Annotated in this window: 426 protein-coding genes, 8 tRNA genes, 2 pseudogenes and 1 riboswitch (2 of these 437 only partly in view); of the genes and pseudogenes, 188 read left to right on the forward strand and 248 right to left on the reverse strand. The window is 67.0% G+C overall.

The annotated features are described in order from the left end of the window. The 4 genes in view from VZC37_RS01285 to mca are tightly spaced (at most 5 nt apart) and all read right to left on the reverse strand, a layout consistent with a single transcriptional unit that may run on beyond the window. On the reverse strand, positions 1–409 hold the 5' portion of the coding sequence (locus VZC37_RS01285; protein WP_330430611.1) for a GNAT family N-acetyltransferase. It extends 95 nt beyond the left edge of the window; 409 of the gene's 504 nt are visible here — the first part of the coding sequence; the start codon lies at positions 407–409; the stop codon falls past the left edge of the window. Between the two features lie 4 nt (positions 410–413). Continuing rightward, positions 414–2,429, reverse strand: coding sequence for a thioredoxin domain-containing protein (locus VZC37_RS01290; RefSeq protein WP_330430613.1), 2,016 nt, complete (start codon positions 2,427–2,429; stop codon positions 414–416). Continuing rightward, a complete protein-coding gene (locus VZC37_RS01295; RefSeq protein WP_330431668.1) occupies positions 2,404–2,733 on the reverse strand; it encodes a hypothetical protein in 330 nt (109 codons plus the stop codon). Before VZC37_RS01295 ends, VZC37_RS01290 begins: the two co-directional genes overlap by 26 nt. A gap of 5 nt (positions 2,734–2,738) precedes the next feature. Then, positions 2,739–3,635 carry a mycothiol conjugate amidase Mca gene (gene mca, locus VZC37_RS01300; RefSeq protein WP_330430614.1) on the reverse strand — a complete coding sequence of 299 codons (897 nt, stop codon included), beginning with the start codon at positions 3,633–3,635 and terminating at the stop codon, positions 2,739–2,741. Between the two features lie 48 nt (positions 3,636–3,683). Here mca and VZC37_RS01305 point away from each other — a divergent pair, with 48 nt between their 5' ends. From VZC37_RS01305 to greA, 3 genes are all read left to right on the forward strand, one after another. Beyond that, the gene (locus tag VZC37_RS01305; RefSeq protein WP_330430615.1) at positions 3,684–4,184 is read left to right on the forward strand and encodes a DUF4307 domain-containing protein; all 501 of its coding nucleotides are present in this window, start codon (positions 3,684–3,686) and stop codon (positions 4,182–4,184) included. After that, a complete protein-coding gene (locus VZC37_RS01310; RefSeq protein ID WP_330430616.1) occupies positions 4,181–4,936 on the forward strand; it encodes a queuosine precursor transporter in 756 nt (251 codons plus the stop codon). Before VZC37_RS01305 ends, VZC37_RS01310 begins: the two co-directional genes overlap by 4 nt. 125 nt (positions 4,937–5,061) lie before the next feature. Continuing rightward, complete coding sequence (gene greA, locus VZC37_RS01315; protein ID WP_330430617.1) at positions 5,062–5,556, forward strand: transcription elongation factor GreA; 495 nt, start codon at positions 5,062–5,064, stop codon at positions 5,554–5,556. A gap of 115 nt (positions 5,557–5,671) precedes the next feature. Here the strand turns inward: greA and VZC37_RS01320 are convergent, their stop codons facing one another. The 3 genes from VZC37_RS01320 to VZC37_RS01330 form a co-directional block, all read right to left on the reverse strand. Beyond that, entirely contained in the window at positions 5,672–5,935 is a 264-nt protein-coding gene (locus VZC37_RS01320; protein ID WP_330430618.1) for a type II toxin-antitoxin system RelE family toxin, read from the reverse strand. After that, positions 5,935–6,201, reverse strand: coding sequence for a type II toxin-antitoxin system Phd/YefM family antitoxin (locus VZC37_RS01325; RefSeq protein WP_330430619.1), 267 nt, complete (start codon positions 6,199–6,201; stop codon positions 5,935–5,937). Before VZC37_RS01325 ends, VZC37_RS01320 begins: the two co-directional genes overlap by 1 nt. A 91-nt stretch (positions 6,202–6,292) precedes the next feature. Further along, positions 6,293–7,162, reverse strand: a complete 870-nt coding sequence (locus VZC37_RS01330; RefSeq protein ID WP_330430620.1) for a hypothetical protein — start codon at positions 7,160–7,162, stop codon at positions 6,293–6,295. A gap of 125 nt (positions 7,163–7,287) precedes the next feature. On the opposite strand from VZC37_RS01330, the gene VZC37_RS01335 reads away from it, so the two are divergent. Then, entirely contained in the window at positions 7,288–7,605 is a 318-nt protein-coding gene (locus tag VZC37_RS01335) for a hypothetical protein (RefSeq protein WP_330430621.1), read from the forward strand. Here VZC37_RS01335 and VZC37_RS01340 read toward each other — a convergent pair. Then, a complete protein-coding gene (locus VZC37_RS01340) occupies positions 7,551–8,312 on the reverse strand; it encodes a phosphatase PAP2 family protein (protein WP_330430622.1) in 762 nt (253 codons plus the stop codon). The two genes, VZC37_RS01335 and VZC37_RS01340, sit on opposite strands and share 55 nt — an antisense overlap. 282 nt (positions 8,313–8,594) lie before the next feature. On the opposite strand from VZC37_RS01340, the gene VZC37_RS01345 reads away from it, so the two are divergent. Next, positions 8,595–9,110 carry an SRPBCC family protein gene (locus VZC37_RS01345; RefSeq protein ID WP_330430623.1) on the forward strand — a complete coding sequence of 172 codons (516 nt, stop codon included), beginning with the start codon at positions 8,595–8,597 and terminating at the stop codon, positions 9,108–9,110. 46 nt (positions 9,111–9,156) lie between these two features. Here the strand turns inward: VZC37_RS01345 and ilvA are convergent, their stop codons facing one another. Genes ilvA through VZC37_RS01360 form a run of 3 tightly spaced genes read right to left on the reverse strand, consistent with a single transcriptional unit; the run spans position 9,157 to position 12,988 of the window. Further along, entirely contained in the window at positions 9,157–10,356 is a 1,200-nt protein-coding gene (gene ilvA, locus VZC37_RS01350; protein ID WP_330430624.1) for a threonine ammonia-lyase, read from the reverse strand. A 13-nt stretch (positions 10,357–10,369) separates the two neighbouring features. Further along, positions 10,370–11,542 carry a cystathionine gamma-synthase gene (locus VZC37_RS01355; protein ID WP_330430625.1) on the reverse strand — a complete coding sequence of 391 codons (1,173 nt, stop codon included), beginning with the start codon at positions 11,540–11,542 and terminating at the stop codon, positions 10,370–10,372. A 51-nt stretch (positions 11,543–11,593) separates the two neighbouring features. Next, entirely contained in the window at positions 11,594–12,988 is a 1,395-nt protein-coding gene (locus VZC37_RS01360; RefSeq protein ID WP_330430626.1) for a cystathionine beta-synthase, read from the reverse strand. 120 nt (positions 12,989–13,108) lie between these two features. On the opposite strand from VZC37_RS01360, the gene VZC37_RS01365 reads away from it, so the two are divergent. Genes VZC37_RS01365 through VZC37_RS01375 form a run of 3 tightly spaced genes read left to right on the forward strand, consistent with a single transcriptional unit; the run spans position 13,109 to position 15,605 of the window. After that, positions 13,109–14,161 carry an SGNH/GDSL hydrolase family protein gene (locus VZC37_RS01365; RefSeq protein WP_431309337.1) on the forward strand — a complete coding sequence of 351 codons (1,053 nt, stop codon included), beginning with the start codon at positions 13,109–13,111 and terminating at the stop codon, positions 14,159–14,161. Positions 14,162–14,177: 16 nt separating this feature from the next. Next, a complete protein-coding gene (locus VZC37_RS01370) occupies positions 14,178–15,401 on the forward strand; it encodes an acetyl-CoA C-acetyltransferase (RefSeq protein WP_330430627.1) in 1,224 nt (407 codons plus the stop codon). A gap of 33 nt (positions 15,402–15,434) precedes the next feature. After that, a complete protein-coding gene (locus VZC37_RS01375; RefSeq protein WP_330430628.1) occupies positions 15,435–15,605 on the forward strand; it encodes a hypothetical protein in 171 nt (56 codons plus the stop codon). Between the two features lie 190 nt (positions 15,606–15,795). Here the strand turns inward: VZC37_RS01375 and VZC37_RS01380 are convergent, their stop codons facing one another. The 3 genes from VZC37_RS01380 to VZC37_RS01390 all read right to left on the reverse strand — a co-directional run bounded on the left by VZC37_RS01380 (position 15,796) and on the right by VZC37_RS01390 (position 19,725). Further along, positions 15,796–16,653 (reverse strand): Bax inhibitor-1/YccA family protein, encoded by an 858-nt coding sequence (locus VZC37_RS01380; RefSeq protein WP_330430630.1) that lies wholly within the window; start codon positions 16,651–16,653, stop codon positions 15,796–15,798. A gap of 122 nt (positions 16,654–16,775) precedes the next feature. Beyond that, complete coding sequence (locus VZC37_RS01385) at positions 16,776–17,462, reverse strand: TetR/AcrR family transcriptional regulator (protein WP_330430631.1); 687 nt, start codon at positions 17,460–17,462, stop codon at positions 16,776–16,778. Continuing rightward, the gene (locus VZC37_RS01390; protein WP_330430632.1) at positions 17,416–19,725 is read right to left on the reverse strand and encodes an MMPL family transporter; all 2,310 of its coding nucleotides are present in this window, start codon (positions 19,723–19,725) and stop codon (positions 17,416–17,418) included. Before VZC37_RS01390 ends, VZC37_RS01385 begins: the two co-directional genes overlap by 47 nt. 209 nt (positions 19,726–19,934) lie before the next feature. Here VZC37_RS01390 and VZC37_RS01395 point away from each other — a divergent pair. Then, positions 19,935–20,008 (forward strand) — tRNA-Leu (locus VZC37_RS01395). Between the two features lie 80 nt (positions 20,009–20,088). Here the strand turns inward: VZC37_RS01395 and VZC37_RS01400 are convergent. The 12 genes from VZC37_RS01400 to VZC37_RS01455 all read right to left on the reverse strand — a co-directional run bounded on the left by VZC37_RS01400 (position 20,089) and on the right by VZC37_RS01455 (position 31,824). Further along, positions 20,089–20,754 carry a HEPN domain-containing protein gene (locus tag VZC37_RS01400; RefSeq protein ID WP_330431669.1) on the reverse strand — a complete coding sequence of 222 codons (666 nt, stop codon included), beginning with the start codon at positions 20,752–20,754 and terminating at the stop codon, positions 20,089–20,091. A gap of 2 nt (positions 20,755–20,756) precedes the next feature. Further along, a complete protein-coding gene (locus VZC37_RS01405; protein WP_330430633.1) occupies positions 20,757–21,812 on the reverse strand; it encodes a DUF262 domain-containing protein in 1,056 nt (351 codons plus the stop codon). A gap of 38 nt (positions 21,813–21,850) precedes the next feature. Next, positions 21,851–23,275, reverse strand: coding sequence for a tyrosine-type recombinase/integrase (locus VZC37_RS01410; RefSeq protein WP_330430634.1), 1,425 nt, complete (start codon positions 23,273–23,275; stop codon positions 21,851–21,853). A 1-nt stretch (position 23,276) separates the two neighbouring features. Next, on the reverse strand, positions 23,277–23,888 hold the full coding sequence (locus VZC37_RS01415; protein ID WP_330430635.1) for a recombinase family protein: 612 nt from the start codon (positions 23,886–23,888) through the stop codon (positions 23,277–23,279). Between the two features lie 225 nt (positions 23,889–24,113). After that, positions 24,114–24,980, reverse strand: a complete 867-nt coding sequence (locus VZC37_RS01420) for a hypothetical protein (protein ID WP_330430636.1) — start codon at positions 24,978–24,980, stop codon at positions 24,114–24,116. Positions 24,981–25,164: 184 nt separating this feature from the next. Beyond that, positions 25,165–27,702, reverse strand: coding sequence for a bifunctional DNA primase/polymerase (locus VZC37_RS01425; protein WP_330430637.1), 2,538 nt, complete (start codon positions 27,700–27,702; stop codon positions 25,165–25,167). Between the two features lie 11 nt (positions 27,703–27,713). Further along, positions 27,714–28,124: a hypothetical protein gene (locus VZC37_RS01430; protein WP_330430638.1), complete on the reverse strand. Its 411-nt coding sequence runs from the start codon at positions 28,122–28,124 to the stop codon at positions 27,714–27,716. Continuing rightward, entirely contained in the window at positions 28,121–29,029 is a 909-nt protein-coding gene (locus tag VZC37_RS01435) for a hypothetical protein (protein ID WP_330430639.1), read from the reverse strand. Before VZC37_RS01435 ends, VZC37_RS01430 begins: the two co-directional genes overlap by 4 nt. Next, positions 29,026–29,334, reverse strand: a complete 309-nt coding sequence (locus VZC37_RS01440) for a hypothetical protein (protein ID WP_330430640.1) — start codon at positions 29,332–29,334, stop codon at positions 29,026–29,028. Before VZC37_RS01440 ends, VZC37_RS01435 begins: the two co-directional genes overlap by 4 nt. Positions 29,335–30,077: 743 nt before the next feature. After that, complete coding sequence (locus VZC37_RS01445) at positions 30,078–30,437, reverse strand: hypothetical protein (protein ID WP_330430641.1); 360 nt, start codon at positions 30,435–30,437, stop codon at positions 30,078–30,080. Beyond that, positions 30,434–30,664 carry a hypothetical protein gene (locus VZC37_RS01450; RefSeq protein WP_330430642.1) on the reverse strand — a complete coding sequence of 77 codons (231 nt, stop codon included), beginning with the start codon at positions 30,662–30,664 and terminating at the stop codon, positions 30,434–30,436. The genes VZC37_RS01445 and VZC37_RS01450 overlap by 4 nt, the downstream gene beginning before the upstream one ends. Further along, on the reverse strand, positions 30,649–31,824 hold the full coding sequence (locus VZC37_RS01455) for a hypothetical protein (protein WP_330430643.1): 1,176 nt from the start codon (positions 31,822–31,824) through the stop codon (positions 30,649–30,651). The genes VZC37_RS01450 and VZC37_RS01455 overlap by 16 nt, the downstream gene beginning before the upstream one ends. Positions 31,825–32,618: 794 nt before the next feature. Here VZC37_RS01455 and VZC37_RS01460 point away from each other — a divergent pair. Then, entirely contained in the window at positions 32,619–33,110 is a 492-nt protein-coding gene (locus VZC37_RS01460) for an FBP domain-containing protein (protein WP_330430644.1), read from the forward strand. A 14-nt stretch (positions 33,111–33,124) separates the two neighbouring features. Here VZC37_RS01460 and VZC37_RS01465 read toward each other — a convergent pair whose 3' ends face one another. Next, complete coding sequence (locus VZC37_RS01465) at positions 33,125–33,466, reverse strand: VOC family protein (RefSeq protein ID WP_330430645.1); 342 nt, start codon at positions 33,464–33,466, stop codon at positions 33,125–33,127. Between the two features lie 67 nt (positions 33,467–33,533). On the opposite strand from VZC37_RS01465, the gene VZC37_RS01470 reads away from it, so the two are divergent. Then, positions 33,534–34,097, forward strand: coding sequence for a TetR/AcrR family transcriptional regulator (locus tag VZC37_RS01470; RefSeq protein WP_330430646.1), 564 nt, complete (start codon positions 33,534–33,536; stop codon positions 34,095–34,097). Here VZC37_RS01470 and VZC37_RS01475 read toward each other — a convergent pair. Together VZC37_RS01475 and VZC37_RS01480 are read right to left on the reverse strand one after the other, a co-directional pair. After that, complete coding sequence (locus VZC37_RS01475; RefSeq protein ID WP_330430647.1) at positions 34,052–35,404, reverse strand: hypothetical protein; 1,353 nt, start codon at positions 35,402–35,404, stop codon at positions 34,052–34,054. The two genes, VZC37_RS01470 and VZC37_RS01475, sit on opposite strands and share 46 nt — an antisense overlap. A 59-nt stretch (positions 35,405–35,463) precedes the next feature. Beyond that, positions 35,464–36,375, reverse strand: coding sequence for an alpha/beta hydrolase (locus VZC37_RS01480; RefSeq protein WP_330430648.1), 912 nt, complete (start codon positions 36,373–36,375; stop codon positions 35,464–35,466). Positions 36,376–36,439: 64 nt separating this feature from the next. On the opposite strand from VZC37_RS01480, the gene VZC37_RS01485 reads away from it, so the two are divergent. Next, positions 36,440–37,597, forward strand: a complete 1,158-nt coding sequence (locus VZC37_RS01485) for an MFS transporter (protein WP_330430649.1) — start codon at positions 36,440–36,442, stop codon at positions 37,595–37,597. A gap of 16 nt (positions 37,598–37,613) precedes the next feature. Here VZC37_RS01485 and VZC37_RS01490 read toward each other — a convergent pair whose 3' ends face one another. Together VZC37_RS01490 and VZC37_RS01495 are read right to left on the reverse strand one after the other, a co-directional pair. Then, the gene (locus VZC37_RS01490; RefSeq protein ID WP_330430650.1) at positions 37,614–38,750 is read right to left on the reverse strand and encodes a TDT family transporter; all 1,137 of its coding nucleotides are present in this window, start codon (positions 38,748–38,750) and stop codon (positions 37,614–37,616) included. Between the two features lie 101 nt (positions 38,751–38,851). Further along, positions 38,852–39,172: a putative quinol monooxygenase gene (locus VZC37_RS01495; RefSeq protein ID WP_330430651.1), complete on the reverse strand. Its 321-nt coding sequence runs from the start codon at positions 39,170–39,172 to the stop codon at positions 38,852–38,854. 158 nt (positions 39,173–39,330) lie between these two features. On the opposite strand from VZC37_RS01495, the gene VZC37_RS01500 reads away from it, so the two are divergent. Then, positions 39,331–40,755, forward strand: coding sequence for an aldehyde dehydrogenase family protein (locus VZC37_RS01500; RefSeq protein ID WP_330430652.1), 1,425 nt, complete (start codon positions 39,331–39,333; stop codon positions 40,753–40,755). 111 nt (positions 40,756–40,866) lie between these two features. Here the strand turns inward: VZC37_RS01500 and VZC37_RS01505 are convergent, their stop codons facing one another. Next, a complete protein-coding gene (locus VZC37_RS01505; RefSeq protein ID WP_330430653.1) occupies positions 40,867–42,297 on the reverse strand; it encodes a carotenoid oxygenase family protein in 1,431 nt (476 codons plus the stop codon). Between the two features lie 284 nt (positions 42,298–42,581). On the opposite strand from VZC37_RS01505, the gene VZC37_RS01510 reads away from it, so the two are divergent. Then, complete coding sequence (locus tag VZC37_RS01510; RefSeq protein ID WP_431309299.1) at positions 42,582–44,081, forward strand: alpha/beta hydrolase; 1,500 nt, start codon at positions 42,582–42,584, stop codon at positions 44,079–44,081. Positions 44,082–44,087: 6 nt separating this feature from the next. Here VZC37_RS01510 and VZC37_RS01515 read toward each other — a convergent pair whose 3' ends face one another. From VZC37_RS01515 to VZC37_RS01530, 4 genes are all read right to left on the reverse strand, one after another. Beyond that, positions 44,088–44,942 (reverse strand): alpha/beta hydrolase, encoded by an 855-nt coding sequence (locus tag VZC37_RS01515; protein WP_330430654.1) that lies wholly within the window; start codon positions 44,940–44,942, stop codon positions 44,088–44,090. Beyond that, complete coding sequence (locus tag VZC37_RS01520; protein WP_330430655.1) at positions 44,939–45,343, reverse strand: hypothetical protein; 405 nt, start codon at positions 45,341–45,343, stop codon at positions 44,939–44,941. The genes VZC37_RS01515 and VZC37_RS01520 overlap by 4 nt, the downstream gene beginning before the upstream one ends. Positions 45,344–45,448: 105 nt before the next feature. After that, positions 45,449–46,381 carry an LLM class F420-dependent oxidoreductase gene (locus VZC37_RS01525; protein WP_330430656.1) on the reverse strand — a complete coding sequence of 311 codons (933 nt, stop codon included), beginning with the start codon at positions 46,379–46,381 and terminating at the stop codon, positions 45,449–45,451. 25 nt (positions 46,382–46,406) lie between these two features. Further along, on the reverse strand, positions 46,407–47,318 hold the full coding sequence (locus tag VZC37_RS01530; RefSeq protein WP_330431671.1) for a cation diffusion facilitator family transporter: 912 nt from the start codon (positions 47,316–47,318) through the stop codon (positions 46,407–46,409). Positions 47,319–47,505: 187 nt separating this feature from the next. On the opposite strand from VZC37_RS01530, the gene VZC37_RS01535 reads away from it, so the two are divergent. Beyond that, positions 47,506–47,925 (forward strand): DUF6764 family protein, encoded by a 420-nt coding sequence (locus VZC37_RS01535; RefSeq protein ID WP_330430657.1) that lies wholly within the window; start codon positions 47,506–47,508, stop codon positions 47,923–47,925. A gap of 28 nt (positions 47,926–47,953) precedes the next feature. On the opposite strand, the gene VZC37_RS01540 is transcribed toward VZC37_RS01535, so the two are convergent. Then, positions 47,954–48,457: a mycothiol transferase gene (locus VZC37_RS01540; protein ID WP_330430658.1), complete on the reverse strand. Its 504-nt coding sequence runs from the start codon at positions 48,455–48,457 to the stop codon at positions 47,954–47,956. A 52-nt stretch (positions 48,458–48,509) separates the two neighbouring features. Here VZC37_RS01540 and VZC37_RS01545 point away from each other — a divergent pair, with 52 nt between their 5' ends. After that, positions 48,510–49,919 carry a YibE/F family protein gene (locus tag VZC37_RS01545; RefSeq protein ID WP_330430659.1) on the forward strand — a complete coding sequence of 470 codons (1,410 nt, stop codon included), beginning with the start codon at positions 48,510–48,512 and terminating at the stop codon, positions 49,917–49,919. Positions 49,920–49,931: 12 nt separating this feature from the next. On the opposite strand, the gene VZC37_RS01550 is transcribed toward VZC37_RS01545, so the two are convergent. Together VZC37_RS01550 and VZC37_RS01555 are read right to left on the reverse strand one after the other, a co-directional pair. Continuing rightward, positions 49,932–50,783 carry a serine hydrolase gene (locus tag VZC37_RS01550; protein WP_330431672.1) on the reverse strand — a complete coding sequence of 284 codons (852 nt, stop codon included), beginning with the start codon at positions 50,781–50,783 and terminating at the stop codon, positions 49,932–49,934. Positions 50,784–50,935: 152 nt separating this feature from the next. Next, on the reverse strand, positions 50,936–51,616 hold the full coding sequence (locus VZC37_RS01555) for a TetR family transcriptional regulator (protein ID WP_330430660.1): 681 nt from the start codon (positions 51,614–51,616) through the stop codon (positions 50,936–50,938). A gap of 173 nt (positions 51,617–51,789) precedes the next feature. Here VZC37_RS01555 and VZC37_RS01560 point away from each other — a divergent pair, with 173 nt between their 5' ends. From VZC37_RS01560 to VZC37_RS01580, 5 genes are all read left to right on the forward strand, one after another. After that, complete coding sequence (locus VZC37_RS01560) at positions 51,790–52,857, forward strand: ferredoxin reductase (protein ID WP_330430661.1); 1,068 nt, start codon at positions 51,790–51,792, stop codon at positions 52,855–52,857. A 2-nt stretch (positions 52,858–52,859) separates the two neighbouring features. Beyond that, a complete protein-coding gene (locus tag VZC37_RS01565; protein WP_330430662.1) occupies positions 52,860–54,080 on the forward strand; it encodes a fatty acid desaturase family protein in 1,221 nt (406 codons plus the stop codon). A gap of 21 nt (positions 54,081–54,101) precedes the next feature. Then, on the forward strand, positions 54,102–54,524 hold the full coding sequence (locus tag VZC37_RS01570; RefSeq protein ID WP_431309300.1) for a hypothetical protein: 423 nt from the start codon (positions 54,102–54,104) through the stop codon (positions 54,522–54,524). 58 nt (positions 54,525–54,582) lie between these two features. Then, a complete protein-coding gene (gene recQ / locus VZC37_RS01575; RefSeq protein WP_330430663.1) occupies positions 54,583–56,421 on the forward strand; it encodes a DNA helicase RecQ in 1,839 nt (612 codons plus the stop codon). Between the two features lie 67 nt (positions 56,422–56,488). Continuing rightward, a complete protein-coding gene (locus tag VZC37_RS01580) occupies positions 56,489–56,986 on the forward strand; it encodes a DUF4395 domain-containing protein (RefSeq protein WP_330430664.1) in 498 nt (165 codons plus the stop codon). Positions 56,987–57,410: 424 nt separating this feature from the next. Here VZC37_RS01580 and VZC37_RS01585 read toward each other — a convergent pair whose 3' ends face one another. The 10 genes from VZC37_RS01585 to VZC37_RS01630 form a co-directional block, all read right to left on the reverse strand. After that, positions 57,411–57,968 (reverse strand): RES domain-containing protein, encoded by a 558-nt coding sequence (locus tag VZC37_RS01585; RefSeq protein WP_330430665.1) that lies wholly within the window; start codon positions 57,966–57,968, stop codon positions 57,411–57,413. Continuing rightward, on the reverse strand, positions 57,969–58,361 hold the full coding sequence (locus VZC37_RS01590; protein WP_330430666.1) for an MbcA/ParS/Xre antitoxin family protein: 393 nt from the start codon (positions 58,359–58,361) through the stop codon (positions 57,969–57,971). 45 nt (positions 58,362–58,406) lie between these two features. Next, on the reverse strand, positions 58,407–59,369 hold the full coding sequence (locus tag VZC37_RS01595; RefSeq protein WP_330430667.1) for a Ppx/GppA phosphatase family protein: 963 nt from the start codon (positions 59,367–59,369) through the stop codon (positions 58,407–58,409). Next, positions 59,366–59,902: a DUF501 domain-containing protein gene (locus tag VZC37_RS01600; protein WP_330430668.1), complete on the reverse strand. Its 537-nt coding sequence runs from the start codon at positions 59,900–59,902 to the stop codon at positions 59,366–59,368. Before VZC37_RS01600 ends, VZC37_RS01595 begins: the two co-directional genes overlap by 4 nt. Then, entirely contained in the window at positions 59,899–60,417 is a 519-nt protein-coding gene (locus VZC37_RS01605; RefSeq protein ID WP_330430669.1) for an FtsB family cell division protein, read from the reverse strand. The genes VZC37_RS01600 and VZC37_RS01605 overlap by 4 nt, the downstream gene beginning before the upstream one ends. Positions 60,418–60,697: 280 nt before the next feature. Next, positions 60,698–61,981 (reverse strand): phosphopyruvate hydratase, encoded by a 1,284-nt coding sequence (gene eno, locus VZC37_RS01610; protein WP_330430670.1) that lies wholly within the window; start codon positions 61,979–61,981, stop codon positions 60,698–60,700. Between the two features lie 118 nt (positions 61,982–62,099). Further along, on the reverse strand, positions 62,100–62,858 hold the full coding sequence (locus VZC37_RS01615) for a lytic transglycosylase domain-containing protein (protein ID WP_330430671.1): 759 nt from the start codon (positions 62,856–62,858) through the stop codon (positions 62,100–62,102). Between the two features lie 134 nt (positions 62,859–62,992). After that, positions 62,993–63,922: a nucleoside triphosphate pyrophosphohydrolase gene (locus tag VZC37_RS01620; RefSeq protein ID WP_330430672.1), complete on the reverse strand. Its 930-nt coding sequence runs from the start codon at positions 63,920–63,922 to the stop codon at positions 62,993–62,995. A 118-nt stretch (positions 63,923–64,040) separates the two neighbouring features. Continuing rightward, a complete protein-coding gene (gene mfd, locus VZC37_RS01625; protein ID WP_330430673.1) occupies positions 64,041–67,634 on the reverse strand; it encodes a transcription-repair coupling factor in 3,594 nt (1,197 codons plus the stop codon). A 48-nt stretch (positions 67,635–67,682) separates the two neighbouring features. Beyond that, on the reverse strand, positions 67,683–68,195 hold the full coding sequence (locus VZC37_RS01630) for a GNAT family N-acetyltransferase (RefSeq protein WP_330430674.1): 513 nt from the start codon (positions 68,193–68,195) through the stop codon (positions 67,683–67,685). 85 nt (positions 68,196–68,280) lie between these two features. On the opposite strand from VZC37_RS01630, the gene VZC37_RS01635 reads away from it, so the two are divergent. Continuing rightward, positions 68,281–69,075: a dioxygenase family protein gene (locus tag VZC37_RS01635; protein ID WP_330430675.1), complete on the forward strand. Its 795-nt coding sequence runs from the start codon at positions 68,281–68,283 to the stop codon at positions 69,073–69,075. Between the two features lie 9 nt (positions 69,076–69,084). Here VZC37_RS01635 and VZC37_RS01640 read toward each other — a convergent pair whose 3' ends face one another. Further along, the gene (locus tag VZC37_RS01640) at positions 69,085–69,786 is read right to left on the reverse strand and encodes a TetR/AcrR family transcriptional regulator (RefSeq protein ID WP_330430676.1); all 702 of its coding nucleotides are present in this window, start codon (positions 69,784–69,786) and stop codon (positions 69,085–69,087) included. Between the two features lie 46 nt (positions 69,787–69,832). Between VZC37_RS01640 and VZC37_RS01645 the strand changes: the two genes are divergently transcribed. The 5 genes from VZC37_RS01645 to VZC37_RS01665 all read left to right on the forward strand — a co-directional run bounded on the left by VZC37_RS01645 (position 69,833) and on the right by VZC37_RS01665 (position 74,116). After that, complete coding sequence (locus VZC37_RS01645) at positions 69,833–70,246, forward strand: nuclear transport factor 2 family protein (protein WP_330430677.1); 414 nt, start codon at positions 69,833–69,835, stop codon at positions 70,244–70,246. Positions 70,247–70,480: 234 nt separating this feature from the next. Further along, the gene (locus tag VZC37_RS01650; protein ID WP_330431674.1) at positions 70,481–71,125 is read left to right on the forward strand and encodes an ABC transporter permease; all 645 of its coding nucleotides are present in this window, start codon (positions 70,481–70,483) and stop codon (positions 71,123–71,125) included. Next, entirely contained in the window at positions 71,122–72,393 is a 1,272-nt protein-coding gene (locus VZC37_RS01655) for an ATP-binding cassette domain-containing protein (RefSeq protein ID WP_330430678.1), read from the forward strand. Before VZC37_RS01650 ends, VZC37_RS01655 begins: the two co-directional genes overlap by 4 nt. Next, the gene (locus tag VZC37_RS01660) at positions 72,390–73,127 is read left to right on the forward strand and encodes an ABC transporter permease (protein ID WP_330430679.1); all 738 of its coding nucleotides are present in this window, start codon (positions 72,390–72,392) and stop codon (positions 73,125–73,127) included. The genes VZC37_RS01655 and VZC37_RS01660 overlap by 4 nt, the downstream gene beginning before the upstream one ends. 14 nt (positions 73,128–73,141) lie before the next feature. After that, positions 73,142–74,116: a glycine betaine ABC transporter substrate-binding protein gene (locus VZC37_RS01665; protein ID WP_431309338.1), complete on the forward strand. Its 975-nt coding sequence runs from the start codon at positions 73,142–73,144 to the stop codon at positions 74,114–74,116. Between the two features lie 320 nt (positions 74,117–74,436). Here VZC37_RS01665 and VZC37_RS01670 read toward each other — a convergent pair whose 3' ends face one another. Then, positions 74,437–75,420 (reverse strand): TauD/TfdA dioxygenase family protein, encoded by a 984-nt coding sequence (locus tag VZC37_RS01670; protein WP_330430681.1) that lies wholly within the window; start codon positions 75,418–75,420, stop codon positions 74,437–74,439. A 101-nt stretch (positions 75,421–75,521) separates the two neighbouring features. Continuing rightward, the gene (locus VZC37_RS01675; protein WP_330430682.1) at positions 75,522–77,882 is read right to left on the reverse strand and encodes an arylsulfatase; all 2,361 of its coding nucleotides are present in this window, start codon (positions 77,880–77,882) and stop codon (positions 75,522–75,524) included. 241 nt (positions 77,883–78,123) lie between these two features. On the opposite strand from VZC37_RS01675, the gene VZC37_RS01680 reads away from it, so the two are divergent. The 6 genes from VZC37_RS01680 to VZC37_RS01705 all read left to right on the forward strand — a co-directional run bounded on the left by VZC37_RS01680 (position 78,124) and on the right by VZC37_RS01705 (position 87,473). Next, complete coding sequence (locus VZC37_RS01680; RefSeq protein ID WP_330430683.1) at positions 78,124–79,704, forward strand: ABC transporter substrate-binding protein; 1,581 nt, start codon at positions 78,124–78,126, stop codon at positions 79,702–79,704. Positions 79,705–79,707: 3 nt separating this feature from the next. After that, entirely contained in the window at positions 79,708–80,667 is a 960-nt protein-coding gene (locus tag VZC37_RS01685) for an ABC transporter permease (RefSeq protein ID WP_330430684.1), read from the forward strand. Further along, complete coding sequence (locus VZC37_RS01690) at positions 80,664–81,602, forward strand: ABC transporter permease (RefSeq protein WP_330430685.1); 939 nt, start codon at positions 80,664–80,666, stop codon at positions 81,600–81,602. Before VZC37_RS01685 ends, VZC37_RS01690 begins: the two co-directional genes overlap by 4 nt. Beyond that, positions 81,599–83,272 carry an ABC transporter ATP-binding protein gene (locus VZC37_RS01695; protein WP_330430686.1) on the forward strand — a complete coding sequence of 558 codons (1,674 nt, stop codon included), beginning with the start codon at positions 81,599–81,601 and terminating at the stop codon, positions 83,270–83,272. The genes VZC37_RS01690 and VZC37_RS01695 overlap by 4 nt, the downstream gene beginning before the upstream one ends. Before the next feature lie 544 nt (positions 83,273–83,816). Then, on the forward strand, positions 83,817–84,290 hold the full coding sequence (locus VZC37_RS01700) for a P-loop NTPase fold protein (protein ID WP_330430687.1): 474 nt from the start codon (positions 83,817–83,819) through the stop codon (positions 84,288–84,290). Beyond that, the gene (locus VZC37_RS01705; RefSeq protein ID WP_330430688.1) at positions 84,291–87,473 is read left to right on the forward strand and encodes a P-loop NTPase fold protein; all 3,183 of its coding nucleotides are present in this window, start codon (positions 84,291–84,293) and stop codon (positions 87,471–87,473) included. Between the two features lie 230 nt (positions 87,474–87,703). Here VZC37_RS01705 and VZC37_RS01710 read toward each other — a convergent pair. Together VZC37_RS01710 and fabG are read right to left on the reverse strand one after the other, a co-directional pair. After that, positions 87,704–87,775: transfer RNA gene (locus VZC37_RS01710), tRNA-Gln, on the reverse strand. 56 nt (positions 87,776–87,831) lie between these two features. Next, positions 87,832–88,587 (reverse strand): 3-oxoacyl-ACP reductase FabG, encoded by a 756-nt coding sequence (fabG, locus tag VZC37_RS01715; RefSeq protein WP_330430689.1) that lies wholly within the window; start codon positions 88,585–88,587, stop codon positions 87,832–87,834. A 129-nt stretch (positions 88,588–88,716) separates the two neighbouring features. On the opposite strand from fabG, the gene glmU reads away from it, so the two are divergent. The 16 genes from glmU (at position 88,717) to VZC37_RS01795 (ending at position 108,508) form a co-directional block, all read left to right on the forward strand. Next, positions 88,717–90,198, forward strand: coding sequence for a bifunctional UDP-N-acetylglucosamine diphosphorylase/glucosamine-1-phosphate N-acetyltransferase GlmU (gene glmU, locus VZC37_RS01720; RefSeq protein ID WP_330430690.1), 1,482 nt, complete (start codon positions 88,717–88,719; stop codon positions 90,196–90,198). A 30-nt stretch (positions 90,199–90,228) separates the two neighbouring features. Beyond that, a complete protein-coding gene (locus VZC37_RS01725; RefSeq protein WP_330430691.1) occupies positions 90,229–91,206 on the forward strand; it encodes a ribose-phosphate diphosphokinase in 978 nt (325 codons plus the stop codon). A gap of 360 nt (positions 91,207–91,566) precedes the next feature. Continuing rightward, positions 91,567–93,159 carry an SMP-30/gluconolactonase/LRE family protein gene (locus tag VZC37_RS01730; RefSeq protein WP_330430692.1) on the forward strand — a complete coding sequence of 531 codons (1,593 nt, stop codon included), beginning with the start codon at positions 91,567–91,569 and terminating at the stop codon, positions 93,157–93,159. Positions 93,160–93,166: 7 nt separating this feature from the next. Then, positions 93,167–94,027, forward strand: coding sequence for an SDR family NAD(P)-dependent oxidoreductase (locus tag VZC37_RS01735; RefSeq protein ID WP_330430693.1), 861 nt, complete (start codon positions 93,167–93,169; stop codon positions 94,025–94,027). A 26-nt stretch (positions 94,028–94,053) separates the two neighbouring features. Further along, on the forward strand, positions 94,054–95,439 hold the full coding sequence (locus tag VZC37_RS01740; protein WP_330430694.1) for an aromatic ring-hydroxylating oxygenase subunit alpha: 1,386 nt from the start codon (positions 94,054–94,056) through the stop codon (positions 95,437–95,439). A 58-nt stretch (positions 95,440–95,497) separates the two neighbouring features. Then, a complete protein-coding gene (locus tag VZC37_RS01745) occupies positions 95,498–97,333 on the forward strand; it encodes a flavin-containing monooxygenase (protein ID WP_330430695.1) in 1,836 nt (611 codons plus the stop codon). 36 nt (positions 97,334–97,369) lie between these two features. Continuing rightward, positions 97,370–98,305: an SDR family NAD(P)-dependent oxidoreductase gene (locus tag VZC37_RS01750; RefSeq protein WP_330430696.1), complete on the forward strand. Its 936-nt coding sequence runs from the start codon at positions 97,370–97,372 to the stop codon at positions 98,303–98,305. Further along, on the forward strand, positions 98,286–99,992 hold the full coding sequence (locus VZC37_RS01755; protein ID WP_330430697.1) for a thiamine pyrophosphate-binding protein: 1,707 nt from the start codon (positions 98,286–98,288) through the stop codon (positions 99,990–99,992). The genes VZC37_RS01750 and VZC37_RS01755 overlap by 20 nt, the downstream gene beginning before the upstream one ends. Before the next feature lie 36 nt (positions 99,993–100,028). After that, complete coding sequence (locus VZC37_RS01760; protein ID WP_330430698.1) at positions 100,029–101,468, forward strand: aldehyde dehydrogenase family protein; 1,440 nt, start codon at positions 100,029–100,031, stop codon at positions 101,466–101,468. Continuing rightward, positions 101,465–102,298, forward strand: coding sequence for a TauD/TfdA dioxygenase family protein (locus tag VZC37_RS01765; RefSeq protein WP_330430699.1), 834 nt, complete (start codon positions 101,465–101,467; stop codon positions 102,296–102,298). The genes VZC37_RS01760 and VZC37_RS01765 overlap by 4 nt, the downstream gene beginning before the upstream one ends. Further along, the gene (locus VZC37_RS01770) at positions 102,295–103,038 is read left to right on the forward strand and encodes an SDR family NAD(P)-dependent oxidoreductase (protein ID WP_330430700.1); all 744 of its coding nucleotides are present in this window, start codon (positions 102,295–102,297) and stop codon (positions 103,036–103,038) included. The genes VZC37_RS01765 and VZC37_RS01770 overlap by 4 nt, the downstream gene beginning before the upstream one ends. Then, on the forward strand, positions 103,035–103,631 hold the full coding sequence (locus tag VZC37_RS01775) for a carboxymuconolactone decarboxylase family protein (protein ID WP_330430701.1): 597 nt from the start codon (positions 103,035–103,037) through the stop codon (positions 103,629–103,631). Before VZC37_RS01770 ends, VZC37_RS01775 begins: the two co-directional genes overlap by 4 nt. A gap of 77 nt (positions 103,632–103,708) precedes the next feature. Continuing rightward, positions 103,709–104,938, forward strand: coding sequence for an ABC transporter substrate-binding protein (locus VZC37_RS01780; RefSeq protein WP_330430702.1), 1,230 nt, complete (start codon positions 103,709–103,711; stop codon positions 104,936–104,938). 73 nt (positions 104,939–105,011) lie between these two features. After that, positions 105,012–107,033 (forward strand): ABC transporter permease, encoded by a 2,022-nt coding sequence (locus VZC37_RS01785; RefSeq protein ID WP_330430703.1) that lies wholly within the window; start codon positions 105,012–105,014, stop codon positions 107,031–107,033. Further along, positions 107,023–107,799, forward strand: a complete 777-nt coding sequence (locus VZC37_RS01790) for an ABC transporter ATP-binding protein (RefSeq protein WP_330430704.1) — start codon at positions 107,023–107,025, stop codon at positions 107,797–107,799. The genes VZC37_RS01785 and VZC37_RS01790 overlap by 11 nt, the downstream gene beginning before the upstream one ends. Continuing rightward, the gene (locus VZC37_RS01795) at positions 107,792–108,508 is read left to right on the forward strand and encodes an ABC transporter ATP-binding protein (protein WP_330430705.1); all 717 of its coding nucleotides are present in this window, start codon (positions 107,792–107,794) and stop codon (positions 108,506–108,508) included. Before VZC37_RS01790 ends, VZC37_RS01795 begins: the two co-directional genes overlap by 8 nt. Positions 108,509–108,701: 193 nt before the next feature. On the opposite strand, the gene VZC37_RS01800 is transcribed toward VZC37_RS01795, so the two are convergent. Genes VZC37_RS01800 through VZC37_RS01810 form a run of 3 tightly spaced genes read right to left on the reverse strand, consistent with a single transcriptional unit; the run spans position 108,702 to position 111,916 of the window. Continuing rightward, entirely contained in the window at positions 108,702–109,463 is a 762-nt protein-coding gene (locus VZC37_RS01800; protein ID WP_330430706.1) for an enoyl-CoA hydratase/isomerase family protein, read from the reverse strand. 15 nt (positions 109,464–109,478) lie between these two features. Further along, on the reverse strand, positions 109,479–110,750 hold the full coding sequence (locus tag VZC37_RS01805) for an acetyl-CoA hydrolase/transferase family protein (RefSeq protein ID WP_330430707.1): 1,272 nt from the start codon (positions 110,748–110,750) through the stop codon (positions 109,479–109,481). Then, a complete protein-coding gene (locus tag VZC37_RS01810) occupies positions 110,747–111,916 on the reverse strand; it encodes a CaiB/BaiF CoA transferase family protein (RefSeq protein ID WP_330430708.1) in 1,170 nt (389 codons plus the stop codon). The genes VZC37_RS01805 and VZC37_RS01810 overlap by 4 nt, the downstream gene beginning before the upstream one ends. A gap of 79 nt (positions 111,917–111,995) precedes the next feature. Here VZC37_RS01810 and VZC37_RS01815 point away from each other — a divergent pair, with 79 nt between their 5' ends. From VZC37_RS01815 to VZC37_RS01835, 5 genes are all read left to right on the forward strand, one after another. Continuing rightward, the gene (locus VZC37_RS01815) at positions 111,996–113,468 is read left to right on the forward strand and encodes a class I adenylate-forming enzyme family protein (protein ID WP_330430709.1); all 1,473 of its coding nucleotides are present in this window, start codon (positions 111,996–111,998) and stop codon (positions 113,466–113,468) included. Continuing rightward, complete coding sequence (locus VZC37_RS01820; protein ID WP_330430710.1) at positions 113,465–114,244, forward strand: SDR family NAD(P)-dependent oxidoreductase; 780 nt, start codon at positions 113,465–113,467, stop codon at positions 114,242–114,244. The genes VZC37_RS01815 and VZC37_RS01820 overlap by 4 nt, the downstream gene beginning before the upstream one ends. A gap of 88 nt (positions 114,245–114,332) precedes the next feature. Then, the gene (gene acuI, locus VZC37_RS01825) at positions 114,333–115,325 is read left to right on the forward strand and encodes an acrylyl-CoA reductase (NADPH) (protein ID WP_431309339.1); all 993 of its coding nucleotides are present in this window, start codon (positions 114,333–114,335) and stop codon (positions 115,323–115,325) included. A gap of 72 nt (positions 115,326–115,397) precedes the next feature. Then, positions 115,398–116,657, forward strand: a complete 1,260-nt coding sequence (locus tag VZC37_RS01830) for a MaoC family dehydratase (protein WP_330430712.1) — start codon at positions 115,398–115,400, stop codon at positions 116,655–116,657. Positions 116,658–116,687: 30 nt separating this feature from the next. Next, positions 116,688–118,385, forward strand: coding sequence for a class I adenylate-forming enzyme family protein (locus VZC37_RS01835; RefSeq protein ID WP_330430713.1), 1,698 nt, complete (start codon positions 116,688–116,690; stop codon positions 118,383–118,385). 6 nt (positions 118,386–118,391) lie between these two features. Here VZC37_RS01835 and VZC37_RS01840 read toward each other — a convergent pair whose 3' ends face one another. From VZC37_RS01840 to VZC37_RS01860, 5 genes are read right to left on the reverse strand one after another with little or no spacing between them, the layout of a single operon-like run. Beyond that, entirely contained in the window at positions 118,392–119,471 is a 1,080-nt protein-coding gene (locus tag VZC37_RS01840; RefSeq protein ID WP_330430714.1) for an acyl-CoA dehydrogenase family protein, read from the reverse strand. Further along, positions 119,471–120,676 (reverse strand): acyl-CoA dehydrogenase family protein, encoded by a 1,206-nt coding sequence (locus VZC37_RS01845; protein WP_330430715.1) that lies wholly within the window; start codon positions 120,674–120,676, stop codon positions 119,471–119,473. Before VZC37_RS01845 ends, VZC37_RS01840 begins: the two co-directional genes overlap by 1 nt. Then, complete coding sequence (locus VZC37_RS01850) at positions 120,676–121,455, reverse strand: enoyl-CoA hydratase/isomerase family protein (RefSeq protein ID WP_330430716.1); 780 nt, start codon at positions 121,453–121,455, stop codon at positions 120,676–120,678. The genes VZC37_RS01845 and VZC37_RS01850 overlap by 1 nt, the downstream gene beginning before the upstream one ends. Then, complete coding sequence (locus VZC37_RS01855; RefSeq protein WP_330430717.1) at positions 121,452–122,423, reverse strand: acyl-CoA dehydrogenase family protein; 972 nt, start codon at positions 122,421–122,423, stop codon at positions 121,452–121,454. Before VZC37_RS01855 ends, VZC37_RS01850 begins: the two co-directional genes overlap by 4 nt. Then, entirely contained in the window at positions 122,420–123,565 is a 1,146-nt protein-coding gene (locus VZC37_RS01860; RefSeq protein ID WP_330430718.1) for an acyl-CoA dehydrogenase family protein, read from the reverse strand. Before VZC37_RS01860 ends, VZC37_RS01855 begins: the two co-directional genes overlap by 4 nt. 101 nt (positions 123,566–123,666) lie before the next feature. Between VZC37_RS01860 and VZC37_RS01865 the strand changes: the two genes are divergently transcribed. Then, the gene (locus VZC37_RS01865; protein ID WP_330430719.1) at positions 123,667–124,467 is read left to right on the forward strand and encodes a FadR/GntR family transcriptional regulator; all 801 of its coding nucleotides are present in this window, start codon (positions 123,667–123,669) and stop codon (positions 124,465–124,467) included. Between the two features lie 40 nt (positions 124,468–124,507). Continuing rightward, on the forward strand, positions 124,508–124,849 hold the full coding sequence (gene arsC / locus VZC37_RS01870; protein WP_330430720.1) for an arsenate reductase (glutaredoxin): 342 nt from the start codon (positions 124,508–124,510) through the stop codon (positions 124,847–124,849). Between the two features lie 12 nt (positions 124,850–124,861). On the opposite strand, the gene VZC37_RS01875 is transcribed toward arsC, so the two are convergent. Continuing rightward, the gene (locus tag VZC37_RS01875; protein WP_330430721.1) at positions 124,862–125,305 is read right to left on the reverse strand and encodes a limonene-1,2-epoxide hydrolase family protein; all 444 of its coding nucleotides are present in this window, start codon (positions 125,303–125,305) and stop codon (positions 124,862–124,864) included. A gap of 278 nt (positions 125,306–125,583) precedes the next feature. Between VZC37_RS01875 and VZC37_RS01880 the strand changes: the two genes are divergently transcribed. The 4 genes from VZC37_RS01880 (at position 125,584) to VZC37_RS01895 (ending at position 129,802) form a co-directional block, all read left to right on the forward strand. Continuing rightward, positions 125,584–126,219, forward strand: coding sequence for a 50S ribosomal protein L25/general stress protein Ctc (locus VZC37_RS01880; RefSeq protein ID WP_330430722.1), 636 nt, complete (start codon positions 125,584–125,586; stop codon positions 126,217–126,219). An 18-nt stretch (positions 126,220–126,237) separates the two neighbouring features. Further along, positions 126,238–126,804, forward strand: coding sequence for an aminoacyl-tRNA hydrolase (gene pth / locus VZC37_RS01885; protein ID WP_330430723.1), 567 nt, complete (start codon positions 126,238–126,240; stop codon positions 126,802–126,804). Between the two features lie 73 nt (positions 126,805–126,877). Next, complete coding sequence (locus tag VZC37_RS01890; RefSeq protein WP_330430724.1) at positions 126,878–128,689, forward strand: SLC13 family permease; 1,812 nt, start codon at positions 126,878–126,880, stop codon at positions 128,687–128,689. 48 nt (positions 128,690–128,737) lie between these two features. Further along, complete coding sequence (locus VZC37_RS01895) at positions 128,738–129,802, forward strand: beta-ketoacyl-ACP synthase 3 (protein ID WP_330431675.1); 1,065 nt, start codon at positions 128,738–128,740, stop codon at positions 129,800–129,802. Positions 129,803–130,100: 298 nt separating this feature from the next. Here VZC37_RS01895 and VZC37_RS01900 read toward each other — a convergent pair whose 3' ends face one another. Together VZC37_RS01900 and VZC37_RS01905 are read right to left on the reverse strand one after the other, a co-directional pair. Continuing rightward, positions 130,101–130,862, reverse strand: coding sequence for an ABC transporter permease (locus tag VZC37_RS01900; protein ID WP_330430725.1), 762 nt, complete (start codon positions 130,860–130,862; stop codon positions 130,101–130,103). After that, positions 130,859–131,884 (reverse strand): ATP-binding cassette domain-containing protein, encoded by a 1,026-nt coding sequence (locus VZC37_RS01905; protein WP_330430726.1) that lies wholly within the window; start codon positions 131,882–131,884, stop codon positions 130,859–130,861. Before VZC37_RS01905 ends, VZC37_RS01900 begins: the two co-directional genes overlap by 4 nt. Positions 131,885–132,189: 305 nt before the next feature. Here VZC37_RS01905 and VZC37_RS01910 point away from each other — a divergent pair, with 305 nt between their 5' ends. From VZC37_RS01910 to VZC37_RS01920, 3 genes are all read left to right on the forward strand, one after another. Beyond that, entirely contained in the window at positions 132,190–133,206 is a 1,017-nt protein-coding gene (locus VZC37_RS01910) for a beta-ketoacyl-ACP synthase III (RefSeq protein ID WP_330430727.1), read from the forward strand. Between the two features lie 140 nt (positions 133,207–133,346). Then, positions 133,347–134,960 (forward strand): peptide chain release factor 3, encoded by a 1,614-nt coding sequence (locus tag VZC37_RS01915; RefSeq protein WP_330430728.1) that lies wholly within the window; start codon positions 133,347–133,349, stop codon positions 134,958–134,960. Positions 134,961–134,967: 7 nt separating this feature from the next. Beyond that, positions 134,968–135,657 (forward strand): hypothetical protein, encoded by a 690-nt coding sequence (locus tag VZC37_RS01920; RefSeq protein WP_330430729.1) that lies wholly within the window; start codon positions 134,968–134,970, stop codon positions 135,655–135,657. An 11-nt stretch (positions 135,658–135,668) separates the two neighbouring features. Here the strand turns inward: VZC37_RS01920 and VZC37_RS01925 are convergent, their stop codons facing one another. Continuing rightward, complete coding sequence (locus tag VZC37_RS01925; protein ID WP_330430730.1) at positions 135,669–136,673, reverse strand: enoyl-CoA hydratase/isomerase family protein; 1,005 nt, start codon at positions 136,671–136,673, stop codon at positions 135,669–135,671. Positions 136,674–136,863: 190 nt separating this feature from the next. Between VZC37_RS01925 and VZC37_RS01930 the strand changes: the two genes are divergently transcribed. Beyond that, entirely contained in the window at positions 136,864–138,432 is a 1,569-nt protein-coding gene (locus VZC37_RS01930) for an ABC-F family ATP-binding cassette domain-containing protein (protein WP_330430731.1), read from the forward strand. A 24-nt stretch (positions 138,433–138,456) separates the two neighbouring features. On the opposite strand, the gene VZC37_RS01935 is transcribed toward VZC37_RS01930, so the two are convergent. After that, a complete protein-coding gene (locus VZC37_RS01935) occupies positions 138,457–140,043 on the reverse strand; it encodes an HNH endonuclease signature motif containing protein (protein ID WP_330430732.1) in 1,587 nt (528 codons plus the stop codon). A gap of 250 nt (positions 140,044–140,293) precedes the next feature. Between VZC37_RS01935 and VZC37_RS01940 the strand changes: the two genes are divergently transcribed. The 5 genes and pseudogenes from VZC37_RS01940 to VZC37_RS01960 all read left to right on the forward strand — a co-directional run bounded on the left by VZC37_RS01940 (position 140,294) and on the right by VZC37_RS01960 (position 145,417). Next, entirely contained in the window at positions 140,294–141,061 is a 768-nt protein-coding gene (locus VZC37_RS01940) for an alpha/beta fold hydrolase (RefSeq protein ID WP_330430733.1), read from the forward strand. An 89-nt stretch (positions 141,062–141,150) separates the two neighbouring features. After that, positions 141,151–141,975, forward strand: a pseudogene (locus VZC37_RS01945) (transposase); the annotation flags it as partial. A 50-nt stretch (positions 141,976–142,025) separates the two neighbouring features. After that, positions 142,026–143,414, forward strand: coding sequence for an IS256 family transposase (locus VZC37_RS01950; RefSeq protein WP_330430734.1), 1,389 nt, complete (start codon positions 142,026–142,028; stop codon positions 143,412–143,414). Positions 143,415–143,505: 91 nt separating this feature from the next. Then, positions 143,506–144,258: a transposase gene (locus VZC37_RS01955; protein ID WP_330430735.1), complete on the forward strand. Its 753-nt coding sequence runs from the start codon at positions 143,506–143,508 to the stop codon at positions 144,256–144,258. A gap of 244 nt (positions 144,259–144,502) precedes the next feature. Continuing rightward, positions 144,503–145,417, forward strand: coding sequence for an SGNH/GDSL hydrolase family protein (locus VZC37_RS01960; protein WP_431309301.1), 915 nt, complete (start codon positions 144,503–144,505; stop codon positions 145,415–145,417). A gap of 18 nt (positions 145,418–145,435) precedes the next feature. Here the strand turns inward: VZC37_RS01960 and VZC37_RS01965 are convergent, their stop codons facing one another. Continuing rightward, a complete protein-coding gene (locus VZC37_RS01965; RefSeq protein ID WP_330430737.1) occupies positions 145,436–147,250 on the reverse strand; it encodes an ABC-F family ATP-binding cassette domain-containing protein in 1,815 nt (604 codons plus the stop codon). A 117-nt stretch (positions 147,251–147,367) separates the two neighbouring features. On the opposite strand from VZC37_RS01965, the gene VZC37_RS01970 reads away from it, so the two are divergent. Continuing rightward, complete coding sequence (locus tag VZC37_RS01970) at positions 147,368–148,108, forward strand: glycoside hydrolase family 25 protein (RefSeq protein WP_431309302.1); 741 nt, start codon at positions 147,368–147,370, stop codon at positions 148,106–148,108. Positions 148,109–148,131: 23 nt separating this feature from the next. Here VZC37_RS01970 and VZC37_RS01975 read toward each other — a convergent pair whose 3' ends face one another. The 5 genes from VZC37_RS01975 to VZC37_RS01995 form a co-directional block, all read right to left on the reverse strand. Beyond that, positions 148,132–149,067, reverse strand: coding sequence for a 4-(cytidine 5'-diphospho)-2-C-methyl-D-erythritol kinase (locus tag VZC37_RS01975; RefSeq protein ID WP_330430738.1), 936 nt, complete (start codon positions 149,065–149,067; stop codon positions 148,132–148,134). A 70-nt stretch (positions 149,068–149,137) separates the two neighbouring features. Beyond that, entirely contained in the window at positions 149,138–150,043 is a 906-nt protein-coding gene (gene rsmA / locus VZC37_RS01980; protein ID WP_330431677.1) for a 16S rRNA (adenine(1518)-N(6)/adenine(1519)-N(6))-dimethyltransferase RsmA, read from the reverse strand. Further along, entirely contained in the window at positions 150,007–151,128 is a 1,122-nt protein-coding gene (locus tag VZC37_RS01985; protein ID WP_330430739.1) for a resuscitation-promoting factor, read from the reverse strand. Before VZC37_RS01985 ends, rsmA begins: the two co-directional genes overlap by 37 nt. A gap of 153 nt (positions 151,129–151,281) precedes the next feature. Beyond that, positions 151,282–152,226, reverse strand: a complete 945-nt coding sequence (locus VZC37_RS01990) for a TatD family hydrolase (RefSeq protein ID WP_330430740.1) — start codon at positions 152,224–152,226, stop codon at positions 151,282–151,284. Further along, entirely contained in the window at positions 152,223–153,065 is an 843-nt protein-coding gene (locus tag VZC37_RS01995; RefSeq protein WP_330430741.1) for a PhzF family phenazine biosynthesis protein, read from the reverse strand. The genes VZC37_RS01990 and VZC37_RS01995 overlap by 4 nt, the downstream gene beginning before the upstream one ends. Before the next feature lie 280 nt (positions 153,066–153,345). Between VZC37_RS01995 and VZC37_RS02000 the strand changes: the two genes are divergently transcribed. The 7 genes from VZC37_RS02000 (at position 153,346) to VZC37_RS02030 (ending at position 162,439) form a co-directional block, all read left to right on the forward strand. After that, the gene (locus VZC37_RS02000; RefSeq protein WP_330430742.1) at positions 153,346–154,260 is read left to right on the forward strand and encodes an oxygenase MpaB family protein; all 915 of its coding nucleotides are present in this window, start codon (positions 153,346–153,348) and stop codon (positions 154,258–154,260) included. 222 nt (positions 154,261–154,482) lie between these two features. Beyond that, positions 154,483–155,184, forward strand: a complete 702-nt coding sequence (locus tag VZC37_RS02005; protein ID WP_330430743.1) for a GntR family transcriptional regulator — start codon at positions 154,483–154,485, stop codon at positions 155,182–155,184. Between the two features lie 78 nt (positions 155,185–155,262). Then, entirely contained in the window at positions 155,263–155,973 is a 711-nt protein-coding gene (locus tag VZC37_RS02010; RefSeq protein ID WP_330430744.1) for an HAD family hydrolase, read from the forward strand. After that, entirely contained in the window at positions 155,970–158,324 is a 2,355-nt protein-coding gene (locus VZC37_RS02015; RefSeq protein WP_330430745.1) for a glycoside hydrolase family 65 protein, read from the forward strand. The genes VZC37_RS02010 and VZC37_RS02015 overlap by 4 nt, the downstream gene beginning before the upstream one ends. A 30-nt stretch (positions 158,325–158,354) precedes the next feature. Next, complete coding sequence (gene metG, locus VZC37_RS02020; protein WP_330430746.1) at positions 158,355–159,932, forward strand: methionine--tRNA ligase; 1,578 nt, start codon at positions 158,355–158,357, stop codon at positions 159,930–159,932. Beyond that, positions 159,929–161,128, forward strand: coding sequence for an aminodeoxychorismate synthase component I (locus VZC37_RS02025; protein WP_330430747.1), 1,200 nt, complete (start codon positions 159,929–159,931; stop codon positions 161,126–161,128). The genes metG and VZC37_RS02025 overlap by 4 nt, the downstream gene beginning before the upstream one ends. A 9-nt stretch (positions 161,129–161,137) precedes the next feature. Next, complete coding sequence (locus VZC37_RS02030) at positions 161,138–162,439, forward strand: helix-turn-helix domain-containing protein (RefSeq protein ID WP_330430748.1); 1,302 nt, start codon at positions 161,138–161,140, stop codon at positions 162,437–162,439. Here the strand turns inward: VZC37_RS02030 and rsmI are convergent. After that, complete coding sequence (gene rsmI, locus VZC37_RS02035; RefSeq protein ID WP_330430749.1) at positions 162,339–163,238, reverse strand: 16S rRNA (cytidine(1402)-2'-O)-methyltransferase; 900 nt, start codon at positions 163,236–163,238, stop codon at positions 162,339–162,341. The two genes, VZC37_RS02030 and rsmI, sit on opposite strands and share 101 nt — an antisense overlap. 38 nt (positions 163,239–163,276) lie before the next feature. Between rsmI and VZC37_RS02040 the strand changes: the two genes are divergently transcribed. Continuing rightward, a complete protein-coding gene (locus VZC37_RS02040) occupies positions 163,277–164,878 on the forward strand; it encodes a dolichyl-phosphate-mannose--protein mannosyltransferase (RefSeq protein ID WP_431309303.1) in 1,602 nt (533 codons plus the stop codon). A 33-nt stretch (positions 164,879–164,911) separates the two neighbouring features. On the opposite strand, the gene VZC37_RS02045 is transcribed toward VZC37_RS02040, so the two are convergent. From VZC37_RS02045 to VZC37_RS02065, 5 genes are all read right to left on the reverse strand, one after another. Beyond that, complete coding sequence (locus VZC37_RS02045) at positions 164,912–165,328, reverse strand: GntR family transcriptional regulator (RefSeq protein WP_330430750.1); 417 nt, start codon at positions 165,326–165,328, stop codon at positions 164,912–164,914. Further along, positions 165,292–166,518 (reverse strand): arginine deiminase, encoded by a 1,227-nt coding sequence (locus VZC37_RS02050; RefSeq protein ID WP_330430751.1) that lies wholly within the window; start codon positions 166,516–166,518, stop codon positions 165,292–165,294. Before VZC37_RS02050 ends, VZC37_RS02045 begins: the two co-directional genes overlap by 37 nt. A 45-nt stretch (positions 166,519–166,563) precedes the next feature. Then, positions 166,564–167,793: an MFS transporter gene (locus VZC37_RS02055; protein WP_330430752.1), complete on the reverse strand. Its 1,230-nt coding sequence runs from the start codon at positions 167,791–167,793 to the stop codon at positions 166,564–166,566. Positions 167,794–167,895: 102 nt separating this feature from the next. Then, entirely contained in the window at positions 167,896–168,342 is a 447-nt protein-coding gene (soxR, locus tag VZC37_RS02060; protein WP_330430753.1) for a redox-sensitive transcriptional activator SoxR, read from the reverse strand. Between the two features lie 111 nt (positions 168,343–168,453). Further along, positions 168,454–169,311 carry a universal stress protein gene (locus tag VZC37_RS02065; RefSeq protein ID WP_330430754.1) on the reverse strand — a complete coding sequence of 286 codons (858 nt, stop codon included), beginning with the start codon at positions 169,309–169,311 and terminating at the stop codon, positions 168,454–168,456. A gap of 135 nt (positions 169,312–169,446) precedes the next feature. Between VZC37_RS02065 and VZC37_RS02070 the strand changes: the two genes are divergently transcribed. After that, a complete protein-coding gene (locus VZC37_RS02070) occupies positions 169,447–169,776 on the forward strand; it encodes a hypothetical protein (RefSeq protein ID WP_330430755.1) in 330 nt (109 codons plus the stop codon). A 27-nt stretch (positions 169,777–169,803) separates the two neighbouring features. Here VZC37_RS02070 and VZC37_RS02075 read toward each other — a convergent pair whose 3' ends face one another. Together VZC37_RS02075 and mrf are read right to left on the reverse strand one after the other, a co-directional pair. Continuing rightward, positions 169,804–170,055 (reverse strand): type B 50S ribosomal protein L31, encoded by a 252-nt coding sequence (locus VZC37_RS02075; protein ID WP_330430756.1) that lies wholly within the window; start codon positions 170,053–170,055, stop codon positions 169,804–169,806. A gap of 2 nt (positions 170,056–170,057) precedes the next feature. Continuing rightward, positions 170,058–171,422, reverse strand: coding sequence for a ribosome hibernation factor-recruiting GTPase MRF (gene mrf, locus VZC37_RS02080; RefSeq protein WP_330430757.1), 1,365 nt, complete (start codon positions 171,420–171,422; stop codon positions 170,058–170,060). Positions 171,423–171,519: 97 nt separating this feature from the next. On the opposite strand from mrf, the gene rpmB reads away from it, so the two are divergent. Genes rpmB through rpsR form a run of 4 tightly spaced genes read left to right on the forward strand, consistent with a single transcriptional unit; the run spans position 171,520 to position 172,513 of the window. After that, positions 171,520–171,756 carry a 50S ribosomal protein L28 gene (rpmB, locus tag VZC37_RS02085; RefSeq protein ID WP_330430758.1) on the forward strand — a complete coding sequence of 79 codons (237 nt, stop codon included), beginning with the start codon at positions 171,520–171,522 and terminating at the stop codon, positions 171,754–171,756. Beyond that, entirely contained in the window at positions 171,756–171,920 is a 165-nt protein-coding gene (gene rpmG / locus VZC37_RS02090) for a 50S ribosomal protein L33 (RefSeq protein ID WP_330430759.1), read from the forward strand. Before rpmB ends, rpmG begins: the two co-directional genes overlap by 1 nt. Continuing rightward, complete coding sequence (gene rpsN / locus VZC37_RS02095; RefSeq protein WP_330430760.1) at positions 171,920–172,225, forward strand: 30S ribosomal protein S14; 306 nt, start codon at positions 171,920–171,922, stop codon at positions 172,223–172,225. Before rpmG ends, rpsN begins: the two co-directional genes overlap by 1 nt. A gap of 24 nt (positions 172,226–172,249) precedes the next feature. After that, positions 172,250–172,513, forward strand: coding sequence for a 30S ribosomal protein S18 (gene rpsR / locus VZC37_RS02100; RefSeq protein WP_330430761.1), 264 nt, complete (start codon positions 172,250–172,252; stop codon positions 172,511–172,513). Positions 172,514–172,520: 7 nt separating this feature from the next. On the opposite strand, the gene VZC37_RS02105 is transcribed toward rpsR, so the two are convergent. After that, positions 172,521–174,404 (reverse strand): cation:proton antiporter, encoded by a 1,884-nt coding sequence (locus VZC37_RS02105; RefSeq protein ID WP_330430762.1) that lies wholly within the window; start codon positions 174,402–174,404, stop codon positions 172,521–172,523. Positions 174,405–174,610: 206 nt separating this feature from the next. On the opposite strand from VZC37_RS02105, the gene VZC37_RS02110 reads away from it, so the two are divergent. The 3 genes from VZC37_RS02110 (at position 174,611) to VZC37_RS02120 (ending at position 178,176) form a co-directional block, all read left to right on the forward strand. Then, a complete protein-coding gene (locus VZC37_RS02110) occupies positions 174,611–175,627 on the forward strand; it encodes an AurF N-oxygenase family protein (protein ID WP_330430763.1) in 1,017 nt (338 codons plus the stop codon). A gap of 29 nt (positions 175,628–175,656) precedes the next feature. Next, entirely contained in the window at positions 175,657–177,192 is a 1,536-nt protein-coding gene (locus VZC37_RS02115) for a 4Fe-4S binding protein (protein WP_330430764.1), read from the forward strand. Between the two features lie 177 nt (positions 177,193–177,369). Then, the gene (locus VZC37_RS02120; RefSeq protein WP_330430765.1) at positions 177,370–178,176 is read left to right on the forward strand and encodes a maleylpyruvate isomerase N-terminal domain-containing protein; all 807 of its coding nucleotides are present in this window, start codon (positions 177,370–177,372) and stop codon (positions 178,174–178,176) included. Here the strand turns inward: VZC37_RS02120 and VZC37_RS02125 are convergent. Then, complete coding sequence (locus VZC37_RS02125; protein ID WP_330430766.1) at positions 178,068–179,651, reverse strand: DEAD/DEAH box helicase; 1,584 nt, start codon at positions 179,649–179,651, stop codon at positions 178,068–178,070. The genes VZC37_RS02120 and VZC37_RS02125 overlap by 109 nt on opposite strands. Positions 179,652–179,983: 332 nt before the next feature. Here VZC37_RS02125 and VZC37_RS02130 point away from each other — a divergent pair, with 332 nt between their 5' ends. Next, the gene (locus VZC37_RS02130; protein ID WP_330430767.1) at positions 179,984–180,469 is read left to right on the forward strand and encodes a hypothetical protein; all 486 of its coding nucleotides are present in this window, start codon (positions 179,984–179,986) and stop codon (positions 180,467–180,469) included. A gap of 20 nt (positions 180,470–180,489) precedes the next feature. Here the strand turns inward: VZC37_RS02130 and VZC37_RS02135 are convergent, their stop codons facing one another. After that, positions 180,490–181,119: a helix-turn-helix domain-containing protein gene (locus VZC37_RS02135; protein ID WP_330430768.1), complete on the reverse strand. Its 630-nt coding sequence runs from the start codon at positions 181,117–181,119 to the stop codon at positions 180,490–180,492. Between the two features lie 19 nt (positions 181,120–181,138). Here VZC37_RS02135 and VZC37_RS02140 point away from each other — a divergent pair, with 19 nt between their 5' ends. Continuing rightward, positions 181,139–181,873: an AzlC family ABC transporter permease gene (locus tag VZC37_RS02140; RefSeq protein WP_330430769.1), complete on the forward strand. Its 735-nt coding sequence runs from the start codon at positions 181,139–181,141 to the stop codon at positions 181,871–181,873. Next, positions 181,870–182,190: an AzlD domain-containing protein gene (locus tag VZC37_RS02145; protein ID WP_330430770.1), complete on the forward strand. Its 321-nt coding sequence runs from the start codon at positions 181,870–181,872 to the stop codon at positions 182,188–182,190. Before VZC37_RS02140 ends, VZC37_RS02145 begins: the two co-directional genes overlap by 4 nt. 47 nt (positions 182,191–182,237) lie before the next feature. Here the strand turns inward: VZC37_RS02145 and VZC37_RS02150 are convergent, their stop codons facing one another. From VZC37_RS02150 to VZC37_RS02160, 3 genes are all read right to left on the reverse strand, one after another. Continuing rightward, on the reverse strand, positions 182,238–182,603 hold the full coding sequence (locus VZC37_RS02150; protein ID WP_330430771.1) for a HepT-like ribonuclease domain-containing protein: 366 nt from the start codon (positions 182,601–182,603) through the stop codon (positions 182,238–182,240). Beyond that, positions 182,587–182,892, reverse strand: coding sequence for a nucleotidyltransferase family protein (locus VZC37_RS02155; protein ID WP_330430772.1), 306 nt, complete (start codon positions 182,890–182,892; stop codon positions 182,587–182,589). Before VZC37_RS02155 ends, VZC37_RS02150 begins: the two co-directional genes overlap by 17 nt. 40 nt (positions 182,893–182,932) lie before the next feature. Next, positions 182,933–183,005 (reverse strand) — tRNA-Ala (locus VZC37_RS02160). A gap of 113 nt (positions 183,006–183,118) precedes the next feature. Here VZC37_RS02160 and VZC37_RS02165 point away from each other — a divergent pair. Further along, positions 183,119–183,874, forward strand: a complete 756-nt coding sequence (locus tag VZC37_RS02165; RefSeq protein WP_330430773.1) for a hypothetical protein — start codon at positions 183,119–183,121, stop codon at positions 183,872–183,874. Here the strand turns inward: VZC37_RS02165 and VZC37_RS02170 are convergent. The 5 genes from VZC37_RS02170 to VZC37_RS02190 form a co-directional block, all read right to left on the reverse strand. Then, positions 183,855–185,237, reverse strand: coding sequence for a gephyrin-like molybdotransferase receptor GlpR (locus VZC37_RS02170; RefSeq protein WP_330430774.1), 1,383 nt, complete (start codon positions 185,235–185,237; stop codon positions 183,855–183,857). The two genes, VZC37_RS02165 and VZC37_RS02170, sit on opposite strands and share 20 nt — an antisense overlap. 138 nt (positions 185,238–185,375) lie before the next feature. Then, positions 185,376–186,026 carry an SIMPL domain-containing protein gene (locus tag VZC37_RS02175; RefSeq protein WP_330430775.1) on the reverse strand — a complete coding sequence of 217 codons (651 nt, stop codon included), beginning with the start codon at positions 186,024–186,026 and terminating at the stop codon, positions 185,376–185,378. Positions 186,027–186,067: 41 nt separating this feature from the next. Next, positions 186,068–186,724: a GNAT family N-acetyltransferase gene (locus VZC37_RS02180; protein ID WP_330430776.1), complete on the reverse strand. Its 657-nt coding sequence runs from the start codon at positions 186,722–186,724 to the stop codon at positions 186,068–186,070. Between the two features lie 21 nt (positions 186,725–186,745). After that, positions 186,746–188,050, reverse strand: a complete 1,305-nt coding sequence (gene glp / locus VZC37_RS02185; RefSeq protein WP_330430777.1) for a molybdotransferase-like divisome protein Glp — start codon at positions 188,048–188,050, stop codon at positions 186,746–186,748. Between the two features lie 93 nt (positions 188,051–188,143). Next, on the reverse strand, positions 188,144–189,100 hold the full coding sequence (locus VZC37_RS02190) for a UTP--glucose-1-phosphate uridylyltransferase (protein WP_330430778.1): 957 nt from the start codon (positions 189,098–189,100) through the stop codon (positions 188,144–188,146). A gap of 151 nt (positions 189,101–189,251) precedes the next feature. Between VZC37_RS02190 and VZC37_RS02195 the strand changes: the two genes are divergently transcribed. Next, the gene (locus tag VZC37_RS02195) at positions 189,252–189,830 is read left to right on the forward strand and encodes a 5-formyltetrahydrofolate cyclo-ligase (RefSeq protein ID WP_330430779.1); all 579 of its coding nucleotides are present in this window, start codon (positions 189,252–189,254) and stop codon (positions 189,828–189,830) included. Between the two features lie 3 nt (positions 189,831–189,833). Here VZC37_RS02195 and VZC37_RS02200 read toward each other — a convergent pair whose 3' ends face one another. Next, the gene (locus VZC37_RS02200) at positions 189,834–190,145 is read right to left on the reverse strand and encodes an FmdB family zinc ribbon protein (protein ID WP_330430780.1); all 312 of its coding nucleotides are present in this window, start codon (positions 190,143–190,145) and stop codon (positions 189,834–189,836) included. A gap of 186 nt (positions 190,146–190,331) precedes the next feature. Between VZC37_RS02200 and VZC37_RS02205 the strand changes: the two genes are divergently transcribed. Next, the gene (locus tag VZC37_RS02205; protein WP_330430781.1) at positions 190,332–191,879 is read left to right on the forward strand and encodes an alanine/glycine:cation symporter family protein; all 1,548 of its coding nucleotides are present in this window, start codon (positions 190,332–190,334) and stop codon (positions 191,877–191,879) included. A 338-nt stretch (positions 191,880–192,217) separates the two neighbouring features. Here VZC37_RS02205 and nhaA read toward each other — a convergent pair whose 3' ends face one another. Then, the gene (gene nhaA / locus VZC37_RS02210) at positions 192,218–193,468 is read right to left on the reverse strand and encodes a Na+/H+ antiporter NhaA (protein WP_330430782.1); all 1,251 of its coding nucleotides are present in this window, start codon (positions 193,466–193,468) and stop codon (positions 192,218–192,220) included. A gap of 244 nt (positions 193,469–193,712) precedes the next feature. Between nhaA and VZC37_RS02215 the strand changes: the two genes are divergently transcribed. Continuing rightward, positions 193,713–194,390 carry an SAF domain-containing protein gene (locus VZC37_RS02215; protein ID WP_330430783.1) on the forward strand — a complete coding sequence of 226 codons (678 nt, stop codon included), beginning with the start codon at positions 193,713–193,715 and terminating at the stop codon, positions 194,388–194,390. Between the two features lie 173 nt (positions 194,391–194,563). After that, positions 194,564–195,271, forward strand: a complete 708-nt coding sequence (mscL, locus tag VZC37_RS02220) for a large conductance mechanosensitive channel protein MscL (RefSeq protein ID WP_330430784.1) — start codon at positions 194,564–194,566, stop codon at positions 195,269–195,271. Positions 195,272–195,576: 305 nt separating this feature from the next. Here mscL and VZC37_RS02225 read toward each other — a convergent pair whose 3' ends face one another. From VZC37_RS02225 to VZC37_RS02250, 6 genes are all read right to left on the reverse strand, one after another. Continuing rightward, complete coding sequence (locus VZC37_RS02225) at positions 195,577–196,245, reverse strand: MspA family porin (protein WP_330430785.1); 669 nt, start codon at positions 196,243–196,245, stop codon at positions 195,577–195,579. Between the two features lie 74 nt (positions 196,246–196,319). Next, positions 196,320–196,976 carry an MspA family porin gene (locus VZC37_RS02230; RefSeq protein WP_330430786.1) on the reverse strand — a complete coding sequence of 219 codons (657 nt, stop codon included), beginning with the start codon at positions 196,974–196,976 and terminating at the stop codon, positions 196,320–196,322. A gap of 624 nt (positions 196,977–197,600) precedes the next feature. Beyond that, positions 197,601–198,194, reverse strand: a complete 594-nt coding sequence (locus VZC37_RS02235; RefSeq protein WP_330430787.1) for a MogA/MoaB family molybdenum cofactor biosynthesis protein — start codon at positions 198,192–198,194, stop codon at positions 197,601–197,603. A gap of 70 nt (positions 198,195–198,264) precedes the next feature. Further along, on the reverse strand, positions 198,265–199,695 hold the full coding sequence (locus VZC37_RS02240) for a S1C family serine protease (protein ID WP_330430788.1): 1,431 nt from the start codon (positions 199,693–199,695) through the stop codon (positions 198,265–198,267). A 184-nt stretch (positions 199,696–199,879) separates the two neighbouring features. Then, positions 199,880–201,298 carry a HAMP domain-containing sensor histidine kinase gene (locus VZC37_RS02245; RefSeq protein WP_330430789.1) on the reverse strand — a complete coding sequence of 473 codons (1,419 nt, stop codon included), beginning with the start codon at positions 201,296–201,298 and terminating at the stop codon, positions 199,880–199,882. 92 nt (positions 201,299–201,390) lie between these two features. Further along, complete coding sequence (locus tag VZC37_RS02250; RefSeq protein ID WP_330430790.1) at positions 201,391–202,077, reverse strand: response regulator transcription factor; 687 nt, start codon at positions 202,075–202,077, stop codon at positions 201,391–201,393. Positions 202,078–202,365: 288 nt separating this feature from the next. On the opposite strand from VZC37_RS02250, the gene VZC37_RS02255 reads away from it, so the two are divergent. Both VZC37_RS02255 and VZC37_RS02260 read left to right on the forward strand, forming a co-directional pair. Further along, on the forward strand, positions 202,366–206,493 hold the full coding sequence (locus VZC37_RS02255) for a bifunctional nitrate reductase/sulfite reductase flavoprotein subunit alpha (protein ID WP_431309340.1): 4,128 nt from the start codon (positions 202,366–202,368) through the stop codon (positions 206,491–206,493). A 195-nt stretch (positions 206,494–206,688) separates the two neighbouring features. After that, positions 206,689–206,994: a GIY-YIG nuclease family protein gene (locus tag VZC37_RS02260; protein ID WP_330430792.1), complete on the forward strand. Its 306-nt coding sequence runs from the start codon at positions 206,689–206,691 to the stop codon at positions 206,992–206,994. A gap of 113 nt (positions 206,995–207,107) precedes the next feature. Here the strand turns inward: VZC37_RS02260 and VZC37_RS02265 are convergent, their stop codons facing one another. From VZC37_RS02265 to VZC37_RS02290, 6 genes are all read right to left on the reverse strand, one after another. Beyond that, a complete protein-coding gene (locus tag VZC37_RS02265) occupies positions 207,108–207,431 on the reverse strand; it encodes a Rieske (2Fe-2S) protein (RefSeq protein ID WP_330430793.1) in 324 nt (107 codons plus the stop codon). Next, positions 207,428–209,944 carry a nitrite reductase large subunit NirB gene (nirB, locus tag VZC37_RS02270; protein WP_330430794.1) on the reverse strand — a complete coding sequence of 839 codons (2,517 nt, stop codon included), beginning with the start codon at positions 209,942–209,944 and terminating at the stop codon, positions 207,428–207,430. The genes VZC37_RS02265 and nirB overlap by 4 nt, the downstream gene beginning before the upstream one ends. Then, a complete protein-coding gene (locus VZC37_RS02275) occupies positions 209,944–210,291 on the reverse strand; it encodes a molybdopterin oxidoreductase (protein ID WP_235724710.1) in 348 nt (115 codons plus the stop codon). The genes nirB and VZC37_RS02275 overlap by 1 nt, the downstream gene beginning before the upstream one ends. Positions 210,292–210,389: 98 nt before the next feature. Next, positions 210,390–210,761 carry a DUF2834 domain-containing protein gene (locus VZC37_RS02280; RefSeq protein ID WP_330430795.1) on the reverse strand — a complete coding sequence of 124 codons (372 nt, stop codon included), beginning with the start codon at positions 210,759–210,761 and terminating at the stop codon, positions 210,390–210,392. An 82-nt stretch (positions 210,762–210,843) separates the two neighbouring features. Then, entirely contained in the window at positions 210,844–212,472 is a 1,629-nt protein-coding gene (locus tag VZC37_RS02285; protein ID WP_330430796.1) for a 4Fe-4S binding protein, read from the reverse strand. Next, complete coding sequence (locus VZC37_RS02290) at positions 212,472–213,431, reverse strand: AurF N-oxygenase family protein (RefSeq protein WP_330430797.1); 960 nt, start codon at positions 213,429–213,431, stop codon at positions 212,472–212,474. The genes VZC37_RS02285 and VZC37_RS02290 overlap by 1 nt, the downstream gene beginning before the upstream one ends. Before the next feature lie 181 nt (positions 213,432–213,612). Here VZC37_RS02290 and VZC37_RS02295 point away from each other — a divergent pair, with 181 nt between their 5' ends. Further along, complete coding sequence (locus VZC37_RS02295) at positions 213,613–214,383, forward strand: SDR family oxidoreductase (RefSeq protein ID WP_330430798.1); 771 nt, start codon at positions 213,613–213,615, stop codon at positions 214,381–214,383. A gap of 6 nt (positions 214,384–214,389) precedes the next feature. Here VZC37_RS02295 and VZC37_RS02300 read toward each other — a convergent pair whose 3' ends face one another. Genes VZC37_RS02300 through VZC37_RS02315 form a run of 4 tightly spaced genes read right to left on the reverse strand, consistent with a single transcriptional unit; the run spans position 214,390 to position 219,837 of the window. Beyond that, on the reverse strand, positions 214,390–215,724 hold the full coding sequence (locus VZC37_RS02300) for a glycosyltransferase (protein WP_330430799.1): 1,335 nt from the start codon (positions 215,722–215,724) through the stop codon (positions 214,390–214,392). After that, positions 215,721–217,073 carry a hypothetical protein gene (locus VZC37_RS02305; protein ID WP_330430800.1) on the reverse strand — a complete coding sequence of 451 codons (1,353 nt, stop codon included), beginning with the start codon at positions 217,071–217,073 and terminating at the stop codon, positions 215,721–215,723. The genes VZC37_RS02300 and VZC37_RS02305 overlap by 4 nt, the downstream gene beginning before the upstream one ends. Positions 217,074–217,078: 5 nt before the next feature. Then, entirely contained in the window at positions 217,079–218,512 is a 1,434-nt protein-coding gene (locus VZC37_RS02310; RefSeq protein ID WP_330430801.1) for a hypothetical protein, read from the reverse strand. Further along, positions 218,509–219,837, reverse strand: a complete 1,329-nt coding sequence (locus tag VZC37_RS02315) for a glycosyltransferase (protein ID WP_330430802.1) — start codon at positions 219,835–219,837, stop codon at positions 218,509–218,511. Before VZC37_RS02315 ends, VZC37_RS02310 begins: the two co-directional genes overlap by 4 nt. A 77-nt stretch (positions 219,838–219,914) precedes the next feature. Between VZC37_RS02315 and VZC37_RS02320 the strand changes: the two genes are divergently transcribed. Beyond that, complete coding sequence (locus VZC37_RS02320) at positions 219,915–221,201, forward strand: glycosyltransferase (protein WP_330430803.1); 1,287 nt, start codon at positions 219,915–219,917, stop codon at positions 221,199–221,201. Here VZC37_RS02320 and VZC37_RS02325 read toward each other — a convergent pair. The 3 genes from VZC37_RS02325 to VZC37_RS02335 are packed head-to-tail and all read right to left on the reverse strand — an operon-like array spanning position 221,181 to position 223,898. Further along, positions 221,181–222,107, reverse strand: a complete 927-nt coding sequence (locus VZC37_RS02325; protein ID WP_431309304.1) for a glycosyltransferase family 2 protein — start codon at positions 222,105–222,107, stop codon at positions 221,181–221,183. The genes VZC37_RS02320 and VZC37_RS02325 overlap by 21 nt on opposite strands. A gap of 1 nt (position 222,108) precedes the next feature. Continuing rightward, positions 222,109–222,945 carry an ABC transporter permease gene (locus VZC37_RS02330; RefSeq protein WP_330430804.1) on the reverse strand — a complete coding sequence of 279 codons (837 nt, stop codon included), beginning with the start codon at positions 222,943–222,945 and terminating at the stop codon, positions 222,109–222,111. Next, complete coding sequence (locus VZC37_RS02335; protein ID WP_330430805.1) at positions 222,942–223,898, reverse strand: ATP-binding cassette domain-containing protein; 957 nt, start codon at positions 223,896–223,898, stop codon at positions 222,942–222,944. Before VZC37_RS02335 ends, VZC37_RS02330 begins: the two co-directional genes overlap by 4 nt. A 713-nt stretch (positions 223,899–224,611) precedes the next feature. Between VZC37_RS02335 and VZC37_RS02340 the strand changes: the two genes are divergently transcribed. Genes VZC37_RS02340 through VZC37_RS02350 form a run of 3 tightly spaced genes read left to right on the forward strand, consistent with a single transcriptional unit; the run spans position 224,612 to position 229,049 of the window. Next, the gene (locus tag VZC37_RS02340; RefSeq protein ID WP_330430806.1) at positions 224,612–226,156 is read left to right on the forward strand and encodes a condensation domain-containing protein; all 1,545 of its coding nucleotides are present in this window, start codon (positions 224,612–224,614) and stop codon (positions 226,154–226,156) included. Between the two features lie 18 nt (positions 226,157–226,174). Beyond that, positions 226,175–227,662, forward strand: coding sequence for a condensation domain-containing protein (locus VZC37_RS02345; protein WP_330430807.1), 1,488 nt, complete (start codon positions 226,175–226,177; stop codon positions 227,660–227,662). Continuing rightward, the gene (locus VZC37_RS02350) at positions 227,643–229,049 is read left to right on the forward strand and encodes a condensation domain-containing protein (protein WP_330430808.1); all 1,407 of its coding nucleotides are present in this window, start codon (positions 227,643–227,645) and stop codon (positions 229,047–229,049) included. Before VZC37_RS02345 ends, VZC37_RS02350 begins: the two co-directional genes overlap by 20 nt. Positions 229,050–229,071: 22 nt before the next feature. Here VZC37_RS02350 and VZC37_RS02355 read toward each other — a convergent pair whose 3' ends face one another. From VZC37_RS02355 to VZC37_RS02365, 3 genes are all read right to left on the reverse strand, one after another. Further along, entirely contained in the window at positions 229,072–229,701 is a 630-nt protein-coding gene (locus VZC37_RS02355; protein ID WP_330430809.1) for a trimeric intracellular cation channel family protein, read from the reverse strand. Between the two features lie 113 nt (positions 229,702–229,814). Beyond that, the gene (rpmF, locus tag VZC37_RS02360; RefSeq protein WP_330430810.1) at positions 229,815–229,988 is read right to left on the reverse strand and encodes a 50S ribosomal protein L32; all 174 of its coding nucleotides are present in this window, start codon (positions 229,986–229,988) and stop codon (positions 229,815–229,817) included. A gap of 185 nt (positions 229,989–230,173) precedes the next feature. Then, positions 230,174–230,755: a DUF4190 domain-containing protein gene (locus VZC37_RS02365; protein ID WP_330430811.1), complete on the reverse strand. Its 582-nt coding sequence runs from the start codon at positions 230,753–230,755 to the stop codon at positions 230,174–230,176. Between the two features lie 126 nt (positions 230,756–230,881). Between VZC37_RS02365 and VZC37_RS02370 the strand changes: the two genes are divergently transcribed. Next, on the forward strand, positions 230,882–231,829 hold the full coding sequence (locus VZC37_RS02370) for an AEC family transporter (RefSeq protein WP_330430812.1): 948 nt from the start codon (positions 230,882–230,884) through the stop codon (positions 231,827–231,829). A 10-nt stretch (positions 231,830–231,839) separates the two neighbouring features. On the opposite strand, the gene VZC37_RS02375 is transcribed toward VZC37_RS02370, so the two are convergent. The 19 genes from VZC37_RS02375 to VZC37_RS02465 form a co-directional block, all read right to left on the reverse strand. Continuing rightward, positions 231,840–232,517 (reverse strand): DUF1707 SHOCT-like domain-containing protein, encoded by a 678-nt coding sequence (locus VZC37_RS02375; protein WP_431309305.1) that lies wholly within the window; start codon positions 232,515–232,517, stop codon positions 231,840–231,842. Between the two features lie 112 nt (positions 232,518–232,629). Continuing rightward, on the reverse strand, positions 232,630–234,627 hold the full coding sequence (locus VZC37_RS02380; protein ID WP_330430813.1) for a vWA domain-containing protein: 1,998 nt from the start codon (positions 234,625–234,627) through the stop codon (positions 232,630–232,632). 207 nt (positions 234,628–234,834) lie between these two features. Further along, positions 234,835–236,280, reverse strand: a complete 1,446-nt coding sequence (locus VZC37_RS02385; RefSeq protein ID WP_330430814.1) for a sigma 54-interacting transcriptional regulator — start codon at positions 236,278–236,280, stop codon at positions 234,835–234,837. Positions 236,281–236,323: 43 nt separating this feature from the next. Beyond that, positions 236,324–236,902, reverse strand: coding sequence for a DinB family protein (locus VZC37_RS02390; protein WP_330430815.1), 579 nt, complete (start codon positions 236,900–236,902; stop codon positions 236,324–236,326). Between the two features lie 12 nt (positions 236,903–236,914). Continuing rightward, the gene (locus VZC37_RS02395; protein ID WP_330430816.1) at positions 236,915–237,409 is read right to left on the reverse strand and encodes an SRPBCC family protein; all 495 of its coding nucleotides are present in this window, start codon (positions 237,407–237,409) and stop codon (positions 236,915–236,917) included. Further along, on the reverse strand, positions 237,406–237,783 hold the full coding sequence (locus VZC37_RS02400; protein WP_330430817.1) for an ArsR/SmtB family transcription factor: 378 nt from the start codon (positions 237,781–237,783) through the stop codon (positions 237,406–237,408). Before VZC37_RS02400 ends, VZC37_RS02395 begins: the two co-directional genes overlap by 4 nt. A gap of 241 nt (positions 237,784–238,024) precedes the next feature. Beyond that, entirely contained in the window at positions 238,025–238,942 is a 918-nt protein-coding gene (locus VZC37_RS02405) for a TauD/TfdA dioxygenase family protein (protein WP_330430818.1), read from the reverse strand. 314 nt (positions 238,943–239,256) lie between these two features. Further along, a complete protein-coding gene (locus VZC37_RS02410) occupies positions 239,257–240,000 on the reverse strand; it encodes a sulfite exporter TauE/SafE family protein (RefSeq protein ID WP_330430819.1) in 744 nt (247 codons plus the stop codon). A gap of 12 nt (positions 240,001–240,012) precedes the next feature. Then, on the reverse strand, positions 240,013–241,590 hold the full coding sequence (gene purH, locus VZC37_RS02415) for a bifunctional phosphoribosylaminoimidazolecarboxamide formyltransferase/IMP cyclohydrolase (protein WP_330430820.1): 1,578 nt from the start codon (positions 241,588–241,590) through the stop codon (positions 240,013–240,015). Beyond that, positions 241,587–242,165 (reverse strand): phosphoribosylglycinamide formyltransferase, encoded by a 579-nt coding sequence (gene purN / locus VZC37_RS02420; RefSeq protein ID WP_330431681.1) that lies wholly within the window; start codon positions 242,163–242,165, stop codon positions 241,587–241,589. The genes purH and purN overlap by 4 nt, the downstream gene beginning before the upstream one ends. Before the next feature lie 107 nt (positions 242,166–242,272). Next, the gene (locus VZC37_RS02425) at positions 242,273–243,781 is read right to left on the reverse strand and encodes a cell division protein PerM (protein ID WP_330430821.1); all 1,509 of its coding nucleotides are present in this window, start codon (positions 243,779–243,781) and stop codon (positions 242,273–242,275) included. A 180-nt stretch (positions 243,782–243,961) separates the two neighbouring features. Continuing rightward, on the reverse strand, positions 243,962–245,059 hold the full coding sequence (locus VZC37_RS02430; protein WP_330430822.1) for a hypothetical protein: 1,098 nt from the start codon (positions 245,057–245,059) through the stop codon (positions 243,962–243,964). 117 nt (positions 245,060–245,176) lie between these two features. Next, a complete protein-coding gene (locus VZC37_RS02435; protein WP_431309341.1) occupies positions 245,177–247,135 on the reverse strand; it encodes an acetoacetate--CoA ligase in 1,959 nt (652 codons plus the stop codon). A 29-nt stretch (positions 247,136–247,164) separates the two neighbouring features. Next, the gene (locus VZC37_RS02440; protein ID WP_330430824.1) at positions 247,165–248,817 is read right to left on the reverse strand and encodes an AMP-binding protein; all 1,653 of its coding nucleotides are present in this window, start codon (positions 248,815–248,817) and stop codon (positions 247,165–247,167) included. A gap of 29 nt (positions 248,818–248,846) precedes the next feature. After that, entirely contained in the window at positions 248,847–249,722 is an 876-nt protein-coding gene (locus tag VZC37_RS02445; protein ID WP_330430825.1) for an HpcH/HpaI aldolase/citrate lyase family protein, read from the reverse strand. Beyond that, complete coding sequence (locus VZC37_RS02450; RefSeq protein WP_330430826.1) at positions 249,722–250,207, reverse strand: MaoC family dehydratase; 486 nt, start codon at positions 250,205–250,207, stop codon at positions 249,722–249,724. Before VZC37_RS02450 ends, VZC37_RS02445 begins: the two co-directional genes overlap by 1 nt. Beyond that, the gene (locus VZC37_RS02455) at positions 250,204–251,349 is read right to left on the reverse strand and encodes an acyl-CoA dehydrogenase family protein (protein WP_330430827.1); all 1,146 of its coding nucleotides are present in this window, start codon (positions 251,347–251,349) and stop codon (positions 250,204–250,206) included. The genes VZC37_RS02450 and VZC37_RS02455 overlap by 4 nt, the downstream gene beginning before the upstream one ends. After that, a complete protein-coding gene (locus tag VZC37_RS02460; protein WP_431309306.1) occupies positions 251,349–253,394 on the reverse strand; it encodes an acetyl/propionyl/methylcrotonyl-CoA carboxylase subunit alpha in 2,046 nt (681 codons plus the stop codon). The genes VZC37_RS02455 and VZC37_RS02460 overlap by 1 nt, the downstream gene beginning before the upstream one ends. A gap of 5 nt (positions 253,395–253,399) precedes the next feature. Continuing rightward, positions 253,400–255,013 carry a carboxyl transferase domain-containing protein gene (locus VZC37_RS02465; protein WP_330430829.1) on the reverse strand — a complete coding sequence of 538 codons (1,614 nt, stop codon included), beginning with the start codon at positions 255,011–255,013 and terminating at the stop codon, positions 253,400–253,402. Positions 255,014–255,245: 232 nt separating this feature from the next. Here VZC37_RS02465 and VZC37_RS02470 point away from each other — a divergent pair, with 232 nt between their 5' ends. Next, complete coding sequence (locus VZC37_RS02470; protein ID WP_330430830.1) at positions 255,246–258,851, forward strand: indolepyruvate ferredoxin oxidoreductase family protein; 3,606 nt, start codon at positions 255,246–255,248, stop codon at positions 258,849–258,851. A gap of 147 nt (positions 258,852–258,998) precedes the next feature. Here the strand turns inward: VZC37_RS02470 and VZC37_RS02475 are convergent, their stop codons facing one another. Then, positions 258,999–259,637: a TetR/AcrR family transcriptional regulator gene (locus VZC37_RS02475; protein ID WP_330430831.1), complete on the reverse strand. Its 639-nt coding sequence runs from the start codon at positions 259,635–259,637 to the stop codon at positions 258,999–259,001. Between the two features lie 113 nt (positions 259,638–259,750). Here VZC37_RS02475 and VZC37_RS02480 point away from each other — a divergent pair, with 113 nt between their 5' ends. Further along, the gene (locus VZC37_RS02480; protein ID WP_330430832.1) at positions 259,751–260,497 is read left to right on the forward strand and encodes an NAD(P)-dependent oxidoreductase; all 747 of its coding nucleotides are present in this window, start codon (positions 259,751–259,753) and stop codon (positions 260,495–260,497) included. Positions 260,498–260,622: 125 nt separating this feature from the next. On the opposite strand, the gene VZC37_RS02485 is transcribed toward VZC37_RS02480, so the two are convergent. The 10 genes from VZC37_RS02485 to VZC37_RS02535 form a co-directional block, all read right to left on the reverse strand. Beyond that, complete coding sequence (locus VZC37_RS02485) at positions 260,623–260,931, reverse strand: hypothetical protein (RefSeq protein ID WP_330430833.1); 309 nt, start codon at positions 260,929–260,931, stop codon at positions 260,623–260,625. A gap of 277 nt (positions 260,932–261,208) precedes the next feature. Next, positions 261,209–261,634 carry a hypothetical protein gene (locus VZC37_RS02490; protein WP_330430834.1) on the reverse strand — a complete coding sequence of 142 codons (426 nt, stop codon included), beginning with the start codon at positions 261,632–261,634 and terminating at the stop codon, positions 261,209–261,211. Beyond that, positions 261,634–264,432, reverse strand: coding sequence for an RHS repeat-associated core domain-containing protein (locus tag VZC37_RS02495; protein ID WP_330430835.1), 2,799 nt, complete (start codon positions 264,430–264,432; stop codon positions 261,634–261,636). Before VZC37_RS02495 ends, VZC37_RS02490 begins: the two co-directional genes overlap by 1 nt. Positions 264,433–264,491: 59 nt before the next feature. Next, positions 264,492–266,753, reverse strand: coding sequence for a putative T7SS-secreted protein (locus VZC37_RS02505; protein ID WP_330430836.1), 2,262 nt, complete (start codon positions 266,751–266,753; stop codon positions 264,492–264,494). Beyond that, a complete protein-coding gene (locus tag VZC37_RS02510) occupies positions 266,753–267,388 on the reverse strand; it encodes a hypothetical protein (RefSeq protein ID WP_330430837.1) in 636 nt (211 codons plus the stop codon). The genes VZC37_RS02505 and VZC37_RS02510 overlap by 1 nt, the downstream gene beginning before the upstream one ends. Beyond that, positions 267,376–267,744: an SseB family protein gene (locus tag VZC37_RS02515; protein WP_330430838.1), complete on the reverse strand. Its 369-nt coding sequence runs from the start codon at positions 267,742–267,744 to the stop codon at positions 267,376–267,378. The genes VZC37_RS02510 and VZC37_RS02515 overlap by 13 nt, the downstream gene beginning before the upstream one ends. A gap of 109 nt (positions 267,745–267,853) precedes the next feature. Next, positions 267,854–268,477 (reverse strand): TetR/AcrR family transcriptional regulator, encoded by a 624-nt coding sequence (locus tag VZC37_RS02520; protein WP_330430839.1) that lies wholly within the window; start codon positions 268,475–268,477, stop codon positions 267,854–267,856. Between the two features lie 45 nt (positions 268,478–268,522). Next, a complete protein-coding gene (locus tag VZC37_RS02525) occupies positions 268,523–269,143 on the reverse strand; it encodes a nitroreductase family protein (RefSeq protein WP_330430840.1) in 621 nt (206 codons plus the stop codon). Positions 269,144–269,240: 97 nt separating this feature from the next. After that, positions 269,241–269,639, reverse strand: coding sequence for an NUDIX hydrolase (locus VZC37_RS02530; RefSeq protein ID WP_330430841.1), 399 nt, complete (start codon positions 269,637–269,639; stop codon positions 269,241–269,243). Continuing rightward, entirely contained in the window at positions 269,636–271,072 is a 1,437-nt protein-coding gene (locus tag VZC37_RS02535) for a carboxyl transferase domain-containing protein (RefSeq protein WP_330430842.1), read from the reverse strand. The genes VZC37_RS02530 and VZC37_RS02535 overlap by 4 nt, the downstream gene beginning before the upstream one ends. An 89-nt stretch (positions 271,073–271,161) precedes the next feature. Here VZC37_RS02535 and VZC37_RS02540 point away from each other — a divergent pair, with 89 nt between their 5' ends. Next, the gene (locus tag VZC37_RS02540) at positions 271,162–271,638 is read left to right on the forward strand and encodes an SRPBCC family protein (RefSeq protein ID WP_330430843.1); all 477 of its coding nucleotides are present in this window, start codon (positions 271,162–271,164) and stop codon (positions 271,636–271,638) included. On the opposite strand, the gene VZC37_RS02545 is transcribed toward VZC37_RS02540, so the two are convergent. From VZC37_RS02545 to sucC, 4 genes are all read right to left on the reverse strand, one after another. Then, the gene (locus VZC37_RS02545; RefSeq protein WP_330430844.1) at positions 271,626–272,102 is read right to left on the reverse strand and encodes an RDD family protein; all 477 of its coding nucleotides are present in this window, start codon (positions 272,100–272,102) and stop codon (positions 271,626–271,628) included. The genes VZC37_RS02540 and VZC37_RS02545 overlap by 13 nt on opposite strands. After that, entirely contained in the window at positions 272,095–272,775 is a 681-nt protein-coding gene (locus VZC37_RS02550; RefSeq protein ID WP_330430845.1) for a hypothetical protein, read from the reverse strand. Before VZC37_RS02550 ends, VZC37_RS02545 begins: the two co-directional genes overlap by 8 nt. A 99-nt stretch (positions 272,776–272,874) precedes the next feature. Next, a complete protein-coding gene (gene sucD / locus VZC37_RS02555; RefSeq protein WP_330430846.1) occupies positions 272,875–273,765 on the reverse strand; it encodes a succinate--CoA ligase subunit alpha in 891 nt (296 codons plus the stop codon). Between the two features lie 10 nt (positions 273,766–273,775). Continuing rightward, positions 273,776–274,939: an ADP-forming succinate--CoA ligase subunit beta gene (gene sucC, locus VZC37_RS02560; RefSeq protein WP_287015808.1), complete on the reverse strand. Its 1,164-nt coding sequence runs from the start codon at positions 274,937–274,939 to the stop codon at positions 273,776–273,778. 406 nt (positions 274,940–275,345) lie between these two features. Here sucC and VZC37_RS02565 point away from each other — a divergent pair, with 406 nt between their 5' ends. Continuing rightward, positions 275,346–276,461 (forward strand): M23 family metallopeptidase, encoded by a 1,116-nt coding sequence (locus VZC37_RS02565; protein WP_431309307.1) that lies wholly within the window; start codon positions 275,346–275,348, stop codon positions 276,459–276,461. A gap of 6 nt (positions 276,462–276,467) precedes the next feature. Here the strand turns inward: VZC37_RS02565 and VZC37_RS02570 are convergent, their stop codons facing one another. Continuing rightward, positions 276,468–278,969 carry a UvrD-helicase domain-containing protein gene (locus VZC37_RS02570; protein WP_330430847.1) on the reverse strand — a complete coding sequence of 834 codons (2,502 nt, stop codon included), beginning with the start codon at positions 278,967–278,969 and terminating at the stop codon, positions 276,468–276,470. Between the two features lie 190 nt (positions 278,970–279,159). Here VZC37_RS02570 and VZC37_RS02575 point away from each other — a divergent pair, with 190 nt between their 5' ends. Continuing rightward, the gene (locus tag VZC37_RS02575) at positions 279,160–280,752 is read left to right on the forward strand and encodes a hypothetical protein (protein WP_330430848.1); all 1,593 of its coding nucleotides are present in this window, start codon (positions 279,160–279,162) and stop codon (positions 280,750–280,752) included. A 28-nt stretch (positions 280,753–280,780) separates the two neighbouring features. Here VZC37_RS02575 and VZC37_RS02580 read toward each other — a convergent pair whose 3' ends face one another. Continuing rightward, positions 280,781–282,643, reverse strand: coding sequence for a hypothetical protein (locus tag VZC37_RS02580; RefSeq protein ID WP_330430849.1), 1,863 nt, complete (start codon positions 282,641–282,643; stop codon positions 280,781–280,783). Between the two features lie 46 nt (positions 282,644–282,689). Here VZC37_RS02580 and VZC37_RS02585 point away from each other — a divergent pair, with 46 nt between their 5' ends. Beyond that, positions 282,690–283,025, forward strand: a complete 336-nt coding sequence (locus VZC37_RS02585) for a chorismate mutase (protein WP_330430850.1) — start codon at positions 282,690–282,692, stop codon at positions 283,023–283,025. Positions 283,026–283,191: 166 nt separating this feature from the next. Next, the gene (gene pgi / locus VZC37_RS02590) at positions 283,192–284,883 is read left to right on the forward strand and encodes a glucose-6-phosphate isomerase (protein WP_330430851.1); all 1,692 of its coding nucleotides are present in this window, start codon (positions 283,192–283,194) and stop codon (positions 284,881–284,883) included. Between the two features lie 298 nt (positions 284,884–285,181). Here the strand turns inward: pgi and VZC37_RS02595 are convergent, their stop codons facing one another. After that, positions 285,182–285,715 carry a hypothetical protein gene (locus VZC37_RS02595; RefSeq protein ID WP_330430852.1) on the reverse strand — a complete coding sequence of 178 codons (534 nt, stop codon included), beginning with the start codon at positions 285,713–285,715 and terminating at the stop codon, positions 285,182–285,184. Positions 285,716–285,734: 19 nt separating this feature from the next. Between VZC37_RS02595 and VZC37_RS02600 the strand changes: the two genes are divergently transcribed. Next, positions 285,735–286,391 carry a hypothetical protein gene (locus VZC37_RS02600; RefSeq protein WP_330430853.1) on the forward strand — a complete coding sequence of 219 codons (657 nt, stop codon included), beginning with the start codon at positions 285,735–285,737 and terminating at the stop codon, positions 286,389–286,391. Between the two features lie 16 nt (positions 286,392–286,407). On the opposite strand, the gene VZC37_RS02605 is transcribed toward VZC37_RS02600, so the two are convergent. Both VZC37_RS02605 and VZC37_RS02610 read right to left on the reverse strand, forming a co-directional pair. Beyond that, positions 286,408–287,157, reverse strand: coding sequence for an SDR family oxidoreductase (locus tag VZC37_RS02605; RefSeq protein ID WP_330430854.1), 750 nt, complete (start codon positions 287,155–287,157; stop codon positions 286,408–286,410). A 22-nt stretch (positions 287,158–287,179) separates the two neighbouring features. Continuing rightward, the gene (locus VZC37_RS02610) at positions 287,180–288,073 is read right to left on the reverse strand and encodes a DNA-formamidopyrimidine glycosylase family protein (protein ID WP_330430855.1); all 894 of its coding nucleotides are present in this window, start codon (positions 288,071–288,073) and stop codon (positions 287,180–287,182) included. 25 nt (positions 288,074–288,098) lie between these two features. Between VZC37_RS02610 and VZC37_RS02615 the strand changes: the two genes are divergently transcribed. Then, positions 288,099–288,839, forward strand: coding sequence for a 3'(2'),5'-bisphosphate nucleotidase CysQ (locus VZC37_RS02615; protein ID WP_330430856.1), 741 nt, complete (start codon positions 288,099–288,101; stop codon positions 288,837–288,839). A gap of 7 nt (positions 288,840–288,846) precedes the next feature. Here VZC37_RS02615 and cobF read toward each other — a convergent pair whose 3' ends face one another. The 4 genes from cobF to VZC37_RS02635 all read right to left on the reverse strand — a co-directional run bounded on the left by cobF (position 288,847) and on the right by VZC37_RS02635 (position 292,739). After that, positions 288,847–289,602: a precorrin-6A synthase (deacetylating) gene (gene cobF, locus VZC37_RS02620; protein ID WP_330430857.1), complete on the reverse strand. Its 756-nt coding sequence runs from the start codon at positions 289,600–289,602 to the stop codon at positions 288,847–288,849. 5 nt (positions 289,603–289,607) lie between these two features. Next, the gene (locus VZC37_RS02625; protein ID WP_330430858.1) at positions 289,608–290,441 is read right to left on the reverse strand and encodes an SDR family oxidoreductase; all 834 of its coding nucleotides are present in this window, start codon (positions 290,439–290,441) and stop codon (positions 289,608–289,610) included. A 35-nt stretch (positions 290,442–290,476) separates the two neighbouring features. Then, positions 290,477–292,039, reverse strand: coding sequence for an LGFP repeat-containing protein (locus tag VZC37_RS02630; RefSeq protein ID WP_330430859.1), 1,563 nt, complete (start codon positions 292,037–292,039; stop codon positions 290,477–290,479). 259 nt (positions 292,040–292,298) lie between these two features. Beyond that, the gene (locus VZC37_RS02635) at positions 292,299–292,739 is read right to left on the reverse strand and encodes an SRPBCC family protein (protein WP_330430860.1); all 441 of its coding nucleotides are present in this window, start codon (positions 292,737–292,739) and stop codon (positions 292,299–292,301) included. Between the two features lie 117 nt (positions 292,740–292,856). On the opposite strand from VZC37_RS02635, the gene VZC37_RS02640 reads away from it, so the two are divergent. Next, complete coding sequence (locus VZC37_RS02640; protein ID WP_330430861.1) at positions 292,857–294,332, forward strand: MFS transporter; 1,476 nt, start codon at positions 292,857–292,859, stop codon at positions 294,330–294,332. On the opposite strand, the gene VZC37_RS02645 is transcribed toward VZC37_RS02640, so the two are convergent. Next, entirely contained in the window at positions 294,295–294,957 is a 663-nt protein-coding gene (locus tag VZC37_RS02645) for a nitroreductase family protein (RefSeq protein WP_330430862.1), read from the reverse strand. The genes VZC37_RS02640 and VZC37_RS02645 overlap by 38 nt on opposite strands. Positions 294,958–294,999: 42 nt before the next feature. Next, positions 295,000–295,506, reverse strand: coding sequence for a MarR family winged helix-turn-helix transcriptional regulator (locus tag VZC37_RS02650; RefSeq protein WP_330430863.1), 507 nt, complete (start codon positions 295,504–295,506; stop codon positions 295,000–295,002). A 63-nt stretch (positions 295,507–295,569) separates the two neighbouring features. On the opposite strand from VZC37_RS02650, the gene VZC37_RS02655 reads away from it, so the two are divergent. Further along, the gene (locus tag VZC37_RS02655; protein ID WP_330430864.1) at positions 295,570–296,706 is read left to right on the forward strand and encodes an FUSC family protein; all 1,137 of its coding nucleotides are present in this window, start codon (positions 295,570–295,572) and stop codon (positions 296,704–296,706) included. 93 nt (positions 296,707–296,799) lie between these two features. On the opposite strand, the gene VZC37_RS02660 is transcribed toward VZC37_RS02655, so the two are convergent. The 3 genes from VZC37_RS02660 to VZC37_RS02670 all read right to left on the reverse strand — a co-directional run bounded on the left by VZC37_RS02660 (position 296,800) and on the right by VZC37_RS02670 (position 298,519). Then, positions 296,800–297,807, reverse strand: a complete 1,008-nt coding sequence (locus VZC37_RS02660; protein WP_330430865.1) for a PIN domain-containing protein — start codon at positions 297,805–297,807, stop codon at positions 296,800–296,802. A gap of 16 nt (positions 297,808–297,823) precedes the next feature. Then, positions 297,824–298,291 carry a helix-turn-helix domain-containing protein gene (locus VZC37_RS02665; protein ID WP_330430866.1) on the reverse strand — a complete coding sequence of 156 codons (468 nt, stop codon included), beginning with the start codon at positions 298,289–298,291 and terminating at the stop codon, positions 297,824–297,826. 155 nt (positions 298,292–298,446) lie between these two features. After that, positions 298,447–298,519 (reverse strand) — tRNA-Arg (locus VZC37_RS02670). Positions 298,520–298,852: 333 nt separating this feature from the next. On the opposite strand from VZC37_RS02670, the gene VZC37_RS02675 reads away from it, so the two are divergent. Then, positions 298,853–300,112, forward strand: a complete 1,260-nt coding sequence (locus VZC37_RS02675) for an acyltransferase (protein ID WP_431309308.1) — start codon at positions 298,853–298,855, stop codon at positions 300,110–300,112. Positions 300,113–300,297: 185 nt separating this feature from the next. Further along, on the forward strand, positions 300,298–302,469 hold the full coding sequence (locus VZC37_RS02680; protein ID WP_330430867.1) for a glutamine synthetase III family protein: 2,172 nt from the start codon (positions 300,298–300,300) through the stop codon (positions 302,467–302,469). Between the two features lie 107 nt (positions 302,470–302,576). Here the strand turns inward: VZC37_RS02680 and VZC37_RS02685 are convergent, their stop codons facing one another. Together VZC37_RS02685 and VZC37_RS02690 are read right to left on the reverse strand one after the other, a co-directional pair. After that, the gene (locus VZC37_RS02685) at positions 302,577–302,951 is read right to left on the reverse strand and encodes a TraR/DksA family transcriptional regulator (RefSeq protein WP_330430868.1); all 375 of its coding nucleotides are present in this window, start codon (positions 302,949–302,951) and stop codon (positions 302,577–302,579) included. A 16-nt stretch (positions 302,952–302,967) separates the two neighbouring features. Then, the gene (locus VZC37_RS02690) at positions 302,968–304,593 is read right to left on the reverse strand and encodes a PucR family transcriptional regulator (protein WP_330430869.1); all 1,626 of its coding nucleotides are present in this window, start codon (positions 304,591–304,593) and stop codon (positions 302,968–302,970) included. A 105-nt stretch (positions 304,594–304,698) separates the two neighbouring features. Between VZC37_RS02690 and pruA the strand changes: the two genes are divergently transcribed. Together pruA and VZC37_RS02700 are read left to right on the forward strand one after the other, a co-directional pair. Continuing rightward, positions 304,699–306,336, forward strand: a complete 1,638-nt coding sequence (gene pruA / locus VZC37_RS02695; protein ID WP_330430870.1) for an L-glutamate gamma-semialdehyde dehydrogenase — start codon at positions 304,699–304,701, stop codon at positions 306,334–306,336. Then, positions 306,333–307,289, forward strand: coding sequence for a proline dehydrogenase family protein (locus VZC37_RS02700; RefSeq protein WP_330430871.1), 957 nt, complete (start codon positions 306,333–306,335; stop codon positions 307,287–307,289). The genes pruA and VZC37_RS02700 overlap by 4 nt, the downstream gene beginning before the upstream one ends. 201 nt (positions 307,290–307,490) lie before the next feature. Here the strand turns inward: VZC37_RS02700 and VZC37_RS02705 are convergent, their stop codons facing one another. Genes VZC37_RS02705 through VZC37_RS02730 form a run of 6 tightly spaced genes read right to left on the reverse strand, consistent with a single transcriptional unit; the run spans position 307,491 to position 312,907 of the window. Continuing rightward, positions 307,491–308,033, reverse strand: coding sequence for a molybdenum cofactor biosysynthesis protein (locus tag VZC37_RS02705; protein WP_330430872.1), 543 nt, complete (start codon positions 308,031–308,033; stop codon positions 307,491–307,493). A 17-nt stretch (positions 308,034–308,050) separates the two neighbouring features. Then, entirely contained in the window at positions 308,051–309,646 is a 1,596-nt protein-coding gene (locus VZC37_RS02710) for an ATP-binding protein (protein ID WP_330430873.1), read from the reverse strand. Between the two features lie 4 nt (positions 309,647–309,650). Beyond that, positions 309,651–310,526 (reverse strand): catechol 1,2-dioxygenase, encoded by an 876-nt coding sequence (catA, locus tag VZC37_RS02715; RefSeq protein WP_330430874.1) that lies wholly within the window; start codon positions 310,524–310,526, stop codon positions 309,651–309,653. 55 nt (positions 310,527–310,581) lie between these two features. Continuing rightward, positions 310,582–310,866, reverse strand: coding sequence for a muconolactone Delta-isomerase (gene catC, locus VZC37_RS02720; RefSeq protein ID WP_330430875.1), 285 nt, complete (start codon positions 310,864–310,866; stop codon positions 310,582–310,584). 2 nt (positions 310,867–310,868) lie between these two features. Then, on the reverse strand, positions 310,869–311,975 hold the full coding sequence (locus VZC37_RS02725; protein WP_330430876.1) for a mandelate racemase/muconate lactonizing enzyme family protein: 1,107 nt from the start codon (positions 311,973–311,975) through the stop codon (positions 310,869–310,871). Continuing rightward, complete coding sequence (locus VZC37_RS02730; RefSeq protein WP_330430877.1) at positions 311,972–312,907, reverse strand: LysR family transcriptional regulator; 936 nt, start codon at positions 312,905–312,907, stop codon at positions 311,972–311,974. Before VZC37_RS02730 ends, VZC37_RS02725 begins: the two co-directional genes overlap by 4 nt. 241 nt (positions 312,908–313,148) lie before the next feature. Between VZC37_RS02730 and benA the strand changes: the two genes are divergently transcribed. The 4 genes from benA (at position 313,149) to VZC37_RS02750 (ending at position 320,636) form a co-directional block, all read left to right on the forward strand. After that, the gene (gene benA / locus VZC37_RS02735; protein ID WP_330430878.1) at positions 313,149–314,519 is read left to right on the forward strand and encodes a benzoate 1,2-dioxygenase large subunit; all 1,371 of its coding nucleotides are present in this window, start codon (positions 313,149–313,151) and stop codon (positions 314,517–314,519) included. A gap of 69 nt (positions 314,520–314,588) precedes the next feature. Further along, positions 314,589–315,152, forward strand: coding sequence for a benzoate 1,2-dioxygenase small subunit (benB, locus tag VZC37_RS02740; protein ID WP_431309309.1), 564 nt, complete (start codon positions 314,589–314,591; stop codon positions 315,150–315,152). Between the two features lie 11 nt (positions 315,153–315,163). Continuing rightward, positions 315,164–317,950, forward strand: a complete 2,787-nt coding sequence (benC, locus tag VZC37_RS02745) for a benzoate 1,2-dioxygenase electron transfer component BenC (RefSeq protein WP_330430879.1) — start codon at positions 315,164–315,166, stop codon at positions 317,948–317,950. Between the two features lie 40 nt (positions 317,951–317,990). Next, on the forward strand, positions 317,991–320,636 hold the full coding sequence (locus VZC37_RS02750; protein WP_330430880.1) for a LuxR C-terminal-related transcriptional regulator: 2,646 nt from the start codon (positions 317,991–317,993) through the stop codon (positions 320,634–320,636). Between the two features lie 274 nt (positions 320,637–320,910). Here VZC37_RS02750 and VZC37_RS02755 read toward each other — a convergent pair whose 3' ends face one another. The 5 genes from VZC37_RS02755 to VZC37_RS02775 form a co-directional block, all read right to left on the reverse strand. Further along, positions 320,911–321,198 (reverse strand): GIY-YIG nuclease family protein, encoded by a 288-nt coding sequence (locus VZC37_RS02755; RefSeq protein WP_330430881.1) that lies wholly within the window; start codon positions 321,196–321,198, stop codon positions 320,911–320,913. 162 nt (positions 321,199–321,360) lie between these two features. After that, complete coding sequence (locus VZC37_RS02760; RefSeq protein ID WP_330430882.1) at positions 321,361–322,014, reverse strand: 3-oxoacid CoA-transferase subunit B; 654 nt, start codon at positions 322,012–322,014, stop codon at positions 321,361–321,363. Positions 322,015–322,026: 12 nt separating this feature from the next. Next, positions 322,027–322,818 carry a CoA transferase subunit A gene (locus tag VZC37_RS02765; RefSeq protein WP_330430883.1) on the reverse strand — a complete coding sequence of 264 codons (792 nt, stop codon included), beginning with the start codon at positions 322,816–322,818 and terminating at the stop codon, positions 322,027–322,029. Continuing rightward, positions 322,815–323,585, reverse strand: coding sequence for a 3-oxoadipate enol-lactonase (pcaD, locus tag VZC37_RS02770; protein WP_330430884.1), 771 nt, complete (start codon positions 323,583–323,585; stop codon positions 322,815–322,817). The genes VZC37_RS02765 and pcaD overlap by 4 nt, the downstream gene beginning before the upstream one ends. Then, positions 323,582–324,805: an acetyl-CoA C-acetyltransferase gene (locus VZC37_RS02775; RefSeq protein WP_330430885.1), complete on the reverse strand. Its 1,224-nt coding sequence runs from the start codon at positions 324,803–324,805 to the stop codon at positions 323,582–323,584. The genes pcaD and VZC37_RS02775 overlap by 4 nt, the downstream gene beginning before the upstream one ends. A gap of 76 nt (positions 324,806–324,881) precedes the next feature. On the opposite strand from VZC37_RS02775, the gene VZC37_RS02780 reads away from it, so the two are divergent. Further along, entirely contained in the window at positions 324,882–325,772 is an 891-nt protein-coding gene (locus tag VZC37_RS02780; RefSeq protein WP_330430886.1) for a LysR substrate-binding domain-containing protein, read from the forward strand. A gap of 19 nt (positions 325,773–325,791) precedes the next feature. On the opposite strand, the gene VZC37_RS02785 is transcribed toward VZC37_RS02780, so the two are convergent. The 5 genes from VZC37_RS02785 to VZC37_RS02805 all read right to left on the reverse strand — a co-directional run bounded on the left by VZC37_RS02785 (position 325,792) and on the right by VZC37_RS02805 (position 331,146). Then, positions 325,792–327,363, reverse strand: coding sequence for an RnfABCDGE type electron transport complex subunit D (locus VZC37_RS02785; RefSeq protein ID WP_330430887.1), 1,572 nt, complete (start codon positions 327,361–327,363; stop codon positions 325,792–325,794). After that, positions 327,360–328,235 carry an FAD:protein FMN transferase gene (locus VZC37_RS02790; RefSeq protein ID WP_330430888.1) on the reverse strand — a complete coding sequence of 292 codons (876 nt, stop codon included), beginning with the start codon at positions 328,233–328,235 and terminating at the stop codon, positions 327,360–327,362. The genes VZC37_RS02785 and VZC37_RS02790 overlap by 4 nt, the downstream gene beginning before the upstream one ends. 15 nt (positions 328,236–328,250) lie before the next feature. Then, positions 328,251–328,718, reverse strand: coding sequence for an FMN-binding protein (locus VZC37_RS02795; protein WP_330430889.1), 468 nt, complete (start codon positions 328,716–328,718; stop codon positions 328,251–328,253). A 95-nt stretch (positions 328,719–328,813) separates the two neighbouring features. Further along, entirely contained in the window at positions 328,814–330,505 is a 1,692-nt protein-coding gene (locus tag VZC37_RS02800) for a substrate-binding domain-containing protein (RefSeq protein ID WP_330430890.1), read from the reverse strand. Between the two features lie 203 nt (positions 330,506–330,708). Continuing rightward, entirely contained in the window at positions 330,709–331,146 is a 438-nt protein-coding gene (locus VZC37_RS02805; RefSeq protein WP_330430891.1) for a type II toxin-antitoxin system Rv0910 family toxin, read from the reverse strand. On the opposite strand from VZC37_RS02805, the pseudogene VZC37_RS02810 reads away from it, so the two are divergent. Beyond that, positions 331,124–331,711: pseudogene (locus VZC37_RS02810) on the forward strand (DNA-3-methyladenine glycosylase); the annotation flags it as partial. The gene VZC37_RS02805 and the pseudogene VZC37_RS02810 overlap by 23 nt on opposite strands. A gap of 25 nt (positions 331,712–331,736) precedes the next feature. Here VZC37_RS02810 and VZC37_RS02815 read toward each other — a convergent pair. Genes VZC37_RS02815 through VZC37_RS02825 form a run of 3 tightly spaced genes read right to left on the reverse strand, consistent with a single transcriptional unit; the run spans position 331,737 to position 335,698 of the window. Beyond that, positions 331,737–332,012, reverse strand: coding sequence for an antitoxin (locus tag VZC37_RS02815; RefSeq protein WP_330430892.1), 276 nt, complete (start codon positions 332,010–332,012; stop codon positions 331,737–331,739). Positions 332,013–332,033: 21 nt separating this feature from the next. Next, on the reverse strand, positions 332,034–334,523 hold the full coding sequence (locus tag VZC37_RS02820; RefSeq protein ID WP_330430893.1) for an HAD-IC family P-type ATPase: 2,490 nt from the start codon (positions 334,521–334,523) through the stop codon (positions 332,034–332,036). Further along, positions 334,520–335,698, reverse strand: a complete 1,179-nt coding sequence (locus VZC37_RS02825) for an MBL fold metallo-hydrolase (protein WP_330430894.1) — start codon at positions 335,696–335,698, stop codon at positions 334,520–334,522. The genes VZC37_RS02820 and VZC37_RS02825 overlap by 4 nt, the downstream gene beginning before the upstream one ends. A 194-nt stretch (positions 335,699–335,892) precedes the next feature. Between VZC37_RS02825 and VZC37_RS02830 the strand changes: the two genes are divergently transcribed. Further along, the gene (locus VZC37_RS02830; RefSeq protein ID WP_330430895.1) at positions 335,893–336,516 is read left to right on the forward strand and encodes a TetR/AcrR family transcriptional regulator; all 624 of its coding nucleotides are present in this window, start codon (positions 335,893–335,895) and stop codon (positions 336,514–336,516) included. On the opposite strand, the gene VZC37_RS02835 is transcribed toward VZC37_RS02830, so the two are convergent. Continuing rightward, on the reverse strand, positions 336,498–338,222 hold the full coding sequence (locus VZC37_RS02835) for a purine-cytosine permease family protein (protein ID WP_330430896.1): 1,725 nt from the start codon (positions 338,220–338,222) through the stop codon (positions 336,498–336,500). The genes VZC37_RS02830 and VZC37_RS02835 overlap by 19 nt on opposite strands. Positions 338,223–338,470: 248 nt before the next feature. Then, positions 338,471–339,202 (reverse strand): enoyl-CoA hydratase, encoded by a 732-nt coding sequence (locus tag VZC37_RS02840; RefSeq protein WP_330430897.1) that lies wholly within the window; start codon positions 339,200–339,202, stop codon positions 338,471–338,473. 74 nt (positions 339,203–339,276) lie between these two features. Between VZC37_RS02840 and VZC37_RS02845 the strand changes: the two genes are divergently transcribed. Genes VZC37_RS02845 through VZC37_RS02865 form a run of 5 tightly spaced genes read left to right on the forward strand, consistent with a single transcriptional unit; the run spans position 339,277 to position 343,424 of the window. After that, entirely contained in the window at positions 339,277–340,401 is a 1,125-nt protein-coding gene (locus VZC37_RS02845; protein WP_330430898.1) for an NAD(P)-binding domain-containing protein, read from the forward strand. A gap of 32 nt (positions 340,402–340,433) precedes the next feature. Beyond that, on the forward strand, positions 340,434–340,751 hold the full coding sequence (locus VZC37_RS02850; RefSeq protein WP_330430899.1) for a helix-turn-helix transcriptional regulator: 318 nt from the start codon (positions 340,434–340,436) through the stop codon (positions 340,749–340,751). Further along, positions 340,748–341,335, forward strand: a complete 588-nt coding sequence (locus tag VZC37_RS02855; protein ID WP_330430900.1) for a hypothetical protein — start codon at positions 340,748–340,750, stop codon at positions 341,333–341,335. The genes VZC37_RS02850 and VZC37_RS02855 overlap by 4 nt, the downstream gene beginning before the upstream one ends. Then, positions 341,332–342,234 carry an ABC transporter ATP-binding protein gene (locus tag VZC37_RS02860; protein WP_330430901.1) on the forward strand — a complete coding sequence of 301 codons (903 nt, stop codon included), beginning with the start codon at positions 341,332–341,334 and terminating at the stop codon, positions 342,232–342,234. The genes VZC37_RS02855 and VZC37_RS02860 overlap by 4 nt, the downstream gene beginning before the upstream one ends. Beyond that, positions 342,231–343,424, forward strand: coding sequence for an ABC transporter permease (locus VZC37_RS02865; RefSeq protein WP_330430902.1), 1,194 nt, complete (start codon positions 342,231–342,233; stop codon positions 343,422–343,424). Before VZC37_RS02860 ends, VZC37_RS02865 begins: the two co-directional genes overlap by 4 nt. Here the strand turns inward: VZC37_RS02865 and VZC37_RS02870 are convergent. The 5 genes from VZC37_RS02870 to VZC37_RS02890 all read right to left on the reverse strand — a co-directional run bounded on the left by VZC37_RS02870 (position 343,410) and on the right by VZC37_RS02890 (position 348,546). Beyond that, entirely contained in the window at positions 343,410–344,444 is a 1,035-nt protein-coding gene (locus VZC37_RS02870; RefSeq protein ID WP_330430903.1) for an enoyl-CoA hydratase/isomerase family protein, read from the reverse strand. The genes VZC37_RS02865 and VZC37_RS02870 overlap by 15 nt on opposite strands. A gap of 9 nt (positions 344,445–344,453) precedes the next feature. Then, positions 344,454–345,740 carry a cryptochrome/photolyase family protein gene (locus VZC37_RS02875; RefSeq protein ID WP_431309342.1) on the reverse strand — a complete coding sequence of 429 codons (1,287 nt, stop codon included), beginning with the start codon at positions 345,738–345,740 and terminating at the stop codon, positions 344,454–344,456. Between the two features lie 21 nt (positions 345,741–345,761). Further along, a complete protein-coding gene (locus VZC37_RS02880; protein ID WP_330430904.1) occupies positions 345,762–346,130 on the reverse strand; it encodes an FKBP-type peptidyl-prolyl cis-trans isomerase in 369 nt (122 codons plus the stop codon). Between the two features lie 78 nt (positions 346,131–346,208). Continuing rightward, complete coding sequence (locus VZC37_RS02885; protein WP_330430905.1) at positions 346,209–347,531, reverse strand: citrate synthase; 1,323 nt, start codon at positions 347,529–347,531, stop codon at positions 346,209–346,211. Between the two features lie 10 nt (positions 347,532–347,541). Beyond that, a complete protein-coding gene (locus tag VZC37_RS02890) occupies positions 347,542–348,546 on the reverse strand; it encodes a carbohydrate kinase family protein (protein ID WP_330430906.1) in 1,005 nt (334 codons plus the stop codon). Positions 348,547–348,618: 72 nt separating this feature from the next. Between VZC37_RS02890 and VZC37_RS02895 the strand changes: the two genes are divergently transcribed. The 4 genes from VZC37_RS02895 (at position 348,619) to VZC37_RS02910 (ending at position 352,248) form a co-directional block, all read left to right on the forward strand. Further along, positions 348,619–349,269 (forward strand): 5-oxoprolinase subunit B family protein, encoded by a 651-nt coding sequence (locus tag VZC37_RS02895; RefSeq protein ID WP_330430907.1) that lies wholly within the window; start codon positions 348,619–348,621, stop codon positions 349,267–349,269. Next, complete coding sequence (locus VZC37_RS02900; RefSeq protein ID WP_330430908.1) at positions 349,266–350,150, forward strand: 5-oxoprolinase subunit C family protein; 885 nt, start codon at positions 349,266–349,268, stop codon at positions 350,148–350,150. Before VZC37_RS02895 ends, VZC37_RS02900 begins: the two co-directional genes overlap by 4 nt. Positions 350,151–350,218: 68 nt before the next feature. Then, the gene (locus VZC37_RS02905) at positions 350,219–351,256 is read left to right on the forward strand and encodes an oxygenase MpaB family protein (protein WP_431309343.1); all 1,038 of its coding nucleotides are present in this window, start codon (positions 350,219–350,221) and stop codon (positions 351,254–351,256) included. Beyond that, positions 351,253–352,248, forward strand: coding sequence for an oxygenase MpaB family protein (locus VZC37_RS02910; RefSeq protein WP_330430910.1), 996 nt, complete (start codon positions 351,253–351,255; stop codon positions 352,246–352,248). The genes VZC37_RS02905 and VZC37_RS02910 overlap by 4 nt, the downstream gene beginning before the upstream one ends. 413 nt (positions 352,249–352,661) lie before the next feature. On the opposite strand, the gene VZC37_RS02920 is transcribed toward VZC37_RS02910, so the two are convergent. The 3 genes from VZC37_RS02920 to pdxH all read right to left on the reverse strand — a co-directional run bounded on the left by VZC37_RS02920 (position 352,662) and on the right by pdxH (position 354,996). Then, positions 352,662–352,985 (reverse strand): hypothetical protein, encoded by a 324-nt coding sequence (locus VZC37_RS02920; RefSeq protein ID WP_330430911.1) that lies wholly within the window; start codon positions 352,983–352,985, stop codon positions 352,662–352,664. A gap of 74 nt (positions 352,986–353,059) precedes the next feature. Next, complete coding sequence (locus tag VZC37_RS02925) at positions 353,060–354,136, reverse strand: isopenicillin N synthase family dioxygenase (protein WP_330430912.1); 1,077 nt, start codon at positions 354,134–354,136, stop codon at positions 353,060–353,062. Positions 354,137–354,300: 164 nt separating this feature from the next. Then, positions 354,301–354,996 carry a pyridoxamine 5'-phosphate oxidase gene (gene pdxH, locus VZC37_RS02930; RefSeq protein WP_330431686.1) on the reverse strand — a complete coding sequence of 232 codons (696 nt, stop codon included), beginning with the start codon at positions 354,994–354,996 and terminating at the stop codon, positions 354,301–354,303. A 178-nt stretch (positions 354,997–355,174) separates the two neighbouring features. Between pdxH and VZC37_RS02935 the strand changes: the two genes are divergently transcribed. Further along, positions 355,175–356,305: a citrate synthase 2 gene (locus tag VZC37_RS02935; protein ID WP_330430913.1), complete on the forward strand. Its 1,131-nt coding sequence runs from the start codon at positions 355,175–355,177 to the stop codon at positions 356,303–356,305. A 274-nt stretch (positions 356,306–356,579) separates the two neighbouring features. Further along, positions 356,580–358,415, forward strand: coding sequence for a BCCT family transporter (locus VZC37_RS02940; RefSeq protein ID WP_330430914.1), 1,836 nt, complete (start codon positions 356,580–356,582; stop codon positions 358,413–358,415). Here VZC37_RS02940 and VZC37_RS02945 read toward each other — a convergent pair. The 3 genes from VZC37_RS02945 to VZC37_RS02955 are packed head-to-tail and all read right to left on the reverse strand — an operon-like array spanning position 358,372 to position 361,588. Beyond that, complete coding sequence (locus VZC37_RS02945) at positions 358,372–360,021, reverse strand: ABC transporter permease (RefSeq protein ID WP_330430915.1); 1,650 nt, start codon at positions 360,019–360,021, stop codon at positions 358,372–358,374. The genes VZC37_RS02940 and VZC37_RS02945 overlap by 44 nt on opposite strands. Then, a complete protein-coding gene (locus VZC37_RS02950) occupies positions 360,018–360,935 on the reverse strand; it encodes an ABC transporter ATP-binding protein (RefSeq protein WP_330430916.1) in 918 nt (305 codons plus the stop codon). The genes VZC37_RS02945 and VZC37_RS02950 overlap by 4 nt, the downstream gene beginning before the upstream one ends. After that, entirely contained in the window at positions 360,932–361,588 is a 657-nt protein-coding gene (locus VZC37_RS02955; protein ID WP_330430917.1) for a TetR/AcrR family transcriptional regulator, read from the reverse strand. The genes VZC37_RS02950 and VZC37_RS02955 overlap by 4 nt, the downstream gene beginning before the upstream one ends. Before the next feature lie 59 nt (positions 361,589–361,647). Between VZC37_RS02955 and VZC37_RS02960 the strand changes: the two genes are divergently transcribed. The 4 genes from VZC37_RS02960 (at position 361,648) to VZC37_RS02975 (ending at position 365,690) form a co-directional block, all read left to right on the forward strand. Then, the gene (locus VZC37_RS02960) at positions 361,648–362,259 is read left to right on the forward strand and encodes a hypothetical protein (RefSeq protein WP_330430918.1); all 612 of its coding nucleotides are present in this window, start codon (positions 361,648–361,650) and stop codon (positions 362,257–362,259) included. Between the two features lie 10 nt (positions 362,260–362,269). After that, positions 362,270–363,415 carry a phosphoserine transaminase gene (serC, locus tag VZC37_RS02965; RefSeq protein WP_330430919.1) on the forward strand — a complete coding sequence of 382 codons (1,146 nt, stop codon included), beginning with the start codon at positions 362,270–362,272 and terminating at the stop codon, positions 363,413–363,415. Positions 363,416–363,897: 482 nt separating this feature from the next. Then, the gene (gene sepH, locus VZC37_RS02970; protein ID WP_330430920.1) at positions 363,898–364,887 is read left to right on the forward strand and encodes a septation protein SepH; all 990 of its coding nucleotides are present in this window, start codon (positions 363,898–363,900) and stop codon (positions 364,885–364,887) included. An 8-nt stretch (positions 364,888–364,895) separates the two neighbouring features. Further along, positions 364,896–365,690 (forward strand): DUF6928 family protein, encoded by a 795-nt coding sequence (locus tag VZC37_RS02975; protein WP_330430921.1) that lies wholly within the window; start codon positions 364,896–364,898, stop codon positions 365,688–365,690. Positions 365,691–365,708: 18 nt separating this feature from the next. Here the strand turns inward: VZC37_RS02975 and VZC37_RS02980 are convergent, their stop codons facing one another. Both VZC37_RS02980 and VZC37_RS02985 read right to left on the reverse strand, forming a co-directional pair. After that, a complete protein-coding gene (locus VZC37_RS02980) occupies positions 365,709–366,014 on the reverse strand; it encodes a DUF2537 domain-containing protein (RefSeq protein WP_330431687.1) in 306 nt (101 codons plus the stop codon). 29 nt (positions 366,015–366,043) lie between these two features. Then, entirely contained in the window at positions 366,044–366,898 is an 855-nt protein-coding gene (locus VZC37_RS02985) for a TrmH family RNA methyltransferase (protein WP_330430922.1), read from the reverse strand. Positions 366,899–366,999: 101 nt separating this feature from the next. On the opposite strand from VZC37_RS02985, the gene VZC37_RS02990 reads away from it, so the two are divergent. Then, complete coding sequence (locus tag VZC37_RS02990) at positions 367,000–368,244, forward strand: GNAT family N-acetyltransferase (protein ID WP_431309310.1); 1,245 nt, start codon at positions 367,000–367,002, stop codon at positions 368,242–368,244. A 30-nt stretch (positions 368,245–368,274) separates the two neighbouring features. Here the strand turns inward: VZC37_RS02990 and VZC37_RS02995 are convergent, their stop codons facing one another. After that, positions 368,275–368,712 carry a MarR family transcriptional regulator gene (locus tag VZC37_RS02995; RefSeq protein ID WP_330430924.1) on the reverse strand — a complete coding sequence of 146 codons (438 nt, stop codon included), beginning with the start codon at positions 368,710–368,712 and terminating at the stop codon, positions 368,275–368,277. A 189-nt stretch (positions 368,713–368,901) separates the two neighbouring features. After that, entirely contained in the window at positions 368,902–370,371 is a 1,470-nt protein-coding gene (locus VZC37_RS03000) for an NCS2 family permease (RefSeq protein WP_330430925.1), read from the reverse strand. A 145-nt stretch (positions 370,372–370,516) separates the two neighbouring features. Here VZC37_RS03000 and VZC37_RS03005 point away from each other — a divergent pair, with 145 nt between their 5' ends. Continuing rightward, positions 370,517–370,765 (forward strand): DUF2530 domain-containing protein, encoded by a 249-nt coding sequence (locus VZC37_RS03005; RefSeq protein WP_330430926.1) that lies wholly within the window; start codon positions 370,517–370,519, stop codon positions 370,763–370,765. Positions 370,766–370,868: 103 nt separating this feature from the next. On the opposite strand, the gene VZC37_RS03010 is transcribed toward VZC37_RS03005, so the two are convergent. Both VZC37_RS03010 and VZC37_RS03015 read right to left on the reverse strand, forming a co-directional pair. Next, the gene (locus VZC37_RS03010) at positions 370,869–371,723 is read right to left on the reverse strand and encodes an aldo/keto reductase (protein WP_330430927.1); all 855 of its coding nucleotides are present in this window, start codon (positions 371,721–371,723) and stop codon (positions 370,869–370,871) included. 32 nt (positions 371,724–371,755) lie between these two features. Next, positions 371,756–372,151: a (R)-mandelonitrile lyase gene (locus VZC37_RS03015; protein WP_330430928.1), complete on the reverse strand. Its 396-nt coding sequence runs from the start codon at positions 372,149–372,151 to the stop codon at positions 371,756–371,758. 99 nt (positions 372,152–372,250) lie between these two features. On the opposite strand from VZC37_RS03015, the gene VZC37_RS03020 reads away from it, so the two are divergent. The 7 genes from VZC37_RS03020 (at position 372,251) to VZC37_RS03050 (ending at position 379,401) form a co-directional block, all read left to right on the forward strand. Then, complete coding sequence (locus VZC37_RS03020; protein WP_330430929.1) at positions 372,251–372,925, forward strand: TetR/AcrR family transcriptional regulator; 675 nt, start codon at positions 372,251–372,253, stop codon at positions 372,923–372,925. A 151-nt stretch (positions 372,926–373,076) separates the two neighbouring features. Beyond that, entirely contained in the window at positions 373,077–373,868 is a 792-nt protein-coding gene (locus tag VZC37_RS03025; RefSeq protein ID WP_330430930.1) for an enoyl-CoA hydratase-related protein, read from the forward strand. Between the two features lie 23 nt (positions 373,869–373,891). After that, positions 373,892–374,641: an SDR family NAD(P)-dependent oxidoreductase gene (locus VZC37_RS03030; RefSeq protein WP_330430931.1), complete on the forward strand. Its 750-nt coding sequence runs from the start codon at positions 373,892–373,894 to the stop codon at positions 374,639–374,641. Between the two features lie 28 nt (positions 374,642–374,669). Next, positions 374,670–376,358, forward strand: a complete 1,689-nt coding sequence (locus tag VZC37_RS03035; protein WP_330430932.1) for a class I adenylate-forming enzyme family protein — start codon at positions 374,670–374,672, stop codon at positions 376,356–376,358. After that, a complete protein-coding gene (locus tag VZC37_RS03040; RefSeq protein WP_330430933.1) occupies positions 376,355–377,563 on the forward strand; it encodes an acyl-CoA dehydrogenase family protein in 1,209 nt (402 codons plus the stop codon). Before VZC37_RS03035 ends, VZC37_RS03040 begins: the two co-directional genes overlap by 4 nt. A gap of 10 nt (positions 377,564–377,573) precedes the next feature. Further along, positions 377,574–378,719 (forward strand): acyl-CoA dehydrogenase family protein, encoded by a 1,146-nt coding sequence (locus VZC37_RS03045; protein ID WP_330430934.1) that lies wholly within the window; start codon positions 377,574–377,576, stop codon positions 378,717–378,719. A 4-nt stretch (positions 378,720–378,723) separates the two neighbouring features. Beyond that, entirely contained in the window at positions 378,724–379,401 is a 678-nt protein-coding gene (locus tag VZC37_RS03050; protein WP_330430935.1) for a TetR/AcrR family transcriptional regulator, read from the forward strand. On the opposite strand, the gene VZC37_RS03055 is transcribed toward VZC37_RS03050, so the two are convergent. Continuing rightward, positions 379,388–379,975: a TetR/AcrR family transcriptional regulator gene (locus VZC37_RS03055; protein WP_330430936.1), complete on the reverse strand. Its 588-nt coding sequence runs from the start codon at positions 379,973–379,975 to the stop codon at positions 379,388–379,390. The two genes, VZC37_RS03050 and VZC37_RS03055, sit on opposite strands and share 14 nt — an antisense overlap. A 78-nt stretch (positions 379,976–380,053) precedes the next feature. On the opposite strand from VZC37_RS03055, the gene VZC37_RS03060 reads away from it, so the two are divergent. Further along, positions 380,054–380,905 carry an alpha/beta fold hydrolase gene (locus VZC37_RS03060; RefSeq protein WP_330430937.1) on the forward strand — a complete coding sequence of 284 codons (852 nt, stop codon included), beginning with the start codon at positions 380,054–380,056 and terminating at the stop codon, positions 380,903–380,905. Between the two features lie 72 nt (positions 380,906–380,977). Here the strand turns inward: VZC37_RS03060 and VZC37_RS03065 are convergent, their stop codons facing one another. The 4 genes from VZC37_RS03065 to VZC37_RS03080 all read right to left on the reverse strand — a co-directional run bounded on the left by VZC37_RS03065 (position 380,978) and on the right by VZC37_RS03080 (position 384,247). After that, the gene (locus VZC37_RS03065) at positions 380,978–381,703 is read right to left on the reverse strand and encodes a DJ-1/PfpI family protein (protein WP_330430938.1); all 726 of its coding nucleotides are present in this window, start codon (positions 381,701–381,703) and stop codon (positions 380,978–380,980) included. Continuing rightward, on the reverse strand, positions 381,700–382,353 hold the full coding sequence (locus tag VZC37_RS03070) for a hypothetical protein (RefSeq protein ID WP_330430939.1): 654 nt from the start codon (positions 382,351–382,353) through the stop codon (positions 381,700–381,702). Before VZC37_RS03070 ends, VZC37_RS03065 begins: the two co-directional genes overlap by 4 nt. A 92-nt stretch (positions 382,354–382,445) precedes the next feature. Next, the gene (locus VZC37_RS03075; RefSeq protein ID WP_330430940.1) at positions 382,446–383,522 is read right to left on the reverse strand and encodes a phosphotransferase family protein; all 1,077 of its coding nucleotides are present in this window, start codon (positions 383,520–383,522) and stop codon (positions 382,446–382,448) included. A 140-nt stretch (positions 383,523–383,662) separates the two neighbouring features. Next, on the reverse strand, positions 383,663–384,247 hold the full coding sequence (locus VZC37_RS03080; RefSeq protein WP_330430941.1) for a phosphatase PAP2 family protein: 585 nt from the start codon (positions 384,245–384,247) through the stop codon (positions 383,663–383,665). A gap of 154 nt (positions 384,248–384,401) precedes the next feature. Between VZC37_RS03080 and VZC37_RS03085 the strand changes: the two genes are divergently transcribed. Beyond that, positions 384,402–386,555 carry an MMPL family transporter gene (locus tag VZC37_RS03085; protein WP_330430942.1) on the forward strand — a complete coding sequence of 718 codons (2,154 nt, stop codon included), beginning with the start codon at positions 384,402–384,404 and terminating at the stop codon, positions 386,553–386,555. 90 nt (positions 386,556–386,645) lie between these two features. On the opposite strand, the gene VZC37_RS03090 is transcribed toward VZC37_RS03085, so the two are convergent. Beyond that, complete coding sequence (locus tag VZC37_RS03090) at positions 386,646–387,788, reverse strand: acyl-CoA dehydrogenase family protein (protein ID WP_330430943.1); 1,143 nt, start codon at positions 387,786–387,788, stop codon at positions 386,646–386,648. A 62-nt stretch (positions 387,789–387,850) separates the two neighbouring features. Between VZC37_RS03090 and VZC37_RS03095 the strand changes: the two genes are divergently transcribed. Continuing rightward, positions 387,851–388,474, forward strand: a complete 624-nt coding sequence (locus VZC37_RS03095) for a TetR/AcrR family transcriptional regulator (RefSeq protein ID WP_330430944.1) — start codon at positions 387,851–387,853, stop codon at positions 388,472–388,474. Here the strand turns inward: VZC37_RS03095 and VZC37_RS03100 are convergent. Continuing rightward, a complete protein-coding gene (locus VZC37_RS03100) occupies positions 388,440–391,238 on the reverse strand; it encodes a sacsin N-terminal ATP-binding-like domain-containing protein (RefSeq protein WP_330430945.1) in 2,799 nt (932 codons plus the stop codon). The genes VZC37_RS03095 and VZC37_RS03100 overlap by 35 nt on opposite strands. A gap of 8 nt (positions 391,239–391,246) precedes the next feature. Next, on the reverse strand, positions 391,247–392,038 hold the full coding sequence (locus tag VZC37_RS03105; protein ID WP_330430946.1) for a DUF3027 domain-containing protein: 792 nt from the start codon (positions 392,036–392,038) through the stop codon (positions 391,247–391,249). 165 nt (positions 392,039–392,203) lie between these two features. On the opposite strand from VZC37_RS03105, the gene VZC37_RS03110 reads away from it, so the two are divergent. Both VZC37_RS03110 and VZC37_RS03115 read left to right on the forward strand, forming a co-directional pair. Further along, positions 392,204–394,126, forward strand: a complete 1,923-nt coding sequence (locus tag VZC37_RS03110) for an MFS transporter (RefSeq protein WP_330431688.1) — start codon at positions 392,204–392,206, stop codon at positions 394,124–394,126. Between the two features lie 57 nt (positions 394,127–394,183). Further along, positions 394,184–394,759 (forward strand): DUF2771 family protein, encoded by a 576-nt coding sequence (locus tag VZC37_RS03115; protein WP_330430947.1) that lies wholly within the window; start codon positions 394,184–394,186, stop codon positions 394,757–394,759. Here the strand turns inward: VZC37_RS03115 and VZC37_RS03120 are convergent. After that, the gene (locus tag VZC37_RS03120) at positions 394,737–395,150 is read right to left on the reverse strand and encodes a cold-shock protein (protein WP_330431689.1); all 414 of its coding nucleotides are present in this window, start codon (positions 395,148–395,150) and stop codon (positions 394,737–394,739) included. The genes VZC37_RS03115 and VZC37_RS03120 overlap by 23 nt on opposite strands. A gap of 248 nt (positions 395,151–395,398) precedes the next feature. On the opposite strand from VZC37_RS03120, the gene VZC37_RS03125 reads away from it, so the two are divergent. From VZC37_RS03125 to VZC37_RS03145, 5 genes are all read left to right on the forward strand, one after another. Continuing rightward, a complete protein-coding gene (locus tag VZC37_RS03125; protein WP_330430948.1) occupies positions 395,399–395,608 on the forward strand; it encodes a hypothetical protein in 210 nt (69 codons plus the stop codon). A 14-nt stretch (positions 395,609–395,622) separates the two neighbouring features. After that, positions 395,623–396,153 carry a flavin reductase family protein gene (locus tag VZC37_RS03130; protein WP_330431690.1) on the forward strand — a complete coding sequence of 177 codons (531 nt, stop codon included), beginning with the start codon at positions 395,623–395,625 and terminating at the stop codon, positions 396,151–396,153. Beyond that, the gene (moaA, locus tag VZC37_RS03135) at positions 396,150–397,241 is read left to right on the forward strand and encodes a GTP 3',8-cyclase MoaA (protein WP_330430949.1); all 1,092 of its coding nucleotides are present in this window, start codon (positions 396,150–396,152) and stop codon (positions 397,239–397,241) included. The genes VZC37_RS03130 and moaA overlap by 4 nt, the downstream gene beginning before the upstream one ends. 5 nt (positions 397,242–397,246) lie before the next feature. Beyond that, a complete protein-coding gene (locus VZC37_RS03140; protein ID WP_330430950.1) occupies positions 397,247–397,495 on the forward strand; it encodes a MoaD/ThiS family protein in 249 nt (82 codons plus the stop codon). A gap of 265 nt (positions 397,496–397,760) precedes the next feature. Beyond that, a riboswitch (cyclic di-AMP (ydaO/yuaA leader) is annotated at positions 397,761–397,933 on the forward strand. 5 nt (positions 397,934–397,938) lie between these two features. Next, the gene (locus tag VZC37_RS03145; RefSeq protein WP_330430951.1) at positions 397,939–398,589 is read left to right on the forward strand and encodes a transglycosylase family protein; all 651 of its coding nucleotides are present in this window, start codon (positions 397,939–397,941) and stop codon (positions 398,587–398,589) included. Between the two features lie 274 nt (positions 398,590–398,863). Here VZC37_RS03145 and VZC37_RS03150 read toward each other — a convergent pair whose 3' ends face one another. From VZC37_RS03150 to VZC37_RS03170, 5 genes are read right to left on the reverse strand one after another with little or no spacing between them, the layout of a single operon-like run. Next, positions 398,864–399,370: a DUF6328 family protein gene (locus tag VZC37_RS03150; RefSeq protein ID WP_330430952.1), complete on the reverse strand. Its 507-nt coding sequence runs from the start codon at positions 399,368–399,370 to the stop codon at positions 398,864–398,866. Then, positions 399,367–399,813: a molybdenum cofactor biosynthesis protein MoaE gene (locus tag VZC37_RS03155; RefSeq protein ID WP_330431691.1), complete on the reverse strand. Its 447-nt coding sequence runs from the start codon at positions 399,811–399,813 to the stop codon at positions 399,367–399,369. Before VZC37_RS03155 ends, VZC37_RS03150 begins: the two co-directional genes overlap by 4 nt. After that, positions 399,813–400,325, reverse strand: coding sequence for a MogA/MoaB family molybdenum cofactor biosynthesis protein (locus tag VZC37_RS03160; protein ID WP_330430953.1), 513 nt, complete (start codon positions 400,323–400,325; stop codon positions 399,813–399,815). The genes VZC37_RS03155 and VZC37_RS03160 overlap by 1 nt, the downstream gene beginning before the upstream one ends. Beyond that, positions 400,318–400,815 carry a cyclic pyranopterin monophosphate synthase MoaC gene (gene moaC / locus VZC37_RS03165; RefSeq protein WP_330430954.1) on the reverse strand — a complete coding sequence of 166 codons (498 nt, stop codon included), beginning with the start codon at positions 400,813–400,815 and terminating at the stop codon, positions 400,318–400,320. Before moaC ends, VZC37_RS03160 begins: the two co-directional genes overlap by 8 nt. A 7-nt stretch (positions 400,816–400,822) precedes the next feature. Continuing rightward, complete coding sequence (locus VZC37_RS03170; RefSeq protein ID WP_330430955.1) at positions 400,823–401,017, reverse strand: hypothetical protein; 195 nt, start codon at positions 401,015–401,017, stop codon at positions 400,823–400,825. A gap of 78 nt (positions 401,018–401,095) precedes the next feature. On the opposite strand from VZC37_RS03170, the gene VZC37_RS03175 reads away from it, so the two are divergent. Together VZC37_RS03175 and VZC37_RS03180 are read left to right on the forward strand one after the other, a co-directional pair. Next, positions 401,096–403,432 carry a helicase-associated domain-containing protein gene (locus tag VZC37_RS03175; RefSeq protein WP_330430956.1) on the forward strand — a complete coding sequence of 779 codons (2,337 nt, stop codon included), beginning with the start codon at positions 401,096–401,098 and terminating at the stop codon, positions 403,430–403,432. 73 nt (positions 403,433–403,505) lie between these two features. Further along, entirely contained in the window at positions 403,506–405,173 is a 1,668-nt protein-coding gene (locus tag VZC37_RS03180; RefSeq protein WP_330430957.1) for a DNA repair helicase XPB, read from the forward strand. Between the two features lie 504 nt (positions 405,174–405,677). On the opposite strand, the gene VZC37_RS03185 is transcribed toward VZC37_RS03180, so the two are convergent. Beyond that, a complete protein-coding gene (locus tag VZC37_RS03185) occupies positions 405,678–406,571 on the reverse strand; it encodes an IS3 family transposase (protein WP_330430958.1) in 894 nt (297 codons plus the stop codon). Then, entirely contained in the window at positions 406,568–406,885 is a 318-nt protein-coding gene (locus VZC37_RS03190) for a transposase (protein WP_330430959.1), read from the reverse strand. Before VZC37_RS03190 ends, VZC37_RS03185 begins: the two co-directional genes overlap by 4 nt. 541 nt (positions 406,886–407,426) lie before the next feature. Here VZC37_RS03190 and VZC37_RS03195 point away from each other — a divergent pair. Further along, positions 407,427–409,361 (forward strand): HNH endonuclease signature motif containing protein, encoded by a 1,935-nt coding sequence (locus VZC37_RS03195; protein ID WP_330430960.1) that lies wholly within the window; start codon positions 407,427–407,429, stop codon positions 409,359–409,361. A gap of 14 nt (positions 409,362–409,375) precedes the next feature. On the opposite strand, the gene VZC37_RS03200 is transcribed toward VZC37_RS03195, so the two are convergent. Further along, a complete protein-coding gene (locus VZC37_RS03200; RefSeq protein ID WP_330430961.1) occupies positions 409,376–410,587 on the reverse strand; it encodes an LppU/SCO3897 family protein in 1,212 nt (403 codons plus the stop codon). 100 nt (positions 410,588–410,687) lie between these two features. Between VZC37_RS03200 and VZC37_RS03205 the strand changes: the two genes are divergently transcribed. Continuing rightward, on the forward strand, positions 410,688–411,842 hold the full coding sequence (locus VZC37_RS03205) for a pyridoxal phosphate-dependent aminotransferase (RefSeq protein WP_330430962.1): 1,155 nt from the start codon (positions 410,688–410,690) through the stop codon (positions 411,840–411,842). A 35-nt stretch (positions 411,843–411,877) separates the two neighbouring features. Here VZC37_RS03205 and VZC37_RS03210 read toward each other — a convergent pair whose 3' ends face one another. Then, a complete protein-coding gene (locus VZC37_RS03210) occupies positions 411,878–412,861 on the reverse strand; it encodes an LLM class F420-dependent oxidoreductase (RefSeq protein ID WP_330430963.1) in 984 nt (327 codons plus the stop codon). Positions 412,862–412,980: 119 nt separating this feature from the next. Here VZC37_RS03210 and VZC37_RS03215 point away from each other — a divergent pair, with 119 nt between their 5' ends. After that, positions 412,981–413,616: a TetR/AcrR family transcriptional regulator gene (locus VZC37_RS03215; RefSeq protein WP_330430964.1), complete on the forward strand. Its 636-nt coding sequence runs from the start codon at positions 412,981–412,983 to the stop codon at positions 413,614–413,616. 15 nt (positions 413,617–413,631) lie between these two features. On the opposite strand, the gene VZC37_RS03220 is transcribed toward VZC37_RS03215, so the two are convergent. Further along, on the reverse strand, positions 413,632–415,227 hold the full coding sequence (locus VZC37_RS03220) for a GMC oxidoreductase (RefSeq protein WP_330431692.1): 1,596 nt from the start codon (positions 415,225–415,227) through the stop codon (positions 413,632–413,634). 150 nt (positions 415,228–415,377) lie between these two features. On the opposite strand from VZC37_RS03220, the gene VZC37_RS03225 reads away from it, so the two are divergent. Genes VZC37_RS03225 through VZC37_RS03235 form a run of 3 tightly spaced genes read left to right on the forward strand, consistent with a single transcriptional unit; the run spans position 415,378 to position 419,166 of the window. Beyond that, a complete protein-coding gene (locus VZC37_RS03225; protein WP_330430965.1) occupies positions 415,378–415,953 on the forward strand; it encodes a TetR/AcrR family transcriptional regulator in 576 nt (191 codons plus the stop codon). Then, positions 415,946–417,457 carry a flavin-containing monooxygenase gene (locus VZC37_RS03230; RefSeq protein ID WP_330430966.1) on the forward strand — a complete coding sequence of 504 codons (1,512 nt, stop codon included), beginning with the start codon at positions 415,946–415,948 and terminating at the stop codon, positions 417,455–417,457. Before VZC37_RS03225 ends, VZC37_RS03230 begins: the two co-directional genes overlap by 8 nt. Continuing rightward, positions 417,454–419,166, forward strand: a complete 1,713-nt coding sequence (locus VZC37_RS03235; protein ID WP_330430967.1) for a GMC family oxidoreductase — start codon at positions 417,454–417,456, stop codon at positions 419,164–419,166. The genes VZC37_RS03230 and VZC37_RS03235 overlap by 4 nt, the downstream gene beginning before the upstream one ends. 144 nt (positions 419,167–419,310) lie before the next feature. Here VZC37_RS03235 and VZC37_RS03240 read toward each other — a convergent pair whose 3' ends face one another. Genes VZC37_RS03240 through VZC37_RS03250 form a run of 3 tightly spaced genes read right to left on the reverse strand, consistent with a single transcriptional unit; the run spans position 419,311 to position 423,059 of the window. Further along, positions 419,311–420,123, reverse strand: coding sequence for a mycofactocin-coupled SDR family oxidoreductase (locus VZC37_RS03240; protein WP_330430968.1), 813 nt, complete (start codon positions 420,121–420,123; stop codon positions 419,311–419,313). Positions 420,124–420,179: 56 nt separating this feature from the next. Further along, on the reverse strand, positions 420,180–420,800 hold the full coding sequence (locus VZC37_RS03245) for a TetR family transcriptional regulator (protein WP_330430969.1): 621 nt from the start codon (positions 420,798–420,800) through the stop codon (positions 420,180–420,182). 18 nt (positions 420,801–420,818) lie between these two features. Further along, positions 420,819–423,059, reverse strand: coding sequence for an MMPL family transporter (locus tag VZC37_RS03250; RefSeq protein WP_330430970.1), 2,241 nt, complete (start codon positions 423,057–423,059; stop codon positions 420,819–420,821). Positions 423,060–423,254: 195 nt separating this feature from the next. Between VZC37_RS03250 and VZC37_RS03255 the strand changes: the two genes are divergently transcribed. Further along, positions 423,255–423,881 carry an alpha-ketoglutarate-dependent dioxygenase AlkB gene (locus tag VZC37_RS03255; protein ID WP_330430971.1) on the forward strand — a complete coding sequence of 209 codons (627 nt, stop codon included), beginning with the start codon at positions 423,255–423,257 and terminating at the stop codon, positions 423,879–423,881. Between the two features lie 16 nt (positions 423,882–423,897). Here the strand turns inward: VZC37_RS03255 and VZC37_RS03260 are convergent, their stop codons facing one another. The 6 genes from VZC37_RS03260 to VZC37_RS03285 all read right to left on the reverse strand — a co-directional run bounded on the left by VZC37_RS03260 (position 423,898) and on the right by VZC37_RS03285 (position 429,905). Then, positions 423,898–424,773 (reverse strand): oxidoreductase, encoded by an 876-nt coding sequence (locus VZC37_RS03260; RefSeq protein ID WP_330430972.1) that lies wholly within the window; start codon positions 424,771–424,773, stop codon positions 423,898–423,900. A gap of 36 nt (positions 424,774–424,809) precedes the next feature. Further along, on the reverse strand, positions 424,810–426,549 hold the full coding sequence (locus VZC37_RS03265) for an adenylate/guanylate cyclase domain-containing protein (protein ID WP_431309311.1): 1,740 nt from the start codon (positions 426,547–426,549) through the stop codon (positions 424,810–424,812). Positions 426,550–426,965: 416 nt separating this feature from the next. Further along, the gene (locus VZC37_RS03270; RefSeq protein WP_330430973.1) at positions 426,966–427,514 is read right to left on the reverse strand and encodes a YceI family protein; all 549 of its coding nucleotides are present in this window, start codon (positions 427,512–427,514) and stop codon (positions 426,966–426,968) included. 119 nt (positions 427,515–427,633) lie between these two features. Further along, positions 427,634–428,392, reverse strand: a complete 759-nt coding sequence (locus VZC37_RS03275) for an SDR family oxidoreductase (RefSeq protein ID WP_330430974.1) — start codon at positions 428,390–428,392, stop codon at positions 427,634–427,636. After that, a complete protein-coding gene (locus tag VZC37_RS03280; protein ID WP_330430975.1) occupies positions 428,389–429,207 on the reverse strand; it encodes an enoyl-CoA hydratase/isomerase family protein in 819 nt (272 codons plus the stop codon). The genes VZC37_RS03275 and VZC37_RS03280 overlap by 4 nt, the downstream gene beginning before the upstream one ends. 95 nt (positions 429,208–429,302) lie before the next feature. After that, positions 429,303–429,905, reverse strand: a complete 603-nt coding sequence (locus tag VZC37_RS03285; protein WP_431309312.1) for an NUDIX hydrolase — start codon at positions 429,903–429,905, stop codon at positions 429,303–429,305. A 93-nt stretch (positions 429,906–429,998) separates the two neighbouring features. Between VZC37_RS03285 and VZC37_RS03290 the strand changes: the two genes are divergently transcribed. Genes VZC37_RS03290 through VZC37_RS03300 form a run of 3 tightly spaced genes read left to right on the forward strand, consistent with a single transcriptional unit; the run spans position 429,999 to position 431,994 of the window. Beyond that, positions 429,999–430,556, forward strand: a complete 558-nt coding sequence (locus VZC37_RS03290) for a TetR/AcrR family transcriptional regulator (protein ID WP_330430976.1) — start codon at positions 429,999–430,001, stop codon at positions 430,554–430,556. Then, complete coding sequence (locus tag VZC37_RS03295) at positions 430,553–431,269, forward strand: ABC transporter ATP-binding protein (protein ID WP_330430977.1); 717 nt, start codon at positions 430,553–430,555, stop codon at positions 431,267–431,269. Before VZC37_RS03290 ends, VZC37_RS03295 begins: the two co-directional genes overlap by 4 nt. Beyond that, positions 431,266–431,994, forward strand: coding sequence for an ABC transporter permease (locus tag VZC37_RS03300; RefSeq protein WP_330430978.1), 729 nt, complete (start codon positions 431,266–431,268; stop codon positions 431,992–431,994). The genes VZC37_RS03295 and VZC37_RS03300 overlap by 4 nt, the downstream gene beginning before the upstream one ends. A 29-nt stretch (positions 431,995–432,023) precedes the next feature. Here VZC37_RS03300 and VZC37_RS03305 read toward each other — a convergent pair whose 3' ends face one another. From VZC37_RS03305 to VZC37_RS03325, 5 genes are all read right to left on the reverse strand, one after another. Beyond that, positions 432,024–433,103: a hypothetical protein gene (locus tag VZC37_RS03305; protein ID WP_330430979.1), complete on the reverse strand. Its 1,080-nt coding sequence runs from the start codon at positions 433,101–433,103 to the stop codon at positions 432,024–432,026. Positions 433,104–433,173: 70 nt separating this feature from the next. Beyond that, a complete protein-coding gene (locus VZC37_RS03310; RefSeq protein WP_330430980.1) occupies positions 433,174–433,569 on the reverse strand; it encodes an STAS domain-containing protein in 396 nt (131 codons plus the stop codon). A gap of 249 nt (positions 433,570–433,818) precedes the next feature. Continuing rightward, positions 433,819–433,895, reverse strand: a tRNA-Phe gene (locus VZC37_RS03315). Positions 433,896–433,935: 40 nt separating this feature from the next. Beyond that, positions 433,936–434,009, reverse strand: a tRNA-Asp gene (locus VZC37_RS03320). A 55-nt stretch (positions 434,010–434,064) separates the two neighbouring features. Further along, positions 434,065–434,137, reverse strand: a tRNA-Glu gene (locus tag VZC37_RS03325). Positions 434,138–434,325: 188 nt separating this feature from the next. Between VZC37_RS03325 and VZC37_RS03330 the strand changes: the two genes are divergently transcribed. The 7 genes from VZC37_RS03330 (at position 434,326) to VZC37_RS03360 (ending at position 439,905) form a co-directional block, all read left to right on the forward strand. Beyond that, complete coding sequence (locus tag VZC37_RS03330) at positions 434,326–434,799, forward strand: hypothetical protein (RefSeq protein WP_330430981.1); 474 nt, start codon at positions 434,326–434,328, stop codon at positions 434,797–434,799. 93 nt (positions 434,800–434,892) lie between these two features. Then, positions 434,893–434,968 (forward strand) — tRNA-Lys (locus VZC37_RS03335). Between the two features lie 303 nt (positions 434,969–435,271). Next, complete coding sequence (locus tag VZC37_RS03340) at positions 435,272–436,108, forward strand: metalloregulator ArsR/SmtB family transcription factor (protein WP_330430982.1); 837 nt, start codon at positions 435,272–435,274, stop codon at positions 436,106–436,108. Further along, positions 436,105–436,704, forward strand: coding sequence for a dihydrofolate reductase family protein (locus VZC37_RS03345; RefSeq protein WP_330430983.1), 600 nt, complete (start codon positions 436,105–436,107; stop codon positions 436,702–436,704). Before VZC37_RS03340 ends, VZC37_RS03345 begins: the two co-directional genes overlap by 4 nt. Before the next feature lie 148 nt (positions 436,705–436,852). Further along, positions 436,853–437,704 (forward strand): hypothetical protein, encoded by an 852-nt coding sequence (locus VZC37_RS03350; RefSeq protein ID WP_330430984.1) that lies wholly within the window; start codon positions 436,853–436,855, stop codon positions 437,702–437,704. A gap of 157 nt (positions 437,705–437,861) precedes the next feature. After that, a complete protein-coding gene (locus VZC37_RS03355) occupies positions 437,862–439,100 on the forward strand; it encodes an NRAMP family divalent metal transporter (protein WP_330430985.1) in 1,239 nt (412 codons plus the stop codon). A 4-nt stretch (positions 439,101–439,104) separates the two neighbouring features. Beyond that, positions 439,105–439,905 (forward strand): putative hydro-lyase, encoded by an 801-nt coding sequence (locus VZC37_RS03360; RefSeq protein WP_330430986.1) that lies wholly within the window; start codon positions 439,105–439,107, stop codon positions 439,903–439,905. 55 nt (positions 439,906–439,960) lie between these two features. On the opposite strand, the gene VZC37_RS03365 is transcribed toward VZC37_RS03360, so the two are convergent. Then, positions 439,961–441,103 carry an Rv3169 family protein gene (locus tag VZC37_RS03365; RefSeq protein WP_330430987.1) on the reverse strand — a complete coding sequence of 381 codons (1,143 nt, stop codon included), beginning with the start codon at positions 441,101–441,103 and terminating at the stop codon, positions 439,961–439,963. A 3-nt stretch (positions 441,104–441,106) separates the two neighbouring features. Then, the gene (locus VZC37_RS03370) at positions 441,107–442,282 is read right to left on the reverse strand and encodes a phosphotransferase family protein (RefSeq protein WP_330430988.1); all 1,176 of its coding nucleotides are present in this window, start codon (positions 442,280–442,282) and stop codon (positions 441,107–441,109) included. Positions 442,283–442,386: 104 nt separating this feature from the next. Here VZC37_RS03370 and VZC37_RS03375 point away from each other — a divergent pair, with 104 nt between their 5' ends. Further along, positions 442,387–443,001, forward strand: coding sequence for a TetR/AcrR family transcriptional regulator (locus VZC37_RS03375; protein WP_431309313.1), 615 nt, complete (start codon positions 442,387–442,389; stop codon positions 442,999–443,001). A gap of 88 nt (positions 443,002–443,089) precedes the next feature. Next, positions 443,090–443,941: a universal stress protein gene (locus tag VZC37_RS03380; protein WP_330430990.1), complete on the forward strand. Its 852-nt coding sequence runs from the start codon at positions 443,090–443,092 to the stop codon at positions 443,939–443,941. Between the two features lie 36 nt (positions 443,942–443,977). Here VZC37_RS03380 and VZC37_RS03385 read toward each other — a convergent pair whose 3' ends face one another. After that, positions 443,978–445,486: an alanine/glycine:cation symporter family protein gene (locus VZC37_RS03385; RefSeq protein ID WP_330430991.1), complete on the reverse strand. Its 1,509-nt coding sequence runs from the start codon at positions 445,484–445,486 to the stop codon at positions 443,978–443,980. Between the two features lie 231 nt (positions 445,487–445,717). On the opposite strand from VZC37_RS03385, the gene VZC37_RS03390 reads away from it, so the two are divergent. Genes VZC37_RS03390 through VZC37_RS03400 form a run of 3 tightly spaced genes read left to right on the forward strand, consistent with a single transcriptional unit; the run spans position 445,718 to position 448,598 of the window. Further along, on the forward strand, positions 445,718–446,458 hold the full coding sequence (locus VZC37_RS03390; RefSeq protein WP_330430992.1) for a (Fe-S)-binding protein: 741 nt from the start codon (positions 445,718–445,720) through the stop codon (positions 446,456–446,458). A gap of 56 nt (positions 446,459–446,514) precedes the next feature. Then, the gene (locus VZC37_RS03395) at positions 446,515–447,969 is read left to right on the forward strand and encodes a LutB/LldF family L-lactate oxidation iron-sulfur protein (RefSeq protein WP_330431695.1); all 1,455 of its coding nucleotides are present in this window, start codon (positions 446,515–446,517) and stop codon (positions 447,967–447,969) included. After that, positions 447,966–448,598, forward strand: coding sequence for a LutC/YkgG family protein (locus tag VZC37_RS03400; RefSeq protein WP_330430993.1), 633 nt, complete (start codon positions 447,966–447,968; stop codon positions 448,596–448,598). Before VZC37_RS03395 ends, VZC37_RS03400 begins: the two co-directional genes overlap by 4 nt. On the opposite strand, the gene VZC37_RS03405 is transcribed toward VZC37_RS03400, so the two are convergent. Then, positions 448,591–449,511, reverse strand: a complete 921-nt coding sequence (locus tag VZC37_RS03405; RefSeq protein WP_330430994.1) for an alpha/beta fold hydrolase — start codon at positions 449,509–449,511, stop codon at positions 448,591–448,593. The two genes, VZC37_RS03400 and VZC37_RS03405, sit on opposite strands and share 8 nt — an antisense overlap. A gap of 30 nt (positions 449,512–449,541) precedes the next feature. Beyond that, positions 449,542–450,573, reverse strand: coding sequence for an alcohol dehydrogenase AdhP (gene adhP, locus VZC37_RS03410; protein ID WP_330430995.1), 1,032 nt, complete (start codon positions 450,571–450,573; stop codon positions 449,542–449,544). 169 nt (positions 450,574–450,742) lie between these two features. Here adhP and VZC37_RS03415 point away from each other — a divergent pair, with 169 nt between their 5' ends. The 4 genes from VZC37_RS03415 to VZC37_RS03430 all read left to right on the forward strand — a co-directional run bounded on the left by VZC37_RS03415 (position 450,743) and on the right by VZC37_RS03430 (position 454,502). Continuing rightward, a complete protein-coding gene (locus VZC37_RS03415; RefSeq protein WP_330430996.1) occupies positions 450,743–451,654 on the forward strand; it encodes an alpha/beta fold hydrolase in 912 nt (303 codons plus the stop codon). Positions 451,655–451,721: 67 nt separating this feature from the next. Next, positions 451,722–452,726: an AraC family transcriptional regulator gene (locus VZC37_RS03420; protein WP_330430997.1), complete on the forward strand. Its 1,005-nt coding sequence runs from the start codon at positions 451,722–451,724 to the stop codon at positions 452,724–452,726. Between the two features lie 133 nt (positions 452,727–452,859). Then, the gene (locus VZC37_RS03425) at positions 452,860–453,420 is read left to right on the forward strand and encodes a 2,4'-dihydroxyacetophenone dioxygenase family protein (protein ID WP_330430998.1); all 561 of its coding nucleotides are present in this window, start codon (positions 452,860–452,862) and stop codon (positions 453,418–453,420) included. Next, complete coding sequence (locus VZC37_RS03430; RefSeq protein WP_330430999.1) at positions 453,420–454,502, forward strand: zinc-binding dehydrogenase; 1,083 nt, start codon at positions 453,420–453,422, stop codon at positions 454,500–454,502. The genes VZC37_RS03425 and VZC37_RS03430 overlap by 1 nt, the downstream gene beginning before the upstream one ends. A 50-nt stretch (positions 454,503–454,552) precedes the next feature. Here the strand turns inward: VZC37_RS03430 and VZC37_RS03435 are convergent, their stop codons facing one another. From VZC37_RS03435 to VZC37_RS03450, 4 genes are all read right to left on the reverse strand, one after another. Next, positions 454,553–455,488, reverse strand: a complete 936-nt coding sequence (locus VZC37_RS03435) for a copper resistance D family protein (RefSeq protein ID WP_330431000.1) — start codon at positions 455,486–455,488, stop codon at positions 454,553–454,555. A gap of 36 nt (positions 455,489–455,524) precedes the next feature. Then, entirely contained in the window at positions 455,525–456,070 is a 546-nt protein-coding gene (locus tag VZC37_RS03440) for a copper resistance CopC family protein (protein ID WP_330431002.1), read from the reverse strand. Then, positions 456,063–456,800, reverse strand: coding sequence for a YcnI family copper-binding membrane protein (locus tag VZC37_RS03445; protein ID WP_330431003.1), 738 nt, complete (start codon positions 456,798–456,800; stop codon positions 456,063–456,065). Before VZC37_RS03445 ends, VZC37_RS03440 begins: the two co-directional genes overlap by 8 nt. A gap of 128 nt (positions 456,801–456,928) precedes the next feature. Beyond that, complete coding sequence (locus VZC37_RS03450) at positions 456,929–457,456, reverse strand: YtxH domain-containing protein (protein ID WP_330431004.1); 528 nt, start codon at positions 457,454–457,456, stop codon at positions 456,929–456,931. A gap of 110 nt (positions 457,457–457,566) precedes the next feature. Between VZC37_RS03450 and VZC37_RS03455 the strand changes: the two genes are divergently transcribed. Both VZC37_RS03455 and menC read left to right on the forward strand, forming a co-directional pair. Then, entirely contained in the window at positions 457,567–458,367 is an 801-nt protein-coding gene (locus VZC37_RS03455; RefSeq protein ID WP_330431005.1) for a GNAT family N-acetyltransferase, read from the forward strand. Next, positions 458,364–459,470 (forward strand): o-succinylbenzoate synthase, encoded by a 1,107-nt coding sequence (menC, locus tag VZC37_RS03460; RefSeq protein ID WP_330431006.1) that lies wholly within the window; start codon positions 458,364–458,366, stop codon positions 459,468–459,470. The genes VZC37_RS03455 and menC overlap by 4 nt, the downstream gene beginning before the upstream one ends. 33 nt (positions 459,471–459,503) lie before the next feature. Here menC and VZC37_RS03465 read toward each other — a convergent pair whose 3' ends face one another. Both VZC37_RS03465 and VZC37_RS03470 read right to left on the reverse strand, forming a co-directional pair. Further along, positions 459,504–460,247, reverse strand: a complete 744-nt coding sequence (locus tag VZC37_RS03465; RefSeq protein WP_330431007.1) for a GntR family transcriptional regulator — start codon at positions 460,245–460,247, stop codon at positions 459,504–459,506. 21 nt (positions 460,248–460,268) lie between these two features. Then, positions 460,269–461,373 carry the 3' portion of an acyl-CoA dehydrogenase family protein gene (locus tag VZC37_RS03470; RefSeq protein ID WP_330431696.1) on the reverse strand. It continues 47 nt past the right edge of the window, so the window shows 1,105 of its 1,152 coding nt (coding positions 48–1,152); its start codon lies off the right edge, out of view — the gene reads right to left on this strand; it ends in the stop codon at positions 460,269–460,271.

Genomic DNA, 461,373 nt, shown 5'->3' on the forward strand with positions numbered 1-461,373 from the left:
GCCGCTCGTACAACCCGATGGCAGCGTGGTTGTGCGGCCACACCTCCAGCACCACCTTGTGTGAGCCCCGCTCTCGACTCCACGACAGGATCGACTGCAACAGCGCGGAACCGACCCCCTGCCGACGATGCTCGGCGAGCACATGCATGCCGAAGGTCACCGGCCCGGGGTGCTGATCGAATCCCGATGCCATACCGATGAACCGGTCGTCGGCGTCCACCGCCACCACGACATGTGCGGTGTCGTCGTCGAGGACCCGCCGGAAGACGTCCATCGCCGCATCGATGTCGACCGGCGGCTCGGCGAGGATCCAACGCCCCTCGGCGGCCACCTCGGCCCGCGACTCGGCGACCGCGCGAGCGTCGTCGGCGTTCGCGGCACGCACCTCGAACTTCAGGTGCCCGGTCATCACGTCACGCCAACTGCTGAAGCAGTGCACCACGGTCGGTCACAGGCAGACCGCACACGGTTCCTCGGCACACATACGCCGCGTCGGCCCCGTCCACCGTGCCCCGGCCGTCCAACAAGGGGATCGAATCACGTTTTCCGGCAACGACGATCGACCCGCCGGGTGCGATCGCACGGGCGTGGGCGGCCAGATCGCCCGGGCTGCCCTCACCCTGGGCCACCGCGATCTGCAGCGGCCCCGCCACCCGCGCCACGGCCACCGACAACCAGTGGCCCGCCGATCGCGGCACCTTCGCGAGAAGCACGACTGCGCGCGCGAGCGTCTGGTCGAGCAGGTCCGCGTACCGTGTCGCCGGACCGAACTTCGCCAGCGCGGATGCGGCCAGCAAGGCCTCGGCCATCAGCGACGCGCCGGCCGGCGTGGCTCCGTCGACCGGGTCCCGGGGCCGGGTGATGAGGTCGCTGTCGATCGAGTCGAACCACGTGCCTGGCTGGTCGGGATCGGCGAACGCCGTGATCGCCGTGTCGATCAAGCTCAGTCCCTCGTCACGCCACACCGGGTCGCCGGTGACCTGATGCAACGTGAGCAGTGCTGTGACCAGCGCAGCGTGATCGTCGAGCGCCGCGACCGGTTCTCCCACCCGCCCGTCGAGAGACGAGCGACGCAGCACCCCGTCGACGATGTGGGTGTCGAGAAGTGAACGCGCACACCATGCACCGAGTTCGATCCAGTCGGGACGCCGCAAACCTGCACCAGCCTCGGCCAGAGCCGTGATCGTCATCGCGTTCCATCCGGTGACAACCTTGTCGTCGCGTGCCGGCTGCGGTCGGCGCGATCGTGCCTCCAGCAGGCGGCCTCGCACCGAGTCGAACCACTCCGGGTCATCCGCATCGTGCGCCAGTTGCAGGGTCGACCGGCCGTGCTCGAAGGTTCCCACCTCGGTGACCCCGAAGAGGTCGGCCGCCCGACGACCGTCGTGTTCACCGAGCACGCCGATCAGTTCGTCCGGCGACCACACGTACGTCGACCCCTCGACCCCGTCAGCGTCGGCATCGAGCGACGAGGCGAACCCGCCGGCGACCTTCAGGTCACGCTGCAGGAACTCGACCATTTCCTCGGTCACCCGGCGAGCGAACCCATCCCCGGTCCGCCGCGCCAGATGGGCATAGACGCGCAGCAACTGCGCATTGTCGTACAGCATCTTCTCGAAATGCGGTACCACCCAGTCGTTGTCGACGGCGTAACGCGCGAAACCGCCGGCAAGCTGATCGTGGATACCTCCGCGTGCCATCGCCGAGCAGGCCCTGCGCACCGCGTCGAACGCGGCGTCGTCGCCGGTCCGTTCCGTCCAGCGCACCAACCCTTCGAGCAATGCCGACGGCGGGAACTTCGGTGCGCCACCGAATCCTCCGGACGTCCGGTCCTCGTCATCGAGTGCGGTCGACACCGCATGAGTGAGGAGACTGTCGTCGAGACCGACGTCGGACAGCGGCAGCGCAGAACTGTTGGCCTCGAGGTGATCGGCCACCCGCTGCCCCATCGAGTCGATCTCGTCGCGACGCTGCGTCCACGCCTCGGTGACCGCGCCCATGATCTGCGGGAACGACGGCATCCCACCGCGGGGTGAGGACGGGAAGTACGTCCCGCAATAGAACGGCTTGCCCGACGGGGTGAGAAAACACGTCATCGGCCAGCCGCCCTGACCGGTCATCGCGACGGTGGCGTTCATGTAGATGGCATCGATGTCGGGGCGTTCCTCACGATCGACCTTGACGCACACGAAATCGCGATTCATCTGCGCGGCGATGGCGTCGTTCTCGAAGGACTCGTGCGCCATGACATGGCACCAGTGGCAGGCGGCGTAGCCCACCGACAGCAGGATCGGGACGTCTCTGCGCGCCGCCTCCGCCAGCGCCGCGTCTCCCCACTCCTGCCAACCGACCGGGTTGTCGGCGTGCTGACGTAGGTAGGGACTCGTCGACGCGCCGAGCAGGTTAGGTGTCGGCGGACCTTCGCTCATCGGCATGCACCCCATCTGTCGTATCCGACGTGCTGTCGGGGTCTGCTGTGCTGTCTCGGCCGGCGACGCCGTCGTCGCCCGCCGAATCCGTTCCATCGTCGAAAGCCTGATCGGGTTCGGGATGATCGGCGTCGAAATTCTTCGGGAGCTTCTTCAGCCGGGAATTCATCGACCGGATCAGGAAGCCCGTCGCGACCAGCAGCACGATGACGATCAACAGGCCCAGCGGCGACGCCTTGCCGAACTCCGGCCCCTGCGGCTCCTGGGCCAGGAAGAGCTGAACGCCCGGGGTCAGGGTTGTCAACGTGCTCACGGTTCCTCGATTCCGGCGAACAGATCGGTCTCCGGGATGGACGTCTTCACCCGCGTCTTGGCGAGCTCGAACTCCTCGGTCGGCCACAGCCGCTGCTGCCATTCCAGCGGCACCGCGAAGAACACCCCGTTGGGATCGATCTGGGTCGCATGGGCCCGCAACGCGTCGTCACGCTGCGGGAAGTATTTGCCGCATTCGACCTGCGTGGTGACCCGACCCATCAGGTCGCCGCGGCTCGGGTCCCACTTGCTGAGCCACTCGGTGAACGGAGACTCCTGCCCGTGTCGTTCGAACTCGTCCGAGAACAACACCATGCGGTCACGGATGAAACCGTGCGTGTAGTACAGCTTCGACACCGTCCACGGCTCACCGGTCCCCGGATACGCCTCCGGATCGCCGGCCCGTTCGAACGCCGCCACCGACACCTCGTGGTCACGGATGTGATCCGGGTGCGGATAACCGCCACGCTCGTCGTAGGTGATCATCACGTGCGGACGGAACTCGCGGACGACCTTCACCAGGGCCTCGATCGGCTCCTCGATGTCGATGTCGGCGAACGACCCCTCGGGGACGGGCGGCAGCGGGTCTCCCTCGGGGAGCCCGGAGTCGACGAAGCCGAGCCACATCTGATCCACCCCGAGCGCAGCGGCGGCGTTCGCCATCTCCTCTTTGCGGACATCGCTCATGCGTTCCTTGACGCCCGGCCGATCCATCGCAGGGTTCAGGATGTCGCCGCGCTCACCACCGGTGAGTGTGACGACGAGCACCTCATGTCCCTCGGCCGCATACTTGGCCGACGTCGCGGCACCCTTGCTGGACTCGTCATCCGGGTGAGCATGCACCGCCATCAGACGAAGACCGGCATGGGGTCCACCTGTGTGAGATTCGGTCACGCTTCCTCACCTTCGGATCGATACTCCTCCCATGGTAGGTATTGACCCGTGAACAGTTCAGTCGGGGGCGGTGACGATGGGCCCGCTCGCTCCGCTCCCGGCGCCGGTGAGGACCAGCAGTCCGCTCGCACCGGCCCGCGGGCTTCCTATCCCGCCGCGCAGTCGGCGTCGAGCCGTCGGGCGTGGTTCGTCGGACTGACTGTGCTCGTGATCGCAGCCGGGGTCGGGATCGCAATCCTCGGCTACTCCCGCTTCGCCGCACCCGACGTCTCCGGGGAGGCCACCGCATACGACATCGTCGACAACTCGACGGTCGCCGTGCAGTTCACCGTGACGCGGGCGGACCCCGGCAGCCCGGTCGCCTGTGTCGTCCGTGGCCGTTCCGTCGACGGCGACGAGACCGGTCGGCGCGAGATCCTCATCCCGGGCGGAACCGAGAGTCAGGTGGGGATGCGCACCGAGGTCACCACGTCGAAACCCCCCGTGATCGGTGAGGTCTTCGGCTGCACCATCGACGTGCCCGCCTACCTCACCAGCACGACACAGTGACCGGGAAGGTCCGCGACCGCGCGGTCTTCGCGACCGTCTCGAGCCCCTACTACGCCTACCTGCTGGCGCTGTTCGTCGGCGTGATGCTGATCAGCAACATCACCGCCACCAAGGGCGTCGTCCTCTTCGACGACTGGCTACATCTCTCACTCGGGCCCATCCAGCTCGACGGGCTCGTCACCGACGGCGCCTTCTACCTCTTCCCCCTCGCTTACGTCCTCGGCGACGTGATCAGCGAGGTCTACGGATTCCGCGCCATGCGCCGCGCCATCCTCACCGGCTTCGTCGTCTCCCTGCTCGCGTCGATCTGCTTCTGGCTCACCATCGAACTGCCCGCGGCGGAGTTCTACGAAGGCCAGGAGGCGTTCCGAACTGTCGCGGGTGTGGTGCCCCAGTTCCTCCTCGCGGGACTGGCCGGGTATCTCGCCGGGGAGTTCCTGAACTCACTCGTGCTGGTGAAGATGAAGGAGCGCGCCGGCGAACGACATCTGTGGGCTCGCCTCCTCGGCTCCACGGTGGTCGGCGAGTTCGCCGACACGCTGGTGTTCTGCTCGATCGCAGCAACGGCGCTGGGCATCTCCACCTGGGGTGATTTCGTCAACTACACGATCGTCGGATTCGTCTGGAAGACGTTGGTGGAGATGGTGATCATGCCGTTGACCTACCTGGTCGTGGGGTGGCTCAAGAAGCGTGAACCCACCTACCAGGACGCACTCCGGGAATCGAGGTCGGACAACTCTGATGTGCTTTAGCTCTCAGTGACTGCTATCCTGTATTGATACACGGCTCCGAGAGGGGTCGTGTTGCTGCATTTAGAGCAGTCCATATGCCCAGGTGAAAGAGACGCCGGGCCGCGGACAACACAAAGGAGTAACCGATGACCGACACACAGGTGACGTGGCTGACCCAGGAGTCGCATGACCGCCTCAAAGGCGAGCTGGATTCCCTGATCGCCAACCGGCCGGTCATTGCTGCCGAGATCAACGAGCGTCGCGAAGAAGGCGACCTCAAGGAGAACGGCGGCTACCACGCGGCCCGCGAGGAACAGGGACAGCAGGAAGCCCGCATCCGTCAGCTGCAGGAACTGCTGAACAACGCGAAGGTCGGCGAGGCGCCGACGCAGTCGGGCGTCGCACTGCCCGGTTCGGTCGTCAAGGTCTACTACGACGGCGACGAGAGCGATACCGAGACCTTCCTGATCGCGACGCGTGAAGAGAGCGCCAAGGACGGCTCCATCGAGACATACTCGCCGAGTTCTCCGCTGGGCGCCGCACTCATCGATGCCAAGGTCGGCGAAACGCGCGAATACAACGTGCCCAGTGGCGCCGTCGTCAAGGTGACGCTGGTCAGCGCCGAGCCCTACCACGGCTGAGCAGGCGCAATACCGGACCACAACATGGCGGCCGGTGTCGAGACATTGTCTTGACACCGGCCGCCATGTTGCGTGACCGGCGGGGCTCTGCCCATCCCCGATTCGCCACCCTCACCTACCGCTGGCGGTAGGCATGGGCTCGATGGTCTACCCGAATCACCAGAACCGTTGCATCATCGGGCAATTCGTAGATCACCCGGTATGCGCCCCGACGAGCGGAGTGCAAGCCCGGCAACTCGCCGAGGAGCGGCTTGCCGACACGCTGGGGATTCTGCGCGAGTGGTCCGTAGATGAAGTCGATCACAGCGTGAACGTAGCGCGGTGAGAGTTTGTCGAGCGATCGCACAGCGCTCGGCGCGAGCTGCACGCGGTACGTCATCAGCGCGCGTATCGGGCACGAACCGCAGCTTCGTCGAGGGTCGACTCGTCAGCAAGCGCCTCGCGCGCCTCTCGGATATCGTCTGCCAGCCCGGGCCGACTCTGCCAGTAAAGGGTTTCCTGCACGGCATCCCACTCGTCGGCACTGACCAGAACCACCGCCGCTGATCCGTTGCGGGTCACCGTGATGTGTTCGTGTGTGCGCATCACCTCCTCCACCAGCTCACTGAGCTTGGCCTTGGCAACGGACAGAGGAAGAATACGCACGTCGCTCAGCGTAGATCAGAAAACAGACCATCGGCAGACCAGAATTCGAACCATCCGAAGCGCAGCCGCAACGCGCACCCGTCGACCCCGGTCATGCGGCCAACACAGACACCGACGTCATCCTGGGCAGTTTTGGCCAACCTGGCTTCACGTACTCGTACTTGCTCTTCGGGATGGAGAGCTGGTTCAACCGAAGCCGGCTCTCTTCGACGGCTGCGCCGAGTCGCTGCAGCACGGTGACGATCGGTTCGATGTCATCGGCTTGTGTCACCTTCAGATCGAGCGTGAGCGGCACAACGACCCGCGCGGCATCGGCCAACGTCGATGCGCGCCACGGACTCAGAAAGTCGAGTCGTTCGGACGGGCGAGTCCGGGTCAGTACGTGCAGAATCACCGCATCGGCCCGCAACTCACCACGGTCGCAGGCCGCACCGCCCTCCTCGTCCGGTTCATCGTCGACATATCCCCACCACAGAACCCCGTCCACATCGACGTCGGTCACGTCGAGCCTGAACAGGTCGATGCTTGCCCGGATCCGGCCGATCGGTTCGTCGAACAACAGGCACCCGGAGTAACCGAGGGCGATCAACGACGTGGTGTCGGAGCGCTGGTATTCGACCGAACGCGCCGCCTCGACGGCGGACAGCGGTATCCAGATCGGAGCGAACGTCGCAACACTCGCCGCGGCGGTCTGCGCATAGACCCGATCGTTCCGCAGCCGGGGGAGGTTCTCGAGGTAGAACTCCTGTTCCTCGAGGAGCTCGTCGTGGAAGTCCGGCCGCAGATCCTGCAGTATCCCGTCGTCGATGAGCGCCGACAGCTGCTCGAGGGTGATCTCGTTCCGTTCGATCTCGCGGTCTCCGATGGCGATGAACTGCTGGTATCCGTGGGCCAGTTCGGCCCGAATCCGGGCGACATCGTGTGGTGCCCATCGCGGTGCTGGTTTCCGGTTGCGTCCCATGGACCGGAAACCTAGCCCCATTCACCAGCGTTGCCGCGACGTCATCCACAGGCCACCGAAGCATCCACAGCCACCTCACAGCAACGGCAGAGATGATCCCCAACCTGCGGCATCATCCTTGGACCATGAGAAAGCACACACGCGTTCCCGATGTGGCACTGGTGGTCGTCGACGACGACCCCGCAGTCCTCGATCACGCCCGCGACCTGTTCCGCCGCAACGTCCCCCTGGCCGTCGTCAGCAACCACTACGCCGACGTGGTGCCATTCATGTTGGGCAACAACGGGTACACCGTCGCGCTCGTCGCGGATGTCGACGACCCCGGCCAGCTCGCCGAGGCGATCGTCATCACCGAACGCCGGCTCGGTCCGGTCGGCTCGGTGATCCGCTACGCGGCGGACCTCTCCGCTGCGGGTTCGGGCACCGCCGCGCCGGCGGCCTGACGCCACGGGCGGTACACCACCACCATCGCCACCGCGATGATCACGGCCACGACGACGATGTCGAGTATCCAGTGATTGGCGGTGCCGACGACGACGAAGAATGTCGTCAGCGGGTACACGACGCCCAGCACCCGGACCCAGGTCCGCCGGGCGTAGATCGCGATCATCAGCCCCGCCCAGATCGCCCAGCCGCAGTGCAGGGAGGGCATGGCGGCGAACTGGTTGGTGATCGACTCCGGGCCAGGTGACCCCGACGACTCCCACCAGCCCCAGCTCGCCGTCTGCGCCAGGATGTCGTGGTAGCCCGCATACATCCGCGGTGGCGCCGTCGGAATCAGGTAGAAACCGACCAGCGCGGTCAACGTGGTGAACGCCAGGACAAGGGAGGCCCGGCGATATGCCGGGCGGTTCGTCCGGTACAGCCAGACCGCCACGCCGATGGTGACCCACCAATGCAGCGTGTGATAGTGCACCGAACTGAGGTCGGCGACGAGCCGCTGGGTGTTGACCCACTGGTTGACCGGCATCTCGATCGCGAGGTGTAGCCGCTCCTGCAGGTCTTCGATCGCCGAGCCGTTGGCGAAGGCGGGCGCGACCTCCTTGCCGCCGAGATTGCGGACGTACGAGTACGCCTGGAAGATCGACCACACGATCGCGATCTCCAGCCACCAGTGTGGTTGTGCCAGATATGCACGTGTGCGAGCCATGAACGGATGGACACGAAACCACAGAGCGGCCGGTAACGACCGCTCTGTAACCACGTCCTCCTGCGCCGTTGCGGTCATGACCTCCCCGGGTGAACGTCCGGCCAACACTGATGGTTGATCTGTACAACTAAGAAGAACCCAAGAGTAAACCCTGCGCCATGGGTGCGGTCCACGCGACCATGCCGGACGGTCCGAATTGTTACCTCTCCGCACCGGCGACATCGCACGCACGGCGGGACACCACGGCACGACAAACTGGCTCCCCGTGTATGAATGAGACCCATGGCACGTAGCTATCCCCTGGAGTCCATCGACCTCGAATTCTTCGACTCGGCGCCGGTGACCTACGTCATCGACGTGAACCTGCCCGCCAGTCCTGCGCGCGCGTGGGCCGAACTGACGAGACAGAACACCCTGGATTGGTGCCGAGCGATCAAATCCATCGAGTTCACCTCACCCGCTCCGTACGGCGTCGGCACCACCCGAAAGGCCTCGCTCGGCCCGGGATTGGCCTTGTCGGAGCACTTCTTCGTGTGGGACGAGAACCCCGAGACCGGCGAATACCGCAACGCCTTCCACGCGGTTTCGGCCTCCACGCCCGGTGTGAAGCGCTTCGGCGAGCTCACCGAGATCCGGCCTGCCGATGTCGGTTGCCGGCTCGTCTGGTCATTCGCCCTCGAACTGTCGACGTCGGCGAAGGCGGTGACCGCGTTCAGCGGGCCGACCGCCGCGAGCGTGTTCAAGACCGTCGAGACCGACACGATTCGTCACTTCGCGAAGCTGTCACCCCAGACCTGACGGGCTCGAGCCCACCAGGTGAGCCAGGCCGGGTTCTGTCGGCGGATCAGTCGCGCAGGAACCCAGCATCCGACAGCGACCGGCGCAGTTCCCGCTGGTGTTCGGGTCCGCGGGTCTCCACGCTGACGGTCACCTGGACCTCGTCGAGGTAGAGGTCGTCGGCCACCCGCGAATGGACGACGTCGACCACGCTCGCGCCCAGATCGCGAAGCAGTTCCAGCAGGGCGATCAGGCCGCCGGGCCGATCGGACACGGTCGCGGTGACGGTCAGGAACCGTCCGGCGGCGGTCAGACCGTGGGTGGTCACATGACTGAGCAGCAGCGGGTCGATGTTCCCGCCGGAGACGACGACGCACACGTTCCCGGAGAGGTCCACCGCGCCTGCGGTGACCGCGGCGACCGCAGCCGCCCCGGCGGGTTCGACGATCAGTTTGGCGCGTTCGAGCATCAACAGCAGCGCGGTGCTCAACGATTCCTCGCTGACCGTGACGACGGAGTCGACCAACTCGGAGATGTGGGCGAACGGTACGTCGCCGGGCCGGGCCACCGCGATCCCGTCGGCCATGGTGTTCATCGACGCCGCCGCGACCGGATGTCCGTCGGCAAGCGACTGCGGCCATGCCGCCGCCTGGGCGGCCTGAACGCCGACGACGGTGACGTCGGGGCGTCGCGCCTTCACCGCGGCGGCGATCCCGGCCAGCAGCCCGCCACCGCCGAGCGGCACCACGATCGCGTCGACGTCGGGCATCTGCTCGAGGATCTCCAACCCGACGGTCGCCTGACCGGCGACGATGTGCGGGTGGTCGAACGGGTGGATCAGCACCGCGCCGGTCTCGTCGGCGAACGCACGTGCCGAGACCAGCGCCTCATCGACCGTCGAACCCTCGAGGATGACCTCGGCGCCATACGCTTTGGTCGCCGCGATCTTCGGTAACGCGGCGCCTCGCGGCATGTACACACGTGACGCGATACCCAACGAAGAGGCCGACCACGCGACGCCCTGTGCGTGGTTGCCCGCGCTCGCGGCGACAACGCCCCGCGCGCGTTCCTCGTCGGACAGCCGGGAGATCCTGTTGTAGGCACCCCGCGGCTTGAATGACCCTGTGCGCTGCAGGTTCTCGCACTTCAGCCACACTTCGCAGCCGATCCGCTCGGACAGGACCCGCGACGCGATCATCGGGGTGCGACGGATCACCGTCGACAGCGTCGTCGCTGCGCTGTCGATGTCGGCCTGGGTCACGGACACGACGGGATCGCGTTCAGCCGAGCGCGTTCTCGAGGTCGCCGAGCAGATCGGCGATGTCCTCGATCCCCACCGAGAGCCGCACCAGGTCTGCCGGGACCTCCAGCAGCGAACCGGCGGTCGACGCGTGGGTCATCGCACCGGGGTGCTCGATCAACGACTCGATGCCGCCGAGCGACTCGGCCAGGGTGAACACCTCGGTGCGTGCGCAGAACTCTTGCGCCGCAACCTGTCCGCCCTTGAGGCGAACCGACACCATGCCGCCGAACCGGCGCATCTGCTTACCGGCGACGTCATGGCCGGGATGCGTCGGCAGCCCCGGGTAGAGGACACTGTCGATCTTGGGGTGTGCCGAGAGGAACTCGACGATCTTCTCGGCGTTGTCGCAGTGCCGGTCCATCCGGACGGCGAGAGTCTTGATGCCGCGCATGGTGAGGTAGGCGTCGAACGGTCCGGGAACCGCGCCGGCGCCGTTCTGCAGGAATGCGATTGCCTCGTCGATCTCCTCGTCGTTGGTGACGAGCGCGCCGCCGACGACGTCGGAGTGTCCGCCGAGGTACTTCGTGGTCGAGTGGAGCACCACATCCGCGCCGAGCAACAGCGGTTGCTGCAGATATGGGGAGGCGAAGGTGTTGTCCACCACCAGTTTCGCCCCGACGTCGTGTGCGACGGCGGCCAACGCCTCGATGTCGCCGACGTTGAGCAGCGGATTCGTCGGGGTCTCGATCCACACCAGCTTGGTGGCCGGCGTGATCGCCGCCCGCACGGCGTCGACGTCGGACACCGGGGCCGCCGAATAGGTGATGCCCCACTGCGTGAAGACCTTGTCGATCAGCCGGAAGGTGCCGCCGTAGGCGTCATTCGGGATGACCAGATGGTCGCCGGGACGCAGCGTGGCCCGCAGCAGCGCATCGGTGGCGGCCATGCCACTGGCGAAACCCCGCCCGTACGTTCCCCGTTCGATGGCCGCGATGTTGGCCTCCAGGACACGGCGGGTCGGGTTGCCGGTGCGGGCGTACTCGAATCCGTCGCGTAGCCCGCCGACACCGTCCTGGGCGAAGGTGGAGCTGGCATAGATCGGCACGTTGACCGCACCGGTCTGCGGGTCCGGATCGTATCCGGCGTGGATGGCCTGGGTGGAGAACCCCTGCCAGCGAGACGAATCCGCAGCGCTGCGCTGTTCACTCACTTCGTTGCTCCTCGGGTCGCGTCGGCGGCGCCGACGGTGCTGACTGCCGGCTCAGCCGACGGTGGGGTGGCTGCTGACGAAGGCCAGCAGGTCATGGCGGGTGATGACACCGATCGGTTTGCCCTCTTCGACCACCATCAGTGCGTCGCACTCGGAGAGCGCCTTGGTGGCCGCCGACAACGGCTCGCCGGAACCGATCAGCGGGAACGGATCGCCCATGTGCTGTGAGACGGGATCGGCGAGATTGGCCCGACCCTCAAAAACCGCGCCGAGCAGGTCACGCTCGGTGACCGCGCCGGCGACCTCGCCGGCCATCACCGGCGGTTCCGCCCCGACGACGGGCATCTGGGACACACCGTATTCGCGGAGGATCTCGATGGCGTCGCGCAGCGTCTCCTGTGGGTGGGTGTGCACCAGATCGGGCAGCGCTCCGGTCTTGCCGCGCAACACATCTCCGACGAGGGACTCCTTGGTCTTGCCGTCGAGCGGCGACCTCAGGAAGCCGTAGCTGCTCATCCATTCGTCGTTGAAGATCTTGCCGAGGTATCCGCGGCCACCGTCGGGTAGCAGAACCACCACGACGGCGTCCGGCCCTTCGCGTTCGGCCACCTCGAGGGCCGCCACGACCGCCATCCCGCAGGAGCCGCCGACGAGCAGTCCTTCTTCGCGGGCGAGACGTCGCGTCATGTCGAACGAATCGGCGTCGGAGACGGCGATGATCTCGTCGGGCACCGTCGGGTCGTAGGCGGTCGGCCAGAAGTCCTCGCCCACCCCTTCGACCAGATACGGACGGCCGGTCCCGCCGGAGTACACCGATCCCTCGGGATCGACGCCGACGACCTGCACCGAACCGTCGGAGACCTCCTTGAGGTAGCGGCCGGTCCCGGTGATGGTGCCGCCGGTCCCCACGCCGGCGACGAAATGGGTGACCTTGCCCTCGGTGTCCGCCCAGATCTCCGGCCCCGTGGTCTCGTAGTGACTCTGCGGCCCGGCCGGATTGGAGTACTGGTCGGGCTTCCAGGCACCGTCGATCTCGCGGACCAGACGATCGGAGACGGAGTAATAGCTGTCCGGGTGATCCGGCGGGACCGCGGTCGGGCACACCACCACCTCGGCGCCATAGGCCCGCAGAACATTCCGCTTGTCCGCGCCGACCTTGTCCGGGCACACGAACACACATTTGTAGCCGCGCTGTTGCGCCACGAGCGCCAGTCCGACGCCGGTGTTGCCCGACGTCGGTTCGACGATGGTCCCGCCCGGTTTCAGCGCACCGGACTGTTCGGCGGCATCCACCATCCGCACCGCGATGCGGTCCTTGCTGCTGCCACCCGGATTCAGGTATTCGATCTTGGCCGCGACGAGACCCGAACCGGGTCTGGTCACCGAGTTGAGCTTGACCAGCGGGGTGTCGCCCACGAGATCCACGACGTGTCCAGCAATGCGCATGTGTCCATCGTCCCAGAGAGGTGGGCACGGCTCGAACTCGGACTAAGCTGGCAGCCGTGTTGTGGAGGTGTGAACAGACGGATCGGTGGTCTCGCCGATCCGGTCATCGGTCAGGGCATGATGGACAACAACCGCGTTCTGCGTGACGTCGGGGCGACCGTGGCGGCAACGGCGGCCAGCGCCGGGGCGTCGTGGGCGGCGTACAACTACCTGAACAATCAGGCGGTCACCGCTCGCACCGTGATCCCCCACCGCACCGACGACGCCCCCAACGGCGACGGTATCTACCTACCCGACGGCACCGGCCCGCATCGCTACACCCGCACGACGCCGGTCGACCTGTTCTTCGTCGTGTTCGGTGATTCCACCGCGGCGGGTCTCGGCGCCGACACCGCGGACGAGACGCCGGGAGTCCAGGTCGCGCGGCGCGTGGCCGCCGAGACCGGGAAGACCGTCCGGTACGCCAACAAGGCCATCGTCGGGGCGACGTCGCGGGGACTCGCCGCCCAGATCGACGCGATGTTCATCACCGGTGAGCGCCCCGACCTGGCGGTCATCCTCATCGGCGCGAACGACATCACCGCCCGCAACCGGATCCGGACGTCTGCCCGACGGCTCGGCGAGGCGGTATCGCTTCTCGTCGCCCAGGACGCCGCGGTGGTCGTCGGCACATGCCCGGACTTCGGGGTGATCACGGCGATTCCACAGCCGCTGCGTACGGTCCTGCGGCGCTTTGGACTCCGGCTGGCCGCCGCACAGCGTGGCGCCGTCCGGAATGCGGGTGGTCGGCCCGTTCCGATGGCCGACCTGCTGGCAAAGGAGTTCCTCGCCAAACCCGAGCACATGTTCTCTCCGGACCAATATCATCCGTCCGCGGCCGGGTATGCCCTGGCGTCCGACATCCTGATGCCCGAGGTACTCGCAGCCATCGACGAGTGGGGGCCTACGCCACTCCCGCAAGCTCCCGAGGTGTCCGAGGCGGTGGAACGGCGGCGGCTGATCACGCGCCTTCGCCGCCTGCTCGGACAGAGCGAGAACGAGGCCGCCGCGTCGTCGGCGCTGCACGACCAGGGGTCCGACGACGGGACCGGGCGCGGTCCGCAACGCCCGGAAGCCGAAGCGCGGGTAGGCGCGCAGCTCAGTGGGAGCGACCCCGAACCAAGCAACTGCTAGGGGGTAATCTGGCGACATGCCTGAAGCAGTGATCGTCGCCCATGCCCGCTCCCCGATCGGCCGCGCCGGTAAGGGGTCCCTCAAAGATGTCCGCCCCGACGAGCTCTCGCGCCAGATGGTCGCCGCGGCCCTCGCGAAGGTGCCGGAGCTCGACGTCGCCGACATCGAGGACATCCACTGGGGCATCGGTCAGCCCGGCGGGCAGGGCGGTTACAACATCGCCCGGGTGATCGCCGTGGAACTCGGCCTCGACCACGTGCCCGGGGTGTCGGTGAACCGGTATTGCTCGTCGTCGTTGCAGACCACCCGCATGGCATTGCACGCCATCAAGGCCGGCGAAGCCGACGTGATCATCTCCGGCGGCGTCGAGAGCGTGTCGAGCTTCGGGATCTCCGGCGGCGCCGACGGCGCCCCCGATTCGAAGAACCCGGTGTTCGACGAGGCGATGGCCCGCACCGAGAAGTCGGCCGAAGGCGGAGCCGGCACCTGGCACGATCCTCGCCAGGACGGTCTGATCCCCGACGTGTACATCGCCATGGGCCAGACCGCGGAGAACGTCGCCAGTTTCACCGGGATCTCCCGTGAGGACCAGGACCGCTGGGGTGTGCTGAGTCAGAACCGGGCCGAGGAAGCGATCAAGGCCGGCTTCTTCGAGCGCGAGATCGACCCCGTCACCCTCCCCGACGGCACCTCCGTCACGACCGACGACGGGCCGCGCGCAGGCACCACCTACGAGAAGGTGTCCCAGCTCAAGCCGGTGTTCCGGCCGGACGGCACGATCACCGCGGGCAATGCGTGCCCGCTGAACGACGGTGCCGCAGCCCTGGTGATCATGAGCGACACCAAGGCCAAGGAACTCGGCCTGACGCCGCTGGCGCGCGTTGTCGCCACCGCGGCGACCGGTCTCTCCCCCGAGATCATGGGTCTCGGACCGATCGAGGCCATCCGCAAGGTGCTACGCATCTCGGGGAAGTCGATCTCGGACATCGACCTCGTGGAGATCAACGAGGCCTTCGCCGTCCAGGTGCTCGGTTCGGCCAACGAGCTCGGCATCGACCACGACAAGCTGAACGTCTCCGGGGGTGCCATCGCACTCGGCCACCCGTTCGGGATGACCGGCGCACGCATCACCACCACGCTGCTCAACAACCTGCAAACCCACGACAAGACCTTCGGCATCGAGTCGATGTGTGTGGGCGGCGGCCAGGGCATGGCGATGGTGCTCGAGCGCCTCAGCTGACCAACCCGTCGAAAGGGCGCCCACTCTCGTCGAGTGGGCGCCCTTTTCGTCGACTGGGCGCCCTTTTCCGTCCGCTGGGCGCTACTTTCCGTCGACTGGGCGCTACTTTCCGTCGACTGGGTGCCACTTTCCGTCGACTGGGTCAACCGCCCTGAGCTGCCGACACTCAGCAGCATCGACCCGGCGGCCGAGGTTGCCCAATGAACGAGAAACGGCGCCCACTCGACGGCAAGTGACACCCAGTCGACGCGAAACGGCACCCAGTCAACGCGAAAGGGCACCCACTCGACGGCAAGTGACACCCACTCGACGCGAAAGGGCGCCCAGCCAACGCGAAAGGCCACCCACTCGACGTGAGTGGGCGCCCTTTCGAGACGTGACTACGACGTGGTGACTATTCCGAGTTGAAGTAGCTCAGCAGGCGCAGGATCTCGACGTAGAGCCAGACCAGGGTGACGGTCAGGCCGAGAGCGACTCCCCAGGCGGCCCGTTCCGGGGCGCCTGCGCGGATGAGCCGGTCTGCGGCGTCGAAGTCGAGCAGGAAGCTGAACGCGGCGAGCGCGATGCACACCAGCGAGAAGATGATCGCGAGCGGTCCACCGTCGCGGAGACCGAAGCCCTCACCGCCGTTGAAGAAGCCGATGACCAGGTTGCCCAGCATCAGCACGATCACGCCGATCATGCCGGCGAACAGCATGCGGGTGAACCGCGGGGTCACGCGGATGGCGCCGACCTTGTACACCACCAGCATTCCGAAGAACACGCCGAAGGTGCCGAGGACCGCTTGCCCGATCAGTGCTCCGGCCGACGTGTCGCCGGACACCATCCAGTTCGCGAACACGAACGAGATCGAACCGACGAACAAGCCCTCCAGGAGGGCGTAGGCGAGAACGATCGCCGGATTGTCCTGCTTGCGACCGAACGTCGCGACGAGGACCAGAGCCAGGCCGCCGAGCGCGCCGACGAGCATGAGCGGGGTCGCGAGCGCCTCGTTGGAGTCCACGAGGAAGTACGCCGCGATGGCGGAGATGGCCAGGACACCCAGCGTCATCGCGGTCTTGGTGACCACGTCGTCGATGGTGAGCTGGCGGGAGACCGGGGGTGCCGGTCGCGTGTAGGGGTCGGTTTGCTGACCGTACTGATTCCACATGGCGCCTTGGCCGGCCGCGGCCGCTCCGGCACCGAACCCGGCGGGGCCGGTCTGGTTATCGCGGACCACGCCGCGCATAACCGGATTGCTGCTCTCTCGCACCTACGTGCTCCTTCGTACTTGATGGTCTGCAGTGACAGGCGTATCTGCAAGGTCAACGCGTACAGAGGCCGTCGGGTTCCGACTTTACCTTCTCTTGACCTGAGTGTCGTGCGACCGCCGGCTCAGCGCCGCGCGTGCCGTTGATCACGCAGCCAGGCACGGACCTCGTCGGGCTCGGTGTCGACCCCGAGCATGCCCAAGGTCGTACGGCCGAGACAGACGGCACGGAGCAGCGTCTCCGCCAATCGGAGATCGTCACCCCACGCGAGACCCGGCTTGGCCAGCATCAGCGACGCCACCCCGTGGGCGGCGGCCCAGAGTTCGAGGACCACCTCTCCCACGTCGGATGCAGGATAGAAGCCCTCGTCCGCGAGTTCGGTCACCGTCGCCGACATCCTCGTGAACGCCGACGCGGAGAGGACCTCGTCGACCTTCGACGGCCCGGGCGCACGCTGACGGAAGGCGATGCGGTACAGAGCCGGCGTGGCGATGGCGAAGCGGACGTACGCAAGACCCTGCTGCAACGCCCGCTCGAGTGGATCGTCGATGTCGACGGCCGCCGCGGCTAATTCGCCGTCGAGCTGCTCGAAGTACCGCGCACACACTGCATCGAGGAGCTCGTCCTTGTCGCCGAAGTGCAGGTAGATAGAGGGCGGCGTGACCCCGACCCGCGACGCGACCGCACGGATCGAGACCGCGGCATCGTCTCCGTGTTCCACGAGTAGCTCCGATGCCGCCTCGATGATCTCCTCGGCTAGGAGTTCACCCGACCCGCGGGGTGAGCGGGTCCTCTTCGCTGTGCTGCGCACTGTGCTCCTGTGTCGATCGTCGATCCGGCGCCGCCGGGACCGGGGCCTGCCCACCTTCCGACAGGCCGACCCTGTCGTGAAGTCGGCGCAGAGGTCCCGGCGCCCACCAGTTCGCACGACCGGCGAGGCGCATGAACGCCGGCACCAACAGCATGCGGATGACGGTCGCGTCCATCAGGACCGCGAGTGTCAGGCCCACCCCGAACATACGCATGAACGAGACCCCGGACGCGGCGATCCCGGCGAAAACGATACTCATCAGCAACGCTGCGGCGGTGACCACACGACCGGTGCGCGCGATCCCGACGGCGACCGCGTGGTCGCTGGCAGCGCGTGTCCCGTCCGAGGACAACCACTCCTCCCGGATGCGGCCCAGCAAGAACACCTCGTAGTCCATCGACAGCCCGAACGCGATGCAGAACATCAGCACCGGCATCGTCGCGACGAGATAGCCGGTAGCGGTGGCGCCCAGGCCGTCGAGGTGACCGTCCTGGAAGAACCAGACCATCGCACCGAAGGTCGCCGACAGCGAGAGAATGTTGAGCACGAGCGCCTTCAACGGGAGCACGACGCTGCCGGTGAACAGGAACAGCAGAACGAACGTCGCGACCGCGATCGACCCGAACACCCAGGGCAGGTGGGCATAGATGGAGTCGACTGTGTCCGAGTTCGTCGCGGCAGGCCCGGTGAACAGCACCTCCACATCGCCCGGCGGCGCGATCGCGCGCATCGACTCCAGTTGCCGCTGCCCGTCCTCGTGCATCGGTTCCACGCCCGACGACACCGTGATGATCGCGGTGTCGCCCCGCAGGTCGGCCGGAACACCCGACGCAACCGCCCGTCCGTCGACGAAGGTGGTGGCCGGGGTGGTCACCGAGTCCACGTCAGCAACCGCGGACAGGCGGCTCGCGTAGTCGTCGAGCATCGACGGATCATCGACGCCGGTCACGACGACCGCCGCGGTGGAGGCCATGTCCTGCTCGAAGTCGGCGCGGATCTCCTGCTGGATCGCGTGCGACGACGCGGACTCCGGCAGGACCCGGTCGTCGGGGAATCCGAAGCGGATGCCGAGGAACGGCGCGCCGAGCACGAGCAACACCGCGGTCACCACAAGAGCGACCGGCAGCGCGTGCCGCAGCACGAACTGCACCAGGCGATACCAGCGGGTCTCCTCGATCGGCCGAGGTGACGGGGCAGGGCGACGCAGCAGGCGGCGCACCGGCCGGCGGACGTCGAGCGCGTCGATCCGCGGGCCGAGCACAGCCAGCAACGCCGGGGTGAGGATCAGCGCGGCGAGCGAGGCGACCAGCACCACACCGACCCCGGCGAACGCGAACGAGCGCAGGAAGTACATGGGGAAGATCGCGAGCGCCGCGAGCGACAACGCGACCGTCACGGCGGAGAAGGCGACCGTCCGTCCTGCGGTGACCATCGTGGTGACGATCGCGGTGGACCGTTCGGCCCCGCGCGCGAGCTCCTCCCGGTAGCGCGTGACGAGCAACAGCGTGTAGTCGATGGCCAGCGCCAGACCGAGGGCGGTGGTGAGGTTGAGCGCGAAGATCGACACATCGGTGAACGCGGCGATGAGCCGCAACAGCGCGAAGGTCCCGATGATCGCCACGATGCCGATGACCACCGGCAATGCGGCGGCGACGAGCCCGCCGAACACCACGATGAGGAAAAGGAAACTGATCGGGATCGCGATCCCTTCGGCGATCGCGAGGTCCCGCGCCGTCTGCTCATTGACCTGGCTGAACACCAGCGCCTGCCCGCCGACCCGAACCGTGATGCCGTCACGTTCCCCGCTGAACTGCTCATCGATCTCGGCGGCGTACCCGGGTGCGTTCTCCTCACCGCCGTCGAGCCGGAACACCACGAGCGCCGACGACGAGTCCTCACTGACCAGGCCGGGCGCCATCGTCGGGTTGTCCCAGACCGACAGGATCGGTTCCTGCACATGCTCGTTGGCCGCCAGTTCGGCGACGATCCCGGTCCCGACCTCGCGGGCGACGGGGTCGGTGGCCATGTCCATCCCCGCGGGGCCGTCGAGTTTCACCACGACCTGCATACCGCCCCGGTCGAAGGTCTCGTCGAGGATGAGGTCGGCGCGCGTCGAGGCCGAATCCGGGTCGCTGTACCCGCCGGCCAGCAGATGGCCGGCGGCGGTCGCGCCGAACACACCGGCCACCACGAGCAGCAGCACCGCTCCGGCGAGCACCTTTCTCGGCGCCTGCAGAACCAAGTGAGTCATCTTCGCCAACATCGAGCACCCCCGAATCGGTGAGTTATCGACGTTAAGTTATCAGCATTAACCAAAGTCGGTCAATCGTCTCAACGGATGATCATGGAGCTCGGTTGGGGCCGGATCGCGGCCTACGCGACAACCGCCGCCGCGTCCGCGCAACACCGCGCGTGACATGCTGTGAGTCGCCGTGCTTGTCTCGCGGGGCTCGTCGAGCCCCCGAGTTCCAGGCCCCTATAGCCCAATTGGCAGAGGCAGCGGACTTAAAATCCGCCCAGTGTCGGTTCGAGTCCGACTGGGGGCACTGCATCAGTGCAGGTGGAGCCGATTTCAGAGCTCTCAACCCTCGGCTGAACGACTGAAATGCCACCCCCGTGCTACCCGCTAGCGCAAGTAGGCGCGCGAACTCAGGTAGTCCTCCGTGGCCGCGTGGAAGTGCACCACTAGACCATCGATCCTGTCCAGAAGCCTGAGAGTGTCATCGATCGAGTGCATTCCGGCCACAGTGGCAGTTTCTTCTTCTCCATGTGCCACGAGATTGCGAAGGTCAGCGATTGTCGTGAGAGCGAGTCCGGTACGAGGATCGGGAAGACTTCCTCCAGACAAACCAAAAACTCGCCAAATTGTATTCAAATGCGCAGGCCGTATCGTGCGACCGTCGAGCGGAATATTCGCAGAAGAAAGTCGAAGCGGAGCAGCAGATTCGGCAGCCGCGAGTACTTCAACCCGCTTTTCCCACATCTTCAAACCACGCACATCTTGAAGAGAGAGAAACTCGTTTCCCATTGTTATCGAGAATAATGAATAAATAGCGTCTCGGCAGCCCAGCCCTCTTGAATTAATTTCCGTTATCGTGGCTTCAACTACATCATTGACAAACTTCTCCACTGCCGCAGCCACTAGTACATATGCCGACGAGTGGACATCCTGCCGCATAAGATGTCTCGACTTCCGACTGAACTCAACATCACAGTAGTAAAGCGACTGACGCACACGATCCACCCGATTTCCCGCGAGACTTAGCGCTTCGTCGAGGTCCAAAAACCCCATCGTCACTGCGGGGTCAGTAGCTCGCGGGCACGTTCTATCCTCTCAGAGAGCTTGCGCTTGGTGTTGGTGGCACCAGTGCTCGCAGTCACGAGCTTATCGTCGTCGAGCCAACCTTCCGCCGGTATTGATGTGCTTCCATGCTGTTCCAACACATCGGACGCAGCCACAAGAACCGCCTCGAGTTCGTTCTGCGGTGTCACGCTTGTCGATTTTCGTAGAAAGTACTCATTGCCGACCGCGGCATAAACAGCGTCAACGGCATCCTTGAACAACTTTTCCTTGGCGCCGATCTCGTCCGCAGGGAGGACACGATTTAGTTTCATATACTCATTCAGAAAGTCCTTCACACTACCTTTGAAAGAATCCCTATTCTCTTTGTATGCGAAGAACTTTAGGACCAACTCTTCCATAGTCGCATTGTTCTGATCCTTCGACTTCAGCTTCACCAACGAAGTGAAGTTAGAATACTCCGCCAAATCCCTAACAAGCTCGTTAAAGGTTCCTTCATAGAGGCAGGCACGAACCTCCTGCTGACTCAGCGCAACCGCGCCGCGGTTGAGTCGCTCGAAAGTGTCGAACCGGGTCTCTGGGTCACTCTTGTCCGACAGAGACGTAACCCCGATACCTCTCTTTAAGAAAGCCAGTCTGACAGGCCCTGGAAAATCGTCAAATCCCAAAGAGTTAAACTCTGTGAGTTTTGCCATACCTGAAAGTGTTAACGGCTCGTCACGAGATATTCCAGATAATTGCTTCTCCGTCGCAAGTGCGAAATGTATAAGAGTCGACACTCGCTGCAACCCATCGACCACCTCCCAGGTTCCGTCATCGTTTGTAGCAAAGAAGAGGTTCGGTATCGGCAATCCCAAGAGGATCGACTCGATCAAGCGCGATTCGGCTTCTCTATCCCAGCGAAACTTACGTTGGTACGTGGGGGCTCGATGCAACTCCTCGTTGTCCGCCATGCTCAGGAGTTCACGGACCGTGATGGTGTAGTTGTCGACGTCAACCTTTCGCCGAAGGTTGTCTAACTGTCTCGTCATCGCACGTACTTCTGCCATGCGAAACGAGCATAGAGGACCATTCGGCCTGCGATGCGCTACTGCCCGAACATCGGCACGACATTCGACGGCTCGGGCGACGGGATCGGTTCGGCCAAAGTGGGTTCGGGCAGATTGTTCAGCGCGCCGCCGTCTTCCTTGGGAATCCAGTCGCCGTAGGTGTCCAGGGTGAGGGTGAAGGTGCTGTGACCCATCCACCGGCTGACCTGCATGAAGTGGACGCCCGCCATCAGCTGCATGACCGCGAAGGTATGACGCAGATCGTGCAGCCGGACGCCCTGCTGGGCCGGTGCGTCGGCCGTGGCTGGGCGGCTAGCCGGTAAGCCCACGGCCTCCAGCGCGGGCTTGAGAATCGTGTCGTAGAAGGTGCCCATTGCCAACGGCTGCGACCAATCCAGCGGGACCGCGTACCGCTCCCCCGCTGCTCGGTATCCGCCGCCGTTCTTCCTGCTCGGCCACAACGGTGCTGTGGGTTCGTCTGCGCGAGGGTGGGCAGCGGCGTGGACGCGCAGCTTCTCGGCGAGCCAAGGCGGGACGGGCACCTTCCGCACCGACTTCCGGCTCTTGGGCGTGGTCGTCAGCCAGTCGCCACTCTTGCGATCCTTCGTCCGCCGCACGTGGACGACGCAGCGCGTGGTCTCGGGGCCGGTGGTGAACTCCAGATCACTGATCTCCAGGCCAGCGTTCTCGCTCGCCCGTAGGCCGCTGTAGGCCAAGAACTCCACCATCAGCGCGTACACCGGGTACGCGGGGAGTCCGCCCGCCTTCCCGGCCAAGGCGGCGCTGACCTCGGCCACCTGTTGCGCGGTCAGCGGGTGGTGCTGGAACTTCTCGCGGTCGCCGGTGGCGCGCTTACCGCCGAAGTCCACGCGCTCGGTCGGGTTGCTGGTGATCGCGCCGTGCTGCATGGCGTACCGCATCACTCGTCGGAGCGTGCCCCATGCGTGCTTGACGGTCGCGGCCTTGATCGGCGCTCCACCGTTCTGCCGCGACTGCTTGCGCACCAACGACGTCAAGAAGTCCTCGCAGTCGCGTGGACCGATGCTCGCCACGGCCTTGCTGCCGAACGGTTCGAGCAGGTACCGCCTGACGACTTTCTCGTAGTCGCCCAGGGTGCGCTGCTTCAACCGTCCCTGCGCGACCTTCACCTGCTGGCTCTCGATCCACGCCTGCGCGTAATAGCCGAACGGCAGATCGCCGGCCTTCCGCTGCTCGGCCAGGGCGCTGGTCTGTCCAATGTGCTTGGCAGCGTTCAGTTCGTCGCGGCGGGCTTCGGCGTCCTCTCGGGTCGCGAACGATTCCTGTCGGTTGCGGGTCCGCTTGCGGCCTTCTGGGTTCGTCGGGTCCACCGGGATCGGCAGCCCGTAGTCGTCGCGTTCGGTCTCCTTCCAGATGACGCGGTAGGTCTTTACCGGCTTGCCGCGCTTCCGGTCCTTGGTCTCGTACGTCTTGATCCAGGCCATGTCAGGCCACCTCCTGTGTGAGTCGTGCGAGCACCCGCCGCACGGTGCTGTAGTGCCAGGTGTCGCCGCCAGTCGCGGTGGGGACCTTCTCGGCGGTCAACCGGCTGGCGATGGCCTTCGCCCCGAGCCCTTCGGCTGCGAGCACCTGGATGCGCCGCTGGGCGCTCACGCTGATGAGGCCCTGCTCGCCGCGCTTTCGCTTCGCGTCGAGGGCTTCCCGCGTGCGGCTGCCGATCTTCCGGCGTTCCTCCGCGGCCACGCTCAACCGAATGTCGGCGAGCATGCGCTGACTTGGGTCGCCACTGTCTGCGCCGTCGCAGTCCAGCAGTCGCCACCCGTAATCGTTGGCGCGCTTCATGATCTGCGCTGCGTCCAGCTGGTCGCGAGTGACGCGATCCAGCGTGCGCACCAGCAGAGCCTGCGCGACCCCCGACTCCACAGCGGCAATGGCTACCTCGCGTCCGTGCATGGCGTCGGTCTTCGCTCCGCTGACCACATCGGTGCAGACGGTCAGCAACTCGTGGCCGCGTGCGCGGCACCACTGCTCCAGGCTCTCGCGCTGAGCTTCCAAGCCGAGACCGCTGTCGCCCTGCCGTTTCGTGCTGACTCTCACGTACCCGATCACTCTCACTTGGTCTGCCTCCCTTGGGGTCTGAGGGTTGCGGTGTTGCCCGCACCCCTTGCACCCCCAACACTACCGCAGTGAGACGTGCGTCACGTTTCGAACGTTGCTGTCTCACAGACTCTTTCGGCTCGTTCGGGGCGTTGACGCGGCCCCAGGGGTGCCAGCGTGCGCGGCTGGGTGGTGTGCGTCGGCCTGCGGGACGCTCAGCCCGGTCTAATGGCGGTCCCTGCGGTGGTGTTGCGGTATAGGCGCGGCCCGCAACTGGGTGAGCGCGTCCTCCATGCTCTGGAATCCGCCGTCGTCGTCGCGGGGGTCGCGGTGGTCGTCGGGCCGGGGCGCGGGAGGCTCAGGACGCGGAGCCGGCGACACCACCGGATCGTCCACTACTTCGGCGTCGACCACGGCGAGTTCCTGCGCGATCCAGTCGTCCTGCGCGGGTTCGTCGGTAACGCCTCGGCGCGAACGACTCTCAGCCCGCGACCCGCCCGCCATCATCGCGTTGAGGATGTCTTGGAAGCCCTTGTTCGGGCCGACCTCGACTTCGACGGCGGTCTTGGCGCTGAGGCCTGCGCGGTCGAGAGCGTCGCGGGTGGCCGCCAATTGGACTGCGGGCGGGACGTTCTCGTCGTCGGTAAACCGCAACAACCGGCGCGCCATGCGGTCGCTCGCGTCCTGGAGTCGGGCGCGTGCCTTGGCTTGGATGTGCGGAGCCAGACCGCCATGCGCGGGGCACACGTTGCCGCCCGCTATGGCAATCCGCGTGCAGGGCTGGCCGTTCGTCTTGCGCGCCGTACACACCCGATCCGGATTGGGCGTGCGTCCGTCGCCCCATACGACTTCCTTTGGTTTCCGATTAGCGTCGAACCCGCGAGTTGCGACCACGACCGGTGGCTCCTGCTCAGCTTCGTCGGTCTGTGAATCCTCGACGTCTACGGGCTCCCAAATCTCGAACGCCGGATCGTCGGGGTCGCGCACCCAACGTCCGGGTTCGCCGTCCTCGTATTCGATCGGCGCGTGATTCTCCATCGCCAGGGCGGGGTGGTCGTGGGTTTCGTTTGTGCTCGAATCGTTCTCGTTCATTTCGTTCTCCTCCTCCTCTGCGGGTGGGGGGGGTACGGGGTGTACGGGTACACCCCCCTCTCCGATTGCCCCTACACCCGCGATTGGTAATTTCTGATGTCTACCTGGGCTTTTGCTGTGGCCGCGCACGGCAGTTTTGCGCAAGGGGGGTGTACACGTACACCCCTGTACTCCCCCTTGCGGCCTATGTAGCCGGTTGCACACTCACCTCCTTGAACACCACTTCGTAGCTGCCTTGCTCGCCGTCCTCACGGACCACGACGCCCGCCGCCACCAACCGCTCGATGGCCTCGTCGTAGTGGTCGCGCAGGTCGTTCTTCAGCTTCGTGCGGCCCGCCTTCCGCGACATTCGCCCGGCCTGCTGCACGTGCTTGCGCACCAGGTCCACCGCTCGCGCAATCCGATGCTCAGTGACCTCGTCGGTACGCACGACCTCTCGACGCGCCTCCGCCTTGGCTCTCGCGTCGTTGGCACGGTCAGCACGATTACGCAGATCGCCCACGGTCTGCGCTCGGGTCCGGTCGCTCACGGCCTTCACAATCCCGGCGAGCTCCCAGTCCTCTTCCGTGATCTCGTCCGTGCGCCCGTTCAGCCACATCAGCACCGCAGCCACTTTCAGCCGCATCATCGTGCCGTGACTGTCCAAATCGTCGCTGTAGTCGCCGTCGAGGTCGGCTTCGGTCTCGGCGTCTATCGCGTCCTCGATCACCTGCGCCACCCCCAACACGTGAAAACCGTCCGGGTCGGCGCGCTCGGCCAGCCGCAACTCCTGCAGATCAAACGACATCACCGTCTCGTCGCCGGCGTCGCCCGGCTTGGCGTCGATCTCGCGACCTTCGGTCACCAGCACGCCGCCTGGCCAGCGCGGGAGTTTCAGCGCCCCCGGATTTTCTGGACGTTGCTTGGGCCGATCGGGGTCGGTCGTCGGGAAGAACAAAAACCGCTGCGGCGTACCGCCGTCGGCGTCCTCAAACAACGTCTGCGACCGCCCCGGCTGCACCCCGACCATCATCGCCATCCGGTAGCGGTGCCGCTTGATGGCGAATTTCTTGTCTTCGGCGGCATAGCCGAAGCCCAACTGTTCACCCATCCACGCCTTGCGGAGTTCGGGCATCAGAGTGGAACCGCTACGGCTCTTCAACGCGGCCAGCGAGTCGATCTCGGGAACGCTGAACATCACCGAGTTCCGCACGTTCACCTGTTCGGTGCGCTTCTTGTAGGCGTACTCCTTGAGAATCCCCTCGCCGCTGCCCGGTGTGGCCGTGTGAACTTCTGGGTCGGTGCGCAGGGCGTCTTCGGCGGCAGATTCCGACGTGCCCTTGCCTTTACCCGACGGGGCCACCACCGCCGTGAACAGATTCAAACTGCCGTAGCTACCACGCAGGTCCGGCAGCACCACCGACGGCGGGACGACCGCGACCGCTCGGGCCAGCACCGCACCGAACATCGACCACGGCCCCACTCGCCGCGACCGGGCGAAGTCTCGCAACTGCGCCAACTCCGGTCGCGCTGACCAGAACGCCTCCTCGTCGATGACGGCCTTGGCCGGATCGTCACGGTCCAGCCGCGCCAGAGTCTCGGCCGGATCGGCTAGCTGAGCCTGCGCAGCGGCCCACGTCGCCACTCGCAGGAACTCGTTCGCCGTCGGACGTTTCCGGCCGTCAGCATTGCGACCATCCCACGCGAACGACTCGTGAAAGGCATCCTGCAGTCGCTGAACGGCTTCATCCGCCGGATAGCATCCCGCGCGCACTTCGCGAAACGCCCACGGCAGCGCTCGCACCAACGCCTCGTGACTACTACCGCCGTCGCGGACCTCCTTCTCGAACGCCACCAGCACCCCGTCCAGTGCGGCGGGCCGGTCCTGGCGGTTGTGGTCAGGCGCACCCACAAACGTCGTGAACTCGACATCAGTCAGGGGTTCCGCTTCGTGCTCGGGCGCCTGCGACAAGCACCGCCTCAGTGCGTCGGGCAACGCTGGCAGTGGCCCGGTGCGCGTCCACCGATACTCGCCGTCGTCTTTGACGTGCGGGGTCGGCGCGGCGATGATGACGCCGTTCTTGCCGCGCACGTCACCAAATGGCCGGAACGCTCCTGCGCCGTTGCCATATCCGCCGTCATTCACGAACAGGTAGTGACCGCGATCGGGATTGTCTCGCCGGCTCAGCTGACACGCGCCCTGGCGTAGACCGTCCGCGATGTCCCGCGGAAGTTCATCGAGCGCAGCATTGTCCAAGTCGAAGATGACCCCACCACTGCGCCCGACGTGCAGTGCGATGCCGTAATCGGGGTTTTCGTCCCACCACCGCCTGATCTGCTCGGGGTCTCGGCTGGATTGACACTGCCACCCCGTGCCGACCACACTGCCCGGATTCTTCGTACCGGGTTCCACAGGCAGGACGAACCATCCGGCACTGGCATACGCCAAGGCCGCATCGAGCAGACCGAGGCCACCCACATCAGGGACGGTCGGCGGAAAGAGCCGGATCAGCGTGCAACCATCCAGCATTGTCGAGCGAGTCACGTGGATTACGTTCGGCAGCTTGCGTTTACGCGATGGTGTCGCTTCGTGGGGCGCGGTATGCTGGGTCACTGAGAGGCCTTTCAGAGGATGCTTCTTGTCGAGTTGAGGACGCCGACCCGCCTGCCCTACAGATCGGGTCGGCGTCTCTCTTGTGTGAGATAACTCGTTGCCCCGCAACGGGTATAGTTGTGCAGTCATCACTGATGACTTCAGAAGAGCGTCAAGCTCTCCGCGTGAATCGGGGACGTTGCCGGTAGTGCCGGTGGCGTCCCCTTCGCGTTGAACGGCTGGGGCGTCGGATTCAACGGTTGACGCCACGCCGTCGCCACCAGTGGGCACACCGGCACGTCCCGTCCGGCGTGGCGAAGCTCAGACGGCCGCGAATGCCCTTGTAGCCGCACCGCCGGGTACCGCACACCGGCATACACAGCCCACACCACACAGAACCCATCGGGCGGAACACACCGCACGCGGCACCATTCGCGCCCACGATGATCCACGATCACCCGGCGGCCCCACCGCCGCCGCACGCACGCCACGAAACCCAACAGCAGATCGTCCGGTAGGTCCGGGTCGCGGTCTACCGCGAGGATTCCCGAGCCGGCGACCGGCGCGCTCATCGGGCCGACTCACACGGGAACCCGTGCTGGGCGTCCCACAGATCGCGGGCGTAGTAGTCGGGACCGTCGCCGATCTCGTCGATGCAGTCCTCGCACGTGGCGAACAATCGCAGCGACCCGCCAGAGCTGACCAGCATCACGGCACAGTCGACGTCCTTGCCGCACCACCAGCAACCGAACGCATACTCGGCCAACATCCGAGCGACACGGAACGCCGTGTAACCCGCCGGAACCGGCCACGCCACCAACGCCAGAGCCATCCGCTCACCGTTAGGTAACGGTCCGTCCTGCCCATAGTCGCCAAACATGGAGCGCCGATACAGATGGACCACCTTGACCACCGGCCCCGTCACCGCGACCGTCAGCTCCTCGTCGATGTATTGCTGTTCGCGTCGCGCCAAGGCCTCACGCTTGCTCGCGGGGCGCGGCACCGGGCCACGGTTCACCAACTCATCGCGCAGGTCGTCAGGTAGATAGAACCGGCCACGAGGCAGCAGCGGCAACACACCACGCCCCGGCAGGTCGCTGTGCAGGTAGTCGATGTCGAAGAGCGCCGCGTACTCGCTGGGCAACGCCAGCGTCGGCGCGCTCAGCCAGTTCACCGATCCGTCCTCGCGGTACATCGGTCCGCCGCCTTCGTGAATGACCCGCGTGACCTCGTCGGCCACGCGCTGCGGACGGCGTTCCCACGGCGTGAACTCCACCCCGGCCACGTCCGGGCCGAGCACCGACACATCGGTCACCACCGCATCGGGTTCACCGGCACGGTGATCCGGCCCCATCGCCGCACTGATCGCGTCGACGGTGGGATTGGCGTCCGCTGAACGCCGTAGCTCCTGGTCAGCCATCGACGGCGCGGTAATGCCCTGCTCGGCCCAACGGGGATCGGGGATCGGCGCGCTCATGCGGCACCGCCTTCGACCGGGCGGGCCAGCGACTCGATGAAGCGGACCACGCCCGCCGGACTGTATGCGTTGCGAGCACTGAGCTTGAACACCTGGATTCGCCGGCTCTCGGTGGCGTGGCGCAGCATGCTCTTGGTCAGGGTGACGCCCAGTTCGTCTCGGGCGAAGGCGATCACGTCCTGCGCGCCGATAAGGGTGGGCTGTTCGGACCATTCGATGTTGGTCGGCTGGACCAGATGCTGGCGATTCCGTACGTTCTCGGGCCGAGGCGGGGTGGCGCGCTGTGGCGCGGACACTCTACTCATCAGGAACCTTCCTGTCGGGTGGATTCCTGATGAGGAGGTGCTCCGCAGGAATCCATCTGGATGGGATGGAGACCTGGGAGGTACTGGTTGTGTCCCGGCTGGTGCGTTCGACCTCCACGGGAGCGGTGATGGATATTTGCCCGTTCAAGGCTGCCCGGCAGTCCCGGCAGTTGCCCTAGTCGCACTTTTGCCCGCACCGGGTGCGGCATGGCCGCTTTGGTGCTGGCCACATACTGCCACGCACCCGGCATCCGTTGCAACAAATTGCGGCTCCAGAGCTACTGGCACACAACCGAATACGCGAGAATGCTCGTCAACTTTACGGCCAGCCTCGCCCTCATTTCCACGCTGAGAGGCTTTCGAGTCGGCGGGGTCTGCGAGTATGGCCGAAACGAAGTCAACGGCGCGGTTCCGTGTCCGATTTTGAAGTGATGCGAATCACACGCCGAACCCCACCGAGCGGAGCCGGGAAGCGACCGACTCGGTGGGGTTTGGGTGTGCGGACCGGGCACGTTGGGAATGTGAGGCGGTCCGCTCCCCGCCGTCCTCGTTAGAGAACGTCGGGGTCGCAGGGCGGACAAGTCAACGCCCTACTCGCCCGGGACACGTCAACCGGGCTGCCTTGTGCGCCTCGGCCCCTGCGGAGCCTTGGTGCCTGCTCTGGGAGGCCGATCAGACCGGCCTGCTGGTCGGCACCGCCGACGACGCGGCGCGATACGTGCGCGGGTGACGTTGTAGCGGGGTCAACGCCGCACCTTGACCCCGGCTGCCGATCGCCGGCCGAGGCGAGCCCTACCGACCCGCTGGCCGATCTTGGCTCCAGCCGCCGTCGACGCAGACGCGAACGCCACTGACCGTGCGGCGGTCACCTTCGCGACGGCGGGAGCCGGGACCAACGCACCCACGGCAGCACCGGCCACCGCGTGCCGGGCCACCGACCGACGCCGCGCCCTGGTCTGCGCTCGCCGCGCCTGCTCGATCTCGCGGACGCCTGCCTCGGCCCGCTGGAGCGCGTCGTCGGCTTCGTCGAGAGCACTGACCACTCGGATCCCCGGTGACGCCGCGAAGCGACCCAGCCGGTCGCGCCGATACCGGCGGCTCACGACGCGCCCCGCGCTCGGCGTTCGGCGAGTTCGTCAGCCAAGGCGCGGAGGCCCGAAGGTTCCTCGGCTGGAGGGGTGGTTCCGCGATATGCGCCTCCCTTGCTCGGTGGTTCGTCTTCGAGACCGGGCGGCACGTTGCCCGGCCCCCAATCCAGTTCGCCAGCTTCGGGTCCGTAGTCGGGCGCGTTGGCCTTCAGCCACTCGGCGTTGGTCACGACCACGCCCACGACGGCGCGGTATAGGTAGCGTCGGTCGTTATCTGCACGACGCAGGCCGCACCACGGAACCGTACGCCCGTACCAAAACTCCTTTGGAAGAATGAATCTTGCAGTGGGTAACGCTGATCCTTGCCGGGAATCAGACGCAGGCCGCGATAGGCCGGGTTCGTATGCTCCCGGAAGGCAACGGGATTGGAGGCGGCGTTCGGTCCGCCGGTCGCCACCACCGCGATGTAGCCGGTCGGGAGGTAAAAGCTGGGCACGATCCAGCTCGGCCCGACTGAGCCAAGCACCTCCAAGCCGGCGAACTCGCCGGGCGCGACCTGTCCAACGACAGTCTCGGAGGTGAGGAAGGCGGGCGCGCTGGCGCTGGGGATGAAGTCGTACTTGCTCTCGATGCCGTTGGTCTCCTGACCGGCGCGGAAGGTCGCGATCACTTCGGCTTCGTTCGGGTGGCACAGCACCAGCAAGCGCGAATTCGCGTTGATGCCAAAACCCTTGCTGCGCACCTGCTCGATTGCGTCTTGGAGATCGCCGGGATCGACTGCGGAGTTGCCACTGACGAGATAGTGACTGTTGGTGCTCAGGAACTCCTGCCCTGCATACGGCGGGGGAACCATGCCATCGGTGCCGTTGTAGAGCCCGTACACCTTGTGCGCGAACTCGTTCACGCCTTCGGTCGGATCGAAGAGCCGGCGAAGAATGCTCCCGGTAACGAGACGATTGTCGGATTCCATCGCGCGATTTATCACACTTCGCACTTGCTCGGCTGAGGCTGACCTGAGAAATTTCCAAGAAAAACGAGAAGCCATATCATAATCTTCAAAGGAATTTCCCAGGATCAGCGCGTCGGGCGCGGCGCGCAGGCCGGTCGGCTCGCCGAACTCACTGGCGACCTCGAAGTGATCGCCACCGATGGTCTGCGGGATTGCGTCGGCGATGCTGGTCGTAGGGTACGAGATCAGCGACGCCAAGGCGGACCGCTGCTTGTTCCACATCGTCATTGCCGACGCGGATTCATCCCAGATCTTGTTCAGGTCCAGGCCGTCGGCGGTGCTGGAGACGAGCACGTCGCCTTCGCTGCTGTAGCCCCGGCCGGAATCGGCTCCGTAGGCGAACAACGGGCGCGTGTTCCAGTGCGCGGGGGTGAACGGTCGGGTGGTGGTCATGATTGCTCCTTGTTCGGATTCTGTACGTGTGCTGTCGCGGGGGCCTCTCCCGCGAACGTCGGCCCACTGAACCGAACGGGCGATCTTCAATTGGCGACCCGAGAACAATCGGGCGGTGGAATCCCGGCGCGGCTGGGAGTGCGGCCCGAGAACCTTCGGGCGGAAACGAATAGAACAACCGCGACGCAATCGCGGAGAAAGCGGGCGGCTCCCTACTGGGAAGCCTGAACGGTGGGGCGCGGCCCCGCACTGCCGTGTACACGCCACCGTAGGCCCCGGCTCCGACCACCCGCCAGCATTGCTGCCCCGGTCCGGCCGTCGCCGGCGAATCGCTGCCGTGCTACCCCCGTGCTACCCACCGGCGCACTGTCGGCGGTGGGTAACCGGTGGCCGCTACCGCGCCATAGGTGGCGAGAAGTAGCCCCTCACCTGCGGTGATTCCGTGAGAGCGCGAGCGTTGGCGCTGGTGGGCGCTACTCGGAGAACAGCGCACCGGGAGTACTTAAAATCCGCCCAGTGTCGGTTCGAGTCCGACTGGGGGCACCGTCAGATTGCCGGCCTATGCCGGAGAACGCACGCTCGTCCGACAACCTGCTTGTCGCACTCGGGAGAGTTTGACACCATCGGCACCATGTCATCGTCAGCACGGAGGCCCGCTGGGCACGAGGGGGTAGCCGGCAGCTTCGCCGGCCTCGCTTGAGTGGCCCGCCCCCAAGGCACGTGAGTCGTCGAACGGCGGCCCGTGCCGCTTCAGGCGTACCTTCCTTCCTCCGAACGACGTCAAGGACATACTCATGCACGCCCTCACCGAGGCGCAGATCCGCGCCTGTTTCGTCAATTCCACTCGTCGGGAACGTAATTCGCTGACATTTCCGATCGGCTTCGACGCCATCGACTGGGAGAAGTTGCTCTTCCTCGGCTGGCGCGACCCCAAGCTGCCGCTGGTCGGCTATCTCGTCACCCCGGTCGACGACGAGCCCGTCGGAGTGATACTCAGACTCGGGTCATCGCAACCGAGAACCCGTCCCCAGTGCTCGTTGTGCGAAGACGTCCAGCTGCCGAACGAGGTGGCGTTCTACAGCGCCAAACGGGGCGGCGCCGCCGGCCGCAAGGGCGACACCCTGGGTGCGTTGATCTGCTCAGAATTCCAGTGCAACGCCAACGTTCGAGCGAAACCGTCGAAGATCTTCGCCGGTGCCGACCCCGAAGCGGTGCGCCAACTACGCATCGAAGGCCTCGGCAGGCGGGTCGAGCGTTTCGCTCGGCGTGTGGCCGGTTCCGCCTGAATCGAACGTCGCGATCAGCCGCCCGTCGACTGGTCGAGCACATACAGCGTCGCGCCGCCCGGATCCCGGTAGGTCGCCATGAAGCCGCCGGGGATCTCGGCCGGTTCGTCGACCACCGCGAGCCCCGCGGGCAGGGCCGAGTGGAAGTCGGCGAGGCTCTCGACCGAGAACACCGGCCCCGGTGCGGCTTCGGGATCCATCGCGTCGATCATCAGGCTCGCCTCCGAGCCGGGAATCGCCAGCGTCACGGTCAGGTCGCCCTCGCGCCAGGCCTCCTGCCAGCCCAGGCCATCGCGGTAGAGGGCCAACGACGCTTCCAGATCCTTGGTCGGTGCCAGGAAGAACTCGAGTTTCATGTCCATACCTTTCGACGGCGTGCGTGGCGTAATTGGATTATGGAAAGCATAACGCCATTATGGAGGCATGCGCCAGTGGATACCGGTCTCGACCTCACCGAAGGGGCGGCTCGCTTTGCGGGCTGTCGAGCAGTTCGGCTCCAAGCCGTTCGACGAGGTGACCGTGGGTGCCCTCGCGTCGGCGGCAGAGGTGACGACCGGAGCGCTCTACCACCACTTCGACAGCAAGTTGGGGCTCTATCAGTTCGTCCGCGCCGACGTCGAGCAGCGCCTGCTGGATCGAATGGCCGGCGCTGCCGCCACATCGCGCAGTGTGAGTGACGTTCTGCTGGTCGGGTTCGACTACGCCGTGGCCCAACGGTTCGCCTACCTGTTGGGACAGCCACCACCGAAGTCCGGCGAGGACCCGGTGGCGCAGTTCGTCGACGAATTGCTCGGGCACGTGGAAATCACTGCCGATCCCACCATCATCGCGGCGCTGTGGCGGGCGGCGCTCATCTCGGCGGCGGCGGGTACGGATCGTGCGCGAGACACGCTGGTGGTCGCGCTCTCTGGTTTCGAGCACCGCGGCGGACCAGGCGGCCGTCAGGGCTTGGGAGGTGGCGAGGGCGTGAATGACGATTCGCCATAGAACGTCCGATCCGACGTCGGCGGTTGCGCCACACCACTTTTGCCGATGATCTTCTGATCGATCACCCACTCGGTGTGCTCCGCATACACCGTGCGGGTCAACGTCGGGCCGACGACCGCATCGACGACGGTCCATTCGTGGGCATCGGGCTGACCGGAATCGGCGATCTGCTGCGCCTTCAACACGTCCGGATCAGGCGGAATCCGCGTCACGATCGCCTGGGTGCGGGTCTCGCTGCCGGCGGCCGTGACACGATCTGCCTGCACCTCGAAGTGCCAACTGTCACCGACGGTGGTGCGCCCGTTGTACGTGACGACCCATCCCGCCTTCTTCGGGAACATGCTGGCGGTCCCGATCCGGGCGAAGACGGCGGCGGCATCGTCGGCGGGTGGATTCGGCCCCGTCCACGTGAACACCTTCCGACGCGTGTTCTTCTCCTTCGCGGCCTTCAACAACGCGGCCCAACGCCCCTCCGGCACATCGGGATAGCGCGCACGGAAACGTCGCGCCCGCTCGTCCGCGGTCACGGTGGGATGCCCGGGATCGGAGATGCTGTATTGGAACAGTGCCTCCTCGCTCACCACGGGTTTGCCTTTGCCGACACTGTGGAACGAGTATTCCTGCTTGTGGGTGGGAGCGCTGACGCTCACTTCTCCGCCGAACGCCTGATCGATCGCGTCGAGCATTCGTTGCGACCGGCCGATGTTGCAGCCGCGGATCTCCACCCGCGTCGCGCTGTCGATCTTCGTCGCATCGGCCACCGGTAGCGCTCCCGACGCGTTGGCATCGCGCAGCTCCTTGAACTCGAGACGCGGTTTGCGATCCCCGGATGAGGCGTCTTTGGCGGCATCAGCGGTATTCAGCGAGAATCCGAGGTTCCCTTCTTCGTTGGCGTGGGAGACGATGATGATCCGTGACGCGGCCGCGGTGCCGGCATTGACGTGGGCGATCACCTCGTCGAGAGTTCGCTTGCCCCGCACCAGTTGTGCGCCCTTCTCGTGCTGACCGAAGTACACCGCAGCCGCCGAGTAGAAGCTGTCGCGCGTGGGGTCACCCATCAGGAACACATAGTTCTGCCGGGGTGGCGCCGCCGCAACCGGATTCGGTCCGTTGCCGGTTGCGGTCGGCGCGCCGACGTCGCGCTGCAACGCCTGCACGACAGCACGATTACCGGCGTTCGTCTGAGCCCGGTCCAGGACGTTGCGTGAGTTCACGAGTGCAGGGGCGCTGCCGTGCCGCGACACCGGCCGGGTGGTCCCGCCGTGTGGGCGTGCGCCGTCCGGTGAGCTGATCCGGAAGGCCGACATGGCCAGACACTAATTCGCCACGCTTCGCCATGTCGTGCCCGTAAGGGCAGAGTCCTGTCCTACGTACTCGCTTCGAATGCCTTTCGCACCGCCGCCACCTGCATCCGGAAGAACTCCTTCGAGACCGGCGCAGTCGCGGTGACCAGATCGAATCCGTGGAATGCGCCGTTGATCACCTCGACATCGCATGTCACTCCCGCTGCACGGAGCTGCTCCGCGTAGGCGAGGTCCTCGTCGTAGAAGAGGTCCAGGTCGCCGACGCCGATCCAGGCGGGCGGGAGGTCGGCGAGATCGTCTCGCCGGGCAGGCGCGACGACCTCCGGAACGGCGTCACCGAGATACGACGTCCATCCGTATCGGTTCGAGCTGCTGTTCCAGACCCGGAAGCGGGATTCATTGTCGGCGGGACCGTCGGAGCCGGTGCGGTCGTCGAGCATCGGGTAGACCAACAGCTGCAGGACCGGCGCCTGCTCGCCGAGATCCCTGACCCGCAGGGCCAGCTGAGCGGCCAGTCCGCCGCCGGCACTCGCGCCGCCGATGGCGATCCGCGACAGGTCGACGCCGGCGAGTTCTCGCGCGATCCCGAGCGCCTCGTGGCAGTCGTCGAGGGCCGCCGGGAACGGGTGTTCCGGCGCCAGACGGTAGTCCACGGAGACCACCACGGCCCCGAGATCCGTGCTGAACCGTCGGCACATCTCGTCGTCCTGCTGCGCCTTGCCGAATACGTAACCACCGCCGTGAATCCACAGCAGCACGGGCACATCGGCAGCAGCACCGGCCGGCCGGAAGATCCGCGCCGCGCCGCCGGACGGAAGATCCCGGACCTCCACATCACCCGTACGTTGCAGCCTCGCCATGATGTTCTGCACAAACCGGATGACCCGGATACGGCGCGGACCCGCGACTCCACGGGGCAAGACCCGGGCCAGCCGAGCCAGATCCGGGTGGAATTCCTGCTCGGTCGAGGTCATCTCGTCGGCCGCCTCTCATCAACGATTCGTTGGATCTACTCATACCCCGGCACAATCACGCTCGATGGACATCGACGAAAAGAGCACGAAGCGCTACGCGCTGCCGGCGGTCCTGCTGGTCTTGTTCACGACCGGTTGGGGCGCCAATCATTTCGCGTCGATGATTCCGGTGCTGCGGACCGACGAAGGTCTGTCGGCGACCGTCGTCGACGGTGCGTTCGGCATCTACGCGCTCGGGTTGCTGCCGGGGTTGTTCGGGGGCGGCACGCTGTCGGACCGGGTCGGCCGCAGGCCGGTGGTCTTGTCGGGCGCGATGCTCGCGGGCCTGGGCAATCTGATGATGATCGTGTGGCACGACCAGGCCGGCGTGCTCGTCGGCCGTCTCGTCGTCGGGCTCGGCGCGGGTCTGACCATCGGGGCGGGCACCGCGTGGGCGGCGGACCTGCGTGGACGGTCCGGAGCGACGCTGGCCGGAGCGGTGCTCACCACCGGGTTTGCCCTCGGACCCGTCATCACCGGGCTGCTCGCGGAGTTCGTCCCGCATCGACTCGAGGTGCCGTTCGCGGTCACCGGAGTCGCGTCGTTGGTGGTTGCCGTCGCGGCGATCGTGCTGACCCCACCGGCACACTCTCCGGTCCACGACTCCGCCGACGCCCTGGAGACGACCACGCGGTCGGTGCGAGCCGCGCTGTCGTGGTCGATTCCCATGGCGTTGTGGGTCTTCTCGTCGGTGACCGTCGCGGTGGTCGTGATGGCCGCGCGGATCGGCGATCGATACGAAGGCGCATGGGTGCCCGGTCTTGCCGCGGCGCTGTGTCTGGGCTCCGGCGTGGTCGTGCAGTTCGTCGTGCGTCGACTGCACACCGGGCCGATGACCGGCGTCGTCGGCGCTGCGCTGGCCGCGATCGGCTTCGTGATGGCCGCGGCTGCGGGTTCCGAGCCGAGTCTGGCCGTGTTCGCGCTCACCGCGATCGTCCTCGGGCTCGCGTACGGGCTGTGTCTGCGCGACGGCCTCGTCGACGTCGAGACGATGACGCCCGCAGCGAGCCGGGGCCGCGTGACCGGAATCTTCTACGTCGCCTGCTACCTGGGCTTCGGGCTGCCCGTGCTGCTCACCAGCATCCGTGGGTCGGTCGGCGTCGTGGCCCCGTTGGCGATCCTGGCGGCGGCCGCAGCGGTCGCGGCGACCGCGCGGGCGGTGCGCGTCCGCCGGTCCGGTTGACCGGCCCCCCGATACGTCAGACCGGCCGGAAAACGCTGCCCCGCACCGCGGCTCGCGCGGTGCGGACCGCGACCGTCGCCCACGCGGCGACCAGGACCACGAACAGCATCTCCCCCAGGGCACGGATCGGCGCGGCGTCGAGCGCGGCACCCAGCGCGAGGAGCCCGGTCACGCAGGTGCCGACCGGGAACGTGAAACTCCACCATGTCAACGCGAACGGCAGACCACGACGGACCGCTCGCACGGTGACCGCGGTGGCCAGGGCGAACATCGCCACGCCGAAACCACCCATCGCGAGACCGAACACGATGCCGAACACGGCGAGCCCCGTGGCGATCGGCGCCTGCGCCCCGGTGAAGACGTGGTCGGCCTCGGCGGCCAGCAGATTCGCGGCCGTGACCGACTGACCGATCATGCCGAGCGTGATCCAGATGGTGGGCGCCGATCGGGACTCGGGCACGCCGCCGTGGGTGAGCCGCGCATAGATCATCGTCATCGTCATCAGTCCGAGAACGAGGCTGACACCGAACAGCGCATAGCATCCGGTCAGCATCGCCAGCCGCGGTTGACCGGTCGGCACGTGCGCGATGAGCGCCGCGCCCGTCGCCGCGGACACCATCGGCGGAACCACCGGCATCAGCCAGGCCGGCAGCGCCACGTTCTCACTGCGTCGCGGCGCGGTCATCATGGTGAACGGCACCCACACCGCGGTCAGCACGCCGAGTGCGGTGCCCGACGACCACAACACCACGCTCGTCCACAGCGCCACCGAATCCCCGAGAATCGGTCCGCCCAGCGACAACGTCCCGGCACCGACGGTGAGCAGTGCCATCGGCGGTGCGCCGTAGAAGTGGGACATCACCGGATCTGCGGCATAGCCGCGCGCGTTCTCGCGATGACGCACCCAGTGCACGACGAATGCGGTCGCGATGGTCGCCAGCAGGATCGCGGCCGTCGCCCAGATCGCCGTGGCGAAGGCGTCCAGCGCGGCCGACCGGATCGGCAGCGCGACCGCCGCGTTGGCGACGATGCCCGTACCCATCACCGCCGCGAACCAGTTCGGGGTCAGGTGCTCGAAGACCTGCCGCGGATGGTCGAGATCCGTGAGTAGACGACGGTTGGCCGCGCGGCGGACGTCGAGCGTGATGGACATGTACCCACCCTGGGGCACCCGGGCCGGTCACGGCAGATGGCCCGACCTTGTGCACCCACAAGCGACACTTGTGAGCACCCACGCAGGCGAGTTGTGCCCGCTCAGTCGACGGACATCTCGCCGAGCTTTGACCAGTCGTCCTGATCGACGGTCACATTGACGATGTCCGGCGTCCGCTCGAGATACTTCGGCAGCTCGGTGGTCGCCACCTGGAAGTGCGAGCTCGTGACGTGCGCCTCGGCCGCGTCGTCGTCGAAGGCCTCGACCAGGACGTAGGTGTTCGGGTCGTCGAGACTGCGCGACCACTCGAAGAACTTGTTGCCCGGCTCGGCGCGGGTGGCCGCGGTGAACTCCCGGACGAGCTCGGGCCATTGGTCGGCGAATTCGGGCTTGACGGGCCACTTTGCGACGATGAGGATCATGCTCCCCACCCTAGTGAGGGGCTGTCCGACCGACCGCGAATCCGAGCGACGACACAAGTCCTATATGTGACAACGACGGTTTCCTCAAAGATGAGACACGCACTCTGCCGACAGGCATAGTGTGGTGTCGACAACACGTGTCGACACGAAGGACAAGCATGCGCGAGATCACCAAGTTCTACATCGACGGCTCGTGGACGGAGCCCGCCGAACTCAACCTCATCGACGTCATCAACCCGGCCACCGAGAAGGCCGCGGGCCAGGTGGCCATCGGTTCGGCCGCCGACGTCGACAAAGCCGTGGAGGCCGCGCGCAAGGCCTTCACGACCTGGAGCCAGACATCGGTCGACGAGCGGGTCGACGTCCTGAACGCCGTGGTCGCGGAGTACCAGAACCGGATGCCGGACCTGGCCGCCGCGGTGACCGAGGAGATGGGCGCCCCGAGCGGACTCGCCAACAACGTGCAGGTGCCGATCGGCCTCGCGCACCTGATGACCGCGGCGGCCCAACTGCCCGCGTTCACGTTCTCCGAAGACCGCGGCACCTCGCGGATCGTCAAGGAGCCCATCGGCGTCTGCGGCTTCATCACCCCGTGGAACTGGCCGCTCAATCAGGTCATGTGCAAGGTGGCACCGGCGCTCGCGACCGGCTGCACGATGGTGCTCAAGCCGTCCGAGGTGGCTCCCTTCAGCGCCGCGATCGTCGCCGAGATCTTCGACGCCGCGGGTGTTCCGGCCGGCGTCTTCAACCTGGTCAACGGCGACGGACCGGGTGTCGGCACCGCGCTGGCGGCGCATCCCGGCATCGACATGGTGTCCTTCACCGGTAGCACCCGCGCCGGCATCGAGGTGGCCAAGAATGCTGCGCCGACGGTCAAGCGCGTGGCCCAGGAACTGGGTGGCAAGAGCCCGAACGTCATCCTCGATGACGAGGATTTCGCAGCCAATGTCGCCGGCGGTGTCGCCGCGATGATGATGAACTCGGGCCAGTCCTGCAACGCGCCCACCCGCATGATCGTCCCGAAGGCCCGTCTGGCCGAGGCCGAGGAAGCCGCCAAGTCCGTGGAATCGACGCTGACAGTGGGCGATCCGGCCGGCGACGTGCGGCTGGGCCCGGTGGTGTCGGAGGCTCAGTTCGACAAGATCCAGGGCCTGATCGAGCGCGGTGTCAGCGAGGGCGCGAAGGTCGTGTTCGGCGGCCCCGGTCGCCCGGACGAGCTGCCGACCGGGTACTACGTCCGCCCGACGGTGTTCTCCGAGGTCACCAACGACATGGACATCGCGCGCACCGAGATCTTCGGCCCGGTTCTCGTGATGATCGGGTACGACTCGCTCGACAATGCCATCGAGATCGCCAACGACACCGAGTACGGCCTCGCCGGCTACGTGTCCGGCAAGGATGTCGATGAGGTGCGCAAGGTCGGTTCGCGTATCCGCGCCGGTTCGATCTCGCTCAACGGCGCCCAACTCGACCCGGTCGCTCCGTTCGGTGGCTACAAGCAGAGCGGCAACGGCCGCGAGTGGGGCGACTACGCCTTCGACGAGTTCCTCGAGGTGAAGTCACTGCTCGGCTACGACGCCTGACGAATCACCCTCGGGTCCCCCTCTCACGCCCGAGATGATCCGCCCGACACCGCCCTCCGGCCCACGCCGGAGGGCGGTTGTCGTCCGCGGCCTACCAAACAGGGCGATGAATCACCGCGGGTCGCCGGGCAGCCACGCCCCGTGGAGCCCCGCAGGCACCCGGATCGGCATGGTCACCGTGCCCAATGGACCGGCCGCGGGGTCCTTCGCCGAGAGCACGTAGAAGTAGGACGTCATGTCGACGGGGTCGGTGCCGAATGCACCCCAGTAGTCGTTCACCGAGCCGGGCATGTAGATGGGTTCGCCGATGGCGACGCCTGGGCGCCAACAGGTTTCGCGCCCGGTGTCCAGGTCGTGAAACCACAGACTGTCCTGGTCGCCGGTGTCGCCCTCGCTCTTGCCGACGACCGCGATCTGACCGTGCGACCGGGTGAGCGCACGATCATCGACGCGCGGGAACTCCACGTCGACGCTCTCCCCGAGCACGGTGCGGGCGATGCTCCTCCGCGCCGGATCGATGACCGCTCGCACGAGCGTCGACGTCGCGGGCGTCGGGATGTCGGCGAAGCCGCCGGGATAGGTCCACTCGACGTAGTCCACTGTGACGGTGTCGGCGTTCACGGTGTCGGCGTTCGGGGTGTCGAATGCGTTGGCGAAGTGCCACACCCACATCGGCTCCGAGTCGACCCATCTGATCGCGGACCCGTCCCGTGGGATCAGTGCGATGCGGGTGCCCGACTCGGGCCGCCACTGCAGCAGGCCACCGCCGGTCAGCATCGCCTCGATGTCGAACTCCAGCGGGCAGAGGAACAGCACGATGTACCGCGACGTCAGCGCCATGTCGTGGATCATCAGCGGACGGTCGACACCGGTCACCGGCGTCGGCGCGCGTCGCGTGTGTCCGTCGGGACCGAGCACCGCCCACGTCAGGTACGGCGCCTCGAGCATGTAATTGAAGAGGACGAGTTCCCCGGTGTCCGGGTCGAGTTTGGGGTGGGCCGTGCTGCCGACCGCCATGGCGCCGTCGCAGTCGTCGCGGCCGATGGTGGCCAGTTCGCCGGGGTTCAATCGGTAGGGCTGGTCGGACTCGGCCATGGCCAGCAGCCGACCGGCGTGCTCGACGATGTTGATGTCGGGCAGTTGCCGGAACGTGCCGGCGAGGTCGGGTCCGACCTCATCGGCGGGCGGCGTGTAGCCGTCGGTGATGCCCGACCAGATGGCATGGCCGGCTTCCTCTTCGGCCACCACCATCGGCGTGCGGACGAACCGGTTGCGGTAGTGCGCCGCGCCATCGCCGATGTCGAGACGGTGCACCATCGCGTCGCCGTCGATCGGGTACACGTAGGACCCGATCGGGTCGAACCGCGGGTTGGGCCCGTTGCGCAGATAGCTGCCGTGCAGGTCGTCGGGCAGCTCGCCGACGACCTCGAGGTGATCGAAGTCGACTTCGCGACGCTGGGGCGCGAAGACGCCCGACAGGTGCGCGTGATGGGTCATGTCGACGGGAGCAGGCCGAGCGGGCGAAGTCTGATCGGTCGTCATCGCGGACACCCTTCGAGACACCACCTACTGTCCCGCACTGGACAGTGGCGGTTTCGGATCGAACCATCGCCTCTCAGTGTCCTCCGCGGAGATCGCCCCCGCCCGCCATCGGCAGAACGGGCGGCCGACAGGCTCCGGATCAAGCGCCGCACAGGTCCGGGTCCATCCCGGAACACGGTCTGTAACGCGGCGAACACCGGCCACGACAGTCCGTGCAACACCGCGGCCCGCCCCATCGGCGGGTGCGCGCGTCGGGGGAAGTATCGCGCCATGTCAGGAGTCTCATGCCCACCCACCCGGAACAGCCGGATTCGTCCATGATCGCCGACGGTTGGCAGGTCGTGCCCGACACCGACGACACCCCCACACCGGCACGACGAGGCACTCGCCGCCGGTTGGCCGGCATCGCCGTGGTCACCGTGCTGAGCCTGGCCCTGTTCGGGCTCGCGTCGGTCGTGTCCGGCGGCAATCAGGCGTCGGCGATGGCCGGGCATCCGGAGAAGCTGCGGGAGGGCTGCACCTGGGATTCGTCGGGCAACTACGTCCAGAACTGCAAGGTGTGGTCGGAGTCGCAGGGCAAGTTCGTGACGGTGCAGATCCGTGCCTCCAACGGCAGCGATCAGGGTGTCTATCTGCTCGACGGGATGCGGGCGCAAGAGGACCGTTCCGCGTGGACCAAGGACGTGCAGGCCGCGAAGGTCTATGACGGCAGCACCGACACCACCCTGGTGATGCCGGTCGGTGGCGCGTCGTCGTTCTACACCGACTGGGACGGCGGCGCGGGTGGCCAGAACACCGTCATCAAGCAGGAGACGTTCCTGACCGAGGAACTGCCCGACTATCTCGCCGAGAACTTCGGCGTCAGCAAGAACAACAACGCGATCATCGGGCTGTCGATGTCCGGCGGGCCGGCCGTGACGCTGGCCGAGCGGCATCCCGACCAGTTCAAGGTCGTGCAGGCCATGTCGGGTTACTACCAGATCGACAACCCGATCGGCGCACTCGGTGTGTTCGCCAGCCAGACGATCGTGTCCAACTACACCAACGGCATCGTCAACATGTGGGGCCAACCGGGCAGTCAGCGGTGGACCGACAACGACCCGTCCAAGAACGTCGGCAAGCTCGCCGAGAATGGACAGGTTCTGATCATCTCGTCGGGCAACGGATTCCTCACGAATACCGAGATGGCGCACCTCTCCGAACAGGATCAGATCACGTCGATGGCCCTTGAGATCCTTTCGGCCGTGTCGACCGTTTTGATGCAGCTGCAGGCGGCACAGACCGGGGCGTCGGTGATCTCCCTGCCGAACTATGGCGGGCACACCTGGGAGAACTGGGACCGCGGGCTCGCGGACGGCAAGGACCATGTGCTGGCGGCACTGCGCAACAATCCGCCGGTGACCGCGAAGGTGCAGGTGGTCGACGCCGCCGGCAGCCCGGACCCCGAGGGCACCACCAAGGCGACGCAGGCCGCGCTCGCCGCGGCGAAGTCGACCCCGGTGCTCGACGTCGTCGACCTGGCCGGGACACCATCGGATTCGTCGTCGGCCTCCGAGTCGGCCTCGTCCGAGTCGGCGCAAGAATCGACGGCACCGGAATCATCTGCGCCGCAGACCTCGGCGGACCAGACCTCCGCCGCCCAGACCGGTGAGTCCAACGCACCGGACGCGGGCGTCGTCACCTCCCCTGCCGCACCGACCACGTCGGAGCCGGCCGTGCCGTCGGTACCGGAGGTTCCGGTGGCGGTACCGTCCACCACGACGACGACCACCCCCGCCGGTTGAGTTGAGTCACGGGGGCAGGTGGCCCTCCAGCCAGTCGATGACATCGTCGAGGACGCGCTCACGCTCGGGTTCGTTGAAGATCTCGTGATACAGGCCGTCGTAGATCGTCAGGGTCTTGTCGGACGAGCCCGCGAGCCGATCGACCAACTCGCTTCCGGCCGGACTCGTCAACGCATCGTCGCCGCCGTGCATCACCAGCACCGGTAGGCGCAGTGCCGGTAGCCGGTGCGGAAACGACCGCATCGTCGTCAGCATCGCGCCGGCCATGTCGGCGGGAAGTTTGGCTCGCACGACCAGCGGATCGGCGGCGTAGTCGGCGACCACCTGCGGGTCACGGGAGATGAGGTTCGAGTCGAGCGCTGCGGTCGGCAACCCGGGCGCGATGCGCGCCAACAACGGGGCCAGCTTGATCGCGACGGCCGGCAGGTCGTCGCCGGGCACCACTGCGGCAGCCGACAGGACCAGTCCGTCGAGACGGTCCTGGTGATTCAGCGCGTAGTCCAGCGCGATGCAACCACCCATGCTGTGTCCGATCAGAAATGTCGGCAGGCCGTCGTCGGCGATCTCGTCGACGACGCGGTCCAGATCGCGGGTGTAATCCGAGACACTGTGCACGCGAAGACGTTTGCCACCCGAACGGCCGTGGCCGAGGTGGTCGGGCACAGCGACCCGGAATCGCGCTCGCACCAGCCGCTCGACGACGTGGCCGTAGCGGCGGCCGTGCTCGCCTGCGCCGTGCGCGATCACCACCGACGCGCGGGCGTCGCCGGTCGGGCGGAACACGTCGTAGCGGATGGTCTCACCGTGCCGCCCGCGGAACGAGCGTTCCTCGGCGACCGGGTCCGATGTCTCGCCGCTCACCCGAGGATCTTCAGTCGTGTGGCGACGCTTCGGCCCGCGGACTCGATGGCGCCGAGCGGGCGCAGCGCGGCTTCCCCGATGGAGACGAGGGCCTCCACCCGACTGACCACGCCTTCCAACCGGTCGACGACGTCGCCCATGGCGCCCACCATCGAATCGACCTTGTCGAGCGTTCCCGACAGCCGTGACAAGGTCCCGTCGAGGGTGTCGACCGCTCCGTCGAGTCCGGTCATCGTATTGTTCATGTCGACCAGCACGTCGCCGAGGTCGACGAGGATCGACTCCACTTGATCGACGGTCATGTCGGCGTTGAGCGCCGCCTGGGCGAGCTTCTTGAAGCGTTGTCGTTCACCGGGCCGGGCCTCGCCGGGGCCCCGGTTCGGAATTCCTTTGTCCGCCATGAGTGGATTATCGCCGCGGGGGCGGCACAGGTCGACCGAATCGGCACCATCCGACGATTTCGGGCTCCACACCGAACCCGGGTTCGGCCTACGGAACGGGACCGGTCAACGCGACAGCTGCGGCATCACCCGTGAGGCGACCAGGTCGAGGTGATCGAGATCGGAAAGATCGAGTGTCTGCAGATAGATCCGGCTGACACCGACCTGCCGGTACTGTTCGATCTTCTCCACGACCTCGTCGGGCGTCCCGGCGGCGCCGTTCTCCCGCAGTTCGTCGACCTCGCGGCCGATCGCGTCGGCGCGACGAGCCAGTTCGGCCTCGGTGGCGCCACAGCACAGCACCAAGGCCGCGGAGTAGGTCATCGTCTCGGGGCGCCGTCGGGCCGTCGCGCACGCGGCGCGGACCCGGCCGATCTGCTGCGATGCCGTCGACACCGGCGCGAAGGCCACGTTGAACTCGTCGGCGAAACGCGCGGCGAGCGCCGGGGTGCGCTTCTTTCCCGCACCGCCGACGATGATCGGCGGCCGCGGCGACTGCACGGGTTTGGGAAGAGCCGGCGAGTCCGACAACCGGAAATGTGCGCCTTGGTGGTCGAAATGACGTCCCTCGGGCGTCTCCCACAGCCCGGTGATGATCTCCAACGACTCCTCGAGTCGGTCGAACCGCTCGCCGAGCGGCGGGAACGGGATGCCGTAGGCGGCGTGTTCGGCCTCGAACCATCCCGCACCCAAACCCAATTCGACTCGCCCACCGGACATCTGGTCGACCTGTGCGACCGATATCGCCAGCGGGCCGGGTAGCCGGAAGGTCGCCGACGTCACCAGCGTGCCCAGCCGAACACTCGTCGTCTCGCGGGCGAGTCCGGCCAGGGTGAGCCAGGCGTCGGTGGGACCGGGACGGCCGTCGGAGTTCATCGCCAGGTAGTGGTCCGACCGGAAGAAGCCGTCGAATCCGAGTTGTTCGGTGGCCTGTGCGACCCGACGGAGGTCGTCGTAGGTGGCGCCTTGCTGGGGTTCGGTGAAGACACGGAGATCCACACCGACAACCTACCCGCGACGTCGATCAGGGATTCAGCGACGGCTCATCGGCGGTGGACAGTGTCAGCACCGCTTCGACGATCGGTTCGTGCTGTTCGATCTCGCGCTCGACCCGGCGGAGCCGTTCGGCCACATCGTGCTCGGCCCGATCACCCACCATGTCGACCGCGGCGACCAGGTAGTACTGCATCGGACCGACGTACTCGACGTGCAGATAGGTCACCCGTTCGATCTCGGGGTGCGCCAACATCTCCCGCAGGATCGCCGAGCGTGTCGTCGGGGATGCACTCTGCCCCAGCAGGAACTCACTGTTGCGCTTGATCAGCAGGATCGCGATGAACCCGAGCAGAATGCCGACCAGAATGGAAGCGATCGCGTCCCACACCGCCGAGCCGGTGATCTCGTGCAACGCCATGCCGAGTGCTGCGATCGCCAGACCGACGAGTGCTGCGGCGTCCTCGAAGAACACTGCCCGCAGGGTGGTGTTCGACGTCCGGTTGACGAAACGCAGGGGATGGATCGCGAACCGGTCGCCGGCCGCACGGACCTGACGGATGGCCTGCGCGAACGAAACCGACTCCAGCACCGCCGCTATCGCGAGGACCGCATAGCCGACCAGGTAATCGGCGTCGGCCTCCGGTTCGGTCAGCGACGTGATGCCGTGCATCACCGACACCGCCGCACCGACGGCGAACAACCCGAAGGCCGCGAACATCGACCAGATGTAGGTGGCACGGCCGTAACCGAAGGGATGGCGGGCATCGCGGCCCTTCGCACCCCGTCGTTCCGCGATGAGCAGGAACACCTCGTTGCCGGCATCGGCCCAGGAGTGGGCGGCCTCGGCGAGCATCGCCGCCGAACCGGTGATCGCGGCGGCGATCGACTTGGCCACGGCGACGAGCAGGTTCATGACGAACGCGAGGACGACCGTGAGCATCGACTCGCCGGAGCCATCGGCTGTCGGGCGATCCTGTGTCGTCGAGGTCGGTCCCCCGGTCGGACGCTCGGTCATGTCTCCGATCGTCTCACGGTGGCCGCGACCGATTCTCGGGCGTCCGCCCATCCGCCGATCGGATGGTTCCGAATGGCTGATGTACGAACCCGACGACCTGAGGAGCACCACCATGCGCACGATCACGAAGACCGCTGTCCTGGCATCGATCACCGCCGCCGCGGGCGCCGTCGGTATGACTTTGTCCGCGCCGAGCGCGCAGGCCGCGCCGCAGATCTGTCCGGCGCTGCCCGGTCAGTCGTCGACGATGGCCGACTGCTCGGCGTCGTCCGGCCCCACCGGACTCACGCTCGCCATCACCGACAACGGGGGCAGCGCGGCGGCGACCGGAGACAACTATTCCGGCCCGGCCGCCATCGCGGTCGGCCCCGGCGCATCGGTGACGATGACCGGCGTGAAGCCCGGATTGGCCATCGGCATCGCCGGACCGGGCGCCACCGTCGTCGTGGACGGACAGAACGGACCGACGTGCACCGGCGGTCTCGCCTTCGCCGGTGACTTCCAGACCTTGCAGGGCTGCGTCTCCCAGTGAGCCGTCTCCCAGTGAGCCGCAATCGGTCTTAGTCGAGCAGTCCCCGAACGTAGGCCGCCTGACCGACGTGCTGCGCGTCATCATCGACGATGCTGACCAGCCGGACGCCCAGCGTCACCGGAGGATCCCAGTTCTCGTCGATGACCCGATCGAGGTCATCGTCGGTCAGGCCACCGAGGTAGTCGACGGTGACGGCATGTGTCGCGTCGTAGTAGTCGGCGAGTAGCGCGGGATCGCCGACCGACACCCGGGCGACCTCGTCGGGGCTCTGACCGTAACCCGACGCACTGGGCTCGAACGGCAGATCGAAGCGGTCGTAGAAGCCCGCCGATGTCCAGACCTCGTCGCGGTCCGCGACGTCGGCGATCTGCACATCCTGCGCCCGCGTCAGATGCCAGATCAGCCAGGCGATGGTGTTGGCCTCGGCGCCCGGCCGGTGGGTCAGTTGGTCGGCGGTGATGCCGTCGAGCACCGCATGCACGTTCTCCGAGACCCGTTCGAAACCGTCGATCAAAACGTCTGTGGATCGCATGCCTCCAGTAGTACCCCGATGCGATGGGTGTCCAACCGCATAACCTGTCGTGGTGAGTCATCCAGGAGACCGCCGCGAATCCGGGCCGCGCGGGCACGGTCACGGCCACGGACACGCACACGGCCACGGCGTCTCGGAGATCCCGGCCATACTCTCGCCGTTCGCGCGGTGGATCGTCATCGGCAGCCTGACACTCATCGGTGTGATCGTGGCGGTCGGCGCGGTGCTGCTGTGGCCATCGGACGGTGAGCATCCGATCCCCATGCAGTACCGGTCGGCCGACGGAGGGTCGATCCGCACCGTCGACGGTCACGTCGTCGGACAGGTCCGCGCCGACTGTCTGAATCCGTTGGCGGGCACCGTGCAGGACGATCCCGTGTTCCAGATCGAGGGCGTCTCCTCCGAAGGCCCATGCATCGTGAGCACCGTGCGCCTCGACAGCGGCGACGACGAGGGGCGCCACACCCTGCTCGAGGTGCCCACCAACCGCGCCCAATCCGGGTTGGCCGAGCCCGGGGCGGTCGAGCCGTCGCCGAGCGCGCTGGACCAACCCCAGGCCGGACAGCCGTCGCTGCAGGTGGACGACCGCATCCGGCTCGCCGTGGTTCCCGGCCCCGACGGAACAACCCGCTACACGTTCTTCGACTTCCACCGGACGGTGCCGACGATCATCTGGGGCCTGCTCTTCGTCGGTGCGGTGGTGCTGGTGGCCGCGTGGCGCGGATTCCGGTCGATCATCGGGCTCGCGTTCGCGTTCGGGGTGCTCGCGGTGTTCACCCTGCCCGCGATCCTGGACGGGAAGTCACCGGTCGCGGTGGCCGTGGTGTCGTCGGCGGCCATCCTGTACGTGGTTCTCTATCTCGCCCACGGAGTCAGCCTGCGCACCAGTTCCGCGTTGCTGGGCACACTGACGTCGCTGGTGCTGGCCGGGGTGCTGAGTTGGTTGGCGATCGAGACGATGCACCTGACCGGGCTGTCCGGCGACCAGACCACCAACCTGCAGGTGTACCAGGGCAGCATCTCGGTGAGCGGACTGCTGCTCGCGGGCTTCATCATCGGCACCCTGGGCGTGCTCAACGACGTCACGATCACGCAGGCGTCGGCCGCATTCGAACTGGCCGCAGCGGGTGAGCCGACCCGGCTCGCCACCTTCCGGGCCGCGATGCGGGTGGGCCGCGACCACATCGCCAGCACGGTGTACACCCTGGTGTTCGCCTACGCCGGCAGCGCCCTGCCGCTGCTGCTGCTGTTCTCCGTCGCCCAACAGCCGTTCGGGTCGCTGGTCACCACCGACGCTCTCGCCGTGGAACTCGCGCGGTCGTTCGTCGGTGGCATCGCCATCGCGCTCTCGGTACCACTGACCACCCTGATCGCTGCCGCGCTGACCACTCCGCCCGCCGCGGCTCCTTCCAACGCGACTCCCGTCTCGGGTTCCGGCGGGCGGCACGCTCGGGCGGATTGACCTTCGGAGCGGTCAGCAGCGACCGACCGGCAGTGAGGCGAGGTGGCCCTCGAGCCAGTCCCCCACCTTGTCGAGCATCCTGGTGCCCTTGGAGAAGGATCCACCACTCGGTATGGCAGCCATCGACACCGCGACATCACCGCGCAGCGTGGTGATCACCGCGAGCTGCCGGACGAGGTAGCCCGCCGATCCCGACCGGGCTGGACCCCACCCGCCCTTGACCGCGGTCACCGCGCCCTGCTTGCGCCCCATCGTGGCCACGCCCCACTGCTGATTGCTCGCCACATTGCTCATCAGCCGGATGACGTGCTCGCTGCCGGGCAGGCACGGCAGGTGCGCGCCGAATCGCGCCTGATCGGCGAGCGCCCACGGGGTGTAGCCGGGGTACGAGGGAGGGTCATCTGCCTCCGAACTCACCTGGGTCCGCAGATCGTGCCCCTCGCGCAGGACATCGGTCACCGCGTCCACCGAACTCTGCCCGCCACCCAGCGAACCCCACAGTTCGCCTGCCGCGTCGTTGTCGGAGAACGTGATCGCCTTGTCCTCCTCTGTCGCCACCGCCGCACCGAATCGCCGTTCCGCGGCTAGCGAGACCGGCACCTTGAGAGTCGACCAGGCACGTCCGGTGGTGAGGTCACCCATGGTGATGACGCGGTCCGACCCGACCGGGACGATGGCCAGGCCGACTTTGCCCGGCAGGGTTTTGCGCATGGACTTCTGCAGCTTGGTGAAGCTCGAGATCAGCTTCTTCTCCACCGGGACCGGAGGCTCCAGGAGCTCGGCGATCTGGGGCGGCAGGGGCGGGAGCTGGCGAGGCCACCAGGACGGCGATGCGTTGGCCGTGGCCGAGGCTCCGAGCACCATCGAGCAGGCGATCGTCGCCGCGACAAGCCCGACGATCCATTTCACACGAGTCACTTGCGTCTCCCTGGTCACATCAGTAACAGAGAGACTAAGACCGGAGGCAGCCGATCACCACCGGCGATACGAAGTTGTAGCAATCGTGACGCGGTGGCCTACCCGGTCGGCGGACTCCACCGACCCATGCCGAGAAACACCATGACCAGCTGCTTCTCGGTGCGTTCGACGATCTCCCGCTCGACGCCGCTGCCCCGATAGTCGCCGTCGAGCAGGTCGGCGACAGCGGTCAGCATAATCGTCACGATCAATTCGGCCGCGATCTCGAGATCCTCCGGCGACCACTGAGCCAGGTCCGGGAGCCGCGACAGGTCGATCGCCAGCTCTTTCGAGAACAGTCGCAACTCCGTGTCGATGGCACGCCTGATCTCGGCGATACCACCGTGCTGCTCGCGCACCAGGAAACGGAACTGCGCCTCATTGTCGTGGACGTGCCGCAGGAGGATGTCCAGCGAGCTCTGTGCGGTCGGCAGAGCCTGACGTGCGGCGAGATCACGGCGCCCCTCACGCAACGTGCGCCGCAGCACCCGCATCGAGTCCTCGACCAGGGTGACGCCGAGGTCCTCCATCGAGGCGAAATGCCGGTAGAAGGCAGTCGGCACGATGCCGGCGCCGCGGGCCACCTCGCGCAGGCTGATACTGCCGAAACTGCGCTCGGCGACCAGTTCCATCGTCGCGTCCAGGAGTGCGTGGCGTGTCCGGTTCTTCCGTTCCGCGCGGCTCTCCGACTCGCCGTCGCCGCGCGGGCGCGGGCGGCTGCCGTGTCGGGACCTGGTCACGGTCCGAGTCTAGGTCGACGGGAGCGCCGGACCGGCGTCGCCTCCCCGGGGGACGGCAGATCCCGTGATGGCCCTCACAGAGATTCTCCTTGACTCGACCCCGCGCCGCCGTGCCACACTAGTTTGTGTACAGATGTTCACTCAAAGTGGACGACCCCGAACGGAGCCAGCCCATGAGCATCCGAATTCCCGCCTTTGTCGGCACCATCATCGAGTCTGCCCTCTCGCCCCATCCGGTCGACCGGTATCTGGAGCTGGTCGACCCGATGACCACCTGGCGCGATCTGCGTGCGCAGGTGATCGCCGTCGACCGCCCGACCTCGCGAACCGTGCGTCTCACCCTCCGCCCGACCCGCCAGTGGAAGGGCCACACACCGGGACAGTATGTGCAGCTCAGCACGGTCATCGACGGTGTACGGCACACCCGGTGCTTCTCCCCGGCCAACACCCCGGCCGACGACATCGAGCTGACCATCACCGCACACGACGGCGGGTTCGTGTCCAGCCATCTCCGGGAGCACGCACACGTCGGGATGGTCGTCGGCCTCGAGCAGGCCGCGGGCGACTTCGTCCTCCCGGATGACCGCCCCCGAACAGCGGTCTTCGTCAGCGGCGGCAGTGGGATCACACCTGTGCTCTCAATGGCGCGAACGCTCGTAGCCGAAGGCCACCGCGGACAGATCGTGTTCGTCCACTACGCGCGCACCCCGGATGACGTCGCCTACCGCACCGAACTCACCGAACTCGCGCGCGCCGACAACGTCGACGTGCGACTGCACTACACCCGGGGCCCCGCCGGAGACCACTTCACCGACGACCACCTGGCGGATGTCGCCGACATCGACGACGCCGACCTGTTCGTGTGCGGACCCGCCGCGCTGATGGACGCCGTCGCGAACCATCACGGTTCTCGCGGGCTGCGGGGTCGGCTCCATCAGGAGGCGTTCACCCTGGCCGCCCCGCTCACAGTCGACCCCGATGCGCCCGTCGAGGGGTCCCTGACGTTCCTTCGCTCCGGCAGATCGGCGACCAACGACGGTCGCACCATCCTCGACCAGGCGGAATCGGCCGGACTGACTCCGGAATCCGGCTGCCGGATGGGGATCTGCTTCTCCTGCACCGCCATCAAGAAATCCGGCTGCACCCGCAACGTGCTGACCGGAGAAACCGACACCGAGACCGACACGCAGATACAGCTCTGCATCAACGCGCCGGTCGGCGACGTGGAAATCGAGGTATAGCCATGACCATCACCGAAAACCCCACCACCAGCACCGAACTCGTCCCCGTCGATGTCCCGGCCACGGAGACCGTCCCGGACACAGAGACAGCGGCACCGACGCCGGACCCGAAGCACATCGTGCTGACCTATGAGCAGGTCGAGGCGCTCGGTCGCGACCTCGATGAGCTGCGGGCACGGGTCGTAGCCGACCTGGGACAAAAGGACCGCGACTACCTGTACTCGATCATCCGGGCGCAACGCGGATTCGAGATCGCCGGCCGCGGACTGATGTACCTGGGATTCTTCCCACCGGCGTGGCTGGCCGCCGTCGGCGCCCTGTCGGTGTCGAAGATCCTCGACAACATGGAGATCGGCCACAACGTGATGCACGGCCAGTACGACTGGATGCGTGAGGACACCTACAACTCGCGCGAATTCGAGTGGGACACCGTCTGCCCGGCCGACCAGTGGCGTCACAGCCACAACTACCTGCACCACACGTTCACCAACATCGTCGGCGAGGACCGCGACATCGGCTACGGCATCCTCCGGATGGACCGCGACCAGAAGTGGAATCCCTACTACCTCGGAAACCTTGGCTACGCCACCGCACTCATGGTGCTGTTCGAGTGGGGCGTGATGCTGCACGACCTCGAGGTGGAGAACATCCTCGCGCGCAAGCGCAAGTGGTACGACGTCAAGGGACTCGTGAAAGGTATGTGGCGCAAGGCGGGTCGCCAGGTCCTCAAGGACTACGTGGTGTTCCCGGCCCTCACCGGCCCGCTGTTCGTCACCACATTCCTCGGGAACGCATCGGCGAACCTCGTCCGCAACCTGTGGACCTTCTCGATCATCTTCTGCGGCCACTTCCCGTCCGGTGCGCAGACCTTCACCCCCGAGGAGTGCGCGGACGAGACCCGCGGCCAGTGGTATCTGCGGCAGATGCTGGGATCGGCCAACATCACCGGCTCGCCGCTGTTCCACATCATGAGCGGCAACCTGTCGCACCAGATCGAACACCACCTCTTCCCCGACATCCCCGCCAGCCGGTATCCGGAGATCTCCGGCGAGGTGCGCGAGATCTGCGAACGTTACGGCCTGCCGTACAACACGGGATCGCTGAGCCACCAGCTGTTGTCGACGTGGAAGAAGATTGCCAAACTCTCGCTGCCGAATTTCATGACGCGCGACGACAATGACCTGGTCGTGACCGTCGAGCGGTCCCGCACGGCCGCTGCGTGACTCCCCGGCACACCGAAACCGATGGCAGAATACGGAACCATGGTCGACCGTTTCGAGCGCAACAAGGACCTGGTCCAAGAACTGGTGGAATCCACGGCCACCCACGTCGGGCGGATCGCGACGATCATCACGGGCGCGGTAGCCGACGTCGCACGTGAGGTCGGTGACCTGGTCACCGACGGCTTCGAGATGCGTGACGCCGCCCGCAGGGCCCGTCTCGATGAGGATCGCGGCATCCTCGACGCCGAACACGTCGAGATGGACGATCTGGACCCCGACGACCTGCATGACCTCGACGACCTGCAAGACGACATCGACGACGACTTCGGTGACCCCGTCGATCTCGGCGAGTTGCCGGCGTCGGAGCAGGCGGCCCTCCCCAGTTCGGACGACGTACCCGAGCAACCCGTCGATCTGGGCGAGATCCCGGGCGACAGGTCCTGAGGCCTCCCGACCCCGGGCGGCCCGTCGCCGACAGAGCCCGCCAGTAACGTTGTGCCCTATGGCGGACATGTGGCAGGTCCTCTCCTCGACCTTCGGTTACGAGTCGTTCCGGGGAGATCAGGAGCAGATCGTCGGGCACGTGGTTGCCGGCGGCGACGCGGTCGTGCTCATGCCGACCGGCGGCGGCAAGAGCCTCTGCTATCAGGTGCCCGCGCTCGTCCGGGACGGTTGCGGGGTCGTAGTGTCGCCGCTGATCGCACTGATGTCGGATCAGGTCGCTGCGCTGCGTGAACTCGGGGTACGCGCGGCGTACCTGAACTCCACCCAGACCTCCGAGCAGCGCGCCGAGGTCGAATCGGCTTTTCGCAGCGGCGAACTGGACATGCTCTATGTCGCGCCGGAACGCCTCAACACCGCCGGGTGCCGGGCCCTGCTGCAGCAGGGGCGGATCTCGCTGTTCGCGATCGACGAGGCCCACTGCGTCTCACAGTGGGGACACGATTTCCGGCCGGACTACCTCGCACTCGGCGAGCTCGCCGAACTGTGGCCGGATGTCCCGCGCATCGCCTTGACCGCGACCGCCACCCGCCGCACGCACGCCGAGATCACCGAACGCCTCCACCTCGCCGACGCCCGGCATTTCGTCGCGGATTTCGACCGTCCCAACATCACCTACCGCATCGTCACCAAATCCGAACCCCGCAAACAACTGCTCGACTTCATCCGCACCGACGGCCACGTCGACGGGCAACCCGCCACAGGCATCGTCTACGCCCTGAGCCGCGCCTCCGTGGAGAAGACGGCGGCGTTCCTGGCGGCCAACGGCGTCGACGCGATGCCGTACCACGCCGGCCTCGATCGCAACGTCCGCCACGACACCCTGGAACGATTCCTGCGCGCCGACGGCGTCGTGGTGGTCGCGACCATCGCCTTCGGCATGGGTATCGACAAACCCGATGTGCGGTTCGTCGCCCACATCGATCTGCCCAAGAGCGTGGAGGGCTACTACCAGGAGACCGGTCGCGCGGGGCGCGATGGTCTGCCGTCGGTGGCGTGGATGACCTACGGGCTGGCAGATGTCATGCAGCAGCGTCGACTCATCGACCAGTCCGACGGCGACGCGAACCACCGGCGGGTCCAACAACAACACCTCGACGCGATGCTCGCGCTGTGCGAGACGGTGGACTGTCGGCGTGCTCAACTCCTGCGGTATTTCGGGCAGGACGCACAGGCATGCGACAACTGCGACACGTGTCTGACCCCACCGAAGACCTTCGACGGCACCGTGCCGGCACAGAAGTTGCTCTCGACGATGGTGCGGCTGCAGCGGGACCTCGGTGATCCACCCTACGGCGCCGGCCACCTCATCGACATCTTGCGCGGCGCCGACACCGCCCGCATCCGAGAACGCGGACACACCCGGCTGACCACCTACGGCATCGGCACGGACCTCGACGCCGCCGGCTGGCGCAGCGTGGTCCGCCAGCTGGTTGCCTCGGGGATCATCGCGCCTCAGGGCGACTACGGAGTGCTGACCCTGACCGACAGGAGCGGACCGGTGCTGCGCGGGGAGACCACCGTGATGTTGCGGACCGATCCGGCGCGGCCTGCCGGCCGCAGTACCCGCGGTTCGCGCTCGGCACCCGACATCGCCGACGCCGACCGCGGGCTGTTCGAACATCTGCGGGCGTGGCGCAAGGCGGAGGCATCGCGGCGCGGTGTCCCGCCCTATGTGGTGTTCAACGACGCGACGCTGCGTGAGCTCGCCGCGCTGCGACCGACGTCGGCGACGCAGTTGCGATCGGTGTCCGGCATCGGCGATGCCAAACTCGAGCAGTACGGCGAGGACGTGCTCGCCGCGATCTCCGGGTTCGATGCGGAGTCCGAACCGGCGTGAGCGGAATCATTGCCCGGGGTCGCGACGTTGTCTACCTTCGGCAGAGCTGTTCTTCAGGAGGTATTCGGTGTCCCCAACGTTGCCGTCGGCGCTGACGTTTCCCAACCCGGTCAACGACTACGCGGCCCGTTCCACCGCGGGCCTGGTGATCGCGCTCGCCGTGGTGGCGATCGTCGTCGACCACCCGGCGGTATACGCGGTGCTCGCGCTCGGCTTCCTCCTCCGGGTGATGGCAGGTCCGCGGTTCTCTCCGTTCGGCCAGCTGTCGGTGCGGGTCATCGCACCGAAGATCTGGCGCAAGACCAAACTCGTGCCCGGCCCGCCGAAGCGGTTCGCCCAGACCATCGGCCTCGTCGTCAGCGGCAGCGCCCTCGTCCTCTCACTGCTCGGTCTCGGGCTCGCGGCCCAGATCGCGACCGGCGTGCTCATCGTGGCGGCGACCCTGGAGTTCGTGTTCGGCCTCTGCCTCGGATGCGTCGCCTTCGGCTTCCTTCAGCGTCGCGGGATCATCCCCGAGACGGTATGCGAGGCGTGCAACGATCTCTCGCTGCGCGTGGCTGCATAATCCGCACACCCCACCCTTCGTTGGTCGAGTAGCCCGCGCACCCCAACCGCTGGTCGAGTAGCCCGCGAACGAAGTGAGCGAGCGTATCGAGACCCCCTGCACCCGAACGCATCTCACCAGATCTCGATACGCCGACTCGCTGCCGCTCGCCGACTACTCGATCAACGAATAAGTCGCAGCCACTCGATCAACGAATGGACAGCCCGACCCCCCTTTGCGCCGGTCGAGTAGCCCGCGAACGAAGTGAGCGTGCGTATCGAGACCTCCTGCGCCCGAAGCAACCCCACCAGATCTCGACACGCCGACTCGCTGCCGCTCGCCGGCTACACGATCAACGGGTGGGGTTCGCCGACTACTCGATCAACGGGTGGGGTTCGCCGGTGGGGTTCGCCGACTACTCGATCAACGGGACTCCGCCGGCGCCCTACCGCTCCAGCGGCCGCAGGAGCGCCTCGGCGGCGTCGATGATCGCGGGATGGTCGAGGTCGAGTTCGTCAACCGCCACCACCTCCGGCCGCACCCACGAAGCGAGCACACTCCATTGCGGCCGATGAAACGACCACCAGGACACCGCATCCCATGCGCGATCCCCGCGGACGTCGGCCTCCTCGTAGATCTGCTGCCCCCACCGCTGCGTCACCGTCAGATTCCGGATCACCACCTGCGAGGGACGCAGCCCGAGCCGCACCAGTTGCGCCGGGTCGTCCAGGTCGAGGATGCGGAGGTCGTCCGGCAACCGGAATGTCCCGAGCGCTCGCCGGGCCCCGGGCACCTGCGGGAAGTCGAACATGTCGTCAACCCATGCCCGAAGGTTGCCGAACGTCTCCCCACATGCGGCCTCGGCGTGCCGAGACAGGTACCACACGTGGCGGTCCGGATGGTCGATCCGGCCGCCGAGCTGCGGCCGGTGCTCGTACAGCGGGTGCCCGGGACGACGGGCAGGGGCCGACTCGAGGTAGGGAAAAACCCGGTAGGCGAGCACTCAGGCCGCCCCTCCCCAGGCCTCGGCATCAAGCGCCGTCAACACGGCGGCAGCCCCGGACAAGCGCAAGGCATCGATCGGCCGGGCTCCCCCGAGGTGCACGTTCTGACTGATCAGCCATGTCTGAGCAGCGCGCTCGCCCCAGATCAGTCGTGCCCGCGCAAAGATGTGTTCGAGGTCGATGAGCAGCGGGCCCGCGACCGGACCCGGATACTCCGCGCCGGAGATCCAGCGGGTCGGTTGCGAGCGGCTGACACCGATGAGTTCTGCGAGGCGCGCTTTGCCGAAGCTGTCGGCGAGGTAGCTCACCCGTGCCGGCGCCAATGGGTCGGCGGGATCCTCCGAACGGGGCCTCCGGGAGCGGGGCATGTCACGAACGCGAGCCGATGTCATACCGCCACCATACCCAACAAAAATGTTGGGCATCAGGGTCTGTTGTCAGACCAGCAATCCTATGGCTATGCCGTCGAGGATGTCGTGCTCGCTGACCACCAGTTCGTCGACGTCGGACCGCTCACCCAGGACCCGCGCGAGTTCCATGGCGACGAGCGCACCGCCGCCGATCACATCGACGCGCCCAGGATGCATCGGCCCCAGCGCGGCACGATCGGCCCGGGTCATGTGGACCACCCGGTCGCACACATCCGCCAGATCGTCGAACGAGATCCTGGAGAGGTGAATGACCTCCGGGTCGTACTCGGTCAGTCCCGCCCCGAGCGCGGCGAGTGTCGTCATCGTCCCCGCGACCCCCACCCAGGTGTGCACGCCGTCGACCCGAACCGAATCGAACGCCGGAGCGAGCCGAGATCTCGCGAAGTCACGCGCCGCCGCGATCTCCGCCTCCGACGGCGGGTCCGAGGGCAGGCACCGCTCCGTCAACCGAACACATCCGATGTCCGCGGAGTATGCCGCGGTGACGCCGCCGGCATCACCCACCACCACCTCGGTGGAACCACCGCCGAGATCGGTGACGACGAAAGGACCACCTGCAGAACTCAATTCGCCGACCGCACCCCGAAAGGACAATCGGGCCTCCTCGTCCCCGGTGATCACCTCGGCGGACACGCCGGGAACCACAGCGCCGAGCAGTTCGGCGGTCATCGCGAAGAATTCCTCGCGGTTCGCGGCATCCCGCGTCGCCGACGTCGCGACCATCCGGATCCGATCGACGCCCGCGGACGCCATGATGTCGGCGTAATCGGCCAGGGCGTTGCGGGTGCGCTCGATGGCGTGCGGAGCGAACTGGCCGGTGGCGTCCACCCCTTCGCCGAGGCGCACCACACGCATCTCGCGGTGCACGTCGACGAGACCGGGCACCGATCGGTCCCCCACATCGGTCGCCCGCGCGACGAGCAGACGGATCGAATTGGTGCCGCAGTCGACGGCGCCGACAACGGTCACCGCTCCCCTCCCTCGGATTCCGCCCCGGTACCGTGGGCGCTCCTCGGCCAATCCGCCGGGACCGCACTACCGCGCAGGCCACGATCGGCCGCCAGCGCGACCGCCTCATCGCCGAGCGGGTTGACGCCGGGGCCCTTCGCCAACGAATGCGCGATCAACACATGCAGGCACTTCACCCGATCCGGCATCCCACCGCCGGTGAAGTCGGTGCCCAGCGACTCGATCGCATCACGCTCGGCGAGATACGACTCGTGCGCGCGGCGATACTCGATGGCCAGATCGGCGTCGGTCACCAGGCGCGCGGTCATCGCCTTCATCACGCCCGCCGACTCCTGACGACTGGCCTCCGCCGTCAGCCGCGGATCGGTGAGGTAGTAGAGCGTCGGAAACGGCGTCCCATCAGGCAATCGTGGCGACGTCTTGATGACCGCCGGCTGGCCGTCGGGAGTGTAGTAGCTGACCTCGATCACCCCACGCGGTTCCCGGCCCAGCTGCGCGGCGATGGTCGCGAGGTCGGATTCGGAGACGCTCACTTGATGGCGGGCGGGGTCGCGACCGACTCCCACAGGTTGCCATACCAGGGACTACGCGCACGCTCGGCCGCCTGCTTCTCGGCTGCAACGCGAGCATCGTCACCCGGGAACATCATCACCAGCGCTTTCTCTCCCGGCCGCACGAACTGCAGGCGTTCGCGTGCCATCGCCTCGACGTAGGCCGGGTCACCTTGTTCGTTGACCTTCTGCTGATAGTCGCTGACCTCGGTCCGCAACTGATCGTTGCTGGCTCGGAGCTGATCGAACTCGGCACGCTGCGAGAAGTAGGTGCGCACCGGCATCGCCAGCGTGAGCGCCACGACACTGATCACCAGGGCCAACACGATCGCGCGTTTCGCATCGAGCCCCTCGGCGCGGGCCAGCAACGACGCCCGATCGAACCGGCGTCGGGCCGTCCGCGGACGGCCCGGCACGCGAGAGGAACCACGCCGCTCGGTACCGTCCGCCGCGTCATCGACGCCGTCCTCGACCTCGGGAACGAGGTCGTCGTGCACTTCCTGCTCACCGGTTTCGGTGACCGAGATCCGTTCCCTCCGGTGTCCGCCGGCACGGGCCCCCGGCGTGCCGGGCCGAGCGTGACCGCGCGTGGTGCTCCCACGACGGTCCGCCCGCGTCCGACGACGCCTGCCCTCGACCCCACGAGACACTTGGGCCCGCTCACTCCGTTCCCGGCGCTCCGCGGGTTGGGCCCGCTCACTCCGTTCCCGGCGCTCCGCGGGTTGGGCCCGCTCACTCCGTTCCCGGCGCCCGCCTGATGTCATGGGGTCCAGCTAATCACGAACCAAACGAGAATCGTGGGAAGGCGAGGTCCCCCGCGTACCGTGCCGCATCGCCGAGACCTTCCTCGATCCGCAGCAGCTGGTTGTACTTCGCGACACGCTCGCTGCGGGCCGGCGCACCGGTCTTGATCTGGCCGGATGCGCATGCGACGGCGAGGTCGGCGATGGTGGTGTCCTCGGTCTCACCGGAGCGGTGACTCATCATCGTCTTGTAGCCGTTGTTGTGCGACAACGCGACGGCGTCGAGGGTCTCGGTCAGCGAGCCGATCTGGTTCACCTTGACCAGTAGGGCGTTCGCGACGCCCTCGGAGATGCCGCGCTCGAGGCGTTCGGGATTGGTGACGAACAGGTCGTCGCCGACCAGCTGCACCTTGTCGCCGACGGCCTCGGTCAGCTTGGCCCAGCCCGCCCAATCGTCCTCCGCGAGACCGTCCTCGATGGAGACGATCGGGAAGTCGGCAACCAGCTTCTCGTAGAACGGCACCATCTCGTCGGTCGAGTAGTCCTTGCCCTCGAGCTTGTACACACCGTCGCGGTAGAACTCGGTGGCCGCCGCGTCGAGCGCGATCACGACATCCTTGCCGAAGTTGTAGCCGGCCTTGCCGACCGCCTCACCGATCACGGTGATCGCGGCATCGGTGTTCGGCAGATCGGGGGCGAATCCACCCTCGTCGCCGAGGGCGGTCGCCAGCCCCTGCTTGGACAGCACCGACTTGAGTGCGTGGTACACCTCCGCGCCACACCGCAGCGCTTCCTTGAAGGTCGGCGCACCCACCGGGCAGATCATGAATTCCTGGAAGTCGATGCCGTTGTCGGCGTGCTCGCCACCGTTGATGATGTTCATGCACGGCACCGGCAGGATGTGCGCGTTGGGTCCACCGATGTAGCGGAACAGCGGCAGGCCGGCCGATTCCGCTGCACCCTTGGCCACCGCGAGCGACACACCCAGGATCGCGTTGGCGCCGATCCGGCCCTTGTCCGGGGTGCCGTCGCAGTCCAGAAGCGCCTGGTCGACCAGTCGCTGCTCCTCGGCCTCGAGGCCGATCACGGCGGGCGCGAGCTCGCCCAGGACACCCTCGACCGCTTTCGTCACACCCTTGCCGGCGTAGCGCTCCCCGCCGTCACGGAGTTCGACCGCCTCGTGCTCACCGGTCGACGCACCGGAGGGAACCGCTGCGCGGGTGAAGGTGCCGTCATCGAGCACGACTTCGACCTCGACGGTCGGATTGCCGCGCGAATCGAGAATCTCGCGTGCGCCGACCTGTTCGATCATTGCCACAGTTCTAGCCCCTATCCCTCGACGGAACGACGCCGATCGGCGCCGACAGGTACGCGACAAAGCCTAATCGCTGCCCGAAGTACGCACGCAGCAAGCCGAGGACTAGTTCGCCGAACGTTCAGTATCGGACGTTGATCGAGTACGCGTTCGCCCGATCACGCACGTCGAGGACGTAGGGCGTCGAGTTGTTGTAGGTCTTCACCGCCCGCTCCCAGCCTTCGGGCGTGGTCATGTCCCCATCGGCGGACACACACAGATACCTCGCAGCCGACAGCGCTGCATCGTCGAGGTTGTCGGGATCGGCGCGCCAGTCGCCGTTCGCGTCGACGCCGTAGCGTTCCCACGTCTGCGGAATGAACTGGAACGGACCCATCGCGCGGTCGTGGACGGAATCGCCGTCCAGCGTGCCGCCGTCGGAGTCGCGGATCTCCATGTTGCCGCGGGTGCCGTCGAGCGCGACCCCGCGGATCGGGGGTGCGGTGTCGCCGTTGGGCGCGATGGTGGTCGCGCGGTGCGTGCCGTGCTTGCTCTCGACCGCGGCGATACCGGCAAGCGTGGTCCAGGCCAGGCCGCACTCGGGATGCTGCTGCCGCTGGATCTCGGCAGCATTGCCGTAGGCCTCCATCGCGATCAACGGGATGCCGGTGGACTCCGAGATCGGTCGCGCCCAATCCCGCATCAATTCGGCGGTGCGTCCCGGCGCATTGATGTCGATGTACGGGGTCGGGGCGCCAGCGCCCGGCGGGATGCCCTCGGGGATGTCCGGCCGATTCAGCGACGGCAGGTCGATACACGCCGACGCGACCAGCGCCGTCGCCCCGATGATCATCGGCGCGAACACCAGTCGTCGCCCGGTTCGGCGCCGTCCCATCCTCATTCCTCCACACCCAGTTACACCGCGGGGTTCCGCCCGCGGCTCACAGCATTCTCCATGACAACTTTGCGACAGTGATTTTGGTTCCTGGGATTTTGGTTCCTGGGATTTTGGTTCCTGGGATTGTGGGCGCGCCGTCACCGGCCCGTCGTGGACTCCCGCTCGTCGCCGACCGGGTTCAGCATCGACTCCCACGCCTCGCGATCGTCCAACGTCAGACCATCGGCTTCGGCGCGCTTCTCCGCGTCCCGAACCTGCGACATCAGCTGACGCACTCGTTGCCGCGCGACTTCCTCGACGCTGTCGCCACCCGGCGCAACAGTCACCGACACGATGTCCGGGTCGATGGTGTCCATGGGGAAGCCGGCGGCCGACAGTCGTTCGAGGACCTTTTGGGTGAGGGCGAGCGCGGGGGCGGTGGTGGCCACACCGTCGAGCACCGATCCGCGGGCCTTCTCGGCGGCCTTGCGCTCTTCCCATTCCCTGATCTGCGTCTCCAGATCGGCGTGCGCGCCCGACAGAACGCCAGGAGTGCGGCCGCGGACCTTGGTGAGGAAACTCTGCGCCACATCCTCGATGTCGAAGGGCTCGTCGGGGTGGTCTGCCGCGATCCGCGCATGGAACAGGACCTGCAACAGCAGGTCACCGAGTTCCTCACGCAGGAGGATGTGGTCGCCGTCGTCGATGGCGTCGAGCAGTTCGTAGCACTCCTCGAGCAGATAGCGGCGCAGCGAGACGTGGGTTTGGGTGCTCTCCCACGGGCCGGTTCGTCGCAGGGTGTCCATCAGGGCGACCGACTCGAGCAGAGCGTCACCGGCAACCGGGCGGGCTCTGATGACGTCTTCCCCACGCTCGATGCGTGCCCGGACGAATCCGTGGGTGGCGTCGCTCGTGAGCAGGGTGGCGTCGAGGTCGTCGCGTTCTGCCCAGGTCGCTCCGGTCAGGCCCAGATCCCACAGTGTGGACGGGTGGACATCCTCGGTGACCGTGAGCGGTCCGGACAGCAACGGGAGTGCGCGCGTCGGTATGACGTCGGGCCGCAGCGGATCGAGCAGGATCACGGTCATCGGCGATCGGCCTCCCTTCGAACGCTGGTCTGACGAACGTATCCCAGGCGGATGGCAACGGCTGCGCTGACACACGCGGCAACGTCAGCCATCTCGAGGGAGTAGGCGGCAGGAGGGATCAGGCGGGATCTGCCCGCAAGGCCAGCAGGAACTTCGTGAGGTAGTCGATGAGTTCCTCGTCGCGTAGGCGAGCCGAACCGACACCGCCGGTGCGCGGGATCGGCAGCGTGATGACCGAGGTCGTCGCCCGGTAACCGGCCGACGGATACAGCCGCTTGAGCCGCACCTGTTCGCTGTCGAGCAAGGTCATCGGGGAGATCTTGACGCCGGTGCCGGCGAGACCGACCTCGGCGACCCCACGCTCCCGACACCGCAGCCGGAACCGCGCTATCGCGGCGAGCCGGCGCGTCTCCTCCGGCGGCTCCCCGTAGCGGTCGGTGAGTTCGGCGAGCACCGCGTCCACCGCGTCGTCGTCGGAGGCGGCGGCCAGTTTGCGATAGGCCTCCAGGCGCAGCCGGTCGGAGTCGACGTACTCGACCGGGATGTGCGCGTCCACCGGCAGGTCGATGCGGACCTCGGTTGATTCGCCGGTCGAGACGGGTTTGCCGTCGGCGGCCGCCCGGTAGGCCTCCACCGCCTCGCCGACCAGACGAACGTAGAGGTCGAAACCCACGCCGGCGACATGACCGGACTGCTCGGCGCCCAAAACGTTTCCGGCGCCTCGCAATTCGAGATCCTTCAGCGCGACCGCCATCCCGGCACCGAGTTCGTTGTTCTGCGCGATGGTGGCGAGCCGGTCGTACGCGGTCTCGGTCAACGGTCGCTCCGGGCTGTAGAGCAGATAGGCGTAGCCGCGCTCCCGGCTGCGTCCCACGCGTCCACGGAGCTGATGCAGCTGCGAGAGCCCGAAGTTCTCGGCGCGGTCGACGATCAGCGTGTTGGCGTTGGAGATGTCGAGGCCGGTCTCGATGATCGTCGTGCACACCAGCACGTCGTACTCACGGTTCCAGAACCCCGCGACGGTGCGTTCGAGCTGGTCCTCGTTCATCTGTCCGTGCGCGACCACGACCCGGGCCTCGGGCACCATCTGCGCGATGTCGCGGGCGGTCTTGTCGATGGTGGACACCCGGTTGTGGACGTAGAACACCTGGCCGTCCCGCAACAGTTCGCGGCGGATGGCCGCGCCGACCTGCTTGGCGGAGTAGCCGCCCACATAGGTGAGCACGGGGTGGCGTTCCTCGGGCGGTGTCAGGATGGTCGACATCTCGCGGATGCCTGCCATCGACATCTCCAGGGTCCGCGGGATGGGGGTCGCCGACATCGTCAGCACGTCGACGTGGGTGCGCAGTGATTTGATGTGCTCTTTGTGTTCGACGCCGAAGCGCTGTTCCTCGTCGACGATGACGAGGCCGAGGTCCTTCCAGGTCACCCCGGTCTGCAACAGGCGGTGGGTACCGATGACCACATCGGCCTCGCCCGACGCCATGGCGTCGACGATCTCCTTCGACTCCTTGGGGTCGGTGAACCGTGACAGCCCTCGGACCCGCACCGGGAAGCCCGTCATCCGCTCGGTGAACGTCTGCAGATGTTGTTGCGCCAGAATCGTTGTCGGCACCAGAACGGCCACCTGCTTGCCGTCCTGCACGGCCTTGAACGCAGCCCGGACCGCGATCTCGGTCTTGCCGTACCCGACGTCACCCACGATGACCCGGTCCATCGGAACCGGCCGCTCCATGTCGGACTTCACCTCGGCGATCACCGTCAGCTGATCGACGGTCTCGGTGAAGTCGAAGGCGTCCTCCATCTCCCGCTGCCACGGCGTGTCCGGGCTGAACCCGTAGCCGGGAGCGGCGTGGCGGGCGGCGTAGAGCTGGACGAGCTCGCCCGCGATCTCACGAACCGCCTTGCGCGCCTTGCGTTTGGTGTTCTGCCAGTCCGATCCGCCGAGCTTGGACAGCGACGGCTGCTCGCCGCCGACGTAGCGCGACAACTGGTCCAGCGAATCCATCGGCACGAACAGCCGATCGCCGGGTTGGCCACGTTTGCCGGCCGCGTACTCCAGGACGAGGTACTCCCGGCGAGCGCCGGAGACGGTCCGCTCGATCATCTCGACGAACTTGCCGATGCCGTGCTGGTCGTGCACCACGAGGTCACCGGCGGACAGCGCCAACGGATCCACCTGGTTGCGGCGTTTGGCCGGCAGACGACGCCCATCGCGCACCCCGGCAACCCGGTTGCCGGTCAGGTCGGCCTCGGTGACGACGACGAGCCGGGCGTCGGGACAGACGAGCCCGGCCCGCAACGTCCCGTGGAACACGGTGACCTGTCCGGTCTCCGGTCGCGCGCCGGGCTCGGCGATGACCGCCGGCACCTCGGCTTCGGCGAGCCGCTCCCCCACACGCTGCGCAGTCCCCTTGCCCGCCACCACGATTGCCGCGGTACCGCCGGTGGTGACATGGGCGCGCAGGCTCGTGAAGGTCTGGGCGATCTCGTCGTCATTGCCACGGGGCGCGGGCCCGGCGGTGATGTCGAGCGCCAGTTCCTGGTCGGCGCCGGTCGCCAGCGGGCTGATCGTCCACCACGCCCGGCCGGCCGCGAGCGTCGCCTTCTCCACCTCGTCGAGCGAGCGGTATGCGCTGGCCTGCAGGTCGATTCCGGTGTCACCCGGCTCGCGACCGTCGATCGGCGCGTCGGCACCCATCGCGGCGGCCGTCCATGACGCCTCCAGGAACTCCGCGCCGGTCTGCGCCAGGTCCGCTGCGCGGGTGCGGATCTTCTCCGGGTCCAGCAGCAGCACGCCGGTGCCGTCCGGCACCACCTCGGTCAGCAGCTGCATCTGCCCGTCGACCAGCATCGGGATGAGCGCTTCCATACCTTCGACCGGCATGCCTTCGGCGAGCTTGGTGAGCATGTCGGCGAGCGCCTTCTCACCCTTGTGCCGTTCGGCCAGTTCGGCCGCACGGTCACGGACCGCGGCGGACAGGATGAGTTCACGGCCTGGGTGGATGCGGACCGACGACACGTCGACCTCGGGTTGGCTGCGCTGATCGGCGACCGAGAAGGCCCGCATCTCCGAGATCTCGTCGCCCCAGAACTCGACTCGGACAGGGAAATCCGCGGTCGTCGGGAACACATCCAGGATTCCGCCGCGCACCGCGAACTCGCCGCGCCGGCCGACCATGTCGACCCGCTCGTAGGCCATCTCGACCAGGTCGCCCAACAGCTGCTCGAAGTCCAGCTCGATGCCCTCACGCAACAGGATCGTGCGCACCGAACCCAGACCCGGCGCCATCGGCTGGACCAGAGAACGCACGGTGGTGACCACCACCCGCAGCGTCGCCCCGTCCTCCGGGTTGGCCAACCGGTGCAGCACGGCCAGTCGTTGTCCGACGGTGTCGGCGCTGGGTGAGAGCCGTTCGTGCGGCAACGTCTCCCAGGAGGGGAACTGGGCGACCGCGGCCGGATCGTCGAGGAGTTCGGCGAGTTCTGCGGTCAGGTCGTCGGCCTCGCGCCCGTTCGCCGAGACCACGAGCAACGGGGCGGTGTTCCCGTCGGACCGATCGGATGCGAGACAGGCCACCGCGAACGGTCGGGCGGCGTCGGGGGCGGTGATGTCGAGCCGGTCCTGGCCGCGACGGCTGCGCAGGTCCGCGATGGCCTTGTCGGCACACGTGACCGCGGCGAGCCCGTGCAGGGCGGGGGTAGTCGACACTCCTGCGATTCTAACGACGGCTCCGCCATCGACCGAATGCGCTGTTGATCAGCCGACCGACCGCTGCAGGTACACGCAATCGATCCACTGATCGAACTTGTAGCCCACCGCCGGCGTTCGACCCACCTCGGCGAATCCGTTCTTGCGGTGCAGCGCGATCGATGCCTCACCGCCGGTGGCCGCGATCACCGCGATGATCTGCCGCACGTTCTGGGGATCTGCCGCGTCGACGAGGGCCGCGAGGAGCGTCGTGCCGATGCCACGCCCGCCGGCGTCACGACGGAGATAGATGGTGTCCTCGACCGTCCGTTCGTAGGCACGCTTGTCCCGGAAGGGTCCGAGGTACGCGAACCCGAGCACGCCGGAACTCTGCGCGCCATCGATTTCCTCGGCGACGAGGAACGGCCGCCCGGCCGCCTCGATGGCCGAGAGTTTGGCCTCCCACGCCGCCACGGAGGGAGCCTCGTAGTCGAAGGTCGCGACCGTGTTGTCGACGTAGTACCCATAGATGTCGGCGATCGCCGCACAGTCTGCGGCGAGCGCAGGACGAATGGTGACCATGACGACGATGATGCCGGACCCGCGCGACGAGCCGGTCGATCGGACATGGGGAATCAATCGGGCCAGTGCACGAGTTGAGCAGATCATGACCGACACCGCGGGAACGCAGCGTCCGCCGACCCTGTTCCTGAGTCACGGCGCGCCGCCCCTTGTCGACAGCGCCCTGTGGGTGGAACAGCTCACCGAGTTGGCACGCACCCTCTCGCGTCCGACCGCGATCCTCGTGGTCTCCGCGCACTGGGAGGCGGCGCCGCTGACCATCGGGTCCACCGACCCGAGCACCCCGCTCACCTACGACTTCTGGGGATTCCCCGACCGCTTTTATCGGACGACGTACTGGTCGCCGGGCGCCGGCGCCCTCGCCGCGCGGATCGCGGCGATGATGCCCGACGGCGAACCGGTTGCCATCGATCACCACCGACGCCTCGATCACGGCGCCTACGTGCCCCTGACGGTCATGTATCCCGAGGCCGACATCCCGGTCCTGCAGATCTCGCTGCCCACGCTGGAACCCGAGCGGCTCCTGGACCTCGGACGTCGTCTCGCACCCCTGCGCGACGAAGGCGTGCTGATCATCGGCTCCGGCTTCACCACCCACGGACTTCCGTACCTCACCGACCGGCGCCCCGAGGCCACACCACCGGGATGGTCGGCCGAGTTCGATGCCTGGGCCCACGAACGGTTCGCGGCGGGAGACGTCGAAGCACTGCTCGACTTCCGCAACCGCGCACCCGGTATGCCCTACGCGCATCCGACGATCGAACACTTCGCACCGCTGTTCGTCGCGCTCGGCGCCAGCGATGACGTCGAGCAGCGCCCGGATCAGGCGATCGACGGATTCTGGATGGGCCTCGCCAAGCGGAGTGTCGTGATGGGCTGAGGCCCGTCGTCACTCCTGTTCGTCCGCCGTGGTGCGGTCGCGTGCCTCCACATACTCGGGGCCGACCAGTTCGGGGGCGGGGTCCAGACGGGTCAGACCGTTCCAGCAGAGGTTCACCAGGTGCGCGGCGACGACCTCCTTGGATGGCTCTCGCACATCGAGCCACCACTGCGCGGTCACCGACACCATCCCGACCAGGGCCTGGGCGTAGAGCGGCGCCAACGCGGGGTCGAAGCCCCGACGTTCGAAGTCGCCGGCCAGGATGTGTTCGACCTGACTGATCGCGTCGTTCAGCAGGCTCGAGTAGGTGGTGGTGTCGGCGCTGTCGGTGCGGTCGCCGCGGACCAGGATGCGGAAGCCGTCGGTACGTTCCTCCATGTACGTCAACAACGCGAGGGCGACCTGCTGGATCCGGTAGAGCGACCGGTTCTTCGACAGCGACGACGTGACCATCTCGAGAAGGGTTTCCATCTCGCGGTCGACGACCACCGCGTACAGCCCTTCCTTGCCACCGAAATGCTCGTAGACGATGGGCTTGGACACCCCGGCGCGCTGGGCGATCTCCTCGACGGAGGTGCCCTCGAACCCACGCTCGGCGAACAGGCCACGGGCCACCTCGATGAGCTGCAGACGGCGCTGCGGGCCGGTCATCCGGGCCCGGGGCGCTCGTTGCACCTCCTCGGATTTGTCGGTGGGGCGGCTCACTGCCATACCCATAACCCTAACGAGGACCGCCCCGGTGGGGTAATCAATGGGCATGCTGACCATCGAAGAGATCTCCGCCCGCCTCGAGATCGAGCAGGTGATCACCGACTACTGCACCGCAGTCGATTCCGCCCGCTTCGATGACCTCGATTCGGTGTTCGCCACGGACGCCGTCATCGACTACACCGCGATGGGCGGGATCACCGGCGACGTCGGCGCGGTGAAGGACTGGCTGTCACAGGTGCTTCCGGCCTTCTCCGCGTACTGCCACCTCGTCGGTAATCACGACATCCGGGTCGACGGCGACACCGCGACCACCCGGACCCTGTGTCTCAATCCCATGCAGGTCCCGGATGACTCGACCTTCCTGCTCGGACTCTGGTACGCCGACGAGTGGCGGCTGACCGACGCCGGATGGCGAATAACGCGGCGCACCTTGGAGAAATGCTTCGACGCGAAGATCTGAGCGTTCCGGGCACAATCGTTGACATTTTCGACGAATCGTTACCTGGTCGGTATCAGCGCTGTTCAGGCGACCTTTGCCGGAACAACGGGCGCGCTGATTCCGGATCACATAACGCGACAAACCGCCTGAGCGTTTGATTTCGGCGATAGGGTGGAATACCGGTCCGGTTCCCCGATCCAGTAGGCGGTGTCCGACCGGCCGGTCGCGTCGGGGCCGATGACGAGGGGGTTCGGTGTGCAATTGTGGGACTACGTGCAGGACCACGCGGCAAACCTGACATTCCTCACCTATCAGCATGCCTCGCTGGCATTTCAGACCGTCCTGGTCGGCACCATCGTCGCCGTCGTCGTCGCGGCCGCGGTGTATCGGATGCCATTCTTCTCCGCGTTGACCCTGACGAGCAGCCGTGTCGCCCTGACCATTCCCTCACTCGCCCTGTTGGCGCTGCTCATCGTGCCGTTCGGACTCGGCGTTGTGCCATCGTTCATCATGCTCGCGTTCTTCGCGACGATGCCCGTGATCGGTAACGCGATCGTCGGATTGCGCTCGGTACCTCCCGCGGTGATCGAATCGGCGCGGGGAATCGGGCTGCCTCGCTGGCGAATCCTGCTCTCGGTCGAATTGCCGATCGCCTGGCCGGTGATCCTCACCGGCATACGGGTGTCGACGCAGATGATCATCGGCATCGCCGCGATCGTCGCCTACGTGCTCGGTCCCGGACTGGGATCACTCATCTTCAGCGGACTCTCCCGCCTCGGCGGCGCCAACGCCCTCGAGATGGCGCTCACCGGAACGATTCTCATCGTCATCATCGCCCTTGTGTTCGACGGACTGCTGGTCCTGCTCGGCCGCCTCACGATCTCCAAAGGACTCCAATGACCGAATCGTCCACCGCGTCAACCAATCCGGACCGGAAGGTCACCGGGGCGTCGATTCACCTCGATGGTGTGATGAAGCGCTACCGCGGGCAGGACAGGCCGGCGGTGGCCCGCCTGGACCTGGAGATCGAGGCCGGCGACATCGTCGCCTTCGTCGGACCGTCGGGCTGCGGGAAGACCACCACCCTGAAGATGATCAACCGGCTGATCGAACCCACCGAGGGTCGCATCCTCATCGACGGCCGCGACGTGACCCACGAGAACGGCGACGAACTGCGTCAGGGCATCGGATACGTGATCCAGTCCGGGGGCCTGTTCCCGCACTGGTCGGTGTCGCGGAACATCGGCGCCATCCCGCGCGTGCTCGGCTGGGATCGCAAGCGCATCGCGGAACGCACCGAGTATCTGCTCGACCTCGTCGGGCTCGATGCCGCCGAGTTCGCGGACAGGTTGCCGAAGGACATGTCCGGCGGACAGCAACAACGCGTGGGTGTCGCCCGGGCATTGGCCGCCGACCCGCCGATCCTGTTGATGGACGAACCGTTCGGAGCGGTCGACCCGATCACCCGGGTCCGGCTCCAGGACAGTCTGATCGGCATCCAGCACGAACTCGGCAAGACGATCGTCGTCGTCACCCACGACTTCGAAGAGGCCACCAAACTCGGCGACAAGGTCCTGATCCTGTCCGAGGGCGGCCATGTGGAACAGTACGCGCCGCCGGAGGACATCCTGGCCAATCCCGCGTCGCCCTTCGTGGAGGATTTCATCGGATCCGGTGCGACTCTGGCGCATCTGACGCTGTCCCGGGTGCGCGACGTGGACGCCGAACCCGTGACCACCGCGCGGGTCGGCGAGGACACCCAGACAGTCCTCGGTCGGGCCCACGCCGCCGGGCACACGTGGGTGGTGGTGGTGAACGAACACGGCCATCCCCGCGCCTGGCCGTCGCTGGACGAGATGGCCGCCAAACCACAGGTTTCCGACTACATCGATCGCCGGCTGCCGGTGGTGGCGCGCTCCTCGACGCTCAACGACGCCCTCGACTCGATGCTGGCGGCCAGCCAGGGCGGTGTGCTCGTCACCGACGGCCGCGGTGCCGTCGTCGGGTCGCTCTCGATCGGGACGGTCATGGAGGTCATCCGATCCCAGCTGTCCGAGGCACGACCCGACGAAGAGCACCTCGGCTACGTCGAACACCCCGAAGGCAGCGCCACCGACGACATGCCGGTCATCGTCGCTGCCGAGGACGAACCCGGCGAGCGCGCATGAGACGACTGAGACGACTCCCGATGGATGTGTGGTTCGAGCCACTCATCATCGTCGCACTCCTGGTCGGCTACATCGTCTGGTACCAGGTCACCACCCTCACCGAGGTCGAGCAGGCAGCGCTCGCCTGGGACAACCTGCGTGTCACCATCGCCGACCACATCACCCTGACGCTGGTGGCGACCGTCATCGTCGTGGCCATCGCCATTCCGCTCGGCATCGTGCTGACCCGGCCGTCGATGAAGTGGCTCAATCCGATCGCGGTGAACATCGCCAACATCGGCCAGGCCGCCCCGGCCGTCGGTCTGCTCGTCCTGTTCACGTTCTGGCTGGGCACCGGGTTCCGGACAGCCGTCGTCGGCCTGGTCGTGTACGCCGTCCTGCCCATCCTGCAGAACACCATCGTCGGTCTGCGCCAGGTCGACCAACGCACCGTCGAGGCCGCGCGCGGGATCGGATTGTCGAGCGTGCGCACGCTGGTCCAGGTGGAGTTGCCGTTGGCCGTCCCGGTGATCCTCAACGGGGTGCGTACCGCGCTGGTCATCCTCGTCGGCACCGCGACCCTGAGCACATTCATCGGCGCGACCAGCCTCGGCACCCTGATCACCACCGGCGTCACCCTGTTCCTGCCGAAGCTGCTGATCTCCGGCGCCGTCCTGGTGGGACTGCTCGCGCTGACCATCGACTGGCTGGGCCGACTGGTCGAACTGGCCGCCACCCCCAGGGGGCTCGCATGACCGCCCGACGACACATGACCCGTACCGCCCGCAGTCTCGTCGTACTCGTGCTGGCCGTCGTGACGCTGGCCGCGTGCGGACTGGTGAGCTCGTCCGGGACGTTCCGTGAAGCGTCCCTCCCCGACGGCGACACCCCACTCGACGGCGCCCGGATCACGGTGACATCGAAGAACTTCACCGAGAGCGTTCTGCTGGGCAAGATCGCCGCAACCTATCTCGCGGCTGCCGGCGCCGACATCGACGACATGACCAATGCACCGGGTTCCGCATCGTCGAGGCAGGCGATGCTCAACGGCGAAGCCGATCTCGCGTGGGAGTACACCGGTACCGCCTGGGTCACCTATCTCGGGCGGACCGACGTGATCGCGGACCCACAGCAGTTGTGGCAGCAGGTGTATGACGTCGAACTCGCCGAGAACGACCTGGTGTGGCTACCGCCCGCCGACTTCAACAACACCTACGCGTTCGCAGCGTCGACCCCGACGGCCGAACGGCTGGGCGTACGCACCATGTCCGACATCACGCGGCTTCCGGTGGCGGATCGGACGTTCTGCATCAACGACGAGTTCTTCAGCCGGCCAGACGGATTCCTGCCGATGCTGGAGACCTACGACATGCCCTACAACACCCCGAACGGCGTCCCGACCGGCAACGTCACCCAGATGGACTCCGGGGTGGTCTACACCTCCACCGCGAACAGCTCGCCGTGCAACTTCGGGATGGTCTACACCACCGACGGCCGCATCAAGAACCTGAACCTCGCCGTCCTCGAGGACGATCGGAACTTCTTCCTGCCCTACAGCGGCACCGTCGTGGTGCGCAAGGACACCCTGGATGCACATCCGGAGATCGCTCCACTGATGGAGACCGTGTCCGAACGTCTCGATGACTCGGTGATGCAGGATCTCAACGGTCTGGTCGACATCGACGGCGAGGACCCCTCGGATGTCGCCTACGACTGGCTCGTCCGTGAAGGCCTGGTGACGTAGCGCCACCCGACCCCTGAGGAGCCCCGAGCCTGCGAGGGGCGTCACCCCTCCGACCCCTGAGGAGCCCCGAGCCTGCGAGGGGCGTCACCCTTCCGACCCCTGAGGAGCCCCGAGCCTGCGAGGGGCGTCACGAAGCGGGCCCTTCGTGACGGTCCTCCGCTAGCGCTCCGAACCTCCTCAGGGACCAGCTCACGAGTCCGCCAGACTCCGAACCTCCTCAGGGACCAGGCATCCGAGAGCCGTCACCACCCCGACCCGGCCACAGACACAGCAAAGGTGGGCGTCCCGAACGGAACGCCCACCGTCGCAAGCGATATAGGTCAGGCCGCGAACACCGAGAGCCGCGAGGGCTGTTCGATCCCGGAGTAGTGCGATGCGTCGCCCTGCAGCACCTGACTCCGCTGACCTCGGATGTCCACCGGGACGTCACCGGCGAGGGTGATCCGATGGAGTTCGCGCTTCTGGTTGCCGTAGTCGGAGATGCCGTAGTGCTGAGTGGCACGGTTGTCCCAGATCACCACGTCACCCAGCCGCCAATTCCACCGGAAGGTGTTCTCCAACTTGGTGATGCGATTCTGGAGCAGCTGGTACAGCTGTCCGAACTCGGCGGACTTGAGACCGCGGAACTCCTTGGCGAAGTGGCCGAGCAGCAGGCTGCGTTCACCGGTCTCCGGATGCACACGCACCACCGGGTGCAACGTCTGATACTCGGCGCTGGTGAACTCCTTGTAGTGTTCGCTCTTCCGACTGATGTCGACGCCACCCGACGGCTCGGACTGATTGACGTAGTCGTACAGATTGGTGTGGGTGGCCCAGAGCTCTTCGGCCAACGCTCGCAGCGGTTTCGGCAGCTGTTCGTAGGCGGCGACCGTCGAGGCCCAGGTCGTCGCACCACCGTAGGACGGCAGGGTGACCGCCCGCAGGATCGACGCCTTGGGGATGCGGTCGACAAAGGTGACATCGGAATGCCAGCTGTTGGCGGCACCCTCGATGGTCAGCAACTGCGTCCCCCGCGACGTGACAGTCGGATGGGGCGCGGTCTGTTCGCCGAGCAGACCCGCGAACGCGTACTGCCCCGCGTCGTCGAGGTGATGTTGCCCCTCGAACACGACGGCCTTGTTGACCGCCAACGCGACCCGAATCGCCTCGACCTGCTCGGTCGCGAGATCACCACCGAGCCTCACCTGCCCGATCCGGGCACCGATGTGCTCCCCCAGCTTCTCGACGGTGATGCCCCCGTCGGCGTACACCTGCTGCGCCGCGCGCTCACGTTCCGTGCGGTCGTCGATCTGAGCCAGCGTCATTCCTAGAAACCTCTCGTGAATTGTTTTGTGTCAACGTCTTTCATCTCAGCACCGATCACGCCGACAGTGCGAGGTAACAATCATGCTGATCGCAACGCCCATCAGTCCGCCGACTGTTCGGCCGCCTCGTCGAGACCCCGCCGCACATCCGCACCCACCCCCACGGGACCCGGCCGGTACGTGACGGCCCGCAGCGTCGGTCCGAATCGGAAAACGCCACGACGCCTACGCAGTTCGGGATCGACCGGACCGCGTGCGTCGAGTCCCACCGAGATACCCGTCCAGGGCGCCATCCCGACCAGCTGCACCTGGTCGTCGAGCTTCACGACCGTCGACGCCTCGCCGTCACTCACCGCCTCGACGGTGAGGTTCCAGCGCACCGACGGTGTCGCAGATGCGCGCAGGTGCAGCGCGGTCGTACCGTCCGGCAGCGGCCCGGACTCCCGACGAATACGTCCGTAGGCGTTGTACACCAGGTGAACCACACCCGATTCCACGTACCACAGGTAGCCACCCTGCTGGTCGCCGTGCGCGACGATCACCCCTTCGTCGGCAGACGTCCAGTCCTCGAGCTCGGCCTCCACCACGAAGTCGCGGTAGGCGATCAAGCGGCTCGAGCGGTAGCGTTCCAGCGTCGGTGTGCCCGCGACGATGCGGACGGCATCACTCAGCCGCGCCTCCGCGGGCCGACGACGGATCTGATCGGCGGGACGGTCGTACAGCGGGAAGACCGTGTTGTGCCACGCGGCGTCGTCCCACGCGGCGGCCAGCTCGGCAACCTTGTCGGGATGTCGGGCGGCGAGATCGGTGGTCTCGGCCGGATCCGTCACCACGTCGTACAGTTCCCACGCCGGATCATCCACGGTTGCCGGATCCCGGTGCAGTGACACCAGTTTCCACCCGTCCCGGTAGAACCCGCGGTGTCCGCCGAATTCCGCGTACTGCTCGGTGTGCGGCGTCGGTGCGTCGCGGTCACGCAACACGTCGACGATGCTCACGCCGTCGCGCTGCTGGGCCGGGCGGCCGTGACGTTGCGCGGGCGTGTCCACTCCGGCGAGTTCCAGCAGGGTGGGCACGAGATCGGTGACGTAGGAGAACTGTCGGCGCACGCCGGTGTCGTCGGCTGTGCGGGGCAATCCTTCCGGCCATGAGACGACGAACGGCACCCGCACGCCGCCGGCGAAGGTCTGCCCCTTGTAGAAGCGGAACGGGGTGTTGGAGGCCTGTCCCCAGCCGCGCGGGTAGTGCACGCCGAGCGCGGCCGAACCGATCAGGTCCTCGTCGTGCGGGACGTCGCGTTCCCAGTCGGGTGGCACCGGTCCGTGCACGAACTGGCTGAAGTAGGAACGGGTGCCGACCGGACCGCCTTCCGCGGTACCGCCGTTGTCCGAGGTGAACACGATGATGGTGTTGTCGAGTTCGCCGAGTTGTTCGAGGGTGTCGACCACCCGCCCGACACTCTGGTCCACGCTGTCCACCATCGCTGCGTACACCTCCTGGTAGCGCGCGAAGCGCTCCTGCTCCGCCGGGTCGAGGTCATCCCACAGCGGCGCGTCGAACCCGGGCTCGGTGTTGCGTTCCGCCATCGGGGTGTCCGGGTCGAACAGCCCGTCCTCGATCTGTCGCTGGAACCGTTGCCGCCGGACCTCATCCCAGCCCTGGCCATAGCGACCGCGATACTTCGCGAGATCGGACTCCTTCACCTGGTGCGGTCCGTGCATCGCGATGTGCGCGAAGTAGAGGAAGAACGGTTTGGTCGGCTCCTGCGCCCGCAGCGCGGTGATCTGGGATATCGCACGGTCGGTCAGGTCGTCGGTGACGTAGTAGTCCTCGGGGTACTCGGCGACGTCGACGACGGTGTTGTCGGCGATCAGCTGATTCGGGTAGAAGAACGAGTTGAGCCCCTCCAGGGAGCCGTAGTAGCTGTCGAAGCCGCGCTGCACCGGCCACGAGCTCCGATCGCGTCCCGGGCCCATGTTCGCATCCCGCACCAGATGCCACTTGCCCACCGCGTAGGTGGCGTAGCCGCCGGCTCGCAGGATCTCCGGCAGCGTCAGCACGTCGTCGGCGAGTTCGAGCCGCAGTCCAGGAAAACCCGGATCCGAGTTCGCGACGCTGCCGTAGCCCGCGCGGTGCGGGTTGAGCCCGGTCAGCAACGCCGCGCGTGCCGGTGAGCACACCGGGGTCGTGTGATAGTTGGACAGCCGGAACCCGTTGCGCGCCAGCCGGTCGATGTTCGGTGTGTCGATCTCCGCGCCGAACGGCGAGATGTCGGAATAGCCCATGTCGTCGACGAGGATGACGACGATGTTCGGCGCACCCGCCGGCGCGGCCGACTCGTCGGGCCACCATGGCTCCGACACCGAACTCGTGCGGCCGATCACTCCGTCGAAGTCGTCGTACCCGCGCGCTCCGGCCGGCAGGTCCCTTGTATCCGTCTGCGTTGTATCCCTCTGCGTCATCCAATGCCTCCTGTGCATCTCGTCGGGTCTCACGCCCGCGCATCGAGCACGTTCGGTGAAGGTTCACGACCTGTCAAGGGTTCGATCCGAGCGAAATTCAACGACGCGACGGAGGCCGTCGATCGCCATACTGGACGTCGATTCTTCGCCCGTGCACACGTTTTCGATCCCGATCGGTGCACGGTTCACGCGTGGTCGGCCTCGTCGCCGATCACCTCGACCCGACAGAGATGTGATCACCATGCCCCGACAACGAGGTGCCCGCGCCGCCGCGGTCATCATCGCGATCCTGCTCACACTCGCGACGGCGGGGTGCGAGTCCGCCGTCTCGCAGCAGCAGAACTCGACCGCGCCCGGAGGCCCCACACCCCGCGGCGGCGACCTGCGGGTCGGCGTGCTCGGAGACCTGTCGCCGAAGGCGTTCCTGCAGATCGGGACCGGTTCGATGAACGGCCAGGTGGTGGCCAACTCCTTTGACACACTCATCCGATATGCCCGCGACTCACTGACCGTCGAACCATCGTTGGCGACCGCGTGGCGACTCGCGCCCGACGGCCGATCTCTCGCACTCGATCTCCGGACGGATGTCACCTTTCACGACGGCCGGCCGTTCGTGTCGTCGGATGTGGAGAACTCCATCAAGGCGTACCTGAGCGGCCCCTGGACACCGCAGTTCAAGCGCACCGCCGCGGCGATCACCCGATTCGACACATCCGATCCGCACCGGGTGATCCTGCACTTCGCCCACCCGCTGAGCAACATCTTCGACCTGCTCGACTCGGCACCCGTCATCGACCAGAACACTCTGCCGGAGTTGAAGGCCGGCACCGCGTTCAACGGCACCGGGCCGTTCCGGTTCGATTCGTGGCAGCCCAATTCCACGGTCCGGCTGGTCCGCAATGAGCACTATTGGGGTGGCGCGCCTGCGCTCGAATCGGTGACGTTTGTGGTGGTCCGCGACGACCAGTCGCTGTTCACCCGACTCCGTACCGGGCAGATCGACGTCGCCGACGGTCTCAGCTACCACGATCAGCAGCTGGTGACCCAACGCTACGGATTCACCGGGCTCACCCTGACCGGCGCCGAGTCACAGGAGTATGTCGGGATCAACGTCACCAACCCGGCACTCTCCGATGTCCGCGTGCGACAGGCGATCGCGTATGCCATCGATCGGCCCCGCATCATCAACGACGTCTTCCGCGGCAGCGGCTACACGGTCAACCTGCCGTGGCCCGAGTGGTCCCCGGCGTATCGCCCGGAGGCGAACACCACCTACACCCGAGATCTGGACAAGGCGCGTGCGCTGATCACCGAGACCGGTCCGATCCCCCCACTGACACTGGACTATTCGACGCAAGGCAATGACCGGGTGATCGCCGAGATCGTCCAGTCGAACCTCGCCGATGTCGGTATCGAGGTGCGCCTGGTGCCCAATGATCGGACCCAACAGTCGTCGAAACTGATCGGCGGGAAGTTCGAGGGCCTCTGGCTCCTGCAACACGCCTTCGCGCAGTTCACCCCGTCGACACTCGCGGTGTCCGCCTACCCGTTCAACGCGGCCAAGAACTCGTCGAACTACTCGAATCCGGCGTATTCCGCTGCGGCGGAGGCGGCGTGGACCGTCCGCGACAGTTCCTCGCCGGAAGCGCTCGCCGCCTACCGCGAACTCGACGAAGCGTGGCTGCGTGATCTGTTCCTCGTGGAGATCGGCGTGGTGCTGCGCCAGGTGGCCACCGCGTCGTCGGTCGGAAACATCGACTGGGACCGTCGCAACCAATTGCACTTCGCCGGAACCTATCTCGCCTCGGAAGGAAAGCAGTAGCCGATGACCGGATACCTTCTGCGTCGCATCCCCACGGCTCTCGTCGTGCTCGCGGTCGCCTCGATCCTCATCTTCGCCGTCCTGCGGCTGATCCCGGGCGGACCCGAAGCCGCCCTCGCAGGCCCAGACGCGACTGCCGCCGAACTGGCGGCGATCCGCCACGACCTCGGACTCGACCAGGCGTTCATCACCCAGTACCTGGCGTGGCTCGGCGACATCCTGACACTCGACCTCGGTACGAGTTACCAGGTCGGCGGCAGCATCGCCGACCTCATCGGGTTCGGCCTCGTCAACACGCTGATCCTGACCGTGGCGGCGTTGATCATCGCGATTCTGCTCGCACTGGCACTCGCACTGACCGCGGTGTTGTTCGACAACCGTTTCGTCGCGGGCCTGCTCACGGTTGTCAACGCGGCCGCCATCGCGCTGCCCACCTTTGTGGTCGGCACCGTGCTCATCCTCGTCTTCGGCGTGCGGTTGCGCCTGTTGCCGGCCGGCGGGATACCGCCGAACGGGTTCACCGACTCGCTGCAGATCAGTGCGCAGTACCTCATTCTGCCCGCACTCACCCTGGGGCTACCCGCCGGCGCCATGCTGGCGCGGTTCCTGACCGAGTCGCTCCGGACCGAGTTGCAGCAGCCGTATGTGCTCACCGCCCGAGCCCTCGGTGCGTCCCGCACCGACATCGTCCTCAAGCACGCGCTACGAAATGCGCTCCCGCCCACATTGACTGCGCTCGGCATCACCGTCGGCGCGCTGCTCGGCGGCGCCGTCCTGGTGGAATCCATCTTCGGCTGGCCCGGTCTGGGCCTGCTGACCGAGGAAGGCATCTTCGCGCGTGATTATCCCCTTGTCCAGGTCCTGATCCTGTTGTCGGTCGCGGTGTTCGTCATCATTCAACTCCTCGCCGACATCGTCCACGCCTGGCTCGATCCCCGAATCCGACTGGCAGGTGACCGATGACCACACATCAGAGCAGCACAACCACCACGGTGGCGGCCGCGCCGAACGCCGAGGACCCGGACCTCGTTCCCGGCCTGCTGCCGGAGAGCCCCGGCGACCGGGAGGCTCGTCATCCCCGGACACCGTTGTGGCGCAGCCTGCTGCACGGCACCGGCTTGGTCGGCAGCATCCTCGTGATCACCGTGATCCTCTGCGGGACGGTCGGTCCCCTACTGACCCCGTACGCACCCGATCAGCAGATCGACGGCGCCTATCTCCTGCAGCCGAGCCTCGATCACTGGTTCGGCACCGATGATGTCAACCGGGACATCGCGACCCGGGTCCTCTACGGCATCCGTATCGACCTGCTGATCATCTTCCTCGCGGTCCCCATCGGCGCCGCGCTCGGCGTGGTCGCCGGGCTGGCCACCGTCACCCACCCCGTCTCCGACGTCATCGCTCAACGCGTGTTCGACGTGATCCTCGCGTTCCCCGCACTCATCCTCGGTATCACGCTCACCGCGATCCTCGGCCCGGGCGCGGTGACCGTGGGTATCGTCATCGCCCTCGCGGAGATCCCGATCTTCGGCCGGCTCACCCGCACCTCGGTGCTGCGCGTGCGGGAACTCCCCTACGTCGAGGCCGCCCGGGTGAGCGGCGCCACGACGTCGCGCATCCTGCTGCGCCATGTGCTTCCCCACTCGCTGGAGGCGCTGTCGGTGCAGTTCGCGCTGTCGCTGTCGCTGGCGGTCTTCATCGAGGGCGCGCTCAGCTATCTCGGTGTCGGCGTGGTCGCACCTGCCCCCTCGTTGGGGTCGATCCTGGCCGGAGGCAACGGCTACCTGGAAACCAATCCGTGGTTCTCGCTCGGACCGCTGATCGCCGTGTCGATCCTGGTGCTGGGCTTCTACCTCATCGCACAATCCATTTCCCATGACCGGAGGCTTCGCCGATGACCACCGACAACACACACCCGCGTCCGCCGGCACTCGTCGTCGACGACCTGCGTGTCCGTTTCGACTACCCGCGACCTGCCGTGTCGGGGATCAGTCTGCACGTCGATCGCGGTGAGATCCTGGCACTGGTGGGCGAATCCGGTTCCGGCAAGACGATCACCGCACAGGCGGCCATCGGGCTGCTGCCGACCGCCGCGCACGCGTCCGGATCGGTGCGCGTGGACGGGGTCGAGGTGCTCGACGCCTCCGAAGCCCAACTGCGATCGTTGCGAGGCGACCGGGTCGCGATGGTCTTCCAGGAACCGCAGACCGCACTGAACCCGTCGCAGACCGTGGGATGGCAGCTGCGCCAAGCCCTTCGCGCACACCGTCGAGTGTCGCGGGCCCAGGCACGCCGACGAGCCGTCGAGTTGCTGACACTGGTCGAGATCGACGAACCAGATGTCCGGGTCGATCAGTATCCCCATCAGCTCTCCGGCGGGCAGAAGCAACGGGTGGTGATCGCGCTGGCATTGGCGAACGATCCCGTGTTGCTGCTCGCCGACGAGCCGACCACGGCGCTCGACGTGTCGGTGCAGCAGGAGATCCTGGGGTTGCTGCGCCGGTTGCGGGATCACACCAGCGCCGGAATTCTGCTGATCACACACAATCTCGGTGTCGTCGCCGACATCGCCGACCGTGTGGTGGTGGTCCAGCTGGGTGAGGTCGTGGAAAGCGGTGACGTGCACGAGATCTTCGCGCATCCGACCCAGCCGTACACCCGGCAGCTGCTCGCCGCGGTACCGCGGCTGCCTGACGGTCTCGACGGTGCGGCACCCGGAAACTCCGTACCGGCAGGTACCGACGACCGACCTGTCCTCGCTGTCGAGAACCTCACGGTCACTCACCCCGGACGGTTCGGCGCCGCACCACGGACCGCACTCGACGACGTCTCGTTCACCGTCCGCCGCGGCGAGGTGGTGGGCGTGGTCGGTGAATCCGGTTCGGGCAAGACCACACTCGGCCGCGCAATCGGCGGTCTCGTTCCCGCCCGCGCCGGCCGTATCCTGATCGACGGCGACAGTATCGCAACGCTCCCGCGCGGGCAGCTGAGGGCGATCCGCCGCAAGCTCGCCTTCGTCCCGCAGGACCCGAGCGCGTCTCTCGATCCGCGATTCACCGTCGCCGAGTCCATTCGGGAACCACTCGAGATCCAGGACATCGGTACGCGCACCGAGCGCGACGCGCGGGTTGCCGATCTCCTGTCCGCGGTGGCCCTCCCCCGCCCGTTCGCCGACCGGTTGCCGCACGAACTGTCCGGCGGACAACGCCAGCGGGTGGCACTGGCCCGTGCGCTCTCGGCGGACCCGGAACTGCTGATCGCCGACGAACCGACCAGCGCCCTCGACGTGTCGGTGCAGGCTCGGGTGCTCGACCTCTTCGCCGACCTGCAGGAGGAGTTCGGCTTCGCGGCGATCTTCATCAGCCACGATCTCGCCGTCGTCGAACGGGTCGCCGACCGGGTGGTGGTGCTGCGGGGTGGCCGGGTCGTCGAGACCGGTGATGCCCGCACAGTTCTCACCACGCCGACCGATCCGTACACGCGAGCGCTGGTCGAGGCTGTGCCCTATCCGGATCCGGTTGTGCAGCGGAGGAGGCATGCGGTCGCGGGGGTGAGTCACGCTTCTTAGGCCTGACCCGATGGTCAAGTCGTTGGATGCCCGCCACCAGGAGATTCACCCCCGCATTGCGCTCTCGGACCTCGACGTGACTTGCACAGGCGGGCTAACAATCCGCTGGTAATCGGCCAAGCGTACGTTTGTTCCCTTCACCCGTAGTTGTCTGATCAATCAGCTCGGACTGCATCCGACGACCCTTCGGCCCCGTCCTCTCGTCCACAGCGGAGCGCCTTACTTATACTGGTGCTGGCCGTCGAATTCGCAGAACCTGGCTGCCGATGCCCCAACAATCGCCGATGAAGTCAGATCGATCCCACCAGATGGCCGCCTGGTCACAGCTACCCCTGCGTAGCTGGTTCGGATCACGACCGGGGGCAGTTACGAATCCCTCTTTCGCCAACCGACCAGGTATAGGCAGCCACGGGAACATGCACCAGCCGATCGTCGTCAGTGCCATTGGCTCGACCGACTCAGCAGTCGATGTGCCACCTTGTCAGCATTGTCGCGATGCTCAATTACCATTGGGGCATCGTGAAGGTTGAGAGGAGAGCTAGTTGTGATCGGACGACCTTCGCCTCGCGAACTCGAACTAATTCGTGACGGTGATCTGATTACTGATAACCGGCTCAGCTCCGGCGCAGGAGATCTCCTAGAGCACGCTGCGCTTGCGCGCAGCGTTGCCGAGATAGCGCTTACAGCGCAGACTCCTGTCAACATTGCACTATTCGGCGCATGGGGTTCGGGCAAATCCAGCATCTATACCATGATCACCGAGCACCTCAAGAAGGTCGCCGACAGAGACGTGCATGTAGTCAGGTACGACGCCTGGAAGTACGGCGGCCAAGATCTGAAGCGCAACTTCATTCATAGTCTGGCAACAGACCTTGGCGAAGGTAATGACTCGAACTATTCCGACGGACTGGAACGTGAGCAGAGTTCGGCGCGCCTAGATGTTGTTGCGTGGCTAAAGGCCAATCAGAAGTCCCTGTGGGCCGGAATTGGAATCGCCACAGCGATCGCAGCGGTCTAGATGACAACACTTCTCAGTGTCTCGGTCTTCCTAGGCGGAAGCGCGTTCGAAGACGCAGCCCGGGATCTGATTCCTCAAGCTGGAACCGTTTTCGGGTTATCGCTGGTAGCTGTAATTGTCGGCCCACAAGTGCTGCAAGGCGCCGTCGTAACAACAAAGCGACCCCCGCCGGTCGGTGCCGATCAGTTCGCAACGCGGTTCAACGGGCTGGTCGACAAAGTAACTGCGGGCCGGCGAGGGCGACTGGTTGTCTTCATCGACGAACTGGACCGTTGTTCTCCAGACGACGTAGTTTCGACTCTTGTCGATCTCAAGACCTTCCTGGACCAGAAAGACTGCACGTTTATTGTGGCGGCAGATCGAGAGGTGATTGAACAGTCGTTGAGCAAGGTCCCGCAGGCCAAACCAATTCGCGAGGGCGAGCCTTATTATGCAACCCCGGGAGCCTTTCTCGACAAGATCTTCCAGCACCAAATAGCGATGCCACCTCTGCGAACTCGCGCCCTGACAGAGTTCGCACACAAGTTGGTTCGCGAGCAGGGCGGACTTTGGCAGCAGTTGCGCGAGAGAGGTTCCGACGACTTCGAACGTACTATCTTTGCGCTCGTGCCAGTTCATGTACGCAGCCCTCGCCGGGTAAAGGTGTTGCTCAACAACTTCGCCACAAATGCCCGTGTCGCGGAGGCGCGAAGAATCGCGTGGCTAGAGCGAGCCCACGAAATAGCGATCCTCACCGTGCTACAAACCGAGTTTCCATCGGTTGCCGACGAACTCCGTCGGGTACCGCGGCTACTGATGTACCTCCGTGGCGAAGAGACATCTCAGGCGGGCGAGGTGAAAGCTATGGTCGAGCGGTTCGCGGATCGCGCGCCAGACGCGGGCGCCGAGGAGAACGCAGAGCATTCGGCTGAGTTTGAAACTCCGGCAGGCAGACTTCTTTCTGAACCTACCGAACCCGACCGAGGCAAACGGAGAGACGCTGATCGCACTATTCGGCATCACCTCGGCATGTATCTCTCCAAGGTGCGAGCTGCAGGCATGACCGATCCTCGTCCCGACCTGCTGTACCTGCAGTCCGCCGGTGCCGGGGACAGTCTCGGTGATCCCCAACTAGGCGATGTCATAGACTTTGCGACTGATACCGCGCCTAGTGCGGTCCTCGAAGCGTTCGCAGGCAAGGATTCGAGAACCCTGGCTGTCGCAATCTCGCTACTTGCAACTGAGGGCGACAATGGGTATGGACCGGGACGCCAGTTTGCCTACGAGTCGGCCTGTCGTCTAAGTGAACTCATTGACGACGGTGACGACCGTAGTCGCGAGACAGTTGTTCGCGGAGCTTCCGCGTCACTGATAGCTGCGGTCAGCGCAGGCGGCTTGAGTTCGTCATCTCTACCAGGAGCACTGCTGGTTGGGTGTTGGGCTGGCCGGACCGACATCGTAACCTCCACGCTGGGCTCACTTAAGGCGGACGAGTTAGAGGATGACCTTCTTAATCGGTTATGCATCGTGTTCCCGCATTTAGACGAAGGCGGCGCTAAGGCAATGTCAGGTCTGCTCGCTGGGTCCTTCGGACAAAGACCTACCCCATTCACCGAGGCTGTCGCCAGCCTTCCTACAACTAGCGCGTTGATGTTGTGGAAGAACGCGGAATCGTCGGTACTGGAAACTCTTAGCGAGCTGGAGAAACCGTCACCGGCAGAAGCTGACGCGAGGTCATCCATATCAGGATCGGCCCGTGCGGCCACACCTTCTGACCGAACCGAACCGGTCCCGTCTGGCGAAGGAGTAGACCTACTTGAGACCCTCGTCAACGCAGTTCGGAGCCGACCGGGTGACGAGCGATTGCTTAGTGCAGTGCTTGCGTCTGCGCAGTCTTGGCGCTCATGTGATCCGCTGCGCTCCTGGATTCTGAACAATGCCGATTCTCTGATTGCCACGATGGCCTCTCCTCTTCGGCGGTCGCAACATGCTCTACTCGGATTGCTGTACTCGCCCGAGCACGACTGGGTTTCGTGGGCGGAGTTCCTGCCCACCGAAACCGAGTCGTCGGTCAATGACGCAGTTCCGAGTCTCGCCGGACAAGTTCTAACTGATCGGCTGCTGCCAGCCATCACAAGTGCCGACGAGTTGGTACGGGCTGCGCTCTCCAGTGCGGTTGCGCGGGTGCATGCGCTCGCAGAGGTTGATGGCCCAGCGTTGGTCACGGCTATCTCCACCGCCGCCGAGGAAGTGGAATGGGTCGATGCCGAGCCGGCCCGGCCTGCATCGGAAGTCTGGAGCCGCAAGAAGACGATGGTCGAAGTCGCTGCTGCGCTTGCTGTCCGCGGCGAGAACGACGTTCTTAGTCCCGTGGTAAACGACCTGGCACAAGCTATTGAGACTTGTACTCTCAGCGACGTGTTCGTGGCAAAGTGGCTTGAGCTCACCAAGATACTCCCAGGTTCAGCGCTTAACAGTCTGTCGGACCGCATCGACCAGTACGAATACGCAGGCGACGAGGAGGCGTCGGGGGTCAGACTTAAACTGGGTCTGCGAACTCGTTTTGGTGGGGTTGCGCTACCCGGCTCCGAACTCAGCAGTCTGGTCGATATTGATACGCCTACGACGGGTGCATGGCTTGCCCTTCGACCGCCACCCGAAGATGTCCGCTTACTCCTCGATACCGCACCATTCGCGCCGGCAGACTTCGGCACCTACTGCGCCACACTGCCGCTAGAGGAGCGCACGAAAGTTTGGCTGGCCGTCGAGGAGCGCCCCGCCCTGAGTCCGCTCCTTCGATCAGCCGGTCAGGGTGGCATCGGTCCCGAAGCAGTCCAAAAGATCCGAGCGGAGGTTGCCGACACGACGCGCCAAGCTGATCGCGCCGCCGCTATCGAGCGACTGCTCCGGGCAGAAGTACCTTCCGAGACCACCGAGATCCGCAACGTGCGGCGTGCGGCCAGTGAGTTCGCTCTTGAGTTACTGACTCGCGGGACCACCGGTGACTTGCGAACGGCGGCCGACCTAGTGCTATGGGCCGGAGGCCCCGGACACGGCTATACGGCGGCGCTTCGCAAAGGTTTCGCGGAGGCCCCCGATCGCAGGATGGAGCGCCTCACGCGGTCACACGTCACCCAACTTGAAGCGTTGGGTCTGATCTCGCCATCGAAGGGCTTCGTTGATAGGTTGTTGAGACGCTCTTGACATCCGCCCGCGGAACAGTCGCGCGATGGTGGCAGCCTCCGTCCGGCAGAGAAGCGAGAGTTTCGTCCATGGCGACGGTTCGACGCACAATCGAATCAAACGTCAAGTCTGTCAGCCGTTGCCAACAAGGGCACCAAGTACGTTCTATGAAGCTTGGACCGGCCGTAGCAGACGTTAGCTCTCCCAGAGCCTCTATTCGACCACCATTACCGCGATCTTCCTGAAGCGAGCTCCCCCACCAGGACTCGAACCTGGAATGCCTGAACCAAAATCAGAAGTGTTGCCGATTACACCATGGGGGAATACTGCGCAGACGATTGTGCCACAGCGTCGCTGCGCAGTTCTGGCCGGAACCAGATCAGTCCTTCGGACCGCCGGCGGCGTAGACCACCTGGCCGGAGATGAAGCCGGCACCCTCACTGGCGAAGAACGACGCGAGGTGTGCGATGTCCTCCGGCTCGCCGACACGGTTCACCGGGATCTCCTTGGCGGCGGCGGCCTTGAAGTCGTCGAACGACACCTTCATGCGCTCTGCGGTCGCGGCGGTCATCTCGGTGGCGATGAAGCCGGGGGCGATGGCGTTGGCGGTGACGCCGAACTTGCCCAGCTCGATCGCGAGGGTCTTGGTGAAGCCCTGCATGCCCGCCTTGGCTGCCGAGTAGTTGGCCTGGCCGCGGTTGCCCAGTGCCGAGGTGCTCGACAGGTTGACGATGCGGCCCCAGCCGGCGTCGACCATGTGCTTCTGGCAGGCCTTGCTCATGTTGAAGGCGCCGCGCAGATGCACACCCATGACCGCGTCCCAGTCGTCGACGGTCATCTTGAAGAGCATGTTGTCGCGGATGATGCCGGCGTTGTTCACCAGCACCGTCGGTGCGCCGAGTTCGTCGACCACCTTGGCGACCGCGGCCGACACCGACTCCTCGCTGGACACGTCGGCACCGATGGCGATCGCCTTGCCGCCGGCATCGGTGATGGCCTTGACGGTGCCAGCGCACGAATCCTCGTTCAGGTCCAGAACGGCGACAGCCATGCCGTCGGACGCCAAACGCTTGGCGACTCCGGCGCCAATGCCGCGTGCGGCTCCGGTGACGATCGCGACTTTCTGAGTGCTCATCGGGTGTGTACCTCCGTTGGTCTGGGACAGGTCTGGTCGTCTCTGTTTCTATCAGGCCCGAACATTTGCTCGGTATCGCGTGACGGGCGCAGCCCTCGCCGGTCGATCGACTGCGTACTATCGGGCCACATGACGGAGACGTCCACGCCCCCCACCGCAGTGATCGTGCTCGCCGCAGGTGCGGGAACCCGGATGAAGTCGAAGACCCCCAAGATCCTCCACGGCATCGCCGGGCGGCCGTTGGTCGGCCACGCCCTGCACGGTGCTGCGGGCATCGATCCGACCGACCTGATCGCCGTGGTCGGGCACGAGCGGGAACGCGTGAGCGCCGCGATCGCCGACCTCGCCGACCACCTCGACCGCGAGATCGCGATCGCCATCCAGGATCAGCCGCACGGCACCGGCCATGCGGCCCGCGCAGGCCTGTCGGCTTTGCCAGACGATTTCGCCGGCACCATCGTGGTGATGGCCGCCGACCTGCCGCTTCTCGACAGCGCGACCCTCGACGCATTGGTCACCGCTCACACCTCCCACGGCGGCGCGGCAGTCACCCTGACCAGTTTCCGCGCGCCCGACCCCACCGGGTACGGACGGATCATCCGCACCAACGACTCGATGGTGCAGGCCATCGTCGAGCACAAGGACGCCACCGACCGGCAGCGCGCGATCACCGAGGTCAACGCCGGGGTGTATGCGTTCGACGCCCTCTTCCTCCGCGCGGCACTCATGCACCTGTCCACCGACAACGCGCAGGGCGAGTACTACCTGACCGACGTGATCGAGATCGCCCGCGACGCCGACCTGTCGATTCACGCGCTGACCGTCGACGACCCGATGCTGGTTGCCGGCTGCAATGACCGCGCGCAACTCGCCGACCTCGCCGCCGAGCTCAACCGGCGCATCATCCGCCGGCACCAACTCGCGGGTGTGACCGTCGTCGATCCGACCAGCACCTGGATCGACGTCGACGTGACCATCGGCACCGACGTCCGGATCGAGCCCGGCACACAACTGCAGGGCGCCACCGACATCGGCGACGACGCGGTCATCGGGCCCGACACGACCCTTCGTGACGTCACCGTCGGGTCCGGCGCTTCGGTGATCCGCACCCACGGAAGCGAGTCCGAGATCGGCGCGAACGCCACCGTCGGACCATTCGCCTATCTGCGCCCCGGCACCCGTCTCGGCGTGGGCGGCAAGATCGGCACATTCGTGGAGACGAAGAAGGCCGACATCGGTGCGGGCTCGAAGATCCCGCACCTCACCTATGTCGGCGACGCCACGATCGGCGAGCACTCCAACATCGGCGCATCGAGCGTCTTCGTCAATTATGACGGCGTGGCGAAACACCGTACTGTGATCGGGTCCCATTGCCGCACCGGTTCTGACAACATGTTTGTCGCACCTGTGCAGGTCGGGGACGGCGCCTACACCGGAGCGGGTACGGTTTTGCGGGACGATGTCCCGGCCGGCGCGCTCGCGGTGTCGGCGGGAGAACAACGGAATATCGAGAACTGGGTGGTGCGCAAGCGCCCGGACACCGAGTCGGCCCGCGCCGCGCTCGATGCCCAACAGACCGACCGCCCGGCAGGCCCGCAGCACGGCGCCTGACCGCAGCACACCTCTAGCAGAAGAGTTTTCATGACCTGGACCACGGACAACCAGAAGAACTTGATGCTGTTCTCAGGCCGCGCCCATCCCGACCTGGCACAGGCTGTCGCCGACGAACTCGGTATCAAGGTGACCCCGCAGACCGCGCGGGACTTCGCCAACGGCGAGATCTTCGTCCGCTTCGAGGAATCCGTCCGCGGTTCCGACGCGTTCGTCCTGCAGAGCTGCCCGTTCCCGCTCAACCAGTGGGTGATGGAGGCGCTGATCATGATCGACACGCTCAAGCGTGGGTCGGCCAAGCGGATCAGTGTGATCCTCCCCTTCTATCCCTATGCGCGCCAGGACAAGAAGCATCGCGGCCGTGAGCCGATCTCCGCGCGCCTGATCGCCGATCTGCTCAAGGCCGCGGGCGCCGACCGGATCATCACCGTCGACCTGCACACCGATCAGATCCAGGGTTTCTTCGACGGTCCGGTCGACCACATGCATGCCCTCGGGCAGCTCGCCGAGTACGTGCGCGACAGCTACGGCACCGACAACGTCACCGTGGTCTCGCCCGACTCCGGTCGTGTGCGCGTCGCGGAGAAGTGGGCGGATGCGCTCGCCGGTGCGCCGCTGGCGTTCATCCACAAGACCCGCGACCCGCTGGTCCCGAATCAGGTCAAGTCCAACCGTGTGGTCGGTGAGGTCGAGGGCCGTACCTGTGTCCTGATCGACGACATGATCGACACCGGCGGGACCATCGCCGGAGCGGTCAAGGTCCTCAAGGACGCCGGTGCCGGAGACGTCATCATCGCGACCACGCACGGAGTGTTCTCCGACCCGGCCGCCGAGCGGCTGGCGAGCTGCGGGGCCAAGGAGGTCATCGCGACCGACACCCTGCCCATTCCGATGGAGAAGCGCTTCGAGAATCTGACGGTGCTGTCCATCGCGCCGCTGCTGGCACAGACGATCCGTGAGGTGTTCGAGAACGGCTCGGTGACGAGCCTGTTCAACGGCAGCGCCTAGCACCTTCACCACCCCCACTTCCGAGAGCGGGCCCGAGCGCGACGACCTAGTCGCCCCGGGCCCGCTCTCGTCTCTGCTGACCTCGTCTCGCCCGTCGTGGCCGGACCGCGCGCAGGCAGTTCCGGCGATCGTCCCGACCTCGCAATCGGCCACGTCTCCTCCTGGCAAGATGGATATGCACGTCTGAGAACGCGATTCTTATCCTATCAAGGATAGCAATACTTGTTATTCTTGCGGCCTTCTGCTTAGACTCCGATCCGAGCGACTTTGTGGCCTGCATCACGCCGCGGCCGGTGCCTTCATCCACCACGAAGGTGCACTGTCGCCGTCCACGACTGCCCTCAGCTCAGGAGGCCCACATTGACCCCGGCGACTCGCTACCCAGGCACTGCCTCGATCGATCTCACTGACGGCTGGAGACTCGAACGCATCACCGAACCCAGTCGCCTGTTCGGCGCGAACGGCATCCGGACGGGTCCGGACGGGCGCGTCTACGTCGCCCAGGTGGCCGGCAGCCAGATCAGTGCACTCGACCTCGGCTCGGGCACGCTCGAGACGATCAGCGCGAAGGGCAGCGACATCGTCGCGCCCGACGATGTCGCCTTCGACGACGCGGGCGACATGTACGTCACCGAGTACTACGACGGTCGCGTCAGTGTTCGTGAAAGCAATGGCGCGACAAGGCTTCTGCGTGACGACCTGCCCGGCGCCAACGGCATCACGATCCACCAGGGACGTCTGTTCGTCAACGAATGCAGGCCCGGCGGTCGCCTGATGGAACTCGATCGGTCCGGCGGTGCACCCAAGATCCTGGCCGAAGATCTGCCGATGCCCAACGGCATGGAGGTCGGCCCGGACGGCAAACTGTACTACCCGCTGCTCGGTGCCAACGAGATCTGGCGCATCGACCTCGACGGCGGTCAACCGGAGCGGGTGGCGGCCGATCTCGGGGGCCCGGACGCGGTGAAGTTCGACGCCGAGGGGTACATCGTGTCCACCCAGGTCGCGTCGGGACAGGTACTCCGCATCGATCCACGCAGCGGCGAACAGACCCTGTTGGCCCAACTGTCCCCCGGCCTGGACAACCTCACCTTCGCCGACGGCCGCCTGCTGGTCTCCAGCTTCACCGGCCAGATCACCGAGATCCTCGCCGGCGGCGGCACGCAGACCGTCCTGGCAGACGGGCTCACCTGGCCTCTCGACCTCACCGTGGGCTCGGACGGCACCTTGGTGATCGCCGACGGCACCTTCCTCCTCGCCCACCGCGGCGGCGCCGAACTGCAGACGCTGGGAATGCTTTTCAGCCCCGGCTACCCGGGCTACATCCGCGGCATCGCCGCGTCTGGCGATGGCGAGTTCGTGGTGGCCGGCAACGGTTCGGTGTCGCGATACTCACCGGCCGCCGCGGAGACCGAGGTCCTCGTCGACGGTCTCGACCAGCTCTACGGCGTCGCGGTGTCGGCGGACGGACTGATCGCGGTGGCCGATCTCGGAACCGGGACGGTGCATGCGGTGCGTCCGGGGCAGGCCGAGGTGATGGCGAGCGGGCTCGACCGTCCGATCGGCGTGGCCTTCACCGCGGACGGCACCTGCCTGGTTTCCGAGTCGGGGGCGGGCAGGGTTGCCGCGGTGACGAGTTCGGGCACCGACACCATCGTCGACGGTCTCGAGACCCCGCACGGCATCGTCGTCGACGGCTCGCAGCTCTACATCGTCGACACCGGCACCAAGTCGGTCGTCAACGTCGATCTGGAGACCAAGAGCCGGCAGGTCATCGCCACCAACCTGCCGGTCGGTGCACCCCCCGGCGTGACGCCCAAACCGCTGCTGGGACTGGTTCCGTTCTCCGGTCCGCAAGGACCGTTCGCCGGTATCGCCGCCGGACCGGACGGCACGTTGTACGTCTCCGCCGACGCGGACGGAAGCGTCATCGCACTGCGGAAGGAGGTGTGAGGACCCCATGAGCGACGACCGGAACGGCAACAACCCCGTCGACCTCACCGGACGAATCGTGATCGTATCCGGTGCCGCAGGCGGCGGCATCGGCACCACGGTGACACAGCTGGTCGCCGAGGCCGGAGCCACCGTCATCGCGGTCAGCCGTTCGAAGGAGAATCTCGACACCCACATCAGACCGCTTGTGGACGCCGGACTCTCGGTGGTCCCGGTGAGCGCCGACGCCTCCACCGACGAGGGGATCGCGTCGGTCATGGAACAGGTACGGCTCACCGACGGCGCTCTGTACGGCCTGGTCAATGTGGCAGGCGGCGCCGCCCCGGCAACATGGATGCCCGCCACACGGGTCAGCCGCGCCGATTGGCGCGACCTGTTCACCCAGAACCTCGAGACGATGTTCTTCATGAGTCAGGCCGTCGCCGCCGAACTCCGATCACTCGGGCTGCCCGGGTCGATCGTCTCCATCTCCTCGATCAGTGGCATGAACACGGCGCCGTTCCACATCGGGTACGGCACCGCCAAGGCGGCGCTGGTGGCGGCAACCCGGACGATGGCGGTCGAACTCGCCACCGACGACATCCGGGTGAACGCGGTGGCTCCGGGCGTGACCGCGACACCGGCGTCGATGACCTACGTCGACGACGACCCCGAACGCGACCGCCGCGCGATCGCGATGGGTCGGCGCGGCCGCCCGGAGGAGCAGGCCGGCGCAATCCTGTTCCTGCTGTCGGACCTGTCGAGCTACATCACCGGACAGACCCTCCTGGTGGACGGCGGCCTCAACCTCAAGTGGACGCACATGGGCGCCGACCACACTTCGCTGTTTCTCAAAGATCAGTCCTTCCGAGAAGCAATAACGCACTGAACCAACGATTTTCATGGGAGAACGTCATGACTGACACAATCGACGACGTCCGGACGCCGGTCACCCACACCCCCGACGAGCCCCCGATCACTCCACTCGAGATCGGGGTGGACGCCTATATCTCCAAGGACTACCTGCGTGCCGAGCGAGACAAGCTGTGGAACAAGGTCTGGCAGCAGGTCGGCCGCGTCGAAGAGATCCCCAAGGTGGGTGACTTCCTCACCTACGAGATCATGGACGACTCGTTCATCATCGCCCGCTCGGGTCCCGACAAGATCAGCGCGTACCACAACGTCTGCTCACACCGCGGACGCCGCCTCGTCGACACCCCGGACGGCAAGCGGGAGGCAAAGGGCAAGTGCCGCACCTTCGTCTGTGGATTCCACGGCTGGACCTACGACCTCGAGGGCAAGCTCACCTGGGCTGCCGAGCAACAGGACTGGCCGACGGGCCTGACGGAGGAGAAGACCCGCCTGCGCAACATCCAGGTGGACACCTGGGGCGGTTGGATCTGGATCAACATGGATCCGGAGTGCGAACCGCTGCGTGACTATCTGGAACCGATGGCGAGCCTGCTCGATCCGTTCCAGTTGGAGAACATGCGCTACCGCTGGCGCAAGTGGCTTGTCTTCGACTGCAACTGGAAGGTCGCCCTCGAAGCGTTCATGGAGACCTACCACGTCCCGTACACCCATCCCGAGTTCCGGGCCTACGGAACGTTTCTCGGGTGGTCACGCGCCCACGGCAAGCACAGCAACATCGGCTACGACGCGCCCAAGGGCAATCAGGACAACCAGGCCAAGCTGCGGGTCGCCGACGGCCCGGACGCCCGACTCTCGACCATCGAGCTGCAGAACTTCACCTGGGAGAACGCCAACACCAACACCACCCGCACTCTCGTCGACGCCGCCCAGCGACTCATCGACGAACTACCCGAGGGCACTCCCGCCAACGAGGTGCTCGCGCATTGGATCGCGTCCGCGCGTCGCGACGACGCCGAACGCGGGGTGATCTGGCCGACGGTCGACAACGAGACGGTTGCCAAGAGCGGCACCGCCTGGCAGGTCTTCCCCAACTTCCAGATCGGCCACGCGCTGAACAACATGCTCTGCTACAGCGCCCGACCCTACGGCGACGACCCGGACAAGTGCTACTTCGAGGCGGCCGTCTACGAGCTGTTCCCCGAGGGCGAGGAACCCGAGACCGAATGGGAGTACACGCCCGAGGACTCCTCCGATTGGCGAACCGTACTCCCCCAGGACTTCTCGAACATGGCGGCAGTCCAGAAGGGACTCAAGTCGCGGGGATTCTCCGGCGCGAAGCCCAACCCGTACCGCGAGCGCAGCGTCGTCAACCTGCATCACAACCTCGCGAAGTTCATGGGGACCGGAGCCCCCACCGATCTCTCCTGACCCGTTCTCCCCCAACCCATCACCACATCCAGTAGCTGTGCCGAAATAAGGAACCACGATGCAGAACTGCGAACCCACGCAGACACCCGACGTCGACATCGCCGCCCTCCACGAGAAGTACCTCGCCGAGCGCGACAAACGTCTCCGCTCCGACGGTCAGGCCCAGTACCTCGAGGCCACCGACGATTTCGCCGAGTTCTACGAGGGCGACCCGTACACGCCGGTGGTTCCGCGCCAACCGATCACCGACGAGATCGACGTGGTGGTGCTCGGCGGGGGCTTCTGTGGCCTCATCACCGCACACCGCCTCCAGCAGGCGGGCGTCTCCGACTTCAAGATCATCGAGCTCGGCGGCGACTTCGGCGGGGTGTGGTACTGGAACCGTTACCCGGGCATCCAGATCGACTCGGACGCTTACTGTTACCTGCCGCTGCTGGAGGAAACGGGATTCATGCCCAAGGAGAAGTTCTCCAAGGGCGACGAATGCTTCGAACACGCTCAGCGCATCGGCAAGCACTTCGGTCTCTACGACCACGCGCTCTTCCACACCCTGGTCCGTTCACTGGAGTGGGACGCCGAGATCAACCGGTGGCGTATCGCATCCAACCGCGGCGACGAGATCCGCGCCCGCTTCGTCATCATGTGTCAGGGTCCCTACAACCGTCCGAAGCTCCCCGGGATTCCGGGCATCAAGGACTTCAAGGGTCACACCTTCCACACGGCGCGCTGGGACTACGACTACACCGGCGGCAACCTGCACGGCGGTCTGGACAAGATCGCCGACAAGCGGATCGCCGTCATCGGTACGGGATCGAGTGGTGTCCAGACGATTCCGCATCTCGCTCGCGGTGCAAAACATCTCACCGTCTTCCAACGGACGCCGTCCTACATCTTCGAACGGGCCAACTACCCCACCGACCCGCAGTGGGTGCAGAGCCTGGCGCCGGGATGGCGTGCCGAGCGGCAGCGGAACTTCCACAACGCCGCGTTCGCCTTCTACAACCCGGGCGAGCCCGATCTGATCTGCGACGGCTGGACCGAGGTCGCCCGCAACATGGCCGCGAAGCTCAACGCGACCCCGAACTTCGAGGGCTGGGCGGCATTGGCCGATCCGGCGAAGTTCATGGAACTCAAGGAGGTCGAGGACTATCGCGCGATGGAGCGGCTCCGGCAGCGGGTCGAGGCCATCGTCGAGGACCCGGAGACCGCGGAGAAGCTCAAGCCCTACTACCGCAACATGTGCAAACGCCCCGTGTTCAACGACGAGTATCTGCCGACGTTCAACCGGCCGAACGTCACGCTGGTCGACGTGTCGGAGTCCAAGGGTGTCGAACGCATCACCGAGAAGGGTGTCGTCGCAGGCGGAGTCGAGTACGAGGTGGACTGCATCGTCTTCGCCAGCGGATTCGAGATCACCACCGCACTCGAGCGGCAGTTCGACATCAAGCCCTTCGCCGGACGTGACGGAGTGTCGCTCTATGACCACTGGGGCAAGGGCTTCCGCACCCTGCACGGAGTGATGGCCAGCGGTTTCCCGAACCACTTCGCCACCGGGTTCGTCCAGGGCGGCGTGACCGCCTCGACCACGCTGATGTTCGAGCAGCAGGCCGACCACATCTCCTACATCATCGGTGAGGCGCTGAACCGTGGTGCCACATACGTGGAGCCCACCGCCGAGGCCGAGGCCGACTGGGTCCAGACGATCCGGCAGTACTCGGTGGACAACAGCACGTTCACCATGGAGTGCACTCCCGGCTACTACAACAGCGAGGGTGAACCGAACGGGCGTTCCTTCCTCGGCGATCCGTTCTGGGGCGGTTTCTACGAGTTGACCGAGCTGCTGGAGAACTGGCGGGGCACCGGCGACCTGGAAGGTCTGGTGCTGGAGAAGTGATGCGCAGCAACGACACCGGCCACGATCGGGCACATCATGTCTGACCTGCGCTTCGACGGCCGGGTGGCGGTCATCACCGGTGCCGGACGCGGACTGGGACGTGCGTACGCACTGCTTTTGGCCGCGCAGGGCGCCAGCGTCGTGGTGAACGATCCCGGCAGCACGATCGCAGGCGACCACAGCGATGCCGACCCGGCTGCGCAGGTCGTCGCCGAGATCATCGCCGCCGGCGGTACCGCCATCGCGTCGACCGACAGCGTCGCCACCGCCGAGGGCGGCCGGGCAATCGTCGAGGCCGCCCTGGACAGGTTCGGCAGAGTCGACGTCCTCATCCACAACGCGGGCAACAATCGGTATGCACCGCTCGCGGAGATGAGCTACGAGGACTTCGACGCGGTGCTCGACGTCCACCTCAGGGGCGCGTTCCACGTCGTCCGTCCCGCGTTCGCGTCGATGCGCGAGGCCCGTTACGGGCGGATCGTGCTCACCTCGTCGATCGGTGGGCTCTACGGGAATCAGAACGTCGCCAATTACGGCGCCGCCAAGGCCGGGATCATCGGTCTGTCGAACGTCGCGGCGCTCGAGGGACGCGAACACGGCGTCACGTCGAACGTCATCGTGCCCGCGGCGCTCACCCGTCTCGCCGAAGGACTCGACACATCGGCCTATCCGCCGATGGAGCCGGAATTGGCGGCGCCGGCGGTGGGCTGGCTCGCCCACGAGTCGTGCTCGGTCACCGGCGAGATGCTCGTCTCGATCGCCGGGCGGATCGCCCGGGCCTACGTGGCCGAGACCGTCGGGGTCCATCAACCCGCCTGGACGATGGCCGAGGTCGGCGACCGCATCGCCGAGATCCGCGACACCACCGATTCCTGGATCCTGCCGGTCGTCCCGTCCGGCCATACCGACCACATCATCAAGAGTTTCGCACTAGCCACGGAGGGCCGCGCACGTGTCAGTCAAGGTCTATGAACGAATCCTCGATCTCTTCGAGGCCGAGGGGATCAACACGATCTTCGGGATACCCGACCCGAACTTCGTCCACCTGTTCCACACCGCCGAGGAGCGCGGCTGGAACGTCGTCGCCCCGCATCACGAGGAGACCGCCGGATTCATGGCCGAGGCGGTCTCCCGGATGACCGGCAAGGCCGCGGTGTGCATCGGCACCCTGGGCCCGGGCATCGCCAACATGGCCGGTGCCATCATGTGCGCCAAGGTCGAGAACTCCCCGGTGATCTTCCTCGGCGGTCAACGTGCCCGGATCACCGAACAGCGCGTCCGCCGCGGTCGCATCCAGTTCGTCCAGCAATCCAACCTCGTCGAGCCGTCGGTGAAGTACAGCGCCAGTATCGAGTACGCCGACCAGACCGACGAGATCATCCGGGAAGGGTTGCGCAAGGCCCTGTCCGGGACGCCGGGCCCGGTGTACATCGAGTACCCGTCGCACGTGATCCAGGAGGAACTCGACGTCCCGCCCGCGCTGCCGCCCGAGCGGTATCGGCTCGTCGGTCAGACGGCCGGTCAGGACAAGATCGAGGAGGCCGCGCGGCTCATCGGTGCGGCCAAGCAGCCGATCCTGCTCGTCGGTCATGGGGTGCACACCGCACGCGCCGGGGCGTCGGTCAAGGAACTCGCCGACCTGATGGCCTGCCCGGTGATCCAGACGTCGGGCGGAACGTCCTACATCGAGGGCCTCGAGGACCGTACCTTCGCCTACGGGTTCTCCAAGTCCGCGGTCGAAGCGGTGGTCGAGTCCGATCTCTGCCTCGCGATCGGCACCGAGCTCGGCGAACCGGTGCACTTCGGCAAGGGCCGCCACTGGTTGAAGGGCGAGGCGAACCGCAGTTGGCTGTTGATCGAGCAGGACCCGGCGGCGATCGGGGTCAACCGACCGATCGACGTCCCACTCGTCGGTGACCTCCGGGCCGTGGTGCCGCAACTCGTCGAGGCGCTCAAGGGCGCCCCGCGCACCGCGACACCGGAACTCGAGCGTTGGATCTCCGAGGACGCAGCACAACTGGCCGAACTGGCCGAGACCGCACCGTCCGGCAGAACGCCGGTGCATCCCGCACGGTTGATCGTCGAGGCCACCAAGGACTTCCCCGCCGACGGCATCATGGTCCGCGATGGTGGTGCGACAACCATCTTCGGGTGGACCTACTCGCAGGCCAAGCCGCACGACGTGATGTGGAATCAGAACTTCGGCCACCTCGGGACCGGCCTGCCCTATGCGGTCGGCGCCGGCGTCGCGGACGGCGGCAAGCGCCCGATGATGCTGATCACCGGCGACTCGTCGTTCCAGTTCCACATCTCCGAGTTGGAAACCGCTGTTCGACTCAACCTTCCGCTGGTGTGCGTGGTTGCCGTCGACTACGCGTGGGGTCTCGAGGTCGGCGTCTACAAGCGCACCTACGGACACGGTTCACTCGAGACCGGGGTGCATTGGAGCAAGGAGGTCCGGCTCGACAAGGTCGCCGAGGGGTTCGGCTGCTACGGCGAGTACGTCGAACGCGACGAAGACATCGCCCCGGCCATCAAACGCGCCTATGCGAGCGGCAAACCCGCCGTCATCCACGTCGCCGTGGATCCCACCGCGAACTCGGAGGAGATGCCGAGCTACGACGAGTTCCGCACCTGGTACGCCGAGGGCCAGCAGTGATCGACGTTTCTGCACAACAAGAGAATTGGGGTTGTCATGCGTGAATATCGCACGTTCTTCATCGATGGGCAGTGGGTCTCACCGGCGCAGTCGGACACCTTCGACGTCATCAACCCGGCGACCGAAGAGCGCTGTGGCGTCGTCTCGATCGGCTCGGCCGCCGACGTCGACAAAGCGGTCGCGGCGGCCCGCAAGGCATTCGCCACATGGTCGACGAGTTCCATCGCGGACCGCATCGAACTGCTCCAGAACATCTCGGCGGAATACCAGAACCGCAGCGCCGACCTGGGAGCCGCCCTGAGCGAGGAGATGGGAGCACCCGCATCCCTGGCCGGAGGTTTCCAGATCGGCCTGGGTGCAGGACATCTCGGTACCGTCATCGAGGCCCTGAGTTCCTATCCGTTCGAGGAACAGCTCGGTGAATCCCTGGTCGTCCGGGAACCGATCGGGGTGTGCGCACTCATCACACCGTGGAACTGGCCGATGAACCAGATCGCGGTCAAGGTGTTCCCGGCATTGGCGACCGGGTGCACGATGGTGCTCAAACCGTCGGAGCGCTCCCCCTTCACGGGTCAGGTGTTCACCGAGATCCTGGAGGCCGCCGGGGTTCCGGCCGGCGTCTTCAACATGATCCAGGGCGACGGGCCCAGTGTGGGTGTCCCGCTGTCCGGCCATCCCGACGTCGACATGGTGTCGTTCACCGGTTCCACCCGGGCAGGCATCGAGATCGCCAAGAACGCCGCAGCCGGCGTCAAACGCGTCACCCAGGAACTCGGGGGCAAGGGCCCCAACATCGTTCTCGACGATGCGGACTTCGCGGCGAACGTCGGCAAGGGTGTCGTCACGATGATGCTCAACTCCGGCCAGACCTGCAGTGCGCCCTCCCGGATGCTGGTGCCCGCGAACCGGATGGAGGAGGCCATCGCGGCCGCGAAGGAGGCCGCGCCATCGGTCACCGTCGGTGATCCGGCCGGTGACTTCTCGATCGGTCCGGTGGTGTCGAAGTCGCAGTTCGACAAGATCCAGACCTTGATCGAACAGGGCATCGCCGACGGCGCGACGCTCGTCGCCGGCGGCCCGGGCCGCCCCGAGGGACTGGACAAGGGCTACTACGTCCAGCCCACCGTGTTCGCGGACGTCAAGAACGACATGACGATCGCGCGGGAGGAGATCTTCGGTCCGGTCCTCACCATCATCGGGTACGACACCATCGACCATGCGATCGAGATCGCCAACGACACCGACTACGGCCTCGCCGGGTTCGTGGCCGGTGCCGACCTCGATCAGGCCCGTGCGGTCGCCCGACGCATCCGCGCGGGTTCGGTCGCGATCAACGATGCGTTCGACTTCCACGCCCCGTTCGGCGGATACAAAAAGAGTGGCAACGGACGTGAGTGGGGCGCCTTCGGTTTCGACGACTACGTCGAGGTGAAAGGCATCCTCGGGTACTCGCCGGGTGACGGGGCCGAGCAATGACCGCCCTGCGAACCGAACCCCTCTCGGAGAAAGTCGGCGCGAAGATCCTCGACGTCGACGTCGACCGACTGCGAACCGACCCCGACCTTCCTTCCGCGGTCGCGTCGGCACTCGACGAGGCCGGGGTGCTACTGCTTCCCGCGCTGTATGCCGACGACGAGACCCTGGTCGAGTTCTGCCGCAGGTTGGGCACGCTGATCAATTTCTCGCACCTACCGCCGGCGACCGAGGAGGTGATGGAGATCAGCTTCGACCCGTCGAATCCCAATCGGGAGTATCTGCGCAGCAACGAGTTCTGGCACATCGACGGCCTGCTCGACGAGATCGCGCCGAAGTCGTCCATCCTGACGGCACGGATCACCTCCGCCGAGGGCGGTGAGACGGAGTTCGCCAGCACCTACCACGCATACGACGAACTCACCGACGAGGAGAAGGAGCGGTTCGCCGATCTGCGGGTGGTCCACACCTTCGAGGCGGTCCAGCGGTTGACCTACCCGGACCCGACTCCGGAACAACTCGAGGAGTGGGCTTCGCGCACCGTGCGGGAGCATCCGCTGGTGTGGGAGCACGATTCGGGTCGGCGCTCCCTGGTCCTCGGCGCCACCGCGTCACACATCGTCGGCATGGACCTCGATGAGGGCAAGGCCCTGCTCACGCAACTGCGGGAGCGGATCACCGGACCGGGCAAGGTGTGTCGTCACAGCTGGACCGAGGGCGACACCGTCTTCTGGGACAACACCGGTCTGATGCACCGGGTCTGCGAGTTCGACCACGACAAACCCCGCGTCATGCACCGCATCACGGTCGCCGGTGAGGAGAAGATCAAATGAGTGGCCGCACAGCGATCGTCACCGGGGGTGCATCCGGGATCGGACTCGCCATCAGCGCACGCCTCGCCGCCGGCAACGACCAAGTGGCCGTCTTCGACATGAACGGTGACGCCGCGGAGGCCGCGGCCCGGTCCATCGAGGACGCCGGCGGCAAGGCGATCGGGGTGGCCGTCGACGTCACCGATCGAGCCCAGATCGATGCCGGCGTCGACGAGGTGCGTTCCCGTCTCGGCCGACCGACCGTGCTGGTCAACAACGCCGGGGTCACCATCCCCACCCCCTTTCTCGAGATCACCTCGCAGGCATGGCAACAGGCGATGGCCGTCAACCTCAACGGGACGTTCGACTGCTGCCAGGCCGTGATCCCGGACATGCTGGAGGAGGGGTGGGGCCGGATCGTCAACATCTCGTCGTCGAGCGTGCACAGCGGCTCGCCGGGCCTGGCCGGCTACGTCACCGCGAAGTCCGGGGTGGTCGGGCTGACAAAGGTGCTCGCGCTCGAGTTCGGTCGCCGGGGAATCACCGTCAACACCATCCCACCGGGGTTCATCGACACGCCGATGCTCCGCCGCACTGTCGACACCGGATTGTTCGACGTCGACGCCCAGGTCGCCAAGACTCCGGTGGGGCGCATCGGGATGCCGGAGGACGTTGCCGCAACCTGCGCGTTCCTGGTGAGCGAGGAAGCCGGCTACATCACCGGACAGATCATCGGGGTGAACGGGGGCCGGAACACGTGAGCCCCCGCATCCCACCCGCCGCGCGAGCCGAATGGTCCACCGAGATGCAGGCTTTCGTCGACGGCTTCCGGTCGTCGGTCAAGAGTACGGCTCCCGAGGAGGAGCGGCAGGCCGGCGACAATCTCCTGGGCACCCTCGCCCGGTACCCCGGACTGGCCATGGCCTTCCTGTCGTTCAACAAGCACCTGCTGGCGGGCTCGGCGCTGTCGGCGCGGCAACGGGAATTGCTGATCCTGCGCGTGGCTCATCGTCGACGTGCGAAGTACGAGTGGGCACAACATGTGATCCTGGCCGGTCGTGCCGGCCTGACCGCCGACGAGATCGACCGCGTCGCGCGCGATCCGAGCGCAGCAGAGTGGTCGGCGACGGACCGGGCACTGGTGTCCGCGGTGGATGAACTCCTCGACGACGCCACCATCGGCGACGAGACATGGAGCACGCTCGACGAGGTGTTCGACGAACAGCAACTGATGGATGTCGTGTTCACCGTCGGCTGCTACTCGATGCTCGCGATGGCGCTGACATCCTTCGGGATCGAACCGGAACCCGGCTTATTGCCCTACCTCCCCGACTTCGCCCGCGAACCGCTGTGACGCGGCGGTGAGAACCGACCTGTGCCGTGCACGAGAGATTGCGGCACAACAGATATCGAAGGAACGGTGATCGTGTCATGAGAATCCGCCCGCTCGGCGCCCTGATGGCGGTGGCAGCCCTCGGCATCGCGGGATGCGCTTCGGACGACGGCGACTCCCCGGCGACGTCGGCGGCCACCGGCGAGCCCATCGTGATCGGAGCGCAGGCCCCCACCGCGGGCGCCTCTGCCTACCCGCAGACCGAGTACGGTCTGGCCGCCGGTGTCCAGTACGTCAACGAGGTGCTCGGCGGCATCAACGGACGTCCATTGGAACTGGACACCTGTGCCGGTGACGGAAGCCCGGAGACCGCGATCAACTGCGCGAACGGATTCGTGTCGCGGGGCGTACCGGTGGTCATCGACGCCGTCGACCAGAGCATGGGCGCCGCCGTACCGATCCTCGGCGCCGCGAACATCCCGATCACCGGCACCCTGGCAGGGTCTTTCGTCGCCGACAGCGCGCCGTACGGCAAGGCGTTCTACTTCACCGGCCCGGTCTCGTTCGCTGCTCTCAGCAGCCTCTCCACCCTCGACTCGATGGACAAGAACACCGCGTCCCTTGCGGTGAACGAATCACCGACGTCCCACGCCTACGTCGACGACCTGATCATGCCCATCTCCGGCAATCTCGGTATCGACGTCGACGTCCAGTACCCACCGGCCTCGGGCGCCAACCTGACGGTCGTGGCCGCCCGGCAGGTGTCCGACGACCCGGATGTGGCGGGCGTGATCGCACTCCCCGAAGACGGATGCACGACCCTGTTCCAGGCGTTGCGGCGGCAGGGATTCGACGACACGATCCTCGCCGGCTCCTGCTCGCAGTTCATCGAGACGATGGGTCCGCAGGCCGAGGGCATCATCACCCAGCCCCGACTGTGGGTGCCGTCGTCGAAGAACTCCGCCCCGCCCGAGATCCAGGAGCAACTCGAGACATTCGAGGAGGCGATGGCCGACGCCGGGCACGAGGACGAACTGTCGTCACGGTCGCTCTACACGTTCGCCACCATCGTCAACTTCGCCGAGATCATGTCGGACGCGGGCGGCGACGTCACCGCGGCGACGGTCACCGAGACGTACCAGGCGTTGCGCGACCGCCCCACGTTCGCCGGCCCGAACGTCACGTGTGACGGCGAGCAATGGCCGGATGTCGCGACCACCTGCAACGCTCAGGCATTGGTGTTCGAGGTGCAGCAGAACGGGGATCTGGAACCGGTCGACGAGAGAGGTTACGTCGACCTCGACCTGTCCATGCTGCCCTCGTCGTGATCGTGCCTGTGCCGAATAGATCAGGGCCGCATAGATCAGGGCCGCAAAGATCAATGGAGTCAGCCGAGCGATCATGAGCACATACCTTCAGTTCGCAGTTCTCGGACTCGGTCTCGGTGCGGTCTACATCGGCCTCGCCAACGGACTGATCCTGGTGTACCGGTCCACCGGTATCATCAACTTCGCGCAAGGCGCCATCGCCATGTGGGGTGCCTATGTCTACGCCCAGTTGAGTGCGGACGGCGAACTGGTCCTGCCCGTCGGCCGTATCGCCTTCGCCGAGCCACCGGACACCTGGGTCTGCCTCGTGCTGGGTCTGGCCAACGCGGTCCTGTTGGGCGTGGCGGCGCACTACCTCGTCTTCCGGCCGGTGCGGCGGGCGCCCGCTCTGGCGCAGGTCGTCGTGTCGATCGGGTTGATGTTGACGCTACAGGCGCTGGTCGTCATCAGGTTCGGTCCCAACAACATCACCTTCGAGTCCCTGATCCCCGCCGGTGAGGTGGAGCTGTTCGGCACCGCGGTCTCGTCGGCGGAGGTGTGGATGGCGGCGATCATGATCGTCACCTCCGTCCTCATCTGGGCCTATCTCCGATTCACCCGCGCCGGCAGGGCCACTCGCGCCGCCGCAGAGAACGAGCGCGGCGCAACGCTTCTCGGTTTCTCCCCGGATGCGTTGGCAGCCATCGCGATGGTGCTCGGCGCGTTGGTGAGCACCATCGGCGTGATCCTCGGGGCCGGGCTGACCGGTCTCAATCCGCAGATCTACACGCTGCTCGTCGTGCCCGCGCTCGCGGTGCTGTTGGTGGCCCGGATGGAATCGGTGGCCGTGGCGGCGGTCGCCGCTCTCGTTCTGGGTGCATTCCAATCCGTCCTGAACCTCCTGGCCGGGGAGGACTGGTGGCCGACGTGGGCGCAGTCCGGGATCGACCAGGTCGTCCCCTTCCTGATCGTCATCGTGATCCTTTTCCTGTTCGGCGGACGGCTGCCATCGCGCGGATCACTGCCGAGCATCAATCTGCCCGACGTTCGGGTCCCCCGATTCCGGCCGATTCCCGCTGCCGTCCTCGTCGTCGCGACGGCCGTGCTCCTCGCATCGACGTCCGGGGTCTACCGATTCGGCCTGACGTACTCGATCATCCTGATGCTCCTGGCGCTCTCCTACGTCGTCATCACCGGCTACCTCGGTCAGATCTCGCTGGCACAGACCGCATTCGCGGGTGCCGCCGGGTTCACCCTGTCGAAGGTGACGACCCACTGGGATCTGCCGTTCCCGATCGCGATCGTCGTGGCATCGTCCGTCGCGGCCGTGCTGGGCATGGTCGTGGCGCTGCCGGCCTTCCGGATCCGGGGCGCTCAGCTGGCGATCGTGACGTTGGCGGCCGGGCTGGCGATCGAGCGTTTCGTCTTCGACAACTACAGCCTCACCCCACCGTCGGGGAATCCGATCGCCGAGCCCAGCCTATTCGGCCTCGATCTCAGTGTCCGTGCTGGGCAGGATATCTCGCGACTACCGTTCTCGTTGACGGTGCTGGCGGTGGCCGCGATCGTCGTCTGGTTGTTCGTGCGGCTCGTGTCCGGCGACACCGGACGGACTTTCCTCGCCGTCCGGGCCAACGAGCGGGCCGCCGCGTCGAGCGGGATCGATGTCCGACTCACCAAGCTCATCGGGTTCGGCGTCTCGGCGTTCATCGCGGGTGTCGCCGGCTGTCTCATCGGCTACAGCGCCGGGCAGTTGTCGGCGGCGTCGTTCACCGTGTTCGTCGGTCTGCAGACCCTGGCCGTCGCCTACCTCGGCGGCATCACCTCGTTCAGCGGCGCCGCGATCGCCGGGCTCATCGGGCCACTCGGAATCATCTATGTGCTGGTCCACAACGTCTTCGAACTCGGCGACTACTATGCGCTGATCGCCGGTCTCGCACTCATCCTCACCGCAATCCTGAACCCGGTCGGCATCGCAGGCGAAGCGATCCGGATCGGTGAGCGCCTCCAGGCACGTCTGCGACATCCCTCACCGGAGGCACCGGCAGGACCGACATCACCCACGACGGCGAGCGACGCGGACAGCACGACGGAGGTGTTCCACCATGCCAGGTGACCTCGGAGCAGCGGGCCTGCGCACCGAAGGCCTGACCGTCCGCTACGGCGGTGTGGTCGCCAACGACGACGTGTCGATCACCGTCGGTACCGGCGAGATCGTGGGGCTCATCGGCCCGAACGGGGCCGGCAAGACGACATTCGTCGACGCCGTCACCGGCTTCACGCGATCGACCGGCACCGTCGCGGTGGACGACACGGACGTCAGCCGACTTCCCGCATTCCGGCGCCGACGGGCAGGGCTGTCCCGGACCTGGCAGTCCGGTGAGCTCTTCGCGAATCTGACCGTCACGCAGAACGTCGTGACCGCGCTCCGACCCGGCGGCCTCAGCGCGCTGTGGCGCGACATCGTCGTCCCACGTCGCCGAGACACGGACGCCGAGGTCAGGAATGCGCTGGAGACGGTGGGACTCGGCTCGGCCGGTGCCACGCCGGCGCGAGATCTGACCCTCGGCCGCCAGAAACTCGTCGGGGTGGCCCGCGCACTCGGCGGGAACTGCCGGGTGCTGCTCCTCGACGAACCCGCAGCCGGACTCGACACCGAGGAGAGTCGCGAGTTCGCCGACCGGATCCGCGACATCAGTGTCCGCGGCATCGGTGTGCTCCTGATCGATCACGACATGTCGCTGGTCCTCGGGGTCTGTGATCGTGTCTACGTGATGGAGTTCGGCAAGATCATCTTCGCCGGTACTCCGCAGGAGGCCCGCACCGACCCCGCGGTGATCGCCGCCTACCTCGGCGCACCCATGGAGACGAACGATGCCTGAATCCGCCTTGATCGCAACGGACCTGACCGCCGGCCATCAATCGGTACCCGCCGTCTTCGGTTTCGATCTCACCCTCGACCCGGGCGAGATCGTGTCCGTTCTCGGACCCAATGGCGCAGGGAAGACGACGACACTCCTCACGCTCGCGGGTCTGCTCGCTCCCCTGTCGGGCAGTGTCAGCGCCCTGGGCCAGAAGGTGAATCACAAACGACCCCACGTCATGGCGCGACGCGGCTTGCGGCTGGTCCCGGACGACCGCGGCCTGTTCGCGTCGATGACGGTGCGTGATCACCTCCGCCTGTGCCGGGATCGCCCCGATCCCGCGCGGCTCGAGCGGGTCCTCGACCGGTTCCCCGTGCTGTCCCCGCTGATGTCGCGCAAGGTCGGCCTGCTCTCCGGCGGTGAACAACAGATGCTGGCGATCGCCGGCGCACTCCTCGCCGCACCTCGAATCCTGATGGTCGACGAGATGAGTCTCGGCCTCGCACCCAAGGTCGTCGAAGAGCTGCTCCCGGCGTTGCGCACGCTCGCCCGGGACGAGGGAATCGCGGTGCTGCTCGTCGAACAACACGTCGATCTGGCTCTCTCGGTGTCCGATCGGGCGATCGTGCTCAACAACGGCCGCGTCGTTCTCGAAGGCGACGCGAGCGAGCTGCTCGACGATCGGGATGCGCTGCACGCCGCCTACTTCGGCGCCGAGGACTCCTGAGCCGGCGACGAGTGTCCCGCGCCGGAAATTCGTTTCATGAGTTCGGCGGTCCAGGTGGATGCATCGCGAGGCGGCGGAGGAGCAGGTACTGGATGTACCTGCGACGACGCCAACGAAGCGAGGCGCCGCCTGGGCGTCGAAATCATCAACGAATTTCCGGTGCGGGACACTAGATCGGCTCACCCCGCCGTGGTCAGCGCCCCTGCCAGATCGGGGTGCGCTTCTCGGCGAACGCCGCGGGGCCTTCCTGCGCGTCGTCGCTGTGATAGCAGAGTTCGGCGGCGGCACGAGCCGCCTGCAGGGCGGCCGAACGTCCCATCTCCGTCGCGAGCATCACCGTGTCCCGCGCCGCCCGCACCGACAGCGGCGCACCGGCGAGGACCTCATGCGCCAGCCCGAACGCGGTGTCCATCAAAGCCTCCGGCGCCGCGAGCCGGTTGACGAGGCCGATCTCGTAGGCGCGTTGCGCCGTGATCGGCTTGCCGGTCAGCAGGATCTCCATCATGATGCGCTGGCCGATCATGTGGATCAGCGGCGCTGCCCATGGGGAACTGCGACCCACCTTGACCTCGGTGACCGCGAACCTCGCCCGGTCACTGGCCACGCACAGGTCGCACGCCTGGGCGATCATCCATCCGCCGGCGAAGGCCGCACCGTTGACGGCGGCGATGGTCGGTTTGGACAGTTCCACCGTGTCGTAGGGCAACGCGAACATGTCGCGCGGCGGCACCCGCATCCCGGTTGCCACCATCTCTTTCAGATCCCCGCCGGCACAGAAGGTCTCACCGGAACCGGTGAGGATCGCGACACGCAGGGCTGCGGTGTTCTCGAAGCGGTCCCACGCGTCGGCCAGACCGTCGCGGACCTCGCGTGACAGACAGTTGCGGGTCTCCGGTCGGTTCAGCGTGATGATCGCGATCTCGCCGTCGGTATCGAACAGTACGGCGTCTTCCATGTCCGCTCCTCCGTCCTAGAATCTGCGCCGACGGATCTCGTGGGCATCGCGATCGAGATCCTCCTGGAAATCCGGGTGCGCGATGGCGATCAGTCGGCGGGTGCGTTCAGTGAGGGTCTGTCCGCGCAGTTCGGCGGCACCGAACTCGGTGATCACCACATCCACCTCACTGCGGGCCGTGGTCACCGGCCCGGACAGCCCTGCGGTGATGCGACTGACGCTGCCGCCCTTCGCCGTTGCGGGCAGGGCGACGATTGCGTGGCCGCCCGGCGAGCGAGCCCCGGCACGGACGAAATCCACTTGACCGCCCGTCCCGCCGAGGTACGACGCACCGCTCTGTTCGGCGTTCACCTGTCCGGTGAGATCGACCTCGACCGCCGAGTTGATGGTCACCAGGTTGTCCAGTTGCGCCATGACCCCGGCATCGTGTGTGTACGAGGTGGCGCACATGCGGAGGTCCGGATTGCGGTGGGCGAAGTCGTATAGCCGCGTCGTGCCGATCAGGGCGCCTGTCACGGTGACGCCCCTGTCGATCCGCTTGCGCGCGTTCGTGACCGCGCCCGCCTCCACCAGGTCGACCAGTCCGTCGCCGACCATGCCCGAGTGCACACCGAGGTCTCTGCGGTCGACGAGCAACTGCAGCATGGCGTCGGGAACTGCACCAACACCCATCTGGATCACCGAGCCGTCCTCGATGTAGGCGGCGGCGAACTCGGCGATCGATTGGTCGGTCGCCGTGATCCGGGCGGGCGACACCTGAATCGGCGGTCTCGAGACATGCACCGCGACATCGATCTTCGAGGTGGGAAGAACCTCGCCGTAGGTGTGGGGAACCTGGTCGTTGATCTCCGCGACCACCACCCGCGCTTTGTCGACGGCAGCCCCGACGTAGTCACTGATGAGACCGAGACTGTGGTTGCCGACGGCATCGGCGGGACTCACCTGTACGAACGCGGCGTCGCACCGGAGATATCCGGCCGCGATCATCGGTGCGACCTGGCCGACGTGACACGGGATGATGTCGAGTGCCTGGGCCTTCGCCAGCGTTCGCAGGGTTCCGATGGCACCCATGCTGGACATCGCCACCCCGCCCTCGGCCGCCGAGGCGAGCGTCCCGGAGAAGCTCGTCGCGACGAACGCCGAGAGATCGCCGATCGCGCCGGCCTGCGCCGTCATCGCCTCGAGCAGTGTGGTCGGCTCCCCACATGCCTGTCCGATGACGATGTGGTCGCCGGGCCGAACGCACATCGACAGGTCCAGGTCCGGTGCGGGCAACGTGACGGTCATCGGTTCCGCTCTGCCTGGGCCGTGGCCCGATTCCGCACCTCGTCGAGTACGTCGTCGGTGTCGGCGCCGAGTCGCGGCGCAGGTCCGGCGATCCTGCCTGGCGTGGACGAGAACCATACCGGCGAACCGGGGAAACGCACTGTGCCGTTCGGGGTCTCGACGTCCTGGAAGAAGCCGACGGCGTCGAGGTGCTGGTTGTCGAAGAGGTCGTCGAGACTGTTGACGGGCGCGGCCGGGATGTCGAGGGACCAGAGCAGATCCAGCCACTCCTGGGTCGTGCGTTCGGAGAACGTATCACCGAGCAATGCGTACACGGTGTCGATCTGTGCGGCGCGCTGCGCGAGGGTCGCGAACTCGGGCCCGGCCCAGGACGGGTTGACCGCTTCGGTGAAGGCCGTCCACTGCTTGTCGTTGTAGACCAGCGCGGAGATGTGACCGTCCTTGGTGCGGTATGGCTTTCGATTGCGCGATATGGCCCGGGGGTAGGCGGCGGGCCCGAGTGGTGGATCGAACATGGCGCCGTTGGCGTGCTCGACGAGCATGAAGGCCGCCATGGTCTCGAACATCCCGACCTCGACCTCCTGCCCTTCCCCGGTCCGCTCGCGATGGAACAGCGCCATCATCGTCGCGTACAGCGCCGTCATCCCACCGATCTTGTCGGCCATGATCGTGCCGACGTAGCCGGCCTCCCCGGTGAGTTGCTCCTGCACCGACGGCAGTCCGCATTCCGCCTGGATGGTGTCGTCGTAGGCGGTTCGGTTTGCGTCGGGACCGCGGCGCCCGTATCCGTAGCAGTTCGTGTAGACGATGGATGGGTTGATGGCGGCCACCTCGTCGTAACCGAAACCGAGTCGGGTGATCGCCGCGCCTCGCATCGAGTGGATGAACACATCGGCGTCGACGATGAGTTCGCGGAGGGCGGTCTTGCCGTCCTCGCTGCGCAGATCGAGGACCACACTGCGCTTCCCGCGGTTGACGTTGACGAACACTCCGGCCATCGCGGCCTCCGGGCCGACGGAGATGTACCGGGTGTTGTCGCCGGCCGGCGTCTCGATCTTCACCACATCGGCGCCCATGTCGGCCAGGATCTGAGTGCAGTACGGCCCCATCACCATGGCCGTGAGGTCGACCACGCGCACGCCGGACAGCGGACCAGTGTGTTCCACCCGGGTGAAGCTATCAGATCAATCCTTACAAGGATAGTGGTATCAATGTCGGGTGAGGAATTTCAGGACGATCGGGTCTGTGCTCGCTCCGGCGCTCGCCGCGAACCCCGACGCACCGGCCGTCGAAGCAGTGTCCGGGGTGTGGTCCTACACGGACCTCGACCGTCACGCACACCGAGCGGCCGGCGCGCTCTGGTCACTGGGCGTCCGGCCCGGCGACCGGGTCGCCGCGTGCCTGCCCAACGATCTCGACATCGTCGCGGCCTTCCACGGAGCCCAACGCATCGGCGCGATCTGGGCCGGCATCGGCGAGGCCCTCGCGCCGGGCGAGCAGCAGTACCTCCACGACCTGTGCGGGCCGACGGTGACCCTGGCCGGCGCGAACTACCGAGTGGATTCGCCGGACCGGGTGGATGCCGACCGGTGGTCGGACGCGCTGACCCGCGCCGATTCCGCACCCGACATCGGCGTCGACGTCGACGCGCCTGCCGGGATCGCGTTCACCAGCGGAACCTCGGGACGTCCGAAAGCCGTTGTGCACAGCCAGCGCAACCTGCTTCTGCCGGGAGCCGTCCTCGGTGCGACCCGCGGCTGGGGACCGACCTTGCGCAAGGGCGACAGTTTCCCGCTGACGATCCTCAACCTGATGGTGTTGTCGACCCTGTTGACAGCCCAGTCCGGCGGCTGTGCGGTCATCATGAACCGGCGCGACGTCGCCGGAGTCATCGACTGGATCACCGAGCGGAACGTGACCGTCTGGAACGGAGCACCCGCCCAGCTCTACGACCTCGCGCGCCGCCGCGACGTCGACCTCGGCTCGTTGGCGGAGGTGTGGAGTGGTGGTAGCGACACGTCCGACGAGTTGCGCGAGGAATTCGCAGCCGCACATGGCATCGTTCCCCGCGCGACGTACGGCCTCACCGAGGCGCCGACCGTGGTGTCGATCGATCCGCCGGGCACCCGGTGGCGTCCACGCAGCAGCGGTCAGGTCCTCGCGCACTATGACGTCGCCGCCTATGACGACGACGGAAAACGGCTCCCCGCCGGAGAACTCGGCGAGCTGAAGCTCTCCGGCCGCACCGAGGGCGATTGGGCAGGCGCATGGCGTCCGATGCTCGGCCACTGGGAGGACGGCGGTGTGCGGCGGGTCGACCCGGGACCCATACCCACCGGAGACGTCGGCACGGTCGACGACGACGGCTGGCTGACCGTCCTCGATCGCAAGAAACTGGTGATCATCCGAGGCGGCGCCAACGTGTACCCGCTCGAGGTGGAGCGCGTCATCGGAACCGACCCACAGGTCGCCAAGGTCGCCGTCTACCCGGTCCCCGACGATCGGCTGGGCCAACGAGTGGCCGCGGTCGTCGAGGGCACCGGCACCCCCGTCGACTTCGATTCGCTCGCGGATCTCTGCCGACATGAACTCTCCCCCTACAAGATCCCGGAGAAGTGGACGCAGGTGCAGACCCTGCCGGTGAACGCCATGGGCAAGGTGATCCGCATCGATCTTCCCGGCCTCGTCGACGGGATCACCAACAGGAGCGCGCCATGATGCCCCAAACCGGCCCACGCGCCGCGGAGATGTTCGACCTCGACGGCCGGGTCGCCGTGGTGACCGGGGCGTCGTCCGGACTGGGCGTTGCGGTGGCCGAGGCGCTGGCCTCGGCGGGGGCGCGGGTCGCCCTCGTCGCCCGGCGTCGCGAGCGGCTGACCGAGGTCGCCGAACGCATCGACGGCATGTGCCTGGCCCGCGACCTCTCCGACCTGGACCAGCTGAGCGACATCGCATCCGAGGTCGACGCGACGCTGGGTCCGCCCGAGATCCTGGTGAACGCGGCCGGCAGCATGTTCACCGAGGAACGTGCCGAATCCGAACCGGTCGACGCGATCCGCCAGACCCTGGGCCTCAACCTGATGGCGCCATTCGTACTCGCCCAGACCGTCTTCCCGCACATGCGCGATCGCGGCCGCGGGGCCATCGTGAACATCTCGTCGATCAGCGGCCGTGTCGGCATCCCCGGTATCCCGCAGGCGTCGTACGCGGCGAGCAAGGCCGGCCTGTCCGGACTGACCGCGGAGCTGGCCGTGCAGTGGGCCCGCCATTCGATCCGGGTGAACACCGTGGCGCCGGGATTCTTCCGCAGCGAGATCACCGCGCCTCTCTACGAGAGCGAACGCGCCGCGGAGTATCTGCGCCGCAACACTCCGCTGCCCATGCAGGGATCCGCGGCCGACATCGTCGGGGCCGTCCTGTGGCTGGCGAGCGACGCGGGCGCCTACGTGACCGGTCAGACGATCGTGGTCGACGGTGGGTGGACCGCGCGCTGACCGCCGCGAACACAGACGACCATTGCAATCCTTACAAGGATTGGTTAACGTTTCGAGAGAACGACATTCTCATTCTGGGGAAGGACCGATCGTGTCGAAGTTTTCAGCGGTTGTCATCGAGAAAGACGAAGCGGGACAATCGGTCTCGATTCAGTCCCGCGACATCGCCGACCTGCCGGAAGGAGATGTCGCGATCGAGGTCGACTACTCCACGCTGAACTTCAAGGACGCCCTCGCCATCACGGGAAGTTCACCCGTGGTCCGATCGTTCCCGATGGTTCCCGGCATCGACCTCGCCGGCACCGTCACCGAGAGCTCCCACGCGCAGTGGTCTGCCGGGGACAAGGTGGTACTGAACGGGTGGGGCGTCGGCGAGAAGCACTGGGGCGGTCTCGCACAACGCGCACGACTGAACGGCGATTGGCTGATCCCGCTGCCCTCGGAATTCACCTCCCGCCAGGCCATGGCCATCGGCACCGCCGGCTACACCGCGAGCCTCTGCGTGGATGCCCTCCTCGGCGCCGGAGTGCGTCCCGAACTGGGAGAAGTGCTCGTCACGGGCGCCACCGGAGGCGTGGGCAGTGTCGCCATCGCCCTGCTGACGAAGGCCGGGTTCTCCGTCGCCGCGTCGACGGGCAAGACGTCGGAGTCGGCGTATCTGGAGAGCCTCGGCGCCACCACCATCGTCGACCGCGGCGAGCTGGCGGAGAAGGGCAAGCCCCTGCAGAAGGAGCGGTGGGCCGGGGTGGTGGACACCGTCGGCAGCCACACGCTCGCCAATGCATGCGCACAAACCCGCTACGGCGGATACGTCGCGGCGTGCGGTCTCGCACAGGGCATGGACTTCCCGTCGTCGGTGGCGCCGTTCATCCTCCGCGGCGTCTCGCTGTTGGGCGTCGACAGCGTGATGGCCCCCCGGCCGGCACGCATCACCGCATGGGAACGGCTGGCCCGCGACCTCGATCCGGTCGCACTCGAGTCGATCGCACACGAGATCTCCCTCGAGGAGTCCGTCGCCGCGGCGGGCCGGCTCATGGACGGTTCGGTTCGCGGCCGGATCGTCGTCGACGTCAATCGATGACCGCCAGTCGGCGATACGTCGCTCGGTCAAACATCAAGTGATGAAACGGCAATCGAGAAAGCGGAGCACACGTTGAGCAGCACGACCGAACCCCGATCCACGAAGGCCCGGAGCACCACCCCCCGTCGTCGTTCCCGGAAGGCGGCCGACCCGGCGCCCGCCCCGGTCGAGCTCGACCTCTCCGACGTCGACCACCGGGTGGGCAAGCCGATCGGTGGCGGTCAGCTCTGGGATCCGTGCAGCACCTCCGACATCCGTCGCTGGGTCATGGCGATGGACAATCCCAACCCCATCCACTGGAACGAGGAGTTCGCCCGCGAATCCCGCTACGGCGGCCTCATCGCACCTCAATCCATCGCCGTCGCACTGGATTACGGCCACGGAGCAGCACCCGCGTGCGTCGGCCGCATCCCCGGGAGCCACCTGATCTTCGGTGGCGAGGAATGGTGGTTCTACGGGACACCCGTTCGTCCCGGCGACAAACTCTTCCAGGAGCGCCGGTTCCACGACTACAAGATCGCCGACACCAAGTTCGCCGGCCCGACGATGTTCTCCCGTGGCGACACCACCCACACCAACCAGCACGGCGCGCTCGTCGCGCGCGAGCGGTCGACGGCGATCCGTTACCTCGCCGCAGAGGCGACCAAGCGTGGCATGTACGACGACCAGATCGGCGTCGTGAAGAAGTGGACCAACGACGAACTCGTCGAGATCGAAGCGTTGCGTCGCGAGTGGCTGCTGTCGAATCGGCTCGGCATCTCACCCCGTTTCGACGAGGTGCAGGTCGGAGACACATTGCCGCGGCGGGTCATCGGACCGCACAGCATCGCGTCGTTCACCACCGAATACCGGGCGTTCCTGTTCAACATCTGGGGCACCTTCGAATGGGTCGCCCCCGAGGGTGTCGACGATCCGTGGGTGAACCAGGACCCGGGGTGGGAGGAAGGTTTCGGATTCGACGAGGAGGACGCGAAGATCGATCCGCGCAAGCGCGACGGCCTGTACGTCGGCCCGTCACGCGGGCACATCGACGCCGAGAAGGCCGGCGAGGTGGGCATGGCCCGCGCCTACGGGTACGGGGCCACGATGGGTGCCTGGTGCACCGACTACCTCGCGAACTGGGCGGGATACGACGGAATGGTCCGCCACACCAAGGCCGACTTCCGCGCCCCGGCATTCGAAGGTGACGTCACCTACTTCGACGCCGAAGTCGTCGAGAAGATCCCGGAATCGGAGTGGGGCGTCCCGCTGGTACAGATCAAGTTGAAGCTCACCAATCAGGACGGCGCCGGGCTGGTGTCGTGCCTGGCCGAAGTCGAACTCCCCCTCTGAGTAACCGATCGCGAAGCACCGAGGTCAGTCATGAGCACCCTGTCCCCCACCGTCGAAATGTCCGTCGCCTCCGGTAGTCCGCTGAGCGACGAACCAGGTCTCGGCTCCCTGACGCTGCCGGGATTCCTCCGCGAGGTGACGACGAGATACGCCGACCGGGAGGCGCTCGCCATGCGCACGGACGACGGTGTGCTGCGATGGTCCTACACCGATCTGTGGGAACGATCGGTCGAGGTCGCACGCGCCCTGCGCGCCCGCGGCGTCGGCAAGGACTCCCGGGTGGGCGTGTTGATGACCAACCGCGCGGAGTGGCTCTCCGCGGTGTTCGGCACGGCTTTGGCCGGTGGTGTCGCGGTGCCGTTCAGCACGTTCTCGACCGCCGCCGAACTCGACCACCTGCTGCGGATCTCCGGCGTCTCGGTGCTGCTGTTGGAGCCCACCGCGGCGAAGACCGATTTCACCGCGCTGCTCACCGAGCTCGAACCACAGATCGCGTCGGCTCCGCCGGGGACACTTCAATCGACGTCCTATCCGTTCCTGCGGTATCTCGCGGTGACCGGCGGATCGTCGTTCGTCGCCGGAATCGCCGACTGGGACACGTTTCTCGCGGCCGGGAACAGCCAGCCGCGCGAACTCGTCGAGGCGACGGCGGCAACCACCCAGCCCAGTGACAGCGCGGTGCTGTTCTTCTCGTCCGGCTCGACGAGCAAACCGAAGGGCATCCTCAGTGCCCACCGCGGGGTCAGCATCCAGATGTGGCGCTTTGCCCGCATGTACGGTCTGACCCCCGACGACCACGTGCGCTGCTGGTCGGCCAACGGGTTCTTCTGGTCCGGCAACTTCGGGATGGCCCTCGGTTCCACCCTGGCCAGCGGGGGCTCGCTGGTCCTGCAGTCGACGTTCGACGCGCCGGGTGCCCTGGATCTCATGGATGCCGAGAAGGCGAACTTCCCCGTCGCCTGGCCGCATCAATGGGCCGCGCTCGAGGGCGCCCCGAACTGGGGTGATGTCGACCTGAGCAGTATGCGATTCGTCGACCGCAACACCCCGATCGCGCGACATGCAACCGTGTCGACGGACTACACCGAGCCCGGGCACGCCTACGGCAACACCGAGACCTTCACCATCACCACGTGTTTCGCGGCCAACACGGCCGCGGAGGTCATCGGCGGCAGCAGCGGCGAACCGCTGCCCGGCAACACGGTGAAGATCGTCGAGCCGCTCACCGGCGACACTCTCCCCCTCTCCGAACGCGGGGAGATCTGTGTCAAGGGGCCCACATTGATGCTGGGCTACATCGGTACCCCGCTGTCGGAGACACTCGACGACGAGGGCTTCTTCCACACCGGCGACAGCGGCTACCTCGACGACGCGGGCCGGCTGTTCTGGGAGGGCCGACTGACCGACATCATCAAGACCGGCGGCGCCAACGTGTCACCACTGGAGGTCGACGAGGTGTTGGTCTCCCATCCGGGTGTGAAAGTGACACGGACAGTGGGTGTTGCGCACGACACGCTCGGCGAGGTGGTCGTGGCGTGCATCGTCGCGCACGACGGCGCCGATCTCGATCCCGACCGCATCCGCGGGTACCTGCGCGAACAGCTGGCGAGCTACAAGGTCCCCCGGCACGTGTTGTTCTTCGACGAGGACGAGATCGGCCTCACCGGCAGCGCCAAGATCAAGACCAGCGATCTCCGAGCCCTGGCCACCCAGCGGCTGGCGACCTGACGGTTCCTACCGTCGGTTCCGATATCCCTCGGCGATGACCGCGCGGTGCTGCGCGGGCGAACCGTACAGGTTGCGATTCAATGTCGCGCGCTTCAGATACACGTGGATGCCGCTCTCCCACGTGTAGCCCATCCCGCCGTGCAGTTGCATGGCCTTGCCGGCGATCTCGACCGCGATCTCGCTGGTGAAGGACTTGGCCATCGACGCCGCCCGCACCGCTCCCGGCCCGCCGCCGGCAACCTCTCCCACGGCCGATGCGACGAGTCGACGTGCCACCGTGATGTTCACCAGCATGTCGGCGCACGCATGCTTGACGGCCTGGAACGAACCGATTGCGCGGCCGAACTGTTCACGGACCGTGACGTGGTCGACGGTGGCCTCGAGCATCGCCTCGGCCACACCGAGGCTGTCACACGCCACCGCCACCGCCGCCCGATCACGCAGCGCAGACACTGATTCCGGCGCCTGCAGACGCCACACCGCGTCCGGTCGGACGGCGACCGACTCCGCGGTGACCCGGGCGAGATCCCTCGTCGCATCGACGACCTCTCGTGGCTCGACGACCACACCAGGCGTCGTCGGCGGCACCGCCACGATCGCCGCACCGCCCGGCACGGTCACCGGCACGAGGAGGGTGTCTGCGCCTGCGCCGCCGAGGACGAATTCGGCGGTACCGTTCAAGACGAAGCCGTCGCCGACCTCGTCGACGCGGAAAGCGTTCTCGGACTTCGCCGCTGCGTCGAGTACGAGAACCGGCACGGCGTCGCCGGCGGCCACCGCACGCAACAGCAGGTCGCGGGCAGCACTCGGGGCGGCTGCCGTCAGCGCACCGACCGCAGCGCCGGCGACAGCCGGATAAGGCCCGCCGGCAGCTGCCCGCCCGATCTCGCGCAGGATCACGGCCACCTCGGCGAACCCGGCTCCCTCTCCGTCGAGCGATGTGGGCACTTCCAGACCGAGCCACCCGGTGCCGGCGATCAGGTTCCAGTCGACGGCCTCGCCGGGTATCGTCGTCGCGAGCACATCGCGCGCCACGGTGGACAATTCGTCGTGGAACTCGGACAGATCTTCGGTGAGTGTCGACATCACGGCACCTTCGGTTCGCGGGGCAGTCCAAGGGCTCGCTCAGCAATGATGGTGCGCTGGATCTCGCTCGTTCCCCCGGGGATGGTCCACTCCCACGAGCCGATGAAGTCGAGCACCCAGTTGCCCGACTCCCACCCGCTCGAGAGCGGTTTGCGCACCTGGGTCTGGGCGGCCAGGCCACCCACCTCGGCGCCGAAATCCATGACGCGCTGCAACAGTTCGCTGTAGTAGAGCTTGACGATCGACGCGTCGGCCGGTCCACTCGAAGCGGACACGAACTCCGACGCCAGCAGCCGCAGCCCGGTGATCTCGGTTTCCAGTTGCGCGAGACGATCCGATACGCGCGTGTCGTCGAGAGGCCGTGACCCGTCCGGCCCCGGTGCCGAACACAGCTCGACCAGCCACGGGAATCCGCCATGTCCGAGACGTTCGGCCAGTTCGAGCATGGTCATGCCCCGCTCGGCGCCGAGGGTTTCCTGCGCGACGCGCCAGCCGTCGTTCTCGGCACCGACGAGTCCGCTCGCCGGAATCGCCACGTCGTTGAGGAAGATCTCGCAGAAGTGCGACTCACCCGTTGCCTGACGGATCGGCCGGACGTCGACGCCGGGACTGCTCATGTCGAGCAGGAAGTACGAGATACCCTGCCGTTTCGGCGCTTTCGGGTCCGTCCTGGCGAGCAGCAGACACCAGTCGGCGTGCAATGCGCCGCTGGCCCAGAGCTTCTGACCATTCACGATGTACGCGTCGCCGGTCCGGCGCGCCGATGTCGACAGCGCCGCCATGTCCGAGCCGGCTCCCGGTTCGGAGAACCCCTGGCACCAGATCTCTCCGTCCAGGATCGCGGGCAGGTGCCGCCGTCGTTGCTCGTCGGTGCCGGCGGCCAGCAAGGTGGACGCGGCGTGGTGGATGGACACGAACGGCAGGACCAGCCGCGGCGCATCGTGCGCGGCGAGTTCCTGGAACAGGATGGCCTGCTCGGCGACGGACATGCCACCGCCCCATTCGGCCGGCCAGTGGCCGACCGCGTACCCGGCACTGTGCAGCGTGGCGAACCATTCCTTCTGGAAGCGAACGAATTCCGCGTCCGATGCCCCCGTCTGAGCTGCTCGCCAGTCCGTCGGCACATGCGTTCGGCACCATTGACGTACCTCGGCCCGGAGGTCTGCATCGTGCTGGTCGCGCACGTGGGAGGTGATCGCCGTCATCAGCGACCGGCCCTCTCGGCCATCGCCCGGAGTCGTCGACGGTGTTCATCGGACTGCATCGTCACCACTTCGGCGGCGAAACCCGCCTGCAGCGGGCCGGCCAGCGCCTGGGACAGGAACATGTTGACGATCCGCTTCGTGCTCTGCAACGCGCCCTGCGGCTGCGCCGCCAGGCGAAGCGCCAGTTCGCGCGCCTCGCCCATCAGTTCGCCGGGAGCGACGGTTCGCGTCGCGAGACCGAGTTCCACCGCCTTCGCGGCCGGGATCCGATCGCCGGTGAACAAGTACTCGCGCGACCGCAGGATCGGCGTCAGCAGCGGCCAGAACGCCGCACCCCCGTCCCCGGCGACCAGACCGACGGCTACGTGGGGATCGGCGAGATACGCCGTGTCGGAGATGAGTACGACGTCGCACAGCACCGCCATGCTGCAGCCGAGACCCACCGCCGGTCCGTTGACCGCGGCGATCACGGGCAGCGGAAACCGCAGCATCTCATCGATGATCTCGGCGCCCTCACGGATGCTGTCGTCGCGTGCGACGGGATCGTCGAGGAACGACGTGATCCAATCGAGGTCGCCGCCCGCGCTGAACGCGCGCCCCGAGCCCGTCAGGATCACCACGGCCGCTTCCCGATCCGCTGCCAGCTGCCGCCACACGTTGGCCAGCGCCCAGTGCAACGACCGGTTGACCGCCCCGAGTTCATGCGGGCGGTTGATCGTGACGATCCGGATCGGACCGTCGCGCTCGACGCTCAGTTCGTCGGGCAGGTCGTAGGTCACGGGGCCACCACCTCTCGCACATCGGCCGATTCACTCGATCCGCGGTACAGCCCGGTCAGTCCGCGTCGGCCGACGCGACGGGTCAGTGCGTCGCTCGTCGCCGAGAGCCCGAGCGGCAGCCGCCGCAGCGGAACACTGTGCCGCGACAGCCACGAGAGTGTCGTCTCGTCACAGAACCCGGTGGCACCGTGCAGTTGATGCGCGACTCGGAACACCGTGTCGGCGGCCTCGAGTGCCGCCAGCCGCAGCGCGAGGGCGTCGTCGACCATCTCGTCGAGCCCGGTATCGATACTCCACAGCGCGTACTTGGCGAGGACCTCGAGACCGGCACGCTCGACCTCCGCATCGGTGAGCTGGAACTGCACGCCCTGCAGCTGCGCGAGCGGCCGGCCGAACTGCTCCCGGAGCAGGATGTGCGATCGCGTGAGCTCCATGGCGCGGTCGAGCATCCCGAGCAACGTCCACATCGGCAACACCAGGGCGAGAGCGAGATCCGCGTCGGTGGTCTCGTCGACCGGTTCGAGCTCGAGACGGGTGACGAACGCGGAAGTATGCGGCGGTTCGTCAGACGGCATCGCCGTCGCCCGGAACCGACGACCTGCCACCGTGACCGCCGCCATCCGGAGGTCGAGGCCCGCCACAGCCGCCGAGGGGTGGTGCTCGGACACGACGATGAGCGCATCGGTGTCGAGATCGGCGGGGCGGGAAAGCCGTTCGGCGACCGGGTACGGGAGAGCCCAGAACCCCGCGCTTCGGCACAGGGATGCCGCGGCTTCGAGTTCATCTGCGCCGCCACGAGGGTCGAGGTCGAACGCCCCCAGCTGCGCGAGGATCGGTTCGATGCCCGACGCGCGGTCCGCCGGCTTCTCCTCGGCGGACTCGAGGAGCCGGTCACCGCCTGCGGCGGCGAGGGCGGACAGTGCGGCGGACCCGAAATCTGTTGCTTCCGTTGACAGGTCGATGTTCATGACGCCACCAGGTCGCGGGCCAGGAGGATTCGCTGCATCTCGATGCTCCCCGACGACACCGTCGCGGCCTGCGAGTAGCGCCAATGGTCGGCCACGTCGTCGCGATAGGTCGAGGCCTGTTCGTCGTCCGCGGGCAGGTAGGCGGCGATCTCTGCGAGAACATCTGCGCTGGACTGGTCGAGGGTCGTCACCGCGATCCGATACAGGGCCGAGTCACCGGGGCGCACGCGGCCCTCGGCCTGCGTCGAGACGACCCGATAAGCGAGCAGACGCGCCCGACGGCACCGGACGAGTTCCCGTGCCCACCGTTCCCGGAGACCGACGGGCAACTCCTCCCATCGATCGCCGAGCACCGACGGGGCTCGTTGCAGCAGGAACTCGCAGCGTGCATAGCGGGCGATGCCGACGCGCTCGAACGACAGCACCTCCTGCACCACCGCCCAGCCCTCGTCGACCACACCCAGTACGTGATCCTGGCTCACCTTCAGCTCGTTGAAGAAGACCTCGTTGAGGTGATGGGGCCCGAGCATCGAACTGATCGGACGGACCTCGATCGCGGGGTCGGACATCGGCACGAGAAAGACGGTGAGCCCCTGCTGCTTCCGCTCGGCCGTCGACGTCCGAGCGAGCAGGAAACACCACTGCGCCATGGTGGCGTACGAGGTCCAGATCTTCTGTCCGGAGATGCTCCAGCCGTCCCCCTCGCGCCTCGCCGCGGTGCGCAGCGACGCCAGGTCGGAACCGGAGCCCGGTTCGGAGAATCCCTGGCACCAGATGACCTCGCCACGCGCGATCGGCGGGAGGTGCTGCTGTTGCTGTTCGCGGGTGCCGTGTCGCATGATCGTCGGCCCCACCCAGTTGACCCCCATGTACTGGGCACCACGCGGCTCGTGATGAGCCCACATCTCCTCACGGACGACCGTCTGCTCCCACACCGAGGCGCCACGGCCCCCGAACTCGACCGGCCAGGCCAGACACAGCAATCCGCGGTCGGCGAGAAAGCGACAGAACTCCTGGGCCGCTTCGAGATCCTCCGGGTTGTCGGTGAACGCACCTCGGAAATCCGGGGGCATGCGCTCGGCGATCAGCGCCCGCAGTTCGTCGCGCAGACCTGCGGCGGCGTCGCCCATCGTGAAGTCCATGAGACGCACGATACGTCAATCCTATCAAGGATTGGAATACTTGACGGTAAAGATGTGGGAGGTGTGGATTAGACTCACCGCATGAGCGAATGGTGGGCGGCGTGACGTCGGTCAGAAATGTGCGCGTGCCGCAGCGGCGCATCGCCGAGACCGTGGCCGCGGAACTGCGTGAGCTGATCCTCGACGTCGAAGACTACCGCCTCCCCACCCAGGAACAACTGGTCAAGGACTTCGGCGTGAGCTATCCGTCGATCCGCGAGGCCCTGCGCATCCTGGAGACCGAGGGTCTCGTCACGGTTCGACGCGGCAACGTCGGAGGCGCCGACGTGCACCGACCCGACGAGACGTCGGCGGCCTATCACCTAGGGCTGTCGCTGCAGGCCGGGAAGGTGACCCTGAACGACCTCGCCGACGGACTCCGCATGCTCGAGCCGCTGTGCGCGGCCGAGTGCGCCAAACGCGCCGACCGCGCCGAGGTGGTGGTCCCGGCACTCACCGAGGCGATCGACGCCTCCGTCGCCTTTGTCGCCGAAGGTGTCGAGTTCACCCACACCGCCCGCGATTTCCACGATCTCGTCGTGGCGTTCGCCCCCAACGCCACGATCCGCTACGCCGTCGGCAGCTACGTCGCCCTGTGGTCGGCGCAGGAAGAGGCCTGGGCGGAGGCGCGAACCCGGCATGGCCAGTACCCCTCGCAGCTGGAGGCCGAGGAAGCCGTCAAGGCTCATCGCCGCCTGGTCGACGAGATCGCCGCCGGCAACGCCGACGGCGCGGAGCGCCTGGCCCGAGCCCACCTCGCGGCCACACAGGCGCTGGTACTCGAGCGGTACGGCGATCGCATCGTCAATGCCTCCGCCGCCATGTCCCGCCAGACGCGCCATCCGGGGCGACGTCGCCTGTAGCGTTCCCGGACCCTCCACAGCCGCAGGTAGGGTGTCGGACGTGGACGCGACGATCTATCACAATCCCCGGTGCTCGACCTCGCGCAAAGCGCTGGAGAAGCTGCGCGATGCCGGAATCGACCCGACGGTCGTCAAATACCTCGATCAGCCCTACACCCGCGAGCAGCTGACCCGGCTGTTCGCCGACGCCGGCCTGACCGCTGCGCAGGCGGCTCGCAAACGAGAGGCCCTCTACAAGGAGCTCGACCTCGCCTCCGCCGGCGAGGAGGAGATTCTCGACGCGATGGTCGCCAATCCAGTTCTCGTCGAACGTCCATTCGTGGTGACGGCCAAGGGAACACGTCTCGCCCGCCCGCTGGACAATATCGACGAGATCCTCTGATCGCAGGGCCGCCTACGCGGCGACGGCCGGCTCCGGCAACGGGGTGACGGCCCGCGGAACCACCAGGGCGACGACGCCCTTCGCGAATCCCTTCGCCATGTCGAAGTAGTCGAAATAGTCGCGCCACACCACGATCTGCGCGTCGCGGATCTCGAACCGGCCGCACACCCAGAACTGCAGCATGATCGGGCCCAGGCGTAGTTCGTCGATGCGTTCGGTCAGCACCACCGAACCCTCCTCGGCGACGTTGATCATCCGGTAGTTGAAGCCCATCCAGGAGGCCTTCTCCACACGCCGGAAGATCTTGGCCACCGCCCGTTTCCCGTGAACGGTCGGCATCGACACGTTCGTGTACTCGATGTCGTCGGCGACGGACTCGAGCGCACCGGACACGTCGTCGCGCGCGAAGCCGTCGAGCAGCCGGGTGACGATCTCAGTGGGTGTCTGTGAGGTCATGTCCGACAGTATGCCGCGACGGTGGCTCACGGATTACCCGAGAGCGCGGCCGTCGCCACCGCCCGAACGCCGACCAGCAGCAATGTGACATCGACCCAGGCCGTGGGCTATCCTGACCATCGTTGTCACGGCGAGGGTGAGAAGTCACCGTAATCGGCGCGACCATCGCGGACTCCTCCGCAGGGTTCTCCTGCGCTGTGGTTCACGGTTGCCGCCTTCGACGTGACCGATGAGAACCACCGCGGTTCAGCTCGAACCGCCCGAAGAGGAGAAGATCAATGGCCAACCAGACCGCGAAGCTGTCTGTCACCACCCGCACCGAGAAGGGCAAGGGCGCTGCCCGCCGCGCCCGTCGCGAGGGCAAGGTTCCCGCCGTCCTGTACGGCCACGGCACCGACCCGCAGCACCTGAATCTGCCGGCGCTCGAGTTCGCCGCCATCCTGCGCGCCAATGGCGTCAACGCCGTCATCGATCTCGACATCGACGGCTCCAGCCAGCTCGCGCTGACCAAGCAGGTCGACGTCCACCCGATCCGCAACTACATCGAGCACGCCGACCTGCTCGTCATCCGCCGCGGCGAGAAGGTCACCGTCGAGGTCTACGTCGTCGTCGAGGGCGAGGCCGCGCCGGGCACCCTGGTCACCCAGGACGCCAGCACCGTCGAGATCGAGGCCGACGCGCTGTCGATCCCGGAGCAGATCACCGTCGACGTCGAGGGCGTGGAGGCCGGCAATGCCGTGCATGCCTCGGATCTGGCCCTGCCGGAGGGTGTCACCCTGATCAGCGATCCCGACACCCTGATCGTCGCGATCAACGAGGCCCCGACCACCTCCGAGCTCGAGGAAGAGGCCGAGGAGGCCGGCGCCGAGACCCCGGGCACCGAAGAAGAAGCCGCCGACGAATCGGCCGAGTGATCACGGGTCACACGACCAGTGAAATTGATTGTCGGACTGGGTAACCCGGGTCCGAAGTACGAGAAGACGAGGCACAACATCGGCGCCATGGTCGCCGATGGCCTCGTCGCCACGGCCGGCGAACGGTGGAAGCTCCACAAGAAGTCGGGTGCGCAGGTCGCCCCGATCACCGTCGCCGGCCGTGCGGCACTCGTCGCCAAGCCGCGCTGCTACATGAATGAGTCCGGCCGTCAGATCGGCCCGCTCGCCAAGTTCTATTCCGTGGGTCCCGAGGATCTGATCGTCCTGCACGACGAACTCGACATCGACTTCGGGTCGGTCCGCCTCAAGCGCGGCGGCGGCGAAGGCGGCCACAACGGCCTCCGGTCGATCAGCCAGTCGATCGGTTCGCGTGACTACCTGCGGGTGCGGCTGGGCATCGGGCGGCCCCCCGGCCGGCAGGACCCGGCCGATTTCGTGCTCAAACCCTTTCCCTCGTCTGCACGCACCGAGGTCGAACTGCTGATCGGGCACGGCGCCGACGCCACCGAACTCCTCGTCTCCGACGGGCTGGAGTCGGCGCAGAACACCGTCCACGCCTGGTGAGGCCTCCTCGGCCGTCCTGACCTGAGCGGTGACATCGACTGCGCGGGCGAAGCGGTGATGTAACGATGTGACGGTGTCCGACGCCACGTTGAGCCTGATCATCCTCGCGGTCACCATCGTTGCCTTCGTCTGGAATCGACTGCCGGTCGGTGTGGTGGCCATCGCCTCCGCGCTGGCGTTGTACTTCTTCGGCCTGATCGACCTCGACGGCCTGACAGCCGGTCTGGGACAGAGCGTCATCGTGTTCATCGCGGCACTCTTCGTCGTGAGCGAGGGTCTCGAGGCCTCCGGGATCACCGCGTGGGCCGGCCAACTCCTGACCCGGCTGGCCGGAACCGGGCGCGTTCGGGTGTTGGCCGCCATCGCCGTCCTCTCGGCCATCTTGGCCGCACTGATCACCATCAACGGGGCCGCCGCTGCCCTGGTTCCGGTGACCGTCGCCGTGGCCCGCCACGCCGGGATGTTGCCGTCCAAGGTGCTCATCCCGCTCGCCTACGCCTGCAGCGCCGGATCGATGCTGACGCTGAGCGGGAGTCCGGTGAACGTCATCGTCAACGATGCGGCCCGTGATGCCACCGGCGACGGCTTCGGCTACTTCGAGTTCGGCTTCATCGGTGTCCCGCTGCTCATCGTCACCTTCGGTGTGATCGCGCTGTTGGGCGACCGGTTGCTGCCGGAGCGGCAGTCCACCACGCTCCCGGCCGATTTCAGCAACTACCTCGGCACCGTCGTCGACCATTACGGACTCGGGCAGCGCATCTACCGGCTGCACGTCGGCGCCGAATCGTCCTGTGTGGGTGCGGACCCGCGCGAGGTCGTCCCGTCCGACACCGGGGTGGTGTCGATCGCCGCGCAGGGCGGCCTGGGTGCCGGGCTACTCGAGTCGGGCCAGAAGCTCCAGGACGGCGACGTGCTGGTGGTCTCCGGATCCGGGACCGCGGTCGACGAGTACGCCCGCGCGCACGACCTCACCGTCGAGGACGTCGCCGGTCGTCATGCCCAGGGCGGCCGGCTCGTCGACCGCGACGCCGGCGTCAGCGAGATCGTCGTCCCACCACGGTCGGAATGGATCGGCGCCACCGTGTGCCCGGGCATGGTCCGCCCGGAGGACGGTCTGCTGGTGATGTCGATCCGTCGCCGCAACAAGGACGTCGGTCACCGAGCGGTCGAACTCGTCGAGGGCGACACCATGCTGGTGCACGGACCGTGGCGCGCGATCGATGCGCTGTCCGAGAACTCTCAGGTCCTCGTGGTGGGCTCATCGGAGCAGCTGCGCCGGCAGACGGTGGCCCTCGGTCACAGTGCGCCCCGCGCCGGCGTCATCCTCGTGGCGATGATCGCGCTGCTGGCATCCGGGGTGGTGGCACCGGTGGTCGCGGGGCTGCTCGGTGCGGTGGCGATGGTCGTGACGAAGGTGGTCACGTCGGAACAGGCCTATCGCGCCATTTCCTGGCCGACCGTCGTGCTGATCGCCGCCCTGATCCCCATGTCCACCGCGATCACCGACAGCGGCGGGGCGGAGATGATCGCCGAACCCATCGTCAACCTGGTGGCCGACCGCAGCGCCTATCTGCTGTTGATCGTGCTGTTCCTGCTGACCGCGCTGCTGGGCCAATTCATCAGCAACGCCGCCACGACGCTGATCGTGATCCCGATCGCGCTCGCCGCGGCCGCCGACATCGGCGTCGACCCGATGCCCATCCTGATGCTGGTGTGCACTGCCGCCGCCGCAGCCGTGCTCACCCCCATCGCCACCCCGGCCAACATGATCGTGATGAACCCCGGCGGCTACCGATTCGGGGACTACTGGCGGCTCGGATCGGTCGTCATGGTGTGCTGGCTGGTCATCGCTGTGCTGTTGATCCCGGTGTTCTGGCCGCTCTGATCGGGCAGCGCCTACAATCGCACAGTCCGATCGACGAGGAACGGAGTCATCGTGGGGATTGCGGCGAACACCGGACATCAGAATGTCGCGATGCTGGGCATCGGCGCGTACCGCCCGCGCCGTCTGGTGTCCAACGACGAGGTGTGCGAGGTTCTCGACTCCTCGGACGAATGGATCTTCGAGCGCAGCGGCATCCGTAACCGCCGCTGGATCAGCGGCGACGAGTCGGCCCGGTCGATGGCCGCGTCCGCTGCAGAGCGGGCGATCCGGAACTCCGGGGTGCCCAAGGAGAAGATCGGCGCCCTCATCCTGGCGACGAACAGCTGGAAGACCAAGATCCCGCACGGCGGGCCCATCGTCGCTTTCGACATCGGGCTCAACGGCATACCCGCCTACGACGTCGCCGCGGGCTGCGGTGGATTCGGCTACGGCCTCGGCATCGCCGCCGACACGGTCCGTGCCGGTTCGGCGGAGTACGTTCTCGTCGTCGGGGTCGAGACGATGTCGGTGGTGATGGAGCCGACCGACCGCGACACCGCCTTCATCTTCGGCGACGGAGCGGGCGCGGTGGTGGTCGGACCCAGTGACGCAAACGGCATCTCCCCCACCGTCTGGGGCAGCGACGGCGAGAACGCCGAGGCCATCGGCCAGAACTACGACATCCCCGAGTACATGGACCGCGCGCAGGAGTACCAGCACAAGGACCCCGCGACCGACCCGGTGGGCCGGATGGTCGTCACGATGCAGGGGCCGCGCGTGTTCCGCTGGGCCGCGATCACCTTGCCGAAGGCCTTGACCACGGTGCTGGAGACCTCCGGCGTCGGGATCGAGGGCATCGAGGTGTTCGTCCCCCACCAGGCCAACGCCCGGATCAACGAACTGATGAAGAAGAACCTGGGGCTCGCCGACGAGATCCCGATGGCGAACGACATCGAGAACACCGGGAACACGTCGGCGGCGTCGATCCCGCTCGCCATGGAGGAGATGCTCGCGACGGGAAAGGCCAAGGGCGGCCAGACGGCGCTGCTCCTCGGTTTCGGCGCCGGACTCAGCTATGCCGGGGCGGTCGTGACGCTGCCGCCCGCGCCGAACGAGACCAGTTTCGACGAGTAGCCCGGCGAATCCCTTCCGCCGATCGAGTAGCCCGGCGACCTTTCCGTTGATCGAGTAGCCCGGAGCGCTAGCGGAGGGCGTATCGAGATCACTTGAGCCAAAGAGGTTTCGATACGCCGGCTCACTCCGTTCGCGCGGCTACTCAACCCACGGAAGAACGGCACCCGCCCCCCGACCCCTGAGGAGATCCGGAGCCTGCGAAGGATCGTCACGAAGGGGCCCTTCGTGACGCTCGCAAGCTCGCTCCTCAGGGAACGGGGGACGTTCTCGCGGCAACTCAACACACGGATGCGGGGACCTAGGCATTCTCCTTACGGAACACCGCGGTGCCCCACCAGGTTCCGAGCGCCCCGAGGATGACGGCGGTGACGAGTCCCCAGAAGACGGTGGACGACACGATGTCTCCGGCGAACGAGTCACGGACGCCGTCGACGATCCAGCGGAACGGCATGAAGTCACTCAGTCGCTGCAGCCAGGTCGGGCCGAGGGTCATCGGCAGCAGGATTCCGGACAACAGCAGCACCGGCATCATGATCATGTTGATCACCGGTGCCATCACGTCCTCACTCTTCGTGGTGAGCGCCAACGCATTCGACGCGGCGGCGCACGCGCCACCGACGATCATGGTGATCAGGATGCCGACGACGATGCCGACGAACGATCCGCGCATCCCCATCAGCAGACCGAGCACCACCAGGATGACGGCTTGCACGAACAGCTGGAGAACGTCACGCATGAGCCGACCGGTGAGGAGCGCGGTGCGGCTTGCGGGTGTGACCCGTTCGGCCTCGATGACTCCTTCACGCCACTCGCCGATCAGGCTGAAACCGGCGAAGAACGCGCCGAAGATGCCCAGCTGCACCAGGAGTCCGGGCACCAGGAAGGTGTAGGCGTTGTCGGCGCCGCCGGGGAACTGACTCACCAACGGGGTGAGCAGTGGCCCGAACAGGACGAGGTAGAGGACCGGCTGCATCACACCGATCAGCACCCACGCCGGGTTCCGTAGGTTCATCCGGATCTGCCGCCGGAACACGATGTTGCTCTCTCGTACGAATGTCATGACTGCGGGACCCCCTGTGCTGGAACTTGTTCGACGACCACGTCGTCGTCGGTGGACTGTTCGTCCTGCGCATCACGCAGCGACCGGCCGGTGAGGGTGAGGAACACGTCGTCGAGCGTGGGCCGGATGACTTCGATGGAATCGAGCGAGACGCCGGCGGCGTCCAGGTCGCGGAGCAATCCGGGTACCTCACGACCGGCGCGACGGACGCGCCCGCGGACACGTCGCCCGTCGGTCTCGACCTCGGTGGCGATCGTCGCGAGCTTCTCCGCCGACACCGGCACGAACGCGTCGTCGGCAATCTCGAGGTCGACCAGGTCGCCGGACACCTGCGCCTTGAGGTTGTCGGGGGTGTCGGCGGCGACGATGCGACCGTTGTCGATGATCAGGATCCGGTCGGAGAGTTCGTCGGCCTCATCGAGGTAGTGGGTGGTGAGGAAGACCGTGGCACCGTTGTCGGTGCGCAGTCGCCGGATGTGATCCCACAGGTTCGCCCGGGCCTGCGGGTCCAGACCGGTGGTCGGTTCGTCGAGGAACACCAGGGTCGGATCGTGGACGAGCCCCATCACGATGTCGAGCCGGCGCTTCTGGCCGCCAGACATGTTCTTGGGCATCCGCTCCCACAGCCCGTCGAGCTGCAGTTGGGTGAAGAGCTCCTTGCCCCGCGTCGTCGCCCGGGACCGCGACATGCCGTAGAGCATGCCGTGATCGACCACCTCGTCCCCGGCCTGTGCCTGGCTGAACGTCCCGCCGGCCTGCGAGACGTACCCGATGCTGCGCCGCACCATCACCGACTCGCGAACCACGTCGTAGCCGTTCACCGTCGCGGTGCCGGCAGTGGGTCGGAGCAAGGTGGTCAACATCCTCAGGGTCGTGGTCTTCCCTGCCCCGTTCGGGCCGAGAAATCCCACCACCTCACCTTCGGCGATGTCGAGGTCGACGCCGTCGACGGCCCTGACCTCGCGTTTCTGTTTGCCACGGCCCGTCTGGAAGGTCTGGACCAAACCCCGTGCGTGGATCATCGCGTCTCCTCGTCTCGATCCCGGTTCAGGTGTGCGGACACACCTGTGGTCACTACGGTTATCGGTGGTCGGCGCCGAAATCCGACGACGCCACCCCGTATTCGATCTGATTGCAGTATTCGATCTGATTGCCCACTCAGAATCCATCGAATAGCGGTCAACTGCTGTCCTTGTTCACACCGGCGCGGCGGGCGGGGATGGTCGGGGCGATGCCCGTCCGGTCATCCGATCGTGCGGGGCCTACTTCCGAGTACGGCAGGGATGTGAGACCGTCTATGGCGGGTCGCATAGTGAAAGGGACACGCATGGCTGTCATCGCGGACACCGCCGGGATCAACAACATCGGCATGCTCGGTATCGGCGCCTATCGACCCGAACGGGTCGTCACCAACGACGAGATCTGCGAGCACATCGACTCGTCGGACGAGTGGATCTATACGCGAACGGGCATCAAGACCCGTCGGTTCGCCCGCCGCGACGAGGACGTCACCGAGATGGCCGTCCACGCGGGACGTACCGCGATCGCCAACGCGTTGCTGTCCGGCTCCGACATCGATGCGGTCATCCTCGCCACCAACACCCACCTGCTGTTGACGCCGGCCGGGGCCACGAAGGTCGCGACCGAACTGGGCGCGAACGGGGTCCCGGCCTTCGACGTGACCGTCGGTTGCGCCGGCTTCGGCTATGGCATGGCGTTGGCCTCGGACATGGTTCGCGGTGGCAGCGCCACCCACGTGCTGGTCATCGGCGCGGAGCAGCTCTCGGTTACCCTCGACATGACCGATCGCAGCAACTGCTTCATCTTCGGCGACGGTGCCGGAGCCGTGGTGGTCGGCCCGACGGAGGATCAGCAGCTCGGACCGGTCATCTGGGGTAGCGACGGCTCGCAGTTCGACGCTATTCGCCAGGACATCGACTGGGTGACCTTCCTCGACGGTGACCGCGTCCAGCGGCCGTACGTGCGGCTGCAGGGCACTGCGGTGTTCCGCTGGGCCGCCTTCGAGATGGGCAAGGTCGCGCAGCGTGCCCTCGAGGCAGCCAAGATCGGTTCCGAAGACGTCGACGTCTTCGTCCCGCACCAGGCGAACACCCGCATCAACGATCTGCTCGCGAAGACCCTGCACCTGCGCGAAGGCGTCCCCGTCGCCAACGACATCGAGCACACCGGCAATACGTCGGCGGCGTCGATCCCCCTCGCCATGGAGGAGCTGCTCTCCACGGGTGCCGCCAAGCCGGGTGACACCGCGCTGCTTCTCGGCTACGGCGCCGGCCTGAGCTATGCCGCGCAGGTCGTCAAGATGCCTCCGGTTCCGTTCGAGTAGGTGCCGCTCCCCCTCGTCGCGCCCCCACCGATCCTTCGCGCGCGCAGCCTCAAGCGCGCGGACCGGTTGGGCGCGCGAGAACCGCCGGTCACTGCCACTCGATTTTGCCCGGTGATCAGCACGGACGGTAGCCTCGTCGGGTGAGTTCTGACGCTGCCACCGTGTCCCGCGAGGTGAAGCGGCGACGCACCTTCGCCATCATCAGTCATCCCGACGCCGGTAAGTCGACGATGACCGAGGCGTTGGCGCTGCACGCCCGCATGATCAGTGAGGCAGGCGCCATCCACGGCAAGGCCGGCCGCAAGTCGACGGTCTCGGACTGGATGGAGATGGAGAAGGCGCGCGGCATCTCCGTCAGTTCGACGGCACTGCAGTTCAACTATGCCGCCGAGGTCGCCGACACCGACGTTCCGAACGTGATCAACCTGGTCGACACCCCCGGTCACGCCGACTTCTCCGAGGACACCTACCGAGTCCTGACCGCCGTCGACGCTGCCGTGATGCTGATCGACGCCGCCAAGGGCCTCGAGCCGCAGACCCTCAAGCTGTTCCAGGTCTGCCGCCATCGCGGCATCCCGATCATCACGGTGATCAACAAGTGGGACCGGCCGGGTCAGACACCACTGGAACTCATCGACGAGATCACCGAACGCATCGGCCTCATCCCCACGCCGCTGTATTTCCCCGTCGGCATCGCCGGCGATTTCCGCGGTCTGCTGGATCGGCGGACCGGCCAATACATCCGTTTCACGCGTACCGCAGGCGGAGCGAAGGTCGCGCCGGAGGAGATCCTCGACGCCGCCGCCGCCGAGTCCCGCGAGGGCGACGAGTGGACCGCCGCACTCGAGGAGAGTGAACTCCTCGGTGAGATGGGACAGGATCACGATCAGGAGATGTTCCTCGCGGGTCAGACCTCCCCGATGATCTTCGCGTCCGCGATGCTGAATTTCGGTGTGCGCCAACTACTCGAGACACTCGTCGAACTCGCACCGGCACCCGCCGGACGCGACGACGTCGACGGTGCGGTTCGCGAGGTCACCGATCCGTTCAGCGCGGTCGTGTTCAAGGTCCAGGCCGGCATGGACACCAGTCATCGAGATCGTCTGGCCTACATGCGGATCGTGTCGGGCGAGTTCGAACGCGGCATGGTCGTGACGCATGCGCAGACCGGAAAGCCGTTCGCCACCAAGTACGCCCAGGCGGTGTTCGGCCGGGACCGTTCGACGGTCGACCTCGCCTATCCGGGCGACGTGGTCGGTCTGGTCAACGCGATGGCGTTGGCGCCCGGCGACACCTTGTTCATCGATTCGAAGGTGCAGTTCCCGCCCATTCCGTCCTTTGCCCCCGAACACTTCTCGGCGATCAGGGTCAACACCGCCGACAAGTACAAGCAGTTCCGCAAGGCCATGGACCAACTCGACAGTGAGGGTGTCGTCCAGGTCCTGCGCAACGAGCTGCGGGGCGACGCATCGCCGGTCCTGGCCGCAGTCGGTCCGATGCAGTTCGAGGTCGTCACCGCCCGGATGAAATCCGAGTTCAACGTCGACACCACCATCGAACCGCTCGGCTACTCGTTGGCCCGCCGCACCGACGCCGACAGCGCCGTCGAGCTCGGCCGGCAACGCGGCGTCGAGGTGTTCACCCGCACCGACGGCGCGATGCTGGCGCTGTTCAGCGACAAGTGGCGTCTGCAGTTCGTCCAGAAGGAACACCCCGACCTGACGCTCGAACCCCTTGTCGCCACCGCGGACTGACGCATCGATGGGACGCACCGCACGATGGGTGGCTGCGGGCACCGCCGCGCTGGCGACGTCGGTTCTGCTGGCCGGCTGCGGATCGGACAGCACCGACCCGCCCGCGTCGTCGGCCATGGCCTCCACCGAACAGCCACAGGCCGCGCGCATCGACGGGGAGCAATGCACCCGTACGCCGGCCGACGGCCGGATCGACCGGGCCGGCCACGGACTCGAATTCCGTTCCGGCAGCATGTATGCCGCCATCACACCAACCGACGGCGAAGACCCGGCCTGCTATCGATTCACCCGCTGGGGCAATCCGAATCCGGCGGTCCCACCGGACAGTCTGCTGTTCGTGTTCACCGGGCCCGGCACCGACGGCGCCCAGATCGAGTTCCTGGTGGGCGATCTCACCGGCGGCGTGCTGCCCCCGATCGGCGGCGTCCGCCCGAGGGTGGGTCCGCTCGAGCGCCCGATCAACTCGACCGTCGGTGTCTCGGTCGGCGGAGTCCATCACCGCTCGACGGCATGTCCGCTCGAGATCTCGGCCATGTCCTCCGACGGCGCCGCGGCGAGCTTCACCTGCCAAGCGGCCACCCGGAGCGACGCCGACCCGTTCGCCCCCGACGACGACGTCGCCTACGACATCGACGGGGACACAGCCGCTCCCGGAGAGGAAGTCACGATCTCGGGGTGGTTCGAACTCAGCCCGTGATGTGTCGTCGGTCAGCCGAGACCGACGATCCGCGCGACCAGCTCGGGATCGACCTCGTCGATGGACGGCGGATCGAACCGCGGGTCGCGGTCCTTGTCGACGAGCACGGCGCGTACGCCTTCGATGAAGTCGGGTGTCGTCGTGATCTGTTCGGCCGCATGGAGTTCTCGTTCCAGGCATTCGTCGAGCATCGAACGCGCGCCTTCGGTGAGCATCGCGGCGGCCACGACGAGACTGGTCGGTGAGGCAGCGTCGATCCGCGTCACCATCTGCTCGGCCCACTCGTCACCGACGGCACCGCGCAGCCCGCCGACGATGCCCGGCACGTTGTCGTCGGCGAAGTACTCCTTGATGTGCTGCAGCGGCAGCGTACATGCGGGACGGTCGGGTCCACCGCCGAGGACCTCGATGAGCGGGGCACCCAGGCGGATCTGCTCGGCCACCGCACCGATGTGGGCGGATTCGACGAAATGTGTTGCCAGCCCGACGTCGACGGCGTCGGCACCGTGGACCCGCGCGCCGGTCAGGCCCATCCACATCCCGACCCCGTCGGGCAGTCGCGGCAGGAAGTAGGTCGACCCGACGTCGGGAACGAACCCGATCGCGGTCTCCGGCATGGCGATCACGGCTCGCTCGCTGACCACGCGGATCTCGCCGTGCACACTGATACCCAGGCCGCCGCCCATCGCGGCGCCGTCGATGATGCTGACGTAGGGCTTCGGATAGTCGGCCACCAGCTGGTCGAGGCGATACTCGCCGGCGAAGTAGCGACTGATCGCCGCATGATCCCCGGCGAGCGCGTGCTCGCGGATCGCCCGGATGTCACCGCCGGCACAGAAGGCCCGCTCGCTCGACGACGTCACCAGCACGGTGTCGATCGCGTCGTCGTCACCCCATTCGGTGAGGACGCGATACATGTCGTCGATCATTCCCAGATCGAGGGCGTTGAGCGCGGCCGGCCGGTCGAGGACTATCTCGCCCACTCCGTTGCCGACCGAGGTGACGATGTTGGACATGGACGCCACGTTAGCCGTTCGGTGATGTGCGAAACCTGTTGGCGGGATCCACCGACACCGCGTTATGGTGGATCTGTCGAGAGATTTCCGATCATCGAGGAGTGATCACCGGTCATGCACAACTGAGGTAGGCAACCCCGCCCGCGTCGTCAGGACGCCGAGGCGTCCGTCCACCACCTCAGGAGCATCAATGTCCGTATCCTCTGCGCAGCCGTCCCCCGCCATCACCCTGTCCGACGTCTCGTTCGGCTGGCCGGACGGCACCGTCGTCTTCGATGGTCTCTCCGTGACGATTCCCGATGCCGTGTACTCACTCGTCGGCGCCAACGGCGCCGGCAAGACCACCCTTCTGCGGCTCGTCGCCGGACTGCTCGTGCCGCGGCAGGGCAGCGTGTCCGTCCGAGGGGAGGTCGGCTACGTGACACAGCAGCCACATGACGAACCCGAGCACACCATCGCCGATGTCCTCGGGATGTCTGAAGTCCGGGAAGCGTTGCGCCGCATCGAGAAAGGTTCCGTGGAGCCGGACGACTTCACGATCGTCGGTGACGATTGGGACCTCGAGGAGCGCGTTACCGGCCAACTGTCCGCCCTCGGTCTGCCGGTCGATCTCGATCGCCGGGTCGGCTCGCTCTCCGGGGGCGAGGCGACACTGCTCGCCATCGTCGCGGCAACGGCACGCCGACCCTCGGTGTTGCTCCTCGACGAACCGACGAACAACCTCGACGCCGCCTCCCGGACCCGACTCTTCGAGTTGATCGACCGGTTCCCGGGCACGGTCGTGGTGGTCAGCCACGATCTGGAGATGCTGGAGCGGGTCGACGCCACCCTCGAGCTGTACCGCGGTGAGCTCCGCGTGTTCGGTGGCCCCTACTCGCACTATCGCGAGATGGTCGACGCCGAACAGGAAGCCGCCGAGTCCGCGGTCGCCAACGCCTCGGGAGATCTGCGCAAACAGCGTCGCAAGATGGTCGAGGCGCAGATCAAGCTCGACCGCCGCAAGCGCACCGCGGCCACCGCCGAACGTGAGAAGCGCGTCCCGAAGATCGTCGCGCACCTGCGTCGTGATGCGGCGCAGGTGTCGGCGGGCAAGCTGCGCAACTCCCACCGCGACGACGTCACCGCCGCCGCGGCACGGCTGGACTCGGCGCGCGAACACATCCGAGACGACCGGACCGCACGGATCGCCATGCCGCACGTCGAATTGAGTACGCGCGCGCAGGTCATCGTCGACGACGAGCTCACCGTCGACGGACCGGAGCGCGTTGCCCTCGTCGGGCGCAATGGCGCCGGTAAGACGACCCGGATCGCGGAACTCGTCGCCGACGGTCGCATCGTGGTCCCGTTCGCTTATGTGCCCCAACAGATCACGTTTGATGATCCGCGCCAGTCGATCGCCGGCGCCATCGGCGACGCGCACCCCGATCTCTCCCCCCAGCAGATACGGGCGCACCTGGCCAGGTTCCTGTTCCGCGGTTCGCGCGCCGACCGTCCGCTCGCGGACCTGTCCGGCGGGGAACGGCTGCGTGTCGCCCTGGCATCGAGCCTGGTCGCCGACCCGGCGCCGAAACTGCTCATCCTCGACGAACCCACCAACAACCTCGACATCGACACCACGGAGGAACTCATGGATGCGCTGCGCCAGTGGACCGGCGCGTTGCTGGTGGTGTCCCACGACCACGGATTCCTCGACGCGGTCGACGTCGAGCGGACCATCGAGATCGGAGCGGACCCGGTCGGCGAGCGCGACGGAAGCTGATGAACCGAACCGCCGACCAGCCGGTCAGAAGGGTGGTGGGTTCTGCTCGTTCCAGCGTTCCATCGCTCGTTTGTCGGCACGTTTGACTGCCGCGCCGCGTTGGGCTCGGATGGTGTCGATTCGTTGTCGCGCGGGGTCGTCGGGTGGTCGGGTGGCGCGGGTCAGCGATTCGAACAGGTCACGACCGGTGAACGCATTGCCCAGGTAGGTGTGGCCGGTGGGTGATTGGAAGAACACCTCCCCGAGGGGATCCTGGTAGTCACGCCACCCGGCGGCGAATGTCTTGATCCGATGATGAAAACGGCAGAGTGGCTTGAGGTTGCGTGGATCGGTCGGGCCGCCGTCGGCGTGCGGGACGGAGTGATCCACGTCGGCGTGGAAGGCTCGGTTGTTGCAGCCGGGGAAGCTGCAACACAGTTCGCCGGAGCGGATGAGGTCGGCGACCTTTCTGCTCGGCGCGTAGCGATCGACCTGCGCGGTGTTCGCGGTGTCGGCGTTCACATAGCAGCGTTTCGCCTCGGCGACGAGTGCCCGCGCGGTATCGGCATCGATCACGCCCTGCCCGTCGAGGAACGCCGGGTCGTCGTCGTGGCCCAGCAGGGTGCTCAGGTTCACCACGATGTGGAACGTCGGGCGAGGTGTCCCCTGATCGGACGTCGCGGTGGTGTCGATTTCGGCGGCGTCAGGTTCGGTCGAATCGGATTCGGCAGCATCGGATTCTGCGGTATCGGTTTCGGCCGCATCGGATTCGGTGTCGTTGTTGTCGGCGCAGCAGGCCTCACACTCACAGGTGAGGGTGGTGGCGCCGTTGGCCAGGGCGACCAACGCATCGGCGCGGCGTTGTGCCGCCGAGCGGGGGTCGCCGGGGTGGACTGCGGCGGCCATGGAGTTGAGGCGGGCATCGACGGCGGCGGCTTGATCGGCCGGGAGAGCGCCACCGATGCGTGCCTGGCCGGGGGTGTGGCGGTCGGGGCGGACGCTGATGTTGCGGTCGTTATCGACCAGTTCGCGACGCCGCCGGTTCGCCGCCGGATCGTTCTGGGCGATCAGTTTGTCGATCATCGCCAGGAAACGGGTCATCGACATCGGTTCACGGGTCTCGATCGCCTCGGCCATGAGTTTGTCGAGCAGATCCAGGTTCTCGGGTGTGCACAGACTGGTGCGCTTGACGACGGCGAGGAATCGGGGCAGATCGATACGGCCGGCACCCAGGGTCGCGCCGGTGAACGGCAACTGATGGCGCAGCACACTGCCGGCCTCGATGAACTCCCGCGCCCGCGACGGTGGGATGGTCAGGGCCGCACCGACTTCGGCGACCGCCTGCTCGAGCCCGTTCGGCCCGTACTGGGCTCGCGGGTCTTCGCCGGCGGCGGCGCGCACCGCGAGGCGTTCCAGATCGGCCAGCGAGGTGGATTCCTCCCCGAGCGCCGCGGCCAGCCTGACCAGGTGGTCTTGTTCGCGTTCCTCGTGGATCAGGCTGGCCGCCTGTAGCATTCGGTAATCGGCTGCCGCGCGCACCGCATTGCTGTGATGCAAGACCTCGACCAGTTCGGTGGCCGAGTGCTGCTCATCCTCACCCATCTGGGCCAGAGGCTGCGCGGTCGATTGCATGACACCAAGGTATCGGCACCCACCGACAAGTTCGGTCGCGCAGGATGTCCGCTCGTTCGACCTGTGGACAACCTGAGGCGGCTACCGCGACACCTCGTCGTCACGCCCACGTCGCCGAAGCGACACGACATCAGAATCGGAAGCTGCGAGACTGCTTTGAGCCAGCGGACCGGTTACTGACACAGAGCGGACGAGAATGCAGAACCCTGACGACCTAGGCCGCCGACCGCTAAGCGCGCATCAACGGCCCGTGAGCACTGCGCGGGAAACCGTCGATATCGGTGATGACCTGGCCGCCGCCATCCCCGTCGTCCTCGTCCACGGACTCCGCGTCAGTGGCGCAGCCCTGCATCGCATCGCCGGCGGGATCACGGACAGGCCGGTGAGCACCCCGGACCTCCCCGGACACGGAACCCGCGCAGCCGAGAAGTTCGGGATCGACGACGCGGTGAAGACCGTTCTCGCGGCCATCGACGAGCTCGGCAGGCCCGCGGTGGTTGCCGGGATGTCCCTCGGCGGGTACGTGGCGATGGCCACGGCAGGGCGCCACCCGGAGGCGGTGGCCGGGCTGGTCGCGATGTGTGCGACAGCCCAGCCGAGTCGGCTCTACGCCGCCCCGTTCCAGGCGTTCGGCGCCGCCACCAGCGTCCTTCCCCGCCAGGCGGCCGCGATCAGCAAGGGGCTCACCCGGCTCGCGGTCGGCGGTCGCGTCGCGCGCGATATGGAGGCCGGGGGTCTGGCGCTGCACTCCATCCGCGACGTCGTCGCCGAGCTCGCGGACTTCGATGCCCTCGCCGAGGTCGCGCGCTACCCCGGCCCGATCGCCTTCCTCAACGGCGGGTGGGATCAGTTCCGCGTCCACGAGCAGCGGTTCGTCGCCGTGTCACCACGCGCCGAAGTCCACGTCATCCCGCGGGCCAGCCACCTGTTCCCGCTGATCCAGCCGGCCGAGACCGCGTCGATGATCACCGACTTCGCGCGCCGGTGTGACGAACTGTGGGTGGACCGCCCTTCGTGACGCTCGGCTAGGAGACTGCTGAATAATCGGCGTCGGTTTTGGGCGTGTGGTGGGCGGGTTGTGGCTGTTGGGCTGGGATCCTGGTGGGTATGCAGGGTGAGTTTGATCGCCAGGGTGAGTTTTTGGATGTGAACTCGGTGGTGGGTCATTTGCTGGCCGAAGGCAGCGTGTTCGCGTTTCTGGCCGCCCATCGTGAGCAGTTGTTTCCCGCGGAGATGTTCGCGGATCTGTTCCCGAGTGGGAGGGGTCGTCCGTCGATCCCGCCAGCAACGATGGCTTCGGTGATCGTGCTGCAAACGTTGCAGGGTTTGTCAGACCGGGAGGCCGCTGATGCGGTCACTTTCGATCTGCGGTGGAAGGCTGCGTGTGGGTTCGTGTTGGGTGACAAAGGTTTTCATCCGTCCACGTTGACCTACTGGCGGCGGCGGCTGGCCAACAGCGAGCGTCCACACCGCATTTTCGAGGTGGTGCGTGAGGTCATCACCGCGACCGGGGTGCTCGCCGGCAAGAATCGTCGGGCCCTGGACTCGACGGTCCTCGATGATGCGGTGGCCCGCCAGGACACCGTCACCCAGCTGATCGCGGCGATGCGGCGGGTGGCCCGCGAGGTCGATGGCGCCGCCGCGGTCGTGGCACAGCGTGCGACCCGGCTGGCGGCGGTGACGGGCGCCGGTTATGACCAGCCGGGTAAGCCGCGGATCGCCTGGGATGATGAACAGGCACGAGATCAGCTGGTCAGCGCGTTGGTCAGCGACGCGTTGGCCGTGCTCGACGGCCTTGATCGCGAGACGATCGAGACTGCCGGCACCGAGGCCGACAAGCAGGCGGTGGCGTTGTTGGCGTTGGTCGCCGGCCAGGACGTGGAACCGGCCGAGGGCTCCGATGGCACCGACGGTCGCTGGCGCATCGCGGAGGTGTCAGATGTTCTGTGTAAGTCCGGTGCTCGGTAGTGAGAGGAAGATCTATGAGCATGGCGACAGACAGCGACAATCAGCACGACGAGGAGCAGCTGCCGGAGTTGGCTGAGCCTCGCTCGACCGCGGAGGTGGCTGAGGCGTTGGAGGCCTCGGGCATGATCGACGGGCTGCTGGCCCAGATCGACTCTGGTCAGATCCAGATCACCGGTGAAGGTGGCCTGATCCCGGGGCTGATCAAAGTCGCTCTCGAGCGCGGCTTGAGGGCCGAGCTGACCGATCACCTCGGCTACGAGAAGGGCGATCCGGCCGGCCGGGAGCTACCGAACGCCCGCAACGGGACGACGCCGAAAACGGTGGCGTCGGAGGCCGGGCCGGTCACGTTGAACATCCCCCGCGACCGTGACGGCTCGTTCACCCCGCGGCTGGTGCCGCGCGGCTCGCGGCGGCTCGGCGGGCTCGATGACATCATCATCTCGCTGTATGCCGGCGGGATGACGTTGCGCGATATCCAGCATCATCTGGCGTCCACGCTGGGCACCGAGCTGTCGCATGAGACGATCTCCAAGATCTGCGACGAGGTCCTCGACGCGGTCGATGAATGGCAGAACCGGCCACTGGAACCGCTGTATCCGGTGATGTTCCTCGACGCGCTGGTGGTCAAGGCCAAAGACGGCGCTCACGTGCGAAACAAGCACGCCCACATAGCAATCGGCGTCGACATGAACGGCGTCAAGCATGTGTTGGGAATCTGGATTCAGGCCGAGGAAGGCGCGAAGTTCTGGGCCGGGGTGTGCGCGAATCTGGCCAACCGCGGCGTCAAAGACGTGCTGATCGTGTGCTGCGACGGGCTGACCGGATTCCCCGAAGCGATCGAAGCGACCTGGCCCAAAGCCACCGTGCAAACCTGTGTGGTGCACCTGATCCGCAACGCGATGCGGTTCGTGAACTACAAAGACCGCAAAGAGGTGGCCCGCGCGCTCAAACCGATCTACACCGCGCCGAACGCCGAGGTCGCCCGCCGCGAATGGGAAGCCTTCCGCGACTCCGAACTCGGCGCCAAGTATCCCAGCGCGACCCAGGCGTTCGACCGTGCCTGGGACCGGTTCATCCCGTTCCTGGAGTTCCCGCCGGAACTACGCAAGGTCATCTACACCACCAACTCGATCGAGTCACTGAACTATCAGCTCCGCAAGATCATCAAGAACCGCGGCCACTTCCCGAACGATGCCGCGGTCCGCAAACTGCTCTGGTTGGCGATCTGCGACATCGAGGACAAACGAGCCATCGCACGGGAGAAACAACGCGGCAAACGCGGCACCGTCAAACCGCAAGCTCCGGGACGACTCGTCGAGGGCCAAGTCGTCACCAACTGGAAACAGGCCCTCGGCCAGCTCGCGCTGGCCTACCCCGAACGCATCGAACCCCACCTGAACTGACCCACAGCAACCGACAGAAAATCAAGGAGCGACGTTCTTACACAGACATCTTGACAAGCTCCGCATCGCCGAGCGCACCGTCACCGATCGGATGATCTCCACGGTCGACCCTGAGGCCCGCCACGCCCATAAGACCCAGTCACGCCGCCAGGACGGGTTCAAAGCTCATGTGGTGGTCGAACCCGACACCGGGCTGATCACGGCGACGGAATTGACCAAGGCCTGCGGCCCGGCCAATTCCGATGCGGCGGTCGGGGCGCGGTTGTTACCGACCGATCCCACCGCGCCGACCCAGGGCGGGCAGGTCCTCGGCGATTCGGCGTATGCCACCGGAGCGATGTTGGCGAGCTTGGCCGACACGACCTGGGAGGTGGCGCTCAAACCCTGGCCGTATCGTCCGGCAATCCCGGGCGGGTTCGTCATCGATGACTTCTCCTACGACCCCGCCACGCACACGCTGACCTGCCCCGCCGGGGTGACCCGGCCGGTCACCGCCAGCCATCGCGCCGCCTTCCGGCAGGCCTGCACGGGGTGTCCGCTCCGGGCCCGGTGCACCACCTCGGCCAAGGGCCGCTCCGTCAACCTCGGTGAACACCACCGGCTCCACCGCGACCACCGAAAGCAGTTCACCGACACCATGATTCAGCAATCATATCGGCAGAATCGGCCCATGGTGGAACGCTCGATCGCTTGGCTGACCCGCGGTAGCCGCCGCACCCCGTTCCGAGGAGTCACCGCGAACAACAACTGGCTGCACCACCGTGTCGCCGCGATCAACCTGCGCCGCCTGATCACCCTGGGACTGAGCACCACCAACAACACCTGGACCCTGGCCACCACCTGACCCCGCCCGGGGCAGGCGCCCCAATGGCACCCGCCCGCGATTCAGCCGACCCAGCATTCGGCGACAGCGCCAGCCGCACAGAGACCACTTCTTCAGCAGCCTCCTAGCGCCTCGCTCCTCAGGGACCGGTGGTGACGTCGGCGCCTCGCTCCTCAGGGACCGGTGGTGACGTTGCGACTCCCGTCACATGCGAGTCGGGTTGTCCCCTAGAATCCCAGGGGACATCCAGGGGGTTTCGCCACATATGGGTTCTTCTCGACGGGTTCGGGTCGGAGTGCCGCGCGTCCGACGCGGCATCATCGCGACGTTGTCCACGGTTCTGACGGTGGTGACGCTGGCCGCGACAGTCTCGTCTGCGCACGCTGCGCCGGAACCGACACCGGTCCGCTACACCGGCGGACCCTATGTCGCGATGGGCGACTCCCGCGCATCCGGCGGCTTCTTCACCCCGACGCCCGACTACTTCCTCGGGTGCAAACGCTCGGCGTTCAACTACCCCACCGTCCTCGCGGTGATGACACTGCCGCGGCACTTCGTGGACACGTCGTGCGCGGGCGCCCAGGCCCCGCACCTCTACCGGACCGCACAGCGGACGAACGCCGGCGTCAAGCCCCCGCAACTACACCTCGTACCCCGCGACGCCCAGGTCATCACGGTCAGCATCGGCGGAAACGACATGCGCTGGGGTGCCATCCTGTCCCGGTGCAACACCGCTCCGCTGAACGATCGTCGGTGCCGGCACAATCCGCAGCTGGAGCAAGAGGTCCGCTGGCGCATCGCCCGCATGGAGAACCGGGTGACACCCGCCCTGCGCGCGATCCGGAAGAAGGCGCCGCGCGCCCAGATCATCGTCGTGGGGATCGGCGGATTCATGGGCAATCATGGTTGCTGGCCGATGGTGCCGGTCAGTGATCCCGATGTCCGGTGGATGAACCGGGTGTTCGATCGGGCCGGTGACGCCCTGCGCCGGGCGACGACCAAGGTCGACGGAACCTTCGTCGACGCCAACCGGCGGTCGGCCGGCCACGACCCGTGCAATCTGATCAATCCGTGGTACGAGAGTTCGTTGTCGAACGGCAGTATCGCGTACCCGTATCACATCAATCAGGCCGGAGCGATCGCGATCGCGTCGATGGTCAACGCCGCCATCCGCCGCTGATCCGCCGCGCCACGTCGGTCATTCGACCTTCTCGGCCGCCTCCAGCCATGCCGCCTCGGCGGTTTCCTTGTCCGCGACGACCTGACGCAGTTCGGTGTTCAGCACGACGAGCTGATCCGGGTCGGTGGCGGCCTCGGCCAGTTCGACGTGCAGTCGCTCTTCTCGCGCGGCCAATTGGTCGATCTGACGCTCGAGGCGATTCATCGCCTTGCGCGCCTCGCGGTGTTCGGCGGCGCTGACCGTCGGCGCCGGCGTCGCGGATGTGGGCGCCGCCGCCGCGGACTGTCCGACGGCGCTGCCGGTCTTCTGCCGCGAGCCGGCGATGTCGCGGCGACGCTGCAGGTACTGCTCGATCCCGCCCGGCAGATTGGTGAGTCGGCCGTCCCCGAACAACGCCCAGGTGCTGTCGCAGATCCGCTCGATCAGGTAGCGGTCGTGACTGATCACGACCAGGGTCCCAGCCCAGCTGTCGAGTAGATCTTCCACCTGCTGCAGCGTGTCGATGTCGAGGTCGTTGGTCGGCTCGTCGAGCAGCAGCACGTTGGGTTCGGACATCAGGACGCAGGTCATCTGCAGGCGGCGACGTTCGCCGCCGGACAGGTCGGCAATCGGTGTGCGCTGCCGGGCGGGGCTGAACCCCAGGCGTTCGGCGAGCTGCGAGGCCGAGAGTTCCTTGTCCCCCACCATGATCCGGGTTGCCACCGCTTCGACGGCGTCGAGGACACGTTGGTTCTCGTCGAGGTCGTCGAGTTCCTGACGCAGCCACCCGATCTGCACAGTGGTGCCCTCGATGCGGCGGCCCGGTGAGACGTCGACCTCTCCGGCGAGCGCACGCAACAGAGTCGTCTTGCCCGATCCGTTGACGCCGACCAGACCGATCCGTTCACCGGGGGCGAGACGCCACGTGAGGTCGTCGAGCAGCACGTCGGATGCCGGCGTGGCGATGCGGGCGTCCTCGAGTTCGACGGCGACACGGCCGAGACGGCGTTTGGCGAAAGCGGACAGGGTCACCGTGTCCCGCGGCGGCGGTACGTCGGCGATCAGGCGTTCGGCAGCCTCGATGCGGTAACGCGGCTTGGATGTGCGGGCGGGCGGGCCGCGCCGTAGCCACGCGAGTTCCTTGCGGGCGAGGTTGCGTCGGCGTTCCTCGGCGGCATCGGCGAGGCGGGACCGTTCCGCACGCGCGAAGATCCAGTCGTTGTAGCCGCCTTCGTAGTCGTCGACGACACCGGAATGCACCTCCCAGGTCCGGGTGGCCACGGTGTCGAGGAACCATCGGTCGTGCGTGACCACCACGAGGGCGCTGCGGCGCGACACCAGATGCTCGGCCAGCCACTGCACGCCTTCGACGTCGAGGTGATTGGTCGGTTCGTCGAGGAGCAGCAGGTCGGCGTCGGAGACCAGGGCCGCGGCCAATCCGACCCGGCGGCGCTGACCACCGGACAGCTCGTCGACGCGCGCGTCGAGCAGTTCGTCGACACCGATGCCGGTGAGGATGCCCCGAATCCGCGGATCGCCCGCCCATTCGTGGACGGCGACATCAGGACCGCCCACGACAACCTCGGCGACGGTCGCGCCGGCGGGTAGTTCACCGCGCTGGGTGACGGTGGCGACGCGGATGCCGCCGGCGTGCGACACCCGGCCGCTGTCCGGTTCGGTGATCCCGCCGAGGATCTCCAGCAGTGTCGTCTTGCCGCCACCGTTGAGGCCGACCACACCGATCCGCTGGGATTCGTGAACACCGAGCGACACCTCGTCGAGCAGGGGCTTGACGCCGTAGCTCTTGCTGATGCGGTCCGCGTTGATCAGCGCGACCGGGTTCGGGGGTGCCACTCGGAGAACCCTAGCAACGGACCTCGGCGTGACCGCGAACACCGCGGTGGACACGGTCGGCGGGGCGAGTGTCGCCGAAGGTCTGCGCGGCGCGCATCAGACGCCTAGCGTGGAGCCGTGATCGTCCGGCGAATGATCATCACGGTGGCCGCCACGGCCGTCGTCGGGCTCGGCGGTGCGATGGTGTCGATCCCCGAGTCGGCTGCGGCGCCCCAGGTGGGCCCCGATGTGTCGAGTTGGCAGCATCCGAACGGCGCGAGCATCAACTGGTTCGCGGTGCGCGCCTCGGGGCAGCAGATGGCGATGGTGAAGGCGACCGAATCCACCTGGTACATCAATCCGTACTTCATCTCCGACAGCCTGGCGATGCGCGCGGCGGGCCTCATCCGCGGTACCTACCACTACGCCGACCCCAGCCGGTCGGCCACCGAGCAGGCGCTGTTCTACGCGGCGATCGTGCTGGGGCAGAACGGAATCCTCGACCTGCCGCCGGTCCTCGATCTCGAACATTCCGGCGGGCTCGGGCCCCGCGCGCTTGCCGCGTGGGTCCGCGAGTTCTTTGCGGTGCTCGAACCGCTCACCGGCCGAAAGACGATCCTGTACACCTACCCGAACTTCTGGAACACCGCGATGGGCGGCACGCGCGAGTTCGCCGACCATCCGTTGTGGATCGCGGATTACCGGGGTCGCGCGGCGCCCCAGATGCCCCGGGGCGGTTGGCGCACCTGGACGTTTTGGCAGTTCACCGATTCCGGACGGCTACCCGGTGTGCCGGCCCGGGTCGATCTCAACCGCTACAACGGGTCCATCGCATCACTGCGCGCCTACGGCAACGCCATCAACGTGTTCGGTAGCTGACCGGTCCTGATCGCCGGCCAGGGTCAGTCGTGCAGCACCCGGGCGCCCGGGACCGGACCGCTGGCGGTCCGCACGGCACGAGCCACCCCGACCCCCGACAGTTCCGCCGCGACGTTGACCGCCGATGTCTCGTCCGCGCACAGGAACGCACAGGTGGGCCCCGACCCGGAGACGATTCCGTTGAGGGCACCCGCGTCGACGCCCGCACGCAACGTCCGCCGCAGTGCGGGCTGCAGGCTCAGGGCCGCCGGTTGAAGGTCGTTGTGCAGCAACGGCGCCACGACCCGGGGGTCACCCGACGTCAGCGCTGCCATCAGTTCGTCGGGACGCGGGGTGGTGATGTCGGAGTCGGGGCGACTCTCCCGAAGGCGATCCAGTTCGCCGTACACCGCGGGTGTCGACAGACCGGATCGCGCGATCGCGAGCACCCAGTGGAACTCGCCTCGCGCGAGGATGGGCATCAACCGCTCACCCCGGCCGGTACCCAGGGCGGTGCCGCCGTGCAGCGCGAACGGGACATCGCTCCCGAGCGCCGCAGCCATCTCGGTCAGATCATCGCGGTCGATGTCGAGCCCCCACAGTGCGGCCGCCCCGACGAGTGCACCGGCGGCATCCGCACTGCCGCCTGCCATGCCACCCGCCACCGGGATCCGCTTGTCGATGTCGATCGCGACCCGTGCTGCCCGGTCCGCTCGTCGCGCCACCTCGTTGACCGCACGAGCGGCGAGATTGCTGGCGTCGGCGGGCACATCGCCGGCTCCCTCGCCCCGAGTCGTCACGCGCAGCTCGTTCGCGGGGCTCAGCCGGATGTCGTCGCACAGTGACAATGCCTGGAACACGGTCACCAGATCGTGGAAGCCGTCGTCGCGGAGCGGACCCACACCGAGGTGCAGATTGACCTTCGCCGGCACCCGCACGGTGACCGAATCGGACACCACCGACAACGACGCTCGAGACACAGGAGTCCAGCGTAATCGAGTCGGTATGGATGCTGCCGACGACGTCGGCGGTGGGCGGGAGGAGCGGCGCTCAGGAATGCGCGGTCGCGGCAAGCCGGACGAAACCGTCGACGTCGAGTCGCTCGCCACGGAGACCGGGATCGATGCCGGCGGCCCGCAGCCGCCGTTCCGCCTCGACGGGACTGCCCGCCCAGCCGGCGAGTGCCGAGCGCAGCGTCTTGCGCCGCTGAGCGAATGCGGCGTCGATGACCCTGAAGACCTCGTTGCGGACCGACGGATCGGCAGAGTGGGTGGTGGTCCGATCGATCCGGACGAGCCCGGATTCGACCTTCGGTTCGGGCCAGAACACGTTGCGTCCCACGGAGCCGGCCCGCCGGACCGTGCCGAAATAGCGGGCCTTGACGCTCGGCACCCCGTACACGCGACCACCCGGCCCGGCCGCGAGGCGATCCGCGACCTCGGCCTGGACCATCACCAGAGCCGTGGCGATGGTGGGGATCTCGGCGAGGAGGTGCAGCAACACCGGAACCGCGACGTTGTAGGGCAGATTCGCCACGAGCGCGGTCGGGGCGGCCGGTAGGTCGGACCGGACCACCGACAGCGCGTCGGCTGTCACGACCTCGAACCGTGGCGCCTGCAGCGGCGCGAACTCCTCGACGGTGGCGGGTAACCGCGCGGCGAGAACGGGGTCGATCTCGACCGCGATCACCCGACCGGCCGCGCCGAGCAACGCCAGGGTGAGTGACCCCAGTCCGGGCCCCACCTCGAGGACCACGTCGTCGGGGCCGACGCCCGACTCGGCGACGATCCGACGCACGGTGTTGCCGTCATGGACGAAGTTCTGGCCGAGGGTCTTGGTGGGCCGGACGCCGATCTCTGCTGCGAGCGTTCGGATCTGCGCGGGTCCCAGGAGGCGCGGCGGGTCGTCCGGTGTGTCGCTCAGCGGAGTCCCAGCTTCGACGAGCAGGACGGCCAGGCGCCCCAGCCCTGAGCGGCCTGGGTCTTCTTGGCGATGGCGATCTGCTCCTCACGGGTGGCGAGATCCGCGCGCGGGGCGTACTCCGTGCCGCCCCAGCGCTCCCAGGTGTTCTGGTCGAACTGGACGCCGCCGAAGAAGCCGTTGCCGGTGTTGATCGCCCAGTTCCCGGTTGCCTCGCACTGCGCCAGCGAGTCCCAGACCGACCCGGCCGGAACGAACGGGGCACCCGGCTTGGTACCGATCCGAACGGTCGCCGCGACCGGCTCGGTGAGCACCTCGGAATTGATCTTCTCGCGCTTGACGACCTTGCCGTTCACCGTCGTGATCGAGTACGTGACACGGGCCTCACCGGGCTTGCCCGGCTTCAGGACCACCTTGCGGTCGCGGACCAGGGTGGGGTCCTTCTTCTCAATCTCCGGCGGGGCGACGTCCTCGGTGACGGTGGAGTCCTCGGTACGGATCCGGGTCACCTTGATCCGCATGTCCTCGGTGACGGGCGTCTGCGCCGCCGGGACGACCTCGTCGTCGCCGGCGAGGGGGTTGCCGGCTTCCTCGAGCAGGTCGGCGACCGTCTTGGCCGCGATGACCGGCCGCGAGCGATCCCCGCCGTCGACCAGGGTCACCTGCTTGGGCGTGGTGACGTCGACGACCGCGCCGTCGACCGGCAGGGCGTCGCGGGCCGCGAAGTTGAGTTCCATGGCGCTGTCGGAGAGTCCGTGCTCGGCGAGCAATCCGTGGACGTCGATCGCGGTGGTCTCGATCGTGCGGGGTGCGCCGTCGACCTCGAGATCGACTTCTTTGAGACGGTTGAACGTGATGTTCTGGCCGTCAGCGACGCCGGAGTCCAGCGAGGGCGACACGTGGTCGCCTGCCTCGGGTTCGAATCCCTGCGAACGCAGCACCGAGTCCACCGACATCGCCATCGTCGACACCTGCTGCACATGACCGTCAATGGTGAGTTGAACGTTCTTGTGCATGGCGATGCCCATGATGCCCCCTGCGGTCAGGGTGGCCAGGACGGCTCCGACGGCCACCCGCGCGCGGGTCGATTTCGAGTTGTTGATGCGGGCGAGAACAGACAAGACGGAACATCCTGGTCGGGGACAATTGCGTCCGCGCTGCGATCACCAGCGACCCCGGACACCCCCTGGCAATGCGCCTGATGCGCTGCCCGTCTCGGCCGGAATCGCTGCCCCCAGGCAGCGGGATCACAATACGATAACGAACAGGCGTGATTACTGCAAAGGTAACCGGTAGACCCGACGAGCGTTGTCGCCCAGGATCTGCGCCATCTCCGCGTCGTCGACGCCCCGGACCTGCGCGAGTGCGCGCGCGGTGTACGGAAGGACATAGGACTGATTTGGCTGGCCGCGGTAGGGATGTGGCGTCAGGAACGGCGCGTCGGTCTCCACCAGGATCTGGTCGTCCGGGACGATCCGCGCCGCGGCACGCAGTTCGGCCGCATTCGCGAAGCTCACCGTCCCGGCGAAACTGAGGATGTACCCGCGCTCGACGCATTCCTGTGCAACGTTTTGGTCACCGGAGAAGCAGTGCATGATCACGGTCTCCGGCGCGCCCTCGTCGGCCAGGATGTCCAGGAGGTCGCGGTCGGCCTCACGGTTGTGGATCATCAGGGGTTTGCCCACCCGCTTGGCGAGGTCGATGTGCCAGCGGAAGGCCTCGGCCTGGACCTCGGGGCTCGCGCACACCTCGGACCGGCCCGGCCAGTAGTGATCGAGACCGGTTTCGCCGACGGCGACGACCCGCGGATCGGCGACCATCTCCTCGAGTTCGGCCTTCGCGGCGTCGTCGAGTTCGGCGGCGTGGGTGGGATGCAGGGCGACGGCCGCGAAGGCCCGCGGATCCCAGTCGGCCGCCGCCATCGCCCACCGCGCATCGACCATGTCGTCGGCGACGGTGATCACCTGCGCCACCCCCACCGCGCCCGCGTGGTCGAGGATCGCGCGTACCGCCTCCGGGTCGCGGCCACCGCACGCGGCGAGATGGGTGTGCGCGTCGACGAGGCCGGGCAGTGGTGTCGGATCGGGCGGCGGCTCGCGACGACGACGCTTGCGGGCCGCCTTGTTGCTCTCGGTCTCGGAGTTGCTCTCGGTCTCGGAGTTGCGCTCGGTTTCGCCGCGCGCGTGCGCGACCGCTTCGGTGCCCCCTGACTCGCTCACAGCTCCACTGTGCCAGCGATGACCGTGGTGGCCACGCCCCCCACCCAGATGTCGGTGCCGTCGTCGGCGATGTGCACCCGGCCCGATCTGCCGAGCGCGGTGCCCTGCGCGGCGACATAGGCGGCCGGCACCCGACCGTCGCGCCGCAGCCACACCGCGATACCGGCGTTCAGACTGCCGGTGACCGGGTCTTCCGGGATGCCCTGACCGGGGACGAACGCGCGAACCTCGAAGGTGACCTCCGGTTCGTCGGGCAGTCCGCCGGAGTAGGGGCCGACGAGGCCCACCTCGTGGTGGCCCAGCGCGGTCATGTCGGGCTCGACCTCGAGGACCCGATCACCCGAGCTGAGCAGCAACGCCATCCACTCCGGACCGTTGGCAACCCACTCCGCGGCGACGACCTCGTCGAGGTCGAGCCCGAGCGCGCGGGCGACATCGACCACCGTCGCCTCCTCGACCGGGCCGGAGCGGGTCCGCGGTGGGGCGGCGAACGACAGCCGACCTGCCTCGGTGCGGATCGGCACCAGGCCGACCCCGCATTCCTGCACGATCCGCTCCCCCTTGGCCGTGCCGCCGGCCTCCAGCCACGCGTGCGCCGAACCCAAGGTGGGATGGCCGGCGAACGGCAGCTCACCGGCGGGCGTGAAGATCCGCAGACGATAGTCGGCATCGGGATGGGTCGCGCGAAGCACGAACGTGGTCTCGGACAGATTCGTCCACCGCGCGAATGCGGCCATCTGATCGTCGGTCAGGCCGTCCCCGTCGATGACGACGGCGACCGGATTGCCGGCAACCGGAACCGACGAGAAAACATCCACCTGTGCGAAACGGCGAGTCATCGGTCCATCCTCGCCGCCGCGGGTCGTCTGACCAACCGATTTCTCGGCCCCTGCGGGACACCACCATGTTTCAGATTTCATATATGAAACAGATGCGGTAGGTTCAACATGCGTTGCGGGTCACAGTCACGGTCGGGGTGACTGTGCGGGCGGGGGCCGCAAGAGCTGGAGAAGCGATGGCGTTCGCGATGCCCGCCGCCGAGACGTGAGCTGCGTGGACCAGACGCGGTGACACGCTCGGAGCCGTCAGCGGTCATCATCCACGGAAAGGCGGAAACTCATGCCCACGAGTTACCTTCCCCCCATCGAGCAGACGACGCCGGTACTGACCACGGCGCAGACCCGGATCGAGATCTCGGGCCGACGGACGCGGACCACGAGCACACGCAAGCCGGCGCGCATCCAGGAGGCGGTCGACTTCTGGGCCTTCGCGGGCGCCGCGTCCAACGTGGTGATGCAGCTCGGCTGGCCCGAGGTGGCCTACGGGGTCATGGAGAGCAAGGTCGAATCCGGCGCGCTCATGTCGCACCCGTGGAAACGTGCGCGGACGACGGCTCAATACCTCGCGATCGCCATCCTCGGCGATGACGCGGAGAAGGCGGCGTTCCGCGATGCGGTCAACGCGGCCCACCGCCACGTCAAGTCCGACGAGCAGAGCCCGGTCAAGTACAACGCGTTCAACCCCGAGCTGCAGATGTGGGTCGCCGCATGCCTGTTCGTCGGTATCGAGGACACCCATCAACTCCTCCACGGCGTCATGAGTCCCACCGACGCCGACGAGTTCTACCAGTCCGCCAAGACCCTCGGCACCACATTGCAGGTGCCCGAGGACATGTGGCCCGCGACACGCGCGGAGTTCGATCGATTCTGGAACATCGCCTGCCAGCGGGTCGTGATCGATGATCGGACCTCGGATTTCCTCAACGATCTCGTCGACCTGAGGATGATCAATCCGCTCATCCGGCTGCCGTTCCACAATCTGCTCCGCTTCCTGACCATCGGCACCCTGCCGCCGCTGTTCCGCGACCAGCTGGGTCTGGAGTGGACTCGCAAGGACCAACGGCGCTTCGAGCGCCTGTTCCGGCTGGTCTCCGGCGTCAACAAGGGGCTGCCGAAGTCGATCCGGTTCGGGAGCAGCCGCATGCTGGTACGCGATCTGCGGTACCGCATGAAGCACGACCGGGCCATCGTGTGACCTCGGCGGGGGATGGTGTCGGGTCGGACGGATCATTCCGACGGCGCGACCGACACTGACCGAGATGGTCGCCCTCGAGCGGCCCGGGAAAGTACGGTTGATGCGGCGGCGTCGTCTCGCCCGCGGTGGTCCACCCCGCCGCCTCCGACGATGCGCGGCGCCACATCACAAGTGAAAGAGAACCACTGTGCACGACGATCACCTCGACGGACCGGGTCCGGTATGAGCCGCGTCTCGCTGCGCCGCACGCAGCTCACCGACGAGGTCGCCGACTACCTGCGCAACCGCATCATGACCGGCGGTCTGCGCCCGGGCGAGTACATCCGACTCGACGACACCGCATCTGCCCTGGGGTGCAGCGTGACCCCGGTGCGCGAGGCCCTGGTGACCCTGCGCGGCGAAGGACTCGTACGTTCCTCCCCCCACCGGGGATTCATCGTCGAGCCGCTCAGCCGTGGTGACATCGTCGACATCTTCTGGATGCAAGGCGAACTCTCGGCGCGATTGGCAACCCACGCCGTCGACAATCCGGAACTCGGGACGCACCTGGCCAAGATGCAAACCATCGTCGACGCGCTCGAGGCGGCGGTCGACGGCGAGGACGACGCCCAGGTGCTCAACCGCGAGTACGCGTTCCACCGGCAGGTCAACATCGCGGCCAACAGCAAGAAACTCGCCTGGTTCGTCTTCTCGGCCAGCAAGTACAACCCGTATGACCTCTACGCCCGGGATCCGGAGTGGGGCCGGGAGGCGGTGGCCAGTCACCGGCGCCTCATCGGCTATCTGCGGACAGGCGACGCACGAGCGATCCGCGAGGAGATCCACACCCAGTTCGCGGACGCCCGCGACCGCCTGATGTCCCGCCTGGAGTCCATCGGATTCTGGGACGACGCGGAGGCGGACGCGACCCCTTCCTCCGCGTGAGCCGACCCGTCGCTGCCGTGTCGTCGAATACCCGCGCATGGCGCGCCAGTAGTCGCTCGGGCAGGTAGCGTTCGGGGTGTGTTGGGATTGCCAGAAGCCATTTCGGTCGCCCTCTTCGATCTCGACGGTGTGTTGACGTCGACCGCCGTCCTCCATCGCAACGCGTGGAAGCAGGCGTTCGATGCGTACCTCTCCGAACGGGATCCCAAGAACTGGGTCCCGTTCACCGAACAGGACTACCTCGACTACGTCGACGGTCGACCCCGCGAAGACGGTGTGCGCGCTTTCCTGCACGCACGCCAGATCGACGACGTCGATCCGGAGACCGTCACCGCCATCGGCTCCGGGAAAAACGCGCAGTTCGTCGCGACTCTCGACGCGCAGGGTGTCGATCCGTATCCCGGATCGGTGCGATATCTCGACGCCGCCAAGGAATCCGGCCTGCGCATCGCGGTCGTGACATCGTCGAAGAACGGAGCAGCAGTGCTGGATGCGGCCGATCTCACCAAGTACGTGGAAGCGCGCGTGGACGGACTCGACATCGTCGACCGTGGGCTACGGGGCAAACCCGCGCCCGACTCGTTCCTGTTGGGCGCCGAACTGATGGGGGTGACGCCTGACAACGCGGCCGTGTTCGAGGATGCGATCTCGGGCGTCGAGGCCGCTGTCGCAGGGAAGTTCGGCTACGTCGTCGCCATCGACCGTGTCGGCGGTGGCCAGGCGGACGCGATGCGCGCTGCGGGTGCGGATCTCGTCGTCAACGATCTCGACGAGTTGGTGTCCGCATGAGCCCGGGGGCCGCCGACCACGGCTTCGACATCCATCCGTGGCAACTGCGCTGGCGTGGCGTCGACGTCGACATGCTCGGACGAACCGAGACCCTCTTCGCGCTGTCCAACGGTCACATCGGACTACGCGGCTCATTCGAAGAGGGCGAGCCGATCGATCACCCGGGCACCTATCTCAACGGCTTCTACGAGCTGCGTGGTCTGCCGTATGCCGAAAGCGGCTACGGCTACCCGGAATCCGGGCAGACGGTGGTCAACGTGACCGACGGCAAGATCATCCGGCTCCTCGTCGAGGACGAGCCGATGGATCTGCGCTACGGCCGCACGGTCGAACACGAACGGGTGCTCGACTTCCGCACCGGAACGCTGCGGCGGCACACCCTGTGGACCTCGCCGACCGGTCGCACCGTCCGCATCCGTTCCGAGCGGCTGGTGTCGTTCACCAAACGGACCATCGCCGCGATCCACTACGAGGTGGAACCCGTGGGCGAGGACATGAAGTTGGTGTTGCAGTCCGACCTGCTGGCCAACGAACCGGTTCCCGCGCCCGGTAACGACCCGCGTCTGGCGGCTGCGCTGGACTCGCCCCTGGTCTCGGATCTCGCGACCTGCCGCAACTACTGGGGCATGCTGGTCCATCACACCAAGAAATCGGGCCTGCACATCGCGGCGGGCATGGACCACGAGATCGAATTCCCGGACAAGGCCGACGCATTCATCCGCGCCGACGCCGACCTGGCCCGGCTCACGGTCGCGGCGAACGTGCCGCAGGGCACCAAGCTGTCGTTGACCAAGTACATGGGGTACGGGTGGTCGGCGCGCCGCTCGGTGGACGCGTTGCGCGCCCAGGTCGACGCAGCGTTGGCGATGGCGATGGAAACCGGTTGGGAGGCACTGAAAGCCGACCAGATCAACTACCTGGAAGATTTCTGGCGCCACGCCGATGTCGAACTCGACGGCGACCCGGAGCTACAGCAGGCGGTCCGGTTCGCACTGTTCCACGTCCTGCAGGCGGGTGCCCGCGGCCAGTCGCGCGCCATACCGGCGAAAGGTCTGACCGGCCCGGGATATGACGGCCACACCTTCTGGGACACCGAGAGTTTCATCCTGCCGATGCTGACCTACACCGTGCCCGCCGCCGCGGGCGAGGAACTGCGCTGGCGCCATGCGACGATGGACAAGGCCAAGAGCCGCGCCACCGAACTCGGCCAGCGAGGTGCGATGTTCCCCTGGCGCTCCATCAACGGCGACGAATGCTCGGGCTATTGGCCCGCGGGTACCGCCGGTGTGCACGTGAGCGCCGACATCGCGAACGCCACGGCCCGATATCTGCGCGCCACCGACGACGAACAGTTCGAAACCGAGTGTGGCGTCGAGTTGCTCGTGGAGACCGCACGACTCTTCGCCGGCCTCGGCCATCACGACGTGAACGGCAAGTTCCGCATCGACGGGGTCACCGGCCCGGACGAGTACACAGCCGTGGTGAACAACAATGTGTTCACCAATCTCGCTGCGCAACAGAATCTTCGAGACGCGGTCACGGCGGTGCACCGCCGCCCCGACCTGGCCCGTGAACTCGGCGTCACCGACGCGGAGGCGGCGCACTGGGAGTCCTGCGCCGACGACATGTCGATCCCGTTCGACGACGCGCTCGGCGTCCACCAGCAGTGCGAGTCGTTCACCCTGCTCGGCGCGTGGGACTTCGAGTCGTCGGTGGGTCGCTATCCGCTGCTGCTGAACTATCCCTACTACGACCTGTACCGCAAGCAGGTGGTCAAACAGGCCGACCTCGTCTTCGCGATGTACATGTTCGGATCGTCGTTCACCCCCGAACAGAAACTGCGCAACTTCGACTACTACTACCCGCTGACCGTGCGAGACTCGTCGTTGTCGGCGTGCTGCGAGGCGGTCGTCGCCGCCGAGGTCGGCTACCTCGACCTGTCCTACGACCTCATGTGCGAGTCGGTCTTCACCGACCTGCACGACCTGCACAGCAACGTGTCGAGCGGTCTGCACATCGCGGCGCTCGCCGGCGCGTGGACCGACCTGGTGGCCGGATTCGGCGGGATGCGTGACTTCGGTGGGAACATCACGTTCGCGCCGCGCCTCCCGAGCCGGCTCACCTACCTGTCGTTCCGCATCATGGTCCGGGAATCGAAGGTGGTCGTCGCGATCGACCGGGAGTCGGCGACCTACCGGCTGCTCGAGGGTCCGTCGATCGACCTCGCCCACCACGGCGAGAAGTTCACCCTCGACGACTCACATCCGGTCACCAAGCAGATCCCGGAGATCCGCAAGCGGGACGCGCCGAAGGCGCCGCCCGGCTGCGAGCCGTACCGCCGGATCGACTGATCATCCCGGCCAAGTATCCTTGGCGGCACCATGACGGACCCGACCCGCACCGAATCCGCTGATCACGCCTCGCACGGCGCAGGCGAGCCGTACTACATCACCACGGCCATCGCCTACCCCAACGGGGCACCGCACATCGGCCATGCCTACGAATACATCTCGGCCGACGCCCTCGCGCGGTTCAAGCGGCTCGACGGGTACGACGTGCGTTTCCTCACCGGCACCGACGTGCACGGTCAGAAGATGCAGCAGACCGCGGTCGCCGAAGGCGTCGACACCGCCGATCTCGCGAACCGCAACTCCGACCGGTTCCAGGCGTTGCAGGTGCGGCTCGGGTCCAGCTTCGATCGCTTCATTCGCACCAGCGACGCCGACCACAAGCGGGCGTCGGAGGCGATCTGGCAGCGCATGTCCGACGCCGGCGACATCTACCTGGACACGTACTCCGGGTGGTACGACGTCCGCGACGAGACCTTTTACGCCGAGGCCGACACCTCCGTCGATGCCGACGGCAACCGCGTCGCCTCTGACACCGGCCACGTGGTGACGTGGACCGAGGAACAGACCTACTTCTTCCGGCTGTCGGCCTACCAGGACAAGCTGCTCGAACTGTTCGAGACCCATCCGGAGTACCTGGGCCCGGACGTCCGACGCAACGAGATCGTCAGCTTCATCAAGGGCGGCCTCACCGACCTCTCGATCTCGCGCACCACCTTCGACTGGGGCGTCCCGGTCCCCGGCCACCCCGAGCACGTCATGTACGTGTGGGTGGACGCGCTCACCAACTATCTGACCGGGATCGGCTTCCCTGACGACACCACGACCTTCGAACGCTATTGGCCCGCCGATCTGCACATCATCGGCAAGGACATCATCCGGTTCCACTGCGTCTACTGGCCGGCCTTCCTGATGAGCGCCGGTATCGAGTTGCCGAAACGCGTGTTCGCGCACGGATTCCTGTTCAACCGCGGGGAGAAGATGAGCAAGTCCGTCGGCAACGTCGTCGACCCGGACGTGCTGATCGACGAATTCGGCCTCGACCCGGTCCGCTACTTCTTCCTGCGCGAGGTGTCCTACGGGCAGGACGGGTCGTACTCGGCCGAGGCGATCATCAGCCGGATCAACGCGGACCTGGCCAACGAGTTCGGCAACCTCGCCCAGCGCACCCTGTCGATGATCGGCAAGTACTTCGACGGTGTCGTCCCCGCCCCCGGAGATCTGACGGCCGAGGACGAGGCGCTCCTCGCGCAGGCCGCCGGGCTGCTCCCCCGGGTGCGCGACCACTTCGACGCGCAGCAGATCCACCTCGGACTCGAGGCCATGTGGTCGGTGCTCGCCGCGACCAACCGCTACATCTCGGCGCAGGAACCGTGGAAGCTCGCGAAGACCGACCTCGACCGAACCGCGACCGTGCTGTACGTGTGCGCCGAGGTGGTCCGGGTGGTCGCACTGCTCGTGCAGCCGGTCATGCCCACCGCCACCGGCAGGCTGCTCGACCTGCTCGCCGTCGATCCCGAGCGGCGTCAGTTCACCGCGGTCGACGACCGTCTCGTCGCCGGTACCGCTCTGCCCAAGCCGTCGCCGGTCTTCCCCCGCCACGAGGCGTGACCGCTCCGGCGCTCGACGTCCTGCGTGCCCTGCACGCCCACACCGTCGCGGCCGGATTGCCGCCGCCGGCCGCCCTGGTTGGCGACTGGTGGGACGCCGACGCCGTCATCGCACCGTCGATCCGGCTCCGACCCGGTTTCGCACCGCCCGACGATCCGGATCGGTACTGGTTCGGCTACCTCGGATTCCCGGTGCGCGCCGGCGACACTCCCCTGCCACCTGCCGTCGGCGGGCTCACCGACGAGATCCTGGTGCTGCGCGACGGGCACTGGAGTCACCGTCACGTCGACGGATCCGGTTGCGCACCATGGATTCAGCGCGCGCTCGAGGAGCCTGTCCCGCCGGGTTCGGCGTCCTGGTCCGCGAGCTGGCGGGAACCGAGCCGCGAGCCGCATCTGGCCGCAATCGAGAAGTGTCTGGCCGCGATCCGAGCGGGTGAGGTATATCAGGCCTGCCTGTGCACCCGGTTCAGCGGGTCGATCCGCGGCGAGCCACTCGAGTTCTTCGGCGACATCACCGGACGCACATTGCCGGCGAAATCGGCCTTCTTGCAGGGTGACTGGGGTTCGGTGGCCAGCTTCTCACCGGAATCGTTCCTGCGCCGGACCGGCAATCTCGTGTCGTCGGCACCGATCAAGGGAACGTTGCCTGCCGATGCCCCACCAGAACTCCTGGCCGCCTCGACCAAGGACGTCGCCGAGAACGTGATGATCGTCGACCTGGTCCGCAACGACCTCGGCCGGCTGGCGCGCACCGGGTCGGTTCGCGTCGCAGACCTGCTGTCGGTGGTGCCCGCCCCCGGTGTGTGGCATCTGGTCTCGCGGGTCGAGGCGATCGTCGACCCCACCGTCGGCAACACCGAGATGCTGCGCGCCACCTTCCCGCCCGCGTCGGTGACCGGGACACCGAAACTGCGGGCGATGGAGCTGCTGGGCGACTGGGAGGAGTACCCCCGCGGCGTGTACTGCGGCGCCATCGGCATGGCCGGACCGGGCCGCGCGCTCGATCTCAACGTCGCCATCCGCACGGTCACCCTGACCCCGTCCGGCGCCGCGACGCTCGGCGTCGGCGGCGGGATCACCATCGATTCCGACCCCGACCGCGAATGGCAGGAATGCCTCGACAAGGCCGCGAGCATCGTCGGCGTCACCGGTCATACGAATGGTCGATCCGGCGAATCGGGCGTTCTGCGGTAACATCGGAGGATGCGACGATCCATACTTCCAGGTACGGAAGGCTCCGGATCGGTCTGCAGTCGGGGTGATCGGTCCGCTATCGAGGTCACAGCCGAGCTGCCTGCACCGACCGAGCGCACCGAGGTCCTGGCGTCCTGGCAGCGTGCCAGTGACGCGGGCGCGGCGGCCGACAGGCACGCACCGTTTCATCTCGATGCGACCGAGATCGACATCAGGCGAGACAGCAATCCGCTGGGCGACGGTGCGGAGCGGCTTCAACGGGTGTTCGCCGACACCACCGACGACTCCGAGCTGATGATGGGCGTCTTCGACTCCGACGGCGTGCTGCTGTGGCGCGGCGGCACGCAGCGCTGGCTCGAGGTCGCGGACACACTCGAACTCATCGAGGGCAGCAGGTGGGATGAGGCATCGACCGCCACCACCGCCGTCAGCCTGGTCATGACCGACCATCGGTCGACGCGCGTCGTCGGCGCCGAGCACTACAACCACGCGCTGCACTCGCTGTACTGTGCCGCCGCACCGATCCATGACCCGCGCACCGGCGCCCTCACCGGCATCGTCGGACTGTCGGGCCCCGCGTCCGCGGTGCAGCCGTCGTCGACGGCATTCGCGACGAGCATGGCCGCCCTGGGCGAGCACGAGATCGCCGCCGCCCACGCCCGATCGCTGGCCGAGCTGCGGCGGAGCGCCGGAGCCAGCCTCACCGGCATCCGTGGGCCGGCCCTGTTGGTGGACCGCGACGGCTGGGTGGCCGACAGCCGCGGGTGCACCGCCCCGAACGCGGTGGCCGCTCCGGTGGAGGGCACCCCGCAATTCGTCCCCGGGATCGGCAGCTGCGTCGCCCAACCGGTGGGCGTCGGCTGGCTGCTGCGGCGGGTCGGTCCGGCGAATCCGATCGTCGCCGAGCTCGACCTGCGCGGTGAACCGTCCCTGACGGTGGCCGGCGACGGCGACGAATGGCGGACGGTGCTCACCCGCCGCCACGCCCAGATCCTGCTGCTGCTGGCCGAGGCGTCCGACGCAGGACTCACCTCGGCACGTCTGAGTCGGCTCATCTTCGGCGACGCCGGTCACGTGGTGACGGTGCGCGCCGAGATGTCGCGTCTCCGGCGTGCGGTGGGCGCGCTGATCACCAGTCGGCCCTATCGACTCGCGCCCGGCGTGACCCTGCACGTCGCCGCCGACCACCTGGCCGGCGAAGCACCGGACCTCATCGGTCCGAATGTTCCCGACGCCGCGCCAGCACCGCTTGATAGACCTCTCGTCGGGAAGCACCGCCGTCCCGCGTCACCTGTGCACACGCATCCTTGAGCCCCATCCCGTCCGCGACGAGCTGCTCGACCTCCTCGACGAGATCCTCGGCGTTCGCCGTCCGGCGGGTCTGTCCGGCGACGACGACGGTGATCTCCCCGCGCACGCCGTCGGCCGCCCACGCGGCGAGTTCGGCGAGGGTTCCGCGGCGGACCTCCTCATAGGTCTTGGTCAACTCCCGGCACACGGCCGCCCGCCGGTCGGCCCCCAACACCTCGGCGGCAGCGGCCAGGGTGTCGGCGAGCCGATGGGGCGATTCGAAGAACACGGTGGTGCGGGGCTGGTCGACGAGACCCGCCAGCCAGTCGCGACGCGGACCGGGTCGGCGCGGCGCGAACCCGTCGAAGCAGAAGCGCTCGGACGGCAACGCGGAAACCGCGAGCGCGGTCGTCACGGCGGAGGGGCCCGGCAGGCAGGTCACCCTCAGCCCGGCGTCGGCGCAGGCGGCGACCAGTTTGAAGCCCGGATCGCTCACCGACGGCATCCCGGCGTCGGTGATGAGCAAGACGGTGGCTCCGTCGGAGATGGCGTCCACCAGGCCAGGAGTGCGGGACGCCTCGACCTGGTCGTAGTAGCTGACCAGCTTGCCACCGATCGCCACCTCCAGGGACGCGGCGAGACCCCGGGCCCGCCGGGTGTCCTCGGCGGCGACGATGTCGGCCGACGCCAGGGCGACACGCAGGCGCGGTGAGGCGTCGTCGGACTGCCCCATGGGGGTCGCCGCGAGTACGAGGCACCCCGCTGTCTCGCGGCCTGCCGGATGCTCCATTGCCTCGACGGGCGGTCGTGACGAGTTCATCGCCAATCAGCTTACGAGGGCCAACTACGATCGATCGGGTGACCGACTCCGCCGTCCTCGACCGACCATCGTCAGGGGACGATCTCCCGGCACGGTCCGATCGCGGTCGCGCCGAGGATCTGGGTACGTCTCCGGCGCCGGAGATCCCGAACCCCGTGTTCGGGCCGGCCGACCGGTTGCGCGGACTGCTCGTCGGGCTCGTGATCGCCGCGATCGCGACCGTCACCCGCCTGTGGGGGCTCGCCCGCCCCACCGACCAGGGCACCCCCGTCTTCGACGAGAAGCACTACGTGCCCCAGGGGTGGCAGGTACTCACCGGCGGTAACTGGATCGAGGACAATCCCGCCTACGGCCTGGTCGTCCACCCGCCGGTCGGGAAGTGGCTCCTGGCCGCGGGTGAGGCGATGTTCGGCTACGGCCCGGTCGGCTGGCGGATCACCCCGGCGATCGCGGGCATCGCGATCGTCGTGATGATCTACTGCGCAGTGCGTCGGATGACGCGCTCCACACTGGTCGGCGCTATCGCCGGGGTGTTCGCGATCTGCGACGGGGTGCTGTTCGTCCAGTCGCGGATGGGGATGCTCGACATCTTCCAGGCGGCCTTCGTGGTGGCGGCCTTCGCAGCGTTGATCGCCGACCGCGATCAGGTTCGTGCCCGGATGCACCGCGTCTATGTGGAAGGACGGATCGGCGACAGCGACTTCGGGCCGCGGCTGGGCTTTCGCTGGTACCGCTTCACGGCCGGCGTGATGCTCGGCCTGGCATGCGGCACCAAGTGGTCGGGCGCCTATTTCGTCATCTTCTTCGCGCTGCTCGCGGTCGGTTTCGACGTCGCCGCCCGCAAGGCGTATCACGTCCGCCGCCCGTGGCTGGGGACGTTGCGACGCGATCTGGTGCCGGCCGGGATGAGCCTCGGGGTGATGCCGGTGGTCATCTACTTCGCCACCTTCATCCCCTGGTTCACCAGTGAGACCGCCGTCTACCGCTACGAGGTGGGCAACCAGATCGGCGTGGGTGGGCCGTTCGCGTGGGTCCCGGGCGTGTTCCGGTCGTTCTGGTTCTACGAGTCGGGAATCCTGGAGTTCCATTCGGGGCTGACCAACTCGGCGGGCAATCAGCATCCGTGGGAATCGAAGCCGTGGACATGGCCGATGAGCCTGCGTCCGATGCTGTACGCCATCGAGAACGGCCCGGACCAGTGCGGTGCCGGCGAGTGTGTCCGGGCCCAAATGCTGATCGGCTCGCCCGCGATGTGGTGGCTGGCGCTGCCCATGATCGGGTGGGCGCTCTGGTCGTGGATGGTGCGCCGCGACTGGCGATATGCCGCCGTGGCGACCGGCTACCTGGCCGGGATTCTGCCCTGGTTCGCCGACCTGGACCGCCAGATGTACTTCTTCTACGCCACGGTCATGGCGCCGTTCCTGGTCATGGGGCTGGCGCTGATGTGTGGTGACGTGTTGCGAACCGCGGGTCGAACCGCACGCTCACGCCCGGAGCGACACACCCTCGCGGTACTCGCGGTTGCCATCTACGTGGCGCTCGTGGTGGTCAACTTCATCTGGTTGTGGCCGATCCTCACCGCGAGTCCGATCTCCCCCGCGCAATGGCAGCAGCAGATCTGGCTTCCGAGTTGGGGGTGACGCGGCAGGTCACCCCTGACTCGCGGCGCAGAGTCAGGACCTGATCACCCGCTGCACCAGTGCGACGATGGTGCGGTCGTCGATGCCCAACGTGCGCATTGCCGCGACGTGATCGACGGTCGCCTGCTGGGCATGGTCGAGCGCCGCATCGCGGCCCGCCTTGATGAACGAGCCATGCCGCCCCCGGGTCTCGATGACGCCCGCCGCCTCCAGTTCGCGATAGCTGCGGGCCACCGTGTTGGGCGCGATGTCGAGGTCGGCGGCCAATTGGCGAACCGTCGGGATGCGTTGGCCCACCAGCAGTTCGCCGCGCCGGACGAGGTCGATGATCCCGCTGCGCACCTGTTCGAACGGCGGCGGCCCATCGGCGTCGAGGGTGAGCAGGCCGGCCAGGTCGACAGCGTGTCCGGGTGTCAGAGTTCGTCCCTCGCCAACGGGCAGGACATGCATCGGGGGCCGCCGCGTCCGGAACCGAGTTCGCGGCCTTCGATCTCGAGCACCTCGATACCCGAATCGCGCAGCCGTCGGTTGGTCTCCACGTTCCGGTTGTAGGACACCACCACCCCCGGCGCGAGCGCGAGGGTGTTGTTCCCGTCGTCCCACTGCTCGCGTTCGGCGGTGATCGGATCGAGGCCGGTGTCGATGACGCGGAGTTTCTCGATCTGCATCGCCTCGGCCGCCGCATCGACGAACGGGCGGGAACCCGTCACCGACACACCGTCGTCGACCTTTCGCAGGGTGAACGCCGACATCGTCTCGGCGATGTTCGGATACATCACCACGGCGTCGACGTCGACCATCGTGCAGACGGTGTCGAGATGCATGAACGCGCGGGCCTGCTCGATCGGCACGGCGAGCACCGTGTGTGCCAGGCCATCGTCGAAGAGGCTGCGCGCCAAGGCTTCCGCACCGGCGGGCGTGGTGCGCTCGCCCACCCCGACGGCCACGACGCCCGGTGCGAGGAGCAACACGTCGCCACCCTCCACCGGCGCCACCTGTGATTCGTAGGCGCGGCGGGCACCGATGAAGCGTGGGTGATGTGCGTAGATGAGGTCGGTGAGTGAGGTCTCGCGGACCCGCGCCGGCAGTGCGAGTGAGGTGATGGCGAAACGCGGGCCGATCCAGAACGAGCTGTCGCGGGTGAACAGCAGGTTCGGCAACGGTTCGATGGCGAACTCGGGCCCGTGGTGCATGCGGCGCACCAGCGACGACGACGCGGCCGCAGGTGTCAACGGCAATTCGTCGAAGGTCATCCCGGCCATCAGGACATGCGCGAGTTCGGCTGGTGGCAGCGAGCGGAGGTGACCGGCGAGATCGTCGGCGAGGTGGGACCCCAGACGACGCGGACTGACCGCCGCGCCGATCCCTTGGATACGCGCAGCGCCGCTGTGCTCGATGGTCTCGGCGAGCAGGTCACCGAGGAGGTAGACGTCGACCCCTTTGTCGCGCAGCACATCAGCGAAGGCGTCGTGTTCCTCTTGCGCGCGCTGCACCCAGGGAAGCCCGTCGAAGAGCAGCTGGTCGTTGTTGCGTGGTGTGAGACGCCGGAGTTCGTCGCCGGGACGATGCAGCATGACGGCCCGCAACCGACCGACCTCTGACGTCGATCCGAGCGAATATCCCGCCGCAGCAGTGTTCATGGGCCAACGGTAGTCGGTTCCTGAGGATCGCACCCGGGTTGTCGTTCAGTCCGGCTCGGTCGTGTCGCGATCCACCTCGGTGAGGTGCGGGCCGCTGCCGACCACTGCTGGGGCCGTTTCGGCGGCGAACGACCACATCGCCAATGCCACCGCGGCCACGATCCCGGTGAGCGTGAAGGCCCAGCCGAATCCGGCGCGGTCGGCGACGAAGCCGACCACCACCGGCCCACTGACCGCACCCAGGTCCGACGACATGCCGTACGCGGCGAGCGCCGACCCGCCCTGCTGCCGATTGCCCAGCACGTCGGCCAGCGCCGCCTGATGGGTGGGGGCGAACAGGCCTGATCCGATGCCGGCGACCACGCAGAGCAGCAGCACCACCACGAAGTTCGATGCGAGCCCGAGGACTGCCGTGGACACCGCGGCGATCGCAAGTCCCGGCAGCATCACCCGTCGTCGCCCATAGGAGTCCGACAGTCGGCCGGCCACCACGATGGCGGCGACGTTGCCCGCGGCGTAGACCGCCAGCGCGATGCCCGCCATCGCCGGACCCTCGTCGAGCCCATCGGTGATGAACAGCGGGACCACCGCGACGCGGACACCCATCGACGACCAACCCTGGGTGAAATTGGACGTGAGGATCGCCCGGTAGGTGCTGTTGCGCATCGCGGTCCGGAACGAGATGACACCGGCCTGCGGCGCTGCGCTCGGGTCCGGGCGTCCACCCTGGTCGCGCAGCTGGGTGGCGACGACGGCGGCGGCGATGATCAGCGCGATCGAGTAGACGACGAACGGCATCCGCAGGCCGAAACCGACCAGGGCACTGCCGATCAGCGGTCCGGTGATGCTGCCGATGAGAAAGCCAGCGGAGAAGAATCCAGACACGCGCCCGCGGATCTCGGCGGGCGCCATGCGGATCAGCAACGCCATCGCCGAGACGGTGAACATCGTGGACCCGACGCCGCCGGCGGCCCGGAACAGCAACAGCTGCCAGTATCCCTGCGCGAAGGCACAGGCGAAGGTGCTGCCCGCGACCACGAGCAGACCGATGAGGTAGATGCGCCGTTCCCCGAAGATCGTGACGAGACGGCCGGTGGCGGGCGCGAAGAGCAGCCGCATCACGGCGAAGGCAGAGACGACGGCCGATGCGGCGGTGAAACTGACGTTGAAGCTGCGGGCGAATGCGGGCAACGCCGGGGCGATGAGTCCGTATCCGAGTGCGATGACGACGTTGGCCGCCAGCAGGACCCAGATGCCGCGAGGGATCTGCCTCACGGTGCCCGTCGCATCGGTTCGCTGTCTGTCCCCATGATGACCCGAGCCTATCCACCCTGCCCGACGCGCTCGCCGCGGGCGGGTAGCGGGGCTGGCGAGCTGTCAATCGCGGATGAGCCGGCGCGGTCCCGGGCCGAGCTTGTTCATCTCGTCACCCGGGTTGAGCAGATGACACTCCCCCAGCGACAGGCAGCCGCAGCCCACGCACGACCCGATCATGTCGCGCATGTTCTCCAGCAGGGCGATGCGATTGTTGAGGTCGTCGATCCATCGCTTGGACGCGGCCTCCCACATCGACTTCGGCGGAGACTCGTGATCACCGAGTTCGGACAGCACGTCGGCGATCACCGCCAGCGGGATACCCGCGGCCTGCGATGCCCGGATGAACGCGACCCGACGCAGCATGGCGCGGTGATACCGCCGCTGGTTGCCGGACGTCCGCCGACTGAAGATCAACCCCTGGTCCTCGTAGAAGCGCACCGCCGACGGCGCGATCCCCGCGCGTTGCGCGAGTTCACCGACGGACAGTTCGAGCTTCTTCAGCGTCACGCCACCATGGTAGGCGACTTCAAGCGAACTTGAACTCGCCCACCGTCACCCTCCGATCCCCGAGGAGACCCGGAGCCTGCGGAGGGTCGTCACGAAGGGCCCCCTCTCAGCTCACTCCCGCACCACCATGACCGGGCACTCCGCCTGGTGCAGGATCTTCTGGCTGGTCGAACCGAGCAACAACCCGGTGAAGCCGCCGCGTCCGCGGCTGCCGACCACGATCAGCTGGGCGTCGTCAGCCGCATCGAGGATGGCCTTGGCCGGCTCCTCCGGGATGACCACTCGTTCGACGACGACGTCGGGGTGATCGGCGCTGTAACCGGCCAGCCGCTCGGCGACCGCTTCCACGGCGTCACCCGACATCCGGGTCACCTCGGCCGGCTCGATGCCGTATCCGTGCAGGGCGTCGACGTCGAGAGGCGTCCAGGTGTGCACGGCGACCAGCTTCGCATTGCGCAGCGCGGCCTGGCGGAACGCCTCGGCCACCGCGGCATCACTGACGGGCGAGTCGTCGACGCCCACCACCACCGGTCCGTCGCCGCCCGAACCGGCCACGACAACGACACGGCCGTGGAAATGCGCGGCGACGCTGATGCTGACCGACCCCAGGAAGAGGCCCTTGATCGACCCGAGCCCGCGAGTGCCGAGCACGATGGTGCCCGCGTCCTTGCCGAGTTCGAGCAGCGCACGCGCAGCGTCACCTTCGGCGGTCGAGGTGTGCAGCGTCACGTCGGGTGCGGTCTGCTTGGCGAGTTCGGCCGCCGCGTGCACGGCGTCGACCGCGTCCTGCTTGATCGCGTCGACGACATCCTGCGGGATGATCAGTCCCGGCGCGTAATTGCTGGTGCTGATGTCGTACACGCCGACCAGCTTGAGGTCGACACCTTCGGTCACCGCAGCCCTGGCACCCCAACGCACTGCCGCGTCCGAGGCATCCGATCCGTCCACACCGACGAGAATCGCGCTCATCTCGGTCCCACTCCTCACTCGTCTCGGTCTTCTGATCCTCACTTTCATCCTGCCCTTGTGATGCCGACCCGGCAATGAGCAAAAGGTCCCGGTCACAGCCGTATTCGCACCGAGTAGGGTGGAGTCGAGGTGAACATGATCAATCACGAACACGACACGACCGAACACCGCGTGCCGGTGGGGCGGGCTCCCGAACTACGCCAGGCGGTGATCCACGGCATCGTGACAATCGCTGCGGCGCTTGTCATTCTGTGGATCGCAGGGGTGTCCGATGGCGGCGTCCGGGTGGCCTTGATCGTTGCGGCGCCGATCGTCGTCCTGATCGGCGCGCTGGCTGCGTTGTGGCGGACCTACCGGAATTGGCGGGGCAACGGGCGCTGGCAGATCTGGCAGGGCGCCTCGTGGTTCCTGCTGGCGATGTTCATCTTCTTCTTGTCCGGAATCGGTCCGGTTCTCTCGTCGTGAGCCGCCGCGCCCTGCACGTTTATCGGGTCAGCGTTTCAGATTCGGATACCGGCGATTGAACTTCTCCACGCGACCGGCGACGTCGCGGACGCGCGCCACGCCTGTGTAGAAGGGGTGCGACTCGCTCGTCACGTCCACCGTGATCCGCGGATAGGTGTTGCCGTCGGTCCATTCGACCCGATCATCGGAGGTCGCGGTGGATCGGGTCAGGAACTGCGAGCCGGTCGACGCATCACGAATGATGACGACGTGGTAATCGGGGTGGATGTTCTTCTTCATTATCAGGCCTCTCGGTGGTCGGTGTTGTCGATGATCTGCAGGGCGTCGACGGCCTCCACCCCGGCCGGGTCGAGATCGTCGCACGGGTCGGCATGAAAGAGACCGAACGGATCCTCGAAGCTCGCCCAGAACTCCTGTCCGGCAGCGAATTCGACCTCGTTCACACACGCGCCGCGGAGCGCGTTCTGGATGTCGGCTGCCTCGGCACGGTGGACCAGGGCAACCAGCGACGTGTGCCGGTCGCCGTACTCCTCATCCCATCGCAGCGCACCCATCACGCGGCGCTCGTGTGAGATCTGCGCCAGCTGCGACTCGTCCATCGCAGCCAGCCAACGACCGCCCGCCGCGACCTGCAGTGCGCCTCCGGCCGACTCGAGCCACAGCGCTTCCTCATGCTGGGTCGCGAGCCAGATCCGGCCCCGCGCACACACCACGCCGTCGAGCAGCGCGTCGATGGCGTCATGCAACCGCTCCGGGTGCATCGGCCGGTCGGAATGAAACTCCACCCAGGACACGCCGCAGTCGGCGTCCAGCGGCGGCTCGCCACGCAGCAACGGGTCGTGGGGCGCGTCGATGCGTCCCCGACGCGCCGTCGGCGCCACCGCGGCGAGCAGGCGCTCGACCAGGACGGACGTCATCGGCCGCTGGGGCAGTTCCATCATGATCGGCGCGTGCGGCGCCAGGCGTTTCAGGACGGCGGTGAGACGGGCGGACTCCCACGCGTCGCGCAGCGCCGGGTCGCAGCCGGCGACGACGAGCGCATCGGCGAACGAGGCCTGGGCGACCGCCACCTGAGCCAACGTGCGGTCGTCGTCGACGTGCAGGAACCCGGCCTCCACCAGGCTTCCGTCGCCGGTCGCCGACTCGAGCCAGTCCTGTTCTGCGACACAGGCGATGGTCGCGTCGATCCGGACGTCGCGGGACGCGGTGCCGTCGACGAAGCCGGGCATGCCCTCGACGATGACCTCCTCGATCGCCCACGCGATGCGTTCGGGCTCGAGGATCGGGTCCAGGGTCACCACGATCCGCCGCACCGTCGACCGGCGATGCAGACGCCGCAGCAGTGGCAGGAGATCCTCGCGCAGTGTGCAGGACACGCATCCGTGGGCGAGTTCGATGCCCAGCGTCCGCTCACGCCGGCGGCCATCGGGATCGACCCAGCTCATCCTCCGCGAGACCCTGCCGTCGCCGACGTGGGTGAGGTCGTGATGCACGAGCACGGTGCCGGACGAGGCACCCTCACCCACGAGTGCATCACCCGCCCGTCCGACCGCCGCCGAATCCAGACCGGTCACCAGGACGACCGGCGTCCGATCGTCGCGTCCCACGTTCTCACGGGACCGCCGGCCTTCTCCTGCGTCGTTCACCGTCCACCACCTTGTTGGCATTGATTTCCATTTGAGCGATCTCGACGGTACCGTGACACGAAAGTTAACGCCAATCGTTTTCAATAAGGAGGTGCGCATGTCTCAACGGTGTCAGGTGACGGGTCGTGAGCCCGGCTTCGGCAAACAGGTGTCCCATTCGCACAAGCGCACATCGCGGCGTTGGAACCCCAACATCCAGCGGCGGCGCTACTACGTCCCCGGCGAGGGCCGTTACGTGACCTTGCGGGTGAGCGCGAAGGGAATCAAGACCATCGACAAGCTCGGCATCGAGTCCGTGCTCGCGACGATCCGAGCACGTGGAGAGAAGGTCTGATGGCCCGCAACGAGATCCGCCCGATCATCAAGCTCCGTTCGACCGCGGACACCGGCTACACCTACGTCACGCGCAAGAATCGCCGCAACGACCCCGACCGCATGGTGCTCCGCAAGTACGACCCGGTCGTCAGGCGCCACGTCGACTTCCGAGAGGACCGCTGATGGCCAAGAAAGCCAAGATCATCCGCAACGAGCACCGCCGCGAGATGGTGGCCAGGCACGCCGCCACCCGCGCCGAGCTCAAACGCATCATCGCCGCGCCGACGTCGACCCCGCAGCAGCAGGCCGACGCCCAACGCCGGCTGCAGCGGCTGCCGCGCGACGCGAGCCCCACCCGCCTCCGCAACCGCGATGCCGTCGACGGACGACCCCGCGGCTACATCGGTAAGGCCGGTTTGTCGCGCGTCCGCTTCCGGGAACTCGCGCATCGCGGTGAGCTGCCCGGCATCCAGAAATCCAGCTGGTAGACCGTCGACCAGAGAGGAAAAACCATGGCCCGCAAACCCACTCGCACACGCAGAGAGCTTCCGCCCAAGCGTGCGCGCAACCTGTTGACCGCATCCGGCATCCGCGTCGACGGGAACAATCCCGTCGACTACAAGGACGTCGCCCTGCTCCGCCAATTCCTGTCCGACAAGGGACGCATCCGCGGTCGCCGCGTCACCGGCCTGTCACCTCAGGAACAGCGCCAGGTGGCCACCGCCATCCGCAATGCACGCGAGATGGCATTGCTGCCCTACGACTCTCGACGCTGACTCCCGCTCACTCCCCATCGACGCGCATGTCCAGACTGATCTCCTCCGCATCCAGCTGAGCCAGTTCGCTACTGAGCAGAGAAGAATGGAAGGTACCGGCATCGCGCATGCGTAGCAAGACTTCTCGTTGTGCATCGATGATCGCGCGGCGGGTGTGTTCGAACGCCTGACGAAACGCCAGATTGGTGCCGATGACGGTGTCGTCGGAGTCCGCCTGACGCTCCATCCGCTCGATGCGCTCCCGAATCCACGGGTAGCGCTGGGCGACATCGGACGCGGCGAGGGTCTCCGACGCGGTTCGGGCCATCTCGGCATGCAGACGCGCGCGTTCGGCTGCTCGATCGTCGGAGATGTCGGCCAGGCGCAGGCGACGGATGATCCAGCCCAAAGTGCCGCCCTGCACGATCAGAGATGCGGCCGCCACGACGAACGCGACCAACACCACCAGGGACCGCGACGGCGTGTCGGCCGGCAACGTCTGGGCCGCGGCGAGCGTGACCACGCCACGCATCCCCGCCCACACGATGATCGAACCCTCCTTGGGACCCATCGGCGCCCGTGTGTAGTAGTCGATGTCGGCGATCCGACGCGTGATCCGGTTCCGGACTCGCTGTACGCGTTCGGGGTTCGCGGCAAACGCTGCGGTCGACACCTGCTCCTGCCGGGCACGGTGGCGCTTCCGGCGACTGAGGCTCAGCGCGGGTCTCGGCCGGGCATCACCCCCCGTCGACTGGGCGCTACTTCCCGTCGACTGGGCGCCATTCTCAGTCGACCGGGTGCCATTTTCCGTCGACTGGGTGCCACTTCCCGTCGACTGGGCGTGCTTCTGCGCGCGCCGCGACTTCTCCGCGACGGTCGCATTCATGTCCTCGAGGTACGGCCGCATGGCGCTCCCCCGGCGAGCCACCCGATCCAGCCACAGGATCAGCGGCGTCACGTAGACGGCGCGGACCACTATGGTCAGCGCAAGGGCCGCCAGGCCGATCCAGACCGCGGTCGCTATTCCTCCGTGATCATCACGAACGTCGACCAGCAGGCCCCACAGTTCGAGACCCATCAGCAGGAACACACCGCCCTCGGCAAGCAACTCGACGGTCCGCCAGTTCTGTGCGTCGGAGACCCGGTGTCGCGGTGACAGGTAGCGGACCGCGCCGGCCCCGGTGATCAACCCGGCGGTCACCGCGGCGACGAGACCGGACGCGCCCAGCTCCTCGGCCGGCAGATAGGCCAGATAAGGCACGGTGAAGGAGATGGCGGTGTTCACCGTCGCATCACCGACGCGCCGACGAACCCATAGGTTGCCCCAGCCGACGACGGCCCCGATGGCCACCGCCGCGGCGACCGCCCAGAGGAAGCTGACAGCGACGTACCCGATCGAGAAGCCCGCGGCTGTTGCCGCGACCGCGGCGCGGAGCAGCACCAGCGCGGTGGCGTCGTTGAACAGACTCTCGCCCTCCAGGATCGCGGTCACCCGGCCGGGGACGCCGAATCTCTTGGCGATGGAGGTGGCGACTGCGTCGGTCGGTGACACGATCGCGCCGAGGGCGATGCCGGTGGCGATGCCGATCCCAGGTAGGACCCAGGCGAAGAACAAGCCGAGCACTACCGAACTGATGACGACGAGCACCACCGACAATGCGCTGATCGCGGTGAAATCTCGCCGGAAATCCATCGTGGGCATCGACACCGCCGCCGAATACAGCAGCGGCGGCAGCACACCGACCAGAATCCATTCCGGGTCGACAGCGATCTCGGGGACGAACGGCAGCACGCCCACGACCGCCCCGACGACGATCAGGAGCAACGGTGGCGCCACGCGCAGCCGCGGGCCGAGGACCTGGGCCGCCGCGATCCCCAGAACCGCGATGATCGCGAGCAGAACCTTCTCCATGCAACCATCCTGACCCAGAGCCGGACGTCGTTGGCGGCACGCAGTGCCATCACGAATTGTGACATTGAGTGTTGACAGATAACTGTCCGTCGAACTAGTTTCTCAGACATCGACCGATCCGTCGGCCCCGTGCCACGTATCGCACCGAGGATCCGAACAGCTGGAACCGGACACCCGGAATCCGGACAACCGAAGGACCCGCAGCCATGACGAACGCCATCGACCGCATCGGACAGCAGTACGTCCCCGACCGGGACCCATCCGGCGCCGACGACGACTACACGCAGGTGCTCGACGACCTGTCGTCGGCATCGGTCCACCGCAACTTCGATCCCTACATCGACATCGACTGGGACTCGCCGGAGATGGCGGTGGTGCCCGACGATCCGCGGTGGGTGCTCTCCAAGGACGTCGACCCCGTCGGCCGGCACCCCTGGTATCAGCAACTACCCGTCGACAAGCAGATCGAGATCGGCATGTGGCGTCAGGCCAACGTCGCCAAGGTCGGCCTGCAGTTCGAGTCGATCCTGATCCGCGGACTCATGCAGTACAGCTTCAAGCTCCCCAACGGCGCCAGGGAGTTCCGCTACACCACGCACGAATCGAAAGAGGAGTGCAACCACACGCTGATGTTCCAGGAGTTCGTGAACCGCACGGGCATGGACGTTCCGGGCGCCAAGATCGGGTATCGCCTGATCTCGCCGCTGGTGCCGCTGGCGTCGACGATGTTCCCGACGATCTTCTTCTTCGGCGTTCTCGGCGGCGAGGAGCCGATCGACCACATCCAGAAGGACTTCCTGCGCACCAGGTCGACGCTGCACCCGACCATGGCGGCGGTGATGCAGCTACATGTCGCCGAGGAAGCCCGGCACATCTCCTTCGCGCATCACCTCCTGCGCGACACCATCCCGCGCAAGGGGCGTATCCAGCGATTCCTGCTCTCCCTCATGCTGCCGCTCACCATGCGCATCCTCTGCGGCGCGATCGTCGTGCCGCCCAGGAGCTTCCAGAAGCGTTTCGACGTCCCCGACGAGGTGATGCGCGACATCTTCTGGCGTTCGGCGGAGTCGAAGAAGTTCCTGCGCAACGTGTTCGGCGACGTCCGGATGCTCGGCGAGCAGTGCGGGCTGATGAATCCGGTGTCGCGACTGCTGTGGAAGGTGCTCGGCATCGACGGCCGTCCGTCCCGGTTCCGCAGTGAACCCACCTACACCGCGGCCTGAGCTGCGGCTCTCTGCAAGGGATCTCGACGATGCCCCACGTGGTCACGCAGGCCTGCTGCGGTGACGCATCCTGCGTCTACGCCTGCCCGGTCAACTGCATTCATCCGACACCCGAGGAACCCGGTTTCGGGACCTCGGAGATGCTCTACATCGATCCGGCGACGTGCGTCGACTGCGGTGCATGTGTGAGCGCCTGCCCGGTGGGTGCCATCGTCCCCGGCCATCGACTCCCCGATGAGCAGGCGCGGTTCGCCGACATCAACGCCGCACACTTCGAACCCGCAGGCGCAGACGCGGCCCGATTCCCGGTCGACCCGTCGCGGCGGTTGCCGCTGGCACCGATCGACCACCCGCGCCGGCTGGCCGCCGACTCCCCGTTGTCGGTCGGCATCGTCGGGTCCGGACCATCGGCGATGTACGCCGCCGACGAGCTGCTGCGGCACCCGCAGGTCTCGGTCACCGTCTACGAACGCCTCGACCGTCCATTCGGTCTGGCTCGGTTCGGCGTCGCTCCCGACCACCTCGCCACCCGTTCGGTGATGCGTCTGTTCGACGACATCGCCGGCCACCCGCGCTGCGACATCCGACTCGGCGTCGCGGTCGGCACCGACGTCACACTCGACGAAGTGCGGAATCGACACCAGGCGGTCATCTGGGCCGGCGGCGCGCCGACCGACCGCCGACTCGACCTCGAGAACGCCACGGCGCCTGGAGTTCTCAGCGCCACCGCACTGGTGGGGTGGTACAACGGCCACCCCGACCACACCGACCTCGACGTCGACCTCTCGTCATCTCGGGCCGTGGTGATCGGCAACGGGAACGTCGCCCTCGACGTGGCACGCATTCTGACCGCGGACCCGGAATCGCTCGCCGACACCACACTCGCGCCGCGGGCGCTCACCGCACTCCGTTCCTCGGCGATCGAGGAGGTGGTCGTGCTGGGTCGCCGCGGGCCGGCCCACGCCGCATTCACCGTGCCCGAACTGGTCGGCCTCGTCGACACAGGGGTGAACCTGGTCGTCGACACCGCAGATCTCGCCTCGGCGGCCGAACTGGTCATCGATGACGTGACGACCCGGACGAAGCTGGACCTGCTGGCCGAGGTGGCCGGTCGGCCACCCGCCGACGGCCCGCGTATCCGTCTGGCGTTCCATCGCGCACCCGCAGCAATCCGGGTCGACAACGACGGACGCGCCACCGGACTGGCCGTCGACCACACCCGCGTCGGAGCGTCGGGAACCGTGGAATCGACGGGCATCTCCGAGACCATCGAGACGTCGCTGGTGCTGACCTCGATCGGCTATCGCGGCGTCGCGGTGCCGGGCCTGCCGTTCGACGACACGCGTGGGGTCATCCCGCACGACGCCGGCCGGGTCGTCGACCACGACACGCCGGTGCCGGGGGTCTACGTCACCGGCTGGATCAAGCGTGGTCCGTCCGGATTCATCGGCACCAACAAGACGGACTCCGCCGAGACCGTCGGATCGTTGCTCGCCGATTACGAAGCCGGCCGATTGCCGGCTGCCCGCCCCGCACGCCGCCGGGTCCTGAGCCGGCTGGGTTGACCGTCGCTCCGTCTGGGACATCCGTCCCGGACGCTTGAACCATCCGACCGGCAATCATCACTGGCCGCAATCGAATTCACCACGGCACACCTGGGCACGGTTGGGTCACGATCGCCCCTTCGGTCACCACAATCGGGGGTATCCTGAGGTCTCCTTTGTTCAGGGGGGTGGCCACGGGTGAGGACCACGTTCTCGCGCTTCGATTACATCGACGCCGCACGTGAGACGGGCACGCGATTCGTCGACCTGGTTCGGACCGTCACCGACCCGGAGGCCCGGCTCACCGGTACGCCCGGGTGGAGCGTCGTCGACTGTCTCGGCCACGTCGCCGCGGCCCCGGCGAGGTATCTGGAATTGGCCCGCGGCGAGGGCTCGTATCCTCAGCGACCCGGCGACATGCCCGACTTCAATGCGAAACAGATCGCCAACATGACCACCCGCGACGTCTGGTCGCTCACCGACCAGCTGCTCGACGACCTGGATCGTCTGCTCGACGCCGTCTGCCATTTCGGTGCCCGAGTCCCGGTGATGGACTTCGACGGGGGTGCACGTGTGCGTGCCGACTCCGCCCTCGGCATCTTGATCGGTGAGTTCGTCGTTCACGGCCATGACGTCGCTGATGCCGTGGGTACGCCATGGCCCATCGATCCGACGATGGCACCACTCGTGGCCCGCGGCCGGCATCAGGTGCTGCCGCAGTGGCTACGGGAGTCCACCTGTTGCGGACACTCCGCCACCTACGACATCCGCCTTCGTGGCTGCTCGGAGCATTTCGTCTACGAGTTCACCGACGGTCGCCTGGAAATCGATCCGGCGAATCCGAGACCACCAGATGTGCACATGAGCCTGGACCCGGTCGTCGCGATGCTCGCCGCCTACGGTCGGGTGTCACCCACCTGGGCGGCACTGACCGGGCGCGCCTTTGCCTGGGGCGCCCGGCCGTGGCTGGCCGCCGGACTGTACGGGCGGTTCGCACCGGCGTGATCAGGCGTTTTCAGCAGTTGGGCGGGTGACCCCAAAGGCCACTCGGCGCGCGCCGGGCGGCGGCGCGACCGCGAGCCGTGGCCGGCCGAGCCTCCACCACTGCGACCGGAGCCTCGCGCCCCGCCATGATCGGAGCGACCGGAACCACGAGTACCGCCGCGGTCCGAGCGACCGCGGCCGGATGCGCCGCGCGTTCCCCCGCGTCCCTGGCCACCACGTCCCTGGCCACCGCGTCCCTGGCCACCGCCGGGACGCCTGCCGCGGCCGGCGCTGCGGTCCTGCGACGGCTTCGGCTCCGGTGCCGGGGCGACATGCTCGGCTCGCTCGCCGACGAGTGCGTCGACTTCGTCCGAGCTGGGTCCGACACCGACCGGCTTCACGGTGATCTTCGCCTTGCGCAGCAACTGCGCGACATCGCGCCGTTGGTCGGGCAGACACACGGTGACGACGTCGCCGGCGCTCCCGGCGCGGGCGGTGCGGCCCGAACGGTGCAGATAGGCCTTGTGCTCGGCCGGCGGGTCGACGTGCACGACCAGCTCGATGTCGTCGACATGCACGCCGCGGGCTGCGACGTCGGTCGCCACGAGCACCCGCACGTCCCCGTTGCCGAATGCACCCAGGTTCCGATCACGTTGCGCCTGACTGAGATTGCCGTGCAAGTCGACGGCCGGGATGCCATCGGCGGTGAGTTTGCGGGCCAGCTTGCGCGCCTGATGCTTGGTACGGGTGAACAGGATGCGGCGGCCGGAACCGGACGCGAGTTCGTTGACAAGAGCGTTCTTCTCGCCGGGCGACACCTCGAAGACATGGTGGGTCATCGCGGCGACCGGCGAGTTGGCCTCGTCGACCGAGTGCAGGGTCGGCTTGTCGAGGAAACGCTTGGCCAATTTGTCGACGCCGTTGTCGAGGGTGGCCGAGAACAGCAGCCGCTGTCCGTCGGCCGGGGTCGCTGCGAGCAGCCGGGTGACGACGGGCAGGAAGCCGAGGTCCGCCATGTGATCGGCCTCGTCGATCACCGTGATCTCGACCTCGTCGAGTTTCACGATGCCCTGCCGCATGAGGTCTTCGAGTCGGCCCGGGCAGGCGACGACGATGTCGACACCACGGCGGAATGCCTGTTCCTGGCGGGTTTGCTTCACGCCGCCGAAGACGGTGGTCACCGTGAGACCCACGGCCTTCGCCAGCGGTTCGATCACCGCGGCGATCTGGGTGGCGAGTTCGCGGGTGGGCGCGAGGACGAGGCCGGTCGGTGCGCCGACCATATGGGGCACCTCCATCTCGGCCAGGCCCGCGACCATGGGGATGGCGAATGCGAGGGTCTTGCCCGAGCCTGTCTTGCCACGGCCCAGGACATCCCGGCCGCCCAGGGTGTCACCGAGGGTGTCTTCCTGAATCGGGAATGCTTCGGTCTTTCCATCGGCTGCAAGGACTTTGACGAGTTCTGCAGGCACGCCGAGGGATTCGAATGTGGTCATCTGTTGCTTTCTGCGCAGGCACACGCGGACACGATCGTTCGTGCCGGTTCTGCTGGTGTGCCGGGTGGCGAACACGCGGTGTGCGGGTCCGTTCGCCGTACGAAGTCTGTGAGAAGGCGGCCGATTCAAGCGGGCCTGCCTGCACGAGAAGCGTTCTACGACGCGTTGACGACGCCCGTGGGCGCATCACTGTCCTTCAGCGTACGCGGTGCGACATGCGATGGGCCAATCGTTGTGACTCAGCACGCAATTGTCGACGTGCCACTGTGATCTGAGTAACATCCGGGAGCCGTTGTGCGATACCAACGACGAACCCCATCGCGGAGGTACCGATGCGACCGCGCCACGCTATCCACCTCGTCGGGCCGCTGGCGCTTGCGATCGCCCTGGTCGGCACTCCCGAAGCTGCCGCTGCGCCGGCCCATCGGCTTCCGACGCTCCACGTGCCCACGGTCGCCCACGGACCGGCCTGTGCCGGTCAGGTCGTCGTCGACGCGACGTCGATCGCGGCACTGCAGCAGAGGTCGGGGCCGCCGATCGACAATCGTGGCCGCCTCTACGTGTCGGCCACCGGTGGGTTCTTCGGAGTTTCCGAAAGCCTCGGTGCGCCATGCGATGTCAGGGTCACGATCGCGTGGCACAACCTCACATCGGGCCGAACTGGCACGATATCGGGCACCGTCGCGGGCCTACTGGCACCGGCGGCCCCGCTGGGCAGCCTGACCCGCATGGTGACCACCGGCTCCGGCCGCGTCGAGCTCATGGTCAGCACCGACCGTCCCCACCTCCCGGCACGGGGAACGATGACCGTGCATTGATGCGAACCCGGTCGCGATACTCAGAACGCTTCGCTCAACATCACTGCGATGGTGCCGGGTTCCAGCGCATCGAAGACGTGCTCGACGTCACCCGGGTAGGAGATGTAGTCACCCGCCCCGAGCACTTCCGTCGCATCGGTGGGCCCCAGGCGCGCTCGGCCAGCACTGATCACAACGTGTTCGATGATCCCGCGGGCGTGCGGTGCCGAGATCCGCGGCTTGCCCGGCTCCGCTCGGACGAGGTACATGTCGCGGCGCGAACCCGGTGACGCGGTGGAGAGCAGGGTGGCGGTGTAGTCGGCATCCGCCGCCGGGATGACCGGTCCCCCGCCGAGACGGATCACCTCGACCGTGGGCGTCGGCGAGTCCAGCAGGGCCGAGAACTGCAGACCGAGCGCCGTGGACAGCGCCCACAACGTCTCGACGCTGGGATTACCATCACCCGACTCCAACTGCGACAGTGTCGACTTCCCGATACCCGCTCGTCGCGCGAGTTCGCCGATCGAGAGGCCGGCACGGGTTCGTTCTCGCTTCAGCGCGGCGGCGACCATCCGCTTGGGATTGAGTTGCCCGGGGTCGGGAGACGCCGACCCGCCGGGCGCATCGTTCGATTCATCGGACGATCGTGCATCTTGACGAACACCTGCCATAGTGTTCATCATAGTGGTCATGCGTTCCTTCTGGAGAACACTCGACGCGGCAACCGTACGTGTCGTCCTGGTCATGAGCGCATCCGTGCTGGTCATCGGCGCTTCGTACGGCGTCACGGCACACGCCGCCGGTCTGGCCTGGTGGCAGATCGTCATCATCGCGACCGTCGTGTTGGCCGGCTCGTCGGAGTTCGTGTTCGTCGGCATCCTCGCGGGTGGCGGTGCTCCGCTGCTGGCGGCACTCGCCGGGCTGCTGGTCAACACACGTAACTTCGGCTACGGCCTGTCGATCGGACGCCACCTGCCGCGCGGGCTCCCCCTGGCGCTCGGAGCACACCTGATCAACGACGAGACGGCCGTGATCGTGGCCGGCGAACCCGAGTCACGTCGGGCCCGGATCGCCTTCTTCCTCTGTGGTGCCGGAATTCTGATCAGCTGGCCCCTCGGTTCCGCCATCGGCGCGGCGATCGGTGAACTCGTCACCGACCCCGAGGCGTTGGGCCTCGACGCCGCGTTCCCGGCTCTTCTCGCAGCACTTGCCGTGCCCGCGCTGCGTGACCGGAGCACATTGTGTGCAGCCGCGATCGGTGCCGTGGTGGCGGTGGCGGCCACGCCGTTCCTGCCGGCCGGTCTGCCGATCCTTCTCGCCCTCTCCGGACTGGCCGTCGTCGAGCTGATGCGACGCCGCGCTCGGCCGCAGCCGCGACCTGCGAACTCCGACGACGACACCTGCCGACTGGAGCATGTGCGATGAATGCCACCGAACTCGCCATCGGCGTCGCAGTGCTCGCGGTCGGAACGTACCTGATCCGGTTGGCCGGTCCGGCTCTTCGCAACCGGTTCGAGGTCAGCCCGCGTGCCGCCGCCGTGATGGATCGCGGAGCCATCGTGCTGCTCGTCGGTGTCGCGATCACCGGTGCCCTGTTCGTCGGACAGGACCTGGTCGGATGGGCACGACCGGCAGGCGTCGCCGTCGGCATCGTCGCGGCGTTGTGTCGCGCGCCGATCATCGTCGTGGTGCTGCTCGCCGCCGGTACCGCGGCGGGTCTGCGAGCGTGCGGCGTGGCGTGATTGGGCGGCGCATCGAACAGCAGGCGACCCGGTGCACGATCTGCCGATCACCCTTCTGGCTCGAACCCGTCGAGGAGGTCCTCGAGCACCGGGATCAGCGCTGGTACGTCCCTTGTGGCCGCCGTCCAGACGGTTGTGCTGTCCACCGCCGCGTAGCCATGGACAAAAATGTTCCGCATCCCGATGATCTTGTGCACGTGCGGTACCCGCTCAGCCAAGGACTCGTCGATTCGCCGCAGATTTCGCAGGGCTTCCCCGACGATCTCGATCTGTCGTTCGGTCGCAGACTCGACCAGCAAGTTTCCGACATACCCGCCAACCGGTTCATCGGCGACGATCAGACGCACATTTCGTGCTGCGTTGAGCGCGTCCCAGAGATACGCAGCCGCGATCTTGTCAGGCCGCGTAGACATCTTCAGCCGTGGAGAAGATCGACTCAGCGACGTACGGATTCGTCACCGCGTTCGCCATGACAAGATCGACTCCTCGGCCCACGATCTCTTCGAGTGCCGCCTTGAGGTCGAAGTAGTCGTGGAAGACGTTGTCGCGGTCGGCTTTGAAGTCCACGAGGAAATCGACATCGCTCCGTGTCGGGTGGAAGCTGTCGGTCAGAATCGAACCGAAAACTCGTAAGCGCTCGACGCCGTACCTGGCACACACCCCGGCAATTGCCTCGGAATCGAGCGGAATCGCGGTGGTCATACGAATATTGTCCCAGATTGTCTGCCGCTGAGATCACTTGTGGAGCTAAGGGGAATCGAACCCCTGACCTACTCGATGCGAACGAGTCGCGCTACCAACTGCGCCATAGCCCCGGGCGGCCGACGTGTGACCGGCCGTTGGCCACTCTAGCAGCCGGGAGCGGGGTTCTCCCAAACCCAGGATCGGTGCCGGTTTCGTCTGCGTCGCGTCGGCTAATCTCGCCGATATGGCGGACATGTCGGACTCCCACGTCGCGACCGTTCTCGAACGCGCGGTCGCCGGGATCAATCCGGTTCTCGATGCTCTCGCCGAGCGTGACCCGCTCGGTCTGAAGAAGCACACCTTCCACGACGACCCCCATCCCGATTCAAAGGTGCAGCAAGCCCTGCACGTGCTCGCGCAGGGTGTCGACGCCACCGACTGGCCGGGTACACAAGGCTGGACCAAGCGGTCGATGAACAGTCGGGCCGATTGGTGGATCAGCCGCATCGGCACCGTCAACACCGTCGCAGTCGCCTATCCGGGAGTGTTCGGCGGCTGGACCCGTCGGCTGCCACTCGCGTCTGTGCTCGGCTTCGCGAACCAGGCGATCGTGCTGGTCGCGATAGCCAGGGAGTACGGGGTCACCGACCGGTCTGGGCAGGTGCGGCTGCTCGCGTCGGTGCTGTGTGGCCGCGACCTCGACCGCTCGACCATCAGCGACGATTCAGACCCTGCCGAGTCCGGCCCGCTGCCGACCGACGGCGACGGCAAGACGTTGATCGGGGCGATCTGGGATGTCGCGAAGATCCTGCGTGGCCTCACGAACGAATTCGAACGACGCCCGCAGCCGATACTCCCGCTACGGATGCTCGCTTACATACCGGTGGTCGGGGCGCCGGTCACCTATGTCGGCGAACGGCTGGCGTTGTCCCAGGCGGCGCGGCACGGTCGGCAGTGGATCGCCGAGCATCCCGACGCGGTCAGCCCGCGACGCGCCTGAGCCCGTCGTCCTCACGCATCATGCGACGGCGCTGGAACGGCGGCAGATGCTCGAACACGGGGTCCTCGTCGTCGATCTCGAGGACGACCGCCCCACCCGGACGTCGCAGGCGTGGCGGAGGCGGTGCTGCCGCGAATTCCGCTGCGGCATCGGCACGTCGGCGGCGATCTGCCTGTTCACGTTCGGAGCGCCGGGCGCGCGCGGCACGCTGGGCGCGGATTCTCTGCTCGGTGGCGACGGTGCGGCGAAGGTAGGCCAGATAGGCCAGCAGCATCACACCGACCACACCGGTGGCGATCCATCCCGCGGCTCCGAGGAAGAAGCCTGAGGCGCCCGCGATCACCAGGAGTGCCAGTAGGCCGATCAGTACGCGCTGCCGCTCGCGGTAGCGCAGTTCGGATTGGCGCGCGTCCGGCGAGTAGACCGTCCGACGCCGCTCAGTTCGGCTCGATCGGTGATCCTCACGCCGCCGTGGCCGCGCATTGGCCGCCTCGGCGTCTGCATCGTCGGTCAGGTCGGCATCGGCCAGATCGGCATCGGTCAGATCACCGTCGCTCGTGTCGTCGTACCCGTCGACCTCGTAGTCGTCGTCGTACTCGTCCTCGACGAAGTCGTCGTCCTCGTACTCGTCATGCTCGTCGGCGTCGTCGTATTCGTCAGCGTCGTCGAATTCGTCGTCCTCGTATTCGGCGTCCTGGAGATCGGCGCTGTCGTACCCGGAATCGTCGACGTCGGAGTCGGTCAGGTCGTCGTCGGCATCGTCTTCGTCGGCCATCTCCTCGGCCGCGACGATCTCGGCGTCCTCGACGTCGTCGAGGTCGTCGTCGATGTCGTCGCGCTCGGCGTCGACGAATTCACCGTCGAGCGTGATCTCCTCGTCGTCGTAACCGGCTCCGGAATCGACACTCTCGGCGTCGTCGCCCTCGGAGCTGTCGGCTTCGAGGTCATCGGCGCCGTCAGCGTCATCGAGATCAGTCACATCCAGATCGTCGAGGGTGTCGTCTTCGTCGGCCACCGGCGCCGAGACGGAAGCCCCCGTCGCGCGTCGCACCGTCGTGTCCGACGTCGAATCCGCTGTGTCCGAGCTGTTCTCGACATCGCCGTCCGCATCGTCATCGTCGAGGACTGCGGTGCCGGTCCGTTCGGGTCGCTTGCGTTCGGACTTCCAGGACGGGTCATGCGGATGAGCTCCAGCGGAACGCCGCTTGGTGGTTCGGGTGCGGGTGCCGCCGCGGTGTAGCAGGCGGGTCTCCTTCGCCGCTGCAGTGGACTTACGCATCTGCGGACGCCCCTTGATGACCATCGGAACCAGCACGAAAAGCCATACGGCCACAAGGCAGACCCACAAGACTGAGTTCGGCATGCGACTCTCCCTTCTTTCACTCTGGTTACACGACGCCACCTCACAATCTAGGTGCGGACATGTCCGAGCCAGCGCAGACGCGCCGAGTGACGACGACATTGCGGGATTCACAGGGCGCTCTCAGATCGCGCCTCGTGATCACTGGTCGGCGACGAAGAGCGCGTCGACCTCGACCGAGATCTCGATGTCGGCGGGACGAAGTTCGAGTGCCGGCGCGGAGCCGGGGCCGCCGGGGGGTGCAGCCCGGAGCATGGCGGGCCGTGCGTCCGTGCGCATGTCGGGATCGGCCAGCCGGATCGGCGTCACCGCGCCGCGACCGACGGCGTCGGCGTAGGCCTGCGCCTTGAACACCGCGTCGTCGACCGCCTCCCGACGGAGTTCGTGCTCACGGTCCCGGCGACTGCCCTCCGACAAGATCCATCGCACGCCGCCGATCCGCACACCCTCGACGGTCGACCACCGGTCGACGAACCGCGACAGGGCCTCGAAATCGCCGAAACGTGCACTCAGACCGATCTGCGTGGCGTACTCCACGTCGAGGCGGCGCCCCTCCCCGTCGTAGGGACGATGACCGAACACCCGGATCGTGTCGCTCGTCCACTCCCCGATCGCTCCGTCCCCGACCAGTTCGTCGAGGGCTGCCACCAACGCCGCATGGACCTCGACGGCCGACTTATAGACAGCGTCGCGGGATGGTCCGTTCGTTTTGACGGCGAGGTCGAGGACCGCGAACTCCGGCGCGAACTTTCGGCGGGCCACACCTCGCACGACGATCTCCAACTGCGGCATGTCGCGAGGATACGTCGCCGTCTCAGTGACCCGATGCCGCGTCAATGAAACGACGCGCGCCCCGATCGCACGAGGGTCGCGGCCGCGCCGTCGCCGATCTCCTCGGCGGTCAGGGCGAACAGAATGTGGTCCCGCCAGCTGCGATTGACGTCCATGTACCGCTCGAGCAGGCCTTCGCGGCGGAAGCCGATCTTGGTGAGCACGGCTTGCGAGGCCACGTTGGCGGGCTGCACCGTGGCGTCGAGGCGGTGCAGGCCGACCGGGCCGAAGCAGTGGTCGACGCCGAGAGCCACTGCTGCGGTGGCGATCCCCTGGCCGACGTGTGAGGCGTCGACCCAGTACCCGATCCAGGCGCTGCGGACCGCACCTCGCTGGATGTTGCCGACGGTGAGCTGACCGACGTAGTCGCCGTCGAGTTCGATGACGAAGGGCAACACGGTGCCGCGCTTGGCTTCCGACCGCAGGATGGAGAAGAGCGGCGGCCACGCGCTCGGTTGGTGGCGTTCTGACCACGATCCGACCCCGGTGGGTTCCCACGGAAGGAGGGTGTTCTGGTTACGGATGCGCAGTGCGCTCCACGCCTTGGCGTCGCGCATCTTGACCGGACGCAACGACACGGCACCCGCCTGGGTACGCAACGGCCCGAGAGTCGCCGGCCAGCCTGGGTTGATCTGCGCCCCCGACAACCACCTCAACACGACAGTGAGTGTATGTCCGGGTCATCCACGCTGCGCCAGGAACGCCACCTCGACCTCGTCGCCCGTGGCCAACTCCGCCACGTCGGGCTCGACGATGATCAGGCAGTTCGCCTCGGCCAGCTCGGCGAGCAGGTGTGAGCTCCCGGTCGGCGACGCCCCGATGACCTGGACGAGGTAGTCACCCGATCGCTCGTCGCGCATCAGCTGCCCGCGCAGATACCCCTTGCGGCCCTGCACCGACGCGATCGGCCCGATCGTCCGGGCGGTGATCACCCGCCGCATCGGCTGGCGCTTGCCGAGCGCGATGCGGATCAGCGGGCGCACCATCACCTCGAAGGTGACCAACGCACTGACCGGATTGGACGGCAGCAGGAAGGTCGGCACCTCGTCGCGGCCGAGTCGCCCGAATCCTTGAACGGACCCGGGATGCATCGCCACCCGCACGATTTCGAGCTCACCGAGGTCGCTCAACGCTTCGGCGACGGCACGCGACGCACTGCCACCGACAGCCCCGCAGATCACCACGATTTCCGATCGGATGAGTTGCGCCTCAACCACTTCCCGCATTCGTGAGGTCTCACGCTCGGCGATGCCGACCCGATTGACGTCGGCGCCGGCGTCCCGTGCGGCCGCAGCCAATGCGTAGCTGTTCACATCGAAGACCTGACCGGGCCCGGGGGAACGGTCGATGTCGACGAGCTCGCTGCCGATGGAGATCACCGACAACCGCGGCCGGGGATGCACCATCACGCGGGCCTGCCCGACCGCGGCGAGCAGCCCGACCTGCGCTGGCCCGATGATCGATCCGGCCCGGACCGCGACATCTCCGGGCTGGACGTCGTCGCCGACGCGTCGAACGTAGTCGCCGCTGTCGACGGCGTGACCGACCTTGACCTTCTGCTCACCGCCGTCGGTCCAGCGCAGCGGGACCACGGCGTCGGCCAGGGTGGGCATGGGTGCACCGGTCTCCACCCGGACCGCCTGCCGCGGCTGCAGTCGCGTCGGTGTGCGCGCACCGGGTTCCACCCCACCGACGACGGGCAGCGACACGATCATCTCCGCCCCCGGCGTGAGGTCCACGAGTTCCGCTCCGCCGGCGTCGAACTCCTCCAGGTCGTCGGGAGCGATGGTGCCGGCGAGATCGACGTCGACCGCGCGCACCGCATAGCCATCGATGGCTGCCTGATCGAACCCGGGCATCGGCCGTTCGGTGACGACTTCCTCTGCGCACATCAAGCCCTGCGCCTCGGAGATCGCGACGCGAACCGGCCGCGGCGCCACCGCTGCGGCGGTCACCCGGGTCAGATGATCTTCGACCGAACGCATCTCACCTCTTGCCCCATGTCGGCTGACAGACTTGAGCAGACAGTAGCCGGAGCCGGGCGTAGGGTGGTGGCGGCGCGCTGTCGAATCGGTCGGTCAGCCGTCGGCGAGGCGTTTGCCGAGCCACTCCCGCAGGTCGGGACCGTAGTCGTCACGATCGAGCGCGAAGTCGACCGCGGCCTTGAGATAGCCGCCGGGGTTGCCGAGGTCGTGCCGGGTGCCGTGATGGACCACCACGTGCACCGGCTCCCCCTCCTCGATCAGCAGGGCGATGGCGTCGGTGAGCTGCAGTTCGCCACCCGCGCCGGGCTTGATCCGACGCAGCGCGTCAAAGATCTTGCGGTCCAGGATGTATCGTCCTGCCGCCGCCAGATTCGACGGCGCATCCTTCGGTTCCGGCTTCTCCACCATGCCGCGGAGTCGTTTGACGTTCGGGTTGTTGGCGTCCGGGAGCTCCTCGACCTCGAATACGCCGTAGGCGCTGATGCGGTCCTCGGGCACCTCGATCGCGCAGAGCACCGACCCACCCCGGCGCTGACGAGTCCGCGACATCACTTCCAGAACTCCGCCGGGGAGGACCAGGTCATCGGGCAGCAGCACCGCGACGGCGTCCTCGTCGTCGTCGAGGTACTGCTCGACACATCCGACGGCATGTCCGAGGCCGAGCGGTTTCTCCTGGACCACCGAAGCCACCTCGAGCAGCGACGGAGCCTTGCGCACCTTGGCGAGCATCGCCTCCTTGCCGCGGGTGGCGAGGGTGTTCTCCAGGACCAGGTCCTCGACGAAGTGCGCGACGACGCCGTCCTTGCCCGGCGAGGTGACGATCAGGAGTCGTTCGGCACCGGCCGATTTCGCCTCCTCGGCGACGAGCTCGATCCCGGGGGTGTCGACCACCGGCAACAACTCTTTGGGGACGGTCTTGGTGGCCGGCAGGAAACGCGTGCCGAGTCCGGCAGCCGGGACAACCGCGGTCCGCGGGATCGGCGGCGTGTTCGGCACATTCTCGTACTCGGTGAACGCCTCGGTAGTCTGGCTCACGTCACTGGTGCTCATGAGAACACCCTAGTGTCGCGCGTGCGAAGTTTCCTGTCGGCATCCGGTCGGAGGACATCGGTGCCGATTGCTGCGAAGATCCTGTCGTGGGGCGTGAATCCGTGGCGGGTGAACGGGCCCTGACCTGACGGAACGACGATGAGGCGGTGGGGTGCGGTCAACGAAGCGCAGGCTGCGGGTCGAGTTCGAGGAGCGTCGGGGCGCGAAGTCGTTCGCGACCCGAAAGCGCGCGGCGGGCAACCTGGCCGACTGGGTGGCCTCGGCCCCGTTTCGCCTCGAGTACGACGTGACGGTCGCCGCCTACGTTCCCATCGGGACCGAACCCGGATCACCCGCTCTGCTCGACGCGCTCATCGACCGCGGAGTGACCGTCATCGTGCCGGTGGTGCCGCCCGGCGAGCCCGCGGCGCTCGATTGGGTGCGCTACGACGGCGCCGACTCATTGGCACGCGGCCGGTGGGGCCTACTGGAACCGACGGGTGACCGACTGGGTGCTCACGCGATCGATGCGGCCGCGGTGGTGTTCGTCCCGGCCTACGCGGTGGACAAGACCGGCAACCGACTCGGCCGCGGTGCCGGCTACTACGACCGCACGCTTGCCGGCCGGTCTGCCGAGATCATCGCGGTGGTGTACGACGACGAGATCGTGGAATCGCTGCCGACGGACCCGCACGACGTGCGGGTCGGCTGGGCACTCACGCCCGACGGCGGCTTCCGCCGAATCGGTTGAGGGTCAGGACGCGGCAGGCGCGGCGGCAGCCGGCTTGCTCTCGGTCTTCTTGCTGTCGGTCTTCGAGGACGACTCCGACGAACCGCTCGACGACGACTCCGACGAGTTGCTCGATGACGACTCGCTCGACGACGAGGACGACCGGGAGTCCGTGCGGTAGAAGCCGCTGCCCTTGAAGACGATGCCGACCGAGTTGAAGAGCTTGCGGAGCCGGCCGGTGCACTCCGGGCACTCGGAAAGCGAATCGTCGGAGAAGGACTGCACGATGTCGAACTTGTTGTCGCACTCCGTGCACGCATACGAGTAGGTGGGCACCGATTACCTCCGAGAGACTAGTTATCGCTGCAAAGTGTAACCGATTTTGGCACTCCGACATTCCGAGTGCCAACGATCGTCGTTCGCCGTGCGGACTCCCGGGTGACATGCGATTGTGTTACGCACACAATCCTGGGTTCACTCTGGCCGTTCTGGCCACGACTTCGAGAAGGGCGACTGCCGCCGATGAGTGACTTTCTGAGCGACATCAATGGGTACATCTGGAGCAATGCGCTCGTCTTCCTCTGCCTGGCCGCGGGAGTCTTCTTCTCTGCCCGCACGCGCCTCGTCCAGGTTCGTCAGATCCCGGAGATGATCCGGCTGATGTTCCGGGGTGAGAAATCACCGTCCGGCGTCTCCTCGTTCCAGGCGCTGACCATCTCCCTTGCGGGTCGCGTCGGCACCGGCAACATCGCCGGCGTCGCGACCGCCATCGCGTTCGGCGGTCCGGGGGCGCTGTTCTGGATGTGGATGGTGGCCTTCCTGGGCGCGTCGACATCGTTCGTCGAGTGCACATTGGGCCAGATCTACAAGACCAAGGACCGACTGACCGGTGAATACCGTGGCGGTCCCGCGTATTACTTCAGCCGCGCGATGGCCCACACCAAGGCGAGCGGCGCGTTCAAGGTCTACGGCCTGATCTTCGCCGCAGTGACCGTCCTCGCTTGCGGCCTGCTGCTGCCCAGCGTCCAGTCCAACTCGATGGCGTTGGCGATGAACGAGGCCTGGGGCATCTCCACCTGGGTCGTCGCGGTCGGGACGGTCATCGTCCTGGCGTTCGTCATCATCGGTGGCGTCAAGCGCATCGCCGCGTTCGCCTCGATCGTCGTGCCGTTCATGGCGGTTCTCTACATCTTCTTCGCCATCATCATCGTGGCATTGAACGCGTCCGAGATCCCCGGCGTCATCAGCACCATCTTCGCCAGCGCGTTCGGTGTCGACGCAGCGTTCGGCGCCATCATCGGTTCGGCGATCATGTGGGGCGTCAAGCGCGGTATCTACTCGAACGAGGCCGGTCAGGGCACGGGCCCGCACGCTGCGGCAGCCGCCGAGGTCTCCCACCCGGCGAAGCAGGGCCTGGTGCAGGCGTTCGCCGTCTACGTGGACACGCTGTTCATCTGTACCGCGACCGGCTTCCTCATCCTGTGCACCGGGGCCTACCGGGTGTTCGAGGATGAATCCGAATCCGGCGCCGTGATCGCCGAGGGCGGCATCCTGCCCGCCGACGTGGCGGTGGGTCCGACGTTCGTGCAGACCGGTTTCGATTCCTTCTGGGGCGGCGCAGGGTCGTCGTTCGTGGCGATCTCGCTGCTGTTCTTCTGCATCACGACGATCATCGCCTACTACTACATGGCGGAGACCAACCTGCGGTTCCTGATGGGCAAGGCGGCGACCATCGAGATCAAGCCGCTGCGCAGCACCCTGGGAGCGAACCTGACGCTCCTGCTGCAGGCCCTGATCCTGGTGTCGGTGACCATCGGCTGCGTGTCGACCGCGACCGAGGCCTGGACGCTCGGTGACATCGGCGTCGGCCTGATGGCATGGCTCAACATCGTCGGCATCATCATCCTGCAGCAGCCGGCGTTCAAGGCCTTGCGGGATTACGAGCGGCAGCAGAAACAGGGCCTCGACCCGACCTTCGACCCGAAGGGGCTCGGCATCATCGGTGCGACGTTCTGGGAGAGCTACGATCCCACGACCGGAAAGACCAAAGAGGCGGCCGACGCCCCCTGATCGGAACTCGAATGTGAGGGCCCTGACCACGCGGTCAGGGCCCTCACTCTTTCGTCCCGACCCTGATGAGGCCCTTCGTGACCCTTCGATACCCTTCGATACGCTCGCAAGCTCGCTACTCAGGGCGGCGCGCTCGGCTAGCGCCTCGCTCCTCAGGGACCGGTGGTATCGCGCCCCCCGCTCCCCGAAGAGCCCGCAAACCAAAGCTCCCACCCGCTCTCTGAGGAGACCCGGAGCCTGCGGAGGGTCCGTCACGAAGGGCCGCCCTTCGTGACGCTCGGCTAGCGCCTCGCTCCTCAGGGGCCGGGGGTGATCACGGGATCGGCTGGCAACTCGGCTCAGCCGCCGATGACGTCGATGTCCTTGTCCGGGATGTTGTCGCGGTTCATGTCCGCGGCGCGGGCCTGGCGGGCGTCCCACCGCAACCAGACGGCAGCGAGGATCGCGGCAACCAAGGATCCGACCAGGATCGCTGTCTTCGACGCCGCTGCATGGGGATCGGTGTCCTCAAAGGACAACTCGTCGATCAGCAATGCCACCGTGAAACCGATACCGGTCAAGAAGCCGACCGGCAGCAGATCCCGGACACCGATCGAATCGGGCAGCCGCAGTGGCGTGAACTTCGTCATCAACGCCGTCACCGTCATCGCGCCGACCAGTTTGCCGACCACGAGACCCAGGAAGATGCCGATCGACACCGGTTGGATCAGCTCGGCGTCGGTACCCACCACCGTGACGCCGGCGGCGAGGAACGCGAATATCGGGAGCGCGACTGCCGAGGAGATCGGCCGCACGTCGTCGTCGAACCGATGGGTGCGCGACTCCTTCTCGCCGTGGATCAACTTGGCGGGCACCACGAAACCGAGGAGGACGCCGGCCACGGTGGAGTGGACCCCGGAGGCGTGCATGAATCCCCAGGCAGCGACAGCGACCGGGAGGAGCATCCACCAGTGCGTGTGCCGCATCCTGACGAGGAACGCGAACACGACGATGAACGCCACCGCGATCGCCAGCATCAGGAAGTCGATGTTCTCGGTGTAGAAGGTCGCGATGATCGTGATGCCGAGGAGATCGTCGACGACCGCGAGCGTCAGAAGGAACGTCCGCAACGCGAGCGGTAGCCCACGACCGAAGATGGCGAGCACGGCAAGCGCGAAAGCGATGTCGGTGGCCGTCGGGATGGCCCACCCGTTCAACGCGTCGGGATCACCGACGCCTACCACCACGACGTAGAACAACGCCGGGACGATCATGCCGCCCAGCGCCGCGGCGATCGGCACGCCCGCCTGTTTCGGCTGGCGCAGGCTCCCCATGACGAACTCCTGTTTGAGTTCGACGCCGACAACGAAGAAGAAGATCGCCAAGAGTCCGTCTGCCGCCCATTGCTCCAGCGACAGGTGCAGATGGAGGGCCTCCGGCCCGATCTCGAACTCGGCCAGTGCCTGATAGGCCTCGCGCCATGGCGAGTTCGCCCAGACCACCGCGAGAACCGCGGCGACGAGCAAGATCACCCCGCTGGGGGTGTCGAGGGATATCCATCGCCGGAACCTCTCAACGAGGGATGGATTTTCGGTACCAGCTGTTGACATCAACTCTCCTGGTCATCGGTCGCGCAGGGCCGGACACACGCACATTGCGTCCCCGCCCGCATCGGGCAGGGGCCGACCAGACTTCCCGGCACACCGTTGGGCCATTCTCCCCGAACCCCCGTTCGGGGTCCAATCGGCCCGCGCGGCGTAGGTGGTTCTCCACAGCCGGTCACGGCAGACCGGATTGTCCCCAGATCGTCGTTGACCGAGCAGACAGTGCAGCACCGATGGATACGGTCACGTCATGCGAGGCTTCCTACGCAGCGAACTGTCGCCCCGCGTCGTCGACCGCGTCCGCCACGCGCTGCGGCCCGGCTGGACACGGTCGGTCGTCATCAGGCGGGCCGCCGCCATCGTGCTCGTCCTGTGCGCGGTCGGAGCGACCGTCGTCGGCCATCGCAGTGAACAGTCAAGAGCGGTCGTGGTCGCCGCGCGGGACCTGACCCCGGGCCACGCGATCAGCGCCGACGACCTGGCGGTGACCGACGCGCCCGGCGAGTTGATCCCGACCGGTGCGGTGCGGCTGACCGCGGACGCGCTGGGGCGAACGCTCGTGGGCCGCGTGCGCGCCGGCGAGATCCTCACCGACGTCCGGCTGCTCTCGCCGGCCCTGCCCGCCCAGTTGACCGGCCGAGCCGATGCGAGGCTCGTCCCGGTTCGACTGGCCGACGAAACCGTGGCGTCGGTGCTGCGGGAGGGAGACGTGGTTGACGTGTTGACCGCACCGGACGCCCCCACTTCCCGGAAGACGGTGTTGGCCACGGGCGCGATCGTCGCGCTGACCTCGCACAACGAGGAGGCGGGCGGGCTGGCCTCCGGACGTAGCGGCGCCCGGCCGATCCTGCTCGCGATGTCGGAAGACGAGGCACATGATGTCGCCGCGGTCGGCCTGGACGGTCCCCTCACCGTGGTCGTTCACTGAACGGTGGCCCCGTTCGGGAACAGCGCGCTTTCAGCAAAACACTGCAATGGTCGTTTACGATCCTGGATAGGGTTGCCGAGGGCGGTGGACATCTCCGGACTCATGGGCGTTGACCCGCATCCCGAGCGAATACCTGAACAAGAGCGGGAAGCCGAACGAGAGGACCGCACACCGTGCTCAAGGGATTCAAGGAATTCATACTCAAGGGCAATGTCGTCGAGCTGGCCACCGCGGTCATCATCGGTGCTGCGTTCACCGCTATCGTCACCGCGTTCACGGACGGGATCATCCAGCCGCTGATCAACGCGATCCCGGTCGGTACCGACGCCGCAGAAGGACTCGGCTTCCAGATCACGGACAATCCCTCGACTTTCGTCAACATCGGTGACGTCATCACCGCGGTCATCAACTTCCTGATCGTCGCGGCGGTCGTCTACTTCCTGATCGTCGCGCCGTACAACAAACTCGCCGAACTGGGCGGGTACGGCAAGAAGTCGGAGGTGAGCGAGGTCTCGCTGCTCACTGAGATCCGCGACCTCCTCGATCCGGAGGGAACGTCGAAGGCCAAGGAGGAAGCGGAGAGCGAACTCCCCGATCACCTGCAGGATCCCGGGTCTACACCACCGGGCGGACGCATGGAAGCCGGTGCGACGCAACGCCTCACCACCCCTCCGCCGGCCGCGGAACCGCAGGCCCCGGCACAGCCGCCGCGCCCTGCGGGCAACCCGCCGTACCCCACGCCCCAGCCGGCGCCGGGCGCGTATCCCCCGCCGGGCGCCTATCCTCCCGGCAACTACCCGCCCCCGGGTGGTTACCCGCCTCCGGGCCAGTTCCCGGGCGAGTACCCGCCGCCGGACGCACCGGGACGCCATTCCCGCTGACCGCCAACGACATCGGGCCGCACCCCTCGTGGGTGCGGCCCGATGTCGTTGTGGGGACTGATGTCTGAAGACCAGCGCTTGCCCGCCGGGTCCAACTCGCGCAGGCCGCAACCATCCGCGCAGGTTGCACGCCGCGCGGATGGTGGGAGGCTGCGCGGATGGTGGGCCCGCGCCGAGCCCCACTCGAGCGCGACGCCCACGCACGGGCTCAGATGGAGCACAGACGCCGACAGGGCGGGATCGGAAGCTCCGATCCCGCCCTGTGCGGTGTGTTCTGGCGTCCGCTCGCGCGGACTCCGGACTGATCAGCCCAGGCTGAACGGCTGGCCGTACAGCGTGACAACGCCCTTCACGGCGTCGGTCTCGACCGTGACGGTCACCTTGGCCTTGGCCTCGGCGTAACCGGCGCAGTCGTTGACCCAGAAGCGCTCCTGGCTGTAAGCGACGCCGCCGCCGGAGCCCGAGAAGGTGTACGACTCGACGGCATCATCGTCGTCGTTCGTCTCCTGGATGATCGGCACGTAGCCCGCAGCGCCGGGGCCCAGCGACAGCGATGCGGTGGCGCCCGCGTTCGGAGTGATCGAGGTGGGTGCGCCGCCATCCGGGCTCGGCTCGGTCATCGACTCGGCGCCGCCCTCGGCGCCGCCGCCGATCCCGATGTTGACCTGGCAGCCCACGATGTAGCCGGCCGCGATCTCGGCCTCTTCGGCCTCGCCGCCGACGGTGACCCGGACCTTGCCCGAGACCCACACCTCACGGTTCATCGGGAAGGCGATGAGCGGACGCTGGATGTTGGCGTTCTGGCCGAACAGCTGGATGTTGACCGAGGTGCCGTCGACCAGGGTCTTGGTGATGCTCGAGTTGGGCACCGGAGCGGCGGCTGCGGCACCGGTACCCAGGCTTCCCACGCCCATCACCGCGACGCCGGCGGCACCGACGGCCGCGGCTGCGCGACGCGTGACGATGTTCTTCATGATTCCCCTTTGTGGAAGATCGATCTGCTCGGAGCAGATAAGACTCGAAAGATTCGGTTTGTATCTGCTACCGGTCAGCTGACGAAGAACGGCTGGCCGTACAGGGTGGACTGCAGGAGGGTGCCTTCACCGTCGACGGTGGAGCCGTCGTCCTCGATGCCGTAGCCCTGCGACGCGATCACCTTGGTGATGGTGCGTGCCGACGCGTAGCCACCGCAGTTCGGGAACTCGATTTCGAAGTCCTGCAGCTGGATGGTCGCCGAGCCGCTTTCGAAGTCCTTGTCGGTGACGTCGACGATCGCAGCCTCACCCGGCGACAGCGGCAGGCTGACGCCGCCACTCAGGGAGAGTCCGACCGACGGGAGGATGCTGATTCCGCCGCCGGCAGATCCGCCGATCTCGTTGACGTCGAGCTGGCAGCCGGCCAGGATCTGGACCTTCAGGTTGCCGCCCACGCCTTCGCTGGCCGTGGACTTGTAGGTGCCGGACAGCAGCGCTGTGCGGCCGATTCCACCGTTGTATGCGACGCGCGCAACCGAGTACTGCGACTCGCCGGTCCGCTCGGTGAAGACACGCTCACCGTCGATACCGGTGATCACCTTGCTGCCGTTGGCCAGCGGAGCTGCCGCAGCACTTCCCGCCCCCATGCTCGCCAGGCCCACCGTGGCAACTGCCGCGGCGGCGCACGCAGCCGCCGTGCGACGCAGCCCGAGCTTGCTGAACTTGCTCATTCGTTCCCTCTCACAGGATTCGGTTGTTTCCCCGCGTGACACACCTGTGTGCACGCGTGTCGACCCTTATGGGCTGCGGACCCCCGCCCCGCAACCGAACCCAATCGGCTCCGGTTTGCTGGAAGTCGCCTTCCGCACACCCCTGGTCACTGCTGCGTTGTCACTCGCGACAGATCGCAGGACTCCCCGTCGGTACTCGCGGAGTACCGAGCTTCGTCGCAGCGAACGTTATCGGAGCGATATCGAGGCGAGCAACAGATGCAATCAGCCGTGTCTCAGCCTCGGGGCTCATGATAGTGAACTTCACATTCGCCATCACTAGAAGTGCGAATGTTAACGGAGGGAAAACACGCTGCGTCAGCCATGTCAGACGGACGCACACCTACTCGTGATGAGGCGGCCGGTTGGCCTCATACCACTCGCGAGTCAGCCCCTTGTGACCTTCGTCACGCTCGTCGGACGTCGTGTCCGGGAGGTCCGTGCCGAACACGTCGTCGAGCTTGCGACGGGCGCGCCAGTCCGTCTCACGACTCGCCTCACCTCCGGAAACGTCGGCTGGACGCGGTTCCGGGGAGTGATCGAACTCACCGCTCATGATGGGTCGGGACAGACGCTCACGACGGCTCAGAACTCGCTGATGGCTTCGATCACGTGCTGGGCGAGCGGAGCCACCGTCGCCATCCCGTCGCGCACGGCGGCCCGCGAATTGGCCAGGTTCACCACGAGCGTCTGACCCGAGATACCGGCGAGCCCCCGCGACAGTCCGCCATCGGTGGCACCGGCGGCCAGACCCGAACTGCGCACGGCCTCTTCGATTCCCCGCAGGCGTCGATCCAGCAGCGGTTCGGTGGCCTCCGGCGCGACGTCGCGCGCCCCGACCCCGACACCGCCGACCGACACGACCAGATCCACACCGCCGATCACCGCGGTGTTCAGGGCGTTGCGGATCTCCACCTCGTCCCCGGACACCGCGACGGTCGCATCGACGTGGAATCCTGCCTCGGCGAGCAGCTCACCGACGAGCGGTCCGAGGAAGCTCTGATCCTCACCGTGTGCGGCCCGATCGTCGATCACCACGACCAGCGCCCGTCCGATCTCGTCGCCGGTCTGCGTGGCTCGCACGTCGTCGTCGCGGTGTCGGGCGACGAACTCACGGGCCGCCGCGTCGGCGGCCACCACGTCGTCGGGGTCGATGGCGGTGGAACCGGTGTCGTTCATGTCTGCCTTTCTGCTCCGCCTCGGGCGGCGGCCGTACGAGATGGCTCTGTTGAAGATGGTGCGAGGCGTGTCAACCGACCTGCAAGGTCTCGAGGGTGACCTGGGTCGTCTTCTCCTGACCGTTGATCACGTAGGTGATCGTGACCGTGTCTCCGGGCGCGTGCGAGCGGATCGCCGCGACCAGTGCGTCACCGCTGGCGATGGTGCGGTCGTCGACCTTGGTCACCACGGCGCCCTGCGGGATGCCCGCCTTGTCCGCAGGTCCGCCGGCGGTCACGTCGGAGATATAGGCGCCCGGCTGATCGACCTCGGTGTTGGCCCGCACCGAGACGCCGAGACCGGCCTGCGTGGCCCGACCGGTCTCCTGCAGTTCGTCGGCGACCCGTTTGGCCTGGTCGATGGGGATCGCGAACCCGAGACCGATGCTGCCGCCCTGTTGATCGGCCCCTGCGCCGACGGTGGCGATGGCCGTGTTGATCCCGATCAGCGCACCCTTCGCATTCACCAGCGCGCCGCCGGAGTTGCCCGGGTTGATGGCCGCGTCGGTCTGGATGGCGTCGATGACCGATGTCGTCCCGGACTCCCTCGAGGTCGAAACGGGACGGTTGAGCGCACTGATGATGCCGGTGGTGACCGTGCCCTCGAGCCCGAGTGGTGCGCCGACGGCTATCACATCCTGGCCCACCGCAAGATTGTCCGAGGTGCCGACGGTGATCGGTTTCAGGCCGCTCTTCTCGACCTTGATGACCGCGATGTCGGAGATCGGATCGGCGCCGAGCACGCGTGCCGGGGCGCGACTGCCGTCGGAGAAGATCACCAACACCTGGCTTGCCGTGGCCGCGCCGGCCTCCGACACCACGTGGTTGTTGGTCATGATCGCGCCGTCCTCGGACAGGATCACGCCCGAGCCGCCACCTTCGGCGTTGCCCGACCGCACGATGATCGACACCACCGACGGCAGCACGTTCGCGGCGACCTCCTGCACCGAACCGGCTGGAGCGGGGACGGCTCCCTGGTCGCCGCTGTTCGGGTCTCCGCCGAGCGGGCCGCTGGGCGCCGACGACGAGTCGTCGTCGAGGACGTTCGCGCCGACCACGCCACCGATCCCGCCGGCGACGAGTGCCAGCAGGACGGCGCCGATCGCCAGCATCGCCTTGCCGCCACCGGACTTCTTGCGGGGTTCGGGCCCGCCGGGCGGCGGACCGGCCGGACCGCCGTAGCCGGGCGCACCGAACGGTTGCTGCGCCGGCATCTGGCCGGTGCCGGCTGGGCCGTACGCGGGTGGCGCGTAGGGCGACTGGCCGTAGGGGTTGGCGTGCGGGGCAGTGGCGGCGGCGTGATGGCCGTACGTGCTGGCGTCCTGGGCGTTCTGGCCGTAGGGCGATTGCTGCGGGTCGGCCCCGTAGCCGGGCGCGTTGTACCCGCCCGGCGCGCCGTAGGGACTCTGGCCCGGGGCGCCCCCGGTGCCGTACGGATCGCCGTGCGAACCGCCACTCGTCATGTCGTCTTCCTTTAGCTCTCCCACACCCCGCCGCTCCGGCGAGGGGTCCCGACCAGGCACAGCCGTCGGTAGCCGACGACCCTGAGCCAACCCTAGGTGATCGGGTCTGCGCGGCGATGACCAAAGCAACGATCACTGTGGTGATGACCTGAGCCGGCGCCGACCCGAGTCGGGGTCTGTCACCCTATTGACGAACGACCTGAGGTGAAGGTTCCTGAGGCGTCGGAGCTCCGGGCAATGTCATTCGGATGAGTGCACCACCGAGGTCGGACTGCTCGGCGCGCACGGTGCCGCCGTGCCGCCCGACCACTTGCCGCACGATCGCCAACCCCAGGCCGGAACCGGGCATCGATCGGGACTGGGTCGAGCGGAAGAACCGCTCGAACACCAAATCGCGGTCCTCCTCGGGGATGCCGGGCCCGGCGTCGGCGACGGTGAGTTCGGCGGTGTTCAGATCGACCTGGCTCAACACCACGCGGACCGGGCGACCACGTGGACTCCACTTCGCCGCGTTGTCGAGCACATTCAGCACGGCACGGTTGAGTCCGTGTTCCTCGCCGAAGACGAACCATGGAGTCAGCGAGGTGTGGAAGTCGACGTCGGCGCGGCGGCGGCGGACACGATCGAGCGACCGGGTGATCACCTCGATGAGGTCCACCTCCTCGTGCACCACCGCCGGCGCGTCCTCACGCGCGAGATCGACGAGATCACCCACCAGCGTGGACAATTCCTCGATCTGCGCCATCACGTCGGATCGCAGCTCCACCATGTCCTGCGGCGGCATCGCCGGCGCACCGGGTTCGCTTGCGGCGATGAGCAGTTCGAGGTTGGTCCGCAACGAGGTGAGCGGGGTACGCAATTCGTGCCCGGCGTCCGCGACGAGCCGCGCCTGCCGATCACGCGAATCGGCCAGCGCGCGCAGCATCGTGTTGAAACTCTCTGTCAGACGCGCCAACTCGTCGTTTCCGGACACCGGGATCGGTGTGAGGTCCTGGGTGCGCGCGACCCGCTCGGCAGCGCGCGTGAGTCGTGCGACGGGCCGCAGGCCCGCACGCGCCACCGTGGTTCCGGCGAGCGCAGCCAGCGCGACACCTCCACCGCCGACCACCAGCAGCACCCAGGCCAAGCGCTTGAGCACCCGGTCGGTGTGCACCAGGCTCTGCGCCATCACCAGGGTGTTCCCGTCGGCGAGTTTGCGGGCCAGGACGCGCTGGTTGTTGACGGTCCGCAAGCTCTGCATGTTGTTGACCGGCCGCGGTGCCGAACGGGCGATCTGCCGTTCGACGTCCTCGAACGGCACGTCTCCGATGAGGTAGGTACTTCCGTCGGGACGCACGAGGGCGAGAGAGATGTTGGTGGAGAACACGGTTCCGGTGACCAGCGATTCGGGCCGTTCGTTCAACAACCCGGTCTTGGCCATCGCGGTCATCCCGTCGGCGCGACTCTCGAGTTGTGCATCCACCTCGTTGTACATGGCGCGGTAGACGACGAAGTACGCCGCGGCGGCCATCAGGCTCACCGACACCAGGACCACGGTCGCCGACAGCAACGTGACCCGGGTCGTCAGCGACACCGCGCGGGTCAGCGGCATCGGCGCGCGCATCTCCTTGGGGTCGGTTCGGGAATCCACTCGGGCCGGGGGCGGCACGGTGGGAGTCCCGGGCGATGTCGTCGGACCGGACATGTCGGCGGCCACTAGGGCGGGGTCTCCCGCAGGACGTAACCGACGCCGCGCACGGTGTGGATGAGCCGCGACTCCCCTTCGGCCTCCGTCTTGCGACGGAGGTATCCGACGTAGACCTCCAGGGCGTTGCCCGACGTCGGGAAGTCGTAGCCCCAGACCTCCTCGAGGATCCGGCTGCGGGACAGCACACGCCGCGGGTTGGCCATCAGCATCTCGAGAAGCGCGAACTCGGTACGGGTCAGGCTGATGCTCCGCTCGCCGCGCGCGACGTCGCGGGTCACCGGGTCCAGGGTCAGATCGGCGAAGGTGAGCGCCTCGGATTCGGCCGCGTCGTCGGGGGTCGCGCGACGCAGCAGGGCACGCAGACGCGCCAATAGCTCTTCGAGGGCGAACGGTTTCGGCAGGTAGTCGTCGGCGCCGGCGTCGAGGCCGGAAACGCGCTCGGAGACGGTGTCGCGAGCGGTGAGGACGAGGATGGGCAGGTCGTCGCCGGCCGACCGCAGTCGCCGACACACCTCCAGACCGTCGAGCCGCGGCATCATCACGTCGAGGATCGCCACGTCCGGACGTTCGGCGACGATCTTCTCGAGTGCCTCGAGCCCGTCGGCGGCGATGTCGACGGTGTAGCCGTTGAAGGACAGCGACCGGCGCAGCGACTCACGTACCGCCCGATCGTCGTCGACCACAAGGATGCGCATACCTACAGTCTTATCGCGAACTGCTGAGATGTGTCTGAGGATGAACAGTGCGGCGTGGTGACCGTTCGCGCTGGTCTGCGCCGTATCGACGGCCGCCGCGGGGCCGACGGAGTCCTCGAAGTCGCGCCGCGGCGCTGCGCACAGCCGCGAAACGGCGCTGTGAGGTCAAGTTGATAGGCGTGTAACCGGTCGCTTCGCAACCAGAAACACACCCCGCCGACGCTGGTGAGTGTGAAGTCCGTCGACATCGTGCATTCGCTGTGCGCCTATTGCGGGGTGGGCTGTGGCATGGACCTCGCGATCGGCGCGGACGGCCAGGTCGCGAAGACCGTCGGCCGCAAAGATCACCCCACCAATTTCGGCCGTCTCTGCACCAAGGGCTCGACCACCGCCGACATGCTGGTGGCGGGTGGCCGCCTCACCGCCCCGTTGGTCCGGACCGAACGTGGCGCGCCGCCGCAACAGGCCGACATGGATCAGACGATCTCCGACACCGCGCGGCGCCTGCGATCCATCATCGACGAGCACGGACCCGATGCCGTCGCCCTCTACGTCTCCGGCCAGATGTCGATGGAGGCCCAGTACCTGGCGACAAAGTTGGCGAAGGGCTACATCCGCACCACCCAGATCGAGTCGAACTCCCGGTTGTGCATGGCCAGCGCGGGTACCGGCTACAAGTCGTCGCTGGGCGCCGACGGACCTCCCGGGTCGTATCAGGACTTCGACAACGCCGACGTCTTCTTCGTGATCGGGTCGAACATCGCCGACTGCCACCCGATCCTGCACCTGCGGATGATGGATCGGATCAAGGCGGGCGCCAAGCTCATCGTCGTGGATCCGCGGCGCACCGCCAGTGCGGACAAGGCCGACCTGTTCCTGCAGATCAAGCCCGGTACCGACCTGGCGCTGATGAACGGGTTGATGCATCTGCTCATCACCGGCGGCCACACCGACGACGACTTCATCGCATCGTTCACCGACGGGTTCGAACAGATCCCCGAGTTCGCCGCGCAGTACACGCCGGAGGTCGTCAGCGAGATCACCGGCATCCCCGCCGACGACATCCGCGCGGCCGCCGAGATGATCGGTACCGCCCAGAACTGGATGAGTTGTTGGACGATGGGGCTCAACCAGTCGACGCACGGCACCTGGAACACCAACGCGCTGGTCAATCTGCATCTGGCGACCGGGGCGATCTGTCGTCCCGGTAGTGGCCCGTTCTCCCTGACCGGCCAGCCCAATGCGATGGGCGGCCGCGAGATGGGCTACATGGGCCCCGGTCTACCCGGACAGCGGGCGGTGTTGTCGGAGGCCGATCGCGCTTTCGTCGAGGACGTCTGGGGACTGGAACCCGGGACGATCCGGAGCGATGTCGGCGGCGGCACCATCGACATGTTCAGCCGGATGGCCGATGGGGAGATCAAGGCGTGCTGGGTCATCTGCACCAATCCGGTTGCGTCGGTGGCCAACCGGTCGACGGTGATCTCCGGACTCGAGCGGGCGGAGCTGGTCATCACCCAGGACGCCTTCGCCGACACCGAGACCAACGCGTACGCCGATGTGGCCCTACCGGCCGCGTTGTGGACCGAATCCACCGGCACCATGGTCAATTCCGAACGCAACGTCACCCTGTTCGAACCGGCACTCGATGCGCCGGGACAGGCGATGCCCGACTGGGAGATCATCGCGCGTATCGCCTGCGAGATGGGCTATACCGAGGCGTTCTCCTATACCTCCGCCGAACAGATCTTCGACGAGATCCGGTGCTTCGCCAACCCGAACACCGGATACGACCTGCGCGGCATCACCTACGACGGATTGCGTCGGACACCGATGCAGTGGCCGTGCCCTCCCCCGAGCGATCAGCCCGGCCACACCCCAGACGAGAACGGCCGCAACCCGATCCGCTATCTCAACGACGGTGTCAGCCAGACCCTGCACACCGCCGACGACGGCTCGACACCCGAACTCGCCTTCGCCACCCCGAACCGGCGGGCCCAGTTCTTCGCCCGGCCGCATGTCGATCCCGCCGAGATGCCGGATGACGACTATCCGATCCTGCTGAACACCGGTCGCCTTCCGCACCAGTGGCACACGATGACCAAAACCGGCCGCGTCGCGAAGCTGAACAAGCTCAATCCCGGACCGTTCGTGGAGATCCATCCCGACGACGCGGAGCGTTTCGGTATCGGACCCGACGACCGGGTCGAGGTGGCATCGCGCCGTGGCCGTGCCGTGTTGCCCGCGTCGATTTCGGACCGCGTGCGGCCCGGCAACTGTTTCGTGCCGTTCCACTGGAACGACGTCTTCGGCGAGCACCTGACGATCAACGCGGTGACCTCCGACGCCATCGACCCGATCTCGCAGCAGCCCGAGTTCAAGGTGTGCGCCGTCACGCTCACCAAGGTCGCGGCGCCGCAACCTGCCCAGACCCCGTCGATCGGTGGTCAGGACCGGGAGACAGCAACGCGGTCCGCAGTCGACCCGATCGACGCGGTCGCATCGGCTCTCGGCGTCGCCGCGGTCTCCGACGTGGTGCCGTCGCCCGCCGAGCGCACCTATCTGGCCGGGATCGTCGCGGGTCTGCGGGCACAACCACCGGTCGACACCCGGCCGTACATTCCAGCGGGCGCGCCGTTGCGCGAGGAAGTGCGTTTCTGGGCGACCGGACTGCTCGACGGGATCTTCGCGCGGACACCACATCCCACCACCGCAGCGGCCACCAGCGGTCACGGCGACGGCACCGGCGCAACGGCAGCAGGGGCCGCCAAGGAGGCGATCACCGTGCTCTGGGCGTCCCAGATGGGCAACGCCGAGGAGTTCGCCACCGAGACCGCCGACCAGCTGCGCACCAAGGGATTCGACGTCACCGTCACCGAGATGGATGCCACCGACATCAGCGCCCTCGCCGGGACGACGTTGTTCGTCAGCTCCACCACCGGCGACGGCGAACCGCCGGACAACGGATCGGCCTTCTGGGATGCGATCAGCGGCGACTCCGCCCCCGATCTCTCCGGATTGCGTTTCGCCGTACTCGCATTCGGCGACTCCAGCTACGACAACTTCTGCGGACACGGCCGCAACCTCGATGAGCGTCTCGGCGAGCTCGGCGCGCAGCGACTGCTGGATCGCGTCGATTGCGAACCGGACTACGAGGAGCCGGCCGGACTGTGGCTGGATCGGGTGAACAGCGTCATCGGCACCGAAGACGACGACTCGACATCGCCCGACGACCGTGTCGTCGTCGTGAGTGAGCCGGCTGATTCGTCCGCACAACCGTCGGTGCGATCCGCGCCGTCGTTCTCGAAGAAGCGGCCGTTCGTCACCAAGCTGTCACGGAATGTGAAGCTCAACGCGGACGGGTCGCAGAAGGACGTACGCAACTTCGGGTTTCATCTACCTGGCGAAGCTCTCAGCTACAAGGCGGGTGACGCCCTCGGGGTGTGGCCACTCAACAACACCAACCTCATCGACGAGTGGCTCGATGTGACCGGACTGGACGGCGGCGAGGTCGTGACCGCCCCCGGCGGTGACGACATGCCACTGCGCAGGGCACTACGCGAACGCCTGGAGTTCGCGAGGATCACACCAGATCTCATCCGGTTCGTCGCCGAACGCAACGGGTCGGCCGACCTCCATTCACTCGCTGCCGCAGGCAACAAACAGGAACTCGACTCCTGGACGTGGGGCCGCCAATCGGTGGACGTACTCACCGAATACCCGGTCAAGGCGCATCCCGAGGAGTGGGTCTCGGTTCTGAAACCGCTGCAGCCGCGGTCGTATTCGATCTCGTCGAGTCCCCTGCACAGCCCGGACGAGGTGGAGCTGACCGTGTCCGCTGTTCGGTACAACGTCCACGGCACTCCCCGCAAAGGCGTGTGCTCGACGTTCCTCGCCGACCACTGCGAGTCGCAGGACATCGGGGTGTTCGTGACGTCGACGACCCATTTCCGTCCGCCGGCCGACCCGGACACGCCGATGATCATGATCGGTCCGGGCACCGGCGTCGCGCCGTTCCGCGGCTTCCTGCGGGAACGAGAAGCGTTGGGACATGAGGGAAAGAACTGGTTGTTCTTCGGGGAGCAGTACTCGGCAACCGACTTCTACTACCGCGACGAGTTGACGACGATGCTGTCGGACGGCTTGCTCACCCGTCTCGACGTCGCCTTCTCCCGGGACCAGGATCGCAAGATCTACGTCCAGGACCGGATGCGGGAACACGGGGAGGAGTTGTATCACTGGTTGCACGAAGGCGCACACGTCTACGTGTGCGGCGACGCCACCCGGATGGCCAAGGACGTCGATGCCGTGCTCAAGGAGATCGTCGCGCACCACGGTCGCCGCTCCCCTGCCGGCGCGGAGTCCTATGTGAAAGCTCTTGCGGCAGACAAGCGGTACGTGCGGGACGTGTACTGACCACCCTGTCGTTCCCCCCGGTCCCTGAGGTCTCATTCCGGCCCCGAGGAACGAGGCGCTAGCCGAGTGTCACCCCCCCGGTCCCTGAGGAACGAGGCGCTAGCCGAGTGTCACGAAGGGCTCCGAACGCGAGGCGTTGTCCACAATCTGGATCTAGGCGGCATCACCATCGACATCACGCGCGATGATCGTCATATGCCTTGGACCTATCTCCTCGAGTGCGCGGACGGCAAATACTACGTCGGCAGTGCACGAGATCTCGAAGCGCGTTTACAGCAACATCACACAGCCCAGATCGGCTTCACTTCGACTCGGCGGCCGCTGAAGCTTGTCTGGCACGCCGAGTTCGACAACATCGCGGAAGCACACGCCATCGAGCGGCGAATCCACGGATGGTCGCGACGGAAGAAGCAGGCGTTGATCGCTGGGGACATCACCTTGCTTCGAACCCTGTCTCAACGACGTACAAGCAGCTCGGACAGTGCAAGTGGCCCTTCGTGACACTCGGCTAGCGCCTCGTTCCTCAGGGACCGGGGTGGGTACGGAAGCGCCTCGTTCCTCAGGGACCGGAGGGGGTACGCCGGCGTTCCTGAGGGGACCGGGTGGGCGGCACTTCACAACCAGATGACGATCTCCCCGGAACGGTCCTCCACCCGATACACCCCGACCGAACCGATGCCCTCGGTCGTGCAGCCGCCGTCGGAGAACCGAAACGCGTACTGGTGCAACGGACACACCACATTCCCGAGATCGAACTGGCCGTCGGCGATGGGCCCGCCGCGGTGCGGGCACACCGCATCGGTGGCCCGCAGGGTGCCGTCGGTCATCCGGAACACCGCGACCTGGCGTCCCTCGACGCCGTAGGCGCGTCCTTCGCCGGGTTGCAGGTCGTCCATCTGACCGATCGGGATGGCGGTCTCGTTCGACACCGCGGTCATCGGACCGGCACCTTCGGCAGTGGCAGCAGCGGTAGCGCGGAGGTGAACTGGGCGGGCGATCGCGGTTCGTCTCGGTCGAGCCACGGGTCGACGTAGTCTGCCACCGCCTCGTCGATGCGCTCCTGTAGACCGGCGACGATGCCGTCGCGGTCATCGACCAGAATGGCCCGCAACTCCTCGATGCCGATGCGTGGCACCCACGCATAGGTGCGTTCCAGCCACTTGGCCTGTTCACGGTAGTACTGGATGAAGATGCCGCACAGGCGGATCACCTCCTCGGGCGAATCGACGGTGGCGAGCAGATCGCCCTTGCGGATGTGCGCGCCGGCCGCGCCACCGACGAGGATCTCCCACTTGCCGTCGCCGATCGCCACCACACCAAAGTCCTTGCACAGGGCCTCAGCGCAATTGCGGGGGCAGCCGGTGACCGCGAGTTTCAGTTTGGCCGGCGACTCGAGGCCCTGGTAGCGCGTCTCGATCGCGATGCCCAGTGCCGTCGAGTCACCGAGTCCGAATCGGCAGTAGTCGGTGCCCACACAGGTTTTCACGGTCCGGAAGGACTTGCCGTAGGCATACCCCGACGGCATGTCGAGGTCCTTCCACACCTTGGGCAGGTCTTCCTTCTTCACCCCGAGGAGGTCGATCCGTTGGCCGCCGGTCGCCTTGATCATCGGGATGTCGTACTTCTCCGCGACGTCGGCGATCTTGCGCAACTGCTGCGGCGACGTCACGCCGCCCTTCATCTGCGGTACCACCGAGAACGTGCCGTCTCGCTGGATGTTGGCGTGCACGCGATCGTTGACGAACAGCGCGCCCGGTTCGCGATTCCACCCGGTGCCCCAGATGACCCGAAGCAGCGACGACAGCGGCATTTTCGCGGTGGCGTCCTCACCGTCGGGCGCCAGCTTCTCGAAGACCTCGGACACCGAACGAAGGTCCTGCCGTTTGATGGCGTCGATCAATTCCGGCTTGGTCAGCGGGATGCACGGCACATACCAGTCCGCCGACTTGTCGACGGTCAGCGCATCACCCGCGGCGAACTCCACGATGTCACCGACAAGTGGCTTGCAGGAGCCACATCCCTTGCCGGCGCGGGTCTTTGCGCAGACCTCGCTCACACTGGTGCATCCGGATTGCACGCACGAGACGATGTCCCCCTTCGTGACACCGTTGCAGTTGCACACCTGAACATCGTCGGCGAGCTCTGCCGCGCCGGTCTCAGCGCTCGGAGTACCCATGTCGAAGAGCATCGAGATACGTTCCTCGGGCAGCGGCACCTTGTCGTCGAAGGCCTGCGTGAGGAAGTTGGCCTTCGAGATGTCGCCGAGCAGCATCGCCCCGATGAGCTTGTCGTCGCGGACCACCACGCTCTTGTAGATGCCGCTACGCGGTTCGTAGAACTGGACGAACTCGTCGTCCTCACGCTCGGGGCCCTTCACGCCCATGGCCGCGACGTCGACCCCGGCAACCTTGAGCTTGGTGGTCAGTCGCGAACCATGGTATTCCGCATGGGGATTCGCACCCGTGATGACGTCGGCGAGCACCACCGCCTGCTCCCACAGCGGCGCGACCAGCCCGTACACCTCGCTGCGGTGCTGGCAACACTCTCCGACGGCGTAGATGGAACCCTCGTCCTCGCAGCGCATCTGGTCGTCGACGACGATGCCGCGTTCGATGACGAGCCCGGCGCTGCGTGCCAGTTCCACGTTGGGCCGGATACCGGCGGTGACCACGATCATGTCGGCCGGCAGCGATTCGCCGTCGGCGAATCCGACTCCGCTGACGGTGCCGTCGTCAGTGCGCAGCACGGCGGTGGTGCGTTTGCCGGTGTGCACGCCGACCCCGAGTTCCTCGATCTTGTTGCGCAGCACCTTTCCGCCGCGTTCGTCGAGTTGCTGATTCATCAGGTGACCGGGCGAGTGCACGACATCGACGTCGACCCCCTGGGTCTTCAGCCCGTACGCGGCCTCCAGGCCGAGCAGTCCGCCGCCGATGACCACAGCACGGACGTCGTCGCGCGCCGTCGCCATCTGCAGCATGCCGTTGGTGTCGGAGATGGTCCGGAATCCGAAGACGCCGCGCGCCAGTCGCCCATCGGACTCGCGCAGCCCATCCATGTTGGGGAAGAAGGTGTTGGACCCGGTGGCGATGATCAGGACGTCGAAGTCGATGACACGGCCGCTGGCGCAGGTGACGGTCTTGGCGAAACGATCGATGCCCTCGGCGCTGTCGCCCGAGTAGAGGGTGACCCCGTTCTCCCGGTACCAGGCCATCGGATTAAGCATCAGGTCGTCGTCGTCGAGTGTGGCCTCGCCGGAGAGGACGTGGCTGAGCATGATCCGGTTGTAGTTGCCGTAGGGCTCGTCGCCGATCATCGTGACGTCGAACAGTTCACTGCCACCGCGGGACAGGATCTCCTCGACGGTCCGTGCGCCGGCCATACCGTTGCCGACCACCACCAGCTTGCGCTTGGCGGTGGTTGCATCGTCGTGCGGCGTGACGTCGACAGGCATCAGAAGATGACCATCCCGAAGTCGATGACGACCTCACCGCTCGTCGCTTCCGGCGCCGCCAGGACCAACTCCAAGGTGGTGTCGGGATCGACGTCCTCCACCACACGCAGCGGGACGTTGACCGAGGACCGCGCCCCCATCGGGAAGATGCGCATGGGCTGGCCGTCCCGCATCAGCGTCACATAGATCAGTTCGCCCGAGCTGTTCCCGCCACGAAAGTAGAGGGGCTGTGCCGTCATGCCGGGGGGCACCACGTAGGTCAGGGACGGGTCGATGGGCGCCGGTTTCGTCAGCCCCGTTCCGGTGAACGCGTAGACGCCTTGCAGGAACCGCGGTGTGCTGGACATACGGCCACTATCGCGACCGCGCGTGAATCGCTTCTTGCCTGAGTGTTACAAGGCGATTGTCAGGACCTCACTCCGCATGCGCTGCGAGTGAGAGCTGATCACCGCCCCGCGATCGCGCGATCCCGGACCAGTAGGAAGAACGGGACGGCAGTCGCGATGCCGACACCGCATGTCAGGACGAACGACGCGATCCACCACGGCACGATTCGGAGGCGACGCGCCTCGGCGAAGGCCCAGATGTGGAAGCTGATGCTCACGAAACCCAGATCGACCAGGGCGAATCGGCCCGGCGTGGTCTTCAGGATGTCGCCGACGAAGAAGTCCTGGGTCGACCTCAGTCCGTTCTCCCTGACGTACGGGAGCGCGATCGCATTCTGGATGATGAACGCAGCGATGAACAGCGCGAAGAGCGGTTTCTCCCGTCCGCTCGTTCCACCGCCTGCCGCCCCACCGCCGGATGATGTGACCACACCGCCCCCTCCGAGTCGTCGCGCCGCCCAGCCTCTCACCATCCGTACGGGTGTGCTGCGATTTCCCCGGATCGGTGATGGTTCAGCGTTTACGGCGTCCGGCGGCGCCGACCATGTCGGCGAGTTGGGTGAACTTCACCCGCGGGCGGCCCTGCTCGGCCCCGAGTCGCCGCTCCCGGCGATCGATCGCGCGCATTCCGCGGTACCCGATCACGTGCCGGGTGCGGCGGGCCAGCAGCGACGCGAACTCTCCCGGTCGGCGCGCGCTGCGTGACAGACGGCCCGACGCGGCGTCGTCGAGGAAGTGCTCGACGGTCTGTTGTGCGCACATCTTGTTCGCGCCGATCCCGCCTCGCGGGCCACGCTTGGCCCATCCCAGGACGTATCCACCGGGCACCAGAGAATCGTCGTCGTCCAGCATCCGCCCGTCGTCGTTCCGGAAGACGCCGCGCTCGTCGTCGAAGGCGAGTCCGGCGATGGGGGTTGAGCGGTACCCGATGGACCGCACGATGAGGTCGGTCGCGATCTTGTGGTTGTCCCCGCCGGTCCGTACCGCCACCGACTCGACGTTGGTGGTACCGATGATCTCCTCGGGCGATGAGTGGAACAGGAAGACGATCCGGCGCTTCGCGGGGTCGGCCGGCGCACCGAAGTCGGGGACCTCGCCATCCGAGCCGTCGAACACCGCGACCTCGACGCCCGGGATCTCCGACAGTGCGCGGTACTCCGCTGCGGTGTAGGCCGCGGTTTCCGGCCCGCGACGGCCCAGGAGGACGACCTCGTGGACGTTCTGTTCACGCAAGATGTCCAGTGCCCGATCGGCGATGTCGGTGGTGGCCAGCAGATCCGGCGGTGAGACCAGGATGCGGGCGACATCGAGCGCCACATTGCCCGTACCGACGATCACGGCCCGACCGGTCGCCGGGTCATCGCTGCTGCGGCCTCTGATCGGCGGCCCTTCGTCGACCCCCGGAACCGCGTTGTACCAGGCGACGAGATCGGTGGCGGAGGTGGATCCGGGCAGGTCCTCGCCCGGAATGCCCAGGCGGCGTGACTCGTTGGCGCCCACGGCGTAGAACACCGCGTCGAAGTGTTCGGCCAGTTCGGCCGGCGTGATCTCGTTCGGGCCTTCGCCGACGACGACGTTGGTGGCCATCGTGACCCGTGGGTCGCGGTACAGCAGATCGAAACCACGCAGCACCCCTTTGGTGCCGGGGTGATCCGGGGCGACGCCGGCGCGGACGAGACCGCCCGGGGTCGGGAGCTTGTCGATGACGGTGACCGATGCCTCGGTGCGGTCGAGGATGGTGCGCAGGGCGTATCCACCCGACGGACCCGTCCCGACCAGCGCTACGCGAAGTCCGGCAGGAAGTTTGGGAATGTCGGGATAGGTCACCGATGGTCCGCTGTCGCGCCGCTCGGCGTCGTCCACGGGGTCCCAACCCGACTTCACGTCCGGGTTGTTCTTGTAGTAGTCCGCGTTGATGTCGATGAACACCTTGTCGCGGGTGCCCAGCTTGTCGGCGGGGTAGATCGCGTCCACCGGGCACGCATCGGCACACGCACCGCAATCGATGCAGGCCTCGGGGTCGATGTGCAGGATGTCCGAACTGCCGAACCCGCGTTCCTCGGGTGTCGGATGGATGCAGTTGACCGGGCACACCGACACGCATGCCGCGTCGCTGCAGCAGGATTGGGTGATGACGAACATCAGAGCATGTTCGCTTTCCGGTAGTAGTACATGGCCGGCTTGGTCAACAGACCGACCTCGTCGAGGAACTCCATGAGGTGGGCGCAACTGCTGCGAATCATCGACTGGAAGTGCGAATTGGAGCGCATCTCGGCCATCGCCCGGTCGGCGTCCAGTCCGGCATCGGCGAAGGCCTGCTTCTGCACCAGGCTGGTGACGATGAAGTAGGCGCCCAGCGATACGTAGAGGGCGCTGAACTGTCGGCGAGCCCAGCCGACACCCTCCATCGACTCCCGCACCTCTTCGCGGGCGAACTTCATGTGCCGCGATTCCTCGAGGACGTGGATCTCGTTGACCGTCCGGATGAACGGCAGGACCCGGTCGTCGCGCATGCATCCACGCTGGAAAACGTCGAGCACTTCCTCGGCGACGAGGATGCCGGCATAGGCGACCTCGTTCTTCGCGGTGCGCTTGAACAGCTTGCCCAGCCGCCCGACCTTCTTGGTGGGCTTGTACGAGGTACCGACCATCTTCTCGGACGCCTTGGCGAACATGATCGAGTGGCGGCACTCGTCAGCTACCTCGGTGAGAGCGAACTGGAACTCCGGGCTGTGGTACGCGCCGAGATACTGATCGCGGATCACCATCTCCTGCAGGATCATCTCGAACCAGATGCCGATGTTCATGATCGACGCGAACTCGTGCCGGGTCACCGAGATCCGCTGCTCCTCGGTGAGCTCATCCCAGTAGGCGGTGCCGTACAGCGACGACCACTCGGGGCTGCAACCGTATTTCGTGGGATCCATCGGGGCGGACCAGTCGATCTCGGTCATCGCGTTGCGGGAGAGCCGCGCCGCCGAGGCGAGCAGTCGCTCGGAGACCTCGTCGGTCCCCTGATCGCGCATGCTGACCACGTTGTCGGGGTGAGCGGCGCCGGCGCGAGCACCCTCGCCGTACGTCCGGTCCATCGCTGCAGTCATCGGCTCTAGCCCTCCAGGCCATCGGTGAACACTTGTTCTTTCATGACAACGCGCACTGTTATGACAATGCGTGTTGTCACGATAGCATCGGGGCGTCCCGAAGTGAACAGCTCTGGTTATATACTCGCCAGTAAGTTCCTAGAGGGAGCATAAAATCGCAGGTCAAGTGCAGGAGAGCAGCATGTCATCGATCTTCATCACCGGCGGGGCCGCAGGAATCGGGCTGGCCACAGCGGAGCGATTCGGGCGCGAGGGATGGACGGTCGGTGTCTACGATGTCGATGCCGACGCGCTCGCCAAGGTGAAGGCGAACCATCCCGGATTCATCACCGGAACGCTCGACGTCCGCGACCCGGAACAGTGGTCGGACGCACTGGCGGATTTCACGTCGCACACCGGCGGAACCCTGGACGTTCTCGACAACAATGCGGGCATACTCGTCGAGGGACCGTTGCATGAGATCTCTCCCGACGCCGTGCGTCGACAGATCGACATCGACGCCCTGGGTGTGGCACTCGGCGCCCAGGCCGCTTACCCCTACCTGAAGAAGACTGCCGGGGCACACCTGGTGAACATCGCGTCGGCATCCGCGATCTACGGTCAGCCCGGGATCGCCACCTACAGCGCCACCAAGTTCTTCGTCGCAGGCCTGACCGAAGCCCTGGAACTGGAGTGGGAACACGACGACATCCGGGTCGTCGGCATCTGGCCGCTGTGGGCGAAGACCGCGTTGGCCATGAACGACGCCAAGACCACCAAGACGCTCGGTGTGCGCATCACACCGGAGCAGGTGGCCGAGAAGGTCTGGGAGTCGGTGCATCCCACACGTCAGGACAAGCTGCTCCACCGCACCAGCTATGCGGTCGGCACGCAGACCCTCGTCCTCGGCAACGCCGCCAAGTTCATCCCGAACTTCCTCAACCGGGCGGTCAACAAGATGCTCGCGCAGTAACGGCCCTCACGCCGGCCGTCCGCTCGTCTCGATGATGTCGGCAGCTACGGCAACGGCCTTGTCCGACTCCACCATCCGTTCGGCGACCGTGCGGGCGGCCGCCCGCACCGGCGCGGACATCAGCGTCCGCAATCCCGCGGTCAGAGCATCCCGCGTGAGCGCGGACAACCGGACGCTGCAGCCCAGTCCCAGGGTTTGCACGCGGTGCCCCCAGAACGGCTGATCGGCGGTGATGGGACAGACGAACGTCGGCAGCCCGGCCCGAAGCGTCGCGGCAGTCGTACCCGCGCCGCCGTGGTGGAGCGCAGCAGCACATTTCGGGAGGACCGAGGCGTGATCGAGCGGGCCGGACACGAAGACCGTATCGTCGTCCGGATCCACTCCCCGGTGCTCGCGGCCGGCGACCAGACAGCGGAGACCCGCGGTGCGGGCGGCCGCGCGGACGGTGGCGACGACCTTGTCGTGGTCCGGTAGCGGCATGCTACCGAAGGTGATGAACAGCGGCGGCGTTCCGGTGGCCAGCCACCGGCCGAGTTCGGTTTCGTGGCTGTCGATCTCACCGATCGACCGCCGGCGCGAAGTGGGCAGGTCGAAGAATCCGACCACCGGTTTCGCATCGCCCCATTCCTCGGCGAGTCCGGGAATCAGGGCGTCGTCATAGGCCTGGATCTGCGGAACACCTGCCGAGCTCAGCCGACGCGGCAGCGGCGCCCGTGCACGCGGCAATCCCAGTCGCCGACGAAACCTGTTCTCGTTCCAGCCGGTCGCCGTCCACGTGATCCGATCGGCCATCCGCCACGAGCGCCTCTTCCATTGCGGCGACAGCGAATCCGTCAATCCGGGAATCGCGCCCATCATCCCGTTCTCCGACATCGGCCCGTAGCGCAACACCACCAGTCCCGCACCCAGCCGCTCGGCGAGTGCGAGGCCCCGGTCCTGACACAGTGGCGCGACGACGATCGTGTCGACGTCGCCCACCGACGCCGCAGATCCGAGGAATGCGCCGACGAGGTCGTCATCGAAGGCGGCGAAACCGCCACGAACTGTGTCGAGTGCGAACCTCCACCGGCTGAGCGGATTTCGACTTTGTTGTGCCGCCGTGGCCGCGTCGGACGTCCAGGCGGTGTGGGCATCGAGACCGACCGGACGGACGGTCACGACTCCGGCCTTGTTCGCGAGTTCGACGAAGTTGGGCGGCGCGAGCAGGGTGACGTGATGGCCACGGCGCTGCAGTTCGAGCGCCAGACAAATCCCCGGTTGGATATCGCCGCGGCTCCCGTACAGGATCATCGCGATGCGCAGGGATGATGAATCCCGGAAGGCCGACATCGAGAAACTCACCAGAACCTGTGCTCGAGCCGCCAGGCGGACAACTCGTTGCCGACCATCTTGCGCAACAGCTCGGTGTCGCCGAAATGATCGGGGTCGACACCGAAGAACGTCAGTGTGATCCGGTCCCCGTACTCGACCGCCCAGGCGGCGATCGCCGGGCCCTGTCGGCGCCGCTGCTGCGCCGAGACTCCCTGCATGATGGCGCGGATGCCGAATCGCGACGCGGTGACGCCGCCGAGCTCGAGCACTTCCGGTGGTGCCACCCCGAGATTGGACACCGTGGTGTCCGGCCCGGGGATCGTCTGCATCATGCGTGCGACGACCCGGCGCGGAAGCAGGCGCACCACGGGTTGGAGGTTGTCCGCGGCCTGATCGCTCCCCGACTCGGCGTAGGCGACGAACGCCTGCTTGCTCATGGCGCGAATACCGTCGAGAGCCATCCCGGGCTCGATCGGTTCCGACACACGGATCCACACCCCGCCGGAGGCGTTCGCCCGGTCATCGAGTTCGTCGGCTCGATTGTCGACCGCGATGCACACCCGGAGTTCCTCGCCGACCGGGAATCCCGAACGCTGCACGATCCCGCCCAGCAGCGCGGTGAAAAGGCCGTTGGCCGTTCCCTGGTGCTCCCGGGCACGGTCGTGCCAGACCTGGCGGTCGATGTCGACGATGGCCAGCGTCGTGTCCGACCCGACGTCGTCGTTCGGTGACGTCGTCGGAGTCGGTGGACGCATTGCGCTCCCCTGTGCGCCGCCCCGATTGCGGATGGCCGTACCGGCGAGGATACGAATCGATCTGGCCGCCGCGGCGAGCTGTCGCGCGGCGTCGACCAGATCGGCCATCCGGGCGCGGCCGCCACGGGCCGTTTCGGCGGCCGGGAGGGGGCGCGATCGGCCGGAATGTGCTTCCGCCAGTGCGCGATACAATCCCTGGCCGTCGGTGATCATGTGGGAGACGAGTAGTGACACAACTCGGCTGCCCGTGTCGGTGATCGCTGAATCCACCTGCCATCCCCGTCCGTCCACCGGCCGCAGGTCCGCGGCGCGCAGGCATCGGTCGGCCCAGGTTCCGATGTCGGCGTCTTCGATCGTCTCCGCCGAGGTTCGCTCGGGTGTCTCGGTCGACGCCACCCAGCGGTGCCGCGCCACCGGGATGCGGGTTCGTCGCACCGCCCGGTGTAGCGATCCGGTGGCCAACGCGTGCCGCAGGCCGTCGACCGCCTCGGGGCCTGGATCGTCATCGAACACCCACAGGTACTGGATCGGTGCGCTCATCCCCAACAGCTCTTCGGCCATCAGATATGACTCGTCGGCACCGGTCACCCGGGGAACTGCCTGTTGCGCTGCGCGAATTCTCATCGGTTTCACCACACCTCGTACGGCAGAGACCATGCGGACAGTTCCTCTTCGAGAAGGTCTCGAAGTCGCTCATCGGAGTCGAAACGCTCCTCGTCACAACCGAAGACCGAGAACGTCACCCGATCGGGGGTGCGCACCAGCCAGGACTGGACACCATCGCCGAATCGGTGCGGCATGGCAGCGTCGACGCCCTGCGCCATCCCGCGGAACTGACTTCGGCGGGCACGGCATCCGTCGAGCTCCAGCATCTCCGGTGGCAGGTCACCCAGATTGGACACCACCGCGTCCGGCATACCGGAGCCGGCGGTGACGACCTTCGTCACCCAGCTCGCCGGCAGCAGCCAGACGAGCGAATACAGGTGCGCCATCGCGGGTCGGCGACCGTCCGAAAGTCGTTGGTAGGCCATCTTTCCGGCGCGACGAATCGGGCCGAGGTCGCCTCCGGGCAGTGGGTCGTCGGTCAGCATGATGGAGACACCGGCGGTGGCGTTGGCGCGGGTGTCATCGACGCCGGCGCGGATGTCGACGGGTACGCCCACCTTGACGGTCTCCCCCAACCGTGCGTAGCCGCTCGACCTGAGAAGCCCGGTGACCACAGCGATGTACAGGCTGTTGGCGGTACCGCCGCACTCGGCGGAGATTCGATCCCAGTCGACGGCGGGAACCGCGGCGGTTGCTCGCGCCCAGCGGGCATGCGGAGCCCGCTGCGCCATCGGGGCGCGAACCGGGCGGTCCGCGACACCCGGCACCGACGGATCGTCCTGCTGCCTCGTGGCGTTGATGGCCCGGACGATGCCGGCCGCGGCCCTGCCGACCTGGCCGGCGGCGTCGATGACGTCGTCGACGCGGCGCCGGCGACGGCTGCGCGGTGCAACGTCGTGTGCCTCCCGCCGGGGTACGTCCGGATCGACAGTCCCGGCGCGGGCCATCGCGTCGGCCGCCGCCCGCACCATCGTGCGACCATCGGCAACGAGATGCAGCGCACACAGCGAGATCGCGGTGTCGCCGGAATCGCAGCGCACCACGCGCATCCGCCAGCATCGGCCCGCCTCGGGATCGAGGTCGACAGTGGCCATCTCGTCCGCCGCCCACGCGTCAATCCGGTCGGCGGAAATGGTCCGATCGTCGATGCTCAGCTCGGGGTTCAACGCCGCGGTGTTCCATCGCGGGCGGGCGCCCGGGATCCCGGGCCGGATGAGTTGCCGGTGTAGAACACCGTGCGACAGCGCCCGGTTCATCGCGGTGAGTGTGGCGGTCTGCACCGGCCCGTCGAACACCCAGACCAGTTGGAGAACCACCGTCCATCCCAGACCGCGGTGCAGGAACCAGTAGGTGGCGTCCTCATCGGCAAGGCGCGCCGGAACCTCCGGGGCTTCCGCTCGCGACATCGCGCGCGTCGTCGGAGTTCCGGTCCCCGGAGCAGCTGCCACCTCGCTCATGCCGCCACCTCCTGGTGGGAGCCGATCCCGCTGATCGCCGACTCGATCTCGGCCACCGCGCGGGCGACGGCCCGATCACCGGGAATCAACGTGGCGGCGAAGGTTACAGCGCGACTGCGCACGTCTGGTTCGAGCGCGGTGTGCACGGCTGCCTCCAGTCTGTCGGCGTCGAATCGTCGAAACGGCATCGAGACGCCGAGGCCCAGCTTCTGGACCTCGTTGCCCCAGAAGGGTTGGTCGGAACCGAACCAGCAGATCACCGACGGGACACCGGCACGCAACGCTGCGGCGGTGGTGCCCGCGCCGCCGTGATGGATGACGGCGGCACAGTCCGCGAACAGCCCGTGATCGGCGGTTTCGACGACCTTCACGTCATCCGCCGCGGCCCCGGCGAGGAGGTCGGCGGGCAGATGGTTCCACCCTGTGCAGATGAGCAGTCGGCGGCCGACGCGTCGTCCGACCTCGATGGCTGCGGCGAACACGGTGTCCGGATCGCGGATCGGCATGCTGCCGAAGCCGACATAGAGCGGGGGCTCGCCCTCCCGCAGCCACGCGCGCAGGCCCCCGCCGTCCGAACCCGCGGGCTCGGGTTCGATGCGGCGTCGGAGTACATCGGGGAGATCAAGGAAACCGACGACCGGTCGAGGTCGGCCGCGGGAATCGCGCAGCCAGCGCCGATCCGCCACGGGCGCGAACACCGGGTCGTATGCCTGGATCTCGATCCCGGGAGTGCGTGCGATCCGGGACAGCCACGAGCCGGTGGCCGCTGACCCTCCCAGCTGCGCACGGAGGCGGGCGTCCCGTCCCCTGGTCGCGAGCGTGAACACACCGTTCACCACTGACCACTGGGCGCGGTGCACCGCCGCAGATCCCCGCGTACCCACCGACGGCAGTGGCCCCACCCTCCCGTTGGGACGCACGGGTGCGTGGTGCAACGAGATCATCGGTATGCCGAGTCGCCCCGCCTGGGCGGCGGTCGACTGCTCGGTGGTGAAACCGACCACGGCGGCATCACAATCTCGGATGAGATCGGCTGTGTCGTCGACGATCTCGTTCCATCCGAGATCACGGACACCGGTCAGGACGCGATAACGCCGGAGGGGATTGCGTCCCGCTGCGGAGCGCGCCCTGGTCACCGATTGCATCTGGACCCGGGTGTCGAGTCCGATCGGACGGACATCGAGACCCGTGTCGGCGGCAAAGGGAACCAGATTCGGCGGGACACCGAACCTGACCTCGTGGCCGCGCGCCAGCAGAGCGGTGGCGAGCACCATGGCCGGTTGGACGTCTCCGCGAGTTCCGTTGATAGCGAACGCAATTCTCATTTCCGCTGTCCGATCCTCGACATGACGGCATGCACGCGTCCACCTAAACTGATCCCCAGTCGAGCGGAGGATGACCGATGGAATTCGTGGTGGCAGCCGGAGGCAGCCGGGGTGACGTCCAGCCCGCGGTGGCCCTGGGTAGCGAACTCGTCGACCGTGGGCACGTGGTGACCATGATGGTGCCACCGAATCTCACGGCTTTCGTCCAGGGCGCCGGTCTGATCGCCATTCCCTATGGCGAGAACACGAAGGGCGTCCTGGATTCCGAACTCGTCCGACACGATCTCCGGTCGCGAAACCCCCGGACCCGACTGCGCGCTGTCGCCGAGCTCACCGTGCGCGGCGGACGGACGATGCAGCAGCAACTGCTCGACGCGTGTGCCACAGCCGACGCGATCATCGCGGGCAGCGTCGGACAGGAACGTGCGCACAACGTCGCGCGTGCCCGCGGCCTTCCACACATTCCCCTGCATCTCTGTCCCATCCGCACCAACGGATCCACCTCGATGCTCGCCCATCTCGGTATCGACCCGCCCCCATCGGTGGCCCGGTTCAGCTGGCGTGCGCTCGAATGGGCGCTGTGGCTGGCGGGCCGATCGGCCGAGAAGACGCTCTGCGATGATCTCGGGATCACGCCCGTCCGGGCACCTTTCGCCGATCAGATCGCCGCGACCGGTGTTCCGGAGATACAGGCCTACGACCCGGCGATGTTTCCCGGTCTCGTCGACGAGTGGGGTTCCCGGCGTCCCCTCGTCGGCTTCTTCACACTGCCCGGTCATCTGCGGAAAGGTGTGGGAGACAGCACCACCGACGACGCGAGCAGATGGATCGACACGGGACCGCCGCCGGTCTACGTCGGGTTCGGCAGCATGGTTCCGGCCGACCCCGACGCTCTCGCGACGGCGATACGGGTGGCCGCCGAGCACCTCGATGTGCGCTTGTTGGTGGCCGGCGGCTGGAGCGGATTCATGGCAGGAGCCACCGACGATCGCATTCACGTGGTCGATCACGTGGACCACGACGCCATCCTGCCGCGGTGCGCTGCCGCTGTTCATCACGGTGGCGCGGGCACGGTCGCCGCAGTCCTGCGTGCCGGCATTCCCTCCGTCATCACGTGGATCGGCGCAGACCAGCCCATCTGGGGTCGCGCGGTCACGGCTTCGCATGTGGGAACCTCTCTTCCGATGTCGCAGGTACAGCCGGCCCGGCTCATCGACGCATTGTCCGCAGCGCTGACGGTTCCGACACGACGTGCTGCGGCGCACTTGGCAGGTGAACTGATCAGCCCGGGCGATGCGGTGGCGGCTGCCGCCGACATCGCCGAACGCGTCGTCGAGGGCAGGTCACGGGAGCACTCGGTCTGACATGCGTGGTCGCCGACCGGGCGGCGACCACTCGCCGGTGTCGCTGTCGTAGAGGCGGATCGCGGCCAGTCGCAGCGCATGCATCGCAGTCAGGGCGGGGACGTAGACCAGTGCCGAGCCGGCAGTGAGCGCGTACCGTCGGTGAATCGCGAATGTCCTCGGCAGGAAGCTCATGTACCTCACGAAGGATGGGAGCCCCGACCGCATCCGACGGGCGGATACACCGACGGTGAGGGAAGCCAGGAAGGCGTTCCGGCCGCCGTCTTCGGACACGCACAGTCCGATGTCGACGTCCTCGAAGATGTCCCGTCGCGTACTCACCCGGGACCGGATGCTCCGCCAGACGTCTCGCCGCAACACCATGTTGGACCCGTACAGAACCGGGATCTCGGTGACGGTGCGATGCGCTCGGCGCCGACCGAGCGGATGGATGCGGATCTTCCACCGGTCGAACCGCCCGGCGAGCGGAACACCATAGGCCTCCCCGCGGCCACACAGCGCCGACCAGTGCTCATCGACATCGGACACGAAGAAATCGACGATCGTCTGCGCCCAGTCCGGCTCGACACGTGTGTCGGCATCGATGCGTGCAACCAGGTCACCGGTGGCGGCATCCATGCCAGAGTTCCGTGCGAACACCAACCCCTGTCGGGACTCCCGGATGACCCGCACGGCAGGGTGAACAGCGACGAACTCGTCCACGATGCTCATCGAGGCGTCCGTGGAGTTGTTGTCCACCACGACGATCTCGCCGACCCGGCCGGTCTGCGACGTCAACCGACGCAGACACTCGCCGATGGTGTCCTCTTCGTTGTAGACCGGAACGACCACCGACAACGTCGGTGATCCGGCCTCGCCTGAACTCGAACCGTCGTAGTCGGGAGAACCGGGCAGAGTCTGATACACGTCACGTCCTTCGCATGTAGGTTCGCAGGGTCACCGGAACAAAGATGGCGAGAATGCCTGCCGCTCCGAGCAGCGTGTAACCGATCTCGACGCCCGCGGCCCCGTCGGCCGCCAGTGATCGGGCGGAGGTCACCAGGTGAGAGACCGGATTGGCGTTGGCGCAGGCCTGAATCCAATCCGGCATGGTGTCGATCGGCACGAGGGCGTTGGACACGAAGGTCAGCGGCATGAGGACCAGCATGGACACGCCCTGCACGGTGGAAGCCTTGTCCAACAGCACACCCATCAGGGCGAAGATCCAGCTCAGGGTGAAGGCCACGACGACGACGAGCACACACGCGATCGCCAGTCCGACGAGGCTGCCCGGCCGGTACCCCATCGCGAAGCCGACCGCGACCGTGATCCCGGTGGCGACGACGTACCGGACCGCGTTGGCGAGCAACGCCCCTGCGAGAGGGGCGATCCGCGCTATCGGCAAGGACTTGAACCTGTCGAACACACCGCGATCGAGATCTTCGCGAAGCTGTACCCCGCAGGTGACCGACGCGGCCACCGCGACCTGGACCAGGACACCGGGGATCAGCAGCGGGAGGTAGGTCGCGACGTCACCGACGATCGCTCCGCCGAAAATCGTAGAGAACATGACCGTGAACACGATCGGCAGGACGATGACGTCGAAGAGTTGCTGAGGATTGTGCTTGATCTTGAGCAATCCTCGACCGGCCATCGTCAATGACTGGGATATCGCGGCGCCCACCGGGACCCGGTTGCGCACGTGACGCTGTTCGACGTCGACCAGATCCGGTGGGCGCCCCGACGACGCGACCGCCACGATCATGCCGCGTCCGTTTCGGTCTCGCCGGTGAGCGCGAAGAAGACCTCGTCGAGGGTCGGTCGCTCGACGTTGACCGCCTTGAGGTCGATGTCATGTGCACGAAGGCGCAGGAGGAGTTCCGGCAACGAGTCCAGATTCTCCACCGGGACCACCACCCGCCGTTCGGGCCCCTCGATCAGGACGTCTTCCTGTGTGAAGGGTCGACAGGCTGCTGCGGCAACCGGTGCGAGTTCGGGGTCGCACAGGTCGAGTCGAACACAGTTGTCGCCGACGCGGGCCTTCAGTTCGTCGGCGGTCCCGTCGGCGACGACCTGTCCGCGATCCATCACCGCGATGTGATCCGCGAGCTGGTCGGCCTCCTCGAGATACTGGGTGGTCAGCAGTACCGTCGTTCCCCCGTTGACCATGTCCCGCACTGTGTTCCACATCTGTACCCGCGTGCGCGGGTCGAGCCCGGTCGTCGGCTCGTCGAGGAAGAGCAGCCGGGGTCGGGTGATCATCGAGGCAGCGAGGTCGAGGCGCCTGCGCATGCCTCCGGAGAAATGCCGGACGGCGCGTCCGGCGACATGGGCCAGACCGAACTCTGCCAGCAGCTCGTCGGCGCGCTGTCGCGCCCGCAGACGCCTTGCACCGATCAGACGCGCGAAGACCATCAGGTTCTCCTGAGCCGTCAAATCCTCGTCCACCGAGGCGTATTGGCCGGTGACGCCGATCAGCGAACGAACCGAGCCGGCGTTCCGGACGACGTCGAGCCCGAAGACCTCCGCGGTTCCCGCATCGGGTCGGGCCAAGGTCGCCAGCATTCGCACCGTCGTCGTCTTTCCCGCTCCATTGGTCCCGAGTAATGCGTACACGCTTCCCACAGGCACGCGTAGATCGACCCCTTCGACGGCTTTGGTTGCGCCATACGTCTTCGTCAAACCCTCCGTATGGATCGCCAACGCAGCATCGGACATCAGCACACCCCATAGCGCTCGTTCATCACCAGAATCTTCGCTGCCAGAATCGTCACTGCCAGAATCGTCACTGCCAGAATCGTCGGAACAACGTAGAGCGCAATCACTTCGGTCATTGCGCTACGAGTCCCCCGAGGGCGTCATCGCCCATGACTGTCGGCAACGCGAGCACCACTCCCCTGGGCGTCCCGCGTGACGACAACGTATTCAGCCTAGCCGCGGTTCGAATGTCCGCAACGTCACCGTAGGGGCACCTCGGAGGGACCGAGGGGGCCCGCGGATGAATCGAGATGTGCTGTTAACAATCATATTCCGGTCCCAAAGCACTGTTGACGACCGGCTTCCGTTGCACAACCACTCGTTTCAGGAACGCCATCGGTACCACCGGTTAACACAGCCGAAACGATGCATCGCCGGCGGATTCGTTGGTCGATTAGCACAAACTACGTAGCGGCCCAGCACTTCGCACTGTTACCCAAATGTGTACGACCGTATCATTGTGACCAACGACACCGGAGTTCTGCGGTGTGCCCAGCAACGGAATCGGCCTATCATCCATCTGGAACCCCCTGTGCACGTTGCGGGTTCCGACTCCCCACAGCACGGACATCCAGGCACACAGTGTGACCGAAATGCGCCGGAACCAAGCGACGATCGACCGATCGACTCGCGCGGCGCATCCAACAGCGGCAGTGGGAAGTGGATACACGCCAATGAAATTCACCGAGTTGCACGACTATCGGCTACCCGGCGGGGAAGTCACCGCCTGGATACCCGAGTCGGAGCAGCCCACCGAGCGGTGGCCGGTCGATGCCCGAGGCATCACCTACGAACACGAAGATCACCTGCACCGGGCGGTTGCGGCAGCACGCAAAGATATGCGCCAGACCTCCTGGCTCGGCGCAGTTTTCCGCGTCGACCGCGCACTGGACCCGGCCGCGATGCGACGAACGCTGCAACAGTGGATTCGTCGTCACGAGGCGTTCCGTACGACAGTCACGCGCGAACTCCCCGCCCGGGACCGGGACGTACCGGACGCCGGTGACAGCCCGCAGTTCGCGAGACGCTCATGCGACCCATTGTCGGTATCCATCGGCAGAGTCGACCTCGGGCCGTTCGGGTCCGACAGGATCCGGGAACACCTGGTCGAGTTCTTCGACAGCCGGCTCACCCCGTTGGCCTGGCCCCATTGCCTCATGGCCACGGTCACCGACGCCGAGGGATCCGAGGATCACGCCGCCCGCTCCGATGGCTTCCACCTCGTCTTCGCGGCGGATCACTCGATCATGGATGCCTACTCGATGCTGTTGTCCATCAACGAATTACGCCTAATATATGACAGCGAGACACTGGGCGTTTCGCCACCTCTGCCCGAGGTCGGAAGCCACGTCGATTTCAGTGCACACAATCGGGTGAGCGCAGCAGATCTCGCTGCCGATCACCCGGACGTTCGACGGTGGCGTGAGTTCCTGGATGATGCAAGCGGTTTCCCACGGTTCGGTTTGGCACCGGTCGAATCACATTCTCCGGGAGAGCGCGATGTCGTGTCGCAAGCGCCCGCACAGGACGGCTGGGCGAAACACGTCGCCACCGACGAACAGGTGACAGCCCTCAACCGTCTGTCCCGTTCGACGGGTCACTCCACACAGACCGCCATCGTCGCGGCTCTTGCGCTCGCCTACCAGGATCTCACCGGAGAGAACCGGCTCCGCGCCGCCATGCCGATGCATACGCGCCACGACCGCCAGTTCGTCGAATCGGTCGGGTGGTTCGTGGGGCTCGGACCACTCGAGGTCGATCTCACCCATGCGGAGACCGTCGTCGATGCGCTAAACGCGGCAGCCGGCGGAATCCGCGAGTCCAAACGCCTTTCCCGACTCCCCTTCCCCCGGGTCGCGCAGTTGCTGGACACCGATGCGGTACCCCAGTTCGTCATCTCGTACCTCGACCTGCGGGCCGTCCCGGGTGCCGAGGACTGGCCGGAGTGGGAGGCTCGCACCTTGCGCGGGGCCGCGCGCTCCGATTCCGAGGTGTACATCTGGATCGCGCGAACCCCGACCGGGATCACCGTGTCGTCGCGCTACCCCGCCAACGACGTGATCGCGGCACAGGTCCGGCGACTCGTCACCACCGCGTGCTCGATTGCCACAGCAGTGCTGGAGGACGCTTCGGCTTCCGACGCAGATGCCCATCCCCGGACCACACACGACTTCGACTCCGGCACGTCGGCCGGACACGAAGAACGTCGCCTGGCGTGACCAGAGAAGGAGCTGAACGTGAAGATCACCGCGATGCGCAGGTGGCAGCCCCGCCCCGGCGCAGCCATCGGGTGGCGCCCCACCACCCGGTGCGCAGATGCCGCCGCCGACGCACCACCCACTGGTCGTCCATTGACGTTTCTGACCGAGAACCACGTGCGCAGTTCACAGATGGCTCGAGCGAACGGCCAGCCGCACCGCTCCTATCTGGGCTCCGGAACCGAACTCGACGGAGACCTCGACGTCGAGGCTATGACAGCTGCCCTCGAGGCCTTCGTCCGACGCCACCCGATCCTTCGGAGCTGGTTCACCTGCGCTGACGGAGCCATCCGACATCATCTCGTCGCGCCGGAGGATGTGGCGTTCGTGAGCGAGTCACTCGGCTCGATCGACGATGTCGACCATCTCCACCAACACCTCTGCGACCGGTTCGGTGCGGAGACGATCAGTGATGCATTTCCCGGCTTCGCATTCGGTGCCGTCGCGCACGACGGCGGATTCGCGATCTACTTCGGCTGCGACCACGCGCTGAGCGATGGTGCCTCTCAGGCGTTGGCACTCACCGAGATCGCCGACCTGTACACCGGGATCGTCGACGGTTCGGCCGATCTCGACGGCGGATCGGACGACTCGTACTTCGACCACGCGGAACTCGATGCGATGTCCGCCGGACACCACATGAACTCACCAGAAGCGGATGCTTGGCGTAACACTTTCTCCCGAAACGGATTACGAATGCCAGGCTTTCCGCTCGACCTGGGCATCGCACCTGGCGAGACCGCCCCGGTCCGGCCACTGGAGATGTCGATGCTGGACCGCGCCGGTGTCGCGTCCTTCGACGCAGTCTGCAAGGCCGCCGGTGGGAGCTTTCTCTCCGGAATCCACGCCGCGATGGCGATCGCCGGCTACGAACTCGGCGGCAGCACATATCACTACGGCATGATCGTCTCGAACACACGGGCCATGCATCCCGATTTCGCCGGCGCCCAGGGATGGTTCTGTTCCTTCGCACCGGTCGAGGTCGACATCGCGACGGCCACCGAGTTCACCTCCCTGATCCCGGCCGCGTACACCGCCCAGCAGGAGTCGAAACGACTCGCCACCGTGCCGGTGCAGGCGGCGATGGCCGCCATGGTCGCGGCAGGTGCACCGGACACGGCGGTGGTGACTGCCCCCAACCTGCTCTCCTACATCGATTTTCGCTGGTTCCCCGGCAACGGGAAGCCGGCGTTCGACCGGGGTGTCATCTTCACGGGTGAGGGCCGCACCGCCAACGCGTCGGTGTGGATCAATCGCGACCACGACAGCCTGTACCTGGGTAGCCAGACCCCCGACACACCCTTCGCACAGCGCCAGGTGCGGCGGTACTTCGATCGCCTGTGCGCCGTGGTCGCCGATGTCGCCCGGCACGGCGACCATGTCATCTCTCCGCCCGTCGATGCGGATGCGTTGCGTCGCATCGACGTACGACCCCAGGAGCGCGCCCTTGCACGTCACGACCATTGACCACTTCCGGCCACAGGCCGGCGACTTCCTGACCTGGTCCGTCGATTCCGTCGGCAGCCCCCAGGTCTCACGGGTTCCCCCGTCCTTCAATCAGAGCGTGCATCTGGCCGGGGCGGAGCAGCACAGCACATGGCTGGCTACGGCATTCCGGGTGACCGGCAGAATCGACCGCCGCGCACTGTCACGCGCCTACCACGCCCTGATCACTAGACATGGCACCCTGCACAGCTCGTTCACGCGCTGCGACAACCGAATCGTGCGCATGGAGTACGACCCGTCGACCCTCCGGTTGATCGAGAATCCGGGCGTGCGGGCCACCGACGATTGCGCGATGCAACACGCACTGTGGGCGTCGCTGGACGCGGCCTGTCATCCATTCGGATTCCCCGCCTATCTGCTCGGTGCGATCGACCGGCACGACGAGTCGACGATCATCTGCGGGTTCGACCACGCACATGTCGACGCGTACTCGATGTCCATCATCGTCGACGACCTCCACCGCCTCTACCACGGATATCGCCGGATGCCCGCGGAATTCTCGGCCGAGAGTCTCATGATGAGCGGCAGCTTCGTCGACTACTGCGCCGAGGAAGCGGAGATGACCGACATCTCCGACTCCGACCCGCGTCTGAAGGCCTGGCTCCGATTCTTCGACGAGTGTGAGCGACGCCCACCCACATTCCCGCTCGACCTCGGCGTCCCGCCAGGGCAGACGGCGACGCAGGCCGCCGACGTCCGACCGCTCCTCGGACGATCGGACACCGAACGGTTCGCCGCTTTCTGCCGTCGCAACGGTTCCAGCGTCTACGGAGGAATCCTGTCGGCGATGGCGCTCGCCGTACGTGACCTCGGCGGAGGGCGCGAGTTACCGCTGTTGTTCCCGATGCACACTCGACGCAGCGAGCCGTGGCGGAACGCGGTCGGCTGGTTCACCACCAATGCGCCGATCCGCGTCGTCGCCGGCGACGGTCCGGCGGTGACAGTGCAGCAGACCGGTCCGGCACTCCGTCGCGCGGTGGAGCTCGGCGGCATACCCGTGTCACAGGTCATCGCGGCGCTCGGCGGACTCCGACGTGAACGCAACGACATCTTCATGGTGTCCTACGTCGACTACCGCACGTTGCCCGCCGCGACGCTTCGCGACGAGCTCGACGCCCACCACATCTCGAATGTGACGACCGCCGACGACGCCCAGTTCTGGGTGTCCCGGACCCGGGGAGGTCTGTCGATCCGTAGCCGCTATCCGGACACCCCGACGGGTCGGGCGACGATCACATCTTTTCTGGACCAGGTACGCGTCGTGCTCGACGCCGCCATCGCAGCGCCGACAGACCTTCTGGTGCCCCCGACCATGACACCGCCCCTCGATGCCGTCGCAGACGGGTGACCGCCGGTCCGGAACCGGGTTCTCAGGACTGCCGGCGGGCCCGGGGCCGCGGGGCCGTCGGCAGCCGCCACCCGAACGCAAGGCCTGCGATCCGCAGTCCGGTGGCAACGATCGTTCCGGTCACCAGCCAGACCCAGATCGGTGCGGAGGTGTGGATGCCGCCGACCGCGACCACCGCGGCGCCGAGCAACGCCGGCACGGCGTAGAGGTCGGCCGGTTGTAGCAGCAGCGGGATCTCGTTGGCCATGACGTCGCGCAGGATTCCACCACCGACGGCGGTCAGGAGACCGACCAGGGTCGCGGCGAACGCGCTGACGCCTTGATCGACGGCGATCGCGGCGCCGCTCGTCGCGAAGACGCCCATACCGACGGCGTCGAAGATCAGCACACTCCGGCGCAGGAGGGCGAAGGTCGGGTGGAAGAAGAAGACGACGAGGCTGGTGACGGCCGCGATCACGATCGGCGGCCAGTTCTGGATCGACGTCGGCGGCGTGATGCCCAGCACGACGTCGCGCAGGATGCCCCCGCCGACGCCGGTGAGTGCGCCGACGGTGACGATGCCCCAGAGATCGAAATCCTTCCGCACGCCGAGCAGCGCGCCCGACGCGGCGAACACGGCGATGCCGACGTCGTTCAGGATCTCTTGCAGCATCGACTCAGGTTTCCATCGGTCCGGAGCAGCACGACGACCGCCTCGGATATCCGAGGCGGTCGTCGTGAAATGTCGGAGTTGTGTCGCGACCCCCGGGGGTCAGCAGACGTCGGTCAGCGACGATCCAGGTCGATGACGCCGGCCTGCGCGGCCTTGACGAGCCGACGCGGAATGCGCTGCGCGACGCCGTTCACCTTCACCTCTTGCAGAGCGGCGTTGTCCGCCTTCCACTGCGAACGACGGCTGCGGGTGTTCGCCCGCGACATCCGGCGCTTGGGTACAGCCATGGTTGAGCCCTTCTCCTACGTGTAAGTCCGCTTCGGTCCCGCCGATCGTGATCGGTGGAACCCGCCAATCGGTGCGCGTCGGTCACGGTCTTCGACCGGTTGGCCGCGGCACACAACCTCACCAGACTACCGGCCAGATGCCAGAACCTCCAAAACGCGGCGGAAACCCCGACCGGGAGACCCGATCAGACCGAAACCGCCGCGCCGACGACGAGCACCAGGAGGAAGACCAGCAGTGCCGCGAGGACGAGCGCGATCGAGATCCACCCGAGGATGGCGCCGGCCTTGGCCATGCCCTCTCCGTCCTGGGTACCTGCCGACCTCGCGATCTCGTCGCGAGCCGAGTTCCCGAGGATGACGGCCACGACACCGAGCACACCCGGACACACCAGAAACGACCCGATTCCGCACACCAGCGCAGCGATTGCCTTCCCGTTGGTCTGCCGGATCACAGGGTAGCCGCCGGGACCGTACTGCGCCGCGCCGTACTGTGGCGCGCCGTAGCCGGGCGCACTGTACCCAGGCGTGCCGTACTCAGGCGCACCGTAGCCAGGCGTGCCGTATCCCTGGTCCGCGTAGCCGGGTACCCCGTAACCGGGCGTGCCGGGGTCGCTCGGTGACCCCTGCCCCGATTGCCCGGACGCCGGGTCGCGGCCGGGGGATGATGGGTAGGGGTTCCCGCCCTCGTACGCCGGCGCCGGTCCTGCAGGTGAGTCGCCGGTCGGGTCCCCTTCCGGGCCGCGTGGGTCATCGTTGGGGTTTGTCATCGGAGCATCCTTCCCCGGGCACCAACCCCGGCGTCGAGTCGCCAGATGGCCGAAGCCTACCGAACTGCTCTGTCATCCCCCTGCCTGTCGGCGGGCCTTCGCGGCAGGCTGCATACACTCACCCGAGTGTCAGGAGTGGTATCGGGCTTCACCGTCATCTTCATCGTGGTGGGAGCAGGCTACCTACTCGGACGCACGCGAGTCCTCGGCGACAGCGCGCATGAGGTGCTCTCTCGCCTGGTGTTCTTCGTGTGCACTCCTGCGTTGCTCTTCCACGCGCTGGTGACCTCCGAACTCTCGGTGATCTTCTCCAAGACCCTCGTCATCGCCGGCGGCAGCGCATTCACGATCGGCATCGTCTACGTGATCACCGCCCGGTTGTGGCTGCACCGCTCCGTTCCCGAGCTGGCGATCGGCGGACTCGCCTCCTCCTATGTCAACAGTGTCAATCTGGGCCTGCCGATCGCGATCTTCGTGCTCGACGACGCATCGTTCATCGCACCGCTCCTGCTGTTCCAGATCCTCATCTACTCCCCCATCGCGCTGATCACACTGGACGTGACGGTCACCGACCCGGTCCTCGGCCGTGCGTCGCGAGCGGCCGCCATGCGCGACGCCGTCATTGCACCCCTGACGAACCCGATCGTGCTGGGTGGCGTCGCCGGTCTGATCGTGTCGGCTCTGGGGCTGCAGCCACCGGCGGCGATTCTCGAGCCGGTGGACATGCTCGGCAACGCGTCGGTGCCCTGCGCACTCCTGGCGTTCGGTCTCTCACTGACCGGAGCGGCGGTGTTCAAGAAGGGCGAGAGCCCGCGTCGCGACATCGCCCTCGCGTGTGTCCTGAAGATCGTCGCCATGCCGCTGCTGGCCTATGCCATCGCGCGATGGGGATTCGGCGAGACGGGTCACGAGCTGTTCGCGCAGGTGGTCATCGCTGCTCTGCCCACCGCCCAGAACGTGCTCGTGTACGCGACGCGCTACCGCCGGGCCCAGATCATGGCTCGCGACACGACCTTGCTGACGACACTCGGATCGGTGCCGTCGATCGCGGTCATCGCTCTGTTGCTCGCGTGACCGTCACTCATCACGAGTGCGGCTTGCGTTCCTTGCGCTTGACCTCGACCGCACCCATGAGCGCGAATCCGACGACACGGATCGTCGGTGCACCGGGAGCCCCGGGACCAGACGCCTTGCCGCCGAAACCGCCCATCACGGCCCATCCGCCGACATCGACGCCGACGTCCGGCGGCACCGTGATGTCGATGCCGCCCATGATCGCGGCGCACCGGATCGTCAACACCGGTGCGGTGAATTCGGCTTCGCGCAGGTCGATGTCGACGGCACCCATGATCGCCTCGGCGTTGAGGGTGTCCGCGACGGTCACGTTGCCACGTACTTCCACTCCCGACATCAGCGCGAGCCGATTCTGAACGGGTGATCGACCCGACGCAGGCTGCACCCGGCTGACCGTGGTCTCCCCGACGAAGGGCATCGGTACGCCCAACTGCCCGACCGGGAGGTCGTCGGTGAGCTCGTCGAGTTCGCCGAACGTCTTCGCCACGACCGCTTTTCCAGACCGCTCCTCGTACTCGCTCAGCGAGAGGCTCCCGCGTTCCATCGCCGCCGACAGAATCTGATGCACGAGTTCACGGTCGGCGTCCGCTGCACGCAGACGCGATCGCGGGTCGGCGGGGACGGTCGGGACGGGCAGATCGTCGGGAGCCGGGGCAGGGTCGCGGGGTTGGTCGTCGGGGGAGCTCACATCTATTGAGCGTAGTGGCGAACCCGCAGCGCAACCACCCTGAACTTCCCTGCCCTCCACCGGTTGACCGATAGGGAAAACCCTGAGGGGAAACCCTGAATCCGGCCGACCGTCAGCGCCGACGGCCCTTCCTGGATCGCAGGTAGTCGCCGACGACGGCGGCGCCCAGGCCGTCGACGTCGGGTGCCACCACCCGCCCGCCGATGCGCCGGGCGATCTGGTCCATGAAGTGGGCGAGACCTGGATCCTCGCCCAGCCGGAAGAAGGTCACCTGGGCGCCCAGTCGGGAGACATGGTCGAGCTCGCGCACGGTGAGCGCAATCGTCTGCGGATGCGGTGGGTAGAAGAAGAACGGCTCGCCGCTCGGGTCCAGGTGGGCGGTGGGCTCGCCGTCGGTGACGACGAGGACAACCGGCTGTGCGTTCGGGAAACGCCGCAGATGCCGCTGTGCCAGCAACAGCGCATGGTGCAGGTTGGTGCCCTGCTCCATCCGCGGCTGCAATCCGGTCAGCTCGGCGATGTCGATGGACCGGGCGTAGCGACCGAAGGCGATGAGGTGCAGTTCGTCGCTGCGGAAGCGGGTCGAGATCAGATGGTTCAGCGCGATGGCGGTCCGCTTCATCGGCGTCCAGCGGCCCTCCATCTCCATGGAGAAGGAGGTATCGACGAGGAGGACCACGGCGGCCTGCGTGCGGGCTTCGGTTTCGGCGATCTCCACGTCCCGCACGTCGATTCGCACGCCGGACCGTGCCATCTCACTGGTCGCCAGCGACGGCTCGTCGGTCTCGGCGACGGTGCGCAGAACCGCATTCGACACCGTGCGCGTGACATCCCACGGGTCGGTGTCGCCGAACTCCCACTCCCTCGACGCGCCGGTCGGCTCACCGAGCGCGCCACTGCGCCTGGTCTGCCGATCACCGCGCCCGGAGAGCTGTTCGGCGATGTCACGGAAGATCGATTGCCCCAACTGCCGCATGGCTTTCGGGCTCAGACGTAGCTGACCGTCCGCGGTGCGGTCGAAGTACCCCTGCTCGGAGAGGGCCTTCTCGAGCTCTTGGAGGGTGCGCACGTCGACCCCGGCCTGCTCTCCGAGTTGCCGCTCGAGGGCATCGATGTCGATGTCGTCCATCTGCGCGCCCGCATACTGCTGGGACAGCTGCTCGCTGAGCGCTTCGAGTTCGGAGATGTCACGCAGGGCGGCGGCACCCTCGCCGAGACCCATCGGCTGGTCGCCGGAGAACGACTGAGCGTTGTCCCAGTCCAGACCCGGTCGAGCCTGCCGCAACGACGAATCCATCTGGGCCAGTTGACTCATGAGATCGGGAGACCCGAACGCCTGCTGGGCGAGTTGGTCCAGCTCGGCGCGCTGCTCAGGTGTCAGCGAGTTGTAGAACTGTTGGGCCGCCGCGGCTCGTTGCGCCAAGGAGTCGATCAGTTCGTCTGTGTTGCGCGGATTCTCGGGAAAGTACTCACCGTGCTTGCGCATGAAGTCGTCGAACTGTTCGGTGGTGTCCTCGCCACGGTTGTGGGCATCCAGCAGCTCGTTCAGATCCTTGAGCATCTCCGAGATGCGCTGGCGGTCTTGCTCGTTCGCCCCTTCCAGAGCTTCCTTCATGCCCGCGAAACGCTGATCGAGCAGTTCGCGACCCAGCAGATCCTTGATCTTGTCGTAATCCTCACGAGCCTGCGGACTGCGCCAGTTGTACTCAGACAGTTCCTCGACCGCCTGCGCCGTCGACGGCGGCAGACTCCCGATCTGCATCTCCGCGAAGCGGGCGTCGTCGTCGAGGTCACGCGCGAGTTGCTTGCGCTCCTCGAGGATGGCGCGGTCCAGCAGTTCGCGGATCTCGGCGAAGGTGCCGTCGAGGTTGCGGTTCTTCAGCATCTCCTGTCGGCGGCGGTTCACCTGTTCGCGAAGCCGGTCCAGCCCCCGCATGTCCTGGGACCCGCGTCGCAGGAACTCGCGGAGCGCCCGTTGCGGGGATGCGCCGGCCATCACGTCGTCGCCGATGTCGCGCAACGCCTCGCGCAGGTCCACAGGTGGCGCGAGCGGATCGGGGCCGCCAGTGTATCGCTGATATCGCGAACGGTGAAAAGATTTGCGAGCCATGTCCATCGCCTCTTTGCTTCAGTCGCCTACTGGTCGGTGCGGAGCCCGCGAACGAAGTGAGCGTGCGTCACGAAGGGGCCCTTCGTGACGCTCGCAAGCTCGCTCCTCAGGGACCAGAGGGCGACGCTCGCAAGCTCGCTCCTCAGGGACCAGAGGGCGACGCTCGCAAGCTCGCTCCTCAGGGACCAGGGGGTACACGACCATCGATCAGCCGTAGATCGTCTGCCCGGATTCGTCGGCCTCTTTGCCGATCCGCCGAGCCAGGAACAGACCCTCCAGCGCGAGCTCGACGGCGCTGGCGCGTTCACCCTCGGCCTCGGCGTCGAGGCGTTCGGCGATCTCGTCGAGAACCTCACCGGTCGTGTCCGGGTCGGGAATCGATCCGAGGAAGTCGCCCGCGGTGACCCGGTCGCCGGTGACCACCGGCTCCCCGTTCTCCATCGCCTCGACGAGTCGCGCCATGTCGATGCCGCCCAGATGCGCCCGCACGGTGTCCGCGACCGACTTGCGCATCAGGTGTTCGAGGATCTCGAGCTCGCGGCCTTCCTCACCGGACTCGAACTCGATCTTGCCGCGCAGCACCTCGATCACCGACTCCAAGTCGACCACCCGGGCCACCGCGACGTCCTCCCCGGTGACGGTCGCGCGATGCAGTGCGGCGGCGGCAACCGTCTCGGCACCGGCGATGGAGAAACGTGCCGACACACCCGAACGCTGATCGATGGACGGGTGATCGCGGGCGTAGCGGGTGAACCGGGCGAGGATCTCGGTGATAAAGGTCGGCACGGTGGCAGTGAGGTCGGATTCCTGTTCGATGACCGCGACCTCGTCGTCGAGCTCCAGCGGATAGTGCGTGCGGATCTCCGCTCCGAACCGGTCCTTGAGCGGGGTGATGATTCGTCCGCGGTTGGTGTAGTCCTCCGGGTTTGCACTGGCCATCACCAGCACGTCCAGTGGCAGCCGAAGTGTGTAGCCGCGCACCTGGATGTCGCGTTCCTCCATCACGTTCAGCATCGACACCTGGATGCGCTCGGCGAGATCCGGCAGCTCGTTGATGGCGACGATTCCGCGGTGGGCGCGGGGAATCAGACCGAAGTGGATGGTTTCCGGATCGCCGAGGCTCCGGCCCTCGGCGACCTTCATCGGGTCGATGTCGCCCACGAGGTCGGCGACGGACGTGTCCGGGGTGGCCAGCTTCTCGCTGTAGCGCTGGTTCCGGTGACGCCACTCGACCGGCAGGTCGTCGAGCAGGTTGGCGGCCTTCCGGATCGACGCCGGCGTGATCGGCTCGTACGGGTGCTCACCGAGATCGGAACCGGCGATGATGGGGGTCCATTCATCGAGCAGCCCCACCAGGGTGCGCAGGATGCGGGTCTTGCCCTGACCGCGCTCGCCGAGCATCACGACGTCGTGACCGGCGATCAGCGCCCGTTCGAGTTGCGGGATGACGGTCGCCTCGAAACCGACGATGCCTGGCCACGGATCACGGCCCTCGCGGAGCGCGCTCAACAGGTTGTTGCGGATCTCGTCGCGCACACTGCGTTGGATGTGGCCGCTCGCGCGCAGCTCACCCAGGGTCCGGGGTGACGGGTGGCGGGTTTCGGTGGTCTGCGAGGCGTGGGTGGTGAAGTTCTCCTCTGGCACCTTGTCCACGGTACTCCGGTGACCGTCACGCGCACGTGGAGACGGAATCGCCTCAGGCCGGTGTCCGCCAGGCTGGATCGCGACCGATGAACCCGACCAGCTTGGTCACCGGGTCGGCGTCGTCGGGGACCGGCACAGCCGGACCGTACTGACCCGACGAGCGCAGCAGGTCCTCGATGCCGACCATGCCGTCGAGCAGTTCGCGGGCGAACTCCGGGTCGAGCGCAGCCGTGTGGCCGGCGGCGGTGGCGAGGTCCCAGGTGTGCATGAAGACATCGGCTGTGTAGAAGCGGTCCACGGCCTCGGAGAGTCGGTGCTCCCCCGCCATCGGATGTCGGAACGTGTCGTCGGCCGTGGGACCGTCGAGCAGATCCTGGACTGCGTCGGCGTGCGCCTTCCACGCCGACGCGGGATCGTCGTCGACCGACGGGCCTGTCGGCAACTCCACTCCCCCGCCGGCCAGGAATCCCGGGAACCACTCGACGAGGTGGGCGACGACGTCACGCGCCACCCACCCGTCGACCGGCGCCGGGGCGTCCCAATCCGTCACCGCGGCGATCTCGTCGGCGAACATGGCTGCGACCCGGCGGTGACGCTCGGCCGCATCGAGACCGGTCAATGGCTCTGTCATCGTCATCACCGATCAGAGCTCGCCCGACTCGAGCAGCCGGTCGATCGCTGCGTAGCCGTCGTTGACGCCCACCTCCATACCGGAGGCCAGCCAGCCGTCGCGGGCTTCAAAACTGTCACACAGTGATTGGGCGTGCAGGCGGGTGGTGCCGTCACCGAGGTCCTCGAACCACAGTGTTTCCAGCGCAACATCATCGGGCATGCCGTCGAAGGTGAAGGTCTGCACGATCTTGTCGTCGGACACGGTGTGGAAGCAGCCGTGGAACCCGAACTCCTGGCCCTCGTGGGTCGAGACGTATCGCCAGCTGCCGAGATCGCGCGCCTCCCAATCGATGATGCGGGTTGCGGTGGCATCCGGACCGACCCAGCGGGCGTACAACTCGGGGTCGGTGTGCGCCTTCATCAGCTGGGCGGGTGTGCCGCGGAAGTCGCGGGTGATCCGGATGATCGGCAGTTCCTTGTCGGCCTCGATGGCGGCCTCGGTGTAACGGGTCTGCACTGCACTCATGACGCCTTTCCCTTCTTCGTGGTTTGCTCGTCCTCGCCGCCTGATGCCGCGGGGCCGTCGTTCATCTCCGCCAGCAGGGCGTCGAGGCGCTGGTAGCGCTCCTCCGCCTGTCGGCGATACCGCTCGATCCATTTGGTCATGAGGTCGAACACCTCCGCTTCCAGATGGACCGGGCGCGTCTGCGCCTCCCGGGTTCGGGTCACCAGTCCGGCGTCGGCCAGCACTTTCAGGTGCTTGGACACCGCCTGGATGCTCACGTCGTACGGTTCGGCGAGCTGACTGACCGTCGCGTCGGAGACCGCCAGCCGGGCGACCATGTCCCGTCTGGTCGGGTCCGCCAGTGCGGCGAACACCTTCGACAACTCGTCGGACATCCGACCTCCTCAACCGTTTGGTTGAATACGACTGTGCGCCCCAGTCGGGTCTTTGTCAACCCCCTGGTTGAATAAAGGTTGGGTTGATGTCGAGTCGCCTTCTAGGGCCGGCGACGCCCGAACGCGCCGACAGAACCGGGGCTTACCCAGTTGAACCGCGTGCTGGGGCACGGTCTGGTCTAGCGGCGGATTCGGAAGTGAGGGTCGTTCGCCGACAGTGTCGATGCGTTCGGGTCTGCGATCAGGACGGACCGACAGGCACGTCGCCTCGCAACGTGATTCGGTGCATGACTCGGCGGGCACTGCCGTAGTCACGGTTCGCGTAGTGCACGGTGTTCCGGTTGTCCCACAGTACGAGATCCCCGAGACGCCAACGATGCCGGACAATGTGTTCAGGCTTGGTGAGATGTGCGTACAGCAGGTCGAGAAGGCCACGGCTCTCCGCGTCGGAAACACCCTCGATGTGTGAGGTGAATCCCGGATTCACGAACAGCGACTTACGCCCGGTCTCCGGGTGGATGCGGACGACCGGGTGACTCACCGGCACACGTTGGTTGACTTCGTCACCGTCCCAGGTGTTTCCACGCCCGCCCCGGCGGTGGCGCAGGTAGTAACCGAACGCACGGTTGCCGTCGTGGACGGCGGTGAGTTCGTCGACGAGTCGCCGGACGGGCTGGGAAAGCGATGAATATGCCAGCTCCGCGTCTGCCCAGTTGGTGTCACCGCCGTTGCGCGGCAACACGACCGGACGCAGGATCGATCCCATCGGCGGGCGCGGCATGAACGTGACGTCGGTATGCCAGACGTCGGCGAAACCGTCGTCGGCGCTGTCGAGCGCGTAAACCTCGTCGGGAACGTCGCCGCTGTCCCAGACCGGATGTCCGATCGTGACGTCACCGAGCCTCCGACCGAAGTCGATGTGAGCGGCATCGTCGATGTGTTGGTCGCGGATGACGACGACCTTGCGGTCGATGAGCGTGCTGCGGACGGCGCGGATCTCTTCGTCGCAGGCGTTCGCTATGTCGATGCCGCGGATCTCGGCGCCGAGCGACGGTCCGTACTCGTCGATGTCGAGTTCCACACCGGCAGTGGCGAACTGACCGTCTGCAGCGACGGCGGTTGACTCAGCAGAGCTGACTAATACGGGTGAAACGGTCATGATGGTTCCTTTGCGGATCGGTTCGAATGGAGAAGAGTTCGAACGCCGCGGGCGGTGAACCATGATGCGACCCGTCCGACCAATCCAACGCATGGCGCTGGCGGCAAGCGGCCGAGTCGAAGGAGATCACTCGTACTTTGTAACGCAGAATGCTCCGCTGAGCATGGTTGGAGCCACGATGAGCAAAACCCCCGGGGTGCTGTCGGCGCGATTCCGGGTTCCGTCGACGCCATTCCGGGTTCCGTCGACGCCATTCCGGGTTCTGTCGGCGCGATTTTGGGTTCCGTCGGCGCGATTTCGGGTTCCGTCGCGGGTCAGCCGACGGCCAACCACACCGCCAGCCCGAGACCACCGAGTCCGACGACGATGCGCAGCGGCTCGGCCGGAAGCCGTTTCACGACCGGCGGTCCGCACCATCCACCGGCGAGGCAGCCGACGGCCATCGCCAGGGCGGCCGTCCAATGCACCGGACCGAAGATCATGAAACCGATTGCGGCGACGGTGTTCGCGATTCCCAGGAACAACGACTTCGACAACGCCGCCCGCCACAGTGGCTCACTGGTGAGTACCAACATCAGGGCGAGCACCATGATGCCGGCGCCGGCGCCGAAGTAGCCGCCGTAGATCGAGATCACGACGAGCGCCATCAGCCACACGGCCGGACGATCCTCGTGTCGGGTGGCCCATCGCCGCAGCGCCGGTTGCACGAGCAAAGCGACGGCCGCGAGCGCCACCAGGTACGGAACGATTGCCTCGAACGCGTCGGGCGGGGTGAGCAACAGCGTCACCGCCCCGATCGTGCCGCCGACAAGCGATGCGATCGCGCCGCCGATCAGCCGGCGCCGATCCCCGTCGAGGAGGACGCGTCCCGACTGGCTCGTGCTGCCGATGCCGACCGCGACCAAGGACACGGTGTTGGTGACGTTGGCGGCGATCGGGCTCAGCCCCACCGCGAGTAACGCCGGATAGCTCACCACCGAGGCGAGGCCGGTGATGTAGCCGATCAATCCGGCACCGAAGCCGGCGAGGATCAGGAAGACGACGTCGGCCGGGCTCACCGGCCGACGAACTCAGTGTGCGAAATGGCGGGCACCCGTGAGGTAGAGCGTCACCCCGGCCTCGGATGCCGCCTCGATCACCTCGTTGTCGCGGATCGAGCCGCCGGGCTGGACAACCGCACGCACCCCACCGGTGAGGAGCACCTGCAGGCCGTCGGGGAACGGGAAGAACGCATCGGACGCGGCGACGCTGCCGGTCGCGCGGTCACCGGCGCGAGTGACCGCGAGATGTGCGGAGTCGACCCGGTTCACCTGGCCCATGCCGACACCGACCGAGGCGCCGTCGTGGGCCAGCAGGATCGCATTGGACTTCACCGACCGGCATGCACGCCAGGCGAATTCGAGATCACGGAGAGTGTCCGGGTCAGCCGGCGCCCCGGCCGCCAGGGTCCAGTTCTGCGGGCTGTCGCCCTCGGCGTCGAGGACGTCGCGCTGCTGCATCAGCAGACCACCGGAGATCGGGCGGATCTCGGCGCCGGCACGGACCGGCGCCGCAGCGGTCAGGACCCGGATGTTCTTCTTCCGCGTGAGCACAGACAACGCGCCGTCGGCGAATCCCGGGGCGATGATCACCTCGGTGAAGATCTCGGCGACCTGCTCGGCCATCTCGACGGTGATCTCGCGGTTCGCGGCGATCACTCCGCCGTAGGCGCTCACCGGGTCGCAGGCATGGGCTTTGCGGTGCGCTTCGGCGATGTCGGCGCCGACCGCGATGCCGCAGGGGTTGGCGTGCTTGATGATCGCGACGGCGGGCGCGTCGAAGTCGTGCGCGCTGCGCCAGGCGGCGTCGGCATCGGTGTAGTTGTTGTAGCTCATTTCTTTGCCGTGCAGCTGCTGGGCCGACGCCAGACCGCCGCCCTCGCCACTGACGTACAGGGCAGCCGCCTGATGCGGGTTCTCGCCATAGCGCAGAACCGATGCACGGTCCCAGGTGGCACCGACCCAATCCGGGAAGGACGACGAATCGGCCGGCGACGCCACCACACTCGACATCCACGAGGCGACCGCGACGTCATAGTCGGCGGTGTGCCGGAAGGCTTTCGCCGCCAGTTGTTGACGCTGTTCGAGTGTGAACCCGCCCGCGGAGATGGCGTCGCGGACGAGGTCGTAGTCCCCGGGGTTCACGACCACCGCGACGGACGGGTGGTTCTTTGCTGCGCCACGGACCATCGACGGCCCGCCGATGTCGATCTGCTCCACACACTCGTCCGGGGAGGCACCCGACGCGACGGTCTCGGTGAACGGATAGAGGTTGACGACGACGAGATCGAAAGCGGCCACACCGAGTTCGGCGAGCTGGGCGACGTGACTGTCCTTGCGGGTGTCGGCGAGGATGCCGGCGTGCACCTTGGGGTGCAGCGTCTTCACTCGTCCGTCAAGGCATTCCGGGAATCCGGTCAGCGACGACACCTCCGTGACGGGCACCCCCGTGTCGGCGATGGTCTTGGCGGTGGAACCCGTGGAGACGATCTCGACGTCAGCGGCGTGCAGCGCCGCGGCCAGGTCGGCCAGACCCGACTTGTCGTAGGCGCTGACGAGTGCGCGACGGATCGGCCTGCGGGTGTCGCCGGCGGGGCTCTGAGTGTTCACGGGATGTCGGCCTTTCGTCCGTCGATCACTACACCTTTGGTGACCAGTGCCGTCACCACATCGGCGAGCAGTTGTCGCTCCACCGATTTGATTCGTTCGTGCAGGGTGTCCTCGGTGTCGTCCCGGTGTATCGCGACCGGCTCCTGCGCGAGGATCGGCCCGGTGTCGACTCCTTCGTCGACGAGGTGGACCGTTGTGCCCGTGACCTTCACCCCGTGAGCGAGTGCATCGGCGACGCCGTGCGCACCCGGGAAAGACGGGAGCAGCGCGGGGTGTGAGTTGACGATGCGTCCGCCGAATCTCGAGAGGAAGACCGGGCCAAGTATTTTCATGAACCCGGCCGTGATCACCCACTGCGGTTCGAAGGCCTCGACCTGCCCGGTCAGCGCCGCGTCCCAGGCAGCGCGATCGGGGTGATCGACGACCCGACAGAGCACGGTCGGTATGTCGTGGTCGCGGGCGATGTCGGCGGCACGGCACGGTCGGTCCACGGCGACGGCGACGATCCGGAACGGAGCCCCGTCGTCGGCCCGGCCGATCAGTGACGAGAGCAACGAACCGGTGCCGGACGCCATGACGACGATGGGTGCGCGAACTGCGGACACGGGTGGCCCAGCAGCTGCGTTCACAGTTCGAAGCCTAGTGGTCGAGGCGGGTTGACCGATCGTCGGGGGCGCGGCGCTCAGTGCCGGTCGACGGTGTAGTGAGTCGCGTCGTCTTCGGTGTCGGCCATCGCGAAGTGTTCCTCGCTGTCGTCGAGCAGATCGTCATCGTGGTCGACGCCATCACCGTGGTAGAGGTCGTCGGCTTCGAACTCCCCGTCGAGATCGAACTGCTCGTCGTCGAATGCCTCGGACGCGTACTCGTCGACCTCGAATTCGTCGGTGAGGTAGTCGTCCGTTAGGTACTCGCCGGTCGTGTACTCGTCGGTCGTGTACTCATCGTCGTAGCCCGCCTCGTCGCCCAGGGCGTACTCGTCGTCACCATCGAGCAGCAACTGCCGCCGAGCGGCACGAGTGGACGGCAGCGCGGCATGAATCAGCGCCACCACCAGTCCGACGACGACGATCCAGCCGAGGGTGAACACCCCGGCGGTGGGCAACGTGACACCAACCTCGCCGAATTCGCCGAGCTCGCCGCCCGCGAGGGCGCTGAGACCGACGATCGCGGTTGCGGCGATCGCCCCGGCCAAGACGACCGATCGGATTCCTGCGAGGGGATCGACGTCGCGACATCGCAGCGCCACCACCAGCGCGATCGACGCCGGGATCACATAGCCGAGCAGTCCGAGCGAACCGACTCCGTCGTCCGGTAGCACGCCGAGCGACGGCAGCGGCGGAACCGGTCCGCCGGTGGCGTCGAACAGGTCCACCGACGCGGTGCCGACATGGACATCCGAGCCGACCAGCACCGCAGCGGTACCGACGATGACGTTCGGCAGATAGAGCAGCGACATCGCGGTCAGTCCCAGATAGCCGTCGAAGTCGTGACCTCCGGCGATGAGGTCGCCGACGACCTGCCACCGCATGACCAGCCGCACCACGACAAGGCCTGCCGCACAGGTGAGCAACGCGACCGTGGCAAACGCGCCGTAGCGCACACCTCGCCGCACCGAGGCGGTGACCGCGAACCGGTCATACAGGTCGTGGCGCCGACTCCAGCCGAGTCCGACGAGCGCAGCGAGGCCGTGCACCGCGAACGTCGCACCGAAGGCGGCGAGCGCAGGTGGGCTGTGCAGCGGCAGCACGGAGGTCCCGTCCATCACCACGGCAACCGACAGCGCCGTGACGAGAAGCGGCCCACCCAGGGCCGAGAACAACACAGCGAGCAGTTCGGACACCGGCCGCTGTCCGCCCGCCGACGCGGCCATCCGCGCCGTCCCCGCAGCGACCGCGATGGTGGGCAGGAGCGGCAGTACGCCGATGGTGACGCCACTGATCGTGACCGGCACCTGATGGATCGCCAACCAGATGCTGCCGACAGCCGGGCCGAGACCTTCCAGACCGCTGCCCGCGGCGAGCAACGCGGTGAGGGTGAGCACGGCGACCGTCACCATGGTGACAACCGGCACCGCGAACGCCACGACGATCAGTTCCCGCGCCGACCCCTCGGTCCCCGTCCGTTGCGCACGGTTGACCTGCCGCATCTGGCGTAGACGCGACGCAAGGCTGTCGGCTGTCGGCGAAGGCATCGGTACGAGCGTGTCACGACTCGTGTCGCACACCGGGCAGACGCGCCGTCCGACCCCAGAAAGCGACTGGAGTCTCAGGAGTCACCCGCGTGACAGCTTGCCCCCAGCACGTGTGCGCACAGCACGATGCCCCGCCATGACGACGGGGCATCGAACGGGTTGGGGTGTCAGACCGGCGCGTCAGTGACCGCTCTGCTGGTCCGGGCGGTTGATCTTGGTGGTGGCCTCCCCGGACCCCTCGCCGGCGGACGGATATCCGGGCGCCGACGGCGACGTCGACTCCGCGGCACCCGCGGACGGTGTGTACGAGCTCGGTCCGGGCGCCGACGCCTGTTGCGACGACTGGCTGTAGGCGGACGGGTCATAGGTGTGCTGCGACGCAGCGCCAGAGGTGGCCGTCGAACTGCCGTAGGCGGCGCTCTGCGCATCCCCGAAGGCAGCGGTCTGGGGTGCAACGGCTGCCTGCGATCCGGTCTGGGGCTGCTCCGGTGCCGTCGCCGACGCCGCGTCCTCGGCAGTCGCGACCTTCACCATGCCGAAGGTGACGAGCAACCAGAACACCGCCACGGCCGCGACGATCAGAGACAACGTCAGTTGCGCGTAGTCGACCCCGGAGTTGGTGATGACGCGCCCGCCCTTGGTTGCGGTGTAGATGACGTCGTAGAGCTGCGAGATGACGGTGGCCAGCGCGCCGGCGGCGATGACCGGGACCGCGAGGGTGGTCTGCACCTTCGGGTGCAGCGTCAGCAACGAGAGCACGGCGATGAACACCAGGTACGGCAGGTATGCGCCGAGATTCCAGAAGCTGACGAGTGCGTCGACGGCCGCGATCGACCCGACCGCGATGGCGAGGAGCTGGCCGATGTTGGCCGGCAGTCCCTGTCCGGCCGGCTTGGGAGCCGAGTAGCCGTACTGGCCGTATCCCTGCTGCGGATACTGCTGCCCGTATCCCTGCTGGGGGTATTGCTGCGGCTGCTGGCCGTAGCCCGGGTACTGCTGTCCGTAACCGGGCTGGCCGTAGCCCTGCTGGCCTGCGTCGGGCTGGCCGTAGCCGTACTGGCCGTACCCGGACTGCCCCTGTTGGGCCGCGCCGCTGTCGGGCTGACCGTATCCCTGCTGGCCGGCACCCTGTTGTCCGTATCCCGGGTACCCCTGCTGTCCTGCGCCGCCCTGCTGTCCTGCGCCGCCCTGCTGTCCGTAGCCCGGGTAGCCCTGCTGGCCGTACCCCTGCTGCTGGCCCTGGCCGTGCTGGCCGTAGCCGCCCTGCTGGTAGGTCATCGCATCTCCTGCTCGGTCGTCCTTGCCCCCGCGTTGAGCGCACGTGTCGCGCCCCACGCTAGTACATGGCCGAGCGGCCTCCGTGGGACGCGTTCCGTGGGCGGCGGTCAGTCCTCACTACCACCGATGCGCGCGACCCTGTTCCGCGTACCAATCGATGAGGCCGTAGTCGTCGACCGATTTGGGATCGATGTTGACCTCGCTGCGACCTGCGAGGATGCCGGTCACCGGCACCTCGAGCTTCTTGCCGGTCCTGGTGTGCGGTATCCCCGGCGCCACGATCACCTCGTCGGGCACGTGCCGCGGCGACAACCGTGCGCGGACCTCGCCGGCGATGCGCCCACGGAGGTCGTCGTCGAGAACGGCCCCCGCCACCAATGTCACGAACAACGGCATCCAGTACGCACCGTCGGGTCCGTCGACACCGAGCACGAAGGCCTCGGCGATCTCGTCGATCCCCTCGACGACCTCGTAGATGTCGGCAGATCCCATCCGGATGCCATGACGGTTGAGCGTCGCGTCGCTGCGGCCGTGGATGACCAGCGAGCCGCGGTCGGTCACCGTCACCCAGTCACCGTGGCGCCACACCGGCGCGTCGGACGGGACATCCCACTCGTGCTCGAAGTACGCCCGGCGATACCGGGCGCCGTCCGGGTCGTCCCAGAACGAGACGGGCATCGACGGCATCGGTCGGGTGATCACCATCTCCCCCACCTCGTCGACGAGCGGCGTGCGGTCGGGAGCCCAGCTCTCCAGCGCGACTCCCAGGTAGCGGACCGACAGTTCACCCGCGACGACCGGAACCCCGGCCGATCCCCCGGCGAACGCGGTGACGACGTCGGTGCCGCCGCTGATCGACGAGATCGGCAGACCCGCCTTGACGTTCTCGTCGACCCAGGTGAACAGGTCGGCGGCCAGCGTCGACCCCGTGCTGCCGAGGGTGCGTAGCGGCGTCAGGTCGTGTTCCTTGCCCGGCACCAGGCCGGCCTTGCGGGAGGCTTGGAGCTGACCGGGGCTGGTGCCGAAGTAGGTGACGGCTTCCGACTCGACGATCTGCCACAGCCGGTCCGCGTCGGGATACAACGGGGCGCCGCTGTAGCAGACGATCCGGGAGCCGCAGAGCAGCCCGGCGACCTGGTAGTTCCACATCATCCAGCTCAGCGCGGTCTGCCAGAAGAAGACGTCGTCGGCGCCGAGGTCGCCGTGCAGTCCGGCCGCCTTGAGATGCTCGAGGACGACACCTCCGTGCCCGTGCACGATTCCCTTGGGCTTTCCGGTGGTCCCGGAGCTGAACAGGACCCAGAGCGGATGATCGAAGGGCACGGCAACGGGTTCGAGGGCGGAGCCGTCCGCGGCGACGGCGTCTGCGAAGGTGATCCGTCGCCGCGCGCCGACGTCGTCGGCGTCGGGAGCCGAGACGTCGGACACCACGATGTGGGCGTCGAGGTCGAGGAGCAGCTCGGCCAACGCGGCGCTGTCGGCGGACTTGTCGACGTCCTTGCCGTTGTATCGGTAGCCGGCGGCGCTGATCAGCACCTTGGGTCGTAGTTGGGCCAGCCTTCCCGCCGCGCCCTCGGGTGCGTAGTCCTGTCCGCAGCCCGACCAGATCGCGCCGACGTATGCGGTGCCGAGGAAGGCGACGACGGCCTCGGGGATGTCGGGGAGGTACGCCGCGACCACATCTGAGCGGCCGACGCCGAGATCGGTCAGGGTGCGCGCGAACCCCGTGACCGCCTCGGCCAGTTCGGTCCACGACATCTCGGTCCGTCGTCCGTCCTCGTCGAGGCCGACGACGGCGGCACCGGTCCGGTCACGGTGCCGCAGCACCGCCGACACGTAGTTCAGCGATACCTGCGGAAACCACTGCGCGCCCGGCATCTCCGTGCTGCCCAGGACGTCGGTGTCGGACGTGACCGGCGGCGACTCGACGGCGATCGCTCCGACGTCGAAGAAGTCCCACACCGCCCGCCAGAAGGCGGCGGGCTCGTCCACCGACCATTGCCACAGTTCCTGGTAGTCGGCGAACGCGCGACCGCTGCGATCGGCGGCGAACCGTGCGAACGACTGGATCTGCATCTGCCCGTGGGGATCTCGGTCGGTCACCGTCACGCCCCACCGTCTCCGGGCCCGAGGCCCAGGAGGTCGGCGGCCTCGGCGCGCATCTGGACCTTGCGGACCTTGCCGGTGACGGTCATCGGGAACTCCTTGACCACGTGCACATATCGGGGGATCTTGTGCCGCGCGATCTTTCCGGTGGCGAACTCGCGGAGGTCGTCGACTGTGAAATCGGTTGCGCCCTCCCGTAACCGAACCCAGGCCATCAGTTCCTCACCGTACTTCTCATCCGGCACGCCGATCACCTGGGCGTCGAGGATGTCGGGATGTGTGTAGAGGAACTCCTCGATCTCACGAGGGTAGATGTTCTCGCCACCCCGGATCACCATGTCCTTGATTCGGCCGGTGATGCGCACGTATCCGTTGTCGTCCATCACCGCGAGGTCACCGGTGTGCATCCAGCCGTCGCCGTCGAGCGCCTCGTCGGTCTTCTCGGGATCGTTCCAGTAACCCTTCATCACCGAGTAGCCCTTGGTGCAGAACTCGCCGGTCTCCCCACGCTGCAAGGTGTCTCCGGTCCCGGGGTCGACGACCTTGATCTCCAGGTGTGGGCCCACGCGTCCCACGGTGCCCACACGCAGTTCCAACCGGTCGTCGACGCGGGTCTGGGTGGAGACCGGCGACGTCTCGGTCATGCCGTAGCAGATGGAGACCTCCCCCATGTGCATCCGATCAACGACTTGACGCATGATCTGCTCGGGACACGGCGAACCCGCCATGATCCCGGTGCGCAGACTCGTCAGGTCGAATCCGTGTGAATCGCCTCGCTCGTCGAGCAGCGCGAGTTCCGCGATGAACATGGTCGGGACGCCGTACAGACTCGTGCAACGGTACTCGGACACTGCGGCCAGCGTGGCCTCCGGATCGAATGCCGGAGCCGGGATCACCATGGCCGCACCGTGACTGGTGGCCGCCAGGTTGCCCATGACCATGCCGAAGCAGTGATAGAACGGCACCGGCAGACAGATCCGGTCGTTCTCGGTGTAGTCGAGCAGCTGGCCCACCATGTACCCGTTGTTGCCGATGTTGCGGTGCGACAGCGTTGCACCCTTGGGGTGGCCGGTCGTGCCCGAGGTGTACTGGATGTTGATGGGGTCGTCCGGGTGGAGTCCGTCCGCGATCGAGGCGACCTGTTGTGCTTCCGCTGCGCTGGGTTCGGCCAGCAGCGCAGTCCATTCCGGCGACTCGAACAACACCACCTCACGCAGTTCCGGACACTTCGGCCGCGCCTCGCCGAGCATCGACGCGTAGGCCGAATCCTTGAACCGTTCGGCCGCCAGCACCACGCTGGTCCCCGACTGGGTGAGGGCGTACTCGATCTCGTTCTGCCGATAAGCCGGGTTGAGATTGACCAGCACGGCGCCGATCTCGGCGGCGGCATACTGTGTCAGCACCCATTCGAACCGGTTCGGCGACCACAACCCGACGCGGTCTCCGGACGTCACGCCGAGGCGGACGAGGCCCGCGGCCAGGGCGCGCACGTCCCGATGGAACTCCTGGTAGGTCCACTGTCGTCCGGCTGCCCGGTCGATCAGGGCGACGCGGTCGCCGAAGGATTCCACGGTGCGCGACAGGGTCGCGCCGATGGTCTCGGTGAGCAGGTCGGGCGAGTTCTCGCCGCGGGCGTACGCGGGCTGCGTCATGATCGAACTCCGGTTCCTCTCGAGGTTTCTCAGGCCTGGTTCTCGGACGACGCCGAAACAGTTTGGGCAGCAATGGCCCTGGTCAACACCACTTCCGCTTGCCGCAGCACGGGGCCGTCGATCATCTGGCCGTCGAGCTTGAAGACGCCGCCCTTGTGTTCGGCCGAACCGTCGACGATGCGCTGGGCCCAGTCGACCTCGTCGTCGGACGGTCGATAGCCGTCCCGGATGTGGTTCACCTGCGACGGGTGAATACAGGCCGTTGCGGTGTAGCCCAGGGCGACGGCGTCGCGGACCTCGCCGATGAGTCCCGCGGTGTCGTCGATGTCGAGGTGGACCGAGTCGACGGCGAACTTGTTGTGCGCCGCGGCGGCGATGCGAACGGTGGACCGGACCCAACGGGCGACGTCGCGGTACTGGCCGGGCCGATCCTCGTCGGGACCGAATCGGCTCGATTTGCCGCCGAGACCGGCGACGAGGTCCTCCGCACCCCACATCAGCCCGACACAATTGACCGCGGCGGCGATCTCGTTGACCCTGGTCGCGCCGAGCGGTGTCTCGATGAGCGCGATCGTCTGCAGGGCGGTGTCGATGATGGAATCGGCGTCTTCTGCCTTCGCCTGCATGACGACGCGATAGTTGGTCTCGAGGACGGCTGCCAGATCGCGCCGGTAATCGCCGGTCCCGGCCGGGTTGATCCGGACCACGGTGCGGCCGGGATCGAGAGGATTGGCGATCAGCGCCTCACGGGCGGCGACGCGATTCTCCGGTGACACCGCATCCTCGAGGTCGAGGATCACCACGTCGGCGCGATCCAAGGCCTTCTGGTAGCGCTCGGGTCGGTCCGCGGGACAGAACAGCATCGCTGGTCCGGGCGGTGTCCATGCGTTGGTGGGTTGCATCATCACTCCACTGGTCTCGTGCGCACCAGCGTGGCCCGCGCAGCCCGCGCAACGACCTCGCCGTGCTGATTGCGTCCGATGTGGGTCAAGTTCACCACGCCCTCGCCGGGGCGTGAGCGGGACTCCCGTTTTCCGGTGCATTCGGTTTCCGCGTACAGGGTGTCGCCGGCGAAGAGTGGAGCCGGAAACGCGACCTCGCTGAAGCCGAGGTTGGCGACGAGTGTGCCCTGGGTGAGCTGTGATACCGACAGGCCCACAATGGTCGACAGGGTGAACATCGAATTGATCAGCCGCTGGCCGCCGAAGCCGGGCTGCTGCGCAGACCACGCGGCGTCGAGATGCAACGCCTGGGTGTTCATCGTCAGCGTCGTGAACAGGACGTTGTCGGCCTCGGTCACGGTCCGGCCGGGCCGGTGCTCGTAGGTGGTGCCTTCGCTGAACTCTTCGAACCAGAGGCCGCGTTGCACCACGCGATTCGGTTCGGTCATGCGAATCCCAGCTCACGTGCGATGAGCATCAACTGCACCTCGGTGGTGCCCTCCCCGATCTCCAGGATCTTGGAGTCCCGGTAGTGCCGCGCGACGGGGTACTCGTTCATGAAACCGTACCCACCATGGATCTGGGTGGCCATGCGCGCATTGTCCATCGCGGCTTCGCTGGAGATCATCTTGGCGATCGATGCCTCCTTCTTGAACGGCTTGCCCGCCAACATCTTCGCGGCCGCATCGTAGTAGGCGGTGCGTGCGACATGCGCGCGGGCCTCCATCCGGGCGATCGCGAACGACACCGACTGGTAGTCGCCGATGGCCTTGCCGAACGATTGCCGTTCCTTGGCGTATTTCACGCTCTCGTCGACACATCCCTGCGCCACGCCGGTGGCGAGCGCGGCGATCGCGATCCGTCCCTCGTCGAGGATGGAGAGGAAGTTGGCGTAGCCGCGGCCACGTTCGCCGAGCAGGTTGTCCGCCGGCACCCGGGCATCGGTGAAGGTGAGCGGGTGGGTGTCCGACGCGTTCCAGCCGACCTTGTTGTAGGCCGGTTCGGCGGTGAACCCGGGCGTGTCCGACGGCACGATGATGGTCGAGATCTCCTTGCGTCCGCCATCTCTCGTCCCCGTGACGGCGGTGACGGTGACCAACGAGGTGATGTCGGTGCCTGAATTGGTGATGAACTGCTTGGCGCCGTTGATGATCCAACTGTCGCCGTCCTGTTTCGCGGTGGTCGCGGTCGCTCCGGCGTCCGACCCGGCGCCCGGCTCCGTCAGCCCGAACCCGGCCAGCGCCGCGCCGGAGGTCAGATCGGGAAGCCAGCGCTGCTTTTGTTCTTCGCTGCCGAACTTGTAGATCGGCATGGCGCCGAGGCCGACACCTGCTTCCAGGGTGATCGCGACCGACTGGTCGACCTTGCCGAGTTCCTCGAGCGCGAGGGCGAGGGCGAAGTAGTCGCCGCCCATGCCGCCGTACTCTTCGGGGAAGGGTAGTCCGAACAGACCCATCTTCCCCATCTGCGAGACGACCTCGTACGGGAAGCTGTGCTCCGCATCGTGTTTCGCGGAGACCGGCGCCACCACGGACTGGGCGAAGTCCCGAACCGTGTGGACGAGGTCGGTGTACTCCTGGCCGAGTTCCATCAGTCCTCCTTGTGGACGTGTGCGAGTGCCTGGCCGGCGGCGACCTTGTCGCCGACACGGACCGACAGTGCGACCACGCCGTCGATCGGCGCGGTGAGGGTGTGTTCCATCTTCATGGCCTCGACGACGACGATCGGCTTTCCCTCGCCGATGGTCTCGCCGGCCGTGGCGGGAACGGCGACCACCGTGCCCGGCATGGGGCTCAGGATCTCGCCGGCGTTCTCCGCGGCCGCCTCGTCGAGGAGCGGCCGTGCCAGGTCGAGTTGCCAGGTACCGCGAGGCCCCGACACCCACCAGGTGCCGTCGATGTCGGCCTTCGTCCACGACTGACTGACGCCGTCGACGATCAGCCGGCGGGTGTCCTCGAGCCCATCGGTGCGGCGCAGTCGGCGGTACTCGACGTCAGCGTGCCACGGTCGGCGATCCTGGTCCTCGTAGGCCACCGTCGCCCGACCGGTCACCGCATCCTCGGTGGCCGAGGCAACCGCCACGGAGACGGTGAAATGCTGTGCACCCCAAGTCAGTCGGGTGATCACCGGGGCCACCTCACCGATTCGCCAGCCCACCGCCGATTGCCACACGTCGCCGCGATCGCGCGGTCCGATGCGGGCGATGGCCGCCAGCACCAGCGCTTCCGGATCCGGCTCGCCGACCGCGTAGTCCCCGACCAGCCTGTCCAGGAGTTCGGTGTCGAGGTCGGCGTCGCGGACCTCGGGTCGCGCGAGGACGAACCGGCAGAAGTCGACGTTGGTGATCACCCCGAGGACACGGGTGTGCGCCAACGCCTGATCGAGTCGCTCCAGGGCTTCTTCACGGTCGCTGCCGTGTGCGATGACCTTCGCCAGCATCGGGTCGTAGTCACTGCCGACCACGAGACCTTCCGCCATCGCCGAGTCCACCCGAACGCCGCTGCCCGGACCGGTGTCGGGGTGCGCCAAGCGCGCGATGGTCCCGCCGGTCGGCAGGAAGCCGTTGGCGGGATCCTCCGCGTACACGCGGGCCTCGATGGCGTGTCCGGTCAGGGTGATCTCGTTCTGGGCCAGGGCGATCGGCTCGCCGCGGGCCACCCGGATCTGTTGTTCGACGAGGTCGACGCCGGTGACGAGTTCGGTGACCGGATGCTCCACCTGGAGCCGGGTGTTCATCTCCATGAAGAAGAACTGCTCCGGCCGGTGGGCGGAGACGATGAACTCCACGGTGCCGGCGCCGGTGTAGCCGACGCTGCGCGCCGCGTCGCAGGCCGCCGCGCCGATCCGTTCCCTGGTCTCGGCGTCGAGCAGCGCCGACGGCGCCTCTTCGATCACCTTCTGGTGCCGGCGCTGCAGCGAGCATTCCCGTTCGCCGAGGTGGATGACGTTGCCGTGCTCGTCGGCGAGAACCTGGACCTCGATGTGTCGGGGCGTGTCGACGAAATGCTCGAGGAACAAGCTGTCGTCGCCGAACGCCGATCCGGCCTCCCGCCGTGCCCGCTGGAGGGCCGCGGGAAGGTCGGCTGCGTCCTCCACCCGGTGCATCCCCTTGCCACCACCACCTGCACTGGGCTTGATCAGCACCGGGAAGCCGATGTCGGGGGCGGCGGCGATCAGGTCGTCGTCGGACAGGCCCGGCCGGGACAGTCCCGGCACCACCGGGACATCGCGTTCGGTGACCGCGGCACGGGCGGTGATCTTGTCGCCCATGGTCGCGATCGCCTCGGTGGGCGGACCGATGAACACGATGCCGGCGTCGTCGAGGGCGGCAGCGAACTTCTGGTTCTCCGAGAGGAACCCGTATCCGGGGTGAACCGCGTCGGCGCCGGTGTCGCGGGCCGCACGGATCACCGCGTCGATGTCGAGGTAGCTCTGGGTGGCGGCGGCCGGACCGATGCGCACGGCGACATCGGCCTCACGGACGTGGCGGGCGTCGGCGTCGGCATCGGAGTAGACCGCGATGCTGCGGATGCCCATGCGGCGCACCGTGTCGATGACGCGGCAAGCGATCTCTCCGCGGTTGGCGATCAACACGCTGCGAATGGGACGGCTGGGTGTCGGGGCTGTTCTGTTCACGATGATCACATCCGGAAGACGCCGTAGCGGGGGTCGGTGAGTGGTGCGTATCGGCATGACTCCAGGGCCAATCCGAGTATGGTGCGGGTCTGCGCGGGGTCGATGATGCCGTCGTCCCACAGCCGCGCCGTGGAGTAGTAGGCGTCGGACTGCTCGGCGAACTGTTCGCGGATCGGCGCTTTGAACGCCTCCTCGTCGGTGGCCGACCAGTCATCGCCGGAACGTTCGATCTGGTTGCGCCGCACCGTCGCCAGGGTGTCGGCGGCCTGCGGTCCGCCCATGACCGAGATCCGCGCGTTGGGCCACATCCACAGGAACCGCGGCGAATACGCGCGACCGCACATGGAGTAGTTCCCGGCGCCGAACGATCCGCCGACCATGACCGTCAGTTTCGGCACCCGGGCGCAGGCCACCGCATTGACCATCTTGGCGCCGTTCTTGGCGATGCCGCCCTCCTCATAGGCGCGACCGACCATGAAACCGGTGATGTTCTGCAGGAACACCAGCGGAATCCGCCGCTGATCACACAACTCGATGAAATGCGCTCCCTTGAGAGCTGATTCGCTGAACAGCACGCCGTTGTTGCCGATGAAGCCGACCGGGTGGCCGTGCACGTGGGCGAACGCGGTGACCAATGTGGTGCCGTAGTTCGCCTTGAACTCGGTGTACTCGCCGCCGTCACTGATGATCTCGATGACCTCGCGGACGTCGTAGGGGGTGCGCGAGTCGGTGGGTACGACGTCGTAGAGATCGGTCTGCGGCCGCAACGGCTCGCGGGCGGGCGCGGTGTCCCACTGTGGCTGCTCACGCGGGCCCAGGGTGGCGACGATCTCGCGCACCTTGGCCAGGGCCTGTTCGTCGTTGTCGACGAGGTGGTCGGTGACGCCGGACACCGAGGAGTGCATGGCGCCACCGCCGAGTTCCTCGGCGGTCACGTCCTCGCCGGTCGCGGCTTTCACCAGCGGCGGACCAGCCAGGAAGATGGTGCCCTGGTTGCGCACGATGACGGTCTCGTCGCTCATCGCGGGGACGTAGGCACCGCCGGCGGTCGACGAGCCGAGCACCGCGGCGATCTGCGGGATGCCGGCGGCACTCATGGTGGCCTGGTTGTAGAAGATGCGGCCGAAGTGTTCGCGATCCGGGAACACCTCGTCCTGTTGCAGCAGCATCGCGCCGCCGGAGTCGACCAGGTAGATGCACGGTAGCCGGTTGGCCGCCGCGATCTCCTGCGCGCGGAGGTGTTTCTTGACCGTCATCGGGTAGTAGGTGCCGCCGGAGACGGTCGCGTCGTTGGCGACGATCATGCATTCGCGTCCGGCCACCCGACCGACTCCGGCGACGACGCCGGCAGACGGGACCCGGTCGTCGTACATCGCATGGGCCGCGAGCGGGGCGACCTCCAGGAACGGCGAGCCCACATCGAGCAACCGGTCCACCCGGTCGCGAGGGAGCAACTTGCCGCGCGAGATGTGCCGCTCTCGGGCCTTGTCGCCGCCACCGCGACGAGCTCGGGCCAGCCGCTGGTTCAACTCCGCCACGTTGGATGTGTGGACGGCCCGGAATCCTGCTTCGCCGTCGACTTCCGTCGACGCTTCGGTACCGAACGTGCTGGTCACCATCGACCTTTCAGTTAGCGGTCATTAACTGAACGAATCGTACGTCACGCCCGGGTCACTTGTCACGCCTCGGTCGACTCGCCATCTCATTGTCGCAGCGAACGTGACGCACCTCACGTGCTTTGCGTACTGTGAAGGCAGGCCCACCACCCCTCGGGCCCCTACAACCGATGCCCGCCGCACCCACACCCACGGTGACGGCGGACCGACATATGACAGAAGGCCAGGTAACCCCATGACCCTCGCAGACGACCGCGCGCGCCGCCTCGGTGCGCAGCCCGACGAACCCACCTCGTTCTCCGGTGCCTCGTTCTCCCTCGACGACCGCTATACGCGCGAGACGGGGACCATCTATCTCACCGGCATCCAGGCCCTCGTGCGCATGGTGCGCGACCGCGCCCGAATCGACCGCCGCCAGAATCTGCGAACCGCGTCCTTCATCTCCGGCTACGAGGGGTCCCCGCTCGCGGGCTACGACCTGGAGGTCGCCCGCCGCCGCGCCTACCTCGAACCCTTCGACATCGTCCACCGCCCTGGCCTCAACGAAGAACTCGCCGCCACGTCCGTGATGGGCTCCCAGGTGGCGGGGCAGGTGGCGACCCTCCGTGACGCCTTTCCCCTGGCCCCTGAGGAGCATCCGAGCCTGCGAGGAAGCGTCACGAAGGGCCAACTCGACGGCGTCGTCGGCTACTGGTACGGAAAGGCCCCCGGCCTCGACCGCGCCACCGACGCCCTGCGCCACGCCAACATGATCGGCACCCATCCGTCCGGCGGAGCGGTCGCCATTGTCGGCGACGACCCGGGCGCGAAGAGTTCCACCATCCCGTGCGCGTCGGAGATGGCCCTGGCGGACCTGTACATGCCGATCCTCTACCCCGCCGACAGCCAGGACATCCTCGACCTCGGTGTGCACGCCGCGGTGATGAGCCGCGTCAGCGGGCTGTGGACGTCGATGAAGATCTCGGCGCACGTCGCCGACGGCGCGTCGACCGCCGAGGTGGACCCGAACCGGATCATGCCTGTGTACGGCGACCTCGGTCGCAGCCCCCACGTCCCCAGCGGCCGGCTGCTGGGCGCAAGCCTCATGGAGCTCGAACAGAATCAGCTCACCATCCGCCTGCCGCGAGCGCTCGAATACGCACGGCTCAACGGACTCAACCGGATCGTCACGTCGAGCCCCGACGACCGGATCGGCATCGTCGCGGCCGGCAAGACCTACCTCGATCTGCGGGAGTCATTGCGGCTCATCGGGATCGACGACGCCGACCTAAACCGGCTGGGAATCCGCATCCTCAAGCTCGGCATGGTGTATCCGCTGGATCGAGATATCCTGGACCGCTTCATGTTCGACACCGCCACCGGCGACCTCGATGAGGTGATCGTGGTCGAGGAGAAGCGCGACTTCATCGAGACCATGATGCGCGACATCCTCTTCCGGCATCCGCGGGCACCGCGCATCGTCGGCAAGGCGAACGAGGACGGCTCCACGTTGTTCTCCCGCTTCGGCGAGCTCGACGTCGATGCGGTGTCGCGCGGACTCGCGAACCGCCTGGCACACCATCATCACGTCGATGCCGCACAGGACTGGCTCGACCGGAAAGCGAAGCGCCGCGGCCGCATCGAACTGCCCCTTGCCGTCCGGACGCCATACTTCTGCTCCGGCTGTCCACACAACAGCTCCACCAAGGTCTCCGACGACACTCTCGTGGGCGCGGGTATCGGCTGCCACGCGATGGTGTTGCTGATGGATCCGCGTCAGGTGGGCGACATCGCCGGAGTCACCCAGATGGGCGGCGAGGGCGCGCAATGGATCGGGATGGCACCGTTCGTGACCGCCGACCATTTCGTCCAGAACGTCGGCGACGGCACCTTCATGCACTCGGGCTCCCTGGCCCTGCGGGCCGCAGTCGCATCGGGCGAGAACATCACCTACAAACTGCTCTACAACGGGACCGTCGCGATGACCGGCGGTCAGGACCCCGTCGGCGCGATGAGCCTGCCCCGACTCACGTCGCTGCTCATCGACGAGAACGTTGCCAAGATCGTGGTGACATCGGACGACCCGGGCCGCACCCGGTCGCTCGGCCTCCCGAAGTCCGCCGAGATCCGCCATCGCGACGAGATGCTCGACGTCCAGACCGAACTCGCCTCCGTTCCGGGTGTCACCGTGCTGGTCCACGACCAGCACTGCGCCGCTGAGAAGCGTCGGAAACGCAAGCGCGGCACCATGGACACCCCGAATCAGCGCGTCATGATCAACGAACGGATCTGCGAGGGATGCGGTGACTGCGGCGAGAAGTCGAATTGTCTCTCCGTACATCCGGTCGAGACCGAGTTCGGACGCAAGACCCACATCGACCAGAGCTCGTGCAACCTCGACTTCTCCTGCCTCAAGGGAGATTGCCCGTCCTTCGTGACCGTCACGCCGGGTACGAAGCGGCAACGTCGCCGCGCGGACGACATCGCCTCGACGACGATGCCCACTCCCCCGGTTCCGGCCGTGCGCGATTCCTTCGCCATCCGCGTGACCGGCATCGGCGGCACCGGTGTCGTCACGGTGTCCCAGGTCCTGGCCACCGCCGCGGTCCTCGACGGACACGCCGCGCGCACCGTGGACATGACCGGACTGGCGCAGAAGGGTGGCGCCGTGGTGAGCGACGTCAAGATCACCCCGCACATCGTCGAGCAGGCCGGCAAGGTCGCCTCCGACGACTGCGACCTCTACCTCGTGTGTGATCCGCTGGTCGGCACCGATCCCGCGAACCTCAAGGTCGCGGGGGCGGAGAAGACCGTTGCAGTCGTGTCCACCACCAAGATCCCGACGGGCGCGATGGTCATCGACACCACCGTGGGTTTCCCGGCGGACACGCAGGTGCATTCGGCGATCGACGACAAGGTTCGCCGAGCCGTCTATCTGGATCCCGGCGTTCTGTCGACCGACCTGTTCGGCGACGAACAGTACGCCAACATGCTGATGGTCGGTGCCGCATATCAGGCAGGAGCGCTGTCGATCTCGGCCGAGTCCATCGAGCGGGCGATCGAGTTGAACGGCGTTGCGGTCGAGGCCAACACGCAGGCCTTCCGCCGTGGACGTCAGGTGGTGGACAATCCCGACGCGGTGGCGCACACGCTCACCGAACTGCACGGTGCCGCCGCAGGCGAAGTCGAGCCGAGCGGCCGTGCGCAGTCCGTGGTCGACGGTATCGGGTCGCTCGATGGCGATCTCGCCCGGACGATCGCGATCCGCTACGACGAACTGATCGCCTACGCGGACGAGGGTTATGCGCGTGGGTATCTCGAGTTCGTGACCAGAGTCCACCGCGCCGGCCACGGCACGGCGTTCACCGATGCCGTCGCCCGTAACCTCTACAAGCTGATGGCATACAAGGACGAGTACGAGGTCGCCCGACTCACCCAAGACCCCACGTTCGCCGCGCAGATCGCCGAACAGTTCGGCGATGACGCCGAGGTGGCGGTGCGGCTGCATCCGCCGACGCTGCGCAGCATGGGCATGAAGGAGAAGTTGTCGCTCGGCGCGTGGGCCGACCGACCCTTGTCCGCCCTGGCGAAGATGAAGCGGTTGCGCGGTACCAAGCTCGACCCGTTCGGCCACAACGAGATCCGACGAACCGAACGGGCCTTGATCGGCGAGTACCGGCAGGTCGTCGAGGACCTGTTGGCGGGGCTGGGCGACGGACGCGTGAGCCCGGGCGCGTTGCCCGCAGCGGTCGAACTGGCCGCGCTACCGGACATGGTGCGCGGCTACGAGAGCATCAAGATGGCGAACGTCGCGCGCTACCGCGAGGAGGTTGTGCGACGTCGGGCGGCGCTCGGTATCTGAGCCGTCACGGACCCTTCGTGACGGGTCTCCGCTAGCGCTCCGACCCTCCTCAGGGATCGGATTACCCAACCCCCGACCCCTGAGGAGCGAGCTTGCGAGCATCCCCCGCCCCCTGAGGAGCGAGCTTGCGAGCGTCACGAAGGGCCCTCACGCCCACCGCTCACGGTTGCGCTCGAGCCCGTCGAGCACCACCTCGAGCCCGATGCCGAACTCGTCGGCGTAGGAGTAGCCGGGCTGCAGCACGTGCGCAGTGGTCATCTCGGTGAGGTGCGGGAGATCTTCCGGGTTGATCCCTGATTGGATCGCTTCGGCGACCTCCCGCGTGGCCGCCTCGTCTGCTGAGTCGAACGGCATCGTCGTCTCCTGCAGGACATACCCGTAGAGGTAGCTGTCCAGCAGCGAAAAGGCATGGGCGGCACCCCGGATCGTGAACCCGGCTCCCCGCATCACGCCGATGACGGCATCATGGTGCCGCAGGGTCTCGGGCCCTGGGTCGCGCCGCGAGTCCATCAGCCCCAGCGCCCACGGGTGGCGAACCAGCGCGGCCCGCGCGGACTCCATACGCACCCGCAATGCCTCGCGCCAGGCCATTTTCGTCGGGATCTCGATCTCAGCAAACACGTGGTCGACCATCACATCCAGAATCCCGTCCTTGTTGCGGACGTGGTGATACAGCGACATCGCCTCGACACCGAGTTGCTGGGCGATCTTGCGCATGGTCACCGCAGCGATGCCCTCGGCGTCGGCGATCTGCACCGCCGTGGCGACCACAGCCGCACGGGTCACTGGGGCCCGATCTTTCTGTCGTGTACTCGGCACTCGACCTCCTCTGGACAGTCGCCACCTTACAGCGTAAGCTCACCTTACACCGTAAGGGCACAACAAGACCGGAGGCCGATATGCCGACCACCCCAGAACCCAACACCACCCGGCCGATGCGCGTCTGCATCGTCGGCGCCTCAGGAAAGCTGGGGCACTACATGATTCGCCACTGTCTCGAACGCGGCTACGAGGTCGTGGGCGTTTGCCGACCGGAGAGCGTGGCGAAGCTCGACGAGTTCTCCGACCGCATCGAGATCGTTCCCGGCCGCACCGACGACCGAGATGTGATCGCCCGAGCCGTCGCAGGCTGCGACGGGGTGTTGACCGTGCTGGTGCCATGGGGTGTGCACGACTACTCCACCGGTACCGCCCAGGCTGTCCTCGACTTCGCCGAACCCGATGCCCGACTGGTCTTCTCGTGCGGATGGCACATCTCTCGCGACGGGCTCGATCGGTACTCGTGGAAGCTGCGCTACGCGGTGCCGATCGCCAGTCGCCTCGCACGCTGGGCGCGCTTCGTCGACATCGACGATCAAGTACGGGCGACCCGACGCATCTTCGAATCCGACACCCGCTGGACCGTGGTGCGTGGCAGCGATCTGGAGGAAGGCGAAAGCCAGGGCTTGCCCGTGTGGAGCCGCCACGTCGGCGATCCGATCCTGGCGAGCAACTGCACGCGCCGCATCGACTTCGCGTTGTTCATGGTCGCGGCGTTGACCGATGACGAACTCGTCCGGGAAGCGCCGGCGATCAACGGGTGTGCGACGGAATCGGCACGGGCGCACGAGCAGCTCATTAAAGCGGGAGATGCCAAGAAACCCTAGTGTGAGACGCGCTTCGACGACCGAGGGTGGTTGTCTCGATGAGTGAAGGGGGTTGTCACTCTCCGGCTATCGCGGTCCGCGTCGCGCGAGCACGGGTCGTCACGACCGCGGCACATTTGTGAGATTCACGTGAACAAGGAAGTTTCGGATATTGACACCGGATCGTTCATCTCCACGTGAAGTGATCCAACTGTTTCATCGGTGACGAAATCGACGTCAACGGCAACACCTGTCCCCAATTCAGTCACCGACATCAGCGTTGCCCCTTCGCGATACACCTTGCAGGTCCCGAATTCGCTACGAGTCTCGATCGTCACTGACCTCCCAGAGGGATCTGCGATCAGTGAGATCTGCCCGATAGGAGTCTCCCAGTCGAGGCGGACTCCACCGGGGGCATCCTCGAGTGGCCGGATGTCAACCAACGTGATGGGCATGTCCTCGATGGAAGGGGCAATGAACTGCCGATACGTCATCTGAGACCGCCGCCTTTCAGTATCACGTTGTGAGCCTCAACCAAACGCCACCCATCCACCAGCTCGGACGACGCACCTGCATGCGCACTGACGGTCTTGATGAACCAACTCATTGTTCGCGGGCGCGGCATAGCAGGACATGGCATCAACAACGAGGAAACGATCGACGTTGGTCGACCTGTATCGGCCGGAGCGAGGCCAAGCGGAACGTTGTGGGAGCTCCTCACCGTCGCCTAGACTAGCCGGCAGTCTGGAACACCGTCACCTCAACGCCATAGTCCCCCTCGACGGCTTCGGCATGGAACTCTCGACCGGGAAACTGTTCCGAGGCAGCGCGCTCCCAACCCCACGCAAGCCACTCTCCAAACATCATCGCGACCTGAGTCGGCATCGAGTCGAGTCCAGGTACGACATCCCACACATGCAGATGGTTTACGACCTCCTCAACGGACTTTTTGTCGGGAAGCTGCTCGATCCATTTGCGGACCGTTGCAGGGTCTGAGCCCTCCAGAACTATGCAGCCATCGATGTCTTCGAATCGGGGCCTCTGAAGTAGGGCAGTCGCCACAACTGTGACGGGCTCGCCAACATTGCGTAGGTACGTTTTCGGATCCATCCACTGCCCGTACTCACGGATTTTGGGAATTGAGCCCCACGGGTCCATCAGCGCAATCCTCCTACTTCTTCGGGCGTGGCGGGCCTCACCACTTTCGACTCCTTGATATGCAGGTTGCCAGACGGATCGAAGTGGCGTTCGAACTCCATCACATGCGGAGTCGGTACACCACCGTGCGTTCTGCCCGTTACGTCGACACGCTGAACAGGCAATCCCTCAGTGTCATAGACCTGATACGAGGTCACTTGAGAACCGTTGGCACGAAACAAGATTTCGTTTGGTTCCGCTGACTCTGGGAATCTGCCGCTCACGCGACGCGCGTCCTCAATCGGGGTGTCTTTCAAACACGGCTCCGGCACCAACCCCAACGGATCCACCCACGCCGTCGGATTGAACGGGTAGGCCATCGGATTCGGCGACGGCACCAGGCCCAGCGGGTCCTGTGTCACATACCGCGCCGTCTCGGGGCTGTAGTAGCGGTGCAGGTTGTAGTGCCAGCCGGTCTCGGCATCGAAGTACTGGCCCGGGAACCGGATGGGCGTATCCGCACCCGACCATGTCGTCGAGCCCCACAGCGTCGACGAGGCATGGCCGACAACGTCACCAGAGTCCGGTTCCACCAGTTCGGTCGGCGTACCGACGAGATCGGTGACGATCGCGAAGAACTCGGCATCCACTTCATCCTGGTCATCGACCTCGCCCCGGACGCGGGTCTGGGTCAGCGGTGTATGCGTACCCGGCCGGTACGACCATCGCATCGTCTCCGCCAACGACTGCTGCTCGACCACGGTGTGGCCGTCCCAGACAAACCGAGTCGTCTCCTCGGCATCACCCGCAGAGTTCAATCGCGCCTTGGTGATTCGACGTCCCAGAGCATCGTAGGTGTACGCCCAACGGGTGCCGTCGGGTGTTGTGACGCTGGTGAGCTGGTCAAACGCATCGTAGCCGTAGTGCCACACGTCGGCAGGTCGAGACAGCCGTCGGACGGTCTTGCGCACCAGACGACCGGCGGCATCGTAGGAGAACCGTGTACGCCCGTCGGCCACCAGTAGGGTCCCACGGAACTCACGCCGATCAATTGCCGCACCATCGCCCAAGCCGACGTGCTCGCCGACGACGTTGCTGAGAGCGTCATACGAGTAGCGCTCGGCTGTCGTGTCGCCGTCCATGATGTGCGTGACACGTCCCGATTCGTCCAGATCGTATGTGCGTACGCGCGAACCACTCGGTGTCGACGTCTGCTGACCCGACAGGAAGCCATCCGGGCGGTATGCGTACTCGTCCGCGCGAATCACCTGCGGGTCGGGACGATCCGCGCCTCCCAGCCCGAGGTCGAGGAGCCGGACCGGGTGTGCGAGCGCCTGCTGCTGGGTCAGTCGGCCCACGCCGTCGTACGCGCGTGACACGGCCAGTTCACCGACTCGCCAGTTCGTGAGTGCCCCGCGGACGTCGTGGTCGAAGCCCATCGGGCGCCCGTCGACCTGCATCATCGACACATCGCCGGTCGGCTTCCACTGCCAAGTGGTCAACCCACCAGAGGACGAGCTTCGGCTCACACGGCGCCCGACGGCGTCGTGAGAGAATCGCAGCACCGACCAGTCGTCGATCGATTCACCGACCAGTAGCCCTGTCGTGGTGGTGTCGAAGCGAACCGTGTGTGTGACCGCGTCATGTACTCCGCTGATGGCGGTTGTGCGGCGGCCTCCGAGGTCGTACGTGTATGTGCGGAATTCGCCGGTGTCGGCGCGGGTTTCGATCAACTGCCCGAGGCCGTCGTATCGCAGGCGGCGAGTGCTTCCGGTTGCCGGCGTCACCGTCGCCACGCGACCCGCGACATCGTGCGTGTAGCTCGTCAGCGCTCCATTGAAGTCGATCTCCGCCACGAGGCGGCCGTCGGTGTCGTACTCGTAGGTCCAGCTCTGGCCCAGCGGGTTCGTGACGCCGGTGAGCCGCCGTTCCGTATCCCACGTATAGCTGGTCACGGTGCCGTCGGGATCCGTTCTGGTCGCGAGGAGATCGAACGCGCCGTAGGTGTATGCGGTGATTTCACCGCCGGGACCGGTGTGCCTGAGCAGGTTTCCTTCGCCGTCGTAATCCCACGAGTCGTGGGTGGCGTCCGGGTTGCCGCGTCTCAGGAGCTTCCCGTCCCCTGACCACTCGTACGTCGTGGTCTCCCCGAGCGGATCGGTCACCGTGGTCGGACGCCCGAACGGGTCCCGGTCGACGAATGTGGCAGCACCGGCGGGGTCGACGACCTGGATCGGCAACCCCGCGGCATCGCAACGGATCTGAGTCTGGCCACCGGTCGCGTGGCCGATCGTCTCGAGGGCACCGTCACCCCGGTAGCCGTACTCGGTTCGAGCACCCCGGGGATCGGTGACCGCCACCAGATTGCCCTGGTCATCCCACTCGTGTCGGATGACGGAACCGTCGACGTTGTGAATGGCGGACGGACGACCCGGGGCTGCGTACTCGATGCGAACGGTGGCGCCGTCGGGTCGTGTCAGCGCGGCGACGTCACCGTCAGGTGTGTAGAGGTACCGGGTGACAGCACCGTCTGGTGACGTCACTTGGAGTGGGTCGCGGCGCTGATTGAAGTCTGTATGTGTTCGCGCGCCGCTGGGCAATTGGACGTCGCGCAGCCGCAGGTCCTGGTCGAATCCGTACCCTGTCCGCGTGCCGACCGAGTCGGTGAGCACCGTGACCGATCCCGATCCGTCGCCGGTGGTGACGTAGTCGAGTCCGGCGGACATGATGCCGTCGGTTCCGTCCTGGGCGATGACGCGTCCGTCCGAATCGTAGGTGTTCACCATCTGGTTGCCGTTGGCGTCATGCCAGGACACCATGCGTCCGTGCTCGTCGTACCGGTAGGTGGTGGCGCCACCGAACGGCTTGGTGACCGTGGTCAGATGGCCTGCTGTGTAGGCGAATTCGCGGACCGCCGAGGGTTCTTTCTGATCTGGGGCGACGACAGCGAGTGAGTGGATTCGTCCGTTCCGCGTGTCGACGCGACCCGATACCCGGCCGAATGGCTGATCTCGGAAGGAGCTCCCTCCGAGTCATAGTGAAACCGAATCCGATTGTGGTGGCGGTCGGTGATGGCACTGATGGCAAGATTCCCCAGAGCCGTATCCAGCCCAGCCAGTTCCGGTTTGGGCGCGAAGTGCCAGGTGAGACGACGGTCGGGATCATGGACCCGATAGCCGCCACGATCGGTTCGCGACATGGTCCATCGCTGCCGGGAATCTCGTGGCAACACTGGTACGTCGACGCCTGGGTGCGGATACGTCAGCATCACACCGTCCTCCGCCAGCATCGTGACGCCCGTCTCTTCGACGACGACGCGCATGTCGAAAGTCGTCGACCAGCTGGGCCCGAACCACCGACCGAAGCGGTATCCGGAGCGGTGGCGGCGACCGACGGTCAGCGGCAACACACCCGGCAGTTCGAGATCGGTCTCGGGCAGCAGGAATTCGCCGGTCGCAAGGTCGACCGGGTCGCCGCCCACCGTGACATCCTGTGCGGATTGATCATTGGTCCCGCCCGATTCCTCGACAGCTCGGCCGGCACCTTGGTCGTCGGCAGCCTGCTGGGTGACCGTCGGACCTGATTCCTCCACATCTCGACTGCCGTCGGCATGAGGCGTGGTCGCGTTGGAGGAGGCGTCACCCGACGCCTCACCGCCATCGGCCGGATCGGCCCCGTCCGATGACCCGGACGTGGACGTGTCGGTCGGGGTACCCGGCTCCGCCGAGTCCGACGTTGTCGCGGCGGTTTCCGGTCGGGATTCGGTGTCGTTCGAGCCAGATGTTGCAGGCTCGTCACGCTCCTGCGCATGCACCGTCGGTTGCGACGGCTCCTTGTCGGGCGGTGCCTCGCTGGCGGTATGCGATGGGTCGTCACCAGCCGTGGTCGGGCGACCCTCCGGAGCGGCGTCATCTCGCGGTGTCTCACCTCGACCTTCGGCGCTGCGGCCGGACGCCCGCGAGTCCCCACGCGGTAGATCAGTGGCGCGTTCGGCCCCACGCGCCGAATCGACGGCTCCCCGCCCCAGCCCACTTACTCGTGCACCATTCTTGCCTAGGGCAACTGCCGCGCCACCGCCCCCGGTGGCGGCCGTCAGAATCGCATCACCGGTGAGGCTGCCCATCGTCTCGAACGGGTTCTTGCGCGCATCGGCGAGGAACGTGTCGACTGCCGCACCCGGATCCGCAGCCGCAACAACCATTCCGGTGACCAGATCGCTCGTCCCCTTCAGGTACTCGGCCGGATGACTCATGTTGTACGGGTCGGTCGGGCTGATTCGTCGACCGAACTGGACGATGCCGGTCAGACTCGTCGCCAATCCGGTCGTGAAGCTCAGGCGTGCATGGTCGGCCGCATCCTTCGCGTCAATCGCGTTGGCGCCCATCCGATTGAGGAACGGCGGCTCGGTGGGCGCCATGGCGGTCTGCTCGTCGATGGAACCCGCGATCTCACCGGCGATGCTGTCACGTTCGGTCCGGGCCCTTGTCAGGATTCGACGTGCTTCGTCGTACTTGGCGGTCCAGGTGTCGACCAGGGGTGTAGCCGCCTGCTCGTCACCGGACAGTGCGTTGTACTCGGCCTTCTTGGCGCGCTCGTCGTTCTCGGCCTCTCGCCATTTCGCTATCGCTTCGGCAGCCTCGGATTGAGCCCATTCCACCGTGCTCGCCCACCCTGACAACTGTGCCGACGTCGCGGCCATCGCCGTGGACGCCTCGTTCCACAGCGCCGGCTGCTGATCGAAGACCGCATTGAACGCGTCCGCACCGTCGCCCGTCCAGCCCGCTGCGTCCACCTGACGTAGCGCCGAACCAGTGGAACCGATGTCCGCGCCCATGTCGCCCAGAGTGCTTGCGGTTTCGTTGATTTTTCCCGGATCACCACGGACCAGTTCGCGCTTGTCCTCGGTCTCACCGAGTTCGCGTTCATCCACCGCACCACCGGTCGCACTGGCAACCCGGTCACCCGCATCATCCAGCGATTCGGCAACCCCGTCGGCTCCGAGGTGTCGCGCGACCCCCGCTGCGGCATCAAGTCCCGCATCGACGGCCTGGCCCGCGTGTTCTACTCCGCTCTCGATGACATCCTCGGCGGCGTCGCCGATCTTGTTGAGGCCGTCGGTTATCCCGTCGAGAAGTCCCATCAGTCGGAGCTACCGGTGTCGGACAACGGCTGCGCGCCGTCGAGGATCTCCGCTGCCTCGGCGGCCGCACCCGAGTTGTACGCGGGGTCACCCGCTCCCAGAAGCCCGGCGGTGGGCGACAGGTTGGCGAGGGCCTGGTCGCCGACGGCACCGACGACAGCGCTGTTGGTTTCGATGTGATCGAAGGCCTCGTCGAAGGACTCGGCACTGTAGTCGGGATTCATCACGTTGTTGATCGGGTTGTCCGCGAAGGTGTCTCCCCAGCTCCGCTCGCTGATCTCCTCGGAGCTCAGGTGCGGGTTGCCGGCGAGGTGAGTCCACATGGTCTTGAATGCGTCGGACGCCGTTTCGTCCATGATGTGGTAGCGGCCCGCCGACAGGTCCAACGCCCCTGCGATCTCGTCGGCAGCCTGCACGAGGTGACGCACGCCCCACGACCAGCGCTCCGCGAATTCTTCGAAGCTCGTCTGGATCTCCTGCTTTCCGGCTTCCTCCGGCGACATGGACAGCAACGAGAATCCACGGCCCAGCGCACCGGTCTGTCCCACTCCCAGCCCTGAGAGCCCATCGATGATCCCTGTGATGCCGTCGGCGGCCTGCTGCAGCACTTTCGGATCGACGTTCAGCTCGCCCACGACGAAGCCTCCTGCGGGAAGGACATAGGTCGATCGCCGCACGGGTCGATGACGATTCCGGTGGCATCGCCGAAACTGACGGTGACGTCGTCCATGATTCGAGAGCCGAGCATCGCGTGGTATTTCGCCGGGCCGTACTCACCGCGGGCGGCCATGAACGTGGCGTACTCGCGTTCACTGGTGAACACACCGATCCAACCGACACCATCGACCACGGTGCGCCATACACGACCGGCCGCAGTGACCGGAACCAGGAGTACAGCAGTCCGTAGTGCACCGATCAACGCGGCGGGTTGTCCGAACCCCTGGTAGAACGCATCGATCTCATCGAGCAGGTCGTCGCACTTCGCGCCCATCGATCCCCCTTGGCCATCCCCGAGTAGCCCTCTGCTGGACGCTACCAGGACTGATGCCTCTCGAAGCTCTCGGCAGCCGCAGAGATCATTCGCCCACCCGACAACCGCTTCACCCCCGAGGCGCCACCAACGCCGCCCACGCCATCGTCGTGAGCAACGCCCTCAGATCGTCGGGCGCGAATGCCGGCAGCCGCGGTGACGAGTTGAGCAGTCCGAAGGTGGCATGGACGCGGACGCGGGCCTCCGCTCTCGACAGCCCGGCGCGACCGGCGTCGTCTACTGCGAGCAGCACGTCGACCCACTGTTCGACGTATCGCCGCTGGAGAGAGCGGACCTGATGGTTGGCGGCGGGAGTCAGCGAGGTGAGATCGCGGTCCTGCACTGCGATGAGGTCCGGTTTGGTGACCAACACATCGATGTGGAACCGAATCAGCTCGCGCAGCGTCTGCTCCGGCTCCGTCGCGCCGTCGACGACCTCGGCGCCGCCGTCACGAAGCCGCTGGCTGATGTCGACGAGCATCTGGTCGAGCAGGTCGGTCTTCGACGAGAAGTGCCGGTACATCGCCGGACCGCTGATGCCGACTGCCCGGCCGATGTCCTCGAGGGTCACACCGGTGAATCCACGTTCGGCCATCAGCCGTGCGGCGGCCTCGAGCAGCTCTGCGCGGCGCGCCGCTTTCGCCTGACCTCGGCGGGTGCGCGGCGGCTGTTCAGCGGAGGGCGAGGTGGTCATGGTGCCCTCGGACTCTACCCGGCCGACCCGCACCCGGACCTGCTGTCACCAGCCGTTGATGTGCAGGATGTCGTCGAGCGGCTTGCGCCCGGCGGGCTTGAAGTCAGTGCCCTTCGTATACGCGACCGGCAGCAGGACACCTTGGTGGACGGTCGACGGGATACCGAGGATCTCCGCGATCTCCTTCTCGTATGCCAGGTGCAGCGTCGTCCACGCCGAGCCCAGACCTCGGGCCCGCAATGCGAGCGAGAGGCTCCAGGCGCCGGGCAGCAGCGAGCCCCACAGCCCCGCCTGATTCCCCTTCGGCAGTTCACCGCCGCTGTAGATCGCGCCGATCACCAGCACCGGCACCTGGCCCATCGTGTCGGCCAGATACTGAGCGCTCGACGCCACCCTGCGTGCGGTGTCGTCTCTTCTCGGTTGGTTGGCGGAGTATGTCGCGAACGATTTCGCATAGAGGTCCGCGACCTTCTGCTTGACCTCCGGGTCGGTCAGGACGATCCAGTGCCAGGTCTGGCTGTTGCTGCCGGAGGGCGCCTGCAGGGCCACCTCCAGGGCCTCGCGGACCACCTCCAGCTCCACCGGCCGGTCCAGGTCGAGTCGCTTGCGCACCGAGCGGGTGGTGGTGAGCAGCTGGTCGGGATCGAGGGGCAGCAGTTCGGTCATGTCATCCTTTTCGTCGGGGCGCGTCGTCGCACGGGCATGGGCCCGCCCGTCACGTATCCAGCTTGCTCGGGAATCATCGCCGTGTCGAAGTCGCTGCTCAACGCATCAGGCCGTACCGCGTCAGGTGTTCGACGAGACCGTCTGTCAATGGCAGACGCTGCAGTTCGGCGACCGGCACCCACCGGGCGTCGGCCGCGTCATCCCCTGCTCGCAGGGTTCCCGAGCGCACCTCGGCGACGAAATCGTGCACCTCGAACACCACATCGTCGTCGCCGGGAATGTCGACGACCCACGCTTCGACACCCACCTGTACGTGGAGGCCGGTCTCCTCCAACACCTCTCGGGCCGCAGCGGCAGGCAGCGATTCACCCGGCTCGACCTTGCCGCCGGGCACCGTCCATCGACCTGCCTGCGGTGGGCGACCCCTCTCCACCAACAGCAGCCTGTCTGCGGTGTCCCAGACGATCGCACCCACCCCGACGATCCGCCGCGTCACCGACCACCGCCGGGGGTGCGGGTCCGACGCCGGACCGACGGACGTGATCGACTCCGTAGTTCGTCGGCGATCACGGCTTCCAACACGTCCAAGCCGTGGTCGGCAGAGATGTCCACGAGGTGGTCGAGGGTGCCGTCGGCGTTGAGCGCGCTCGCGGCGATACCCTGCGCGTCGGCCATGTGCGCAGCGTGTTCGGTGTCGCGGTACACGATGACGCTGGCGCCCTCCGGTGGAAGCGGCGACAACCAGCTGTCGACAGCACCTATCCGGAAGTCCGTCGGAAACAACGCCATCGCCGCACCGCCGGCGCCCTGACCGAGCAGCACCGACACGGTGGGCACCGGCAGCGCGATCAATTCCGATGTGCACCTGGCGATCTCGCCGGCAAGCCCGCCCTCCTCCGCGGCCGGGGACAGTTCGGCTCCCGGCGTGTCGATCACCGTGACCACGGGCAATCGCAGATCCGTGGCCAATTCCATCGCACGTCTCACCGCTCGCAGGTCTGCCGGACCGATCAGATCACCGCCAGCCTGTCGCCGACGATCCTGCCCGATCACAACCGCGACTCGCCCGCCGAATCGGCGCAGCGCCAACCAGATCGGCGCATCGGCCCGCAGCAACGCCGAGCTGTCCGGTGCGAGCAGATCCGCCATACCGAGGCGGCGAGGATCGCGTGTCGCGAGGACCGACGGCCACACCTCGGGTGCCGGCTCGACGGTGGCAGGTGTCGTGCTCGACGGCGTATCGGCACCGCCCCTGCTCAGCAGTCGCAGGACCGGACCGAGGGCGTCGGCCAGCTCATCCGGTGTGACCAGAATGTCGATCAGGCCGTGGCGGTGCAGGTTTGCCGACGTCTGCACATCCTCCGGGAACGCGTGGCCCGTCAACCCTTCGAAGACACGCGGACCGAGAAACCCGATCAATGCTCCCGGCTGCGCCCAGGTGACGTGGCCGAGTGAACCCCACGACGCGAACACGCCGCCGGTGGTCGGGTGCCGCAGGTACACGATGTACGGCAGACCTGCCGCCTTGTGCGCGTTGACCGCCCCGGTGATCGCGACCATCTGCAGGAACGCAGAGGTACCTTCCTGCATCCGGGTACCACCCGACGCCGGCAATGCCACCACGGGCAGTTCGTCGCGGGTGGCCCGTTCGATGGCGGCGACGACACGGTGACCTGCGGTGCGGCCGATCGATCCGCCGAGGAATCCGAACTCGCTGATCACCAGCGCAACCGGCACACCGCGTACCCGACCGGCGCCGGTGATCACCGACTCGTCGACACCCGTGCGGTCGCGTGCGCGGACCAGAGCGGCCTGATAGTCGAGGTCGTCGGGCTCCCACACCGCGGGTGCGTCCCACCTGATCCAGGTGCCCTCGTCGACGAGGAGCTCGACCAACGTGCGGGCGTCGACGCGATGTGGGTCGGTCACGGTTCCAGCCTAGTCCCGGGCATGACGATGAATCTTGCGCGTCACCTCGGTCATACTGCATGCGACCATCCCCGAGACAGGAGATCACCATGGGCGAGTACACCGTGACCCGGACCGAAACGATCGCAGCGTTGCCCGACCAGATCTATCCGCTCATCGTCGACCTGCACGAGTGGCGGCGCTGGTCACCCTGGGAGGACATCGACCCCGATCTGCACCGCGAGTACTCCGGTGCCGACAGCGGAATCGGCGCCAAGTATGCGTGGTCCGGAAATGGCAAGGCGGGCAAAGGAACCATGGAGATCGTCGAGGACACCGCGCCCACTCGCGTGGCAGTCGCCGTCGTCTTCGAGAAGCCGATGAAGTCCAGCAGCACCAGCGTGTTCACCCTCGCTCCCCGCGAGGCGATGACCGAGGTGACCTGGACGATGACCGGCCCACATTCCCTGTTCTCCCGGATCGCTGCCCCGCTCGGTCTGTTCGACCGCATGCTCGGCAAGGACTTCGAGAAGGGCTTGACCGCACTCAAATCCGAGGCAGAGGGCGCAGCGGGTCAGCGCGAGTAGACCACTCGCGTACGGAGAACCATGTCGGCCACCGAGCGACGTTGCGGATGCACTGCGACCCAGGCCAATCCGACCGCGAAGAACACGCAGATCAGCGCACGCAACAATGCGGTAACCGGTTTCAGTCGACTGCCCTTGTGGTTGACCACGCGCAAGCCCATCGCCACCGAACCGAAAGTGCGGCCTGACACCGCCCAGCACAGTGCGAGATAGCCGACCGAGACCACGATGAACCCGGTGGCGGTGAACACCGCATTCGGCTGGGGGAACGAGAAGTCGCGGATGCTGAACAGCAAGCGCACCATGGCGTATCCGAGGTAGGCGCCACTCAGGATCGCGAGCACGACCAGGAGGTCGACGAACGCGGCGACACCGCGGCTGACGATGCCGGCGCTCTTGTCGGTGTCGTGCACCGCCGGGGAATGCACTGCGTGGTGGGCGGCGGGACGGTGCTGGTCAGTCATCGGGCGTCGTCTCCCGTGCCCGTCGAAGGATGCGGCCGACGACCTGTGCGACCGCGTCGTCGGCACGCTCGCTCGTGCTCCGGACGTCGGTCATCACATCGGCGGTGACCGATGTACTGGCCTCGCGGATGATGTCGGGCAGATCGACCCCCTCGATGATCTCGTCGGCCAACCCGATCAGGTCCACCCGGCCGAGGATGGCATCGATGTCGATGCGCGCCGCAATGGTGTCGATGTCGATGCGCGCGGCGACACCATCGAGATCCACCAGGGCGACCGCCCCGTTCAGATCGACCCGATCTCGGATCACTGCGTCGAGGTCGACGCGATCGAGAACCGCCTCGATGTCGAGGGCCTCGGCGATCGCGTTCAGGTCGACGTTGTCGCGCACCAACGTCGTCAGGTCCAACTCCTCGATCACCGCCGTGACGACCACGACGACGAGGGATCGCACCCGGTCGACCAGAGCGGGTACGGCCGCCAGCACACGGTCCCCCTCGGCGTCGAGACGCTCGATGCCCTTGCGGCCCAACGGCCCGACGACGGGAAGCCGCAGTACGAACCCGGCTCCGGCCGCACCGATGCGCGCCGACGCCACCACCACCCGGGTGCCGAGCGCCACCGCCCCGATCGCCGGCACGGCACCTCTGGGCACCTCGCTGTCATGACCCACGGATGAATCGTAGACATCGCACACGCGCGAGGAGCACAAAGAGATGTAGCCGTTGCCCCCGTGAGACGGGAACAACGGCTACATCCGTCGATCTGTGGGCTACAGGCCCTGGTACAGCTCGCGTGCGAGCTTCGCGGTCTCGCTCGGCGTCTTGCCGACCTTCACGCCTGCGGCCTCCAGCGCTTCCTTCTTGGCCTGCGCGGTGCCCGAGCTGCCGGACACGATGGCGCCAGCATGGCCCATCGTCTTGCCCTCCGGCGCGGTGAAGCCCGCGACGTAGCCGACGACCGGCTTGGACACGTTGGCCTTGATGTAGTCGGCCGCGCGCTCCTCGGCGTCGCCGCCGATCTCACCGATCATCACGATGACCTTGGTGTCGGGGTCCTTCTCGAAGGCTTCGATGGCGTCGATGTGGGTGGTGCCGATGACCGGGTCGCCGCCGATGCCGATCGCGGTGGAGAAGCCGATGTCGCGCAGCTCGTACATCATCTGGTAGGTCAGCGTGCCCGACTTCGAGACGAGACCGATGGGGCCGCTGCCGGTGATGTTGTTCGGCGTGATGCCGACCAGCGACTCACCCGGCGTGATGATGCCGGGACAGTTGGGCCCGATGATGCGGGTCTTGTTGCCCTTGGACTGGTTGTAGGCCCACGCATAGGCGCTGTCCTGCACCGGGATTCCCTCGGTGATCACGACGAGCAGCGGGATCTCCGCGTCGATGGCCTCGATGATGGCGTCCTTGGCGAACTTCGGCGGCACAAAGGCGATCGACGTGTCGGCGCCGGTCTCCTTCATGGCCTCCGACACCGAGCCGAACACCGGCAGCTCCACGCCGCCGTCGTGGCTGACGGTGGTGCCGGCCTTGCGGGCGTTGACGCCGCCGACGATGTTGGTGCCGGCCTTGAGCATCAGGGCGGTGTGCTTGGTGCCCTCACCGCCGGTGATGCCCTGGACGATGACCTTGTTGTCTTTGTTCAGAAAGATGGACATTCTGCTGCTCCTACTTGCTCGCCAGTTCGGCGGCCTTGTCGGCGCCGCTGTCCATGGTCTCGGCCAGCGTCACCAGCGGGTGGTTCGCATCGGCCAGGATCTTGCGGCCTTCCTCGACCTTGTTGCCGTCCAGCCGGACGACCAGCGGCTTGTTCGCCTCGTCGCCGAGCTTGTTCAGTGCGCCGACGATGCCGTTGGCAACCGCGTCGCAGGCGGTGATACCGCCGAAGACGTTCACGAACACGGACTTGACCTGCTCGTCGCCCAGGATGACGTCCAGCCCCGCGGCCATCACCTCGGCGGAGGCGCCGCCACCGATGTCGAGGAAGTTGGCGGGCTTGACGCCCTGGTGCGCCTCACCGGCGTAGGCGACGACGTCGAGAGTCGACATGACCAGACCCGCACCGTTTCCGATGATGCCGACCTGACCGTCGAGCTTGACGTAGTTGAGGTCGTTCTCCTTGGCCTTGAGCTCGAGCGGGTCGGTGGCCTCTTTGTCTTCGAACGCCTCGTGGCCGGGCTGACGGAAATCGGCGTTGGCGTCCAGGGTGACCTTGCCGTCCAGCGCCAGGATCTGATCGTCCGGGGTGCGCACCAGCGGATTGACCTCCACGAGCAGGGCGTCTTCCTTGATGAACACCTCCCAGAGCTTCTGGATGGTGACGGCTGCGGCGTCGAGCACCTCGGCGGGCAGCTTGCCTGCCTCGGCGATGCTGCGCGCGAACGCGAGGTCGACGCCCTTGACGGCGTCGACGGGGATCTTGGCGAGGGCGTCGGGATTCTCCTCGGCGGTGACCTCGATCTCGACGCCACCCTCGACCGAGCACATGGCCAGGTAGGTGCGGTTGGTGCGGTCGAGCAGGAAGGAGATGTAGTACTCCTCGGCGATGTCACTCGCCTCTGCGACCAGCAGCTTCTTGACGACGTGGCCCTTGATGTCGAGGCCGAGGATCGACTCGGCGTTCGCGACGGCCTCGTCGACGTCCTTGGAGTACTTGACGCCGCCGGCCTTGCCGCGGCCGCCGACCTTGACCTGGGCCTTGACCATGACGGGCTTGCCGATTTCCTCGGCAATCTCACGTGCCCCGGCGACCGTGTCGGTAACACGGCCGGCCGAGGTGGGCACCTCGTGCTTGGCGAAGAGTTCCTTCGCCTGGTATTCGAAGAGATCCATTCAGCTCACCATCTCGTAGATTTGACCGCGGAAGGATGTACACCGCAGGGGTGTTGTGCGGGCCATATCGGACTCTAAACCTGCCGCGTATGGGCTTTGTCGGCACACCCGGCGCTTGTGCGACAGATCACTCGCTCGGTCGAGGGGTCACCACACAGCGACCCCGGGGCGTCCGGGCGTGGCCGACGCGTGCTCTCATAGATTGTCCGCCGACAGACGGGCCGCCCGCGCCGTATTCGGACGAACGCCACTTTCGGTTCGTAGTCCTGTGATGCGGCTCACAGATTGCCGGGTTTTCGGGTCCCTGCGTTGGACTTGCCGCAATCATTTCGTTACCGTCGGCTGGCAGTTGGTCACAAAAGGATTACGGACGGCAACGGGTAGTCCTCGGCAGTAAAGAGATGAGGTGGACGATTTGACGGGATCTGGTTTCTCAGGCCGGTCGGTCACGACCACCGGGCACCCCGCCGCCCGCGACGAAGATCATTCCGGCACGGAAGTCACCACGATCATCCCGATCGATGAGTTCACCGCCGAGTCGCCCGCGTGGGAGTCCACGGACCAGACGTGGGACCCCGCGTCGTGGGACCGCTACTACCGGCCGACCCGCTCCGAGATCACCCAGGACATCCTGATCCCGGAGAGCGAGTTCGACGGCTACGAGCACGACGAACCGTTCGACATCGACGGCGCCCGCCTCGACAACTACGCCCTCACGAGCACCGAGGGCGACGACCTCCCGATGCGCGTGGAGGGCGACGAGAAGCCGTTCCGCACCCGCCCCGCCTCGGCTCCGGCCCGCCGCGGCGGGAAACACCGCATCAGCGCCCCACCGACCGCCCTCAAGGGCGGTCGCGCCGCACTCATCGCCATGGCCGCCGGCGCCGCTGTCGCCGCCGTCGCGCAGGTCGGCTCCACCGACAGCATCGACGCGCCCGCGCCGTCGAACACCGCGAACGTCGGCACCACCGGCGAGACGCCCGATCTGGGGCCGGGACTCGCTGCCACCGCCCCCACCAAGGACATGAGCGGCTACTCCGAGCAGCTCGCCGTCGGCAAGGCCATGGCCGCCGAGGAGGACCGTCGCGAGGCGTTGGCCCGCCGTCCCATGTTCGCCTCGCCCATCCCGATGGGCCAGTACGACTTCACGTCGAGCTTCGCGATGCGCTGGGGCAGCTTCCACGGCGGCATCGATCTCGCAGCCCCGCTGGGCACCCCGATCCACGCCGTCACCGACGGTGTGGTCATCGACGCCGGCCCGGCCTCCGGCTACGGCAACTGGGTGCAGATCCGCGCCGAAGACGGCACCGTCACCATGTACGGCCACATGTCGTCCTCCGGCGTCCTGGTCCAGAAGGGCCAGCACGTGACCGCAGGCGACGTCATCGCCCTGGTCGGCAACGAGGGCTTCTCCACCGGCCCGCACGTGCACTTCGAGGTCTGGAAGAACGGCACCACCAAGGTCGACCCGACACCGTGGCTGGCCGAGCACGGCGTGCAGCTGTCCGCCTACGGGAGTTAAGCCGGGCTAGAGCTTGTCGCCGGGCAGACCACCGGCAGTCAGGAGCGTGACGCGGCCGACGCTGCCACCGAAGTCGAAGGTGATGCGTTCGGTGGCGCCACTCCCCTCCTTCGCCACGGCCTTGCCCATGCCGTACTTCGGATGGTTGATCCGGTCGCCGATGTCGTAGTGCACCTGCTTGTTTCGGCCCCGCGTCGGGTCCGACGAGTACGACGACCGGCCGAGCCGATCACTGCCGAATCCGGAGTCACCGCGCCCGAACACGCCGCCGGATGAGCCGAACCGACGACTTGCCGAGCGGGACTGCTCGGTTCGTCGCCAATCCAGCAGATGCTGCGGAATCTCTTGCAGGAAGCGGGATTCCGGGTTGGATACCGGCTGACCCCATGATGCTCGGGTCATCGACCGGGTCAGGTAGAGCCGTTCCTTCGCGCGGGTGATGCCCACGTAGGCGAGGCGGCGTTCCTCACTGAGTTCGGCAGGATCGCCCAGTGCCCGCATGTGGGGGAAATGGCCGTCCTCCCAACCGGTCACGAACACGACGGGAAACTCCAGCCCCTTCGCCGTGTGCAACGTCATGAGGGTCACCACTCCCTCACCCTCGTCGGGCACCTGGTCGGCGTCGGCGACCAACGACACCTTCTCCAGGAACGCGGCCAGGGATCCGGGCTCGGGCTCGCCATCACCGACCGGGGCGTCGACGTCGTCGAGGTCATCGAGGTCGATACCGTCGTCGGCGACCAGACCGGCCGCCTCGGCGCTGAATTCCCTTGCCACGGCCACCAACTCGTTGATGTTGTCGAGCCGGGCGCCGTCCTGGGGATCGCGCGATGCCTCGAGCTCGGCCCGGTAGTTGGTGCGTTCGACGATGGCGTCGACGAGTTCGCCGATGTCGGCGCCCTCCTCGGTGGCGTCCACGACCGCGACGTCTTCGGCGGCGTCACCGGCCGCCCCGAACGTCGCGAGGAAGTCGTTGCGCAGACCTTCGATCAGCTCGACGAAGCCGCCGATCTGTTTGACCGCGCGGGTGTTCAGCATCCCCACCTTGCCCTCGGCACCTTCGACGAGAGCCTCGTAGAAGCTGATGCCGCGGTTCTCCGAATGCACCGCCACACATGCCTCGGCCCGATCGCCGATCCCCCGGCGCGGGGTGTTGAGGATGCGCCGCAGGCTCACCGAGTCGTCGGGATTCGACACCACACGCAGATAGGCGACGACGTCGCGGACCTCTTTGCGTTCATAGAACTTGGTGCCGCCGACCACCTTGTACGGGATGCCGTGCCGGACGAACACCTCCTCCAGGGGCCGTGAACCGGTGTTGGTGCGGTAGAAGACCGCGATGTCGGAATAGGAGTGGCTCGTGGAGCCACCGATCGAGTAGTCGGTGAGATCTTCGATCTCCTTGGCGATGAACAGGGATTCGTCGCGGTCCGAATCGGCCACGTACCCGACGATCAGTTCGCCGTCGCCCGAGTCCGTCCACAGCCGCTTGTCGCGGCGGTTCTCGTTGCGGGCGATCACCGCGTTGGCGGCCGACAGGATCGTCTGCGTGGAGCGGTAGTTCTGCTCGAGCAGGATCGTCTCCGCGTTCGGGTAGTCGCGTTCGAACTCCTCGATGTTGCGGATGGTCGCCCCGCGGAACGCGTAGATCGACTGATCGGCGTCGCCGACGACACACAACTCCGACGGCGACACCGGTGAGTCCGTGTTGTCCTCGCCGACGAGCTCGCGGACGAACACGTACTGGGCGTGGTTCGTGTCCTGATACTCGTCGACCATGACATGACGGAAGCGGCGCCGGTAGTACTCGGCCACCTCCGGATGGCGTTGCAGCAACGACACGGTCTCGCCGATGAGATCGTCGAAGTCGAACGCGTTGGCCGCGAGCAGGCGCCGCTGGTACTCGGCGTAGATCTGAGCGATCACCAGCACCGATGGTTCGCCCTCGCCGGCCTTCGCCAGCGCCTCGTCGGGATCGATCAACTCGTTCTTGAGATTCGAGATGCTCACCGCCACACCGCGGGGGCTGAACTTCTTCGGGTCGAGATCCATGTCGCGGATGATCATGCCCAACAGGCGCTTCGAATCGTCCGAGTCGTAGATCGAGAAGTTGGAATTCCGTGCGCCGAGCAGGGCGGACTGTGCGCGGAGGATGCGGACGCAGGTCGAGTGGAAAGTGGAGACCCACATGTAGGCCGCGCGGGGCCCGACCAGGTCGATCACCCGCTCCCGCATCTCCGCCGCCGCCTTGTTGGTGAAGGTGATCGCGAGGATCTGTCCGGGAGTGGTGTCCCGTTCGGCGAGCAGGTACGCGATACGCCGTGTGAGCACGGCCGTCTTGCCGGAACCGGCGCCGGCGACGATGAGGAGCGGTGAACCGGCATGCAGCACCGCCGCACGTTGCTGCGGATTCAGATCGGCCAGCAGGCGGGCGGTGGGGTCATCGGAGGTGTCGGCGGACCGGGCTGTCGGAACACCGTCGGCCGTCGCGCGGGTGGAGCTTGTCATCAGGAGACAAGGCTACCCCCGAGCGCCGACACCCCCGGCGTAGGTCGGTGACCGGCGGTTACGATATGCCCGAATCGGGGGAGGATGCGCCGGGTCATTCATCCGGTGCATGTTGTCCGCCGGGTCCGGCATGATCTGCTGGTCACACCGACGACCGCGGGGGTCGTCGAGGCACCTGGAAAGGTCTGCGATGCGCCAACGGTCGATAGCCGGTCCCGCCGTTCTGTTCGGCATCGGCGTGGTGGCGCTCGTCGCCGGGGTCGTGCTGTCGCTCGTGCCCTTCCCCACCGCCGGTTCCGCATCACCCACGGCTGCGTTCACCGCCCAGAAGAACCTCGACGAGGTGGCCTTCGGCCTCGGTGGCAGTCCCGGAGCCCGATATACGGGCACCCTCACGACCACGTCGGATGCGCCCGACTCCGATCCGCAGACGGTGGAGTTCACCGACTTGACGGTCGCGGCGACGAAGAACGCCGACGGCGAGATCGCCTACAACTCGACCGCGGCCGAGTACCGACAGATCGGCAACTACCGGTATCTGAAGGGTCCGTCGCGGGTGTGGACCGACTTGTTCGACGGTGCGCCGGTTGCCTCCGCCCTCGACCTCGGCGCGGTCGACGACACCTGGACCGATCTGCGCTACTCCGGCCTGCCCGACCTCGGCTATCTCCTGTCGCCGGCACTGCTCGCCGGCCGTATCGGCAACACCGAACGTGTGGAGCCACCCCAACTCGGCCTGGAACTCCCGGCACCGAATCAGGGCACACCGGATGCCCGGTTCTGGCCCACCAGCGACCCTGTGATCACCGCCGTCGACGCCGACACCCTGCGCGTCGGGTCGATGGAGACGACGTTCGATCCGTCGACCAAACAGGTCACCCACATCACGGGCGAGTTCGAGCGGGAGGGCATCCACGTCAGCATCGACACCGACGTCACCGTGCTGGCGCCCGACGACCTCGCCACGCTGTACGCGGACGAACGCGCACTGGTTCCCGATCTCCTGAGCATCCCCGCGCCGGCGGTGCCGCTGGCGGACAACCCGATCAACACGCGTGCCACCGGATCGTGCACACCCGCCTCGTGCGGTTTCACCATCACCGCCAGCGGTGCCCTCAACCCCGAGGTCGTCGACGAGATGCGACCGGTGAACGGCCACATCAATTTCGGGATCACCGTGCGCTACGCGGTCGACGACGGGCGGCCCGGCGAACGCGGCGGAACCTGCACCCGGGTCCTGACCACCCCGTTCGGTGGGCGCGCCGACACCAGGTGTGCGGCCACCGATCTCCCGCAGGGTGCACGCGGTGTCCGGGCCATCCCCACCCTGCAGTACCTCCCGTTCATCGACTCGACCGAGGGCGACCTCAACGAGTACATCGACAGCCAGGAAGAATCCAGCAAGCAGCCGATCACGTTGGTACGCACGGGCATCAAGCAACCGGAGGCCGCGCGATACAACGATCAGGTGGTCGGCTTCCCCAGTAGCTACGGAGTCAAGGTCGGCGACTACGTGTTCGACGGCGTGGGACCGCAGGGCAACCTGTTCGTGTCATTCGCACCGGGCTACGCCGAGCACATCACCGGCGGCCGCCTCGATCCGGACTGGGCAGGCACAGACCTGCTCACACAGCAACTCGATGCACAGTTGACGGCTGCCGGTGACCGCGAGATCACCTATGTCACCGCCGAACCCGAGCTGGCGTCGGCGCTACGTCTGCTCGCGCTGACCGAGGGCGTCGATCTCGACGACATCTCCGTTTTCCCGACACCGATCGAATAGTGACGTCGCGGTACGGCGACCCGACCGATCAGCCGACGAACCTGGCGTCGGCGACCTCACCCACGCGGCCCTCGCCGGTGTGCAGGGTGAGCCCGGGGGTCACCGGCCGGATCGCGATCCTGTCTCCCTGGCCCTCAAGCTGTGTATAGACCACGTGCAGGCCGGCGTCGACCGGTGCGCGCACCGGATCACCGTCGTCGAGGGACAACTCGATCTCCCCGGCCTGGTTCGCGCAGTAGCTGACCGCGACGGTCCACCGCCAACGCAACAACGGCCCGGACAGCCGCAGCCGTGCGGGGCCGGTGACCTCCGGCCGGTCGCACGCGCCGCGGCCCGGCCGGATCGTCCGAGCCGGTGTCACGGCGCCGGCGACCATGTTCCCGTTGCTGTCGAGCACCTGCAGGCGATTCGTCGTCACCCCGAACTGCGGCCGGTCCGACAAGCGGCCGAACGTGTGACTGATCTGGTTGTTCGGATACGCCACGGGGAGCAGGACCTCGAGCGGCAACGCCTGGTCGAACATCGTCTGCTCCTGATGGGCGGCCAGCGAACGTTTGGCATTGGCGAGGTAGTCCCCGGTGGGGTTGTCGCGCCACGATGTGGAGAACCCGACCAGCGAGATGGTCGCCGACGCGATCAGGAGCCCGCCGACGACAGTCACCGCGACCACGACACGCCCATGCTCCGAGGCCGTCCCGGTATGACGACCGGTGGCCGCGCGTGCCGTTGGGGGTGAGGCGACGATCAGCGCGATCGCGATGGTCACGACGACTGCGGTGTCGGGAAGGTAGCGCATGGTCTGCGCGAGTTCGAGAGCCGTGTTGGTGCTCGAACGGTTCCACATCACGGGGAGCTGAGCCACCACCAGGTAACCGATCGTGCACGCCACCACAGCGATCGACCCGCGTCGGGCGAGGACCGCCCAGGTCACCAGAGCCGCGACGACCAGCCAGCCCAGCACGATCATCCACGCCGGCGCGAATCCCATCGGCGGGCTCGGTATCCAGCGGTCCCACTGCCACGGACCGCCGACGAACGACGGCACGACCGCGTTGTAGATCGAGCGCCACACCAGCCGCACGGTTTGTTCGATGGAGTGTTCGCCCGCGGTGGCATCGGACACCGAGAAGAAGATCAGCACCCACACCACGAAGATCGCGCCCATGACGACCCACAACGTTCGTGCGCCGACGAACGCCCGGGTGAGGGCGCTGTCGATTCGCCGGGGGCCCCCGGAAGGCAGCACCTCCGTGTCCGGCGTGTCACCGGTGTCGGTGAACCGGCGCGCACACAGCACCGCGGCGACGAAGGCGACCGGCAGGATGAACAGCGACTTCTCGAAAAACGCCAGGGCCAACACGAAAACGACCGACGACCGGACGACCAGCAGGCGGGCATCCGGCCGTCGTCCCCGCGTGCGCACCAGGAGCACCGCGTCGGCGACGATCCACGCCATCGCCGCCTGCATCGGCAGCGAGTTCAACGCCGCCGCCCACCATGCGAAGGCCGGCACCGTCATCGGCGTGAACAGGTAGAACGCCAGCGCGGCCAGCGCCCCGCTCCCCGCGCGGGGAGCGAGCACCCGAATCATCCGCCAGACGGCCAGCGACGCCAGTGCCTGCAGGACCACGAGCGTGATCGCCGGGGCCACCCAGTTGACCGGCGCGATCACCGTGGTCACCCCGGCGACCAGGAAAGCCGCGGGCATGAAGTGTCCGTCATGACTGTGACCGAGGTAGTCCCAGCTCAGGATCGGATTCGACGACGCCCGCCCGATGAGGACGAGATCGTCCCAGTAGAAGTTGCCGGTTCCGGCGAGCCAGGCGCGGATGGCGAGCTGCGCCACGATCAGGGTGATCGCCGCCGTTGCGACCGTCCGCCTGCTGAGCATGCGGTCCAGTCTCACGGCGCAGTGCGCGCGTGGCAAAATCGTGCGCGTGACCGACGCCAACACACCCGACGAGCAGACCCGCGCATCCACGCCTTTCGACGTCGATGCCTACGACCTGTCCGACGACGTGTCGACCCTGGCCTCCGACATCGACCAGTTGCGTCTCGAGATCGATCGACTCGACTCGATGATCCTGGCGGCGGTCAAACGGCGATCGGCGGTGTCGAAGAAGATCGGCGCCGCGCGCATGGCCTCCGGTGGCACTCGCCTGGTTCACAGCCGCGAGGTGAAGGTCCTCGACCGGTTCGCCGAACTCGGACAAGAAGGCCACACCCTGGCCATGTTGTTGCTGCGCCTGGGCCGCGGGCCGCTCGGGCGGTAGTGACCGTCCGCATCACCGCAGAGCGTGTCCGATTGGATTATCCAGTCGACGGCCCCGAGTGGTGATCCTCCCGGTCATTCAGCGCCCCGCGTGCCGCCCTGGATCCCGCTCGTCGAGCCGCACCCGAGCCGTCGCGCACCGAAGCACGACCGCATAGGGTGAGTGCATGAGTCACGTCTCAGGCAGCGACTTCGACATCAGTGACCACGACGACATCACCGCGACGCAATCCTGGCAAGCTCTCGCCGCACACCAACCCCACGTCTACGCGATGCACCTCCGCGAGGTGTTCGCCGCGGACCCCGACCGTGGCCGCGAATTGACGATCGACGTCGGCGACCTGCACATCGACTACTCCAAGCACCGGGTCCTGCGCGAAACCCTGGAACTGCTCGCAAGTCTGGCGCGCGAGGCCGGGCTCGAGGACCGGCGCGACGACATGTTCGCAGGCCAACACATCAACACCTCCGAGGATCGCGCGGTGCTGCACACCGCGTTGCGGCTCCCGGCCGACGCCAACCTGACGGTGGACGGACAGGACGTGGTCGCCGACGTCCACGAAGTGCTCTCAGCCATGGGTGAGTTCACCGACAAACTGCGCTCCGGTGAATGGAAGGGCCACACCGGTAAGCCGATCACCGACGTGGTGAACATCGGCATCGGCGGCTCCGACCTGGGGCCGGTGATGGTGTATCAGGCACTCCGGCACTACGTGGACTCGAACATTCGCTGCCACTTCGTCTCCAACGTCGATCCCGCCGACATGGTCGGCACCCTCGCCGACCTCGACGCCGAGACGACCCTGTTCATCATCGCGTCCAAGACATTCACCACCCTCGAGACGCTGACCAACGCCGCAGCCGCACGGACGTGGCTGCTCAAGACGCTCGGCGCCGGCGACGATGCGGTGGCCAAGCATTTCGTCGCGGTCAGCACGAACGCCGAGAAGGTCGCCGAGTTCGGCATCGACACCGCCAACATGTTCGGGTTCTGGGACTGGGTCGGCGGTCGGTACTCGGTTGACTCGGCGATCGGCCTGTCGGTGATGGCGGCGATCGGCAAGGAACGCTTCGGCGAGTTCCTCGAGGGATTCCACATCGTCGACGAGCATTTCCGTACCGCTCCGCTCGAACAGAACGCGCCGGTCATCCTCGGTCTGATCGGCCTCTGGTACAACAACTTCTGGGATTCCCAGACCCGCGCGGTGCTGCCCTACTCGAACGACATGGCCCGATTCGCGGCGTATCTGCAGCAGCTGACGATGGAGTCGAACGGCAAATCCGTGACCGCCAACGGGCATCCGGTGACGACCGACACCGGTGAGATCTTCTGGGGAGAACCCGGCACCAACGGACAACACGCCTTCTACCAACTGCTTCATCAGGGCACCCGGATGATCCCGGCCGACTTCATCGGATTCGCCGAGCCCACCGACGATCTGCCGACCGCCGACGGCACCGGCTCGATGCACGATCTGCTGATGAGCAACTACTTCGCACAGACGAAGGTGCTGGCCTTCGGTAAGACCGCAGACGAGATCGCGGCCGAGGGTGTGCCGCCGAACGTGGTGTCGCACAAGGTGATGCCTGGCAACAAGCCGACCACTTCGATCCTCGCGCCCACGTTGACGCCATCGGTCATCGGCCAGCTCGTCGCCCTGTACGAGCATCAGGTGTTCGTCGAGGGAGCGATCTGGGGTATCAACCCGTTCGATCAGTGGGGCGTCGAGCTCGGCAAGACCCAGGCGAAGGAACTGTTGGGTGTCATCGTCGACGAGCAGTCGCCGTCGACCCAGGATGATTCGTCCACCGACGCCCTGGTTCGCTGGTACCGCGCGCATCGCGGGCGTTCGGCGTAATCGGTTGGGGCGACCCTTCGTGACCCTCGCAAGCCCGCTCCTCAGGGATCGGGGGTGACGCTCGCAAGCGCGTCCCACCCGATGATCGAGTAGCCCGCGAGCCGCTAGGCGAGCGTGCGTATCGAGATCGAGTTCCGGTTCCGAGGTCTCGATACGCCTCGTCGCAAGCTCCTCGGCTACTCGACCAGCGGTTGGGGGGCGCCTCGGCTACTCGACCAGCGGTTGGGGGCGTCTCGGCTACTCGACCAGCGGTTGGGGGCTCCTCGGCTACTCGACCAGCGAGAGAATCGCGTCGGGACTACTGCCAACGGGTCTCGTCGAACACCTCGTCGGGGATCTCGTCACCCGGCTCGACGCCGAGCTTCTCGAGCCGCCCCATGAGTGCGGCCGCGACGGCGATGAAGGTGACGAGATCCTGGGGCTCCGTTGAACGTTCGGCCGGATCGCCACCCATGAACTCGTGGACCGACGGCGGCACACAGTCACCCATGTCGATCGACCGCTGACCGGTCGCGGTGCGCCAGGCGTCGAAACTGGCGACGTCGACGGCGTCGGCGATGTCCCCGTTGCGGACCGCGGTAAGCACCTCTCCGACGGAGGCCAACGGCCCGCTGCTGCCGCTGGACGGATCGAACCCGACGACGGTGTCCGCATCGATCTCGGCGTCGTCGTCGAGCGTGAAATACACGATGCCGCGCCAATCCGCACCGAGGGCCGAGATGTCGTCACGACCGAAGACGTCGGTCAGGACCTCGCCCACATCGGCGCGCCGGCGCGCACCGAACAGCTGAAATGCGCCATTGGCCACAACCTGTCCCTGCTTCGACGACACATCGGCTACCTTACGCAACGTGACCCTCAGTCCCGCCACGCGTGCGAGGCGGCGTGTGTTCGTGTCCACGATCGTCATCGGTGTGCTCGCGATCGGCGCCTGTTCGTCGTCGACGCCCGACGGTCCGGCCCCGACGTCGGTGCCCACCAGCGCTTCGGTGTCCGTGCCCGCGGGTCAGGCGCCCCGCTCGGCACCGGGTTCGAGTCTGGCGTTCGGTGAATCCGCGGTGTTACCGGCCATCGCCTTCGCCGCCGCCGGTCGGCGCACCATGTTCACCGTCACCGGAATCACGCCGGGTACCGGCGTCCCCGACGACGTCACCGACGGCGGCGTCGCATACTTCCTCTACGTGACGGTGACCTCGCTGGCCAACCGCCCGGCCCCGGCTCCATCGGTGATCGGCCTCAGCGGCAGCGCCGACGGCAGGACACCGACCCTCACCCTCGCGCCGACACCGGGTCTCGCCGAGTGCCCCCAGTCCACACCGCCCGAGCAGATGAGTCGCGGCGAGTCGTACGCCACCTGCCTCGTCTCTGTTGCTGATCCCGAGCAGCGGCTCGAGCAGGTGATCTATTGGGCGGACACCACATCGGACCCGGCGCTGGACTACCAGAGCGCACCCGTCGTCTGGGCGCCCGCCCCGTCACCGTCCGCATCCCCGCCGCCCACCGGCTGAGCCGGCTCCGCGCGCGTCAGACCAACCTGCGGGTGATCGCGGAGGGCAGCACCCGAAGTGCACCGGCGATCGGCAGCCACGGCCAGGTCGGGACGGGCGCCCACGCGGCTTCCTTCTCGATCGCCGCGACCATCGCGCGCACACCGCTGTCGGTGTCGGTCATCAACGCGGTCTTGACGCCGCGGTTGATGTCGGTCTCGATGTAGCCGGGCAGCAGCACCGAGACGGTGATGGGCGATCCGGCGAACTCGGCTTGGAGTCCTTGTCCCAGCGCGGAGAGTCCCGCCTTGGACGCGGAGTACGCGGCCTGTGCCTTCGGCAGGCCACGAATGCCACTCATCGAGCTGATCAGCACCAGGTGCCCGCGTCCCTGGGCGCGGAAGATCTCCAGCGCCGCCTCCGCCTGGGCCAACGCGCCGACCAGATTGGTCTGGACGGTCTCGATGTTGGCGGCCGCCTTGCCGGTACCGATCGGCGCACCCTTGCCCAGTCCCGCATTGACGATGACTCGGTCCAATCCGCCGAGTTCATCCGCGAGAGCGGCGAAAACTGTTGGCACCGAGTCGGTGTCGGTGACGTCGAGACGGGCGGTGGCGACCTGCGCTGCCCGCGGGCGCAGTTCGACGGCGAGTTCGTCGAGACGTTCGAGCCGTCGCGCGCACAGCGCCAACGCCCGGCCGTCGTCGGCGAAGCGACGCGCCATGCCCTCACCGAGTCCCGAACTCGCGCCGGTGATCAGGATCTTCTGCCGTGTGGTCGTTTTCACGGCTCCCCAACCTACCGGGTCGCTATTTCAGCAGGCGCGACATCCGCCGGTCGGCGAGCACCTTCCCACCGGTTTGGCAGGTCGGGCAGTACTGGAACGACCGGTCGGTGAAGGCGACCTCGCGGATGGTGTCGCCGCACACCGGGCACGGGAGACCGGTACGGGCGTGCACGCGCAGCCCGGTGCGTTTCTCCGATTTCAGGCGCGCCACCTCTTGTCCTTCGAGACGTGTGATCGCGTCGGTGAGCACCGACCGGATCGTGTCGTACAGGATGTCCACCTGCGCGTCGTCCAGGGTTTTCGCCGATGCGAATGGGGAGAGTTTGGCCGTGTGCAGGATCTCGTCGGAGTAGGCGTTGCCGACACCGGCGAGGGTCCGTTGGTCGGTCAGCACGTTCTTGATCCGGCCCGAGGACCCGGCCAGGATCGCGCCGAACTCGTCGCGGCCCATCGCCAATACGTCCGGGCCCAGGGTGGCGATGCGCTCCACTTCGCCGACATCACGCACGATCCACACCGCCAGGCGCTTCTGTGTGCCGGCCTCCGTGACGTCGAATCCCTCACCGGGAAGGCCACAATGCACTCGGAGCGCGATCGGTCCCTTCCCGCCCGGCCGTGGCGGTGTCTGCGACAGCTGGTCGCTCCAGCGCAGCCATCCCGCCCGCGACAGGTGGATGACGAGCACGACGAGTGGTTCGGCGGCCGCGTCGTCGTCGGGTCCCGGCAGGGTGCGCATGACCAGGTACTTGCCGATGCGGCTCACCGATTCGACGATGCGGCCCGCGAGGGCGGAATAGGGCGGGTCGGCGGTCTTGAGCACCGCGAGTGACGCCACGTCGACACGACGGATAGGCAGGCCGGCCGTGCGCCCGTCGACGTAGTCCGCGATCGCCGCGACCTCAGGAAGCTCAGGCATGTGTCCAGTGTGCTCTAGTAGGGGGATGATCTCGCGCCTTTCCGACGCCGACCTGGCAGCGCGGCTCGCCGAGGGCGCAGGCCAGATCCTGCTCGGCGTTCGCCACGGCGACCTTCTGGCGGGTCGCCACCTCGGCGACGTCGGCGACGCGATCGCGCAGGCCTGGATTGCCAATGTCATCGTCCGCCACCGCCCACATGACGCCGTGCTGTCGGAGGAGGGCGCCGACATCGGCGACCGTGCGACCGCCGACCGGGTCTGGATCATCGATCCGCTCGATGGCACGCGCGAGTTCGCCGCCGGTTCGGCCGACTGGGCTGTACACGTGGCGCTGACCGAGAACGGTGTCGTGACCGAGGCCGCCGTCTCCCTGCCGGCGGTCGGTGAGGTGTTCCGATCCGACACCGTCAAGCCTCCGGGCGGACCGCTCACCGGCCGGATGGCGGCATCCCGCTACGGCGGGTCGTACGAGAGCGCGTGGGTGTCACGCCGTCTGTCGCTCAACATGATCGGGATCGGCTCGGCGGGCGCCAAGGCGATGGCAGTGGTGCGCGGCGACGTCGACGCCTACGTTCACGCCGGCGGTCAGTACGAGTGGGACAACTGCGCACCCGTCGGCGTCGCGCTGGCTGCCGACCTGCATTGCAGCCGACTCGACGGATCGACCATCGTCTACAACCGACCGCAGCCGTACATGCCCGACTTCGTCATCTGCCGCAAGGAGATCCGCGACGACGTCCTCGCCGCGATCGATGAGATCTGGTGACCGGCACTCAATTCTTGCGCAGCAGGTAGATGTCCATGATCCATCCCACCCGCGACCGGGCGTCGGCGCGGGCGGCGACGATCCGGTCGGCGACGTCGGCCACGCGGCCGCTGATGAGGATCTCGTCGTCGGTTCCGACGTAGGCGCCCCACCAGATGTGGTCGTCGGGGTCGGCGATGTCTCGGAAGGTCAGGTCGCCGTCGAGCATGACGATCTGGTTGGTGTCCGCGCCGTCGGGCGTCTCCGCCAGTCGCCGTCCGGTGGTGATGTGGATGGGTTCGCCCACGCGGTTGGCGGTGATGCGATGGGCGGCGGTCAGCGCGCTGGCGCTGGTCACGCCGGGGATAACCTGCACGTCGATGTCGAGGTGCGGTTGCGCACACAGGTCGTCGACGATCCGCAGAGTGCTGTCGTAGAGCGCCGGGTCGCCCCAGACGAGGAACGCGGCCACACCGCCGTCGGCGAGTTCACCGGCCAGCGCTTCGGCGATGACCGCGGCGCGCGCCGCGTGCCAGCGCCGCACCTCGGCGTCGTAGTCGTCGGGATCGCGGTCACGGGGCGGATCGGCGATCTCGATGACGCGGTGGTCGGCCGGGGCGTGGCGGGCCAGGATCTCATGGCGCGCGGCGACCAGAGATCTCTTGGCACTTCCCTTGTCGAGGACGAGGAACACGTCGACGTCGGCGAGCGCATCGACGGCCTCGAGCGTGAGTTGTCGCGGATTGCCGGGGCCGATCCCGATGACACGCAGCGTGATCCGCACGGCGGTTAGACCCGGACCCGGGGCAGGCCGTGCTTGCGTGCGGTCATGTCCAGGATCAGTTGACGGGGCAACAGCCGGCGCAGAGCGAAGACGATGCCGGCCTGATTGCCTTTGGCGTAGAACGGCTTCGGATGTTCGGCGAGGGCGGCGTCGACGATGACGCGGGCCATGGTGGCGGCCCCGATGCCGGCGTCCTCGTTGGTGCGGGTGGCCGACGCCAGCGTTTCGTATTCGTCGGCATACGGGGAACCGTCGCCGATGTGGATGCTCCGCCGGTCGCCGATCCCGGTCGCGATCGTTCCGGGTTCGACCGAGATCATCCGGATTCCGTACGGCGCCACCTCCCGGCGCGTGGCGAGCGCGAATGCCTTGAGGGCCGATTTCGTTGCCGCATAGTTCGATCGGAATGCGACCGGGAAGCTCGACAGCATCGACCCCACCATGACGACGGTGCCGGTACCGCGTTCGCGCATACCCGGCAGCACCGCTTTCGTGAGTGCGATCGGCCCGAATACGTTGACCGCGAACAGCTTCTCGATCGCTTCCATCGACGTGTCCTCGAGGGCGCCCGCCTGGCTCTCCCCCGCGTTGTTGATCACGATGTCGATCACACCGATCTTCGCCACGCACTGAGCGGCGCTGTCGTAGTCGGCGTTGTCGAGCCGCACATAGTTGACCCCACGGATCGGATCGGCGACGTTCTCCGGGTGGCGAGTGGTGCCGTACACGGTGTGCCCGCGTTGGACGAACTGCCGTGCGACCTCGGCGCCGATACCGCTCGAGGCCCCGGTGACCAGGACGACCTGGGATTTCGACGGTGCAGATTGTGATGAAGCCACGTCGAACACCGTAGCGCGTCGACGAGTCCGTTCGGTCAGTCGGCGTCGGCCCTGCGGAAATGGGCCGATTCGGCGGCCGATTCGCTGGCGAACCAGATCTCCGGCACGACGTCGTCGTAGGAGGCCTGGTCGGGAGTGTGGTAGACGCCCGCGGCGACATCCGCCTTCACCGGATAACCCTCCGGCGCCGGGTCGTCACCGTCGAGGGGCAGGTGCGCACCCAACGGGACCGGCAGCTTCTCACCGTTGCGATAGTAGGACCCGACGCCGTCACCCGACGCGTGGTGCGACGTGTCGCCCATCCCCAACTCGGCATCGTCGGGCGGCGACATCACTTCGGAGATGTCCTCGGCCATCAACTCCTCGAGCGACAGCGGCATCGTCTCGTCGGTGAGAGGCGCTGCGGCTGTGGTCGATCCGACGGCAGCGACCGGCACGCCGGATTCGGTCCCGGCGTCGGCGACCTCGGCGTCCGGGAGGACCATCGCCGCGTCGTCGGCGGGTTCGTCCGGGACGGGCTCGTCCGTCGAATCGGTGGCCCCTCCCTCGGCGCCGGGCTCTGCATCGGCCGACTCCGATTCGTCGCCTGGCACTTCGTCTGCCGGTATCGCGTCGGCGTCTTCCGCGTCTGGCCGGTTGGCCGCGATTGCTGCGCCGCCCGCAACGGTTCCGGCTGCCGCCGCACCCATCAGTCCGGCGGTCGCGCCATCCGGCCCAGTGGTCTCTGATCGGTCTGCGGCGCCCGTAGCGTCGGCGTGTTGATCGCGGGCGCCGACCGGCTGTCCGAACTTCCGGAAGAGCCAGATCAGCAGTAGCCCCACGAGAATGATCAGGAACGGGATCAGAAGCCACCACCAGCTGCTGCCCTCGGTGGCGTCGTCGGTGGCGTTCGTGTCGGCGCTCGACGCTCCGACGTCGGACGGATCTGCGGTTCCGGGAACCGGCGACCCGGCGAGTTGGTCGGCCCAACCGTCGTCGGGCGAGCTGGTCCATTCGCCGGAAGCGGTGTCGTAGGTGATGGTCCCGTTCGCGAATTCCTGCGACATCACGTCACCGGACCTCGTCATGTCGGCTGTCGGCGCGCCCAGTTCGCCGCCCAGCTCGTCGGTCGCGACGGTGAACGGCCCGCGCACCACCCACGCCCCGTCATCGGGGGTCCAGTAGATTTGCGGTTGGTCGGCAGCGGCGAACTCTGCGACACGGGCCGACGAGCCGTCGCCGGCAGGTGCTTCATTCGAGGCCGGGAAGCCGAGGCTGCCGGTCGGACCGCCCTCGTCGTCGTACTTGCTCAGGATGGCGCCGTAGAGCACCCGGGCACCGTTGTCGGGTGACCAGAACACTGTCCCGTTGGCGAAGTCTTGCTGATAGCCGTCGCCGACCGCTTCGAGCGAGCCCTCTTCGTCGCCGAGGCCGCTGCCTGCGCGGCCACCGTCCACGTCCCCGCTGTCGATCTGGTCGGAGAGTTCGGCGATCGCCGCCTGGGCGTCGCTCTGCGGATCGGCAGCTGCCGTCGGCGTCGCCAGGAGAGCAGAACCCGCCAATGCGAGGATGCCGAGAGCTACCCCGTACCGTGCCCGTCTGCGTGTAGTCGTCGTCATGGCACCTCGACCTGTCGTCATCGCAGTTGTGGCCGCACCTGTCGTCCGAGGCGGTGCAAACCGCCCAATGTACCGATATGACTCAATCGACAATTGAACATACACCGATGAACGGTCGGCAAAGGCGCAACGCGCGGGAAACCATTTTCGAACAGGAGAATCGCCTGGTCACGAATGTACGTCGAGACGTCCGCGGATTCTCCGATTCCGTGCCGGAAATCAATTTCGCGGCGATTCCGCCGCAACCATCGAATAGTGCTCAGGCGAGCCGCGAGACCTGCTCGGTGAGATTCTTGTCCGTCTGCCGAACTGCCTGGCCGGCGAAGGGTTCGATGATGCCGCCGAGCGCGCGGCCGGCGAATCCGCCGGGCAGGGTGTAGTCGAAGTCGACGTCCACCTCGGTGCCACCGTCCTTGTCGGTGAACCGCCACGTCGTGTTGGCCGAGAATCCCTCCACGGCTTCGAGTCGGATGACCTCGTTCTCCACCCATTCCACGGTCTCGACCGTCGAGGAGAGGGTTTTGGGACCGACCTTCAGCGTCGTCGCGAATCGCGACCCGACACCATCGGTCGCGTCGGTCACCGGTTCGAATCTGCTGACACCGAAGAAGAACTTCGGAACGTTCCGATAATCGTTCACGTACGCAAAGACGCGATCTCGCGATACGGCGACCGCGGACCGATGGCGAATTGTCGCCACAGTTGTTTCCTCCCAGTGTCTCTGACCAACCGTGTATCTGACCCGAGTATGCGTCCGACCCGAGACGCCCGTCGAGTCACTTGACCACGCCCGGTGTGGGGCGCTACTCGTCGGAGCATGCCGGAACAGGATCCTTCATCGCATCCGGATTCCGGCGGTTCCGACTCTGCCACATCCGGAACGTGGCGTGAGTTGTTCGACCGTGGTCATCGCGCGGCGGTCACCGTGTTCGCCGGCGGGATCGCCGTCTTCGCCATCAACACGTACCTGACGGCGGCCTCCCTGCCGAGCGCCGTCGCCGAGATCGGAGGCCAACGGCTCTACGCCTGGGTGATGACGGTCTTTCTGATCACGTCGGTGTTCTCGTCCATGCTCGTCGCACGGACGCTGTCCCGGTGGGGTGCTCGCGGCGCCTATCTGCTCGGTTTCGGACTCTTCGCGCTCGGTTCATTCGTGTGTGCGATCAGCCCGGTCATGGCGGTCATGCTCGTCGGCCGGGGCGTGCAGGGCCTGGGCGGTGGGTTGCTGACCGGGCTGTCGTTCGCGGTGATCCGCGTGGCGCTGCCCGAACGCCTGTGGGTCAGGGCGGTGGGGTTCGCGTCCGCGATGTGGGGTGTGGGCAACCTGATCGGTCCTGTGCTGGGCGGATTCTTCGCCCAGATCGGATTCTGGCGGGGGTCGTTCTGGCTGCTCGTCATCGTCGCCACGCTGATGACCGGCCTACTGCGCGCTCTTCCGACGCGGCGGCGCGACGGTGCCGGCGCCGAGTCTGTGCCGTGGGCTTCCCTGGCGTGGCTGGTGGGCGCCACGGTTGCCGTGTCGGTGGCCGGGGTGATCGACGGAATCCGGGTCCCGCTCACCCTCGTCGCACTCGCCGGCGGACTGGCTGTCGTCTTCGTCGCGGTCGATCGGCGCACGTCGAACGGACTGTTCCCGCGACTGACATATGCGAGGCGGAACCCGCTGAAGTGGATCTACGTGTCGATCGCGGTTCTCGCCGTCGGCTCCACCGCGGAGGCATTCATCCCGCTGTTCGGCCAACAGATCGCGGGGATGGATCCACTCGTCGCCGGAATGCTCGGAGCAGCCCTGTCGTGGGGATGGTCGAGTGCTCAGCTCGTGAGCACCACCTGGGTGCACGGATCAGCGACCGCGGTGGTCCGCGTCGTCGGACCGGCGATCCTGGGGGTTGGCCTGGCGGGCTACGGGATTCTGCAGTTCGTGTCGAGTGGGATCGGGGTCGCCGGATGGTTCGTCGCCTTGTTCATCGCCGGGACCGGCATCGGGATGGCCTTCCCGCACATCGCGACCGCCGCGATGACGATCACCCGCGACGACACCGAAGCGGCACGCGCCTCGGCGGGCGTGAACACTGTGCAGATGATCGCCAACGCGGTCGGGTCGGCGATGGCCGGGCTTCTGGTGAGTGTCGGCGCGACGGTCGGGGCGGGCGCCGAACCGTATGTGACGTCGGCGCGTTTCCTGACGTTCGGCTTCGCCACACTCGCCGGCGTCGGGGTGCTCGCAGCAGTCGCGTCGGTGCGTCCGGGGCCGGTCAGCCCAACGCCGCCCCGTCGAAGGAGTCCACGGTGACGAAGTCGTCGACGGGCTGACGGCGCAGTCGCGTCAGCTGCTTTACCGGTTTCCCGATCGGGACCACCGCCGCGACAGCGTGTTCGGCCGGCAGGTGCAACAGGTCACGTACCGCGGGTTCCTGCGCCACCGCCATCGACGTGATGGTGCCGCCGAAGCCCTCGGCCCTGGCACCGAGCAAGATGTTCCACACCAGTGGATAGACACTGGCGCCGCTGACCAGGCCGACGCGGTCGAGATACTGGTCGACGGCGGCGACCCGTCGCATGTCGACGGATACGACCAACACGACCGGTGCCGTCCGGATGGGTTCGACGAAACTGTCCGGCACTGCGGTTGTTTCGATGACGGAATCGGGAACGGCGGTGGGAATCACCGGATTCCATGGGTTCTCACCGGCGACTCGTTGCGCCACATAGCGTCGGACCGTCGACTCGCCCAAGGCGGCGAGTCTGCGCTTGGTGTCCGGATCACGCACCACCACGATGTGCGCCGCCTGCCGGTTGCCTCCGCTCGGCGCGAATCGCGCGTTGTCGAGGATGCGACGCAGCGTGTCGTCGGGCAGCGGATCATCGGTGAACTCGCGTGCGGCGAACGTGGTCCGCATGACGTCGTAGAGCTCCATGCGTCCACTATGCCCGCCGTCGTCGCCGACCGGCGACGATGCTCAGATGTGCACCGCCGCCGACACCTTCCGGAGCAGCTCGGCCAGCGATTCCCGTTCCGCCGGACTCAGCCCGGACAGGGCCGCCTCGTCGTCGGCGAGGCGCCGCGGGAGTTCCGTCTCGACCAGTTCCCGTCCGGCGTCGGTCGGTTCCAGGAGGACCACGCGGCCGTCGCGCTCGGACTTTCGGCGGACCAGTAGCCCCCGGCGGGCCAGGTTCTCGGTGATCTTGGTGATGGATGCGCCGCTGAGCATCGTCGTCGACACCACTTCACTCGCCCGGAGCGGGTTGGGCGACCGCGCGAGGGCGCCGAGCACGTCGTATTCCGATCGGGTGACCCCGTGCGGCTCGAGACGACGGTCGAGTCGGTGGCTGCTCCGGGCGGCGATGAACTGGATGCGACCGAGGATTCCGATGGGCGCGACGTCGAGGTCCGGGTACGCCTGCGCCCACTCCTGTTGGATGCGTTCGACGAGATCAGACGTGTCTGGGCCGGTCACATGGGACATCGTAGGCGCGACCCTCGATCATCCAGTTATTTTACTAATGAAATAGTGGTAAAGTATCCGACCGTGAGTACAGACCTCGTCGGACACGCGCGTCAGCGTCGGACTGCGCTCACGTTGGCGCTGCGACCGTCGGTGTGGCGTTCGGCGCTGGTAGCCGACGTCGACCGTCTGGCCCTCGCCGCGCCCGTACGCGTCGGCGTCGCGGTCGGGAGCACCCTCGTCGTCGGCGGCCTCCTCGGCCATCACGGAGTCGCCGGACTCGCCGCCCTCGGCGCGCTCGTCGCCGCGTTCTGCCGCACTGCGCCGTACCGGGTGCGCGCCGAGCGACTCACGGCCCTGGGAATCGGCATCGTCGCCTCCGTGGCCATCGGCGCGGTCCTCGGTCTCACCGCTGCTCCGTTGACGGTGGAGATCGCGACACTCTCCCTGCTCGGCGGGCTGGTCGCGCTCGGCGTGGCCGCGCTGCAGGTGACCGGACCGGGAGCGGTGGTGTTCGTCTTCGCGGCCACTGCGGCAACCGTGTTCACCCGCGACGCGGCAGATCTCGCGGTGGCGGTCGCCGCCACCTCTCTCGGCGCGGTCGCCGGTGTCGTGGCCTCCTTGGCGCCTGATCTGTGGCGACGAGTGCGCGGGCGCCCCGACACCAACGCCCCCCACGAATCGAGCTGGGTCATCCTGGTGAGACGGCCCCCAGTCGACCTGCTGAACAACAGTGTGCGGATCGTCGGTGCGACCGCGCTGAGTGCCGCGATCGCCGCGTGGGTCGGCTTCGCACATCCGATGTGGGCCGCCCTCGGAGCGCTGGCCGCCATGCAGGGACTCTCCTACCACCTCACCGTGCAGCGCGGTGTCCAGCGGCTGCTGGGCAGTGCCGTCGGCGCGCTCATCGGGGCCGGCCTGCTCATGTCGGGCGTCGGCTACTGGGGTTCGGTGGCCGCGATCGTGGCATGCCTGATCACCGCCGAGATCTGGGCACCGGTGAACTACGCGGTCACGTCCATGGCAGTCACGCCGATGGCATTGCTGCTCACCGCACTGGGCGCCGGCCTCAGTGCCGACGCGGCGGTCGATCGTGTCGCCGACACGTTGATCGGAGTCGTGGTCGGAGTCGTGGTGGCCGCCCTGACGATCTCGACGGACGAGCATCCCGGGGGCACGCGATCGACCCGCGAGGATTCGGCGGCCGCCGACAATACGTGATGATCCTCCCGGCAGGATTCGAAGTCACCGGTGCAGAATCGGTGAGCCTCGACCCCGTTTCGACCTACTGAGAATGGCTGAGCGGCAAGCCGCTTACGCTCCCTTGACTTGTTCCACCGAAGGATAGTAGTTATCGGATATTCCCCACACATACCACTGGCTGTCCGCACACACGACGGTCAGCACCTTGACCTCCGGCACAGCCGCTTCACCAAACGCCCTCAATGATGAGCCTGTGCTCGGCATGAACTTGACGTAGGCAATCTCGTCGGGCGCGTCCGGACACCGGTCGACGAATTGCATCATCGACCAGTCGTCCAGGTCAGCAGCAACCTCGTGAAAATCCCATACGTCAGGGTTGTAGGTGAGATTGCGCAACGCGGTGTCGTACTCGTCGATGTGGAGCAAAGAGAACCACCACATCCACGCTGCGCCGAGTGGAGTGAGCGGCGATGGATCTCCGTCGGGAAAGAATGCCTTCATTGCTTCTTCGTCGCTGGTCACCTCCAGCGGGAGTGGCATGCCCATTTCCATCGCTGTCGCCGACCTAGAGGTCTCTGCTGCTTTCACCAGAGCGGCGAATTCCGAAACGGTCTCGGCGAGGATTCGATGGAACTCGTTGATAGACAGCGCCGGGTGAGTGTATGCGGCACGTTGGTCACGCAGGGCCTGCAGCGTCGCCTCGGGCTCGAGATCGTATTGGTCCTGCAGGAACTCGTCAGGGTGGATCGCCTCGATGTCGTAGGGCTCGAGAGCGGAGCGGGAGAAGTCCTTGAGATTAGCGGTGACGATCAGGGCGGCACCGCCCTGCACCGCCGCCGCGACCACGTGACGATCCTTCGGATCGTTGATCATCGCTGCCTCAAGGGACTCCCAGCCGGTGACCATCGCATGAGGAAACGCCTTCTGCATCTGGCCGACTCTCCGTCGAGCCTTCGCTGGTTCAACACCGAACTTCACGATGAGGTTCCGTTCGACTTCGTCGAGGATCGCCGTGGACCAGAGTGGCGTATAGAGTTCGGCCTCTGCCAAGCGGAGCAACGTGTCAGACAGCTGGTAGGGCAGTAGCACGCAAGCATCAAGCACAACACGAAGCGGCATTGACTCTCGGCTGTCCCTAGCGGGTCGTAACGAAGCCGTTGACGGTGCGGTACATGTTGCCGTCCTGCGCTTCCTTGGTCATCTCGTCGAGAACCTCGCGACGCCGAGCGGATGCCTGCCGCTGATATTCGAGGAGATCCTGCAATCGAATTCTGCGGTGCCGGTTCGGCTGTGTGTACGGGATTGCATTGGTCTTGAGTAGCCGGACCACAGTCGGGCGAGAGACGCCGAGTAGCTCAGCAGCCTCCTGTGTTGTGAGGAGCGTGTTCTGCTCCGAGAGCGTGACAGCCTTCTGCTCGCCCAGGGCATCAACGACCTGCTGAAGCAGTATGCGAACGCTGTCAGGGATCCGCACTTCCTCGCTGCCCGCCAGCGACAGAATCACGGGACCATCCGAGGCCAGGACCCGGGCGAGCGACTGCAGCGTTCGGAGATCGTCCTTCTCTTCCGATGGCAGAACAGTGTGATCAACGGGTGCGGCCATGCCTCAACTGTAATTCGAAAAAATCGAACGCTCAATGGGGCGGGGGTCGCGTCTCGACGCCACCTTCGTGAACGAAAGTGGAGAGTAAGTGGCGGATATGGGTCCCGAGACGATAAACAGACCAGAGGCTTATAGCCTCTGACCTGCAGTTTATGTGCTCCCGGCAGGATTCGAACCTGCGACACCGGCTTTAGGAGAGCCGTGCTCTATCCCCTGAGCTACGAGAGCGAGAGAGGGTTCACCCTCTCGTCGGGCGCCGACGCGGCGACGCAACACCGAGAGTCTACGACACCGATCCACCCTCGCCGCCGCGAGTCCGTTTCGCTCCCGCGAGACCCATCCCTCTCGCGCGGGACGAATGGCACTCGCGAGACGCGAGCCTGTCGAGGTGGACGAAGGTGTGGCACGCGCCATAACCGATCACCCGCGAGACCGCGCTGACCTGCGATGTCGCGGTCACCCCTCGATGCTCGATGATCTGATTGCCAGGAAGTGCCCGTACACTGCGCGACGGTTGCCATCACGACGGTTGCCATCAGAACGTCGGCAGGAGGGTGCACGTTGCAGCAGGGCGCCGCCAGAACCGCCGCGGACCCGGACACGACCGATCCGGCCGCGGCCGCGTCGTCGACCCCGGTGTCCACTCGGCCAGTCGCACCCGCTCGGACGTCCGCCGCGGCCACGCGAAGTCGTGCACATACCGCCGACCTCGTCCGCGTCCTGTTGTTCACCGGCGTCGTCGTCGCACACAGCATCCACGGCATCAACTCGGCCCCGGACGTGGTCCGCGCGAGCAACCTCGTCGGCACGCTGCTGCATCTCACCCGCTACGGCTTCGTCGCGGTGACCCTGTTCGTGCTGGTCCTCAGCACCCGCGACCGCCCGATGGCTCCGCGCACGTTCTGGCGGCGCCGATTCGGGCTCGTGGTGTGGCCGTACCTGCTGTGGACCCTCATCTACTCGGTCACCGATCATCTGGTCATCCAGGGCAACCCGTTCGGCTCACCGTCGCAGTTCGTCGGCGACCTCGCGCTCAACATGATCGACGGTGAAGGCAAGTACCAGCTGTACTTCCTGCTGATCTCGATGCAGATCTATCTGGCCTTCCCGGCCATCGCCTGGCTGTTGCGCCGGACCGAGAACCGACATTGGGCAGTGCTCGGTGTGGCCGCGGCGATACAGCTCACCATGTTCGTCGTCTACCAGTACCTCCCCCGGCCGGGCGGCGAGTTCTGGTTCCAGGTGTACGAGAACCTCTGGAAGACACTGCCGATGTATGCGCTGTTCGTCGCCATCGGCGCCTTGGCCGCCTATCACCACGAGGCGGTCGAGCGATGGTTGCGCGACCACGTCGTCGGGGTCATCGTGGCGGGACTCATCGGGACGTTCATCAGTGTCGGCGCCTACCTGCTCGCCACGTCACCCGGACACGTCCCGCTCCAATCGAACACACCGTGGAACCCCGCCACGCTGCCGTGGTTGCTCGGCGGGCTCGCGCTGCTGTGGTTGGCCGCGATGGGGTGGGACGATCTCCGTGCGGCCGGCAGGCCGGTGGGTGCGAAGGTGGTCAGTGCCGCAACGGTGCGCGCCTTCGGGGTGTTCGCGGTTCATCCGCTGATCCTCGACATCTTGGCGAGACTCGGCTTCATGAGCGCCTTGTTCGATTGGTTCCCCAACTCCGCAGTACTCCGGTCGATTCTCCTCGTCGTCGTGACGTTGACGCTTTCGCTGGTGCTCGTGGACCTGCTGCTCCGTACCCCGCTGAGCAAATGGCTGGTGGCCCGGCCGCGCATCCCCCTGCGTAGAACTCCCCCCGCCTGAATCCTGCGTAGAACGCCTGCGGGCGTCACCCACTGAACGCCCAGAATTCACACAAGCGACACGTGTTTTCACGACCGTCACATCCGGGAAATGGCTGAGGTACCTCGCGCTCATAGCGTCGTATCGCTCGCACAACGACCTTGCCGGTGACCCCTGCCGTCAGGGCGACGAACCCAGGAGTGATCATGAGTGGCAGCATGTCTCGCCGTCAAGCAATCGAAGCCGTCACGACGTACGCGGTGGAGACGGACGGATTTCCCGAACCGCTGGCGGACACGTTCGGCCGCAACGTCTTCACACTCACGGTGATGAAGAACAGACTGCCCAAGCACGTGTTCAAGGCCGTCTCGGCCACCATCGACAATGGTGCCCCGCTGGACCCGGCGCTGGCCGACTACGTCGCGGTGGCGATGAAGGACTGGGCCATCGAGAAGGGTGCGACGCACTACGCCCACGTCTTCTATCCGCTCACCGGGTTCACGGCCGAGAAGCACGACTCGTTCCTGGAGCCCGACTCGAGTGGCGCGTCGCTCGCCGAGTTCCAGGGCAAGACCCTGCTGCAAGGTGAACCCGACGCATCGAGCTTCCCCAACGGTGGCCTGCGCGGCACATTCGAGGCCCGCGGCTACACCGGCTGGGACGTGACCAGTCCCGCCTACATCCTGGAGAACCCGAACGGGAACACGCTGTGCATCCCGACGATCTTCATCTCGTGGACGGGTGAGGCCCTCGACAAGAAGACGCCGCTCTTGCGCAGCCAGCAGGCCATGAGCAAGCAGGCGATGCGGGTGCTGAAGCTCTTCGGCCACGAGGACGTCGACACCGTCGTGTCCTACGCCGGCGCCGAGCAGGAGTACTTCCTGATCGATCGCCACTTCTACTTCTCCCGACCCGACCTGATGTCGAGCAACCGCACTCTGTTCGGAGCGAAACCGTCGAAGGGTCAGGAGTTCGACGACCACTACTTCGGCGCCATCCCGGACCGTGTGCTGGCGTTCATGATCGAGCTCGACCGTGAGCTGTTCAAGCAGGGCATCCCCGCCAAGACGCGGCACAACGAGGTTGCGCCGGGCCAGTTCGAGATCGCACCGGTCTTCGAGAAGTCCAATCTGGCGCACGATCATCAGCAGCTGATGATGACCACGATGAAGAAGGTGGCCGAGCGCTACGGCATGGTGTGCCTGCTGCACGAGAAGCCCTTCGAGGGCGTCAACGGCTCCGGCAAGCACGTCAACTTCTCGCTGGGCAACTCGAACCAGGGCAACCTGCTCAATCCCGGGGACACCCCGCACGAGAACGAGCAGTTCCTCGTGTTCTGCGCCGCGATCATCCGCGGTGTGCACAAGTTCGGCGGCCTTCTGCGCGCGTCCATCGCGTCGGCGTCCAACGACCATCGCCTCGGCGCGAACGAGGCTCCGCCGGCGATCATCTCGATCTTCCTCGGCGATCAGCTCGCCGACGTGTTCGACCAGATCGCCAAGGGCGGCGCCAAGGCGAGCAAGCAGTCCGGTGTCCTCGAACTCGGTGTCGACGCGCTTCCTCCGTTGAAGGCCGACGCCGGCGACCGCAACCGGACGAGCCCGTTCGCCTTCACCGGCAACCGTTTCGAGTTCCGCGCACCGGGCTCCAACCAGTCGATCGCCGATCCGATGATCGCCATCAACGCGATGCTGGCCGAGTCCCTCGACTACGTGGCCTCCTTCCTGGAGAAGGAGATCAGCGCCGGCACCGAGTTCAACGCAGCTGTGCAGAAGCTGTTGGAGGACATCATCGTCGAACACGGCAAGGTGGTGTTCAACGGCAACGGGTACTCCGACGAGTGGCAGGAGGAAGCGGCATCACGCGGGCTGCTCAATCTGCGTACCACCGTCGACGCGATGGCACAGCTCGAGGAGCCGGCGATCAAGTCGGTGATGAGCGACTACGGCATCCTGAGCAACCGCGAACTGGAGGCACGCCGTGAGGTCGTCCTCGAGCAGTACGCGCTCGCCCTGCTCGTCGAGGCCAAGGAGACGCTCGAGATCGCGAAGACGATGATCCTGCCAGCCGCCAACCGCTACCAGGGCGAATTGGCCGCCACCGCAGCAAGTCTCAAGGCTGCGGGCGTCGAGACCGATCACCCGCTGATGCACACCGTCACCAAGAACATCAAGGATCTGTACTCCGCGATGCTCACCCTGGAGGAGGCCATCGACGATTTCCACGGGGACACCGTCGAAGCCGAGGCCGAGTGCGCGCTCAAGGCCCTGATCCCGGCGATGAATGACGTCCGGGTGGTCGCCGACAAACTCGAGAGCATGGTCGCCGATGACCTGTGGCCGCTTCCGACCTATCACGAGATGCTCACCATCCTCTGATCCCGGACTCACCGACCAGGTCCTGAACCGCGCCGACCGTGCCCATCTCCTGATGGTGGGCACGGTCGGCGTCGTTCCGGGCAGGCGCGGCGGGCGAGAGCCGACAGTCACCAGCGGCGGGTGGGATACCTTGTGGCGCAGGTGATGCAGAGACGGGCAGCCGGTAAGGCCTCGAGACGCGCGGCAGAGATCTGTTCACCACAGATCTCACAGATGCCATAGTCGCCGCTCTCCGCCCGGATCAAGGCGGCATCGAGCTCGTCGAGGCGAACACGAGACCGCTCGAGTTGTGCCACGAGGTGGCCGCGTTCGACGGCGAGCGTCGACCCTTCCGGGTCATGCTCGTCGTCGGAGCTCGAGTCCGCGGTCGCCTCGATGACGGCGTCGAGTCGCGACGCCATCTGCTCGATCAGCGCGACCGTCTCCTCGCGTTCGACGCGCAACGCCTCGCGAACGGTGTTGACATCGAAGTCGTCGCTCATCGGTCGGCTCCCGTCATCAAGTCGCTCGCAGGGACAGCGCGACGACCAGCCGGGTCGCCGGGTCGTCGAGATCCATGCCGGTGAGGCTGTGCAGTCTACGGATTCGGTAGCGCAGGGTGTTCGGGTGCACGTGTAGCGCGGTTGCGGCCGCGCGGACATCGCCGAAATGATCGAGATAGGCGCGCAGCGACTCGGTGAACGCACTGCCGGAGCGCGCGTCCAGATCGGCGAGCTCGGTGACGCGGCTGTCGACGAGCTCGGGGTTGGCTGCCAGGTGGGCCACGATCTCGCCGAGCAGCACGCCCGTCTGTGACTGCTCGACGGTGCTCACCTCGTCGATCAGTTCTCCCTCGCGCTCGGCCGCATCGAGCACCCGGTCCACCTGCCCGCGGAGCGCAGGAACCTCATGCAGTCCGTCCGCCGGGCCCGCGACGACCGCCCGCAACCTCGCTCCGAACTGTCGACGCGACGCCAGGAGGGTCGCGCGTGCCCATGTCACCGCCCCCGGACTCGTCACCTCGGGCAGCATCACGTAGGCCCGCGAACCCGAGGTGGTCGTCACCGACAGCGGGCTGAACGCGCTCGCATGCAACGTCAACGCGGATATCGCGCCCGATGAGCCGAATGGATTCGGGTCATCGGAACCGGACGAATCCGCGGCTGCCAATCCGACGACGACGACCGACGCAGCCACATCGATGCCGAGTTGCGTCGCGAGGAACTCCGCGTCGACCACCTCACCGCGAACCCCCAGAAGTCGTCGTACCACCTCGTCGTGGCCGGATCCCACCGAGCGGCTGCGCGAGATCACCCGTGCCGCAACGGCTGCGGCCCCGGTGAGGATGTCGTCGACGTCCGGGGAGAAGTCCGTGGCACCGCGTTGCAGCCAGACCACACCCAGGAACTCGCCGGGTGATCGTTGCATTGCGGGTCCGCGAATCGCCACGGCCCGCCGCGCTCGGACACCCAGGTCGGGATGTTCGGCGACGGCGACGATCTCCGACGTGGTCCGCAGGACATCCATGACACCCCAGCCACGCAACCAGGCCATCATCTCCGGCGGACCCTCCCGGCCCAGAATCGACAACCTGCGCAGTTCGTCGGCTTCGTCGCCCGCCCTGCTGTAGGCGAGCACGTGCGCACGTTCGTCCTCGATGCTCACCAGGCCACCGGTGCGGCGGGCGATCTCGGCGGCGAGGTCGAAAAGGTCCCCGGTGGTACCCGACCGCATCGATTCCCCGGCCATCAGGGAGCCGTCGGTATCCGATTCCAGGACACGCATCACGAGGTGATAGATCCGTTCCCACCGTGCGTGCGGGTCGACGGCGACCACCGCGACCCCGGCCTCCTCGGCGCGGGAGACCACCCGATCCGACGGTGACTTGCAGAAGACGGCAACCGGCTGTTGACCGGACAGGCCCGACAACCAGGTGAGGACCGCGTCGTCGGGCACGCCCACGAAGAGGAACAGATCGGCGCCGCGGGCCGCCCGTCCCAACCCGAGCCGGATGTCGTCGACGTCGAGCAGAGCCGCCGACGTCACCCGGACATCGAGCCCGGTCGGCGCCACCGACAGCGTGGCGACTGTGCGGTCCAAGGCCAGCAGTAACCGTCCGAGGGTGGCACCTGCGGATGCGGTCATGGTTCGAGTATGCCGCACCACCCTTGTCGGATCGGACAACATGACCTACCAACCATTGAACAATAGAACATTTCCCCTGGTGAGAGCTCCGGGTGGACTGTCTTCATGGACGCCATCACCTCTCCCCCACGCCCCGTCAACGAGCCCGTGCACACCTACGCGCCGGGAACCGCCGAGCGCGCGAGAATCCACGCGGAACTCGAACGACAGTCGGCAGCGGACCCGATCGACCTGCCGCACATCATCGGCGGCCGCGAGCATCGCGGTAGCGGGTCCCGCATCGACATCGTGCAGCCGCACGCGCACCGTGAGGTGCTCGGCACCATCGGCAACGCGACCCACGACGACGCGCAGGCCGCCGTCGACGCAGCCCTTGCGGCCGCACCGCACTGGGCGGCCGCTTCCTTCGACGACCGCGCCACCGTGCTGCTGCGCGCCGCCGACCTGCTGAGCGGCCCGTGGCGGGAGCGGATCGCCGCGGCCACCATGTTGGGACAGTCCAAATCGGTGCAGCAGGCCGAGATCGACGCGCCGTGCGAGCTCATCGACTTCTGGCGGTTCAACGTCGCCTTCGCCCGTGAGATCCTCGCCGAGCAACCGATCTCGTCGCCCGGGGTGTGGAATCGCCTCGACCACCGTCCGCTGGACGGTTTCGTCTACGCGATCACCCCGTTCAACTTCACCGCGATCGCCGGCAACCTCCCCACCGCACCGATGCTGATGGGCAACACGGTCATCTGGAAGCCGTCGCCCACCCAGGCCCACGCCGCCGCCCAGACGATGGAACTGCTCCGGGCCGCCGGCCTTCCCGACGGGGTGATCAACCTGGTGCACGGCGACGGACAGGACCTCTCCGACGTCGTCCTCGCCGACGAGAACCTCGCCGGCATCCACTTCACCGGATCGACCCGGACATTCCAGCACCTGTGGCGTGAGGTCGGCACAAACATCGAGCGATACCGCAACTACCCGCGGATCGTCGGCGAGACCGGGGGTAAGGACTTCATCGTCGCGCACACCTCGGCCGACCCGGATGTGCTGCGCACCGCGTTGATCCGAGGCGCATTCGAGTACCAGGGCCAGAAGTGCTCGGCCGCCTCCCGCGCCTACGTCGCGCGTTCGGTCTGGGACCGCATGGGCGACGACTTCCTCACCGAAGCAACCGAACTGGCCTACGGCGACGTCCGTGACCTGTCCAACTTCGGTGGGGCCCTGATCGATCGACGTGCCTTCGACAAGAACGTGGCGGCAATCGACCGCGCGAAGACCGCACCGCACCTCACCGTGGCCGCCGGTGGCAGCTGCGACGACAGCGAGGGCTTCTTCGTCCGTCCCACTGTCTTGTTGTCCGACGACCCCACCGACGAGGCGTTCGCCACCGAGTACTTCGGTCCGATCCTGGCCGTACACGTCTACGACGACAGCGATTTCGACCGGACTCTGAGACTCGTGGACTCGAGCGCGAAGTACGCACTCACCGGCTCGATCGTCGCGACCGACCTCGATGCGGCAGCGGCCGCGTCGGACGTACTGCGGCAAGCCGCCGGAAACTTCTACATCAACGACAAACCGACCGGAGCCGTTGTCGGACAACAGCCGTTCGGCGGCGCCCGCGCATCCGGCACCAACGACAAAGCCGGCTCCAAGGCGAACCTGATGCGGTGGACCTCCACGCGCACCATCAAGGAGACCTTCGTCCCGCCGACGTCGTCGGCCTATCCTCACATGGAGCAGCCCACATGAGCACCGTCTTCGACAACACGCTGCGCCCGATCATTCTTGCGGCCGCGCGAAGTGAGCGGATCAAGGACTCGTCACAACGGCTGAACGTCACCCGGCGTGTGGTCGAGAGATTCGTTCCCGGCGAGACCCGGACCGACGTCCTGACCGCGATCCGCGATTCCCTCGACGGCGGGCTGTCGGTGAGCATCGATTTCCTGGGTGAGGACACGACGGACGAATCGCAGGCCACCGCGACGGTCGAGGCCTATCTCGAGTTGATCTCCGCGATGGGAAGTCTTCCCGAATCCGGCTCCGGTGCAGCGCGACTCGAGGTGTCCCTCAAACTGACCGCACTCGGCCAGTCCCTTCCCGAACACGGCGCCAAGATCGCCGAGGAGAACGCCCGGACGATCGCCGCCGCCGCACACGAGGCCGGCGTGCTGGTGACCGTGGACGCCGAGGACCACACGACGGTCGACGAACGTCTCGACATCGTCCGTGCCCTCCGGCGTGACTTCCCCGACGTGGGAACCGTGCTGCAGGCCTACCTCCGGCGGACCGAGGACGACTGCGTCGAGTTCGCCGAATCGGGCGCACGTATCCGGTTGTGCAAGGGCGCCTATGCCGAGCCACCGTCGGTCGCCTACCCCACCCGCGCCCTGGTCGACGAGTCGTATCTGCGGTGCCTGCGCATCCTGATGAAGGGCAACGGTTATCCGATGGTCGCCAGCCATGACCCGGTGATCATCGACGCGGCCCGCGCCACCGCCGACGAGCTCGACCGGGCACCCGACAGCTGGGAACACCAGATGCTCTACGGCATCCGCGCCGACGAGCAACGTCGGCTGGCCGCCGAAGGCGCCCGGGTTCGGGTCTACATCCCTTATGGCACCGAGTGGTATGGCTACTTCGTGCGCCGCCTCGCCGAGAAGCCGGCGAACCTGCGGTTCTTCCTGCGCTCGCTGGCGGGTTGAGGTCACGTGGTCTCGATACGCCGACTCGCTGCCGCTCGCCGGCTACTCGACCATCGGGGGGAACTCGCCGGCTACTCGACCACCGGGGAGGACTCGCTGCCGCTCGACCACCCGGGGGACGTTTATTCCGCTGATCGAGTAGGTGGCGAGCCGCTAGGCGAGTCACCGTATCGAGATCCCCGGTCGCCCACTCGAATCCACCTACAACGGCTGGGCTCGCTTCACCTGATCGGCCGCGCGGGCGGCGTCGAGTTCGACGTCGGCGCCGATCACCGCTGCACCGACCCGAAGGATGCCGGACGAGAGTGGTTGGGCCCGAAGACCGCCGCGACCGATCAATGCCTTACGCGTCCCGTCGCCGGCAACGGTGTCCATCCACGAGCACGGATGCGCAGGTCGACCGCCGCGGAACCGAACCGGCCCGTCGCCGGTGTCGATGGTGAACTCCCGACCCCGCAGCGGATCGAGTTCGAGTCCGCGGACGACGACGTTGCGGCGAGCGACGACCGGATCGACATCCCCGGCCGCGGCCCGCCACGCCTCGAGCGCCAGGAAGGTGACCGCCGCCTCGGTGTGCGCACGGACCCCGAAGAAGCGGTCGCCGCGAATGCCCTTGTCCGCGACGATCTCCACCTGCTCCGGCGTCGATGTCTCGACCTCGTCGGCCGGCCCGTCCTTCGGCCTGCCGAAGTACGCGTGGCGCGGCGACACCAACAGCGAGACGATCTCGAAGGGATACTCCACGAGTTCGAGGGTAGGCGTCAGCGCTCGCCCACCGGCACATAGTGCAGGCCGCGGAACACCGCGCTGCTCGCGAAGACCGACGGCTCGAGTTCCACACCGCGGTGCCGTGCCATCCGCAACGCGAGACGAAGCAGCATCTTGATGTCGCGCGGGGTGATGTCGGGGAATCCGCCGACGAGGTCGTCGAGCAGTTCCTCGCCGAGTACGACGTCGTTGCCGGCCGCCAGGATCTGCCAGATCTCGCGGGCATCCTTGGGGCCGGGTGGCTGATACTCGATGACCGCGGCGCAGCGGGCGAGAATCGCCTCGTCGACGCCGTCGACCCGGTTGGTCGTGAGAAACAGGAGACCGTCGAAATACTCGAGGGTGCGCAGGAACTCGGCGACGATGGCGTTCTGCGCGAGGTCGAGTCCACGTTCCATCACGAACACGTCGGCCTCGTCGAGCAGCAGGACCGCGTCCCACCGTTTCGCGCGGTCGAAGATCACCTCGAGGTTCTTGCGGACCAGTTCGGCGGTGACCCCGAGCGAGCCGGAGTGGATGGAGTACAGCGGACGTCCCGTCACCTCCGCGTACACCTCGGCCGTCAGCGTCTTCCCCACTCCCGGCCGGCCTTTCGCCAGGATGACATTGCCCGCCGACTTGCCGTCGATGATATCGCCGGTGAAGACGGAGATGTCGGTGGTGAGGATGTTGAGCAGTTCCCGCTGCTCGTCGGGCAACACCAGCTTGTCCTGTAGGTGGGCGTCGTACTCGTAGGGCCGCAGGTCGGCGGTGTTGACGTCGAGGAAGTCCTGCGCGCCGAGGTCGAAGACCCGGACGGCGGTGATGACCGGGACGGGACCATAGGCGGCATCTCCGGCGACACTGTCCGAGAACAGGATCGACGGCGCCACCATCCGCAACGCGGCGATCTCACCGGGCGCGACGTCGTGGACGACCTTGCGGTTCTCCCGCTTGTTCGGCGACCGGTAGTCGTCGGTCCGGATCACCCGGCCGGTGAACCGGAACTGCCTGCCGAACCCGTCGTCGATGATGTCGCGGTAGTCGTTGCGGCGGGTTTCGTACGCGGCCTTCAGCTCTCGGGTCTCCTTGTAGGCCCCGCCGGCCGCGAGGACGTCGGCGGGAACCTTGCCGACGACTTCGGTGGCCTCGAACATCAACACCCGGGGTTTGCGCGACGGCCGCTTCACCGTTGCGTTGTCGGCCTCCATGGTGATCTTGATCCGGGCACCGTGGGTGCGGTCGGCGTGCTCCATGGTGATGTCGGTGACCAGATACGGGTGCAGATGGCCGTCGGATTCGCGGACGTAAACCCATCCGTCGATCAGGTCATGCGACAGGAAACTCCGGAAGATCTCCGTCGCCGCATCGATGTGCGGGATGACGGGGAATCGTCCGGACCGCGCCGCCTGGATCGCCGACACCGCTCGGCCGAACGACTCCTCGCCGACCCTCTCCGCGGTGGCGGCGAGGTCACTCAACGCGGCGTCGGTCAGATCGCGGTCGGCGATGGCCATCTCCGGTGATCGCCACGCCTGCGCCTGTCGCCGTGCGGCGACGAGAGCATCGGACGACGTGGCGGCCACCAGTGACGTGGGGGCGACGAGCACGCGTTCAGCGCTCCGGGTCGAGCACGAAGTCGTACTCCACGGCGACGCCTTCGCCGTTCGGGATGTCGTGCGGGTCGAGCATGAGCTCCGGCTTGACCGCCGATGCGATGTCGTCGTCGTTGTGCGGGTCGCCCGGGAAGTAGAGCTGCGTGGTGATCAGCTCGTAGCCGGGAGCGCTCACCTTGAAATGCAGGTGCGCCGGACGCCAGGCATGCCAACCGGCGGCCGCGATGAGCTGGCCGCAGGCGCCGTCGGTCGGGATCTGGTACGGCGCCGGACGCAGGCTGTGGATCTCGAACCGGCCGTCCTCGTTAGCCGTCCAGGTGCCGCGCAGGTTCCACTCCGGCAGTCCGGGCGCGAACTGCGAGTAGAAGCCGAGATCGTCGGCGTGCCAGAGTTCGATCTTCGCTCCGGTGAGCGGGGTGCCGTCGACGGCACGGACCTGACCGGAGAACACCATCGGGGTGCCGGGTTCGTCGTCGCGCATCGGAATGGTTCCGTTCCACCCCAGCTCGGGTGAGCCGTCCAGGTAGTACGGGCCCTCGATGGTGCCCTTGCTGCCCTCGCGGTGGGCGCTGGCCACTTCTTCGACGGAGTGCTCGACCCAGACGTCGAGGAACAGCGGCCATTCGCCGTCCTCGCCGACCTTGATCAGCCATGCCTTGAGCGCGTTGTACTCCTCGTAGCGGACCTTGTCGTCGATGACGATGTCGTTGATCGCCTTGATGACCTTGGACGCGAGATGGTCGACCCGCGCGGTGTCGACGACGCCGGAACGTGTGCCGGCGCCGGCCATACGCTCACGGAAACGGGCGGATGCGTTGGCGCCGGATTCCGCCGCCTTGGCGTTGACCTCGGTGTCGAAACTGGTGTCGGTCATGGGTCGTGCTCCTTCTTGATGTGGCCCGTGGGCTGACGCTGTGGGAGGGGGCCGGTCAGCCCGCAGCGATATCCGATGGGTGGGTGGCCAGGGGGGTCACCGCGATGTCCATGTAGGGAAACAGTGGGAGTCCGGACAGGATCTCGTGCAGTTCGTCGTTGTCGGTGACGTCGAAGATCGAGAAGTTGGAGTATTCGCCGACGATGCGCCAGATGTGCGGCCATTTGCCGCTGCGCTGCAGATCCTGCGAATACCCCTTCTCGCGTGCCACGATCTCGGCGCGCACGTCGGGATCGAGGTCGGTCGGGATGTGTACGTCCATCCGCACGTGAAACAGCATTGTCAGCTCCGATCGAGTCGGTAGTGGGCCAGCTTGTCCGAGTCGATCTCGAATCCGATTCCGGCGCATGCCGATCGGTGGAGATACCCGTCACTGATGCGGAGGGGCATCGTGAGCAGGTCGTCGGTCATATCGAGGAAGTTGGAGAGCTCGCCCGCGTTGCGTGAGGTGGACTCGAACGCCGACCCGAACGCCAGCGCGCAGGCGGTGCCGACCTGTCCGTCGATCTGGTTACCGATCACCACCTCGAGGCCGAGTCCTTCCGCGAGGTGATGGACTCGTCGCGACGCCGTGAATCCGGTGCGGGCGGTCTTGATGCTGATGGCGGTCGCCGCTCCCGCGAGGATCTCCCGGGTGACGTCGGCCGCGGTCGGCACCGATTCGTCGGCGATGAACGGCACGTCGAGTTGGCCGACGAGCCACCGACGGCCGATCACGTCGTCGGCCGGGCAGAGTTCTTCGGCGAACAGCAGATCGAGGTCGGCCATCTCCTTCATCGCCCGCGCGGATTCCGACGGCGTCCATCCGCGGTTGCCGTCGACATACAGGTCGACGCTGTCGCCGAACCGCTCGCGCAGGGCCCGGACCACCGCGGTGTCGAGATGGACGGGACGACGCCCGACCTTCACCTTGAATGTGCTGATGCCGTAGACATCCCGCATCTTCTCGGCCTCGGCGACCATGGTGGCCGGATCGTCGAATCCGAGCATGTGGCTGACCCGCATGCGGTCGGTGTAGCCGCCGAGCAAATCGGCCACCGGCATCCCGAGGGATTTGCCCAACGCGTCCCAGATCGCCATGTCCACTGCGGATTTCGCGGTCGGATTCCCGACCGTGCGGGCCAGCCGGGTGGTGACGACTTCCCGTTCGAGCAAGGTCAGGCCGACGATCTGGGGTGCGAACACCTTCTCGATCACCGCGATGATGCCGTCCTGCGTCTCTCCGTAGGTGAACGGCCGTGGCGGGGCCTCGGCGACCCCGACGAAGCCGTCGTCGGTGTGCACCCGGACCAGGACGTGTTCGGCGGCATGCACCTCACCGGATGCGAATCGCAACGGCTTCGAATAGGGAATGGAGAACGGGATCGCCTCGACTGCAGTGATTTTCATCGTGATTCTCCCAAGTAGACGTCGTTGGTGGGATGCGCTCCGGTGGTCACGTCCGCACCGAACGCGGCCGCGATCACGTCACCGACTGCATCGACGACGGGGTTGTCCTGGTCTGTCCGCCACGCGAGTGCCAGTTCGACGCTGCCCGCGTCGACGAGATCGCGCACGACCAGACCTTCCAGCGGAAGAGAGCGGATCGACGCGGGCACCACGGCCACACCCATCCCCGCGGCGACCAGGGCGAGCAGGACTGCGGTACCGGGCGCCCGGTGCGCGCGCTGTGGGACGAACCCCGCTCGGTGACAGGTCCGCAGGGTCGCGTCGTTGACCGCGGAATCACGGCTGTCGTACATCACGAACATCTCGTTGCGCAGGTCGCCGACCGACACCACCGGTTCCATCGCAAGCCGGTGATCCACCGACACCGCGAGCACCATGGGCTCGACGTCGATCAGCCGTGTGTCGATACCGTCGCCCACGACGGGCGGGCGCAGCACTCCGAGATCGATGCTCAGTGCCCGCAACCCGTCGCACTGGGCCGGGGTCAGCATGTCCGAGCTGATCTCGAGGTCGACATCGGGCAACTCGCGCTTGACCATCCGGGCGATGCGCGGCAGGTGGGAGAACGCAGCGATGCCCGTCAGCCCGAGTCGGATAACGCCGCTTCGGCCGGCGGCGATGCGTCGCACACCGTCAACGGCGTCGTCCACCCGCCCGAGTATCCGGGCAGCCTCGGCCTGTAGGTATTCCCCGGCGGGGGTGAGCGAGACCTGCCGCGTCGTCCGCGTGAAGAGCGTGACGTCGAGCTCGGCTTCGAGTTGCCGGATCGCGTAGGACAGCGCCGGCTGCGCGACATGCAGCTGCTGCGCCGCCTGTCCGAAATGGCAGGTGTCGGCGACGGCCGCGAAGTAGCGGAGATGCCGTAGCTCCATGTGGCGCGAACTTTCTGTGTTTCCGGTCCCGGTGTCTCACGACGGCGTGCACTGTGATCGGCACCACGTCTGAATCCACGGTAGGACGTCCATACATACGAGACAAGGACACAGTTTCCATTTATTGATCGATATTGCTTATCAAAATTGTCCTAGGTCAGGACTAGCGTTTGCCCCGGTGTGATCGCCGCCACGCGGTGCGAGAGTGCAGGAGACAGCCCACATCTCTTGGAGGTAGGACATGACCGCGTCGATCACCGACAACCTGCAGCACGTGCACTCGGTCCTCGAAGATGCCGTCATCGACGACCGCGAGGCCGGCATCTACCGCGCCAATCGCCGCATCTTCACCGACGAGGACATCTTCGAACTCGAGATGAAACACATCTTCGAGGGCAACTGGATCTATCTGGCGCACGAGAGTCAGGTGCCGAATCCGGGCGACTACTTCACGACCTACATCGGGCGGCAGCCCGTGATGATCACGCGTGACAAGGACGGCGAACTGCACTGCCTGATCAACGCCTGCGCTCACCGCGGCGCGATGATCTGCCGCCGCAAGACGGACAACCGGATGACCCTCACCTGTCCGTTCCATGGCTGGACTTTCCGCAACGACGGCACCCTGCTCAAGGTGAAGGACCCCGACGGCGCCGGCTATCCGGAGACCTTCAACGTCAACGGGTCGCACAATCTCACCAAGGTGGCTCGGTTCGACAGTTACCGCGGTTTCCTGTTCGGCAGCCTCAACCCCGATGTGCTCGACCTCGATGAGCACCTCGGCGACACCCGCCTCGTGATCGACATGCTCGTCGACCAGTCACCCGACGGTCTCGAGGTGCTGCGTGGCGCCTCCACCTACACGTTCGACGGCAACTGGAAGGTCCAGGCGGAGAACGGCGCCGACGGTTACCACGTGACGGCGACGCACTGGAACTACGCGGCGACCACCTCCCGGCGATCCACCGGTGAGTCCAAGAACGAGACCAAGGCGCTCGACGCCGGTGGCTGGGGCAAATCCGGTGGCGGGTACTGGTCCTACCCCAACGGCCATCTCTGCCTGTGGACCTGGGCGGCGAATCCGCAGGATCGTCCGTTGTGGGACAAGATGGACGAACTCAAGCAGCAGTTCGGCGACGCCAAGGGCGAGTTCATGGTGAAGGGGTCGCGCAATCTGTGCCTCTATCCGAATGTGTATCTGATGGACCAGTTCTCGACGCAAATCCGCCATTTCCGGCCGATCGCGCCGGACAAGACCGAGGTCACCATCTACTGCATCGCACCGAAGGGTGAGAGCGATGCCGCCCGCTCCCACCGAATCCGGCAGTACGAGGACTTCTTCAACGCCTCCGGCATGGCGACCCCCGACGACCTCGAGGAGTTCCGGTCCTGCCAGCTCACCTTCCGCGCGCAGGCAGCGCCGTGGAACGACATGAGCCGCGGCGCCGAACACTGGCTCACCGGACCCGACGAGGTCGCGGAGACCCTCGGCATGACCGGGGTCATCTCGGCGGGCATGAAGAACGAGGACGAGGGCCTGTATCCGGTGCAGCACGGCTACTGGCTGGACACGATGCGCAAGGCGGTGGATTCCCAACCGCCGGTCGAGTAGCCCGAGGCGCTAGCCGAGGGCGTATCGAGACCCCGCGACCAGACCGCCAAACTCCGAACAGGACACCCGATGACCACCACCCAGCCCACCCCCACCGCAGCGCCATCCGCAGCGCCCTCCGCAGCGCCCTCCGAAGCGGGAAAGCTCATCACCCAGAACATGATCGAGCAGTTCCTCTACCGCGAGGCCCGCTATCTCGACGACCGCGAGTTCGAGAAATGGCTCGACTGCTATGCCGACGACGTCGTCTACTGGATGCCGTCCTGGGACGACGCCGACCGACTCACCGAGGATCCCCAGCGCGAGATCTCGCTGATCTACTACCCCAACAAGGGCGGTCTCGAGGACCGGGTGTTCCGTATCCGCACCGAGCGCTCGTCGGCCACATCGCTACCCGAGCCGCGGACCAGCCACAACATCAGCAACGTGGAGGTCATCGAACGGCGCGGCGACCTCGTCGACGTCCGATTCAACTGGCACACCATGTATTTCCGGTATCACACGGTGGACCCCTATTACGGGACCTCGTTCTACACGATCGACTTCTCCGGTGAACAACCGCTGATCCGGCGCAAGACGATCGTCCTCAAGAACGACTACATCCATCACGTGGTCGACGTCTACCACTTCTAGGATCCGAGCAGATGACTGTCACGACCGACCGAAACACCGCTGCCGCAACCGGTGCGGACGTACCGACGCACCAGGTCGCACTTGCCTTCGAGGACGGTGTCACACGGTTCATCACCTGTCGCGAGGACCAGACCGTCGCCGACGCCTCCTACCGTCAGCGGATCAACATCCCCCTCGACTGCCGCGACGGCGCGTGCGGCACCTGCAAGGCGTTCTGCGAGTCCGGCGACTACGACGGCGGCACCTACATCGAGGATGCCCTGTCGGAGTCCGAGTCCGCAGAGGGCTATGCCCTGCCGTGCAGCATGAAGCCGAGAACCGATCTGATCCTGCAGATCTCGGCCACCTCCGACGTTGCCAAGACACAGGCCGCCACATTCACCGGAACCGTGGTCGACATCGAGCGGCTGTCGGAGTCCACGATGCGGCTCGGGATCGAGATCCCCAACCGAGGAGATCTCGCCTTCCTGCCCGGCCAGTACGTCAACATCGCGGTGCCCGGCACCGACGACGGCGAGGGCGGACAGCTGTCGCGGTCGTACTCCTTCGCCAACGGCCCCCACGAGGAACGATTGGTCTTCCTCGTCAAACTGTCACCGGGCGGCGCGATGTCCACGTACCTTACCGAGCGCGCCCAACGCGGCGAGTCGATCACGTTCACCGGTCCACACGGTTCCTTCTTCCTGCGTGAGGCGAGTCGACCGGTCCTGCTCCTGGCCGGCGGCACGGGATTGGCGCCGATCCTGTCGATGCTGCGAAAGCTGCACGACGACAACAGTCGCCGCAAGGTGCATCTGATCTACGGTGTCTCCACCGACATCGACCTGGTGGCCCTCGATGAGATCGAGTACTTCGCGCGCGAACTGCCCGGATTCACCTGGGACCACTGCGTCTCCGACCCGGAGAGCGCCGCCGCCAACAAGGGCTATGTGATGAGCCTGATCGGGCCGGGCCACCTCTACGACGGCGACGTCGCCATCTACCTCTGTGGTCCGCCACCGATGGTGGAGTCGGTACGCAAGCACGTCTCCGAGGAGGGCATCGACCCGACCGGCTTCTATTACGAGAAGTTCGCGCTCGCGGTTCCCGCTGCCGCGCCGACGGCCGAGCCTGAGGTCGCGACCGAGGTGACCGCTGCCGCTCCGATTGCCGTCACCGAGGACGCCGTGATCGAGGCACCCGACGCCCGGGCCATCGCCGGCCAGATCACCCTGCCCGCCAGTGACATCGCCGCCTGGCCCGAGGCGACGGAATCTCCGGACGAGGACGACAGCCGCCTGCGCATCGCGGGCCAGTCCGTCTGGACCGCTTCAGGTTCGGACGCCGCCGTCGACCCCGACGACGGGCGCCTCATCCCGGTCCAGGCACGCGGCATCGCCGGACAGGAGATGTTCGCGCCGGCCGGCGTCACCGCCCTGCATCCGACCGACACGGCACCCTCACCAACCGCAGCCTCCTCCACCGGGTCGATACCCGAAACGCCTGTCGAGCAACCGGATACGGCTGCGCCGACGGTCGCGTCGGAGGGCTACCAGATCGGTGAGGAGCATCCGGCCATCCACGAGTCTGACGCGCTCTTCGAAGCCCGTGCGGCGCTCGAACTCGGCGCGCTCGAACTCACCTTCGGCCGACTGACCAGCCAGCAGCTCGCGGGATACCGCCTGCTCGCCGAGACGACGTTGGCGTTCGTCGACGGCGACCAGTTCGTCGATGCCGCCGAATACACCGAGACGAACGCCAATTTCCACGACTACCTGTTCAGCCTGACCGGCAACTCCCACCTGCTGGAGGCGTATCAGGCGCTCGGTGTGAAGGGCCGGATGAGCGAGGTCCTCCGCCACGCCACCTGGTGCCACCCGCTCTGCGCACAGGATCACGTCGACATCGTCACCGCGTTCGAATCCGGGGACCGCGACGCCGCCCGCACGCTCATCTCCGCGCACGCCGACCGCTCCAAGCAGACGATGCGTAGGGCGATGGCCGACGAACTCGCCGCCCACCGGCCGCGTTTCGTCACCCCCGGGCGTTTCGCCGGGAAGGTCGTGCTGGTTACCGGCGCCGCCCAGGGCATCGGTGCGGCGACCGCACGCCGGATCAGTGCCGAGGGCGGCAAGGTGGTGTTGGCCGACCGCTCGGATCTCGTGACCGAGCTGGCCGACGAGCTCGCCACGACCGGCCCTGCCGCGACACCGGTCATCGCCGACCTCGAGACCTACGCCGGCGCCGAATCGGTGGTGGCGTCGGCGCTCGCCGCACACGGACGCATTGATGTGCTGATCAACAATGTGGGTGGCGCGATCAACTTCAAACCGTTCACCGAGTTCACCGACGACCAGATCCGCGCCGAGATCGACCGCTCGTTGATGACCACTCTGTTCGCGTGCCGCACCGCCTTGCCGTCGATGGTCCGGCGCGGAGCCGGTGTCATCGTCAACGTGTCGTCGGCCGCCACCCGCGGCATCCACCGAATCCCGTACTCGGCGGCGAAAGGCGGCATCAACGCGATCACCGCGTCGTTGGCGATGGAGTACGCCGAAGACGGCATCCGCGTGGTCGCCACCGCACCCGGCGGCACCGAAGCGCCGCCGCGGCGGATCTCGCGCGGCACTCCTGAACCGGCCGACGCCACCGAACAGGAGTGGTTCCAAGCCCACATCGACCAGACGTTGGCATCGGGCCTGATGCATCGCTACGGCACGCTTGACGAACAGGCCGCCGCGATCACCTTCCTCGCGTCCGACGAGGCGTCCTACATCACCGGTACGGTCCTGCCCGTCGCCGGGGGCGATCTGGGCTGAGTGCGATCCGGGCCGCCATGGTGCGATCTACGATGAGTCGATGATGGTCGTTGCCACCTGCGTCGGGCGACAGCGGGAGATCGAGACCATCGGTGCTCGCGTCCGGACCGTCGCCGGCGCCGAGTTCGTGGTCATCAGCGGAGAGTCCGGTGTGGGCAAGTCCACGCTGCTGGCCCATCTCGTTCGGCTGCAAGTTGATTCGGCCGGTACCGGCGCTGCCTTGTGGGCGCAGGCATCGAACCGGGACCATTCGACGCCCGAGGCTGTCCTGCGCCAACTCACCCAGTCGAATGGTGGGGCGACAGCACTGGCCGGTCTGCTCGACGACGCCGAGGGACCGACCCTCGTCGTGATCGACGACGCAGAGCACATCGACCCCGAGTCGTTGCACGCACTTCTGACCGTCACGCGTGAGCATCGCAGCCGAACGCTGGTGGTGTTGTCGATGTCCTTGCCCGTGCACCGGTTGCACGGGCTCGTCGTCGACGAGCTGAGGCTCGACGGAATCGGGGTCGACGCCGTTGCCGAGATGGCCGCACGCCGCGGGATCGTCATGCATCCGGGCGTGGTGGACCGCCTGACCCGCCACACCCGCGGAATCCCTCGCGACGTCATCGCGCTGCTCGACGAACTGCCCAGCGGAGTGTGGTCGCGGGGCGACATCACGCTCCCGGCACCCTCGTACGTGATCGACGATGTTCGCGCCCGACTCGAGAAGTGCTCGTCGCAGACACGTGCCCTCCTGCAGGCGCTGGTCATCCTGGAGGACGACGAACCGCTGTCGACAGCGGTCACGCTGGCCGGCATCGACAATCCGCTGGCGGCCATCGACGAGGCACGTGAGAGCGGCCTGGCCACGATCGAGGCCGCTCTCACTCCCGCCGATGCCCATCCGCGACTTGTGAATCCGCTCGTCCGATCCGCGGTGCTCGAGGCCATGGGCATGGAGGCGGTGGGTGACGCGCATCGGCGTGCGGCCGAGCTCGTCGCGGATCCGGCGCGAAGTATGCACCATCGGGTCGCCGCGACCCCGACTGCCGATCCCGAGCTCGCCGATGCGCTCGACGAACTGGCGCGGCAACGAGGCGCGGACGGCGCATGGGCCGATGCCGCCGGACTGTTCCGCCAGGCCGGGCGACTCACCTCGCAACCGGTTCTGCGCGACACCCGCGTCACCCTCGCCGTAGACGCATTGCTCGCCGCCGGTGACTGCGTCGGTGCCGGCGCCTTGGTCCCCCTCGTCGAGAGCCTGCGCGAAACCCCTTTGCGCAACGCGACTCTGGCCTATCTCGCGATCCTGCGCGGACGGTCGGCGGAAGCCCGTGTCCGACTGGACCGGGCATGGGACATCGTCAACTTCGACCGCGAACCCGACATCGCGGCCCTCATCGCGCAGCGCTACGTCCTGCACAACCTGGTGCGATGTCAGGGCTCCGAACTCGTGGAGTGGGCCGACCGGGCGATCGAGATGGCCGGCAGCCAGTCCCCGGCGGGAGTGGAGGCAGCCGTCATCCGCGGTCTCGGGCTCGCGTGGTCGGGGCGGCCCGTCGAAGCCAACGCGGAGTATGCGGTTCTCACCGAACGGATCCGCTTCGGAGCACAAGCGCAACGGGCGACCATGGGCCGGGGCTGGCTGCAATTGGGTCTCGACGATGTCGGGGCCGCACGGAGCAATCTCGAGACCGCCGTGTCGATGGCCAATCTCGGCGGCTCCACCCGGATCACGTTGTGGGCGTTGGCGTGGCTGGCGCGTACCGAGTTCGCGATGGGCGACTGGGACGCCGCCCTGCGCAACGTCGAACAAGGCCGTGCCCTGGCCCGGTCGAGCGGTATCGAGTTGGCCGGGCCACTGTTGAACTGGACAGCCGCCTCGATCCACTCGTTGCGTGGTGAGTGGCCGGAGGCCGAACGCCGCGTGCAGTCGGCGGCCACGCATGCCGGCGACTACGAGATCATGCGCATCCCCGAACTGCTGGCGCGGGCGCAGATCGCCGAGGCCGCGGCGGATTACGAGAAGGTGAGGCGAACGCTGGAGCCGTTGACACGGATGGCCGACGACGTGCCCGGTCTCCGTGAACCGGGCTGGTGGCCGTGGGTCGATGTGCTTGCCAACGCGCTCGTCGTCGGCGGGCAACTCGACGCGGCCGACGCACTGCTGACGCCGTACGAGAAGCTCGTCGCAGAACGTGGACACCGTTCGGCGAGTGCACGTTTGAAGTATGCACGAGGGCGTCACCTCGGTGCGACCGGCGATATCCACCAGGCCCGGAGGACCTTTGAGGAGGCGCTGGAGTTACTCGATGGTCTCCCGTTGCGTTACGACCGCGCGAGGGTGAACTTCGCCTACGGCCAGACGCTGCGCCGCGCCGGAAAGCGCCGCGCGGCCGATGCGATCATCGGCACCGCTCGCGAGATCTACTTGTCGCTGGGCGCGACGACGTACGTCGAGCGTTGCGAACGAGAACTGAAGGCGGGCGGGCTGAATGCGAGCCGCGGGGACCGTGGCGACGTAGAACTGACGCCGCAGGAAGAGGCGGTCACCGCGCTGGTAGCCCGCGGTATGTCCAACCGCGAGGTCGCGGCCGAACTCTACATCTCACCGAAAACCGTGCAGTATCACCTGACTCGCATCTACGCGAAACTCGGTCTGCGTTCCCGAGCCGAACTCGCCGCGGCCCGTCGCTGATCCCCTGCCGCTCGTCCAGCAGCCGACTACCCCTCGCTGATCGAGTAGCCGACGAAACGCCGTCCCCCGCTGGTCGAGTAGCCGACGAACGCCCTTCCTCGCTGGTCGAGTAGCCCGAGGCGCTAGCCGAGGGCGTATCGAGACCTCCGCCGGTCGAGCAACCAAGTCAGCCACAGCCAACGCCCCTCAGCGGTCGAGTAGTCGACGACCGCCCCCTCGCTGGTCGAGTAGCCGACGAGCGGCAGCGAGGAGGCGTATCGAGACCTCGCATCCGTCACTCGCGTCGCTGTTTCCGCGCCAGCCGCTTCAAGTCGTCAAACCTCCCCTCGATCAGTGCGAGCCGCTTTGCGCGCGACCACCCCTGGATCCGCTTCTCCAGGGCGTACGCCTCGCCAACCGACTCACATTCACGGTGGTAGACGAGCTGGACCGGAAGTCGTCGGCGGGTGTACGCGGCCCCACGACCGGAGTTGTGTTGGTCGAGGCGCAGATTCAGGTCCCGTGCGCTGCCGACATAGAAGCTGCCATCGGCGCATTCGAGGATATAGACGTGAGCGCTCATGGGTTGATCATCGCGCACGATGGGGTGGGGTTGGCCGGAACCATCCACAGGCTCCGGGGTCTCGATACGCCCTCGGCTAGCGCCTCGGGCTACTCGACCAGCGGGTGGGGCCGGCTACTCGACCAGCGGGCGGGGCGACTACTCGACCAGCGGGCGGGGCGACTACTCGACCAACGAAAGGGTGCGGTGATCCACCAGTGGTGCACCGGTTCTCGCCTCGACGGTCGCGAAGTCGACGCCGGAAGCGAGTTCCACAACGTCGAAACCTGTTCCGTTGACATCGAACACGCCGAGGTCGGTGATGACCCGGCTGACGACGGAGCGTCCGGTCAGCGGAAGCGAGCAATCGGCAACCAGTTTCGGGTCGCCCTTCTTGGTCGAGTGCTCCATCAGGACGATGACCTGCTCGGCGCCGTTGACGAGGTCCATGGCACCGCCGATGCCCTTGACCATGGCGCCGGGCACCATCCAGTTGGCGAGGTCGCCGTTGCCGGCCACCTGCATGCCGCCGAGGACGGCGACGTCGACATGCCCGCCACGGATCATCGCGAAACTCGTTGCGGAATCGAAGAACGACGCTCCCGGCAGCACCGTCACGGTCTGCTTACCCGCGTTGATGAGGTCCGGGTCCACCTGATCTTCGTAGGGATAGGGCCCCACACCGAGGATGCCGTTCTCGGCGTGCAGCGTGATGCCGGAGTCGTCGGGCAGGTGGTCGGGGATCAGTGTGGGCAGGCCGATGCCGAGGTTCACATAGTCGCCGCGGCGCAGTTCCTTTGCCGCGCGCGCGGCCATCTCGGTACGAGTCCAGGTCATGGTGTAATTCTCCTACGTGTGGGCCGGCTCGGCGTGGCCGGGCCGCGGACGAGTGGTGCGCTGTTCGATCTCCTTGCGGGAAGCCTGTTCCGGCGTGAGCTCGACGATCCGCTTGACGAAGATGCCCGGCAGATGGATGTCCTCGGGTGCGAGTTCACCGACTTCGACGACCTTCTCCGCCTCGACGATGGTGGTGCGCCCGGACATCGCGGCGGGCGGATTGAAGTTGCGGGCCGCGGCGTGGAACTTGCAGTTACCGGCCTTGTCGACGACGGCGGCCCGGATGAGTGCGTAGTCGGTCACGATGGCCTCTTCGAGGACCATGTCCTGCCCGTTGAAGGTGCGAACCTCCTTGGGCGGCGACGACAGTGCCACACTGCCGTCGGGGTTGTAGCGCCACGGCAGCCCGCCGTCGGCAACCAGTGTGCCGACGCCGGTCGGGGTGTAAAAGGCCCCGATTCCACTGCCACCGGCCCGCATCCGCTCGGCGAGGGTGCCCTGCGGAGTGAGTTCCACGGTCACCTCCCCGGCGAGGAACTGCCGGCCGAACTCCTTGTTCTCGCCGATGTAGGAAGCGATCACCTTGTCGATCCTGCGGGCCTCCAACAGCAATCCGAGGCCGGCACCGTCGACGCCGCAGTTGTTGGACACGATGGTGAGGTGCCCGGCGCCCTGGTCGAGGAGCGCCTCGGTGAGGAACCACGGGATGCCGGCAAGACCGAACCCACCGACGGCGAGGCTGGAGCCGTCCGGGATGTCGGCGACGGCGTCGGCGGCCGAGTCGGCCAGTTTATCGATGCTCATGACTGCTCCAGGTGTTCGATCAGTGCAGGGGTGATGATGTCGGGTTGCTCGGCGTTGGCCAGATGCGCGGAGTGCGGAACCACCAGCAGGCGCCCGTCTTTGACGGCGTCAGCGATCTCGGCCAGCTTGGGCGCCGGGGTGGCCGGGTCGTCGGCGCCGGCGATCGCCAGCGTCGGCGCGACGATCGCGGGCAGATCGTCCCGTTGGTCCATCACCGCGATGGCCTCGCAGCAACCGGCATAGCCTTCCGCGGGCGTAGCGGCCACCATGTCCTCGTGGTGCCGGCGGGATTCCGGGTTCTCGGTCCGGTAGGAATCGGTGAACCACCGCTGCACAACGGCTTCGGCGACGGCGCCGGTCCCCTTCTCGCGCACGGTGGCGGCGCGGTCGGTCCATCCGGATGACGGCGTGAGCTGGGCGCCGGTACACAAAAGCGCGAGCCTGTCGACACGCTCCGGGTTGCGGATCGCGATGCGCATCGCCGTCATCCCGCCCAGGGAGAGGCCGACGAGGTGGGCTCGTTCCACGCCGAGTCGATCCATCAGTGCCGTGACGTCATCGGCGAGGTCGTCGATCGTGTAGGGCCCCTGCGGAACCGGCGAGCCGCCGTGGCCTCGGGTGTTGTAGCGGACGACGCGGAAGCGTTCCTCCAATGCGGGCAGCTGCGCATCCCACATCCGGTAGGTGGAGCCCAACGAATTCGACAGCACCACAACGGGTCCGTCGGCCTTGCCGGTGACAACCGCCTCGACCTGTACCGCGGTCATCGGACCACCTCGAACACCGCCGCGAGCCCCTGCCCACCGCCGATGCACATGGTTTCCAGAACGTGGCGGGCGTCGCGCCGACGCGCCTCGTATGCCGCGGTGGCGAGAATCCGTGCGCCGGTCGCTCCGATCGGGTGACCGAGGGAGATCCCGGACCCGTTGGGGTTCAGGCGATCATCGTCCGCGTCGACCTTCCACTCGGCGAGCACCGCGAGAACCTGCGCCGCGAACGCCTCGTTGAGCTCGATCAGGTCGATGTCGTCGAGCGTCAGTCCGGCCCGATCGAGCGCGGCAGCGGTGGCGCGGACGGGCCCGATGCCCATGATCTCCGGCTCGCATCCGGTGACCGCCCAGGACCGTAGGGTGAGCAGCGGATCGAGTCCGCGGCGTACCGCTTCGTCGCGGGTGGTGACCACACACATCGCCGCGCCGTCGTTCTGGCCGGATGCGTTGCCGGCGGTGACGGTGGACTCGGGGTCGAGCTTGGTCCGGATCGCCCGCAGTTTGGCAAGGGATTCCGCCGACACGTCGGCACGCGGGTGCTCATCCCGGTCGACGACGACGTCGGGTTTACCCCGCTTTCCGGGCACGGTCACCGGGACGAGCTCGTCGGCGAATCGGCCGGAATCGTGGGCGGCGATCGCCCGCTGGTGCGACCGGACGGCGAACGCGTCCTGCTCGTCGCGGCTGATCCCGTAGCTCGCGCGAAGATTCTCCGCCGTCTCGATCATGCCGCCGGGCACGGGGTGGCTGTCGCCGCCGGCCGTCAGGCGGCCCCGGTCGAGGCGGTCCATCAGTTCGATCCCGCCCTGCCGAACGCCGGTCCGCAGACCGAGGGCGTAGTGCTCGACATTGGACATCGACTCGGCACCACCGGCAACGACCACGCGGGCGCCGCCGGTGGCGACCTGGGACGCGGCGTTGAGCACGGCCTGGAGCCCGGAGCCGCATCGGCGGTCGACCTGCATACCGGGCACACCGACGCCGAGGCCCGCGTCGAGCGCAGCTATCCGGCCGATGGCGGGCGACTCGCCACCCGCGTAGCCCTGCCCGAGGATCACGTCATCGATGTCGCCCTCGCCGAGGCCGGTCCGGGCCGCCAGTTCGCGCAGGAGTCCGGTGGCCAGGTCGGTGACCGACAGGGTGGCTAGCGCGCCACCCATACGCCCGACCGGCGTGCGCAGGGGCGAGCAGATGACGACGTCGGTTCCAGCACTCATGGGACCAGCCTAGGAACACCCAGCGATATTGAGAAGTATCCATTTGGGCATCAGTGATATGCGTAGAGTCTCAATCATGGAGCTGCGACACCTTCGGTACTTTCGCGCCGTGGCCGAAGAACTGCACTTCGGTCGGGCCGCCGAGCGCCTGCACATCGCCCAGCCCCCGCTGTCCCAGCAGATCCGGCAGCTCGAGGACGAACTCGGGGTCACGCTGCTGGTGCGCTCGACGCGCAAGGTGGAGCTCACGCCCGCGGGCCGGGCCTATCTCGAACGGGTGGACGCCATCCTCGATGCAGTCGATGTCGCCGGTCTGCAGGCGCAGCGGATCGCGGAGGGACGGCAGGGCAGGCTCGCAATCGGGTGCGTGGGTTCCGCGACCTATTCGCTGCTCCCCCGGTATGTCCGCGCGCTCCGCGACGAACTGCCAGATCTCGACGTCAGCGTGCGCGGCGAGATGCTGGCGCCGGCGCAGTTGTCGGCACTGATGTCCGGCGAGATCGATCTGGCGTTGCTGCGGCCTCCGGCCGGCGACGCCGAGGTGGTCGTCGAGACGATCCGCCGTGATCGTCTGTTCGTCGCACTGCCCGACGGGCATCCGCGCGGCGGAGACCGCACGATTCGCCTGGAGACTCTGCGAGACGCCGAGTTCATCGTGCACGCGGGGCACGGACGGTCGGTGTTGAACGGCATCGTCGCGGCGATGTGTTCGGCCGCCGGTTTCGTGCCGCAGATCCGCCACGAGGTCACCGAGACCTCGACATTGGTGACCCTGGTCGCAGCCGGACTCGGCGTCGCCGTCGTCCCGGAACCGACATCGGCGCTCGGCGTGGCCGGTGTGCGATATCTACCGTTGGCGCCGGGCGCCCCCACCATCGACCTCGCCGTCGCAAGACTCGCTGCCGATCCGCCCCCGGCGATCCGACACGCGCTCGCAGTGCTGCGGCGGGTGGCAGCGATGTCCTGAGGCGAAGTGCGGGCAGCGATCAGTACCCGAGGAACGCGTCGGTGTGCACCCGCCAGAACCGCCACCGCGTGCTCGGGTCGACCCGTCGAATCGCCGACGCCGTGGCACGTACGAAGCCCGGGTTGCCCGAGACGTAGTAGTGCGCGGCATCATCGACATTCCCATCGAGCACCTCACGGAGCGCGGACTCGTCGAAACCGTCTGCGCTGTCGACTGATTCGACGACACGGACGGTCGCATCCGCTTCGCGTGCCACGCGCAGGACGTCGCCGTAGACCACTCGGTCGGCAGCACGGACAACACTGATCACCGTGAAACGCCGTAGGTCGGCGCCGTCATCGGCGAGCGCAGCGGCGAGCATGGAACGGAACGGCGTGATGCCGATGCCCGAGGCGAGCAGGACGACCGGTGTGTCCCGGCCGCGCGGCAAGGTGAAGTCCCCGCCCGACGAATCGAGGTGGACGCGGCGGGTCCCGCCGGTGATGAGCGACCGCTTGAAGTGCGAGCCTTCGCCGGACGAGGTGAACGCGAAGCGGATCGGTGTGGCGCCGGGGGATTCGGCGTAGGAGAACACTCGACGCGAGCTCCGCCACACCGGTCGCGACCACTCGGGGGCGCTCAGCATGGCCCACTGCCCAGGGCGGAAGGTCACCGGGGACGGGGAGTGCAGCTCGAGTTCGTAGGTGTTGGCGGCGATCGGTTGGGCCCGCGGTCCGGGCTTGTCCGGTTGCGCGGCGAGGGTGAGTGGTACCCGGCCCGCAGCCGGATTGCGTGTCGCCAGCCGGACCCCGAACGCGTAGAGCGCCCCGACGAGCAGCGCGACCTCCGGAACGAACTCGATGGTGAATGCGTCGGTCACGTGGATCGACACCTGCCAGTACATCAGCACCCCGACGAGGACGCCGTAGATCGCGCGATGCAACCGTGTCGTCGGCGACGTCAACGGCTCGGGCAACATGATGGCGGCGACGAAGAAGGTCGGACTCGAGACCGCCCAGAATTGCAGCGACTGACCGCCTTCGGTGAGCTCCAGTACCCCGATCGTCACCAGAGACGCCGCCAGGAACACCACGACCAACCGCCATTCGCGCAGCACCGTGACCAACAGCACGCCGATCACGACCATCGCGACCGCGAGGGGTTCGGCGGCGACCCACCAGATCGGGTACCCGATACTGCCCACGTCGCCGTACGCCAGGCCGTAGACGACGACCGCTCCGGCCACGGCCGGATTCACCACCAGCCGATGCCGCCAGACCAGCACATACTTCGACAAGGCTGCCGCCGCAGCTCCGACGGCGACCGTGGCCGCGGCACCGGTATCGGCCACGCCCGGGAGGATGAAGAACAGGATGAGCGCGGTGATCAGCCAGGAGTCCGACCCCGGAGGGACACGCACGATCGCCGCGCAACCATAGGTGACCGCGCCACTCACGGCGACCGCGATGAGCAGCGAGAGCGCCAACTCTCCTGCGCTGTAGGCGAATTCGTCGTTCGTCCCGGCCACCACGAACGCGACCGCAGCCAGCGCGACCAGCGCCAGGAGCACGGCACGATGCGCGGTCAGCCAGGTCGGGATCAGCTTCGTCACAGATACAACTCCAATCCGGGTATGTCCGTGTGCTCCACGCTCCCGCTTCGGCGGATCGTCACATGATGAAACCCGGCAGGGTGAAAGTCGAACGCGGAACGCAACATCGAGGCCGGCGTGAAGAACAGTGCGGTCGCGAGACCGTCGGCGATCATCGCCTCGGGCGCCACCACCCAGGTCGCGAGCACCTCCCGCGCCGGCGACGCGGTGTGCGGATTCACGATGTGATGCCAGTCCGCCCACACCCTGCGGTTGGCGGCCGATGCACAGATCGCGCCGCGGTCGAGTTCGATCACCCCGATCGCCTTCGTCGCATCCGTCGGGTGCTCGAGGGCGATCCGCAGGGGACGGCCATCGGACCGGACACGCATGTCACCGCTGCCGTCGACCACGAATTCGTCTGTGGCGTCTCCGATGATGGCCGCCACACGGTCCACCGCGAATCCTTTGCCCGCGGCACCCACATCGAGCACCGTCGGCACACGGACGTCGAGCACACCGCGATGCTCGGCGAGGACGTCCTCCCAGGTCGGCGCCGACGCGATCGACGCCTCCGGCACGAGGCGATAGGACGCGTCGTAGCCGGCGTCGACGAGGATCTGACCCACCATCGGCGAGACCGCCCCGGACGTCAGTTCGTACAGGCGTCGATACCAGTCCAGGAGAGGCTGATCGGGCGGATCGACCGGGTAGACGTCAGCCCGCCGCGCGATCTCTGAGACCACCGAATCCGACCGGAACCGCGACCACACACGGTCGATGCGGTCGAGTTCGGAGGTCACTTTCCGCCGCGTCGCCCCCGGCAGCGGTTCCGCCGTCGAGATCTCCCATCGCGTACCCAGCGCGTCGAAGCACCAGTCGTGCGCGAACATCGACACCCGGATCGGTCAGGCCTGGGCCTCGGACTTGATCTGTTCGATCGCGTCGTTGAACCCACCCGAGGTCAACGACGACCCGGACACCTTGTCGACGTCGAGTTCATCGATGTTCTGGCCCACCACGATCTCATCGATGCCGCCGGCGAACTTGTCCTGGAATTCCTTCGACGTGCCCTGGGTCTGGCTGGTGTCCACCGACACCGCGGTGACCACCGAGTTCGCCAACGTGACGGTGACCCCGACCTCCTGGGGACCGCCGGGCGACACGTACTCGCCCGTGGCCGAGTACTCGCCGTCGGCATAGTCGCCGGAGCCCGAGGCCTCCTCACCCGATGCGGCGGCGGCCGCCTCCGACGCTGTCTCCGTCGTGTCCGCCGCGGTGGAATCGTCTGATCCGCAGGCACCGGCGACGAGTCCGACGACGGCCAGAGCCGCGGCGACGCCGGCAGCTCGAGGCAGGGTTTCGTTGAGGGTCATGCCCCGATTCTGCAATAGGGCGAATCGGACGACCAGCCGGGGCAGCGAATCGACAGCTGATCTTCAGGTGCCGGACAGCCACGCCGGCGAGCAGATCAGCGCCCGGCCGCCGCCACCCGCGCCCGGATCGCGTCGACGAACACGTTCTGAATGTCCTCCGGGTTCTCCGCGACGTAGGTGCTGCCACCGGGTGTCGCGTCGGCGATCTGCTTCAGCGCATCGGTGTCGGCGTCTTCCGAGATCCCGATGGTGAGGATCAACACCGGTCGCGCAGGGTCCTCGAGTCGCTGCAACTCCGCCAGCAACTGGTCCAGCGTGATGCTGTTCGGGTCCTCGTTCTGACCATCGGTCATGATGATGACCGAGTTCGAGTAGTTCGGGTCGTAGGTGTTCTGCACCTCCCGGAAAGCTGCCAGCGTGGTGTCGTACAGACCGGTGCCGCCGCCGAGCTGCGAGGGCGCCAGGCCACGCTGCACCGCCCGCCCCAACTGTTCGCGATGAGTTCCGCCCGCGGCCGCGTTCGCGTCGAGCCGACGGATCGGCGACATCCACTTCCAGTCCTGGTCGGGACCGCCCTTGTCGATGCCGAACGCCCAACCGCCGATCGAGGCATTGTTGGGGAAGAGTTCGAGCCCGGCCATCGACGCATCGATGAGGAGCCCCGCGCGGGTGGTGTCCCCGGCCGGCGCGGCCATCGACCCCGAGGTGTCCTGCACGACCAGCGTCCTGATCGGCACACCCAGAACCTGCCACTGCCGGATCGCCTTGTCGACCTGCGTCGGATCGTCGAGAGTCAGCATCTGCACCTGGCCGACACCGTCGTCGCCGGGAAGGGGCTCGCCGGACGGCGCCCGATACCCCGACTCCGCGAGTGCTGCCCGCCCCTCCTCCGACGACAGCTTGTCGAGCAGCGTCTGCCCCGCCTCGGCCGCGACGTCCTGATTTGCCGCGCTGCCCGTGTTGACCATCGGATAGTCGAGCATCACGGTGCCGTCGGCCGGCACCGAAGCCGCGAGCTCTGTTCCGGGGTGCGTCCGCGAATACAACAGATACTGCTGCTCGGTGGTGACAACCGGTACGTCGCTGGTGTTGGCCAGATCCAGGCGGGCGCCGTCGCTGTCGTTCTCCAGACGCGCGTTGTTCTGCTGCACCGCCAGCACCGTCATCGCCGACGTCAACTCATCTTCGGCGAGGTTCCCACTGTTCACCTCCGCGAGCGCACCGACGATCGGCGCGTCGCCCGTACTGGTGTCGATCGGGCTACCGGTCCGCAGATCCTGCAACTTCATCACGTCCACCCAGCTGGTCAGCTCCGGGACGTCCTTACCCACCACAACCGTCGGCGACGTCGCGATCGACGGCGACACCATGGTCAGGTCACGTCGCACCTGAGTCAGCACCCGGCGCGCCTGGATCTGCGAATCCGCCACCCACAGGTCGGGGGCATCAGCGCCGCTGGTCAACTGCCCCGGGACGTCCGCACCGGCCACCCCGGACACCTGGTAGTCGAAGCAGGAGTCCTCGGACGCCTGCTGGGCGACGGAACGAAGAGCGCCGGTCATCGCCGGGTCCGAGGCGACCGCCACCGCGGTGCGGTCGCCGCAGCCGACCGCACCGGTACGCCACAACACGAACCCGGTGACCAACGCGGCCACCACGATCAGTGCCGCGATACCCCAGATCCAGCCCGCACGACGCCCGGACGACGCCCGCCGGTGCTCGAACCCGAAGCCGTCGTCACCCGACCTGCCGGCAGAAGCCGTCCGCATCGGACCACTCGCGGGCATGTCGATGGGACCACTGCGCGACGCAGGTCGCTGCGCCGGATTATCCCGGCCCGCTCGCTGCGCTCCCGGCGCCGAACCTTCTCGGCCCGCTCGCTGCGCTCCCGGCGCCGGAACATCCCGGCCCGCTCGCTGCGCTCGCGAATCCCGCTCCGGCAGATCGTCTCCCGCACTATGACGCCCCAACGCCGTCCCCCCTCGTCAGTTCAGCCGAAAACCTCACGGAACGTCGACAATGACTTCCGCAGATCCCCCGACACCGCCATGGCCGCCGCCTTGCCCGCCGGACCGATCAACGGCAGCCCGCCGAGATCGACCGTGAACGTGACCGTCGAGCCGGCATCGGTCGGAGCGATGCCGAGATCGAGCTTCGCCTTCACACCGCCCTTGCCATTGCCCTTCAACCGGACCTGCTCGAACGGCTCGTACTTCTCGATCAACCAGTCGAAGCGAACCCGCGTGCCCTTCACCTTGACGACCGACGTGAGTTTCACGCCTTCGCCCAGCTCAGCGGGGTCCGGCAGCGCCGATCGCCAACCGTCGTGCAGCACGAGCCACTCGGAGAACCGCGACAGGTCCGACGCGGCAGCCCAGGTATCCTCGACGGACAAGTCCACGTCGATGGAGTCACTCGTCTTGGCCATGGTCAGTGAGCCTAGCGTCAGCGCCAACGCCCGAGCCCTCCTGGGCACACTTCTCATCGGCCACGGGGTCGTGGCACGCATCACCGAGGTCGAGGCATACGGGGGTCGAGACGATCCCGCCTCGCACGGATACAACCGCACCCCGCGGTCGGAGATCATGTACGGGCCGCCCGGACGGCTGTACGTCTACCGCATCCACGGTCACTTCTGCGCCAACGTGGTCACCGGGCCCTCAGAACAGGGTGCCGCGGTCCTCATCCGCGCCGGCGAGATCGTCGACGGCCTGACGGTGGCCCGCCGACGACGACCCAACGTGACCGACGACGCCGCGCTCGCCCGCGGGCCAGGCAACCTGACCCGGGCGCGCGGGATCACCATGGCCGACCTCGACAGCGACCTCGACGACGGCACACCGGTCTGCCTGGACGATTCTTGCGACCCGGTACCCGCCGATGTCGCCGTCGGGCCGCGGGTCGGGGTTCGCCTGGCCGCCGACGTGGCCTGGCGGATGTGGATCGCCTCGGACCCGACGGTGTCCGCCTACCGGCGCCACCCGCGGGCGGACGCGAGTCGCCCTACCGAGTCGAGATCTACTGGGGCGGGTTCTGGCGAGGCTGATCCTGCGGCGGAGTCGGATTCTGCGGGGTGGGGTTCTGGGCAGTCGGGTTCTGGGGCGTCTGGCCGGGCTGTGGCGCGCCCTGATTTTCGGCGCCGACGGCCTTCCTGACCGCGTCCTGGGCCTTGTCCACGTGCCCGGTGTACTTGCCCTTGGTTGCCTTGTCGATCGCCGCGCCGCCCTTCTCGATGAGGTGCGGATTGCCCCGGAGCGCGGTCTTTGCCTTGTCCACGAGTCCCTTGAGATCCATGGGTGCCAGTCTAGTGGGGTTTCACGCCACCGGACTCCGCCCGTCGCGAACGGCGAGCAGTCTGGGCACCACCCGTGAGACGGCCTCCACTGCGGCGATGCCGACCGCGGCGGACGTCAACGCCACCGTGATCATCTGCAGATTCGACGAGTCGAGCCGGAACAATTCCTGGGTCCACGGCCAGGTGAAGATCACGACGTAGGCGCCGACCGACGCGGCGAGCAGGACGGCCTTCCACCAGGTGAACGGCCGCGCCACCACTGCGAGGACGTACAGGGCGACCGCGAGCAACGTGACCAACGCTGCCGTCGCCGCCTGGGTTTGCGCCGGACTGAAGTCGATCGTTTCCTTTGCTCCGACGGTCATCTCAGTACCGCCCGGATTGACGATGATGTAGGTGACGAATGTCGCGAGGCCGACGATGATCCCGTTCGGAACGGCCTGCGCGAGCACCCGCCGCACGAAACCCGCCCGCGCGCGTTCGGTGTTGGGCGCCAACGACAGCACGAACGCCGGCACGCCGATGGTGAACCACGCCGAAATCGTGACGTGGATCGGCTGGAAGGGATAACTGATCGACCCCAGTCCGAACACCTCGCCGCACACACCCGCGATGCCCACGAACAGAGCGAGCAGGACCGCGTACACGGTCTTGGTGAGGAAGAGGTTGGCGACCCGTTCGATGTTGCCGATCACCCGGCGGCCCTCGGCCACCACGTATGGCAGGGTGGCGAACCTGTTGTCCAGCAACACGATCTGCGCCACCGATCGGGCTGCCGGACTTCCGGATCCCATCGCCACCCCGATGTCGGCGTCCTTCAGGGCGAGTACGTCGTTGACCCCGTCGCCGGTCATCGCGACCGTGTCGCCACCCGACTGCAGGGCGTGGACCATCGCCCGTTTCTGATCAGGACGAACGCGGCCGAAGGTCACCCCCTCGTCGACGACACCGGCGAGTTCGGCGGCGTCGGTCGGCAACGACCGCGCGTCCACGGACGTCTCGGGGCTGCCGAGCCCGAGCGAGGCGGCCACCGCACCCACCGACGACGCGTTGTCACCCGAGATGATCTTGACGTCGACCCCTTGATCGGCGAAGTAGGCGAGCGTCTCGCCGGCGTCGGGCCGGACCCGCTGTTCGAGAACCACCAATGCCACCGGAACCACGACTCCCGGCGCGACCCGGCCGGTGGGTGGCTCGGTGTCCACGGCGACGTCGGTGTGTGCGAGCAGCAGCACCCGCAGACCTCGAGACCCGAGTTCCTCGGCGGCCGCGGCGGGTCGACTCGCCGGATCGAGGAGCACGTCGGGCGCCCCGATCAGCCAGTTCCCCATGTCGCGTCCCGTCGCCGCATCGCGGAACGACATGCCGCTCCACTTCTTCGCCGACGTGAACGGCTCGACCGCTGTCATCGTCCACTCCGGCGCATCCGGGTACGCCTCGGCCAGCGCCTGGATGCTCGCGTTGGGCCGCGGATCATGTTTCGCGATCGCCGCCAACACCTGGTCTGCCCCGCCGGCCGGGCCCGCCGTCGATGCCGAGGCGGCAGCATCGAGGGTGCGAACCTCTGCCACGCGCATCCCGTTCTCGGTGAGGGTGCCGGTCTTGTCCGCGCAGACCACGTTCACCCGGGCGAGTCCCTCGATCGCCGGGAGCTCGTTGACCAGGCACTGCCGCTGGCCGAGCCGGACGACACCGACCGCGAAGGCGATCGACGTCATCAGCACCAGCCCCTCGGGAACCATCGGAACCAGGGCGGCGACCATCCCGAGCAGCGCGGCACTCAGGCCGGTATCACTGATGAACAGCTGGTTCACGATCGTCAGCACCCCGGCCGGGATCAGCAGCCAGGTGATCACCCGCAGGATCTGGTCGATCCCCGACCTGAGCTCCGAGGCGACGAGGGTGAACTTCGACGCCTCCGCGGCGAGCTGCGCGGCGTAGGCGTCCGCGCCGACGCGGGTGGCCCGGTAGGCACCGGAACCGGCGGATACGAAGCTGCCCGACAGGATCGCGGCGCCCGGCGTCTTGTCCACCGGGTCGGCCTCGCCGGTCAACAGCGACTCGTCGACGTCGAGCGCGAGCGCTTCCACGACCTCACCGTCGACCACGATCTGGTCGCCCGGCCCGATCTCGATGATGTCGTCGAGCACCACATCGCCGGGGTCCAGTTCGGCGGACTGGCCGTCGCGGCGCACGATCGGCCGGGCCTGACCCACGATGGCCAGCTTGTCCAACGTCCTCTTGGCGCGGATCTCCTGGACGATCCCGACACTGCTGTTGGCCACGATCAGCAGACCGAACAGACCGTTGATGAACGACCCCGTGCTCGCGACGATGAGAAACAGCACACCGAGGATGGCGTTGATGCGGGTGAGAACGTTGGCGCGCACGATGTCGGCGACGCTGCGACCCGACCGGTCCGGGCGGGTGTTGACGTGACCGTCGGCGATCCGCGCAGCGACCTGCGCCGATGTGAGTCCTGGGTTCGGTTCGGCGGAGACCTGCGTCACGCCGACGACTCCCACCACAAGGGGTGGGCGAGGCCGGGACCGGTCCGGTCGGTGAGGTCGATCGTGCCGCCGGGTGGGGGCACCACGACAGGGGTCTCGGTTGCGGCGGCCGCCGGCAGCAGACGTGTGATGGGTTCCGCCCATGGATGCCGGGCCAGATTGAACGTCCCCCAATGGATCGGGAGCAGCACCGACTCGCGGTCCCCGGTGATCATCTGGTGGACCGCGACCGCTTCCTCCGGCGTGACGTGGACATCGGGCCACGCGCGGTCATAGGCGCCGACCGCCATCAGCGATGCGTCCACCGGACCGAGGCGATCGCCGACCTCGGCGAAGTGCTCCGAGAAGCCCGTGTCGCCGGAGAAGAACAGTCGACGTTCGGCACCGGCGACCACCCAGCTGGCCCACAGAGTGAGGTTGCGCGACAACGAACGGCCCGAGAAGTGCCGCGCGGGGCAGCAGGTGAACGTCAACGACCGTCCGTCCGCGCCGTTCACGGTGACCGAGTCCCACCAGTCGGCCGACTCGATCCGATCCGGCGCCACACCCCACGCCGCGAGGTGGGCGCCGACGCCGAGCGGCGCGACGAAACGAGCGGCGGGCTGGGTCACCGCGAGTTCGACCACGGTCGCCAGGTCGAGGTGGTCGTAGTGGTCGTGACTGATCAGGACCACGTCCACGGGTGGGAGTTGGGCGACGGTGACCGGCGCCGGATGCATCCGGGCGGGCCCGACGATCTGGGATGGTGAGCATCGGCGACTCAGCACGGGGTCGGTGAGCACCCGCATGCCGTCGATCTCGACGAGAACCGAGGCGTGTCCCAACCAGGTGACGCGCAGGTCCGCGACGGTGTCGCCGAAGTCCGGCGTCAACACCGGGACCGGCCGTCGCGGGCGGCCGGGGCGACGAGCCATGTCGACGACGACGCTGAAGTCTGCGTCGACCTGCGAGGCACCGTGATCGAGGTTGCCGAAGGCGCCGTCGCGGAGGTTGGGGGATCCGGCGGTGTGCGTGGCGATCTCGGCGGCGCCGGCACCGAGGGCACGGGCCGAAGTCAGCCCGCGCCGCGCGAGCGACGTCGTCGCCGATTCCGTCGCCGACCGACCGGCCGAGGTGAGCGTCGACGCGGCTCGACGAGCGAGGCCTCCGCGGGTGGTGTCGATCGACGAGGTCACAGCCCAAGACTAATGCCGGAAGCCGAATTCGAGCGCGCGGATCCGTTCAGCGGGCCACGTGTCGGCGCCCCTGCGGATGCTGTCCCCAGTCGTGGGGCCATCTGCCCCCTCGCGCCAGGACCGCACTGTTATCCTTCTGCGAACATGTTCACCGCGTGTGTGCAGGTCGCATGCGCTCAGGGGGGTAGTCCGCGTTGGCACGAATGTCTGTGGAACAGCGCCGGACAGCGCTGATCGAGGCCGCGTATCGGGTGATCGCCGACCACGGCGTCGAAGGCGCCACCACCCGCCGGATCTGTGCCCACGCGAACATGCCCCTGGCGAGCTTCCACTACGCCTTCGACAGCCGGACGGCGCTGCTGTGTGCCGTGATGGAGACCGCCGTCCCATCCGACATCAGCCGGATGCTGGACACGATCCTGCCGATGGCGGCCGACCCCGATGCCCGTGGCGTGGAAGCCATGCGCAAGAACATCCGCGCGCATTTCGACGCCTTCTACACCTTGCTCAAGACCGACCCGGGCCGGATGCAGGCGACAATCTCCCTGGGGATCTACGCGCACAACCACTCGGAACTGCAAGCCGTCGGCAAACAGATGTACGAGCAGCTCTACGAGGTGGCCGGGATCGGTCTGGACATCGCCGCCGAGCGCGCCGGCGTGCGCTGGACCGAACCCGTGGCCAACCTCAGTCCGGTGATCATCGCGACCACCAACACGATCACCCTCACCTACCTGAGCACCTCGGACGACACAGCGATCGCGAAGATCATCGAGGTGGTCGTGACCGCGCTCAGCGCCTACGTCGTCGAGGCGTGAGGCGGCTGCGGGGGCAGCACGTGCTCACCGGTCTTGTCGCATGAGAGTGCCAGCGAACTGATGTACTGCTTCTCGCCGTTCGGTCCGGGTACCGCGGACGCGATCATGTCCGGCCGCTCGAACTCGATGCCGGTCACACAGCACAGCAGCTTCACGTCGGTCGGGTTCCCGTCCTCGTCGTACATCGGGATGTCGATGCCGTCATCGGTTCGCCGCAGGTAATACCTGCCCTTCGTGGCGAGGGCGATGATCGGCGGGAGGACCAGCGCCAGGCCCAGCGCGACCAGCGGCGAGTAGGGCTGGATCGTGTCACCGAAGACGTGGAAGTAGACCATGATCGAGACCGTCCCGGCGACGATCACCGAGACGAAACCGACCGGATTGAAGTTGAAGAGCATGCCTCGGCGGAACTCGGGCTGCTTCGGGGAGATCTTGAGCAGATACTTGTTGATCGCGATGTCCGAGGCAACGGTCACGATCCAGGCGATCGCCAGGTTCGCGTAGAAGTTCAGCAGTTCGTTGAGGAAGCTGAACATGTTGGCCTCCATCAGCACGATGGCGATGGTGACGTTGAAGACCAGGAACACCAGGCGACCGGGATAGGTCTTGGTGACGCGGGTGAAGCTGTTGGTCCACGCGAGCGAGCCGGAGTATGCGTTGGTGACGTTGATCTTCACCTGGCTGATCACGACGAGGATCACCGCAAGGGTCATCGCCAGCCAGTGCGGCATGAACTCCTCGTAGACCGCGAGGAACTGATGCACCGGCTCGTTGGCGACGCCGGCCTGCTCGGCGAAGTTCATGATCAGATAGACCGCCAGGAACAGACCCACGACCTGCTTGATGGCGCCGAAGATGACCCAGCCCGGGCCCGCGGTCAGCACGGCGGTCCACCACTTGCGGTTGTTGTCCGCCGTTTTCGGCGGCATGAACCGCAGATAGTCGATCTGCTCGGCGATCTGCGCGATCAAGGACAGGCACACGCCGGCGGCGAGCATCGTGCCCGCGAACGAGACCCCGTGGCCGCCCTGACCGTCGGTGCCACCGCTGAAGGCGAGGAAGTCGCCGATGGCGTCCGGGTGCTGGAAGACCAGGTAGAACAGCGGGAACACCATCATGATCAGCCACAGCGGTGTCGTCCACACCTGCAGCTTCGCCAAGGTGTTCATGCCGTAGATCACCAGCGGGATGATCAGTACCGACGACATCAGGTAGCCCAACCACAGCGGGATGTTCAGCCCGAGCAGCAGACCCTGGGCCATGATCGACCCCTCGAGCGCGAAGAAGATGAACGTGAACGACGCGAAGATCACGTTCGTAAGAACCGAACCGTAGTAACCGAATCCGCTGCCGCGGGTGATCAGATCGAGGTCGATGTTGAATCGTGCCGCGTAGTAGGACAGCGGGAAGCCGGTGAGCATGATGACGACGGCAAAGAAGAGGATGCCCCACAGCGCGTTGCCGGTGCCGTTCGCGATACCGATGTTGGCGCCGATCGCGAAGTCGGCCAGGTACGCGATGCCGCCCAGCGCGGAGATGGCCACCACGCCCGGACCCCACTTGCGGTAGCTGCGCGGTGCGAAGCGCAACGTGTAGTCCTCGAGCGTCTCCCGCGCCGCGGCGGCCTGTGCGCCGGTCGCGACGATGCCGTGCTCCGCGTTCTCGACCTCACCGATGTCCTCGGCGAACTCTGATTCTCTCGACATCTCTCTCCCTCAACGGACGTCGGGTGCGCACGGGGTGGCGCACGCCCTCGGGAGAACGTACGGAGGCGTGGTTTCGATCATTTGATCGAAATGTTTCGCTCGTGAAAACCGCACTGTCAGCGGCCAATTGAGCGGTGACCGATGTCCGTTTTGACCGATCGGCCGCGCCTCTCGCTGGTCGAGTAGTTTCTCGCTGGTCGAGTAGTCCGAGGCGCTAGCCGAGGACGTATCGAGACCCGAGACCCGCGCTACCGACCCGTGAACCTTGGCGCCCGCTTCTCGGCGCGCGCCGCCCGCCCCTCGGCGAGGTCGTCACTCTCCCACGCCCGCATCATCGCCGCACGGTGCGTCGACGGGGTCTGCGCACGCGCCCCGTCGTCGTTCAGCACCAGCTTGTAATGCTGCAGGGTCAGCGGGGCCAGTTCGGCGATCGTCGCCGCCCAGTGCTGCGCGTCGGCGAGGTCGCCGATCCGGTTGGCGAACCCGAGCGCGTGCGCCCGATCGGCAGACAACGGTTCACACCCGATGAACATGCCGCGGGCCTGCCCGGCGCCGACCAATGACACCAGCCGACGGATGGTCCAGTCGTCGACCGCGACGCCGATCTTCGCCGCCGGGATGCCGGCGATCGCATCGGGTGCCATGACCCGCAGATCGGCGGCCATCGCGAGCTGGAGGCCGGCACCGATCGCCGACCCGTTCAGTGCTGCGATCACCGGGATCGGAGTCTTCTCCACCTGCTGCAGCATCGCGACCAGCCGATCGAGAAATCCCGGGTCGTATACCGGTCCCGAGAGATCCGCCCCGGCACAGAACACGGGCCCTCGACCCGTGAGCACGATGGCCCGCGCACCCGCGTCCACCGCCGAGCCGAACGCGTCCGACAGACCGGCGACCATCTCCTCGTCGAGGGCATTCCGCTTGTCGACCCGATCGAGCTCGACGGTCAGCACCGGCCCTGCTTGCGACGTGTGGATCATGGCCGCAGCCTACCCACGCCGGGCACCGGACCGAGTCCGACGACATCGCACCGGCCGGTGACACACTGGAGGCCGTGGCGAGCCCAGACCGATCGACTGATGTCCTGGTGATCGGCGGCGGCCAGGCCGGACTGTCCGCCGCGTACTTCCTACACCGGTTCGGCCTCGGTGAGCACTATCAGCTTCTCGACCATGCGCCCGGCCCCGGTGGCGCGTGGCAGTTCCGCTGGCCGACTCTGACCCTGGCAGCTGCGAACGGGGTCCACGACCTCCCCGGCTACGGCATCGTCGAGGCGCTGGGCCGCGACAGCGACACCGTCCCCGCCGCGACCGCGGTGCCCGAATACTTCGATTCCTACGAACGTCGGTACGGCCTACGGATTCGCCGGCCATTCGATGTCCGCCGGGTCGATGGGGGCCCGGACGGCTTCGTCGCGACCCTGGGCGACGGCACCACGATCGACACACGCACCATCATCAATGCGACCGGCACATGGGAGCGACCGTTCATCCCCCATATCCCCGGTATCGCCGACTTCGGCGGACGCCAGCTCCACACGCACGACTACGTGGGCCCCGAGCAGTTCGCCGACCAGCGGGTACTCGTCGTCGGCGCCGGCATCTCGGCGGTGCAGTTGCTGATCGAGATCGCCCGCAATGCCCCGGGCGTGCAGACCTTCTGGTGCTCGCGCACCGAGCCCGCCTTCGATTCGACCCCGTTCGACCCCGAGAAGGGGCGTCGCGCCGTCGCCCGGGTCGAGGAGCGTGTCCGGGCGGGCCTACCGCCGACCTCGGTCGTGTCGGTGACCGGTCTCCCGCTCACTCCGGCGATCAGTGCGGCGCAGGAGGACGGCATTCTGCGATGGCGCCCGATGTTCACCCGCATCACCGAGTCCGGGGTGTGTTGGGACTGCGGAGTCGGCGACGGCGGTGACGATCACCTCGACGTCGACGTCATCTTCTGGAACACCGGATTCCGGAGCGCCCTCGATCACCTCGCTCCCTTGAGGCTGCGTTCGGCGGGCGGCGGTATCACGATGACCGGCCGGCTGGCGACGACCGTGGCCACCGACCCACGCATCCAGCTGGTGGGATACGGGCCGTCGGCGTCGACGATCGGCGCGAACCGGGGCGGACGCGAGGCCGCCCGCAACGTTGCCGACATCCTCGAACGTCAACGTTCCAGCATCAACACTTGACAGATTGTTGTGTTTTCCTAACACTCGATTAGGTGAGTCCTGTTCGGCGGGGTGAGAAGCTCCCCATCTACAACCGCATCGGCGTCCTGCGCGCCGAGCGGAAGATGACCCGCGCCGAACTCGCCGAGACGGTCGGGATCAACGTGCAGTCGGTGGGCGCGCTCGAACGCGGCGACAACTACCCGAGCCTCGATCTCGCGTTCCGGATCTGCGCGGTGTTCGACCTGCCGGTCGAAGCCGTGTTCAGCCGCACCGAGTTCGGTGCCATGTCCGCGGAGCTGTACCGCAGGCCAGACCTCAGGTCAGACCTAAGGCCAGAGCCGCAATCCGACCCTGGAGGTGCACGATGAGGGACCCCAATTCGGCATTCCCCGAAGAGGCCACGCCCCAACTCTGGCGTCGCTACGACCGTTGGCGCGGCGAGCGGCACGTCGAGTTCAACCGCAAACACGAGCGCTCATTGCTGCGCTGGCGCAACCGCCGGGGATACCGCACACTCGTCGTCGCGCAGATCGTGTTCATCGTCATGGGTCTCGTGGCCGCCGGCCTCGCCTACGTCACCGGGTGGTTCATCGTCCCATTCCTGGGATCGCTGGTCGGATCGATCGTCAGCCAGTACCTGCTGCGCATCGTGACGGGCTCGATCGCCGACACCCCGGCGTCCGCTCTCGATGAGATCCAGGCCGCGCAACGCAATTCGGCACGGTCGATCGGATTCTTCGTGACGTACATGCTGATGTTCATCCCCTACTTCATCCTCATCGGCCTCGGCACCCAGGACCAGGTGAGCGGGGACGCCGTGTACGGCACCGCGATCCTGCTGATCATGCTGATGGTCACCGCCACCATGACACCCGGTCTGCTGACCACGTGGTGGATGTCGGACCCCGACCCCGAAGACCTCCCCGCCACCGACGAACGGAGCACCCGATGAACGACCCCCTCATCATCGATGGGCTGCACAAACGGTACGGCGATCTGATCGCTCTGCAGGACATGACCTTTCAGGTCGCGCCCGGAGAGCTGTTCGGCTTCGTCGGCAGCAACGGTGCCGGCAAATCGACGACGATGCGGATCATCCTCGGCGTCCTCGCCGCCGACGCCGGCCGAGTCACCCTCGGCGACCGACCCATCGATCTGCGGACCCGCCGCGAGATCGGCTACATGCCCGAGGAACGGGGTCTCTACCCGAAGATGAAGGTCGGCGACCAGCTGGTGTTTCTCGCCAAGCTGCACGGGCTGTCCACGTCCGCTGCGGAGGACAGCATGCGCCACTGGACCGCTCGGCTCGGCATCGATCAACGCGTCGGCGACGACGTCGCCGACCTCAGCCTGGGAAATCAGCAACGCGTGCAGCTCGCGGCAGCGCTCATCCACGACCCGCGGGTCCTCGTCCTCGACGAGCCCTTCTCGGGTCTCGATCCCGTCGCCGTCGATGTGATGAGCGACGTGCTCAAGGAGAAAGCGGCCGAGGGAATCCCGGTCATCTTCTCCTCCCACCAGCTCGACCTGGTCCAACGCCTGTGCGATCGCGTGGGGATCGTGTCCCGGGGCCAGATGCGGGCGTTGGGCCGGGTGGATGACCTGCGCGCCCGCGACGGCGTCACCCTCGAGGTGGCCGGTCCCGATGTCACCACTCGCTGGGCCGATGGCCTTCCGGGGGTGTTGGGCGCCGACTACGACATCGAGCGCCGCACCGCCGCGCTCCGCATCGATCCCGATCAAGTCGACGACCAGACGATCCTGGCGACGGCCCTGCGCGCCGGCCCGGTCCACCGGTTCGCCCGATCGACTCCGTCCCTGACCGAACTGTTCCGAGAGGTGGTCGCATGAGAAGCCCGGAAACCGGTGCTGCACGCTCGATCTGGCTCGTCGCCGAACGCGAGATCGTGACCCGCGCCAAGACCAAGTCGTTCGTGATCAGCACCGCGCTGCTGATGGTGGTGATCGTCGCCGGCGCCATCGTCCTGAACCTGCTGACCGGCGACGACGAGCCCGAGCGGGTCGGTGTGGTCGGTCAGGACGCGGTCCTTTCGCAGACCATCGAAGAAGTCGGCACGGCCACCGGTTTGTCGATCGACGTGACCGAGGTGGCGTCGCCCGACGAGGCGAGAACCCAGGTGTCCGACGGTGACCTGTCACTCGCACTCGTACCCGGCACCGGACCGGACGCGTTCGTGATGATCAGTGAGAACAGCCCGGATCCGGCGCTGGACGGCATACTCCGTTCGTCGGTGGATCAGGTGTCCCTCGACCGCGCACTCGAGGCGCAGGGGGTGTCGGCCGCCACGTTGCCACGCGCCACCATCACCGTCGAACAGACCTCGCCGGACCGGCCCGACGAGGGACAGCGCATCGTCATCGCACTCGTCGGCACCATCCTGTTGATCACCGCGATCATGATGGGCGGCTCCATGGTCTCGGTCGGCGTCGTCGAAGAGAAGACGTCGCGCGTCGTCGAGATCCTGCTGGCCACCATCAAGCCACTGCATCTGTTGTGGGGCAAGATCATCGGCATCGGTGCGATCGCCCTGGCCCAGGTGCTGCTGCTGGGCGCCACCGCGTTGATCGCCGGGCAGGTCACCGGGCTGCTGACGCTCCCCGGCGCCGCCATCGGCATGTTCGCCGCCGTCATCGCGTGGTTCCTGCTGGGCTTCCTGTTCTTCGCGACGCTCTATGCGGCCACCGGGGCGATCGTGTCCCGACAGGAGGAACTCAACGCCAGCTCGGCGCCGCTGACGGTGCTCGCGATCGCGGTCATGTACTCCGGCATCTTCGGGATACAAGCGCTCGATTCGACGCTGATCCAGACGCTCTCGTGGATTCCGCCGTTCAGTGCCGCCCTGATGCCGATCCGCATCGCGACGGGCGACACCACCGGGCTGCAGATCGTGGTCACCTTCGCCCTGATGATCGCGGCATGTGCCGCCGCGACCTGGTTCGCGGCGCGCATCTACCAGCGGTCGATCCTGCGGACCGGGTCGCGGGTCAAGTGGTCCGAGGTCTTCTCACTGGCCCGCTGAGCCCACAGCATCGGCGGCGGCGACATCGGCGACGTCATCGGCCAGCCCCCATCGCAGTGCGGTGGGGGCGCCGATCCCGACGCCGGTCACGGCGAGATGGAACGCGCGCCATCGACCGATCCGACGCGGGATGCCGACTGTGCCACCGGCGCCGGGGATCAGACCCATGCCCACCTCCGGCAGGCGGATCGTGGCGGCCGGGTCGACCACCACTCGACCGGCCAACGCGGGCAGCTCGATCCCCGCGCCCACGCAGGTTCCGTGGAGAAAAGCCGTTGTACGCCCACTGATTTCGGCGAGACGCGCACCGGCGCCGCAGGCCGTACGGACGAAGTGGGCGGTCACCGGGTCGGGTGTGGTGCCGAACTCGTCGAGGTCACCGCCCGCGCAGAACACCGGACCGGCGCCGCGTAGTTCCACCGCAGTGACCGAGTCGTCGAGTACGCACACATCGAGCGCGGCCACCAGTGCGTCACGCACGGCCGCGCCGAACGCGTTGCGTCGTTCGGGCCGGTTGAGCGTGACGACGACACGGTCGCCGTGACGCTCGACGAGCACCGGAGATGCCGGTGGCGTCGGCGGCAGGGGTCGCGGACCGCGGGCTGTCAGCCACGCCGCGAACTCCTCTCCGCCGAGGAGGGTCGAGTAGGCCCACGACTCGATGTCGAGAGCCTCCCGGACCGTTGCGGAGACCCCGGCCCGGAGTACCGCCGCCAGCACCGTGGACGCCTGCGGGTTGCGGGAAACATGTTCCGCGAGTTCGTGTGCCGATGTCGCCGGATCGTCCACGCCGACGACGGCGCGGGAGAAGGGCTCACAGGCGAGCGGACCGTAGACGACGTCGAACCGCTCCCCGACCACCGACCAGTCCAGGCTGTCCTCATCATCAAGTGCGGCGGTGTCACCGCTGAGATATCCGATGCGGACGTTGCCGGAATGACGTTGGGCCGACCAGTTCAGGCCATCCCGATCGGGGCCCGCGGTGATCTCGGCGACGAACGGGTCGAGTGGGACGGTCACACTGTCAGCCTAGATCTGCCGGAACCGGCGCAGCGCTTCTTCGCGCTCGGCCTTGTGATCGACCATCGGCGCCGGGTAGTCGTCGGAGCCGTACTCCGGGACCCATCGCCGGACGTAGTCCCCGTCCGGATCGAATCGGTCGGCCTGAGTGTTGGGGTTGAACACCCGGAAGTACGGCGCCGCATCGGTTCCGGTTCCCGCCGCCCACTGCCAGCCGTGCTGATTGGACGCCATGTCTCCGTCGATCAGTTGATCGAGGAACCACTGCGCACCCCACCACCACGGCAGATGCAGATCCTTCACCAGAAACGACGCCGTGAGCATGCGAACCCGGTTGTGCATGAAACCGGTTTCGGCGAGTTGACGCATACCGGCGTCGACCAGCGGGAAACCGGTCCGACCTTCTTTCCAGGCATCGAAGCGCGCATACGCGGCCTTGCCGGTGTCGAGTGCGATGTCGTCGAACTGTCGGTTCCAGTTCCGCCAGGCACTCTCCGGCCAGTGATACAACACGTCGGCGTAGAAGTCGCGGAAGGCGAGCTCCCGCAGATAGGCCTGTGCGCCTTTCGATCTGCCGAGGTCGGCGGCCATCGTCCGGGGATGGATGTTGCCGTACTTCAGGTAGGCCGACATCCGGCTGGTCACATCGAGGTCCGGCCGATCACGATCACTGTCGTAGCCGGCGAGATCGTCGTCGACGAACGCCTGCCATCGCTTCCGAGCGGCTCGCTCGCCTGCCGGCAGTGGCGATTTCACCGGCGCCGCAGGAACTTTGATGCGGCCGGAACGCTTGATGTTGCTCGGGTCCATCAGCCCGGCCGGCTCGACCGACGACGTGGCCGGTTTCCGCCAGCCATGTTCGCGCCATTGCTTGAAGTACGGCGTGAACACCTTGTAGGGGTCGCCGTCGGGCTTGGTCACGCGGCCCGGTGACACCAGATACGGGGAGCCCACTGCCTCGAGTGGAACGTCGCCGAGCGCGTCGGCAACGGCCGCGTCCCGGCGACGGCCGAACGGAGAGAAGTCCCCGCTGATGTGCACCGACGTCGCGTCGACGGCATCCGCCAGCCGCGGGATCTCCTCGTCGGGCCGGCCGCGCACCACCAGCAGTCGTCCGGAGAGCTGATCATCGACGTCACGCAGCGAGTCGAACAGGAAACTCAGACGTCGTGGACCCGACGACTTCTCCAGTCGCGGGTCCACGACGAAACAGACCAACACCTCGTCGCCCGCCTCCTGCGCCGCGATGAGCGGCGGGAGATCGTGGCAGCGCAGATCGCGCCGGAGCCAGAGCAGCGAGGGCTTCGTGGAGATCGCCTACCCGACGCCCAGCAGGTCGATCACGAACACGAGCGTCTTGCCGGACAGGCGGTGTCCGGCGCCCGCCGGGCCGTAGGCGAGCTGCGGCGGCACGGTCAGCCGGCGGCGGCCACCGACCTTCATGCCGGGGATGCCCTCCTGCCAGCCGGGGATCAGGCGGTCGAGCGGGAAGTTCGCCGACTGTCCGCGATCCCACGAGGAATCGAACTCCTCACCGGAGTCGAACTCCACACCGACGTAGTGGACGTCCACGACGCCACCACGCTGCGCCTCGGCGCCGTCGCCGACGACGAGGTCGCTGATCTGGAGTTCGGACGGCGCAGGGCCCTCCGGGAAATCGACTTCGGGCTTCTCAGCACTGGTCAACGGGACTCTCCTTTGAGTCGTCGGATCAGAATCTGTCGCGGCCCGCGTCGTCGCGGGCCGCAGGCCCCCCGGACTCGGTCAGCGCTCGCCCATGGCGAGGTAGTCGCGTTCGGTGTAGCCGGTGTAGAGCTGACGCGGGCGACCGATCTTGCCGGCCGGGTCCTCGTGCATCTCGCGCCAGTGCGCGATCCAGCCGGGCAGCCGGCCGAGTGCGAACAGCACGGTGAACATCCGGGTCGGGAAGCCCATCGCACGGTAGATGACCCCGGTGTAGAAGTCCACATTCGGGTACAGCTTGCGCTCGATGAAGTAGTCGTCGTTGAGGGCGACCTCTTCGAGCCCCTTCGCGATGTCGAGCAGATCATCCTGCACGCCAAGGGATTCCAGGATCGAATCCGCAGTCTTCTTGACGATCGCGGCACGCGGATCGTAGTTCTTGTAGACGCGGTGACCGAAGCCCATCAGCTTCACGCCGGCTTCTTTGTTCTTGACCTTGTTCATGAAGGACTGGGTGTCGCCGCCGGAAAGCCGGATCTCCTCGAGCATCTCGAGCACCGCCTGGTTGGCGCCGCCGTGCAGCGGACCCCACAGTGCGTTGATGCCGCCGGAGATGGACGTGAACAGGTTGGCCTGGGATGAACCGACCAGGCGGACCGTCGAGGTCGAACAGTTCTGCTCGTGGTCGGCGTGCAGGATGAACAGCATGTCCAGCGCCTTGGCGACCTCGGGGTTCACCTCGTAGGGCTCAGCCGGGAAACCGAAGGTCATTCGCAGGAAGTTCTCCACCAGGCTCAGGGAGTTGTCCGGGTACAGGAACGGCTGTCCGGCCGACTTCTTGTACGCGTACGCGGCGATGGTGGGCAGTTTTGCGAGCAGCCTGATCGTGGACAGCTCGACCTGCTCCGGGTCCTTCGGGTCGAGCGAATCCTGATAGTAGGCCGAGAGCGCGTTGACCGCGCTGGACAGCACCGGCATGGGGTGCGCGTTGCGCGGGAAGCCGTCGAAGAACCGCTTCAGGTCCTCGTGCAGCAGGGTGTGCCGCCGGATCTTGTCGGTGAACTCGTCGAGCTGTGTCGCGGTCGGCAATTCGCCGTAGATCAGCAGGTAGCTGACCTCGATGAAGGTGGACTTCTCGGCGAGCTGCTCGATCGGGATGCCGCGGTACCGCAGGATGCCCGCGTCCCCGTCGATGTAGGTGATCGACGATTTCGTCGAGGCCGTGTTGACGAAGCCACCGTCGAACGTGGTCAGGCCGGTCTCGGCGAGGAATTTGCCGAGAGCCACGGAATCGGACCCTTCAGTGGCCTTCACGATCGGGAGTTCCAGCTGACCACCGGGGTAGGTAAAGGTCGCTGAAGCCGTATCGGACGCCGGGTCAGCTGGGACTGTTTCAGCGGACACACGTACCCCTTTACTCAGGTTTGAGCCATGTACTTCGCAGATCCGGGTAAGGATGCTGTTGGCTATCAACGTAGTCGCTTGCCAGCTCGCTCGCCCACGGAGGGTCGGCGCCGGGCCTCGCGACCGTGATCGCAGCGACGTGACCTGCGAATTCGGCGGCCGAACGCCACTGCTCGGGGCCCAAGGCAGCGATTGCCGCGGGCGAGAGCGCGCCGGTCCGATCCAGGTACCGAAGCAACCCGCCGACAACACTGTCACCTGCGCCGATGGTGTCGGCGACCTCGGCGCGGCGGGCGGGTGCCGACACGGTGGATCGGGCGGTGCGCACGGCGATCCCGTCGGCCCCCGCGGTGGTTATGATCGCGCTCACACCCGCTTCCAGCCACTCGTCGGGTGTGGTTCCGTGTGGCCCCCGTGCCAGCCATGCCGCGTCCTCGTCGGACAGCTTCACGATGTCGACGGCGTCCATCCACGATGCGAACCTGCGGCGGTAGCCGTCTTCGTCGTCGATCACCGCCGGCCGGATGTTCGGGTCGACGATCACCGACCGCCCCTCCGCGTGGCACCGCCGGAGCAGCGACTCATACACGGACGCACCGGGTTCGAGCACCATCGACAGTGTTCCGAAACAGACCGCGGCGACGGTCTGCGCGAACGGTTCGGGGGCGAGGACCTGCCGGTCGGCGGTTCCCTCGACATAGAAGGAGTAGTGGGCGCCGCCGTCGGCCCCGATAGTCGCGAGCGCCAACGAGGTGGGCTCGGCGCGGCGTTGCACCAGGTTCGTGCCGACCCCGGCGGCCTGCAGCGCCCCGACGATCGCATCCCCGTACGTGTCGGTGGACACGGCCGTACACAGCGACACCGCGCTTCCCAGCCGGCCGAGCGTGATCGCGACGTTGAACGGCCCGCCGCCGAGGGCCGGCTGCAACGCGGGCAGGCTCCCGCCTCCCGCCGGGATGCTCGCCTGCGCGACGACGTCCACCAGCGCTTCCCCGCAGACCACGATCTCGCGCATTGTCACCTCCTATCGCCTGGCACACCTTCGTTGGTGCCATCATCGTCGCTGCGTGGCCGGTAGGTTGGCGGTATGCGCGAGTTGCCCGCAGGCCACGATGCGATCGTGCTCGACTTCGGTGACGAGGATCTGCCGCTCGCCGCGGTCGGGCGAGCGGCGGCCGCGTTGCGCGGGGCGTCGGAGTCAGGCGCGTTGTCCGTCGGCGACATCGTGCCCACCGCGCACACCGTTCTCGTCCAGGCAGAGCGCGGAGCAGGGCTCGACATGCTCGGGGTGCATCGGGCGCTGCGAGGTGTGTCCGCCGACGACATGTCGGCGGACGGCGACTCTGCCGAGGTCCGCATCCCGGTGGTCTACGACGGCCCGGACCTCGATGAGGTCGCCGACATCGTGGACACGACACCTGACGACGTCATTGACCTCCACACCACCACGGTGTGGAGGGTCCAGTTCATGGGATTCGCCCCGGGGTTCGGTTATCTCGTCCCACGCGATGGCGGAGACCATCCTTTCGATCGGGTCGGCCGGCGTTCCGAGGCCCGCACGAGGGTCCCTTCCGGCGCCATCGCGATCGCCGCCGGGTACAGCGCCGTCTATCCGCGCACGAGCCCTGGCGGCTGGCAGTTGTTGGGCCACACCTCGATACCGATGTGGGATGAGACGGCCGATCCGCCCGCGCGGCTGGCACCCGGTTCGCTGGTGAGGTTCGTGGTCGACGAATGAGCGCATCCGGCAAGAAGATCGTCGCTATCGAGACCGGCCCGCTGGCCACGGTGCAGGATCTCGGCCGAAGCGGCTACGCCCATCTCGGCGTCCCGGTGTCCGGTGGCGCCGATCGCGGCTCGCTGACCCTGGCCAATCGACTCGTCGGCAATCCGGAGTCCGCCGCGGTGATCGAGACGACGATGGGTGGACTACGGATCCGCGCCCGCGGCGACCTTCTCGTCGCGGTGACGGGCGCCCGGGCCGACGTTCGGGTCGATGGTGTACTGGCGGGGACGAATGCCGCAATCACGTTGCACGACAACGCCGAACTGTCGATCGGCATGCCGAGCAGCGGGTGCCGCAACTACCTCGCCGTGCGCGGCGGGCTGGATGTCGACGAGGTGCTGGGTTCCCGATCGACCGACACCCTCTCCGGCCTCGGGCCCGAACCGCTGCAGGCCGACGTCGAGCTCTCCGTCGGCACCACGACCGGGGCCTGGCCGGCCACCCTGACAGCGCCGGTCGGTGGCGATGCACCCGATGTCGTCGAACTCGAGATCACCGACGGACCGCGCCGCGACCATGTGCGGTCCCCCACGGACCTGACGCGTGGGGTCTGGGAGGTCAGCGCCGAGAGCGACCGCGTCGGCGTCCGCGTCGACCGGCCCGACGGCTGCGATGACCCGCTGGTCACCCACCGGGCCGATGCCGACGAACTGGCGTCGGAGGGGGTGCCGCACGGCGCGATCCAGATCCCGCCGAGCGGCCGCCCGGTCCTGTTCCTCGCCGACCACCCGGTGACCGGCGGATACCCCGTCATCGCGGTGCTCACGTCGTCGGCCGTCGACCACGCCGCGCAGCTGGTCGCCGGAAACCGAGTGCGTTTCGTACCCGTCTAGCGTCCCGCGAACTGCGTCGTTGACAGTGCTCTGAGACGATCTTAGACTTTCGTCTCATGACCGAGGTGATGACGGACGAGCCGACCGAGAGTGCGCCTGCATCCCCGCAGGTCACGCCTCGCGCCGAAGACTATGCACCCTTGGGTCCCGATTCTCTGACGTGGCAGATCTGGGGCACCTGGACCGGCATGTTCCAGGGCCTGTGGGCGGGTTCCATGCAGAACATGCACCCCAAACTGGGCGCAGCGGTCTGGGAGCATTCCGACTTCTTCGGCGAACGGTGGCAACGGCTGATGCGGTCGCTGTATCCGATCAGCGGCGTGGTGTTCGATCCGGTCCCGTCCGACGGACCCACCACCGGCCACGAGGTGCGCGACTACCACCGCGACATCAAAGGCCAGATGGATGACGGTTCGCGGTACCACGCGCTCGATCCCGACGTCTTTTACTGGGCGCACGCCACCTTCTGGTACGGCAACGTCCGCCTGTGCGAGCGATTCGGACCCTGGCTCACCGAGGATCAGAAACGCCAACTGTTCGAGGAGTCCAAGGCCTGGTACGCCATGTATGGGGTGTCGATGCGTCCCGTCCCGGACACCTACGAGGACTTTCTCGAGTACTGGGACTACATGTGCCGCAATGTTCTTCGCGACCATCCGGCGGTACGCGCGGTCCTCGACATCGGACAGTTACCACCGCCGCCGTTCCTGCGGTTCATCCCGCACGCGATCTGGTTCCGCTACATGGCCCAGCCCAATCAGCGCTTCTTCACCTGGCTGACCACCGGGTTCTACGACGAGCCGGTCCGAGAGATCCTCGGGCTGCCCTGGTCCGAGCGCGACGAACGACGGTTCCGCCTGCTGGGCCGTGGTGTGAACCTGGTGATGCACCGCCTGCTGCCGAAACGCTTTCTGCGCCATCCCCGTCCCCGCGACGCCTGGGATCGGGTCGCGGGCCGGGTCGCCGCCGACGCACCGTTGGTGCACACCCCCGAACGCAACCTGCCGTCGGGAGCAGAGCGGGACAACCCGATGCACTACTGCCCGGTGCATGCCGCGCGCCGGGCGACCTATCCGGGCGTGATCAGCACCGACGAAGGCCGATGACCCTGCCGGCGGTCCCGGTCGACGAAACGGCCGCCGTGTCAGTCGACGCCTACCCACCGCTCGGCCCGGACTCGGTGACGTGGCGCTACTTCGGCGACTGGCGGGGCATGCTCACCGGCTTGTGGTCCGGTTCCATGCAGAACATGCACCCGAAACTCGGTGCGGCGGTGTGGGATCACTCCGACTTCTTCGGTGAGCGCTGGCAGCGGCTGATGCGGTCGCTGTACCCCATCATCGGCACGGTCTTCGATGGGACCTCCGACACCGGCCGTGAGGTGCGCGACTACCACCGCACCGTGAAGGGCACGATGCCCGACGGCTCCCGCTACCACGCGCTCGATCCCGACGTCTTCTACTGGGCGCACGCCACCTTCTGGTACGGCAACATCCGCTGCGCCGAACGATTCGGCCCCCGCATCACCGATGCGGACAAAGCGGCCCTGTTCCAGGAATCGCGCACCTGGTTCGCCATGTACGGCATCAGCATGCGCCACTGCCCGGACACCTACGAGGAGTTCCTCGAGTACTGGGACCACATGTGCCGCAATGTTCTTCGCGACCACGCAGCCGTCCGTACGGTACTCGACATCAGCGAGCTCCCGCCGCCACCGTTCCTGTCACGGCTACCACGGAGCTGGTGGCGGAAGATGGCGACGCCGGGGCAACGGTTTTTCCTCTGGCTCACCACAGGTCTGTACGACGAGCCGGTCCGCGAGATGATGGGCCTGACGTGGACCGACCGCGACGAGCGGCGCTTCACCCATTTCTGTCGTGCGGTACGCGTGGCGATGGCCCTGGTGCCGCGTCGCTACCGCGCCCATCCTCGGGCCCGCGACGCTTGGGACCGCGTCGCCGGACGGACAGCTGTCGACGCACCACTGGTCCACACACCGACACGCAACCTGCCGCCGGAGACCGAACGCGACAACCCCATGCACTACTGCCCTGTGCATGCCTCGCGCCGGGCGACCCATCCGGGTCGCGTCGGTTGATACGACGCAGATGGTCGCCCGGCGCTCAGCATCTCGGCCACACTATTGAGTTCTCAAAGAACGAAAGCTGTTGCTGCAGTAGACCAAGCGTTGATGTCAGGCAGCTGCCGGAAGTCCATCGACGTTGAGGTAGCGCCGGTTGTAAGCGGGCCTGGGGGTGCGGGTCGGGTCGATGTCAGCCGGTGGGATCAACCACGGATGCCCCCTCGGTGGTTGTTCGACTGCTGCGGATCGCGGGCTCGCTCGATGCTGCGCCGAAACTCGCGAAACACGCTGCCGATGGTGCAAACTCGGCTGAGCATGTGGACTCGGTGGCGAAGGGAATGGCGCACATCCAACGCCGCAGTCCGGTTGCGTTGACCGACGATGAACGAACCGCGCTCGGCTGGTCGTCGTCGCGCAGATGTGCTCGATCAGGTCCTCGATGCGGCTGCCCGAATGCTGGCCTGACACGACAGTGTCCGAGGTGGTGATCGATGGCGAGCGGGTGCGGCGAGGCCCATCTCGATCAGCAGCTGGCGCGTTGTTCCACCGGACCGCTTGGCCACGCCGAGCCGCTCCATGGCCCGCACATGTGCGGCCAGCTGATGATCGACCACGTTGCGGGCCTTCACCAACGACGCCGTGGCGTCGAAGACCTCTCGACCCGTTGCGTTTTCCCCGACGGTGACGACAGCAAGGCTGTCGATCACGCTGTGAACTCCCCCGATGTTCATGTGACCAAGGTAATCGAACATGTGTTCGACTGTCAAGGATATGTTCGAATTTGTTCGAATCGGAATGTGGTCGTCGGTTTACGTACAGTTCCGGGCTATTGCTGCCCCAGCCCCCGCTGCATCGCCTGTCGCACCCGTTGCGCCTCCCGCCGGGCATACGGGTTGGCCAAGCCGGCCCGTGACCCCGCGAGTTTCGCTCCGATGTGCTCGCCGACGGTGATCGGCGAATAGCGACTCCCTGCACCGACACACGACGGCAGGGTGGAGATCGTCGCGTCGATGTTCCCGTCATGGAAGAAGGCCGCCGACCGGCGCCGCTCGATCGACCCGTCCACGACCGGGGGCTTCACCCGGTGCAGCGTCGACATCCAGCGCTCGTTGGTCCAGCGGGCCATGAGGTCACCGAGGTTGATCAGCAGGGCTCCGTCGGCGGGCTCCACGTCGTGCCAGTCGCCGGCACGGTCGAGAACCTGGAGTCCCTTCACCTGGTCGGCCCAGAGCACCGTCACGATCCCGTAGTCGGTGTGCTCCCCCATCCCGGTCAGCTCGCCGTCGAGCTCGACGTCCCCGGGCGGCAGCGCGTAGTTGTTCATCCGCAACACGTCGAGCGAGTGGTCGGTGTATCCGTCGAAGAAGTCCGGTGGCAGATCGAGCGCCTCGGCGAAGATGCGGGTGAGCGTGTGGGCGACGCGAGACGCCTCCGCGAAGTAGGCCGACACGGCCGCCTCGAAATGGTCGACGGACGGCCACATGTTGGTGGCGTACTGCTCCTCCGGCAATTCGAGGTCCGGATGTGCGGCGGCCTCGACACCGACGTTGTACGCCTCGAAGAAGTCGTTCATGCGGTCGGCGGGCTCCACGCCCAGGCTCAGCGACAGTGACTCCGACTTCGGCGGCGAGTACCCGCGATTGATCTGCGGCGGTGTGCGGTAGGCCTTCTTGTCCTCCAACGGCAGGGCGAAGAAGTCGTCCATCACGGCGGTGAACTCGTCGATGACCGCCGGCGGGATCTGATGACCGACGATCTGGATGAAACCGACATTCGTCGCGGCATGGTCGATCTGGGCTGCCACGACCGCACGATCGGATGCGCTGCCGTTGGCCGTGAACGGGGTGATGTCGATGATCGGCACCGAGAACGTGCCCGTGGGGTTGTCGACTACCGCACTCATGACACCATACTGGCACCGAATCCGCGGTCCCGCTGAGCTGGCTTTTCGCGCACCGCCGAATCCCTGGAGCGGATTTCCGGGGGCGCCCACGACGGCACCGGGAAACACAGTGCTGCAACGATATTCGACGACACAGCGGCCAAGCCGCCACGGCGTCCGGTCGATCAGGGCTGCAGGCGGACAGCCTCCCATCGGGTGTCGGTCCTGGTCAGCCGAACACGGTTGTGCAGTCGGTTCGCCCTGCCCTGCCAGAACTCGACCACCTCCGGCACCAGCCGGAAGCCGCCCCACGACGGCGGCACCGGCACCTCGGCACCCTCGTCGAAGCCGCCGAACTGCGCCGCCGCCGCAGCGGCCCGCTCCTCGAGTTCGATCCGGCTGCCGATCGGTTCCGACTGCTGGGATGCATACGCCGACAGCTGCGATCCGCGGGGACGCATGTACCAGTACTCCTGCGTCTCCTCCATCGTCACGTGCTCGACCGGGCCGCGAAAATGCACCTGGCGCTCCAGCGCGATCCACGGAAACGTCACGGCCGCATAGGGATTGGCCGCCAGATCGTGGCCCTTGTCGGAGTCGTAGCCGGTGTAGAACACCACACCGTCGGCGCCGACACCCTTGCACAGCACCGCCCTCGTCGACGGGCGACCCGCGGCGTCGGTGGTACCGAGGACCATCGCGTTCGGTTCGGCGATCCGGGCCTCGATGGCCTCCCGCAGCCAGACGGTGAACAGGTCCAGCCACGGCGGATCGCCACGCAGCCATGTCGGATCGAGATTCTCGCGGACCCCGTCGGCGCCGGCAGCCCGGTCACCCTCACCGACGTTCGGCGGGATTCCGCCGCCATAGCCGACCCGCATGTTGGGCAGGTCTATCGGATCGTCGGCCACGAGGTGAGGCTACTCCGCGACACGCCCCGCCGAGCCAACTGGCGCGCCGGTTACCGATCGGTAGCCCGCGGCCGCGGTCCTGACCTACAGTCCTTTACAGGTTCCCGTGCGATCCCACACGGCGCAGCGTCGACGTTAGGCGGTCCCGATGTCCAACACAGTCCCCGACGATTTCGTCCCCGGCCTCGAGGGCGTGGTCGCGTTCACCACCGAGATCGCCGAACCGGACAAGGACGGCGGAAACCTGCGCTACCGCGGCGTCGACATCGAGGACCTGGTCGAGAACCACGTGACCTTCGCCGACGTCTGGGCCCTGCTCGTCGACGGCAGATTCGGCGACGGGCTCCCCCCGGCCGAGCCGTTCCCGCTGCCCGTCCACACCGGCGACGTGCGCGTGGACGTGCAGGCCGCGTTGGCGATGCTGGCGCCCATCTGGGGCTACAAACCGCTGCTCGACATCGACGACGACACCGCCCGGGCGAATCTGGCACGCGCCTCGGTGATGGCGCTGTCCTATGTCGCCCAGTCGGCCCGCGGCATCCATCAGCCCGCGGTTCCGCAGGACGTCATCGACGAATGCGACACCGTCACCGCCCGATTCATGACGCGCTGGAAGGGCGATCCCGATCCGAGGCACATCCGCGCGATCGACGCGTACTGGGTGAGCGCGGCCGAACACGGCCTGAACGCATCGACGTTCACCGCGCGGGTCATCGCGTCCACGGGAGCCGATGTCGCGGCGGCCCTGTCGGGGGCGATCGGCGCCATGTCCGGGCCGCTGCACGGCGGCGCCCCGGCCCGTGTCCTGCCGATGATCGAGGAAGTCGAACAGACCGGAGACGCACGCGGTCTCGTCCGCGGCGTCCTGGACCGCAAAGAGAAGCTGATGGGCTTCGGCCACCGCGTGTACCGGGCCGAGGATCCGCGCGCACGGGTGTTGCGGCGCACCGCACAGGAACTGGGGGTTCCCCGCTATGAGGTCGCCGCGGCCCTCGAACAAGCGGCGCTCACCGAACTACGCGAACGCCGGCCCGACCGGGCCATCGAGACGAATGTCGAGTTCTGGGCGGCGGTGATCCTCGACTTCGCCGAGGTCCCACCGCACATGATGCCGGCGATGTTCACGTGCGGCCGAACCGCCGGCTGGTGCGCCCACATCCTGGAACAGAAACGATTGGGAAAGTTGGTCCGACCGGCCGCGATCTACACCGGCCCCGGTCCACGACGACCCGAGGACGTCGCCGGTTGGGGAGACGTCAGCGTCGCACCTGGCCTCTGATCTGCCACATCCCGTGTCGCGGCCACCGCGCGCACCGCGGTGATCGTGTCGTAGGGTCATAAACCAGACATAACGATTGCCCGAAATCCACTGACCGCACACCCTGGTCCTGCAGTAGCGTCCGAAACGGGAGTACGTTCCCGTCGACCACGTCCGCGAAATGAATATCCGGATAGATGATCCGGTGCAGGCAGGGCGACGGGAGCAACCGAGACCGTACGCCGCTCCCCGTCGTCGACGACGTCGATGTGCACGAGTTGCAAGGGAGCGAGATATGTTCCGGTCCGCCTGGCGCGAGCAGCACAAACCGGTGTTCGTCACCGCGTCGCTGATCATCTTCGCCTTGATCATCTTCTCCGTGATCTACGCGAGCACAGCTGCCGACGCGTTCCAGCAGCTGAACGAGTGGATCACCTCCGGTGTCGGGTGGTGGTACATCCTGATCGTCACCGGGTTCGTGATCTTCGCGATCTACTGCGCCATCAGCAGAATCGGCACCATCCGGCTCGGCAAGGACGACGAGGAACCCGAATTCGGGGTGCTCTCCTGGTTCGCGATGCTGTTCGCCGCGGGCATGGGAATCGGCCTGGTCTTCTACAGCGTCGCCGAGCCGCTCTCGCACTACATCACCCCACCGGAGGCCGGCGGCATCGAGGGCTCCACCGATGCAGCGGCCAACCAGGCGATGGAACTGACCCTGTTCAACTGGGGCCTGCACGCCTGGGGCATCTACGTGGTGGTCGGTCTCGGCCTGGCCTACATGACCTTCCGCAAGGGGCGCCCGCTCGCCGTCCGGTGGCTGCTCGAGCCGCTGATCGGCCGTGAACGGGTCGAGGGTTGGATCGGTCATCTGGTCGACGTCGTCGCCATCGTCGGCACGCTGTTCGGTGTCGCCACCTCGCTGGGCTTCGGCATCCAGCAGATCTCGGCGGGACTGGAGTATCTCGGCTGGCTGACGGTCAACAACTGGGTGATCGTCATCATGATCGCCCTGATCACCGGCCTGGCGATCTTCTCCGTCGTCACCGGCGTGACCAAGGGTCTGCGCTGGCTGTCGAACATCAACATGGCGGTCGCCGCGCTGCTCGCCGCATTCGTGCTGATCCTCGGGTCCACGCTGTTCCTGCTGCAGTCCTGGGTGCAGAACATGGGCAACTACATCGCCACGCTCCCCGACATGATGCTGCGCACCGCGCCGTTCGCCGACGACACCTGGATGGCGGACTGGACCATCTTCTACTGGGGGTGGTGGATCAGCTGGGCGCCGTTCGTCGGCATGTTCGTCGCCCGCATCTCGCGCGGGCGCACCGTGCGCGAGTTCATCGCCGGTGTCCTGCTGCTGCCGACCTTCATCAGTGCCATCTGGTTCACCATCTTCGGCGACTCCGGCATCCTGCGTCAGCAGCAGGAGGGCAACATGCTCGTGGACGGCAGCGTCGATGCGAACACCTCATTGTTCGAGCTGCTCCACGGCTTCCCGCTGGCCGCCGTGACCAGCGTGATCGCGATCATCGTGGTGGTCATGTTCTTCGTCACCTCATCCGACTCCGGATCGCTGGTCGTGGACATGCTCGCCACCGGCGGCAAGATCGAGACACCCGTCGTCACCCGCGTGTACTGGGCGAGTCTGGAAGGCGTCGTGGCGGCGGTGCTACTCCTGGTCGGCGGTACGGATTCGTTGACCGCGTTGCAGACGATGTCCATCGCGACGGCCGTACCGTTCTCCATCGTCATGGTGCTGGCCTGCGTGTCGTTGCTACGGGCGTTCCACTACGACATCAAGGTGCAGCCCAGGTTCCTGCAGCTGAGTCTGGGCAACGGTCAGGAAGCCGAGGCGGCGGTGCCACCTGCGCACCGACACGAGAAACGTCGGCGCCCGGTGTCGGCGACGTTCGCCGGGCTCCCGGAGAACGCCGATCAGCCCGATTCGTCGCTGATCGTCGCCGTTCACGAGGTACCGCATCACGCGGTGACGGTCGACCCGGACACCGGATCGTTCTCCATGGGCGAGTACGCCGAGCCCGAGGATCCCCTCGGAGACGACACGGACCAGCCCGGTGGACCGGTCAGCCGATCTGACGACGCCGAAACCTCGCCCAGCCAATCGTGACGAAAGCTGCGGCGACGCAGAGCATCACGACGATCGGCGTCCACTGTATCGGGTCCACGGGCACCAGCGGGGTGTGAGTGAACGGCGACAGGTCGCTGACCCACTGCGGAAGGTCGAACATGCCCGACAGCGGCCCGAGCAGCAATGATCCGATGACCACCATCCATCCGAGGTGGGCCAACGCCGGGCGGATCGCGTAAAGGGCGATGGCCAGGGTCACTACGACCAGCACCGCGGGGATCTGGGCGGCAGCGGTCTGCGCGGCGTTCGCGGCCGGGGTCGCCCACCCACCGCCGGCGAGGCCGGACCCGATCACCATGCCGACGGCGGCGACCGCCATCATCGTGATCGCGCCCACCGCGGCGATGCCGACGTAGGTGACGTAGTAGCGGGTGCGCGACGTCGGTGTCGTGAGCACGACCTCGGCACGGTTGGCTGCTTCCTCCGCGCGCAATCGCTCGGCCAGGTTCACTCCCCAGGCGCCGGCCGCGACGGCGAGGAAGCCGAGCATCGTCATCCCGAACAGCGTGCTCAACGTGGCGTCTCCGAGTGCGGCCCGCATGATCTGATCGAACTGTTCATTGCCCTGCGCGAGTTCCTCCACCGACGGCTGCATGAAGCCGATGACGATCGAGTAGAGCACGATCCCGCCTACCCAGGAGACGAGCAAAGGGAGGGACAAACGTGCCCCCAGTGCCTCGATGGTCGACAGCCGCGAGCTCGCCGCCGGGCCCGGCCGCGGCGCGATCAGCCCCGCGCCGAGATCACGGGTCATCGCCATCCACCCGGCGACGCACAGGCCGAGTACGAACACGGTCAGCGACAGCATCGCCGGCAGCAGATTGTCGGCGCCGAAGGGATCGATCTCCTCGGCCCACCCGACCGGGCTCAACCACCGCAACCAGTCCCAACCGTCGGTGGCGTCGGCCGCCCCACGCAACAGATAGCCGAGGAGCAGCACCGAACTGGCGGTGAGATTGGCGATGTGGGCGGTCGTGGCCACCTGCGCAGCGACGAGGGCCACCCCGACTGCGGCGGCGCCGGTGGCTGCGTACTGCGCGAACACCGCCACTGCGTTCGATGCGGTGGCGCCCATCGGCACCAGGATCAATGACATGGACAACGCCACCGCGACGGTGAAGATCAGTGCGACGCACGCGGCGGCCGCGACCGGTGCCAGCGACCCGACCGCCCCCGCGCGGACGAGTTCGGTGCGGCCGAGTTCTTCCTCCTTGCGGGTCTGTCGCACCGTCATGACGGCGGCGCACACGCCGAGCGCCGCGATCAGGAAGAGTCCGGCGCGCCACGAGACCAGCGCCGCAGTGGGTTCAACGTGGGTGAGCTCGCCAAGGAGGAATCGGAAGGCCGGATTGGAGCCCGGGCCGAGTTGCAGTTCGGTGCGCTGCTCGGGTGTCTCGTACATGCCCGACAGTGCCGATGCGGTCGAGATGTTGATGAGGACGAAGATCGCGAGCGTGATCGATCCGAGAATCCACTCGCGACGAAGCCCGAGCCGCACCAGGAATGCGGTCCGGGTCAACTCGCGGCCGAGGCCTCCTGCTGTGGTGTCGACGTCGGGTGCTTCGGCGGTCCGCGTCGCGGTCATGTCGGCACCTCCGCCCGGTCGTCGTAGACGTGCAGGAAGAGCTCCTCGAGGCTGGGCGGTTCCACCGCGAGACCGACGACCTCGTGACGGGCGAGGACACGGGTGATGCCCGCCAGTCCGGAGTCCTCCACGGTGAATGTCACGTGATCGCCGTCGGACTCGAAGTCGTGCACACCCTCGACCGATGCCAGGTCACGGCCACCCGACCGCATGGTCGCGGTCACGCGGGAGCGGCGCAGATGCCGCAGATCGGCGAGCGATCCGGATTGGATCGTCTTGCCCGCCCGGATGATGGTCACCGTTTCGCACAGTTGCTCGACCTCGTCGAGGAGGTGACTCGACATCAGCACGGCGGTGCCGTTCGCGGCGACCTCGCGGACACATTCGGTGAACTCCCGGGTCATGAGCGGATCGAGTCCGGACGTGGGTTCGTCGAGCACCAGCAGCTCGCAGGGCGCCGACAGTGCCGCGATCAACGCCACCTTCTGGCGGTTTCCCTTCGAGTAGGTCGAGGCCTTCTTCCTCGGGTCGAGATCGAAGCGATCGATCAGTTCTGTTTTGCGAGCGGCAGATTCGCGACGTACTCCACGCAGCGACAGCAGTAGGTCGATGCATTCACCGCCGGACAGCTGTGGCCAGAGGTTGACGTCGCCGGGTACGTAGGCGAGCCGTCGATGGATCTCGACAGCATCGGCCATGGGGTTCATTCCGAATACGGACACCCGTCCGCCGTCGGGTCGGTACATCCCGAGCATGGTTCGTATCGTGGTGGATTTTCCGGCGCCGTTGGGTCCGAGGAATCCGGCGATCTCGCCTCGGTGCACGGTCAGGTCGAGGCCGTCGAGAGCGGCGAACGAGCCGAATGTCTTTCTCAGTCCGGCGATCTCCACGACCGCTTCGGTCGGCTGGGTCATTGTTGCCCTCCTCGAAAGTAGGTCAGGACGGTGTCGAGCAAGGATTCGTCGGTCATCACCCCGTGCACCGCCAGTTCGGTGGCCGGCAGCACCGTCCGCTCCATGTAGGACTGGAGGATGGCGCCGGCGTCCGCCCAGTTCTCGGGCGGATGCATCACGACGTCGACAAGTAGCGCACCCATCGCCATCGCGACCATGTATCGGGCTCGCGCGGGCTCGTCATGGGAGGGGCGGATGGTCCCGGCCTCCACTCCGCCCCGGAACGTGGCCTCGGCGTCGTCGACAAGGTGCGCCAGGAGCTCACGTGCCATCTCACCGCCGGCCTGCAGACTGCGGATGAGATAGACGATGCGCGGGCCGTCGGCGGCGGTGTTGTCCATCCGCTGCAGGAAAGCGGCGAAGGCGTGGGGTCCGGCCTGGTTCTGCAGACCTCGCTCGTTGGCCTCCCGGGTCTGGCGCAGCACGTGCGCGTCACATTCGGCGCGCAGGTTCTCCTTGCTGCCGAAGTGGTGGATCACCAATCCCGGACTCACGCCGGCCGCGTCGGCGATGGTCCGGACCGTCGCGGAGAACCCGTCGCGGGCGAACACCTCGATCGCGGTGTCGCGAACCCGAGCGCGGGTGGTTCGATCGTCAGCGCCCCTTGAACGCATGTACAACATGCTAAACGCGCGTTCAGCCGAACTCAAGAGGTCGTGAAAAACTGGAGTGCGTGACCGGAGAGCAGCCGACCACCGTGACTATGTACTGGATTCCGTTGGGCGCGGGTAACCGGATCGTTCCGTTCTGCGGGCGGACATATGAGTGGTGGCGCGCCCGACGAGAACATCGCCGACCGTCACGTCTCGTGCACGCCGCGCTTGTCGCCGAACACTGCGGCCGGACATACACCATCGAGCAGGCCCCGGCCTGGGGCTCCGGTTCCGGAGGACGCGGCGTCACCGTGTGCGGCGCTGTCGGCCTTGCTCGACTGGGCCGATTCCGCTTGTTCCGCTATGAGATCCGCTGCTGCGTGGACGGCACCATCCCCGACCTCACCGAAGCGGTGGCGCAGGACGACGTGGCGACCGACGCGGCGCGGACCGGCCACCTGATCGATCTCGCCCGTTGCGTGCCCGCGCACACCTGGGGGCGCGACGAGATCCACGCCGGCGACATGTGGAACTCCAACTCGGTGGTCGCGTGGCTCCTTGCGCGCAGTCACCACGACATCACCGACGCCGCCCCGCCGGACGGGTTCCGCGCCCCCGGATGGCGGGCCGGCCTCGTCGCGGCCTCCATCCGGGAGGGGCCAGAACCGGGGTGGTCGAGGCCACAACCCTAGAATTGCCTGCATGAGTGACACCGCCACCGCACCGATCACGATTCCCGCCGACCTCCTGCCGTCGGACGGCCGCTTCGGCTGCGGTCCGTCCAAGGTGCGACCCGAACAATTGCAGTCCCTGGTCGACGTCGGGGCCTCGGTGTTCGGCACCAGCCACCGGCAGGCGCCGGTGAAGAACGTCGTCGGGTCGATCCGCTCGGGCCTGTCCGAGCTCTTCGCACTCCCCGACGGCTACGAGGTGGTCATCTCCAACGGCGGCACCACCGCGTTCTGGGACGCCGCGGCGTTCGGGCTGATCAAACAGCGCTCCCTGCACCTCACCTACGGGGAGTTCTCGTCGAAGTTCGCGACGGTGGCGAAGAAGGCCCCCTTCCTCGATTCACCCGCGGTGATCTCCACCGATCCCGGAACCGCACCCGACCCGGCGGCCCTGACCGCCGACGACTTCGGCGGGATCGACCTGATCGGCTGGGCCCACAACGAGACGTCGACGGGAGTGGCAGTCCCCGTGACCCGCCCCGCCGGATCGGACGACGCACTCGTCGCCATCGACGCGACATCGGGCGCCGGCGGGCTGCCGGTGAACGTCGCCGACGCCGACATCTACTACTTCGCACCTCAGAAGTGCTTCGCCTCGGACGGCGGCCTGTGGATCGCGCTGATGAGCCCGCGAGCGCTCGAGCGCATCGCACAGATCGCCGAGTCCGATCGCTGGTGCCCGGAGTTCCTGTCCCTGCCGACCGCGGTCGACAACAGCAGCAAGAACCAGACCTACAACACGCCGGCGGTCGGCTCGCTGCTGCTGCTCGACAACCAGATCCAGTGGATGCTCGGCCAGGGCGGACTCGACTGGTGCGTGTCCCGGACCGCGGATTCGAGCTCGCGGCTCTATCAGTGGGCCGAGGCGAGCGAGTTCGCGACGCCGTTCGTCGCCGATCCGTCGCATCGCAGCCAGGTCGTGGGCACCATCGACCTCGACGACGACATCGATGCCGCCGCAGTGGCGAAGACCTTGCGAGCCAACGGAGTCGTCGACACCGAGCCGTACCGCAAGCTCGGCCGCAACCAGCTGCGGATCGGCATGTTCCCGGCGATCGACCCCGATGACGTCAGCAAGCTGACCGAGTGCGTCGATTTCGTCGTCGACAAGCTCTGAGGACTTCCCGCTGACCGACTAGCACGCGACCCGCCCCCTACCGCTGGTCGAGTAACACGCGAGCCGCCCCCTACCGCTGGTCGAGTAACACGCGAGCCGCCCCCTACCGCTGGTCGAGTAGCGACGTGCGAGCTTGCGAGCCCGACGCGTATCGAGACCCCGTGCGCTGCAGGAGATCTCGATACGCCCGCTCGCCTAGCGGCTCGCGGGCTACTCGATCAGCGGTATGGAGGGTGGACTCGACCAGCGGGAATGGGCGGCTCGCTCGGCAACTACTCGACCGGCGAGATGTAATCGACCAGCGGAACAAAGCGACCGGCGGTGTGGCCGCCCCGTTATCACCTGTAGCGTGTGCCCCATGGGTACCACCCGCCACAACCTTGCTGATCTGCGGTTTTGCCGCGTGTCCCGCCGGGCCGTAGGTGACGGGTGCATTAACCTGACCCCAATGCCCGCACTCGTGGTCACCGGAGGAGGAGCAGATGCGTGAGCTTCGAGTCGTCGGCGTCGAGGCCGACGGCACCCATGTGATCTGTCAGGATGCCGAGTCGGGTGAGAGGTATCGGGTCGCCGCCGACGAGCGGCTCCGGGCCGCGGCACGCGGCGACATCTCACGATTGGGGCAGATCGAGATCGAAATGGAAAGCACACTTCGGCCACGAGAGATCCAAGCCCGCATCCGTGCCGGGGCGACCGTGTCGGAAGTCGCCGCGCTGGCCGGTGTGCCGGTCGACAAGATCGAACGCTTCGCCCACCCGGTTCTTCTCGAACGTGCTCGGGCCACGGAGCTCGCGTCGATGTCCCATCCGATCCGCGAGGACGGACCATCGGTGTCCACGCTCGGCGAAACGGTCACCGAGGCGATGATCGCCCTCGGACAGAGCCAGCACAGCGTGGAGTGGGACGCGTGGAAGGGCGACGACGGGTACTGGGTCGTCCAAGCGTCGTGGCATGTCGGCCGCACCGACAACCACGCGCATTGGCGCTTCCAGCCGGGTAGCCACGGCGGAACCGCCGACCCGCTCGACGATCTCGCCGACGAACTCACCCACCCCGAGACCATCACCCCGCGGCGCAAGCTGACGCCGGTCGCGACGCCCGATCTGACCCCCCATGTCGAGCATCAGGTCGAGCCCCCTGTCGACCACGACGAGGTCACCCTCGACGCCGACCGACTCATCGATGCCCAGCGCACCCGCAACGGAAGCGTCGCGCCCAGCCACGACGAGCACGGCACCGTGGCGATCGATTTCGGCAGCCCGACTCCGGATGCGACCGAGCCCGAGCGCCCAAGCGATCGCCCCGACACCGCCGCCGATCGCGAGGAGGCCTCGCCCGCAGCTGCGACCACGGCTTCCGGCGACGAGGCGCCCGAGGCCGGTTCGGCGAAGCCGCGCCGCCGTACACGCAAACCTGCCGTTCCCGCGTGGGAGGATGTCCTGCTGGGCGTCCGTAGCAACGGCAACGGCTGATCCGCGACGTGTCGGCCCGCGCAGTCACACTCTGGTTCATCGACAGCGACGATCCCGTAGCGCTGCTCCGCGAAGGTCCGGTCAACGATGTCGTGGCCGCCCAGAAACTCGCCGCGACGATCTACGGCGACCGCGTGCTGGTGCCGGTGGCCGACACGGACCTGGCCACCGCAGCCGCCGCACGCGATGCGCATGTCTACGCCGGCTGGTACGGCCGGACAGCTGTGCTGTGTTGTTCGTTGTTCGACACCACCGAGCCCTCCACCCTGACCCGCACGCTCTCCTCGATCCGACAGAGTGCGGCGGCCACCCTGCTGGTCACCGACCCGGAACGCTCCGTCGGCGCTTTCGCACGGTGGGAACACGGCGAACTGAAACGTTCGTTCTCCGCCGACCCCGTGACGATCTTCGAGGACACCGGTCTCCCCGACCCCCTCGAGCGGCCGTTCTGGGCGGGTGAACACCCGCTGCAGTACGCGACGGGTGTCCCGGCCGAACCGTTGGCGCTGCCGTTTCACCCGCAGGAGCTCGCCGAGCAGGCCAACCGGCACTGGCTGGGCTTCCGGTTCACCGCCCCGCTGGCCGACACCGATCTGGACCCGACGCGAATCCCGGTGACCGCGTTCGCCATTCACCCTGCCGACTACATACCGGCAGAAGAGGACTGGGCTCGCTACCAGAACGATCTGACCGTCTCCGGAAGTTCGATCGCCGCCGCCAACGGCGACTCCCCGACGACCGACGAGACCCGACCGGCCAAGCGCCGCGGGCGTATCGCCAGGTACTTCGGCTTCGGCGGCTGATCCCACCCGCGAGCGCGGTCAGCGGCCGAGGGCCATCAACGCAACCGACGAACCCAGACCGGCCAGCAATCCGATGAGGGCGCCCCACACGATCCACCGCCAGACCGGACGGTCACGGAGATCCCACAGGGTCCAGCCCAGCCCGCCCGCGACGACGAGCACGGCGAGCAGACCCAGCCAGGTGACGAACCCGCCGATCAGGTCGTAGACGCCCACGAGGAGGAGCGTCGCGAACAGCGCGTGGAAGGCCGTGACGAACAGACCCAGTACCCAGGGTGTGGGTTCGTCGACGGCGAATCGGTCCCCGCCGCCGTGCGGTGACATCCGCCGGGTCCGCACGCTCTCGATGACGATCACGCGTCCATCGTCCCCGATCGGGCCCGCTCGTAGAACGCGATCGCCGCCGCCGTCGCAACGTTGAGCGAGTCGGTGCCGCGACTCATCGGGATGTGGGCGCGCAGATCGCTGGCGCGCATCACGGTCTCCGACAGTCCGGGCCCCTCGGCGCCGACCAGGAACGCGACCTTGTCGGCGTCGACGGCTTCGCGCAACGGCACCGACCCGGGCCCCGGCGTCAGTGCCACGGTGCGGAAGCCGTGGTCGTTCAGCACCGACAGCCCGCGCGGCCAGTCGTCGAAACGGGCGAACGGGACCAGCAGGGCATGCCCCATGGAGACGCGCACGCAGCGACGGTAGAGCGGGTCGGCGCATCCGGCACCGAACAGCACAGCGTCGACACCCAGACCTGCGGCGTTGCGGAAGATGCTGCCGATGTTCTCGTGGTCGTTGACACCCTCGAGGATCGCGACGGTGTGCGCGCGCCCGACGACGTCAGCGACGTCGAGTACGGGCGGTCGACGCGCCACTGCGAGAACGCCACGGTTGAGGTGAAAGCCGACGACGTCGGCCATCACGTCCGCGGATGCCCGATAGAACGGAACTCCACGCAGTGTGGGTTTCTCCAGGGCGTCATCGAGTTCGGTGAGGCGCTTGCCCACGCCGAGGAAGGCGTGCGGCGCGAACCGGGAGGCGATCATCCGCTGCGCGACGAGCACGCCCTCGGCGATGACCAGGCCTTTGCCGACTCGACCTCCGGGCAGCGCCGGAAGATCCGGCCGGCGGTCGACGGAATTGAGATCGCGGAAGTCGTCGACGCGCGGATCCGACGGATCATCGATGTCGATGACGTCGACACAGGTGCTGGCCACGTCGTCAGTGTGCCAAGACCGGATGCCGCCCCTCAGTGTGGCCCACCCCGCAGCAAGCCGGGGTTGACCACTCACCTCAGAACGCTCTGTGAAACGGTGGTTTGGTGACGATTTCCCAGGATGCCTCCGCTCTCGCCGTCTCGCGCGCCACCGACGCCGACTGGGACGAGATCTTCGCGACCGATGCGCGGGCATTCCTGATGACCAACCCGTTGTCGACTGCCGAGCAGGCCGATCTGCGCGGAAAGGTCGATGACACCGACGTCGTACTGGTCCGTGATCCGCAGGGACTGGTGGGTTCTCCCCTGGTCGGCGTCTCCATGTACTACCGGATGACCGTGACCGTCCCGGGCGGCGAGCAGCAACCGGCCGCCGGCCTCTCCTGGGTGTCCGTCGCGGCCACCCACCGACGTCGCGGGATTCTGCGCACGATGATCACCGAGCTGTTCGATCAGTGGGAGGCCGAGGATCAGGTCTTCGCCATCCTCACTGCCAGTGAGGCGACCATCTACGAGCGGTACGGGTTCGGACCCGCCTGCCACGCGCACGAGGTCTCGGTCGACCTGAGCGCGGCGAAGATGCGCCGGCCCGTGGACCCCGAGATCTCTCCGGTGAACTACGCGACGGGCGAGGAAGTGGCCCGTCGGGTGCCCGAGATCCACGCGCGGTGGGCGGCGTCGCGTTCGGGAGCCGTGCACCGTCCGGAGACGTGGTGGGAGCCGATTCTCGCCGATCGCCCGTCGCAGCGACCCGCGCAGACCAGCGGGCTGCACTACCTGCTCCACGCCGACGGGTACGCGAGCTACCGGATCAACACATCCGCGGAGCCGACGCGCGGGGATGTCGCCGAGGTGTTCGCGGTCACCGACGACGCGCACACCGAGCTGTGGCGGGTGTTGACCGGCCTGGACCTGATGGCGTCGGTGACCGCCTCCGTCCCCGTCGACGATCCGCTTCCGGCGAAGCTCGTCGACCATCGTGCCGTCTCGGTCACGGGACTCACCGACAAGATGTGGTTGCGCATCCTCGACGTGCCGCGGGCATTGACCTCCCGGCGCTACTTCGCCGACCTCGACGTCGTCCTCGAGGTCACCGACGAGTTCCGCGGCCGGGGCGGCGTGTTCGACATGTCGATCCGCAATGGTGGTGCGATCGTGGCGCCGAGTACGTCGACGCCGACGGTTCGCCTCGACATCTCGGTGCTGTCGTCGTTGTTCCTGGGCGGGACGAATGCCCGCACGTTCGCCGCGGCGGATCGGCTGTGGACGGCTGATTCCTCGACGTTGCGCGCGTTGGACCGCGCGTTCACACCTGAGCAGGCGCCGTTCTCCGGAACGTTTTTCTGAGCCCGGCGCCGGGCGCTATCCGCCGTTCACTCAGCGATCGTCGCTACCGTTGATGAGCTTGTTGACGATGGGGACAACGGCGGCGAGCGTGGCGCGTTCGTCCGGCGTCAGTTCGTCGAGCCTCGCGCTGAGCCATTCCTCGCGAGCATCACGCTCGGCGTTGACGACGTCGATGCCCTTGTCCGAGAGGGTCACGATCGCCTGGCGACCGTCGGTGGGATGCGGTTCCCGCTTGACCATGCCCAGGTCGGACAAGGATGCGATCACCCGGGTCATCGACGGCGGCTGAACACGTTCTGCCAGCGCGAGCGCGCCCGGGGTCATCGGCCCCTCGTGATGAAGTGTGTACAGCGCGGACAGCTGGGTGAGCGAGACGACCTTGCTCACCCGCCGCCCGCGAAGCCGTCTGGCGAGCCGGACCACCGCCATGGACAGTTCACCGGACAGGGTCCGGTCCGACAATGTCATGTCTGCGATTGTCAGTTGAGTGATCGTCGTCATGTCGCAGCGTCCGTTCCCGAGCGATTCAAATCTGAGACCAGCTGGTTCCCGATGCTAAGCGTAATTCACTTCCGCGATCGTGCAATGCCTTAACGTCTTTTTTTGCTAAAGCGAACCAGCGATTACGTCGTACCACCGACGGCCGACACGATCAGATCACCCGACGAGCGCGTATATCGGCGCACGGGCGAAGTAGGCGACGAACACCCCGGCGACGATCCACAGCAGCGGATGCACCGTCCTGGCCTTGCCCGACGCGGCCGCCAGGACCACCCAGCTGATGAACCCGACGCCAATACCGTTGGCGATCGAGTACGTGAACGGCATGATCACCACGGTCAGGAACGCCGGCAGTGCGTGCGAGAACTTGGTGAAGTCGACCGCGGTCAGCTGACCGATCATCATCGCTCCGACCACCACCAGCGCCGGCGCCACGGCCTCCAGCGGAACGATCTCGTACAGCGGTGTGAGGAACATGGCCAGCAGAAACAGCCCGCCGGTCACCACGTTGGCCAAGCCCGTTCGGGCCCCCTCCGCGATGCCGCTCGCCGACTCGACGAACACCGTGTTCGACGACGAGGAGGCGACACCGCCCGCGATCGCTCCGGTGCCCTCCACGACGAGAGCCTTGCCGACGCCGGGCAGGGTGCCCTTGTCGTCCATCAGGCCGGCTTCCTTGCCGAGACCGGTCATCGTGCCCATCGCGTCGAAGAAGTTGGAGAGCACGAGCGTGAACACCAGGACCGAGGCCGCGAGCGCGCCGATGCTCGCCGGGTCGAACGCCCCGAACACGTCGACCTGACCGACCAGGGACAGATCCGGCATCCCACCCAGTCCGTCCGGGATCTGCGGAACAGCCAGACTCCAGCCGTCCGGGTTGTCCGAGCTCGACCCGAGGTCGAGGGTCGCCTCGAGAATGATCGATGCGACGGTGACCACGACGATCCCGATCAGCAGCCCGCCCGGCACGTTGCGGACCACCAGCACACCCATCAGCAGGACGCCGATACAGAACATCAGGGTGGGGATCGTGTCGATCGACCCGTTGTTGCCGAGTTGGACCGGCACCGTCGTGTTCGCGGCGTCGGGCACTCGGCTGACGAAGCCGGCGTCGACCAATCCGATGAAGGCGATGAATGCGCCGATGCCGGCGGCGATGGCCGCCTTGAGTTCGGGCGGCACCGCGTTGAACACCGCGGTCCGGAATCCGGTGACCGCGAGCAGCACGATGATGATGCCGTCGATGACGACCAGGCCCATGGCTTCCGGCCACGTCACCTGGGGTGCGATCGTCACGGCCAGCAGGCTGTTGATGCCGAGGCCGGTCGCGATCGCGAACGGGTAGCGCGCGACGAGGCCGAAGATGACGGACATGACACCGGCGACGAGCGCGGTGACCGCCGCGACCTGCGCCAGCGGCAGCACGTTGCCGAGCACGTCGGCGTTCTTGGGCTCGCCGGGGATGCCGCCGATGATGATCGGGTTCAACACGATGATGTAGGCCATCGTGAAGAAGGTGACGAGGCCGCCACGGAACTCGCGGGTCAGGGAAGATCCGCGCTCGCTGATCTTGAAGTAGCGGTCGAGTGGTCCGCTCGGCTCACGCGGCGGCCGGTCGGGTTCCACGGCTGCCGGATTGGATGCTCTCGGCGGATCCTCGGGTGCTGTCGAAGAGTTTCCGGGTTCTGTCGACGGTTTGCCAGATTCTGTCGACGATGTGCTGGGCTCGCTCGACGGATCGGTGGGCACAGTCGAAAGTTACTCTGATGCCATGGCCGATGCATCCGACATCCCGGAACTCCCGCGCCCTCTGCGCGCCCCCGAACCGGTGATCATCGTCGGCATGGTCGCGTGGCTTGTCGCCACCCTCGCGGTGTGGATCGGCGGCTGGGGCGGCGACCGCACGCTCGCGGTCTGCCTGGTGGGTCTCGCGGTCGGCGTCCTGGGGACGACGATCGTCCTGATCCAGCGGGCCGCGGTGCGCCGGGGAGACCGGACGGCGCAGCAGGGTCTCGACTGAGTCGCCGTCGACGCCGACAGATCTGGCCGCAGCTACAGGTTCCGGCCGCAGTTGTTGCTCCAAGCCGGAACCCGAAACTGCGGCCAGAACCGCGCGATCACGATCACTTCCCGCTGAACACCGGGAACGCGCTCGAGTCGCCGTAGTCCTCGATCCGCATCGCACGCAGCGCATCCATGTCCTGGTCGGAGATCGTGAAGTCGACCTCCGCGTTGCTGCGCATATGGTCCGGGTTCGCCGTCTTCGGCAACGACACCGCCCCGAGCTGCAGCGTGTAGCGGATACAGAGCTGCGGGATGCTCACGTCGTAGCGCTGCGCCATGGCCGCGACGTCGGCGTTCTTCAGGACCTCGCCGTGTCCGATCGGCGAGTACGCCTCGACCACGATGTTCTTTTCCTTGCAGTACGCGATGAGCTCGGACGGGGTGTTCCCGGCGTGGACCAGGATCTGGTTCACGTGCGGCGCGACGGTCGCCTCGGCAAGCAGGTTGTCCAGATCACGCTGCTCGAAGTTGGAGACACCGATCGAGCGGAGCTTGCCCGCCTGATACGCGTCCTCCAGCGCACGCCAGGCCTCGCGGTTGCCCTCGGCGTAGTCGCCACCGCGCCAATCGGCCCACGGCTGCGGGCTGTGGATCAACATCAGGTCGAGATGGTCGAGGCCCATCGTGGCCAGCGACTCATCGATCGCCGCGGCGGCCTCTCGGTGATCCTTGATCTCCGCCGCCAGCTTTGTCGCCACGAACAATTCGTCCCGGGCGACACCGCTGTTGCGAACGCCCTCGCCGACGCCGCGTTCGTTGCCGTATGCCTGCGCGGTGTCGATGTTGCGGTATCCGATGTCGACGGCGGCGGTCACCGCCTGTGCCGCCTTGTCGTCGTCGATGAACCAGGTACCCAGGCCGAGCTTGGGGATCTGGACGTCGTTGGACAGGGTGTAGGTCTCGTTGAGCACCATGGTTTTTCGTTCCTCCTCAGGCCGTGCCCGTGTCAGGCGGTGTACTCGGCATCGGTGACGTGGTCGAGCCAGGTGACGACCTCGCCGTTCTCGTCGGCCTCCTGCATCGCCACGTGCGCCATGAAGCGGTCCGGCGTGGCACCGTGCCAGTGTTCTTCGCCGGGTTCGATGTAGACGACGTCGCCCGGTCGGATCTCCTGTACGCCGCCACCCCGGGTGGCGACCAAGCCGATTCCGTCTGTGACGTAGAGGGTTTGACCCTTCGGATGGTGATGCCACGCGGTCCGCGCGCCGGGCGCGAATCGGACGTGAGCGCAGCCGATCGCCGTTTGGTCGTCCGGGTTGCGGATGCCGTCGATCTGCACCGTGCCGGTGAACCACTCGTCGGGTCCGGCTCCGGTCTGTCCACCACTCTGCGTGTACTTCATGGTGTCCTCCTCACACGCTAACGGATATTCCGTATCCGGTTATCCACACTAGGCGCGTAAGCGGATATCGTCAATCCGCTTAGCTGCTACGGTGGGCCCATGACCCAGGCGCCCTCCCCCCGGCCCATGCGCAAGGATGCGTCGATCAACCGCGAACGTTTACTGGACGCGGCCCGGGAACTGTTTGCCGAGAAGGGCCTTGGCGTCACCCTCAACGACATCGCCCGTCATGCCGGCGTCGGCGTCGGCACCGCATACCGACGATTCGCCAACAAGGAAGAGCTCATCGACACGCTGTTCGAGGAGCGCCTGCAAGCAGTGGAAGCGGTCGCCCGAGAGGCGCTCGACGAGCCGGACCCGTGGACCGCACTCACCGACTACCTCACCCGAACCCTGCAGATGCAGTTCGGAGACCGTGGCCTGCATCAGATCCTCGACGACCCGACGCTCGGCGATGCGCGGATCAACGATGTGCGCACACGTATCGCACCGCTGATCGTCGAGTTGGTGCGCCGCGCCAAGGACGCCGGCGTCGTGCGATCGGATTTCGAGCCGACCGACGTCACGTTCATGCAGTCGGCGATGGCACCCATCATGGACAGCACACGCGATCTGGCCCCACAGGTGTACGAGCGCTACCTGACCTTCTTCCTCGATGGAATCCGCAGCGATGACCGGACTTTCACCCCACTACCCGCACCGGCGCTGAGCTCGGAGATCACCCATACCGCGATGACGAGTCGACGACGGTCGACCTCTCGCCGACGCGCGTGACACGGACCGCGAGGTAGGCCCGTACCCGGGTCCGCCGACCGCAGCCTCCCCGCTACACCCACCCCGGGACCCTTGACACCCTCAAGGAGTGAATGTACGTTCACTCATCATGAAGTAGTAATCAAATACCACCACCGAAGGGGATGGATCCATGAACTACGAGGACATCGAGTACACCGTCGAGGGATCCACTGCGATCATCACGATGAATCGACCGAAGCGGTACAACGCATTTCGCGCCAAGACGGTCGAGGAGATGATCAACGCGTTCCGTCGCGCCTGGGCAGACCGCGACGTGCAGGCGGTGATCCTGACCGGCGCAGGCGAGAAGGCGTTCTGCACCGGCGGCGACGTGAAGCAGCGCGCCGAGACCGGCGACTACGGCCCCTCCGACAGCGGCATGTTCGAGATCGGGAACCTGCACAAGACCATCCGCGACATCCCCAAGCCGGTGATCGCGGCGGTCAACGGCCTGGCCATCGGCGGGGGCCACGTCCTACACGTGCTGTGCGACCTGACGATCGCAGCGGACACCGCCCGCTTCGGCCAGTCCGGACCCAAGGTCGGCTCGTTCGACGCCGGGTTCGGCTCGGCGTTCCTCGCCCGCATCGTCGGCGAGAAGCGGGCGCGCGAGATCTGGTACCTGTGCCGGCAGTACGACGCCGAGACCGCCGAACGGTGGGGTCTGGTCAACTGGGTCGTCCCGGCAGCCGATCTGCTCGACGAGGCCAAGAAGGTGGCCGCGGAGATCGCGGAGAAGTCACCGACCACCATCAAGTTCCTCAAGCAGAGCTTCAACGCGGACACCGACCACCAGGCCGGCCTGTCGAACATGGCGATGAGTGCACTTGACCTGTTCACCCATTCCCCTGAAGGACTTGAGGGCGCAACGGCATTCGCCGAGAAGCGTGCGCCGGAGTTCAACAAGTACGTCGGCGTCTGACGCCCGACCAAGGAGGACACATCATGAGCAGCACCAGTATCGCCGTCGTCACCGGCGCCGGGTCCGGTATCGGGCGGGCGATCACCGAGGCGTTTGCTGACCAGGGCACCACCGTCGTCGCCGCGGACCTCGACCTCGATGCGGCCAAGCGGACAGCCGACGGCAACGATCGGATCATCCCGATGAGTGTCGACGTCGCCGACCGAGCCGCTGTCGACGCCCTTCGCGAGGCGGTCGACGCCGAGGTCGGGGTCCCCGACATCCTCGTCAATGCCGCGGGCTGGGACCGCACCGACCAGTTCCTCAATGCCACGACCGCATTCGCCGAGAAGGTCGTGGCGATCAACTACCTCGGACCCGTGCACATGGCCAGCGCGTTTCTGCCGGGCATGGTGGAGGCGGCAAAGGGCGACACATGGAATGGCGGCAGAGTGATCAACCTGGCGTCCGATGCCGGCCGGGTCGGCAGTGCGGGTGAATCCATCTACGCCGGCGCCAAGGGCGGCGTGATCGCACTGTCGAAATCGCTGGCCCGAGAGATGGCCCGGTACCGGATCACCGTCAACGCGGTGTGCCCCGGGCCCACTGACACCCCGTTGTTCCAGGCCCAACCGGACAAGCTCAAAGAGGCTCTGGTCAAGGCCATCCCGTTCCGTCGCCTGGCCCGCCCCGACGAGGTCGCGGCACCTGTTCTGTTCTTCGCCTCCCCCGCAGCGTCGTTCATCACCGGACAGGTGATCAGCGTCAGCGGCGGACTCACCATGGCCGGCTGACGGCCGCCCGGATCATCGGAGATCTGTCATGAGTACCACTGGCATTCAGTCCTACGACTACGACGCCCACCAGTATCGGGCCTTCTTCGAGAACGAGTTCACCTACCTGAACGGCTTCCGACGCAACGTCGGCCGGTACGCCGACACGATCGCGATGATCGATCCGCACACCGACACCGAGTGGACCTACGCCGAGCTGGGTCGGTCGGTCGACTCGATCGCGGCCGCGTCGCACGACCACGGCATCGGTGACGGTGACGTGGTCGCCTACCAGCTCCTCAACGGGCCGGAGTTCGCACAGCTCTACCTCGCCACGCAGGCGGCGGGCGCGGTCGGATCACCGGTCAACTACCGGCTCGCGGCGGGCGAGACGGCCGTCATCCTCGATGTCAGCCGACCGACGGTGTATGTCTACGACACCGACCTCACCGCGATGGTCGCCGACGCCATCTCGCGAGCCGAGCACACGCCGGCGGTGCTGGTCGGCGTCGGCTCAGGTGACCTCGTGGCCGGACCGATGTCGATCCGGTTCTGCGACCTTCGATCTCAGGCCTCACTCGCCGATCCAGCTCGGGGCATCTTCGACGAGACGACGCGCCTCTACACCTCCGGCACCACCGGGATGCCGAAGGCGGTTCCGATGAACAGTGCCATCGAGATCTTCTCGGCACATGACGTCATCATGCACTTCCCGCTCTCGCCGGAGGACCGCACACTCAACATGACCCCCTGGTTCCATCGCGGTGGACTGTACTGTGCGGGACCGAATCCAACCTTCTATCTCGGGTCGACGTTGGTCCCCATGCGTGCGTTCGACGCGGAAAGGACGCTCGACTGGGTCGAGAAGTACCGGTTGACCTTCCTCGTCGGCGCACCGACCAATCTGGCGATGCTGGCCGCCGCACAGCTGCGCTCCCCACGCGATCTGTCCAGTCTCAGCGGCATCGTCACCATGGGAGCGCCGCTCGAGCGCGAGGCCGCGCTGCACTACCAGCGGGTCCTCACGCCCCGCATCTTCAACGGGTACGGTTCCACCGAAGGATTCTGGAACACCTTTCTGCGACCAGCAGATCTACCCGATCATGCCGGTACCGCCGGCCGCGCCTGCATCGACGATGATGTCCGCGTCGTCCGAGTTCATGACGACGGCCATCTCGCGTCGCCCGACGAGACGGTGTCGCGCGACGGCACCGAGGTCGGCGAGGTCATCATCCGATCGCCGAAATGCGCGGCCGCGTACTACGACTCCCCGCATCAGGAGAAAGCGAAGTACCGCGGAAGCTGGCTGCACATCGGCGATCTCGCCACCTGGGATGCGAACGAGTTCGTGACAATCGTCGGACGCAAGGACGACATGCTCATCTCGGGCGGCGAGAACGTCCACCCCGTACAGGTCGAGGAAGCCCTCAACGGCCACCCCGACGTCGCCGACTCACTCGTCGTCGGTGTGCCCGACGAGAGGTGGGGTCAGCGCGTCGTCGCCTACATCCTCCCAGCGGACGGATCGGCACCCACCGCCGAGTCCTTGGATGACTACTGTCGCGCCCACCCGATGCTGTCGCAGTTCAAACGTCCGCGCGCCTACCGCTTCGTCGCCGCACTCCCGGTGTCGGCGACTGGAAAGAAGCTCCACTACAAAGCCACCGAGTCAGCGACCGCCGAGGTCGCCTCCGGCGACTTCGTGACACCACAGACCCCGCAAGGAGCCACCTCATGAGTACCGCCACATCCACCGCTCCGTTCTCCGCCGTCGACCCGCTGAACCTGGATCTCGGCTACTCCGACGACGAACTGGCAGTGCGGGACTCGGTTCGCGGGTTCCTCGCCGAGCATGTCACCCCGTACATCGGCGAGTGGTTCGAGCAGGGTTCGATCCCCATCGCCCGCGAACTGTTCAAGCAGTTCGGCCAGCTGGGCGTATTGGGAATGCACCTCGACGGATACGGCTGCGGTGGTGCGAGTTCGGTCCACTATGGCCTGGCCAGTCTCGAGCTGGAAGCGTGCGATTCCGGCATCCGGTCGATGGTGTCTGTCCAGGGATCGCTGGCGATGTTCTCCATCTACAACAACGGCAGCGAGGGACAGAAGACCCGCTGGTTGCCGTCCATGGCGGAAGGGACGACGATCGGCTGCTTCGGCCTCACCGAACCCGATGCCGGCAGCGACCCGGCGTCGATGACGACCCGTGCCCGTCGCGATGGTGACGACTGGATTCTCGACGGCCGCAAGATGTGGATCACCAACTCCCCCATCGCCGACGTCGCGGTGGTCTGGGCACGCACCGACAACGGTGTGCGCGGTTTCATCGTCCCCACCGACAGCCCCGGCGTCAGCACTCCGGAGATCAAACACAAGCTCTCGCTGCGGGCCTCCACAACCGGCGAGATCGTGCTCGACAATGTGCGACTGCCCGCCGACGCACTGATGCCCGGGACCGATGACCTACACAAGGGAAACGGGATCAAGGCCCCGCTGTCGAGTCTCACCGAGGCCCGGTACGGCATCATCTGGGGCTCTATCGGAGCGGCGCGAACCGCGTGGCAGGCGGCCGTGGATTACGCCGGGCAACGAACCCAGTTCGGCAGACCGATTGGCGGGTTTCAGCTCACCCAGGCCAAGATCGCGGACATGGCACTCGAACTCCAGAAGGGTCAACTGCTGGCGGTCCACCTCGGGCGACTCAAGGACTCCGTCGGGCTGCGGCCCGATCAGGTCAGCTTCGGCAAGCTGAACAACACCCGTGAGGCGATCGAGATCTGCCGGACCGCACGCACCATCCTGGGCGGCAACGGAATCTCCCTGGAGTATCCGGTCATCCGCCACATGGTGAATCTCGAGTCGGTGCTGACCTACGAGGGCACCCCGGAGATGCATCAGCTCGTTCTCGGTCAGGCCTTCACCGGCGAGAACGCCTTCCACTGAAAGGGAGATCATGAGTGCCCTCACCCACGACATCGAACACAAGCACTTCCGCCAGAGCGTCGCCAGGTTCGTCGCCGAACAGATCACCCCGGCACATGCCTCGTGGGAGGAGTGCGGGCTGTGGGACCGCAGTCTGTTCACCGAGGCGGGGAAGAACGGACTCTTGGGGTTTCCCGTTCCCGAAGAGTTCGGCGGACCCGGCGTTGACGACTTTCGGTACAACGCCGTCGTCATCGAAGAGATCGCGAGAACCGGTGCCGCCGCGGAGGCGATCGCGTTTTCCCTCCAGAATGACGTGGTCCTCCCCTACCTGGTCGAGATGACCGACGACGACCAGAAGGCACGGTGGTTACCGGGTGTCGTTTCCGGCGACACCGTGCTCGGCATCGCGATGACCGAACCGGGCGCAGGCAGTGATCTCGCCGGCATTCGCACCTCGGCCGTCCGCGACGGCGACCACTACATCGTGAACGGCTCCAAGACGTTCATCTCGAACGGCCGCAACGGAGACCTCTTCGTCGTGGCCGTACGCACCTCGCCCGACAAGCACAAGGGCCTGACCCTGATGGTCGTCGACGCCGACACCCCCGGATTCCACCGGGGCCGCAAGCTCGACAAGATCGGTCTCCACGCCCAGGACACCAGCGAGCTGACCTTCACCGACATGAGAGTTCCCGTCGCCTATCGTCTCGGCGACGAGGGTCAAGGCTTTTATCAACTGGTGCACAACCTTCCGCAAGAGCGGCTGTCGCTGGCGATCGGAGCGGTCGCGGCGGCCGAGGGCACGTTTGCGCGGACACTCGACTACGTCAGGGAACGCACCGCATTCGGCTCACCGGTGTCGTCCTTTCAGAACACCCAGTTCGTACTCGCCGAGCTCGCCACCGAGCTCGACATCGCCCGAACCTTCCTCGACGACTGTATCGCCGAACATGTGGCGGGAGAGTTGACCGCGGCCCGAGCCGCGAAGCTCAAGTGGTGGGCGACCGAACTCCAGGTCCGCACCGCTGACCGGTGCCTTCAACTGCACGGAGGTTACGGGTACATGCGGGAGTATCCCGTCGCGCGGGCGTTCGTGGACGCGCGCATCCAGACGATTTACGGGGGGACGACGGAGATCATGAAGACCATCGTCGCCAAGGATCTCGGTATTTGAGAAGATGACAGCCGTGACGAGGAGCCCCGGACCCACCACATCGGTCGATGTCGCCGAAGCGGTACGAGCCGTGCGCGCATCGTCGCGGCGTCGACAGCTGCTCGACGCGGCAGTCACGGTGATGGGCCGCACCGGCTTTCATCAGATGTCGATGCAGGCGCTCGCCGACGAGGCGCAAGTCAGTGTGGGCTTGTTCTACAAGTACTTCGGCAGCAAAGAGGACATTCTGCTCGCCGCCATCGTCGACATCCTCGAAGCGTTTCGCGATCAGTTGCAACCGGCGATGGACCTGGCCGGCGACGATCCGGTGCTGCAGCTGATGGCCGGGTTTCGCCGGTACGCGAGCATCGTCGACGAGAACCGTGATGCCGTCGTCCTGACATACCGGGAGAGCCGTACGCTCGACGCCGCGGGTCGCGACCGGATCAAAGAACTCGAGGTCGAAACGTCGGCGCCGATGCGCAGCGTGATCACAGCGGGCATGGCCGACGGCCTCATGAACGAGGTCGACGCGGACCTGGTTGTGTTCGACCTGATGATGCTCGCCCACGGATGGGCCCTCAAGCACTGGCATTTCGCGCCCGGTTACGAGCTCGACTCCTATGTCGCCGCACAGTTGCGCTTCGCGCTGCCCACGTTGCTCGTTCCCGACAAGCTGGACGAGTACCTCACCCAGATCTGACCATGGGATCAGCCAGGAGCTCACGCGCATACGCCGCGATGCCGCGACCTGCCGCAATCAACGGATCGCGCGACCGCAACGTCCGCGACAGCACGAACGCTCCCTCGAGCGCGCTGATCACAGCGGTGATCAGCGCGCGGGCGTCGTCGTCGGTGAGACCACGTTCGCGAAACAGCGCGGCGCCGCCCTCGATCCATCCCTCGAACACCTCGGCCGCCACGGTCCGCAGCTCCGGCTCGACGTCGACGACCTCTCCCGCGACCGTGCCGACCGGGCACATGTTCACCCAGCCCGTGTGTTCCATGTCGTCGGCGGCGGCGATGAACGCGGCCTCGATGCCGGCGGCGATGTCGCCGTAGGGAGCCAGCAGCGACGCCACCAACTCCCCGTAGGCTGCGCCCGACTGCCGCAGCGCGGCTTCTGCGACGGCCCGCTTGCCACCCGGAAAATGGTGATACAGCGATCCGATCGGCGCCCCGGAGGCCTCGACGACCTGCTTGATACCCGTGGCCGCATATCCCTGGCGGCGAAGCAATTCAGCCATCGCCACCGCGATCCGCTCATCCGTACGCATCTGGCCATTCTAGAACACTTGCTCTAGAGTGATTGTTCTAGAACGGTCATTCCAGCCCTGCGACGAAGAGAGGTCAGCATGCGAGTTGTCGATCTTCCGGCCGGCCCGGTCGAGTACACCGACGAGGGCGAAGGACCACCGGTGGTCTTGCTCCATGGACTGCTGATCGACGAGACAGTTTGGGACACAACGATTCCACTGCTCCCCGGCGGGATCCGCTATATTCGCCCGACCCTCCCCCTCGGTGCGCATCGACAGCCGATGAACGCCGACGCAGATCTGAGCCTGACCGGCCAGGTGCACCTCATCGCCGACTTCCTGGACGCGCTCGACCTGCGCGATGTCACGCTCGTGCACTCCGACTGGGGCGGTAGCCTTTTCCTCACCGCGATCGGTCGAGACGAGCGGGTCGGCGCGATGGTCATCATGCCGTGCGAGGCGTTCGACAACTTCCCGCCCGGCCTACCCGGCCGGATGGCGACACTGGCCACCAAACTGCCCGGCGGAATCACCCTCGCCGCCCGACAACTCCGGATCGGATGGCTGCGTCGCACGCCACTGCTGTTCGGCTGGATGGTGCGACGACCGATTCCAGAGGAGGTGGTCCGTCGATGGACGCAACCGTCCCTCACCGAACCCGGTGTCCGCAGGGACCTGGAGAAGTACACCGCGACACGATTCCGGGCCGACGATCTGATCCGTGACACGAACGCGCTCAGGGACTTTCGGGGCGAATGCCTGATCCTGTGGTCGCCGGAGAACCGGGTGATGCCACCCGAGCACGGGCGACGACTCGCCGAACTCATCCCGCAGTCACGCCTCGTGGAGATCGGCGATGCCTACGTGTTATCCATGCTCGATCGGCCTGCCGACGTGGCGCGCGAGATCGGCACGTTCCTGGTCGAGCGGCGGGATCTGGCCGAGACGTGATCCTGCGGTCTTCAGGGTCTCGATACGCCACTCACTACGTTCGCGGCTACTCGACCATCGGTAAAGGGGCGGTCACTTCCGCCTGCGCCCCATTCTCGCGCGGTCGATCGCGGCTTGCCACAGCACCCGTGCGGTCGCCGACAGATGGGCGGGCGTGACCGAATCACGGGCCAGCAACGCGGTGGCCCGCGCGACCGTAGTGGTCGACGACTTGGCCGTGCTGCCCGAATCGAACGGCGGCTGCGGGTCGTACTCGATCACCAACTGAATCGCCTTGGCCCGCTGCTCGCCGGCCACCTTCGCGGCGATCCACAACGCCAGATCAATGCCGGCCGAGACACCCGCCGCGGTGACGATGTCGCCGTCGTGGACCACCCGTTCATCACCAACCGGGGTCGCACCGAAGGCACGCAACGCTTGCAGCGCTTGCCAATGCGATGTCGCACGCCGGCCCTGCAACAGGCCGGCGGCACCGAGGATCATTGATCCCGCGCAGACGGACGTCGTCCACGAGGTGTGTTGATGCACCGATCGCAGCCAATCGAGGAGGACGTCGTCGTGGGCCTGGTTCATCACCGTGGTGCTGCCGCCGGGCACGACCACGATTGCCGGCCGCGGTGTCTCGGCGAAGGTGTGGGTAGCGCCGAGCATCAGCACGCCGGAATCGGCGGTTACGGGGCCCACCTCGTGCCACACGAATCGGACGTCGGCGCCCGGCAGCATCCGCAGCACCTCGTAGGGGCCGATCAGGTCGAGCGCGGTCAGCCCCGGATAGGCGACGAGCGCAACCTGTGTCATGCAGCGGCCTCGCCGCGGACGTCAGGCCGGCGGTACGGCTGCAGCCGCAGGATCTGGCGCAACATGAACCCCGCGACCGGGCGCACCAGCGGCACTCCCCAGCGCCACGGCAGGAAGCCGAAGAAGCGCGGCGAACCGGCGATCTGCCAGGTCACCGTGACCGTGTTGGACCGCTTCCCGTCGACGATGGTGAACCGCTCGACGAAATCCTTCACCGCGAGCGGCACCGAGACCCCGGTTCCGACGAGCGTGACCCGCTCACGGTCGGACACCTCGATCACCCGCTGGCCCACCGACAGGAATGTCCCCGACATGGTCCGGCGGGCATCGATCTGGATCTCGGAACGCTCCCGCTGATCCGGGCTGCCTCCGCGGAGCGCCCAGTCCGGTCCGCGAAGGAACGGCAGGCTCGTGAGGTACGGAGAGTCCAGCCGATCCCACACCTCACGCCGCGATAGCGGGGTGGTTTCGATGACGGTGATCGCGAACGCCGCACGTCGTGCGATGTAGTCGTCGACGTCGTCGAGCGCGACCTCCCGGACCTTGAAACGATTCGGATTGGTCGCCAATCCGAACAAGATTCCCAATCCGATCAGGGCGAGGACCCCCAACACGAGGATCACCCCCACCACGATCCAGAAGATCTCCATACCACTCACGCGTCCCCCGATGCTCGTACTTCATATATGAAACACGAATGTACGACGCCGCCTTCGTTCCGGGCAATGGGGACGCGCGACGGTCAGGCGGTACCGATGATTTCGTTGAGGCGGCTCTCGACCATGCCGACCGCGAATCCGAGCGCACCGAACCGCTCATTGGTGGTCTGCCCGTGGTAGTAGCGGTAGTAGATCTGCTGCGCGATCACCGCGAGGCGGAACTGTCCGAACGCCTCATACCAACGCCACTTCTCCGGCGTCATGTCGAAACCCATACGCTCGCAATACCGTTCGACAAACTCGGCGCGCGTGAGCATCCCGGGCAGGTTCGTCGGTACCCGCCGCATCTGCTGGGTCATCTCGTCGTCGTCGGCCTCCACCCAGTAGGCCATCGAGCCGGCGACGTCCATCAGCGGATCACCGAGGGTCGCCATCTCCCAGTCGAGGATGCCGATCACCCGGGTGGGGTCCTCGGCGGACAGCACCACGTTGTCGAGCTTGAAGTCGTTGTGGATGACGCAGTTCGCGATGTCGTCGGGCTGGTTGTCGGCCAGCCAGGTCATCACCCGCTCGTAGTCGGGCACATCGTCGGTGCGCGCGTTGCGGAACCGTGCCGACCAGCCGTCGACCTGACGGCGCACGTAGCCCATGCCCTTACCGAGATCCGCCAGGCCCGCCTTCTCGGGATCCACCGAATGCAGTTCGACGAGAACGTCGATGAAATTCAGACACAGATCCCGCGCCTGCTCCGCCGACAAGGACACGTCGGGCGGGAGATCCGTGCCGGCGATGACACCGTCGATCTTGCCCATGGCATAGAAGTCCGAGCCGATCACGGAGTCGTCGTCGCAGAACGCGATCATCGGCGCGATGTAGGGCAGTACCGCCGAGAGCTTGGACTGAATGCGGAACTCGCGGCCCATGTCGTGTGCGCCTCGGGCCTTCGTGCCGGCCGGCGCGCGCCGCAGGATCAGCTCACGGGTGGGATAGGACAGCAGATAGGTCAGGTTCGATGCTCCCCCGGAGAACTGTTTGACGGTGGGGACGGCTTCCAACCCGGTGGGGTCTGCGGCGTGCTCACGCAGCCAACCCGCGGCCGCCTCCACATCGAAAGCATCCTCGGTACGCACCTCGCGCGCACCCGCCACCTGTGCAGCCACGTCTGCCACCTCCTCCTCCGGCGACGATGCCGGACCCGACGATCAGTGTTCGTGCCGACGTTACCCGGCGGTCGACTGCGCGGCTGATGCTTGCCGACTCAGGGTTCACGTGGCCTTCGTGACGCTCGCAAGCTCGCTCCTCAGGCACCGGATTGCCGTGATCCAGCTGCGACTCGCCCGACCGGAGCCCATCGGGCGCACAACCACGCACACAGCGCGACCCACACGGCGCCGATCACCCACCCCGCGATCACGTCGGTGGCCCAGTGCACGCCGAGATACACACGTGTGCAACCGATCGCGATCGACCACAGCGGCGCGATCACCAACAACACCGGGTGCGCCCGCACCCACGAACTCGTCCGATGAGCCGCCACCGCGATCAACCCGAAGACCACCATGCTCATCATCGCGTGGCCGGACGGGAACGAGTACGTCTCGATGTCGAGCAACCGGTCCGACACCGGCGGCCGGGGGCGGCCGAACAACTGTTTCAGCAACACCATCACGGCGTAACCGAGGATCGATCCGGCACCGACCATCACCGCCTCGGCCCGCCACCCGCGAACGGCCAGGGTGATGACGACAACGCCGGCCAGGAGTGCCAGCACCAGGGTGTTGCCGGTCGTGGTGATGACGTGAGCCAGGTCCGTCGCGAACGGGCTCCGATGATCGATGACCGCATCGGTGATCGACCGGTCCATCGGGTTGGGGTCGAGAAGCACCTGGTCAGTCCGCTCTCGGAGCGGTATGCAACCAGCCCAAGTCGGGCCCAAGCGATCCACAAGTCATGACATTCACCCTAATGATGCCCCGATCCGCTCCTCGGATTCCGCATGGCGCGGGCATCGGCTCCCACCCGTCATGAAAAGGAACACCATGAAATCCACCCTGCTGTACCGACTGGGGCGGGCCTGCGCGGCCCACCCCGTCCGCACTCTCGTCGGCTTCGTGATCGGCGTCGCGCTCCTGTTGGGCGCATCGTCTGCTCTCGGCGGACAGACCCAGGAGAACTGGGATGTCACCGGCACCGAATCCCACCGCGGTATCGAGCTACTGCGCGACCATGTGCCGGGCGCCGGCAACGCGTTCGCCACCGTCGTGGTGCACTCCGACGACGGCGAGTTGTCGCCATCGACCACCGGAGAGCTCCGAGAGCGGCTCGAACAGATGCCGCACGTCGCCGCCGTCGACCAGCCACAGTTGAGCGCCGATCGCGACACCGCGATCCTCACCGTCGGCTACGACGTCCCCGAGACCCATCGCGACCTGATGGGTGACGCCACGGCGCTCGAGGACGCTATCGAACCGACTCGGGCCGCCGGCTTCGCGGTGGAGATGAACGGCTCGCTCCCCGAGACCGCGGCGGCACCGATCAAGGGACACGCGGAGATCATCGGGATCACGTTGGCCCTGCTCATCATGGTCTTCGCGTTCGGGTCGGTGGTCGCCGCCGGTCTGCCGATCCTGAGCGCGATCGCCGGCCTCGTCGCCGGGTCGGCAGGCGTCCTGATCCTGGCCGCCTTCATGAACGTCAGCCCCACCGCACCGGTGATGGCGACGATGGTCGGCCTCGGTGTGGGCATCGACTACGCACTACTCGTGGTGAGCAGGCACGTCGAGTTCCTGCGCCGCGGACACGATCCGATCGAGGCCGCCGCACGGTCGGTCGCGACTGCCGGCCGCTCGGCGGTGTTCGCCGCCACCACCGTGCTGGTGTCGCTGTTGGGTCTGCCGTTGGCCGGGCTGCCGACGTACTCGTCCTTCGGGTTCGCGACCGCGATCGCCGTTCTCGCGATGCTGGCGTCAACGCTGTTCCTGGTGCCCGTTCTGTGCCGGCTGGCCGGCCGCCGCATCGTGCCGCGCAAGGTCCGGACGTCACCGACAGTGGCACCCGCCGACGTCACCGGACCGACGCGCGCACCGCTGTCTGCCCGGTGGGCCACCCGCGTCGGCACCCGACCGGTGGCGGCGATCGTCATCGCGGTCACCGTCATCCTGGCGCTTGCCGCGCCCGCGCTGTCGATGCGCACGTGGCCACAGGACTCCGGCGCCCAGTCGACCGAACTCACCACCCGCAAGGCCCACGACCTGCTGGCCGCCGAGTACGGGCCCGGCGCCAATGCCGGCGTGACGATCGTGGCGCCGACCGATCGCGTCGACGACGCACAGCTCGACGCCGCGCTCGCAGCCGTCGAGAGCACCGACGGGGTCGAGGCCGTCACCGCGAGCACGTCCCCGGACGGCGCCATCGACATCATCGATGTGACGATCGCGCACGATCCGGCCGATGCGGCAACCGTCGATCTGCTCGACGAGATCCGCGGGCATCTGCCCGACGGTGCGATCCTCACCGGCCACACCGCCTATTTCGACGACATCTCCGAGTTGCTGGCGGACCGTCTGTGGGTGGTCATCGGGTTCGTGGTCGCCGCATCCGTGGTGCTGCTGACGGTGCTGTTCCGGTCGGTCGTCGTGCCGATCAAGGCCGCACTGATGAACCTGCTGTCGGTCGCCGCCGCATACGGCGTGATCACCGCGGTCTTCCAATGGGGGTGGGGCCTGTCGATCCTGGGCGTGGATCACCCTGTCGCGGTGTCGAGTTGGATTCCGATCCTCATCTTCGCGGTGCTGTTCGGCCTGTCGATGGACTACGAGGTCTTCCTGCTCTCCCGCATTCGCGAAGAGTGGCTGGCCACCGGCGACGCTCGCGCCGCAGTGATCGCGGGACTGGCGAAGACCGGACGGGTGATCACCACGGCTGCAGCGATCATGGTCGCCGTGTTCCTCAGCTTCGCGACCGAGACCGACATCGTCATCAAGATGCTCGGACTCGGCATGGCGGTGGCAGTTCTGTTGGACGCCACCCTGATCCGAATGGTGCTGGTTCCGGCGACCATGTCGCTGCTGGGCCGGTACAACTGGTGGCTGCCCGCATGGCTCGACCGCCTGCTCCCCCACATCGACGTCGAAGTCGACGAGGAGGACCCGGCCGCCGACCCGACCCCCGAACCCGAGCTCGCCCGCGCCTGACGGCGCTCACGGTTCTGGCCGCACCTACAGTTTCTGGCCGCACTTCCTGGTCCAAGCCGGAACCTGGAAGTGCGGCCAGAACTGTGCTGGTCAGCTCGAGGCCAGCGACCGCGCGATCACCAGGCGCTGGATCTGATTGGTGCCCTCGAAGATCTGCGTGATCTTCGCCTCGCGCATCAGTCGTTCGACCTTGAAGTCCCGGGTGTAGCCGTACCCGCCGAACACCTGGACGGCGTCGGTGGTGACCTTCATGGCGGCATCGGTCGCAACGAGTTTCGCGGTCGCCGCGGCACGGGAGTACGGCCTTCCCGCGTCGCGACGTCGCGCCGCATCGAGGTAGGTGGCGCGTGCCGAGTCGATCGCGGCCGCCATGTCGGCGAGGACGAAGCCGAGGCCCTGGTGGTCGATGATCTTGCGGCCGAACGCCGTGCGCTCCTGCGCATAGTCGACCGCGGCGTCGAGGGCGGACTGGGCGAGCCCGGTCGCGACCGCGGCGATGCCGAGACGGCCGGAGTCCAACGCGGAGAACGCGATCGGCAGGCCTTCACCTTCGGCCCCCAGCCGGCGGTCTTCGGTCACCAGCGCGTCGTCGTAGGTGGCCGAGGTGGTCGGCACGGCATGCAGCCCCATCTTCTCCTCGGGCTTGCCGAATGCGAGGCCCTCGGTGTCCCGGGCAACGAGGAAGCAGCTGACACCCTTCGACCCCTCACCGGTGCGGGCGAAGAGGTTGTAGACGTCGGCGATGCCGCCGTGGGTGATCCACGCCTTGGCGCCGTTGATCCGATACCCACCCTCGACCGCCGCCGCCTTGCACGCCAGCGCTGCCGCGTCGGAGCCGGCCTGTGGCTCGGACAGACTGTAGGCGCCGATGAGTCGGCCGTTGAGGAGGTCCGGCAACCATCGCTGCTTCTGCTCGTCGGTGCCGAAGTTGAACAAGGGGTGGCACGCAAGACCGTGCACGCTCACCGCGACGGCAACCGCCGCCCAGCGCGCTCCGAGCTCCTCGAGCACCTGCAAGTACACCTCGTACGGCTGGCCGCCGCCGTCCCATTCGACCGGATACGGCAACCCCAGGAGACCAGCCTCACCCATCTCCGCGAAGAGCCCGTCGGGGTACGTCTCCGACTTCTCGTGATCGTCGACGATGGGGGCCAGCCGCTTGTCGGCGAAGTCCCTGGTCAGGGCGATGAGATCGTGCGCTTCATCGCTGGGCAGCAGGCGATCGACCGGCATGACGCGAACCTCCGGGGGATTAGAAATAGTACTGGGGTACACCCGATAGTACTATTGCGTGCATGGTCGACAACACCGCATTCGGCACGCGACGCCGCGAGGACCTGTTCGACGGCCTTCTCGGGTTGTTGTTGGCGGAGGGATTCGCACAATTCGGCGTCGCGGAGTTGGCGTCGCGGTTGCGCTGTTCCAAGTCGACGCTCTACACGTTGGCGGGCAGCAAGGAGCAATTGGTCGTCAAGACGGTGACCCACTTCTTCCGTACTGCAACCGAGCAGGTCGAGGCCGCGGTCGCCGACGCCGACAGCGCCCGGGATCGGGTGATCACGTACCTCGTCAGCGTCGGTGATGCCCTCGCACCCGCGTCGACGGCGTTCATGTCCGATCTTCACGCGTTCGAGCCGACGCGAGAGCTCTACGAGCGCAACACGGCGGCGGCCGCGCGGCGGGTACAGGAGTTCATCACCGACGGGGTCGCGTCCGGCGAGTTCCGGGATGTCGACGCGGCGTTTGCCGCCGACCTCGCGGCGTCGATGATGAGTCGCATCCAGCGCCGTGAGGTCGAGGCGGCCACCGGGCTCGACGATGCGTCCGCCTATCGGCAACTGGCGTCGATCCTCACAGCGGGTATCGATGCGCCGACGGGGAAAGCTACCTCGGGGGTGTCATCCGCGGGAGGTGGGTGACACCGTTCTCGTCCACCCACCAGTGAACCTGAACGTCACGTTCACTACCGTTGCGGCGCAATCGAACCCAGAGCTCATCGTGGAGTCGGACGTCTCCCCGACCGAGGTCGTGTCCCCACTGCGCGACGAACAGCGTCGCCTCGGCACAACCATGGACGGCGGCGACACCGTCACCGGGCACCTCCGCCCGGAGCTCGTCGCTCGCGATGGGCAGATCGAGGATCTCGGCGAGGAGCACCGCGTCGTCGACGTCGGGCCGCGAACCGGCGAGCACCACCTCCGCCGGCGAGAGCACCTGGATCAGCCAGGGCCGGTCGAGCACGACGCCGACCTCGACGGCATCGCCGGTGGCGGACCTGACGCGTTGTGGCACAGCAAGATCTGCGGGGGCGAGGACGCCGCGCCGCGCTGCGGCCACCACGGTCGCGTGTACGTCTGCCGCAACACCTCCGACGATGTCGCGGTCGGGGTCGCCGAGGTGGGCGAGTACGGTGTCGGCGTCGGCGGCCGACTCGATCTCGAGACCACCCAGAGCGGCGGCGAGCTGATCGGCGTGCGGGTGGCGGAGGGCGTCGCGCACACCGGCGACCGAGTCGTCGGAGGGTGCCCGGTACCAGCCGAGGCGGCGTCCGTCGACGACGGCGTGATGTCGCAACCACCAGGCCGTGTATCCGGCGCGGTCGGCGAGCAGCGGCGCGGTGTTCTCGTCGGTGGCCAGCAGTGTCAGCGCATCGCCCCATCGGGTCTCATCGACGAGATCCAGATCACGCACCGCGGCAAGGGTTTCCGGTGGGTCGTCGAGCGAGTCCCACCACTGCTGTTCGTCGGGGAGGTCGTGATCGGGCGCGACCGGGAGATCGTCGACGACGGTCATGAACCCCCAGCCGACACCGACGCGACGCAGCACGTCGGCGCCGACTCGTGCGACGAGGTCCGGTGCCACCCGACCGAACGGGGCGTCGTCGACGAGCACCGAGACGAGCGGACTGTCCGGCAGCAGCAGTTCGTCGGCCGGTACGAGGTCACCCTCGGAGTCGGTCACCGGCAATCCCGCGAGCCACTTCGGCGCCGGCGCAGCCGGATCCGCGGCGAGGAGATCGAACACCTCGTCGGCGGTCTCGATCAGACGGTCGTCGTCGGCCTCGTCGACCAGTTGCCGCAGAGCGGGGTCGGCGAGCGCGTCGGTCACGGAAATGGCGGTGGCGCCGAGGCGTTCGATCAACGGATGCCGCGCGTCCGGGTCGACGGTGGGTATCCAGCTCGGCGACGTGGTGAAGCCGTCGGCGAGGAAGAGGCCGCGCGCACCGATGTTCGTGCGTCCGTCGGCGCGGGGTACGGGGAGGGTGCCGAGTTCCTCGGCGTCTGCGGCGGTCGTGACCAGCGGGGAGAGCGCCGAGTACAGATCCCGCCACCATGACGGGGGGCGTTCCACACCGATGAGGCGTTCGGCGACGTCGGCGAGGCCGATCTCGCCGACTCCCACCGATCTGAGTCGAGGCAGGTGGCGACGTTCGGACACGCAAGGGTGGGCGAGATCGCTCATGATCGGCGACAGCACGTCGCCGAGTTCAGGTGTGAGATCGCCGAAGACGACGGCCCGGCTGGGCACCAGTTCAGTGCCGTCCGCGGCGGGAAGCCATGGGCCATCGGTCAGTTCGGCGAGCACGGCGTCGGTGAGGACGGCGTCATCCCGGTTTCGGATGCGTCCGGCCATCGGCACCAGGCGCAGCCGGGACGAGCCCTGGACCGCGCGGATCAAATCGGTGTATCCGTCTGCGGCCGAGGCGATGTCGGCGGAGGGGTGGAGGTGTCGGCGGTCCGGCGTGAGGGGCAGATCGGTGATGCACGACGCGGGAAGCGACAGTTCGATGTCGGTCGGCGTCGGTGCGCACAGGACGGACACGGCCGGCGGGTCGAACACCGCGCCGGTCTCGTCGATCTCGGTCAGCCACCGAGTGCGTGTGCCGGCCTGAATCCATCGGCGGGACACCGTGTGTGCGGGTGATGACGCGGTGATGGTGAGACGTTGCGGGGCCCTTCGTGACGCTCGGCTAGCGCCTCGCTCCTCAGGGACCAGGGGGTGACGCTCGATCGTGACGACGGTGTCGGCGACCGAGATCTCTTCTAGCCCATTGAGTTCCAGCAGCAGGTCGACGGCCTGCGACTGGGCCATCGACATCAGGGCAGCGGTAGCGGTCCCCTCGCGCGGCCAGATGACCACCTCGGTGTCGAAACCCTCGGCGGGCATGGTGTCGGTCGGCCAGGCGAGACGCAGCAACGGGGCGCGGACAGCGGCGGCGCCGACGCCGTCGGCGGAGGTCGCGTCGGCGGTGTGGGACCGGTCGAAGACGATCGAACCAGACGTCGAGCGGACCTCCACCCGATCGGCGACCGCAGCGGTCGCCGTGAATCCCACGCCGTAGCGGCCCACACTGCGCGGGCCGTCGGCATCGGACTTCGCGGAGACCCGCAGCGACAGCAGGGACCGAACGCCCTCGGAGGTCAGTGACGCTCCGGTGTTGGCGATGTGGACGGTTCCCTGATCGGTGGACCAGATTGCCACTCGCCCCGGTACGCCTGCGGCGGCCGCGGCATCGGCGGCGTTGGCCACGAGTTCGGTGAACAACCTGTCGCGGTAGCCGACGGTGACGAGGTCGTCCTCGGTGGTGGCGTCCTCGACGTAGCGGTTGCCCTCCGAACGCCATGACAAGAGGGTCGCGGCGCGCAGTTCGCCGACGCCGAACGGGTCGGGGCCGTCGACCATGGTGTCCGTCAGGAGGTCGGGTCCCCGCCGGCGTTCGCGGTGGCCGGGACGATCTCCAGCGCGCCGTCGTCGAACGCGTCGTAGGCGGGCGATCCCTCACCGCGCGGTGCGGCGACATCCGAGTGCGCACCGCATCCGTAATCGGCGGCCACCACGTGCCCGTCGGCGGAATACTCGTTGGCGCACACCCCGAACGCCGGACGCAGAGCGCCCGCCAAAGGTAGGTAGAAACCGCATGTCACGCAGTTGAACGCGGCTGCCGCGGCCATGTCGCTGTGCGGACCGTACTGACCGTCGTGCCAGCGCTGCGCCGTCTCGTCACGCCCTTCCGGGCTGAGCAGACGTCGACGACCGAGCCCCACCTCACCGGCGATCTGGCCGATGTCGTCGGGGTCGGTGCGGTCGTCGTCGAACCGGAACTCGTCGCCGGTGTCGATCTGATTCGGAACCAGTCGGTGGTCGCCGGGTTCGGCGGCGAGAACATCACCCGGCGACAGGTCGCCGGCTGCCACCCGCTCGTTCCACGGGACCCAGTCGGGTGCGAGCAGAGATCCCTCACCGGGGAGCAGCACGATCTCGCTGACGGTGGTCTCGTCGGACCCGGGCGCGCCGGCGACGACGACACACCATTGCCACCCGCGGTAGCCGGACAGGTCGGCCTCGAAATAGTGGGCGACCGCCCACTCCCCCTCCGGGGTGCTCTCCAGGTGCCGCCCCGGAGACTGGCCGTCCTCGACGAGCGCGGTGCGCGCCACGTCCACGGCGGCGAGCAGCCGGTCACCGTCGAATGCAAGAGTCACCCCTCCAGTGTGCAACACGGACACCGTGCGGTGGCACCGACCCGCCTCGCGGGTGGGCCACCATCCGCGACCGAGTCGGTGGGATGAGGAACAATTGTCGGTGTGAACCGACCCAGTCCCCATTCGCCCCGCCGGGACGACGGTGATCCGACCCGACCGGATCGCGTGGGGCCGAGTCGTGACGGCGCTGCGGGAGAAGGCCGCGGCCGGCGCAGCCCACGGCAACATCCAGGCACCGCGAATTATCCCGCCGACGAGGGACGTTCGGGCCGTCCGACCGGCCGCGGATCGTCCCGCGGTCACGCCGACCACGCCTATCTGCCGCCCCGGACCCACAATCCGCACCTGCCGCCCCTCGACGGCGACCCGGACGATCCGGCGAACGCCCCGACCGGCCGGATGGGCGGGACCCGGGCGATGCCGTCGACCGCGTCGACCGACCCGCGGATGCCGAAGAAGATCACCGTGGCCCGGGTCGCCGCGATGCGCAGCCGGGAACTGACCGGCCGCGGCGTCGGCAAGATCTATCGCGCGGCCACCGCGGACGGTGCGGACCGATCGGGGATGACCGCCCTGACTTTGCCGGTGATCGCCAACTTCGCCGTCGACGCCGCGATGGCGGTCGCGCTGGCCAACACGTTGTTCTTCGCGGCGGCCACCGGTGAGTCGAAGACCAACGTCGGCCTCTACCTGGCCCTGACGATCGCACCGTTCGCGCTGATCGCGCCGTTGATCGGACCGCTGCTCGACCGACTCCAACACGGTCGCCGGATCGCGATGGCCACGACGTTCGGGCTACGGACCGTCCTTGCGCTGCTGATCATGGCGAACTCGTCGTGGAATCCGGTCACCGAGCAACTCGAGTACGACCCATGGGTGCTCTATCCGAGTGCGCTCGGTCTGTTGGTGTTGTCGAAGTCGTTCGGCGTGCTCAAATCCGCTGTGACGCCGCGCGTGGTGCCGCCCTCGATCGACCTCCCCCGCGTGAATTCCCGGCTGACGACGTTCGGGCTGATCGGCGGCACCCTCATCGGCGGCGCCGTCGCCGCCGTCTTCGAACTGCTTCTGGCGCAGGTCCTGCCGTTCCATATCCCCGGGGCGATGGCGTGGCTCGCCGTGATCGCCGCGGTCGGCGCATGGTTCTGCATGCGCATCCCGGCGTGGGTGGAGGTCACCGAGGGTGAGATCCCGACCACACTCACCTATCACGGTGAACCGGCGATGTCGCGCGCGCCCGAGCACGATGCCGGTGGTACGCGCAAAGGTGCCCGCGAGACCGCGAACGAGCTCGCGGCGAAGATGCGCCAGCCGTTGGGACGCAAGGTCGTCGCGGGGCTGTGGGGCAACGCGACGATCCGCATCCTGACCGGCTTCCTGACCCTCTACATCGCCTTCTACGCGAAGGCGCAGCAGGGTGTGAGCTCCGACTGGACGCAGTTGCTGTTGCTGGGCGCGGTCGGCGCGGCGGCCGCGGTCGGCAACATGCTGGGCAACGGCCTCGGCACCCGCCTGGAGCTGAAGAACCCGCCCACGATCGTGTTGTGGTGCACCGCAGGCTGCTTCGTCGTCGCAGTATTGGCCGCGATCTTCGGCAGCATCGTGGTCGCCACCGTGGCGGCGTTCGTCGCCTCCGGCACCAGCGCCATCGGCAAGGTCTGCCTCGACTCGTCGATCCAGGACGATCTGCCGGACGAGTCGCGCGCGTCGGCGTTCGGCCGGTCGGAGACCGTCCTGCAACTCGGGTGGGTGTTCGGCGCCACCCTCGGTGTGGTGTTGCCCACCACGCTGTGGATCGGTTTCACCGTGGTCGCGGTCCTACTGGGTGTGGGCCTGGTCCAGACCGTGCTGACCAACCGCGGGTCGTCGCTGGTCCCGGGCATCGGCGGGCGCCGACCGGACTACGCCGAACCGACCGTGGCCTTCTCGGCGGTCGGCGACACCGACCGGACGTGGCGGCGTGGACCATCCGCGTCACCGTCGAACGCGGCAACCCGGGCACACGACGCGCCGACCACCCGGCCCGGGCCGGAGATGGACGCCGGGCGGAGCACCCCGCCGACCAGACCCCATCGCACGGGTCACCACTGACCCAGCACACCGTCACATCGACAGCACGAGGACCAGCAGACCTGTGAGCTCAACATCGTGAATCTCAACAGCGGAGAGAAGAAGGCGCTCGCCATCATCGCGGCAGTGGCCGTCGCTTTCGTCGCCGTCGTCGGCGGCAGCGTCGCGTTCCTGACCAAGGACTCGTGGTCGGGCGATTCCGACAGCGAGCACTCGTACCTGCACCTGGCCGTCGGCGATCGCCTGGTCCGCGTCGATCCGACGCGGATGTGCGATGTGTTCCTGGAGAACTGCGAGCCCGAAGACCCCGCCGACGCCCGCATCGCCCGGGTGCCGGTGCCGGTCGGCGAATCCGTGGTGCTCTCCGTGTCGCAGGACATCGCCGAATGGCCGTCGAATCTCGTCGTCCAGTACCTGACGCCGAACGGCCCGGATGGCACGGTCGTGCCGATGCGGTCGAACTCGACCTACACCACCGTGCTGCACTCGACCGCGGAACGGACGCTCATCGCGATCGAGGTCCAGCTTCCGTCCGTGGTCTCCGCCGGCGACGACACCGTCAGCATGCGCGGGTTTCTGGCCGCCGACACGTCACCGGAGGGTTTGCAACTGCCGGGAGCAGGCGGGGAACTCAGCGCTCCAGCTCGCGGGTGACGGCCCGGACCACCTCGGAGATCCGCTGTGACGTCTTGCGATCGGGATAGCGTCCCTTGCGCAATTCCGGCTGCACCGCACCTTCGAGGAGGGTGATCAGGTCGGCGACCATCCCGTGCAGTTCGTCGGGCGTGTGCCGCTTGGTCTCCTTGCGCGCCGCCTCTCGGGCGTTCTTGGCCACGCTCGGGGCAGGTTCGAGCACGGTGACGGTCAGTGCCTGCGGCCCGCGACGACCCGCGGCCATGCCGAACTCGACGCGCTGACCCGGCTTGAGTGCTTCCACACCCTCCGGCAGCGCGGAGGAACGGACGTAGACGTCCTCCCCGCTCTCCTGCGACAGGAAGCCGAAACCCTTCTCCGCGTCGTACCACTTCACCTTGCCGGTCGGCACTGTGCTCACCCTCATCTGCGTTTTCGGACATGTCATGACAAAAGCGCCCCTCACCTGACCCAGCAGTCGGCCCGGACTCGGGCCCGACCCTCGTTCAGATGAGCAGAGGCGCCAATGGGAATTCAGTCTAGCCAACGCCACTGGAGGCGGTCACGTGGAATACCTCACGCCGGCGACCCGCACCGACGATGTGACGGCAACACACCACGCGGCCTCCGCGGCGACTCGCCGTGATCTACCGTGGAAGCATGAACAGCCACCCGTCCCCTCGCCTGCTGCAGGCGGCCGGGGTCGTCTTCGCGATCGGTGTGGCGGCAATCGTCGCGCTGTTCGTGACGCCGCTGGTCACCGACGGCGGCACGGCACCCACGGTCGTCTATCTGCTGACCATGTGCGCGCCACTGGGATTCGTGCTGGGGATCGTATTCGCGCTGCGGTCGGGACGGAGGTCACGGTGAGCGTCGACGCCATCATGCCGGTGGCCGACGATCTCGCCCCGGCCACCGATACCGCGACGTTGCGGCGCGCGTACGGATGTTTTCCGTCCGGGGTGGTCGCCGTCGCCTGCCAGGTCACCGACCCCACCGGCACCCCCGCACCGGCGGGGATGGCCGCGAGTGCGTTCACGACGGTGTCACTCGACCCTCCGTTGGTGTCGTTGTGCGTGCAGAACACCTCGACCACGTGGCCGAGATTGAAGGAAGCACCCGCGATCGGACTGAGCGTGTTCGCCAGCGATCAGTCGGACCTGTGCCGCCAGCTCGCCGGACCGGCCGCGTCCCGGTTCGACGGCATCACACCCTTGCGGACCGACGACGGCGCCGTCTTCATCCCCGGAGCGGCGGCAAGTCTGTCCTGCTCGCTGTTCAACGAGATCCCCGCCGGCGACCACACCCTGGTGTTGCTACGGATCGAGGCGCTGCGCAGCGATCCCGGTGTGGAACCGCTGGTGTTCCACGCCAGCACCTTCCGATCCCTGGAAGCCCTGCGGGACGGCCGATGACCGTCGTCGCGCTCGGGCTCCCGACCACCCCGTCGTCCGACGGGGTGCCGGCCACCGACGCGCCGGATACCGGCCCATTGCGCGACAAGTTCGGCCGAGTGGTGACCGATCTCCGGGTCTCGGTCACCGATCGGTGCAATCTCCGGTGCACCTACTGCATGCCGGCCGAAGGGCTGCAGTGGCTGCCGACCGACGAGGTCCTCACCACCGCCGAGCTCACCCGGGTGATGACGGTCGCGATCCGCGATCTCGGAATCCGGTCGGTCCGGTTCACCGGCGGCGAACCCCTGTTGCGGCGTGACCTCGAGGACCTGATCGGCGCTATCTCCGGAAGGCCCGAACGCCCGGAGATCGCGATGACGACGAACGGACTCGGCCTGGCACGACGCATCGACGGTCTGGTGGCGGCCGGCCTACACCGGGTCAACATCTCCCTGGACACCGTGGACCCTGCCCGGTTCGCCGAGATCACCCGACGCGACCGGCTCGACGACGTGCTCGACGGCCTGTCGGCGGCACGCTCCGCCGGCCTGCGGACAGTGAAGGTGAACGCGGTCCTCGCCGGTCACGAGGACCTGGCCCGGCTCCCCGACCTCACCCGGTTCTGTCTCGAGCACGGCTATCAACTCCGCATCATCGAGCAGATGCCGCTGGACGCCGACCACCGCTGGGACCGGGCGTCGATGGTGACCGCCGACGAGATCCTGGCCGTCCTGCGGTCGCACTTCCCATTGCGTGCCGATCCGCGACCCCGGGGCAGCGCACCTGCGGCGACGTGGCTGGTCGACGGCTACCAGGTCGACGAGGCGCCGGCTCGTATCGGCGTGATCGCCTCGGTGACACGACCGTTCTGCGGGGACTGCGACCGGACTCGCCTCACCGCCGACGGCGCGTTGCGCAACTGCCTGTTCGCGCAGGGCGAGACCGACCTACGTGCCGTTCTCCGGAGCGGGCTGCCCGAGGTGGAACTCGACGCCGCGATCGCGCAGCGCTGGCGGGGCAACACCTGGATCAAGGCAGCCGGACACGGCGTCAACGATCCCGATTTCCACCAACCGACACGGCCGATGTCGGCCATCGGGGGCTGACGGCGATGCAGTTGACCGTCCGGTACTTCGCTGCCGCCCGCGCCGCAGCGGGCACCGAATCCGCCGTCCTCGAGGTCGACACCGATTCGACGCTCGGCGAGCTGGAGGCGTTGCTCGCCAAGGACAATCCCGATCTCGAGCGCGTACTCGAACGATGCTCATATCTCCGCGATTCCGTCGCGATGTGTGACCGCGGAGCGCGGCTCGGCGACTGCGCGACCGTCGATGTTCTGCCCCCATTTGCCGGTGGCTGACGACACACCCACGTTGTGAGCTTTATCACATCACGGATTGATTACGAGTAGGACACGACTCGACCATCATGCCGTGAGCAGGCAGGACGCGATTTTTCCCTCTCAGCCCATGTTCAGGCTTCGAAAACTGGCTTGCCAACAACGTGATTCGCGCTGCGAAAGGTCGTACTGTGACTGAACGACGCCCTCGGGGGGTCACGAGCAAGTAACCACAAGGCAAAAATACGTCGCATCGGCCGCGCCGAACCTCGCTCCACCGATGGGACGCACGAGAACGACATCTAGGAGCGAGGACGGGGGACCCACCTCCCACACGGGAAACGGACGTCACACGACGCCCTTGGGGTCAAGTCCCGGAGTGACACACGTCAGGCCGGGACCGGGCACCTCTCGCCCGAACCCGACAGCTGACTTCGTAGGCGCGTGGAGAGAGGAAACACAGCATGTCCGGACGTCATCGCAAACCGACGACTGCCACCACCACCAAGACCTTCGCGAAGGTCGCCCTGACCGGGGCCGTCCTGGGCGGCGGCGCTGCTCTGCTGGGAACCGGTACCGCCAACGCAGCCACCGACGCAGAGTGGAACGCTGTCGCGCAGTGCGAGTCCGGCGGCAACTGGGCCATCAACACCGGCAACGGCTACCACGGCGGCCTGCAGTTCGCTCCGAGCACCTGGAGTGGCTACGGCGGCGGCGAGTTCGCCCCCACCGCCGATCAGGCGACCAAGGAACAGCAGATCGTCGTCGCCGAGCGTGTGCTCGCCGGCCAGGGCAAGGGCGCATGGCCGACCTGCGGCACCGGGCTCTCGGGCGCGACCCAGCGCAGCGCACCGGCCGAGCCGAAGCAGGCTCCGATCCTGCCGCAGCTCCCCGAGCTGCCCGCGCCGTTCGACTGGACCGCTCTCCCCGATGCCGGGAGCACCTCTGAGGTGACCGGCCAGATCGACGACGCCCTCGACCAGGCGATCGACAACAACAAGATCAACCCGGAGATCCAGAACCTCTGGAAGGCCGCGAAGGACAGCGGCTACGAGCTCACCCCGGAGCAGATCGACCTGTTCAACCAGCACAAGGATCAGCTGCCGACCCCGTGATGTCAGGCAACTGAGCGCAGCCCGCTCGGGCCCACAGTCGAAGGGCCCCGCACGATGGCCATGAGCCCGTGCGGGGCCCTTGTCCATTTCCGGGGCCCTCACCCGCCCCCTGAGGAGCTTCCGAGCCTGCGAGAAACGTCACCACCCGCCCCCTGAGGAGCTTCCGAGCCTGCGAGGAAGCGTCTCGAAGGGGCCTTCGTGACGCCCGCTCGTACCTCACGGGCTCCTCAGGCACCGGTGGGTGGGTCACGGGCTACTCAGGCACCGGGAGGTTTCAGTCGTCGCCGAGGCGTCGGCGTTCGTTGAACGGCAACACCACCCACATGCCGACGAACACGAGGACCGCGACCACAGCGGCCGCGATGGCCGCCCACCCGCCGAACACGATGTCGAAGATGACCGCGACGATGCCGGTGAGTGCCAGGCCGAGGAAGGTGATCCCGATCAGCGTCAATGTGTGCGCGCGATCGACGAGTCGGTCGACGGCGTGCCGGCGAAACAGCAGCCGGTGCAGGGCGACGGGCGAGATGAGAGTGATCGTCGACAGGACTGCGAACACGAGGCTGAGTACGAAGATGCGCTGCTGGCGGACGGTCAGCTCCTCGAATCCCTCCTGAAAGGGGATCGTCAGCATCAGACCGGTCAGGATCTGACCACCGGTCTGCACGACGCGTAGCTCCTGCAGGAGACTCGCCCAGTTGCGATCGAGGCGTTCGGTGCGCGTCTCGTTGCGTTCCGGGTCACGCTCGGGAGCGACCGAGTCGTCACCCGCCGCGGTCATGCCGATCCCACCCATTCGTCGGATCCGTCGCCGAAGTACTGGTGCTTCCAGACGGGCAGCTGCGCCTTCACCTCATCCACCAGCAGCGCACACGTAGCGAACGCAGCTTGCCGATGATCGGCCGCGACGGCGACGACGAACGCGACGTCGCCGATGGCGAGATCGCCCACGCGATGGGAGACGGCCACGGCACGAACTCCGCGAGCCTCGGTCGCGATGGCCCCGACGACCTCCCGGAGCACGTCGGGCGCCGTCGGATGCGACGAGTAGACGAGGCGAGTGACGTGCCGACCACCGTCGTGGTCACGGACCGCGCCCACGAAACCGACGACGGCGCCGGCGGACCCAGCGGCCGCTGCCGTGACGAGGGCCTCGTGTTCGGCGAGATCGATCGCGGAGTCCGACAGTTCGGCACGCACGACGTCTGCCGGTGCCGATTGCATCACGTGTGATCGCCTCCTCGGATCTGGTCGAGTGCATGATCGAGTACCCCGTCGAGCACCGACAAACCATCTCGCACACCACCGGTGGAGCCGGGCAGGTTGACGATCAGGCTGGAACCGGCCACCCCGGCGAGGCCGCGGGACAGCACCGCTGTCGGCACCTTCGGGAGGCCGGCCGACCGGATGGCATCGGCGAGCCCGGGGATCTCGCGGTCGAGGATGCCGCGGGTCTCTTCGGGGGTGTGATCGGTGGGCGTCAGGCCCGTGCCCCCGGTGGTGACGATCAGGTGCGCACCGGCCCGCACGCCCGCCTGCAGGGCGGCGCCGACCGGTGGGCCGTCGGAGACGACGATGAGTTCCTCGACGACGAAGCGGCGCGCGGTGAGCCACTCGCTGATGATCGGTCCGGTGCGGTCCGGATACTCCCCGCGGCTGGCGCGGGTGGAGGCGACGACGATCCGCGCCACACGTGACTCTCCGTGGGGCGGCCGGTGGGAGTCGGGGTCAGCCACGATGCCACGGCCCGGACTTGCCGCCGGTCTTCTCCAGCAGGCGGATATCGGTCATCGATGCCCGCCGGTCGACGGCCTTCACCATGTCGTGCAGGGTCAGCCCCGTGACCGCCACGGCCGTGAGGGCCTCCATCTCCACACCGGTCTGGCCGCTCGTGGCGACGGTGGCGGTGACGTCGATGTGATCGTCGGCGATCGCGAAGTCGATCTCCACCGACGACAAGGCCAGTTGGTGGCAGAGCGGGATCAGTTCATCGGTGCGCTTGGCCGCCATGATGCCGGCGATCCGAGCGGTCGCCAGCACATCGCCTTTGGGCAGCTTGGATTCGCTGAGCAGCTCGATGACCTCGGCGGTCGTCCGGAACGTACCGCCGGCGACCGCCCGCCTGGTGGTTGTTTTCTTAACGCCCACGTCGACCATGCGGGCCGCGCCGGTCGAGTCGATGTGACTCAGACCGGCGGAGTCCGGGATGTCGCCGTGGTCGGACACCCGATGATCAGCGATTGATGGTGGTCTTCGGCTGGAGGTAAGGCAGCTCGTCGAGCGGGATGGGGAACTCCGCATCGCCGAACGGCGACAGAGCCCCGGAGATATCGGTGGCGAACTCGGAGACGGCGTGCGCGGCGGCATTGCCGTCGCCGTCCTTCGGCCAGCCGTTGTCGACGTACTGCTGCTTCTTCTTCTCAGCCACGGGGTCATTGTGCCATGCGGCCTTTGCGGTCGTCCCGCGGAAACCGTCGCGTCGCGATCGCTCAGTAGAATCGGCCGAATGAGTGCGGATGACCAGGGATCGAGCCTGGCCGACGATCTGGCGCTGCGCAGCGACGACGAGTTGATCGCGTTGCTCACCGCGCGCCCCGATCTCGCATCACCCCCGCCCGCCGGCACGGCCGTGCTCGCGTCCCGCGCGCTGGCAGCCGCGTCGTCGGCGCTGGCCGGGGAGGATCTGGACCTCCTCTCCGTTGCCGTCCTCGAACAGACGATCTCTCTCGGAATCGGCGCCTCGGGCCGCATCCCGGCACCGACCTCGGTGAAAGCCGTTGTCGCCGAGCTGTCCGGGCGCGTGGACGCCGACGAGGTCGTCGCGCGCATCCAACTCCTCCGTTCCCGGGCGTTGCTGTGGGGGCCCGACGACGCGTTGGTCACCGGTGCACATGCGTCTGCGGCCCTGCCCTGGCGGGCGCACCACCTGACCGGCCCCCTGGCGCGGCAGACCCCGGATGAGCTGCGACGACAGACCGACGACCTCGGCGAGCGGGAGCGGTCCCTGCTGGAGACGTTGTCGCGCGGACCGGCGCTGGGACGCAGTCGCGACGCCGCCCGGGACGCCGATCCCGCCGCGCCGGTCGCCCGGCTCATCGCGGCCGGGCTCCTGGCCCGGGTCGATGACCAGACGGTGGAACTGCCGCCGATGGTCGGGCAGATCCTGCGGGGCGAACCCCCGTTGCGCACCGACGACCTGCGGCCGCCCGAACTCCACGACGCCTCCGCCAAGCGGAGGTTCTCGCACAGCGCGATCGACGCCGCGGCGGGCGGCGAGGCAATCGAGTTGCTGCGCCACACCACCGCGGTCATCCGGGCGCTCGGCGTCACCCCGGCGTCGGTGTTGCGTAGCGGCGCGCTCGGCGTGCGGGAACTCCGCCGGATCGCCAAGGTGACCGGGCTGGAGCAACAACGTGTCTCGTTCATCGTCGAACTTCTCGCCTACCTGCGGTTCATCGACGCCGGTTTTCCCGATCCGCCACCCGCCGCCGACACCGGGGAGCTCGCCTTCGCGCCGACGACGGCTGCCGACGGCTGGCTGCACCACGCCCCGGACCGGCAGTGGTGGTCGTTGGCGGGCGCGTGGCTGGAGATGCCGCGTCGGGCCTGGCAGGTGGGCGAACCGGACCGTGACGGCAACGCGCTCGCCGCGTTGTCCGGAGAGTTGCACGACTCCTACGCCCCGATCCAGCGGCGCGCGATCCTGGAGACACTGGCCGGGGCGACCCGTTCGGTGCCGGTGGACGTAGACGCCCTGGTCGCCGCACTGCACTGGCACCATCCCCGTCAGATCCGTCGGTTCTCCCGTCGCGTCGTCGACGAGACCCTGCGCGAGGCGCGCGAGCTGGGGATCGTCGCGCACTCGGCGCTGACCGGTGTGGGACGCGCAGTGATCGACGACTCCGAGGAGCACACCGAAACCCGGATTCTCACGGCGATGCGCGCCGCCCTCCCGGAACCGGTCGACCATTTCCTGGCCCAGGCGGACCTGACCCTGACGGTTCCCGGCCCGATGACCCCGGAGCTGGCGGAGCAGGTGGAGCTGGTCGCCGACCTGGAGTCCGGCGGCGCCGCCTCCGTGTATCGGGTGTCCGAGAGCTCTGTGCGACGGGCGCTGGATGCGGGTCGCAGCAGCAGCGAGCTTTTGACCATGTTCACCACCCACTCCAGTACGCCGGTGCCGCAGTCGCTGACCTATCTGATCGAGGACGTGGCACGGAAACACGGGCAGTTGCGCGTGGGCGTGGCGTCGGCGTTCATCCGTTGCGAGGACCCGACGACGCTGGCGGCGGTGCTGCGCAGCGACGCGGCCGATCACCTGGCGCTGCGGGCGCTGGCCCCGACCGTGGCGGTGTCACCGGCCGACGTGCGCGACGTCATCGATCGGCTCCGGGCGGCAGGGTTTGCACCTGCGGGCGAGGACTCGTCGGGAACCCTGGTGGACCTGCGGGAACGGGGCAGCCGGGTGAGTGTGACGCGCCAACGCAGGCAACCGCAGCCACGACGACCAGTGCCCTCGTCGGATCAGCTGCGCACCGTCATCTCCCGGATGCGCTCGCAGGATCGCGCCGCGACCGCGCGGCCGGCGGCGAAGGAGGCCTCGGCGGCGCCCGTCCGCGCGTCCGGCGGCGGCGAGTCGGCGACTGCACTCATCCAGTTGGCTCTGCGCGTCAATCGTCGGCTGCGAGTCGACTACGTCGACGCGCACGGCTCGGCGACTCGCCACGTCGTCACGCCCCGCACCCTGGGGGCCGGCCAGCTGGTGGCAGTCGACTCGGGCAGCGACGAGGAACAGCGCTTCTCGCTGCATCGGATCACCAGCGTCGAGCTACTGGACGGCTGATCGGGCCCGGAGCCGCGGGTAGAAAGACAGCCGCGACCTGACAGGAGTTGCGCTCGTCTGGACAATGGATCGGGTGACCGATGGACCTTTGATCGTGCAATCCGACAAGACGCTGCTGCTCGAGGTGGATCACCCCGACTCGGCGGCGGCACGTTCGGCGATCGCGCCGTTCGCCGAGCTCGAACGCGCCCCTGAGCATGTGCACACCTACCGGGTGACGCCTTTGGCACTGTGGAATGCGCGCGCGGCCGGTCACGACGCCGAGCAGGTCGTCGACGCGCTGGTGACGTACTCGCGCTACGCCGTTCCGCAGCCCCTGCTCATGGATGTCGTCGAGACGATGAGCCGGTTCGGTCGGCTGCAGTTGGTCAAGCATCCGGCGCACGGTTTGACCCTCGTCAGCCTCGACCGCGCGGTTCTGGAAGAGGTGATGCGACACAAGAAGGTCGCACCCATGCTCGGTGCGCGGATCGACGACGACACGGTGATCGTCCACCAGTCCGAGCGCGGACGGCTCAAGCAGGTGCTGCTGAAGGTCGGGTGGCCGGCGGAGGATCTCGCCGGTTATGTCGACGGCGAGGCGCACCCAATCGAGCTCGAACAGGACGATTGGCATCTGCGCGACTACCAGCAGCTCGCCGCGGATTCGTTCTGGGCAGGCGGGTCGGGCGTTGTCGTGCTCCCCTGTGGTGCGGGCAAGACGATGGTCGGTGCCGCGGCCATGGCCAAGGCCGGGGCCACCACTCTGATCCTGGTGACGAACACTGTCGCCGGTCGCCAGTGGAAACGCGAACTGATCGCCCGGACCACGCTGACCGAGGAGGAGATCGGCGAGTATTCCGGCGAACGCAAGGAGATCCGTCCGGTCACGATCGCCACCTACCAGGTGATGACACGGAAGTCGAAGGGCGAGTACAAGAATCTCGATCTCTTCGATTCCCGCGACTGGGGTCTGATCATCTACGACGAGGTGCACTTGCTGCCGGCTCCGGTGTTCCGGATGACCGCCGACCTCCAGTCACGCCGTCGTCTGGGGCTCACCGCGACGCTGGTGCGCGAGGACGGCCGTGAAGGTGACGTGTTCAGCCTCATCGGACCGAAACGGTATGACGCGCCGTGGAAGGACATCGAGGCGCAGGGCTGGATCGCACCCGCCGACTGTGTCGAGGTCCGCGTCACCCTCACCGACGAAGAACGGCTGCAGTACGCGGTCGCCGAGTCCGACGAGAAGTACAAACTGTGCTCGACGGCGCACACCAAGGTGAATGTCGTGAAGTCGATCCTCGCTCGCCACAAGGGTTCTCAGACCCTGGTGATCGGCGCCTACATCGATCAGCTGGAGGAACTCGGACGCGAGCTCGACGCCCCGGTCATCCAGGGGTCGACGAAGAACAAGGAGCGCGAGGCCCTGTTCGATCGGTTCCGGTCCGGCGAACTGCAGACCCTGGTGGTGTCGAAGGTGGCCAACTTCTCCATCGACCTCCCGGAGGCGTCGGTCGCGGTCCAGGTGTCCGGCACGTTCGGCTCCCGACAGGAGGAGGCCCAACGGTTGGGTCGACTGCTGCGTCCGAAACGTGATGGCGGACAAGCCCACTTCTACTCGGTGGTGTCGCGCGACACGCTCGACGCGGACTACGCCGCCCACCGTCAGCGCTTCCTGGCGGAGCAGGGGTACGCCTACCGGATCACCGATGCGGACGACCTCCTCGGCCCGACGATCGGTGAAGAATCCGCCAGCTGAGCGGATAGCCCTGCCCACGAGTCGCGTGTCCAAGGCGTGGGGCGGGTAGCCCGAGCCGCACCCCACCCGCTGGTCGAGTAGTCCGAGCCGCAACTTTCACCCGCTGGTCGAGTAGTCCGAGCCGCTAGGCGAGGACGTATCGAGACCTCTGGAACCCACCAATCCCACTGCACCACAGATCTTGTCATACCCACCCGATACGCCGTCGTCAGTTCAATTCCGCCGCGCCTTCAATCCGTTGGTCGAGTAGTCCGAGGCACCCCCAAACCGCTGGTCGAGTAGTCCGAGCCGCATCCTTCACCCGCTGGTCGAGTAGTCCGAGCCGCAACTCTCCCCGCTGGTCGAGTAGTCCGAGCCGCTAGGCGAGGACGTATCGAGACCTCCGGAACCGGCGAAACCCACTGCACCACCGAACTTGTCACACCCAACCGATACCCTGAACCCAAGCAAGAAACCGCAGCAGAACCACTATCCACTGGGGCTCCCCTGAAAAAGTGGACACGGTTAGCTTGATTGCTGACTTGTCAGTGATGTGATCTCGAAGTCGATAGGCGAGATCATCCCCAGCGAGCTGTGCCTCCTGTCATGATTGTAGAATCTGATGTAATTGTCAAGTCCTGCAGTAAGATTCGCGTACGTGGTGAACGCGTGTCGCTTGTAGTACTCGTGCTTGACGGTCGACCACAGCGATTCGGCGCCGGCGTTGTCCCAGCAGATCCCTGTCGCGCCCATCGAGCGCCGCAAGCCATGCTTGCCGCATGCGGCGGCCATGTCGTGGCTGGTGTACTGACTGCCCCTGTCGCTGTGCAGGATGGTGCCGGCCACCGACCCGCCTCGGGTGAACACCGCAGCGTCCACGGCGGCCTCGACCAGCTCGGTACGCATGTGGTCGGCCAACGACCAGCCCAGCACCCGACGTGAGTGCTCGTCACGGATCGCACACAGGTATGCGTCGCCTTCACCGCAGGTCAGGTAGGTGATGTCGGAAGTCCAGATCAGGTCGATGCCGCCCTGGTCGAACACTCGCCCGACCCGGTCGGGCGGGAACGCCGCCGTCGGATCGACCTCGGTGGTCTTGACCTTGAACGTGCGTGGGCTGATGCCCTCGATACCCATCTCGGCCATGATCTTGGCGACGGTGTTCTCCGAGACCGCGACACCCTCGGCATGCAGATCGGCCGTAATCCTCGGTGAACCGTAGGTACGCGCCGATGCCTGCCAATGGGCGAGGATCTTCACCTCCAGATCCCGGCGGCGCTGCTGGCGCGGTGTCAGCTCCGCACGTCGTTGCCGATCCACCCACGCGTAGAATCCGGATCGTGAAACACCCAGCAGTTCAGTGAGTTTCGTGATGTCGTTGTCGGCGCACTCCGCAGCAATGAGCTCGAATTTGCTCACCGATGTTGCTGCGCCGCAAAGTACGCCGATACTTTTTTCAGGAACGCCAGATCACGATCCTTCTCGGCCAGCTCCGCGCGTAACCGAGTCAACTCCGCGCGCTCACCAGCCGACAAGTCCCGATCCGGTGGGGCGTTGCGCACCTCGTCGGCGACACCATCGCGCATCCGCTCAGCGCGCACCCATCTGCCCAACAAGTTCTCATGCACGTTGAGTTCACGCGCAACCTCGGTGACCGGCCGGCCCCCATCGATCACCCGACGAGCAGCCTCCGCCTTGAACTCAGGCGTAAACGACCGACGCGTCCTGGACATGTAGACATCCTCCCAGCAGGACCCTTCGCCCCGCTATCTCAGGTGTCCACTCAAACTGGGGAGGTTCACACAGCCTCCGGATCAGCAACCGAAACTGTCAGACCCACCCGATACCCTGACATCAGTCCCATTCCCGCACAGCACCTCCCACTCACGAAAGGGCCCGGCGTGTTCACCTACACCGATCCGCTGCTCCGCCCTACCGCTGATCAAGTAGTCCGAACCGCAACTTTCACCCGCTGGTCGAGTAGTCCGAGCCGGAACTTTCAACCGTTGGTCGAGTAGTCCGAACCGCAACTTTCACCCGCTGGTCGAGTAGTCCGAGCCGCTAGGCGAGGACGTAATCGAGACCTCCGGAACCAGCAAACCTACTGCACCACAGATCTTGTCACACCAACCCGATACCCTGAACCCAATCAGAAACCGCAGCAGAACCACTATCCACAGGCTCCGGATCAGCACCCGAAATTGTCAGACCCACCCGATACTCTGATACCAGTCCCATTCCCGCACAGCACCTCCCCCACACGAGAGGCCTAGCGTGTTCACCTACACCGACCCCGCAGTCGACGACACACTGCTGTCGTCGGTCGGCGCTGAGGGGTTGGGGGCGTTCGCGCGCGACGCGCTGCGGTTGAGTAGACAAGCCGAAGCCCGCGCCTTGCTGATGGCCTACCACATCGGCGAAAGCGCCTACAACGAGCGGCTGTTCGGCGCCGACGGCCGCCACCGCATGATCTTCGGCCAGACCGCCCGCAACACCGCGGTCGGGGAAGTCTCCCTGGCATTACGGATCAACAAAACCAAAGCCGGCGAATGGTACTCACTCGGCGCCTCCCTGCAGGAATATCCGAAGATTCGGATGGCCTATCTGGCCGGCGAATTCAGCACCCACCGCATGTCGGTGATGGTGCATGCCGCCGACATCGCCCCCAAAGGCGACCTGCGCGACCAACTCCCCGACACCGACACCGACGCCGACGATGAGACTGACGAGCCGACCGACCCGACCCTCGACGACCTCCTCGACGAAGACGACACCGACCCGGATGCCGAGGTGCAACCGGAACCGCAACCCGACGAGGATGGGCCGGTCAGTTTCGAAGACCTCGCTTTGGAGTTGGGGAATCGGGCGTCCACCGACACCGCCCTGCGTGATGATCTCGCCGATGCGGTGATCAGCCTGGATCCGGACGGTGCGGCCGATTCGCGGGATGCGATTGCCGAAGCGTTCGAGAACATCACCTTCAGCAACGAGGCCGGCGGCCACATGAACCTGGATGCGTGCATGCCTGCCGAGCACGGGGTGCATCTACGCGACCGCATCACCAAGCTCGTCGCCGCACGCGTCTGCAAGAACGACGCGCGCACCCTGGGCCGACAGCGCATCCTCGCGTTCGGGGAGATCGTGGGCATCCCCGGCGCCACCCTGACCTGCGAATGCGGCGACGACACCTGCACCGCAGGACAAGCCCGCACCAAGCGCGGCAAGAGGACGGCGCCCCGCGCCGACGCGGACACGGACGCGAACAGCTCGTCGCCGAAAGACGGCGACCAGGGTGACCACCGCCCCTCTGCCACAGCCACCGGCGACACAGCCAACGACGACACCGAGACGACCACACCGTCAGCGGCCGAGCACAGCGCGGACGGCACCAGCGACGACGATGACCACGGTCGGTCGACGAACAGCGCGTCCATCGCCGCACCCACCGACGCCGCGCCGGCCACGACCACCGAGGGCGGCGACACCACCGACACCGTTGACGGCTCCGACAACCACGAAGTCGCCGATACCGCCGACGACGACATCGACACCCTCGACAGCACCGCGGATGGCGCCACAGCCGAGGCCGACGCCGACGCCGATCCTGCTAACACCGGCCATCCCGAGGACGGCGGTACGAACGACGTCCCTGCGGCCGTCGACCTCCCGACCCCACCGACCTGGACGCTCCTGCACGACCCCACCGGCATCGAACCCACCCGACTCCAGGGCTACGGCGCCATCGATCCCGCCCACGCGGCCGACCTGGCCCCACAGGCGAAGATCATCACCGTCCCCACCCTCGTGACCCCGAAACCGGCCAGCCGACTGATCGTCATCGGCGACCGAGCCCTGGCGCCACCCATCGACCCCACCGGACACGGCGGATTCGACATCCCACCACCCGGCGCCCTGATCTACCGACCACCAGACCGGATGCGTGCCGAGATCACCTACCTCGATCGACGCTGCCGCTACCCGTACTGCAGCCGACCATCGCACGAGTGCGAGCTCGACCACCTGGTGAAGTTCAACCATGCCGACCCGCTGGCCGGCGGCTGGAGCGTGCCCTTCAACTTCGCACCGCTCTGCCGACCCGACCACCACCGCAAACACGACGGCGGCTGGGTGCCGACCATGCACACCGACCGCACCATCACCTGGCGCAACCTACGCACCGGCGAAACCATCATCACCTACCCGCGGTGAGGTCGTCGGCTGGGTCAGGTCGGCTCGCCGAGGCAGTATCCGAGCGGGTTGGGCAGTGCGAAGAACACCGCGAGCTGGTCTCGACTACAGGTCGGCTGGCCCTCGGTGCGACGATCCACACGCAAGATCTCGGTTCCGGCGGCCTTGATCGCACCACACTCGACACGCTGGTAGTCGGAGAGGCTGGCGGTGGGGAGACCGCCGATCGGGATCTGGTAGCACTCACCCTGCGTCAGATTCGGTACCAGGCACAGCTGTTCGCCGGTCTCCTCGCCATCACGCAACCAGTAGAGGCGCGAATAGTCATCGTTCGGGCATGAGCCACCGCTGATCTTCTCTGCGACATAGAAAGTGAACTCGGTGTCGGAGGCACAGTCGGTCTTGGTGGCACTGATGTTGTCCTCGGTCTGGCTTCCGCTGATCGAGACACAATCGCCGACGGCGACATCGTCGGTATCGGTCACCGCATCACGAGTCACGAATGCGACCACACCGATGATCACCAGCAAAACGGCCACGACGACGCCGATGATCCACCACAACTTCTTGTTCGAACGCTTCGCCGGCGCCTGCGGCGGATACCCGCCAGGGTACGGCTGGCCGGGATAGGGCGGCTGCGCCCCCGGATACTGCTGCGCACCGGGATATTGGGCTCCCGGATACTGAGCCCCCGGGTACTGCGCACCCGGATATTGGGCTCCCGGATATTGGGTCGCACCGGGGTCCTGGCCCGCTGCGCCACCCGGATAGGCGCCACCTGGATAGGCGCCACCCGGGTACGGCGCCCCATACGGCTGCGCTCCCTGCTGGGGCGCCTGTCCACCATATGGTTGCTCCGCGCCGGGATAAGGCTGCGGATACTGCTGGCCACCCGGATATTGCTGACCTCCGGGGGGCTGCTGGCCACCCTGATACTGATGGTCTCCAGCCGGATAAGATTGCTGCCCAGGCGGATACGGCTGCGAGCCACCCGGATACTGCGAGCCACCCGGAATCTGCTGGGTGGGTGAGTCGGGGCCGGGCGGTGTGGGCTGCGCACCCGGATCCTGCTGCGCTCCCTGATACCCCTGCGCCCACGGGTCGTAGTCCCCGCCGGCGGCACGCGGCGCGTCCGGCGTATCACCGGACCGTTGCGCCTCGGTGGGCGGCACGGTCGGCTCGGACGAGTTCTCGTCCCCCCGCCCGTTCGACGAATCCGGATTCGGTGGTCCCGGCGGCGTGGTCATAGTCGCAGATGCTACCGCCGCGTGCTCCCGATCGGGGCGACGCCGTCAACCCCGTGACCGACGACGTTCGCAGCCACACGAATGTGTCAGCCTTGATGGCGTGCGCACCGTTTCCCGTCTCCGCCCGTTCGGCACCACGATCTTCGCCGAGATGTCCGCCCTGGCCATCGAGCATTCCGCCGTCAACCTGGGCCAGGGATTCCCGGACACCGACGGCCCGTCATCGATGCTGGAAGCCGCGCAGCGCGCAATCGCCGAAGGCCACAACCAGTACCCGCCGGGTATCGGCATCCCCGAACTGCGACACGCGGTCGCCCGGCACCAACTCCACCACTACGGGCTCGACTACGACCCGGACAGCGAAATCCTGATCACCGTCGGCGCCACCGAGGCGATCGCCGGCTCCGTCGTCGGGCTCGTCGAACCCGGCCACGAGGTCATCATGGTCGAGCCGTACTACGACTCCTACGCCGCGACGGTGGCGATGGCCGGCGGCGTACGCCGGACGGTACCGCTCATCGCCGACGGCGACGGATTCCGCCTCGACCGGTCCCGACTGGCCGAAGCGTTCACCCCCAACACCGCACTGATCATGGTCAACACACCCCACAACCCGACCGGCACCGTGCTGTCCGACGACGACCTTGCCGAGATCGCCGCCCTGTGCGTCGAACACGACGTGATCGCAGTGACCGACGAGGTCTACGAACACCTGCTCTTCGACGGTCGAGTTCAACGCCCGTTGGCGACCTTCCCCGGCATGCGCCAGCGCACCCTTCGAATCTCGAGCGCCGCCAAGACCTTCAACTGCACCGGATGGAAGGTCGGCTGGGTCAGCGGCCCCGCCGATCTGGTCGCGGCCGCCCGCTCGGCCAAGCAGTTCATGTCCTACGTCGGCTCTGGCCCCTTTCAACCCGCGGTCGCCCACGCTCTCGACAACGAGATGGCCTGGGTACACACATCATCCGCGGAGCTGGCCACCAAACGCGACCTGCTCTCGACCGCACTCCAGGACGCGGGATTCGGCGTGCACCGTAGCGAGGCCGGCTATTTCGTCTGCGCCGACCCGCGGCCACTCGGCTACGACGACGGCGCCGAGTTCTGCCGGATGCTGCCCGAACGTATCGGGGTCGCCGCGGTGCCGGTGAGCGCATTCGTCGACGACGTCGAACCATGGCGACACATGATCCGATTCGCCTTCAGCAAACGTGAGGACGTGATCGCCGAGGCCGCCCGACGACTCCGGCATCTCTGACTAGTCGGCGGTCAGCCGGTTCGGCGAGATACTGATCACCGCAACGCCGGCATGACCTGCTGTTCGAACAACTCGAGGCTCCCGGTGTCGTGGGCGATGTCCGGGAAGTAGAAGATGCCGTACGACATCCCCTGGTCCACCAACGCCGTCAGGTTCTCGACCACCTGCTCGGGCGTTCCGACCGCGGGCATGCCGCGGAATGCGCCCATCGTCGCCTTCGCCGCTTCGGGGTGCACGTGCTCGGCCAGATGCGCCTCCAGCGCATCGAGGCGGCGCTGCACCTCGTCCTCGGTCTCGGCCACGATCACGTTGTAATTCGCCGACCGGACGATCGCGTCGTAGTCGCGGCCGACATCGGCGCAATGCTGTTGCAGCACCGACGACTTGTGGGCGAACCCTTCGGGCGTCCCGTCGAAGTTCGTGAAGTCGGCGTACTTCGCCGCGATCCGCAAGGTCTTGCGTTCGCCTCCGCCGGCGATCCAGAGCGGGATGCGCCCCGCTTCCGGACGTGGGGCGCAGATCGCGTCATCGACCTGATAGTGCTTGCCCTGCAAGGTCGCCCGACCGGTCTCCCACGCCTGCTTCATGATCTGCACACCCTCGTCGAGGCGGGCCAGTCGTTCCCCCGCCGACGGGAATCCGTAACCGTAGGCACGCCATTCGTGCTCATACCAGCCGCCACCGATGCCCATCTGCACCCGACCCCCGGAGATCAGATCGGCGGTTGCCGCCACCTTCGCCAGATACATCGGATTGCGATAGCTCATCGCCGTGCACATCTGCCCGATCGCCACCCGTGACGTCGTGGCCGCGAACGCCGACACCAGCGTCCATGCCTCGTGGGTCGCCTCATCGGTGGGCATCGGGACCGTGTGGAAGTGGTCGTACACCCAGATGGAGTCCCAGCCGGACTCGTCTGCCCGGCCGGCCAGACCCGACATCACCGACCATTGGTCGGCGGGAGCGATACCGGTGAGATCCAAACGCCAACCTTGCGGGATGAACATTCCGAAGCGCATGACACTCACGCTACCGCGACAGACGGCTACCCCTACGGACGAAGGCCGAGCCACGATCCCGATTAGTATTGCGAAGGTCCGGCGGGGGGACGCCGGCACAAGGACAGGAGCAGGCGACGATGACCATCGGCCGTAACGAGCAAGTGGCGTTGACCCGCGGCCTCCTCCTCCGCACAGCCGAACGCATGTTCGCCGAGGAGGGCATCTCCACGGTGTCCAATCGTCGAATCAGCGAGGCGGCGGGACAGGGCAACAATTTCGCGGTGGGCTATCACTTCGGCGGCAAGCTCGAATTGCTCCGCGCGATTCTGGGTCACCACAACTCCGCGATCGAACCGATCCGCCGCACCATGCTGTCCGATCTGGGACCGCAGATGGGGATGCGCGAATGGATCTCGTGCCTGGTCCGCCCGCAGACCGACTATCTCCGCTCACTGGGCACGCCGACCTACTTCGCGCGGTTCTGCGCGCAGGTCACCACCGACCCGAAGTACGGCCCTCTGCTCTACGAGCAGAAGGACGTGTCCGAAGAACTCATCAGCGTCCTCACCGGAATGTACGCAGCGCTACCGTCGTTGCCACCGTCGGTACTGGAGATCCGGGACACGATGGCCCGCAACATGATCGTGCTCACTCTCGCCGACCATGAACGTGCGTGCGCCGCAGGCGAGGCGAGCCGGACATGGGAGGACGTCGGCGAGCAACTCGTCGACGCACTCATCGGTGTGTGGCTCGCCCCGGTCACCCACGAATAGTGCAGGCACACTCCGTCATATGACGGTGCCGACGTCGCGCGCCACGATGTTGTCGAGCGCCCGCTCGGCGACGGCGGCGATCGTCATCGACGGATTGCAGGCGGCGGTGTTGCCGGGGATCAGCGCCCCGTCGAGCACATACAGACCGCGCTGACCGCGCACGCGCCCATCGAGGTCGCACACCGACCCCATGTTCGCCCCGCCCAGTCCGTGCCAGGTGGACGGAACAATCGCGTTGGTGTCGGTGAGCACACCGCCCCGACCGGCGATGGCCGACGCGGTGGGATGAATTCCCTTGGTCTGGATCAACGAATCGCCGTTGCGTGGCCAGCGCAGCCTGGCCTCGCCCGACGCCGGATCGTAGACGAAGCGTCCGCGGGAATCGCTGACCCCGAAACCGACCATCATCGTGCTGTGCGCGTCCAGACCGAACCCCGGGATCGCGGCCTGGATGACCGTATGAGCCAGTTCCGGTTTCGACCAGTTCAGACTTCCGTACACCACCGGACCGCCCTGCACCGCGCCGAATCCACCCGACGGATCGGACCACAGATAGATCCGGTCGGCGTTGGTGCCCCAGCCCGCCCCGAGTTCGTCGGGCAGATCACCGATGAGCCCACGCGCCGACGCACGGACCAGCAACTTGGTGGTGTTCAGACTGCCTGCCGCCATCACCAGCGTGCCGGTCGTGAGGATTTTCTTCTCCAGCACCGCACCATCTGCCCCGATGCGGTTGACGTGCACCGTCCACCGCCCGTCGCGGGCTCGCGCCACATCGACGACCTCGTGCTGAGGACGTACCTCCACCAGCCCCGTTCGCTCGGCCGCGGCCAGATAGGTGACGTCGACGGAATGCTTTCCGCCGTTGTTGACCCCCATCGCCCCGGACCCGTCGGTGTAGGACGGCCGCATCTTGCCGTTCAGCTCGGCAAGGGCGTAGTCCCAGTCGATCGGCATCGGGATCTTCGACACCGGCAGACCGGCTGAACGTGCTTGGCGCGCAAACTTTCTGACCGCACGATAGTTCGGTGTCGCGATGAGCCGGTCCGGTGCCGTCTCGAGCCGCAGCATCCGTTCGACACGCCGATAATGGACGCGGTCCATCAACTTCCAGTCCAACTCCTCAGGAAGTTGGGAGTTGAAGACGTCCTCGGCCGGCTGCAGCGACATCCCCTGGTAGACCAGCGAACCGCCCCCGACGCCCGTCGTGCACAGCGCCGTCATGTTCTCCCCGATGACCGTCTCCACAAGTCCGACATACGGTTCGAACGGCACCGGCCGACCGAACAGTTCCGGCTCGGAGCGGTACCAGAGCATCCGCTTGTCCGGAGCCGAAGGACTTGGAAAGGTCGTGGCGTCGGGGCCGGTCGGCCAACGGCGACCGCGCTCGAGCACCACCACCGGAACCCCGGCCTGCGCCAACCGCAGAGCGGTCACTCCCCCTCCGAAGCCCGAGCCGATGACCACCACGCGGTGGTCCTCCCGGGTCAGCCGCACGCGGCTGGCGGGCGCGGCGGCGCCCTGCGCGGTACCGATGATCGATGAGGTCGCGGCGGCCGCCCCCACGGCCGCCGCCCCACCGACAAACGAGCGACGTGAAATCACGTCTATCCCCCTCGAATCGTCGTCCTCCGTGGCCGCACCGATGACTTCGCGGCCCGAGGTATTGAAACATGTTTCAGTCAAACGACTCAACACCTCAGGAGGGAAGTTTTACAAACAGTCTGGACTGTTTGTTGATTTCCGACTACCGTCCGACGCATGAGAGACGAGGCTGCCGCGCCACGAACGCAGGCCCAACGCACCGCGGCGACCCGGGCGAAGGTGCTCGACGCGACGATCACGTCACTCGTCGAGCTCGGCTACGCGAAGACGACCACCCAGGAGGTGAACCGTCGCGCAGAGGTGTCCAGAGGCGCTCTCCTGCACCACTTCCCCACCCGCGAGTCGCTGGTGGTCGCCGCCGTCGGACATCTCGTCGATCGGCGGATGAGCGAGATCCTTGGTCGTCCGCGCACCGGCGACGAAGACATCTCGGTGATCTTCGAGGTGTTCGACGGCCCGCTGTTCGACGCCGCGCTGGAACTGTGGGTGGCCGCCCGGACCGACGAGCACCTGCGACAAGCGATGGTGCCGCTGGAGCAGAAGGTCTCCGACGCGCTGATCACCGGCAGCGCCGAACTGTTCGGCCCGCGCTACAGCCCCGCCCAGATCGCCCTGTCCATCGAACTCGCACGCGGCCTGGCCGTCTCACGAATTCTGCGCTCACCCGACGACGACCGCGCGCTCGTCGACGAACTACTCACCGTCTGGAAGGCCATGGTCGCCGATGCCTGAACACCCACAGCACCTCCCCGACCGCGTCGACGTCCTCGTCGTCGGCGCGGGTTTCGGCGGCCTGGCCGCGCTGCACAGGCTGGTCACCGATCACCCGGATCTGGAGATCCTCGCGATCGAACGCGCCGCCGAGGCCGGTGGCGTCTGGCGGGAGAACGACTATCCGGGCGCCGCATGCGACGTGCCCACGTCCCTGTACTCACTGTCATTCGCGCCCAACCCGGACTGGTCACACAGCTACGGGCGCCAGCACGAGATCCGCGACTACCTCATCGGTGTCGCCGACGAACTCGGGGATCGGATTCGCTACAACTGTGCACTGCAGGACGCGGAATGGGATGCGGCACAAGCGCTGTGGATCGTGACCACCGAGCACGGTGTCATCCGCTGCCGCTTCCTGGTCACCGCCCCGGGCGCGCTCTCGGCGCCAGGTGTTCCGGACCTGCCGGGCGCATCGGACTTCGGGGGCACGGTGTTCCACAGCGCGCAGTGGGAGCACGGTCACGACCTCACCGGCCGCCGCGTCGCCATCGTCGGCAGCGGTGCGTCCGCAGTTCAGATCGTGCCCGAGATCGTCGACCACGTGGAGCATCTGACGGTGTTCCAGCGCACCCCGGCGTGGGTGGTACCGCGCCTGGACCGCACGATCGGACGCACGGAACGCACGGTGTATCGCCGGCTACCAGCGGCCCACCGACTGATCCGGGCACTGGTGTACCTCTATCGCGAGTTCTACGTGATCCTGATGGCCCGCCGGCCCCGACTGCTGCCCATCGCAACCGCGATCGGCAAGGCACAGTTGATGACCCAGGTGCGCAATCGCTCACTGCGACGCCGACTGACACCTGACTACACCATCGGCTGCAAGCGAATGCTGCTGACCAACAAATGGTTTCCCGCCCTGCAGAAGCGCAATGTGACACTCACGGGCGCGATCGCCGAGCTCACGTCAGAGGGCGCCGTCGACTCCGACGGACGCACACACGAAGTCGACACCGTGGTGTTCGCGACCGGGTTCACGCCGACGGCACCTCCTATCGCCGGCCACCTGCGTGGCCGCACCGGAGACACCCTGGCCGACACCTGGGCGGGCTCCCCCAGTGCGTATCGGGGCGTCTCGGTCCACGGCTTTCCCAATCTGTTCTTTCTCTACGGACCCAACACCAACCTCGGTCACAGCTCCATCGTGCTGATGCTGGAGCCGCAGGCGCGGTACGCGAGCACCGTCATCCGTCACCTGCGTGACCGCGGCCTGGACACCGTCGAGGTGACCGCGCAGGCGCAGCAGGCCTACAACGCGAACCTCGACCGCGAGCTCGGCGGCACGGTGTGGAACACCGGCGGCTGCGCCAGTTGGTATTTCGATGCGAAAGGACGTAATTCGGTGATGTGGCCGACCTTCACCGGCGCGTATCGGCGCATGATGTCGACCTTCGTCGCCGACGACCATCGTCTCGGCAGGGTGCCCGCGCACGCCGACGACGCCTCGCAGGTGATCCGGTGACCGATGTTGCAGCAACCGGCCATGTCGATGTCATCGTGATCGGCTCCGGCTTCGGCGGTTCGGTCGCCGCGCTACGGCTGGTCGAGAAGGGTTACCGTGTCGCGGTCCTCGAGGCCGGCCGCCGATTCACTGACGACGAGCTCCCGAAGACCAGCTGGCGTGTCCGCGACTACGTCTGGGCGCCGACCTTGGGATGCTATGGCGTGCAGCGCATGCATCCCCTGCGCGACGTCCTCGTGATGGCCGGCGCCGGCGTCGGTGGCGGATCGCTGAACTACGCCAACACTCTCTATCGACCGCCGACCGCATTCTTCGATGATCCGCAGTGGGGCTCGATCACGGACTGGGCCTCTGAGCTCGATCCCTACTATGACCAGGCGTCGCGGATGCTCGGCGTCACGACGGTCCCGTGGACGACGCCCGCGGACGATGTCATGCGTGAGGTGGCCGAGGAGATGGGGGCGGGACACACCTTCGTCCCCACCCCGGTCGGCGTGTACTTCGGCAAGGCAGGCAAACGTGTCGCCGACCCGTTCTTCGGTGGCGCGGGCCCCGACCGCACTGGCTGTACCGAATGTGGGTCGTGCATGACGGGATGCCGGGTCGGGGCCAAGAACACGCTGGTGAAGAACTACCTGCATCTGGCCGAAACCGCGGGCGCACAGATCGTTCCGATGACCACCGTGCGCGCGGTCCGCCCGAGGGCCGGCGGTGGGTATGAGATCGACACCCGCCGGACAGGGTCGCGGCTGCGGCGCCACCGGCAGACGTTCACCGCCGATCAGGTGGTCTTCGCGGCCGGGACCTACGGCACCAACAAGCTGCTGCTGTCGATGCAGCAGAGCGGCGATCTGCCGAACCTGTCAGATCGGCTGGGACGCGTCGTGCGCACCAACTCCGAGGCGGTGCTCGCGGCGACGGCCACCGATACCGCGACCGACTACACCCGAGGCGTGGCGATCACGTCGTCGTTCCATCCGAACGATCACACCCACATCGAGCCCGTGCGCTACGGCAAGGGCAGCAACCTCATCGGGCTCCTGCAGGCGATCCTGGTCGACGGCGGCGGGCGGGTTCCGCGTCTCCTGAAAGCCGTCGCGGCGATGTCAGCGCATCCGATCACGACATCGCGTTCGCTGTCGGTGCGGCGGTGGTCGGAGCGCACGATCATCGCACTCGTGATGCAGACCGCCGACAACTCCATCGAACTGTTCGCCCGCCGTGGCCGCCTCGGCCCGATCCTGCGGAGCAGGGCCGGGGACGGGGACCCGCCACCCCGCTGGATTCCCGAGGGACACACCGCCGTCCGATCCGTGGCGCGCCGAATCGGTGGAACGCCAGGAGGTTCGATCGTCGACCTGCTCAACATCCCGATGACCGCTCACTTCCTGGGCGGTTGCTCGATCGGGAGCTCCGCGACCGACGGTGTGGTCGACGCCTACCACCGGGTGTTCGGGCATCCGGGCCTGCACGTCGTCGACGGATCGACGGTGTCGGCCAACCTCGGGGTGAATCCGTCGCTCACGATCACCGCACAGGCCGAACGCGCGATGGCGCTGTGGCCCAACCGCGGTGAGGTCGATCCGCGGCCGGCGTCCGGATGTGCCTACGAATCGGTCGAGCCGGTCGCTCCGCGACGTCCGACGGTACCGGCATCGGCTCCCGGCGCGCTCCGGCTACCGATCACGCCGGTGCGACGGAGGGCGTGAGCGGGTCTCGATCACGCCGGTGCGACGGAGGGCGTCGGCGGGTCTCGATACGTCTCCTCGCCTAGCGGCTCGCAGACTACTCGACCAGCGGAATGGGCCGAGCGAGCGCAGCGAGCCCGCGGCGTATCGAGATCACCCGCTCGATCAGAAGTACTGCGCCCCACCGTCGATCGAGATGTGCTCGGCGGTGATGAACTTGGACTCGTCGGAAGCCAGGAACGCCACCACGTTGGCGATCTCCTCCGGCTCGGCGACGAACTGATTCAGGAAGGTCATGCCCATGCCGGCCAGGCGCGGGTTGGCGGCGTTGGTCTCCTCGATCCGCGCGACCATCTGCCCCGACCCCATCGGCGTCGCCACCGCACCGGGGTGGATGCTGTTGACGCGGATGTCGTGATTGCCCAGCTCGGCGGCGAAAGCGCGGGTCATCCCGACCAGCGCATGCTTGCTGGTGGTGTAGTGGACCATGAACGGCTGCAGCTTCTTTCCAGCGAGAGAACTCGTCAGGATCACCGAGCCGCCGCCCCGCTCGATCAGATGGTGAGCGGTGGCGGTGACGGTGTTCCAGACGCCGATGACATTGATGTCGATGACATCCCGGAAACTCGTCGGGGTCACCTCATCCCAGGTCTCGGGGATGCAGATGCCGGCATTGGCGACCACGATGTCGATGCCTCCGAACACACCGACGCCCTCGTCGACGACGCTCTTGAGTCCCTCGAGATCACGGACATCGCACGTGACGAGATGCGCTTTCACGCCCTGCTCCTCGACCAGTCGACGGGTCTCGTCCATGTCTGCCGGGGTAGCCGGGTCGTAGGGCACACCGGGCAGCGGGCCGGCCAGATCGACGCCGATGATCTGTGCGCCTTCGGAGGCGAGGCGGACGGCGTGCGCGCGCCCCTGCCCCCGGGCCACTCCGGTGATCACGGCCACTTTGTTGTCGAGACGCCCCACGTTGGGCTCCTTTCATCGGGTCGATCGAGTCGACCGGTCGGTCGACTCTCTGTTGCTCAGATCGGCAGGCCCTGCTCCAGGAGATCGACGGCCTGCAACAGGGTGGCGAGGAGGTTCTCGTCGGGGACTTCGTCGACGGCCTGGGCGAAGTGGAACATCACGCCGCCGGCGGCTGCGATGAACACCCGCAGGCGGATGTCGTCGGGGCGGGCGCCGGTGTAGTCGGCGAAGAAGTCGGTCGCGTGGGAGATCGCCCCGTCCGACTCGATCTGATAGGCCGTGCGCAGCACCGGCTCGGATTGGATGAGCCGCATGCGTTCTGAGCTGCTGGCCCATTCGTCGGCGGTACCGATCCGGAACATCTCACTGATCAAGCGACGGAGCAGGTCGAAGTGGCTCAGGCCGGGTGGGATCGCCTCGATCGCCTCCTGCCGGGCTTCGTCGAGATCATCGGAGATGACCACCTGCTCTTTGGACGCGAAATAGCGGAAGAACGTGGTGTGGGAGACCTCCGCCTCCCGCGCTATCTGTTCCACCGTCGTGTGGTTGTAGCCGTTCTCGGCGAACAGCCGCATCGCTGCGTCGCGAATCGCCTTGCGGGTGCGGATCTTGTTCTTCTCCCGCAAACCGATGCGACGCCCCGGGCCGCAGCCCGGGGTCGTCGTCGGTGTGGCCATGGCGATGACCTCCTCGGATCAGGTCGCCGATGCGACCGCTTCCCGCTTCGGGTCGGCATCGGGGTTCTCCAGCCCGCGGTCGCGGACGGCGGCACCCTCGATGTCGAGGTTCAGCACGACTCGATCCAACCACTTCGGCAGACCCCAGGCACGGTCGCCCAGCATCGCGATCGCGGCGGGCACCACCATCATCCGGATGATGAAGGCGTCGAACGCCACTGCCACCGCGAGCGAGAAGCCCATCATCTTCGCGGTCGTGTCCGGAGCCAGCATGAACGCCGCGAACACGCTGATCATGATGAGCGCGGCCGAGGTGACCACACGGGCGCCGTGCCGGTAGCCGGTGATGATGGCGTCCTTGGCCGACATGCCGTGCATGTACTCCTCACGCATTCGGGTCACCAGGAAGACCTGATAGTCCATCGCGAGGCCGAACACCACGCCGATCAGGAAGATCGGCAGGAAGGACAGGATCGGCTTGGTGTTGTCGATCAGCCCCAGTGCACCCTCCTGGAAGATCAGGACGGTCATACCGAAGGTCGCGAGCACCGAGAACACGAATCCGAGCGTCGCGATCAGCGGAACCCAGATCGAGCGGAACACCCCGATCATGATCAGGAACGCGAGACCGACCACCACGATCAGGTATGGGATCAGGGCGCTGTCGAGCTTGGCCGACAGATCCGACATGATCGCCGTCTGCCCGCCCACATGGAGCTCTGCCCCGGCGTTCTCGGCCTGCGGCGCGAACGCGCGGATCTCCTCCATGAGGTCGTGCGTCGCCTGCGACGACGGCGCACTGACCGGGGTCACCGAGATGAGCGCGGTGTCGGCGCCGTTGTTGGGCTGCGGCGCAGTACCGTTGCCCATCCACGTGATGGTCGCGGTGTTGGCGACGCCGTCCAGCGATCGGATGTGCTCGACGGTCGCGTCCGCGGCCGGCGCGACGTCGCCGTCGTTGTCGACGTGCACCACGGCGAACAGCGGTCCGTTGACGCCCTCACCGAATCCACGCTGCAGCAGGGACTGAGCAGGCGCCTCGTCGTCGCTGGTCAGCGACATGCCCAGCTCGAGCCGGCCCATCGGGATGGCCGCCAGGATCAGCACCGCCAGGCCGGCGATGATGAACGGGATGGGCCGCTTGACGACCGTGCGGCCGAGCTTCACGCCGACGGTGTCGACGGTCGCGGACTCCTCCGCGTGCTTGATCCACGGGATCCGTGGGCGGAAGGCGAATCGTCCGACCGCGCCGAGGAGCGCCGGGATCAGGGTGAGCGCGGCGAGCACGGCGACCGCGACGGCAAGCCCGGCACCCATGCCCATCTGGGTGATCAGCGGGATACCGATGACCATCAGGGCCACCACCGCGACGATCACCATAAGGCCGGCGAAGACGACCGCGGACCCGGCCGTCCCGACGGCTCGTCCGGCCGCGTCGGCAGGCGCCCCTCCCCGGGTGAGCTCGCTGCGATACCGCGAGACGATGAACAGCGCGTAGTCGATCGAGACCGCGATGCCGAGCATCGTGACGATCGCGGTCGCGGTCTCGTTGATGCTGAGGACCTCGGCCGACAACGTGACGAGCATGATCGTGATCGCGACGCCGACCAGTCCGGTGATCAGCGGGATGAACGCGGCGACCAGTGCACCGAACGCGACGATCATGACGACGAAAGCGACGGCGAACCCGATCATCTCGGCGGTGCCGCCGGCCTCCATGACCTGCATCAGCGAGCCGGTGGCCTCGACCTCGAGCCCCGCACCGCGGTTCTCGGCGAGGATCTCCTGGAGCTGCTCCTTCTGATCGACGGTGAGCTCCATGATCTCGATGTCCTGACGGACCTGGATCAGCCCGACCCGCCCGTCGTCACCGACGACCGACGACGCGATGGCCGGATCGGCCGCGGCTGCCACGACGGGGTTCACGATCGTCGCCGGGTCGCTCAGCTCGGGAAGCGATTGAAGGTCGGAGACCAGGGCGTTGATCTGGTCGGTGTGCGCGGCCAGTCCGTCGTCGGCGGCCACCAGCACGCTGGTGGATGCCTGGGACTGCTGCTCCATCACCTGCGGGAAGTGCTCCTCGATCTGCGAGGTCGCCGTTCCCGAGTCGGTGCCCGGCAGGCTGAAGTCTTTGGCGAACTGCGGGTTCAGCGCTCCGACGAGCCCCGAGACCGTCATCGCAGCCAGCAGCCACGTCGCGATCACCCACCATTTGTGCCGGAAGGAGAACCTTCCGACCCGATACAGAAACGACGCCATGGCCTTCCCTTCGCACGCGCTGGTCTGGTCGTCGGAGCCACAAAGTGTTAGTGACTACCACTTGGTACTGGATAACAGAATTTGTCGCACAATGCCATTCCATCCTGGGCAAACGTGCGCGACGCCTCCGTTCGGCTGCCGACGAGACGCAGATCATCGAACACGTGTTCGGAGGTCTCGGGTAGGCTGACAGCCATGACCGCGGGCATCCAGGGATCGCTGTTCGACCAGCCGACAGATGGTGTGGCACTGCGCGATCTCGGCTCCACGACGCGGCGCCGACTGACCGACGGCGCCTGGGTCGACCTACGGCCCGGCTGGGTGTCCGGGTCGGATGCACTGTTCGACCGGTTGCGCGAGACCGCGGCCTGGCGTGCGGAGCGGCGACGAATGTACGACCGCGTCGTCGACGTCCCGCGCCTCGTCGCGACCTACCACGAGGCGGCCGCTTTCCCCGACCCGATGCTCGTCTCGGCCCTCGGGGAGCTGAGCGGCCACTACCGCGAGGAGTTGCCCGAGGGTTTCGCCACGGCGGGCCTGTGCCTCTACCGCGACGGGTCGGACAGCGTCGCGTGGCACGGCGACCGGATCGGGCGTGGTTCGCGCGAGGACACGATGGTGGCGATCGTGTCCCTCGGTTCGCCACGACCACTGATGTTGCGTCCACGTGGCGGCGGACCATCGCTGCGTTTCGTCGTCGGTCCGGGCGACCTGCTCGTGATGGGCGGCAGCTGTCAGCGCACCTGGGAACATGCCGTGCCGAAGGTCCCCGGCGTCGGTCCACGCATCAGCATCCAGTTCCGCCCGCCCGGCGTGTGGTGAGCGAGTGTGGTGAACGTCAGACGGTGAACTCCGTGTCGGTGAGTTTCTCCGACACGCGCCAGAGTTCGTCGCGGATCGCGGCGTCGTCGGCGAGCTTGCTGTGGCCCGACGGCCCCGGGGCGCCACGGCTGCCGAACATCTCGGTCGGACCGTAGTATCCGCCGTTCGTGGTATCCGGCGATGTCGCGGCGTACAAGGTCGGAAGGGCGCCGCCGGATGCGGACTGCGCGAAGATCTTGTTCCCGAACTTCATGAAGACGTCCTCGATGGTCTCCGACCGACCCTGCAATTCGGTGGCGGCGTAGCCGGGATGGGCGACCATCGACGACGTCGACGATCCCGACGCCGCCAGCCGTTCGGCCAGTTCCTTCCCGAACATCAGGTTGGCCATCTTGGAGTCGCCGTAGGCCCGCCACCGGCGGTACTTGCGCTTGTCCCAGTTGAGGTCGTCGAGGTCGATCCGACCGATCTGATGCATCGACGACGACAGGGTCACCACCCGATCGGTGATCTTCGGCAGGACCAGAGCGGTGAGCACGAAGTGGCCGAGATGATTGGTGCCCATCTGCATCTCGAATCCGTCGGCAGTGCGTTTGAACGGTATCGCCATGACCCCGGCGTTGTTGATCAGGACATCCGCGCCGTCGAACTTCTCGGCAAAGGTCCGCACCGATGCGAGATCGGCCAGATCGAGCTGTGCCACAGTCGCATTGGGTCCGATGTCGGCGGCCACCGGCTGTGCCTTGTTCACGTTTCGGCAGGCCAGGGTGACCGTCGCGCCAGCCTTGGCCAACGCTTTCGCCGTCTCGGCGCCGAGGCCACTGTTGGCGCCGGTGATCACGTACCGCCGTCCGGTCTGGTCTTCAATGTCAGCCGCGGTCCACTTGCTCATGGTGCCTCCCCTGTCTGGTCACGTCTGTCACCGACGCTATGGAGTACCACCGCCGTCGTCAACGAAACGGCCGGTCTGTCCCGTCAAACGGCGCGCCGGACGCAGGAGGCCGGCGACGACGGCTCCGACCGAGATCCCCGCCGCGCCCCGCCGTCCGACAACCGAGATCGGCGCGAAGACCTCGGTCACCTCGGCGCGACCGCGCAGAGTACGCGTTCCGACGGCGACCCACTGATCAGCTTCGTCCGGCGTCGCCCGATCGATCGCCGTCCCGGACGCCATCACCGATGTGCCGGACTGTTTGGCGAGATCGGAGAGCCGCGCGCTCTCGTTCACCGCGTCGCCGATCACGGTGTACTCGTAGCGGGTCTCGGCACCGATGTTCCCGGCGAAGACGGTGCCGCACGACACGCCCATCCCCCACCCGATGTCGAGGGCGGCGGTCAGCCGGGTGGCGAGGTCCCGCGCCGCCGAGAGCGTCGCGGTGGCGGGGTCGTCGAGGGCGACCGGCGCGCCGAATATGGCCAGCGCCGAGTCCCCTTCGAACTTGTTGACGAAGCCCCGGTGGCCGTCGACGACATCGGCGACGATGGTGAAGAAGTCGTTGAGCAGTTGCGCGGTGGCCTGGGGATCCTGTCGGGCCGCGATCCCGGTGGAATCGATGATGTCGACGAACAGCACCCCCACTGTCGTGTTCGCACCTCGCATGCCGTCGCCGTGTTCGAGGGCTTGCGCGGCGACCGTGTCGCCGACATGGCGAGCGAAGAGCCGGCGCATGCGCTCGCGCTCCTCGAGTCCCGCCACCATCGTGTTGAAACCGTGTTGCAGCACACCGAGTTCGGACGAGTCATACACCGGGACCCGCGCGGTGTAGTCGGTGTTGTCGACGCGCTCGACGGCTCGATGCAGGTCACGGAGCGGATCGGCGATGGACCGGCCGACCAGGGTGATCACCCGCACCCCGGACACCAGTGCCACCACAGCGAGGACGACGATCGTCCAGTCGACCGGCCCACTGACCGGCGGCAGGATGTCGAGCCATCGCCCGAGGTTGAGCAACAGGAGGCCGACCATCGGCACGGCGGAGCTCACCAGCCACACGGCCACCATTCGTGTCTGGACACCGTGGAACACATGCCGAGCCGGGAACTCCCGGTAGGCGACGACCGCCAGAGGCCGGGCGGCACGTTCGGCGAAGAGATAGGTGATGCAGGAACTCGAGATCGCCGCGAGGAGGAAGGCGAACGCCACACCGGCGGTCCGCATCGACGTGGGGTCGTCGGCGGCCACGGCATAGGACCCGACTGCCGTCGCCCACGCGGCGAGGGTCGCGAACACCTGGTTGCGCGGGATGTGCCGGATCGCGGAACGTCGGGACTGATCGGCGGCCACGCCGCTGACGAACCAGTCCACCTGCGGCTTGATCAGCGCTACGCCGACCAGCATGTTGGTCAGGGTGCCGACGATGATGCCGGTGACGACCGCCGGGAAGTTCGGCGCGCCGACGGTGGTCTCCAGCGTCAGCTGACTCCCGTTGTAGGCCAACTGAACCAGCAGGAACGTCTCGATGCCGATGGCGCAGTTCGTGCCGATCAGTGCGATGGCGGCGGCAGCAGTCGCGCGCCGCGACATCCGTGCCCGCTCGTCGCGCGGCAGATCGGCGAGGTCCCGGACGTCGGTCCCGCGATGACGACCCCAGAGGAATCGGGGCAGCGCCTCACCGCTGATGTGCGGCCACGCGCGGTGTAGGGCGGCGTGGCCGAGTGGTCGCGCCATGACGGCCACCTCCTGCGCCGGTAGGTACCTGAAGGGTACCGGCCGCGCGCAGCAAAAGACCGACCCCACGGCCTGGGGGATGAGGGATGGCCGTGGAGTCGGTCTAGTGGTCCGGCCGATCGGCCGGAGGTCTGGGGCAACACTCCCGAAGCCTGAGGAGCCCGCGAACGGAGTGAGTGGGCGTACCACCCGAACCCTGAGGAGCCCGCGAACGGAGTGAGTGGGCGTACCACCCGAACCCTGAGGAGCCCGCGAACGGAGTGAGTGGGCGTCACGAAGGGTGGCCCTTCGTGACACTCGGCTAGCGCCTCGTTCCTCAGGGAACGGGGTGGCAGCTAGCGCCTCGTTCCTCAGGGAACGGGGTAGGCGGCCAGCGCCTCGTTCCTCAGGGACCGGGAACGCTTGGGACCGTGAGATCAGGCAGGCTGGAGGGCCTCGATCTCGAGGGTGATGGTGACCTTCTCGCCGACGACGACGCCGCCGCCTTCGAGCGGCATCTCGATGTCGATGCCGAAGTCCTTGCGGTTGATCACGGTGCTGGCCTCGAAGCCTGCGACCGCTCCCTGGCCCATGCCGGCGTTGGTGCCGTTGAACTCGAGTGCGAGTTCGATCGGCTTGGTGACGCCCTTGAGGGTGAAGTCGCCGGTCAGCACGTAGTCGTCGCCCTTCGGGGCCACGCCGGTGGACACGAAGGTGGCCTTCGGGAACTGCTCGGCGTCGAAGAAGTCGGCGGACTTGATGTGTCCGTCACGCTGGTCGTTGCCGGTGGTGATCGAGGTGACGTCGATCTCGGCCTGCACCGAGGGGGTTCCGTCCTCGGCGATGGTGATGGTGCCGGAGAAGGTCTCGAAGTTGCCGCGGACCTTGCTCACCATCAGGTGCTTGACGGAAAAGGCGACAGCCGAGTGAGCCTGGTCGATGGTCCAGGTGCCGGCGGCGATCGGAGCGGAAACGGCGGTGGTCATGTGTCCTCCTGTGAACGGGTCTGGCTCGTAGGTTCCGTGGGCCCTCATGACCCAACACCACCTTAAACGGACCGTGGTCCGATTCCATTCCCGGGAGCGGCAAAAAGTTTCCGGGCGCCTCAGCTGGTGGTCGAGATCCCTCCGTCGACCGGGATCACGGCGCCCGTGAGGTAGCTGCCCGCGCGGCTCGCCAGGTAGATCACGGTGCCGACCATGTCGTCGGCCCGCCCGATCCGGCGCAGCGGTGAAGATGCCTCGATTTCGTCACGGCGCTCGGCGAGGAAGTGCGCCATCATTCGGGACTCGAAAGGCCCGGGAGCAATCGCGTTGACGGTGATATGCCGCGAACCGAGATGGCCGGCGAGGTGGCGGGTCAGCTGATGGACCGCCGCCTTGCTCGCCGAGTACGAGTACGACTCGGTCTGCGGCACCCGGATGCCATCGATGCTGCCGATCATGATGACGCGGGCCGGGTCCTGCTCGGTCGCCGCCGCGAGCAATTGGGGCAGCAACGCCTGGGTGAGAGTAAAGGGAGCCTGCACGTTGAGATCAAGGACGCGATCCCAGGCCGAGTCGGGAAACTCCTCGATCGGTGCGCCCCAGGTGGCGCCGGCGTTGTTCACCAGGATGTCGATGCGGTCGACCTCGTCGGCGACCTGCTCGGCGAGTTCCCGGCACGCCTCTGGAGTGGACAGATCAGCCTGCAGCGCGGTGATCCCCGCCGACCGCGCTTCGGCCAGGGCCGGCTCCTTGCGGCCGGCGATCACCACATGCGCCCCGCGCTCATGCAGTCCGTGGGCGATCATCGAGCCGATACCGCTGGTACCTCCGGTCACCACAGCGGTCTTGCCACTGACATCGAACAGGTCGGTTGTCATCGTCGTCGGTACTCCGGTCGTCGTTTCTCGAGGAACGCGGCGGTTGCCTCGCTCCGGTCGGCGGTCATGGCAGTGATCATCTGCTGCCGGTTCTCGAACTCCACAGTCGCGGCAAACGAGTTCGACTCCACCGCGGCCCACATCCCCACCTTGGTCAACTCCACCGAGAGCGGCGGGTTCGCGAGGATCTCGTCTGCGGTGGCAATTGCGGCCGACATCAGGTCGGACGGTTCGACAACGTCGACGAGCAGGCCGTACGCCAGCGCCTCCTGGGCGCTGAACTTGCGACCGGTGAGCATCAGCTCATGCGCCCGGCCCGTGCCGACCAGCCGTGGCAGCAGCCAGGAAACCCCGATGTCACACGCGGAGAAACCAGCGCGGATGAAACCGACCGCGTAGACGCTGTCGCGTGATCCGATCCGGATGTCGCTGGCACACACCAGCGCCAATCCACCACCGGCCGCGGCTCCGTTGACTGCCGCGATAACGGGCTGGCGGAGGCCGTGTATCCGGCGGGCCAGCCCCGCAATGTCCTGCTGCCGTTCAAAAGCCGCGATCATGACACCGTCACCCCCGGGTGAAGCATCGTCGCCCGTCGCAGCCTCGTCCCCGTACCCGCGCAGGTCCAATCCGGCACAGAACGCCCCGCCGGCGCCGGTGAGGATCACCACGCGACAGTTTCGGTCCTCGTGGAGTTCATCGAGCACGGCCGTGAGGTCGCGGACCAGATCGACGTTGAGTGTGTTCATCGCGTCGCGTCGGTCCAGGGTCACGATCACCACTTCGCCGCGGTACTCGACGTCGACGGTGCCCATCAACGCAGGCCCGGGATGATGTGGCTCACACAATGGCACATGACTAAGTGCTACCACCACCGGACTTCCCACTACGACATCGGGCCGACGGCCGGCTACCGCCAGGCGAAGACCGGCTGCTCGAAGCCGTCCACACGGGTGTGGCGGTCACGAAGGACGACCTCGGCGAACTGGTAGATGACCGCCGCGGTCGGGGCATGCACGAGGGCGCCGACGATCGGCAACTGGATGACCGGGCGATCCGATTCCGGGATCGTGAGGAAGCGCGGCTCAACCATGAGTTCCTCGAAGGTCACGAAGAACAACTGGGCGACCTCGTCCGGATTCGGGTCGGGAACGTGTGAGTCGTCGGCCCAGCAGATCACCGGCGTGATGACGAAACCCGATCGGGTCGGATAGTCATCGAGCATGCCGAGCACACTCTCGCCAGGCAGGGCGACACCGATCTCCTCGTGGAGTTCACGCAATGCCGCGGTCGGATGATCCTCCCCCGGGTCGAGCCGACCGCCCGGCAAGGCGTACTGCGCCGCATGCCGGCGCATGGTCGCGGGCCGCTTCGTCAGCCAGATGCCGTGGCGGCCATCCTGCTCGGCAATCGTGATGGCGACGGCAGCCGCACGTGAATCCGGCTCGTCGGCCACCCGGCGGTCGAATCCGGCGATACGCGCGGCCACCGTGGCCCGGTCGAAGGTGCTCACCCGACCAGTTGATCACGCGGCTGGTGATGGCGTTCGCACGCCTGACCGCGGTCAGCATTGCCCTACAAAATGTTAGAGCCTAACATTCGATGTATGTCGAGGGTCGGAAAGGCCCAGCGCACGCGGGATCGTCTGGTACTCGCGGCCGTGGAACTGTGCGCAGGCGAGGGATTCGAAAACGTCAGCGTCGGCCGGATCGCACAGGCCGCCGGGGTCACCGAGATGACGTTCTACCGCAACTTCCCGACCAAGGAGAGCGTCGTCCTCGACGATCCGTTCGACCCGATGATCGCCGACGCCGTCGCCGCCCAACCTCGTTCCCTGCCTGCGCTCGCGGCGGTTGCGGCCGGACTGCGCCACGCGTGGGCCGGGGTCGACGATCGGGCGGCAGAGACCGTTCGTGATCGCCTTCGCGTGATCGCGGCGTCGCATCGACTTCGAGCCGCGATGCCGCAGAGCACGGCGGCCACCGCACAGGCGATCGCCGATGCACTGCGTTCCCGGGGTGTCACGGACGTCGACGCCGAGATAGCCGCCGCTGCCACGATCGCTGCCCTCACCGCGGCGTTGCTCGAGTGGGCCCAGCTCGATGACCAACCACTCGGCGACGCGGTCGAACGCGCGCTGGGAATCCTCGACGGTGCACGATGACCGCCCATCGCGTCGAGATGAGAGACGCCACAAGGGAATTCCGGGATGGCGGTGGCATCCGCGGTGTCACGCTGACGGTGTCTGCGGGCGAGATCGTCGCGCTGGTCGGGCTCAACGGTGCGGGCAAGACCACTCTCATGCGAGTCCTGCTGGGCATGCTGATCCCGTCCGAGGGCTCCGTCGAGTTCGATGGGGTCCGGCTGCACCGAATCCCGGCGGCACAGTGGGCGGCGGTGGGCCATCTGGTCGATCACCCGCTGATCTACCGCGAGTTGACCGCTCGGCAGAACCTGGAGTTGTCCGCTCGGTTGTACTGGGCGCCCGCGACAGCGGTCGCGCGTTCCCTGACGGAGTTCGACCTGAGTCGCTACGCACAGAAGCGGGCCCGTGCACTGTCGATGGGCAATCGGCAGCGGGTGGGGTTGGCGTCGGCGTTGCAGCACGACCCGTCGCTGATCGTGCTCGACGAGCCGACGAACTCGCTCGATCCGGCCGGGGTGATCCTCCTGCGTGACGCCCTTCGACGCCGAGCCGACGCGGGCGCCGCGGTGCTGGTCAGCAGCCACCACCTCGACGAGGTGGCCCGCGTCGCCCATCGCATCGTGGTGCTCAACGACGGGCGGCTGGTCGGTGGGCTCGACCCCGACGCGGCCGAGCTCGAGCGGGCCTTCTTCGAGATGGTGCGGCTCGACGACGAACGGCGACGGCCATGAGGGAAGCGGTCCGGGTCGAGACGATCAAGTTCGGTCGGGCACCGGTGGGTCGGGCCGGCACCGCTCTGGTGGGTGTCGGTATCGCGCTGCTGAGCTGCGCGATGCCGCTGGCCGCCAGTGGCGGCGATCCCCAGGTGCTCGCCAAGATCGGCGAGGCGGGCGAACGCAGCTGGGACGGCGTGCTGGCCGGCGCGGCGCAGATCACCGGAGCCGGCGGGTTGTTGGGATTCGGTGTGGTGCTGGGCTGGATGTTCGGACGCGAGTTCGCCGACGGCACGATCACCGGGCTGTTCGCATTGCCGGTGTCACGGCCGGCGATCGCGACCGCGAAGCTGTTCGTCTATCTGGGCTGGGCGGTCATCACGAGCGGGATCATCGTGGTGACGCTCGTTCTCGGCGGCCTCGCGCTCGGACTGGGTGTCCCGCCCGGCGAGACCGCCCCGGCGCTGGGCCGGCAGTTCGCCCTCGGCGTCCTGTCGGCGTGCTGCGCGCTACCCGTGGCGTGGGCGGCGACGGTCGGTCGGTCGATTCTGATCGGCGTCGTCGGCGCGATCGGGCTGGTGATCGCGGCCCAGGTGGCGACGATCGCGGGTGCCGGCGGCTGGTTTCCGATCGCCGCCCCGACGTTGTGGGCGATGTCCGACGGCGCAGATGTCACCCCCGGTCAGCTGATGCTGCTCGCACCGCCGGCGATCGTTGCCGCCGCGGCCACACTGTGGAGCTGACGGCGACTGCAACTCGATCGCTGAGCAGATCACACGCGCAGCCCGTGGGTGTCGGGTCGCGGCGTGGTCACCTGCTCACCGAGGTGATAGCTGATGATGGCCAAGGAGAAGAGGCCGATGGCCAGGTTGACCAGGGCGCCGAAGCCGTCGAGAGCGAAGTCGACGAGTGCGTTCGACACGGTGAACACCAACGCCGCCAGACGCAGTGACCGCAGCGGCCACAGCCGGTCCGCCCGCCGGCGCGCGATCATCGCGGGCAGGGAGAGGGCCAGCGTCACGACGCTGCTGACGAACAGAATCCAACTCGCGGTGGCGTTGCGACTGATCTCGAAGTAGAACTCGATGTCGTCCATCACCTGGCCATCCATGTCCCGGTCATTGACGACGACCGCCAGCACCCCGACGATCAGCGTGGCCGCCGACGTGATCACGATCAGCCAGCCCACCACAGCGACCCAGCGGGGGCTCCGGAAGGACTGCGGGATCAGTCCGGTCGCGCGATCACGCAGACGCATCAATCGGTCCGGGGTGTCGCGGCTCGCCGCGAGGAGTCCACGGATGTGCTCGATGACGATGGGGTCGGCGCCACGGTCGGCGGCGATCGCCAGGAACTCGTCGGCCTGGCGTCGTCGCCGTCGCGGAAGGCCGTGGGATACACCGTCGGCGGCGATCGTCGCGGCGTTGGCCATCGCCTCGGCGACGGTCGGCTTCTTGACGTCGCGCACGATCCGGCTGAGCAGCAGCACCGCGACCACGAGTATGTACATGATCTCGGCGGAGGGGCCGTAGAAGTAGTCGTTGTCCTTGGTGACGAACTTGCCGATCTCGTCGAGGAACAGCCCGAAACCGATGCCACCCATCACGATTGACGCGACCCGGGTGGCCGGCCCCAGGAACAGCCACCCGACGATGAGCGCGAGCATCATCAATGCCCCACCCCACAGCGCGTGCGCGATGTGCAGAGTTCCGCCGCCGACCTGCGGGTAGCCGGCCAGTTGGAGATAGAGCCGGGTGAGCAGGATGGTCGCGATCGCGAAGATCAGGAACCACTCGACGGCCGCAGTGCCGTAGATGCTGCGGATCACGACGGCGTTGGCACGGCCGCTCATGGCAGAAGTATCCCGTCACGAACGCCGCGACGTGGCCGTTCACCGGATCACGCGGATCCCGGAGCGAGCGTTACCCGTCGATGAGGAGGTGTCCGGCGCCGAAGAGCTCGAAGAGCAGCCGGGTCGCGCGTGCGGGCGCGATCACCGCCACCCGGCCGGTGTCGACGAACGCATGGTCGGCGATCATCCCGACCGCGCGACTTCCGATGAAGGTGACTTCGGTCAGGTCGACGGTCACTCGCGCCGAATCCGCCAGGGCGCCGTCGAGGTCGTGCAGCAGGTCGGCACATGCCGCGGGGTCGATCTCGCCGGTCACCCGAAGCCGCGCAGGACCGACGCCACCACGCTCGACGGTGCACCCGAACAACGGGTTGCGTTGCGGGCGAGGAACACCGGCCGACGCGATGATGTCGATGACATCGATCGTGGACTGCTGATCGTCGGTCGGGAAAGGAGCAATGGTCATGGTTCCACCGATCATCGAAGGGCCGTCTGTCCGCCGTCACGTGCCGTGGCCCGTTTCACCGGTGACCCTGACGCTACGGTCGGCGAGTTCGGCACGATATGGACGCGCCACCAGTGATATCGCACCGAGATGACAAATCTCGGAACGGTAACGGAACTCGATCTCGGGTGGCGGCAACGGCCGCACCTGCCGGGGGTCATCAGACCCGGGAACGACGAAACCCCCGTGCGATCGCCGGGGGTTCTTCGGTGGTGGCCAGGGCCGGGATCGAACCGGCGACCTTCCGCTTTTCAGGCGGACGCTCGTACCAACTGAGCTACCTGGCCGGACGGCACCCGAACCGAATGCCTATCGCAAGAAAACTTGCGACCCTGACGGGACTCGAACCCGCGACCTCCGCCGTGACAGGGCGGCGCGCTAACCAACTGCGCCACAGGGCCATGTTCTGTTGTCACTCACCAACCCCGTGGCAGTAGCCTGAGGGCCGGGCAAGCGTACCCCCTACGGGATTCGAACCCGCGCTACCGCCTTGAAAGGGCGGCGTCCTAGGCCGCTAGACGAAGGGGGCCGGTTCTCCGTAAGGAGTTCTCCGTTGGGAGCCGACTCAGCTTAGGACACACCTTCGACAATTCACAAATCGTGAGGTCCGGGGTGTTTTCGGCCTTTCCGGGCGCTGTTCTCGGCAGACCCGGCCCGGCCACGTCGGCGCCCCACCCTTCGCTGACGGTGATCCCCTGTTCATGATAGGCAATAGGGATGGGGGAACAACTTTTCGTGCGCCCGACCCATCCGGGCTGCGCCGCCGGTTCGGCTCCCTTCGACGGGACGTTGATCAGCCGATTCGTCGCACGACACCTGTTGCCGATCCCGACCGAGGAACTCGGCGACGACGATGCGCCGCCGGTCGACGGACACCGACTGCTCGGCGGCACCACATTCGTCGACCCGGTCGGCATCCGGGTGGACGTCGGACCGGAGGCGATCGTGGTGCACGAAACCGGGATCGCCGCCGAGCGGACGATCTTCGCCGCCCTCAGCGAGATCGGCGGCATCGCGATCGACCCCGAGCAGGCCCTGGCGATCAGCTGCGACCCCAGATGGCTGCGGGCGGCCCGCAGCCCGGTCGACACCCTGGTCGTGGTCTCGACCGTCACGGAGTTGAGCGCTGCGATGCGGGCGCCGGGCATGCGTTCCGGCATCCTCGACGGACGTGGATGGCAGCCCACCTGATCCGACCCCGGCCGCGAGCGGATCGCCGAGCCACCCGTCACCACCCGCCCTGCGGCTGCCTGTAAACTCGTCGACGCCCTCGCCGCAGGGCACGCCCCTATAGCTCAGTTGGTAGAGCTACGGACTTTTAATCCGCAGGTCCCAGGTTCGAGCCCTGGTGGGGGCACCACGAACCGCCTGGCAACGGGCGGTTTTTGCGTTTCGCGAGCGTACGATCCGCTCCCCCACCCCGGCGCCATCTCGGCGCGCTGCGCCGGTACATCACGTCCGCGAGCCGATCCATGCGGCAGACGTTCTCACGTCACCCCGACGGCTCATGATTCCAGTCGGGCGCTGATTCCGTTGCCCGGGAACGGATATGGGTGATCTCCCGGCCAACCGTGCCTACGACCGCTCTTTCCATTTCCTTCCCCTCCAGATCAACCAGAAATATTCGTTGACACGAATATTCTTTTTGGAGAATACTTTAGCTATGGATCAGGTCATTTCCGCACTCGGCGACAACGCGCGGTGGCGGCTCGTCGAACTCCTCGCCGAGCGCCCCCGCTCGGTCGGCGAACTGGCCGGCCTCACCGGCCAGCGACAACCGCAGACCACCAAACACCTCCAGACGTTGGCCCGCGCCGGCCTCGTCACCGTTTTCCCGCTCGGGCAGCGCCGCGTCTACGCGCTCGAGGCGCAGCCACTGCGCGACCTCCGGGAGCGGGTCGATGACCTGATCTCGGCTGTCGAGGCGCACGCGGCCGACCGCGAGGCCCTCGCGAACTATCGCACCGCCATCGACCGCGAGGCCGCCGCCGCGGTGCGGCCGCACTGGGCAGACGGGCGCACCTACACCTTCGAGCGGGAACTGGCTGCCGCGGCCGCCCTCGTCTGGCAGTACTGGACCGACGCCGAGCTCCTCGCGGCCTGGTGGGCTCCGGTGCCGATGACAGTGGCCGCCTGCTCCATCACCCCGGAACCCGGAGGCTCGATCGTCGTCGAATTCGTTGATCCCGAGGGAGTTCGGTACCGCTCGGAGGGCTCGGTTGCCGTCGCGGTCGCGCCCGGCCGGCTCGTGTTCGAGCTCCGCGTACTGGACGACAACGGGCGGATCACCTTCACCGGTCACCACGATCTCGCCCTCACCACGGCCGGAGCCGGCACCAGGCTTCGGCTCGAACTCAGCATCTCCGCCACCGAGACCGAAGCCGCACAGCAGATCGCCGGGATCGAGACCGGCTGGGGCCAAGTCCTCGACAACCTCGCCGCCGCAATCCGCGCCGGCGACAGCACCACCCACACCGACAACAAGGGAGCACGATCATGACCGACACCGCCGCACGCTCGGTACGAGCAAATATCAACCTCACCCTCGACGGGCGCTACAACGGCCCCGGCGGACCGCACGACCTCGGGGCAATCGTTCCCTACGCGGCCACCGAGGTCGCCCGGGGCCATCTCACCCGTATCTGGGAAGGCGCCACGACCGCAGTGCTCGGCCGCGTGAACGCCGAGGGCTTCCTGGGCTACTGGCCGTCGGTGGCCGCCGACGAGTCCGCCGACCCGCGCGACCGCGGCTACGCCAAGTGGCTGCTGGACGTGGACAAGGTGGTGCTGTCGACAACGTTGACCGAATCACCCTGGGAGCGAACCCGTATCGTGAACGCCCCCGCCGCCGACGTCATCGACGACCTGAAGTCGACCGGAACGGGAGACATCCTCGTCAACAGCAGCGTCAGCGTCATCTCCGCCCTCCTCGCGGAGGACCTCATCGACAGCCTGCACCTCATGATCTGCCCCGAGATCACCGGTGGCGGGCAACGGCTCTTCCACGACGGGCTGCCCGGTTCGACATGGATGCTCCGTCAGCAGGAAGCCGGCGAGTCGGGCGAGATCGCGCTGATCTACGACCGCACCCGCTGACACCCCGGGTGCTTGCACCGACCCGGTCGACTGTGACCTGCGATACTCTGCACCACCCTGGATGTCGAAGTCCAAATACCGGGTTCGCTACAGTCAACCGGCTCGGCCAACCGCCGAGTTTCGGGGATGCGAATCAGGGGGAATTTGCATGAGTTCATCGTGCGCGCGCACAACATCACTCAAGCTGATCGCGGGAGCGGTCACTGTCACCGCTGCCGTGCAGTTCGGCCAGGTCGCAGGCGCGACCGCCGCGCCGGAGCCGGTCACACAACAGGCCGCTGCCGTGACGTCACAACTGGCGGCCGCTGCGGACCGGCAGGTGCCGACGGCGGTTCCGGCGGCCGAGATCGCGCGAGTGGCCGGTAACCGGCCAGGACTGTCATCGGCCGGCGCTGCCGACCGGGTAGTCGTCGTGCCGTCCGAGGTGGCGACCAGGGCGCCCAACGTCAACCCGTGGGCGTTCACGCCTGCCGACTGGCAGCGGATCGGCGCCGACGCGATGACCGGGGCTCAGGTCACGGGTTACGTCGTGCTCGTTCCGTTGCTGGCGTTCGAGACCGTCGCCCTCGCCGGTGGTGCAGTGGCAGGCGGCGTGATCGGTGCTGCGATCGGCGCGGGAATCGGCGGTCTCGCCGGCGGGATCGGTGCGATTCCGGGCGGCGTCATCGGCGCCGTCATCGGTGTTCCGGTCGGCTTCGTGGCGGGCGCGGCAGCGACCCTCGCGGTGAGCTGGACCGCGTCGGGGGTCGGCGCCGCACTGGGTGGCGTCGGAACCGCCATGTCGATTCACGATGAGAAGCTGGGCCTGCGAAAGGGCAACGGGGCCAAGACTCTCGGCACCAACAACCTCGGTATGCCGACGACCGCGCAGTGGGTCAAGACTCAGCGCGACGCGGAGCGGACGGTGCGCACGACGATCGACCAGACGATCAGCGACGCCAATGATCAGATCAACCGCACGATCGAGGACATCACGAAGGCATTGCCGAAGCTGCCCTGACACCGACGGTCTGCATGCGAGGTGCCTCAGGCCGATCGGCCTGGGGCACCTCGTTCTGAGGGACCCGATGTAGTCCGAATGCAATGGCTCGGTAATGCCGGGCAACTACCATGTAGCAAGTTCTGCCGACCCCGGATTTCCTCCGATGGGAGAGCCCATGGCACGACCGGACAGCACCGCCCCTGTCGCCGGGGAGCCCAACCCAGAGAAGGGCGGCTCCACCAGAACTGCCCTGTTGGGCGCGATGTTCCTGATGGCCACCAGTGCCGTCGGCCCCGGATTCATCACCCAGACCACCGAATTCACGATCGAACTGGGCGCCGCATTCGCCTTTGCCATCCTCGCGTCGATCGTCATCGACTTCGCCGTGCAGATGAATGTGTGGCGGGTGGTCGGGGTGTCCGGCATCCGGGCTCACGAGCTCGGCAACAAGGTGTTGCCGGGTGTCGGCTACGTGTTGGCGGGTCTGGTGGTGCTCGGCGGGCTGGTGTTCAACATCGGCAACACCAGCGGCGCCGGACTCGGCACCGACGCGATGTTCGGACTCGATCCGGAGATCGGTGGAGCGGTGTCGGCGCTGATCGCGATCGGGATCTTCCTGAGCAAACGTGCGGGTGTCGCGCTCGACCGGATCATCGTGGTGCTCGGCGCCGGCATGATCGTCATGACTGCCTACACCGCGATCGTGTCGAAGCCGCCGCTGGGTGAGGCGCTCAAGAACGCGGTCCTGCCCGAACAGATCGACTTCCTCGCGATCACCACGATCGTCGGTGGCACCGTCGGTGGCTACATCACCTACGCCGGAGCCCATCGGCTAATCGACAGCGGAATCACCGGGCCCGACAACGTCGGCCGAATCCAGGCCGGTTCGGTCTACGGCATCCTCGTCACGGGTGTGATGCGCACCCTGTTGTTCCTCGCCATCCTCGGCGTGACGGTCGGCGGGGCGCAACTGGCCGACGACAACCCGACCGCGTCGGCGTTTGAGACCGCGCTCGGCTCCATCGGCGGCGTGTTCTTCGGTGTCATCCTGTGGGCGGCATCGATCACCTCGGTCATCGGGGCGGCGTACACCTCGGTCACCTTCCTCACCACGTCGCGGACCTCGCGCCGGCGCCAGAACCTGCTGACGGTCGCCTTCATCGCGCTGAGTGCCGGCATCTTCGTCGTCATCGGGGCGGCACCCGTGGACTTGTTGGTCTTCGCCGGCGCATTCAATGGACTCATCCTGCCGATCGGTTTCACCGTGGTGGTCTGGGTGGCGTGGATGCGGCGCGACCTGCTGCGCGGGTACGCCTACCCGATGTGGCTGCGCCTCATCGGCCTCGCTGTCTGGGTGCTCACCCTGTACCTCGGATGGAAGTCGTTGAGCGGCTTGTCCGAGCTGTGGAGTTGATCTGATGCACACCGTCGACGGGCATCCGGGTGAGGTTCACCCGGCCTCGGCGCGCCGTCGGTTCGCCGCCGGGCTCGTGACCCCAACCTCTGGCTGGTCGGATGGTTACGCCCAGGCCAACCTGATCGCGGTCCCACAAGATCTCGCCTTCGACGTGCTCCTGTTCGCGCAGCGCAATCCGAAGCCGTGTCCCGTTCTCGATGTCCTCGAGCCCGGCGCCCGCGGTGGGCCGTTGCTGGGTGCGCACGGCGACGTGTGTACGGACATCCCGCTGTACCGCGTGTACGCCGATGGCCGCCTCGTCGCCGAGACCACCGACGTGGCGGATCGGTGGACGACGGACATGGTCGCCTTCCTGATCGGGTGCAGCTTCACGTTCGAGGCTGCACTGCTCGCGGCCGGGGTGCCGGTGCGACATATCGAACAGGGCACCAATGTGCCGATGTACCGGTCCAATCGGGACTGCCGACCCGCGGGGCGCATCGCCGGACCGCTCGTCGTGTCGATGCGGCCGATCCCGCCAGACCAGGTTTCCGACGCGGTGCGCATCACCTCCCGGTATCCGTCGGTGCACGGGTCCCCGGTCCATGTGGGTGATCCCCAAGCCCTCGGGATCGACGATCTGGACACACCGGACTTCGGTGACGCAGTGAGGTTCTCGCCCGGCGACATCCCGGTCTTCTGGGCGTGCGGTGTCACCCCACAACTGGCGGTGATGCAGGCTGCGCCGCCTCTGGCGATCGCGCACTCACCCGGTCACATGCTGATCACCGATCTCGCGGAGAGCGACCTCATCGCGCCCTGACGCGGATCCGGAATCAGACAACAACCGCGCGAATGCTTTTCGTCGTTCGCGAGCCTTAAGGGGCGACGCTGAGCCAGTCGGCGAAGCCCGACGGATCGTGACGACCGAGCGCGCCGTGTTCGAACAAGCCCCAGCCTTCCCGCACAGTTCCGTCGCTCTCGCGACACGTCGCCCGGCCGACGTGGTCGATGACGCCGAACGGAATCCGCCCCGCGACCGCGGGATCGTCCATGTCGTAGGTGAGGCGCTCGACGAACTTCTCACCGCGCCATACCCCGTGGGTCCAGTCCGCGTCACCGCCGTACCCCCCGCCCACATGGATCGGCACGCCGAGGCGCGATTCCACTTCCAGGACAACCGGATCGCCGGCAGATGTGGTGGCGGTGATCGTCGCCCCGGTGGGGATACGCGTACCCGACGCGTAATGGACGTCGATGCGGGGCCATCCGAGTTGTTCGACGCGACCGTCGCGCCACACCCGGGTGCAGTCGTTGAGGGAGCGGAACCCGTTGGGTTCCTCCTGGACGATGAGGACCAGTTGGAAATCGTCGAAGGCCATCGGGATGTAGAGCCACCACATGCCCTCGAACGGCGGATTGGCGGGCCGTCCCGCCGGCTCCGGTTCGCCGATGGGTCGGATACCCCACGATCGGTCTCGTGTCCCGATCCAGGTGTCCGGATCGACGTCGATCCGCTCGCCGTCGATGCTGATCGATCCACGCCACGAGCCGACCTGCGCGAACCGCTGGGCGTCGAGGGTGACCTTGGCCCCGGACCGCATGACGTGCGGCTGTTCGAGCACGGCGTCGAACAGCCCCTCCCACCTCAGATCGACTGCGATGCCCTCGGTCTCGTCGAGGGTGAGGTGCAACTCGCGCAGCGGTGCGTCGACGTCGAGGCGGTATCCACCGACGTGCGGGTTGAGTCGATCGTGGTCGATCGCGTCCGACAGGTGAACCGCGGTTTGGGTGTCGGTGTTGTCGCCGCGCCGACGGATCAGCACGAATGCGTCCTTGACCCCGAGGTTCGGGTAGTAGCCGATTCCGGTGATCAGGAAGATCTTCCCGGTGCGGTCGTGCGCGTTGAGGTAGGACCGGTCGTAGAAGTTCCGATTCGAACTCCCCGGCCAGGCAATGGGTTGCGGCAGTTGATGGATCGGATACTCGTCGAGTGGTCCGAGTGATTGCGCTCCGGTCATCGGTTACAGATCCTCCGCGATGAGTCGCTCGAGTAGGGCACGGTGATAGAAGAGGGTGGAGTCGATGTCCTCGGGCGGTTCCATCTCGCCGAAGTGGATGCGCCGGGCACCGGTCCGCATGAACACGCAGCACCACTGCACGGCGGCGAAGACGTAGAACCAGCGCAGATCGTCGAGTTCGACACCGGTGCGGTCGCGATAGGTTGTGCGGACATCGTCCTCGCGAAGGAACTCCGGCATGCCGGGGAGGTCGGCGAGGTGCACCAGCTCCTGGAACACCATGTGCGCGAATATCATCCAGGCGACATCGAGTTCGCGCGGGCCGATCCGACTCATCTCCCAGTCCAGCACGGCGGTGGGCGCGAAGTTCTCGTACATCACGTTGCCGATGCGAGCATCACCCCAGCACAGCACCGGTTCCCGGGCTGCCGCACGCTCCGGGAAATTGCGATCGAGCCACGCCAGCGCACGGTCGGCCAGGGGCGAGGGTCCGACTCCGGCGTCGCCGGGCGTCTCGCTGCCATGCACCGAGTATTCGTACCAGCTGCGCAGCCACGCGAGGTCGCGTCGGAGCGCGTTCGCGCCCTCCGGACGGGTGTCGTCGAGAAAGCCGAACTGTTCCTGCGGATTCGGGATCGCATGCAGGGAAGCAAGCAGCGCGACCGTCGAATCCTGCACGCGGCGTTGGTCGTCTGCGGAGGCGTCGGCGAGCCAGTTGTCGCCGAAGGTGTAGGGCATGACGTCGGGAGGCACGTCGCCGGTGCAGCGATCCATCAGGAAGAAGGGCACACCGAGCACGTCGCCGCTTGCCTCGAGGAAGCGGACTCGCGGGACGGGGACCTCGCTGCCCGCCGACGATTCGGCCACTCCGCGGATCACCTCGAACTGGTGATCCATCCGGTAGGTCGGGAACACCGGGATGTCGGTGTCGCGGGGCGCCATCCGCATCACCCAGAGCTCCTCGGCCTGTCCCCCGCCGACCGTCCAGCGCGCCGAGACCGGGATGGTCTCCGACGACATGCCGTTCGCGTCCTGCGCGGCTTCCGCGGTCACCGACGGCTCCGCGCCGTCGGGAAGATGGCCGGACAACCACTGCGCGAGGGCGTCGGGAAGTGATGTCGTGTCGCGGCCTGATCGCTGCAGGCGGTCCACCTGCCCGACTGTCGGTTCGGTGGTCATACCCATCGCCTCCTCAATAACGCTACGAAAGGTAGCGGTATTGGATCACGCGACGTGCGCCCGCTACGGCGATTCGGGGAAATCGGCGACCGGCGGTACCGCGGATGACGACACGGCGAGGATATGGTCATCGCGTGAGCGTGGTGGCCGATCCCGGCGCGGGCCGTCCCAGGGACACCCGCATCGATGCCGCCGTGCTGCACGCCGCGGCCGAGCTTCTCGTCGAGGTGGGATATCAGAAGGTGACGGTTGCGGCGATCGCCGATCGGGCCGGCACCACAAAGACCGCGATCTACCGCCGCTGGTCGGGAAAGGCCGAACTCCTCCACGACGTCGCCTTCGCCGAATTCACGACCATGCAGCCCTCGTCCGGCGACTTCGCCCACGATCTGCGAGCCATGATCACCGTTGCGAAGAACCTGTTCGCACGTCCCGTCACCCGTGCCGCGCTCGCCGGCCTGATCGCGGACATGGCCTCCGATCCAGCGCTGGCCGCCCGGGTACACGGCGGATTCGCCGACGTCTTCGGCGCCGTGCGCGAGCGTCTGATGGTCGCCGTCGAGCGCGGCGAGGTACACGCCGACATCGATCCGGACCGGCTGATCGAGGTGATGGGCGGATCGGCGATGTTGCGGATGCTCCTGGTCCCCGATGCCCGATTCGACGACTCCTGGGTCGAGCAGATGACGGCGATCATCTTGCACGGCGCGCTGCGCTGAGCACCGCCCCGCGAACCCCGTCACATTTCGGACAGACCTGCCCCTGCACCCCTTCCCGATGTGCAGCCAAAGGACCACAATATGTGGTATGAGTCACAATTTGCCGATCGCCGTCGGTGTTGACGGCTCCCCGATGTCCCTGGCAGCGGTGCGGTGGGCCGCCCGCACCGCGGCCGTTCACGACACCTCCCTCGACCTCATCGCCGCATCCCAGGCACCGCGGACACCCGTCATCGACCACGTGGTCCCTACGTCCTACTTCCGGGCGGCGCGCGAACGCCACGAACACGAGCTCACGGAGGCGATGCGGTTCGTCGAGAAGGAGGCGCCCGGGATCGAGGTCCGGCAGCATTTCGAGCAGAAGTCCAGTCGCAACGCCCTCCTGACCTGGGCGGCCCGCTGTGCCACGGTCGTGGTCGGCGCGCCGGGTCACGGGCGGGTCGCCGGAGCGCTCACCGGATCGGTGGCCGGCACGGTGGCTGCGCACGCCTCCTGTCCGGTGGCCGTGATCCGCGAGGAGGGCACCGAGACCGAGACCGACCGGATCACCGTGGGCTACGACGGGTCGGTCATCTCGCAACGTGCCGTCGAGGCGGCAGCCGACGAGGCATTCGCGCGCGGGAGCACCCTCACGATCGTGTCGGCGTGGGATTCATCCACGCTGGCACTGCACGGCGACGAGCACCTGCCGGCGGTCGACCTGATCGCGAACCGGCTCGGCGATGTGGCCGAATCGGTGAAGTCCCAGATGCCGAAACTGGATGTGACGACCGAGGTGATCGACGGCGACGCCAACGACGCGCTGACAGACTTATCGCGGTCGTCGGACCTGGTGGTGATGGGCAGCCGTGGCCGCGGCGGCTTCGCCGGGCTGCTGCTCGGTTCACGAGTCCAGCATGTCCTGCGCACCGCGCACTGCCCGCTGCTCATCGTCCACTGACTGCGAGCCGCGCCCCGGTTTCGGGTGCCTCGGTGGTCAGATCTCCGGAGCGCCGTGCAGATGATCGCGGTGTTTGTGGCTCTCGGCAGTCAGGTCGTCGAGATCCATCGGTCCGGTGACCGTGTCCGCGTCTTCCCAACACTCGATTCCGGTCACATCCGGCATCAGATCACGGGTGAAGACAGGGTCGCGTCCCTCCCTGCGCTGGCGCGTGTAGTCCTTCAGCAGCCGGAACGCGAGGCCGCTCAGCAAACCGATGGCAATCAGGTTGATCAGGGCCATCAGGCCCATGATGCCGTCGGCGAAGTTCCACACCAGATCCGCGGCCACCACCGAGCCACCGAGCACGGTGAGCATCGTGAGGACGCGATACGCGTTGAGCACAACCTTGCTGCCGGTGATGAACTCGATGTTGGAGTAGCCGTAGTAGTAGTTGCCCAGAATCGAACTGAACGCGAGCAGGAAGATGATCACCGAGAGTGCGGTGTTCGACCACGACCCGAGACTGTCTTCGAGCGCTCCCTGGGTCAGTGAGATGCCTTTCGACGCATCGGTCAGATCCGGCACCGACACGAGGATGATGAACGCGGTGATCGAGCAGATGAAGAACGTGTCGAAGTACACCCCGAGCGTCTGAACCAGCCCCTGCTTGGTCGGATGGGTCACCGCCGCGGTGGCGCTGGCGTTGGGCACCGACCCGAGCCCGGCCTCGTTGGAGAACATGCCGCGTTTGACGCCGGTCAGGACGATGTACCCGAAGGTGGCGCCGACGACCTCGTTGAAACCGAATGCCTCGGTGAAGATCTGGCCGACCACGTCGGGCACACGGTCGATGTTCATGATGACGACCGCGAGGCCGAGGATCAGATAGGCGAAGGCCATCAACGGAACGAGAAGCTGGGTGACCGAGGCGATCCGGCGTACCCCACCGAAGATGACAAGTCCCAGCAGGACAGTCAGCGCGAGCCCGATCAGCCAGAGCAGCGCTGTGTTGTCCTCGGCGTCGGCGGTCGTGGTGATTGTGTCGGCGATGGTGTTGGCCTGCAGCGAGCTGAATGCGAAGGGAAAGCAGACGATCAGGATGATCGCGAACAGGACGCCCATCCACCGGGATCTGAGGCCTCGCTGCATGTAATACGCGGGACCGCCGCGGAAACCGTCGGCATCACGGATCTTGAACAGCTGGCCCAGCGAGGACTCGATGAAGCTCGACGCGCCACCGACGAAGGCCATCAGCCACATCCAGAACACGGCCCCCGGACCGCCGACCGCGATCGCGGTGCCGACTCCGGCGATGTTACCGACCCCGACGCGCGATGCCGCCGAGATGGTGAAGGCCTGGAACGCCGAGACGGATTGCGGTTCACCGTCTGCCGTGCGCGGCGTCTTGTCGGTGAGCGTGCGGAACATCTCTGGAATCAGCCGGAACTGCACGACGCCGGACCGAATCGTGAAGTATGCACCGAGGCCGACGACCACAGGTAGGACAATCCATGTCCACAGATGATCGCCCCAGGTGAGCAGCCAGTCGTTGACAGCATCCATTGGGCGAGTATGCGCTCGACGCGGGATTGGTGCGTGGTTTGCACGCATCCGGTCATGTCGCAGCGTCCCGACCCCGGCCTTCGTGACGCCCGCTCCTCCGTCGCGCGCTCCTCAGGCAACGGGGGAAGGATCGGGCTCCTCAGGCAGCGGGGGCGAGCTTCTCAGGCGGCGGACGACGTCGATCGCTCGGAACACGCTGCGAGCCACCGACGGGTGGAGGATGATCGCAGCATGAGGGTCGCACTCTTCGCCACCTGCTTCAACGACACCATGTGGCCGGGCACCCCGAAGGCGACCGTGCTCCTGCTCGAACGCTTGGGGATCGACGTGGAGTTCCCGTTCGAGCAGACCTGCTGTGGTCAGATGTTCACCAACACCGGCTATGCCGACGAGGCCGTTCCCGGCGTCCGGCAGTTCGTCGACGTCTTCCGCTCCTACGACGCCGTCGTCGCGCCGTCCGGGTCGTGCGTCGGGTCGGTGCGCCACCAGCACCCGTGGATCGCGGACCGCACCGGTGACGCAGCGCTGCGGTCGGCGGTCGACGACCTGGTCCCGAAGGTGTTCGAACTGAGCGAGTTCCTCGTCGACCGACTCGGGATCACCGATGTCGGAGCGTATTTTCCGCACCGCGTCACCTATCACCCCACCTGCCACTCCCTTCGGATGCTGCGGGTCGGCGAGAAACCGCTGCGACTGCTGCGAGCGGTCAAGGGCATCGACCTCGTCGAATTGCCCGCGGCCGAACAGTGCTGCGGCTTCGGCGGGACATTCGCGATGAAGAACGCGGACACATCTGTCGCGATGGGCGCGGACAAATGCGTCAACGTCAAGCATTCTGGCGCCGAAGTTCTTGTCGCAGGCGATAACTCGTGCCTCGCCCACATCGGCGGGATGTTGACACGCGAACGCTCCGGCATCCGCACCATGCATCTTGCCGAGATCCTGGCCTCGACCGAGAAGGAGCCGGCGTGACCACCGCCCGACCGGACGCCCATCCACACGTCGGCGTGACGTCGAGTTTCATCGGTATGCCGAAGTTCCCGGTCGCCGCCCGGGACGAACTGGCCAACACCACCCAGCGCCGAAATCTTGCCCACGCCACCGGCATCATCCGCAACAAGCGGGCGGAAGTGGTCGACGAACTCGACAACTGGGAGGAGTTGCGCCTCGCCGCGGCGGCGATCAAGGACCGCACGCTGCGCCATCTCGACCGCCATCTCGAGGAGTTCGAGAAGAATGCGATCGCGGCGGGGGCGGTCGTGCACTGGGCCGCGGACGCCGAGGAGGCGAACCGGATCGTCATCGACCTCGTCCGTGCGGCCGGTGCGGACGAGGTGCTCAAGGTGAAGTCGATGGCCACCCAGGAGATCGAGCTCAACGAAGCACTCGCGGAAGCCGGGATCGATGCCTGGGAAACAGATCTCGCGGAACTGATCGTGCAGCTCGGCGACGATTGGCCCAGCCACATCCTGGTTCCGGCGATCCATCGCAACCGTGCCGAGGTCCGCGACATCTTCCTGCGGCGGATGGCCGAGGTGGGCCGGCCGGCCCCCGACGATCTCACCGACGATCCCCGCCGACTCGCCGAGGCCGCGCGACTTCACCTGCGCGAGAAGTTCTTACGCGCCAAAGTCGGGATCAGTGGGGCCAACTTCGCCATCGCTGACACCGGCAGTCTCGTCATCGTCGAATCAGAGGGCAACGGCCGGATGTGCCTGACCCTGCCCGAGACGCTGATCTCGGTGGTCGGCATAGAGAAGATCCTGCCCACATGGTCCGATCTCGAGGTGTTCCTGCAGGTACTGCCGCGCTCGAGCACCGGCGAACGCGAGAACCCTTACACCTCCATATGGACGGGAGTGTCCCCCGATGACGGACCCCGCGATGTCCACATCGTGCTGTTGGACAACAACCGCTCGACGGTGCTCGCCGACACCGTCGGCCGCGATGTCCTCCGCTGTATCCGCTGCTCGGCCTGCCTCAACGTGTGTCCGGTCTACGAGCGGGCCGGCGGCCACGCCTATGGATCGGTGTATCCCGGCCCCATCGGGGCCATCCTGACCCCGCAGCTGCGCGGCACCGGGTCTGCCGTCGACGCCTCGCTGCCGTTCGCATCGAGCCTCTGTGGTGCGTGTTCGGACGTGTGCCCGGTGCGTATCCCGATCCCGGAACTGTTGGTGCACCTACGAACTCGTGTCGTCGACGAGAAGCGCGGCGGCCTGCCGTCGGGTGAGTCGGCCGCGATGAAGGCGATGGCGTGGGTGTTCGGCAATCACCGGCGGCTGGAAGCGGCGCAGAAGGCGGCGACGTCCAGCAACCGCTTCTTCGGTCGCCGCTCCACCATCGGCGCGCTGCCCGGACCGTTGGCCGGGTGGAGTTCAGCGCGCGACATCCCCGTACCGCCCGCCGAAACATTCCGCGACTGGTGGAAACGCGAACGGGCCGAACGGAACCCGCGCGCGGATACGGAGTCGGACCGATGAGTTCGCGCGACATCATCCTCAACCGGGTGCGGTCGGCGCTCACCGACGTCGTCGACCCGGACCCGGCGGAGACGGTGATCGACTGGCAGTACGGCAGGCCCGTCGACACCGGCGACCTCGACGTGGTGGACCGCTTCGCGGAGCGGGTGGCCGACTATCGTGCCGTCGTCGACCTGGTCAGCCCCGACGAGCTCGCCGCCGCGGTGACCGCAGCACTCGCCAACGTCCGGGCACCGATCCTCGCCGACGATGTCGTACGCGATCGGCTGGCCACAGATCTGGACTGGCTCGACGACGACGCGCTCGGACCGGCCGAACTGGATGCCGCGGGCGCCGTGATCACCACGACCACCGTCGGCATCGCCAACACAGGCACCATTGTGCTCGATCACGGTGCGGGGCAAGGCCGTCGGGCGCTCTCCCTGGTGCCGGACGTGCACGTCTGCATCGTCGACGCCACGCAGATCGTCAGCGACGTCCCGGAGGCCGTTGCCCGGCTGGTCGACCTCGGTGTGGCACACCGGCCACAGACGTGGATCAGCGGTCCCAGCGCCACCAGTGACATCGAGCTCGATCGGGTGGAGGGCGTACACGGTCCGCGCACGCTGCACGTCATCGTCGTCAGGTGACGGACGTACCCTCCATCTGCTCGGGCCCGGCCGGTCGCAGAGTGGTGTCGTTCACCGCGTCGATCGCCTCGGTGAACGGCGGGATGAACCACCGGGCACCGAGGACACAGCAGGCGTGTCCGCCGTCGACCTCGAACCGACGTGCACCGGGTATCCCGTCGATCAGCAACTGCTGGCGTGCGGGCTCGACGACGCGGTCGCGAGTGGACACCACCACCGACGTCGGCACGTCGATCTCGCCGAGCCATGGCCGCGAATCGAAGGCTCCGAGTCCCTCCCCGAAATGGCCCATGTGCGACAACGGGGTGGACAGGAACTGACGCATCGCCCAGACCGTGGTGTGCGCGGAGGTGTCGTCGAGCCGAGCCGCCCGTGGTGCCGGCAGAACCCGGTACACCCCCGCCAGCACACGGGCCGTGCGATGCGACTGTGCCCGCCGATCAGGGTCGCGGGTGCTGAAGTACGGTCCGGTGGAACACAACACGAGACCACTGACGCGGCCCGGGTGGCGTCGCCATGCCAACTGGGCGATCCCGCCGCCCATCGAGAACCCCGCCGCGGTGAACCGGTCGATGCCGAGCGCGTCCGCGACGGCCACCGCATCGTCGGCGCAGTCACGCAGATCGAAGGTGTCCGAACGGATTCCGCGGCCATGCCAGCGCTGGTCCATGGTGACCACCCGGTACCGCCGGTTGAGTTCGGGGATCACCGGGTACCAGCACAGCAGTCCGGTCGTGAGCACCGAGTGCATCAGGAAGACCACCGGCGCGTCCCTGGGCCCCGAATCGGTGACGAACACCGGCCCCCGGTCGGGCAGCTCCAGCATCGAGCCGCTCGGGATGTCGCGGGCGGGATACGGCCGCAGGACGTGACCGAACGCGCGGCCCACGCCGCCGACGAACTCGAAACCCATGCAGACGACGGTACGCGCTTTCTCAGACGCTCAGCGGTAGTCGATGACGATCCGGCCGTCGATCTTGCCCTCCTCCATGCGCCGGAACACGTCGTTGATGTCCTCGAGGCGGGCGGTGGCCACGGTGGGCTTCACCAGGCCGCGCACGTAGAAGTCGAGTGCCTCGGCCATGTCCTGGCGGGTTCCGACGATCGACCCGCGAATCGTGAGTCCCTTCAGCACGACGTCGAAGATCGGGGCCGGGAAGTCGCCCGGCGGCAGACCGACGAACACGATGGTGCCGCCGCGTCGCGCCATCCCGATCGCCTGCCCGAAGGCTTGCGGATGCACCGCGGTGACGAGCACGCCGTGCGCACCGCCGGTCTGCTCCCGTACCGCCACCGCCACGTCCGAGGTCTTCGCCGCGTTCACGGTGACCTCGGCACCGAGGTCGCGGGCGAGTGCCAGTTTGTCGTCGTCGATGTCCACCGCGGCCACACGCATGCCCATCGCGGTCGCATACTGCACCGCGACGTGTCCGAGTCCGCCGATCCCGGAGATCACCACCCATTGGCCCGGCCTGGTCTCGGAGACCTTCAGACCCTTGTAGACGGTGACGCCGGCGCAAAGGATGGGTGCCACCTCGACCGGATCGACGCCATCGGGGATGCGCGCGGCGAACCGCTCGTCGACGAGCATGTGGGTACCGAACGAGCCGTCGACGGAGTAACCGCCGTTGCGTTGCATCTCGCAGAGCGTTTCCCAGCCCGTACGGCAGTACTCGCAGGTGCCGCAGGCCGACCAGAGCCAGGCGTTGCCGACCTTGTCGCCGACCGCGAGCTCGGTGACGCCCGGACCCACCGCCACGACGGTGCCGTACCCCTCGTGGCCGGGCACGAACGGCGGCGACGGTTTGACCGGCCAGTCCCCGTGCGCGGCATGCAGGTCGGTGTGGCACACCCCGGAGGTCTCGAGCTTCACCAGTGCCTGGCCGGGACCCGGGTCGGGCACGTCGAGTTCGGTGACCTCGAGCGGGTTGCCGAATGCGGTGACCACCGCCGCCGTGAGCTTCTCGTCTGACATCACGCACCACCTGTCGTCGATCGGTCCCCCGCCGGTTCCCAGTGTTCGCCGATCCGGCCGTCGGCGAGCCCGTTTCGACCCGACGATCAGCCGCGGTTCACCGGATCGTCGCCCAACCGGAACAGGGGTGCGTGACCCGGGACACACTCATCGTGGGATGCTCGGTTGCATGATGGACATCGACCGTCCCAAGATCGAGGGTTCCGTCGCCGTCGGCGACGACGACCAGCGCCGGATCGGGTTCGCCGAGTTCGGGTCGGCAACCGGCCGGGCCCTGTTCTGGCTGCACGGAACCCCGGGAGCGCGCCGACAGATCCCCACCGAAGCCCGCGCCTTCGCCGCGCAGAACGGGCTGCGCATCATCGGTCTGGACCGGCCCGGAGTCGGGTCGTCGACGCCGTACAGCTACCGCAACGTGGCCGAGTTCGCACACGACCTCTCGACCGTCGCCGACTCGCTCGGGATCGACGAGTTCGCCGTGATCGGACTGTCCGGCGGCGGGCCCTACGCGCTCGGCGTCGCGCACGCCTTCCCGGACCGGGTCGTCGCAGCCGGCATCCTGGGCGGCGTGGCCCCGACCGTCGGACCGGACGCCATCCCGGGCGGCGCCATGCGACTCGCCCAGGTGGCTGCACCGGTCCTCGGAAAGGCGGGCGCGCCGGTCGGCTGGGCCCTGAGCTCCTTGTTGAGCGTGGCCCGCCCGATCGCGGACCCGGCGATCGCGATCTACGGACGACTCTCGCCGCAGGGCGACCGCGAGCTGCTGGCCCGGCCCGAGTTCCGCGCGATGTTCCTCGACGACCTGCTGCACGGCGGGTCACGTCGGATGGAGGCACCGTTCGCCGACATCGTGGTGTTCTCGCGCGACTGGGGATTCCGGGTGCCGGAGGTGACCGTTCCGGTGCGGTGGTGGCACGGCGACCGCGACCACATCATCCCGCACAGCCACGGCGAACACATGGTGTCGGTGCTGCCCGACGCCAAGATGTTCACCATGCACGGCGAGAGTCACCTCGGCGCTCTCGGCCTGTCGGTCGAGATCATCACCGAGTTGCTCACCGTCTGGGATCAGCCGCGCTGATCGTCGTCAGGCAGGGCCGTAGACGCCCGCCTTGACTCCTTCGGACACCGACTTGACACTTGGGGACATGTCAGTGATCCGAGGCACGTCCCTGACGGGATTCTTCGAGGAGACCACGGCACTCGGCGCCGACACCGACGCACTCCTCCGGACCGCCGGAATCCGACCCGAGGATGTCGGGAACTTCGAATCGTTCTTCACCTACGTGGCGATGATCCACGCTCTCGAGGCCGCGGCCCAGCGGACCGGCGTCGCCGACCTCGGCCGACGGATGGCCCGTCGGCAGGGCATCGAGATCCTCGGCCCGGTCGGCGTGGCCGCCCGCACCACCCGCACCGTGGCCGATGCCCTACGAATCTTCGAGAACTACCTGTCGGCCTACAGTCCGGCGATCACCATCGAGGTCAACCGCCTCCCCAACCCCGAGTGGGCGTTCTTGGAGTTCCGACTCCTCATCCCCGACCCGCCCCCACACCGTCAGGCGATGGAGATGTCACTGGGCGTCGCCCTGCGTGTGCTGAGGTTTCTGCTCGGTTCGACGTTCGCGCCGCTCACGGTGCACATCCCACACGAACCGCTCGGTCCGCGCGAGGACTACCTCCACGAGTTCTCCTGCACACCAAGGTTTTCCGAGTCGCGCGCCGGATTCACCCTCCTGGCCTCCGATTTGGCGCGCCCACTGGTCGCCGACGACACCGCCCACCTGGCCATGGTCCGCTACCTCGACACGGTGATCGACCGGCAGGATCGGCGACTCGCGGGTTCCGTGCGCGACCTCGTCCGGCAACTCCTGCCCACCGGCGCCGCGACGATCGAGGTCACCGCGAGACAATTCCACCTGCATCCCAAGACGCTGCAGCGACGTCTCGCCGCCGAGGGAACGAGTTTCGCCGACATCATCGACGGTGTCCGCCGTGAGCTCACCGAACACTGGCTGCGCGACACCGACATGACGCTGACTCACCTCGCCCACGAACTCGGCTATTCGGAGCAGAGCGTCTTGACCCGAGCGTGCCGCAGATGGTTCGGGGTAGGCCCGACTCGATATCGCGCGGCTCACCGTGACGTGTGACCAGCCCCGAAGGGTGCCCTGCATCACACTATTGTCCGGAAAGATCAAAAGTCTGTCCTGAAGAGTCAAGCACACCGATCACGTAGACGGCATGTTGTAGATCACAGCTCAACAGCGGTGAAAGGAACACCACATGTCTGCCCCGTCGATCCCCGGCCCTGCAACCACGATGACCGGAGCCTTGCTCCCGGTCGTCGCACTGCCCCAGGGCGAACTGCTGACCGTCAACGTCGACCAGAGCCCCCTCATCCGCGATGCTCTCGGCCCTGGCGTCCATTTCAAGCCACTGCGCCTCGACCTCGAGAAGGGTGAATGGGTCGTGTTGGCCACCTTCTCGCCCGGCACCTCGATCCCGCTGCACTACCACACCGGGACCGTCGACGCCTATACCGTCAGCGGCTGCTGGCTCTACTCGGAGTATCCCGATCAACCGCAGACCGCCGGTTCCTACCTGTACGAACCGGGCGCGTCCGCACACAGCCTGACGTGCCCCGAGTCGAACACCGAGGACACCGTCGTCCTGTTCAGCATCACCGGTGCCAACGTCAACTTCAACGACGACGGTTCGTTCCATTCGGTACTCGACGCCGCCCTCATCCACCACCTGACCGGTGCACTGTCCGAGGCCCAGGGCCTCGGACCGATCAACTTCATCACCGGCGGTGCTGCCGGATTCGCTGTCGAGGAGGCGTGATGCGCGCACTGACCATGCAGGATTCCCGATTGACCGTCGCCGAGATCGCCGAGCCGACGCCAGGCCCGGGTGAGGTACTGGTCGAGGTCCTGGCCTGCGGTATCTGCGGTTCCGATCTGCATTGCGCGGCACACGGTCCCGAGTTCAACAAGGCCACTCAGGGTGCCGCCGGGATCGAATTGCTCGACCTGTCCCAGCCGGTCGTGTTCGGTCACGAGTTCGTCGCGCGAGTGGTCGCCCACGGCCCGGGCACCGAAGGCCGCATCCCGGTCGGCGCACGCGTTGTCTCGATGCCGATTCTGCTGCGCGAGCAGCCCGTCATGCTCGGGTTCGCGGGCGCCGAGACGCCAGGCGCGTACGCCGAGCGGATGCTGCTGTCGGAACCGCTGCTGATCGAGGTCCCCGACCACGTCGACACTGCGATCGCAGCCCTCACCGAACCCCTCGCCGTCGCCTATCGGTCGGTCAATCGGGGCGAGGTGGGGGCCGATACCGTCCCCCTCGTGATCGGTTGCGGCCCCATCGGTCTCGCTGTGATCGCGGTCCTCAAGATGAAGGGCATCGGCCCGATCGTCGCCGCAGACTTCTCGCCCGAACGACGCGAACTGGCGGCCCGCATGGGCGCTGACGTCGTCGTCGACCCGGCCGAACAGTCCCCGTACGACGCCCTGCAGGCCGCCGCCGCGACCGACGACCCGGACCGGATGGCGACGCCGACCGCTGTGCTCGGCCAGCTGCCGCTACGTCCCACCGTCGCCTTCGAATGTGTCGGAGCCCCTGGACTTCTCCAGCAGATCATCGCGGGGATTCCAGCGGGGTCGCGCATCGTCGTGGCAGGCATCGCCCTGGGATCGGACAGCATCGAGCCCGGCCAGGGCATCCTCAAGGAACTCGACATCCGGTTCTCGCTGTACTACAGCGCGGAGGAGTTCGCCGAGACCTTCGCGCACCTGGCGGCGGGCGACTTCGACGTCGAACCGCTGCTGACCGATTCGGTTGGTCTGGATGGCGCCGCAGAAGCGTTCGACCGTCTGCAATCCAACCCGCACGACGCGAAGATCCTCGTCTACCCGTCCCGCTGACAGAGTCGGCACCCGCCGGCGACCGGTGGGTGCCGATCTCGGCCGTCCGCTCAGGGCGCCGTGCCCGACAATCCCACGGCGAGTCCGAGAACCGCTCCCATGACGACCAGCTCGACGAGTGCCAGCCGCAGGGACGTGTTCTCGGAGAGCCGGTGCCGGGTCACGGCAGGCACCCAGCGTTGCCGGCCGTACACGCCGAGCCCGATCAGCAGCACCAGTCCGGCGGTCTTCGCCAGCAGAATGCGTCCATAGCCGGTGTCCACCAGATCGCCCAGCCCGGTTTCGAGCAGACCGCTGATCACGCCGGTGGCGGCGATGACCGCGACCGCCCACAGCGCGCGGGACGAGAACTCGGGCAGCGCGGACGCCCACCCGCGGCGACCTCGTACGACGAGGACCATCGCGGCGAGGGTGCCGCACCACCATGCCGCGCCCAGGGCGTGTGCGCCCACCAGCACGGGGCCGATCGCGTGTCCACCGGCGTGGCCGGTGATGGCTGTCGCCAGCACGCCGATAGCGGCGAGAATCCCGTAGGCCGCCGGCGGCGGCTCCACGCGGCCGGTGAGGTGAAGGCCCGCGGCCACCACCACCGCGGCCGAGGCGAGGAGTGTGACGAGTTCGGGTGCACCGGCACTCAAGGTGTCACCGAAGTCTCCGATCCCCACCTCGGCCGGTGATCGACCGGTCTGGTCGGCCGTACGCATCCACGCCGCCACAGCGACGGCGACGAACCACACCGCTCCCGCGAGGCCGATCATCCGGGCCGTCGGGTCGAGCCCGAGCGTGGGCAACGCGCCCAGTCCGACGATCAGCACCGCCGCGCCCAGGGCAACCACGTTGGGCACCGCGGTCGCCGACGGCCCGTCGGGTGCGGCGAGTATCCAGCACAGCCCGAGGCCGACGAACATTGTCATCAGCCCGCCGCCGAGCGCGACGGCGCGCACCGCCGTGTTCGGTGAAGCGGTGCGCCCCGCCCCGGAGGTCATGCCGATGCGCCGTTCGTCATGCGGATCTCGCGCCTGTCAGCTCGACCGGGGCCCGGGCCTGCGCGACATCAGCAGCACCACGCCGAGTCCGCCGACGAGCAGCACCACGGCACCGACGATGAACGGCCACAGCGGCGGGCCGCCGTCACCCTCGTCGGCCGCGGTGTCGGCGACCGGGCCGGGCGTCCCGGCACCCGCAGTGGTCAGCTCGAATGTCCGCTGTCCGTCGACCGGATGTCCGTCGGCCGACGTCACCCGGTAGTTCAGCGTGTAGGTGCCGGCCGGGCCGAGCTCGCGAAGCGCGACGCTCAGCCTCGGTCCGTCGACCACGGCGTCGCCGTCCTGCCAGAAGTTGCCGTCGGGCCCCACGACCGTCAGCACCGCAAACGTCTCCTGCAACGGCTCGTTGAAGGTGATCGTCACCTGTTGCGGAGCGGTCCGAACGGTTGAACCGTCCTCGGGGTCCGACGAGACGACCTGCGAATGGGCGGATGCGGTGGGCGCCGCGACGAACCCGAACCCTCCGGCGAGAAGTACACCCGCGACGACCGCGACCAGCGCGGTGATCCGGCGGCTACGCATCGTTGCCACGCTCGGAGTCCGAGCTCCCGCCGCGGCGACCACTGCGGGTCAGCGCGGCGACCCCGATCACCGCGCCGAGGGCACCGACGAGAAGTCCGATCCCGCCCAGCCACCGCGCGGCGTCATCGGTGGAGTCCGAGGCCTCGGCGGTCTCGGACGGATCTGCCGTGTCGGTCGACCCGTGCGCTGCCGATCCTCCGTGATGGCCGCCACCGTCGGTCGCCGCGGGCAGTGTCAACGTCGGCGCGGGGTGCTCGGGCTCCTCACCATCGGCACCCATGGGCTCCGCCCAGGCGACGCGTTCGCCGTCCGCGTAGCTCTGCGTCGCCGGCAGCATGACGGAATCCTCTTCGGGGAACGGGCCGCCCGAGATCCGGAATTGCGCGAACTCACCCACCGGGACACCCGGCGTGCCGGGAAGTGCGGTCCAGGTGATCGACGTGACCTCTTCGGTCGACGGGTCTTTCGCCACCTCTGACCGCCAGCCTGACATCGTCTCGGGTCGGGCGGATTTCAGGTTCGGCAGGGTAACGGTCAATTCGGTGGTGGCTGCCGTGTCGGATTCGTTGGGCACGACGAAGGTGACGACGCCGTATCCGCCCTGCGTGAGGGTCGGGGCGTTGGCCGTGACGTGTGCCGAGGCAGCGCCGGCACCGACGAACGCGGCCGTGGCGGCGATGGCCGCGGCGGCGGTGGGGGCGACGAGTCGCCGCAACAGAGTGTTGGACATGTGAGCTCTTCCTGTGGTGGGCACGCTCGATGGGCGCCCGTTCGATCGCATCGACCGCTGTCCGTCGGGTCGATGCAGATGACGACCGCCTCCGGAGGGTTCCGGCCGGCGGTGTTGGTGGGTAGAGCTCACGCAGGCGGTCCGCGGACCCCGATTCCGCGGATGACCGCTGTCAGGCCGGGGGTGGGAGCCACCCAGAAGACGGGAGCCGGCGCGGGCGCCGCGATCACCGGTGGGGCGGTGAGCTTGCCGATGGCCGTGGTCAACGTGGCAAGCAGACCTGCCGCGACGACGATGAGTACTGCGCTCAGTGGGATGGCCACGATGTGGGTGAGCAGCATCGGCAGTACCGCGTCATGGTGATCGTGGGCGCCGGCGTGAGCCTGCCCCATCGTCATGGCCGTGTGCGCCGCGATCTGGGCACCCGTGAGCACGCCGGCCGCACGCGCCACCGAGACGATGGCCGATCGTCGTCGCCGATCACCCAGGAGGAGTGCGGCGAGGACACCGACGGCCGCGGCGAGCACCATCCCGGTGGTTCCGGGCACGGCACCGGCACCGAGGCCATGGGCGGCGACGGCGACGCCGGGGACCACGACACCAGCCGCGATCCGCATCAGCGAATCACCGGCCCGGTCGGGTCCTGCGCAGCTCATGGCCCCTCATCCTAATGACGGCGGTCCGACGGCCCGCAGGCGCACTCGGTCGCGTTCGGTTGCAGGTCGACGCGCTCGGAGCCGACCAGCCGTGGTGCGATAATCACCGTATGTCTGGCAACGGCCCCGAGATCCGGGAACTGACCGATCCGGCAGACCTCGACAAGCTGACCCGGGTGTTCGACGACGTGTGGCGCCCCGATCCCGCGAACCGGCCGGTCAGTGTCGACATGCTGCGCGCGCTCTCCCACGCCGGCAACTACGTCGCGGGTGCCTTCGTCGGCGATCGGCTCGCCGGAGGCAGTGTGGCGTTCTTCGCTGCGCCCGTCGGGACGACGTTGCACAGTCACATGACCGGCGTGTCCCGCGTCGGCCGAGGTCACAACGTCGGCAGTGCACTGAAGATGCACCAGCGCGGCTGGGCCCTGGCGCGCGGACTCACCACCATCACGTGGACCTTCGACCCGCTCGTCGCCCGCAACGCGTACTTCAACATCGCCAAACTGGGCGCGGCTCCCATCGCCTACCACCGGGACTTCTACGGCGACCTCGGCGACGAACTCGGCGGTGGTGATGAGAGCGACCGGCTGCTCATGTCCTGGGCACTCGATGTGCCACTGCCGGAACCCTCCGACGAGACGGTCGGTGACGTCGTCGGAGCGGGTGGCCGGATGGGCATCGAGATGACCGGTGACGTCCCGAAGGCGATCGCCGAGCCCGGGTCGCCCGTGGTGATCCCGGTCCCCCGCGACATCGAGGCGATGCGACGCACCGACCCGGTGGCTGCGTCCCACTGGCGGACCGCGGTGCGTGACGCGCTGGCACCGCATTTCGCCTCCGACACCGCGGCTGCCGCACCGGCCACCCGCTTCCTGCGTTCCGGCCACTACGTGGTGGCAACAGACGAATGAGGATCACCGGAGTCGAACTCAGGCGCGTCGAGCTGCCGCTGGTCGGCCCCTTCCAGACGTCCTTCGCCACCGAGGTGGTGCGGTCGGCGCTCCTCGTCCGGGTCGTCTCCGATGCGGGTGAGGGGTGGGGCGAGTGCGTCTCGATCGACGAACCCGTCTACTCCGCCGAGTACACCGACGGCGCGATCGACGTCCTGCGGCGATTCCTGATCCCGGCGGTGTGCCACCGCGACATCCGCGCGATCGACGTCGCACCCGCCCTCGCACACCTCAAGGGCCATCGAATGGCCAAGGCGGCGTTGGAGATCGCGATACTGGACGCCGAGCTGAGAGGTGCGCAGATGCCGCTCGCGGATCGTCTCGGCGGTACCGCGAAGTCGGTGCCGGTGGGTGTGTCGGTGGGCATCACCGACAGCATCGCCGCGCTACTGGCCGAGGTCGATCGCCATCTCGACTCCGGGTACCGGCGGATCAAACTGAAGATTCGTCCGGGTTGGGATGTGGTGCCCACCGCCGCAGTCCGCGAACATGTCGGCGACGCGGTGGCCCTGCAGGTCGACGCCAACACCGCCTACCGCGCAACCGATCTGCGTCATCTGGCGCAACTCGACGCGTTCGGCCTGCTCCTCGTCGAGCAGCCCTTCGACGAGGAAGACCTGATGACCCATGTCCGGTTGCGTGAGGTGATGTCCACCCCGGTCTGCCTCGACGAGACGATCGTCTCCGCACGGTCGGCGGCCGACGCCATCCGGCTCGGTGCCTGCGACATCGTGAACATCAAACCGGGCCGGGTGGGCGGCTATCTGGAGGCGACGCGGATACACGATGTCTGTGTCGCCCACGGCATCCCGGTGTGGTGCGGCGGGATGCTGGAGACCGGCATCGGGCGCGCCGCCAATCTCGCACTGGCGGCCATGCCGGGTTTCACGCTCCCCGGCGACATCTCGGCGTCCGAGCGGTACTTCGCCCAGGACATCACGCCGCCGTTCACCGTTCACGACGGGGTGATGGACGTGCCTCGCGGCCCGGGGATCGGCGTCGACCCGTTGCCCGGCGCGGTGGCCGAGCACACCACGTGGAGGGAATGGGTCACGACGACATGATGTCCGGCGCGAGAATGGCTTCCGGAGAGGTCCTCACGTCGCACCTCGCCGCAGGGTGACGCGATAGGTGTAGTGCTCGGGCAGGAAATGACTCACCGCGAGTTCCACCGCCTGGCCGGCAGAGTCGCTGTAGAGCCGATCCACCCGCAACATCGGATGACCCGGGGTGCAGTGCAGCTGCTCGGCAACCGCGGAATCAGCCGCCGCCACCGTGATCGATTGGGCTGCTTCGGTGATCGGCCGCGGCAGGTGAGGCTCGAGCAATCCGATCATGGTGTGGGTGCTTCGTGCACCCTCGCGCAGGTCATCGTGGTCGAGCAGAAGCCGGCCCACGGGCTCGGGCCACCACACGGTCGTCGAGACGAACGGCATGCCGTCGTGAAATCGTCGAAACGTCATGCGGTAGACGAGGTCGGTGTCGAGCCGCAATCGGCCGGCCGCCTCGAGGTCCACCTGGCGGCGCGGTGCTGTGACGACCTCCATCGTGGTGTCGGCGGACAGGTTCATCAGATCTTCGATGGAACCGAGCTGGCGGAGGTAACGACCAGCCCCCTCGGTCGCGAACGTCCCCCGCCCCGGGACTCGGTACACCGCCCCCTCGGCGACCAGGTCCTGAAAGGCACGCCGCACCGTCTGCCTGCTCAGCCCGAACTCGTCGGACAGTTCCGACTCGGTCGGCAGACGCACCCCGTCGCGGTAGCGTCCCTCCGCGATCCGCGCACGCAACGTCGCAGCGAGAACTCGATAGGCCGGTTCGGCGACGTCTCGTGCAGTCATTGCGGGAATCGTATCGTCTGCTCAGATCCCGCCACGGGAAACGAGCTGGCTCGCGATCACGTTGCGCTGGATCTCGTTGGTGCCCTCACCGACGATCATCAGTGGTGCGTCACGGAAGTAACGTTCGACGTCGTATTCGGTCGAGTAGCCGTACCCGCCGTGAATGCGAACTGCGTTCAGCGCGATCTCCATCGCGACCTCCGATGCATAGAGTTTCGCCATCCCCGCCTCCATGTCGCAGCGTTCGCCCTGGTCGTACTTCTCGGCGGCATGCCAGGTGAGTTGCCGTGCGGCAGTCAGCTTCGTCGCCATGTCGGCGAGGTAATTGCCGATCGACTGGTGCTTCCAGATCGGCTGCCCGAACGACTCCCGCTGCTGCGCGTAGGACAGCGAATCCTCGAGCGCGGCGGTTGCGACACCGAGTGCGCGGCAGGCGACCTGGATTCGACCCGTCTCCAGACCCTTCATCATCTGCCCGAAACCCTTGCCGGGCGTGGTTCCCAGAATCGCCGTCTGCGGCACCCGGTAGCCGTCGAACGAGAGCTCGCACGTCTCCACACCCTTGTAACCCAGCTTCGGGAGGTCACGCGAGACCGCCAATCCGGGCCCGTGCTCACACAGCACGATCGAGATCCCGCGATGGCGCGGCTCGGCTGATGGATCGGTCTTGCACAGCATCGCGATCAGGCCCGAGCGACGAGCATTGGAGATCCACGTCTTGGCGCCGGAGATCACCAGGTCGTCGCCGTCGACCTTGGCGACAGTGGCCATGTTCTGCAGGTCCGACCCCCCGCCCGGTTCGGTCAACGCCATGGTCGCCCGCATCTCGCCGGTCGCCATGCGCGGCAGATACCTCTGCTTCTGATCCTCGGTTCCGAACAGTGTCAGGAGCTTGGCGACCACCGTGTGTCCGCCCATGGCACCGGCCAGGCTCATCCAGCCGCGCGCCAACTCCTGGGTGACCTGCGCGTAGCAGGGCATCGACACCGGTGAGCCGCCGTACTCCTCGGGCACCGCGAGGCCGTAGATGCCGATCTGCTTCATCTGCTCGATCCACTTCTCCGGGTAGGAGTTGGCGTGTTCCACCTCCTGCACCGTCGGCTTGACGTCGCGGTCGATGAACGCG

It is taken from the genome of Gordonia sesuvii (assembly GCF_036350415.1).
GTDB lineage: Bacteria > Actinomycetota > Actinomycetes > Mycobacteriales > Mycobacteriaceae > Gordonia > Gordonia sesuvii.

Bases quoted from the DNA above. Each gene is read 5' to 3' on its own strand.
- VZC37_RS01290 (WP_330430613.1), bottom strand. From the start codon at position 2,429: ATGAGCGAAGGTCCGCCGACACCTAACCTGCTCGGCGCGTCGACGAGT.
- greA (WP_330430617.1), top strand. From the start codon at position 5,062: ATGACCGACACACAGGTGACGTGGCTGACCCAGGAGTCGCATGACCGC.
- VZC37_RS01320 (WP_330430618.1), bottom strand. From the start codon at position 5,935: ATGACGTACCGCGTGCAGCTCGCGCCGAGCGCTGTGCGATCGCTCGAC.
- VZC37_RS01330 (WP_330430620.1), bottom strand. From the start codon at position 7,162: ATGGGACGCAACCGGAAACCAGCACCGCGATGGGCACCACACGATGTC.
- VZC37_RS01335 (WP_330430621.1), top strand. From the start codon at position 7,288: ATGAGAAAGCACACACGCGTTCCCGATGTGGCACTGGTGGTCGTCGAC.
- VZC37_RS01340 (WP_330430622.1), bottom strand. From the start codon at position 8,312: ATGGCTCGCACACGTGCATATCTGGCACAACCACACTGGTGGCTGGAG.
- VZC37_RS01345 (WP_330430623.1), top strand. From the start codon at position 8,595: ATGGCACGTAGCTATCCCCTGGAGTCCATCGACCTCGAATTCTTCGAC.
- VZC37_RS01360 (WP_330430626.1), bottom strand. From the start codon at position 12,988: ATGCGCATTGCTGGACACGTCGTGGATCTCGTGGGCGACACCCCGCTG.
- VZC37_RS01365 (WP_431309337.1), top strand. From the start codon at position 13,109: ATGGACAACAACCGCGTTCTGCGTGACGTCGGGGCGACCGTGGCGGCA.
- VZC37_RS01370 (WP_330430627.1), top strand. From the start codon at position 14,178: ATGCCTGAAGCAGTGATCGTCGCCCATGCCCGCTCCCCGATCGGCCGC.
- VZC37_RS01390 (WP_330430632.1), bottom strand. From the start codon at position 19,725: ATGTTGGCGAAGATGACTCACTTGGTTCTGCAGGCGCCGAGAAAGGTG.
- VZC37_RS01400 (WP_330431669.1), bottom strand. From the start codon at position 20,754: ATGGGGTTTTTGGACCTCGACGAAGCGCTAAGTCTCGCGGGAAATCGG.
- VZC37_RS01405 (WP_330430633.1), bottom strand. From the start codon at position 21,812: ATGGCAGAAGTACGTGCGATGACGAGACAGTTAGACAACCTTCGGCGA.
- VZC37_RS01410 (WP_330430634.1), bottom strand. From the start codon at position 23,275: ATGGCCTGGATCAAGACGTACGAGACCAAGGACCGGAAGCGCGGCAAG.
- VZC37_RS01420 (WP_330430636.1), bottom strand. From the start codon at position 24,980: ATGAACGAGAACGATTCGAGCACAAACGAAACCCACGACCACCCCGCC.
- VZC37_RS01425 (WP_330430637.1), bottom strand. From the start codon at position 27,702: ATGACTGCACAACTATACCCGTTGCGGGGCAACGAGTTATCTCACACA.
- VZC37_RS01430 (WP_330430638.1), bottom strand. From the start codon at position 28,124: ATGAGCGCGCCGGTCGCCGGCTCGGGAATCCTCGCGGTAGACCGCGAC.
- VZC37_RS01435 (WP_330430639.1), bottom strand. From the start codon at position 29,029: ATGAGCGCGCCGATCCCCGATCCCCGTTGGGCCGAGCAGGGCATTACC.
- VZC37_RS01440 (WP_330430640.1), bottom strand. From the start codon at position 29,334: ATGAGTAGAGTGTCCGCGCCACAGCGCGCCACCCCGCCTCGGCCCGAG.
- VZC37_RS01455 (WP_330430643.1), bottom strand. From the start codon at position 31,824: ATGACCACCACCCGACCGTTCACCCCCGCGCACTGGAACACGCGCCCG.
- VZC37_RS01460 (WP_330430644.1), top strand. From the start codon at position 32,619: ATGCACGCCCTCACCGAGGCGCAGATCCGCGCCTGTTTCGTCAATTCC.
- VZC37_RS01465 (WP_330430645.1), bottom strand. From the start codon at position 33,466: ATGAAACTCGAGTTCTTCCTGGCACCGACCAAGGATCTGGAAGCGTCG.
- VZC37_RS01470 (WP_330430646.1), top strand. From the start codon at position 33,534: ATGCGCCAGTGGATACCGGTCTCGACCTCACCGAAGGGGCGGCTCGCT.
- VZC37_RS01475 (WP_330430647.1), bottom strand. From the start codon at position 35,404: ATGTCGGCCTTCCGGATCAGCTCACCGGACGGCGCACGCCCACACGGC.
- VZC37_RS01480 (WP_330430648.1), bottom strand. From the start codon at position 36,375: ATGACCTCGACCGAGCAGGAATTCCACCCGGATCTGGCTCGGCTGGCC.
- VZC37_RS01485 (WP_330430649.1), top strand. From the start codon at position 36,440: ATGGACATCGACGAAAAGAGCACGAAGCGCTACGCGCTGCCGGCGGTC.
- VZC37_RS01490 (WP_330430650.1), bottom strand. From the start codon at position 38,750: ATGTCCATCACGCTCGACGTCCGCCGCGCGGCCAACCGTCGTCTACTC.
- VZC37_RS01495 (WP_330430651.1), bottom strand. From the start codon at position 39,172: ATGATCCTCATCGTCGCAAAGTGGCCCGTCAAGCCCGAATTCGCCGAC.
- VZC37_RS01500 (WP_330430652.1), top strand. From the start codon at position 39,331: ATGCGCGAGATCACCAAGTTCTACATCGACGGCTCGTGGACGGAGCCC.
- VZC37_RS01505 (WP_330430653.1), bottom strand. From the start codon at position 42,297: ATGACGACCGATCAGACTTCGCCCGCTCGGCCTGCTCCCGTCGACATG.
- VZC37_RS01510 (WP_431309299.1), top strand. From the start codon at position 42,582: ATGCCCACCCACCCGGAACAGCCGGATTCGTCCATGATCGCCGACGGT.
- VZC37_RS01520 (WP_330430655.1), bottom strand. From the start codon at position 45,343: ATGGCGGACAAAGGAATTCCGAACCGGGGCCCCGGCGAGGCCCGGCCC.
- VZC37_RS01530 (WP_330431671.1), bottom strand. From the start codon at position 47,318: ATGCTCACGGTCGTCCTCGCGTTCGTCATGAACCTGCTCGTCGCCGTG.
- VZC37_RS01535 (WP_330430657.1), top strand. From the start codon at position 47,506: ATGCGCACGATCACGAAGACCGCTGTCCTGGCATCGATCACCGCCGCC.
- VZC37_RS01540 (WP_330430658.1), bottom strand. From the start codon at position 48,457: ATGCGATCCACAGACGTTTTGATCGACGGTTTCGAACGGGTCTCGGAG.
- VZC37_RS01550 (WP_330431672.1), bottom strand. From the start codon at position 50,783: ATGGTGCTCGGAGCCTCGGCCACGGCCAACGCATCGCCGTCCTGGTGG.
- VZC37_RS01560 (WP_330430661.1), top strand. From the start codon at position 51,790: ATGAGCATCCGAATTCCCGCCTTTGTCGGCACCATCATCGAGTCTGCC.
- VZC37_RS01565 (WP_330430662.1), top strand. From the start codon at position 52,860: ATGACCATCACCGAAAACCCCACCACCAGCACCGAACTCGTCCCCGTC.
- VZC37_RS01570 (WP_431309300.1), top strand. From the start codon at position 54,102: ATGGCAGAATACGGAACCATGGTCGACCGTTTCGAGCGCAACAAGGAC.
- recQ (WP_330430663.1), top strand. From the start codon at position 54,583: ATGGCGGACATGTGGCAGGTCCTCTCCTCGACCTTCGGTTACGAGTCG.
- VZC37_RS01590 (WP_330430666.1), bottom strand. From the start codon at position 58,361: ATGACATCGGCTCGCGTTCGTGACATGCCCCGCTCCCGGAGGCCCCGT.
- VZC37_RS01615 (WP_330430671.1), bottom strand. From the start codon at position 62,858: ATGAGGATGGGACGGCGCCGAACCGGGCGACGACTGGTGTTCGCGCCG.
- VZC37_RS01620 (WP_330430672.1), bottom strand. From the start codon at position 63,922: ATGACCGTGATCCTGCTCGATCCGCTGCGGCCCGACGTCATACCGACG.
- VZC37_RS01630 (WP_330430674.1), bottom strand. From the start codon at position 68,195: ATGGTCACCATTCGTCCTGCGCTCGCCGCAGACTGTGCGGCGATCGCC.
- VZC37_RS01635 (WP_330430675.1), top strand. From the start codon at position 68,281: ATGACCGACACCGCGGGAACGCAGCGTCCGCCGACCCTGTTCCTGAGT.
- VZC37_RS01640 (WP_330430676.1), bottom strand. From the start codon at position 69,786: ATGGCAGTGAGCCGCCCCACCGACAAATCCGAGGAGGTGCAACGAGCG.
- VZC37_RS01645 (WP_330430677.1), top strand. From the start codon at position 69,833: ATGCTGACCATCGAAGAGATCTCCGCCCGCCTCGAGATCGAGCAGGTG.
- VZC37_RS01655 (WP_330430678.1), top strand. From the start codon at position 71,122: ATGACCGAATCGTCCACCGCGTCAACCAATCCGGACCGGAAGGTCACC.
- VZC37_RS01660 (WP_330430679.1), top strand. From the start codon at position 72,390: ATGAGACGACTGAGACGACTCCCGATGGATGTGTGGTTCGAGCCACTC.
- VZC37_RS01665 (WP_431309338.1), top strand. From the start codon at position 73,142: ATGACCCGTACCGCCCGCAGTCTCGTCGTACTCGTGCTGGCCGTCGTG.
- VZC37_RS01670 (WP_330430681.1), bottom strand. From the start codon at position 75,420: ATGACGCTGGCTCAGATCGACGACCGCACGGAACGTGAGCGCGCGGCG.
- VZC37_RS01675 (WP_330430682.1), bottom strand. From the start codon at position 77,882: ATGACGCAGAGGGATACAACGCAGACGGATACAAGGGACCTGCCGGCC.
- VZC37_RS01680 (WP_330430683.1), top strand. From the start codon at position 78,124: ATGCCCCGACAACGAGGTGCCCGCGCCGCCGCGGTCATCATCGCGATC.
- VZC37_RS01685 (WP_330430684.1), top strand. From the start codon at position 79,708: ATGACCGGATACCTTCTGCGTCGCATCCCCACGGCTCTCGTCGTGCTC.
- VZC37_RS01690 (WP_330430685.1), top strand. From the start codon at position 80,664: ATGACCACACATCAGAGCAGCACAACCACCACGGTGGCGGCCGCGCCG.
- VZC37_RS01695 (WP_330430686.1), top strand. From the start codon at position 81,599: ATGACCACCGACAACACACACCCGCGTCCGCCGGCACTCGTCGTCGAC.
- VZC37_RS01705 (WP_330430688.1), top strand. From the start codon at position 84,291: ATGACAACACTTCTCAGTGTCTCGGTCTTCCTAGGCGGAAGCGCGTTC.
- fabG (WP_330430689.1), bottom strand. From the start codon at position 88,587: ATGAGCACTCAGAAAGTCGCGATCGTCACCGGAGCCGCACGCGGCATT.
- glmU (WP_330430690.1), top strand. From the start codon at position 88,717: ATGACGGAGACGTCCACGCCCCCCACCGCAGTGATCGTGCTCGCCGCA.
- VZC37_RS01725 (WP_330430691.1), top strand. From the start codon at position 90,229: ATGACCTGGACCACGGACAACCAGAAGAACTTGATGCTGTTCTCAGGC.
- VZC37_RS01735 (WP_330430693.1), top strand. From the start codon at position 93,167: ATGAGCGACGACCGGAACGGCAACAACCCCGTCGACCTCACCGGACGA.
- VZC37_RS01740 (WP_330430694.1), top strand. From the start codon at position 94,054: ATGACTGACACAATCGACGACGTCCGGACGCCGGTCACCCACACCCCC.
- VZC37_RS01745 (WP_330430695.1), top strand. From the start codon at position 95,498: ATGCAGAACTGCGAACCCACGCAGACACCCGACGTCGACATCGCCGCC.
- VZC37_RS01750 (WP_330430696.1), top strand. From the start codon at position 97,370: ATGTCTGACCTGCGCTTCGACGGCCGGGTGGCGGTCATCACCGGTGCC.
- VZC37_RS01760 (WP_330430698.1), top strand. From the start codon at position 100,029: ATGCGTGAATATCGCACGTTCTTCATCGATGGGCAGTGGGTCTCACCG.
- VZC37_RS01765 (WP_330430699.1), top strand. From the start codon at position 101,465: ATGACCGCCCTGCGAACCGAACCCCTCTCGGAGAAAGTCGGCGCGAAG.
- VZC37_RS01770 (WP_330430700.1), top strand. From the start codon at position 102,295: ATGAGTGGCCGCACAGCGATCGTCACCGGGGGTGCATCCGGGATCGGA.
- VZC37_RS01780 (WP_330430702.1), top strand. From the start codon at position 103,709: ATGAGAATCCGCCCGCTCGGCGCCCTGATGGCGGTGGCAGCCCTCGGC.
- VZC37_RS01785 (WP_330430703.1), top strand. From the start codon at position 105,012: ATGAGCACATACCTTCAGTTCGCAGTTCTCGGACTCGGTCTCGGTGCG.
- VZC37_RS01790 (WP_330430704.1), top strand. From the start codon at position 107,023: ATGCCAGGTGACCTCGGAGCAGCGGGCCTGCGCACCGAAGGCCTGACC.
- VZC37_RS01795 (WP_330430705.1), top strand. From the start codon at position 107,792: ATGCCTGAATCCGCCTTGATCGCAACGGACCTGACCGCCGGCCATCAA.
- VZC37_RS01800 (WP_330430706.1), bottom strand. From the start codon at position 109,463: ATGGAAGACGCCGTACTGTTCGATACCGACGGCGAGATCGCGATCATC.
- VZC37_RS01805 (WP_330430707.1), bottom strand. From the start codon at position 110,750: ATGACCGTCACGTTGCCCGCACCGGACCTGGACCTGTCGATGTGCGTT.
- VZC37_RS01820 (WP_330430710.1), top strand. From the start codon at position 113,465: ATGATGCCCCAAACCGGCCCACGCGCCGCGGAGATGTTCGACCTCGAC.
- VZC37_RS01835 (WP_330430713.1), top strand. From the start codon at position 116,688: ATGAGCACCCTGTCCCCCACCGTCGAAATGTCCGTCGCCTCCGGTAGT.
- VZC37_RS01840 (WP_330430714.1), bottom strand. From the start codon at position 119,471: ATGTCGACACTCACCGAAGATCTGTCCGAGTTCCACGACGAATTGTCC.
- VZC37_RS01845 (WP_330430715.1), bottom strand. From the start codon at position 120,676: ATGACGGCGATCACCTCCCACGTGCGCGACCAGCACGATGCAGACCTC.
- VZC37_RS01855 (WP_330430717.1), bottom strand. From the start codon at position 122,423: ATGAACATCGACCTGTCAACGGAAGCAACAGATTTCGGGTCCGCCGCA.
- VZC37_RS01860 (WP_330430718.1), bottom strand. From the start codon at position 123,565: ATGGACTTCACGATGGGCGACGCCGCCGCAGGTCTGCGCGACGAACTG.
- VZC37_RS01875 (WP_330430721.1), bottom strand. From the start codon at position 125,305: ATGACCTCACAGACACCCACTGAGATCGTCACCCGGCTGCTCGACGGC.
- VZC37_RS01880 (WP_330430722.1), top strand. From the start codon at position 125,584: ATGGCCAACCAGACCGCGAAGCTGTCTGTCACCACCCGCACCGAGAAG.
- VZC37_RS01900 (WP_330430725.1), bottom strand. From the start codon at position 130,862: ATGACATTCGTACGAGAGAGCAACATCGTGTTCCGGCGGCAGATCCGG.
- VZC37_RS01905 (WP_330430726.1), bottom strand. From the start codon at position 131,884: ATGATCCACGCACGGGGTTTGGTCCAGACCTTCCAGACGGGCCGTGGC.
- VZC37_RS01910 (WP_330430727.1), top strand. From the start codon at position 132,190: ATGGCTGTCATCGCGGACACCGCCGGGATCAACAACATCGGCATGCTC.
- VZC37_RS01920 (WP_330430729.1), top strand. From the start codon at position 134,968: ATGGGACGCACCGCACGATGGGTGGCTGCGGGCACCGCCGCGCTGGCG.
- VZC37_RS01925 (WP_330430730.1), bottom strand. From the start codon at position 136,673: ATGTCCAACATCGTCACCTCGGTCGGCAACGGAGTGGGCGAGATAGTC.
- VZC37_RS01930 (WP_330430731.1), top strand. From the start codon at position 136,864: ATGTCCGTATCCTCTGCGCAGCCGTCCCCCGCCATCACCCTGTCCGAC.
- VZC37_RS01935 (WP_330430732.1), bottom strand. From the start codon at position 140,043: ATGCAATCGACCGCGCAGCCTCTGGCCCAGATGGGTGAGGATGAGCAG.
- VZC37_RS01950 (WP_330430734.1), top strand. From the start codon at position 142,026: ATGAGCATGGCGACAGACAGCGACAATCAGCACGACGAGGAGCAGCTG.
- VZC37_RS01955 (WP_330430735.1), top strand. From the start codon at position 143,506: ATGATCTCCACGGTCGACCCTGAGGCCCGCCACGCCCATAAGACCCAG.
- VZC37_RS01960 (WP_431309301.1), top strand. From the start codon at position 144,503: ATGGGTTCTTCTCGACGGGTTCGGGTCGGAGTGCCGCGCGTCCGACGC.
- VZC37_RS01995 (WP_330430741.1), bottom strand. From the start codon at position 153,065: ATGACTCGCCGTTTCGCACAGGTGGATGTTTTCTCGTCGGTTCCGGTT.
- VZC37_RS02000 (WP_330430742.1), top strand. From the start codon at position 153,346: ATGCCCACGAGTTACCTTCCCCCCATCGAGCAGACGACGCCGGTACTG.
- VZC37_RS02005 (WP_330430743.1), top strand. From the start codon at position 154,483: ATGAGCCGCGTCTCGCTGCGCCGCACGCAGCTCACCGACGAGGTCGCC.
- VZC37_RS02015 (WP_330430745.1), top strand. From the start codon at position 155,970: ATGAGCCCGGGGGCCGCCGACCACGGCTTCGACATCCATCCGTGGCAA.
- metG (WP_330430746.1), top strand. From the start codon at position 158,355: ATGACGGACCCGACCCGCACCGAATCCGCTGATCACGCCTCGCACGGC.
- VZC37_RS02030 (WP_330430748.1), top strand. From the start codon at position 161,138: ATGCGACGATCCATACTTCCAGGTACGGAAGGCTCCGGATCGGTCTGC.
- rsmI (WP_330430749.1), bottom strand. From the start codon at position 163,238: ATGAACTCGTCACGACCGCCCGTCGAGGCAATGGAGCATCCGGCAGGC.
- VZC37_RS02045 (WP_330430750.1), bottom strand. From the start codon at position 165,328: ATGCATGTCCTGCCCGTTGGCGAGGGACGAACTCTGACACCCGGACAC.
- VZC37_RS02050 (WP_330430751.1), bottom strand. From the start codon at position 166,518: ATGAACACTGCTGCGGCGGGATATTCGCTCGGATCGACGTCAGAGGTC.
- VZC37_RS02065 (WP_330430754.1), bottom strand. From the start codon at position 169,311: ATGAGCGCGATTCTCGTCGGTGTGGACGGATCGGATGCCTCGGACGCG.
- VZC37_RS02070 (WP_330430755.1), top strand. From the start codon at position 169,447: ATGATCAATCACGAACACGACACGACCGAACACCGCGTGCCGGTGGGG.
- VZC37_RS02075 (WP_330430756.1), bottom strand. From the start codon at position 170,055: ATGAAGAAGAACATCCACCCCGATTACCACGTCGTCATCATTCGTGAT.
- rpmB (WP_330430758.1), top strand. From the start codon at position 171,520: ATGTCTCAACGGTGTCAGGTGACGGGTCGTGAGCCCGGCTTCGGCAAA.
- rpmG (WP_330430759.1), top strand. From the start codon at position 171,756: ATGGCCCGCAACGAGATCCGCCCGATCATCAAGCTCCGTTCGACCGCG.
- rpsN (WP_330430760.1), top strand. From the start codon at position 171,920: ATGGCCAAGAAAGCCAAGATCATCCGCAACGAGCACCGCCGCGAGATG.
- rpsR (WP_330430761.1), top strand. From the start codon at position 172,250: ATGGCCCGCAAACCCACTCGCACACGCAGAGAGCTTCCGCCCAAGCGT.
- VZC37_RS02105 (WP_330430762.1), bottom strand. From the start codon at position 174,404: ATGGAGAAGGTTCTGCTCGCGATCATCGCGGTTCTGGGGATCGCGGCG.
- VZC37_RS02110 (WP_330430763.1), top strand. From the start codon at position 174,611: ATGACGAACGCCATCGACCGCATCGGACAGCAGTACGTCCCCGACCGG.
- VZC37_RS02115 (WP_330430764.1), top strand. From the start codon at position 175,657: ATGCCCCACGTGGTCACGCAGGCCTGCTGCGGTGACGCATCCTGCGTC.
- VZC37_RS02125 (WP_330430766.1), bottom strand. From the start codon at position 179,651: ATGACCACATTCGAATCCCTCGGCGTGCCTGCAGAACTCGTCAAAGTC.
- VZC37_RS02130 (WP_330430767.1), top strand. From the start codon at position 179,984: ATGCGACCGCGCCACGCTATCCACCTCGTCGGGCCGCTGGCGCTTGCG.
- VZC37_RS02135 (WP_330430768.1), bottom strand. From the start codon at position 181,119: ATGGCAGGTGTTCGTCAAGATGCACGATCGTCCGATGAATCGAACGAT.
- VZC37_RS02140 (WP_330430769.1), top strand. From the start codon at position 181,139: ATGCGTTCCTTCTGGAGAACACTCGACGCGGCAACCGTACGTGTCGTC.
- VZC37_RS02145 (WP_330430770.1), top strand. From the start codon at position 181,870: ATGAATGCCACCGAACTCGCCATCGGCGTCGCAGTGCTCGCGGTCGGA.
- VZC37_RS02150 (WP_330430771.1), bottom strand. From the start codon at position 182,603: ATGTCTACGCGGCCTGACAAGATCGCGGCTGCGTATCTCTGGGACGCG.
- VZC37_RS02155 (WP_330430772.1), bottom strand. From the start codon at position 182,892: ATGACCACCGCGATTCCGCTCGATTCCGAGGCAATTGCCGGGGTGTGT.
- VZC37_RS02165 (WP_330430773.1), top strand. From the start codon at position 183,119: ATGGCGGACATGTCGGACTCCCACGTCGCGACCGTTCTCGAACGCGCG.
- VZC37_RS02170 (WP_330430774.1), bottom strand. From the start codon at position 185,237: ATGCCGAACTCAGTCTTGTGGGTCTGCCTTGTGGCCGTATGGCTTTTC.
- VZC37_RS02175 (WP_330430775.1), bottom strand. From the start codon at position 186,026: ATGCCGCAGTTGGAGATCGTCGTGCGAGGTGTGGCCCGCCGAAAGTTC.
- glp (WP_330430777.1), bottom strand. From the start codon at position 188,050: ATGCGTTCGGTCGAAGATCATCTGACCCGGGTGACCGCCGCAGCGGTG.
- VZC37_RS02190 (WP_330430778.1), bottom strand. From the start codon at position 189,100: ATGAGCACCAGTGACGTGAGCCAGACTACCGAGGCGTTCACCGAGTAC.
- VZC37_RS02205 (WP_330430781.1), top strand. From the start codon at position 190,332: ATGAGTGACTTTCTGAGCGACATCAATGGGTACATCTGGAGCAATGCG.
- nhaA (WP_330430782.1), bottom strand. From the start codon at position 193,468: ATGTCAACAGCTGGTACCGAAAATCCATCCCTCGTTGAGAGGTTCCGG.
- VZC37_RS02215 (WP_330430783.1), top strand. From the start codon at position 193,713: ATGCGAGGCTTCCTACGCAGCGAACTGTCGCCCCGCGTCGTCGACCGC.
- VZC37_RS02225 (WP_330430785.1), bottom strand. From the start codon at position 196,245: ATGAAGAACATCGTCACGCGTCGCGCAGCCGCGGCCGTCGGTGCCGCC.
- VZC37_RS02230 (WP_330430786.1), bottom strand. From the start codon at position 196,976: ATGAGCAAGTTCAGCAAGCTCGGGCTGCGTCGCACGGCGGCTGCGTGC.
- VZC37_RS02235 (WP_330430787.1), bottom strand. From the start codon at position 198,194: ATGAACGACACCGGTTCCACCGCCATCGACCCCGACGACGTGGTGGCC.
- VZC37_RS02240 (WP_330430788.1), bottom strand. From the start codon at position 199,695: ATGACGAGTGGCGGTTCGCACGGCGATCCGTACGGCACCGGGGGCGCC.
- VZC37_RS02245 (WP_330430789.1), bottom strand. From the start codon at position 201,298: ATGCGCGCGCCGATGCCGCTGACCCGCGCGGTGTCGCTGACGACCCGG.
- VZC37_RS02250 (WP_330430790.1), bottom strand. From the start codon at position 202,077: ATGCGCATCCTTGTGGTCGACGACGATCGGGCGGTACGTGAGTCGCTG.
- VZC37_RS02255 (WP_431309340.1), top strand. From the start codon at position 202,366: ATGGACCTCGCGATCGGCGCGGACGGCCAGGTCGCGAAGACCGTCGGC.
- VZC37_RS02260 (WP_330430792.1), top strand. From the start codon at position 206,689: ATGCCTTGGACCTATCTCCTCGAGTGCGCGGACGGCAAATACTACGTC.
- VZC37_RS02265 (WP_330430793.1), bottom strand. From the start codon at position 207,431: ATGACCGCGGTGTCGAACGAGACCGCCATCCCGATCGGTCAGATGGAC.
- nirB (WP_330430794.1), bottom strand. From the start codon at position 209,944: ATGCCTGTCGACGTCACGCCGCACGACGATGCAACCACCGCCAAGCGC.
- VZC37_RS02275 (WP_235724710.1), bottom strand. From the start codon at position 210,291: ATGTCCAGCACACCGCGGTTCCTGCAAGGCGTCTACGCGTTCACCGGA.
- VZC37_RS02285 (WP_330430796.1), bottom strand. From the start codon at position 212,472: ATGTTCGTCATCACCCAATCCTGCTGCAGCGACGCGGCATGCGTGTCG.
- VZC37_RS02290 (WP_330430797.1), bottom strand. From the start codon at position 213,431: ATGACTGCAGCGATGGACCGGACGTACGGCGAGGGTGCTCGCGCCGGC.
- VZC37_RS02295 (WP_330430798.1), top strand. From the start codon at position 213,613: ATGTCATCGATCTTCATCACCGGCGGGGCCGCAGGAATCGGGCTGGCC.
- VZC37_RS02305 (WP_330430800.1), bottom strand. From the start codon at position 217,073: ATGAGAATTCGCGCAGCGCAACAGGCAGTTCCCCGGGTGACCGGTGCC.
- VZC37_RS02310 (WP_330430801.1), bottom strand. From the start codon at position 218,512: ATGAGCGAGGTGGCAGCTGCTCCGGGGACCGGAACTCCGACGACGCGC.
- VZC37_RS02315 (WP_330430802.1), bottom strand. From the start codon at position 219,837: ATGAGAATTGCGTTCGCTATCAACGGAACTCGCGGAGACGTCCAACCG.
- VZC37_RS02320 (WP_330430803.1), top strand. From the start codon at position 219,915: ATGGAATTCGTGGTGGCAGCCGGAGGCAGCCGGGGTGACGTCCAGCCC.
- VZC37_RS02330 (WP_330430804.1), bottom strand. From the start codon at position 222,945: ATGATCGTGGCGGTCGCGTCGTCGGGGCGCCCACCGGATCTGGTCGAC.
- VZC37_RS02335 (WP_330430805.1), bottom strand. From the start codon at position 223,898: ATGTCCGATGCTGCGTTGGCGATCCATACGGAGGGTTTGACGAAGACG.
- VZC37_RS02340 (WP_330430806.1), top strand. From the start codon at position 224,612: ATGAAATTCACCGAGTTGCACGACTATCGGCTACCCGGCGGGGAAGTC.
- VZC37_RS02355 (WP_330430809.1), bottom strand. From the start codon at position 229,701: ATGCTGCAAGAGATCCTGAACGACGTCGGCATCGCCGTGTTCGCCGCG.
- rpmF (WP_330430810.1), bottom strand. From the start codon at position 229,988: ATGGCTGTACCCAAGCGCCGGATGTCGCGGGCGAACACCCGCAGCCGT.
- VZC37_RS02365 (WP_330430811.1), bottom strand. From the start codon at position 230,755: ATGACAAACCCCAACGATGACCCACGCGGCCCGGAAGGGGACCCGACC.
- VZC37_RS02380 (WP_330430813.1), bottom strand. From the start codon at position 234,627: ATGGCTCGCAAATCTTTTCACCGTTCGCGATATCAGCGATACACTGGC.
- VZC37_RS02390 (WP_330430815.1), bottom strand. From the start codon at position 236,902: ATGACAGAGCCATTGACCGGTCTCGATGCGGCCGAGCGTCACCGCCGG.
- VZC37_RS02395 (WP_330430816.1), bottom strand. From the start codon at position 237,409: ATGAGTGCAGTGCAGACCCGTTACACCGAGGCCGCCATCGAGGCCGAC.
- VZC37_RS02400 (WP_330430817.1), bottom strand. From the start codon at position 237,783: ATGTCCGACGAGTTGTCGAAGGTGTTCGCCGCACTGGCGGACCCGACC.
- VZC37_RS02405 (WP_330430818.1), bottom strand. From the start codon at position 238,942: ATGACCGTTTCACCCGTATTAGTCAGCTCTGCTGAGTCAACCGCCGTC.
- purN (WP_330431681.1), bottom strand. From the start codon at position 242,165: ATGGCGTCCGGCACCGGTTCGTTGCTCTCGTCACTGATCGGCCGGGCC.
- VZC37_RS02425 (WP_330430821.1), bottom strand. From the start codon at position 243,781: ATGCCTTCGCCGACAGCCGACAGCCTTGCGTCGCGTCTACGCCAGATG.
- VZC37_RS02430 (WP_330430822.1), bottom strand. From the start codon at position 245,059: ATGACCTACCAGCAGGGCGGCTACGGCCAGCACGGCCAGGGCCAGCAG.
- VZC37_RS02435 (WP_431309341.1), bottom strand. From the start codon at position 247,135: ATGCAGATCCAGTCGTTCGCACGGTTCGCCGCCGATCGCAGCGGTCGC.
- VZC37_RS02440 (WP_330430824.1), bottom strand. From the start codon at position 248,817: ATGACGCAGCCCGCGTACGCCCGCGGCGAGAACTCGCCCGACCTGCTC.
- VZC37_RS02445 (WP_330430825.1), bottom strand. From the start codon at position 249,722: ATGATGCAACCCACCAACGCATGGACACCGCCCGGACCAGCGATGCTG.
- VZC37_RS02450 (WP_330430826.1), bottom strand. From the start codon at position 250,207: ATGACCGAACCGAATCGCGTGGTGCAACGCGGCCTCTGGTTCGAAGAG.
- VZC37_RS02455 (WP_330430827.1), bottom strand. From the start codon at position 251,349: ATGGAACTCGGCCAGGAGTACACCGACCTCGTCCACACGGTTCGGGAC.
- VZC37_RS02465 (WP_330430829.1), bottom strand. From the start codon at position 255,013: ATGGTGACCAGCACGTTCGGTACCGAAGCGTCGACGGAAGTCGACGGC.
- VZC37_RS02470 (WP_330430830.1), top strand. From the start codon at position 255,246: ATGACCCTCGCAGACGACCGCGCGCGCCGCCTCGGTGCGCAGCCCGAC.
- VZC37_RS02480 (WP_330430832.1), top strand. From the start codon at position 259,751: ATGCCGACCACCCCAGAACCCAACACCACCCGGCCGATGCGCGTCTGC.
- VZC37_RS02485 (WP_330430833.1), bottom strand. From the start codon at position 260,931: ATGCCCATCACGTTGGTTGACATCCGGCCACTCGAGGATGCCCCCGGT.
- VZC37_RS02490 (WP_330430834.1), bottom strand. From the start codon at position 261,634: ATGGACCCGTGGGGCTCAATTCCCAAAATCCGTGAGTACGGGCAGTGG.
- VZC37_RS02495 (WP_330430835.1), bottom strand. From the start codon at position 264,432: ATGGTGTCCTGGCATGACGCCAACGGCAACCAGATGGTGAACACCTAC.
- VZC37_RS02505 (WP_330430836.1), bottom strand. From the start codon at position 266,753: ATGGGACTTCTCGACGGGATAACCGACGGCCTCAACAAGATCGGCGAC.
- VZC37_RS02515 (WP_330430838.1), bottom strand. From the start codon at position 267,744: ATGGGCGCGAAGTGCGACGACCTGCTCGATGAGATCGATGCGTTCTAC.
- VZC37_RS02520 (WP_330430839.1), bottom strand. From the start codon at position 268,477: ATGACCACCTCGCCCTCCGCTGAACAGCCGCCGCGCACCCGCCGAGGT.
- VZC37_RS02525 (WP_330430840.1), bottom strand. From the start codon at position 269,143: ATGACCGAACTGCTGCCCCTCGATCCCGACCAGCTGCTCACCACCACC.
- VZC37_RS02540 (WP_330430843.1), top strand. From the start codon at position 271,162: ATGGGCGAGTACACCGTGACCCGGACCGAAACGATCGCAGCGTTGCCC.
- VZC37_RS02545 (WP_330430844.1), bottom strand. From the start codon at position 272,102: ATGACTGACCAGCACCGTCCCGCCGCCCACCACGCAGTGCATTCCCCG.
- sucD (WP_330430846.1), bottom strand. From the start codon at position 273,765: ATGTCCATCTTTCTGAACAAAGACAACAAGGTCATCGTCCAGGGCATC.
- sucC (WP_287015808.1), bottom strand. From the start codon at position 274,939: ATGGATCTCTTCGAATACCAGGCGAAGGAACTCTTCGCCAAGCACGAG.
- VZC37_RS02570 (WP_330430847.1), bottom strand. From the start codon at position 278,969: ATGACAAGCTCCACCCGCGCGACGGCCGACGGTGTTCCGACAGCCCGG.
- VZC37_RS02575 (WP_330430848.1), top strand. From the start codon at position 279,160: ATGCGCCAACGGTCGATAGCCGGTCCCGCCGTTCTGTTCGGCATCGGC.
- VZC37_RS02580 (WP_330430849.1), bottom strand. From the start codon at position 282,643: ATGCTCAGCAGGCGGACGGTCGCAACGGCGGCGATCACCCTGATCGTG.
- pgi (WP_330430851.1), top strand. From the start codon at position 283,192: ATGAGTCACGTCTCAGGCAGCGACTTCGACATCAGTGACCACGACGAC.
- VZC37_RS02610 (WP_330430855.1), bottom strand. From the start codon at position 288,073: ATGCCTGAGCTTCCTGAGGTCGCGGCGATCGCGGACTACGTCGACGGG.
- VZC37_RS02615 (WP_330430856.1), top strand. From the start codon at position 288,099: ATGATCTCGCGCCTTTCCGACGCCGACCTGGCAGCGCGGCTCGCCGAG.
- VZC37_RS02630 (WP_330430859.1), bottom strand. From the start codon at position 292,039: ATGACGACGACTACACGCAGACGGGCACGGTACGGGGTAGCTCTCGGC.
- VZC37_RS02640 (WP_330430861.1), top strand. From the start codon at position 292,857: ATGCCGGAACAGGATCCTTCATCGCATCCGGATTCCGGCGGTTCCGAC.
- VZC37_RS02645 (WP_330430862.1), bottom strand. From the start codon at position 294,957: ATGGAGCTCTACGACGTCATGCGGACCACGTTCGCCGCACGCGAGTTC.
- VZC37_RS02650 (WP_330430863.1), bottom strand. From the start codon at position 295,506: ATGTCCCATGTGACCGGCCCAGACACGTCTGATCTCGTCGAACGCATC.
- VZC37_RS02660 (WP_330430865.1), bottom strand. From the start codon at position 297,807: ATGCCGCTTCGTGTTGTGCTTGATGCTTGCGTGCTACTGCCCTACCAG.
- VZC37_RS02665 (WP_330430866.1), bottom strand. From the start codon at position 298,291: ATGGCCGCACCCGTTGATCACACTGTTCTGCCATCGGAAGAGAAGGAC.
- VZC37_RS02680 (WP_330430867.1), top strand. From the start codon at position 300,298: ATGAGTGGCAGCATGTCTCGCCGTCAAGCAATCGAAGCCGTCACGACG.
- VZC37_RS02685 (WP_330430868.1), bottom strand. From the start codon at position 302,951: ATGAGCGACGACTTCGATGTCAACACCGTTCGCGAGGCGTTGCGCGTC.
- VZC37_RS02690 (WP_330430869.1), bottom strand. From the start codon at position 304,593: ATGACCGCATCCGCAGGTGCCACCCTCGGACGGTTACTGCTGGCCTTG.
- pruA (WP_330430870.1), top strand. From the start codon at position 304,699: ATGGACGCCATCACCTCTCCCCCACGCCCCGTCAACGAGCCCGTGCAC.
- VZC37_RS02700 (WP_330430871.1), top strand. From the start codon at position 306,333: ATGAGCACCGTCTTCGACAACACGCTGCGCCCGATCATTCTTGCGGCC.
- catA (WP_330430874.1), bottom strand. From the start codon at position 310,526: ATGACCGACACCAGTTTCGACACCGAGGTCAACGCCAAGGCGGCGGAA.
- catC (WP_330430875.1), bottom strand. From the start codon at position 310,866: ATGCTGTTTCACGTGCGGATGGACGTACACATCCCGACCGACCTCGAT.
- VZC37_RS02725 (WP_330430876.1), bottom strand. From the start codon at position 311,975: ATGAAAATCACTGCAGTCGAGGCGATCCCGTTCTCCATTCCCTATTCG.
- VZC37_RS02730 (WP_330430877.1), bottom strand. From the start codon at position 312,907: ATGGAGCTACGGCATCTCCGCTACTTCGCGGCCGTCGCCGACACCTGC.
- benA (WP_330430878.1), top strand. From the start codon at position 313,149: ATGACCGCGTCGATCACCGACAACCTGCAGCACGTGCACTCGGTCCTC.
- benB (WP_431309309.1), top strand. From the start codon at position 314,589: ATGACCACCACCCAGCCCACCCCCACCGCAGCGCCATCCGCAGCGCCC.
- benC (WP_330430879.1), top strand. From the start codon at position 315,164: ATGACTGTCACGACCGACCGAAACACCGCTGCCGCAACCGGTGCGGAC.
- VZC37_RS02750 (WP_330430880.1), top strand. From the start codon at position 317,991: ATGATGGTCGTTGCCACCTGCGTCGGGCGACAGCGGGAGATCGAGACC.
- VZC37_RS02755 (WP_330430881.1), bottom strand. From the start codon at position 321,198: ATGAGCGCTCACGTCTATATCCTCGAATGCGCCGATGGCAGCTTCTAT.
- VZC37_RS02760 (WP_330430882.1), bottom strand. From the start codon at position 322,014: ATGACCTGGACTCGTACCGAGATGGCCGCGCGCGCGGCAAAGGAACTG.
- VZC37_RS02765 (WP_330430883.1), bottom strand. From the start codon at position 322,818: ATGAGCATCGATAAACTGGCCGACTCGGCCGCCGACGCCGTCGCCGAC.
- pcaD (WP_330430884.1), bottom strand. From the start codon at position 323,585: ATGACCGCGGTACAGGTCGAGGCGGTTGTCACCGGCAAGGCCGACGGA.
- VZC37_RS02775 (WP_330430885.1), bottom strand. From the start codon at position 324,805: ATGAGTGCTGGAACCGACGTCGTCATCTGCTCGCCCCTGCGCACGCCG.
- VZC37_RS02780 (WP_330430886.1), top strand. From the start codon at position 324,882: ATGGAGCTGCGACACCTTCGGTACTTTCGCGCCGTGGCCGAAGAACTG.
- VZC37_RS02790 (WP_330430888.1), bottom strand. From the start codon at position 328,235: ATGTTCGCGCACGACTGGTGCTTCGACGCGCTGGGTACGCGATGGGAG.
- VZC37_RS02795 (WP_330430889.1), bottom strand. From the start codon at position 328,718: ATGACCCTCAACGAAACCCTGCCTCGAGCTGCCGGCGTCGCCGCGGCT.
- VZC37_RS02800 (WP_330430890.1), bottom strand. From the start codon at position 330,505: ATGCCCGCGAGTGGTCCGATGCGGACGGCTTCTGCCGGCAGGTCGGGT.
- VZC37_RS02805 (WP_330430891.1), bottom strand. From the start codon at position 331,146: ATGGCCAAGACGAGTGACTCCATCGACGTGGACTTGTCCGTCGAGGAT.
- VZC37_RS02815 (WP_330430892.1), bottom strand. From the start codon at position 332,012: ATGGATCTCAAGGGACTCGTGGACAAGGCAAAGACCGCGCTCCGGGGC.
- VZC37_RS02835 (WP_330430896.1), bottom strand. From the start codon at position 338,222: ATGTCGAGAGAATCAGAGTTCGCCGAGGACATCGGTGAGGTCGAGAAC.
- VZC37_RS02840 (WP_330430897.1), bottom strand. From the start codon at position 339,202: ATGATCCACACGTCGCAAGCAGGGCCGGTGCTGACCGTCGAGCTCGAT.
- VZC37_RS02855 (WP_330430900.1), top strand. From the start codon at position 340,748: ATGAGGGACCCCAATTCGGCATTCCCCGAAGAGGCCACGCCCCAACTC.
- VZC37_RS02860 (WP_330430901.1), top strand. From the start codon at position 341,332: ATGAACGACCCCCTCATCATCGATGGGCTGCACAAACGGTACGGCGAT.
- VZC37_RS02865 (WP_330430902.1), top strand. From the start codon at position 342,231: ATGAGAAGCCCGGAAACCGGTGCTGCACGCTCGATCTGGCTCGTCGCC.
- VZC37_RS02890 (WP_330430906.1), bottom strand. From the start codon at position 348,546: ATGCGCGAGATCGTGGTCTGCGGGGAAGCGCTGGTGGACGTCGTCGCG.
- VZC37_RS02895 (WP_330430907.1), top strand. From the start codon at position 348,619: ATGCGCGAGTTGCCCGCAGGCCACGATGCGATCGTGCTCGACTTCGGT.
- VZC37_RS02900 (WP_330430908.1), top strand. From the start codon at position 349,266: ATGAGCGCATCCGGCAAGAAGATCGTCGCTATCGAGACCGGCCCGCTG.
- VZC37_RS02905 (WP_431309343.1), top strand. From the start codon at position 350,219: ATGACGGACGAGCCGACCGAGAGTGCGCCTGCATCCCCGCAGGTCACG.
- VZC37_RS02910 (WP_330430910.1), top strand. From the start codon at position 351,253: ATGACCCTGCCGGCGGTCCCGGTCGACGAAACGGCCGCCGTGTCAGTC.
- VZC37_RS02920 (WP_330430911.1), bottom strand. From the start codon at position 352,985: ATGTTCGATTACCTTGGTCACATGAACATCGGGGGAGTTCACAGCGTG.
- VZC37_RS02925 (WP_330430912.1), bottom strand. From the start codon at position 354,136: ATGAGTGCGGTAGTCGACAACCCCACGGGCACGTTCTCGGTGCCGATC.
- pdxH (WP_330431686.1), bottom strand. From the start codon at position 354,996: ATGCGGGTCGGCTATGGCGGCGGAATCCCGCCGAACGTCGGTGAGGGT.
- VZC37_RS02935 (WP_330430913.1), top strand. From the start codon at position 355,175: ATGTCCAACACAGTCCCCGACGATTTCGTCCCCGGCCTCGAGGGCGTG.
- VZC37_RS02940 (WP_330430914.1), top strand. From the start codon at position 356,580: ATGTTCCGGTCCGCCTGGCGCGAGCAGCACAAACCGGTGTTCGTCACC.
- VZC37_RS02945 (WP_330430915.1), bottom strand. From the start codon at position 360,021: ATGACCGCGACGCGGACCGCCGAAGCACCCGACGTCGACACCACAGCA.
- VZC37_RS02950 (WP_330430916.1), bottom strand. From the start codon at position 360,935: ATGACCCAGCCGACCGAAGCGGTCGTGGAGATCGCCGGACTGAGAAAG.
- VZC37_RS02955 (WP_330430917.1), bottom strand. From the start codon at position 361,588: ATGCGTTCAAGGGGCGCTGACGATCGAACCACCCGCGCTCGGGTTCGC.
- serC (WP_330430919.1), top strand. From the start codon at position 362,270: ATGAGTGACACCGCCACCGCACCGATCACGATTCCCGCCGACCTCCTG.
- sepH (WP_330430920.1), top strand. From the start codon at position 363,898: ATGCGTGAGCTTCGAGTCGTCGGCGTCGAGGCCGACGGCACCCATGTG.
- VZC37_RS02980 (WP_330431687.1), bottom strand. From the start codon at position 366,014: ATGTCACCGCACGGCGGCGGGGACCGATTCGCCGTCGACGAACCCACA.
- VZC37_RS02995 (WP_330430924.1), bottom strand. From the start codon at position 368,712: ATGACATTGTCGGACCGGACCCTGTCCGGTGAACTGTCCATGGCGGTG.
- VZC37_RS03005 (WP_330430926.1), top strand. From the start codon at position 370,517: ATGGCCGATGCATCCGACATCCCGGAACTCCCGCGCCCTCTGCGCGCC.
- VZC37_RS03010 (WP_330430927.1), bottom strand. From the start codon at position 371,723: ATGGTGCTCAACGAGACCTACACCCTGTCCAACGACGTCCAGATCCCC.
- VZC37_RS03015 (WP_330430928.1), bottom strand. From the start codon at position 372,151: ATGAAGTACACGCAGAGTGGTGGACAGACCGGAGCCGGACCCGACGAG.
- VZC37_RS03020 (WP_330430929.1), top strand. From the start codon at position 372,251: ATGACCCAGGCGCCCTCCCCCCGGCCCATGCGCAAGGATGCGTCGATC.
- VZC37_RS03025 (WP_330430930.1), top strand. From the start codon at position 373,077: ATGAACTACGAGGACATCGAGTACACCGTCGAGGGATCCACTGCGATC.
- VZC37_RS03030 (WP_330430931.1), top strand. From the start codon at position 373,892: ATGAGCAGCACCAGTATCGCCGTCGTCACCGGCGCCGGGTCCGGTATC.
- VZC37_RS03035 (WP_330430932.1), top strand. From the start codon at position 374,670: ATGAGTACCACTGGCATTCAGTCCTACGACTACGACGCCCACCAGTAT.
- VZC37_RS03040 (WP_330430933.1), top strand. From the start codon at position 376,355: ATGAGTACCGCCACATCCACCGCTCCGTTCTCCGCCGTCGACCCGCTG.
- VZC37_RS03045 (WP_330430934.1), top strand. From the start codon at position 377,574: ATGAGTGCCCTCACCCACGACATCGAACACAAGCACTTCCGCCAGAGC.
- VZC37_RS03050 (WP_330430935.1), top strand. From the start codon at position 378,724: ATGACAGCCGTGACGAGGAGCCCCGGACCCACCACATCGGTCGATGTC.
- VZC37_RS03055 (WP_330430936.1), bottom strand. From the start codon at position 379,975: ATGCGTACGGATGAGCGGATCGCGGTGGCGATGGCTGAATTGCTTCGC.
- VZC37_RS03060 (WP_330430937.1), top strand. From the start codon at position 380,054: ATGCGAGTTGTCGATCTTCCGGCCGGCCCGGTCGAGTACACCGACGAG.
- VZC37_RS03065 (WP_330430938.1), bottom strand. From the start codon at position 381,703: ATGACACAGGTTGCGCTCGTCGCCTATCCGGGGCTGACCGCGCTCGAC.
- VZC37_RS03070 (WP_330430939.1), bottom strand. From the start codon at position 382,353: ATGGAGATCTTCTGGATCGTGGTGGGGGTGATCCTCGTGTTGGGGGTC.
- VZC37_RS03085 (WP_330430942.1), top strand. From the start codon at position 384,402: ATGAAATCCACCCTGCTGTACCGACTGGGGCGGGCCTGCGCGGCCCAC.
- VZC37_RS03090 (WP_330430943.1), bottom strand. From the start codon at position 387,788: ATGCCGGTCGATCGCCTGCTGCCCAGCGATGAAGCGCACGATCTCATC.
- VZC37_RS03095 (WP_330430944.1), top strand. From the start codon at position 387,851: ATGGTCGACAACACCGCATTCGGCACGCGACGCCGCGAGGACCTGTTC.
- VZC37_RS03100 (WP_330430945.1), bottom strand. From the start codon at position 391,238: ATGGTCGACGGCCCCGACCCGTTCGGCGTCGGCGAACTGCGCGCCGCG.
- VZC37_RS03125 (WP_330430948.1), top strand. From the start codon at position 395,399: ATGAACAGCCACCCGTCCCCTCGCCTGCTGCAGGCGGCCGGGGTCGTC.
- VZC37_RS03130 (WP_330431690.1), top strand. From the start codon at position 395,623: ATGCCGGTGGCCGACGATCTCGCCCCGGCCACCGATACCGCGACGTTG.
- moaA (WP_330430949.1), top strand. From the start codon at position 396,150: ATGACCGTCGTCGCGCTCGGGCTCCCGACCACCCCGTCGTCCGACGGG.
- VZC37_RS03140 (WP_330430950.1), top strand. From the start codon at position 397,247: ATGCAGTTGACCGTCCGGTACTTCGCTGCCGCCCGCGCCGCAGCGGGC.
- VZC37_RS03145 (WP_330430951.1), top strand. From the start codon at position 397,939: ATGTCCGGACGTCATCGCAAACCGACGACTGCCACCACCACCAAGACC.
- VZC37_RS03150 (WP_330430952.1), bottom strand. From the start codon at position 399,370: ATGACCGCGGCGGGTGACGACTCGGTCGCTCCCGAGCGTGACCCGGAA.
- VZC37_RS03155 (WP_330431691.1), bottom strand. From the start codon at position 399,813: ATGCAATCGGCACCGGCAGACGTCGTGCGTGCCGAACTGTCGGACTCC.
- VZC37_RS03175 (WP_330430956.1), top strand. From the start codon at position 401,096: ATGAGTGCGGATGACCAGGGATCGAGCCTGGCCGACGATCTGGCGCTG.
- VZC37_RS03190 (WP_330430959.1), bottom strand. From the start codon at position 406,885: ATGTCCAGGACGCGTCGGTCGTTTACGCCTGAGTTCAAGGCGGAGGCT.
- VZC37_RS03200 (WP_330430961.1), bottom strand. From the start codon at position 410,587: ATGACCACGCCGCCGGGACCACCGAATCCGGATTCGTCGAACGGGCGG.
- VZC37_RS03210 (WP_330430963.1), bottom strand. From the start codon at position 412,861: ATGCGCTTCGGAATGTTCATCCCGCAAGGTTGGCGTTTGGATCTCACC.
- VZC37_RS03215 (WP_330430964.1), top strand. From the start codon at position 412,981: ATGACCATCGGCCGTAACGAGCAAGTGGCGTTGACCCGCGGCCTCCTC.
- VZC37_RS03225 (WP_330430965.1), top strand. From the start codon at position 415,378: ATGAGAGACGAGGCTGCCGCGCCACGAACGCAGGCCCAACGCACCGCG.
- VZC37_RS03230 (WP_330430966.1), top strand. From the start codon at position 415,946: ATGCCTGAACACCCACAGCACCTCCCCGACCGCGTCGACGTCCTCGTC.
- VZC37_RS03245 (WP_330430969.1), bottom strand. From the start codon at position 420,800: ATGGCCACACCGACGACGACCCCGGGCTGCGGCCCGGGGCGTCGCATC.
- VZC37_RS03250 (WP_330430970.1), bottom strand. From the start codon at position 423,059: ATGGCGTCGTTTCTGTATCGGGTCGGAAGGTTCTCCTTCCGGCACAAA.
- VZC37_RS03255 (WP_330430971.1), top strand. From the start codon at position 423,255: ATGACCGCGGGCATCCAGGGATCGCTGTTCGACCAGCCGACAGATGGT.
- VZC37_RS03260 (WP_330430972.1), bottom strand. From the start codon at position 424,773: ATGAGCAAGTGGACCGCGGCTGACATTGAAGACCAGACCGGACGGCGG.
- VZC37_RS03265 (WP_431309311.1), bottom strand. From the start codon at position 426,549: ATGGCGCGACCACTCGGCCACGCCGCCCTACACCGCGCGTGGCCGCAC.
- VZC37_RS03270 (WP_330430973.1), bottom strand. From the start codon at position 427,514: ATGACCACCGCCGTTTCCGCTCCGATCGCCGCCGGCACCTGGACCATC.
- VZC37_RS03275 (WP_330430974.1), bottom strand. From the start codon at position 428,392: ATGACAACCGACCTGTTCGATGTCAGTGGCAAGACCGCTGTGGTGACC.
- VZC37_RS03280 (WP_330430975.1), bottom strand. From the start codon at position 429,207: ATGGGCACCGTCGACGTCGAGTACCGCGGCGAAGTGGTGATCGTGACC.
- VZC37_RS03290 (WP_330430976.1), top strand. From the start codon at position 429,999: ATGTCGAGGGTCGGAAAGGCCCAGCGCACGCGGGATCGTCTGGTACTC.
- VZC37_RS03295 (WP_330430977.1), top strand. From the start codon at position 430,553: ATGACCGCCCATCGCGTCGAGATGAGAGACGCCACAAGGGAATTCCGG.
- VZC37_RS03300 (WP_330430978.1), top strand. From the start codon at position 431,266: ATGAGGGAAGCGGTCCGGGTCGAGACGATCAAGTTCGGTCGGGCACCG.
- VZC37_RS03305 (WP_330430979.1), bottom strand. From the start codon at position 433,103: ATGAGCGGCCGTGCCAACGCCGTCGTGATCCGCAGCATCTACGGCACT.
- VZC37_RS03310 (WP_330430980.1), bottom strand. From the start codon at position 433,569: ATGACCATTGCTCCTTTCCCGACCGACGATCAGCAGTCCACGATCGAT.
- VZC37_RS03330 (WP_330430981.1), top strand. From the start codon at position 434,326: ATGGGGGAACAACTTTTCGTGCGCCCGACCCATCCGGGCTGCGCCGCC.
- VZC37_RS03340 (WP_330430982.1), top strand. From the start codon at position 435,272: ATGGATCAGGTCATTTCCGCACTCGGCGACAACGCGCGGTGGCGGCTC.
- VZC37_RS03345 (WP_330430983.1), top strand. From the start codon at position 436,105: ATGACCGACACCGCCGCACGCTCGGTACGAGCAAATATCAACCTCACC.
- VZC37_RS03350 (WP_330430984.1), top strand. From the start codon at position 436,853: ATGAGTTCATCGTGCGCGCGCACAACATCACTCAAGCTGATCGCGGGA.
- VZC37_RS03355 (WP_330430985.1), top strand. From the start codon at position 437,862: ATGGCACGACCGGACAGCACCGCCCCTGTCGCCGGGGAGCCCAACCCA.
- VZC37_RS03360 (WP_330430986.1), top strand. From the start codon at position 439,105: ATGCACACCGTCGACGGGCATCCGGGTGAGGTTCACCCGGCCTCGGCG.
- VZC37_RS03365 (WP_330430987.1), bottom strand. From the start codon at position 441,103: ATGACCGGAGCGCAATCACTCGGACCACTCGACGAGTATCCGATCCAT.
- VZC37_RS03370 (WP_330430988.1), bottom strand. From the start codon at position 442,282: ATGACCACCGAACCGACAGTCGGGCAGGTGGACCGCCTGCAGCGATCA.
- VZC37_RS03375 (WP_431309313.1), top strand. From the start codon at position 442,387: ATGACGACACGGCGAGGATATGGTCATCGCGTGAGCGTGGTGGCCGAT.
- VZC37_RS03380 (WP_330430990.1), top strand. From the start codon at position 443,090: ATGAGTCACAATTTGCCGATCGCCGTCGGTGTTGACGGCTCCCCGATG.
- VZC37_RS03385 (WP_330430991.1), bottom strand. From the start codon at position 445,486: ATGGATGCTGTCAACGACTGGCTGCTCACCTGGGGCGATCATCTGTGG.
- VZC37_RS03390 (WP_330430992.1), top strand. From the start codon at position 445,718: ATGAGGGTCGCACTCTTCGCCACCTGCTTCAACGACACCATGTGGCCG.
- VZC37_RS03395 (WP_330431695.1), top strand. From the start codon at position 446,515: ATGCCGAAGTTCCCGGTCGCCGCCCGGGACGAACTGGCCAACACCACC.
- VZC37_RS03400 (WP_330430993.1), top strand. From the start codon at position 447,966: ATGAGTTCGCGCGACATCATCCTCAACCGGGTGCGGTCGGCGCTCACC.
- VZC37_RS03405 (WP_330430994.1), bottom strand. From the start codon at position 449,511: ATGGGTTTCGAGTTCGTCGGCGGCGTGGGCCGCGCGTTCGGTCACGTC.
- adhP (WP_330430995.1), bottom strand. From the start codon at position 450,573: ATGTCAGACGAGAAGCTCACGGCGGCGGTGGTCACCGCATTCGGCAAC.
- VZC37_RS03415 (WP_330430996.1), top strand. From the start codon at position 450,743: ATGATGGACATCGACCGTCCCAAGATCGAGGGTTCCGTCGCCGTCGGC.
- VZC37_RS03420 (WP_330430997.1), top strand. From the start codon at position 451,722: ATGTCAGTGATCCGAGGCACGTCCCTGACGGGATTCTTCGAGGAGACC.
- VZC37_RS03425 (WP_330430998.1), top strand. From the start codon at position 452,860: ATGTCTGCCCCGTCGATCCCCGGCCCTGCAACCACGATGACCGGAGCC.
- VZC37_RS03430 (WP_330430999.1), top strand. From the start codon at position 453,420: ATGCGCGCACTGACCATGCAGGATTCCCGATTGACCGTCGCCGAGATC.
- VZC37_RS03435 (WP_330431000.1), bottom strand. From the start codon at position 455,488: ATGACCTCCGGGGCGGGGCGCACCGCTTCACCGAACACGGCGGTGCGC.
- VZC37_RS03440 (WP_330431002.1), bottom strand. From the start codon at position 456,070: ATGCGTAGCCGCCGGATCACCGCGCTGGTCGCGGTCGTCGCGGGTGTA.
- VZC37_RS03445 (WP_330431003.1), bottom strand. From the start codon at position 456,800: ATGTCCAACACTCTGTTGCGGCGACTCGTCGCCCCCACCGCCGCCGCG.
- VZC37_RS03450 (WP_330431004.1), bottom strand. From the start codon at position 457,456: ATGAGCTGCGCAGGACCCGACCGGGCCGGTGATTCGCTGATGCGGATC.
- VZC37_RS03455 (WP_330431005.1), top strand. From the start codon at position 457,567: ATGTCTGGCAACGGCCCCGAGATCCGGGAACTGACCGATCCGGCAGAC.
- menC (WP_330431006.1), top strand. From the start codon at position 458,364: ATGAGGATCACCGGAGTCGAACTCAGGCGCGTCGAGCTGCCGCTGGTC.
- VZC37_RS03465 (WP_330431007.1), bottom strand. From the start codon at position 460,247: ATGACTGCACGAGACGTCGCCGAACCGGCCTATCGAGTTCTCGCTGCG.